The organism is Hyphomicrobium sp. MC1 (assembly GCF_000253295.1).
GTDB lineage: Bacteria > Pseudomonadota > Alphaproteobacteria > Rhizobiales > Hyphomicrobiaceae > Hyphomicrobium_B.
The window spans coordinates 2,149,646-2,602,853 of record NC_015717.1; the positions used below are offsets into that span (position 1 = coordinate 2,149,646).

Consider the following 453,208-nt stretch of genomic DNA (forward strand, 5'->3'; position numbering starts at 1 on the left):
CATCTCGCAACTGCCTTCTGGTGTCGGATCTCCGACGTCATTCGCGAGAATCATCACGCACGCTGGGCGATGGCGGCCGAGTGCTTCGATAATACTGTCGTCAGTATCTTCATTTAGAGAAGCAAAGATCGCTCGGTTAAGGACACCAAGACGATCTGCGCATTCGAGGCCCGCGATATGCACGTCAGCCTCTGATGCGTTGATCATAAAGGGCAGCTTGGTTCGGCCACCAACAAACTCGATGAATTTCTCCATCGCTTCGGGCGAAGCAGCGATGACGTCGAACGCCATTTGCACGCCGTAGCGTTCGGAAAGCCCGTTGACCTTTTCGATAATTGCCGCGGCTTTAGCCTCGTCGAATGCGCCAGCAAAGGCGTCGGACACGAGAGAATGCTTATCGTAGAAGATGCTACCGACCAGTAAGCCGGTGTGGGAGCCGAGCGGCCCGCCGATCGTTACGTCGCCAATCTTGATCGTGTGATACTTTGACAGAATGGGCTTCGACACTAAGATCTCCATGTCATTTCCTCCTGCACGATGCACAGCGCGAGCCGGACATCGCTGTCGATGCGCGAGGCAGCGCTGGCTGTTGTGTGAGTTAGGCGGAAGACAAATGCGTACGGTCCCTCTTCACGAAGGGCCGATAGCCACAAACAATCGATCGAAATGGAAGACGGTGACTTATGATCGCCGTGGGAACGGCGCGATTGGTTTGCGAAAAGCGCTCCATGGTTCGTCGTTCGCTCCCTTTTTATTTTTGTGACGATACTGTCTTGTATCGACGTCTTTTTGTCACGTCAATAAGAAAGGTACAGGTCTGTATCGTTTTTAATGTTCTGCGTCGACATTTCCCTTGAAAGCCGGCGACAAATGACCGACTTACAGAGGGATGGCACCGTCCACAGCCGCGAGAACCCGAAGCGAAGAGATGAACTCGTCCGAGAAAGAACGTTCCGTCGCGCGTGAGCGCATCCTCGATTCAGCCTATGAGCTGTTTTCCACTGAGGGGGTGAACGCCGTCGGCGTCGACACGATCGTCGCCCGTTCCGGCTCGGGGAAGATGACGCTCTATCGGCACTTCAAATCGAAGGACGCTCTCGTTCTAGCGTTTCTCGAAAAGCGCGAGCAGCATTGGACGCGTGATTGGTTGGAAATACGAATTCGGGAAGGCGACAAGTCTCCCGAGGAGCGTTTGCTCTTCATCTTCGATTTGTTCGATGAATGGTTTCGACGCGACGATTTCGAGGGCTGCTCATTCATCAATTCGCTTTTGGAATGCCGACAGACCGAAAACATTCGAAGTGCGTCGGCACAGCATCTGGCGCACATTCGCGCCATTATCGAGAAGCTCGCTCGGGAAGCCGGTCTGATCGATGTCGAGCGATTTGCCCGTTCGTGGCACGTTCTCATGAAGGGATCGATTGTGGCACGGCACGAAGGACATCTCGATGCCGCACTCGAGGCCAAGGCGACGGCGAAACTCGTCTTTGCTAACTGGCCCCGATCCCGCGCAACGCGCGCAGGCCTCTCCTCTTGAAATTCAAATGGGCCTCGACGGCCACATCGCAGTTTCCGATCTTCATCTCAGTCTTCAAAACAAAATGGGCCGCCGGACGGGAAAGTCGGCGGCCCATTTTTACCCCGCAGCCGAACATCGGAATTTAGAAAGAAATCAGCGCTCCGGCGGTGATGACGCTGATATTGTCATAACCGCCCGTAAGGGTATCTCCGCTAGGCGTGAAGAGGCCCGGAGGAGTAGCGCCGCCGGGACCCGACAGGCTTGGGTCATAATTCTTGTAGTTGACCCACAGCGACATGGCCGCGGCATCCACTTCTTGAACAACGCCAAGTCCCCACTGCCTTAGGTCGCTGCCTGTGACTCCGAACGCCGTAAGCGCAGGATGGTACATGTCGTTGCGGTCGCTATATTCGCCGTAAAGAACGGTATGGCCAATGGGAAACCATTGCTCTCGCATACCCGCCTTCAAATACCAGACATCGCCGCTTGGCTGCCCTGCAGTGACTGCAGGCTCTGTGTACACGTTGTCGTTCCATTCCTTACCGTAAGCACCATACAGGAAGAGACCCGAAGCAATGTGTTCGACATACCCGCCGACTTGTAGATAACCTGCATCAACGCGGGTTGCATTGAATGCCGTCAACCCCGTCACGGTATTGAAGCCCTGGAAAATCTTCTCATCGCTGTTGTGGTCATAGGCAATGGCGCCAGCAAGTTTGAACCCATTGAATTCGCCGGCGTATCGGCCTGCCACATCCCAAAAATCATCTTCTCCCCAACTCGCCGATACTGAGAAGCCTTTGTAGGTAGGCGTATCGTAACGAATACCGTTGAGCGGAATAGCATTGCAGTCGCCGGCGAGCGGGAGCCCCATAGAGCCGCACCACATCAAAGCACCTTGTGGGAAGCCGGCTCCCGGCAGCTGCAGCTGCGTTCCATGGCGCGCGAGATTAATGCCCATCCCGTCGAGTGGAACCCAGTTCGCCGGAATCAACGAACCGGAGCCGTCAACCAGCGCCGCCGCATGCTCGGAAGCTTGCGGGATGGAACCGACGGACACCTTGCCGAAGGTCGCGCTATTAAGAAACCAGTATGAGTAAAGGACGTCGACCGAGTTCGTCGACAACCCGCCATTATTCTTGACGATATGGAGGCCCGACGGGCCGTCGGCACCGTATTCGGTATTTCCCGCTGTTAATGGGTCAGAAGTGCCAACCTCAAGATGGAGGACATATCCCGCATTAATGTCCTTGGTTATTTGCGCATCGCCCGTGAACTTGACATGAGATGACAGCGTGGAACCGATGCCGGTAACATATGCGTTGCTTGCCGGGCCATTGTCGTACCACATGACTTGCTGGGCCACCCAACCGCTTACCGTAAGCGAGACCTTTCGGTTTCCCTTTCGCGCGGTCGTCGCCTCAAGCTCAGCGATACGTTCTTCGAGATCGGCGCAGCAATCCCCTCCCAAATCGGCCGCGAATAGCGGCGTTGTACAAAAGCTGCCGACGAGAACCCCTGCAATCAATGACGACGCACGGGCCACGGACATAAGTTTTTTCATTGTTTTCCCTTTTCCGCTGCCATGGAACGCGGCACTTGACGAATCCAAACACCCCTGAACAGAACAGTTCTGTATCGCCTTATGTCATGGATTCTCTGATCTGCGCTGTGTCGCGGCTGCCACGGCAACGAAAAAATGCTGGTCAATACCCTGTCTGGAAAGTTCGCAAAATCGGAAAACATATTGAAATATAGATAGGAAGCTTACTTTTTGCCTTACGCTAGGTCTTCATAAACCGGCGACTTTCCAATCTCTGTTTGGCCGCCTGGAGCAACTTTCTCGCAAATTTCTGAAGAGATGGGCTATTCATTTTGACGATACTATGCTGTATCGTCACATGGAAGCCTTCGCGCTTCTTCACGTCTGCAAGTCTTCCTCCAAGATGATTTGTATGCGGTTTTCTTCCGTCCCGACTGAGCGACCGCCGCAGTTTGATGAGATTGTCGGCACTCTTCAAATTGCGGCGGCTTTTTATTGGTAGCCCTAGCTCGCAGACTCGCCGTCGCTAAGTAGCCGATTTTAACATCTGAGACACGAGTGCGAATTTGCACATGGATCTCACCTATTCTCGAACTCATTCCAAAGCCGGCTACGGTCGATGCAAATCCCATCATGGTGAAATTCTTCAGGGAGCTTTTGCAGATGCCGATGGTCAGTTGCGGCGCGGACTTGTAACGCTTCCCACGTCAGAATACGGCTCGCAGGCTTTTTTTCTAGCTGATGCTCGAGCCGGAATTGTTATCCACCATCCGCACGATAAAGCTAAAGCCAAAGAGGCCGCACGTCGCGCCCTCGTCGCGCTCGGCAAGGCCGCCTATGGCGGCGATCTTTTTATTGCCAGCAATTGCCCCATCGGATGGGGTCTTGGCTCTTCGACGGCAGATGTTGTGGCAACATTGCGGGCCGTAGCCGACGCCTATGGTACAGCGTTTGATCCAACGGAATTGGCGCGTTTAGCCGTTTTGTCCGAGACCGCTTCAGATTCCATTATGTTCGACGATAGCGCTGTGCTTTTCGCGCAGCGCGACGGATTCGTCCTCGAAGCATTCGACGGCCTTTTGCCATCCTTTTTGCTTGTATCAATCAACACCAGCCCATCGGGGCTCGCCGTTGACACTCTCAGACAGCCGTTGCCTTGCTATTCGGACGAAGAGCTTTACGCGTTCGTTTCTCTGAGAAAGCAGCTATGCACCGCTATTGAAGAAGGATGCAGGGCACGCGTTGCGGCCGTGGCGACAGCGAGTGCTCGTATTAATAATCGCTATTGCCCAAAACCCCACCTCGAAGAGATCATTGATATCGCACTGACACACGGCGGTCTGGGCGTTCAAGTGGCGCACAGCGGTTCCCTTGCTGGACTGCTTTTTGACCCTGACAAGCGAGGCGTTGCTCTCGACGCGTCAAAAGCGGTGAATGCTCTTCGCCGTTTTAATTTCTCTCACCTTCGTTTGCTAATGATGTGTCCTGAAGCCCTTTAGTCTCGAAATCACGATTCTAACGATCGGTTATTCCGTGGCGCGGCGGGGAGTATTGAGCGTTGAGCTGGCCTGATGAAGCGAACTCCCGATCCAGAAACGTTGAAGCACGAACGATGCTTCCCATCGACCTGAATGGCACGCTCGTATCCTTCGAGGCACGGGCGTTTCTCGGGCCTACGGAAGATGAAGAAGCGCTCGTCCTCATCCATCAGCAGGTTCCGATAGCGCCCGACAGCGAACCACTCGTCTACATCCACTCCGGGTGTTTGGTTGGTGACGCGTTTCACTCAATGCGATGCGACTGTCGCCGCAGACTTGGATCCGCACTAACCGAGATTGCCAACGTCGATTTTGGTATACTTGTTTATTTGGTCACTCGAACGCGACTGCTAGCACGGCCTCGGCTCCTTCAATGCACGACAGTGGCGGGAACTCTTGACGATCAACGGGAGGCTAATGATTGCCGTCTTGCGGCATTCATTCTCAAAGGACTGGGCATAAAAAGTATTCGCTTAACCGGAATGAAGCCGCTGAATTGCGATGCTTTTCGCCTCCTCGGCTTCTCTTTCTCATGCGACCTCACATCGACCAACGCTGGGCCAGACCGCAATTGATTTGAAAGCGTCGATACAATTCTGTATCGCCATGGGTTTTTTCTTGCTATGAGACGGTTTCCGGCCTCTGGCGACGCCGGACAACGACAAAACTATTTATAATTTGCAGGAACCGCCATGACGCTCAGCTTACCCGATCTTCCTTACGCCTATGACGCTCTCGCGCCGTTTATGTCGGCCGAGACGCTCGAGTTCCACCACGACAAGCATCACTTGGCGTATGTCGAAAACGGCAACAAGCTGCTCGCTGGCTCCAAGTACGAGGGCCAGTCGCTCGAAGACATCGTCAAGAACGCCTACGCCGATAAGGCGCAGCCCATCATCAACAACGTCGGCCAGCACTATAACCATCTGCATTTCTGGCAGTGGATGAAGAAGGGCGGCGGCCGCAAGAAGCTGCCCGGCAGCGTCGAGAAGCTCGTCGACGGCTACGGCGGCTTCGACAAGGTCCGTACCGACTTCATCGAAGCCGGCAAAGGTCAGTTTGGCTCGGGCTGGGCTTGGCTCGCAGTCAAGGACGGCAAGCTTGAGGTCGTCAAAACGCCGAACGGCGAAACCCCCCTGATGTACGGCTCTAAGCCGATCCTCGGCGTCGATGTCTGGGAGCACAGCTACTACATCGACTATCGCAACGCCCGTCCGAAGTACCTCGAAGCCTGGTTCGACAACCTCGTCAACTGGGAGCACGTCGAGGCTCTCGTGTCCGCTTAGAGGTTCTTAGCCCCTTCCCCACCTCCTTCCTTTGACTATCATACCGGAACGCCTCATGCATGACCGTCTTCTGGAAGCTTCTACGCTCGTTCGTGAAGTCGAGCCTCTCGCCTTGACCGATAAAGAAAAACGTCCGTCGCCAAATTTCTGTGAAATCGCGAGACGGCGTCAAGCAAACCTGACAAAGCCGGCGGGCTCACTCGGACGACTCGAGCAGCTGGCGATTGATCTCTGCGGCATGCAGGGCACGGAACGTCCCCATGCGGACACTCCTGCCATAATCATATTTGCCGGCGACCACGGCATAACAGCTCAAGGCGTTTCCGCGTTTCCATCGGCCGTTACCGTCGAAATGTTGCGGAATTTCGCAAGTGGCGGAGCAGCTATTTGCGTTCTAGCACGTGCGATTGGCGCACACCTGCTGGTCGTCGATGTTGGGACCCTCGCGAAGACTGCTGTTCCGGGAGTTCGATCGGATAAAACGCAGTTCGGCACTCGCGACTTCTCCGCCGAACCTGCAATGTCATCGGCCGACCTAAATTTTGCCCTCGCGGCTGGACGGCGCGCTGTTGCCAGCATGCACGAAGGCGGCGCCGACATTCTCATCTTAGGAGAGATGGGAATTGGTAACACAACATCAGCCGCCGCGGTTGCCGGCGCGCTTCTCGGTCTCAATGGGACTGAGATTGTCGGTGCGGGAACAGGGCTTGGGAAGGATGGCATTCAACATAAGGCAAAGATCGTAGGCGATGCCTTGGCGTTTCACGATCTCTCGAAGGTCGGCATTTCGCCTTGGGAAGTTTTGAGGTGTGTAGGCGGATTCGAAATCGCAGCGCTAACGGGAGCGATCCTGGAAGCGTCCCAACTGGGTATCCCCGTCTTGATCGACGGATTTATTGTAACGGTTGCGGCGCTCGCTGCGGTAAAAATGTGTCCCGAGTGCCGCCCCTGGCTGCTTTTTTCTCACGTCTCCGCGGAACGTGGCCATCGCATTGTTCTGGACTATCTTAATGCCGAACCGCTTCTAGACCTAGGACTTCGCCTTGGTGAGGGATCTGGCGCAGCGGCGGCTCTGCCGATCGTTCGCCTCGCATGTAAGCTTCACACGGATATGGCGACGTTTGAGGATGCAAACGTCTCTCGTGAGACGCAGTAGACCGTAAACGTGCGTTGCGCGCCTACTACGGGGACAAAGATAGAAGAGCGGCCTCAATGCGACGCCAGGCGCTGCCTTGAGGAATGCCGAAACGCAGCCAAGTAGGCTGATCAGAAAATTGCCGGACATGAATAGCATTCGTTGCGAGAGTGTGCGCGACATTGGCTGCCCGCGGATGGGAAGCGAGAAGAAATAGCGGCGTACCACCCAGTACATCGCAGCCGGCGGCGACGAGAAGTCTTTCTAGGCGTTCGCGAGCATCCTTCACACGTCCACGCATATCGGCAAGCCACCTGGAATCCTTGAGTGCCTGACGTCCGATAGCGAGCGCAGGTCCGGAAACAGCCCACGGACCAAGCCACTCCCGAAGCTGCGCTGCCGTTTTTCGTTGCGTGATAGCGAAGCCGAGGCGCAGCCCCGCAAGACCATAGGTCTTTCCAAAAGATCTCAAAATTATCGTCGAAGGTGGTTCCAAAGGAACGACGCTGTGCTCGATACCTAACAAGTCGGCAAAGGCTTCATCCACTATCAGAAGGCCTCTCCTATGGGTCATTTCCTCAGCGAGCGATAACAATTGTTGCGGAGCATAGTGACGACCCGTCGGATTGTTTGGATTGACGACGACGACGACGCGAGCGCTTTCGATTTCGTCGAGGGTTTCGATCTCCATAGTGGAATGGCCCAATCGCTGCCAGCAGCGAGCGTGTTCACTGTAGGTTGGGCCGATGATTGCAACCTGAGTTGGCTCAATGAGCCGAGGAATGATCTGTATGAGCGCTTGGGTTCCTGGCGCAGACACAATGGCGTCTACATCGGGCGCGCCATAGCAAAAGGCGGATGCGCTCCGCAGTTCGAATTCTTCTTCCTTTAGCGGAAGTCTTGTCCAGGCGTCGGACTCTAAGGTTGGAATAGGATACGCGAAGGGATTGATGCCCGTGGAAAGGTCAATCCATGGCTCGATCGCATTGGGATAATTTCTGCGAGCCTGATCGATATCTCCGCCATGACGATAGTGATCGGCGGCGTTTTCAGGGGTAGGGATTGTCGTGCGAGACATTGATCGATTTCACCATTGCCGGCCAAAAATTTCCGCTGGCGCTAGCATTATTTGACAAGATGGTACAGGTCTGTCTTATTGCTACTTAGATATGCAGACAGCAATCGAACGAGCCGGAATTTTGCTGGAGGCCATCGTTACCGTTCATCCGATGCCTCTGGGTGTGGGAGCGAAGGAAAAAATGACGACGACATTCCGAGCACACGGCTCAGAGATGCTTGAGGTCGCCGTGCCTGCAAAACCTCCTCAGAGCGGTTCCTAAACGCGCACGACATTCACATTGCACCAACTGATGGTGTGCAACGGCACACTTGGGATCGTGGCCATTCCATGAAAGTAGCTGGCAAAATATCTTGCACGATCGTTACAGGATTCCTGGGTGCGGGTAAGACAAGCCTAATCGATCTGCTTCTTCTTGAGCACCCAATAGGCGAGATCGCCGTCCTTCTCCAAGAGGAAGAAAGGTCATTTCAGAACTTTTCAACTACTGATGCCAATTTGAAAGCCGAGAATTTCTTCGGCATTGAAAGAACCCAGCGGGGATCCGTCGACAGTATTAGACACGCGCTATGCGAGTTGCTTACGCAGCAGGAGCAACCAAGCAGAATTGTCGTCGAGTTGGGCGGAACCGATACACCCGGATCCATGCTTGAGGTCCTCGCTGAACCGACCTTTGCCTCCCGCATCGCCTGCGATGGCATCATCAATGTAATCGACGGTTACGCTCTATCGTGCGTCGAATTCGCCGGCAGACGCGATGCATTCCGCCGCCGACATTCGGCTTCCGCGACGACGGGACAAAACGCCGTCGCGGCAATATTTGAAGAACAATTGCGTCTCGCCAATGTGGTTCTTATTAACAAAATTGATCTCATCACTTCGCGCGATCGCGCTGAGATTACCAATTTTGTTCGCGACCTCATGGGGGTTTCCAGTCCCATTTTTGAGACATGTGGCGGTCGTCTGCCGAACGGGATACCCACGGCACGTCTTTTGGCTCCCACAGCTTTGCGATTGCATGAATACCGTGCGGATATGTTTCCCATCGTGCATTCTAAGTTGCGCACTCCATGTCGCGTTGTCGTGAAATTGCCTCTGATTGCGTGCGAGCGAGAGCTTCATCAAAGACTCGTCTCTATATCGGAAATTCACAACACGCTTCGCATGAAGGGCGTTGCCCATATCGCATCGCGCTCGCGTCCTGTTGCAATTGAAGGCGTGGGGAGGCGCATCCGATTAGAGCCATTGGGGGGCACTGAACGTCCTGGCGCGCACTCTGGTTATATCGCTATCACCTCCGAACAACATCTTTCGAAGACCGACATTCAGAGAGAGCTTTCTGAGCCACCTCCGCACTCATGCGGGACGCTTCCGGGCGCATCGAGGATCACCGTCGGCACGCTATCGCGCGCCCCATACGTGGCGGGGAAATTTCCGTGAGCTACCTTTCGAACAACGCCGTTTGGGCACTCTGTGAAAATGGTGACGGCCCGGTGATCGCCGGTAGGGGTGCTTAATGGACAGGCCGGGGTGGCGTTTGTCCGATACGTCGGCCGTTGCGGTCGATGACAATCACGTCGAGCGTAATGCCGGTGCCAAACAATCCCTTGGCGGCGGTATTCCAAGCCATATCCGCAATGCGGTCTCCAAGCGAGATCCCCGAGTTAATCGCGTGATCGACGACGAGTTGTGCAGTGTTCGCGGTTTGCGAAAGTTCGATAATCTCGGGCGGAGCTCCCGCCTGTTCCAATTGCTCGGCGAGCCAACGCCGGTCAACTTCTCCTCTTTTGGAATGAAGGTCGAGCAGGCCTTGACCAAGTTTGCACATCTTGGCGACGCCCCCGGCAATGGTGACGCGTGCCACCGGCTGCCGGCGGAGATATTTGAGCATTCCCCCCACAAAATCGCCCATCTCGATAAGGGCTTCGTCCGGCAAACCGAAGAGTTTTTGCGCCGCCACCTCGGATGTGTTTCCAGTGCTTCCTACGATGTGGCTTATGCCCATGGCTCTCGCGACATCGATACCTCGGTAAATCGAGTGGATCCAGGCGGAACACGAAAATGGTACCACGATCCCCGTCGTGCCAAGAATCGAAAGGCCGCCGACAATGCCAAGTCGCGGGTTGAGCGTTCTTTGCGCAAGTTTTTGACCATCAGAGACCGAGATCTCCACTTCGATATCCCGCGATCCTCCATGAAGCTCTGCGACTGCGTTCACTCCCTGCGCAATCATTTTTCGAGGAACGGGATTGATCGCGGGTTGACCAGGCGGAATTGGCAGACCCGGTTTAGTAACGATGCCCACGCCAGGTCCCGCACGAAAGACGATGCCGTTTCCTGTCGCCGTCAAGCGAACAGTGGCCTTGACCATGGCGCCGTGCGTGACATCAGGATCATCTCCCGCATCTTTGATGATGCCAGCAGTAGCGCTATCGGCATCTCGCCCCTGCATGGCGACCGCAAAGGACGGGCGGGCTCCGCTCGGCAGCTCGATTTCGACCGCGGCAGGAAACGATCCTGTCAGCAGAGCTTCGTAAGCGGCTTGCGTCGCTGCCGTCGCGCAAGCTCCTGTCGTCCAGCCTCGGCGCAGCGCCGAAGGCGGTGTCAGATCATCGCCGCCCAAAGCATCAGCCACTTTGCCCTCCCTAAAAAAAGATCCAAAAAAAATGAGCTATATCGATATGAGTACACTCCCGTCTTCCTTTCCTCCATTTCCTGAAATTTCTCCAGGAGAAGTTTGGCTGGTGGGCGCTGGCCCCGGTGACCCTTCCCATCTTACCCTCCTCGCTCTGCATGCATTACAGAGAGCAAATTACGTTCTTTATGATGCGTTGGTCGACGCGCGCATACTTGATATCGTCAACCGCGGGGCCATCGTACGCTTTGTAGGTAAGCGCGGTGGAAAGCCGTCGCAGCGGCAGCAAGATATCAATAGCTCTCTCATTGCTCTCGCCCGTGCCGGACATCGTGTCGTGCGTCTTAAGGGTGGCGATCCATTTGTTTTCGGCCGCGGGGCTGAAGAAGTTGCAGCACTCTCAGAAGCCGGCATACCTTATCGGGTTGTACCGGGCATCACCTCTGGACTTGCGGCGGCGTCGCTTGCGGGTATCCCAGCGACGACACGTGACACCAATCACGCCATCATTCTTGCTACAGGCCACTTAGCCGTAGATGATTGGAGTCTGGATCATTGGGCGGCGCTCGCGCGGACCGGACAACCCGTTATCTTTTATATGGCGATTGCCAATCTGCCCGAAATCACCGCTGCCTTCGAGCGCGGCGGCCTAAGCAGCGATACACCCGTAGCGATTGTGCAATCGGCAAGCACACCGGCGGAGCGCGTCGTCGAGACGACCCTCAACGGTGCGGTTGAAGCAGTCAAGGGCGCAGGCATAGAGCCGCCGGCAATCGTCATCATCGGGAAGATCGTTGCGTTGCGCAGCAGCCTTCGGTCCCTGGCGCTGGCGGACGTACGGTGATGCCGCAAATGGGGTTTTGTCTTCCGCCTGCGAGCCGTACATCCCGATTGGAAGGCATTCATGAGAAGATGCCCACGTCATTTGCCTCGGTAACGGAGAGACGGCATGACGGCAGTCAAAACCGCTCATAGCGGTCGTTTCGATACAAGCTTCCGCGAAGAATTCGAGGAACTCGTCTTGTGGCGGCGCGATGTACGCCGATTTCGACGTAACCCCGTTCCGCAGGATTTGGTTCGGTCGCTACTGAACCTCGCTAGCCATGCTCCGTCTGTCGGTCATAGCCAACCCTGGCGCTTTGTCTTCCTCGAAAGCGAAGCCGCGCGCGAAACTATTCGTTCTTCTTTTGCTCGAGCAAACAAATCCGCGCTCGAGGGTTACGTTGGCCAAACTCGTGAGCGATACGCCAGATTGAAGCTCGCCGGCATCGATGCTGCCCCTATTCAGCTCGCTGTATTCGCCGACGAGTCGACGGACGCGGGATCTGGCCTAGGACGCCAAACAATGCCTGAAGCGTTGCGCTACTCCGTTGTGGGGGCTCTACAGATCTTCTGGCTTGCGGCACGCGCACACGGTCTTGGCGTCGGCTGGGTGTCCATCCTTGAACCTGAAATTATTAAATGCGCCCTCGGAGTTCCCAACGGCTGGACGTTTATTGCGCATCTTTGTGTCGGTTGGCCTGAGGAAGAGCATACAGATCCCGAACTTGTACGACACGGCTGGCAACCTCGCCTCGGTGAAGATGAAATTTTTTTTCGTCGGTGAGCGTTCCGACACCTTTTCACTCACGCGGCATTCATTGGCGCTTCCACGCTAAGAGAATCTTTTCGCTGCTTTAAAAGTTCTGCCCTGTTTTTCGCAGCAATGATGGCCTGTGTGGCTTCCACACCAGCCTCGACTATCGCTGCATCATAGTAGGACCTGTAACGGTCCATCGCGTTCACACCCAACGCCTCGGCTATAACGAAGCGTTGAATGAGAAGATTGCTATGGCCCAGCGCAATACTATGGCGGAGCAGCGCTTCCGCCGCCGCAATGTCCGCTGTCGCGCGAAACTTAGCTTTCGCGTCCTTGGTCGCCTTGCGTGTCAGGCGCCAAGCATGAAGGGAGGATGAGGTAATCGTCTCTGTCATTCCACTTTCTCATCAAATCGGCACGATACAGACTTGTATCGACTGACGATGACCATGTGAAGAGCGGAGACATGCAGTGCAATAAAAGAATTCAGGCTATACGCTGGTCGGCGATCGCTAGCAGGCGCTCGATGTCGATCGATTTCGCTAACATATCCGCTAGCTCGTCGAGCGAAGCTTCAATTTTGGAAAGATGTTCGACACCATCGGAAGCGGCGCCCCATTCGGCTAACCACGCCTGCCGTTGTCGAGCCCCGTTAAAGATGCCGTGCACGTAGCATCCTGCTACCAATCCGTCGGGCGTTACCGCGCCATCGAAGTCGCCATCGAGGAAGCGCAGCAACGGCGCCGTCCCTGGATCTCGCTCGGTCTGTCCGCAATGAATCTCGTACCCAGAAAAGGGCATGCCATCCCGGACACGTACCCCCTCGACTGGCACAACTTTCTTGTCATCTCGCAAAACGGTATCGACTGGAAGATAGCCTAGACCCGCGACGGAATCGGGGCGACCCTCAATACCTTCCAAATCCGCGATGCTGCGCCCAAGCATTTGATAGCCAGCGCACAGGCCGAAAACCCGCTTACCGCGACGCACGTGTCCAGCAAGATCGATATCCCATCCTTGCTCGCGCAGGAAATGCAGGTCCGCAATGGTCGACTTGCTACCAGGCAGGATGACAACATCCGCCTTCGACGGCAGAGGTTTGCCGGGCGGAACTAAGACGAGGCACACCGAAGCCTCGGCGGCAAGGGCATCAAGATCATCAAAGTTAGCAATACGAGGGAGTATAGGAACTGCGATAGTGAGTTGCGTTGGTCGCGCACTTTGAACATCAAACGCGATAGCGTCTTCTGCGGGTAGACGCCGCGCGGCGCTGATCCACGGCACAATTCCCAAGCCCTCCCAGCCGGTTTGGCGCTCGATCAGACGATAGCCCTCATCAAAGATAGCGATATCCCCGCGAAAACGGTTGATGATGAACCCTCGGATCATGCGGGCATCTGCTTCCTCAAGCACGGCCTTGGTCCCTGCAAGCGACGCAATAACTCCTCCTCTGTCGATGTCACCGATCAATACGACAGGAACGTTTGCGACACGGGCAAATCCCATGTTGGCCACGTCGCCCGCTCGCAGGTTGACTTCGGCAGGGCTCCCGGCTCCTTCGACAATCACGATATCGGCCTCAGCCCGCAGTCGTTCAAAAGATTCGATGATGCTGGGCAAGAACGATACTCGTCCGTTTCGAAAACTTCGCGAATCGAGCACCCCTTCGACCTTGCCACGAACAATGATTTGGCTGGTTTTATCGGATTGCGGTTTGAGCAATACGGGATTCATGTCAACTGTCGGAAGTATCCGACAGGCCTGCGCCTGCACAGCCTGAGCTCGGCCTATCTCACCGCCACTCAAAGTCGCGGCAGCGTTATTCGACATATTCTGCGGCTTGAACGGGCGTACTCGCAATCCTCGATTGGTTAGTAGCCGACAAAGGCCGGCGGTCAAAACTGACTTCCCGACGTCGGAGCCAGTTCCCTGAAGCATGATCGCCGCAGTCATTCTGCGCCACTCTCTGGCCAGACTACAAATTCGTGAAGATCATATGCAGTCACTGCGAGACGCCCATTCCGGAAGCATAACGCAGAACCGAGCGCAGGACCGATTGATTGGTGTCCCGCGATACCAATTCTTCCGTCGTCAGAAAGCCGGCCTGTCCAGAGAACACCTTCGCCGGTGGAGGAGAAAAACCACAAATCGCTGCCCTCGCGAGATGCAAACACGACATCGAAATTGAAAACCTGAGGCGCAAACGAGTGGAGACAAAGGTTTGCCCGGTCTCGCATCTCGATATTCCATGTCTCAGGATCGACTTGATAGCTCCAGAGATTGAAATCGTCGGGTCCGACGGAGCAGTTTGCGACCAGCAAAAAGCTGTTTTGGATCGCAAGACTATTTATTCCACGCGACGCTTTGGGGTTGTAGAGCTTAGTGGAAAGAATCGCGCCGTCGGGAACGCGTAGAACCGTAAGATTGCCATCTTCGGAACCAGCAATCACAACGCCTTCGTTCTGAAAAACGGAATGAGCAGATATTCCCCGGACGTTAAAAAGTTGCCATGGATTGACCGGCGCTTTTGAACGAATGTCCGTCGTTCTTATGTGCCTCCAATCGGCTATGTGCTGTCCCCGCTCCCAAATCGATATAAAACCGTTGGCGTGTCCGACGACGAGGAAAGCAGAGCTGCCGAGCAAAAGTAGCGTTCCGCTGTTAGCGGCTCCCAGCTCAGAATCATAAGCAAGAGTGTTCGCTGCCTGAAGGTCGGTCCATTTACCCGACTCCGACGTCCACACGATCATAGTCGCGAAACCACCCGACGAGACGAAAGCTGCGGGCTCGTTCTCAAGCGGAACAATCATTTGAATGCCGTCAAGCGCGGGATCGGCGATCATTCGTGCGACAACCGGTTTTTGAGACGACGAATCGGCGAAAGCAAAAAGTCCGAGCGATCCATCCCAGCGGCCAATGGCGTAATGGCAATCGTCGAGGAAAGACGCTTTCTGCGCCATGGTGTAGGTCGTGCGCGCTGCCCGGAGGAGCGGGGTGGCCGCTCGTTTGGATACGTCTCGCCCCATCGGCACTACAGTCTGTGTTGAGTAGCCCGACACGTCTGTGCTCCGTTTTGCAACGGACATAATGGCTGATTCCGCCCCTATAGAATTTGGCGATCATCGCGAAAGAGACAGAGTGTTACCTCTGTGCCGCGTATAACCGTGGGGCGAAGAGAATAAACCCATGTCGAACGCTACGCAGGCGTTCAATAGCCATTGGGACGTCACGCAGCGGCTAGCCAGGAACCGAGAATGTTCGGGCTGCTAGCTAGGCAGCTGCTTTCGGTCTTGATGAAGACACCCGAGCCTACGGCTCCCGCAGGACGGTAACTATGGTCCTGCATTCCGACTACGTCAGTGGCAAGGAAATCCCAGCAGATGGCGGGCGTCATGAACAAATTCATGAACGGACATGCCATTGAAAATGGCCGTTGCCCCTTCTTCTACGCCAACAAAATACATACCCAGCAAGAAAAGTAGCCCTGCGAATACTGCCCAGGGGAGAATTTCACGAAGCGGAATAGGAATTAAGGTGGAGCTTCCGGCGAATGCGGAATGTGCCATCACAGCCTCCTGAGGAAAATTAGCAAGCCCGTCTCTTTTGCACTTCGATACAGGTCTGTACCTTGATGACGCGGGGCGGCTTTTTTGTCAATGCTCTGCGACCAACTCTATCAGATACGCGAACAAATCGGCCGGATATTGTTGCGCAAGCTACGCGGTCCTTCGGCCACCAAGCCATCTCGGTGCAAAATCCCTTGCGACATCAGATGCTTCGCCATGCCGCGTTGCACAAAATGACGGTGGCGGCAATATCAATACGGATGGGTATCGCCAGCGGAAAATTTGAACTTTCAAGCCATGCGGCCAAGGAAGTGCCGCGGGCAACTCGCACAGTGCGCGCCTCCTCTCGCCCACAGCATGCCAGCTCACCTGCAAGAACCTTACTGCTGAACTCACACGAACATCCCAAGTCCATGACCGATGAGTTTCCCACAGAGCATTCAACTGCGCGCGAACGAATACTCGACGCAGCTTACGAGCTTTTTGCTGCGCACGGAGTTGAAGCCGTCGGTGTGGACGCGATCGTAGCGCGATCCGGTACAGGCAAGATGACGCTGTACCGGCATTTTAAGTCTAAAGAGGCACTCATACTCGCCTTTCTAAAGAGACGGCGCGAGATGTGGACGCGAGACTGGCTACTGGCGCGCATCAGTAAGGACACAGACACGCCAAGTGATGGCCTGCTTGCATTTTTTGAGGTGTACCAGGAATGGTTCCTCGAACCAGACTTCGATGGATGTCCGTTCGTTAATACGCTCGTTGAAGCTCGCAATTCAGATAGCGTCAGGCATGCGGCCGCCGAGTACCTTTCTGAAATTCGATCTGCCATTGAGACGCGTGCCCGCTGCGCCGGTCTGGTTGACGTTGAGCGTCTTGCGCGCGCTTGGAACACGCTTTTGATGGGAGCTATCTTATCGCGCCTGAGTGGACAGCTTGATGCCGCGCGTGAAGCGCAGGCGACGGCACGAACACTTCTTGCAAGCTGGCCAAGAATGCCAACACGAATTTAGCATCTCGCTTCTGAACATAGAGTCCATTGTGCCGAGTTGGGGCCTGCAAAATCCGGCGGCACCCCCCTGCAATACACCGACGTCACGAGTTCGCGGCGGCATTCCGCCTCTCGCCCAAGCACGGAACAAGTAGATTGGCCAGCTTATCGGCGAACAGTGTGCAAACTCCACGGTTCGGGATTGGTGCGCCGTATTCGAGAGCAGATGACCGCTTTCTCGGGAGGCTGTGTGAGAACGAAGATGCGGCCCCCCGCTGGCCCGGCCGCGGCCTGCGGGCAGAGCCTCAGATGGCTCTGAGCAGCTTCGGTACTCCAAGGATCGCCATCACGCGCTTCAGATTGTAGGCCAGGACGTGCAGCGCCATCTCGGTGGCGACATGCTTGAGTGTCTTCATCTTGAAGTGAGTGGCGCCCATCCACGCCTTGATCGTCCCGAACGGGTGCTCGACGGTCTGGCATCGTAACGACATCTTATTGGGATCATCGTCGAGGCGCTCCTGGACGCGTTCAAGGATGCCCTCGTGCTCCCAGCGACGGACGCGGCGTTGCTTACTGGTGGTGCACCGGCCTTTGATGGCGCAGCTTCCGCAAGCATCCGTCCAGTAAGAATGCAGCGTCTTGCCGGCCTCTGCATTCGTGAAGCGGTATGTCAGTCGCCCGCCGGCCGGACAGACGTAGGCATTATCGTCCGCGATGTAAGTGAAGTCGGCGCGATCGAAGCGGCCATGGGCTGCAGCGTTTGACGTATGTGGCTTGGGCAACGTGACCGGGATACCGGCTTCCTCGCACGCGACGATTTCCTCGCCCTTATAATAGCCCTTGTCGGCAATCGCCTCGATGTCGGGGCGGGACATCTTTTCACGCGCTGCACGCGCCATCATCGCCAGAGCGTCGCGATCGTAGCCGAGGTTCGTCACTTCATGCGCGACGATAAGGTGATGCTTCGTCTCGACGGCAGTTTGTACATTGTAGCCAATCACGCGGGGCTTTCTGCTCGTCGTCGCCATCGCACGCGCATCGGGATCGGTCAGCGAGACCTGCGTCTCGCCGCTGATGTCCATGCGCTGTTCGATCGCCTTCAAGGCATTGGCCTCTCGCCGGCAGTAGGCCAACTTCTTGACTGCGCGAGCGAGGCGCGCCTCGGGAACCGACATTCCGGTCTTGCTCGCCACTTCGTCAGCACGGTCAAGCTCGACGAGATACTTTTCAATGGCCGCATCGATCTCGCCAAGGCGCCGCTTGAGTTTCTCACGCGTGAAGCTTTTAGTCTTCGCATTGACGGCTTTGAACTTACTGCCATCGATCGCGACGATGCTGGCGTCCAGAAGATCGAGGCCGCGACAAAGAGCGACGAACTGTTGGCATACCTTGCGGATGGCCGGACCGTTCTCACGGCGGAAGTCGGCGATGGTCTTGAAGTCGGGAGCCAGGCGACCCGTGAGCCAGATCAGTTCTAGGTTCCTCCGACACTCGCGCTCAAGACCACGCGAGGACTGCACTTGGTTGAGATAGCCGTAGATGTAGATCTTGAGGATCGTTGCCGGATGGTAGCTCGGACGGCCCGTCTCTTGAGGAACCACCCCGTCGAAGCCAAGCGTACCGAGCTTAAGCGCATCGACGAAGGCGTCGACTACGCGCACAGGGTTATCTTCGTCGATGTAGTCATCAATCGTGTCGGGAAGAAGCGTCGCCTGCGTCCGATCCGCGCCCTCGATGAACCGCCTCATTTGATCCCTCCTCAAGCTCGCGGGAATCGTACATCTGTTCGTCTGAATGGGCGCGTTTTCACACAGCCTCTCTGCTTTGCGGACATCACAGATTATCTGTTTCAGGTGCCACAAGAAATCTAGAAAGCCCGAGCGGCCGATCGAGGCCTACAGACAATTCTCGATCCAGTCAGCCGCCGCGATACCGCTCTGCCAAGCGCCGTGGGCGGTCGAAAAATCCTCGTGGGAGCACGCCTCGCCGGCAAAACAGAGCCGATCGCTTACCGGACGGGCGAGCACTGCGCGCTGATTGGCAAAGCCCGGCAACGCATGGCTATATGAACCGAGGATTGTCGGCTGCTGTCCCCAGCGGGTGACGGCGAGAGGTGAGAGCGCCCGGGCAACATCACTGCCGAACAAGTCTCGCAGCTCGCCGATTACGAAGGAAACAGCTGCCGACTCACCAGCCTCCTCCAACTCTCGAGCTATGGCGCCGCCGAGGTAACATTCGATCAGGGGGCGACCAAAGGGGCGCAGAGAGTAACTTCCGGTACCGGAACGTTCTAAGCTTCCGATCGCGTGATGTTCCGCCGGCACCAATTGCGGGTCGGCAATTGATAGGAAGACCTTGTCCGCCGACCCGAGAGGGAGGCAGCTCGCGGCGTGGAGATGTTCGTCAATCGACGGGGTGAAGCGGATCATTCCGCGTGCGAGCACCGCGCTCGACACCGTCACAATCGCCGCCCTCGCGTGCATCGTCCCTCGGTTCGTGTCGAGCACGATCCCGTTTCCGTGAGAGATAGATGTCACCGCTGTCTCGAGTGCGGCCGGGACGCCTGCACCCAAACCGGCTATCAACGCGCCATAGCCGTTCTTCAGGCGCCAGTTGTTGTGGCTTGCCGCCGTGTCGTAAGTGAGAAAGTCCGCGACCGATAGATCGTCGAGCTCGGTTCCATTAATGAAGCTACTGAGTGCATTGATAAACGGTGCCCATCGATCATCGCGGGCAAGTGCATCGGCGGCGCAGTCGCTGGACGGCCGATGAACTTGCAGAAATTCGCAAAATTGGTCGTAAGCTTCACCGGCTTTTTGCCGATCCTCAGCCGAGAACACCTTGTTTTCCGCGTGTTGATGCCAGCCGCCGTCGCGGTGATCGACGATCCGTCCTTCGCCTTCCGCCAGCGCGACAAAAGGATTTCGTTCGGCGGAATGCAGCCATTCACAGCCGAAATCAAGTGGTATGTCATCTAAGAAGACCGTCCGTGCGCGACCGCCGAGAGTCGGCATCGCCTCGATCAACAGTACAGATCGACCGCGCTCTTTCAGGCGCCTAGCTGCGGCGATCCCTGCCGCACCACCGCCGATTATCGCCACGTCCATGTTGTCCGTCACGGTTGACCTTGCGTTAGATTTTATAAGGGCCGTAGTTCAGAAACCTACGAGCTCCGATGCTTTGAGTTCGACGTATCTTATTCCGGGTGATAGCAAACGATCGACGATGACGCGAATTATACAAAAGCGGACATCAGCGTGTGTGCTGCGAGTGCCGGTGATCGCTCAGACCTTTTGTCCGGCAGCCGTTTGAGAGCGGGCTTAATGCCAAGACTGGTGCGGCCGCTTCTGACCCGAAGCGGACTTCGGCAAATTCGCGAGCACGGATACCGTCAGACACGCGATGCCGAGTTTGCGGACGTGGCGCCGTAGGTCGCAAGCAGGCCAAGTGAGTGGTAGAGACTTGTCTGCAGTACTCCTGCAAACTGACAAACCATCGACTTCGCATGATGGGCTGGAAGCGGACTAGCGTTTTCAATTAGCATTCAGAGGGTGAGACCGGCCCTCGTATACAAGAGCGCTCCCCGACACCGCCTACATCCAGCGGGCGAAGGCAATCGCCGATCACGTCCGCTTCGCCAACATTTGCGTCAGATTTCGGTCTCGTTTAACGGTTGCAAATAGGTTCGCCTGTTCGAGGCCTTCGCGTACGTCGTCAGAGAGCTTGGGGCCTTTCGCTCCAAAGGGATTTGCCGGCCTATCCTCAAGCTGAGTGCGCGCGCCAGTCCCCTACCATTCTAGTTCGAGTGCGGTCTCGTCATGAATGTTAACTTCACCTTGCTTTGCGAGACTTGCAGCAAGCCCACAAATATTCGCCTGGGCATGTCCAATCGCGCGGAACAGCCTCTTCGCCTTGCCTGCCCGAATTGCGGCGCCGCAATCGACATCGTAGTCGCTGCCGGCAAAATGACTTTAACGGGTGCGAAGCAGGTTCAACCCACGGCGCCCTTCGATGCCAAGACGCCGTTTGCGGACCTGCACCTTGATTTTCCCGTCTCGTTTGAACCCTACAAGATGGGGATGACACCCTTCATGCGCGCGGCCGCCCGGGTCGGAATTAAGGAGATGGACCTGCATCAGTCGCGGCTCCATGTGCTCGATCAGAATCATGAGCAGGTCCGACGGTTCAAAACAATGCTGGCGGTCTACGCAAACAACAAGCTGGTGCCGTTCAAGCTCAACCTGCGAAAGTACTTTAACATCGAGGTCGCCTCAGATAGCCCCCAAGACGTTGAAGCTGCTCTCTACATGCTCATCGCCAAAATGATGCTGCCGTTCGAGTATCCGCTTCAGAGCAAGGTCGCGGTCGACCAATATCTCCAAGTCCTGCATGACCTCCATGGCAAAGAGCGGGCTGGCCTCGAGGGATTCGTCGTTGAGATTGTCGGCAACTCATTCCTCGGCAATCTCCACCGAGACATCTTGGACATCTATCCGCGCATCCTCGATGCCGAACTTGCCCTTCGCCCGGTACTGCTTCTCGATTTCGACGAGGGTTATGCAAAGAACCCGACCCCGATGCGGGTCTCCACGAGGAGGTTCGACGACTTCAAGGACCTCTACAAGGACATTTCAGAGGTTCTTTCCCGGCAGCTTGTGTTGGTGGCGGGCATCAACAATCTGATCAAGCGCGGAAACCACGACGCATTCAAGGAGAAGCTCAACCGGTTTGGTAAGAACACGGCGCCCGACGATCTCGATGCCTACGCTGACGTCGTGTTCGGCTTGAAGTCGGACCATTTAGATGATTGCTGGTACTTGATGCTCGACGGCTCGATCAGCAATCACTTACGCAATGCCATCGCGCACACCAAGACTGAATATGACGACATTACACAGCTTGTAACTTACTTCCCCAAAAGGGAGGGCATGGAGCAAGCGCAGGGGCAAACCATCTACTTCCTCGAATTCATGCGGCTGCTGCTTGTGTCATACCGCGAGGCGCGCCGCCTCCACCACCTCGCGAAGGCGCTCAACTACTATTATCTCCTGCACATGACGTCATCGAACGCGAGCGGCACGTTGTGATTCCCGGCTTGGGTTCGTCTGCCCGCACAGCAGCGACCTGCTGCTCTTTGTGGCTTTTCTTCGGGCCCGAAACTAAGTCACGAGACCTTTCGCGACTCCTTCGAACTGCGAGCTTGCCGAGATGCTACTGGGGCGGGGCTCTCGCATTGGCTGAATAGCTTCTCAGCGTACGCAAGCGACGCGTCCGTCACCACGCTCCCCGACACGAAAAACAACCAGAGCGCTAGCAGCGCGACGAGCAAACCTGCAACGAGAGCGCCGGTTCTTAAGCTTGTCGCGTCGAGGGGGGCGATCACCATGAGCGCCACGTGGGTGGTCGCCGCGGCGATGACGATACCAATCGCCAGGGGCTTTATACCGTAGAGGTTGCGATAGAACCCGTAGGCGATGTTCTCATCGAAAAGCAACGATTGCTTAGCGGTCGGACGGGTGTGATTCAGAAGCCAATCAACCGCTGAGCGGGCACGCTCGAACGCTTGATTTGGGTCGAGCCGCTCCTCTTCTAGCGAAGATATATTGAGCCCGTTGTTTTCCAGGTAGGCGTGATAACGCGCCTTCGTCTCGGCGGCGAATGTAGTATCGCTATGGGTCAGGAGTCTCGCGGAATGCAGACGCCCGGCCTGTTCGCCGATGCTCCGCTCGACGGCGCGGCCCAGACGCCGCACGGTCTGCGCCATCAGATAAGTCACGCCGCACGTGGTGACGATGCCGAGCCCGACGCCGGTTAGTGTACGTGCCTGCGGAAACCAGAACCCGACAACGATAAAAGCTGGGAGCAGCGCCAGCAATGCGGGCTTCAGCCGGGCGTTGATGTCATAGCGATCAAGGCCGATGTTGCGTAGATGATCACCTATCGGCACGATCCCTTCTCCCCTCTGACGCAGTCGCGGTTTCTCCTAGTAGTGCCGTGTGCGCCACCTCTGCGCTCAGGAAAGTATAGCCTTCCGGCAGCGCAATGAGCAGCAGAACCGGAAAGAGCTGTCGCAGCGCGAGCTTGGCCCCGGTCTCTGCGTCGAGGAGCGACGGACCGCTTTTTATGAGGTGGTTGTGCCACGTCCCAAGCGCGTACAGCGATCCCCCCGTATTCTTGATGATACCTCCGATCGCGGTATTGAGCCCCTGTGTTCCGAGGGTGAACTTTTCGGCCGAGAAGCTGCTGTCCGGGGGCGCCGAGATGACGTCGACGATCTGGAAGGCGTTGGCGATCTGCGAGAAGCGGCCAACGATGACGCCGCCGGTCTCGCGGCCCGGACGCGCCGCGATCTCAGCCCTTATTTTTTCGTTGACGCGCGAGCTGATCCGCACCGCGATGCCACTCGGGGTTTTGGCCGGCAACACGACCCAAGGCTGCACCTCATGGCGCTCCCAGGCTTGCGACAGCCCGTCCTCACCGATTCGCCCGTACGCGATATGTCCTTCGACGGTTTTTCTTACCTCCTGACGCTGGGCGACGACTTCGGAGAGTCCGGCCGCGAGCGTACTGACACGGGAGTCGGCCATCGGGAACGTGACGGCGCTGCAGCCCTGACCAACCGTCACGGCTTCGGCATGGGCGCTAAACACGATCTGCCGCAACACCGCCTCGTTACCGATCAACCGGTAGGACTCGGCGGCGAGATCGCTGAGGTTCGGATTGCCCCCCGCACCCTCGAATGCCGCGTAGGCAACGCGCCCGGCGCCAAGCAAATGTGCTTCGCCGATCAGCGGCCTGTCTTCCCAGGCGCCGAAGGCAAGACATTCGCGCACGACCGTTGACGCTGTCGTATTGAGGACGAAGCCCTCCTTGGCGAGCTTGCTTCGACCTATCGCGATGTCGAGGAGGTCGATTGCGTCGCTCTTGTCCTCGGCGGGTTGCTGTTTGAGGGCGGCGAGGCCTTCCGCCAGTACGCTCGCTTTCGGGGGCATTGGCGCCACGTCTGCCTGGCTTGGTAGCAGCCCATGTCGGGCGTAGTTGTGCGGCGCCATAAGGCTTCGGTCGACCAACAGCGAAGGACCCTGGCCACGACGTGCCATGTGTATTGCGATCTTTGAGCCGACGCTGCCACAACCGACGAGGGCCCAGGGTCTGCGCGGTTGATCTCCGGTCTCCGCGTCGCCTGACGCAGAACGAAGGATGGATAGCGATAGCCGCTCGCGTAGGCCCGGAAGACGCACTTGGCCGACTTGCGCCTTGATCACGTCGTCGGCCGACGTCAACTCGGTGAGGTAGGAGCAAAGCTCGATCGGCGAATGCGTGCCGATGACGTCATAGGGACGCCGCACCAGAAACGTGACCGTAACCGGCACGGGCTTGAAAGGCAGGCTCGGCACGCCGAACGCGATATGGTTGAGTTTTGGATCAAGCTCGGCAAGACAGCCATAGCGCTCAGCCCGTTTGCGCAAGTCGGCAATCGTAACGACGGTCTCCGGCAGGTATTCGTCCACGATAAAGGGCTTTTCAGGCCCGACCTCGCGCGCCCAAACCACAAGTCCGACAGAGACGCCCTTCCATGCGCCGTCAGCTAGAGCGCCGCGCCCAAATTGTGCGTTCTCGACCTTGATGGGCGTGCCGATGCATTGGTTGACGACGTAGACTTTCCGGCTCCCGTCCTCGAAGAGGAAGAATGTGATCGGCACGACAGCGCAACCGCCACCTGGGTCGGCCAATGCTCTGATGGCGCTGCCATCGATGACGATATTGTCATCGATGTTATCGCGGCGGACTGGCTCCCAGCCTTGCGCAGGGTCATTGAGCGCCGCTATCGCGGCGTCGTCGAGCCAATCGACCAGCTGATCAAGAAAACCGTCGAACCCGCGGGCTTGGATGAGCTCGCTTGAGCTGCCAGCGACGATGCATGGTTGCGGCGGCTGATCGGCCGGTCCCGGATTGATATGCGGGTGCGCGCGGTTGAAGTCGGCGCGCAAGTAGATTGAGGGTGCCCAGGCGGGAAAGTTGCGCGGGAAGACGAGAGACACCTTCTCTAAGGCCCGCACGCCATTTGGGCTCTCGCCCTCTGGGCGCCAGCGGTTCGGGAGCGTCACGGCGATATCGACCTCCGCCACGACGCTGCCGTCGGCCGCCTGATGCGCGAGCCGAACTGCCCGAACCGCTGGATGCGCCGCAGCAAGCCGTAAAGCCCGCGTGGTCGCCGTCGGTATTAGAATTGGATCAACCGTGTCCAAGCGCTTCAGAACCCACACCCGTACCAAGAGCAGCGAAGCCAGCCATGCGCCTGCGCGCCGGCTTTGGTCCGTACTGACTGACTGTCAGTTCCAGCGGTTCGCCGTCAGACTCGTCAGCGAGGCAAACGAATGCGCCCGCCACCGGCTTAAGGATCGCCTGGTACTCGTGCTTGGCCCGGATACACGGCGGATCATCGTCATCGTCCTCGATCGCATAGCTGCTGGCGAGGATTGTGGCACCGGCATTCACCTGCCCGAGTGCCTTGCGGGCCGCGGGCGATACCTTCGCGTCCTCGCGCTTCTCGGACCAGCTGTCCCACGAGAGGCTATGCCACGAGCAGTGATGGGGAGATAGCAGCACGTCATACTTGAGGTCGTTGGCCTCGTACCTCGCCCAGATCTTCTCCCAGATGGCGACCTCCGCGTCGCCGCCGAACAAATAGCGAGCGGCGGACGACGTACCATCGGCCGCCAGCGTCAGGTTAAGAATGACGCTGGAGTTGTTCTTCGAGAGCACCTCATCTTCTTCCTCATCGTCAGCCATGAGCGGCGCCAGCAGCAGCGCCTCGAAAGAGGCATCGACGGCACCGCAGATGATGGAGAACCTGGACCCTGCAGGAACGAGGATGGCACCAAGATCGTCAGTCTTCCCGCCGATATCCTCACCAAGGATCAGGATGTGGTCGCCGTCGGCTGAGTAGCTCTGAGAGCGAAACAGCTTTACCCGCCGCCGCGCTTCCTGCGCCCATGCCTTGGCATCATCACACAGGGGGCACTCTTTGTCGGCGCGCCGGAAGACGATCGGCGAGGACCACATTTCCCGGATGATGATCTTGTCGTCGTCAGCATTCCATTTCGAGGGGTCACCAAGGTGGAAATGCGTTCTGAGGCCGCCGCAGTGATCTTGATCGGGGTGCGTCAGCAGGAATGCGTCCACGTATGGCCGGCCGGCGTCATCACGTGGAAGCCGGTCCTTGAGCTGCGCGCCGACGTCGGGCGTGGAATCGTCCGGATCGTCGGCCGCGCACCTGATCTTGCAGTCGATGAGTATGTAGCGCCCGCTTTCCAGGGCGATGAGCGTCATGTCACCGTTGTCGACCTTAAAATGCGTCGTGGTTGCGGTCATGGGACCTCCAAATTGCTGGCTGGGGCTCCTCGCACTGTCCAAACAGAGCCGACCCGCGATTCGAGAGCCTCTCAATCGCATCTAGAACAAATATTAGAACAAGTCCATACGTTCTTGTCTGATGCCCGTAAGAAGGGTAGGAAAAGCTATGGCGCGCAAATCACTTCACCCGGTGCAAGACAAATTGCTTAATTTGCTCCGGAATCAAACTGAAGAACAACTAACTATCCGAGAGCTGCAAGAAGCGATCGGTGCGTCGTCGACAAGCGTCGTGGCTCACCATCTGCAGCAGCTGGAGCGGAAAGGTTTCATCCGACGCAATCCCTACAATCCCCGCGACTACCAGATTATAGATGATGGGCCTGAGCCTGCGGTCGTAACGCTTAATGTGTACGGCTTGGCGAGCTGCGGTCCGGCGGGGTCCATTTTGGATGGCAATCCGATTGATCGCATCCCTATAGCCGCAAGATTGCTGGCGTTCTCCCCGATTGAAGCATTCATGGTGCGGGCCAAGGGACGGTCGATGGAGCCTACGATTCACGACGGCGATCTAGTGATCGCGAAGAGAACCTTCGAATTCAAAGACGGCAAGGTCTATGTTTGCGTGAATGACGAGGAAAGCCTCATAAAGCGCGTTCGGATCGACGGCGATCGAGTGATTCTAGAGTCGGTCAACCGCGAATTTGCTCCATTCGTGGCCGCTCCCGACTTCCGCGTCGAAGGAGAGGTTAGAAGCATCATCTCTAGGAAGGTTTAGTAGTGCGCCGGTCCGGCTTTTCCCACTAGCGGACATCATTTCCTAAAGCGTCGATCTCTCATTCAGCGACTGGCCAATTGTAGCTTGTGTAATTCGCGCTCGCTTCTGCAGGGGCGGCCATTTGACATCATAGACGTCTGCATCGCGCGTGTGAGCGGACCTACACTCGACGCACAGCAGGGCCGATCCGCTACCGGAACCAGACGCAACTAGGGTCACATCGCCGAAGTGAACGTGGTCGTGCGTCGACTTCCGCTACTGGGACTGAGCAGTCATCGTTGATCGGGAAGTCCACACCGATGGCAGTTCCGCTTCTGGCCCTTAGCGGACGAAGGCAGGAGTTCTCCTTCGCGTCGGTGCAGACCTCCGCCAAAAGCTGGGAAAATATTTTCCGAGGCGTTCGGCCGACGACGGGTCTCACTGCCAAAGCAGACGTGTGTGATAGCAATCGTCTTGGTGCAGCCAACGCTGTTTAATATAGAAACGGGACAGGATCATAAAAAGCAGATCATCAAATTTTTAATCGCTAGCAATCCGGAAACAATTTCCGGCGACGGCCATGTCTACGGACGAGAAGTTCCACTGGCTTTCGCCGCTCCCGTCGCCGCACGTTTTACTATTTGCGCGTCCACACCTGCCGTCTCGCCAAGCCAAGCAAGATCTGCGGCCAACCGGAGAGATTGTGCGCGTTCGACATGACGCTGGTCGTCACCAGCTCGGAAAAGATCAAGGCGCCGATCATCGGGATGCGCCCCATCACCTCCGAGCCTGGTGCCGGGCTCGGAGGTGATCGGCGAGGGCCTGGCACGCCGCCACAACTGCAATGGTTTTAATACGCCCGCTTTTGCCGGCCGACCGTAATACGGGGTAGAAATCTCCCGGCCTGACGGCCCGTTTTTCCTGAACCTCGGGCTTGGCATGATCAACTAGGTTTCCCTTGTCCTCACCGGCCCGGACATTTGCAGCGCAAGAATGCATTTAATCTTTGTACGTATCAATGTGTTGACAAATGTGTTGACAGGCCGACGAGCCGCAATATAGAAGTGTATTTTTAATCGTTTAATTTCAATTGTTTATGTCGATTCCCTCAGATGCCAATCTGGCGGTATGGGGTCATAGGTTCAATCCCTATACCGCCCACCATATCCTTCTAATTGTCGATCGATATTTTACGCTCTCTCTCGATAGGTGCCGCCGCGAACCGCGGGATGCGATAGACGTGGATCAGGCGCACCCAATTCCACTCGCCAAACTTGTGGTCTCAAAGCGGTAGCACCTGCTGGGCGCGCCTACGCGCGGCCGACATGCCTTCAATCGATCTCTTTTCCAAATTGGTTCAATTGGACCAATACGTTGGATTTATGGGTCGGGACTGTCGATCTTTCGTTCATGGCCGGAGCGACGCCGAGGGGCGTGACCGTTCCGGGAGACGAACGAAAGAAGGAACAGTCTCATGGCCTTTACTTCGCTGTTGAACGATCGCTTCCCTCGCCAAGCCGAGGTTTGGCTCCCTCAAAGGCCCCGCCCGGTCACCGCCTCGCATGTGCCAACGACCGAAGCCGTGCCGAGCTATGACCTCTCCGTGCATCCGGCGCCCTTCGTCATCGGCCTCGCCTCCTGCGCTTGGTTTCTGGTTTTGAGCTGGACGTGTTTTGGCGCGTTCGACCTCCACACTGGTCTGGCCGTCGCCATCGTGACGATCATCTCGGCGATGTATCTCGGCGGTATTACTCTCGGCGCCTATAATTCCAGCAGCGCCGCGAATGACCGCGCAGCCGGGCAGCGTCGCAGCTTCCACCAGTTTCTCCACGGCCGAGTCGACATCGCGACGGGCCTCGTCAGCGGACGCGAGGCCCTGCTTCAGATCGCGCTCCTGCCGGTCAGTCTGGCTGCCGGCGCAACAGCTATGGCGCTGATCTGGCTGACGATCCAATAGCCTTCCACCCCAAGGACGCGGGCCTCATCGTATGATGGCCCGCCCTTCCCAATAGTCTCACCTTGCCGGAAAATCAGCGTCCGGCATTTGTGTTTGCGGCCGAACACCGTTAATCGCCGACTTAATCCGTGGGCCGAAATTTTTGGCCCGCAAGCGAAATTCGGCCATGAAGCGCAGGCAAGCGTCGGTCGGGGCACGAGGGAGACAAAACATGTTCATCAGACACCTTAGCGTGGCGCTCGTCGCGTGGTTCGCGCTCGTCGCAGCGTCGCCAGCAAGCCGCGCAGAATCGGGACCAGAGATCGATGCCGGCGTGCATGAGACCATGCAGCGATTTTTCCGCCAGGTCGGCGGCGCGCGCGAACTGGCGCACAAGGCTGTCGGTATTTTGGTGTTTCCGTCCGTCGTGAAGGCGGGCTTCGGCATCGGCGGAGAATATGGCGAAGGCGCGCTGCTGATCGGCGGCCGCACTGCCGGTTATTACAATACCGTTTCGGGCTCGTTCGGCTTTCAGATCGGCGTGCAGGCGCGATCGGTCATCATCGCGTTCATGACGCCCGAGGCGCTTCACCAGTTTCGCAAAACCGCGGGATGGAAGGTCGGCGCAGACGCTTCGGTGGCAATCATCACGGTCGGCGTCGGCGGATCAATCGACACCAACAAGATCACGAGCCCGGTCGTCGGCTTCATCCTCGACCCCAAGGGGCTCATGTATAATTTGACGCTCGAAGGGTCGAAGATCTCGCGCATATCGCGATAACGCAATTTATCTCGTGTCGCCTCGGCCGCTTTTTAAAGCCGCCGGGGCACATTCCGCGTGCGAGCGGTAAGGTTCAACAAGACGTTACCGCGGACGCTCGCGTAACGGATTGCGCACGGCAGACGTAGGCATTGGAGTGTGCGGAAGCACACGACCAATCCCCCCGGAGACGTCCATGGCAATCCAGTTCAAATCTCTTTTGCGGTCCGACCGCATTTTCTTTTCAATCGTCACCGTTGCGGCTGCCGTCTTTGTTCTGAGTACGGTCGGCGGCGTAGGCGTCGATGCGGAGGAAGGCACGCGCGTGCCGCCGCCCGCCATCGATGAGCCCGCACCTCAAAGCGCGCATCTTGAAACGGCCGTGCTGGCAGGCGGCTGCTTCTGGGGCGTTCAGGGCGTGTTCCAGCACGTTTCCGGCGTGAAGAATGCGGTCTCCGGATATACCGGCGGCGACGCGCAGGATGCGCACTATCGGATCGTCGGCACAGGCGCGACGGGCCACGCGGAATCCGTGCAGGTGACGTTCGATCCGCAGAAGATCAGCTACGGTAAGCTGCTGCAGATCTATTTCTCAGTGGCGCACGATCCGACCGAACTCAACCGTCAAGGGCCGGATTCAGGCACGCAGTATCGCTCGACGATTTTTCCGATGACGGCGGAACAGGCGAATGTCGCGAAGGCTTACATCGCACAGCTCGATGCCGCGCATATCTTCCCAGACAAAATCGCCACGACGGTGGAGCCCGGCCGCACGTTCTTTCCGGCCGAGAACTATCATCAGAATTTTCTGACGCTGAACCCAAACTATCCGTACATCGTGATCAACGACCTGCCGAAGGTCGCCAATCTGAAGCGGCTGTTCCCGGAGAACTATCGGGCCGAGCCGAAGTTGGTCGCGCTCGCGAAGGCGTCGAACTAAGGTCACGCGATTGCTTAAGAGGCTCAGACTTTGATCTGAGCCTCAATCGCAGCTTTATCTACGACCGACCAGACGTGCTGGATCTTCGCGTTCTGAAATTCGTAGATGACGTTCTCGGTGAACGACACCCTGCAGCCGTTTACGGTGAGCCCGAGAAAACTGCCTTTTGGCGTGCAATCAAAGCCCAGACGGCTTGCAACAAAGGGCGGTTCGCAAACCATCAGCAGAATGTGGAATCGGAGGTCGGGAATTTCCGAGACGTCGCGCTCCAGCATGTCTCGATAGCCGGAAAGCCTCAGCAGCTTGCCGTTGCGCGTCACGTCGTCGGCAACGAATGCAGTTAGCCGGTCCCAGTCCCGATTATTCAGGCACGCAATGTACTCGCGGTAGACATCCGCGATGTTGTCGCTTTCCATGCCTAACCGACTATCAGGCGTTGCGCGCGATCGGTTCGAGATCTTCCGTGTAGATCGAATACATCGGCTCGTCCTGCAGGATGACGTCGATGTATTCGCCGTATCCATTAAAGCGCGTGCCCATTGCGCGGGCATAGGCGCCAAGATTACCGATCTCGATGTAATCGCCTTCGCGCACCGAAGCGGGCAGCATGAACGGCCCCTTCATGTGGTCGATGGAATCGCACGTCGGTCCCCAGAACTCGAACGGCTCCAGCGGCTCGTTCGGATCGAGGCCCGGACGAATGAGGCGCACCGGGAAAACGAAGCCCAAATGCGCGCTGTCGAAGAGCGCACCATACGAACCGTCGTTGATGAAAAGCTGGTTGCCCGGTTTGCGCAGATCGACTTTCACGATCAGGCTTTCGGCTTCGGCGACGAGCGCTCGGCCGGGCTCGCAGATCAAGCGGCAATCCTCGGTCACGGGCATCTTCGCCATCGACGCTTTGATGACTTCGATGAAGTCGGACAGCCGCGCGGGCACGCTGTCGGTGTAGCGCGACGGGAAGCCGCCGCCGATATCGATCGCGTCGACCACCACGCCAGCCTTGACGATGTGCTTTTTTACTTCCTCGAACGCCATCGCGTAGGCGTCGGGCGTCGTCGTCTGCGAGCCGACATGGAAGGTGATGCCGAGTTCGTCAGCGACTTGGCGCGCCTTGACGAGCAGGCGCTGCGCCTTCTGGCCGGAGATGCCGAACTTGTGCTCAAGCGGCACGCGGCTGTTCTTGGCCGGAACCGAGACGCGCACGAACAGCTCAAGGTCTTTCGCGCCGTCCGTCTCTTCGATGATCTTCTGCAGCTCGTCTTCAGTGTCGAGCGCGAAGCATTTGATATCGTAATCGAAGTAGGCGCGGCGAATGGCGTAGCGCGACTTCACCGGATGCATGAAGTGCAGGCGCACGCCGGGGATCGTTGCGGCGTCCTCAAGCTCGGCGACGGAGGCGACGTCGAACTGCTTGATGCCCGCACCGTAAAGCGCGCCGAGAAGAAAGACGGAGCTATTCGCCTTGTAAGCGTAAGCGACCTCGCCCGGAAAGTTGTTGATGAACCACCGAGCGGCACGGCCCGCAGCGTGGGGACGCGCGGCGAAGACCGGAAGATCCGGCTTCATCTCGGTCACCATTTCGAGGGCGGTGGCAAACTTCTCCATCGCGAAAGAACCTCCTGAGGAAGCGCTATCCGGTTTCGCGCGCGGCAGCCGAGCGATGTCGGCTCTGGACACAATGTTGAAGGGGTGCATTTAGGTACCTCGGCTCCCTCTGTAAAGCCTTTCCGAACCCAAACGCTTTTTAGGGTTGTCGGATTCTCTCCCGAACGCGAGTGGCGGGATGCAATTGGCATACAGAGCGATGCGTTTCGGCACCTACCGTTTGCGACAGTTTTACGAAACGCCCTGTTTTCAGGCATTTGGCGCCGCGTTCGAGACGTCAGCGAAGGCCGAGGATGAGGACTGCGCGGCCGTCGCGGAGTGGCCGGTCCGTCACGATGTCGGGCCGCGGTGGCTCGATGCGCTCGCCCTGAGCTTCGCGGCGGCTGATGGCGCCAGCCCGGGCGATGCGGGCGCGCTCGGCCTTTTCCGGGTTGGCGCGCATCTCCCAATCGGTGACGAGCGTGTCGCGAATGAAGTTTTCCCAGTTACCGAGTACCGTGAAGCGCTGATGCACGAAGTCGTGCTCAATGCCGACCGGCGGGGTGGCGCTGGTCGAGCAGCGACCTAGAATCGTCTCGCTGCCCGTTGCCTTGTAGCGAAGCTGGAACGGCGCATCGGCCGACGGGATACTGACCGGCTTTCCGGCCTTGATCAGATTGTCGTGCTGGAAATCGGTCGGAAACAGCACGGTCCCAACGCCCTCGGCATCGACGCTAATGATCGTCAGGTAGCAGTCGTTGTCGGCTTCGGCCTTGATCGTCACGAGATCGCCGGGAACCGGGCGTGGCTTATCGAGCCACATGCTGAGCCCAATGTCTGTCTTTACTTCGCGCAGAAACCCGGCGGATGCCGTCTGCTTCGGCTTGTCCATGCCTTTGAGCAGCGAAAACAGCTGTTCGAGCTGCGCGCGCGACAGCACGCCGTGCAGAAGGCGGCGGGCGAGCGGCGCGGCTTGGCCTTTGGCGTTTGAAAGCTCTTTCAGGAAGTCTTTGCGTTCGAGGCCCGTCTCGGACAGCGCGACCTCAAAATCAGCGCCTTCGCGATAGCGGCGAGCAAGACCCGAAACCATCTCTTCGCCATGAATTCGAAGGTTGAGATCGACGCCGACCGATTTGGCGGCGGCGCGGAAGCGATCCGTGCCGCCAAGCATCAGGAGCGCATTTTCGCTGTCCGTGCCAAACAGCGGCAGCGCGGTGCGGCGGTCGGCTGGCATCGGTGCAGATGAGATATCGACTGGACCGGCAGGTCTGAAATCATCCTTGGCTTTGACCAATCCTTCGGTATGGCAAGCGAAGCAATCGGTGCCGGCCTTCGTTGTCGGCTCGACGGCGTTGGCTTCATCGCCCGCGTATGGCTTCTCAATGCCCGGCAGGACCCGATCGATGCGGTTGCCCGATGCATCGTAGAGCGCGAACGCATAAAAGCCGTTGGGTAGCGCGAACAGCGCGCGGACTTCATCCGTCTTGAAGGGCGACGCAGCGCTGGTTGCGGATTTGGGGCCCAACGGGTGATCGAAAACGTTCTGGTCGCCGGTGCTGGTCGCAAAGTCGTAGACCAGCCACAGTCCCGCATGATCGCCGGGGTGACGTTCGATCAAACGATTGCCGCGCGTCACTGCGCTCTCGCGAACGGCAATGCGGCGGACGGAGCCGGCACGAATATCGTCGTCGATCTTCGCACCGTTCATGGCGGCAAGAGAGGATAGTTTCTGCGGGATGCCAAGAAGACCGTAATAGAGCGGCGTTTCGCCTGCGGCAGCGGCAAGCCAATCGCCGTTGACGATGACCGCTTTCGTCTGCGCAGTTTTTAAAATGTCCGGCGCGACGGCGTGAACGAGCGCGGGCGGATAGGCGTCTTCGATCATCGCCCAGCGCGCCGCGTCCCAGCCGAAATCCGAAAGCCGGAACGACAACACCGTTCCAGCCGCATCGAGCGGCGTCAGCTTCACGGGTTCGGGCGCCCAAGAGAGCGCGTTCATCAGCTTGTTCAGCGCGGCCGCATATGCCGCCATTTCGTCCGGTGTCGCGCACGCGTTGTAGAGGTGGGCGAGAGAAATGAAGCGGACATCCTTGCCCTGCTCGCGTTCCAGATGCTGAGCGTCCCGCATCAGCTTGTCGAGGTCGGGAAGGCTGATCGGCCGGCGCGACGGACACGTTTGCGCGGAATCGGGAAGATCCTTCAGCCAGCGGCGAAGGGCGAGAATGTCGTCGGGCTGCGGTTCCGCCGCCGCGTTGGCGCTGATAAAAACATCGAGCGGTGCATGACGCGTTTCCAGAACGTCGTACAGACGCGAGGCGTCGGGGAAACCAGGCTTCACCAAAATGGAATCGCGCGCCACATCGTCGATATCGAGAATGTTCGCGAGGCCGCCTGACGCCAGCGGGCGTTCAAGCTTGCCCGTCTGATGGCAGCGCGCGCAGTAGGTATCGAGGATGCTATAGGCCTTCGCGGCGAGCGGCTCTTCGGGGCGCGGCGGCACCGCAGACGATGCGGGCGACGTGACAGGCGCAGACGCGGCTTGCCGATCCGCCGCGACGGCAGCGAGCGCGCCGAAACAGGCGAAAGTCAGCAGGCCCGCCAGCAGCCGCGCATAAAACAACACGTCTTCGAATTGCACGTCGTCTCTCGTGTTCCGTCTTCCAGGCTCAAGACCGCCTCTGGCCGCCGTATCTTCGCGCATCCCTAGAGCCGAGGCGCGGCTGTAACGTGGCAACCGGCGGTCCGTCCCCACTTATTGGCATGCCAAATCGGAGCGCGGGTTTACACCTTGTTTACAGGTGTAAACAGTTCGTTAATCCGACCGTATAGCGATTAGTCATCGCAAGACTCCAAAATCGACCGCCTCGTAAAAGTCGGTTACAAGAAGCTTACTTCAATAGATTGAAGGCGGGCTTGTGCGATGGATCTCAAGGCAGCCAGTGATCAAAACTCCACGGTCGATCGTTTAACGCGTGCCGGTATGGCGATTTGTTTTCTGGCAAGCTGCGGACTTCTGATCGGCGCGCTCATTTTCAATAAGCTTCAAGACGACACCAAGTTGAAATTTCCGCTGCCCGTCCAGTTCACTTCGAGGTAGCCGCAATATTTTCGATGCCTCGTCAATTTCGATCCGACTCTTCCCCGATCCAACGATCCACTTAGGGCCCTCCGCAAAAGCCGAGGGCCCTTCTTTTTGCGCGTTGTTTTCTGGCGGTCAGGGCGCTCCGGCGCCGGTGGAACTCTTCACCATCACCGAATAGCCCGCCGCCTTCAGCCCGGCCACGACAAGATCGAGATGCGCGCGATCGCGCGTCTCGATGACGAGGTGAAGCTCGGTGCCTTTCGCAGGAACGTCGGTAAAAACGCGCTGATGATAAACTTCGACGACATTGGCGCCGACGCCGCCGATCACGCCCGCGACTTTGGCGAGCTGGCCGGGCCGGTCGGGAAGGTCGATGGCAAGGCGTGACAGGCGGCCGTCACGGGCAAGCTCGCGCGTCAGAACGCTGGCCAGCAGCCGCGTGTCGATATTGCCGCCGCAGAGAACCAGACCGATCTTGCGGCCCTTATAAAGCCTGTTCGCGCCGATCAACGCGGCGAGCCCGGCGGCGCCTGCGCCCTCGACGACCGTCTTCTCGATCGTGATCAGTAGTGACACGGCGCGTTCGAGATCGGCTTCTGAGACGAGCAGAATATCGTCGACCAGGGCTTCGACAATCTCTTGCGTCAGGCTGCCTGGCGTCTTGACGGCGATGCCTTCCGCGAGGGTATCGCCGCCGATGGGCAACGAGGCGTGTTTCACGGCGTTGAGCATTGACGGGTAGAGCTGCGCCTCGACGCCAATGATCTTGATCTTGGGGTTGATCGCTTTCGCGGCGACAGCCATGCCCGAGATCAATCCGCCGCCGCCGATCGGCACGATCAGCACATCGAGGTCGGGCGCGACCGCAAGCATCTCAACCGCAACCGTTCCCTGCCCCGCAATCACGGCCGGATCATTGAACGGATGAACGAAGGTCATGCCGCGCTCGGCCCCATAGGCGACGGCGAAGGCGTAGGATTCTTCCAGCGTCTGACCTTCGAGAATGACTTCGGCCCCATGGCTGCGGGTGTTCTCGACCTTGATGGTGGGCGTCGAAGCCGGCATCACGATTGTTGCCGGGATGCCGAGACGGTGGGCGTGATAGGCCACACCCTGGGCATGATTTCCGGCCGACATGGCGATCACACCATTTTGCCGCTCGACGTCCGACAGCGACAGGAGCTTGTTTAAGGCCCCCCTCTCCTTGTAGGACGCGGTGAACTGCAAGTTCTCGAACTTCAGCCAGATTTCGGCGTTGAGAAGGGTGCTGAGGGTTCGGCTTGGCTCGAAGCGCGTCGGAACGACGGCCCCGCGGATCGCCTCTGCCGCGCGGACCACATCGCCATAGGTTACGGATAGGGGCCGGGAATCAAGTTTCGCCAAATTTGTCATTATCGTCCGGGAGGTTTAATGGAAGGTCTTTCCTTAGCATATTGCTCGGCAGCGTGGCGCTACCAGCTTTTGGCCCGTCGCCATTCAGCATTTGCTCAGGCCCGTGCATCTACCGGCGATAACTTCCACCGATTCGCCGTCCGGAGAACGTAAATGGCCCGTCTGCCCCTGAAGTCGATTGCCGCGGTGGCGGCCCTGCTTGTGGGCTTTGCCCTGCCTGCAAGCGCGCAGACGTTCGAATACACGCCCTACAGGGGGGTCAACAATACCGGCGGCCAGCCGACCGACCCGCCGCCGGACAGCTACACGCCGAACCATCAGAGTTCGCCTCCCGGCGTCGGAGGCGCGGCGGCGCCTCCCTACCAAGCTGGTGAATCCGATGCCTATCAGAGCAGCGGCAATGCGCCCGCGCCTGCCGGTGACGCCTATTCGTCGCCGTGGGGCCACTACTCTCCCTCCCAAGATGTCTTTTCGCCTGCCCGGAACGGTGGTGGATCGCCTCCACCGTCAGTTCAACCGCCGCGCGGCGTGGGCGGACCGCCGATTCAAGATGTCGGCACCATGCCGCGGATCGAAGTCCAAGCCTCGGCCCCCGATGACGGTGTTCCCCTAAGCGTTCGGCAGGATGATGCCCGCCGGGCCGCAATCCAGGGCTGGCGCAGCAAGGTTGCCGACCGTTATGGCCCGGAATTTTCCGAGTGGCGTTCTGCCGTGGGAAAGAACGTCAATTGCCACAAGGACCGGCGCAACGGCGTCATCTGCATCGCGAGCGCTCAGCCGGTGCGCGGATTTGACCGCGGCAACCCGTGGGCCGCTCAGAACCGCCGCTACTAGCGGTCTCTTCGCAACATCAGTCGAGCAGACGCCGGGACAATGGCAGTTGATCCCGGCGTTGCTTTTTGTCATCAGCCGCCGTGGTCGGATGAGACGCACGGCGAAGCGGAACAGGAACAGACAATATGGCGAAGGTGGCTTGGCTCGGTCTCGGCGTCATGGGCTATCCCATGGCTGGGCATCTGAAGACGCGCGGCGGCCATGATGTCGTCGTCTACAATCGGACTGCCGCCAAAGCCCAGAAATGGCAGCAGCAGTTCGGCGGCACAGTCGCTGCTACGCCAGCGGAAGCCGCGCGTGGCTGCGAGGTGGTGTTTGCGTGCGTCGGGAATGACGACGACCTGCGCAGCGTCACGACCGGCCCAGACGGCGCTTTTCAGTCCATGGGTGCGGGCACGATCTTCGTCGACCACACGACAGCGTCGGCCAAGGTCGCACGGGAACTGGCGGCGGCGGCACAGTCCGGCGGCTTCGCATTTCTCGACTGCCCCGTTTCGGGTGGCCAGGCGGGCGCCGAAAACGGCGTGCTGACCGTCATGGCTGGCGGCGACAAAAGCGCATTCGAGAAGGCTGAGCCGCTGATCACTTGCTTCGCGCGCGCTGTCCGTCTCATGGGACCTTCCGGATCAGGGCAGCTTGCCAAGATGTGCAACCAGATCGCGATCGCAGGGCTCGTCCAGGGGCTGGCGGAATCGATCCATTTCGCCGAGTGCGCCGGGCTGGATGTGACGGCGCTGATCGAGACGATCTCGAAGGGCGCGGCGCAATCGTGGCAGATGGACAACCGCTGGAAGACCATGCACGAGCGCAAATTCGACTTCGGTTTCGCCGTGGACTGGATGCGCAAGGATCTCGCGATCTGTTTCGATGAAGCACAATCGAACGGCGCCGATCTGGCGGTGGCAAAAGTCGTCGACGGTTTCTATGCGGACGTTCAGGCCCACGGCGGGAGCCGCTGGGATACATCGAGCCTGATCGCGCGCCTCAAACCCAAAACGTCGGACTGACGGCTAGGCTCTTACACTTCGGCGCGCTCGCTCTTTCCCGAACGCTCGGTGATCGCGAACTGCAGCGGAAGGGCGGTCGTGTATTTGATCTGCTCCATCGCGAAGGCCGACGACACCTTGGCGATATCGACGCGCGAGATCAGCTTTTTGTAGAAGGCGTCGTAGGCCGCGATGTCGGGCACCGCGACGCGAAGCAGATAGTCGATCTCCCCGGACATCCGATAGAATTCGACAACTTCGGGAAATTCCGCGACAGCGGCGTGAAATTTTTCCAGCCAGTTGAGCGAGTGCTTGTCCGTCTTGATCGAGACGAACACCATCACGCCGGCATTCACCTGTTGCGCATCGAGAATGGCGACCCGGCGCTGGATGACGCCCGACTCTTCGAGCTTCTGCACGCGCCGCCAGCAGGGTGTCGTCGAAAGGCCGACTTCCTTGCCGATGTCAGCAACGGGGCGCGTGCAATCCTGCTGCAGAATGCGCAGGATTTTAACGTCCATTTCGTCGAGCATCGGCACCGCCCTGGCCAAGAGAACAACATTTTACGCTTTCGCGTCGCGTTTTGAGATTATTATTCTATATATTCTGTCTGTCAACGTGATGATTGGTAATATTTTCCACGTATCGTCCGATGGACGTCAAGCTTTTGCGCTCGGCCGGGCTGAAACCTCTCCGTGCCAACGCGTAACGTTGGCAAACACATCCGGTCTGCCGAGGCGGGCGGGCCGCATGAAATCGACGGCGACGAGAGCCGTGATGTCGGCGATCGTATAATCGTCTCCAGCGATAAAGCGGCTGTCGGCAAGGCGGGCATCGAGGCGGCCAAGTTCGAATGCAACTTTCTCTTTATTAGCCTCCCCCCACTCCGCGACCTGGGGCACTTCGAGATGGGCCATTTTCGGATGAAGGTGGCGGAAAACACTGAACACAGCGCTCGACAAACCCAGCTCGACGCGCCGGTTCCACATCTCGACTTCGGCCTTGCCGATGGCACCGACGCCCAACAGCGGCGGCTCAGGCTTTATCTCCTCGAAATAACGGCAGATTGCGACGGTCTCAGAAATCGTCCGCCCGTCATCGAGAACCAGAACCGGAACGCGATGCCAGGGATTGAGCTTAGCAAAGTCGCCGCTTTTAAGGTCTTCGGTCATCATATCGCGTTCCTCGCGCGGAACGACGATGCCCTTCTCGGCCAGGAATATGTTCACGCGTCTGGGGCTCGGAGCGGCGTGTGTCTCGATGATGTGCATGGTTCACCTGTCATCCCCGGAGGCGTGCTCGCGACGCCAATCGCGCGGCTCTTCAAAAGCTCCGGCCCAAATTCCTCTGCGCTCGGCACGCGCGACGGCCTGCTCGTCCCAGTATGCGCCATAGGCGACTGCCATGCCGGAGACGATCATTTGCGCATTAAGATCGCGGCCGCCAGCTGAGCAGCGACCCAGCATTCGGCCGTAGACGTCGCGTTCTTCGATGGCGCAGGTGACGTCATCATCGCCAATAGCACGGACCAGTTCGTCCCGCGCCGCCGCCCCGCAATCCCAGCGCGTGCCGTTTTTCTCGCAGCCTTGTCGCCATTCCGGCGCGTCTATGCCTTTGAGGCGCACCCCTTCTTTGCCGACCCATAGGCTGTCGCCGTCAATAGGATCTCCATAGCCGGTGACCGTTGGCGGATAGGGATCGGCCGGGTCGGCACGGTGCCACCGCGTGTTCCAGTGGCGGTGGCCGTTGACGATGACTGCGGCAAACAAAGTTAAAACCAGCGCAAGCTTAACAAAGGATGCCCAGTTTCGCCGTCTCCAGCGTCGCCAACGCCCCATTTGCGGCTTCCTTCGCTCTGGTTGTGTAGCCTCCTTTTCGACCGGCGAAGGAGACCTTTAAGGCTTGCTTTAACGAATTGCCGCCAATTTACGAACTGCGCCCGGCATGAGCACGCGCAAATTCATGGAATGGGAATAACGGCTCGCGGGATGGACGACAACGTTCAGAGTGTCGAGGCAACGGCTGTCGACGGAGCGCTCTCTATGCGGCAGACCCAATCTCGGAATGACCTTAGGTCTTTCCGGGAAAAGCTCACGCATGGCACCGCCAATAAGCCGGAATTCGAATACGAACTTCTGACGATGTTTGCGCGCAACGAAACGAGCGCGCCCTTCGCCATGCCGGCGTTGTGCTTCATCTTCTACATCACGTCGATGTTCTGGGCGTCCTTCACGGAGGCGACGACCTGGATTGCGATCGTGTCGATCTCGCGCGTCTATATGCTCGATCAGTGCCGGCGGCTGCTCTCCATTCCGCGCACCGAGGTGAATGTCGGACAGTGGCGCCGCCATTTCGTCCGCATCGAACTCGTCAACGGCTTTGCGCTCGCGGCGTTCGCGCTGATCGGCATGTCGATCCATGGCGGCGGCGGGCACCATCTTATGTCGCCCGCGACGTTCTCATCGCATGTGTTTATTTTCGCGACGCTGATGGTCGTGCTGGCGATCCGCATGACATTTGCATCAACGCTACCACAACTCTTTCTCGCAGGCACCGTGCCGATGACGGTTGCGGTTGCGGCGCGTCTCTTCTCCCTTGGCGATCCGTTCTATTTCGCCCTCGGCTCGATGGCGATCGGCATCCACGTCTTTTTCGTCTATCTGGCGCGCGGGCTGCACTCGACGGCGCTGGCGATGGTCGAATACCGAGCGGAAAAGGACGGCTTGATCTCTGAACTCGAAGAAGCCACAGCCATCTCGGACGAAGCCCGGCGCCGCGCCGAAGCCGCGAACAAGGCGAAGTCCCGCTTCCTTGCCACGATGAGCCACGAGCTGCGCACACCGCTGAACGCCATCATGGGCTTTTCGGAAGTCATGGAGCGCGAGTTGCTCGGCCCCATCGGCAATGACGTCTATCGCGATTACGCTCACAACATCTACAAGAGCGGCGACCACCTGCTCTGCATCATCAACGAAATTCTCGACCTCTCGCGGATCGAGGCCGGGCGCTACGATCTGAGCGAAGAACCGATCCGCCTGACCGATATTGCCGAGGATTGCCAGCGGCTGGTGAAGATCAAGGCCGATTCAAAAGCGCTGATGATCGTCGAAGATTTCACCCCGGACGTATCGCAGGTGTGGGCCGACCCGCGCGCGATGCGCCAGATTTGCCTCAATCTGCTGTCGAACGCACTGAAGTTCACGCCGAAGGGCGGCCGCATCACGCTGATCGTCGGAAATACCCAGGATGGCGGCCAGTTCCTGACGGTCGCCGACACCGGACCCGGCATTCCGAAGAATGAGATCCCGCGCGTCCTGCAGGCATTCGGCCAGGGCTCGCTCGCGCACGAAACCGCCGAAGGCGGCACCGGGCTCGGACTCTCCATCGTGCAGAACCTGATCCATCTGCATGGCGGCACGTTCGACCTGCAGTCTGAGTTGCGCAAGGGCACCGAAGTGACCGTAACGATACCGCCTCAGCGCGTTCTCAATCCGCTATCGCCGCTGCAGCCCGTGGGACAGGAACGTCACCGCGATCCCTGTGCGCCGCGGCAGCCGCGGCAACCGCGGATGCGCCCCTCGTCTTCATCGTTCGGTTCCGAAGCACCGATGCGGGTGGCCGGAGAGGCGCGCTAATCACCATCTTCTCACTCAACAAGGCCGGGGCATGCTGATCTTTCTGCTTTTCGTCGTGGTCGTCGGGCTCGCCGGAGTGCTGGGCGCGTCGATGCTTGGTGGCTTCAATTTCGATGCGATTCCGAACCTCCCAGTCGCAGCGTCCGTCATCGGCATTCTGCTCGCGCTCTACATCGCCACGCTTCTGAGCCATCGCGGCGAACGGCGGCTCGCCGTCTGGCCGACGCTGGCGGCTTGCATCGCGGGTGGGGTGCTCGTCATGGGTGCTTTCAACAAGGACGTGGCGTTCTCGCTTGCCGATGTCATGACCTTTGCGCGGCACGCGAACGATACCGCGGTACCGACGCCGCGGGATGCTTCGGCGTCCGTCCTCCTTCGCCGCGCAGACGACGGCGGCTTTCTGGCCAATTCGGAGATCAACGGCGCGGCGCTGACGGCACGCATCGATACCGGCGCGGCGACAGTCATCCTCAAACAATCGGACGCCGAAAAGGCCGGCATCGATGTGGGCACCCTCGCCTACGATACCCCGCTCAGGACCGCCAATGGCACGAGCTATCTGGCGCCGGTGCGTCTCAAATCCGTCCGCATCGGGCCGCTCGTCATGAATGATGTCGAGGGCTTGGTGGCGAAGGCTGGAACTCTTAACGAAACCCTTCTCGGTTCCAGTTTTTTAAGACGTCTCGGGTCATATGAAGTGGCAGGCAATTTCGCGACGCTTCGGCAATAGCTGCGCCCCGAGTCAAGGGTTCGCGGCGCTGTTGAAAGGGCAATGGAAATGTCGTCGGCCACGGCCAGTCTTTTCGCGTCCTTCGCCATCGCGGCTGTTGGCGCGGTTGGACTTGCCTATACCCTGACACATCCTGGCATCGTCGCCGGTATCATGGACCGGCTACATCCGGCACCTATGGTTGCCGATCAGACCGATACGGCACCCTCCCCCGCTTTGGATGCACCAGTCGTTGCCTCGCATGCTTCCAACTCGGTGACGCTGCCTGCTGGTCAATATGGCCACTTTCTGACGGAGGCCGAAATCAACGGCCGGGAAATCGGCGTGATGGTGGATACGGGCGCGTCTCTCGTTGCATTGACCTATAACGATGCCGTCAGAGCCGGAATTTTCGTGAAACCGTCGGATTTCACACATACGGCTCAAACAGCGAACGGCATTGCACGTGTCGCGCCAGTCACGATTTCGCGCATCGAAATCGGCGATATCACCGTGCGAAACGTCAAAGGCGTGGTGTCGGAACGAGGTGCTTCCGAACGCACGCTTCTGGGCATGTCGTTTTTGGGGCGGCTGTCGCGCGTCGAGATGCGCGGTGACAAACTCGAGCTTGAAGAGTGACTATTCCACTATTCCGCCCAGAACATTGCTGATAGAGCGGCCGTCGGAACCACGCGCATGCCAAAGCGCGTTAAGGTCCCCGAATGAACCACGTTCGAGGAGAACCTCATGCTACCGAAGCCACGCGCTGACCTGAAGGCCAACACCGCCGACTTCGAGCGCCTTCCGCTCGTCAAGCCGACCGGCTTCCGCGAATACGACGCGCGCTGGCTCTACCCGCAGGAAATCAACCTGATGGGCCTCAATGCCGTCGGGCTCGGCATGGCGACGCTGTTTGCGCGCCGAGGCGTGCCGAAACGCATCGTCGTCGGCCACGACTACCGCTCGTACTCCGCCGCGGTGAAGCAGGCGCTGATGACCGGCCTGCTCGCCGGCGGATGCGAGGTGCATGACATCGGCCTCGCGCTGTCGCCGATGGCCTACTTCGCGCAGTTCGAACTCGACGTCGAAGGCGTCGCAATGGTGACGGCAAGCCATAACGATAATGGCTGGACCGGCATCAAGATGGGATTGTCGCGGCCGCTGACGTTCGGACCCGACGATATGTCCGAATTGAAGTCGATCGTTCTCAACGGTGAGTTCGAAGCCAAGACCGGCGGGCGCTATATCTTCGTTTCCGATCTTGCCGAGCGCTATACCAAGGCGCTGACCAATCGCCCGAAGCTGAAGCGCCGCTTGAAGGTCGTCGCGGCTTGCGGCAACGGCACTGCGGGCGCCTTTGCACCGCAAGTGCTGGAAGCGATCGGCTGCGAAGTCGTGCCCCTCAACACCGATCTCGACTACACCTTCCCGAACCACAATCCGAACCCCGAAGACATGAAGATGCTTCATGCGGTCTCTGCAAAGGTTCTCGAAACCGGCGCGGATGTCGGCTTGGCCTTCGACGGCGACGGCGACCGTTGCGGTGTTGTTGCCAACGACGGCCATGAAATCTTCGCGGACAAGGTCGGCGTGATGCTGGCGCGCGATATTTCGGCGATCCACAAGAAGGCAAAGTTTGTTGTCGACGTAAAGTCGACGGGCCTGTTCACGACCGATCCCGTGCTGATCGCTAACGGGGCGACGACGAGCTATTGGAAGACCGGCCACAGCTACATCAAGCGCTATAATTTCGAACACAAGACGCTGGTCGGGTTCGAAAAGTCGGGCCACTTCTTCTTCAATGAGCCGCTTGGCCGCGGCTACGACGATGGCCTCGTTTCAGCGATTGCCGTTTGCGACATGCTCGATCGCAGTCCTGGAAAAACGGTTGCCGATCTGCGCGACGCGCTTCCCAAAACCTACGGCTCGCCGACGATGTCGCCGCATTGCGACGACGAGAAAAAGTACGGCGTCGTTGATCGGATCACCGAGCACTATACGAAACAGAAAGAGAGCGGAGGCACGATTGCAGGCCAGGCGATCCGCGATCTCATCACCGTCAACGGCGTGCGCGTGATGCTGGAAGACGGGACGTGGGGCCTTGTCCGCGCATCATCGAATAAGCCGGAGTTGGTCGTTGTGGTCGAAAGCCCGACCTCGGAAGCCAATATGAAGGCGATCTTCAAGGACATCGACCAGCAGCTTTCGCGCTTCCCCGAAGTCGGCGAATACAATCAGAAGATAGCTGTTTAAGCGTAGCGCGCGCCGGCCGCCGGTGCGCACATAATGTCTGCCTTCCTGCCACACATTTTGTGCTGGCGGCCGGCTCCCCGCAGGGGAGCGCCAGCGCCAGTCAAAAAAGCGTCCAGAGGAAACGCGAGACGACGGTCGTCAGGAAGATTGCGAACGCGAGTTCCAGTGCGCGCTTCGAGATGCCGTGCGCGAGCCTCACGCCATAGGGCGCGGCAAAGACTGCGAGCGGCGCGATCAGCAACGCGCCGAGGCTCACGTAGCCGAGCGAAAGCGGTGGCAATCCCTGCTCGCCCCAGCCTGAGATGATGTAGCCGGCGATTCCCGGAACCGCGATCACCGTACCGATGCCTGTCGCGGTTCCAACGGCTCTCAGTAACGGCATGCCATGTAGCGTGAATAGCGGCACCGTGAACGTCGCGCCGCCGATGCCCATCAGCGTCGATACCAAGCCAATCAGGAAGGCAGCGATTTCCAGCCACGGGCGACGTGGGAGCGTGTCGGCGATCTTCCAGTCGTCGCGGCCGAGATACATTTTGATGGCCAACGCTGAGCCGAAAACCACCCATATCCAGCGCAAAACTTCGCTGCTGGCGTAGTACGCGACGACGATACCGACGCTAACGCCGAGAAAAATCCACGGCCCCATGCGCCTGACGATGCCGGTATCGACTGTACCTCGGGCCCGATATTCGGCAAACGAGCGAAATACGGTCGGCGCGATGACGCCGAGCGTCGTGCCGAGCGTGATGTGCATGCGGATGTCTTCGGAAACGCCTGCCGCGCCGAAGACTTCATAGAGGACCGGGACGAGAACACCGCCGCCGCCGATGCCGAGAAGGCCCGACAAAAATCCGGCGAGCAGCCCCGCGCCAGCAAGCAGGGCCAGCAATTCAATCAGATGATGTGTCGGGAGTGCTGAGAATGCCATGCTGTCGGTTCAGGCTGCATCGGGACGGTCTTGCCGTCCGAAGCCATGCTCTGCGAGCGCAATCGCCTCGCTCAGCACCTCAGCGGTGGCGGAAGCGCTGGTTGCGCTCTCGCTCAACAGGCGGCGGAACGCGCGGCCACGCGGCTGACCGTGATAGATGCCCAAAATGTGACGCGTGACGTTCGACAGCCGGCCGCCGTTGGCGACGTGACGTTCGACATAGGGAAGCAGATCGGTCAATGCCTCGCCTCGGGTCGGCGGTGCGGATGCGTCGGCGAAGATGGCCCGATCGACATCCGCGAGAATATACGGGTTTTGATAAGCGGCGCGGCCGAGCATGACGCCATCGACGTGTTCGAGATGCGTCTCAGCATCGGCGATGGTTTCGATGCCGCCATTGATGACTATGGTGAGATCAGGCCGTCGCGCCTTCAGCCGATACACGCGCTGATAATCGAGCGGGGGCACCTCGCGGTTTTCCTTCGGCGAGAGGCCTTTCAACCAAGCCTTGCGAGCATGGACAACAAACGAGGTGCAACCAGTATCAGCGACGACGTCGATAAAGCGTGTCAGATCGGCCTCGGCATCTTGATCGTCGATGCCGATGCGGCACTTGACCGAGACGGGGACAGGCTGGCTTTCGCGCATGGCGGAGACGCACGCGGCGACAAGCTCTGGCTCTGCCATGAGGCACGCACCGAAGCGACCTTCCTGAACGCGATCCGAAGGGCAGCCGACGTTGAGGTTGATCTCGTCGTAACCGAGGTCCGCACCGATCCGCGCGGCGGTCGCAAGCTTCGCCGGGTCCGAGCCGCCAAGTTGCAAAGCGATCGGGTGCTCCTCGGCGGAAAATCCGAGCAATCGTTCGCGGTCGCCATGAATGACGGCATCAGCGGTGACCATCTCGGTGTAAAGCAGCGCACGCTTCGTCAGACGGCGGTGGAAGACGCGGCAATGCCGGTCAGTCCAATCCATCATCGGTGCAACAGAAAACCTATGTGCTTGATATTGCATAAAAACCTGGCAGTGCAGCAGCGTCGAATGCGCGCCATCAAAACAATGGTCACGGCCTCTTTGTACCTGCTTTGCGTGCCGATTGGAGGGGGCATTTGTGTCGCCGTCGACGCTGGCGCCGATGCATAGCGCGATCAACCACCCGCGCAAACTTCCTTTGCAACGCCAATCCAAACACTCTTAATAACGTCGGGTTTGTGCGATCGACCGGGCTGTAGCAGCGCATGGTGAGACGAGCAATTCGGCTTTTGCAACGCGTGGCCATTCTTGGCCTCGGCGCTTTGAGCATCTGGCTGATCGTCGACGTCTTCAAGTTCGTCGATCACCGGTTGCCACCGATCCTGGCGCTGAGCGTGGCCTACGCAATTGGCGCCTATCTCATCCTTCCGAATGCAGTCAGGATGGGTCTCAAAATCCAGCGGGCGCGACATGTACCAAGCTTCACGATCACGGGCGATGGACTTCCGGGCGATCCGATCAACGTGGCGCTGGCCGGGACATTCCAACAGCTGCGCGATGCCTTCGCCGCCGCGGGTTGGGTTGAAGCAGATCGTCTGACGCTGGAAAGCTCGTGGCGCATGGCGAAGGCCTTCGTCCTCAACGAACCCTATCCGACGGCGCCGTTCAGCACGCTGTACTTATTCGGACGCGGACAGGATATCGGCTTTCAAAAGGCAATCGATAACAGCCCGCGCAAACGTCATCACATCCGCTTTTGGGCGCAAGGGCTCGACTATGCGCAGGCGAACGCCAATACGCTCGACTTCTGGCTCAATACCGATCGTCCCGGCGAAGAGGAGCGCGTTCTTTGGATCGGCGCCGGCACACGCGACACAGGATTTTCCCTTACGCGGCTGACCTTCCAAATCACGCACGCGACCGACCCCGATACCGACATCGAACGCGAATTCATCGTCAGCGAATTGACCGGCTGCGGCGCCATCGCGGGTGCAAGACTCTATCGCGCTGGCGATCAGGTGAAGACCGGACGCGTCAACCACTATGTGACGGACGGTGACGTCGCCATTGCGGAAATCGCGATTACAGCAACGGCGGCCTAAAACACGATTTAAACGGGCGACGAACGAACTTCGCTAGTCCTCTTACGTCCCAACCGATGGCCGGGAACATTATGACAACTATTGTGGTGGTGCGTCCCCGCCTTTCGCTGAGCGTCCGGTCGTCGAATAGAGAGGCAGCGTGCCGACGTTGAAAGCGCGAGCGTCGTAATCGCGCAATTCCATGGCGAACGTTACTTCGGCTGGACCGCGATGGAAAAACTTGTCGAGCGGCCCGAAATCGTTCACTTCGGCTTTGTCGAGGACCAAGCGGAATTTGTAGACGCCGGGATCGCGAATGAGCTGGTCCGGCTTCTCTTTCGCGCCATCGGTGAAGAAAAGGACGGTCTCAGTCTTGCTCGCCTTGCCCGGCAAGGGAATGGGCGCGAACGCATCGAAAGCCAGCGAACGGGCTTTTTCCATGGACCAGCGGCCAAAATTGGCAGCGTAGAAATGCTTGGTCTCATTGGTTTTGGTGTTGGTTGCTTCCAACTCCATCGACATGACGGTTCCGGTCCGGCCGCCGTCGTTCAGGAGCGTGACGGGAACTTCTATGACTTCGAAGTTGCTGTTGTTATAAGGCGCGCTGAATTGAATGACAGGCGGCACGAAAATCTTGATATCCGGCGCTTTCAGCGAGCTGTCCCAAAGGCTGTAACCCGAGAATGCGAGTGCCAGCGCCGATATCGCTGCAGAAAATGACCGGCTGCTGATGCCGGAAGAATTTCCACTTTCCCGCTGCGAACCTTCACCCTCGATTTCATGCTGCTCTTTCGTCATTCCCCACGCTCCAACGCCTATGCGGGCGGCATAGCAATCAGCCTTGCCCGAGCGCGTCAAGAACTGAGCGCCGATGGCACGCAGCTTCCGGAAGCAGTGTGCTCGCGGCGAAACGCGGAGGGGCTTTTTTCCTTCATTCATAAAGCTCGCATTGATATTTTGAGCGCGTTGCCTGCGTCGCCGTTCTTTCTTGTCATCAAACCCTTGACACAACCGCACTCGCAACCGCGCTCTGGATGCACGATGTTTCGCGGTGTGAGACTGCGTCCGGGCGGGACCGATCTCAACAATTGGAATTATCGAAAGGAAACAATCCATGTCCGACAAAAGACTTTCAGCGTTGATTGTCGGCGCGTCGCGCGGCCTGGGCCTCGCCCTCGCCGAGGAATATCTGCGACGCGGCTGGCACGTGGTTGCGACCGTGCGCGGCCAGACGAAAACAGCGCTTCACGATCTGCAAGCGAGACACACCGGATCGCTCGAAATCGAAACGGTCGATATCGTGGCGCAAGATCAAGTTGCGGCATTGCATGATCGGCTGGCGGGGAGAACGTTCGACCTGCTGTTCGTCAACGCGGGTGTCGCTAACGATCCGGATGAAACGATCGGCAATGTTTCGACGGACGAGTTTATTCGCGTGATGGTCACCAACGCCCTCAGCCCGATGCGTGTGATCGATGCACTAGATGGGCTCGTCTCGCCGTCCGGCACCATCGGCGTCATGTCGTCGGGCCTCGGCAGCGTGGCCGATAACGAGCATGGCGGCTGGGAGGTCTATCGCGGGAGCAAGGCGGCGCTCAATACGTTCATGCGCAGCTACGCGGCCAGGCAACGTGGCAGCCGCCGCTCTCTCGTTATCATTGCGCCGGGCTGGGTCCGCACCGACATGGGCGGCCCACACGCGACGCTCGGGATCGAGGAAAGCATTCCGCGCGTCGTCGACACGATATCGGCGCAGACGGGGAATCCGGGCCTGAAATATGTGGACTATCTGGGCCGCACCGTGCGGTGGTGATGCCCGAGGCCTCGTTCATCTCGGCTAGGGCGAGGCTTTCACAGTCGATCCGACGACGGCCGCAACGGCCTTGGAGTCGCCTGGCGTCGGCTCGCGGTCGGCGGGCTCTTCGGTGGTGCCAGGTGCGTTCTCGATGGCATCGAGCCACTCGGCCGTCCGCGCGAAATCCGGATCGGCGCGAAAGCGTGCGCTCGCCACGAAGCCGTCCGACCGGCTGATGGCCTGAGCGATCAGCTTGCGAAATTCGGGCACGTCGAAATAGGACGCGTGCACCAGTTCTTTCCAGGTGAAATACGTGCTGATGGCAGTATCGGCTGTATGCGGCGGTACGGCAAACCGGATTTGCCCGATCGCGTGGCGGAACTTGGCGATCGTCAAACTTGCGGCGGCATTGGAGTAATTGGTGACGAGATCGGCGACCGCCGCCGGAAGGCGCGGCTGAGATTTTTCGACCCACGTCGGCCGGTCCAGGGCACCGATAGCAACCTCGCCGTCTGTGTCGTTGCCGTAAGCGGCGCGCTTTACTTCCGAGTTCGTGATGCCATTCAGGATTTTCGCCAATCCCGCGCTGACCACTGTCGCGATGCCTTGAATCACGACCATAAGAACGAGAGCCAAAATGCCAAGAATGGCTGGAACGATAATCGCGGGCACGAAGATCGTACCAAACCAGCGCAGCCGTGGGTCTCGCAGGTCTGTCGTTCCCAGCGCCCAAGATAATTCGTCGGTGACGACGTGCAGCAGAAGCCCGCTGTTTGTCGCGATATCTTCACCGTTTCCGCAGAGCGTCTCGCAGGGCTGCCCGTTCTTCTCGAAGAAGCGTTTCTTGAAGCGCATTCCCCGTTCGATGGCGTCAAGATTGGGGTATTTTTGCTCCAGTTCGTTGCGTTTCTGGCGATATTGCTGCCACGCAGCCTTCGGATCCGACGGCTTTGGAACGGCCGCGCCGCTGTCAGTCTTCACGGCCTCGCCTTCGCCGCGCCAAGCGGCCATCAGCTGGCTGCGAAGATCCTTCAACGCCGCCTCCGCTTCGGGTGAAGCGTTGGCGTCGTAAATCTCGGTTTTCATCCAGTTCGCGATTCCAACCATCTTGGCCGGCGAGAGCAGAATGGCAAAATAGATGATCGGCAGTGCAATGACCGACAGGAGCGTGATCGACGAAACGGCAAACGATTTATCAAAAAAATCGAGCTTGGCGTCAGGCAGCAGCGAGAGCCCTTGGATCGCTTCGTCATCGGGATGAGACAGCGGCAACCATCGCGGGGCGAAATTTGAGCGGGCACGGCTCGTCGTTCGTTTTCGGTAGCTGAGCAGACTGCGGCTGTCCAGCCAGTGCAGGACGACATAGAAGACCAAGGCCGGTAAGCTTGCAAGAACGCCGGTAAAGATCGATACGCGAGGAAAGACTCCGCCGAACAAGGTTCGTCCGCCGTCGAACTGTGTCGCGATCAGATACACGAGATACATGATCAGCAGCATCATCGAGGCGACGAAGATCACCTTCCGCATCAAGCTCAAACGGGTAAGTAACCAAAGCTCTTTCCGGAGCTTCAGGAATGGCGTGCCGACTGTGATCCAGCGCTTAAGGTTGGCGAGCGGATGGCGGCGGGCGGCGTTGCTCAGCAATGCGTCGGAGACGATGGAGCCGCCGTGGCTATGGCCAACGATGCAGTAGGGCTCGCTCTTGGTTTCGAGGTCGCGCATGACTTTCGTCAGCCGGTCGCCAGCCTCTCGCCGCTCGACTTCGCTGTTGTCACCGGCCCAAGGGAATGGAACGAAATTCAGTTCTCCGTCCCGCGCCTCGACGAAGGCGCGCATGTCCTTTTCGAACGTGCTACCCGCTTCCCACCACTGCAATTCCGGCATCGGACCGCCGTTCGGATCAGCCGATGTCGGCGCCGCAAACGTTCCGTGTACGGCAATGATCGTCGCCAAAGCCCCCTCCCCTGGTCGCCGCACGTCTTGCGCAGGCCTATGGGCGGATGATGGCGCATCCGACAGAAAGTATCATTCCACGGATACGATTTGGCGCGCGAAGTCCAGGCCGTGTTGCCACGAATCCCCTGCCCTTTTTACGTGCAGACGCGAATGGAATGGCTGATGTCTGCGAACAATTCGACCTTCGGCGAAATCCGACGCGCAATGTGAACCTTGTGCGTCAGGCACATGCGGCATGCCCGCACGCGCGGTTTTAGGTGCGGGTTTGTTCTCTCGCTCAGAACAATCTGTGCACGTTCACGCTCACCTAAATTTTCCGCAATCTCCCTCACATCCGACTTTCAAGCCCTGATGAGTAGAGAAAACAGAGGCCGACTACTGTTTTCTCCACTGAGCATTTGCGTGCTGATCAATCGCACGCTTTCTTATGGAGGGACACTTCGACAATGAGCCAGCAGCCTGCAGCCCATCTTCAGCGCTCGGTTATTCATCTTCTTCGGCGCGTCGATCAGTGCGCAACGCAGCTTTATTCTACGGAAACTGCCGACAACGACCTGACCCTTCGCCAGCTTGCCATCCTTACGGCGATCTCCCGCCAGGAAAACCTGAGCCAGACCGATCTCGTCACGATTACGGGCATCGACCGTTCTACGGTCGCAGGAATCGTCAGCCGTCTTATCCGCAAAGGCCTACTTGAGCGCAAACGCTCGCCGCTCGACGGTCGCGCCTATTGCGTCCGCCTCTCCAAGCGCGGCGCAAAAGCGATTGCGGGCGCTGACCGTCTCTACTCGCGCGTCGAAAAGAAACTGCTGGCGGGCGTCCCTGCTGCCGAGGCGAGCCAATTTGTCTCGACTCTAAAGTCGATCCTGTCCGCACACGACGAAACGGCAGCGTCCGCATAAAGAATAACCCATCATAACTGCCGACACCGCCGATAGTTCCATCCGTAGAATTATCGGCGGCTCCTCTCTCTTTGCGTTTGACGTTCATCCCTCGGGCCGTATCATCTCTCGGCGGGCAGGGATAAAAAAATGTTGCGCATTCTTGAGGATTCCACTCAGTCAGCCGGGGACGAGCTGACAGAATGGTCCATTTCCACATCAGATGTTCATCCGCGCGATCGGTTCGAATACTGGTTCGAGACGAGCCGTAAGGTATTCGGCCCTTTCGAGACGCGGCCAGACCAACCGACGCGTTTCGAGGGCTACCTGCGGCATCTGCGGCTGCCCGGCATGGCGATTTCGATTTTTCGCTGTAATGGAATGACGGCGTGGCGCACCAAGCGCCAGGCAGCCCAGCTTGCAGATGTCGTGCACATTGCAGTGCAGCTCGGCGGCAGTGTCCGAATTACACAAGACGGCCGCGAGGCCGAGCTCAAGAATGGCGATCTCTGCGTTGTCGATGCGGGGCGTCTCGGCACGTTTGTTCAATCCCCTGATGCTTACTGCCTGGTGATTGAAGTTTCGCGTCGCGATTGCGAAGTGCGGCTCGGTCCGCTGGCGCGATGGACCGCCCGGCGGGTCGATGGGCGGCACGGCGGTGGCGCACTGGCTTCGACGTTTGCCCAATTGCTGCCCGACCAGCTTTCCTATCTGAGCGCGTCCTCGCAATCGCAGGTCAAGCTGCAGCTGCTTGATCTCGTCGCACTCGCGCTGAAGGATTCCGAAGGTGACGATTTCGTTCATTCATCGGCACGTCTCGCCTCTCTCCTTCGGCTGAAATCCGTCGTCGATGACAACCTGTCGAATTGCAGTGCAACATGCGAAGACCTGGCCAGCGCTGCCGGCATTTCGGTCCGCTACGCCAATCAATTGCTTGATGCCGAGCAGACGTCCCTTCAGCGCCTATTATTCAGCAAAAGGATCGAAAAGTGCCAGGCGGCGCTTGCTGACCCGGCGCAAGCGCATCGGCAGATCAGCGACATTGCCTATTCGTGGGGGTTCGGCGACGTCTCGCATTTCGGACGGCTCTTTAAAGCCTTGGTTGGAATGACGCCACGAGATTTCAAAAAGCGTCAGCTCGCCCACGTTGACCGAATTTGAAGAAATCCCGGTCATAATCGCCGTCGGCGGAACTTCACGCCCTTATTAGCGTTTCGAAAGGCCCCTCTCGTTCGAAGGGGTCTGAGATTTTGCCTTTGCGCGCGGCTAAGGCCATCTGTCGTCAAATTTTAGGGCTATCGAACTTAAGCATTCAAAGCGCATCAGACCCGTCGGGAGCTTCAGCGAATAGGATCCGTCTTGAGCAGGCAACAGGAACTGTTAGCTCTGGCCTTGGCGTTTCGTTCCAAGGCTGCCGTCAAGGCAGATGAACTTGCGGTTCGCTCATCTGTTCTGCTCACGCGCATCGTCTTCTTCGGCCTGCTGCTGCTGCCCTTCTTCGAACCCAACAGCTTCTACATTGTTCGCGCCGGACGGCTGAGTTCGCCGCCTGCACTTGAGTTGCATGCGCGAGTCGATATTCCGCCGATTATTCCCTCATCACCGAAGGCGCCGACGCTTCAAGCCGACAGCCCGCCTGCCGACAAAAAGGCCGACGCGGCGCCGACGGACAAAGCGGCGGATGCGGCCGGACCGAATTTGCCGGCGTTATCGAATGCAGGCCAGACAGTTCCGACGCTGCCCGCCCAGAGCGAGGCCTCGGCGAAACCGGTGCCGCCAGGCAAACAGAGCGCGCCCGATTGGACCGAGACCGAGATCGCGTCGGCGAAGCAGGATTGTACGCGGCTGCTCGGCAAAATCACCGTCGTCAGCGAAGAATTGCCGCCGGTCCGCGAAGGTATTTGCGGCGCGCCGGCTCCATATCTTCTGAAGGCGGTCGGTGAGAGCAAGGTCAGAATTGAGCCCGCAGCAACGCTCAACTGCCAGATGATCGCCGGGCTCAACTCGTGGGTCACCGACAAGCTCGAGCCCGCCGCGAAAAAAAACTTCGGTTCATCGATTGTGCGCGTCATTGCGGGGGCCTACTCGTGCCGCAACCGCTACGGGCTTGCGCGTGCGCCCATCAGCGAGCATGCCCTGATGAATGCCATTGACGTCTCGGCCTTCGTTCTAGCGGACGGCAAGGTCATCCGCATTTCGAAGGACTGGGGCCCGACGGAAGAGGAACTGAAACGGGCGCAAAAGGCGAGCGATGCCGCAGCGCCCGCCGAGAAGGCAAAGTTCCAGGTCGCCGCGTCCAAGCTCGGCGCGCACGACATCGCCAAGAAGAACGATGAAAAAGACAAGAGCGACGAGAAACCCAAAGCCGATCCGAAAGCGAAGGCGAAATCTCCGGAAGAGCTAAAGGCGGAGCAGGAAAAGCAGGCCATGTCGGCCTTCCTGCACCAAGCGCACGATGGCGCCTGCAATATTTTCGATACCGTGCTCGGGCCTGACACGAACGAAGCTCACCGCGATCACCTTCACCTCGACATGAAGGAACGCAAGCGGCATCTGACACTGTGCGAATAGACGCGCTGCTTCAGCTTAGCTCTATTCCGCTGGAATCTTGATCGGAGATGGCGCGATATCCGTCGCCTCGGTCTCGATCACGGTGAAAGGACGTGGCGCGTCACCCGCGCGCTTGATGTCGAGCATCATCTCGAACGATCTTTCGAGATTGCGCGTATATCGCGCGGGATCGAAAAGCGGTGCGCTTTCTCTATTCGCCGCGAGCTTCTGTCGGATCGCGCCAAGCTTCGTTTTGTTCTGAGCCAATTCCAGCGCCAGGTCGCTGTAATCGGCGAGATTGGTCGTAATCAGTTCGGGCAACTCTATTGCCGACAGCAGACTGGCGGCGACGCGGCCCGCAAATGTGTCGCCGAGACACGTCAGGACCGGCAAACCGGCCCACAGTGCGTCTGTCGTCGTCGTATGGGCGTTACAGGGCAGCGCATCGAGGAAAAGATCGGCAAAGCGATGACGCGCGAGATGCTCGGCGATCGGCATGCGCTTGGCAAAAACGAGCCGGGATGGATCGACGCCCCTCGCCTCAGCCTCGCGGCGCAAATTCTCGGCGCACGTCGTATTCGGCACGAGCAACCATAGGACCGATCCCGGCACCTTTTGCAGCAACGGCATCCAGACGTCGAACATCGTCGCGTTGAGTTTGTAGCTATTGTTAAAGGAGCAGAACACGAACGCGTCTTCCGGCAATCCGAAATCGGCGCGAGACATCGGCGCGTCGGAGATTAGGCGCTGGCGATCATTCGGCTGATAACTGTGCGGCAGATGGACGATCTGTTCCGTGTAGAATTCCTGAGCACCCATCGGCGCGACCATCGCGTCGGCGATGAGGTAGTCGATGAACCCGGCGCCCATTGTGCCTGGATAGCCCAGGTAGTTCACCTGGATCGGTGCCGCGCGATAGGCGAAAATCTCGCTGCGCGCGTCTCGCGTATATCCTTTGAGATCGACAAGTATGTCGATGGCGTCATCATGGATGGACTGCGCCACGTCACGATTGCGCATCGTCCCGATTTTCTTCAGATGCTCGAACGACCGCAACAAGCGCTGGCGTGTGGCACTGTTGTCTTCGGGACTGTGGCAATAGCCAAAGATCTCGAAGCGGCTGCGATCGAGCCGCTCCAGCACCTCGGCGAAAAGCATCGCGGTTGCGTGCTCGAAGAAATCGCAGGAGACAAATCCGACGCGGATGCGCTGCCCGGCCCCGAGGCGGCTGCGATAAGAAGTAAACCGCGAAGACGGCGGAACGTCGAATGTCCTGGTATAACTCTGTGCCGCCTTGAGTTGATCGGCGGGGCTCGCGCGCAATGCGATCAGCTGGAAGGGCGCAATGCTGACGTTTCTCGTCCGGAAGATTTCGAGGCAGACGCGCTCTTCTTCATCGACGCCATCCCAATCGCAAATCAATCGCCGCAGATTTATGAATTCGAAGCGGTTGACGATGGCGTCCGGCGCGCATTCAAGGCATTTCTGGAATGCCGCACGCGCCTCATCGTAATTTTCGCGCTGCTTCTGGACGATCGCAAGGCTGTAGTACGCATTCGCCAGCTTCGGATCGAGCTTTATCGCGTGTTCCAGGGCCTGAACGGCACCGGCGTGCATGTTCATGCTGCTGAGAAGCATGCCAACACAAGCATATCCCTCTGCACGATTGGGGTCGATCGCGAGACCTGATTGATAACTCGCCAAGGCATCGTGGCGGTATCCCAGTCCTTCGTACGAGAGCGCCAGATTGAAATGATAATCGGCAACACCGGGGTTGGCGACGATGGCACGACGGCCGAGATCGGCTGCCTCCTCAAAGCGCCGATTTTCGCGCAGGTACGTGGCCAAGTGATCGAACTTCCTGGCGCGCTCCTGGGTAGAATCTGATTGGGCCTCGATTTCGGCGATGCGAGTCCCAGTCAAGCCGAGCATCGTCGAGAGACGCAGATCGAGAGTTTTTGCCTCATTGAGTTCCGGGTCCAACGCCAACGCTCGGTTGCAATAGGCCGTCGCGGATTCGATGTCGTTCGATTTGAAGTGAAGTTCACCGAGGCGCGCGAGAACGAGCGGCTGGTTCGGCTTTAAGTTGAGAGCATTGAGGTAAGCCGTCATGGCCTCAGCGTCGTTGTTGGCAACGCGCAAGAGATTGCCGAGAATAGCGTGACCATTTGCGTTCCCCGGCTGCAGAGCCAGACACTCACGGCAAGCCTCTATGGCCTCTTTCGAACGGCTCAGCTCGCCAAGGATGATTGCCAGGTTGAGCCACGCCTCGTGATAGTCGGGCTTGGCGGTGACGCTTTGGCGAATGAAATCGACCGCGCCTTCCAGATCGCGGCGCTGGAAGGCGATCAGGCCGAGATGGTGGAGGCTCGGCGGATGCTCAGGAACGAGCGAGAGCACACGACGATGAGCGATCTCCGATTCGTCGAGACGGCCCGCTTTCAAGGATTGTACTGCGTCGTGATAATGCCGGGCGACGTCGGCATTTCGACCGGACTGCGGTGCCGCTCGCGAAACTGCCTCTGCGCGCCGCCGCTCTCTTCTATTCATCGTCGCTGCCCGGTCCTCTCAGCCGCATAAAAAACGCCGGAGTCGAGTTTGACTCCGGCGTCATGTGCGAGGCTTGCACCGGTGAGGAACCGGCCGAGATTTTTATTCCGCCGGATGCGCGGGCGATTCGCTCTGCTCCGGCCGGCTGCGGCGCAAACTAGAGAGCCAACGACAGACGACGTAGAACACCGGCGTGAAGATCAAGCCGAAGAACGTCACGCCGATCATGCCCGAAAATACCGCCGTGCCGAGAGCCTGGCGCAACTCGGCGCCGGCGCCGACGGCCCAGACGAGCGGAACGACGCCGAGAATGAAGGCGAGCGACGTCATGATGATCGGCCGCATTCGGAGCCGTGCAGCTTCCGTCGCCGCCTCGAAGCGGTTTCTGCCCTGACCCTCAAGTTGCTCGGCAAACTCCACGATTAGAATCGCGTTCTTTGCCGCCAAACCTATGAGCACGATGAAGCCGACCTGGGTGAGGATGTTGTTGTCCATACCGCGGATGACGACGCCGGAGATCGACGCGATCAAGCTCATTGGCACGATCAAGATGACCGCCAGCGGCAGCGTCAGGCTTTCGAACTGCGCGGCCAGCACCAGGAACACGAACGCGACGCCGAGCGCGAAAGCGAACACCGCCGTATTGCCTGCACGGATCTGCTGGAAGGCGAGATCGGTCCATTCGTAACTGAAGCCGGGCGGCAGTGTTTCGTCAGCCATCTTCTCCATGATGCTGATCGCCTGGCCTTGCGAATAGCCGGGCGCGGCCGAACCATCGAGCTCGGCAGCCGGATAGAGGTTGTAGCGCGGAACACGCGACGGACCGGAAATGTCACTCACAGTCACGAACGATCCGAGCGGAACCGTATCGCCGTTGTTGTTGCGGACACGGATGTTCAGCGCATCCTGCGGGGTCAGGCGGAAAGCTCCGTCGGCCTGCGCAGTGACACGGAACGTGCGTCCCAGGATGTTGAAGTCGTTGACGTAGAGCGACCCCAGATAGGTCTGCAACGCCGAGAAGACGTCCGGAATATTGATGCCGAGCATCTCAGCCTTGACGCGGTCGATGTTGAGATAGAGCTGCGGCGTTGCCGTCTCGAACAGCGAGAAGACCTGCCGGACGCCCTGTGTCTGGGCAGCTTTGGCCATCATCGCATTGACGGCCTGCTGCAATGCCTGCGAGCCCGCGCCGCTGCGATCTTCGACCATCATACGGAAGCCGCCAGCGTTGCCGAGACCGCGAACAGGCGGCGGCGCAACGACCAGAACGAGACCTTCCTGAATCGCCGAAAACTTCTTCAGCAGTTCGGTGCGGATATTCGCCGCCGACATTTTGGGATCTTTGGCGCGCTCGGCGAAGTCTTTCAGCACCACGAAGACGGCGCCGGTGTTCGACGCGTTGACGCGTGTCGCACCGGAAAAGCCGACGAGGCTGACGCAATGGGCGACGCCGGGAATCTTCAGCGCCATGTCGACGATCCGCCGGTTCACCGCGTCAGTACGCTCGAGCGATGCGGCCGGAGGAAGCTGGACAACGGTGATCAGGTAGCCACCGTCCTGATCGGGAATGAAGCCGACCGGCGTCTTGCGGAACTCGTTCAGGCCAAACGCGATAAGACCCGCATAGATGACGAGCATGATCACCGCGAAGCGAACGGCGCGGCTAGCGAGCCAGCCGTACCCGTGCGAGAGCCTCTCGAAGCTCCAGTTGAACGCATTGAAGAACGCTCGGATCGGCCACGTGATGATGCTGTGGCGTTCGTGCTCGGCGTGCGGCTTCAACAGGAGGGCACAAAGCGCGGGCGAGAGTGTCAACGACACGATCAGCGAGATGACGGTCGCGCCCGCGATCGTCAGCGCGAACTGCCGATAGAACTGGCCAGAGATGCCAGTGATGAACGCCGACGGCACGAAGACAGCGCTCAGCACCAGGGCGATGGCGATCAACGCGGTGCCGACTTCTTCCATCGTCCGATACGCGGCTTCGCGTGGACTGAGCCCGTTCGACATGTTGCGTTCGACGTTCTCGACGACGACGATTGCGTCGTCGACGACGATACCAATGGCTAGCACGAGACCGAACAGCGACAGGTTGTTCAGCGAGAAGCCAAACAGCGCCATGAGGAAGAATGTACCGACAAGGGATATGGGGATCGCCACAATCGGGATGATCGCCGCACGCCACGTCTGCAGGAACAGCACGACCACGATCACAACGAGCACGATGGCTTCGAGGATCGTATGAACGACGGCATCGACCGACTGCTGAATAAAGTCGGTCGGATTATAGACGATCGTATACTTGAGGCCCGGCGGGAAATTCTTTGAAATTTCCTCCATCTCGTCTTTGATCTTCTTCGCCGTCTCGATGGCGTTCGAGCCGGGCAGCTGGAAGATGCCGAGACCGACAGCGGCCTGCTTATCGAGATAGGAGTTGATACCGTAGTCGAGACCCGCAAGCTCTACCCGCGCGACATCCTTCACGCGGACAACCGAATTCGATGTCTGCTTGACTATGATGTTTCCGAATTCTTTCGGATCGATCAGACGCCCGAGCGTCTGCACCGTAATCTGGAAAGCTCCCGGGTTCGGGAGCGGCGGCTGGTTCAACACGCCCGCCGCAACCTGAACATTTTGGCCGCGGAGCGCCGTCACGACGTCGTCGGCAGTCAAGCCGAGCGACTGCAGCCTGTCGGGATCGAGCCAGACGCGCATCGAATAATCGCGGCCGCCGAAAACCGTCACGGAACCGACGCCTTGAATTCGGGTCAACTGGTCGATGACGTTGACGTTGGCGTAGTTCGAAATGAAGAGCGTATCGCGCGAGTTGTCCGGAGACAGCAAATGCACGACCATCATCAGGTCGGGAGACGCCTTGGCGACCGTCACGCCGATGTTGCGCACGTCTGCCGGCAGACGCGGAAGCGCAATCTGCACGCGGTTCTGGACCTGAACCTGCGCGATATCGAGGTTCGTGCCGATATCGAACGTGATCGAAATCGAGAAACGGCCGTCATTCGTCGAGTTCGACGAAATAAACAGCATGTGCTCGACGCCGTTGATCTGCTGTTCGAGCGGTGTCGCGACCGTGGCCGCAACGATTTCGGCGCTGGCGCCCGGGTATTGCCCCGTCACGTTGACGACGGGCGGTGCAATTTCCGGATACTGCGCGATCGGCAGGCGGCTGACGGACACCGCGCCGATGATCACGAAAACGATCGAAACGACGGCCGCAAAGATGGGCCGGTCGATAAAGAAGTGCGAAAGACGCATGGAACGGTCCGTTCTCTAGTTGGTCCGGACCATTTGGTCCTTCGGGTTCGAAGCGTCAGCCGTCGCCTGTTGGGGCGTCACCTTCGAACCAGGCCGCACGCGCATCAGTCCGTTGACGATGATCGTGTCGTCGGCGGTCAGTCCGGCCGTAATGACACGCAAGCCATCAATCACCGGACCGAGGGTCACGTATTTGGGCTTCGCGACGTTGTTCTTGTCGACGGCCAACACAAACTTGCGAACCTGCTCGGTGCCGATGGCATCGTCGGGGACGAGGAGCGCCTCTTCGGGCGGATGGGAAGCGATGCGGATGCGACCAAACATGCCCGGCGTCAGGCGGCCATCGGCATTCTTGAAGACGGCGCGGCCGCGGATCGTGCCGGACGACGGGTTGATGGCGTTGTCGACGAAGTCGATGTGGCCGTGATGCACGAAATCCTTGTCGTTGATCAGCTTCAAGTCCGCATCGAGGCTCAAGCCGCGATCGACGCTGTCGGCGCGCTTGACCGAGGCGGCGTCGAGATAGCGGAGGTAAGACGCCTCATCCATCGTGAATTCGAAACGGATCGGATCGACGGAGACGATGGTCGCGAGCAAGGTCGTGTTGCCGCTCGTTCCACCAGTGACGAGGTTGCCGATGGACACGCGACGATCGCCAATGCGACCGGAGATCGGCGCAGTCAGCTCGGTGAACTCAAGATCCAGCGACGCTTGACGCGTCGAGGCTTCGGCGGCCGTCACGTTGGCTTGCGCGACGCGTTCGGCCTGCACCCGCTGATCGAGCGTCTGCTGCGTGATGACGGTTCCGACGGGCAGATTTTTGCCGCGCTCGAGATCGGCCTCGGCGAATGCCAAGTTGGCTTTTCCTTGCGCGATGGACGCTTGGGCCTGATCGAGCGCCGCCTGGAAGGGCCGACGGTCAATCGTAAAGAGCGGATCGCCGACTTTGACCATCTGGCCGTCGGTGAAATGGATCTTGTCGAGATAACCGGAGACGCGAGCGCGCACCTCGACATAATCGAGCGCGACGAAGCGGCCGACGTATTCGTCGTAGTCGGTCACGACCTTTTTGACCGGCTTAGCGACGGTGACCTGCGGCGGCGGAGGCGGCGCCGTCTGAGCTACGGACTTCTCCTCGCTGCACCCCGATATGGCTGCGGAAAGAAAGAGCAGAGCCGCGACGATGGGAGCGGATCGTTGGAACACGCTGTCTTTCTCCATCACGAAATTTTGCGTCAATGCATCAGCCGAGCGCTTCGGTAAACTCGTGGCATTGAACGTCAGATTCTACGGTGTCACGCACACGGGCGGGCTCACCAATATAATTTACTCGGACCCCACCCCATGGAGCGCAAGCGCTGAACAACCGAATGACAGGTCCAGGGAGTCGTGTTAGCGAGTCCCCGACGCAGTTACCGATCGGTAACACAGCTAACGACGGCTAACTTTTTCGTCAAGAGGGCGATGGGAACCACGCTGGACAAGGACGTGCGCAATTTCAGCGAGTTGCGCTCTGAAATTAGCGCGATCCTTGCCGGGAAGCCGCCGCGCGAGCGAATTTTGCTTGCGGCACGTGAGCTTTTCTATCGGTTCGGCGTGCACATCGTAGGCGTCGAAGCCATCGCCGAGACCGCCCTTACGAACAAAATGACGCTTTACCGGCACTTTCGTTCGAAGGACGAGCTTATCGTCGCCTACGTCGAGCAGCTGGCGGGAGAAAATGTCGAAATCTTGGACCGCCTGCTAGGCGAAGGCCTTGGTACGCCCGAACAAAAGCTCACCGCGTGGATCGATCACGTCGAAGACGTTCTATCCAACAAGAGTGAGCGTGGGTGTGCGCTCGCGAACGCCGCAGTGGAGCTCGATCCCGGACATCCGGCACGCGGGGTGATCGAAGCCTACAAGCGGCGGAAGCATGACCGGCTCGTCGAAGTTTTCCGCGCTGCACGCTATCGGGAGCCGGAACGGCTCGCAGACGAAGTCTTCCTGCTGTTCGAAGGCGCTCGCATCAGCCTGCAGTGCGGCGGCGCCGGACCGGCGTCGCGTCTCGTTGCCATGCTGCGCAGCCTTCTCGCCGCCAGCCAGCATGACGTTACAAGATAATCACCGATCGCCGACGGGATGCCCACGCAGTAGGCGCCGTGCTCAAGTCACTAGCAGAGTTCCGCGCAACACCTCGATAAAATCACGTATTTTCGACGAATATGAACTGGCACAGCTTGTGCACCTCAGCAGTGCATAACGCCTCTAGGGTTCCGGCTTTCCCAAGCGTCAGGTCCGAGAGAGGCTCTCCCGCCTCGCGAGCAGCGCGGCGGAGCCACGGCGGGATAAAAGCCCGGGAGACCTACACCGCGAGTTGCTTCGGCTCTCGAACGGACAGGCCTCCCTCTGTGCGCATTTTCCACGCGTATTCGAGGATCCCCGCCCGCTTCCTGAACCGGTGCCCTTGCGGTCTGATTTGAGTGATCAGCACAAGGACAGGGGTCAGCAATGCGCTATTCCGTCACGAAAATTCTGAAAGCTGTGTTTGGCGCCGCGGCCGTGATGGGGTTTGCCCTATCGCCGGCCAACGCCGCCGAGAAAAAAGACTTCAAGGTCGCCTGGTCGATTTATGTCGGCTGGATGCCGTGGGGATACGCGGCCGATTCTGGCATCGTGAAGAAGTGGGCCGACAAGTACGGCATCAACATCGAAGTGAAGCAGTTCAACGACTACGTTGAATCGATCAACCAATACACGGCCGGCTCTTTCGATGCCGTGACCGTTACGAACATGGACGCTCTTTCCATTCCGGCCGCAGGCGGCGTCGATACGACGGCCGTGATCGTGGGTGACTTCTCGAACGGCAACGACGCGATCATCCTGAAGAACAAGGACAAGCTCGCCGACATCAAGGGACAGAACGTCAATCTCGTCGAGTTCTCGGTTTCGCATTATCTGCTGGCCCGTGCACTGCCGACCGTCGGGCTCGCCGAGAAGGATCTGAAGGTCGTCAACACGTCCGACGCCGATATGGCAGCAGCTTACAAGACGCCCGACGTGACGGCGGTCGTGACGTGGAAGCCGATCGTCTCGACGATCCTGGAATCGCCTGACGCGCACAAGGTGTTCGACAGCTCGCAGATCCCCGGCGAGATCATCGACCTGATGGTCGTGAACACGAATGTCCTGAAGGACAATCCGAAATTCGCGAAGGCGCTCGTCGGCATCTGGTACGAGACGCTGGCCGCGATGAAGGACGGAACCACGGCGAAAGAAGCGATGGCAAAAGCTTCAGGCACCGATCTCAAGGGCTTCGATGAGCAGCTTGCCACGACGATGCTGTTCTCAGAACCGAAGGACGCCGTGGCCTTCACGACGGGAGAGCAACTCAAGAAGACGACGGAACTGGTTTCGAACTTCCTGTTCGAGAAGGCTCTGCTCGGCAAGGACGCGAAGTCGGCCGGCGCGATCGGCGTCGAATTTCCTGACAAGACCGTCTTCGGCGACAAGGGGAACGTGAAGTTCCGCTACGACGCATCGTTCATGAAAGAAGCGGAAGACGGCAAGCTCTAGGCTCGCACACTTTTCATCCCACAATAATCGCAGGAAGGCGGATGCATGCGCGCCATAAACTATCGTCCTGACAGAACGTGGCGGCTTGCGCTTGCCCTCCTGCCATTTGCACTTCTAATTCTGGCCTACATGATCGGATCAGGCATCCGACTGGCGGAAAACCCGAACGACAAGCTGCTGCCGAGCTTCTCGAAAATGGGCCAGGCCATCGATGACTATGCGCTGAAGCCCGATGCGCGCACCGGCGACTATCTTCTATGGGAAGACACGACCGCAAGTTTGACGCGGCTCGTTACGGGTCTTGCGATCTCAACGATCATAGCGCTGGTTCTCGGCATCGTGCTCGGCTTGCTGCCGGTCGCCGGCGCAACGTTCGGGCCGGTCATTGCCGTCTTATCGATGGTGCCGCCGCTCGCCTTGTTGCCTATTCTCTTTATCATCATGGGCCTTGGCGAAGCTTCGAAGATTACGCTCATCGTCGTCGGTACGTCGCTGAAGCTGATCCGCGACATCGCCTTGCGCGTCGAAGACATTCCGCGCGAACAGCTCATCAAGGCGCAGACGCTTGGCGCGTCGAGCATGCAGATCGCGCTGCGTGTGATCCTGCCGCAGACGCTGCCACGTCTGCTTGATTCCGTCCGTTTCGAGATTGGACCAGCGTGGCTGTTCCTGATCGCGGCGGAAGCGATCGCAGCGGATGCCGGCCTTGGCTATCGCATCTTCCTCGTGCGCCGCTATCTCTCGATGGATGTGATCCTGCCGTATGTCGCGTGGATCACCCTCCTCGCCTTCCTGATGGATCTTGGTTTGCGCATCCTGCAACGGAAGGCTTTCCCGTGGTTTGCGCAAGCGAGGGCTCAATGAGCGCAATTGTCTTCGATAAGGTCTGGAAGGAATACGGCGATCACGTCGTTCTGGAACAGATCGATCTCAGAATCGCGCCGCGTGCCTTCGTGGCGCTCGTCGGTCCGTCGGGCTGCGGCAAGACCACGTTTCTGCGCATGCTGCTCGGAGAAGAGAAGCCGACGCGCGGAAAAATTACGGTCGCTGGCCAACCTCTGAAGCCCGAGCCTGACGCAGATCGTGGTGTCGTGTTTCAGCGCTATTCGGTGTTCCCGCACCTGACAGTACTCGGCAATGTCGTCATCGGGCGGGAATTTGAGAAAAGCGGCGGCCTCGGCCGACTGTTCGGTTCGAAGCGCAGGCAGGCTGAAGAAGAGGCTCGCGAGTTGCTCAAGGCGGTCGGGCTTTCGGGAAACGAGAAGAAATATCCGGCGGCATTATCGGGCGGTATGCAGCAACGCTTGGCGCTCGCGCAGGCGCTGATGCGTCGGCCGAAGATCCTGCTGCTCGACGAGCCGTTCGGGGCGCTCGACCCCGGCATTCGCGCCGACATCCACGTCCTGATGCGCCGCATCTGGAATGAATCGGAGCTGACCGTCGTGATGGTCACGCACGATTTGCGCGAGGCCTTCGCGCTCGGCACGCGCATCATTGCCTTCGAACGTACGCGTGACCGTCCGGAAGAAGCCGAGCGCTATGGCGCGCGGCTGTCGGCCGACATCGCGCCGGGCATGAACGGCGTCGCGTTGCCCCAGGGCGCGACCATCACCAAGGACATCGATATTTGGCCGCCGAAAATCGCGGGGTCGCCCGCCATTCCGGCGGATGGCGGGCATTCGGAGTCGCGTTCGTAAGACGACATGCCTCCGCCAGGGACGACCCTGGCGGCTATGACCAACCCGGGACGGCCCGGACCGGCACGCAAAGAGTGGAGTGCTCTTGCGTTGGGAGTCGACGATGGGAAACCTGATCTACACCGATACGCTACCGGGCGGTAAGCACTGGTCGCTGCTTATGCGGCGCAATATGCGGCTGCGGCTGACAGACGTCGAAGGCGGCGCCAATATCGGCATGCTGTTCTACAATCCGCAAAACCTTCTGGAGCGCTACAACGCGCCCGATACGCTCAAATGTCAGCACACGTTCAAGTTGACGACGGGTCATTGCCTCTACTCCGACATGGGGCGCATCTTTTGCTCGATCGTCAGCGACACGTTTGGCTGGCACGACACGGTCTCGGGCAACACGACGAAGGCCACCGTCACGCGCAAGTGGGGCGAGAAGAGCTATCAGGCCGCGCGCAACGACTGGCAGCAGAATGGCCACGACAGTTTCCTCGTCGAAGGTGCGAAATACGGCCTGACGCGGCGCGATCTCGCGGCGAACGTCAACTGGTTCAGCAAAGTCGTCGTCGCGGATAGTGGTGCGATGTCGCTCGATTCCGCTGCGGCGAAGGCCGGTTCGCAGGTCGAGCTGCGTTTCGAGATGGAAACGCTGGTGCTGTTCCACACCTGCCCACATCCGTTCAATCCTGCCAACAGCTATCCGCGCAAAGCCGTGGGATTTGAAATTTTCGAAGGGCCGCCCGCCGCTGAGGATGATCCAGCGTGCCTCTCGCGCCCCGAGAACGGCCGCGGTTTTGAGAACAACCGGATCTTTCTCGCCGGCTGCTGCGAGGAGGCACACTGATGATTAAAGAAAGCACATTCCGCGATACCGACGCGATCTATCGGCGGATCGTCCCGGCGGGCGATTACTGGATGCACGTCGTCCGTGAGGGTGAGACGTTTCGCATTCTCGATCTCGAAGGCAACCAGGCCGCCGATACACTGTTTTTCAATGCCGACAATCCCGGCGAGCGTTACTCGGCGTCGGACACGATCCGTGAGCAGGGCAACATCTATCTGACGGCGGGAACGGTTCTGCTGTCGGACCTCTGCCGGCCGATGCTGACGATCACGGCCGATACCGTTGGCCGCCATGATACACTCGGCGGGGCGTGCGCAACCGAGAGCAACACAGTCCGCTATGCGCTCGAAAAGAAGTCGATGCATGCTTGCCGCGACAGCTACATGCTGGCGATCGCGGAGAACGAGCAGTACGGACTTTCGAAGCGCGACATCGGCCACAACATCAACTTCTTTATGAACGTTCCCGTGACGCCCGATGGCGGTCTGACGTTCGAAGACGGGCTGTCGGCGCCCGGCAAGTATGTCGAGATGACGGCGCACATGAACGTCATCGTGCTGATCTCGAACTGCCCGCAGCTCAACAATCCGTGCAACGCCTACAATCCGACGCCGATTGAAGTGCTCGTCTGGGCGAAGGGGGCGTAACGCAGATGTTTCGGAAAGTTCTGATCGCCAATCGCGGCGCGATTGCCTGCCGCATCATCCGTACGCTCGACCGGATGGGCATCGCGAGTGTCGCCGTCTATTCGGAAGCGGATCGTCATTCGATGCACGTCATGCAAGCGGGAGAGGCCGTCGCCATCGGCCCCTCGCCTGCGGCCGAAAGCTATCTGAAGTATGACGTCATTCTCGATGCCGCGAAGAAGACGGGCGCCGAGGCCATCCATCCGGGCTACGGCTTCTTGTCGGAAAATCCCGACTTTGCGGAAGCCTGCGAAAAAGCCGGCATCGCATTCATCGGTCCGAAGGCGCAGCACATGCGCGCCTTCGGCCTGAAGCACAAAGCGCGCGAGCTGGCGCTCGAAGCGAACGTGCCGCTGGCACCGGGCTCAGGGCTTATTCGCGATGTCGAGCATGCGAAAAGCGAAGCCCAGCGCATCGGCTATCCGGTGATGATCAAGAGCACGGCGGGCGGCGGTGGCATCGGCTTGCAGCTCGTCTCGTCCGCCGACGAGATTGCGCCGATGTTTGAGCGCGTCGAGCGTCTCGCTCGTAACAACTTCAAGGACGCTGGCATCTTCCTGGAGAAGTATGTGGCGCGCGGGCGGCACATCGAAGTGCAGATCTTCGGCGATGGCAAGGGTAACGTCGTCTCGCTCGGCGAGCGCGATTGCTCGGCACAACGGCGCAATCAGAAAGTCATCGAAGAGACGCCTGCTCCCAACCTGCCGGAGGCAACGCGCACGGCGCTTTGGGACACGGCGCGGCGTCTGTGCCAGTCGGTGAATTACGAAAGCGCCGGAACGGTCGAATATCTCTACGACGCTGAGACAAACGAATTCTATTTTCTAGAAGTCAACACGCGGCTTCAGGTCGAGCATGGCGTGACCGAAGAAGTCTTCGGCGTCGATCTCGTGGAGTGGATGGTGCGGCAAGCGGCGAACGAGTTGCAGCTTCCGGCGCAAACGACGCTTTCTCCAAATGGTGCGTCGATTCAGGTTCGCCTTTATGCCGAAGATCCTGGCCGCGATTTCCGTCCGAGTTCGGGCCGTCTGACGGAGGTCACCTGGCCGCCTGAGACACGCATCGAAACGTGGGTGCAGAGCGGATCAGAAGTCTCTCCGTTTTACGATCCGATGATCGCCAAGATCATCGTCAAGGGCGCATCGCGCGAAGACGCGCTATCTCGATTACAGACTTCGCTCGATGCGACGCGCATCGGCGGGCTTGAAACCAACCTCGATTATCTGCGTCAGCTGTCGCGCTCGGAGGTGTTCGGCACCGGTCAGATGCTGACGCGCACGCTGCAGACATTCGTCTACAATGGGGAGACGATCGAGGTTCTCTCCCCCGGCACTCAGACGACGATCCAGGATTGGCCGGGACGCGTCGGCTATTGGGCCGTTGGCGTACCGCCTTCGGGGCCGATGGACCCGCTGTCGCATCGTCTCATCAATCGCCTGCTCGGCAACGATGAGAGCGCGGCGACGATCGAGACCACGCTTTCCGGCCCGACGCTGCGCTTCAATACCGATACGACCGTTTGCCTGGGCGGCGCCGAGCTGGCCGCAACGCTCGATGGCGAGCCGGTAGCTTATTGGCAGCCGTTCGCCGTCAAGGCTGGGCAAGTTCTGAAAGTCGGCGGCGTTAAAGGTCCTGGCGTGCGCGCTTATATCGGCGTTCGCAGCGGCATCGATGTTCCGAGCTATCTTGGCAGCAAATCGACATTCACGCTAGGCAAATTCGGTGGCCACGGCGGCCGCGTGCTGATGACCGGGGACGTGCTGCATGTCGGCACGGAGGCGAACCAAGCGCCGGTGCCCGGCCTTTCTGCTGACCTCCAGCCGCCGCTGACCCATACCTGGGAGATCGGCGTTCTCTATGGACCGCACGGCGCGCCGGACTTCTTCGCGCCGGAGTACATCGACACGTTTTTCACGGCAGATTGGGAAGTCCATTACAATTCCAATCCGACCGGCATTCGCCTGATCGGACCAAAGCCCGTGTGGGCGCGGACCGACGGCGGCGAAGCGGGACTGCATCCGAGCAACATTCACGACAATGCCTACGCCATCGGTGCGGTCGACTTTACGGGCGACATGCCAGTGATCCTCGGCCCCGACGGTCCGTCACTCGGCGGTTTCGTCTGTCCAGTGACGATCGTGCAGGCGGAACTTTGGAAGATGGGGCAATTGCGCCCTGGCGATAAAGTCCGCTTCGTGCGATTGACGCCCGCAGCCGCGGCAGCTCGGCTGGCAAAGCAAGCGGCGGAAGTCGCGTCGCTGAAGTCGATCGCCGCGCCCTCGTTTCCGAACGGGAAGTGGGGCGCCGACGATTGCGTGATCGGTAGCCGTGAAGCGTCGGGCGACAACCCGCGCGTCGTCTATCGCCGTGCCGGCGACGCCTACATGCTCGTCGAATACGGGCCGATCATTCTCGACTTCACGCTGCGGTTCCGCGCACACGCTCTGATGACGGCGCTCGAACGGCGCAAGCTTGCCGGCATTCTCGATCTGACTCCCGGCATCCGTTCGCTGCAGATCCATTACGACGGTACGACGTTGCCGCTGGAAGATTTGCTGGCGGAGCTCTCGGCCATCGAAGACACGCTTGGCGATCTGAGCGATGTCGAGGTGCCGTCGCGCATCGTTCATCTGCCGCTGTCTTGGAATGACCCGGCGGTGCAGAAGACAATTGATAAGTACATGCAGGGCGTTCGGCCGGATGCGCCGTGGTGCCCGTCGAACATCGAGTTCATCCGGCGGATCAACGGCCTCGATTCCATCGAAGATGTTCTTCGCATCATCTTCGACGCGACGTATGTCGTGCTCGGCCTTGGCGACGTCTATCTCGGCGCGCCGGTGGCGACGCCGTTCGATCCGCGCCATCGCCTCGTGACCACGAAGTACAATCCGGCCCGGACGTGGACGCCGGACAACGTCGTCGGCATCGGCGGCGCGTACATGTGTATCTACGGCATGGAGGGACCGGGCGGCTATCAGCTCTTCGGGCGGACGTGCCAAGTCTGGAATACCTACCGGACGACGAATGCTTTCGAGGCCGGTTCGCCGTGGCTGTTGCGCTTCTTCGACCAGATTCGGTTCTATCCAGTTTCCGGCGAAGAGCTTCTGGCCTTCCGCGACAGGTTTCTCGAAGGTCAAGTGGACGTCAAAATCGAACCTTCGACGTTCAGCCTGAAGGACTATCAGGCGTTCGCCGCCGAAAACGCCGAGACGATTGCGGCTTTCAAAGCGCGGCAGCAGGCGGCTTTCGAAGCGGAGCGGGCGCGCTGGCAACAGAGCGACCAGGAAGGGGCGGCTAGCTCGGCCGACACCTTCGAGGACCATGACGCCGATGCCGCGTTGCCGCCGGGGGCGACTGCGGTAGAAAGTCCTGTGCCGGGGAGTGTCTGGAAAGTCCTTGTCGAACCGGGAACCACGGTTTCCGAAGGCGAGACATTGATTATCGTCGAGTCGATGAAGATGGAAATGGCCGTTCCTGCGCCGACCAGCGGCGTCGTTCATGAGGTTCGATGCGCCGAAGGTCGGCCGGTTTCGCTCGGACAGACACTCGTCATCTTGAAAGAATTGCAGGCGGAGGCGACGGCGTGACTTTATCGCTCGATATCGGCAATCTGACCGCGCTCTATGAAGCGAAGAAGATTACGCCAGAAGCCGTCATTGACGAGATTTACGCGCGCATTCAGGCCAAAGGTGTGCAGCCCGACTGGATCACGCTGGTCGATAAGGAAGCGGCAAAGGATCGAGCACGGCGTATCACCCAAGGACCGCTCTACGGCATCCCGTTCGCCGTCAAGGACAACATCGACGTCGCCGGACTTCCGACAACGTGCGCCTGCCCGGCCTTTGCGTACACACCGGAGCGATCGGCGACCGTCGTCCAGAGGCTCGAAGCCGCCGGTGCGATTTTGATCGGCAAGACCAATCTCGATCAGTTCGCGACGGGCCTCAACGGGACGCGCTCGCCCTATGGCATCCCGGCGAGCGTGTTCGACCCTGCGTATATTTCCGGAGGATCGAGTTCCGGCTCGGCGGTCGTCGTTGCAGGTGGCCTCGTGTCGTTCTCGCTCGGCACGGACACGGCCGGATCGGGACGTGTGCCGGCTGCCTTCAACAACATCGTCGGACTGAAGCCGACGAAAGGCCTGATCTCGACGCGTGGCGTCGTGCCTGCATGCAAAAGCCAGGACGTGGTTTCGATCTTCGCCCTGACTGTTGCGGACGCCGCGAGGGTTGCTGAGACCGCCATTGGGTTCGACAAGGACGATTGCTTCTCGCGCGCCGATGCGCCGCCGTTCACGGTCGAGAGTGTCGGGCGACCTTTGAAGGTCGGCGTACCGAATTCGCCGCTTTCGTTCTTCGAGGACAGCGAATACCGCCGGCTCTATCTCCATACGATCGACCGTCTCGCGGGCCTGGGCGTCGAAATCACGCCCTTCAACTACACGCCATTTCGCGACACGGCGGCGATGCTCTATGACGGACCGTGGGTCGCGGAACGTTTGTTCGCCACCGAAGATCTGGCCGAACACGACCTTAATCCGGTGGTCGCCGATATTGTTCGCGGCGGCAAAGCCAAGACCGCGCTGCAAACCTTCGAGAGCATGTATCGCCTCGCCGAGCTTCGTCGCGCTGCGGACGCCGAATGGAAGCGCATGGACGTCATGGTCCTGCCCACGGCCGGCACGACGTACAAGATCGCCGACATGCTTGCCGATCCGATCCGGCTCAATTCGAACCTCGGGGCCTATACGAACTTCGTCAATCTTCTTGATCTTTCGGCGCTCGCGGTTCCGGCCGGATTCCGCGAGGACGGCATTCCGTTCGGCGTGACCCTCATCGGCCGGGCGTTTGCCGACGGCAAGCTTGCGACGATCGGCGATGCCGTGCACCGAGCACTGCTCGATGCCAAGCTCGGCGCCACTGACGCAGCATTGGGCGATACGATGCGGGTCGCGGTTCGGCCGGCCAAGAAAAAGACGGTGCAGGTCGCCGTCGTCGGCGCTCATCTCAGCGGGCAGCCGCTCAACAGCCAGCTGACCGAGCGGGACGCCATCTTCCGCGAGACGTCGCGAACTGCTGCCGGTTATCGGCTCTATGCCTTGCCCGGAACGACGCCGCCCAAGCCGGGACTCGTTTACGAAGGCACCGGGCCGGGCGCGATCGAGGTCGAGATCTGGGAAATGGATGATGCCGCCTTCGGATCGTTTGTAGCGTTGATCCCGGCGCCGCTGGGCATCGGAACGCTGGTGCTCGAAGACGGGCGGCGCGTCAAAGGCTTCCTGTGCGAGAGCCACGCCACTGTCGGCGCCGAGGACATCACGAATTTCGGCGGCTGGCGCGCTTGGCTTAACCGGACGGCCGTCGCTTGACGCGGCCTCCTCTCGACCTAATTAGTAACGAATGGAGGCAGTTAGGCGTATCCCCAAGTGTGCGATGCAACAGGTTTTCGCGAAAAAGATGGCCCGGCCTTCTGGGTTGATGTAGTATTTCATTCCGAATTCGCCATTCAGTGCGCATGAAAGACCGCCAAAAGGCGGCGAGCGAGGAAACGATGCGGAAAATTGCGAGCGGACTTTTGGGATCCGCGATTTTGATCGCCGCGATGGGCGTCAGCGCTCTCGCCGCCGATGATGGAAGCCCCACTGTTAACAACCCAGGCGCATGGACAGACATTCGCAAGGATGCGTTCGGCCCGCGCGAAATTCTGGATGGTGCAGGAAAAATTACGCTTGAGGCTCCCAAGCGCGCCGAGGATGCGGCAACCGTCCCCATCACGATACGCATGCCGGCGCCGTTCGCCGCCAACGTGAAGTCGCTGACCCTGGTCATCGATCAGAATCCGTCTCCGGTCGTCGCAACGTTCAACTATGGCGACGCGGCAGGAACAGGCGAGCGTATGCTCGCGACGCGTGTGCGCATCGACCAGTACTCGGACGTTCGCGCTATCGCGGAAACGACCGACAACAAACTCTATATGACGACCGTCTTCGTGAAGGCATCAGGCGGCTGCTCGGCACCCGCGAGCAAGGACCCCGAAGAGGCCGCCAAGGAGATGGGTAAGATGCGCGTCAAGACGGCGGCCGGCAAAGAGGACGGCAGCGAGGTCGCGCAGGTGATGCTCAAGCATCCCAATACGTCCGGCATGGCAATGGATCAGATCACGCATGCGTATCCGCCGGCGCGCTTTATCGACAAGCTGTCGGTGACGACAGGTGGCAAGCTGATCTTTTCGATGGAAGGCGGCATCTCTATCAGCGAAGACCCAAACTTCCGCTTCACTTATAAAGGCAACCCGTCCGACCAAATGGACGTCAAAGCCGAGGATTCGGAAGGCACGCAGTTCAGCGGTCATTCGACGCCCAGCCAGTCCTGACGCTCACAACCCGCGGGACGGCCGCGTGGCCGGCAAGCTCACAGAAACTGATTTGAAGCCTGTTGCGGGCGGTGGTCTTCTAGATCGCCGCCTTTTGCTCAAAGGCGGCATCGTTCTGGCTTCGGCGCAAGCAGCAAGTTCACTGTCGGCCGCCGAGACGAAGAATGCAGTGCCGCCCGATCCCGCCGATCCGCCTTGGCTGCACCATACCGGCGGACCGTTCACAACGTATGGCCTGCCTTCGAGATACGAAAAGTATGTCATTCGCAATATCGGCGGCAATCGCACGCCCGCGGGCGATGGCGTTTCGTGGACGCCGCTGGAGGATCTCGCAGGCATCGTGACACCGAGCGGACTGCATTTCGAACGCCACCATGACGGCGTTCCAGATATCGACCCGGCGCTGCATCGGCTCGTCATTCATGGCCTTGTCGGTAAGCCGCTGGAATTCACGGTCGAGGATCTCCTGCGCTATCCGATGCAGTCGCGCTTTCTCTTCATCGAATGCGGCGGCAACAGCAACGCCGGTTGGCACTCGGAACCGATCCAACGCCCGGTAGGTGCATTCCACGGCCTCGTTTCATGCTCGGAATGGACCGGCGTGCCATTGTCGATCTTACTTGATGAAGCGGGCGTCGACGCGACCGAGTCGTGGGTGATAGCGGAAGGCGCGGACGCCGGATTGTTGAATGTCAGCCTGCCGCTGTCAAAACTTGCCGACGATGCCATGCTCGGCCTTTACCAAAACGGCGAGCGGCTGCGCCCAGAGAACGGTTATCCGCTGCGCCTGATCGTGCCGGGTTGGGAAGGCATTACGAACGTCAAATGGCTGCGGCGGTTGCACGTCACAGATCAACCGGCAATGACGCGCAATGAAACGGCGAAATACACGGAACTGCTGCCATCCGGCAAAGCGCGGATGTTCACGTTCGTCATGGACGCAAAGTCGCTCATCACGTCACCATCGCCGGGGCAGAAGATGTATGGCCCGAACATTTATGAAATTCGAGGGTTAGCCTGGAGCGGTCGCGGCAGAATAGCGAAAGTCGAGGTTTCCGCCGACGGCGGCAAGACGTGGGCTGAGGCGCATCTGCAAGAGCCGGTCATGGCGCATTGCTTCACGCGGTTTCGCGCTCCCTGGGCGTGGGACGGCAAGCCCGCGATCCTCAAGAGCCGCGCAACGGATGAGACAGGCTACGTTCAGCCTGAGCGCGATGTCCTGGTAAAGGAGCGCGGGCGAGACGGATATTTTCACTACAATGCGATCGTCAGCTGGGCTGTCGACGAGGATGGCGAGATTACGCATGTCTATGCTTAGACATATCGTCGTCGTGCTCGCCGTCGCAGCACCGTTCGGTGCGGCGTGGGCCGCAGACGGCGCCAAAGCTCTGGCGCCGCATCTCGGCAAGCCAATGACAAGTGCCGACGTCGCGACCTGGAATCAAACAATTTTCCCAGACGGACGTGGACTTCCTTCGGGGCACGGGACGGCCAAGGAAGGTCGTGCGCTTTACGTCGAAAAGTGCGCGCGTTGTCATGGCGCGCACGGCGAAGGCGCGACCGCCGAGGATCTTATCGGCGATCCGACGCCACCGACGCGCGATGATCCAAACAAAACCATCGGCGCTTATTGGCCGTTCGCGACGACGATCTTCGATTTCATTTCGCGCAGCATGCCGCCAGCGGCGCCGGGCTCCCTCTCCGCTGACAACACGTATGCGATCACCGCTTATCTGCTGGCAGCAAACAAGGTCATCGGCGAAAGCCAAGAGATCAATGCGGAGACGCTTCCGAAAGTCGAAATGCCGAACCGAACGGGCTTCATCTGGATCGACGTCAAGAAAAAGAAATGAGCATGGCGCTCACGGCAACGCCGTGTCGTAGCTGAAACGGGTAGCGACCCAGTCGAGCGTTTCGCCGAGTTGCGGCCTGATCGATTTCAGATAGGCGATACGGTTGGGATCGTTTCTGTATTTGTTCAGTGATCTGGTATCGATGCCGCGCAATCCGTGCATTGCAGATTCAGCCTTGCCGGATGGCTTGAAGACTGAGGCAAGCTCGCTGGCTGGCGTTCCGACTTCAAGTCCGAGTTCATCGGCAAGCTTTTTCTGAACACCCGCGGCGTCGGTCGCCAAGTCTTCGTAACGGACGATGCAAAAGTTTTGTCTGCCATCGTCGAGTGCTGCCCGCAGCGCCGACATTTCGCCGAGCCATCGTGCGACGTCGATATGATAAACGTGCGTGCTCGTTGGATTGTGGCTCGTCAGAACATCGAAGGGATGCCGGACTGCGTAGGCAATTTTGATGCGCGCAGGGATCTGCGACAGGCGTTCAAACGAGACGTTGTTGCGCTTCAGAACGAGCGTCCGCCCGGTCGTTGTCAGCTGCGCGAACAGCTCGACCGGAACTTCCTTGGCGACGACGCATGTGTCCTTGAACGTCGACATGAGCCCCGTCAACAACCACGTACCGGAGCGGCCGCATCCCATGACGAAGATGCGGTCAATCGGGCGGTGCACGTCGATCCGATCAAGGCGGGCTTCAAGAGCGCCGTCTCCGACGAATACCGCCACATCCTTCTTCTTCACACGAAAACTCAGCGGCTGAAGGCGTGCGTCACCCGATGTATGGAACCGCATTGCGCCAAAGTACATCAACCCCCGTGCGATGAGCGGATTGCTCCACGCGACCATCAGTCCTCCGATGATTTGCTGCCCGTCAGAGACTTGATCGAAATGTCAGAAACGAGGCGATCATCAGGCGACACGCGGTCCCGCCCACCGCGACAGAATACCAATTTCGCTCCCGAGATCAGCAAGATAGCCTATGCCTCACGGATAGCTGTTCGCTGCACTCGCATGCCGTAAGCCAATCCAACACGGTATGTCAGTGGAGCAGGATGACCCGATGGGGGTAATTACGCTTCGCGGCGCCTTGAAAAGCCTGTCGAAGGTCAAGGGTGCTGCAGCCGGCAAGTATACGGACCTCGTGCTTGACGGGAACGCCATCGCACGGGGCGAATACAAACAGCATCTCGGCGGGGGAAGCGAAGGATGGGATGCGCGCGGGCGCTTCCAGCTTGAGCTACTTCGGGCGGGTGGCTTGCAGACGTCTTCCAATCTGCTCGACATCGGCTGTGGTCCGCTGCGCGCGGGCGTCCATTTCATTCGCTACCTCAATGCCGGACATTACTACGGCTTCGATTACAATCTGTCGTTCGTCGAGGCCGCCCGCCGCCTGATTGCCGAGAACGGGCTTGAAGAAAAGCGGCCGACGGTCGTCGCGCTGGCGAATTTCGAGCTGAAGAGCATCGACCGGATGTTCGACCACGCTATCGCGTTCTCGGTGCTCAATCATTGCAACGAAGCGCAGCGGAGCTTGTTCTTCGCCAATATCGGGCGTTGCCTGGCACCGGCCGCCAAACTTTTCATTTCGCATGGCAATTGGCTCAAGGAAGAGGATCTTGCTCCGGCTCGGCTTGTGATCCTGCGCCGCTTTGAGGCGGCCGACCTCAATCTTGGACAATACGGGTGGCCGCCGGAGGAGCAGCGTTCGGTCTGCCCCATCTACGAGCTTGGGCGGCTTCCGGATTAAGGAACGGGCTTCCACAGCCGGTGGTGGCCAGCGATCCGGACCGCGGTAAACGGCTTGGCAAGAAACTGTCATAATTCTCTTTTTGCAGGAATTGTATCGACTTCGACGTCGTTGTCGGCGGCAAACGACGGAACGTATTGAATTAATTGTGCGCCTGCCCTATTTCCGGCCCCCAGCGCGACTTTGCGCGCTACGCAAGCCGGTATGACCGGCCTTTCAACTTTGGGAGCGGTCGTTGGACAACGTACTCATCATCGGGGCAGGCGCTGCGGGCTCGGTCGTCGCGAAGAAATGCGCGATGAACCGCGACGTCTTCAAGAAGATCCATCTCGCGTCTCGCCGTCTCGAAAGCTGCAAGAAGGTCCAGGCCGAGTGCAAGACGCCGATCGAGATCTATCAGCTCGACGCAGATATCGTCGCGGATACGGTCAAGCTCCTGAACGAGATCAAGCCCGACCTCGTCATCAACATGGCGCTGCCCTATCAGGATCTGGCGATCATGGATGCCTGCCTCGAAGCGGGCGTCAATTACATGGACACGGCCAACTACGAGCCGCGTGAGGAAGCCAAGTTCACGTACAAATACCAGTGGCCGTATCATGAAAAGTTCAAAGAGAAGGGCCTAATGGCCGTGCTCGGGTGTGGCTTCGATCCCGGCGTCACGAACGTTTTCTGCGCCTATGCGCAGGAGAACCTGTTCGACGAGATTCACACGATCGACATCATCGACTGCAACGCTGGCAGCCACGGCAAAGCCTTCGCGACGAACTTCAACCCTGAGATCAATCTCCGGGAAGTGACGCAGCGCGGCAAGTATTGGAAAGATGGCGAGTGGATTGAGATCGATCCGCTGTCGATCTCGACCATGATCGATTATCCGGAAGTCGGGCCTGTCAAATCCTACCTCATCTATCACGAGGAAGAAGAAAGCCTGGTCGAGAACATCAAGGGCCTCAAGCAAATCCGGTTCTGGATGACGTTCTCTGATAATTACATCAAGCACCTTGAAGTGCTCCAGAACGTCGGCATGACGCGCATCGATCCTGTCGACTACAAAGGCACGCCCGTCGTCCCGATGGAGTTTTTGAAGTCGGTGCTGCCGGCCCCTTCCTCGCTGGCCGAAAATTATACCGGCAAGACGTCGATCGGCGTCGTCCTCAAAGGCGAGAAGAAGGGCAAGAAGAAGCGCTACATGATCTGGAACGTCTGCGATCATGCCGAGACGAACAAAGAAGTCGGCTCGCAGGCCGTGTCCTACACGACGGGCGTTCCGGCCGTCACCGGCGCGATCATGATGTTCAAGGGCATCTGGAAGGGCCAGGGCGTGTTCAACGTCGAGCAGCTTCCGCCGGAGCCGTTTCTTGATGAGCTCGCCGAACAGGGCCTGCCCTGGCACGCCAAGGAAATCGACAAATCCGACCAGAAGAAGCTGTTCGCGGTCGAGACCTGATGAGCGAAGCCGAGATCCTTTCGATCAGAAACGAATTGACCGGCATTGTCGTGTCGGTCTTTTCGGTGAGTTTCGGAATGATCTCGGCTTACATTGCCGGGTTGTGGCTCTTTCTTCGCGAGGCGCCCATTTCGCTGCGACTTCTGGCGTTCACGATGCTCACGTTCGGCTTGGCCTTCATGGGCGCGCTGACGTGGGGCTTGAACGACCTTCTTGTCGGCACCGAGCGCGCATGGTCGAAGCTCGCGACACATGCCAGCGAGATCACCGGGTTCGGTAATGCTCAGCCGCCTTGGCTGCATGGCCTGACGCTCTACGAGGCGGCGGTCCTTCTTGGCGGCGTGGCATTCGGGGCCATATACGTGTCGCTTGCGTATCTTACCTTCGTCTACAAATGGCCCGGCACGACTGCCGGACTTGTTCGCGTGGCGCCGTAAAGCGCTCTTTTCCTGTTTGATCGGTGGCTCGACGTGTCCGACCTTTCCAAATTGAACCTGCAGTCTTTCGACTGGGCGCAGTCCATCGCGACGCCGTCGTATGTGCTCGACGTGGCGGCGTTGAAGCGCAATCTGGCGCGGGCCGCAGAGGTCAAGCGCGAGGCGGGCTGCAAGATCCTGCTGGCGACAAAAGCGTTTGCGCTGCCGGCCGCCTTTCCGATCATGCGCGAGGTGCTGGATGGCACGACGGCAAGCGGCGAGTACGAGGCGCGCCTTGGTCACGACGAGTTCGGCAAGGAAGTGCACGTCTACTCTCCGGCCTACGCGCCGGGCGAGGTTGCGCGCCTGACGAAGCTCGCCCAGCACATCTATTTCAACTCGCCGCAGCAGATCATCGACAATCTCGCCGTGATCCGCGAGGTGCCTGGTCTCAAAATCGGCATCCGCATCAATCCGGGCTATTCGAACGCCACGCTTGGCGGTGCGCTTTACGACCCGTGTGCGCCCTTCTCGCGGTTCGGTGCGACGCGCGAGATGCTCGACAGCGTGCCGTGGGACGACGTTGACATCCTGCATACGCATTCGCTGTGCGAGTCGGACCACGAGGGATCGGTCGGGCTCATCGAGCACGTCGCGCGGGCGTTTGGCGACTATGTCCGGCGCGTCAAGGTCGTGAACTTTGGCGGCGGCCACTTCATCAACAAACCCGGCTACGACATTTCGAAGCTGATCGCCGCAATCAAGGCATTCAAAACAGAGTTCAATGTGGACGTTGTTCTGGAGCCTGGCGCCGGTCTCGTCGTCGATACGGGATACCTTGTCGGCTCCGTTCTGGGGCTACACCACAACGGCAAGGACATCGCTATTCTCGATGCCTCGGCCTCGACGCATATGCCGGATGTTCTAGAGGTGCCTTATACGCCACATGTTATCGGCGCGGCGGAACCCGGCCGAAAACCGCACGGTTATATCCTGGGCGGCAAGACATGCATGACCGGAGACATCATCGGCGAATACTCATTCGACGCGCCGTTGAAAGTGGGCGATCGCATCATCTTTACCGATATGATGCAATATTCCTTTGTGAAGAATAACACGTTCAACGGCGTGCCTCTGCCCGATCTCGCGGTTCTCAACGAGGACGGAACAATTCATGTCCTGCGGTCGTTTGGTTACGATGATTTCCGGCACCGATTAGGATAGAAGCTTTGCGGTTGCCGGTCGGCGGAACGCTTGGAACTTTCCCCGAAAGCGCCTATGACGTTCGCAGCGGGGTGCCATGAAAGCAGAAAATCCCAAACCAGTCCTTCTTGCGGATTACCGCCCTCCGGAATTTCTGATCGACACCGTCCATCTCGACATCGCGCTCGCGCCGACGAAAACGCGCGTCGCGTCGAAACTCGAAATCCGGCGCAATCCCGCTTCGGCGACGACCGGCAAGGTGCCCCTGAAGCTCGACGGCGAACTGTTGACGCTCGAGAGCATCACGTTGGACGGCAAGAAGCTGAAGCCGTCCTCCTATCGCGTCGGTGACGCCAGCCTGACGATCCTGTCGCCGCCGAAAGAGCCCTTCACGCTCGAAATCGTGACGACGATCAATCCCAAGGCCAACACGGCGCTGCAGGGCATCTATCTCTCGCGCGGGGTCTACTGCTCGCAGTGCGAGGCTCAGGGCTTCCGACGCATCACATATTTTCTCGACCGGCCGGATGTGCTCGCCAAATACACCGTGCGGCTCGAAGCCGATGTGGCGACGGCGCCGGTTCTGCTCGCCAACGGCAATCCGGTTGAGCGCGGCACGCTGCTCGGCGGCGAGCGCCATTATGCCGTATGGGACGATCCGCATCCCAAGCCGTCCTATCTTTTTGCCGTCGTCGGCGGCGATCTGTCGTCCATAGCGTCAACGTTCAAGACCCAGTCCGGCCGCGAGGTCGACCTTCGCATCTATGTCGAGCATGGGAAGGAAGAGCGGGCGCACTGGGCGATGGAATCGTTGAAGCGCGCCATGCGGTGGGACGAAAAACGCTTTGGCCGCGAATACGATCTCGACGTGTTCAACATCGTCGCCGTTTCCGACTTCAATATGGGGGCGATGGAGAACAAAGGCCTCAATATCTTCAACGACCGGCTCATTCTGGCGTCGCCCGAGACTGCGACCGACGCAAACTATGAATCGATCGAGAGCGTCGTTGCGCACGAATATTTCCATAACTGGACCGGAAACCGCATCACCTGCCGCGACTGGTTTCAGCTTTGCCTGAAAGAAGGCCTGACGGTCTTCCGAGACCAGGAATTCTCAGCCGACCAGCGCAGTGCCACCGTGCAGCGCATCGCCGACGTGCGGCAACTGAAGGCGCTGCAGTTTCCGGAAGACCAAGGCCCCCTCGCCCATCCGGTGCGCCCTGAAAGCTACGTCGAGATCAACAACTTCTATACGCCGACCGTTTACGAAAAAGGCGCGGAAGTCGTCCGCATGATCGAGACGACGCTCGGGCCTGAGAAATTTCGCGCCGGGATGGATCTCTATTTCGAGCGTCACGACGGCCAGGCCGTCACCATCGAGGATTTCGTTGCCTGCTTCGCTGACGTGAGCGGGCAGGATTTCTCGCAATTCCATCGCTGGTATTCGCAGGCAGGCACGCCCGAACTGGTCTGCAACCTGACCTACGACAAGCGGAAGAAGTCGGCGGAGCTGACAGTTCATCAGGTTCTGAAGCCGTCGCCGGGCAAAGCCAAGAAGCAGCCCTACTTCATTCCGATCAGCATGGCGCTGCTTGGCGAGAACGGCAAAGAGATGGATCTCGACGTCGAGGGCGGCGTCAAGATCCGCGACGGCGTCATGGCCGTCACCGAACGCGCGACGACGTTCACGTTCAAGGGCGTCGGTTCGCGGCCGGTGCCGTCGCTGCTCAGGGGCTTCTCTGCGCCCGTCGTGATCAACATGCCGCTCACCGATCAGGACCTAGCGTTTCTGATGCACCATGACAGCGACCTCTTCAATCGCTGGCAGGCGAGCAACGCCTACGCGACGCGAAGCATCCTGGCTCTGCTCGACGCGAAACGGCCGAAGTCGCTCGCCGCATCGAAAGCCGCGAAACTTACCGACGCATTGGGCTATGCGCTGCGCGACTCCGGTCTCGACGATGCGTACAAGGCCGAGCTTCTGAAGTTGCCGTCGGTTGCCGACGTTGCGCGTGAGAAGGCGACGAAGGTCGACCACGCGGCGATCTTCGGCGAGCACCGTGCATTCGCCCGCACGATCGGCGAGAGGCTGGCGAGCGATCTCGGAACGATCTACGCAGGCGCATCGCGCGAGAAGAAATTCTCACCCGATGCCAAGAACGCCGGCCGGCGCGCCCTGCGTAATGCCGCCCTGACGCTGCTGACAACGCGCGAGACCGAGGAAGACTTCGCGCGGCTCGAAGCGCACTATCGCAAAGCCACGAACATGACTGATGCGTGCCATGCGATGTTTCTCATCGCGGGTGTGAATGCTCCTGGACGCGAAAGCGTCCTCAATAATTTCTTCGAGCGCTGGAAAGACGATCATCTCGTCATCGACATGTGGTTTGCCGCGCAGGCGCAGTCCCCGCGAGAGCAAACGCTCGATGAAGTGAAGGCGCTCTGTCAGCATCCGCTCTTCAAGATCACGACGCCGAATAAGGTGCGCGCGCTCATCGGTACGTTCGCTTCAAGCAATCCGCTGCAGTTCAACCGTCCCGATGGAGCGGGCTATGAATTCCTGGCTGACAAGGTGCTCGAAATCGACCCGCTCAATCCGCAGGTCGCCGCACGCATGCTGGCTGCGTTCCGCAGCTATCGGGCGCTTGAGACCAAGCGAAAGAACCTCGCCAAGGCGTCGCTGAAAAGGGTGGCCTCGGCGCCGCGGCTGTCGCGCGATTGCTTGGAAATGGTCACGCGGATGCTCGACGACTAAACGGTTTCTGGAGCATTTCGGCCACAGCCGACGATCCTTTTGCTCGGGCCGTCGAAAAGAGCGACAAAATTGATTCTCTAGCGATTTTTTCTCCCTCGACGGTGAGTCGCAAATCGGCGAAGCTCAAATCATGCTCGGAGACATGATCGTCTTCGGCCTTGTGGGGCGGGGCACTTAGATCAAAATTCAGCAGGGGAATTTGAGGATGGCTCGGACTTGGTCCGTTCCTCAACGGGGAAGTATTGCCGCGTTCGGCGGCTTTGGATCGCAACACACCGGCGCACTCTACGCAGCCGCCGCAAACCGGACTTTTGCAAACCGCGGTCTCTTTCTGGTTCTCGCCGCCGTGCTGACGGCAGCCGGCGCCGTCATTCCCCAGCTCAGCCCCGATATGCTTTCGACCGTATTCTTTGTGGCTGGCGCAGGGCTTGCCGCCCTGGTCGTGATGCTGCCGTGGCAGCCGCTTGCGCGGGATGGCGCGGACACCACGCAGAAGCGCAGCGAGCCGGACCACCGCTCAGCCTTTAACGCCGATACCGGACGCCAGATGCGCTTCCCGGAGCTTCTGGGCACGCCCGCCGTACAACCAGGCCTGGATCGCGCGGCCTGGGCCAAGCTGACGGCCCATATGAGCCATGAGCTCAGGACGCCGCTTAACGCCGTGCTCGGTTTTTCGGAGCTGATGACGAACGAAGTTTTCGGGCCTCTCGGATCGAGCTACAGTGGCTACGCCCGCGATATTCATACGAGTGGCCGTATCCTGCTGAAGTCGGCGGAAGACGCGCTGGCGATCACGGCGCTGCTGACGGCTCCTGAGCGCAAGCGGGCTCGCGAGACGAGCAAGATCCGGGCGATCGTCGACGACGCCTGCGCCTTTGCTTCCCCCGATCTTGCGGCACAGTCGATTGCCATCGCGATTGACGTCAAAGGCGATGCCGAGATCGTTGGCGACCATCAGGCGACTCGCCAGATGCTCATCAACCTCATTGCAGAAGCCAGCCGCCGTGCGGCTCCGGGCTCTGTGTTGCGGATTGAAACGAAGGCCGCCAGCGAAGCCGTATATCTCTCACTGACGCTGATCGGCGGCATCCACGTGCAGCCGGAAGACGGCTTCGGAATTATCCTGGCGCGCACATTCTGCGAGCTGTCAGGTGCCGAGCTGACGAGTTCAGTTGCGGAAAATGGCGAGTGGACAGCAAGCGTGCGCCTTCTGCGCGCGGTTCAGGCTGACCTTTTCGCCATGGCGGCCTGAAGAAAACATAACGGCGGCATCCACTTGGTCGCCGCCGTTATTGTTATTTTGCCCTGTCGTCGTCTGGCCGTGGCGGTCCAGGCGGTTTCAGCATCGATGCGTGACGCTTCGCTCGCCATTCCTGCAGAAGCTTGCGCTCGTCTGGCGTCAACTCGCCTGCGGTATTTGCGACGCTCGTATAGATCGCGCCTTTGAAAGCATCTTCGGCCATCCGAAGCTGCATGAGTGCAGCCAAAAATTTATCTTTGTCGAAAGGCTTGGCCGTCAGCAGGGCGTTGGCATCGGTCCACGTCTTGCGCACGTTGTCGCGCAAACCTTTCATGGACGCGCGCGCCTCGATCACCTTTTGCCGGATCATCGTCTGCTTGTCGGCAGGCAACTGTTTGACGAAACCAAGGAACCCTTCGTCCCTCTTTCGCTCCTCTTCGTGATGATGCCAAACGGCGGTCGCAAACAAGCCGATGAACAGCAGGTTCAAGGCCAACGACGCAATAAAGCCCGGATAGAGCCAGCGCGGCCGATCCGCTGCCAGCCGCGATTGATCGACGTTGACCGTCACAGCAGATCCCCGTCTACAAAACTGTCACCGTCGTCCGTAAAGGCAATCTGTCGGCTGAGGGTTGACGAAGAGCCATCTTCACCGAGAAGCGCATCGGCGGTCGACGTGAAGACCTTCATTTGACCGGCGAATACGCCAAGCACGAGGGATGCAGCGAGAGCAGTCGCGGCCAAGCCATGGTGACGGCGAAGCGTGGGCCACGCCGGCCGAACAGCTGCCGCTGGCGAACGCTCCCGGCTCGTGACGAGCCGCGGCTGACGTTCTGCTGCAGCCGCGATGCGGTCGCTCAACTTCGAGAGGCGCGTCGCATCATATTGCGGAGCCTTGTCCAGCAGCCGATCGAAAGCTTCGGCATCCTTCAGCATTTTGTGGGCGTCGGGATTGCCGGCAATCAAGCCCGATAACGTAAGACGCAAGGGTGCAGGCCATCGCGTACGGTCTGCTCCGTACGTATCGAGCGCCGCCTCCAGTTTATCGAGCCCCACAGGGCCTAAACTATTGCGTGACATTGTCTGCAGTCTCCCGCACTTCAGAGTTCGCTATCATTTCGCAGCGACTCCCATTCCGATTTCAGTTCCGTCTTCAGTTGCCGTCTCGCCCGACTGAGCAGAGATTCGATAGCTTCGTCCGACACTCCCATGACCTGACCGATCTCGATCTGGCTCAGCCCCTCGAAATGAAAGAGCGTGAGCGCAAGGCGCTGCCGGTCCGGCAGTTTCTGCATCGCCGCTTCAACCCGGCGCTGCGTATCTTGACTTTCGAGGCCGGCGAGCTGTTTTGCGGGCTCGGGAACCTCGGGTAATTCTTCAACCACCGACACACGCCCCTGACCGCGCACGCGGTCGAGGCACAAATTCGAGACCACGCGACGCAGCCACGGCCTAATGCCGGCCGGGCCAATTTCCAGCGTTCCGCTCGAACGCCACAGTCGCAAGAAAGCTTCCTGCGCCAAGTCTTCCGCCTCCGCATCGTCCCGCAGCATTCGGCGCGCCACGGAAACGATGCTTCCGAGATGGCGGGCCATCAGCAGGCGAAATGCGTCGCCGTCGCCGCGACCGACCGCGGCAACGAGCATCGCCTCATCGGCTCGGCTTTCGGCCGCCGGTCGCGGTGCGGCCGGAGTGCCATCCGTCCTCGTTGCCGCCACTAATCCCCTCGACATCCTATTCGCCTGCCTTGCGCTCCAACGCCTCGGATGCTGCCGCCCGAAAGACGGCTTTCCGTGTCGGTTATCGCAAGAACGTCTCAGCCTGCCACAATCCGTCGCCGGGCCATAAAAACCCTAGACGATCAGCCGATTGAAGGCCTCCGCTACGTCTGCAAGCGTTTGTTTCAACTTTATTTCCAAGTCTTCAAAAGAGGTTGTATCTCCTGATCGGGCCAGGAGCAATTTCAGGCCTTTCGGCGCCGATGCCGGGTCGAAAGGCCCCTCGATGGTCAATCGGAGCACCTGCGTCAGATCGTGCAGCAATTGACCGGCATGTGCCAGCAGCAGGTAGTCGTCGTTATGGATAACACCCTCGGACGCGGCCGCAGCCAGGGCCACGAGCGTCGTCTGGTTGAGGATTGCCGGATGCTCGGCGGCATGCACCAGTTGTAAATACTGAACGATGAACTCCAGATCGACGAGCCCGCCGCGAACCTGCTTCAAATCCCAAATATCGGAGGTCGCTTTCTCGGCTTCGACTCGGCGGCGCATGTCGAGGACGTCGGCGGCGATCTTGGCGCGGTCGCGTTTGGCCGTCAGGACCTTGCGAATCTCGGCTTCGACACGTCCGGACAACTCGCGTGAGCCGGCGATGATGCGGGCCCGCGTCATGGCCATATGCTCCCACGTCCAGGCTTCGCTGGCCTGGTAGTTCGTGAAGCTCGACAGCCTCGTTGCGACAGGCCCTTTCTGACCGGAGGGGCGAAGGCGCATATCGACCTCGTAGAGCGCTCCTTCCGCCGTTCGCGCCGAGATGGCGGTGATGAGCCGCTGCGTCAGGCGCGTGTAATAATGCGGCGGCGCGAGCGGCTTTGCCCCGTCCGATTGTTCGGCGGCTGGATCGAAATCGTAGATGAGGATAAGATCGACGTCGGACGCCGCCGTCATTTCGCGGCCACCGAGCTTGCCCATGGCGATGACGGCAGCAGCCCCGCCCGGCACACGGCCGTGGTCCTGCTCCATCTCGCGCGTGACCTCACCCAGGAGGGCCGCGATCAGGCGCTGCGCGATCGTTGCGTAAGCGATGCCTGCTTCGGTCGCCGATATGCTGCCGGTAAGAATTCTGACGCCGACCAGAAAGGCCTGCTCGCTGCCGATCCGCCGGGCGGTATCGAGGATCTCCTGCATCGGATCGCCGTCGCTTGTCGCGCGGGCAGCGGCGAAGGCTTTTACAATGACGTCGTCGATGGCAGCGCCATTGAAATCGCCGCCCAGAACCTGCGGATCGAGCACGGCATCCAATAGCCGCCGGCGATGCGACAGGATGTGAGCCAAGCGCGGCGCGGAGCCCATGATGTCGGCGAATAGCCGGATCAACCCTGGCTGAGCCTTCAGCAACGAGAAAAGCTGCACGCCAGAGGGAAGCTCGGCGAGAAAACGGTCGAAGCTCGCAATCGCGCCATCGGGATCGACCGTATCGGCAAGCGCTTCGATCAGCAGCGGCTGGACTTCCGTCAGGCGTTCACGTGCACGTGGCGACCTGACGACCGGCGCGCGGCCGTGGTGCCAGCCTCGCACGATGGCCAGAACCTGTGTCGGCTGCGAATATCCAAGGCGCTTCAACTCTTCCAGCGTGCGCGGATCGTCCTTGGCTCCGGCGAAGACGAGATTGGCACCGGCAGGCGATGACGGCTGCGGCGGTTCTTCGAACAGACCGTCGTAGTGCTTCTCGACGGTTTCCAGCACTGGTAGCAAAGCAGCGGAAAGCTCCGCCACATCGGCATATCCCGCGAAATGCGCAAAAGACTCAAGCGCTGCGGGCTCTCCCGGCACTTCGTGGCTTTGCTCATCGGCGACCATCTGCACGCGGTGCTCCAGACGGCGGAGATAGCGATAGGCATCATCAAGATCGGCGCGAACGTCAGCCTTCACCCAGCCGCGCCGTTCAAGCGCTGCCAGTGCGTCCAGCGTGCTGCTGACGCGCAAATCGGGCTGGCGGCCCCCTGCGATCAACTGCTGTGTTTGCGCAAAAAATTCGATTTCACGAATGCCGCCGCGGCCAAGCTTCAAGTTCTGTCCGGCGACCGAGATCGGTCCGATCGCCTTATGCGCGTGGATCTGGCGCTTCATGGCGTGGATATCGGCGATCGCCGCGAAATCGAGATACTTGCGCCAGACGAAGGGCGACAGCTCGGAGAGGAATTCGGCACCGGCTTCGAGGTCTCCGGCAATCGGCCGGGCCTTGATCATCGCAGCGCGCTCCCAATTCTGGCCGACGGTTTCGTAGTAGCCATGGGCCGCAACGGTCGAGAGTGCGATTTGCGTCGCCCCGGCGTCGGGCCTCAGGCGCAGATCCGTGCGGAAGACATATCCATCCGGTGTGCGCTCATCGAGCAGCAGCACGAGATCGCGCGTCAACCGGACGAAGAACGATTGCACGTCGCCGTCGCCCACGAGCCGCGCCTTGTCACGATCGAAGAAGACCGTCAGATCGACGTCGCTCGAGTAGTTGAGTTCGAAGGCACCGAGCTTGCCCATGGCCAGCACGAAGTAACCAGAGTCGCGTTCGGGACTTTCCGCTTCGAGCGGCTGCCACTGTCCGCGTGTGGATGCCTGTCGAAACAGAAAGCGGACAGCCGTCCCGACAGCGGTGTCGGCGCAGTCCGACAAGGTCCGGGTGACCGTCATCACCGGCCAGACGCCTGCAAGATCGGCCAGTGCCGTCAAGAGCGCGACCTCTGACTTGTAGATGCGAAGCGCGCGTTTGGCAGAGCCTAGGTCCGAGGCCGCCTGCATTGCCGCGACGAGTTCGTCGGTAAGGATTTGAAAGCGTGAGGCCGGAGGCTCGGACAAAATACGTGCGAGGCGCGCCAGATCGCGGTTCGCGAGCGTCGTCAGATACGGCGAACCTTCGAAGACGCCCGTCAGCAGATTTTCGACATCGGAATTGAGAAGCAGTTCTGCGAGTTGCGGGCAGGCTGCCGCGGCTTCGGCCTTCAGGGATTGGAAGCGTTCGGCGCCGCGACCGTCAGCGGGGCTCTTCGGCCATTCGGATATGCGTTCGGCAACGCTTGGGGGAAGAGACTGATCCATCCCCTCATTGTGCCGCAAGCCCGGGTGCCGCGTCACCCTCCTGATCGGGCACTGCAACGAGACACCTTTGCGACAGGAGAAGCACGACCTTCAGGCCTGGTTGGTTATCCTCAAGCCGGATTTCGCCATGATGGAGGCGGGCGACCGCCGCAACGAGGCTAAGCCCTAAGCCGGTGCCCGGTTTGGTGCGGCTCGCTTCCAGCCGCACGAAGCGTCTCAGCACGCGCTCGCGGTCGATTTCGTCGATGCCGGGGCCATGATCACCGACCGAGATCACGGGCCGGCCATCAAGGCGATAGGCGCGCACGGTGATGGCGCTTCCAGGCTCACCGCCACGGGAATACTTGATGGCGTTGTCGATGAGATTAGCGATGGCCTGGCCGATCAGTTGCCGGTTACCGCGGACGAACACATTCTGCTCGACGTCGATCGTCAGGTTGAAGCCTGCCTCTTCGGCGGCGGGAGCGTAGAGTTCACTGACGTCGGCAACGAAATGCCCGAGATCGAACGTCTCGGTGCTGTCTTCGAGCGGACCGGCTTCCAGCCGAGCGATCAACAACAGCGCGTTGAAGGTCTTGATGAGGTCGTCAGCCTTTTCGATCGTGCGTTCAAGGCCCTCACGATAGGCCTCTTCGCCGCGCGGATCGCGAAGAGCGGCTTCGGCGGCGTTGCGCATGCGATTAAGCGGCGTTTTGAGATCGTGCGCGATGTTGTCTGAGACTTCGCGCAGACCATTCATCAGGCCCTCGATGCGTTCCAGCATCTCGTTAAGGTTGTTTGCGAGCGCGTCGAGTTCGCCTCCCCTGCCCGTCGTCGGAATGCGCCGCGAGAGATCTCCTTCCATGATCTGGCGGCTGGCGGCCGTGATCTGATCCATGCGGTTGACGATGAGGCGGCTAACGGCCAGTCCGCCCAGAAGGCCGATGATCGAAAGGGCGCCGAAACCAAGCAGAAAGACAAAGCGGATCGAATTGGCGAACGCGCGCTGATCTTCGACGTCGCGTCCGATGATGAGGTGGAGATTAGGGCCGAGATCGACAGGAATGGCGACGGCGAGATGCGACGGCCCTTCGTCGTCCGTCGGCTGGTAATTGAAGACTCCGCCAGGACTGTCGGCTTCCAGCTCCGGCGGAATGCGATTGAGGTTGCCGGCGATCTTCGCTCCCGTGCTGTCAGCGAGATAATAGAGCCCCGTTCCTTGCGGCCGCGACAACGCCGTGACGGTCTCGACCAGTTTCATCTGGCCGCCAACCTTCAACTCGGATGACAGAATGCGGGATTCAGCCGACAGGGTCGCGAGGACCTGATCGGTAAAGAGCTTGTTCGTCTGCCAGAACAGGAAGCCGACAACGATTGCCGCAGCGAACAAAAAGAACGCTACGGCCAACGCGCTCAATCCGAAGGTTGTCGTCGATGCCGCTTTTGCGACGCGATCAAACCGGGCCGTCACGAATGGTGTATCCTGCGCCCCTGACCGTGTGCAGCAGCGGCTTGTCGAAGTTCTTGTCGATCTTCGCCCGAAGCCGCGAAACATGAACATCGATCACGTTGGTTTGCGGATCGAAGTGATAGTCCCAGACGTGCTCCAGGAGCATGGTGCGGGTCACGACCTGCCCGGCGTGCTGCATCAGATACTCAAGCAGACGGTACTCGCGCGGCTGCAGCAGGATGTGTTCGCCGCCGCGCGTTACGCGATGAGAAAGCCGGTCGAGCACGAGGTCGCCGACGGAATAGCGGGTTTGCTGCTCTTCCGGCGCCGTCCGACGGCCGAGAATCTCGACGCGGGCCAAAAGCTCGGAATAAGCGTAGGGTTTCGTCAGATAGTCGTCACCGCCGGCACGCAGGCCCTTGACCCGGTCATCGACCTCGCCAAGCGCCGACAGAATAAGCACAGGGGTTCGATTGCCCTCCGTTCGAAGGGACTTGATCAGCGAAAGGCCATCGAGCAGCGGCAACATCCGGTCAACGATCAATACGTCATAGGCGCCGTCGGTCGCCATCGATAGGCCCGCTTCGCCATCATGAGCCAGATCAGCCGTATGACCGTTCTCTTTCAGGGATTTCTGCAGGAAAAGCGCGGTTTCTTTATCGTCTTCTATTACCAGCACGCGCATGGTTTGTGTCCGACCTTCGTCTTCTCTCCGCTCACTGTTTAACCGGATGTCCCCCAAACGTCGAGGCAGCCCCGCCGTTTGGTTGACGGAGCTGCTCGAGTTCGTCATTGCGCGCTACCTCAACCTTTTTTGGTCAACTGAACAGCGACAAAGCGCTTTTGGTCGGCCGATTTGACGTGCAGGAGAACCGCGGTGCGCTTCAGGTCCTGCGCCTTCTTGATGCCGGAGATGACGTCGTCGGGAGAGGACACAGCCTGGCCAGAGACCTCAAGAATGACATCGCCCGGCTTCAGGCCCTTCTCCGCCGCATCCGACGTCGGATCGACTTCAGCGATGGCAACGCCCTGCGTATCCTTGCCTTGAGCGTCCTTGCCGGTACGTGCCGGCATCAACGTGATGCCGAGCTGGCTCAGGTCGACGGACTTGGCGTCATCTTCGTTGCTGTTGCTGTTGTCGTCATTATTGTCGCCATTCATCGCAGCTTCGGCGTTCTTCGGGAACAGGCCGAGCTTCACCTTGATCGTCTCTTCGGCATTGTTGCGCCACACCTTGACGTCGACGTTCGAGTTCGGCGCCAGTTCGGCGATCTTGCGAGCAAGATCACGGCTGTCGGCGATCTTCTCGCCGTTGACCTGCAAGATCGCATCCTGAGTCTTGATGCCGGACTTCGAAGCCGGACCGTTCGGAGTTACTTCGCTGACGAACGCGCCGTGCGCTTCGGAAAGCCCGATGCTGGCGGCGGTATCTTCGTCGACGTTCTGGATCTTGACGCCGAGCCAGCCGCGGCTGACCGAGCCATCGGCCTTCAACTGCTTGACGACTTCGGCGACCGTATTTGCAGGAACAGCGAAGGCGATGCCGACGTTGCCGCCCGATGGAGAGAAGATCGCCGTGTTAACACCGATAACGTCGCCATCGAGGTTGACGGTCGGGCCGCCCGAGTTACCGCGGTTCACAGCGGCGTCGATCTGCAGGTAATCATAGGGGCCGGAGCCGATATCGCGTGCGAGCGCCGACACGATACCTGCGGTGACCGTGCCGCCCAGACCGAACGGATTGCCGACAGCCAACGCCCAATCGCCGACGCGCGGCGGCTTGCCGGAAAGCTTTATCGTCGGGAAGGTCTTCTTGCTTTCGATCTTGATGAGCGCGATGTCGGTGCGCGGGTCGGTGCCGACCAGCTTCGCATCATACTTCATCTCGTCGTTGTCGAAGCTCACCTGGATCTTGGTGGCGCCGTCGATGACGTGGTTATTCGTGACGACGTAACCATCCGGCGTAATGACGAAGCCGGAGCCCTGGCCCTGGACGATCTTCGGGCGAGCTTCCTGGCCGAATTCCTTCGGCAGGTTCTTGAAGAAGTCATGCAGCGGATGATCGGGCGGCAGATCGGGAAGCGAAAAATTCTTCTTGTCCTTATCGCCCTTCTCGTTCGAAGCAAGCTTCGAGGCGCCGCCGTCGTTGATGACGGAAACTGAAACGACCGCCGGCTTCACCTTGTCGACGATGTCGGCAAAGGAGAGCGGCGCGCGGCCGAATGGCGTTTGAATCGTCTGGGCACCGGACTCGGCCAGCACAGGGTGTGACGGCACCGCCAGTCCAAATCCCACCGCTGTAACAGCCAGCATCGCGACCGATGCCGGGGCAAACTTTGAAGTCAATTTTGAAGAAAACGTCGTCGACAAGCGGTGCGGAAATCGCATCCCAGGGTCTCCAGCTGAAAGGCAGGCTTCGCGAGCCTTACTATGACGCCTAGCGGAACCGGGGTTACGGCAGCATGTCAGGGACGTTAACTGTTGGTAATCTAACGCCTCGCCGGGGCGCAAAACGGCTTACGGATCCTTGGCCGCAAGGATCTCATTAAGCTTGGCTTTTTCCTGTTCCGTCAACGGCGTGCCGGTGGTCGGAGCGGCCGGCCGGGTAGCGCGGATCATCAATACGATGCCGGCAAGCAAAACCAAGATCGGCGTTAGCCATAGGAGCAGCGTCGATAGCTCGAACCGGGGTTTCAGCAGGACGAATTCGCCGTAACGCGCGACGATATAGTCGAGCACTTGCTGATCACTGTCATGCGCCATGATCCGCTCGCGCACGAGGCGGCGTAGGTCTCCTGCCAACGGCGCGTCGCTGTCGTCGATGGACTGGTTCTGACAGACGAGACAGCGCAGTTCGGCCGAGATGTTGCGCGCGCGCTTTTCCAGCGCCGGATCAGAGAGCATTTCGCCCGGCTGAACGGCGAACGCCGCGGGAGTGGCAGCGAGTGCCGCCCAAATTGCCAGCGCCAGAATTGCCAAGGGCCGCCGCACGATCATCACTCCGCCGGAACCGCAACGATGGGGCGCGAACGCGATGGAGCGCCGACACGCAGCCGCCGGTCGGACAGAGAGATGCCGCCGCCCAGGAACATGAACAGCGCACCGAGCCAGATGAACCGGACGAGCGGGTTGAAGTAGGCGCGCACGGCGTAACCGCCACCCGGCTGGCCGTCACCGATGACGACGTAAAGGTCACCACGCCACGCCGCGTGAATGCCGGCTTCTGTCGTCGGCTGCGGCGGCGCATCATAGAGGCGCTTCGCTGGCTGGAGCGTCGCGATGGTCTCGCCGTTACGCTTGACGTTAAAGTCGGCGATGTCCTCGGTGTAGTTCGGACCGCGGCCACGTTCGACCTTGGCGAAGGTCACCTCATAGCCGTCGACCATGACCTTATCGCCCGGCTTCATCGCCAGAATGTGCTCTTCGCGGTAGGCGCTGGTCGCGACGATGCCGACCATCAGCATGCCGACGCCGAAGTGCGCGAACAGCGTGCCGTAGGCCGAGCGCGGCAGGTTCGATGCGCGACGCATGACTTCGTCGCGTCCGGCGGAACCGAGCTTCACGCGGTTTGCCCATTCGACGATGGCGCCGACCATCACGTAGACACCCAGCGCAATGCCGAACGGCGCCAGCCAAGGCCCGCGATGTTCGACGGCGAAGACGGCGACAATCGTGACGAGCGCCGCGAGGAAGGCAAAGGCCAAGCGCTGCATGGCGCCGAGCAGATCGCCGCGCTTCCAGGCAAGCATCGGTCCGAACGGCAGCGCGATCAGCAGCGGGATCATCAGCGGGCCGAACGTCATGTTGAAGAACGGCGGACCGACCGAGATCTTCTCGCCCGTCAGGCCTTCGAGCGCCATCGGGTACAGCGTACCGACGAGCACCGTCGCCGTCGCAGTGACGAGCAGCAGATTGTTCAGAACGAGCGAGCCTTCGCGGCTGATCGGCTGGAAAAGACCGCCAGCCTGCATATCCTTCGCGCGCAAGGCGAAGAGCGCAAGGCCGCCGCCGGTGAAGAACACCAGAATGGCGAGAATGAAGACGCCGCGCGCCGGATCGACCGCAAACGAATGCACCGACGTCAACACGCCTGAGCGAACGATGAAGGTGCCCATCAGCGACAGCGAGAACGTCAGGATCGCAAGCAGCACCGTCCAGATCTTGAGCGCTTCGCGCTTTTCCATCACGAGCGCGGAATGGAGCAGCGCCGTTCCGGCGAGCCACGGCATGAAGGAAGCGTTTTCGACCGGGTCCCAGAACCACCAGCCGCCCCAGCCCAGTTCATAATAGGCCCACCAGGACCCCATTGAGATGCCGATCGTCAGGAACATCCAGGCGGCGAGCGTCCACGGACGCACCCAGCGCGCCCAGGCGGCGTCGATGCGGCCCTCAATCAGAGCGGCGATTGCAAACGAGAATGCGATCGAGAAGCCGACGTAACCCGTGTAGAGAAACGGCGGGTGGAACGCGAGCGCCGGGTCCTGCAGGATCGGGTTCAGGCCGTTGCCGTCCGAAGGCGCCGGATCGAGACGAACGAACGGGTTCGACGTCAGCAGCGAGAAGAGCAGGAACGCTACGGCGATCGACGCCTGCACGGACAGAACGCGGGCCTTCAATGTCGGCGGCAGATTGTTGCCGAACAGCGCGACGGCCGCGCCGAACAGCGCCAGGATCAGCACCCAGAGCAGCATCGAACCTTCGTGATTGCCCCAGACGCCCGCCATTTTATAGATCAGCGGCTTCGTCGAATGCGAATTTTCGGCAACGTTCAGCACGGAAAAGTCGGACGTCACGTAAGCGTGCATCAGAGCGAAGAACGCGACCGCGATCAGCAAGAGCTGCGATATGGCGGCGGGTTCGGCAACGCGCATCATGCGCTCGTCTTTGATTGCCGCGCCGAAGGCCGGAATGACAACCTGCACGACGGCAACCAGCAGTGCGAGAATGAGAGCGAAATGTCCGAGTTCGACGATCACGGCATTATCCTTCTAAGGCATCTCTGCCTTCATCTGATCGGGGTGAGCGCTGGCGCCGAGCTTCACGCCTTTTGCTTCTAGCGCCTTCGCGACATCGCGTGGCATGTAATTTTCATCATGCTTGGCCAGCACCGTGTCGGCCTTGAAGCCGCCGTGGCCGTCGAGGACGCCTTCAGTCACGACACCCTGTCCTTCCCGGAACAGGTCCGGCAGGACGCCCGTGAACGTCACCGGGATATCCTTCAGCGTATCAGTGACCTTGAATTTGATCGTCGTGCCCTGGCCGCGAATGACGGACCCCTTTTCGACGAGGCCGCCCAGGCGAATGCGCTGCCCCGGCGGAACGTGCTTTTCGACGATATCGCTTGGCGTATGAAAAAAGACGATACTGTCTTTCAGCGCGAACAGCACGAGGATCAGCGCAATCGCGAGTGTCGCGACGCCGCCTCCGATCAATACTCCGCGCTTTTGCTTGCGTGTCATGAGAACCCTGAGCGGATCTTATGTTGCCATCAACTTCCGAGGCCTAGCTGACGGGCCAGATCTTCGACCTGGGCCAGCCCTCCTTGATTGCCCTTTAAAGAAACGCGGGCATCGTTTAGCGCTTTCACGGCGTCGTCATGGCGGCCGAGAACCTGATACGCACGGATGAGCTTGACCCATCCGTTCGCGTCGCTGCCATCCGTCTTAAGTCGTGCCGCAAGATTATCGACCATTTGCGTGATAAACGCCTGGCGGTCCTCGGGCTTCATGTTCATGACGGCCCCGGCTTCGGGACCAGACGGCATGCCGGACGCCGCAGCGGGCGCGTTTGCGGTGCTCTTATCGTTTGCGAAAGCAGCGGCGCTCTGCGGATCGAGCTTAGCTAGGCGCTCCACCAGGACCGGACGCCACGGAGCATCGGGAGGCGCTTTCGAGATCAGATCTTTATAGTCAGCCGCTGCTTCGGTCAGATGACCGTCCTGCTCCTTCGCAAGCGCTAGCCAGATTTTCGGTTCTGTGGCGTTCGGATTGAGCACGAGAATGCGCTGCAGCGCTTTGCGCGCATCGTCGGGCACGATGCCGTTTTCCATCCGGATCCGAGCGTTCGCAAACCCTTGCAAGCGCTTCGGGTCTTCGCCGATCAATCGGATGGCTTTCTGATAGGCATCAGCAGCGTCAGCGTAACGGCCCATCGCATAGTAAACGGGGGCAATGACATCCCAGCCCCTGCCGTCTTCGGGATGCTCGCGAAGACGCTGCTCGACCTTGGCGATCAGATCGTTCGGAGTACTGGTCGCATTGGCTTCGGCCAACCGTTCGCTGAGCGGCTGAGCCGGCATGCCCGGTTTGCCATAGTCGAGATAAAGCGCGAGGCTGACGATCGGCAAGGCGATGCACGTCAGAATCGAGATGGGAACGATAAATCGGTTGCGCATGGCCGCCTCAGCGGCCGTCGTGGATTTGGAGTTGTCCTGCGTCACGCGCAGCAAGCGGCGTGCGATCTCGGCGCGGGCGCTTTCAGCTTCGTCGGCGCCGAGGGTGCCGCGCGCCTCGTCGGCCGTAATTTCTTTCAGCTGATCCTTGTAGACCGCAACATCGGCGCCAGCGGTAGCGCCGGCCGGCTCGGCAGGGCGCATCAGCGGCCTTACGATGGCCAGCGTGACGCCCGCCACGAGTACAGCCACTAAAATCCAAAAAACCATCGCCGCGCGATCCTCGAGCTTTTGTGGAGGGAATAGGATCGCGCGCCGGTCCAGGCAAGCAGTCAAAGCTCGCGGCAGCCCATCTGTCGCGGACCGGTTAAATTATGGAAATGTTTCCCGTGTTTTGCTGCAGTGCGTCAGCCTACAGACTGCCACTGACCGTCGGCACTCCGGCAGGCGGTTCCCCGCATCTGCTTCGGCTTGCCGTCGATGTAGACCGTATGGGTGTAATCGCGGCAGTCGGCAACACCACGTTTGTAGGGGCGGCTTGGCACGATTTCGCCATAGTTACCGGTGTCGGGATCACGCCATTCGCGCGATACGCCCGATTGGCCACGCTCAAGCGCGTCGTATTCGGCTTCCTGGGCATAGCGCCTATCGCGTTCATCCAGGCTCTTGCCGATCTGGCTGCCGACAATGCCGCCGACGACGGCGCCGGCGATTGTGGTTGCGACTTTACCGTCGCCCTTGCCTACGGAATTGCCGAGAAGGCCGCCAGTGATGCTGCCTATGACGAGACCGGTATTTGTATTATCGACCCCGCCGTTGCCGTTGCTGCAGCCCCCCAGCATGGCGATCGTCGCCAGCAGCGGCAGCGAAAAGCGCGCGATGCGCATGGTAAACCCCATTATCGGTTCATCCCCTCGCGCCGCTTTTCCCCACCGGCGCATAGTCCCTAGACTTGGCTAGACCGATATTGTGCCTTCGACAAGGCGGAAATCCACCACAATTCGGGCAAATCCCCACCGCAGTTCGATGCTGCGCCGCGACATGCGCACCAATTGAACTTTAGGCGGCAGGGAGATCTAGAACGGCTTTTAAACCGCCGTGCTCGGATGCGTCGAGGCGCAGTTTTCCGCGATATGATGAGGCCAGATCGCTGACGATGGACAATCCAAGGCCCGAGCCGGGCTTCGTCTCATCGAGACGTAAACCGCGTTTGCCGATTTTCGCGCGCTGTTCTGCAGATAATCCCGGTCCATCGTCTTCGACGGTGATTAGAAGTTTCCGGCGCATCGTGGTGTCTTGGCTATTGACGGTCGCGGCAAGGTAGACGCGCGTCTTTCCCCACTTGCACGCATTATCCAGCAGATTGCCCAGCATCTCTTCCAGGTCCTGCTTCTCGCCCTGGAATTTGGCGCCTGGCTGAACGGTAAAGTCGATCGATATGCCTTTGTCCTGGTGAATCCGTTCGAGGGCGCGGATCAACGGACCGGCGGTTGTGTCGACCGGCGTGACGCGGCCGATAGTGTTCGTTCGCGCAGCGATGCGCGCGCGGTCGAGATAATGGCTGATCTGATCGCGCATCAAGCGCGCCTGCTCGGCGACCTTGCTGCCAAACTGGCTGTCGTCTTCATGCGCTTCGTTGGTGATGACCGCGAGCGGAGTCTTGAGCGCGTGTGCCAGATTGCCGACCTGGGTGCGCGCGCGATCGATGATGTCCTGGTTGGATTCGATCAGCGCGTTGAGCTCGGCTTGCAGCGGTTCGATCTCGGCAGGAAGGTTGCCTTCGAGACGCTCGGCTTGACCCGAGCGAATACTTGCCAGACTTTTCTCGACACGGCGCAGCGGCAATAAGCCGAAGCGGACCTGAAAAACCGTCGCGGCCAACAGGCCCAATCCGACAAGCGCCAACGCACTCGTCAGGCGCGTTCGAAACTTGGCGACGGTCGCCTCGAACCAGTCCATCGGACCCGCAACGATGATCGAATACTTCGTCTTATCGGGATCGTGACCGGGAGAGTCGATGAATTCGAGAATGCGGATGGTCGTGCCGGTCGGGCCGGGCACGTTCATCCAGCGCGTACCGGTATCGTCGGTGGGGAATTTGCGATCGTAGGGAGACGGCAGCACGGCAGTCGCAAGCGAGGGCGATACGAGCGTTCGCCCCGGCGCGCCGTCGATTGGCCTGATCTGCCAATACCAGCCCGATTGCGTGACTTCGAACAGCGGCTCGTAGAGGTTCGGCGGAATGACGGGCTGGTCACCCATCGTGCTCATGCTGTCGATGGTGATCTGCGTCAGAAGCTTTTTCAGCTGAGCGTCAAAGCTCAGCTGCACATCTTCGCGGTACAGCGCATAAATGATGTAGCCGGCCAGCGGCAGCGCCAGAAGTGTCCACGCTGCCGAGGTCGCAAAGAGGCGCAGCGCAAGTGAATTAAGCCTCATCCGGTCCTTGGCTCATGCGGTATCCAAGACCGCGGACCGTCTGGATAACATCGCCTGGAATCTTCTTCCGCAAACGGCCGATAAATACTTCGATCGTGTTCGAATCGCGATCAAAATCCTGATCGTAGAGATGTTCGACCAGCTCGGTGCGCGAGACGACGCGGCCGTTATGGTGCATCAGATAAGCCAATAAGCGGAATTCGTGCGACGTCAACTTGACCGGGTTGCCTTCGCAGGTCACGCGCGCCGACTTGGTATCCAACCGGATCGGACCGCACTCGATCTCGGATTTGGCATGACCGGAAGCACGGCGCACTTGAGCGCGGACGCGGGCCAGAAGCTCTTCCATATGGAAGGGTTTTGCGAGGTAATCGTCGGCGCCGGCGTCCATGCCGGCCACCTTGTCGCTCCAGCGGTCGCGTGCGGTCAGGATGATGACCGGCATCTTGCGGTCGCTGCGGCGCCACTGCTCTAGCACTGAAATGCCGTCGATCTTCGGCAGGCCGATGTCGAGAATAACAATATCGTAAGGTTCGGTGTCGCCGAGGAAATAGCCCTCTTCGCCGTCAGCGGCGGTGTCTACGGCGAAGCCGGCGTCCGATAGCGCTGAGGAAAGCTGACGGTTCAGATCTTTGTCGTCCTCGACTACAAGTGCACGCACGGGCGTATCCCTCCCCTCCTACGGAATGCCGCGGATTATAGAGAGCGCTGACCGCGCCTTCCATCCGCAACAGCGAACCGGCTAGCGGCTCTTGGCATTCATAACGGTTGTCTTCAACTGTCCCGTCGGACTTCTGATGACAAGGCGATAAAAATATCCGTCGTCCGACCGGCAAAGCGTCGTCTTGACGAGTACCCCCACTCCGTCGGCCGCCAGCGATCGGGAAACCTCCTCTACTGTTATCAGATTTTGCCGGCGTACGATTTGTCCGGCCATACCCCAGTCGGTCATGCAGTCGAGAGCGCAGGCGGTGCTCCACGGCAGCAAGGCTGCCGCAGCCCCGAATGCCGCCGCTTTTCCCAAACCGACCATACGTCTCTTCCGGAAAAATCAGACCAGTTAAGATTAGCCTGTTGAATGGCCGATGAATACTGGAGTCCGTCCTCCCCTCCCAATTTGCAATTAACTTTTGCGGATGCTGAGGACGGAAGAGGCCGTAAACCGGCCATAAATGGCGAGCGCAGTGCCGATGAGACCGGTAACGGCCTGGGCCGCCGTTATGGCCTGGTCGCCGAAAGTCTGAATAACGTCGGCCGGCAGCGAGACCCCGATTGTGGGGGCCAGAAGCGGCAGCACGGTCGCCGCCGCCGTGATCACAGTTCCCCAGAGCGTCTTTGATTGCGCCCACCATTTGGCGCTGTCGTCGGTCGTGACCGTGGTCGATGTGTCGCTCATTGTCGTCTCTCCTTTTGCGTTTTGTGCGGGCTCCATCAGTCCGCGGATGATGCCGTCAGTGGCTGCCCACGATTTGCCGAGGGCCAACGTTGCATCGACGCGTTTCAGCCAGCCGCGGCCGAACCGCCAGAAGTGCGGGAGCGCGCGATAGCGCGCGCGGCGGATGTCGGCGTAGACTTCGATGAGATCGACGACGTTGCGCGCGCCGATGGCGCCGAGCGTCTCGGGACCGATCTCACCGTCGACCGTTACGCCGACGGACTGCTGCAGCATGCGGATCGCTGTGCCGACGCCGTGATTGACCGCAGCATCGAAATGCATGAGCGCCAGCGGCGCGGTGAATGCGCTGCAATCCGCGGGGTCGAAATAGCGGCGGCGATAAATGGTGGCGACGGTTGCGTCGGGAATGGATTTCAGTTCCGCGATCAAACGGTCGCGCGATGAGCCGTCGAGCGTTTGACCTTTGAAGTTCGCATAGACTTCGAGCGTGATGCCCTTGTTGGTCGGGCCGCCGGGATCGTAGGCGTCGTCTGAAAATCCACCTTCCATTTCGAGGACGTGAGCGAGCGCCTTGGCGAAGATGCTGCCGTCTGCCGTTAGAATTTCGCTTTCGTCTTGCGGCCAACGCAATCCGAGCAAACGCGATTTATCGAAACTCGCAACCGTCACGGCATCGCTTTGATTACCGCCGAGGAGATAGAGCTTGCCAGCCGCCTCGCCGATGACGAAGCCGATGTGCCCGGCAGTCGGGTCATCGCCGCGCGAGAAAACAGCGATGGCACCGAGCCGCGCATCGTCGAGCGCCGTGCCCCACTCAAGATATGAGCGCGCGAGCAGTGAGCCCGTGTTGGAAACGCCAGCGCGTTTCAGCATGGCACCAGCGAACGCCGCGCACCAGGGCGTCGTTTCCGTTTTTACGTCATCATCACCAGCGTCGCGGAAATAACGCAGGATCTCCGGTGCGTTCGCATCGCCGGGAATTTCACGCACGCCAAGTTCGGCCCACGCTGCCGCCAGCCACGCCGGTTGGTCCATTATCATTCCTCGAAATTTCCTCGACGACGCTTACAGAATCTTCGTCATGCCGACGGAGGTCGGCACCCAGACAAGCCTCTGCAGAGCAATCGTGGATGGTTGTCTGGATCCCGGCCTGCGCCGGGATGACGATCTGATGATTTACGGCTCCGCCTAAACGACCGCAGAGCGCGCCGCACCGCGACCGAAGAGGACGTTGGTCTGATAGATTTTGACGACAACGCTTGATTGAACGCTGCCGAAGTCGGTGATCTGATTGGATGCGGTGTAGATGACGTTTGGCGTCGAAGCCATCAGTGTGCGTTTCACTGTGGTGCCGTCGAGAATATCGATCTCGTAGGTTTCGCTCTCCTCGCCGAGCGGCACTTCGGGCAGTTCCCAGTTGTCACCACCCGTCCGTGAGCGCCGTATCCACGACAAACGAATATCGCCTGAAACGCGCGCGCCTTTGACATGCACGGGCGACAAGGGCCGCAATCCCAACCCTTGATACATAAATGGTACGGTGACATAGGACGCGTCACCGATGTCGCGATTGCCGGGACCGTAGCGCCAATTGAGCGTCAGCTTGCGCTCGCTTTCCTGCAGCGGAACGCGCGCCACCGCACCGTCGAGCAGTACAAACTGCGCGCCGCTCGCGAGCGTTTCCCTCATCGCGCTTTCGGTGCCGAACTGCCCTCGCAGCAAACCGCTCAAGCGATAGGTTTGCGCATCGACCAACTCCGCGATCTGGAATTGAATGATCTCCCAATCGCCGTCGGCATTGCGAAGTGCCCCAAGGTTCGCGCCTGCGAGCATCGCGATGAGATCGACGGACGATAGCGCGCCGTTCGTCAGACGGACACGAAACGATGCGCGACGATCAAGGCGCCCCTCAGGCCCCGGTGGAACGTCATCGAGCGTCAAGCCGAGCGTTGCTGCCGCCGTCACCACCGCTTTCAACTGGTAGCCCGTTTCCTGTGGCGACGCGAACAAAGCCACGCTGCCGGGCCACGGTTTCTGCATCGTCGCTGCGTATCCCGACGAGGCATCGAAGCTCGCATTCCACTGCGGCAAGTCCATCAGCGCGACCGCGGGCGAGCCGATCTGCACAAGCGGCGGCGGTGTTGCCGTGCGCCCCGGGACGTCGATCTGATCGTAAATGCTCGGATCGATGCTCAACGCCTGAATATCGCGGATGCCGTGCTCGGAGACATCGGTCAATCGCAACAGGCGGATTCGACCGCCGAGGTCGGCTGAAACAATATCGCCTGGTTCCAGTGCGAGCGTAGAAGGTGGCAGTTTGAACGTTGCGGATTCGCGCGTCGCCCAGGTTTCGTAGAGCCAGCTTTCGGCAATTGAGGTCGCGAGCCCATCGTCAAGAACGATCGGCAAATCGGCTTCCGCCACGCGACCGCTCGCGCCTGTCAATCGCCGCGCTTCCGCAACGGCTTGCGGATAATCGTCGACATCGGTGATGTAGCGGACCTTGGCTGAGGCCGGGAGATCGGTCTCCTGCGCACGCGTCAATTCGTAGAGCGCGTCTCCAACGTTTTCTTCGACGAGGTCGTCAGGTTCCACCGACATGGCGGGTTCTGCGCGGCCGCGGTGACGGAATACGATGCTGCCGCTGCTCTCCACGCTATCGAAGAAATACGCGAGTTCCAGCGGTTGGATCGCATCGCGCGCCGCCATTGTCCGATCGATAACGTAGCCGGGCACCGTGCCTGTCAAACCGGAAGCGTCGAACTCGGCGAAGCCCTGCTCCTTCAGGATCGCGGATACGACTTCATTCAGCGCGGCGCCACCGAGGCGGCCGTTGACCCAGTGGCCGTGCTCCCAATTCGCGCCATCGCCCCAATAGGTGGTGGCATCGGGAAAAGCGGGAAACGGCCGCGCGTCCCAGCAGTAGACGTGGATATGGTCGAGATCGACCATCCGCGCGCCCGTCACCGAAGAGACCGGATTGAGACCAGCAACGTACCCGGGTTTCGTCCAGTCGAAGGCATCGCGCAAAACCTGGCGATGGCGTGCCTGCATCAGGTCATCGCGAAAGCCACGCGAATAATAGGGATACGCCGACTCCGAGCTTTTCGGATCGACGAAGACGTTCGGCTGGTTCGCACCTTTATCGACGGCTGGGCAGCCGATTTCCATGAACCAGAATGGTTTCGATTGCGGCGCCCATGCCGTCGCCGTCGCTCTTTCGACGCCACCGGGTCGATTGAAGTGCTGGTTATTCCACCACGAGAGAATGTCCTTGTAGCGGAATACCCACGGCTTGCCGTCGCCGTCGGTGATCGGCTTACGCACCTGGGCATCGCGATCGGCATCGGAGGCGTAATACCAATCGAACCCCTCGCCGCCGTGCACATTGCCACGCAGATAAGCCGGATCGTATATCGATGTCGCGCCGGCAATCGCATCGAGATGATCGCGGCCGTCGCGCCAATCCGCGAGCGGCCAATAGACGTCGATGCCGATGGCGTCGATATTAGGCGACGACCACAGCGGATCGAGATGAAAATAAACGTCGCCCGAGCCGTCGCCTGGCTGATGACCGAAGTATTCCGTCCAATCGGCAGCGTAGAGAACTTTTGTCGCCGAGCCGAGAATGGACTTCACGTCCGCGGCAAGCGCGACGAGTGCCGACACGAAAGGATACGTTCCGGCGGCCGAACGCACCCACGTCAAGCCGCGCAATTCCGTACCGATAACGAACGCTTCGACGCCGCCTGCGGCTTTGGCAAGATATGCCTGATGCAAAACCATGCGCCGATACGACCATTCGGCAGGGCCGGAATAATGCACCGTTGTGCCCGACAGAGAGAAATCGGATACGGCCGCCGTGCCGACGAATGATGCGATCTGAGTTGCGGCGACGGCTGTCTTGTCTGGCGAACCTGTTTGTCCTGGCGCGGGATGACACGTGATGCGTCCGCGCCAAGGATAGACGGGTTGGCTCGCTCCGCCGTAGGGATTGGGCAACGCGTTTTCCGCGGGCACATCCATCAGAATAAAAGGCGTCAGCGTGACATTGAGACCGCGCGCTCTCATATCCGCGATTGCGGCGATGACGGTCTCATCGGATGGCGTACCGCCATAAGCGGCATTGCCATCACGCGTTGAAATCAAATACGCCGTGTCGCGCATCACTCCCGCGACAGACCAGTTCAGAGGCGCGGTCGATTTATGGCGCGTCTCAACGCCGGGCTTGATCCGGCATTCGCCTGCGCGCAGATCGGTGCCGAACCAGCTGACGACAAACGAAACGGATTTCGCATTCGGAAGCTGAGTTTCGAGCTGATCGAGCGCCACCTGCCAATCGGTTGCACCCAAAAGCTGATGCACGTTTTCCGGCTGCGAAACGCCATCGTCTAATATCTGGCGCACCGGCTCGGTCGCATAGACGAATTCACCGGAGCCTGGAATGAGAACAACGCCGCGCACGTCATTATCGGCATCGGACACGCTGCGATAGACTTCGAACGACAGTTGCGGCACGCGATTGCCGTAGTCGACAAGCGGGAAATGCTCGAACACGACGTAGGCGACGCCGCGATATGCGGGTGCGTTGTCTGCGCCTTCTCGCGCCGCGATGAGGCTATCAACTGCTTGCGTTTCGGTGCCGGTGTGCAATCGGTATGTGGTGCGCGCGAGATCGAGTTCCTGCTCATCGGCCCAGATGCGGCCGATACGCGTGACCACACCCTCCCCCAACGCTACCGCAAAGTTGGCGTAATAGTTGTATTGTGTGACGCGGGTTTTGTTGCCGCTTGAGCCGCCCTTGCCGCTGCCGACCGCTTCCGTCGTCGTTACGATTTCTTCTTCGAGATCGGTCGCCCAGATGATCTGGCCGCCGACGCGCGCGCGCCCATAGAGCCGCGGCAACGGCGCGCCTTCGGTCGATGCGGTGACGCGCAGATCGCTCAGGCGCGGACCATCGACGGCACGCGTTTGGCCCGACGGCGCAAAGAGAACGCTATCGACATATGAGCCTGCAAACGCGCCGACCTGCGATCCGATTGCTGCGCCGGACAGCGTTACGCCGAGCGCGCTGACGCCAGCCGGAAGCACGTTGCTGCCGACTGCGGCGCCGACAGCAGCAAGAGCGAGCGTTGCCATGAGTAGCCTTTCCGTGGATCAAGTCGTCATCCTCGAACAGGCGAGGCTGTTCGAGGATCGTGTGAGCATCACTCACACCAGACCGGGAAATCGAAATGTTCCAGCGATGCGCCGTCGCCACCAGGGCGTCAGCGTGATCTCGGCGGCGGCGGCACCTTCCATCGCGTGAACCATCGTCCAGGCGCTTGTCAGGATGCCGGCATGCTTCGCGACGCAACCTTCACGCAAACGAAAAACGACGACGTCGCCGCCACGAGCTTCGACAATCGGCACGCGCTTAAGATGGCGCTCCGCCGCTTCGAGCATCGCTTCGCAGCCGCTCGTCTCCGCCCAGTCGCGGCTATAGACAGGTGGAGCTTCTGCATCGCTGCCGTAAAGGTCGCGCCAAACACCACGCACCAATCCAAGGCAATCGGCACCGATACCGCAGACGCTGGCTTGATGATGATACGGCGTGCCGATCCAGCGGCGCGCCGTCACGACGATGCCGTCTCTGGTCAGTGCATTCATGGATTCATTTCCGGCACGTAAGGGGTGACGCATGAAATTCGCCATCCTTCGGCTGCGACTAGCTGTGGACGCAAAGGTGTCTTTCAGCTCGCGCCGCCGATCTGCGTGAGAAACTTGTTGCCTGGGATCGAGGGAAAACCGCGGAAGTTGATCGTGTTCGCAAAGCGCGCTTTGCAGGTGTCGAAGCGCTTGTCGCAGCCGGCAGTGATGAAGAACGCATCCCCACTCGCAGGCGGCCCTTCCGCTTCAGCCCAAAGCTCGATCTCGACAGATGCCGCGAACTTCGTGTGCGCCTTGACTTCGATCTTCAGACCTGACGATACACCGGACGTGAACGTCAAAAGCCCGCGCGAGAAAAAGCGCGTCGCAAAGCCGTCCAATCCCGACACCGTGAAGCGGCGCGCCGATTTCAACGCGAGGATCGTGCCAGCACCTCGAAAGGCCGGGGACGTCAGATCGACCGTACAGCGCGCATCGCCGAGATCGGCATCGCAGGTTTTCTGAAGGAGCCTTCCCGTCGGCTGCTGCAGATAATGCGCAAGGCCGCGCAGCTCGGCGGTGAATGCCGAACCCGTTCGCCGCACCTCCCCGATGCTGCCGGAACGCATCAGCACGCGCTGTTCGGGATCAGCCCAATTGACCCGATAAATCGCGATGCGGGCATCGTCGTATCGTCCGGCTGCGAGGTCGGCGTCAGTCAGCGTCGCAGACGACAGTGCGCCGGCGACCTCCAAGTTATCGACCGACAGGCCGAGGCCGTCGGTGATGTCACTTGCCGTGAAGCCACTCGCGGCTTCGTAGGTTATGCCGCCGAATGCAATTGAGTTATCGTGATCGGTGAAGCCAAGCACGGTGCCGTCGCGGCGCGCGATACGCCAGCACCAGCATAGCGTCGTCGTGCCGGACGCGAGATGCGCGGCGAATTCCGGCGACAGCGATTTCACAGCCGCACCTCCACGATCGGAATGTTCGGAATAGCGCCAGACGTAAAGCCGGAGAGATTGATTTCCAGTTTGTCGGTATCGAAACGCACCGGCACGTCGAATTCAAAACCTGCCGTCACGCTTTCTCCCGCCGCAGGAACGTGGCCTGCGAGAAACGTCACGACACCTGTCGCGGGATCGACGGCGTAATCGGTGCCGTCCGCCTTCTGCACACCGGATACGGCGACCGTCACGCTTCCCGCGACGGGCTTTTTGATGTCGCGCGTCCACGGCGCGAAGGCATTGCCGTAGACTTTCGTCAACTGGAACGCGGCCCGAGTGCCGTCTCCCGTGCCGACGATCTGATCGAGCGGGGATGGCGCAGCGTTCGGCGCGCAGGATTTCCAATCCATCGGATCGCGCCAGCGAAAGCCGTGCAGACGGCCACGGCGTTCCTCGAAAAACGCGATGATCTGGTGCAAGTCGTCGAGCGACTTCACGCCGTATCCCGCATTATAACTGCGGCGGCTATCGGCCCAGCGACTGTTGCGTTCTTCATAGCCGGAGCCAAGCACGACAACGTCGGTGCGCCGTTCCGGCCCACCTTGCGCGTTGCGCGAGATTGCTGTTGGAAATCGGACGTCGTGAAAGGACATGGCGAACCATCGATTACGAAGTGAACGTTAGAGATTCCGCTGCCCGGCAGCCGCGGCGCGCGCGATCATCGCGGCGATCTGCGATTGCGAGCGATTGAAGCTTTGGGCGTCTGGCGTGGTGATATTGATTGTCACGTTCTGGCCGCCGCCGCCTGCCATCGCGACGCCGAGGCGGCCATCGGACCCACGCGTCAGGGGCATGATGGCTTCAGGCCCTCTTTCGCCCGCGAGCCCCGTCGCGCCACCCGCAAGCGGAAACGAGATCGGACTTGCGATCACGCCACCGCTTGCGAACGGCACCGGTGTGCCCTGCTGGATCACGCCGCCTTTGGCGAACGGCAATACGCCGGAGATCGCGCTTTGAAACACGGACGCCAATCCCGTCGTCAACGGTTGCAACGCGGATTTCAACGCCAGGTTCGAGACGTTGAGCGCAAGCGACTTAAAGACATCGCCGACATTCTTGCCTTTGACCGCGATGTCGTCGAAAGCCGAAACCAGCGTCGTCGAAAACTGTCGTCCGAGTCGCGTCGTCGACGTCAGCGCTGTTTGCAGATCGCTGGTATCGGCCGTGATTTTTACGCTCCACGTTTCGAGCGGTTCGTCAGTCGTTGCCATGTTGCGCCCCTTCATCCGGAAAGCGTTGCATGAGATCGTGAAGGTGGCGGCGCGACGGCCCATCGGAGTCCGCCGGACTTCCGAACCGTCCGCGAAGCGCCGCTTGCAACTCGCGCGGCGTCAGGTTCCAGAACACGCGCGGCTGTAGCCCGAGTGCGCCAAGGCCAAGCTCCATCACTTTGTCCCAACGAAAGGGATGCGTGCTGCGCCGCCGTCCTCGTCGCTTGCGTCTTTGGTGTTCTCATCGCCGCCGAACGTCGCGCGCAGCAATCGCGCGACGATATCGACGTAGCCCGCAGCACCACCTGCGACTTGCATGGCGTTGACGTCGTCTTCGCTGATCGCACATCCGGCCCAGCGGAGACCCGCGGTGATGATCTTGGTGCAGTCGCGCGCAGAAAGGCGTCCCTTCTCGAAGCGCGCCGCGAGCGCCAGCATGTCTTCGTCGCCGAAAGCGCTTTCCAGCTCAGCAAGCGCGCCGAGCGTCAGCACCAGCCGATACGGCTGGCCGTCGAACATCGCTTCGATTTCGCCACGGTGTTTGTTGATCATGATGGACCCTTTTGTTGGCGTGTTGCGACACTGCTTCGCGGAGCCGGCCGCAACGCGCGGGCTTGGAGCTTCGTTCATCGTGGATTGTCGATTATGCTGACGCCGTGAAGCTCAATTCGCCCGCGCTTTCGAGCGTGAGATCGAACGTCAACTCGGCATCGTGGCGGCCGGAAAATTCGAGCGAGGTGATCTGGAACGCGCCCGCAATCGTGCCGAAGTCGGGAACGATCACCTGCCAATCGCGCACCGTGCCGTTGAAGGCGTAGTCGCGGATCGTGGCGTCCGACGCCGCATCCTTGAACACGCCGGAACCGGTGATGCGCGCCGACTTCACGCCCGCGCCGCTCAGAAGCTCGCGCCATTGACCGGCGCTTTCGGTGTTGGTGATCTCGACCGTCTCGGCGCTGATCGAAAGCGCTCGTGCGCGAAGACCCGCGACCGTCGTGAAAACGTCCGCGCCGGCCGTGTCGACCTTCAAGAGGAGGTCCTTGCCTTTTTGTGCTGTCATGGGAGGGGGTCTCTTTGGTTGGTGCCCGGCGAATCCGCTTCGCGGAGCTGGCCGCCGGGCACGGGGCTTGACGGATTCCCAAACGGCAGCGCTGCGCTTATCCGTTCGAGAATGACGAGGAAGATCATTCCACTTCCGTTACGGCGCGAAAGCGGGCGATGCCGTGGAAGGTTTCGCCGTCGCTGTCGCGGCGGACTTCGGAATAATCATGACGCAGATTGATCAAGCGATGCCCCGAAAGCGAAAGCGCTTGATCGTGAAGTGCGTCACGCGCCGCAGCGATCACAGCTTGCGCTTCCTTTCGCCCGCGGCCGCGCGACCAGATATGCAGCGTCACCGTGTGCTCGTAGCCTTCGTCCGTTCCGGTCGACCAATCGCGCTCTGTCGATTGGCCGAACGTCATAAAAGGAAACTCCGCACGCGTTGGAACATCGTCATAGACGCGCGGCCCACCAAGAGCTGCGGCAGTCGCAGCGTCCGTGGTCAACTTCGCGAAGATGGCCTGCTGGAGCGCAAGGGCGGCGCTTGACATCACTTGCCTCCTTGAGCTGACGAGGTTGGCGACGGCTCTCTCGCCTGGGGTGCGCGTCGCGGCTGTTGCGTGCGCTCAGTCTCGCGTTCGGCCAACGCTTGACGAATGCGTGCGTCGGCGCGCACTTCGGCCGTTTGGCCGATGCCGACGACGCTTGATTGAATTTTCATAGGTCGCGTTCCGCGCAAGGGCACTTCAGCCAGGCGTTTCGGTCTTCGACGTCGATCGCTCCGAGAATATCAAAGATCCGCGCACCGCAGCGGAAGCGCATGGCGGGCGTCACGTCGCTGCGATGCCGGATCCAAATGTCATGCGACGCCGTTCCTGCCACGCGATCGAGCGTGAAACTTTCATCCGCAGTGCGCGACCAGATCGCGGCCCAGACTTCAGCGACGGTGTTCCACTCGGTCGTTGAACCGCCTGCGCCGTCGCTGGTTCGCACCGCGCTTTCGATGATGACGCGATGGCGTAGATCGCCAACTCTCACAGGTGCTTTCATAGCCTGATTGTCCGGAACGGATTGATGAGACTTGAGACGGAATCGGGAATACGAGCACCGTTCGTGCCAATCTCGCTTGGATCGCGATGCTCGTACCAATGGGCCGCAAGCATGAGGATGGCGTGCTTCAGCGGAGCCGGGACGCTTTCGCCGTCGGCTCCAAAACCCGCGCTGAGATCGATCTCGATCCCGCCCGCAGGAACTTGCGGCGCAGGCGGCACGACATTGTTCCACACGAGGCGCGCCGGACGCGCAGCGAGATCGACAAGATAACTTTCCGCAGAGACGACGTTCGCGGCGCCGCTTGCGTCTTTCACGCGAACTTCATCTACGGCACGCAGCGGCGCCAGCGGCAACTCTAAACTTCGGCCGCGTGGCCAACGATCGAGACGCAACGTCCACGACTGCGTGATAAGTGCCAAAGACAGCGCGGTTTCGATGTGCATCCGCGATGTCAGCAGCAGGCTCGCGAGCAGGATGTCTTCGTCGCTGTCGTCGATGCGCAGATGCGCTTTGATGTCGGCCACGGTCACCGGCTCCGCGGCTGGCGGGCTCGTCATCACGAGTGACATGAAGAATGTTCCTTATTTGATTGCGCTCGGCGACTCGCGATCCGCGAGCTGGCCGCCGGGCGCATGGATGCTTTGCCGTTCTTTTCCAACAAGGCCGTCCCTTACGGCCGGCTCCGCGTAGCGGAGTCGTAAGGCACAATTGAAAATGCGGAGCCGCGACCGGGGGGAAGTCGCGGCTCCGCACGCATCCCGCACGGGCGGGAGGGGAACCCGTGCGGGAAGAAGATTTCACTTCGCCACGTCGAATGTCGAAGCTATCGTTCCGCTTCAAGCGCTCCGTCATGCCGACGAAGGTCGGCACCCAGACAAGTTTCGACAATCGTTATGATCGCTGACTTGCATGGATCCCGGCCTTCGCCGGGATGACGGTGTTGTTGGTTGCATCGTAAGAATTTCGACCGATCACCATCGTCCTGTGCGTTACGAGGACTACGCGCCATCGGATGCGCTTGGCGGCCAGCGCGCGGAACGCTGTCGCCAAGCTCTCATTCAAGCGCTGAACTTCAGCAGCTTGATCGCGTCGAAGTCTTGCACGCCGCCGCCGACGCGCTTCGTCGTGTAGAACAGCACGTAGGGTTTGGCGCTGTAGGGGTCGCGCAGCACACGGATGCCGGCGCGATCGACGATGAGATAGCCGCGTGAGAAATCACCGAACGCAATCGCGGTCGCGTCAGCGGCAATGTCCGGCATGTCCTCGCTCTCGGCCACTGGATAGCCGAGCAACGACGGCCATTCGCCCGGTGCATTCGCAGGCTGCCAGAGATAGTTGCCCTGGCCGTCCTTCAACTTGCGGACAGCTGAGACGGTCGCGCGGCTCATCATGAAGGTGCCGTTGGCGCGATAAGGTGCTTTTGCCGCGTAAACAAGATCGAGGATCTTGTCGCCCGGATTGCTCGCCGGGAATGCACCCGCAGCGCCACTGGCGACGAAGCCGATCTCGCCCCAAGCCCACGATGCATTCGCGACCGTGTCGTAAGCGAGGAAGCCTTTCGGCTTATTCGTGCCATCGCCCGAAACGAACGCGGTGCCTTCCTGTTCGGCAAACGCGATGCGCACCTCCTCCGCCAGCCACTCGTCGATGTTGACGATGCTATCGTCGAGCAGCGTCTGCGATGCGGCCGGCATCGCGTAAAGTTCCATCGTCGGAAACTGCAGGTTGGCGAGCGTTGGCGTTGCCGTTTGGGTGCGCGATGCCGTTTCAGCCGACCAGCCTGTGCCGACGCCGGTGGTCGCGAACGGTCGGTTATAGACGGAGCCCGACACCTGGCGGATGCCCGAAATAGCACGCATCGGCGAGATGGCTTTCAGCGCACTGTTGACGGCGGCTTCCGTTTCAGCAGGCACGAGGTATCCGCCGTCGGCGCCCGAACCGGCAGACAGCGCTTTCTCTTCGATGCGCGCGAGACGCGAAGCATCGCCGCAACGGACGTAACCGTCGAAGGCTGCCTTGTGCGCAAGCTGCAACGTGGACGACATATTTCCGCCCGCGAGATGCGGACGCGCAGCTTTCAGCGCGAGGTTGTCAGAGACGCGCTTCGCAGAGTCGAGCGTCTCTTCAATGCGCGCGAGTTTCTCTGCGATGAGCGTATCGGACGTGCCGCGCTGCTCAATGTCAGCAAGGCGCTGGTCGTTCGTTTCCTTGAAGGCTTCGAAGGCTTCGAGAAATTCTTCGAAGGCGCGCGCGGTTTCCCCGCCCGCCCCCTTCGTTTCGAGGGTGGTCGTGTCGGTCATGTCGTTTTCCTATCAAGCAGAAGGTCGAAGTTTATGCCGTCGTTCGCATCCAACTCCGTCACACCGGCGAAGGCCGGGGCCCAGACAAACGTCAACACATGCGTTGCGCGATCATTCGCGACGAAGGTTCGCCGGGATCGATTTCGCAGGGGCCGCGCTCTGACTGGATCCCGGCCTGCGCCGGGATGACGGGAATTAGGAGTTACGCATGGAGCATCAGCCGCGCGGCGTCGCGGAAGCGAGAGGCGAGCACGGCATCGTCGTCGAAGGTCCGGCTCGCATCCCGCAGAGCCTTGAGACCAGGAAACCCTGAGTGAAGAACCGCGCGGGCTTCCGTTCGCGTCAGCCCAGCATCGCGCGTGAGCCAGCGCTCGAATTCTCGCATCGTCGGCGCGGTGACCGCGAACGGCCGCGTCTTAACGCTTTCGACGCGCGCGCCGGGCAGCATCGGAAAGGTGACGACGGAAATTTCCCAGAGATCGACTTTCTCCAAACGGCGCACGCCGGTTGACGCATCGCGCCGCGCCTTCACCGCCTTGAAGCCGATCGACAAGCCATCGAGCGCTCCGGCACGCATCAGGGCGAACACCTCGCGCGCTTTCGCGACCGCCGTCATCAATCTTCCGCGGACGTAGAGCCCGCGCGCGTCCTCGCGGATTTCGTCCCAGACGCCGATCGGCTCACCAGGATCGTGCTGAAACAGCATTTTTATGCGCGCGGCGCCTCGGTTCAGCAGGCTGTCGCGGAACGCGCCCGGCGCGATGACGTCGTGACCCAAGTCTTCGCGATTGAAGAGGCTCGCGTAGCCTTCGAACACACCATCATCGAGCGACTTCGCTTCAAGCGGCAGCGCGCGGCTGCGTTTGGCCAGAGATGCAGGCAGCAGAAAGGGTTCGGTCGAATGCATGAGCGAGTCCTTATGATTGTGCCTTGCGACTCCGCTGCGCGGAACCGGCCGCAAGGCACGTGTTTGCTGGACAATCAGAGCAAGTCAAAGCGCCGCGCGCGGTTGCCGTTGGTGGCAAGAAAGCTCGCGGCGTCATCGCGTCGAGCGTCCGGCTCGATGAAGGAAGAGTCGCTCGGCGCAATCAAAAGAGTGGCGTTTCCAGAGCGCGTCGCGTTCGGGGGCACCCTCGGGCTCAATCCATCTTCACATAATTCGCCTCCATCGGCTGTCCACCAATTCGGATAGTCGACGAAGGTCGGCGCGCCTATGCTACACGCGTTTGGCGATCGGTCTGGTTGCTTCCTGACGCAACGGCGCGGTCGGGCGTCGTGAAGAGGCCAAGCTCATCGTGGTAAGGATTGTACTTCGTGCCACCTGCGCTTCTATTTGCATCATAGCCCGCCGCTGCGCGCTTCTCCTCGGTGGTGAGGAAGCTCGCGGCTTCGAGGCGTTTCCAGAGCGCGTCGCGTTCGGGGGCGAGTGAGCCTAAAGACTCTCTACTTAGCTGGCGGCCGAATGTGTGGCCAAGCGTTCAATCTCTCCCAACGTCCAAGGAACGAATGGTCGAAGTCTTTGGCTATCGAGGTCCGCGATCATTCCGTCAAAAAGAAGGTCGTTTGGGAGATGGGCTTTATGCTGAAGTACGGCAGCGCAGTATGACGTCAAAGCATGAATCAATTCATTCAACCCCGAAGCCATTGATACGAGCGACTGCTCGGGTATCTCTGTTGAAGCATGCCGAAAATCGATCGTAATCGCATGCATTATTCGCTGCAGATACGCCACTCGTGCTTCATCAGTCTGCTGCAAAAACCAATCCTTTAACTCTGAGGAATCCATGTCAGTTAGAATCTCCAAACTAGTTGAGAAAGTCACTTCTTCTCGGCCGCACGAGAGGTGATGGTTTTAGCCCTCCAATATCACCGGGACCTCTCATTCCGCCGCTACCACCACTCATTCCCCCGCTGCCGGACGTCGGATACGGTGTTCGGGGCAGCGAATTTACGTCATAACCACGCTCTTGAAGGACTTTAACTCTCGTATTTCCCTACATAATCGTCGCGTCAGGTTTCACCAGCAATGGTGAATCCGCACCGGGTTTGAGGCTTTCAACGAGTGCTTCCGTCGGTTGTTTCCGCTGATGCTCAATCGACAGCTTCGCACTTCCCTGCTCATAAGTTGAATCCGGATGCAATCGACGCAGCGGAGCTTGCCCCTCAGCTTGCGCGAGGCGAACGCGGCCGTCGGAGGTGCCGCTGATGCCGCCGCCATCCGTCCATTGGCCGCCGCCCGTTTGGCCCGCGGGGACACGTGGTTGGTCTTCTCTATATTTTGCGCTCGACGACTCTCCTTCGTCGAGCCGGCCGCCGAGCGCATATCCCGCCGCAGCGCATTTCTCGTCTGTGGCGAGGAAGGATGCTCCTTCGAGGCGTCTCCTATTTGGAATTATCCTTTCGCTATATCGTGAATCTTCTGGAAAAAGTCACGAACGTGTTCGTCATGAACCCCATAGCCCGGGCTACCACTTTGCCAGATTTTTTTAAGTTCAGTGACGCTCGGATTTCGCGCAAGAACGTCTGCCAGAAACGCCTTCACAACGGCTTGTTCACGCTCTCCGCACAGGTGGAGAGATCGAGCAATCCAGTCTTCCTCATCTTTGGCTTCTAGATCGCTGCCTTGCCAGAAGCATTGTGTTAGGCGTTTGAATTCTTCAGGGACTTCCATCTTTCCACGTCCATTTATTTTGACCGCTCGTTTACCGGGTACGCCGTATAAACCGTATAACCGCGTGGTGATCTAGGGTCGTGCCTTATCAAGATTCCGGCCGCATAGGTCGGCCTGACAATAACGGGCTCATCAGGCCCGGTACGATACGCCTCCTTACCTGTGACGTATCCAAATCGCTCTGCCAACCAAGACTCGTCTTGTGAGCCGCTCGCTACAGCGTCGACACTTGGGGCATTTTTCTGCAATATTTGATTGGTGAAATCATTTGCAGCTTCCAAAGACGAAAAGGAATCTTGGGCATCCTTGTATAAGGTGACGAAGGTGCCTCGGATGACCGAGCGCTCGACAACTTCTCTAAGCTCAGCGTCGCTTTTCGCAACGTGATCTCGTTTGGCGTGACCGCCCCTTGCGTCTTCTTCCTCTAGGTTGATCGAATATTTTCGGGGATCATTTGCCTGTGCGACGCGGACACGGGCATCATTTGATCCTGACCCGCCGTCGCCCCCGTCTGTCCATGGGCCGCCGCCCGTTTGGCCTGCAGGGACGCGCGGTTGATCCTCGCGATATTTAAGTTGTGGTGAAACGCTGCCGGGTTGCGCATCATACCCCGCTGCCGCGCGTTTCTCGTCGGTGGTGAGGAAGGATGCCTCAAGATAGCTTTGACCTAGGCAGTCGCAATGCTTCTGCAGCCATGTAGGGAACGATACTTTGCGTTCCGGGATCTTCGATCAGAGCCGACAATCCCTCTATGAAAGTTTCGTCGGGCAAGTGCGGGCCGCTTTCAAGAACCGCCGCGGCATAGGACGTGAGATGTCGAGTGAGCTCATTTGCTTTCTTCGCCACACCAATGATCGCCTCGCTTTGTTGAGTGGATTCGGCACCGCGAAAATCCACAGTCATCGCATGAATTAAGCGTAGTACGTAGGCAACGCGCGATTGGTCTGTTTGCTGCAAAAACCAATCCTTTAGCTCTAATGAATTCATGTCGGTTTGAATCTCCAACAACTAATTAAGAAAGTCACTTCTTCTCGGTCGGAGGAGAGGTGATGGTTTTAGCCCTCCTCCAATATCACCAGGACCTCTTATCCCACCACTACCACCACTCATTCCCCCTCCTCCGCTGCGGAACGTCGTATACGGCGTGCGCGGCAGGGCATTGACGTCATAGCCTCGCTCCTCGAGAATTTTCACCCGCGTATTGCCTTGCATAATCGTCCCATCCGGTTTGGTGACGAGAGGCTCCCGGGAGCTTGGCTTCAGGCTTTCGACCAACGCATCGGTCGGTTGCTTTCGAAGATATTCTAGCGAATCTTTGGCGACCCTATCTGTTGCATATGTTTCATCTGAATGCAGACGCCGTAACGGCGGCGGAGTGTCATCCGCCTGTGCGATCTGCGCTCTCCCATTGCCCGCCGCACCTCCGCCGTCCGTCCATCGACCTCCATCTGGATTACCTGCGGGGACGCGCGGCTGGTCTTCGCGGTATTTGAGTTGCGGAGAGGCACTGTCGGGCTGGGCACCATATCCCGCAGCCGCACGTTTCTCATCGGTGGTGAGGAAGGATGCGGCCCTTACGCGCCGAGCGGCCGGCTCGACGAAGGAGAGTCGCTCGGCGCAACTAAAGAGAGGCGTTTCCACAGCGCGTCACGTTCGGGGGCGAGGGCTTCGATTTGGTCGAGGTCAATCCAACTTCACGTACTTCGGAAACTTGGGATCGGGACGCGCGAACCATGCGCCCTCACCGGCTAGCACAAGCGGATCGTCGGGAAGCGTAAGCCACTCCTTGACGACGCCTTCCGTGATCTCGTCAATTGTCGATCCGTATTTTGTCTCGTATGTGAACTCATATCCGTTGCCGGGTATATGGGTCACCGGAACCGCCCCTGCTTCGAGCAGGGCGCGAACAGAACGGCGCACATAATCAGTCAGTGCGTCGCCGGTAAGACCGAAATTAACGCGCCCGGTCGGCACAATGTGCATCAACGCCACTGCATCGTAGGGGAGCTCATTAGGATGCTGAGCTATAACCTCGCTCAGAGTTTCACCGGTCCGGCGATGGCGAGGCTCATTGGTCATTGAAGTGCACCTTATATCCATTTCCTAACGTCGAACCATCGAGTGATTTTATAACTTCAAGGGTTTCGCCGTGCTGTTCGCTCGTTCGCACACCTACAATTGAACCATCTGAACGACGAAACCATTTTCCAGTGTAGGCTGGTCGTGCCGGAACCTCGGTAGTTCCATCCAAGAGATCGGCTTTGAGCTTCTCGAAATCACTGCGATTGATGGTTCTGATTCCACTCGTAGCACCGCCCCTTCGTATGCCAAGTTCTTTCCCGCCTGGCTTCAAAAGATCTTCCAGCGTTTTTTCTGCGGGCTTCAGGACCTTTGGGTTTCGCAGCAAATAGCGCGCAGCACCCTGGATTATCTTTGCCATCGCAACGCGATCGCCGTCTGTCCATCGACCTCCATCGGGATTGCCTGCGGGGACGCGCGGCTGGTCTTCGCGGTATTTGAGTTGCGGAGAGGCACTGTCGGGCTGAGCATCATATCCAGCCGCTGCCCGCTTCTCGTCGGTGGTGAGGAAGGATGCGGCTTCGAGGCGTTTCCATAGTGCATCGCGTTCGGGCGCGAGGGCCTCGATCTGGTCGAGGTCCGGGCGAAGCTCCAGCAACATGTCCGTGCCTCGCGGCCGGCCGTGGTTTTTGTTTGCGCCGAGCGACTCCGCTGCGCGGAGCCGGCCGCTCGGCGCGCTAGATGTTGAGAAAGCAGGACTCAACCAGCTCGCCAGCGCCCGCGCCGTGCGGTTAACCAGCGGCAGCACGGTTTGCCGCCAGAAGGCACGCTGGGCTTCCTGATAATTGGAATACGTATTGTCTCCCGGAATTCCCAAGAGCATCGGGGGCACGCCGATGGCGAGCGCGATCTCGCGCGCGGCGGCGTTCTTCGCCTCGATGAAATCCATGTCCTTCGGCGACAGCGACAGCGGCTTCCAGTCGAGGCCGCCTTCCAAGAGCAGCGGACGTCCGGCGGCGCGCGCGCCTTGAAAGTTCGTCTCGAGCTCGCCTTTGAGGCGCGTGAACTGCTCGTCCGTCATCTGCCCGTTCGAGGCTGCGTAGACGAGCGCGCCGGAGGGCCGCGCGGAATTGTCGAGTAGCGCCTTGTTCCACCCCGACGCCGTGTTGTGAATGTCGATCGCGGTGGCAGCGGCCTCGATCGGGCTCATGCCGTAGTGATCGTTGACGGGATGAAAGAGGCGCACGTGCAGGATCGGGCGCACGCCATCGACGACGTCATCGATGAAGCGCACGCTTCGTCCGTTAGCGGTGTATTCGTAGCCTTCGGGCCAGCCGTCGAGGCCGGGGATCACCTTCATGCGGTCGGGGCGGAGAATGTGCAGCTCTCGCAACTCGCCATCGAGCGCCACCGCTTCGGCGTACGCGTTGCCCGAGACGAGGAGAAACCCGTACCAGGCTTCGAGGAAATCGGTGCCGGTGTGATCGAGGCTCGGCCGCCGGAGCAGCCCGATCAGCGGATGATCCTCGATCTCGCGCGTGCCCTCGTAGAGCAGCAAGGGGATCGAGGCGGCGGCCTCCGCTATCATGCGTACCGAGCGATAGACGATGGCATTCTGCATGAAGCCTTCGCGGGCGAAGGCAGCATAGTCGCGCGGCGCCCACACGGGCTCGCCGAGAGTGTGATAGGCGATGAGGGGACCCACGGAGGAACCCTTGTTGATCGTGTCTGGAGCTGAGCTTTTGATGGTGCCCGGCGACTCGCGTTCCGCGAGCCGGCCGCCGGGCACGGACATGTTGAAAGAGTCTTCGAACTGACCGGGCGCCTTCACTTCGCGGAGCCGGCCGGAAGGCGCGGATTGGTTGAGCGACGCACGTCCAACATCAATCTCGCTCGGCGGCCGGCTCGACGAAGGAGAGTCGCCGAGCGCAATCGAAGAGCTTGCGCGCGACGAGAATATTCTCGCGAACGTGTCGATCAACGACATGAACTGTCCTTTGAAATTTAAGGAAAGCGTTTGACCCACTCCGACCGTCATCCCGGCGGAGGCCGGGATCCAGCCAACCCGCGATACAGCAGATGTGGATCGTTGACTGGGTGCCGACCTTCGTCGGCATGACGGTGGTGCTGCTAAAGCATTCGAACAGAGGGTTTCATCGTATCGGCCAAGAGCAAATCGGTGATCGCCCAGACGAGCGCGTCGGCGCGATCGGGGCTGCGCCCACGCATCGTGCCGTCGGCGCCGAAGGAACACATCTGATCTTCGAGCGCATCGAAGCGTCCGACATGCGCCACGCGACCTTCCGCGTAGAGCGCCGCGACCGGCTCGGCGCGAACCCATTTTCCCCGCGTGGCGCGAACCTTGACAACGGGGAAATTCTCTCGAAACCTTTGCAAGACGGAAATGACGAGATCTCCGCCCTGATTGACTTCCGCTACCATGCGGTCGGCTTCATAATCATCGAACGCTCCCAGCGCCGCGTTCGCCCAGATCTCCGGTGTTCGGCCTTGGATCGTCCGATCGGCGAGAACGTAAGCGCGTTTATCGACGCCCAATCCCGCAACGATAATTCCGCAGGCGTCCGATGACGCAGTTGCGGTGACCGGCGGATCGAGCGCGACGACGATGCGCTGCATGTCAGGCGCGGCGTCGACGCGCGCCTCCTCGATCCAATGCCTGCGCCATAAACCGTCGCTTGCATCCTCGACGATCTCGCCGAGCAACTCCTGCCGCCCGATCGCGGAGCCCGCATAGCGCCGCGTCATCTCAGCGAGGAACGACGGCGCGAGGTTCGTCGCGTTGTCGGCGGTTGCGAGATTCACGGTCACGGTCGTCTCGTCAGCGATGATCTGTTTCAGCAGCTTGGTATTGCGCGGCGTCGTCGTCACGCAGACGCGCGGCGCATCGCCGAGACGGAGTGCAAACTGCAGCATGTCCCAGGCCCTCTCAGCGCCGCGCCACTTCGCAAGCTCATCGCACCACGCGGCCGTGAACTGCGGACCGCGCAGCGCTTCGGCTTCGTCAGCCGAGAACAATTCGGCGATTGCGCCACTCGGCCATGTCAGACGCCGCTTCGACGGCTCGAACTCCGGCCGCTCATGCGGGGGGTGAATTGCGAGCAGACCGGACTGGCCTTCGATCATCACATTGCGGACGTCGGCCAAAGTCTTGCCAACCAGCGCGATTCTTGGTGGCGCCTTGCGACTTCCCTCCGGGAAGCCGGCCGCAAGGCGCGGGCTTGTTTCGTCGTCACGGGCCAACCCCCGCACCCACTCGGCGCCTGCTCGCGTTTTTCCCGAGCCGCGACCGCTGAGAAGCAGCCACACGCGCCATTGTTTGATTGCCGCTTCCGACTCGCCTCCGACGAGCCGGCCGGAAGCGGCGGCCTTGTTGGACGAGTCTCGCGCATCATCGAGCGCACCCGGCGGCCGGCTCCCCGCAGGGGAGTCGCCGGGTGCAATCAATAAGGGTGCAATCTGATCGTCTCGCGCCCAGATTTCCCAGTCGTGGGCGATGAATTCCAATTCGGCGCGGGTCAGCTCATTCAGATCGTCGGCTAGGCGCCCGCTTGCGATTGAGGCGCTCAAGACGTTCCGCAATTTCGCGGCGTAGGTCTTCCGCATGCGCGAGCGCCTCCTTGGTCCTTGCTCCGCCTGCTCCCGTCGTTTTCCGTTTCGTCATCTCGCGTTGCATCTCAACGGCTTTCTCCAATGCGTTGACCATCTGCGACAGAGCCCGCGATGCGCGCTCGCGATCCTGGGACGTCAGCCCCTTCTGCTTCTCGAGCTTCGTCAGCTCGCCGTCGATCGTGTTGTAGACGCGCTGGACGAGGGATCTTTTCGTTGGCCCGGCTTTTGTTGGCCCGCTGCGACTCGCGTTCCGCGAGCCGGCCGCAGCGGGCGGGCTTGGGGCGTCGTTCTTTGATGGCGCACTCTTGGAGAGCATCTCGATCTTTTTCGCACCAGCGGTGAGCGTTGTGGCCGGTGCGTCGTCCGTCGTTGCCGTGCTGCGGGCCCGCTTCGCTGAGCCCGTAGCAGCGCGCGGGCTTGCTGCCATGCGCCGGAGACCTTTTTCAAATTTTGAATGGGAGCCGCGACGTGCGGATCACGGCCGAAGCCCGCTCTCACACTTTCCGCGTTATACAGAAATGATGCCTGAGAAGCGTCACGCTGTCAATCGACAAAATTCACATAAGCTATTGAAAATAAACATTAATATCAAGAAACTGAAATCAACCGGACAGTATAAACCGCACCGTTGGAGCGGGGATAAGTTTGGCGACATTTTTATAGAGCGTTGGACGCAACGAATTTTAAGCTGCGAGCATTTCGGCGGCGTCGGCGCGGATGCGCTTCACCATCGAAGCGAGGCCGTTGGAGCGTTGCGGCGTCAAATGTTCTTTGAGGCCCAAGCTCGCGAAAATGCCTTCGGCGTCGGTCTTCAGAATTTCATCGAGCGTCTTGCCACCGTAGATGATGAACAACAGCGCGACGAGCCCCTGCACGATATGGGCGTCGCTCATGCCCTGCATTTCGAGCTTATCGCCGGCGCTTGGCTTTCCCGCGTCACCGATCCGCCGCGTCGCCAGCCAGACCTGACTGGCACAGCCACGAACTTTATTCGCATCGGTCCGCAGCTCTTCCGGGAACGGCGGCAGCGCCCTGCCAAGCTCGATGACATAGCGATAACGGTCCTCCCAATCGTCGAGGAGCGCGAAATCGGCGCGGATGTCGTCAAGCGTCATGGAGAAATCCCGGCTTCGATCCCGACCACGTCGGACCGTTTCCCTACACATAGGGGGCCGGACAGGGAAAGAGCAAGGGCGACAGCCGGATCGTAAGCGGCGCGGCGCGCCGCTTAGCCGTCAAATACCGTTGCGGTTCGCGGATTTGCCGCGCCAGTCGGGCTGCTTGTCGAGCGGCGTCAGAGTGCCGCTGTCGCGTTCCAGAACGGCCGGAGCGAGGCGGCCGCCGGTCTTGCTGTCGTCGAGCTTCAGGCTCGCCGTGTTCATGCCGTCGCCGGCGTAATGCTCTTTCGCCATCTCATAGGCGAGCTGAGCGCCGAACTGCGCCTTGGCAACGAACTGGGTCCACAGCTCGGCACTCTTGGTGCATACGGTGGCGTTGCGGTCGCAGAAGGTGACGACCCATTCAGCTGTCGCTCCGGCGCGCTCATACAAATGCTGCTGCTGTTCCTTGTCGGAAGGAAGCAGTGCAATTCCGATTGCGGCGACAGTGGCTAGACGTAACAAACCCATAACACAAACCTTCGCGTCTGACGGCCAGGACACGCCCGGCACGGGAAGCGGATTGGACGAGGGCTTTTCCCCTCACCCTCATCGATACCAGCTCCGCATCAAGGTTAAGCTAGCCTGCGCCGCACAATTTGAACCGCATTTGCTTCGAATACGGGCGGCGGTTTTAACGAGTCTGAAACCGCTTTAAGCGACAGTTAAGGAGGTCTTAACGGCTGGCCCCGATAATCGTTCTCGGGGGAACGAGGGAACGTAGGCACATGACCGAGAGGGACCGAAAGCTTGCAGCCATCGTATCGCTGCTGGCGACCACGAGCGTAGCGCTGAATATGCTCGTTTTCCAGAATACGGGTGCCAAGACGAACAACGGCATCGAAACCGGCGGCATCACCACCGACCGTACGGCCTGGGTCGACGGTCCCGGCATCATTCTAGGGCCAACCGACCCTGGCCCCGGCGCGTCGGCGCAGTCCGCAGACGGCGTTCTGCCGCCCGCCCCGCTCAGCAGCAGCGACGACGCAGCTCGCGCCGAGATCACGAAGGGCGTGCAGCGCGAGCTGAACAACATCAACTACGAGCCAGGCCCGGCCGACGGCATTCTGGGCCTCGTGACCCGCGCCGCCATCTTCGCCTACGAATATGACAACGGCCTCGTGCTGACGAGCGAGCCGAGCGATCAGTTGCTGAGCCAGTTGATCCTCGGGTCGTCATCGCTGTCGCAAAGCTCGGCGCGTCCCGGCAAGACGATGACGCCCGATGCCGAGAGCCTCGTGCGGACCGTCAAGCAGCAGCTCGCGGGCCTCGGCTATCAGACCGGCGTGCCCGGTCCGGCTCTGACGCCGGAGCTCGCGCGTGCCATCCGCGAATTCGAGACGGATCAGAAGCTGAAAATTACGGGCCGCATTTCGGGGCCGATGGAAAGCCGCCTGCTTCGCCTGAAAAGCGAGCCCAAGGCGCGGCGCGATGCCATCGCCAAAGCTTCAAGCCGCTAGAGCCGGCGCGCGATCTTTTGCTAACGTGGCCGCATGCGTCTTAAATCTGAAATCTGGGTCAAAGCCTATTTGCGTCGCTGTCAGTACAACGGCGCAATGGGTGTGATTGCGCGCCATGGTGACGACGACGCCGGGGCGATTTTCATCAAGGTGGTACGGGCCGACGGCTCCGCGGCCGTCTTCTCGCCAGCGCCAGCGGGCCTCGACGATGCCGACTTCGACCGCCGGTGGGTGCCACGCTTCAAAAGCGAGTTCGTGCCCGAAGCCGAAGCAGAAGCCATGCTCAATCGCGAGGCCGGGTTCGATAGCGACATCTGGGTTGTCGAGATCGAAGACCGCGAGGGCCGCAACTTCCTCGGCGATGAATTGATGAAATAGCCACAGCGCGCCGCGCGCAGAATGGCACGGACATTTCCGCCGTTTACAAGCTCTTAACTTCTCGACGACTGTAATTCATCTGATGCGATGATTCTGGCGGCCGCAGCGCATACTCGCCACATTGGTATCGCGTCCTAAGTCCCGTGGCGGGAGCCTTCATGGCGGGGAAGTGCCGCACGATGCGAGCGATGCTCGCGTCTTCGGGGGATTGTCCATGGCGACAATACTGGAATTCAAGTCCGCGCCGAGGCCCACGGCAGCATCGATGCTGTCAGCGTGCGGGGCGGCAGCATCTGCAGAAATCGTTCTGTTTCCCGGTGTCCGGTACGAGCGGGACATCTACGAGCGGAACGGCCAAGACGATGCGGACGACCAACGCAAAGCGCAGCGTCACCGCAACGAGCCGGAACTCGAAAGCTGATGCACGCGCGTTCTCGTGCGCGTTGACGCATCGCGCGCCCGGCTTTTGCGCGGGGATTGCTGTCGTGGATGGCTTCCTGCGCGATCGTGATCTGGGTAAAGCCGTCAGCGGTTTCCCCTCGCAGAGGCTAGAAGCGAAATCGATCCTTCGGCATGACGCCGAGAATGACAGGCGGAGTGTACGCCCTAACTCCACCGTCACGGCCGCAGAGATGGCCGTCTACGACAAACTCATGCGCCGTCGAGTTTGCAGGCGGCTTTGGCGAGCACCGCGAGTTCGTCGGTGCGGTAGGGTTCACCTTTGTCGGGAGCACGAACGACGACGAGGCCCCTCGCGGCAGCAATCGTCTGCTGCGGGTCGACGTTCGCAGGGTTCGTCACCGGCAATCCCTGAAAGCGATCTTCTGATGAAATGATAGACAGGTCGATCGTCGTCTCGCGATCAGCGGAGGCAGCGGCGAAGTAGAGGTTCGTGCCGTCGGGCGCATAGACGCCGATGGTCCAGCCGAGATCGGGCAGCAGGGCTTTCACGCGCATCGTGCCGTTCTTCGTTTCGAACGGACAGAATGCATAGCGGGCGTCCGGCGCCAGGAACGGCAGCGGCTGCCGCCGCGGCGCGATGGCATCCGCGATCGTCATCTTGTTCTTGGGATAGGTGTGGGCGAGCCGCGTATAGGCCGAGGCGCGCGTGTCGTTGACAGCGAGAAACGTCATGACGAGATGCACGATCCCGGCCACGAGGAAGAAGATGATGAGCAATCGCCAATCGAAGCTGCGCAACAACCTCATGAGCAGCCCTCGCGCTTGATGATCGGCAGATCCTTGTTGCGCTCGGCGCGTTCTTCCGATGACAGGCCGGTCGCGGGATCGAGCACCGTGAACACCAGCACGAGACGGCCCGCGCCGCTTGTCGGCAGCCAGTTGCCGGGGCGCGCGTCGCGTCCGAGCGTGACGACGAAGGAGCCGTTCGGATTGGGGGCGATGGTGTCGGCGGTGAACTCGTAGCGGTCGGCATCGTTGGCGATGAGATTGCCGCGCGTATCGAACACGCCGATGCTCCACCACAGTCCGTGCATGTTCGCGCCGGTGACGACGTAATTGCACGACGAGTGCAGCCGCGCGCCTTCCGAATCCGTTCGCGCTTCGAACACACCTGCGCTGTCGGACGAGATCCGAAGCTTGCCGGTCGAGATCATGTGCGCCTTGGTGTAGGGGTCGGCGCTTTCGCGGCCGATGCGCGGCCACTGCTGCCATGGTCCATACGTCGCGACCGACAGCGGTGAGCCACGCGCAATCATATAGCGGCTTGACCATAGACCGGCGCCGATCGCGAGCATGACAACGAGCACGACCGTCACGGCACGTACGATAATGCCGACGATCGCGCGCAAGACGCTCAGTCTCGATGGGGCAGCAGGTTCAAGTCCGATCGATGCCACGTTCGTTTTGCTTTCCTATCGGATCCGCATTCAAGGCACCGCTGTCGCCGGGTTTTTCGCGCCGGAACCGCTAGCTGCTATTGGTGGCGACAGACCATCGGGCGGGATGCCGAACAAAGTCGCGCGCCGATCCGGCTTGGTCGCGGGCTGCGGCATGTCTTTCGGATCGACCGGAAGCGGCAAATGCGAAGCGCCGCCGCTGCCCGGGGCGGGCGCCGGTCCCTCGTCGTTAGCCTTGCGCAGCGCCGATGCCAGGACCTTCAAAACCTCGCGTGTCTTTGGCGGCATGATGCTCTGCGGCTTGGAAGCGTCGGTCTGCGCGGGCTCCAATCCCGCAGCCACCTGTTGCGCTCGGAGTTCGGCGAGCCGTTGCTGTTCTTCGACCTGCCGCGGATGCGGCGCAAGGCCTGGGATCGTCGGAATGTTCATGTCGGTGTGCGCGACAGTCATGACATCATGCCAGAGCGGGGCCGCCTGATGGCCGCCCGTCACGCCTGCGCGCATCGGCCGATTGTCGTCGTTGCCGATCCAGACGCCCGCTACGTATTTGCCGGTGAAGCCCATGAACCAAGCGTCTTTGGGTCCCGTCGACGTACCCGTCTTGCCCGCGACGTTGGTGAAGTCGAGGTTGGCCATGCCGCCCGTACCCTGCGTCACCACGCGATTGAGCATGACGTTCATCTCTTCTGCCACGTGCCGCGAGACGACTTGCGGCGTCGGTGGTTCGTCACGTTCGTGCGAGTAGAGCAGATCGCCCTTTGAGGTCGTGATATCGAGAATGCCATAGGGCTTGGCGAGCTTGCCGTCATTGGCGAACGTTGCGAAACCGCCAGTGTGCTCGAGGACCGTGAGACCGCCGTCACCGAGCGCCATCGAGCATGTCTTTTTCACGCCTTCGATGCCGAGGCGCTTCGTCATGTCGATGACCTTTTCGCGCCCGACGGCGAATGACAATTCTGCTGCGACAGTGTTGAGAGAGCGAGCCAGTGCGTTCCAGAGCGGGATGCGCGCGCCCGAGCCGCCGCCACCACCGTAATTCGACGGCGACCAGTTTCCGCACGACCGCGAGGCGTCGCGCACGATGGTGTCCGGCGTATAGCCGTTCTCCAACGCCGTCGCGTAGACGTAGACCTTGAAGGATGAGCCCGGCTGGCGTTTCGCGTGCGTCGCGCGGTTGAACTGGCTCTCGCCGTAATCGGGGCCACCGATGAGAGCGCGGACCTTTCCGTCGGTTTCCATCACGACGATGGCGCCGGAGTCGAAGCGGTCCGCCTTGCCGTCCTTGCGAAGCGCAGCGTTGAGCGCTTCCTGCGCCTGCCGCTGTAGCGTGAGATCAACCGTCGTCCGCGCCGTCAGCACGTATTGGTTCTTGCCTTCGGCGAGGCGCTGCACTTCCTCATACGCCCAATCGAGGAACCAGTCCGGACTGCTCGTCGCCCGTGCCTCGACGATTTTGGCCGGGTTCATTCGCGCGGCGTGCACCTGCCCTGCCGTGTAGTATCCGGCCTCGACGAGATTATCGAGAACCTGATTGGTTCGTGCCCGCGACGCCGCCAGATCGACCAACGGCGAATATTTCGTCGGCGCCTTGAAGAGGCCGGCCAGCACCGCAGCTTCGGCCATGTTGATGTCGCGGACGGACTTGCCGAAATAGTACTGCGAGGCGGCTTCGACACCAAAGGTGCCGCCGCCCAGATAGGCGCGGTCGAAATAGAGTTTCAGGATCTGCTTCTTCGAGTACCGGCTTTCGAGCAGGAACGACAAAAACAGCTCTTTGATCTTGCGCTGGATGGATCGTTCTGACGACAGGAACAGGTTTTTCGCGAGCTGCTGCGTCAATGTCGAGCCGCCTTGCACCACCTCGTTGGCCTGCACGTTGGTGACGAACGCGCGCAGCGTGCCCAAGACGTCGATGCCGTAATGCTCGAAGAAGCGCCGGTCTTCGGTTGCGAGCGTCGCCTTGATGAGCACATCTGGTATTTCGCTGAGCGGCACGGAATCGTTGTGCAGGATGCCGCGGCGGCCGATCTCATTGCCGTTGACGTCGAGGAACGTCACGGCATAGCGCCCGGTCGAAAACTTGCTTTCGTCGAACTCCTGGAAGGCGGGCAGCGCCAAGCCGTAAAGCACGACGAAGCCGCCGAACAGCATCGTCAGGCTTTCCGACGCAAATTCGTTCAGAAGCCGCCGCCAGCCGACAAGCTGAAAGCGCGCGAAAAAGCTCGAGCCGGCATTCCAATAGTCCTTGATGCGCGACCAGGCATCCCCGAGCGACGAATTGATTTTCGAATCAAGGGCGAGCCAGTCGATGAAGCGATCCCGTCCGCCCTGCTTGTGAAACCAGTCGTTCAAGAAGCGCCATCCCTTGCCGGCGTCTGTTGTATCAAGTCGCTCTTGTCACGCGCGAGACGCGGGCTTAAGCCCTTTACTGCAAGAATTTTATTTGCAACAGCAATTGCGACGCATCCGCCGGACGCGCCGCAAAGCGAGTTTGCCGACGTTAGACGTCGCAAGTCGACAAAATTGTGGTTATCCCGGCTCAAGCCAGAAGGGAAGAGCAAGACCTGATGTTGGACGGCAACGATCCACCGTTCTGGCGCACAAAAACGCTCGAAGAGATGAGTCCCGACGAGTGGGAGGCGCTGTGCGACGGCTGCGGCCGCTGCTGTCTCGTCAAGCTCGAAGACGAAGACACGGCGCAGATTTATCTCACGCGGCTCTCCTGCAGCATGCTCGACGTCCGCACTTGCCGCTGCAAGGACTACCCCAACCGCTTCGAGAAAATGCCAGACTGCCTGGCGATCGACATTCCGCGTGCGCGCGAGTTGTCGTGGCTGCCGAAGTCGTGCGCCTACCGCATCGTCGGTGAGGGTGGCGATCTGCCGTGGTGGCATCCGCTCGTCTCCGGCACGGCCGAGACGGTGCATCAGGCGGGCATCTCGGTCCGCAGCTTCGCCATGAGCGAGCGGCGCGTGAAGCAGGAAAACTACTGGAAGTACATCATTCCCGATCTGCCGGACGAAGCGGCGGAGCCGCCTCGCCCATCGCGTTCCGGCAAAGGCCGGAAGGCGGCCAAATCCGGGAAGTAAGTGAGCACGACGTCATCCTCGGGCCGGTCACCGAGACATCTAACCACCGTCATCCCGGCGCAGGCCGGGATCCAGCCAAGCGCCAAACATTCGTTGCGATGATGATTGCCTGGGTGCCGACCTCCGTCGGCATGACGATGGCGAGGGAGCGCGCGTAAGATATCAACATGCCGTCCTTGGACTCGTTCCGATGAGGCAGGTTCACCGAGGATCGATCTCGGGGCGGTAGTCGCTCGCGCCCCAGTGGCGGACGCGGACGGGACGGTCGGCGTGGGCAGTCGTCGGTGGCGGCAGCATTCCGTAATGGCGCGCTAACTGACGAAGCGCGATCTGCAGGATGATCTTGCCCGAGCGCTGCGGCCAGCCGCTTGCCTTCTCGCTGGCTTCAAGACCTTTCAAGTGACAGCAGACGTCGATCAGCACACCGGCAAGATCAGGACCGACGGCCGCCAACGCGCGCTTCACACGCTCCTTCGCCGCAACAACGGCATCGCGGATGTCGGGACCGATGTCCGGCGCGCCCTTGCCGCCACCGCCGCCAGAAAGCAGCAACGACCAGTTGGCGGTCGTGCGCGGCGTCATTTGAGCAAACCAGAAGTCCGCGCGGAGCTTTTCGCCAGCATCGAATTCGGTGTCGGTCAGCATCGGCTGGCCGTCCTTGTCCTTGCGCCGAGCGAGCCAGGCCAGCGGACTTTCGGCAAGGTTGCGTGTCGGCGTAGTACTTCCCTCTTGCGCGTTGACTGCGTTGCGGCGCGTGTTTCCTACAGCCATTGATGTTCCTCGATCTCCTCGCGCGGACTGATCCGATTGGGGGTTACGTCGCGCTGGACGAGCGTCGGCAACGCCCACCCCAAAACATCCAGCGCGCGATCGAAATTCGGGTCGTCGCGGCGGCACTCGACCTTGAGACAGGCATGCGCGACGGTGGTGCGATCGCGGCCGAACATCGTGCCGACTTCCGTCAGCGACATGCGGCAGCAAACATGTGCGAGGTACATCGCGACCTGACGCGCCTCGGCGATGTCTCGAACGCCGCGTGTTCCACTCCAGAGGAGGTCTGCATCAACGCCGAAGACGTTGGAAATCGCCAGATCGATTGCGACGCGCGTCTGGCGGTGGCGCAGGTCGTCCGCCGTTTCGCGATCGGCCACAAGACGCTGTCGCGTCTTCAGGGCCGACAAAAGCGAAGCCCGTGTCATCCCTTCTTCCCATGGTCTGACAATCGTACGGACGTTAACGCCCGTCGCGGATGAGTGAACATGTCTGGCCATTCGTCTCGGTTGTGTCATCGCCGAGCAGAATACGGGCGCCCGATACAGCGGGGATAAGTTTTTTTCGAGCGCTTACGTTCACCTTATCGGCGGCGACACTTGCGAAAGTTATCCCCGCGTTCGTCGGCGGCCTCACAGTCGCCAATCATGCACAACTGCGTATCAAATCGACACAAGACGACATCCGGCGATGCGGGGCTGTCTGTCTTTCGCAAGCGAGAGTCCAACTACGCGCCGGATGCTTTGCAACTTTTGCCCGTTTGGCCAAAGGAAATTGGCGATCGCACGGAGCAAGGACGGAGAAAAATTATCGCCATCATCGAACGGGAATTGCGGAAAGAGCGCCGTCGCGGCATTGTCGGAGACCGCGCCTACGATCTGACGCGGCACTCCCGTCTCGCCAGATTGTTAAAGCAAGAACGCGACGCGCTCGCCAAGCTTATTCACCGGTGAGTTCAGCGGTGCGGCCTGAGGAATTTGATCCGTTGCCAGATTATCTTTCGCGACGGGTGCCGAGGCCCATTTTCTTCGCAAGCTGCGAGCGGGCGTTGGCGTAATTCGGCGCGACCATCGGATAGTCGGGCGGCAGCCCCCACTTCTCGCGGTATTCTTCCGGCGACAAGTTGTAGTGCGTCCGCAAATGCCGCTTCAGCGATTTGAACTTCTTGCCGTCTTCGAGACAGATGATGAAGTCCGGCATGACGGACTTCTTGACGGCGATCTTCGGTTTCGACTCTTCGCGGTCCTGCGGCACCGTCCGCCCAGCGGCGCGGCTCAACGCGGCGTGCGTTTCGGCGATCAGGTTCGGAAGCTCGGTCGAGGCGATCGAATTGTTGCTGACGTACGCTGCGACGATCGTCGCCGTGATCGTCACAAGCTCAGGCTGGGCAGAACTGTCCATGTGCTCATCTTCCGCTTCCTCTGCCGGTCGAAAAACCTGCCCGGACCGCCCGTCCATGTCGACACCCCGCCGTTTTCCGTTTTAATCGACGAAGTCCGCCGGAAACCCCAGTAACGCGAATGCAGCCGACGAGATCAACTGGAATTCACTTGCGAAAGCTTTGACTACAGGTCGCATTCATTGTCAATCGCGGCGCAGAATTAGATTACGACATTACTAATTCTTGATCTGGGGGCATCTGCATTTGATCATTACTCGGTGACTGGAGCCGCGTTGACGTGCGCCCGCGGGCGGCCGAGAACCATCCCCCCGATCTTCACTCAAGCATCGAAAGGTTTGTAGCCCGATGACTGGTCCGACGACTGGCAGCTCCGACACGACCGTCCTTGCCGACGAGACGGCGCCGCCCTCCCCGCCGGTGGCGCGCCGCCTCCCCGTCGTCTCGACCTATCACGGCGTTACCCTTACCGACGATTACGCGTGGATCCGGGCCGACAACTGGCAGGAGGTGATGCGGCAGCCGCAAGAGTTGGCTGGGCACATCCGCGATCATCTCGACGCCGAGAACGCCTACACCAAGGCGATGATGGCGCAGACCGGGCCTCTGCAGGAGACGCTGTTCAAGGAGATGAAGGCGCGTCTCAAGGAGGATGACAGCCACGTCCCGCAACCGGACGGGCCGTTCGAATACTTCCCGCGTTTCGTCAAAGGCGGCCAGTATGCGCAGCTTTGCCGGATTCCGCGGGGGGGCTCGCAAGGCGATGCGCAGGTTCTGCTCGACGGCAACGCCGAAGCCGAAGGCAAGAGCTATTGGGACCTCGGGGCGACGGCGCACACGAACGATCACAAGCTGCTCGCCTACGCAACCGACGACAAGGGCTCGGAGCTTTACACAATCCGTATTCGCGACCTGGCGACGGGCCAAAACCTCGCCGACGAAATTCCGGATTCCCACGGCAGCCTCGAATGGTCGAGCGATGGACGCACGCTTTTCTACATCAAGGTCGACGAGCATCAGCGACCGCTGTTCGTCTACAGCCACGTACTCGGCACGCCGGTTTCCGACGACAAGCTCGTCTATGAGGAAAAGGATTCAGGCTTCTTCGTCGGGCTGTCGTCGACGCAGTCGCAGAAATTCATCCTCATCGACATTCACGATCACGATACGAGCGAAGTGCATCTGATTGACGCCGACAATCCCGCGGCCGGTCCGAGGATGGTGACGCCGCGCCGTGTCGGGCACCAGTACAGCGTCGAGCATCACGGCAAAAACCTCATCATCGCGACGAATTCAAACGATGCGGAAGATTTCCGCGTGGTGATGGCGCCGGTTGCCACGCCCGAAGAAGCCAACTGGCGCGAGATCGTCGCGCACAAACCGGGGCGACTGATCCTCGACGTCAGCGTGTTCCAGAACTTCGTGACGCGGCTTGAACGCGGGGAAAGCCTTCCGCGTATCGTCGTTACTCCGATCAAGGCGGGCGGCCGCGCCGACGATTTCTTCGACCTCAGCGGCGAGCACAGCATTGCGTTCGCTGAAGAGGCTTATGCGCTCGGCATGAGTTCAGGGTACGAGTTCGACACGACGCGTATCCGCTTCACCTATTCGTCGCTGACGACGCCCGCAGAAACCTATGACTACGATATGGCCACGCGCGAACGCACGCTGCGCAAGCGCCAGGAAATTCCGAGCGGACATAATCCAGCCGACTACGTGACGCGCCGCCTGCTCGCGCCTGCGAAGGACGGTGCGCTCGTTCCGGTGACGCTGCTCTACAAGAAGACGACGCCGCTCGATGGTTCGGCGCCGCTGTTCCTTTACGGCTACGGCGCCTATGGCATCGCGATGCCGGCTGCGTTCTCGACGGCGCGACTGTCGCTCGTCGATCGCGGTTTCATTTTCGCCATCGCGCATATTCGCGGCGGCAAGGATAAGGGCTATCGCTGGTACACCGACGGCAAGCTCAAGAAGAAGAAGAACACGTTCACCGACTTCATCGCGGCGGGCGAGCATCTCGTGTCGGAAGGCTTCACTACGCGCGGGCGGATCGTCGCCAACGGCGGCTCTGCGGGCGGCATGCTGATGGGCGCGATCGCCAACATGGCGCCTGACCTGTTCCTTGCCATCATCGCCGACGTGCCGTTCGTCGACGTCTTGAATACGATGCTCGATAAGGATCTGCCGCTGACGCCGCCGGAATGGCCGGAATGGGGAAATCCGCTGACGAGCAAGGACGACTTCGACTACATCCGCAGCTATTCGCCTTACGATAACGTCGAAGCGAAGGATTATCCGCACATCCTCGCGCTCGCGGGTCTTACCGATCCGCGCGTGACGTATTGGGAGCCGGCGAAGTGGATCGCTAAGATGCGGGCCCTCAACACGAGCGCCAATCTGGTGCTGTTGAAGACGAACATGGGCGCCGGGCATGGCGGTGCGTCGGGCCGCTTCGACGGCTTGAAGGATACGGCCTTCAACTTCTCGTTCGCGCTGGAGGTGGCGGGGCTCGGAGTGTAAGGCACGAGCCGGCGGGCGGGCGTCGCCCCGACGAGATGAGACGAGGCGATCATGCACTACGTTCTTTTTTACGATTACGTTCAGGATTACTTGGAGCGACGCGGGGCCCTTCGCGACGAGCATCTGGTCCTGGCAAGAGCGGCTGTCGAGCGGGGTGAACTCCTTCTTGGCGGCGCATTTGCAGATCCTGCGGATGGGGGCATGCTTCTCTTCTCGGGAAGCTCGCTTGCCGTAGCGGAGAATTTTGCCAAGGCCGACCCGTACGTCACCCAATGCCTCGTAACACGGTGGCGGGTGCGGGAATGGACGACAGTCGTCGGGAAAGATGCAGCCCATCCCGTGAAGGCGGTCACATCGGACTGAGCTTCGTCTCTTGCACTTTTATGACAGCGCGTGTGCAGGTCTCTCGACAAAATCGCGAGAGCCGCTAAGCTCCGTATCCTGCATATATTCCTGCAATCGAGACTGACGTTCCTTCCGTGCGTACAGGTCCGGAATATTTCCAGGCCCGATCTGGAGGCTGGTGCATGTTGCGTATTTCAACGGCTACTTCCTCAAAGACAAAGCTACTTAGCGCGTTCGCGATGATCGCGGTGCTGCTTGCCGCCGCCGCCGGATATGTCCGCGCCGCGCCTGACAAGTATAGCCTGAAAGTTCCCGACGGCCTCGCCTTCGCCGACTTCAAAGGCTACGAAGACTGGCAGACGGTAGCCGTGAGCCAAACCGACAGCGCGATGGCCGTCATCCTCGCCAATCCGATAATGATCGAGGCATATCGCTCGGGTATTCCCGAAAACGGCAAGCCGTTCCCGGAAGGCTCGAAGATCGCGAAGATCCATTGGAAGCCGGTGCCGAGCGGCGAGTCTCCGACGCCCGCGACGGTGCCCGGCACGCTTCAGAATGTCGACTTCATCGAGAAGGACAGTAAGCGCTTCGCCGACAGCGGCGGTTGGGGCTACGCGGCGTTCAACTACGATGCGTCCACCGATACGTTCTCGCCCGCGACGGCTTCCGACACGCCGCCCCAAGAGAACGACGCCAAGTGCGGATTCACCTGCCATACGATCGTGCAGGCGAAGGATTATATTTTTACGGCGTATCCGAAGAGATAGTGCTGTGTCGCCTCTTATTTGAGGCTGGGGTCATTGACTGGCCGGACCGCGGAGCTTTTCTCCGCTGACGTCTCTCGCCAAAGTAGCGTGTCGAAAGCGGGGGGATATCCGGCCGCGCGATATTCGTCCTCCGGGATCTCTGTTTCCTGCCCATCGGGAAACTTAATCCTGACGCTGTCCTGGGTCGTGAGACATTTCCAACCGTTGTGAATTCTGAAAAGACCATGCGTTTCCATTTGATGCTCCTCCAAAGAGTTCATTCGCTTGCGATGCAGCATTTGACGGGTGTCAGCCGTTCGCAGCCTCGCTCAGCGCGGAGATATGAGGCTGCGATCATAGGGAAACGAGATCCCTGCCGGTCCCACCAAATAAGAAAAGCATAAATGCCGAACCCGTCCGTAAGAGGAATTCGCTCGAATGCTATGGGCTTGTTTGTCGGCGTTTGCACATAAAAAAGCCCGCGAAGCGCGGGTCTTTCTCATTTATGCGTCGCTCCAGAAGACAGCCGGTTTCACTCAACGACGGCAAGTCCTTTTGCCTTGTCCGCGTTGCGGGCCTGCTTAAGGTTCTTGATGCCGTTGACGTTGGCGGACGTGAAATCGGCGTCCAAGAGATTAGCGCCTTTTACGTCCGCTCCATCGAAATTCGACCCGCCGAGTTCGGCGTCGTCCAAATTGGCGTCCGTCATGTCCGCACCCTTCAACGAAGAAAATTCGATCAACACCCGACGCATGTTCGCACCGCGGAACGACGCGCCGTCGAGCGTTGAATTGCGGAATGTGCCGCGCATCAGTCCCATCGACTGATTGGCCTCGTTTGGCGCCAAGTTGGCTTTATCGAAGTTCGCGTTCTGCAAATTCGCTTTACTGAAATCAGCCGCGACGTGAGCGCCGGAAAAATTCGCGCCTTGCAGGTTTGCGCCTTGGAGCTGGGTTTGAAATAGGCTTGCGCCTCGCAGCTGCGCGCCGCTCCAATTGGAGTTCAACGACCAAGCAGAATCGAGGTTCACGCCGTCGAGGTTCGAGTTCGAGAGGTTGGCGCGCATCAGGCGAGCGGCCTGTAGATTCACGCGGCGCAAATCCATCTTCGACAAATCCAGTCCGTTCAGCGCCTTTCCTGAGAGGTCGAGCTTTTCCCCTGCTTTCAGCTTAGCGAGAGCAGCACTGATGTCCGCTCGGCTCATCTCGGCCTTCGTATAGGCGTCGGAACTAAAATCGACCATGTCGGTCATGCTTTGCGCGGCAAGTGCGGGGGCGCCTAAAATCAAGAAACTTAGGACTGCCAATGCTCGCTTCATGTCAGTTCTCCAGGATCTGCATTTCGCTCAAAAAAGCCGAATACGGCGCTGGCGTATGTGACCAAAGTCACGCTGATTAGATTGGGACGAGCGAACCGAATGTTAATGATGGGCTGTCGGATCCTGAGCAGGTAATCGGTGCGTTTGCTCCCCCAAAAACAAAAAAGGCCCGCCGAAGCGGGCCTTTCGTTTCTAGGAGGCAGCGCTTAGGCTGCGACAGTGCCGAAGGTCAGCGATTTCGTAACCTCCTCGAGCGCCGTGTCGGATTTTAGTGCGATACCGATGTACCGGACTCGTCCGGCTACCTTCTCCTTTTTCACGCCAAGCTCGGCGAATTCACGGGCAAAGCTTGGAAGTGCTGCAGGCTCCTTGTTCTTAGAGTCACACCAAGAGCAATAGTCTTCATAGAGTTCAGTAGCCGTTACACTTGATCCATCACGGACCTCGACATTCTCCTTGTAGAAACGTTCGGTGTTGTTCTCGGGGACGAGGCGCGCAACCGGCGCCACGACCTTGCTTTCGACAACCGTGGGCTCTGCCTGATGCACTTCTGCGGGCGGAGCTTCGATTGCGCGCGCCGGGGCAACGGGTGTTTCGAGAGCGATCTCGAGCGACCGGTTGTCGTTGGCGCCAGAACGCGGCTTTTTCGTTTGCACGGTCACCGGTGTGAGCACCGGAACCGCCACCGCTGCCGCAGCGGTGCTTGCTTCCGTCAACGCCTTCGGCGAGACGGGCTTGGGCTGGCGATCATAAAGTCGCCACTGGCTGAATGCGACGTACATGCCGAATCCAGACCCGATCTCGAGCAGCAGGGCGACGAACAACGTCAACGCCATCTGCACGTTCTCGATCTTCACGTTCGGGAAGAACGCGTTCGCAAGCTCGGTCAAAACCTTCGCCTGCGGGTCGGCTTCCGACAGCGCAGGCGTACCTGCGGTCGCATCGATCTTCGACTTGAGCTCGGCAATATGAGCGTCGGCCTTCTTGGCCGAGGCCGCGGATGCAAGCTCGGCTTCAAGAGACGTCACCTGCTGACAGAGCTGGCGCCGCATGTTGGTCGTGACTTCTGTACAGCCTTTCGACCACTTCCATGCCTTGTCGAGCTTCAGCCCATCGATCTCGCTCTGCACCGTTTCATACGGACGATGCTGTGGGATCCAGGCCGCTTGCTCTTCCGCACGCTTCAGCTCGGTCCTCAGGTCCTGATAGACTTGAGCTTCCTGAGCGCGTTCCCCGGTCGAATCGAAGCGGTTCAACGCCGCGTGACCGAGTGCGGAGGTCATGGAATAGGTCGTTACGACCGTCCAGACCAAGGCGGACGCTGCCGCTTGCGACCAAATTCGATTGCGTACTGCGGCAAAGAAGAAAAACGGTACAAGAGCCTTCATGCAGTCGGCAGCAGCGGATGCTGCTCCGTAGATTTGGCCGTCGAGTTCGGTTCGTCCGAGACTGAAGCCAAAACGCCAGTTCATCGCAGCGGAAACGGCGAGCAATACGCCTGCTGCGAGAACCCCCAACACGCCTAAAACGTGTCTCATCGTGGTTGCCCTCTCCTGTGAAGGCCGGTCGGTAATTAAAAAAGACCGGCCACGTCGTTGTGGTCCCAGCGACCGAGGGTGCCGCCGACCAAGCTCCGGTACGCGAACGGGCAAGATTGCGAATGATCTCCGTTCGTTCGGCTGTGAGCTCCGATGTCATCCCCATGACAAATCGGCAGACGAGCGACGCGAAAACCGCACAATCAAGCAAACCAGAGCCGCCACATTCGAAGCCCGACTGGAGAATTCCGCCACGATTTCGCCGCAAGAAATCAGAGTGGAAAACTTTATCGTCCGGTTCGGACCGAAGGTGGAAAACTTACGCGAATTAAACTCCCCTCTCTTTCAGCCGTAGCTGAGTCGGGGGGCGATGTGAATCCGAAACGATAGAAGAATCAGAATTGTAGGGGCACGTGCCGACTATGACGCGAGTGTCATATGACGATGTCCACAAGCTTCCGGCAGCGGTTGAAAAGTCCCGGTTATCAAGAGGTTTTGCACCGGCCGCGTAAGTTTCGCACAAGCCTCAGATTATGGCGGGCGTGTGCCGGATGTCGTTCTTGGCATGGCGAGCACATGGCGGCCCCATGTCGCGCCCGTCACAAGGTATGACGCATTGTGCGTTTACCAAGCGCCCGGACTTGAGGCATTCTCATCTCGTGTTGGGCTTGCACATTGGAATGTGCAGCGTCGCCGGTTTTAATGGGCGGGGCTGACTGCTCATCGTTCCGGCCCGATCGTTTTCCGGACGACCGCGTGACTGATGTTCAGTGAGGTTGGTGGAGTCGCGTCATGTCACGCCCCGGTGCACTGCTGCTGATCACCGCCGGTATCGTTCTGGGAAGCCTGTACCTCTTTCCGTTCTCAGATCCTTCTGACGACCTCGCCGCCGTCACGCGCATTTCCGTCGCGCCCGACCGCACCGATCGGGAGCGAAACATCATCCCGACATTTGCGCCGACGTCTCCGTCTTGGCAAAAACCGGTTGCCGCCAATGCGAACGAGGTCGCGACAGTCGCGCTTCCGAAGCCCAGCACCTGGACGACGGTCGTGGCGGCCGGACGTTCGGTCGTGTCGCCGGTGCGATCCTCGGGCTCGTCAGATCCTGCGACCCGCACTCAGCTGGCACGCGACCTGCAGACCGAATTGCAGCGCGTCGGCTGCTATCGCGGCACAATCAACGGCAGCTGGACGCAATCGACACGGCGGGCCATGGCTGCGTTCCTGGATCGCGCCAACGCCGTGCTGCCGTACAATCAGCCTGACTACGTGTTGCTTGCGCTGGTGCAGAGCCATCAGGATGTGATGTGCTCCGCCGACTGCCCCTCCGGACAGATCATGCAGGGTGACGGCCGTTGCGTTCCCGCGGCGGTCATCGCGCAGGCCGAGAGACGGCAGAAGCGACAGGATGGACGTTGGCTGACGATCACGCGTCTTGCCGATGGACGCGCTGGCGAGCGTACTGTGGCGTCAAAGCCGGCCGAGCGCGAGGTACTGCCTTGGCAGAGAAATCAGGTCGTCGCCGATCCGCTGCCGCAGGTCGCCATTGCTCCTCGGCCTGATCCGTTGCCTGGGCGCATGTCGATCGGCGGGCCTCTCCCGCCAGAGGTGATGGCGCCTCCTTCGACTTCCGTCGTCACCGGTGCGTTGCCCGCTGTTACCGTTACGCCCAATGGGTCAGCGAAGCTCGCCGCTCTGCAATATGAGCCGGACGACGACAGTGTTTCCGACGACGCCGATGCGGCTGACGCTCTCTCGGTACCGCGCGACGGCGACATCGCGCCAGCGCACAAGGTGAAGAAATCCCGCCGCGCCGAGAGCGAGAAACGGCGGCGATATAATTCCTATGCTTACTCAGGCAAGCGCCGCCATGGCGATCCGCGTCCAGGCACGACACGCTTCAATCTCATGCAGTCGCTTGGCGGCGTATATTGACGGTCTTAAATCTCGGTGCCGTCTCTGACCCACCTCAGGTATGCGTCGCTCCCGCCCGTGACAGGGACAACAAGCACCGCGGGCGTCTCGTAGGGATGGTTGGCGACGATGTGCGCAACAGCGCGTTCGGCACCCTCGGCTGCGAGCTTGACGATCATGACGGCTTCATCCGCCGTCTCGGTGTTGCCCTTCCAGACGTAAACCGACGTCATTGACGGCAGGACGTTAACGCAGCCGGCCAGCCGCCGCTCAACCAGATCCTTGCCCAAAGCCAGGGCTGCGGCGCGATCCGGGAACGTCGCGTAAATCATCACGACGCCATCGGCTGGCATCGGGCGGCACTCTCCGCTATCCCCCGTAGGGGGCTTGTCGTTTGACGGCACTTGAGCGAGCTTCCCTGCCTTGTTTCGCAGCCTTACAACCGCGACAGCATTTACCTGAAGGGCCTTGATGGCGAAAGAAAAGCACAAATTCGAGCGCATCGCCTTCGTCGCGAGCGAAGTGCCCGAAGCGATCGAAGCCCAGGCGGCCCTGATCAAACGCTACGGCGAAACCGACCCTGCGGAGGCTGACGTCATCGTGGCGCTCGGCGGCGACGGCTTCATGTTGCAGACGCTCCATCGGTTCATCAACGACAAGATCCCGATCTACGGCATGAACCGGGGCTCGGTGGGCTTCCTGATGAACGACTACCGGGAAGAGGATCTGCTTGAGCGGCTGTCAGCGGCCGAGACGAGCCGCATCCATCCGCTGGCGATGATCGCGACGGACGCCAACGGCAAGGCGCACAAGAGCCTCGCCATCAACGAAATCTCGCTATTCCGGCAGCGCTATCAGGCCGCCAAGTTGCAGGTAGCCATCGACGACAAGATGCGGCTCGAAGAGTTGATCTGCGACGGCATCCTGGTTTCGACGCCGGCCGGCTCGACGGCTTATAACCTCTCGGCGCACGGTCCCATTCTGCCGATCAAATCTCAATTGCTGGCCGTGACGCCGATCAGTCCTTTTCGCCCGCGGCGTTGGCGTGGCGCCATCGTGCCGAGCAAGGTGCGCATCACGATCTCGGTGCTGGAGCACGAGAAACGGCCTGTCAGCGCCGTGGCCGACCACTTCGAGACGCGCAACGTCATCAAAGTCGACATCGAGCAGGCCCGCGCCATCGAACTTTACATGATGTTCGACCGCGAGCACGGCCTCGAAGAGCGCGTGCTGGCCGAGCAGTTCAGGTATTAGGTTTGATGGCGCTCGGCGACGCGCGTTCCGCGAGCCGGCGGGCTTTCTGATAGCGCGTTGCGACTCCGCTTCGCGGAGCCGGCCGCAACGCGTGGAGAACCCCAAACTAACAGGCCCTCCAGCGGGTGCTTGAGGCACGCGCGGAGGGCCATGATGTGGTCTGAAGTGCCGTTTCCCGATTTCCCGGCCGGCGGTGCTGATCCCGCGGCTCCCCGAATCGAATTTGCCAACACGTATGCCGAGAGCTTGGCATCGCATGGTTAATGCTGGCTTAATGCCGCGGTACTGATACCGCTCAGATTCAAGGTCAGTCCGGCCAATGCTTGACGATGGCTTCGAGCTTGGGGCGGTCGCGTTCCTCGGGCTTCTCCATCGGCGTGCCGACATAGATGAAACCAGCGATTTTCTCATGCTCCGTCAGGCCGAAGGCTTCGCGGACCGTGGGGCTGTAGGCGATCCACTCGCTGAGCCAGGAGGTGCCGAAGCCAAGCGCATTGGCCGCCAAGCAAAGATTGAAGCAGAGCGCGCCGACCGACAGCACCTGCTCCCACTCCGGCGCACCGGGACGCGGCTTCACCGATGAAATGACCGCTATGACCATGGGCGAGCGCATGAATCTGGCCCGCTCCATGTCGAGACGGACATGCGATGGCGGCTCGCGCTCTTCCTTTTCGCAGGCCTTAGCGAAGATTTCCCCAGCCGACGCGCGCGCATCGCCCTCAAAAACGATGAAACGCCAGGGCGAAAGCTTTTTATGATCAGGAACGCGTGTCCCGACCGTCAGAATCTTGTTGAGTTCTTCGGCCGTTGGGGCGGGTGCGGCGAGCCGGTCGGGCTTGACCGAACGTCTTGCCGCAAGAAATTCAAAAAATGCGGTATTCATGGGTTGTTCCGTACCTTTGCGTGCCCGTCTCGCTATACGAGGCGTCGGGCTGTTACAAGCCACCCGTTACAGTCAGAGTCGGGATAAGGATCGAAGCGCTAAGGTGGTGGGGGAATGATGCGGCTGAAAATATCGAGGATCGTCGCACCGCTCGTGGCGGTTGCCGTGCTGGCCGCCGTCGGCCTCGCGGCGACGCGACCCGCTCTGAGCGCCGATGCGCCGACCGCCATGCTGATCGTCGACGGATCGGGCTCGATGTGGGGCCGGCTGGCGCCTGCCAACCGGCCGAAGATCGACGTCGTGCGTGACAAGCTCGGCGCGCTTCTGACCGAGCCCTCGTCCACCCGCGTCGGCCTCATCTCGTTCGGACATCGCCGCCGCGGTGATTGCAACGACGTGGAGATGATTGCGGGTCCCGACAGCCCGCGTCAGAGCGTTCTCGATCCGCTCTCAAAGCTCAGCCCGAGAGGGCCAGGCCCGGTGACGGCGGCATTGCGCATGGCGGCGGACGCTATTGGTTCCTCACGGCCGGCGCAGATCGTTATCGTCGGCGACAATGCCGACAACTGCCGCCAGGATTCCTGCGCCGCTGCGCGCGCCATCGCGAAGTCGTCGCCCGGTGTCGTCATTCAGGTGATCGGCATCGGACTTTCCGCGAACGAACGCCCGCGCATGGCGTGCATGGCAGAGGCGACGGGCGGCCGCTTCTACGACATCGCAGATTCCAACGGACTCGATGCCGCCATCGAAGAAGCCGTGAAGCTCGCGGTTCTGTCGCCGTCCGACGTTGCAGGCGGGGAAGCCAAATCGGTGGCACCGAAAGCACCGCCGCCGCCCGCCGGAGCATCGCTACGTGCCTCGGCGGCATTGGCTGAAGGCCGCCCTCTCATTACAGCGCCGCTGACGTGGCGGATCTACAAAGCCGGGGGCGCGAAAGCGCTCGGCCAAGGCGTCGGCAAAGACATTTCAGCCAAGCTGCCGGCTGGTGATTACGACATCGAAGCCGAGCTTGGCGGCGTCAAGGCCCGGCACACGATCACGATTGCCGACGGCGAAGCACAGAGCATCATCGTCTCGCTCAACGCTGCGCATCTCCTCGCGCGCGCTGTGGCCAGCAAGAACGGACCACCCTCGCCCACCGCGACCTTGAGCGTGTCATCGAACGGCCAGCCTGTTGCCTTGAAGCGTGGCGATACGGTCGATCTCTATCTGCAGCCTGCCGAATATGGCGTGACGGCCGTCGATGGCGCGGCGCGTTCATCGCAGACGATCAATCTCGCTGCGGGAGACGACAAACGGCTCGATGTCGCGCTCTCGACTGGACGCCTCGACCTGTCGGCAACCGGCGCGAACGGCGGGGCGATCCAAGACGTGCTCTACACGGTCGAGACCGACGATCCGGAAAGTCCTGACGGCCGTCGCGAAGTGGCGCGGTCGCGCAGCCCGCAGGCGAGTTTCGTTCTGCCCGAGGGCACCTACTACATCGGGGCCAATTCCGGCAACGGCCTCACCAGCAAACGCGTCGCCATCGGCGCCGGGCAGACGGTCACGGAGACGCTTGCGATTGCTCTCGTGCCGGTCAAGATCACGGCGCTCGTTGCAGGTGTACCGGCCAAGCCCGACGACAACATTTTCTATCGTGTCGACCGCATCGACGGCGACCGCGTCAGCATTGCACGCGCCATCGGCCCGGCGCTTGACCTCAGTTTATCTCCGGGGCGCTACCGGATCAGCGCTTCGCTTGCGACCGCACACCTGTCGGCCTCGAAGGAAGTGACGCTCGACGCAGGCAAGCCTGCAAAAGCCGTCATCGATATCGCGTCGGGACAGGTCAACTTCGTGCCGACAGCCGCCGCGGTACCCGCGTTCGGCGATTTGACCTGGGAAGTCGCCAATGAAAACGGCATGCCGATCTGGCGCGCGACCGGTACGCAGGCGACCGCAATCCTGGCACCGGGAAAATATACCGTGCGCTTCGATGCGCGTAACAGTCATGGACAGGCTGCGTTCGAGGTTCGAGCGGGCCAAAGCCAGAAGCTTGAGATTGGACCCGGATGACCGAAGCGTTGCGTAGTCTAAACCTATTATCGCTGCGCCAGCGGTTGCGCTCCGTCGCTGTGCTCGTGCTGGCGGCAATGGCGTTGTCGTTCGTCGCGGCGACGGCATCGTTCGCGCAGGAGCCCGTTCCGGACGGCCCAGCGCCTGCGCCCTGGGGACCGGTCGGCGGCAAACGGCAAAACACAACGACGGTTGAGCGCGGCAAGACGAAAGGCGGCGTCCGGCTCGTTGCGTTGCTGACGGGAGACGGCCAGCAGATCGAGCAAGGTCTCATCTGGCGGGTTTTTCGAACCGTGCCGCGGTCGAACAAGTCGAAACTGGTGTTGGAATCCCGCGAAGCCAGCCCGCTGGTGAAGCTTCCACCCGGTGAATACACCGTCAACGCCGCCTTCGGGCGAGCGAACCTGACGCGAAAAATCGTCATCAAGCCGGATGGGCCGCCATTCGAGCCGTTCGTGCTGAATGCGGGTGGACTTCGCGTCGCGGCGATGATCGGCGGCAAGCCAGCGCCGCCCGGCGCGGTCTCGTATTCAATCTACACCGATGATCGCGACGAGTTCGAAGGCAATTCTGCGGTTATCACCGGCGCCAAACCGAACCTGATCATTCGCCTCAATTCCGGCATCTACCGGATCGTCTCGATTTACGGCGACGCCAACGCCAAGATCGAGGCGGACGTGACCGTCGAAGCGGGCAAGCTGACGGAGACGACAGTAACGCACACAGGCGGCAAGGCGACGTTCAAGCTCGTCACGCGGGCGGGCGGCGAAGCGGTGCCCGACACGCGTTGGACGATCCAGACGACGGAAGGCGATACCGTGAAAGAGAGCGTCGGCGCACTGCCGACGCATGTGCTGGCGCCTGGGAAATACCTAGTGACAGCATCTTCGGGCGGCCGTCTCTACCAGAACTCGTTCGAGATCAAGGACGGCGACAACATCAGCGTCGAAGTGCTGATGGCCAGCGCGACCGACGACAACAGCAATCGGGTGTCGAGCGGCGCGACGACGATCGCTCCAACAATCGCCCCAACGTCCGGCGGCATGCCGATGGATTTCAGAAATCCGTAAGGACCCAATCGGTCGGACAGCCGTTATCGCGCATGCGCTTTTCGATCTGCGCATGTTGCGCGGTATCACCGCCTTCGAGGCAGGCTGTGCGCGCCAACTGCCATTGCTCGCAAGCGCTCGTGAGATCGCCCGCTTCGTGCGCTGCTTCACCCAGCGCCAGGCGCGCTGCGGCGTGAGCCGAATGTGGGCCGTGAAGCGCGCCATTCCCGGCGGCTGAGCGAAGCGCTTCCATCCGTGCACTCTGATCGCCTGCGCGGGCGTAAGCGGCGGCGAGATCGAGATAAAGTCCGGCAAGCGCCGTCTTTTCACCGTGGGCAGCCGCACTGTCGATTTTCGCTGCAATCGTCTCGGCGGTTTCGAGTGGCTTCTGCAAAGGCGGTGCTGCGGCTTCCGGCGACGGCTGCGCAACGGCGTGGAAAGGCTCGACGAGGCTATCCGAAGACGCTGGCAGAGCCCCGCGGCGATAACGCCGGGATGACCGCCACAGATAGAGGAGCATCAGGATGACGGCGACCGGGATCGCAAAGACGATCAGTTCAAGCAACATGTGATACGTCGCTGGGATTCCCATCACCCTTCCCCATCGTCACGCCCGCTGCCGCAATTCCCCCTGCGGCGAAACTATCAGCGGAACGGCGCCGAGTACATGAGACCGCCCTTGCTCCACAAGTTGTTGAGGCCGCGATCGAGTTTCAGCGATGAGCTTTGGCCGAGCGTGCGTTCAAAGATCTCGCCATAGTTGCCGACGTCGTGAACGACCTGATAGGCCCAGTCGCGCGGCAATCCGAGCGGCGCGCCTAGATCGGCATCGAGGCCCAGGAAGCGACGGACCTCGTGCGAGGGTGACGCCTTCATGGTGTCGACGTTGCTGCTGGAAATATTCATTTCTTCCGCGGCAACGAGTGCCATCATCACCCAGCGGACGACGGCGAACCAGCCATCATCACCAAGCCGCACAGCCGGGCCGTACGGTTCCTTCGTAATCAATTCCGGCAGCAGCATCTGATCGGCGCCGCTGGCCAAGCGGCTCTTTTCGAAGGCGAGCAACGTCATGTCGCCGGTCAGCACCGTACAGCCGCCGTCGGAATAGGTTTTGACCAGATCCTCCCAGCGATCGGACTGGATGAGTTGGTAACGCATCTTCCGGCTGCCGAAGTAATCGGAGATTGCGGTCTCATCGCTCGTTCCCGCCAGAACGCAGATCGAAGCGCCAGACAGCTCAAGAACGCTGGCGATCGAGTGATTGCGCGGAATGATGAAGCCCTGGCCATCGTAATAAAGCGTACCCACGAAGCGGGCACTGAGTTCTGTATCGCGCGTCAGCGTCCATGCCGTCGCGCCGAGAAGAACGTCAACCTCATCATCCTGCAGCGATTTGAAGCGATCGCTGGCGTTGAGGCTCAGGAGTTTCACTGCGTCACGGTCGCCAAAGATGGCGGCGGCCAGCGCTGAGCAGAATTCGACGTCCATGCCGCTCCAGGCACCGCGCGGGCTCACCTCGCTGAAGCCCGGTGCATGGTCCTGGACACCGCAGACGACCTTGCCACGGGCTTTGATTGTGTCGAGGATACTGATCGGTGCGCTTTCGGCCTCGGACGCCACCCCCAGCGCGACCACGAACAGCGCGATTGCTGCCGCCAAGACCCGCACAACGATGTTCATCTGCACTCTTCCGGCCAATGCTTCACTCGGGTCTCATCATTCCATACACGGAGCAGACAAAAGCGACGGGAGCGCCCATCGGTCCTAGCGCGCAGCCAGACATCTCGCGTCAGCGCGCAATGGTCAAGGCCTTGACCGGCAACCAAACTTGCGTCACGACGGCCGAACCCGCCCGGAGAGCTTTAGAATGACTGTAAAGAAGGAAGGTTCCGAGCGCGGAGAGCGTCCCGAGACCGACGTCGTGCACCTGGGGCGAAAGCCGTTCGAACAGCACGGCTTCGTCAATACGCCCGTCTATCGGGGATCGACGGTTCTCTATCCGACGCTCGACGCCCTTCGCGCCTATTCGCAGCCCTACACCTACGGCCGCCGCGCCACGCCGACGACGCGCGCGCTCGAAGAGGCAATCACGCAGCTGGAAGGCGGCGCCGCGACGATCTTGACGTCGTCCGGCCTCGGCGCGATCTCGACGGCGATTTTGGCATTCGCCGAGGCGGGCGATCACGTCCTGATCCTCGACAGCGTCTATCAGCCGGCCCGCACGTTCGCAGACAAAATGCTGACGCGGCTCGGCGTGGAGGTCACCTATTACGATCCGCTGATCGGCGCCGACATCGCGAAACTGTTCCGCCCGAATACACGCCTCGTCATGGTTGAGGCGCCGGGCTCGCAGACGTTCGAGATGCAGGACATTCCAGCGATTGCGGCGGCGGCTCACGCCAAGAACATCTGGGTGTTGGCCGATAACACGTGGGCGACGCCGCTCTTCTGCAAGCCGCTGGCGCTCGGCGCGGATGTGTCCATCCAGGCGGCGACCAAGTACATCGTGGGTCATGCCGATGCGATGCTTGGTACCGTCACGGCCAATGCGCGAGCCGCAAAGTTCATCGACGATGCGAAAGAACGGCTCGGCACCTGTCCCGGCTCGGAAGAAACGTATCTCGGCTTGCGCGGGCTGAGAACGCTCGCGGTGCGGCTCCAGCAGCATCAGCGCTCAGGCATTGCGGTCGCGGAATGGCTGGCGGCGCGGCCCGAGGTTGACCGCGTTCTCCATCCGGCATTGCCGAACGATCCGGGCCACGCGATCTGGAAACGCGACTTTACCGGCGCCTGCGGTTTGTTCTCGATCGTTCTCAAGCCCGTGCCACAGAAAGCGCTGGCGGCGTTCCTTGACGGATTGAAGCTGTTCGGGATGGGATATTCCTGGGGCGGATACGAAAGCCTCGTCGTGCCCTTCGACCCGACATCCTACCGCACGGCGACGCGCTGGCAGGGTCCGGGACCGGCACTGCGATTCCACATCGGCCTCGAAGCGGTCGAGGATCTCATTGCTGATCTTGCCGCTGGATTCGAACGGATGAAGAGCGCCTGAGAATGGCGCTCTTTTCCATTTAGAAGCCAAGCACCTGGCGAATGATATCGCCGACGCCGCCATCGTACTTGCGATAGCTGCCGCCGCTATTGGTCAGGCCCATCGGCGGGGTGAGACGGTCGCTGCTGCGAGTGAAGCGCACCGCTTTCAATGCCGCGGTATCGAGCGGCGGCGCCGTCGCAACGTCGATTGCGTCCCACTTGCCCGCAAGCGCCTGCTCGATGCGCTTTTGATGGCCGTACCAATCGTCGTAGTAGTGGGCCTTGCCGCCATCATCGACCCAGACCGTGAAATAGCCGACGTGGACGGGAATAGGCCTTTCGAGCTTGACCTCGTTGTCCATCGGACCGCGCTGAATGAGCTGTTTCACGTTGGGCGCGGCGTCGCCCCTATCGATGTCCAGGATGGTCTGGGCGAAGACCTGCGGATTGCGTACACGCATGCAGCCGTGGCTGTAGAGCCTGACGGGCTTGTCGAAGAGATATTTCGACGGCGTGTCGTGCAGGTAGACCGAGTGCTTGTTCGGAAAGAGCAGCTTCACGACGCCGAGCGCGTTGTCGTCGCCTGCGGGCTGATAGAAGTTGTAGGCACTCAAGTTGGCTTTCGCCCAGTTGACCTTGGTGCTGTCGATGCGGCGGCCGTTTCGCATGACGACATACCCCTGGCTCTCGATGGAGCGGCCTGACAGCAGCATAGAGAGCTTGATCGAATCCGGGATGTTCCAGCGCGGATTGAGGACGATTGTCGTCATATCCTTGGAGAAGATCGGGGTCTCCTTGTCGGCGGTGCCGACGACGACGCGATCGCTGAACAGCGTCTTACCGTCTTCTGTCAGTGCAATTGAGAATGAGGGCACGTTGACCAGGATGTGCGTATCGCCGAGAGAGCGCGGCATCCAGCGCCACTCTTCCATATTGGCAATGACGGCTTCGATCTTGTCGGCTGCCGATTTCGTATCGTCACCAGCCAGCGCCGTGCGTGTCGCAGGACCTACGAAACCGTCGGCGGCGAGGCCGTTCTGTTCCTGAAATTGCTTGATCGCCGTTTCGAGCGCATCGTTGAACAGCGAAGCATCGTCGCCTGACGTTGCAATCGCAAAGCGCTGCTTCAATATTGCGACGTCGGGCGAGCGAACGCCATTCGCGAGCATTGCGCCGCGCTTCGGAATTTGCGGCACGACCGGCTTGCTTTCATGCTCGCCGCGCAGGCTGGCGAGCAGAGCTTTCAGCTTCAGGAACTGATCCTGCTGGGGCTGGAAACCCCGCAGCACTGCATCAGGGTCGGGCCTGTCAGCAATCTGTGCCAGAACGCCGGAGGCTGGCGTAATGACCGGCTTGCGATCGAGATAATAGGAAAGCTGCTTTTCGGGGTCCGGAATGCGTGCGCCTTCGGCCTGATGGGCGTAGCGCAGAATTGCACCGGTGATTGCAATGTCGGCTGCAGCGAGTTCTTCGGGCGAGGATTGTCCGTCACCGAGCATTTTCGTAGCGGCAGTGACGTTGAAATCGGAGGCGTCGAGACCCCATTCGCCAGCGCGGCCCAATTCGGCGATCGCGAGGTCAGCGGCGTGCGTCAGTCCCTTATCGTCGACCCACAGCGGTCGGCATTGCCGACCTTGATAGAATGAGACGACGGCGGCGCGGTCGCTTGTATCGAAGGCCAGCGTGGTCGAAAGCTTGGTGCAAAGCGCCGCTGGGACACCGGTCAGGGGAGCTGGCGTTTCCGCGGGCGGTGTCGAAATGGCTTGCGCGGCTTCGATGTTCGGAACGTTGGGGGGCGGCGCGGCATCCTCGGCAATGGCGAGCCCAGGGATCTGCACGACGGCAAGGGCGCCGCATATCATGAACGGCCTGACGTGCGACCCGATGAGCGACCGGCCGCTCCAGGACTTGGATAGAACGTGAGGGCCGCGGGGGGACAAGGTCATGGTACGCACTCGCTACATTTCGGTGGTGACCGTGGGCAAAGCTAACCTAAGCAAGCTTCGCTCGGCTTCCAGCATAAGATTTTAAATCGTGCTCCAAGGTTAAATGTTAATAACGGGCGCCGTTGCAATTTCCTTCGCAATAGATGCCAACGCGTGGCGATCCCGGCAGGGCTCGAACCTGCAACCTTCGGAGTCGAATTCCGACGCTCTATCCATTGAGCCACGGGACCAGATGTGACGCCTGTGTGCGACGACTGCGTGAAACCAACAATCGCCGCTTTCTGAAGTCAGTATCTTCGCAACGCGAACGATGTGATTCCATCGCAATGATTGCATATTCCAGACAGTTGATAAACGCGATCATGAGTGGAACCGGCGATCAACGTTCGAGTTAGCGAAGAAAGCGGGGATGTTGGCTTTTTTCGTCAGGGGGACACTGTCGAGATATGACTTTCATCGAGCAAGCCTGCCATCGGCAGGCCGTTGAGCTTTGGAGAAACCGGCCGAATCTGCACGACTGGCGTCTGCGCATCTTTTCGCAAATTTTGCGGTATTGCGAGATTTCCGGCGAGCGCCCGACCACATCCGCATCCATCGTATTGCTCAGAGGCGTGGCGGCGGTGGGGGCAGATGCCTACCGCAAGAATGCTCCAGCATTATCGGAGCTGCGGCATTCCCTGGCGTCCGAACCGCAGATGGTCGTGCGCAAGCTGATTGAGTTTTATGCCAAAGCCGAAGACGAGCTTCGTCTCCATCGCGAGATTGTGGCGCGGATGCTGCCGGAACGCGGGCGTTAGCGGCTATCTCGTTACCTTCTTTTCGAGCCAACGGGACGCGGAACCATCCGCGTCCGGGGTCCGTTTCCGGACTGCAAACGGCAACAAGAAAAGGAGAGAAACGCGATGAAAGGCTTCAAAGTCGGCGCCGCTGCATTGGCCCTCGTGGCAGCCGGCTCGCTCAGCGCGATGGCTGCGGACTATAGTTCCGGCGTCAGACCTGAGGTGCCGGGCAGCAAGCCAACAACGGTGACGCCTGCTCCCGCGAACGAAGGCGCGAGCACGGGCGAATCCGGCGCGACGAGCCCGGCAGGCATCCCGGCGGATCCGACAACGAACGAAAATGTTCAGCCCGGCCCTTCGACGGGAACACCGAATGACCCCGCGGCAGGGTCGAACCCAGGCGCTCGCGTCCCAAGCTCGCCTCCGGGAACGGGAAGCTCCAGCCCGTAACTCGATCTTCCAATCGGCATAAAGACAGAAGGCTCCGGATGCATTCCGGAGCCTTCTGCTTGGACGCTGTCTCTCTATCGAGGCGCGTTCAATCTACGCATGCCTGATAGCGCCGCCACCAGTACGGGCTACCCGTACGCACGGCCCGGCGATACAGCCAGCCGCAATCGTCGCCGGCGTCATAATAGTAATCGTCATAATAGCCGTAACCGTAATATGGCCAGCCGCCATAGGCATAAATCGGATAGCCGCGCCAACGGCGTCCATGCCGCCAATACTTGCTGCCACCACGCCAGCGATTGGCGTTGGCGTATCCGTATCTCCTGCCGGGGCGAAAGACACGGCCGCCGTTCGGAACGCGCGCGAAATTGCGCGGCCCGCGATACACTTGCCCGCGAAAAGCTCGCGGCCCGCTGAAGCCCGGTCCACCACGGAAGCCGCCACCTCCACCGTGGAAGCCACCGCCGCCGTGGAAGCCGCCACCTCCACTTCGCGCATCGGCAGTCGCGCTGCCGAGCGCCAGGAGCAACGCAGCTCCCAGCGCCGCGATCATCTTGAGGTTCATACTAAAAACTCCTTAGGTCTCTCAGGTGGATGCCCTCACGACATCCTTAGCGACTAAACTTCCGGGTAAATGTCGCAGTTCCGGAAGGGAACTCTTTGAGGTGGCGCAAACGCAAGTCCGTTCGTTGCAGGGAAATGGAATTGCCCAGCGGTCGAAATGTTGTGGAACAAGACGTGCCCGGTTGCCGTTGGATAGCCAGACGGATGCACCAGCGTACGTCAGGCGCCTGTCAAACGGCGCCCGGGCCGCTCGGGAGCCTTGCGCTCCCAGCGGCTTTGCTTTGATCTACGTCTAGCGCGCAGGCATTGCCGAGCCTTACACTTGTCGCGGCGAGCCCTGGTCCGGATGCAGTCGAATGGCGAAGAGAAAGCTTTCCGAATACCGCGCCAAGCGTGATTTCACCAAAACGGCGGAACCCAGCGGCACGTCGGTGGTCCGTCCGGCGCAGCATTTGCGTTTCGTCATTCAGAAACACGACGCGACACGGCTGCATTATGACTTCCGGCTAGAACTCGACGGCGTGTTCAAATCGTGGGCCGTGACGCGCGGTCCCTCCGTCGATCCGAAAGATAAGCGCCTTGCCGTCGAGGTCGAAGATCATCCGCTCGACTACGGCGATTTCGAAGGCACCATTCCCAAAGGTCAATATGGCGGCGGCACCGTGATGCTGTGGGACCGCGGTTTCTGGGCGCCGGTCGGAGACAAGAGCCCAGAACAACAACTGCGCGACGGCGAATTGAAATTCGTGCTCGCAGGCGAGAAGCTCAAAGGCAGCTGGGTACTCGTCAAAATGAAAAACGATCGCTACGGCGGCGGCAAGCGCAATAACTGGCTGCTCATCAAGCATAAGGACGAAGGCGCGCGCGCGGGTGACGCCGACAAGATCCTGTCGCAGGATCGCTCCGTCGCCTCGAAGCGGACGATGACGCAGATCGCAGCGGGCGAAGGCCATGGACCCGAACCTTTCATTCTTCGCGGGCGGCGCGCCAAGCGGCCCGATGCGGTCTGGCATTCGAACGCATCACCGGATGACGATGAGCCTAAGCCTGCAGCCCGAAAGAAACCGCTGAAACGGACACCCGTTCGCAAGATGCGCAAGACAGGAACCAAGTCGCAATCGGATGCGCCGTCAACCGCCGACAAAGTGCTCGGCATCGCGATCTCTCACCCAGAGAAAGAGCTTTGGCCCGGCGGCACGGGCGAGGCCGTCAGCAAGCTCGATCTTGCGCATTATCTAGAAACGGTCGGTGAGTGGATGCTGCCTCATATCAAGGGGCGGCCCTGCTCCGTCATTCGCGCGCCCGACGGCATCGACGGGCAGAGCTTCTTTCAGCGTCACGCCATGCGCGGGATGTCGCCGGAAATCGACCTCGTGAAAATATCGGGCGATCGCGAGCCTTATATTGAAGTCAATTCGGTGGAAGGCCTGATCGCGCTCGGCCAGATCGCAGCGCTCGAATTTCATCCGTGGAACTGCGCTCCGTTCGAACCCGATGTTCCGGGGCGGCTCGTGTTCGATCTCGATCCGGCGCCGGATGTCGATTTCGGCCGCGTTGTCGTGGCGGCCAACGAACTGCGCGAGCGGCTCGAAGATGTCGGTCTTGTCGCATTCTGCAAGACCACTGGCGGCAAGGGAATTCACGTCGTGACGCCCCTGAAGACACGCGGCGGCGCGGGCGTGGGGTGGGACGAAGCTAAAGCGTTCGCGGGCGCCTTGTGCCAACAGATGGCCAAGGACAGCCCCGACGCCTATCTCATCAAGATGACCAAGAAGCTGCGCAAGGGCCGCATTTTTCTGGATTACCTGCGCAATGATCGCATGGCGACTGCCGTTGCACCATTGTCTCCGCGTGCGCGGCCAGGGGCGACCGTGTCGATGCCGCTGACGTGGGCGCAAGTGAAACAAGGGCTCGATCCCAAACGCTTCACCGTGCACAGCGTACCTGCGCTCCTCAAAAAATCATCCGCATGGAAGGACTATTGCGACAGCGAGCGGCCGCTGAAGACCGCGATCAAGAAACTTCTAGGATCGTGAGCCTGTGCGAAAAGCAGCGCCGGTAAAACGCCCGCGATCGGTCCCGTTGAAGGCTTCGGCGCTAAAATCCGGGCGCGGTCTAGTCTCTCCATCCAAAATCGAAGGCGCGGTCAAGTCGGCCATGCCGTCATTCGTTGAGCCTTGCCTGGCGACGCTCGTCGCGAAGCCGCCAATCGGCGAGGAATGGGTGCACGAGATCAAGTTCGACGGCTATCGCATTCAGGCCCGCATCGACCGTAACGACGTTCGCTTGCTGACGCGCAACGGGCTCGACTGGACCGATCGTTTCGGCGGGCTTGCAAAGGCGCTCGCCGAATTTCATCGCGGAAAAGCCATCATCGATGGCGAGCTTGTCGTCGAAGACGCGAATGGTCATTCGAGCTTTTCGGCGCTCGCCGCCGCGCTGAAAAGCGGGCGCAGTGAAAAGTTCGTTCTGCACTGTTTCGATCTTCTCTATCTCGATGGCCTCAATCTCATCGGCGCGACGCTGCGAGATCGCAAACGTCTGCTTGAGAAGCTCTTCGTGCGCCGGGCGAAGGCCGGCCCGATCCGATACAGCGGGCATCTCGCCGTTGACGGCGCACGCATGCTTTCAGATGCTTGCAGTCTCGGCCTCGAAGGCATCATTTCGAAGCGGATCGACCGGCCCTATCGCTCGGGCCGGCACGACGACTGGCTGAAATCGAAATGTATTCAGGTCGATGAGTTCGTGATCGTCGGCTACCTCGTCTCGAGCGCCGGGCCGAACGCGGTCGGCGCGCTGGTCGTCGGCTATTACGACAAGAAGCGATTGATCTATGCCGGACGGGTTGGCACCGGGTACACGCATCGAACCGCGGCCGACCTGATGCGCAGGCTGAGGCCGCTTCATGTCGATGCGCCCCCGGTCCAGGGACCGCTGACGAATCTGCAGCGCAGAGACGTCGTCTGGGTCCGTCCCGATCTTGTGGCACAGATCGAGTATCGTGCCTGGACGGGCGATGGGTTGCTGAGACACGCGGCGTTCAAAGGCTTGCGGGAAGATAAGCCCGCAAAAGACGTTCGCCGCCCTATCACTAAAGTGATCGAGACTTAAATATCTCAGGTGAAGGGGAAGAACATCGTCTGAGCCAAGTGCGGCGTCAGGAACATCCACATCCAAAGCGCAAAGAACGGGTGCATTTCGAGCCTCCTGAATTTGCTGTTGCAATCAGGCGAGATCGCGACCCGTCTCACATTTTACGAGAAACCGCTGTGGACCTTCAAAGTCCGCTCAGCGAGCCGGAGCAATTCGCAGTGTTCGTGAAAGGTATCACGAGTCTGCGACATTTTGGACCAAAAATCACCGGCCGCGCGACTTCCGCTTTTGTGCTTTCGGCGGAGCCCGCTTGACGGGCTCGCGCTTCTGGCGTGCAGCTGCCGTTTTGGTGCGTGTGTTCGTGGGCTTGGCTTTCGACTTTCCTGTCGAGCGACGTAGCGCTTCCATGAAGTCGATGACCGTGCCGCCCGAAGGTTCGTCGCCGCCGCCTGCAACTTCCGTCGACAGGCCGCCTTCGACCTTTTCCTTCACAAGGGCGCGCAATGCTTCGGAGTAATGATTTTTGAAGTCCGACGGTTCGAACTTTCGCGTCCGCTCGTCGATGAGCTGCTTCGCCATGTTGACCAACTCGGGTCGCAGCTTGCTTGAGCCGATGCCGGAGAAGATCTCGTCAGCGTCGCGGATCTCGTTGGCATAGCGGAGCGTCTCAAGCATCAGGCCATTGCCGCAGGGCTTCATCGCCACGAGATTTTCGCGGCCGCGGATCGTCAGCTGTCCGACGCCATATTTTTCGGTAGCACGCAGCGCGTCGCGAATGATGCGATAGCCCTCTTCCGCCACGTCACCGTCGGGCAGAACATAATAAGGATTGTCAAAATAGAGCGGGTCGATGGAGCAAGCATCGACGAATTCTGTCAACTCGACCGTATGGCGGGTGTTGAGCTTCAGCTTGTCGAGCTCGTCAGGCTCGAATAGGACATAGTTGCCATCATCGAGTTCATAGCCTTGGACGATGTCGGCCTGCGGCACGACGCGGCCACCCTCACCCGCCACCTTCTGATAGCGGATGCGCTGCTTCGTCTTGCGGTCGACCTGATGGAGCGCGATCTTGTCTTCCGAAGCGGTGGCGCTAACGAGACGAATGGGAATGGTAACGAGCGCGAGGCGCAAATGTCCCTTCCAAAAGGACCGTGCCGCTGCCATGGCTCAACTCCTCAAGAACGCGATACTGACAGCCATATAGCACGCCACCGGCGTCGCGGCTAAGGGCCCAAACTGCGAACGCACGTTAACAAGACCCGGTTCCGGGCATTTTGAGTTCTCTCAAACTTGCTTAAATTCGAATTGCCGTTGCAGCGCTCCCATTCAGCGAACCTGATGCGCTCGCCGCCTGCCGCCTCCGCCGGTATTTTCCGAGCGACACTTAAGCGGCGTGAACGTGCTGCAAAAATCTCTAAACTTGATCTAGCCCAACGTTCGCACGCGGTTACGGTTTAGCGTCAGATGAGACTAGGAAGCTCTGGACGAGGCGCCTTATGCCCAAGATTGACAGTCGGCCCAAACAGGCTTCGACGCCGCTGTTTAGCGTACCGGTCTTTTGGCCGATGGCCTTGGCTGAGCAGCTAAGCGTCGATGGCCTGGACATCTATGCAAAGAACCTGAGGTTTCTCGACGAAGCCGTCAAGCTCGACACCGGCCTCAAGCCGAAGCTTGCGACGCCTAATAAAGTCCGCCTCGACCTGCGTGAAATGACGTTGCGCGACTACGGCGCCGAAGGCGGCATGCCCGCGCTGGTGATTGCGCCGTTTGCCGGTCACACCGCGATGATCGCCGACTTCAATAAGGGGCAAAGCCTCATCGAAACGCTCATGGGGGGCGGCATTCAGCACGTCGTGCTGACCGATTGGAAATCGGCGACGCCTGATATGAAAGACCTCGAAGTCGACGATTACCTAGCGGCTTTGATTGTCGCGATCGACGATCTCGGCGGCAAAGTCGATCTCATCGGGCTATGTCAGGGCGGTTGGTTCGCGGCAATGATCGCCGCCCGCTTCCCCGAAAAGGTCAACAAGCTTGTCCTTGCCGGCGCTCCCATCGATACCGACGCGGGAGACGGTCCGATCAAGCGGATGGCGCACACCTATCCGATATCATTCTACCAAGAACTGGTGCGTCTCGGTGGCGGCCTCATGAAGGGCCGCTTCATGCTGCAGGGGTGGAAGAACATGCACCCGGAGGAGCACTACTTTAAAAACTATGTCGATCTTTACGAGCACATCGACGATCCGGCCTATATCGCCAAGGAAGAAAAATTCGAGAGCTGGTACGAGAACCCACTCGATCTGCCGGGGCGTTGGTATCTCGAAGTCATCACTCAGATCTTTAAGGAAAATCGTCTGGCCAAAGGCGAATTCGTTGCCCTCGGCAGAAAATTGGATCTACGTTCGATTACGTGCCCAACCTATCTTCTGGCCGGTGCGGCGGATGATATCACGACGCCCGAGCAGGTTCTCGATGCCAGCAAATACATCGGAACACCGGCCTCCCTCATCGCCAAGCAAACCGTTCCCGGCGGACATATCGGACTGTTTATGGGCTCGCATACCCTCAAAGATAAATGGCCCAGTATCGTGAAATGGATTCGAACGTAGCCAACGGTTGTTGACATGTCGCCTCAACTGAATGGAACGGTGATCGCGGTCCGTGGAGCCGTCGTCGATATCCGCTTCGACGCCGGTCTTCCCGGCATTGAGACCGCGCTCGACGTGGCATGGAACAGACCGGGCCGGCTCGTGCTGGAAGTCCACAGCCATCTTGACGCCGCAACCGTGCGCGCTGTCGCGATGCAGTCGACGTCTGGGTTGAGACGCGGCACGCCGGTGCGGTCGACGGGCAGCGCGATTTCAGTTCCGGTCGGGCAAGCCGTTCTCGGCCGTCTTCTGGATGTGGTCGGCAACGTCGGAGACGAAGGCGCGCCGCTACCGGCCGATGTCCCGACACGCGGCATTCACGCCGCGCCGCCGCGTCTTAAAGATGAGACCGGCTCGTCGGCACTGTTCGAGACAGGCATCAAGGTCATCGATCTGCTGGCGCCGCTGCCGCAAGGCGGCAAAGCTGCGATGTTCGGCGGCGCAGGCGTCGGCAAGACGGTTCTGGTCATGGAACTGATCCATGCGATGGCGGAGAAATATCGCGGCATTTCGGTCTTTGCCGGTGTCGGCGAGCGGTCGCGCGAGGGCCACGAGCTGCTGACCGATATGCGCGGCTCCGGCGTTCTGGCACATACCGTGCTCGTCTACGGACAGATGAACGAACCGCCCGGCGCACGCTGGCGCGTGCCGATGACGGCACTGACGATCGCGGAGCATTTCCGCGATGCGCGCCACCAGAACGTTCTGCTGCTGATGGACAACGTGTTCCGCTTCGTACAGGCGGGCAGCGAAATTTCAAGTCTGCTCGGGCGGCTGCCGTCGCGCGTCGGCTATCAACCAACGCTTGCGAGCGAAGTCGCTGCTTTGGAAGAGCGTATCGCGTCGGTCGCCGGAGCCGCGGTCACTGCGATCCAAGCGGTCTACGTGCCCGCCGACGATTTCACTGATCCGGCCGTCACAGCAATTTCGACACACATGGACAGCATGATCATGTTGTCTCGAAATCTTGCGGCCCAAGGCTTTTATCCCGCCGTCGATCCGTTGGCTTCGTCGTCGGTGCTTCTCGATCCGCTGATCGTCGGCGCCGATCATTATGCGCTCGCCGAACGCGCGCGGGAAACACTCGCCCGCTTCAAGGATCTCGAAGACATCATCGCGCTGCTCGGCGTCGACGAATTGGGCAGCGAGGATCGCTTGGTTGTCAAACGCGCGCGCAGGCTGCAGCGCTTTCTCAGTCAGCCCTTCAGCGTGACGGAAGCCTTTACCGGAATGCCCGGCAAAAGCGTTTCGCGAAAAGAGACGCTGGCAGGCTGCCGCGCCATCCTCGACGGCGAGACGGATGATTGGGCCGAAAGTTCGCTTTATATGTGCGGCTCGCTGGAGGATGCTCGGGCCAAAGAGCACGAGGCGAGGACGGCGGCATGAGGCTTCGCATTACGACACCGCTGACCGTCGCCATTGACGAAGACGCCATCGTATCCGTCCGCGCCGAGGATGAAAGCGGCGGCTTCGGCATCATGAACGGTCATGCCGATTTTCTGACGAGCCTCACGATATCGGTCGTCGATTGGAAGCGTGCCGACGGCAGCCGGCATTATTGCGCCGTGCGTGGCGGCCTGCTGAGCGTTACGGCAGGAAAAGACGTTTCGATCACGACACGCGAAGCCGTGCCGGGCGATGATCTTGCGACGCTTCACGATGTGGTGCTCGCCCGCTTTCGCGACGATCTCGATGCCGAGCGTAACGAACGTGTCGGCGGGGCGCAGCTTGAGCTTGCGGCCATTCGCAGGATCATGCAGCGGCTCCGTCCCGACGGCGGGGGTCGATCGCTATGAGCGACGATCGCAAACAAAACGAAGATCCGCTGGCCGAAAGCGTGCAGTTGCGCAGCGAGCGCCACCGCCGATGGCTACGCGAGGGCGAGCCGACTGTCGCCAAACGTCTCGCGCAAATCGGCGTCCTCGGCTGGATTGTCGTGACTCCGATGCTGCTGGGACTATTCACCGGCCGTTGGCTGGACCGGGAATTCTCAAGCGGTCTGTTTTGGACGGCGCCGCTTTTGTTTCTTGGCCTCGCGCTCGGATGTTGGTCTGCTTGGAGATGGATGAATAACGCATGAGCTTCGCTGCCCTCCCCGAGACGATACAGTTGCCGCTTCTATTGCTTCATCCGGTCCTGGGTTTCGGAATCGGGCGGCTCTATTTTCATGGCGTTTGGAAAAGCGCGCATCTCATCCAGGAGAGCATGCTGACAGCGCTGACGTGGACAGGCCTGCGCCTTGCACTTCTTGCGGTGGCTCTGACAGGGATCGCAGCATTTGAAGGCGCGCTGCCGCTTCTGCTGACGACGCTCGGCTTCCTTGCGGCCCGGCATTTTGCGTTGAGGGCCGCATCGTGAAGTCGCCGCTTTCAATTGACGTTCTCTTCCACATTGGTCCGGTGCCCATCACCGCGCCCGTCCTGGTGACGTGGGCGATCATGGCATTCCTGGCGGGTGGCGCGTGGGTCGCGACGCGGCGATTGTCGCTGCAGCCTTCGCGATTCCAGGCGTTTCTCGAATTGATCGTGCAAACGGTCGACGGCCAGATCCGAGACACAATGCAGGCCGAGCCCGGTCCCTACCGCGCCTTCATCGGCACGCTCTTCGTTTTCATCTTCGTTGCTAACTGGTCCGAACTTGTACCCGGCATCGAGCCGCCGACCGCGCATATCGAGACGGACGCAGCGCTCGCGTTTCTCGTTTTCCTCGCCGTCATTTACTTCGGCATCCGCGCCAGCGGCGTGAAAGGCTATCTCTCGACGTTCGCTTCTCCGACGCCGCTGATGATCCCGCTGAATTTCGTCGAGAGCCTGACGCGGACGTTCTCACTTCTCGTGCGCCTCTTCGGCAATGTGATGAGCGGGGTCTTCGTCATCGGCATCGTGCTGTCGCTGGCGGGCTTGCTGGTTCCGATCCCGTTGATGGCGCTCGATCTGCTGACCGGAGCGGTGCAAGCCTACATCTTCGCCGTGCTCGCGATGGTGTTCATCGCAGGCGCGATCAGCGAAGGAAAACCCGAGAAAACTTCAGATGAAAGGACGACGAAATGAATTGGCTTTCCTTCGCGAGCATCATTGCTGCCGCGATGGCCGTCTCGTTTGGCGCCATCGGTCCGGCCCTTGCCGAAGGCCGCGCCGTCGCAGCCGCGATGGATGCGATCGCCCGGCAGCCTGAAGCAGCCAACACGATTTCACGCACGCTGTTCGTCGGCTTGGCGATGATCGAGACGATGGCGATCTATTGCCTCGTGATTGCGCTGCTGCTGCTCTTTGCCAATCCGCTCCTCAAATGACGATCGATTGGTGGACGCTCGGGCTGGAAGCGATCAACGTCGCCGTTCTGGTCTGGCTGCTTCAACGTTTTTTCTGGAAACCGGTTTCCGCAATGCTCGATGAGCGGCGCGCCGAGGCGATGCGAGATCTCACAGACGCGGCGGCGAAACGGGCGGAAGCTGACAAAGCCTTGTCGGCAATAAATGCCGAACGCGCGGGCCTGCAGAAGGAGCGAGAAGCCATCCTCGCAAAAGCCGCTGCGGATGCCGCTCAGGAGCGTGCTCGCCGCGTCGAGACCGCGACGAAAGAGATCGAAGCGCTGCGAACCGCATCGGAAGCATCCATTGCGAAAGAGAAAGCGGACGCTCACAAGGCGCTGCAAGGACAAGCGGCCGCCCTTGCAGTCGACATTGCTGCTCGTCTCTTAGCACGGGTCAATACCGCGTCGATCGAAGCCGGATTTCTCGACGGCCTTCGCGAGCAAATCGCGGCGCTGTCGGCCGGGCAACGTCAAGCGCTCGCCGGCCAACCGCTGAAACTCATCAGCGCATCGTCATTGACCGAGGACGAGCAGTCGGACTGCCGGCGCATGCTCAATGGTGCGTTAGGCACAGCGCCCGACATCGCCTTCACAACGGATCCCAAGCTCATCGCCGGATTCGTGCTCGACACGCCGAATATGGTGATCGGCAACAGTTGGCGCGACGATCTCGACCGCATCCGCTCGGAGTTGACGCATGAGTGACGCCGACGCCTGGCTCGTAAGATCGCGGCAGAAGGCAGCGACTGCCGCCATCGGCCCCTATGCCGAGGAAGTTGGCAGGGTGGAGAGCGCCGCCGACGGCATCGCCATGGTGTCGGGCTTGTCCAGCGTCCGGCTCGATGAACTCGTGCACTTCGAGCACGGCCAGCTTGGATTTGCGCAGACCCTTGATGACGATCGCATCGGCTGCGTTCTGCTCGATGCCGCCGTCGGTGTAGAGGCCGGACATCGCGTCTTCGGCACGGGCGACGTCGTTCGCGTTCCGGTCGGCGAAATGCTGCTCGGACGCGTTGTCGATCCGCTCGGCCGGCCGCTCGACGGATTGGAACCTTTTACGGCTAAGGACTGGCTGCCGATCGAAAGACCCGCTCCGAGCATCATCGAGCGCGATCTCGTTACCGAACCGGTCCAGACGGGAACGCTGGTGATCGATGCGCTGTTCGCGTTGGGGCGCGGGCAGCGTGAACTCATCATCGGCGACCGAGCCATCGGCAAAACTGCCATCGCAGTCGATACGATCATCAGCCAGAAAGCGAGCGACGTGGTTTGCGTCTACGTGGCGATCGGACAGAAAAGCGCGAGCGTTGCCCGTGTCGTCGAGGCACTACGATTGCATGGCGCGCTGGAGCGCACGATCGTTGTCGTCGCTGAATCAGCGAGCGCACCGGGATTACAGTGGATTGCGCCCTTCGCCGGTTTCAGCATGGCAGAATTTTTTCGCGACCGAGGCCAGCATGCGCTGATCGTCGTCGACGATTTGACGAAACACGCAGCCTGTCACCGCGAAATCGCACTGCTGACGCATCAATCGCCCGGCCGCGAAGCCTATCCCGGCGATATATTCTATGTGCATGCACGGATGCTGGAGCGCGCTGCAAAGCTCTCGAAAGAGAAAGGCAGCGGCTCGCTTACGGCATTGCCCATCGCAGAAACAGATGCGGGCAATCTGAGTGCGTACATTCCGACCAACCTGATCTCGATTACCGACGGCCAGATCGTGCTGGACTCAAAACTGTTCTATCAAGGACAGAAGCCTGCGGTCGATGTCGGCCTCAGTGTCAGCCGTGTCGGCGGCAAGACGCAAGCGCGGGCTCTGCGCGATGCCGCGTCGACCCTCAGACTCGATTACGCGCAATTTCTCGAACTTGAAATGTTCACTCGCTTTGGCGGCATGCCCGATGCTCGCGTGAAGCAGCAATTGACGCGCGGTGCACGCATTCGCGCGATCCTGGCGCAATCGCAGCTTGAACCGTATTCGCTCGCCGAAGAGATCGCTCTCGTTACTGCTGTACAAGACGGCCTTTTCGACACACTGCCGATTGAGAAAATCGGCGCGATACGCACCAGACTGAAGGACACCCTCGCCAACGTCACCGGCGGCGCGGTCAACCAAATCGCTGCAGACGGAACGCTCGATGACGCCGGCAAAGCTCAGCTTCGTTCGGCACTGAAAGGGCTCATGGCATGAGCGAACGTCTTTCGGACATCAACGCACATATCTCAAGCATTCGCGAACTCGGTACCGTCGTGAATGCGATGCGGGGGATCGCGGGGGCCCGCGCTCAACAGGCGCGCAGCGGGCTGATCGCGGTCAAGCTCTATGCCGAAAGCCTGGCGGCTGCGATCGGGCGCACGCTGGCGCTGCTACCGGACCGCGATCAATCGGGAGCAGCCGGCAAACGCGTCGTCGTGCTGTTTCTTGCTGAGCAGGGTTTCGCAGGCGCCTTCAGCCGGCGATTGCTCGACGCCGCGATTGCCGATTTGCGCGATGCCGAGGTTTTCATTGTCGGAACGCGCGGCGCGACGCTGGCGCTCGAGCGAGGCCTGAAACCCGTTTGGCAGGGCGCATTGCCAGCACATCCAGCGTCGATCCCTCGCTTCGCCGACCGGCTGATTGCAGAGCTTTACACCCGGATCGCCAAGGGAAGCGTCACACGCCTCGAGGCTTGGTTTGCGCACAACGGTCTTGAGAGACGTCATCTTTTTCCGCTGGACCCCAATGCGTTTCCGCAGAGCGCTGTCAATGATCCGCCATTGCTGAACCTGAAGCCGGCGCGCGTCCTCGCCAGCCTGACTGCAGACTACATTCACGCGGAGCTTTGCGACGCTGCGTTGAACGCGTTCGCCGCCGAGAACGAAGCCCGCATGGAAGCGATGGCGTCGGCCTATCGCGAAATCCAGAAGCAGCTCGGCGGCCTGCAGGCACGAAGGCAAATCGTGCGTCAGGAAGAGATCACCGCTGAGATCATAGAATTGGGCGAAAGCATTGCGGTCGGAAATCGAAAGTCTCATTCCGCCGGCTGAGCAGATGAGGCTTCGAATGACGACGCGGCGTCCTTCCAATGCGCACGTGGCCTTTGCTTCAAAGACCGGACGGAAGCTTGGAGGCCATCATCGTCTTGCGATCGAACTTGCGGCCATCAACGATAAATGTTCCGTCGCCGACGGCATGGATCATCCGCTTTTCTTTTCGCTGCGGATTGAGGTAAGCGGCGAGCGCCTCCAGCACGACGATATTGTGCGGCGAGACGAAGTCGACGACTTTGCATTCGATGTTGGCGAGGCATTCCTCGATCAGCGGCGCCTGGACGGACTTTCCAGCGCGCGCCGTCAGCTTGAACTTCGCGAATTTGTCGACATCGCTACCGGAACATGTCCCGATGCCCACGACCCGGTCCAGCATATCAATCGTGGGAATGGCAATAACGCATTCCCGCGTGTTTTGCAGGGCCGAGAAGGAATAGTTCCAGGCGCCTGTCGTGATCGCAAATACGGGAGTGAAGTCCATGACCATCGTCCATGAGATGGTCATGATGTTGTTCTTCTCCGCGTCGCGCGTGGTGACGAGCACAACGGGCCCCGGCTCGATCAGCGTGAACGCCCTGCTCAACTTCATCTCGTGCATCGCCAGCTCCCTTACACCGTCGAAAGAAGTCGCACGTGCGACTTTTCTCGAACAAAGGATTCCACTTATGTTCTCTCTGGGGCGGCTGCAAATGACTGAAATCAATGGCGATCCCGGCAGGACTTGAACCTGCGACCCTCTGCTTAGAAGGCAGATGCTCTATCCAACTGAGCTACGGGACCGTGCGCGGCTGTTCTATAACCGCAATTGGCGGCGAGGTGGAAGACGTCTTGTTGGTCGATGGCCCCTTCCGTGCGCCCCCGTCGCAGTGAAGGCTGGTCACAGCGGAAATTCAGGCCGCGGGCGCTTCCGGCGCGGGCATCCGTCTGGTCTTGTGACCCGCCTCACCCCAGATCCGATAGATCTTCAGGAAGCGGTACCAAGCTTGGATTGAAGCGTACCGGAGGCCAGTAAAGCCGCCCATGCAGTGACGGCGAACAATGTAGTACTTGAAGAAATTCATCGGCAGCTCCGTAAACAACCGAAGCGAGACCGATCCAGTTGTAGTCACATCTGAGTTCTCGACGAGAAGCCAGGTGCGGTCATTCAACTTGCGCTTCATGTCTGGGAACGAGCGCATCGAATAATGATGCATCGGCGCCCGCAATTGGCCGACCGGGTGGTCGTCAGTCACGACGGCATCGTGAATGTTGGATTGGCGAAAGCGCACGAAGCGGCGATCGTAAAGACGCACGTACCAATGATCGCGCGCAAACAGACGAGGCTTGGAGGCCGACGGATAGACCATTTGCAGCGGCATACCATACGCCACGAATTTCGGATCGCCGCCGGCGAAGACGTCAAGGATCTCACGCTCCAATGCAGGCGTGACGACCTCGTCGGCATCGACATTGAAAACCCAATCGTTGCGGCACTGCTCCTCGGCAAAGCGCTTTTGACCGCCGAAGCCGAGCCAACGCTGCGTGATCACGCGAGCGCCCTCTGCAAGCGCAACGCTGACGGTGTCATCGGTGCTCTCGCTGTCGACGACAACAACCTCGTCCACCCACGGCCGGACCGAGCGAATGGTGCGTCCAATCCGGTCGGCTTCGTTTTTCGAAATGATAAAACAGGAAACCGGAGCCCTGCGCATGCTGTTGTATTTCGTCACTGGGGAAGCAATCCGACTGGCGTTTTAAAGACTGCCATTTTTCAATTCAGGACCGCGACGCTGGCATTCGTAATGCGTCTGGCGCCGCGAGCGCAAGCTAATCGCACGCGGCGACCCTGACCCTAAATCATGATTATTTTCGGACGAAGGATTTTCTTATTTTTCAAGAATGTGCATGCTCGGCCCACAGATGCTGCGCCTTCAGCCGGTCCCGGCCGTGGTACCGCAATCGCGGCTTTTCGACGTTTAATGGGCCGGGGCCGCCCGCTGTCTCCCCCGAGTGACGAGCGGCCCGCGGTGTCGTGGTAAAGTTCCCTTCGCTACGCTCGTTTCACGAGCCGCAAGACAAAGAGCAGAATGATAGCGCCGATGGCGGCTGCGATGATCTCGCCCAGAATGCCGCCACCCAGCCGGAGACCGAGAAACGGAAACAACCAACCGGCAATAACCGCGCCGATGATTCCGACGACGATATCACCGAGCAATCCGAATCCGCCGCCACTCATGATCTGCCCTGCAAGCCAACCGGCCGCGGCGCCGATCAAGAGCCAGATAATCAATGCCATTAAGGTGGGATCCATTTTTTTCTCTCCCGTTCAGCACGCGCACGAATCGAAATGAGAATTATGATCTGCGTCAAAACGACTGCTGGCAAGTTCGACCTGCGATTGCAATCGCACGCGGAGCTGATTCGGCGCCGATCTGGCGCGATGTGTCCGCGTGCGAAAACATGCTGTGGCGGGCTGTGTCCATAGCGGTATCAAGCTCATAAGGCTCGCACGGAATATCCGCAGGCCCGGACGTCAGAACTTGAGCTTCATGCCGCCGTAGAACGTGCGCGGTGCGCCAGCATAGATCGAGCCGGATGTAGCGGCTAGATCGTCGGCTCCGGCGCCGACGCGATCGGTGATGTTGTTCGCTGAGGCGATGTAGGTTTCGTCGAGCACGTTCTGGACTTCGAAATAGGCCATCAGCGACTTGATCGGACCGCCGCCACTGAGATCCTTGTTGTAGTGAATGTTGAGGTTCACCAAGTCGTAGCCCGGCGCCTTCAGCAGGTTGGCATTCTCCATGAAGAAGCTGTCGTGCCACTCATATTCCGCGTATGCGCCAACGCCCTTGAATGCGCCGCTCGGCACATCATAGCTCAAACGCGTCGACACTTCGTTTGGCGCAACGCCAGGGATTTTGTTGCCGTTGCGGCTGACAGCTTCGGTCGCGCCCGACAGGCGCTCGGCATAGTCGGTATAAATTTGGTCATCGAAAGTATATGATGCCGTCAGCCGGAAGCCGTGCCCCAGCGCGACGTTAGCAGAGGCTTCGATGCCGCGATGTTCCGACGCTGGTGCGTTGAAGGTGAAGTTCGGCAGTCCCGCCCCCGGCGACTGCGAGACAAGCTCGTTCTTGAAGAACTCATAGAAGCCCGTCACGCTTAATACGACGCCCGGCGTCGGCGTCCAATCCGCGCCGACATCGAAGCCGACATTGGTTTGCGATTTAAGCTCGGTATTATTGCCGGGCAATCCTTCCGGCGTGACGAAGAGGTTTGAGAACTGCGGCGTGCCATAGCCCGTTCCGACGCGCGCGCGCCATTGCCATTCGCGGCTCGGCGCATAGAGAACGCCGACTTCCGGTGCGATGTTCGTCAAGTCGCGATCGGCAGAGACGAAGTTGATTTTGTTGATCGTCCCGTCGGCGTTGTAAACGTAGCCGCGCTGCGAGCCATCGAGCGATGTACGTTCGACAGTTGCGCCTGCGATGACGGAAACATCGTCCGTCAGCTTCACTTCCTGACGTGCGCGTGCACCGACATTCGTCGTCGAGCCGGTCTGCTCCGACTGCAACAGCCCGCGCTGCGCGTCGCCACCCGGCGCGACGTTGAAGGTCTTGCCGTCAACGGGCAGGTAATTCCAGAACGCGCCGAGATAGCCTAGCGTCGGCAAACCCGCGATCGTCGAGCGATGCGTCACGCCAGAGATGACGTTGTAGGAAAGATAGTCGCCGACCGAACTCGTCGTGCCTGTCGGCTGATTGATGTTGCGATCGTCGACCACGACCTGCGTCTGCCCGGTCGTTGCAGCATCGAAGGCGTGCTCCCAGCGAAAACCTCCGATCGTGCGGCGATCGTCGCGGCCGGCGCCTGCCTGCTCGGCGGTTTGCGCGATGCCGGTGCTCGTATTGCCTGTGCCCGAGAATTTGTTCGTGGCGCAGCCTTCCGCGGCAGTCGCTGCGGTCTGGCAGCCCTTCTGAAACGGGTTCTCTCTGAACTGCTGCAGCGACGTGCGAAACGGCAATTCGGCGTCAACGTTGTTGTTGATGAACTTGAAGGTGAACGTGTCGGTCGATGATGGTTGATATGTTAGCAGCGCATTGACGGTCTGAGTATTGAAACCGCTGTAGCCGAAGTAGCCGTCGCCGCGCACGTCGCTGGTGAAGACAGAGGCTTCCCAGTTGTCGCCCTTCTTGCCGCCGAGGACGTAATTGTTGAGGTAGTTGAAGCTGCCGACATCCAGACCGTACTCGATGCCGTTGATCGCGCCGCCAGGATAGGTCCGGAAATTGATGGCGCCGCCGGTCGCGTAATTGCCAAACAGCGCAGAGGACGGACCGCGCCATACATCGACGTCCGCATAGGCGTGCGGATCGATGAGGTCGCTGCGCGAGAGACCGTCCGGCTGTGTTACAGGGAATCCGTCATCGAGGATGACGATATTGCGGATCGCAAAACCGTTACGCGCGTTCGAACCTCGAATGGAAATGCCCATGTCGCGCGGACCATTGCCCTGCTTAAGCGACACGCCAGGAACGGTATCGAGAATGTCAGTAACGGAAAAAACCGGCGTGTCTTCGAAGACCTTCATATCGACGGCCGTCGCCGTTTGAGCCCCAGCGCCGGATGCTCCGGGGACGCCGGCAACACCTGCCGACGGTGTGCCCGGATTGCCGGAGAACGGATTTGCATTGGAATTGGTTCGCAGAGACGAACCTGCGACCTCGTCCGGCAACGACTGGGCTGCGCGGGGACGCTTTGCTGCATTCGCGGTCTTTGACGTGGTCGCCGGTTTGGTCTTGGGCTTCCCTGCTGTTGTCTTTGCCTGTTCCGGCTTCGTCTGTTCGATGTTGACATCGGGCAGTTGCACGGCCTCCGGATCTGCGTCCTGGGCGTGGGCGATGGTTGTCGCGATGAAACACAGTAAAGCAATGGATGCGCCCGCCGCGCAGACAGGCACAGGCGCCGCGCGATCGCGGCCCTTCAAGAGTTGCATTTGTAGATTCCTAACTGATCCGAAGCATGCGGGAGCGCGTACGCCGACGGCCCGAGGCGCGCGGCAAAGCCACCCGACAAAAACGCTGAAGAAAGGTCAGATCAGGAGGGACGGCGGCCCGCGCGCAGACTGCGCTCCAGGTTTCGGAGTCGCGCGGAAGATCTCGGTCGCAATGGCATACCGAACCGCGGCATAGCGGACCGTTTGCGCAAGAAGTTGCGGCGCGGTTTGATTGATGCCGACTGCACCTGCAGGAGCATAGGGGCAGGTCGTTTTCTTATCCGCCGTCGAGTTGGATGGGTGGGGCACGCCCTTCTCATCCAGGACCCAGTTTTGCGGTCCGTGCCCGGTACAAATGACGATCTGGGGCATGCCGTCAGCATCCGGCGAAGCCGCAAGCATAAAGCCCACAGGCAAAAGACTGCGCACCGCGAACGCAAGGCCGATCAGCAAATTCAAGTAGCGGCGCATCAGCGTTCGCGTTTCCTGCAGATGAAACGAGCCCTTTATATCGAGGTTACTGGCGCATCAAGGGCATCGCAACACTTTCGCGCGCTCGCGGGCATAACGCCATCGCCGCGTAACCGATGGGTCACGCCGCCGGATGGCGCGCTGGCCGCGTGAAACCGGCGAACGGCGATGAAGCCGAGAGCGATAAAGATTGCGAGCGTCAGCCCCTGCGCCGCAACGAACGGCGTTTCAGACTGCGTCGGCGCTACGGCGTGGAGGGCTGGGACTTTCTGAAAAAGCTGTACGACGAGAACGAAGACGTTGAGATAGGGCGCGCACGACGCTGTCACGAGGTAAATCCATCGCCAGGAGCCGGACAGCCGCGCGACATACAGGGCGTAGAGAGCGGCGGCCAGCACGACCAGCGAGATGATGCCGACGATATGCGACGGCAGCAGCTTGGAGAATGGAAAGGCAAATCCCGTCACGCTCGTCAAAACGGTCGTAACGAGAAAAATGGCGGTCAAGGTGGGCATTTCAGCGTCGGCAACGAAGCCCAGGAATACGATCAGGCCAGTGGCAATGCCAATCAAGCTCAATACGACGTGCACGAACGTAAGCGAGTCCATTCCTAGGATCATATCGACGCCCCCTTGCTGCTGACGTGACCTCTTTCTCCGTCTCACCTCAGACTAAGGGTACCACGATGCACGCGAGCATGACAGTGATTGGATGGTCATCATCATGCGAGCGCTGACGTGGCCATAGAGATGCGCACAGATTGCCTGAATTATCAGCACGGCGCCCTCGGCGGATCGCTCACACATATTTTTCGGCGGCCTGGCGCTGCAAAAATTGCGCGAAGCTCGTCAGGGACTTAACGGCGGCCGATGTTCGTGGCACAGTCCGTGATTGGGCGGCCGCATCGGAAATAGACATGCAAGACCGTGTTCCCGTGAGCCAAGAAGATATGCACGGCTACACGGTGGCCTACGAACGGGAAGAAATTCAATTTCCGGTTTATGTCGTCGGCCTGATCGGAGCTGTCCTGGCGACGCTCGGTATCGTCCATCACAACAGCATCCTGTTCGCGCTGGCGCTCATCACGCTGGGATATGCCTATTATAATTTTCCGCTCCTCGAAACGGGCAGGCCGCGGATCGGCGCCAGCCAGTACGGCATCTTCGCCGAGGGCCTCGGCATCATCGCCTGGCGCTCGATCAAACAACTCGATCTGGTCTCGCTCAATCTCAGGGGAGCGGAGGTCAACGAACTGCACATCATTCTCGAGGAACCGCTGAACCGGGCGCTACTCGCCGACTGGCGCAAGCGGCCTTATTACCGTTTCCTGATGCGGTTGCCCTGGGCCATGCCTGCGCCCAACCACATCCGCATTCCACTGGAAGTCTTTGATCGACCCGCCGATGAAATCATGCGCAACTTCACCCGCATGATGGGATTTTTCCGTCGCTGAGGAAGGGCCTGTCTGCGCCCGACGCCATTTCGCCTCAATGAGCGGGCGCTATCCTCCCGGCTGGGTGATGTGCTAATGGGCCGGCTGGGGGGAACCGCGACCATGCTTCGAGAAGAAGTCGTCCTTGTCGACAGCGAGGACAATCCAACAGGTATCGCTGAAAAGCTCGATGCGCACCGGCAGGGCAGCCTGCACCGGGCGTTTTCGGTGATGATTTGGGACCGGAAAGGCCGCCTGCTATTACAGCGGCGCCAGATCGACAAATATCATTCGGGTGGTCTGTGGACGAACACGTGCTGCGGGCACCCTCGCCCCGGCGAAACGTCGTCGGAAGCCGCTGCCCGGCGCCTCAACGAAGAAATGCGGATCATCTGCCCGCTGACGGCAATCGGAACCTTCACGTACCGGGCGGAGCTCGACGCAGGCCTCGTCGAACATGAGTTCGTCCATGTCTTTCGTGGGATCTACGAGGGCGTCATCGCTCCGGACCCGATCGAATGCGATGGCTATAGCTGGTCGACCCCCGATGCGATCCGGAAGCAAATCGCGGCAGCCCCGCAGTGCTTCAGCGCCTGGTTCCGCAAATACGTCGAAGCCGACTGGCCGATTTCGCCGCCAGATTGAAAGGCGATTGCGCCGCTGAGTGATGGCGATCAGCGTTTCTGGATCGCGTTCACTCGGGGTCTGCCTAAGAACGTTTCTCTTAGCCTAATTAACAGGCAATCACCGTAAAACTGAGCAAGTGTTATCCCCTGTTTTTGCTGCACTGCGCCATTTGGCACATTACTTGCGGGAAACTTTCATGCCCTCCGAGAATGCAGTCGATTGCGCCTGCCTATCGAGCGGCAGTCGATGATCGTGTCCTAGTTTTGGGGGAATACATAATGACTTCAAGAATTCGGGCGTCGCTGGGGGCCTCGGCTCTCAGCGTCGCGATGCTCCTTGCGTCTTCGGCGGCCGTCCTCGCACAGGCTGCCGCCCCGCCGCCGGCCATCAACTCGGGCGACACCGCATGGATGCTGACGTCGTCCGTATTGGTGCTGGCGATGCTCGTTCCCGGCCTCGCGCTCTTCTACGGCGGCATGGTTCGCAAGAAAAACGCCCTCGCCATTCTGATGCAGTGCACGTTCGCAGCCGGTATCCTTTCGGTGATCTGGTGCGTCGTCGGCTATTCGCTGGCCTTCACGGAAGGCAACGCGTTCTTCGGCGGTTTTTCGAAGGTCATGCTCGCTGGCATTGCGCCGGATACTCCGGCTCCGGCAGCGCCGACCATCCCGGAATTTCTCTTCATCATGTTCCAGGGCACGTTTGCGATCATCACGCCAGTCATCGCCTTGGGCGGTCCGGCTGACCGCATGAAGTTCTCGGCCGCGATGATTTTCGTGTCGCTCTGGCTGCTCTTCGCTTACGTGCCGATTGCCCACATGGTCTGGGGACCGGGCGGCTATCTCGGCGGCGCCGGCGTTCTCGACTTCGCGGGCGGCACCGTCGTTCACATCAACTCGGCCATCGCGGGCCTCGTCGCGGCAATCGTGATCGGAAAGCGCAAGGGCTACGGCACCGTTCAGATGGCGCCGCATAACCTGGCGCTGACGATGGTCGGCGGCTCGCTGCTGTGGGTCGGCTGGTTCGGCTTCAACGTCGGCTCGGTGCTGAGCGCCGGCGCTTCGACCGGTATCACGATGATCAACACGCATCTCGCAACGGCCGCCGCGCTCGTGTCGTGGACGCTGCTCGAATGGGTCGTCAAAGGCAAACCGAGTCTGCTTGGCGCCATTTCCGGCGCTATCGCCGGCCTCGTAGCGATCACGCCGGCTTGCGGCTTCGTCTCAGTCAACGGCGCTTTCATCATCGGTCTTGCGGCGGGCGTCGTCTGCTACTGGGGCGTGACCGGCTTCAAGCATATGTTTGGATATGACGATGCCCTCGACGTTTGGGGCGTTCACGGCCTTGGCGGCATCCTCGGCGCGATCCTGACCGGCGTCTATGCCGTGCAGTCGGTCGGCGGCGCGGGCAAATCGGGGCTGCTCGACGGCAATCCCGGTCAGATGATGCTGCAGGTCGAGGGCGTTGCCATAACGCTGGTCTGGTCCGGCGTCGTAAGCCTCATCATTCTTCTCCTCATCAAGTACACGATTGGCTTGAGGGTGAGCGAAGCCGAAGAGGCCGAAGGCCTCGACCTCGCTCTCCATGGGGAGACCTTCCACGACTGAGGTTGGCAGTGCTCCCTGACTTGCCTCAGACGAGGGCGCCGGAACCCCACGTTCCGGCGCCCATTTCATTTGATGGGAACCAATCGCCCGTTGGCGCGTGATGGACTAAACTCGCCTTTCATCTGCGCGTTGAGCCCGCCATGCCGAAGGAAGCTTCCAAACCGTCTGTGCGCAAGCGCGCTTCGCCGAGTCCCTCGACCGGCGATCTCTTTGAGCCTACGGTCGGGAACGAGCCTCGCACTCTCGCCGAACTCAACGAAGATATGGCGGCCGCTGGCCCAATGGTCGAGGGTGGAACGCGCGCCGTCTTCGGCGAGGGGCCGATTGGAGCAGCGCTTGCGTTCGTCGGTGAACAGCCGGGCGACCAGGAAGATCTCGAAGGCCATCCGTTCGTCGGACCGGCAGGCAAGCTGCTCGATAAAGCGCTCGGTGAAGCCGGAATAGATCGCGCGCAATCTTACGTCACGAATGCGGTAAAGCACTTCAAGTTTCAGCAGCGCGGCAAGCGACGCCTTCACGAGAAGCCGACGATGGGAGAAGTGAAGCACTATCGCTGGTGGCTGATGAAGGAGCTGGACTTCGTCCACCCGCATCTCGTCGTAGCGCTTGGCGGGACTGCCGCATATGCGCTGGCCGGTGCGCCCGTGGTTATCGGGCGCTCACGTGGACCGGCAGACTTCGGGACGATGGCTGGCTTCATCACCGTGCATCCGTCTTCGATCCTGCGTATTCGCGATCACGATGAGAAAGAGTCAGCCTACGCCGATTTCGTGCATGATTTGAAAAGCGCGCGAAAGCTTGTCGCCCGGCATACCTGATGAATATACGCCGTCTACTGGCGCACCGTGTATTTCATCTTAGTAGCGACGGTCTCGGCCTCTTCCAGCAGCGCTTCGCCAAGGCCAAACGCTTGTTCCGCCGTCAGGCCGTAGGCCGGGTCATCCTCGAAGCGCAACATGACGACCGGTTCGTGACGACCGTGACCGACTGCAAAATTATCCGGGATTTTGGTCAGTGCCGCGCTCTGTTGCTGTGCGTCAGCAATCAGCGATGCAAGAGCGGCGACCGCATCGGTACTGAGTGAAATCGTCTGACAGTCCCCGGCCGCATTGCACAGCGAGATTTCCAACCGTCCGTTGGCGCGATCTTGCTCGGAACGCGTGAGAATTTCGGCGTAAAACGTTTCGGTCATGCCTGATGTCCCCCGACGCAGAATCGTCTGTGGTCCCATTCTAGACGCCGAAGCCAAAAAGAAAGGCCCAAAATTTGGGCCCTTCCATTGCAAGACTGCTAATATCGGCGTCACAGTGAATCCGACCAGCGATCGAGTTCCTGCTTGGCCTGGTCTTTTGCATACCCGTAGCGCTTCTGGAGAATTCCTTCGAGCTGCTCGCGATTGCCGTTCACCTGGGCAAGATCATCGTCGGTCAATTGTCCCCACTTCTCTTTGACCTTGCCACTGAACTGCTTCCAGTTACCTTCGATACGATCCCAATTCATAACTATCCTCCTGTCGTTGTGCGGCTTCAACGCCTCTCGGAATTGAGAGGTTCCGCAGTTGCCTGCGTTCAAAAATAAAAAGCCTCGGCTTCGCTTGAGGCAAAAACCGAGGCTTTTTACGGCTCCGCTCGACGAAGCCACGCGCCGGGAGGGTGGACCGGCACAGGATCGAACTCCAACGACTATCGAGGATCCGCGGAGCGGTGTTTGTGAAGACAGATAGTCTCTGGGGCTCGCGATACCGAGCGTAAAACGCCAGATATCGTTCTTATTACCTGCGGGTCAGAGGAAAGTTGCAGCACCAGCCGATCTTCGCATCGATCCTTTCGCCAGCTCGTTGGAAATAAGCCAAATTCTTCCGCGAAGAATGGAACAAAAGCCGGCGATGGCGCGTCGTTCGAACGGCGGAGGATCGCCCAAGAGAAACGCTCACATGGCGTAGAATATGTTCAGGGAGGGCTCAGCGATGGCGGCGGACGGCAATCATCCCCTGCCCGCATTTGGCAGCACCCATCCTTCGTGGCTGATCCGCAAGCTGGTCGACCACATGAAAGGCGGCGCGCTTTTGCATGCGCTTCGCTTGCGGCGCGGTTTTTTTCGCGACACGTCTTCAAACCTGCGTTCCGACGAGCCGGATGCGAACATGATGAAAGCTAGCGAATATCTGGAAATCTGCGTGGAAAATGCGCTGGACGCTTATACCGTCGAGGACGCACTTTATTGGCACAATGAGATCATCACCGAGCTCTCAATCGAGCTCAACCTCATTCATGCGCGTCGATGGCCGCAAACCGTGAAGTCCAACATGATGGCGGCGCTGGAAGACAGATTAAATCAACATGCGGAGGCGGTGGCGCGGCTTGCTGCCGTTCTTGAAAGCAACGAAACTTTCAAGTGGCAACCGTAACGCGCGACGACCGCCCCGCGTTGTGCGCACTTTAGGCGTTACGCTCTTTCTTCGCGATCTTCCCCGTCCGCTTCTTCAAGTTTTCCAGCTTGCGCTGACGGGCAATAATGCGTCGGCGACGATTGTCTGACATCGTTGGCATCGTTTTATCCTTCCATTCAAATGCGATGATTTCCGGCGCGACATCCGCCGCGGCCGGGATCAGTGCGGGTGTCCTATCAGAGCGACCGGCGCTCGTCACCGAATTCCTAACAGTGGTGCCGTTTTCGATATTCCGGGCCGAGATCAATCGAATTTCAGGCAAATGATTGGAAACACTTTTCGCGTATTCTTCTCGTGTTGGATTTGAATGCAGGAGAAGGAACGATCGCGATGGGCAAGTTCGCACAAGTTACCTGTTCCTTACACGACGACTGGGTGCTCGAGTTCAAGGATCGCGCCGCGCCGCGTCTGAGAAAACTCTTCACCTCAGAACGGAATTTCACGGTTCTGCCCGACATCATCGCTGAGCCGCTGAAACGCTTGGCTCTGGTCGAGCAGGAACGCCGCTGATCCTTTGAAAAAAGAACACCCTGGCTGGGGGGAAGCCAGGGTGTGCGGGTTTGGCCACGGCTTGAGGGACGGCACCTGGGGGGAAGGTGCGGGCCGTGGTACCAGGATTACGTTCCCACGCCGCCGATTGTTCCTGCGACATTCCGGCACGATACGGGTGCCTGCAGGTCTCGGCCCCCTCCTGCCGCTTGGCATCGTCTGGACGACGAAACTCTCCTCTTCCCTTGGCGTTACGCTGCAAAGCAGCAATTGGCCCGCGGGGAGATTTATGCTCCAAGCCGTTACTTCTTTCCAATTCGGTGCGATGCCGGATTGGCTCTTGCCGGTGGGATTGGCGCTCGGCGCGATCGCCGTCGCTATCGTCTTGCATAGCGCACTGGTTGCCACGATGCGCCGCTGGATCGGCGTCAATCACCCTTACCTGCGGTCGGTTTTCACCAACACGAAGGGCGCGACAAGGCTTGCGCTCATCATCATTATCGTTTCGCTGGCCGTTCCCGTTGCGCAGCTCAGCGACAGCGTCCAGTCCTTTTTCAGCAGGGCGCTCGGTCTTGCTTTCATCATCCTCGCAGGCTGGGTCGCCTTGATTGCAACGAAGATCGCTGCGGACTTCTATCTGCGCAGGTTCGACGTGCTGGCTGACGACAACCTGCTTGCCCGCAAGCATTACACGCAGGTTCGCATACTCCAGCGCGCGGCCGAGACGCTTATCGTCATCGTAACGGTCGGCGCGGCATTGATGACGTTCGAAGCGGTTCGGCAATACGGCATCAGCCTCTTTGCCTCCGCCGGCGTTGCAGGTCTCGTCGTTGCGCTTGCGGCGCGTCCGGTTTTCGCCAACCTCATCGCCGGCGTCCAGATCGCCATGACGCAACCAATCCGCGTCTATGATGCGGTTGTCGTCGAAGGTGAATGGGGATGGATCGAAGAGATCACGTCGGCCTTCGTCGTCATCAAGCTTTGGGATTGGCGGCGCCTGGTGGTGCCGCTCTCGTATTTCATCGAGAAACCCTTTCAAAACTGGACGCGCGAGAATGCATCAATCATCGGCACGGTTTTCGTGCACGCCGATTACACTGTGCCGGTCGATCGCGTGCGCGAGAAACTGAAGGAGATCGCCAAGGCGTCGCCGCTCTGGGACGGGCAGGTCGTCAATCTGCAGGTGACGGACGCGACGGAAGGAACGGTCGAACTCCGAGCGCTCGTCAGCGCACGCACTTCGCCTGCGGCGTGGGACCTTAGATGCGAAGTTCGAGAGAAGCTGATTGCGTTTCTGCAGGAGGAACTGCCGGGCTCCCTGCCGCGCGTACGCGCCAGCATGTCCGATGGCACCGTTCGCCGGCAGCGTGTTTCTGAGGCCAACGGCGTGCACGCGAATTGAATGTCTCGACGGGGCGCGATGCATTCGCGCCGTGTGCGGATTTTACAGGGAAGCAGATTCCGTGACGATGGCAGCCTTCTGGAACAGCGGAAGGCGCAGCAGCCTGCTACTTTCAACCTCTGCCATCTTTTTCAATTGCAACCTCTTCTCATCGAGGAACGTCGGTCCGAAATCGGGATTGCACATGATGATGGCTGTACCGTTATCGATGATGTCAGCCAGCTTGATGAGCTTCGCATCCCAGGGCGCGCGGGAAAGGCGCCACGCCGCCTCCAACGCACGGGCCTCGCGGCTGCCCTGCTCCGTATCGGTCAGCCAGAATACGAGTTCGGCGACGACCATCCCAAACTTCTCGATCAACTCTTCGAGCGTCGTATCGGTTTTCTCCAGCGTATCGTGCAGGAACGCGGCTGCGATCACTTCCGGCGCCGTATATCCGTGCTCTCTCAAGATCGACGCAACGCCGTCCAAATGTGCGATATAGGGCTTGCCGTCGTGCGTGCGCGTTTGCCCTTCGTGCTTGGCGAGAGCGAAATCCCTGACGTCTTGAATGGTTGCGACTACGGTCATCAAACGCCCGCTCTCTCCTGAGAAAGCCCACGCAGCCAAGGCCGAAGAAAACCACGAGACATAGACGCGCGCGAGCCTAAAACGGTTTCCCATGCGTGACGATGTGCCGTACACGGACGCACGGGGCGCTATTCACCGTTGAATGCGTGCTGAAAAACTGCTGGCCTGGCCTCAACCGGCAAAAAGTCGGGTGTTGATCAATGCCGGAGGCGGAGCGTTCAAATAACTCTCAATCATTGGAATATGTGGTTCTATCGCTGCCCGCCCGCTCGCGATCATTTCATCAGCGCGGTGGAAGTCGAGAACGCCGATATCGGCAAGGTTCGGCGCAACAAGCAGATCGGGCGGATCGCCCATCAGCCGCGCGCGAGAGATCCGATCATGGAAAATGCTGAAGGAGTTCAGAATAACCGAGGTGATTCCCGGCGCGCCGTCGCTGCGGCCGAACAATTGACGGTGCAGAAGCTGGAACGCGCCGCGGCCATTCCAGCGCGTGATGGGCGCCTCATCGACGATGACCTCCTCTGAAATCTCGTCATCGTCGTCGCCAATCGAAATGCCACCGCGTCCAAACTCCGTCGTCAGGTTGACCCCGATGACGACGCGCGCGCCCAGTGCGCGGCACACCGAGACCGGAATCGGGTTGACGAGACAGCCGTCGACCAGCCAACGGCCATTGATGTTGACCGGCTTCACGATGCCCGGAATTGCCGACGAAGCACGAACCGCGTCGATCACGTTGCCGCGACGCAACCACACTTCCTGCCCGGACGACAGATCCGTCGCAATTGCAGCAAAGCGCGTTGGGAGATCTTCGATCTTGTATCCGCGCAAATGATCGTCGAAGCGGTCGAACAGGCGTTGCCCCGCGATAAGGCCCGATCCGGAAACGCTCAGATCAAGAAAGCTGAACACCCGCCGACGGGTAAGGCTTCGGGCAAATTCCTCCAGCGTGTCGAGACGTCCTGACGCATAGTGACCGCCGACAATGGCGCCAATCGATGTACCGACGACGATTTCGGGCTCTAACCCAGCCTCCGCCAAGCCTCGCAAAATACCGATATGCGCCCAGCCCCGTGCGGCTCCACCGCCCAAGGCCAGCGCGAATTTCTGCTTCGACATGGGAAACCACCTCTCGCCGTGACCCGTAACGGCCATTGTCACAACGCACGTAGCCCCTACTTTGTTCGATATGGGCAAGGCGCGCAATCATACTCGCGGATTATCGCAAATGGACGATATCGGGCCCTGAGGCAGGTTTATTGGGGCGCCCTTTGCTGTCCCTCCGTAGCTCTGCGGCCATTAAATTATAGTCATGCTGCGTCTTGCCGATGGCAGGGTACTCGGGGTTTCGACCGATCTCATTGGGATGCTCTGACGTAGCCGAGAGCCATTGCCTGCGCACGGCCGCATATTATCGCGGTGCAGCTCGTCTGCTCGATCAATCGAGCCGGCCGTCCTCGCGAAGCTCGTACAAAAATTGCCGTAGATGGAAGCACTCGTCTTTGATCGTCTTAAGAGCGAGCTTCGCCTCGAACGATCTGCCCTCCGCCCGGGCGGTATCGAGACGCGCCGCTTCACCGCGAATGAGATTTAAGCCGTGAACGATCCGCTCTGCCGCTTTGTCCTTGTCCATCACGCACCCCGCTTTGCACGTTTGCGAGTGTTGTCGAAGGGGAATGCGGCGGTCGGGTGACGACAGCGTAACGTTCTATTTCATGATGTTAACCAAACAATCCGCAGCAGCGCTTCGTTCAAACAGCGCAAAACGCCGGTCGAAGGCAAACGCCGAGCGTCGAGGTGCGCAAGAGGTTTGCGCCCTTCTGCGCGCTCGCTTCGTCGTGCGTCCAAAGCGCCAGGAACAGCATTCCAACGTATACGTTACGAATGCAAACACGGATTAAAAAAGATTGGATGGGCGCGTGCGAGATATCGATGACTGGATGTTTCATTTCGAGCGACAGGTAGCGGTGCGATTGAGAAAATTGTTCTCAAATGATGTCCAAGAGCTACCCGACGCTCTAATGCAGCGGCTTAAGCGGTTGGCTGAGGTCGACCATAAGGATGAGCGAACCGGTAACAGGCCAAAGCCTTCCCAGTGACAGGGCTCACCCTCAGATCGCGAGTTCCGCGTCGCGTTCCGCCCAATAGAGATCGGCCAGCCGATCCAGCAGGACATCGGGAAGCGGCTTTTCGGCGACCTCAAAATGCAGATAATCATTCGCCGGGACGAGGCGAATGTCATAATTCGCGATACGCGTACGAGGCTGTATCGTTGCTGGCGCGGTATCCAGCGACAGACCTAAATTGCCGCCTTCCCACATCGATGATTGCCATGCGCGCAGCATGGCTACCGACCAAATCCAAACTGCCATTGCGGGATGCATCATCGTTCTCCTGCGAAGATCGATGATAAGAACGCGCAGCCATGCGGTTGAGTTTCGCTCTGCGACAGAGCGCCCGAACTCCCTTCACGGCTGCGCGATTAGACTTCCGTAGAGCGTGGTTTTATCCCCTCGGCTCCAGCTCCCAATAGCCAGGCGCACCATAGGCTTCATGCAGGCGCGTCTCCGCCTCGCGATTGCGCAGCGAAAGCGGATCGAGATTGGGCGAAGATTGAAGCTGCTCTTCGGTAATGCCCGTCACATAGCCATCGAGATCCGAATCCCATTTCAGCGCGGTCCACGGAATGACGTATTGGCTTTTTCCGAGCCCGAGAAATCCGCCGAAGCTCAATACGGCATAGCGTACCTTTCCCGTCATCGTGTCGACGATGAGATCATCGACAGCGCCGATCTCGGCATGACTGCCGTCGTAGACAGACGTGCCGGGCACCTCGGTGGTGTTAAGAAATCTGTTTTCGGCTTGCATGGTCGACATCCTTTCCGTTTCGACCCCGTACTGCCGTGGAACGCCACGTGCAGCCCACGGTTCCGCCGCCCGAGGATGTGCGCGATCTTGCGAAGCTTACGAATTTCTGCGCCGGGCAAATTCTTGCTGAAGATGCTCGATCTCTTCATCAGTGCAATGCTCAAGGTCGATCAGCCGATTGCGCGCCTTCTGCGTGCTACGAATGAGTTCGTCGAGCTTGAGTTGGATGGCCTTGCCGTCTCTGTTCTGGCTGTGTTGAATGAGAAAGACGGCCAGGAACGTCACCAACGTCGTTCCGGTATTTATGATGAGCTGCCAGGTATCGGAATAATGAAAAAGCGGGCCGGTGGCAGCCCAAACAATCACGGATAATGTCGCAACGACGAAGGCCGACGCCGATCCGATAAGAAGTGCCGACCAGCCGGCAAACTCCGTGAACCAGCAGAGCAGTTTTTTCTTCCACGACTGCTGCTGCTCGCATCCGCTGGACTTCGACATATCGCCGATGACTTGAGGGCTAACATCGCTCATTTTTGCGCAGACCACCGGAAAGCAGCGCGCCTCTTACTTGAGTCCAAAGCACGCCGCTGCTGTTCTTTGAAGCCGAGAACGCGCTACTTGCTTGTCCGGTTCCGTGTCACGCGCCTGTAGCGTCGCGTACGCATTTCTTGGTGAAGCTTGTCTCGGCTGCACCGTGAAGTTTCTTGCCTTTCGCGTCAGCGGTGCACTTCGTATTCGCGTCTTTCGTGCATTTCGTCATAAAACTTTTCAGCGCGGCACCGGCGAGCTTCTTTTCTTTCGCGGTTGCACTACATGTTGCATCGGCCATTGCCGCGCTGCAGAGGCCAAGGCTGATCAAAGCTGCAAGAACAATTTTCATCGCATCTACTCTCCATTTTTTCGACCTTCGCGAAGGGCGGTTACAGCCTTCGTTTGTAGACGAATGATATGCCAACATTCTCTTCGAAGATTGCCAATTCGCGATCGACGAGCTTACCGAAAAGTAAAGGGACGCGGCATGATCCGTGCGCGGCATTATTTGGGTTGGACGCTTTGATCGCCTCCCGGCTCGCCCGGCGGGATGATGACCGGCATTTTATCGCCGGTGCTCGCCGGGGGTGCCTGATGAATTTCAGGATCAATGCCGTGGGGCGGCTTGATTACGCCGTCATTCCTATCGAGCTTCTTACTCAGCGGGACATCGCCGGATTGCTTTGCCAGGCCCGGTTTTTGAGAGTCTGGTTTTTGAGACGGCGTGGGCTCCGTTGTTTGTGCCTCCGCAGCGGTCACAGCTGCTGCGAGACAGCAAATCGAAATGGCACCAAACAACCATCGCCCTGCCTGCACCATTGAGAAACTTTCCATATACCCACCTCTTCCTGAAGATGAGGCAACGGCCCGCGCTCGCTGGGAGTTCCCCGTTGTGTCCTCAAGACACCCGTCCAGAAGCGCTTGCTTTCACGCTGATGGAACCGAAACCACCGCAGTTGGTAAAGCCGGGGCTACGGCACGCACGATCCCTCAGTGCGACTGCCCCAAAAGGCCGTAGCGGAATGGAGCACCCCGATTGGCAGGGATCGGGGTGCGTCCAGACTTATGGGGAATTGCTCAAGCTGCGCTCGAACCCGAACTCGACGGACGGGCCGCGTTGCGCGACGCGTGGCCATTCGATTTTTTCATGAGAGTGTTCAGTTGGCTAAACAGAGACGGCCCTTCCACTTGGTCGTCCATATAACCTTCTTCACGCAACTTGCGCTTGATGTCCGCGACCGAGGCACAACGGCCCGAGCTTGCAAGCTCGAATGCGCGCTCCAATTGTGAAATGCGACTATCCACTGCGATGCTCCTTGGCTTGGGTATCCTACTTTCGTCAGACCTTCTTGTCGTTTTGAGCATGAGCCACAGCGTATGCAGGCCGCGCGACACCGTGGCGTCCCGCTGACAGCATTTTTTCACTCGCCTAATCACTGGCTTGGCCGCTATGTGCGTTCGCCGCACCTCGTGATCAGTACGCTCATGCCTGTCATAGGCCATGCGCAAAATGGTTCGAGGCGCGTTCGAGTTCCGACAACATCGCGGAATTGTTTAACATGAGCCGTCACAAGTCCCCCCCGAGCGCACTGCGCATCCTTGTTGCCTGTAGCCCGACCTATCGCAATCGGCGCGCCATTATGGAGGCACTCGGGTCGATCTTCATCGACACGATCGAGCAGCAGCGGGAGTATTATTATTACGCCTGTCCGGCGATCGCGGAGATCTTGGACGACGGTATGTTCAACCGCTCTGTCTTTCACGAATTGACGCCTGGCGCCGGCGCCGAAGCGGCAAAAGCCAAGGCGCTGAAATTCGCCTATATCGTTGTCGGCGGAGACGATGCGTTTGCCACTAAGATCGTTTCCGACATCGGAGGTCCTGACACGATGCTGGTGCGTCTGACGTAACTCAAAGGACGCGTATGCCGGCCCACTGGATCTAATCCCAGAACGCACAATATTTCAGGTAAGGCGTTTTCGAGAGCGAGGAGAGACAATGGACAAGCGGAAGCAGCAAGTCGTCGAGCCGGAAGAATTCGATCCGGACGAGCCCTCGCCGGTGCCCGTGCAGATGCCCGGCGAGCCTTTGGAAGCACCATCCTATCCGGGCGACGATGACGATTCTGACGATGAACGGGAAGACGAGAACGAGGCCGTCCCCGACGAGGACGCGGAAGACTAGTCAACCTTCGCGCGCCCACGTGTCGGTTTGTGCGATAGCTGAAAGACGACGCCGAGCGCACTCCGCGCTCGGCGTTTTTTTTGCGATGTCAATTGATGGAGTGGTAAGTCTGCAGACCACTCTCGTCGATCAGGCCTTTGACGGCGATGATCGCGCCTGACATCTGCTGACGCGTCGGATAGCGCGCAGGTGGCTCTGACGTAAAGACGGACGGAATATTGCGCACAGAGAGCATGCGGCAGAAGCCGATCGTCTGCGGATCCTGCGAATACGGCAGCACCACAGCGTCTATATTTTTTGCATCGAGAAGACGCTCTGCGAATGCAAGGCTCTCGACGACGTGTGCTTTCGCACCCGCAGCAATAAACGACTGCCGTAGTCCAAACGCTGCTTCGCCATTCGGGTCGACGATCAAAATAGAAAGGTCTTGAAGTGACGTCATAGTGGGTACCTTGCGGCGCGATACGGTCGCGCTTTCCGCGTGGAGCCAAGCCTTTACGGCCAAGCAGTCCCAGGATGACAGCAACGCAGCGGGGCAACGTAGCTGACAATATTTTGAATAAGCCCCGGTGCCGAGCATGTAGGCAGTTGCACAGAGTTCATGCAAGCGGAAGTTCGCTCGACACGCGAACATTCGTCATTGCATCGCACCACTCCGCAAAGTGAAAAAATTCCCGAAAATTGCGGCTAAATCGATGTCGAAGCCAACACCGATGCGATCAATCCGTGCTTCATGCAAAGGTAGACGAGCTCGATATCGGACTGTACGCCGAGCTTCGATTTGATCGTGTAGTGATGATTTGCAATCGTCTTCGGACTGAGATTGAAAGCGTTCGCGATCTCATCCGTCGCCTTGGCGTCGAGGATCATGCGGAGGATCTCGAACTCGCGGGGAGTCAAGGCATCGATCGGCGAGACGTCATCCATCACGCGGCTCTCGGCGATGATGCGATTGATCTCATCGCACAGCGCCGGCTTACCCGCGTAGACGCTGCGGATCGCATTGATCAGCACATCCGGCGCGCTGCTCTTGGTGATGTAGCCCCGCGCACCGGCCCGGAATGTCTGCTGCGCATAAGTTGCGTCGGCATGCATCGTGAACATCAAAACGCGGGCATGCGGATCGAGCTGACGGATCTGGCGTACGAGATCGATACCCCCACGACCCGGCATAGAGATATCGGCGATGACCACGTCCGGTTTCGCGGCCTTGAAGGCTGCATATCCGGACGAGGCATCGCCGGCCTCGGCGACAACTTCCATGCCGTCATGCTTTTCGATCAGACGCCGATAGCCTTCGCGGACCACGGCGTGGTCATCGACCAGCAGCACACGGATATTTCTCATGCGGCGCTCCCATGCGCGTGCGACGGGAACTGCACATGTAGCCCGAAGCCTCCCTGCTCAAGCGGCCCGGCATCCAACGATCCGCTCAACGCGAGCACGCGTTCGCGCATGCCGATCAATCCCGATCCGGCAAACGTTTTCTGTTTGACGTCGGGCGTCGACCCGATGCCGTCGTCTGTCACCGCCAGTTCGATTTTCTCGCCAGCCGCATTGCGAAACTGGTTGAGCGTTACCTTGACGTTTTGCGCATTGGCGTGTTTGGCAGCGTTGTTCAAGGCTTCTTGGATGATCCGATATACGTGTGCTCTGGTCTCGGAATTGAGGTCTTCAACGTCGCCACTCGTCTCAATGGTATAGCGCGTCCGGCCTTTTGCCTCCGTGTTATAAGCGGCCACAAGGCCTTCCAGGCTCGGAAGCAATCCGAGATCGTCGATTTCCTGCGGACGAAGATACGTCAAGGTTTTGCGCAGAGAGATCATCAGGCTCGAAGCCATGTCTTCCAACGCCCTCGCCTCGCCTTCGAGCTTCGTCGCGTCGTGTTGCACCGCTATTCTGAGACAGGCGGCAAGGGCATTTAGCGCGCTGAGCTTCTGCGCGATTTCGTCATGAAGCTCGCGCGCTATGTGGCGACGCTGCTGTTCCTGAGCGTCGACCAGACGGCGCGCAAGCTCGGCACGCTCCGACGACGCGCGCTTGAGGTCGGCGACGAGCGCATTGAAGACTTCGCTGATGCGATTGATTTCGACGACACGGAAGGACGGCAACTGGCTGGAAAGATCGCCCTTCGCCAGGCGATTGATGCGGTCTAGAATTACCGTCGTGGGGCGCAGTGCGCGCTCGATCACGTAGTACGTGACGAAGCAAAGCAGGGCGACGAGTAGAGCCGAGAAGCTGAATACCGGCGCAATGGTATGCCATGTCTCGCCGGCAATCGCGGCAGGATTGAAGGTTGCGACCACGCTGCCCGCAACTTTGTTGCGATATGAAACCGGACGAGATACCCGCGTCTCACCACCGACGAGAGATCTGTACGCATCGATGAACCATTGCGGCGACGGGTTCGAAACCGTGTCAACGCCGGAACAGCTCGTTCTCCATTCCGACCCGTCCTGCTTCAACAGCTGCACACACTGTCCCGGCTGAAGAGCGTAGCTGGTGACCAAGTCCCAATCGGGAAATCTCTTCGGAATGTCGAGCATCGTGTCGATCCGAAGGAGTTGCAGATTGAGTTGCCGGCTGACGGATTGCGCCAGCTCTTCATTCTGGTGCTTTGCGATGCTCGCCACGCGATAGATGGCGATGAGCGATCCGGCGAAAAGACAGGCTATCGCGACCAGCGTGATCCGGCGAACGAGCAGCCACTTCAGCGTCATTGCAAACTCCGGCGATAGCGGTCTCAAGCTGCGCACAATCTATCGGGACGCCGACAGCGCGTGAAGCGCCGGCTTGCTTCGTCGGGAAATTTGCCCGGCGGCCGCTGGGCTTTTCGCCGTAGTCGGCGCTGGCTTGCTAGCCGATGTTCCGTTCAGGACGCTGTATTGCGCCCAGACATCATCCTGAAACAACGGAGGAACGTCGTGTCCGGCAACACATTCGATGACAGCAATATTGCTTGGCGGCAACTTGAGGGTTTCGATGACCTCTGGTTCTACGTCTACAATGTCGACCGCAAAAACGGCATCGTCGACGCCATTTTCAAGTTCGGTGCGCAGTCGAGAATAATGCTTCACCAGCACAAGGTGCCCTACATCACGCTGGTGCTGCAGGGAGAGCTGAGGTTCTACAAACCGAACGGCGACATGAAAGAAATCCGCCCCGTCGGCAGTTATGTCGTCGGCGTCGCCAATGGCGATCCGCATCTCGAAGGCGGCGGCGAGGACGACGTGATCGTGTTTTTCAGCTTCCGAAACGCCGAGGACGTTCTGTTCGTCTTTCTCGACGACCAACTGCAGCCGGTTCTGCCATTCGGCGTGGGCGATTTCGAAGAACAGCTCAAGGCCCAGGGACCCGCGAAATGGCAGAAAGCAGCATAACGCTGCTGGTGTCCGCTTAAGCGGACAAATGCGTACCCGCTCCGGATGTCCGGCCTACATGCCGGCGCCGGGGCGGGCGGCGTTGCAAAACGACGCGCTTGTCGTCTCGGCGTGCGGCTGGTGCCAATGGATGATAAGGGTCATGTTGGGTGCGCTCCGGCGCATGAAGCGGCTTCCAGTCCACTTGTTACGACCGAAGCGGCGCCATGTCCTTCAATCCAAGAATCCCAGCCATGACAAACTCATCCGATTATACCCCGCCGAAAATCTGGACTTGGGAAGCACCAAGCGGTGGGCAATTCGCCAACATCAATCGTCCGATCGCCGGAGCGACGCACGACAAGGAGCTTCCGATCGGACGGCATCCGCTGCAGCTTTATTCGCTCGCGACGCCGAATGGCCAGAAGGTCACGATCATGCTCGAAGAGCTGCTTGCGCTCGGCCATAAAGGCGCTGAGTACGATGCTTGGCTGATCCGCATCGACAAGGGCGATCAGTTCGGCAGCGGCTTCGTCGAGGTCAATCCGAACTCGAAAATTCCAGCTCTCATGGATCGCAGTGGGCCTAAGCCGCGACGTGTCTTCGAGTCGGGCGCCATTCTTCTTTATCTTGCGGAAAAATTCGGCGCGCTGCTGCCTCCCGATCCAGATGCGCGCACAGAAGCGCTGAACTGGCTGTTCTGGCAGATGGGTAGCGCACCCTATCTCGGCGGCGGCCTCGGTCACTTCTACAGCTATGCGCCGATCAAGATCGAATATGCGATCAATCGTTTCGCGATGGAGACCAAGCGACAGCTCGACGTCCTGGAGCGCCATCTCGCGGCACATGCCTTCATGGCAGGGCACGACTACTCGATTGCAGATATCGCGATCTGGCCATGGTACGGCAATCTTGTCCGCGGTGATCTCTATGGTGTGGCCGAGTTCCTGCAGGTTCAGGACTACACCAACGTCAACCGCTGGGCGAATACCATCGCGGAACGTCCTGCCGTCAAACGCGGACGCATGGTCAATCGCATTTCCGGGCCGCTCAATCAGCAATTGCGCGAGCGCCACGACGCCAGCGATTTCGAGACGAAAACGCAAGATAAAGTGGTGGCGTAAACGGACGTGCTGCGCGCCCGGAAGGGTTTACAGCATCAGCAGCCGCGGCTTGCCATGCACTGGCCATAGCCCGGCTCGCTCACGCCAAACTGATCGAAGCAGCTGTGACGGACGTCGCGACAGTGGATCTCATAGTCGCTGCGCGGCGGAATGCCGGAATTGTTGCCATTGTTGATCGCCGACCAGGGCACATCGACAAAGACGCCAGAGTTTTGGCTCCAGGGGTTCTGCCCGCCGCCACCCGGGCCGCCAGGGCGACGACCATCCATCTCGCCGGCCGCTGCCGCTCCGGCAAACATCGTGCAGGCAACCGCTACGGTCACGAGCCATTTCATGGCAATCTCCGCCTTTCCGCATTCATCGCCGCGAATGTGCCTGACGAAGCTTGCCGGAGGGTGTCTTGGCGCGGCTATTTCGTGGGGCGGTTACCGGCCTGCGAAGGTGCGCTTCAGAAAGAGACAGCCTGGCCGGGAGGTCGAAAGGCGCGCCGTATCAGAACTACGCAGCTTCGGTTACGAGAATTTATAAGATCGGAATGTTCGTTTCCGGCCATTGACTTATCGCAGCGTGGCGGACGCCGCCGGTGCCGTCCGGGAACCTCCGTCCGTAGACGGCATTACCCGTCAATGAGCGATAAAAATTCGAGTTTGCGTAGGTCCCTCGACCCGTTGCCGCACAGTTCTGCGGAGCCGGCGCATTGGGTCGAAATTTTCGCCGAACGGGCGGCCGAAGATCTCAAACGCATCTTGCAGGACGACATGGATTGGACGACCTCCATTCCGATCCTCGAGCGATTGAACCGCCTTTATGAGATCGAGGAAGCGCGCCGCCGTCACGACGATCCCCACGATGATCGGCATGCGCCCTATCGCCTAGCGTCCTGAAGGTATTGCCCCGGAACAAACGATCGCCGGGAGGCGTTGGCGTTCCAAATCGTTTTGGTTTCGGGAGGAACGGCATGGCCAGTTCAGAGACTTCGGAAAACGTAAGATCAGCTTCCCACGATTTAACCGATAAAGCGGTGGACGCCGGTATGCGCGCCATGGATTCGCTCGAACGGACCGCGGCCAATCTACAGGATACGGGCGAACGGCTCGCGTCGAAGGGCGTCGAGCTTGGCGATGGTATGCAGAAAGTCGCGAAAAATTTTTCGAACGCAGTCGATAAATCCGTCGCGGAGCAACCATTGACGACGCTCGGCATGGCTGTCGCCGCAGGTTTCATTCTTGGCGCCATTTGGAAAGCCTAAGCTCGGAGCGCGTCTATGTTTGCAAGCCTGTTCGAGAGAGCTGAGGCCAGCGTTGACAATGCGATTGCCGATCTTGGCAATCGGATTTTGATTACCATTCCGTTCATCGTCGCGCTTGGCTTTGGCGCGGCGAGCTTGTCGATCTACGTCAACCGGACGTACGGCGCGGAGATTGGCAATCTCATCGTTGCCGCAGCTTTCGTTGTTCTCGGCGGCATCATTGCGATTGTCGTCAAACTCCGCAGCTCGTCGCCGCTTATGGACGAGGAGCCGGAGGCGGCAGCAAGCGAAGAACCGGTCGACGCCACCAAATCGTTTTTCGATAACGAACAGCTGATGGGCATTGTCTCTACGGCCGCACCTATCCTGCTGCCCGCGTTGCTCAGGACCGCAACAAAGAATTGGCCGCTGGTTCTGGCGGTCGCCGCTGGACTTTATGTTTTCAGCTTTTCCGACGGCGGTGACCGATCTCAGCAGCAGCCGCAATCCTCGTGATCTTTTAACCAGAGAGAGTGATTTCAAGATGACGTATGCACACGATACGCCGGATGAAAATGCAAACGACGAAACTGCAAACACGGAAGACGGCGGTCTGAACAAACCGGCTGTTGCGCTTATCGCGGCCGGCGCGATCGGCTTCGCTGTCGGCGCAGTAATCTGGCAATACCGGCGCACGCATCCCCAGAAGTTTGCGTCTTTCGATCGGGCCGTGGATATGGCTCGCTCGGGCGCTGTCGATACCGTCCAGAAATTACGCGCTCGTCTGCGTGAGGAAGGCTATTCGCCGGCGCAGATCGAGGGGCGCGCGAAGAGATATATTTCGGATCTCATCGATGCCGCGCAGCGGCGCTTCTAAACAATCATAAGGAGTTACTCAGGCCGGGAGCTTTTTGCCCGGCCTTTTTCCGATAGCGTCCGAAAGGTAATCGACCATCGCGCCTCAGGCAGCGCGTCGATGCTGTGCTCCCACTCGTACCGTGCTTCGCCGGACAGCAGATAGATCGAACGAGGCGCGAGCGGTACGGTATTTCGCCGAAAGCCTTTTTCGAGCCGCTGCCGAAAACGCATCGGCGCAGGCGATCCAAGCGAAATCCCGATGACCTCCTCGAAGACCGGGCGATCGCGGTGCCAACCGATCTCCGCGCCGGCGTCGTAACGGATCAGAAGCGCCTGTTCCAGACGGCTGGCGGCCAGCCCGGCGAACTGCGCGGCGCGTTCGCGTACCGGCGTGAGAAATTCTGGCAGTGGCCGCGTGGGGCCGAACCTGCCCGTTTCAAAATCGTAGCTCCAGCCGAAGGTCGCCGTGAGGCGCTTGCCGGTCCACTGCTGAAAGCGAAATGGCGCGAGGTCCTCGGCATCGATGTGGCGAATGAGATTGCTCTCTTCTTCCTCGGACAGAAAGTCGTCGCGATAGCGAAGTCCCGGCAAGGTGTGCGGGCCAAACAAATCAGGCTGAGAAATGCAATCGGAAGGCATGATGGGCAAATTGGGTGCTCGCGCGTAGAGATGCAATGCACCGCTGCTCATCCCGCTCGTTTGGGAGAAAATCGCGCCAGACGTAGAGAGGGAACACCCCGGCGCGGGGGAAGCCGGGGTGTTCGGGTCGGCCACGATTTGGGGGACGGCGCGGGGGAACGCCAACCGTGGCATGAGCAACGACGCTCTCAGGGCTCCCGGGTTCCGAGAGCCAAGCAAATTTTTTGGACTATTTCCCGGTGGTGACGCGCCAGCGGAGCGCGGCAATTCCAAAAAGGACACCCCGGACGAGCGAGGGCTGCTGCCGGGGTGTAGATCTCACCAAAATTTGCCAATGATGGGAGACGGTACGGAACGTCCGCTTGTGAGCGATTCGAGGCAAGCCGGAGGCGGAATTTATCAACAGCATACAGAATGTGCGCATCAAGACGATGGCTGGAAAACATCGTCCCCAGCTCCGACTTTGCTTGGCGTCAGGGGCGCCAACTCAGCTGCCGCTTCGATTCGATGATGTCCGTCAGCCGATCAACGACGTCCCGATGATAACTGGCGCAGGCGGTAATGTCGTCGATCGCCGCCTTTTTCGCGGTCTCGTTCTGGTCGCTCATTCTGACGATCATCGCCTCGATCGCGAGAAGATCGACGAGTTCGCTGTGATAACGAACCGCGCTTTCAACAGTGTATGCATCAATCGCACGCTGATAGGTTATGCGAATGGCCCGCTGCGTCAGCTCGTACCCCATTGGATGTAATGCCATGAATGACCCCCATCATCGAAACAGATACGCGCGAGCGGCGAATTTGTTTCGCAACGCGGAACAATTTTTTGATTATGCAGCGGACGCACAACTAACCGTTACCGCATCCCCAAATATGGCTGCAATGAGCCTATCGGCTTCGCGTTCGCCGTGGTCTGCGGCAAAGAACAGGCGCTGCACCATGGTGGGAATGGAGAGTTCGATTTCGCGCTCTGCGGCTTCGCGCACGGCGCGATCCAAGACGGCATAAAAACGCGACAACTCTTCGGCCGAATATCCGTGTGTCCTCATCGGGAACATCCCTCGAAGCAGGCAGCCCCCTGCCCACGCCGACAGAGAACGTAGTGACCGAAACGGCGGTTCCCAGTACCCGTGCTGCTATATTTTTCGAATACGCCGCATGAAATGCATGTTTTCTTAAGAAAATACGAGGCCAGCGGCGCGTCAGTTGATCATTCCGACGACGGCTGCGCTCATCATGGTCGCGAGCGTGCCGGAAAGGATGGAGCGCGCACCGAGCGAAATGATGTCGTTTTTCCGCTCGGGCGCCATCGTCGTCATGCCGCCAACAAGAATTCCAAGACTGCCAAAATTGGCGAAGCCGCAAAGCGCATAGGTCATCATCAGGCGCGTGCGCGGGCTCAGAGCGTCTGGCGGCAACTTCGAGAGGTTGAGATAGGCGACGAATTCGTTCAGCACGGTCTTCGTGCCCATCAGTAGAGATGCCGTCGAAAGGTCCGCGACGGGGATGCCGATCAGCCAGAGCAGCGGCCAGAACGCATAGGCAAACAACTGCTGCAACGTAAGTGGCGTGCCGGAATACGGCAGTAGGCCAAGCGCAAGGTTCACAAGGCTGACGAGAGCGACGAGCACGATCAGCATGGCGATGATCGTCGCGACGATGCCGATACCGTCGATCGTTCCGCGGACGATCGCTTCCATCGTGCTGTGCGGCGGATCCGACAGCGAAAGCTCGCTCGCTTCCTTTGGATCCGGAACGAAGGGAACCATCAATGCCGCGATGGCGAGAGCAGCCGGCGTGCTGATAATCGAGGCAATCAGAATCTGACCGAGCGAGTCCGGGATGACGGAGCCCAGCAACGCCGCGTAGATGACCATCATGGTCCCGGCAATGCCAGCCATGCCGCAACTCATCAGCGCGAAAAGCTCACCGCGCGACATCGTCTTGAGGTAGGGCCGCACGAGCAGCGGGGCTTCCACCATTCCGACGAAAATATGCACCGCGCCGCCAAGCGCGAGTGCGCCACCGATCCCAAGGGTTCGGCGCAACGCGAATGCGAGCGCGCCGACGATACGCTGCAGAATGCCCCAATACAGCAGCACCGAAGCGATGGCGCTGATCACCAGAACAAGCGGAAAGGCGCGAAACGCCAGTACAAAGCTCGCTTCCGGATGCGTTTCAACGAAAGGCGTGGCGCCGCCGCCGAGATAGCCGAAAACCAATGCCGTTCCCGTGTCGGTCGCTTGCTGAAGCGCCGTGACGCCGTCATTCAGCAGCAGGAATGCTTTCGTTGCCGGCGGGAATTTGGTGAAAAGAAACGCCAAAGCGATCTGCAAGGCGACCCCGGCGATGACGACACGCAGCGGCACCCGCCAACGGTTCTCGCTGAAAATCCATGCGATCAGCAACAGGCCCGCAAGCCCGCAAACGCCGTGCAGCACGTTCATTTCGGCACTTCCCCCTCATGCCCATCCTGCCAAGCAATTTAGCGGGGCGCGGGAGCGGCGTCCCGCGTTGCTTTGGCGCTGCGATGGTGCGGACTACGGAGGATGCCTTAGATCGAGCGGACGACGCGCCGACGGAACTGCCTACGGCTCATCCGCCCACGCTCCGCGGCTCCCATGCAATGATCGAGATGGGGAAGTGGAACCGGATGCCGGTCGGGCTGTGCCAGGCTGCAACGCCAATACGATCCTCGCCGGACGCGATGTCTGCATCGAATATCGTGGTAAGTGCAGGCATATCGGATGCTTCAGCCAATGTTTCAAGCTGGGCTTCGAGACGGTAAGCATCAATGATGACTTCGCCGAGCCCAGCTTCTCTGCCGATTTCACGGAGTTGATCCAAGGTCAATGCACTTGCGTGAGAGGGATCACGCAGCCGCTCCATTTCGTCGTAGGCAAACTGCGTTTCTGGTGAAGGTGTCGCGTCGATGACAATGATGCGTCCGTTGGGACGGCATACGCGCTTCATTTCCGCGAGCGCGGCAGCAGGTTCGGGCATGTGATGAAAGCTGTAACGCGTCGTCACTCGATCAAAGCTGCCTGTCTCGAAGGGCAGTGCAACCGCATCACCGATATGCCATTCCAGATTTTGCAGCCCGGCCTTCCCCTGCCGCGCCCGCGCCTGCTCGATCATGGCGGCCGTTATGTCGATGCCGGTCACGGTGCGCACATGGGGTGCCAAGGCGCAGGCAAGAATGCCCGGGCCGCAAGCGACGTCGAGAACGTCCAATTCCGACTTCAAGGCACAAGCCTCAAGCGTACGCGTCATCGCTCCGCTCTCGGCGTGAATGGGAAGTTCAGAAAACGGCTTCGCCCAGCGGGTGAACTGGTCGACGATACGTTGGTTATGGCTGGCGATGCTCATATCATCCTCTCTGTTCGAACAGGATGATAGCCAGAAGCGATCTGACCGGCTAACGATCACCGGCCAGATAAGAGCGAAAATCGGCCATGCAGACTCTCAATGCCCTTGAAACCCGAAACGCCCTTCACGCTTACGGTCTCGACAGTCCGTCCGGCGTCGGCTTTGCTTTCGTCGATGCGGCGCGCGACGTTCTCTACGATTGGCACGCACACGACTATCATCAATTAATCTACGCGACGGGCGGTCCTGCGCAGATTGAGACGGGGCGCGGGCGTCATATCCTTCCGCAAGGCCGCGCGGCATGGATTCCCGCAGAAACCCTGCATCGCTCCATGGTTACGGGTGGCGTTGCCTCCCTGTATTTTTCGCCGGATGCCATCGAAGACGAGACGCGGCATGTGCGAATTTTGATCGGGAGCCGCTTGATGCAGGGAATGATCTTGCATGCGGTTCGTTGGCCGCTCGGCGCCAGCGAGAGCGATCCGCTGGCTGACAGCTTCTTACGCACATTAGCGCTGCTGTGCGGTGAATGGCTGGAAAGCGAACTTCCGTTGTTCTTGCCCAGCGCTCAACATCCATCTATCCGCCGCGCTATGGACTATGCCTTGGCTGATCTCAGCACTGTTTCGCTATCGAAGGCCGTAGCAATCGCCGCGCAGTCGGAACGCACTTTTCGTCGATCGTTCGCGCGAGAAACCGGCATGACTTGGCAAGCTTGGCTTGCGCAGGCGCGAATTCAGATGGCCATGGGGCTTTTGATTCGCGGACGACGGGTGAGCGATGTCGCGATCGAAGTCGGTTATTCGTCGCTGAGCGCATTTGCAAAGGCGTTTGGGCAAATTGCTGGCGAAGGGCCTGCTCAGTTTCGCCAACGTTACCTTGAGAAGGCCCATTAAGTTCCCGGATGCAGAAGAAGGAACCCCTGCAACGGCTCATATGAGACTTTATTCCGGATGATTACGGATTGTTCGCGCTGAGCACTCCAAGCCGCAGGATGGGTGGCAAATGCGGCACGCTTTCCAATTTTCTTTCCGTATAACCCGGCATGCGTCAGCCCGGTTCTGTCGCCGAGAGCAAAGCTCATCTAGTTTCGTGAACGGGATAAACTAATTTTGGAGGGGCAAATGCGTTCTTTGAAACTCGGCTTGGCCGCCGCGGTGGCCTTCAGCGCACTTTCGGCAACAGCCCAGGCTGGTAATTGCGTCAAGGTCGGAGCGGTCGGCGAAGCTATGACTCACGATATCGCCTACCTCTTCTCGACGCACGGGCTTGCAAATGTCATCTATGGGCAAGGCCGCGTGGGCAAGGGCCCGGTCCACACGAAATGCGATGATGGCTCTGGCATGACGACATGTCATTCCTCGCAGATCGCATGCAAAGTGACGACGCCCAAAGCCTGCTTAGGCGCTTGGCTGTGCTCACCGCTGTGACGCCGCTGCTCAGCGCAAACGAAGAATAGCGTGGCATTGGAAGACGGAGTCGATCCGTTTTAGGGATGCTTCGTCGACTGGGTCGAAAGATGGTTGCAGGCCAGCGATGACGTTCATCGCGTTGGGCCTCACTGTTTTCGACCCAGAGCGACGCTTGGTTATTTCGCCGGGCGGGATTGCTCATTCGTTATCGGACGTGCTGCTGGGCGATTTCGAGGAATTGACGATCAGCGAGATAGCCGGACAGCTGAGCGAGCCACCGGCAATCACCAAAAAGCTGACTGTAACCGGTTGAATTGCTGTTTGGCAGGAGCTGAGACGCGGACGATGTGCGTTTAGCTTTTTGTCGCCCGAGCCGCAACCAAAAGCCCTGCGAGCGCCACGATCGCAAAGAATGCTCCCGCCAGGAACGTCGCTTGTGGCCCAACGCCCTCCCATAGCCCTCCGGCAAGCACGCTGGCAGCGAGAAGGGCGATGCCGGTCGTGAGGTTGAACATCCCGTAAGCCGTACCACGCAGTTCTGGTGGCGCGGTGTCGGCGACCAACGTCGCCAGCAATCCCTGAGTCACACCCATATGCAGGCCCCACAGTGCAATCCCAAGCGCTGCCGTAGCGATCGTAGAGGAAAACGCCAGCACTCCATCGGCCAGAATGAGCAGACCCAGCCCCGCGATGAGGATGGTCTCGCGATCAAACCGGTCTGACAGCACGCCAGCCGGATAGGCGGCAAGCGCGTAGACGACATTCATCAGCACAAGCACACCAGGAACCAGCGCAATGGGCAGCCCCACGGCCTGGGCTTTGAGAATGAGAAACGCCTCGCTGAATCGTGCGAGAGTGAACGCCGTCGCAATCGCTACAACTCGCCAAAAAGCAGGTCCGAGGCGTGCGATTTCCGCACGGCTTAAAGGGGATTTGACGACACGCACATCGGCCGGGCGCTTAGGCTCATGTACGGCGAAGAGAATGAGTCCCAGAGCGAGAAATGCCGGAAGGACAGCCACCCAGAACACGGTCGTGAATCTGTCGGCGGTGAGCCACATAAAGGCAATAGCAATAGCCGGACCGATAAATGCCCCGACCGTATCGAGGGATTGGCGCAAACCGAAGCTCGCGCCACGCAACTCCGGCGGTGCAAGATCGGCGACGAGCGCATCACGCGGCGCACCCCGGATGCCTTTGCCGACGCGGTCGATGAAGCGCGCGACAACGAGCCATCCGACGTCTGGCGCCAGAGGAAAGATCGGCTTGGTCAAGGCGGCCAGGCCGTAACCCAGTGCGGCCAATTCCTTGCGTCGGCCGAGCCAGTCGGACAGAGCGCCCGAGAAGATCTTGGTGATCGCAGCTGTCGCTTCAGCGATACCCTCGATTACGCCGACCGTCAGCGTGGAAGCGCCGAGCACGGTAACCAGATAGATCGGCAGCAATGCGTGGATCATCTCCGACGAGATGTCCATCAGCATGGAGACAAAGCCTAGAGCCCAAATGCTGGCTGGAATCTCTTTGAGGCGCGAGGCTATGGCTGCCATTTCAGATGTGTCGGCTTTCATTGTGCGCGAAGTCGCGCTGGCAATTTACCCTGAGGGTTGGCTACGAAACGAGCGCTGCATTCTCGAAGCTGTTCCATCGGCTCTAAGGCTTGTCGCCCCGCCGCTATCGCGCAATGCGGCGTAAGACCGACAGCTAAAGCTAAATGGGTGCAACGGCGGTATGAGGTCCGCAACTGTACGAAAGCGGTCGTCGGCGCGGGCTGAAATGCATCCGCTTCGTCGGATAAAGAAGGTTGAATGACATTCCCGCTTTTCTCGGCGGGACAAAAGCCGAATAAAATTCAGTGAATTCAATGCGCTTTTTTCCGCACTGGCGCTCCCTACGGGAGTCGAACCCGTCTTTTCAGATTGAAAATCTGACGTCCTAACCGATAGACGAAGGGAGCGTCCGTCGGCAACAAGGGGCACCGTATAAGCGGCTTTGGGCGCCTTTGGCAAGCCGCCGTCGCCCCTATTTCCTGCGACAGGATGGGCCATCTCAAAAAGGGGCGCAAATTCCTACTGGCGGCGGGGATCGGCAGCGTCTTCGATCTGCATTTCAATGCGTTCGCGGCCGCCCCAGGTGTCCTTGCGCAGGTGGCCTGCGACATGGAGGGGCATCCCGCTTGCCGACAGCAGAAGGTCGCCCAGCGGCTGGCCTACGGCGCGGAATGCGACGCCGTCGACGCGCGAACCGTCGCCGCCTTCGAGAATGACGCGGACGTGTGCGTCGGCGATGATCTTGCCGAATTTCACGCGGTGCGCGGGAAGCGCGAAGCGGGCTTCGGAATTGCCCTGACCGAAGGGGCTCACGCGTTCGATCAGGTCCATCAAATCGGACGTAGCGCCCGACGCGACGAGCGAAGCGTCGATATCGAGATGCGCGATGTCGCCCACACCTTGTGCTGCCGCGCCGAGGTGGCTTTGCAGAAAGGCTTCGAGCGGCGCAAGGCTGTCGCGGCTGACCGTCAGACCGGCCGCCATGGCGTGTCCACCGCCCTTCGCCAGATGGCCTGCGGTCACAGCGGCACGCACGGCAGCGCCGAGATCTATGCCGGGAACCGAGCGTAGCGAGCCGGTGCCCATCGCTGTTGCATCCCAGGCTATGACGCAGGCCGGACGACGAAAGCGTTCGACCAGACGGCTCGCGACAAGTCCGACCACGCCCTTGTGCCAAGCATCAGAACCGACAACAAGGATCGCGCGATCGGGGTTATCCGTCACCTGCCGGTCGGCGATCGCCATCGCCTCTTCGAGCACGGCCGTCTCGATATCCTTGCGTTCCTTGTTGAGCCGATGAAGCGTTTCGGCGATGCGTTGCGCTTCCGTTGGATCGGACGATGAGAGCAGCGTCGCGCCAAGTGCGGCATTACCGATGCGTCCGCCTGCGTTGATGCGCGGTCCGAGGATGAATCCCAAGTGGTAGGGCGTCGGCGCGACGGAGAGACCGGCGGCGTCGGAAAGCGCGGTCAAGCCGACGTTCTCGCGCGCCCGCATGACCGCGAGGCCCTTTTTCACATACGCGCGATTGAGGCCGACGAGCGGCACCACGTCGGCGACGGTCGCCAGCGCGACCATATCGAGAAGCGCCAGCAGATCGGGCTCGCGTGCCCCGCTGTAATGGCCGCGGCGGCGGAGTTCGCGCGTTGTCGCGACGAGAACGAGAAAGACGACACCCGCGGCGCAGAGCATCCCCTGCCCTGAAATGTCGTCCTGACGGTTCGGATTGACCAGCGCCGTCACGTCCGGCAGGCGCTCGTCAGCCTGGTGGTGGTCGATGACGACGACATCGGCGCCGAGTTTGCGCGCGGCGGCGAGCGGCTCATAGCTGGTCGTACCGCAGTCGACCGTGACGATGAGCTTTGCACCTTCGTTGACGAGGCCTTCAATAGCGGCGACGTTCGGACCATAGCCTTCGAACAATCGGTCCGGAATGTAGATGCGCGCGGGCGTATCGTGGAATTCGAGAAAGCGTTTCATCAGCGCCGACGAGCAAGCGCCGTCTACGTCGTAGTCACCGAAGATCGCGACGTTCTGTTTGCCCTGCACGGCGTCGGCAAGGCGCGCGGCAGCTTTGTCCATGTCGCGCAGCGTGCTCGGATCAGGCATCAGCGCTTTCAGCGTCGGATCGAGGAACGTCGGCACCGCGTCCAAGCCGACGCCGCGCGCGGCGAGTACGCGTCCGATCAGATCGGGCAAGCCGTGGCGCTGGCTGATCGCGGTTGCGATTTGCTTCTGATGCTCAGGAAGACGCTCACGCCACGCAAAACCGCGGGCGCTTTTGGTCACTCCGAGAAACGAACGCTCGGCAGTGCCGGCGTCCTGTTCAACTGTCGCGAGATTTGGGCGCAATCGTTTCCCCGCCGTTTCGTATGATCGGCCTCAATCGCCTCAGGTTGTAGGTCGATTCGGGCCGTGAGGCGGCATCCGCTCGCGTTGTCTCCACAAGGAGATATGAGTCCGGCGAGCGGATGGCCTGCGAGATCAGACGAAACGCGAGCCGACGTTGCGCACCCGCGACTTGATGCGGCGGACGGTGCCCGTCTTCGAGCGCATGACGACGGTTTCCGTTTCCGCGAAGTCGCCGCGAATGTGCACGCCCTTCAGCAACGAACCGTCAGTGACGCCGGTTGCGGAAAAGACGACGTCGGCGGAAGCCATATCTTCGAGACAGAACTTCCGCTTGATGTCGGAAATGCCCATCTTCTCGGCGCGAATGCGCTCTTCGTCTTTCATCGGCATCAGACGGCCCTGGATCTGGCCACCGATGCAGCGGAGAGCTGCCGCCGCGAGGACACCTTCCGGCGCGCCACCCGACCCCATGTAAATGTCGATGCCGGTTTCCTTCGGGTCCGTCGTCCAGATGACGCCCGCGATGTCGCCGTCGGGAATGAGCTGCACGCCGGCACCGGCTTCGCGGACGGCGCGGATCAGGTCGGCGTGGCGCGGACGGTCGAGAATGCAAGCCATGATCTCATGGATCGGCACGCCTTTCGCCTTGGCAAGGGCGTTGAGATTGTCAGCAGGCGTTGCATCAAGATCGACGACGCCGTTCGGGTAACCCGGACCAACTGCAATCTTGTTCATGTACATATCAGGGGCGTGCAGCAGGCCACCCTTCTCCGAGATTGCGAGCACGGCAAGGGCGTTCGGCATCGCCTTGGCGCAGATCGTCGTGCCTTCGAGAGGATCGACTGCGATATCGACTTCCGGGCCTTCGCCGGTGCCGACCTTCTCACCGATGTACAGCATCGGCGCTTCGTCCATCTCGCCTTCGCCGATGACGACCGTGCCGCGGATTTCGACGCGGCCGAGTTCACGGCGCATGGCGTCAACCGCAGCCTTGTCGGCAGCTTTCTCGTTGCCGCGTCCGACCAGATGAGCGGCGGCAATGGCGGCAGCTTCCGTCACGCGCGCCAGTTCGAGCACCAAAATTCGATCGAGACCCGGCCCGTGCGTGCCGTTTGCTTGTTCAGCCCTGCTCATGATCCATGTCCTTCCGCGGTGCCCAAGGTTTCGTTCAAAGCTCTTCGATGCGTATCATTTGCGGGCGCTCGGTGACGATGCCATCTTTCTCGATGGTTTCGAGAGCCTTACGCACGGCCTGTTCGGTGGTTTCGTGCGTGATGATGATAACCGGCTGGTCCTTGTTCGTCGGCGCGCGACCGCCGATGCGCGGCGCGTGCAGCGTCTGCGGCCGGTGCTGGACGATACTTTCCAGCGAAATTTGCTGATCGCCCATGCTTTTCGCGACAGCGGCCATGGCGCCGGGCTTATCGTAAAGCGCCAGACGCACGTAATAAGAGCCGTAATGCTGATCGAGCTTGGCGCGCTTGTGCGCCTTGAGCTTGGCGGTCGGTGTTACGAACGGCGGAACGATCAGGCCGCGCGCAATATCGAGAATATCGCCGGCGACGGCCGACGCGGTCGGCTTCGCGCCCGCGCCCGGTCCGACGAGCAGAATGTTGCCGGAGAAATCGCCGTCGATCGCGACGGCGTTCGTCACACCGGAAACTTCGGCGATGGCGGAATCCTTGTAGACCAGCGCGGGCGAAACGCGTGCCTCGATGCCGGTCTCCGTTTCCGTCGCAACGCCCAGCAGCTTGATGCGATAGCCGAGGCTGTCGCTGGCCTCGATGTCGGCCTGGGTGATCGATTGAATGCCTTCGACGTGGATCTGTTCGAAGGCGACGCGGGTGCCGAAGGCGAGGCTCGTCAGCAGCGCAAGCTTATGCGCGGCATCGAAGCCACCAATGTCGAATGTCGGATCGGCTTCGGCGTAGCCCAGTTCCTGCGCTTCCTTCAGCACGTCGTCGAAGGCGCGGTTCTCCGACTGCATCTTGGAGAGGATGTAATTGCAGGTGCCGTTCAGAATGCCGTAAACGCGCCTGACGCGGTTGGCGCCCAGCGCTTCGCGTAGCGTTTTGATGACGGGAATGCCGCCCGCGACGGCGGCCTCGAAGTTCAGCGCGACGCCGTTCTTCTCGGCCAAGCGTGCCAGCTCGACGCCGTGCTTTGCGAGCAGCGCCTTATTCGCGGTGACGACGTGCTTCTTGGCGTTGAGTGCTGCCTCGACAGCCGCCTTGGCGATGCCGTCCTCGCCGCCGATCAACTCGACGAACACAGTGTTCGACGGGTGCACCGCGAGCGCGACCGGATCATCGAACCATTCGACATTGTCGACGGCGATGCCGCGCTCTTTCTTGCGGTTGCGGGCCGAAATGCCGGTGACGCGGATCTCGCGACCGACGATGTTTGCGAAATGCGGACCGTTCGCCTGCAGCAGTCCAAGCAAACCGCCGCCAACCGTGCCTAGTCCGGCAATACCAAGGGTGAGAGGTTCCATGTCGTCGATTATCGGATTGCGGACTGCTGTGGGCGGGACATATCGGCCGACGCTTCTGCCGGCTCGGAGAAAAGCTTCTTGATCGAACGGGCAGCCTGGCGAATGCGCTGCTCGTTTTCGACCAGCGCGATGCGAATGAAGCCCTCGCCGTATTCGCCGAAGCCGACCCCCGGCGAGACGGCGACGTCGGCCTTCTCGATCAACATCTTGGCGAACTCGACGGAGCCCATGTGGCGGTACCGCTCCGGTACAGGCGCCCAGGCGAACATCGTTGCGGGCGGCGGCGGCACGGGAAACCCTGCTTTTGCGAAGCTATCAACGAGTACGTCGCGGCGACTCTTATACATGGCGCGGATTTCGTCGACGCAATCCTGCGGGCCGTTGAGTGCTGCGGCGGCGGCGACCTGGATCGGCGTGAAGGCACCATAGTCGAGATAGGATTTCACGCGCGCAAGCGCACCGATCAGCCTTTCGTTGCCGACAGCAAAGCCCATGCGCCAGCCGGGCATGTTGTAGGTCTTCGACAGCGACGTGAACTCAACAGTGATGTCCTTCGCGCCGGGAACCTGCAGCACGGACGGCGGCGGGTTGTCATCGTAATAAAGCTCGGCATAGGCGATGTCGGACAGAATGATGATGTCGAGCTTCTTCGCCAGCGCCACGGCTTCCTTGTAGAAGTCGAGGCTGACCGTCATGGCCGTCGGGTTCGACGGATACGACATGACGACGGCGAGGGGCTTCGGAATCGAGTGCTTTACCGCGTGTTCCATCGCGCGCAGAAAATCCTCGCCGTTCGATGCCGGCAGATGGCGGATAGCGGCGCCCGCGATGATGAAACCGAACGAGTGGATCGGATAGGTCGGGTTCGGCACGAGCACGATGTCGCCCGGTGCAGCAATCGCCTGTGCGATGTTGGCGAAGCCTTCCTTCGAGCCGAGCGTCGCGACGATCTCGGTCTCAGGATCGAGCTTCACGCCGAAGCGGCGCTCGTAATAAGCAGCTTGAGCCTTGCGCAGCCCCGGAATGCCCTTCGAGGCCGAATAGCGATGCGTCCGCGGCTTGTTGATCGTCTCGATGAGCTTATCGACGATATGCTTCGGCGTCGGCATATCGGGATTGCCCATGCCGAGGTCGATAATATCCGCGCCGCGTGCTCGGGCAGCCGCCTTCAAACGGTTGACTTCCGCGAAAACGTACGGTGGCAGGCGCTTGATGCGGTGAAACTCTTCGCTCAAAGATCTTTATCCCTCGGCACCGCAGCAAATCGCGGCGAAATTCATATGGCGGCTGCGAAGCTGATCAACGGTCGTTTAACCAAAGCCCAGGCTCGCGATAATGCTTGGCCGCACGCCTCTTTACGCTTGCGGCCCATGGTCCGTCCAGTACCGCGGCGCGAGGTAGCACCGAACGGGGCGAAAGGGCACGGTTTCGCATTATTTTCGCACTGCGGGAGCAAACGTGACGCGGTCATGATGGCGCCATCACCACCTACCTACTGCGAAGGGCCAACATGACCGATTCGCACTTGCTTCGACTCCCCTCTTAACGGCACTGTCGTCGAGGGTTTTGGCGAACTCGCGTACCGTGCCAACGGATAAAAAACCTTAGAAAGCTTCTTAAGCCGCCATGCCGCAAGATAGCCACGAATTGCCGCCGCTTTTCTCGGCCTACCGCATCCCGGATCCCGAGGCGTTTGCTACAAACCTGTTGAAAGCGTTCGAGCAGGGCAGCACGGCGCTTGCTCAGCTTGCGGAGCGTCCCGACGCCAAGATGGGTCCCTATTCGCCCGCGAGCGAGTTTTCGGCCGCGACCGAGACATTGACCGCGTTGGTCCGGAAATGGCTGTCCGACCCAGTTAAGCTGTCCGAGGCACAGGCCGAGTTCTTCCGGCAGTTCGCGGCTCTCTGGAACAACGTCCTGACCCGTATGCTGAACAAGGACGTGCCGCCGCTCATTGCACCGGCTGCCGGGGATCACAGGTTCAAGGACCCGGAGTGGGATCACAACCCGTTCTTCGATTTCTGCAAACAGGCTTATCTTCTGGCGTGCAAATGGGCCGAGGATCAGTTGGCCTCGACGCCAGACCTCGACGCGGTCGAACGGCATCGCGCCGAGTTCTATCTGAAACAGCTCACCAGCGCCTATTCGCCGACGAACTTCCCAGTGACGAACCCGGAGGTCTTGCGCGAGACGCTGGCGTCAAACGCCGAGAACCTGCTGAAGGGCGCCAATCTGCTGGCGGAGGATATGAAGCGTTCCGGCGATCTGATGAAGATCAGTCAGACCGACGCGAACGCCTTCGAGCTTGGCCGCAATCTAGCGACGACGGGCGGCAAGGTCGTTTTCCAGAACGAATTGCTGCAGCTCATTCAATACAGTCCGACGACGGAGAAAGTCCGCGAGCGGCCGCTGATCATGATCCCGCCGTGGATCAACAAATACTACATCCTCGACCTGACGGCTTCGAAGAGCCTGATCAAGTATGTCGTCGACCAGGGTTTCACCGTTTTCATCGTCTCGTGGGTCAATCCGGACGAAAAGCTCGCCGACAAGACCTTCGAGGACTACGTGCTGGAAGGCATCCTCGAAGCGGTGCGGGCCGTACAGAAGGAAACGGGGCTCGATAAGATCAACGTGCTCGGCTACTGCGTCGGCGGAACGGCGCTCGCGACCGGCCTCGCCTATCTCGCCCAGCGCGGCGAAGAGCCGTTCCAATGCTGCACGTTGCTGACGACACAAGTCGACTTTTCGCTCGCCGGCGATCTGTTGCTGTTCACCGACAACATGCAGCTCGAAAGTCTCGACGCGCTGATGTCGGAGCGCGGCTTCCTCGACGGGTCGCGCATGGCGAACGTCTTCAATATGATGCGGCCGCGCGACCTCATCTGGCCGTATGTCGTCAACAATTACCTGCTCGGAAAGAAGCCGTTCCCGTTCGACCTGCTCTACTGGAACCAGGATTCGACGCGCATGGCGGCGGCCAATCACAAGTTCTATCTGCGCGAGTTCTATAACGAGAACCGGCTGGCACGAGGCGACATGACGCTCGGTGGCGTTCATCTCGACCTGAAGAAAATTACGCTGCCGATCTTCTCGGTGGCGACGCGTGAGGATCACATCGCGCCAGCGCCGTCGGTATTCCGCGGTATTCAGATGTTCGGCGGCCCGGTCGAGTTCGTGCTTGCCGGATCAGGACACATCGCGGGCGTGGTCAATCCGCCGAACAAGGTCAAGTATCAGTATTGGACCGACGGCACGGCAATGACGAACATCGCCGATTGGCAGGCGTCCGCCGTCGAGCATCCAGGCTCGTGGTGGCCGTACTGGATCGAATGGCTGTCGCAGCAGTCGGGCGGTTGGGTGCCGGCGCGCGTTCCCGGCAGCACGCTCGGCGTGATCGAGGACGCCCCCGGCGCTTACGTCAAAGCGCATTGAAGAACGTCTGCGCCGCGCTGAGACGCGGCGCATGACTTCATGCCAATTCGAATTCGCCCTCGTAATCGACCGGCCAGAGAACCGTGAAATCCTCGCCATCGAGCGAGCGGAACGCGACGGCGTTGATATCGAGCTCGTCAGAAGCGTCTTCCACGATCGGCTCGATCTTCTCCCAGACCTTCGTTGCGTTCTTTGCCAGCAACACGAGATTGATCACGCCGTCACCGGGCTCGTGCCCGTCTACTTCGGCCGACGTCGAGTTACCGAGGGCTTCGATCAGGCGATCTTCCAGCGCGATGACCTTGTCGAGCGTATCGTCGTCGTCGCCCTGAAATTGAAGAACAAGCTGGTGGTTCATGGTCCCTTTCCCGTTGACGTCTAGACAGCAGCGAGCGCCTGTTCGAGATCGCCGATGATGTCCTCTATGTCTTCGATGCCGATCGATAATCTGACGACATCCGGCCCCGCCCCCGCAGCCCGTCTCTCATCGTCCCGGAGCTGCCGGTGCGTCGTCGATGCGGGATGGATGACAAGGCTTCGCGTGTCGCCAATGTTGGCGAGAAGGCTGAAGAGCTTCAAGCCCGAAACGAGCTTCACGCCCGCTTCATATCCGCCTTTGAGCCCGAACGTGAAGACGGCACCTGCACCTTTTGGACAAATCTTTTTCTGCAGCGCGTGGCAGGGGCTCGACGGCAGCCCGGCATAGCTAACCCAGGCGATTTTCGGCTGCCTTTCGAGCCATTCGGCGACAGCAAGCGCGTTGTCGGTCTGCCGTTGCATGCGGAGCGGCAGGGTCTCGGCACCCGTCAACAGCAGGAAGGCGTTAAACGGCGAGATTGCGGGCCCGAGGTCGCGCAACCCCAGAACGCGCGCCGCGATGGCAAACGCCATCGGCCCAAAGGCCTCGGCAATCTTCAGGCCGTTGTAGGAGGGGTTCGGATTGACCAGAGATTTGTAATGGTGGCGGCTTCCGAGCCAGTCGAAGGTGCCGCAATCGACGATGGCGCCGCCGATCGAGTTGCCGTGGCCGCCAATAAATTTAGTCAGGCTGTGTACGACGATGTCGGCGCCGAAATCCTTCGGGCGGCAGAGGTAGGGCGTCGCCAGCGTATTATCGACGATAAACGGTACGCCTGCGTCTTTCGCGACGGCTGCAATGGCCGGGAGGTCCACGACAACGCCGCCGGGGTTGGCGATGCTTTCGCAGAATATCGCACGCGTCTTCGGCGTGACGGCGCGGGCAAACGATTGCGGGTCTGTTGCATCCGCCCAGACGACGTTCCAATCGAACTTCTTGAACGAATGGTTGAACTGGTTGACCGAACCGCCGTAGAGCTGCCGCCCGGCAATGAACTCATCGCCCGGCTCAAGCAGCGTATGGAACGCCAGAAACTGCGCGGCATGACCGGAGGCAAGCGCCAGCGCGGCTGAGCCATCCTCCAGCGCCGCGAGGCGCCCTTCTAGCACCGCCTGAGTCGGGTTCGTTATGCGCGTATAGATGTTGCCGAACGCCTCCAGCCCGAAAAGGGCGGCGGCATGGTCGACGTCATTAAAGACGTAAGACGTCGTCTGATAAATCGGCGTGGCACGCGCGCCGGTCGTGGGATCGGGCGCTGCTCCGGCGTGCACGGCTGCCGTCGCGAACTTGACGTTCGATGATGTCGACATTGTTGGCGTTCCCCTGAAGCTTTTTGAGCCACAGGGAGCCGACGCGGAACCGGCCTGTCAACTGGCCGGCTCGTTATAAGTTTTCCTAGAGGTCGGCGGAGCGTCCGGCCATACCGCAGTGCCACTTCTGGATAACCCAGTTGGGGTGGTCACCAATCCACTTCGCCATCTCGATCTGACCGTTGGTCATGCACTGGCTGGCGCTGACGCTCTGACCTTCGAAATTCAGCGTGACGTCTTTGCAACGGCTCGGCTGGTCGATCAGGCAGACGGCGACGACGAGTTCGATCATGGGGCCTCCAGGTTTGAAGCGTTAATCGCTCGCGGGAGCGATTGCGGTGTGCCCTGGACGGTTCCTCTGATCGTTTTTTATTCGTTTTTGGACTGATCGAGCCAAGTATGCGGGAAATTTTCCCGTGCACAAGAACAAGGCTGTCGCACTTTCTGCCTAATCTGTGGTCAGGAATATTTGCCGCGGCTCCTGTTGCGGATTGGCCCTCATGTCGCCTTCAAAGCGTATCGAATTTGCCACGGTTTGGCCTTGCCACTCTCTTCCTCGCGGCAGATAAGCAGCGCGGATGCCACATCCGATTCGATTTTCACCAAAAGCGCGCATGGTCGTCTTGTGCGGATGGGGGTGTCGGGGCGATGTGATCGGGCGAGTCGCAGAGGCAAGTTTCTAAGGCGGCAGATCAGCATATGACTACTCAAAGTGTCGAGCGGGCCGAAGGCGCGGCGTGGGATGATGCGCGCGCATCCGGAACTCTTACCGTCGGTTGGTTTGTGCGCCGTTCGGCGCTCTGGATGGGCATCATGTTCGTTGCCCTTGTCCTGGCGTGCACCCTTTACGGCGTGGCGAGCCAAGTCGGCGCGGACGGCGCCCGCATCCCGAGAGCGCCCTCGCCGGAATTCAAGGTTTAGATTTCCGGTCATTACGGATAATCCGGATTTGGACTATCGGTGCAGCGCATTCGCCCCGGCGCCGAGGGAGGCCTGTCTGGAGCCGGCTGGTTCCTCCGCAATGGACCTTTGCTGCGCGATTGCGATGCGCCGCGGTATGCGAATTCCCGGCATGCAGGCACAGGGGCGTCCCATCTCGGGGCACCCACTTCAGGTTAAGTTGCCTACAAAACGCAGCGCCTTGCGCGCATGACTGGCACCCGCATTGTCGAAAAAGGCGTATTTTGCTCAGCTATGCTTCTACAATTTTGCCTGACATTCACTATTGATGCTGCGTAGTGATCTCCAGCACCTTGAATTTGGAGTCTTCATCCTCCTATCATCAGTAATCGCTGGAGCCCTGAGGGACGCGTCTGAATGACGGAGCAGCAAAAGAAGTTTCCAGAATTCTACGTGACGGCGCCGCAGCCGTGCCCCTACTTACCAGGCAAGCTCGAACGCAAGCTTTTCACGCACCTGACGCACGACAAGCCGCCTGAGCTTGTCGATCGCCTTTTGACCACCGGCTTCCGACGCAGCCAGAACATCGCCTACGTGCCTTATTGCGAAGGCTGCCAAGCCTGCGTCTCCGTTCGCGTGCTCGCCGACCAGTTCGAGCCCGACCGCTCGATGCGACGGGCATGGAAAAGGAATTCGCGTCTCGTCGCCCAGCGTACGGCACCGACGCCGACCATGGAGCAGTTCCGGCTGTTTCGCGCCTACATCGACGCGCGCCATAGCGACGGCGGCATGGCCGACATGACGATGCTCGACTATCGCATGATGGTCGAAGATACGGTCATCGAGACGTTCCTTACCGAATATCGCGAAAAGCCCGAGGGGGCCGAAGATCTCGACTTCGATACCTGGCCGCTCAAAGCAGTTGCGCTGTGCGACCGGCTGAGCGACGGCATTTCGATGGTCTACAGCTTCTATGATCCTGACGATGTCGATGCGGGCCTTGGAACGTACATGATCCTCGAACACCTTGCCTTTGCGCGCCGGATCGGACTGCCCTACGTCTATCTCGGCTATTGGATCGAGGGTTCGCGGAAGATGGCGTACAAGACACGCTTCAAGCCGCAGGAACGTCTTGGCCCCGACCGCTGGGAACGCGCGCCTGACGACGAAGACATTCCGCGGTAATTGCGCCTGCCACACCTCGGATGCCGATGGAGCGTGTCCTGAGCTTTATGCCGAGGGATGACAGATAAGTACCGAACTCGATCAATTCGCGAGTTCGGCATCGAGCTTCTGGAACATGTAGGCCCACTTCGCCGATAGCGTATCGATGAGCTTTTTCATGTGCTCGCGCAAATCCTGCATGCGTGCGCAATCGGGCGTGTCGGCCTCGGCCCCCTGCTGGCCCATCATGGCGATCTCGGACAGCAATTCGTTGGTCGTCTGGTCATAGATGACGGTTTTATCGTCTCTTACGAACGGCTTTGCCTTTTCCATGAACTCGTCATGGCTCCAGTGCCGCTTGTCTTTCAGCGCGCGCAGTTTTTCCTGGAAGGGCGGGCGGTTCTTCAAATTAAGGTCGCGCAGGCTTCCGGCCGCCTCTTCGACGACCGCTTCAAAGTCTTCCTTCGAGCAACCCGTCGTCGCCTCCACGGCGCATGCGGCCGACCCGGCACACGCTATCGCCAGCAACGAGACCCCGGCCCTGGAAGCCGTCCGTTTCAGATACCCACCCATAGCCGGCAGTCGTAGCTTCGCGCAGCGAATGCCACAAGGTCCGGCAGTCAACAGGTGTGACTAAAATCGGGGACCGAACGAATTTGACCGCGGGAAGCCCTTGGGCGCCACCTTGCCTGCTTGGGCGCGCTCCCCGACCCATTCCTTCAGTTCGCTCCACGACAGCGAAAATTCGCGGCCGGCGCTGTCGAGCCAGGTCAGGCCGTTGGACTTTTTGAACACGCGCGCATCCGACAGCGCGCCGTCCTTGATCCGCTGCAGGATGACGCCCTTGCCGCGGGTCATTTCGTTGACCTCGTCGAGCTTGAAAACGAGCATCTTGCGGTTCTCGCCGATGGTCGCGACGTAGTCGCCATCAACCGGCACGCAAACTCGGGCTTCCTCGGGTTCGCTGACGTTCAGGACCTGCTTGCCCTTGCGCGTCGCGGCGATGACTTCGGCTTCCGGCACGATGAAGCCGTAAGCGCCGGTCGAGGCGACGAGCAGCTTGCGCGACGGATCGTGGACGAACAGCTCGGCGATATCGTGGTTTTCTTCAAGATCGATCATAAGGCGGAGTGGCTCGCCGTGACCGCGCCCGCCCGGCAGCGAACCCGCTTCGAGCGTGAAGAATTTACCGTTCGTTGCGAAGAGCACGAGCTTGTCGGTCGTGAACGCCTTCAAGGCGCGTTTCAGGCCGTCGCCCTGCTTGAATTCGAGCTTCGACAGGTCGTCCTGGTGGCCCTTCAGCGCGCGCACCCAGCCCTTCTCAGACATGATGACGGTGATCGGCTCTTTCTCGACGAGCGCCGCATCGAGATCGATGTCGATGTCGGGCATGTCGGCGAATGACGAGCGGCGGCGGCCGAGCGGCGTCTTCTTGGAATACTTTTCGCGCGTTTCCTTGACCTCTTCGGAGACGCGCTCCCATTGCAGTTCTTCCGACTTCAGAAGCTGCTTCAATTCGCGGCGTTCTTTCGAAAGCTTGTCGTGCTCAGCCTTGATCTCGACTTCTTCGAGCCTCGACAGCGAGCGCAAGCGCAGGTTCAGGATCGCTTCGGCTTGGACGTCGCTCAAGTTGAATTTCGACATCAACTTGGCTTTGGGATCGTCCTCGCGGCGGATGATCCGGATCACCTCGTCGATGTTGAGGTAGGCGATCAGGTAGCCGTCGAGCACTTCAAGACGATGCTCGATCTTTTTCAGGCGGTACGTCGAACGGCGAACCAGAACCTCGATGCGATGCTCCAGCCACTGCCAGAGCACGTCGCGCAGATCGAGCACATTCGGGATCTGGCCACCCGACAGCACGTTCATGTTGAGGCTGACGCGCACTTCAAGCTCGGTCGCGCGGAACAGGCTTTCCATCAGCAGGATGGGATCGACCGTGCGGCTCTTGGGTTCGAGCACTAGGCGGATCTCTTCGGCGCTTTCGTCACGGACATCGCCTAAGAGCTGAAGCTTTTTCTCGCTCATCAGGTCGGCGATCTTTTCGATCAGCTTCGCCTTCTGCACGCCGTAGGGAATTTCGGTGACGACGATCTGATAGCCGCCGCGCCCAGTCTCTTCCTTGTCCCAGCGCGCGCGCAAGCGAAAGCCGCCGCGGCCAGTCTTATAGGCTTCGAGGATCTGGGCGCGCGGCTCGACGATCACGCCGCCGGTCGGAAAGTCAGGACCGGGAACCAACTCGACAAGTTTCTCGATCGTGGCGTTCGGATGCTTGATGAGATGCAGAAGCGCGGCACACAATTCGTCGACATTGTGCGGCGGGATGTTCGTCGCCATGCCGACCGCGATGCCGGACGATCCGTTCGCCAACAAATTGGGAAAAGCAGCCGGCAGCACGACCGGCTCTTCGACGCGGCCGTCGTAGTTGGGACGGAAGTCGACCGTCTCCTCGTCGATGCCTTCGAGGATCAACGCCGCAGTGTCGGTCATGCGCGCTTCGGTGTAACGCTCAGCAGCCGGATTATCGCCGTCGATATTGCCGAAGTTGCCCTGGCCATCGACCAGCGGATAGCGCACCGCGAAATCCTGCGCCAAACGCGCAAGAGCGTCGTAGATCGCCTGGTTGCCGTGCGGGTGATAGTCGCCCATCACCTCGCCCACGATCTTGGCGCATTTGATGAAGCCGCCCTCGGGATTGAGCCTAAGCTCGCGCATAGCATAAAGTATGCGCCGATGAACGGGCTTCAGGCCGTCGCGCACGTCGGGCAGCGCACGGTGCATGATGGTCGAAAGGGCGTAGGCCAGATAGCGCTCTTCGAGAGCAGTTCTGAGCTCGACGGGCTCAATGGGGCCATCGCCCGGAAGAATCGGTTTGTCACTCATGGCGCATCCCTCTACAGCGCTGCCGAGGCGCGCTCAAGCCTAGGGCAGCGCTGCGGACGGCAAGAGTTGCAGGGACGCGCCATTTGGGCGCAATGCGGCACAAGTCCCCGAGCCGAGCGGCGCGACACAAAATCCACAGTCCGTTGGGCTCCTTGATCGGACGGGATAGCATCCGCATGTGAGGGCCGCTATTCCTCTTAGAACCAGGGGATCAGATGGCCAGAATGGATGAACGATGGCGGCGCTCGTGCCAGACCTGCCTCAGGTTGAAAAACACATCGTCGAAATGACGAACGAAGTGCGTCGGGAAAAAAATCTGCCGGCGCTGAAGGTCAATGCCATGCTGGCCAAGGCCGCGCGCGCATTTGCGCAGAAGGTGGCAACGAGCGGCAAGTTTTCACACACCGCAGACGGCCGGACACCGGCCCAGCGCGCCGAGAGCGTCGGTTACAAACATTGCGATATCGCCGAAAACCTCGCGATGGACCAGAACATCGGCGGCTTCGATACTGGCGAGCTTGCGTTGCAAGCCATTGCTGGCTGGATGAACTCACCGCCGCATCGCGCCAACATTCTTCGCGCCAGCGTGTCCGAAATCGGCGTCGGCGTTGCGCGCGCTCCAGGCGCCAAGCCGAAGTTCATATCGGTCGAATTGTTCGGCCAGCCTGCTTCGAAAATCTTGACATTCCAGATCAAGAATTTCGCAATGGTGGAACTCAGCTATTCCTATGGAAGCAAGACCTATGACCTGAAGCCTGGAGTTTCTGTCGTTCACTCATCGTGCTCGCAACAGCAGCTCCTTATTACCAAGCCTGGCGGCGTCTTCTCGTCGGCAACGGAAATCGCGAAGGTAACGGCGGAAAACAAAAAACTTTACACACTCAAGCCGGATGCCTCGGGCGAGCCGAAGCTGGAAATTGTCGCCCGTTCAGCGGAACCATGAGCGGTCTGAAAATTAATCCGTGAAGAAACTTTTCCGGCCGCATCGCGTTACAACAAGATTCTGCTAAAAAACGAAAAAGGGAGGGATGCCTGTGCAAACCCGCCAACTTCTCATCTTCATTGCGCTTAGCCTGATCGCTGCGGGCGTCGTCATCGGCGCCGTGACGGCCTATCGGCATTCACACACGGAAGTGCTTGTCGATACGCCGGCTGCGAAAGTCGAAACCAATAAGCCGGGCGGCGAGACAACGATCGATGCGCCTTATACGCATATCGAAAAGGGCAATGAAGGCACGAAGATCGAAGCTCCCGGCGTAAAGATCGAAGTGCCACCTAAGCAGCCGCAGAATTGATCTCCAGATCGAGCTGTGGTGCTCCGGGCAGTCACGCGTAACTGTCCCGAGCATCCGCTTTTCATCTGCGCAATGGCTCCTCGGCATGACGCCGAGGAGGCCGGCTGCGATCAGCCAATGGTTCTAAGAATGCCACCTTCAACGCGGAGCGCTGCACCATTGGTGGCGGAGGCTTCTTTGGACGCCGCGTACACAACCATGTTGGCGACTTCTTCGACGCTCGCGAACCGCTGAACAAGCGATGTTGGGCGGTGTTCTTTCACGAACGTTGCAGCCATCTCGTCCGTGCTCTTGCCTGCAGCTTCGGCCATCGACTTCAAGAAGTCATCGACACCTTCGGAGAGCGTCGGCCCCGGAAGGACGGAATTGACGGTGACGTTGGTTCCGGCCGTCAGTTGAGCGACGCCTTGGGCAATCGAGAGCTGCGCGGTCTTGGTAAACCCATAATGGATCATCTCGACGGGAATGTTCACCGCCGACTCCGACGAGATGAAGATCACGCGGCCCCAGTTACGCTCAAGCATACCCTTCAGGTAGCCGCGCGTCAGGCGCACGCCGGACATCACGTTCGTCTCGAAGAAGCGCATCCAATCTGCGTCAGGAATTTCGAAGAAGGGCTTCGGCTCGAAGATGCCGGCATTGTTGATCAGGATATCGACTGACGGCACCGCCTTGATCAAGGCATCGCAGCCCGCTGCGGTTGCGACGTCGGCAGCGACACCCGTAACAGCCGCGGCGTTGCATGCCTTGTGCACGGCGGCGATGCCCTTATCGACCGTCTCCTGCTTGCGGCCATTGATCACCACTTTGGCGCCGGCCTGAGCTAAGCTTTTCGCGATGGCCAGTCCGATACCGGCCGTCGAGCCAGTTACGAGGGCGGTCTTATCGGTCAAATCGATTTTCATGGGCCGGTTCCGGTTTGGAGGGTTTATGTACCTTAGATCGGATTTTCCGAACAATATGCAAGAGCAATGTTTTCGTCGCGTTCTCTTGGCCTGGATCAATGGCAAACGGAGCGCGCGGACCTAACTGCTACGTTGCGACGGCGGGAGAGTTCCGCTTGGTCGCAAACTCCCGCCGGCTCGGCTCCAACAGGTCGTCGCATGCGGTTCCAACAATTCGTACTGCTCCGGAAACCAAGCAGCAACATTCCGGCCGTCAGAACGAGCTACAGTCTGTGCGACGCGTCGCAGTTCTTCGTTTGCGGCACGGACGACGGGAGACCGCATGGCACTCGAAATCGAACGAAAATTTCTGATCCATGACGCCTCCTGGAGAGAGGCGGTGACGGGTTCTGAACGCATTCTGCAGGGCTATTTCGCGCGCACGCCGCTGCTCCGAGCCCGCATTCGCATCTACGGTGACAAGGGCTACATCACGCTCAAAAGCGAACCGGGCATGCTGGTCCGGCATGAATACGAATATGAGATTCCGAAAGCCGACGCTGTCGAGATGATCAAGCAGTTCAGCGTCGAGCCGATCATCAGCAAGATGCGCTACGATGTGCCCTATGGCGGCGTCGTATGGAGTGTCGACGTCTTCGAAGGCGCGAATAAAGGTCTGGTGCTCGCCGAAGCCGAACTCAAAAGTCCGGATCAGGCGCTGGCGTTGCCGCAGTGGGCCGGGCGCGAAGTGACCAACGACCGCCGCTACGGCAATTCCAACCTCGCGCGCTATCCGTTCATCACTTGGGACAAGAACGGCAATCCGCCGCCGGAGAAAGACGACGATGCATAGGCGCTACGATGCCTTTGGCCCCGCACACGTGGCATTGCGTCAATGCCAGCCATTATAAGGGTCCCAGCCATCGTCCTCGGCTTGCCGTTCTGACTGACGATTGATGATGTGCGGCGATTGCGGGTCCGCTTTCTGCGCAGCCGCGGAGGTCTTCACCGACGGCCGCTCAGCCGGCTTCGACCGCGACTTCTCTGAGGAAGCCACGCGACCGCTCAGCGAGCGCACGATCGTCACCTCGGTTCCCACATGCACAAGAGACGCCAGATGCAGAACGTTCGCGTTCATCATACGGAAGCAACCTGACGACATCGCCTTGCCGATCGACTTCGGCTCGTTGGTGCCGTGGATGCGATACAGCGTGTTACCGAGATAGATTGCCTTGGCGCCGAGCGGATTGCCGATGCCGCCGAGCATGCGTACAGGAAGTCCCGGCTGGCGCCGGCGCATTTCTGCGGGCGGATACCAATCCGGCCAATCGGCAATGCGGGACACTTTTTCCTTACCGGTCCAGGCAAAACCCTGACGGCCGACGCCGATCGAATAGGCGTAAGCCGTGCGCGTGTTGAGCACGTAGTAGAGTTTGCGCGCGCTGGTATCGATGACGATGGAGCCCGGCGCATAAGGCGCGTTGAAGGCCACCTTCGGCGGCGCCACAGGACGGATGTAAGGCCGCGATCCGCCGCTGACGCCCTGCGACCTGCTTAACCGCTCTTCTTCTTCGCGAGAGGGCGCTGCGTCCCACGCGCCATCATCGTCGCGATCGTATCCATATTTATCGTAGCCGTCGCTGCCGTAGACCCGCCGCCCCGGATAGGGCGCGTAATAGCCGCCGTCGCGGTTGCCGTTGTAGCGGGGATCGTAGCGGCGCGGGTCGCTGTCGGGATCGCCGTAGCGATTATCGGCGCGCGGGCCGTCTTGCTGATCGAAGTAGCGATCGTCATCCTGCGGTTCGTCGTAGCCATACTGGGAATAGCCCTGCACGGGTGCGCCGCGTGGGTCATTCCATTGTTGCCACTGCTGGGCTGAGGCCAGGGTCGACGAACCGGCTAACGCCGACACGCCGACGATCGACAGAATGATTGCTTTCATTGAATCCCGCGCATTCTTTGATTTACCCGTAGGGCAGTCATGGCTGAACAGATCGGAACGCCATTTCCGCCGTTCAACATGTGATGTCTGAAGTCGTCATCGGCGTGGCAAATCAATGGCATCGACGCATGGGCGGTATTTCAAATTGTAACGAAGAAACGCTCAATGTTGATAAAAGCCGATTTTCCTTGTCTGACGAAAGTTGATCCAGGTCAGCGCGAAGAGCGGGCCAACACATCCATTAATTCCGCCACCTTACGGCGCTGCTCAGCCGAGTTGCCGCTGGCGATCGCGTGCTCGACACAATGTGCAACGTGATCTTTCAGAACTTCCTCTTCGAGACGGCGAAGGGCGGCGCGAACGGCCGAGATCTGCGTGACGACGTCGATGCAATACCGGTCATCCTCGACCATCTTGGCGATGCCACGCACCTGACCTTCGATCCGGCTCAGGCGTTTCAAGCAAGCGGCTTTTGTCTGTTTCTGCATGCCTTGACGTATACCCTATGGGGGTATATCTGTCAAATGATACCCTAGGCGGGTATGAGGAATGGATCAAGGATGCGGAACGATGGCGGCAGGTAAACCGACCGACGGACACGATCACAGTGGCCAAAACGGGCATAGCTGCTGCTCGCATCAGGGCGCGAAAGACGACGCGGCTGCTCAGACGCACGATCACGCCCATCACGATCATTCGGGTCATAGTCACGGCGTGGCCGCGCACATGGCGAAGGATCCCGTGTGCGGCATGAGCGTCGATCCCGCTACGGCGAAGCACCGCGCTGAGCATGGGGGACAGACTTATTATTTCTGTTCCGCCGGATGCCGGACGAAGTTTCTCGCCGAGCCTGCGAAATATCTGAAACCCGCCGAAGCGCGCACTGAGAACGTCCCCGCCGGCACGATCTACACCTGCCCGATGCATCCGCAGATCCGCCAGGTCGGGCCGGGCTCATGTCCGATTTGCGGCATGGCGCTCGAACCCGAGATCGTATCGGCCGAGGCCAAGCCGAACCCCGAGCTTGAGGATATGACGCGACGACTGAAGATTGGCTTCGCGCTAGCGCTTCCGGTGTTCGTGCTCGAAATGGGCGGACACATCGTCGATCTGCACCACCTCATCAGCCCAACGGTTTCGAATTGGATACAGCTCGTGCTCGCCACGCCTGTCGTGCTGTGGGCGGGTTTTCCGTTCTTTGAGCGCGGCTGGAAATCGCTTCAGACGCGCAATCTCAATATGTTCACGCTGATCGCACTCGGTACCGGCGTGGCATGGCTCTATAGCATCGTTGCGACGCTGGCGCCGAGCTTGTTTCCGGAAAGCCTGCGCACCATGGATGGCGCGGCGCCGGTTTATTTCGAAGCGGCTGCGGTCATTACGGTGCTGGTTCTCGTCGGCCAAGTTCTTGAGCTTCGAGCGCGCGACCAGACGAGCAGCGCCATCCGATCGCTGCTCAATCTTGCTCCCAAGACGGCGCGGCGCATCAAGGCCGATAATTCCGAAGAAGAAGTGCAAGTCGAGACCATCGTCGTCGGCGATAAACTGCGCGTGCGTCCCGGTGAAAGCATACCGGTCGACAGCGAAGTCATCGATGGCAAAAGCAACGTCGATGAATCGATGGTGACCGGCGAATCCATGCCCGTCAGCAAAACGGCCGGTGCGAAGGTGATCGGCGGCACGATCAACGGCTCGGGCGCGCTCGTCATTCGCGCCGAAAAGGTCGGCCGCGATACGATGCTGGCGCGCATCGTCCAAATGGTGGCGGATGCACAGCGCAGCCGCGCGCCGATCCAGCGATTGGCCGATCAGGTTGCAAGCTGGTTCGTGCCGCTGGTCTTAGGCGTCGCAGTATTGGCGTTCATCGCGTGGATGGCGTTTGGTCCGGAGCCGCGGTTTTCATATGCTCTCATCGCAGCGGTCTCAGTGCTGATCATCGCGTGCCCCTGCGCGCTTGGTCTTGCAACGCCAATGTCGATCATGGTCGGCGTCGGACGCGGTGCACGCGCGGGCGTTCTGATCAAGAACGCCGAAGCTCTGGAGCGGATGGAAAAGATCGACACGCTCGTCGTCGACAAGACCGGCACGCTGACTGAAGGCAAGCCGAAGGTCACTGCGATCCGCACCACGTCCCGTGTTGACGAAGCCGAGCTTTTGAAGCTCGCGGCAAGTCTTGAACAGGCGAGTGAGCATCCGCTCGGCGCGGCCGTCGTCGCTGCCGCGCGCGAACGCAATATCGCGCTTTCGCCGGTCAGCGACTTTGCAGCACCGTCGGGCAAAGGCGTCAGCGGCACCATCGACGGCCGCGCAGTCGTTATCGGCAACAGGAAGATCATCGACGAAGCCGGCATCTCTACGTCGTCACTCGATGCAGATGCGGAAAAGCTGCGCGCCGACGGCGCGACGGCGGTCTACGTCGCGATCGATGGGCAGGCAGCGGGTATCATTGCGGTCGCCGATCCCATCAAGGCGACGACGGCATCGGCGCTCAAAAAACTCAAAGCCAGCGGTATTCATGTCGTCATGCTGACGGGCGACAATACCACGACGGCGAAGGCTGTCGCCGGCAAGCTCGGCATCGACGACGTCAAGGCGGATGTGCTGCCGGAAGACAAGGCGCGCATCGTCAACGAATACAAAGGTCGCGGCCACGCCGTTGCGATGGCGGGCGACGGCGTCAATGACGCCCCTGCTCTCGCCGCCGCCGACGTCGGCATCGCGATGGGAACGGGCACCGACGTCGCGATCGAAAGCGCGGGCGTTACGCTGCTCAAAGGCGATCTCGAAGGCATCGCGAAAGCGCGTCGGCTGTCCGAAGCCACGATGTCGAACATCCGGCAAAACCTGTTCTTCGCTTTCATCTATAACGCCGCGGGCGTACCGATTGCGGCAGGCGTGCTCTATCCGGTCTTTGGTTTGCTGCTATCGCCCGTCATCGCGGCTGCAGCGATGGCGATGTCGTCCGTCAGCGTGATCGGAAATGCGCTGCGTTTGCGGGCCGTGGATATAGATCAGGGATAGCAACTGACGGGTCGGGGGGATCGCGATGACGCTCAGTCTCGATGCGTTTCTGTTAGTGCTCGGGCGCGTCGGCTTATTGATCGCCGCGGCTTACGCTGTCTGATTATTCACACCTTACGTTGTTGCTTTGGCATCGAGCATCGCGGGCGCACTCTCGGGTTTCTTCAGTGACAAAATGAGCAGCGACGCGGCGAGGCACGCAATTCCCGCGGCAAAGAACGCCGGCAGATAGGTTGCGAACTCAGTGCGCGTCAACCCTGCGCCATATGCCGCCGTCGCTGCGCCGATCTGATGACCAGCGAAGATCCAGCCGAAGATGACATTGGTTTTTTCAGGCCCGAAATAGCGCGTCGTCAGCTTGACCGTGGGCGGCACGGTCGCGATCCAATCGAGGCCGTAGAACATCGCGAAAAGCGACAGACCGTAAAATGTGAAGTCGGTGTACGGCAGATAAAGCAGCGATAGCCCGCGCAGGCCGTAATACCAGAAGAGCAGCCAGCGGTTGTCGAAACGATCCGATAGCCAGCCCGAGCCGATGGTGCCGAAGAAATCGAAGACGCCCATCATCGCGAGCACGCTCGCCGCCGCGACGGATGCGAGGCCGTAATCGCCGCACAGCGCGATGAAATGCGTCTGGATCAGGCCGGTCGTGCTTACGCCACAGATGAAGAACGTGCCGAACAGCACCCAGAATGCTCCGCTTGTGGAGACCTCCTTCAGGACCAACAACGGCGTCAGCAACAGCGCAGCAAAATTCTCAGTGTGCGGCGGCGTGGGAACGATGTCCTTCGCGCCGTAAGGTGGCAGGCCGATATCGGCGGGGCGGTCGCGCATCAAGAGCCAGACGACGATGGCAGCAACGGCGATCACCGCACAGATGAACCCGACGGAGAGACGCCATCCGTAAAGCGCCGTAAGCTTGGCGAGCAGCGGTAGAAAGACCAGCTGGCCGGTTGCCGTGCTGGCAGACAGCATGCCCATCACCAGGCCGCGCCGCTCGGAGAACCAGCGTGTCGCGACCGTGGCGCCGAGCACCATCGCCGTCAGTCCCGTTCCAAATCCGACGCCGACGCCCCACAGCAGAACGAGTTGCCAGAGGCTGGTCATCTCCAACGACGCGGCGAGCACGGCGGCGACGATGACGAGCGCCGTCAGCACCATGCGGCGAATGCCGAAGCGGTTCATGAACGCGGCCGCGAATGGCCCCATCAACCCAAAAAGGATGAAACGGATGGCCAACGCCGATGAGATCTCCGACGTCTTCCAGCCGAATTCTTTTTCGAGCGGGACGATAAAAACGCCCGGCGCACCCACAGCGCCTGCCGTCACGAGCATGGTGAGGAATGCCGCGGCGGCAACGGCCCAGCCGTAGTGGATGTTTTTTCGCGCCATCGTTGCGGCGAGCGCCGAAGAGATCATGAAGGCCCCAAACCCGTATTCGCGTTTAACACATGCCGAGGTTTTTATATTATGTTCATAATAAAAATCCAGCGCGACGCCGCCGCGTGCCATAGCGGGCAACCCGGGAACAGGATTTCATTAAGGAAATCATTAACTTCAAACTGCGCAAATGCGCCTCCTTGCGGCCTCATGTATTGGCATTCTACCACTGCCAGGGACTGCGGGGATAAGTTGGCCGTCACCAGATTTGCATGACGGTCCTGAGGCGAAAGCAATCGACGATGACACGCCAGCGGCTTCTGTTTCTCGGACTGCTGATCTGGGCGCTCGCGATGATCCTGCCGGATTTCGCGCGCGTGGTTCGCCCGCTCGGATCGTTCGGTTTTTATGCCGACAGCGATGGACTGATCTATGACGTTGCCGGTCCGTTCAATGCCTTAGAGAACTCGCCCGCCTGGAAAGCCGGTGTGCGCGAGGGCGACCGGCTCGATTTTTCGAAAATGCGATGTATTCCATACGACCGCGACGTGTGTGCCGCGACGATCTCGGCAGTCGGCGGCAACGAATATGTCCTTCCTGGCGTACAGGCGACGTTCGAACTGCTGCCCAATGGCGCGGAACCGGCGCGTCAGGTGCACTTGACGGCGCTGCCCCGGCCCTCAAACTGGCTCGTGCGCTTCGTGCTGATGCTCGAGCAAATCGCCGGCATCGCGGTCATCCTCGGCGCCGGGTGGCTGGTGTGGACGAAGCCCGGCCCTATGAGCTGGGGCTTTTTCCTGTACGCCATCTGGTTCAATCCCGGCCAAGCCTACGAATTCTATGCCCACTTGCAGCGCTGGCCGATCGTGCTGATGGCGCAGAACGCTCTGGGTTGTATTGCTCAAGCTGCGGGATACGTCGGCCTGCTGATCTTCGTGATGCGAGCGCCAAACGATACGCTACAGCCGCCATGGGCGCGCGTTGATCGCGTGATGCCGTGGCTTGGCGCCGTCATCGCCGTGGCGCTCATGGCATCGTTCGGCAGCTCGTTCGGATTCCATACTGAATTGCTCAGCCGGATCACAATCTTGTTCGGCATCCTCGTCAGTGCGGCGGCCGTTGCGATCCTGCTGATGCGGCGGCAGACGCTGTCGCCCAAGGACAACCAGCGCCTGCGGTGGGTGATGTGGGGATGCCTGATCGGGCTTCCGGCGTTTGTCATCGCCGATCTCAACGAATACACGACGCTACTGACCGATTGGGACGGACTGTTTCTGCCGGAAGACGTTGCCGGGCTGCTTTATCTGACTAACGGCGTGCTTTGCCTGTTCGTAGTCGAAGCCGTGCGGCGGCAGCGCGTCGTCAACGTTGCGATACCGCTCAGGCGCGTGACCGTGCTTGCGCTCATTACGAGTTTGCCGGCTCTCCTCTTGCACGAGCAGGCCGAGCATCTGCATGAGCTTGTCGAGCTTCCGAGCTGGACGTGGCTTCTCGTCGGCGCGATCATTCTGTTTGTCATCGGACGGCTGCACGAATGGGCCGTCGAGCTCGCCGACGATTTTTTCAATCGCTCGCTCGATCGGGCTGGGGAGATTCTCGACGAAGCCATATTGGGGGCCAAGACCGGAGACGAGATCGACCGAATTTTATCCAACCGCGCCAGCAATATTCTCAGGCTGTCATCAGCGGTGACGTTCCGCCGGACCGAAAGCGGTTTTCGCCGCTACGAAAACGGCACAGGCTGGACCGGCGATATCTCGGATCTTCGTCTCAACGATGACAATCTCGGCGCGCTGCTGAAGGGCGAGCCGTGCGTCATCAACGAGGCGGTGGCAAAGGACGCGTCATTTCCTGGCGATCTCGATATGCCGATCCTGGCGATTCCGGCGACGAGCCGCGTGCATTGTTATGCCATCACGTTCTATGGCCCGCACGAGTCCGGCACGGCGATCGACGGCAACGAGCGACGGATGCTGCAGAACCTCGGGCGACACGCGGCCGACGCCTACGCCCGCATCGAGAACGACGAACTACGCAAAACCATCACGGATCTTAGATATCAAGTCGAGATGCGCGGCGCCCTGGCCTAGGGAGGGGCGCGCCTTCGCGCGCTCTTGTAACGTTGCGACAGGCTGCCTGCCATCTCAACGAGCGCTTAATGCCATCGGAAGTTTGTATTGGAAGCTTCTTCGTCGCGTCGCCATGTTTAAGCGCAGTGTAGCCGGCCAAATGAGGAGCATGTCATGGAACAGATCGCTATCGGCAAGTCCGGCATCACAACGTCTCGGGTGGGTCTTGGAACCTGGGCCATCGGCGGATGGATGTGGGGCGGCAGCGAAGAACGCGAGTCCATCGCAACTATCCAATCGGCCGTCGAGCGCGGCATTACGCTGATCGACACAGCGCCGGTCTATGGTTTCGGCCGGTCCGAAGAGATCGTCGGTAAAGCGCTCGCAGAAGGCGGACTGCGCGACAAAGTACAGATCGCAACGAAAGTCGGGCTCGCGTGGAAGGACGGCAAGGTCTATCGGGACTCCTCGCCGTCACGCATTCGTCAGGAAATCGAGGACTCGCTGCGCCGTCTACGAACGGACGTCATCGACCTTTATCAAGTCCACTGGCCCGATCTCGACACGCCATTTGAAGAGACGGCGCGCACGCTGGAGGATTTGCGGCGTGCTGGCAAAATACGCGCGATCGGGGTCAGCAATTATTCTCCAGGACAGATGGAGCAGTTTCGCCGTGCTGCGGCGCTCGATGCGGTGCAGCCGCCCTACAATCTGTTCGAGCGCGAGATCGAGGCCGACGTTCTTCCCTATGCCAAGAAAGTCGGTCTTACGGTGCTCAGCTATGGCGCCTTATGCCGAGGGCTGCTCAGCGGGCGCATGACCACCGCGACGACGTTTAGCGGCGATGATCTGCGTAAAGCCGATCCGAAGTTCCAGGCCCCGCGCTTCGCACAATACCTTGCTGCAATCGAAAAGCTGCAAGCTCTGGCGCAGAACCGCTTCGGCAAATCCGTGCTCGCGCTTGCTGTCCGCTGGGTCCTCGACCAGGGGCCAACGATTGCGCTGTGGGGCGCGCGCCATCCCGGTCAGCTCGATCCGGTAGCCGAAGTCGATGGCTGGCATATCGACGACGGCAGTAAGCGTGAAATAAATGCGATTTTGGAAGCCTGCATCAGCGATCCAGTTTCTCCTGAGTTCATGGCGCCGCCGGAAAAGCGGCCACAATTCGCGCAGGCCCGGTCAAGCTGAGATGGCGGCGTGCCGCAACTTTCACTCTGTCGACGAGATATGTGAGGAAGTATGAAAGTCGGATTCATCGGGCTCGGTCATATGGGCTCGGCCCTCGCCGCAAACCTGCTCAAGGCAGGATACGACGTCACCGTCTACAATCGCACGCGGGCGAAAGCCGAAGCACTTGCGTCTCAGGGCGCCAAGGTCGCAAGCGCGCCGGGCGAAGCAGCGACGGGTGATGCCGTCTTCACGATGCTGGCGGACGACACCGCCGTTGCGAGCGTTGTTTTCGACGACGGCGGCATTCTCGCCAGCATGAACCCCAAGGCCGTTCATATCTCGCTCAGCACCATCAGCACGGCCCTTTCGAAGCGGCTGGCGAAGGCGCATGCGAAGGCCGGGCAGCGCTACGTCGCAGCGCCCGTGCTCGGCCGTCCTGATGCGGCAGCGGCGGCGAAGCTCTTTATCGTTGCGGCGGGTGCGGATGACGCGGTGAAAGCCGTAACGCCTTTGTTTGATGTTATCGGACAACGAACATTCGCCGTCTCGGAGCAGGCCGACGCCGCCAACGTCGTCAAGCTCAGCTGTAATTTTCTTATCGCGACCGTGATTGAATCGCTCGGCGAAACGATGGCGCTCACAAGCAAGGCCGGCATCGACAAACACAACTTTCTCGACATCCTCACCTCGACGCTGTTCGGCGCGCCGATCTACAAGACTTACGGCAATCTAATTGCGGACGAAAAATTCAAGCCTGCTGGGTTTGCAGCGCCCCTCGGGCTGAAAGATGTTCGGCTGGCGCTGGCCGCCGGCGAGGAACTGCGCGTACCGTTGCCCATCGCCAGCCTGCTGCGCGACCGCTTTCTAACGCTGCTTGCCAATGGCGGCGATGATCTCGACTGGTCGGCCGTCGGCAGCCTCGCGGCGAAAGATGCAGGCGTCGCCTGAGTTCCCTACCTTCGCGCATGTCTCCCACGCCGTTTCGAGCTTACACTGACGGTCGTAAAACGATAGCATCGTCAGCATGGACTGGAACCAAACAGTATCCATGCCTATTTCGAAATTTCGAATGCGTTATCGAATTTCGGAGCCGGACATGAGCACGTCGATCGCAACGTCGCACACGGCCAAGTTACACAAGGGTCTGCCGCCTGGTCCGAAAGGTACCCTGATCGGCGGCAATCTCTCGCAGATCGGACCGCGACGCGTCGATTTCTTTCTAAAGTTGGCGCAGACGTATGGTCCTATTGCGAGCTTCCGCGCCGGACGATGGCGACTTTTTCTCGTTAGCGATCCGGAGCTCATCCAGCAGGTACTGGTCACGGACGCGCGTTCCTACATCAAGCATTTCGGCGCGCGGACGTTCAAGCCAGTCCTGGGCAACGGCCTCGTTACAAGCGAGGGTGATTTCTGGCTGACGCAACGCCGCCTATTGCAACCTGCTTTCCTCAAAACACAGGTGCTGTCCTATGCTCCGGTCATGGCGGAATTGACAGAAGCGATGCTCGCGAAGTGGGTGCCAGGAACATCTGTTGACATCGCATTCGAGTTCAGCGCACTGACGAGCGCCATCGCACTGAAGACGCTGTTCGGCCTCGACGATCACGGCGATCGCGTGCGCGTTGATGAAAGTCTGCGGCTGACGTTCGAGCTTCTGACGCATCGTCTCGACTCGTTGTTTCAAGTGCCGCTCGTTTTTCCGACGCCAGCCAATTTGCGCCTCAAGCGAGCGATCGCAGACGTCAACGCCGTGATTGACGGTTTCATTGCGCAGAAGCAAGCGGCGTCTCCCGGCAACGATCTGCTGTCCACGATGATTGCAGCACAGCGCGAAGACGGCACGCAAATGACGGCGCAACAGCTGCGCGACGAAGCGATGACGCTCTATCTCGCGGGCCATGAAACGACGGCACTCACCTTGACGTGGAGCTGGTATCTGCTGTCGCAACATCCCGACGTCGAACAGAAGCTCGTTGCCGAATGGCAGCGTGTTCTTGGCGGACGCGCGGCGCGTGCGAGCGACCTCTCGGCGCTGACGTATACGGCGGCCGTCATCAACGAGGCGATGCGGCTTTATCCCCCCGTCTATGTCATCGGGCGCGAGGCGACGACCGACCTCGAACTCGGCGGTTATCGCGTCAAGAAAGGCTATACGATTTTGATGAGCCAGTGGGTCAACCATCGCGACCCGAAGTATTTTCCTGAGCCCGAGCGCTTTCTTCCCGAGCGATGGCTCGATGGCCTGGCATCGCGTCTGCCGAAGTTCGCTTACTATCCGTTCGGCGGCGGCCAGCGGCTTTGCATCGGCGTGCACTTCGCATTGATGGAAGCGGCCATTGTGCTCGCGACCGTGGGGCAACAATTCAAGTTCACGCTCGCCCCCGACGCGGTGATCGACATCATGCCCCAAATCACGATGCCACCGAAGTACGGCATGCCCGCCACGCTGATGCGTCGTTGATTTTTGGCTCCTACGAGGCTGTCGCGAGGTCCTCTTCCGGTCGTCGCCAGAATGCAAATCTGCGCTTGCGTACGGGCTCGCCAGCGGTTGCGAGCGAGCTAATCAGATCGGCAGCGCCGCGAACCACACGGCGGTTGTTCCAGTATCCGGTGTGAGCATGATAGGCGACCATCGGTTGCGACAGATAACCGAGCCCGCGAAGAAGCATGCCTTCCGATGCAACCTCAATATCGTCAAGCAGCGGCTCGTTCGCGTAAGCTTCGTTGAGCGGCTTCAGCGGATAGCCGAGCAGATCGTTGCGGCTATAGAAGTTGAGCCATCGCGTGCGCGCTCGTATATCGGCATCGAGATCCCTACCAGGAAAAGCTGGCGGCGTGTTCGGATCGCGGGACGTCGTGATTGGTAGAATGCGGCTCGGTCCAAACGTGAAAGTAAAGAGCGGCATGTTCGAACCCATCATCACTAGGCCTGCCAGCGTATCGAGGCGGCGGAAGGGCGAGCCGTTCTTCAAGTAATCGGCGAATTCTCGGATATCATCGCCCTCTTGTGCGAGGCGCGCATCGTCCCAGTTCTTGATGGTATTTACGTCCCAGATGAACGAAGAGACGATATGGCAGCCGAGCGAATGGCCGATGAAAATCAGCGGCCGGTTCGGCTGGCCGTCACCGTCGAGTGTTTCGAGAACGGCGCGAATGTCGGACTGAATTTCGTAGTAGCAGGAATTGCGGAAGCTCTTTGTCTTCTGATAAGCCGCCGCGTCACCCAGCCCCTGCACGACGAGACTGCGATAGGGTGTTACGGGGAAAAGGCGGCTCTTTGCAACCTCATCGAGATATTCTTTCTGGCGTTGGCGCACGCGCTCCGCCCAGAAGACCGACCGAAACGTCGCGACGTCGCGGACGCGCTTGGGCAGGCAGGCCTCGATTGCGGACTGCATGCCTGCGTGATAACCCGGCGCAAACGTATGGATACCGTGCACGAACACGATCGCGACTGGCTGCGCCATGCTCCTCCCCCGCATTCTTCAATGTATAAATAGACTTCGTTCCAACTGCTATCGTTCGGGCTTGCGGCGTTTGCATGGCGTGCGTGCAACGCTGCGCCGTTTCGCACGTTGGCCGTTCTATAATGCTTTCATCCGAAGCCACATCAGGATCGCATGACATGGATGCAAAAATCGTCGCGATTACGGGAGGCGGACAAGGCATCGGACGCGGCATCGCGTATGCTTTCGCGGCGGCGGGCTATGCGGTTTCCATCGCCGATCCGGCCGCGGACGCAGGCGAAGAAGCCGTCGAATACATCAGCAAGCTCGGCGGGCGCGCGCTGTACGAGCGCGCAGACACGTCGCGCGAGGAAGACGTGAGCCGCTGGATCGCGCGGACCATCGAAACGTTCGGCTGTCCGGAGGTGCTCGTTAACAACGCCGGGATCAATGCCAATCAGCCGTTCCTCGAATTGCGGATCGAGGATTTCGATCGCGTGCAGGCGGTCAACGTTCGCGGTGCGGTGCTCTGCACGCAAGCCGTCGCGCGTGAACTCGTCAAGGCAAAGCGGGGCGGTGCAATCATCAATATCGCCTCGACGCGCGCCTTCATGTCGGAGGCCAACACCGAAGCCTACACGGCATCAAAAGGCGCGATCATCGCGTTGACGCACGGCCTGGCGATCAGCCTTGGCGGCTATGGCATCCGCGTCAACGCTATCAGCCCCGGCTGGATCGAGACCGGCGACTGGCAATACTCGGCACGCGCAAAAATCCCGCATCATTCGGACGCCGACAACGCGCAGCATCCTGTCGGCCGCGTCGGCGTACCGGACGACATTGCCAAGGCATGTCTGTTTCTCGCGAACGATGCAGGCTTCATGACTGGGCAAAACATCATCATCGACGGCGGCATGAGCGTGAAGATGATTTATGTCTAGTTCGCGGTCGTCGCGCTGACGCAATCGCGGCTTATGCCGCTCGGCGCTCAATAGGCTCAAGGATATATCCCCGTGACAACCGCAATCATCGAGAACGTCTCGGATACCGCATTCTGGGTCGCTCATTATCGCGGCATCGAAGGTAAGCGCGCGGATGCTCTCTTTCATGATCCCCTCGCGGCAGTGCTGGCGGGAGATCGCGGACGGACCATCGCCGAAGCCATGCCGCGGCCGTTCCTGACGGAGTGGGTCATTGCCCTCCGCACTCGCATCATCGATGATTTCATTCAAGGTGCGGTCGCCAACGGTGTCGATACTGTTTTGAACCTCGGAGCGGGCCTCGATACCCGGCCCTATCGAATGGATTTGCCTCCGGCGCTGCATTGGATCGAAGCCGATTACCCGGCAATGATCGACTACAAGAAAAGCTTGCTCGCGCAAGAAAAGCCGCGCTTCGGTCTGTCACGCGTGAAATGCGATCTCGCGAACGATGCGGAACGCAAATCCGTGCTCTCAGAGGTTAATGCGAAATCGCGGAAATTTCTGGTCCTGACCGAGGGCGTCGTTCCGTATCTGACAACAGATGCTGCCGGGGCTCTGGCCGATGATCTCCATGCGCTCGATCATGCGGCCTACTGGATCGTCGATTATCTTTCGCCTCAGCTTCTCAAGTTCCGGGAGGGCATGATGTCGGGCAAAATGCAGAACGCGCCATTTTTATTCCGCCCCACTGACTGGTTTGGCTTCTTCGATCAACATGGTTGGCACCGCGAGGAAATTCGCTATTTCGGCGAGGAAGGCGATCGGCTGGGTCGCAAAATACGGATGCCCTTCCTAGCAATCGTCGCCACCGTCGCGCGTGCGCTGTTGTCATCTACCGAACGACAGAACTTCAAGAACGCGGCTGGCTACGCTCTGATGGTGCCGAAGTGAATTGGAACCAGCCCCCAGCGCTTCGAGCGCCGGGGGCCTGCTCAACGGCGAAACCTACACACCGCGTCGCAACACACCGGCCACGAGGCCGATGATCACGAACACGACGGCCACCATCAGTAAGAGATGCGCGCCAGACATCGCCGTTCCAGCTACGCCACCAAAGCCGAGAAACGCCGCAATAAGCGCGACGACCAAGAAGACGATCGCATAATAAATCAGGCTGCCACCCATTGTGGTCCTCCATGCTCAGATATCTGGAAAGCGAACGCACGCCGGAGTTTTTAAGTTCCTTTTTCCTTTTGCCCGGCACTTGATAGTGCCCTGCGAGCCCCTGCCGGGGAGCCAGCCACCCTCGTTTGTCATCCCGGCCGACGGAGAGCCCGGCCCCAGTGCAGCCATGCTCCCAGGTCTCGTCGCCAATGCGGGGCCGGAATAACAGCGCGGTCCACGGCTCGCCCCCTAGCGATGTCGTTCGACATTTTTGCCCCGTTCGTTAAAGATTAACGCCGGGGACGCGGCCGGGCGGCAAAGATGGCTTGGCCAGCCTAACACTCGGAGCTAGCCTAAGAGTTGTCGTGAACGTCTTAATTGGCCCGTCGATTGCCATGCCTGTCGTTCTATCCATCATCGGCCAAAAAGGCGGCGTGGGAAAAAGCACGCTGGCGCGAGCGATTGCGGTCGTCGCGGCGCAAGGAAACCTACGGGTCAAGCTGCTCGATCTCGATATCGGGCAACAGACATCCGTGCGCTGGTCGACGACGCGCGCAACGAGCCGTGCGCTTCGAACCATCGACGCGGAGGCTTTTTCATCGGTCGCCGATGCGCTGAAGGATACGTCGGGCGCCGATCTTGTCGTCATCGATACACCCGGCCATCTCTCGCCCGAAACATTCGAAATTGCGCGTGCATCGGATCTCATCGTCCTGCCGACTGGCACGAGTTCGGACGATCTCCATCCGACGACGCTGCTGCTCTATGAACTGGAGCAGAGGGGGCTATCGAAAGATCGGCTGTGTGTTGCCCTTTGCCGGATCCTGGACGCAAAAGAAGAACGTTGGGCGCGGCATTACCTTGAAACGACCGGCTATAAGCCGCTCACTGGCTCGCTGCCGGAGCGGCTCGGTTATCGGCGTGCGCACAATCGCGGCCGGGCGATCACTGAAACCTCGGAAGCCTCGCTCAACGAACGCGCCAATGAATTGATGGCCAGTGTGCTGAGGAAAATTCTTCAGCACGTTCGTGCCTCCAACGGCGTTTATTCGGCGCATTGAATCTTCCGCACGCTGCAGGGGTTATCATGATCACTGTTTATGGGTACGTGCCGGCGTGGGGGCTTCCCGATATCAGTCCTTATGTCACCAAAGTCATTGCCTACATGACTTTCGTTGGAATTCCGTTTCAACATCGATCGCAGGACCTCGCGCGGATCGACATCGATGCACCGCACGGCAAACTTCCTTATATCGTCGACAGTGACGGCACAAAGGTCGCCGACTCCAACGCCATCATCGCGTACCTCAAGGAAAAGTTCGGCGATCCGCTCGATGCGGATCTTTCGCCATCGGAGAGAGCAAACTCGCTCGCATGGAACCGGCTTATCGAAGAACACCTCTATTGGAGCGGTGTCATTGAACCGCGCTGGCGATCGGATGCCGGCTGGGAAACATATATCCCCTTCATCGTTCAAGGCGCCGAGGTGACTCCAGAACTCAGAGCGGCGTTGGATGCCTTCCGTCTTCGGATCTTGTCCGGCTTTTGTGGGCAAGGAATGGGGCGGCGATCGTCGTCAACAGTGCTTGACTGTTTCAAGACGGATATCGACGCGCTGTCCGCATATCTCGGCGATAAGCCCTATTTCCTTGGCGACAGACTGCATTCCCTAGATGCCTCGGCCTACGCGATGCTTCGTCATCTTCACGATCAGCCGCATGAATGGCCCGGCGCGCATTATGTGGCGAATAAGCAAAATCTCGTCAGTTACATAGATCGGGTTCGCAGTGAGCAATACATTTGAGGGAACTCTGTTCCTATAATGCAGCGCTTCCGGTCGGATAGCTGCGGTTCATGTTCTTTACAAATCTACAAGCTGCGTCTGCGCGGGAAACCATTACCTCTCGATCCCGTTTGAAGACCGTCCTATCGACAAACGAGAGGTAAGTTTCATGAAATTCGTCACAACCGCTGCACTGCTTGGCGCGGGCATGCTTGCTCTGACCGCGACCACGGCTTCGGCGGCAATTGTCTGCAACAGAGAAGGCGATTGCTGGCACGTGCGCGGGCACTACAAATACGAACCGGGCCTGCATCTGCGCGTGTTTCCCGACTCTTGGAAGTGGGGCGATCACGATCACTATCGCTGGCGCGAGCATGAAGGCCGCGGTTACTGGCGCGGCGGCGTGTGGATTAATCTCTAATTAGTTTGTGCCCGGCGACACGCGTTCCGCGGGCTGGCCGCCGGGCACATTACTTGACGCATCGTTCTTGGCAGAATTTCTGAAAACGCCCGGCGACGCGCGTTCGGCGCGCCGGGCATTTTCGTTTTGCCGCTTCCGACTGCGCTGGTCGCAGACAGCCGGAAGCGGCGGAACCATCACAACGGAATGTTGTCGTGCTTCTTCCAGGGATTTTCGAGCGTCTTGTTGCGCAGCATGTTGAGCGCGCGGCAAAGGCGCTTGCGCGTCGCTGAGGGCGTGATGACCTCATCGATGTAGCCACGCTCGGCGGCAACAAACGGATTGGCGAAGCGCTTCTTGTATTCGTCGATGCGGGCCTGGATCTTCGCCGGGTCAGACAATTCAGAGCGGTAAAGAATTTCGGCTGCACCCTTCGCGCCCATGACGGCGATTTCGGCGGTCGGCCACGCATAGTTGACGTCACCGCGGATGTGCTTCGAACTCATGACGTCGTAAGCGCCGCCGTAGGCCTTGCGCGTGATGACCGTGACTTTCGGCACCGTGGCTTCCGCATAGGCAAACAGCAGTTTCGCGCCGTGCTTGATGAGCCCGCCGTATTCCTGCGCGGTGCCCGGCAGGAAGCCCGGAACGTCAACGAACGTCACCAACGGAATGTCGAAACAATCGCAGAAGCGAACGAAGCGCGCGGCTTTGCGCGACGCATCGCTATCGAGCACGCCCGCGAGCACCATCGGCTGGTTGGCGATGATGCCGACGGTCGAGCCTTCCATGCGTGCGAAGCCCGTCACGATGTTCTTTGCGAAAGCTTCCTGGATTTCGAAGAAGTCCGCCTCGTCCACGACCTTCAGAATGAGTTCCTTGATGTCGTAGGGCTTGTTCGGATTGTCGGGGATCAGCGTATCGAGCGAATGGTCGATGCGATCGGGGCTGTCGTGCGTCGGGATGAGCGGCACGCCCGCCTGGTTGCTCGACGGCAGGAAGTCCATCAGGCGACGCATCTGCAGCAGTGCCTCGAGATCGTTCTCGTAGGCCTTGTCGGCGATCGAGGACTTCGTGGTGTGGACCTTGGCACCACCCAACTCTTCTGCGGTCACGGTTTCGTTCGTCACGGTCTTCACGACGTCGGGGCCGGTCACGAACATGTAGCTCGTGTCCTTCACCATGAAGATGAAGTCGGTCATGGCAGGCGAGTAGACATCGCCGCCCGCGCAGGGTCCCATGATCACGGAAATCTGCGGGATAACGCCGGACGCCAGCACGTTGCGCTGGAATACTTCGCCATAGCCGCCGAGCGCGTCGACGCCTTCCTGAATGCGCGCGCCACCTGCGTCGAACACGCCGATGATCGGGGCGCGGTTTTTCAGCGCCATATCCTGGATCTTGGTGATCTTCTTGGCGTGTGTCTCGGACAGCGAACCGCCCATCACCGTGAAGTCTTTCGCGAAGACGTAGACGACGCGGCCGTTGATCGTGCCCCAGCCGGTGACGACACCGTCGCCCGGCACCTTCGTCTTTTCCATACCGAAGTCGGTGCAGCGGTGCTCGACGTACATGTCGAATTCTTCAAACGAGCCGTCATCCATCAGAAGTTCGATGCGCTCGCGGGCGGTCAGCTTGCCCTTGGCATGCTGCGCGTCAATGCGGGCGCGGCCGCCGCCGAGACGGGCATTGTCGCGGCGCTTCTCAAGCTCATCGATAATGTCTTTCATGGAACCCCTTGCCTGGCTCGGGCCGAATGTGCCGAAAGGGCTCTCTAGCATGGCTCCGATGCAGCGCAAACGGTGAGTTGTCGCGATGCCGGAGCCAAGCCCGGTACGTCGGCAAAGGCCCGGAAACTCAGGCGCTTTTTGCGGCGGGCTCGGCTGCCGGAGCGGCCAGCCGGGCGGACAAATCAGCCGCCTTGACCTCGACAAAGCCGGCGCCGCGAACTGGCTCAATCAGAACGGGATGATTTTGGGCTTCGGCCCAGGCCAGCGTCGTTGCGATGAAATTCGCGATCGGCTCGACGATGACGCGCTTGCCCGCGATCTTTTTCATGTGGGCTTCGGCGTCAGGCCGGTGCGAAAAAACGTGCAGCTTGTCGGCCGAGCGCGGCTTCTGCGTGCCGGGCGTCAGCATCGGGCCCTCGGCATTGCCGACAAGGTAAATTTCGCGCTTCTCACGGGCGGCGGCCACATAAAGCGGGATCGCCTCGGTCTTGAGCCGGATCAGAAGATCGCGCGGGTCGATCTCGGCTTCGATCGGATCGGAAACCCAGTCGGTGCCGACGAAACCCTTGGCGGTCGCGATGCCAGGCAGAATATCAGTTGCAAATACTTCCAGAGAGATATCCTGCAACTCGCGGTTTCCGGCCAACGCTTCAGCCCAGCGCCCGGCCTCGATCGGGCTTGACCAGAAAAGCTGAACCGTTCGCCCAGCGACCTTCTGCGAGGGCACGGAAGCGTTTTCCTCGTCGGCAAGCGTGAGCACACGCCCTTCGGCCACCGCCCGGCGCACGAAGCGGTCGCGTTGCGCTAGCTCTGGAATGCGCGGCGCGTTGAGCATTGGTCACCGACCCCGAATCATTCCTGCAAGTGTTCTTGAAACGCGACGCGAGGACAAGGAGGTCCCGGGTAAAGATAATCCTTCGTGTTAAATTCGGTTCTTTCCTCTGTGTTTCCGATGCGACGTCTGCGCCTCAATTGTCCATGGCTTCGACATTTGCCAGCACCCGACGCAACAGGCCCATCAGCGTCTCGACCTCTTGCGCGGTTAGCCCCTCCATCGCTTCCTTGTTGCCTTGAAGGAGGATCTCACGCCCCTGAGGCAGCTTCGCCAAAGCTTTTTCGGTAAGCGAAATCATGCTGCTGCGGCGATCGGTTAGATCCGGTTCCCGGCGCACCAGGCCGTCGCGCTCCATGCGATTGATAAGCTGCGCCATGCTCGGCTGCTCAACTTTTACCAAACGCGCCAGCTCGATTTGCGACATTCGATTACCGTCTTTGAGAGCGCTAAGCACGGGCAGATGCGCGGAGGCAAAGCCCAGCGCACGAAGGCGCGTGTCGCCGACCCGCGCCAAACCGCGCGCAATTCGACTGAAATAATGACCGGGCGTCTCCATCGGCTTCCACTTCCCGCTTGCCATTACATAGGGTCCTATGTTTATAACATAGGACCCTATGTAAACGGAGGCGGCGGAAATGGCAATCGGTTCACAGATCGCAATTATTGGCGGCGGCCCCGGCGGATTGATGCTCGCCCGGCTACTGGAACTCCGCGGGGTGATCGCGACAGTGTTCGAGCGTGATGCTCACGCCGGCGAGCGTCCGCAAGGCGGTTCTCTCGACCTTCACGCCGAGTCCGGCCAGCGCGCCATGCGTTGCGCCGGGTTAGAGGCGGAATTTCGTGCTGCTGCTCGACCGGAAGACCAGGGCGATCGTTTGTACGACGAACACGGAACGCTCCTGTTCGACTACGACGGCCTTGGCGACGACCGGCCCGAAATCGACCGCACAGAACTTCGCCGCATCCTGCTCGGCTCCCTTTCCACAACGGAGATGCGTTGGGGCTACAGGATCACGGGTGTCCGCCACGCGGAGAATGGCGGTTACGATGTGATGAGCGACGGCATCAGCGAACATTTCGACATTGTCGTCGGCGCCGATGGCGCTTGGTCTCGCGTCCGTCCCTTGCTCTCCGACGCCACGCCTTTTTACGAGGGCGTCACCTTTGTCGAACTCGGCTTCGATGCGAGCCGCCACCCCTCTGTCGATACCCTTGTTGGGAGGGGCAAAATGTTTGCGGTCGGCAACAACCGCGCGCTGATCGCCCAGCGCAACGGTCACGGGCACATCCGCGGCTACGCCGGTATTCGCATCGCGGAGGCTGAGGCCCAGGACTTGTCAAAAAGATCTACCGGCCGGGTACGTGCAACCGTACGGGAGGCGTTCGACGGTTGGGCTCCGACGTTGACCCAGTTGATCGAGGAAGGCGACATTATTGGCGTTCGCCAGTTGTATGCACTGCCGGTTGGCCACCATTGGATCAGCAGACCTGGGCTCACAATGCTAGGCGATGCTGCGCACTTGATGTCGCCTTTCGCGGGCGAAGGCGTCAATCTCGCGCTCGCCGATGCCGTCGATCTTGCGGATGCGCTGACAGCTGAAAACGGCTGGTCGGCCGTTGAGCATTATGAAGCGGAGATGGTCGCGCGGGCGACGCCGGCTGCGGAAGAAGCGTCAACCGGCTTGAACGGTGTTTTTTCCTCGACCGGCATTTCGGATGTCCTGGCGCATTTTAAGGAACGCGTTGAGGCGCGTATCCCAGCGCAATAGGCCCAGTGCATTGGCCGGGACGATGCAGAAATCTGGGGGCGGCCACCTAAAAGGCGACCTTGATTTGCCCCGTCCGTGCCCATAGCATAACGCTTCCCAACAACTTGGAGTGGCTTGGACGCACATCCGTCGGCCGCGAACATCGTGACCGAAGCCCTCATCGTTCTGGCCCTTGTTCTTCTCAACGGCCTTTTTGCGCTTTCCGAACTTGCGATTGTTTCGGCACGCCGGCCGCGATTGAAAGCCATGGCGGCATCGGGCCGTTCCGGCGCGAACAGCGCGCTGGCACTCTCGGCGCAGCCCGGCCGCTTCCTGTCGGCCGTCCAGATCGGCATCACACTGATCGGCACGATCAACGGCGCCTATTCGGGCGAGACGTTCGGCGAGGACGCTTCCCTCTATCTGCAAAACCTCGGCTTCAGCCGACAGATTGCCGACCCGGCCGGCTTCGGTATCGTCGTCGCGGTCATCACGTATCTTTCGGTCATTATCGGCGAATTGGTGCCGAAGACGCTGGCGCTGCGCAACGCCGAGGCGATCGCCTGTTTCGTTGCGCCGATCATGACGGGTTTCGCGAAGATCGCGGCGCCCATCGTCTGGCTTCTCGATACCTCGACGAACCTCGTGTTCCGTCTTCTCGGACTGTCGCAGGAAAGCGAGAGCAAGGTCACGGATGAAGAGATCAAGACGCTCATCGCGGAAGCCGAAACGGCGGGTGTGCTGGAGACGGGCGAAGGCGAATTGATTTCGGGCGTCATGCGTCTGGCAGATCGCGCCGTCGTCGGCATCATGACGCCGCGCACCGATGTCGTCTGGATCGACATCACCGCGTCGGACGAAGCGATCAAGGAACGGCTGATCTCGACGCCGCATTCGCGTCTACCTGTCGGTGAAGGCTCGACCGACAAGCTGATCGGCGTGGTGCAGACGCGCGAGCTGCTGTCGAACCTCCTCTCCGGCAACAACTTCGATCTGAAGTCCTTCGTTCGCAAGGCGCCGATGATCCCCGAGACAGCGGCGGCACTCGACGTGCTCTCGGTGCTGCGAGACGCGGAAGTGCCGATGGCGCTGATCCACGACGAATACGGCGACTTCGAAGGCCTCGTCACGCCCGCCGATATTCTCGAAGCGATTGCGGGCGTTTTCAAATCCGATGCCGAGGGCCTTGAGCCCTATGCGGTCGAGCGCGACGACGGGTCGTGGCTGTTTTCCGGCGGTATGCCGGTCGATGAAATGGCCGACAAGATCGGCATCGTGCTGCCGGAGAACCGCTCCTACGAGACTGTCGCCGGGTTTGTTCTTGCCGGATTGCAGCATTTGCCGAAGACGGGCGAGCACGTCGATATCAGCGGCTGGCGGTTTGAGGTCGTCGATCTCGATGCGCGCCGTATCGACAAGGTGCTCGCAAGCCGTCTGGTGCCGTTGCGGCGCAGACTTCCTACGTAGCTTTTCTGCACAAAGTCAGAAACCGCACGGCGGCGTCGAACTCGGCCCGGCGGCCACGGCGGCGTGCAAGGGCTTCAGAATCCTCGCCCCAAAGCGAGATCTGATAATCTTCATCGACGTGCGCGGCTTTCCAGGCGGCGTCCGGGCTCAGCCATTCGCGGTCGATGGCGAGCGCGATCAGCGCCGAACCGGTCAGCGTCGTGATGACGTGCAGTCCCGATAGCCGCATGGCGTCGTGCGGCTCCAACGCTTGCTCATAAGCGACGATCGCAGCAGTTGGCTGAGCGACATGCACGATGCCGAACACGACCCGAAACTCGGCGTTGAGCGTCTCGTTCACCCACGCGACGATCGGATCCCAATGCTCGGCCTGTAGCTCGACGAGCTTTTCTGGTGTCTCTGCGCGATAGCAGATGAGATCGGTTCCGGCATAAGCGGCGATATCATCGGCAACGGCGTCAAGCGTATCGGCGACAGCATCGATGGCTGTGTTGGCGAAACGGGTCAACGGCATATGTGCGGGGTTGATATGCTCACCCTGGGCGCGCCATTCCTCGGCGATGGCTTCCGCGAGTTCGTGCGTCGGCAAGGCAAGCGCACGCTTCTTTGGCGTTTTGATCGGGCGGCCATCGAGCAGCACGCTGAAAGGTGCCGTGTCGCCGACGCTCACCTCTTTGTAGAAGCGGCGCGGAAGCGGTTTGGCCAGGCTGTCGTTCAGGACTTTGCCTGGACCGCCGGATGGCCGCGGCTCAGCAGGCCCAGAGCCGGATTTGCCTTTTCCGTTCTCGTCGTTCATGCGGCGCTGCTTTCAAGTGCGAGGACATCGTCGATGGCTTTGGGCAGATCTTCGAAACGTTCGACGATAATATGAGCGCCGGCGTTGTTTAGTTCCGCCACGGTGTGATAGCCCCAGGCGACGCCAATTGCCGCCACGCCAGCAGTCCGCGCCATCGCCATATCATACGTCGTGTCGCCGATCATGACCGTAACTTCGGGCGTTGCGTCGGTTTCGAGGATAGCGCGCTGAAGCATCGAGGGATGCGGCTTCGAGGGATGATCGTCGGCAGTCTGGATGGTTGCGAAACTTCCGTGCCAGCCTTCGCGGTCGAACAGCCGATCGATGCCGCGACGCGACTTGCCCGTCGCGATGCCGAGAAGGTGGTCGTCACGCGCGGCGAGATTGGCGATCGTTTCCTTGGCTTGCGGAAATAGGATCTCGGTTTCGGCCGGATCGTGCTTCAGCTCGCGGAACGCCATCTTGTAGCGTTCAGCGAGCGCAGCGCGCGTCGCCTTGTCAACATCGGGGGCCAGCACTGCAAACGCCTCAGGGAGCGAAAGCCCGACGACCGAGAGCGTTGCCTCCCGCGTCGGCGGGGTCATCTCGAGCGTGGTGAAGGCGTGCACCATCGACAGCACGATGCCCGCCTGGCTGTCGACGATCGTGCCGTCGCAATCAAAAACAACGAGTTTCATGGGGGGCGTTTTAGCATGGGGATTTTTAGTTTGCACCCGGCGCCCCCCCTTACGGGGAGCCGGCCGCCGGATGATTTTTGTAACTTTCTTCGCCCGTTAGGTGGCGCATGGCGGCCGGCGCGCGGAACGCGTGTCGCTGAGCACCATAAAAAGCTAGGGGCGGCCGAGGCGATGCTGGAGCCAGAGCAACAGGAAGCCGAAAAGCGGGATGAGGAAGTCCAGATAGAAAATCACGCCGGCGTTGCCGGGCGCAAAATTGTGCTGCGTCACGATCTGGTAAATGTGGCCGAAGCCCGCGCCCAGCGCGAATAATGCCGGTCCGACGATGGCCGCGAGACGAAGGTCGAAGCTTCGGAACGCCGCCAGAAACCCCACAACGGAAAAGCCGAGGCTCGCAGTTCCGACCTCGAACTGAAAAGGACTATCGGCCCAGCCGATGAACTGAGCCGCCATTTGTCCGAAGAAGGAATGCATCACGAAGTTGTAGAAGAAGCAGACGCCGATGGCCCAGAACACGTGCCACGAAATCAACTTCTCGACGACCACGGCGGCTGTCACGGGTTTGGAAGCACGCATGATCGCCGCGAGCGAAAACAGAAGTCCAATAACGAGAAACGTGAGCGTGAAATTCGAAAGAACGAACCTGATGATTTCCGAGATCATGGCGCTCGCCTTGTTCTATTCGAACTTTTCTTCGTCGAAACCCAGGAGTTCCCAAGTGCGCCGCATGTGATCGGGCAACGGCGCGGTAACGTCGATGGTCTTTCCGCCTTTCGGATGCGGAATAACGAGGCGGCGCGCGTGCAAGTGAAGCTTCTTATCGATATTCTCGGCGGGCATGTGAACGTCGCCCTCGTACTTGTTGTCGCCGACGATCGGATGGCCGATGAGATGCATGTGCGCGCGGAGCTGATGCTGGCGGCCGGTCACCGGCTTCAGTGATACCCACGCCGTTTTGTGCGCAGCGCGATCTATGACGGAATAGTGTGTGGTCGCGTGCATCGCGACGTCCTGCTCGCCGGGTTTTGCCTTGCGGACGCGATCGCCGTCAGGTCCTGAGGCTTTGACGAGTGCTGCCTCGACCTTGCCCTGCGGCGGCTTCGGAACGCCCTTCACGAGCGCCCAATAGGTTTTCGCAGCGGAGCGTGTCTGGAACGTCCGCCCGAGCTTCGCTGCCGCCTCGCGCGTTTTGGCAACGAGCAGCACGCCGGTCGTGTCGCGGTCAAGGCGATGTACCAGCCGCGGACGCTCGCCGCCGAAGCGGTCGGCCATGCCTTCGAGCATGCCGTCGATGTGCTTCTTCGTACCGGTGCCGCCCTGGACCGCGAGGCCGAACGGCTTATTCAGAACGAGAACGTAGTCATCCTCGAACAGGATCATCTTTTCGATGGTATCGCGGTCGCCCTTTGAGACGCCGGGAGGGGCCTGCAGTCCCGGCCCCGACTTTTTGGGCTGACGAACGATCGCAGGAACGCGGATTTCTGCGCCGACATTGAGACGGTCGTTCGCCTGCGCGCGCTTGGAATCGACGCGGACCTGCCCCGAACGCAGAAGCTTCTGGAGATAGGTGTAGCCGACCTCCGGGAAATGCACGCGAAACCAGCGGTCGAGGCGCATATCGGCCTCGCCGTGCGCGACGCGCAGCGTTTCGACTTTTGAAGGCGTGTCGGTCATCGGAGTGTCCAACGTCGTGCGGCCCCAGAAAATTCCGGTGGCAAGCGAAGTGCGAAGATCATAAGAGGAATCCTTAGCGGAATTCCGTATAGCGCCGATCCGGGCGGCTAGGAAGGGCGGTAAGATAAACGGCCGCTAAACGGCGGCCCCAGAAAGATGGCCGATGGCCGCGGTTATCGCCATCGCCAGCGCGCCCCAGAAGGTTACCCGCACGACGGCACGCCCAATATTCGCTCCGCCGGCCTGGGCTCCGATGGCGCCGAGAGCCGCGAGGCAGACAAGAGAGGCGACGGTGACTAACCAGGTCACGCGGCCTTCCGGCGAGAAAAGCGCCACCAGGACAGGAACTGCCGCCCCGACGGCGAAAGACACAGCCGATGCCAGCGCAGCCGTGATGGGGCGTGCCGTCGTCAACTCGGAAATGCCAAGTTCCTCTCGGGCATGGACCCCAAGCGCATCACGCGCCATCAGTTGCTGCGCGACTTGACGTGCGAGCGATGGCTCAACGCCGCGGGCGACGTAGATGTCGGTCAGTTCCTGAAGCTCAAAGTCCGGTTGATCGACGAGTTCTTTGCGCTCTCGGGCAAGGTCGGCATTTTCTGCGTCCCGTTGGGAGCTGACCGACACGTATTCACCGGCGGCCATGGAAAGCGCACCGGCGACGAGACCGGCGACGCCCGCGATGAGAATAGATTGCTGCGAGGAATCGGCCGAAGCGACACCCGCAATCAAGCTTGCGGTCGAGACAATGCCGTCGTTGGCGCCCAAGACCGCTGCGCGCAGCCAGCCGACGCGTTCTACAACGTGCTGCTCGGTCGTCGCCATGTTTCTCTTACCTGCTAACGTTATGAGCGAGCATGAGGCCCGCACCAACCGGGAAGATACGATGCTTCGGGGCTTTTAGCGAACTGAAGTGCCTGCGTCAGCGCAGATTCGGGGTCGCTTTTGGCGATCTTGGCATCGACACGGCGGCGGAGTGCGTCGGCCCAAAGAAATTCGCTGAATGGCGTTGCGTCCTTCGCGTAGCCACCCGCGAAGCGAAGTTCTCCCGCGAGGCTGCGATACGGATCGTCCACGAGTTCGGCTATCGACTTGGGAAGCTCCGTGCGCGTCTGGCGCTCGCCGCCGCTGTCGAACGGATGCATCCAGCCGCGATTGTCCATGAAGCGCCAGAACTCTTCTTTGTCGAGCGCACGAAGGTCGGCGACCGGCGAAATCAAAACCTGCTCGACGCCTTCGTCATGCAGTGCACGGCCTAGATGATGATGATCGATGACGTAGTAGCGGTTCTTCGGGCCGCGGACGACGGGGATCATATGGCGACCGAGGAATGTGCCCGTCTTTGTCGGCGCGAGTTTCTTCCATTCGGCGCGTTTGCGCTCGACCTCGCGCATGCCGACCGTCATCTGCGTCGGCCGTAGATCGGCAATGGCGATGGAATGCAGCAGCGGCTGCGGCGATCGCGGGTTTGGTTCTATCGATTGCTGGGCCATCTGACGATCCTCGGAGGTCGGCATTCTAACGTCGCAACAGTCGTAGCGGAATTCGAACCGTTCGCGGACTTACCAAACTGTAAATGGTGGGAAGACCCCTCGGCCGGCGGCCTATCTGCCACTCCGCTCGGCGCGGAGTTTGGCCCAGTAATCGAGGCGTTTCTTGATTTCGCGTTCGAAGCCGCGCTCGGGCGGGTCGTAGTATTGCGGGCGCTTCTTGAAAGCGTCGGGGAAATAATTCTGCCCTGAGAATGCGTCCGGCTGATCGTGATCGTAGAGGTAGTCGGAGCCGTAGCCCTCCTCCTCCATCAGTTTGGTGGGCGCGTTCAGGATCGTCTTCGGCGGCGACAGCGAGCCGTGCTCTTTCGCAGCGCGCATCGCGGCCTTGTAGGCGACGTAGTTGGCGTTCGATTTCGGCGCCGTCGCGACGTAAATAACGGCTTCGGCCAACGCAAGTTCGCCTTCCGGAGAGCCTAAGAAATCATAGGCGTCCTTGGCGGCATTCGCGACGACAAGCGCCTGCGGATCGGCGAGGCCGATGTCTTCCACCGCCATCCGTACGATGCGACGCGCAAGGAACAAACGGTCCTCGCCACCGTCGAGCATCCGGCAGAAATAATAGAGCGCGGCGTCGGGATCGGAACCGCGCACGGCCTTATGCAGCGCAGAGATCAGGTTGTAATGACCTTCGCGCGACTTGTCGTAAAGCGGCGCGCGACGCTGCACGAGCTTGACGAGGGCTTCGCGCGTCAACGGTTTGCCCTTCGCTGGAACAGCAGCAAACACATCTTCGACGAGGTTCAAGATCGATCGGCCGTCGCCGTCCGCCATGCCCTTCAGCGCGTCTCGGGCGTCATCATCGAGCGGTAGCGGCCGGCCGACCTCCTTCTCAGCGCGTTCCAAGATCGTTTCAAGGTTTTCGTCCGTCAGGCGATTGAGAACCAGCACGCTCGCGCGCGAAAGCACAGCGGCGTTGAGTTCGAACGACGGGTTCTCGGTCGTGGCGCCGACGAGCGTGATCGTGCCGTCTTCCATGTAGGGCAGGAAACTGTCCTGCTGCGAACGGTTGAAGCGATGTATCTCATCGATGAAGAGCAGCGTGCCCTTGCCCTGCTCGCGCATGATCTTGGCGCGGTCGAAGGCTTTGCGCAGCTCGGCGACGCCCGAGAAGATGGCCGAGAGTTGCTCGAACACAAGGTTCGTTTCGCCCGCGAGCAGGCGCGCAATCGTCGTTTTGCCGGAGCCGGGCGGTCCCCAGAAAATAAGGCTCGGCACGCGGCCACTCTTCAGCATCCGCGTCAGCGTGCCTTCGGGTCCGACGATATGTTCCTGGCCGACGACTTCCGACAGCGTCTTGGGGCGCAGCCTATCGGCGAGCGGCCGAGGTGCGCTCTTTTCCAGTCCGGCAGCTTCGAAGAGATTGGTCATACGCGCCTTATATAAGGCCGCGCGGCCGGCGTCCAAAGGCTCTTTTGCTGGCGCTTGGCAACACGCGTCCGCGCGCCGGCCGAGTGCTTTATTTGCGCCGAGCGACTCCGCTCCGCGGAGCCGGCCGCTAGGCGCGAACATTCGCTTCACCCACCGTCATGCCGACGAAGGTCGGCACCCAGACAAACCTCAACATAACGGCTGTCGCGGCTTGTCTGGATCCCGGCCTGCGCCGGGATGACGGCAGTTGGAGATGGGTCTCCGATTTTAGCTAATCGTTCCGTACAGCGACGTTGACCGTTTGTGGAGTGCCGGAGGTGGCGCCGGAGACGTCGCTGACTTCGACGTCGAAACGGGCCTGTGCCGCGTCCGAGCCATCGTGCGTGAAATAGACCATGCCGCGTTCGAGATCGGCCTGCGAGAACGTCGCCACGGCCTGCGCAGGATCGTTGGACAGGACGACGGAACCGCCCGACGCGTTCGAGATATGGAACGTCAGATTTTCGGGCCGGTCATCGGGATCGAGGGCGTTGAGGTCGGCCGTAGTGATGCGCACCGAACGGCCTTTCGTGACGGTCAGGTCGAGATCGCCGCCAAGGGTGGGCGGGATGTTACGGACATGTGCCGTGAGTTCGCCGCCCTCTTCCATCGACAAGCGGCCGTATTTGATCTTGCCAGCGGCGTGGCCGGTGCTCTTGATCTGAATGAGCTGCTGGACGCGGACGTCGCCCTGGATGGTGCCGCGGATTTCTGCGGTATCGGAATTGATGGTGCCGAAGAGCTTGCCACCTTCTTGCACGATGACCTCTGAGGCTGTGACGCCGCCTTCGACGTAGCCCCAGATTTCGACGCGCTGGCCGCTTTTGACCTCGCCTTTCAGGACGGCGTCCTCGCCGATGATCAACACGCCACGGTTCTCGGACATCGGCTCACTCCGTTACGCCTACTGGGCGCGACCGCGGAGGTCGCGAGGCGTAACCTCGGCCATGATTTTGTCAGCTTCTCGACAGTTGCGCGGCAATCGAGGTTAACACCCAGGGCTGCGATCCCTAACCCGGCACCTGAAGCTGGAGGACGCGGCTGCCGCGCTTGACTGAGATCTGCCAGAGCTGCTGGCGCGTTTCGAGTGCTTGGTCGGCCTCGTCTACGTTGGCGATCTTCTTCTTCCCGATGGCGACGATGACATCACCCGGCTGGAAGCCGAACTGCTGAGCCAGCGAACCGTCACGCACGGACGTCACGACGACCCCGTCAGTTTGATCGAGATTATACTCATCGGCGACGGACGGCAGGATGTTGGAAATGCGCGCACCATCGAGCGGGTGATTGCCCGAGAGATTCTTGGCGTCGCCCTTGCCAGGCTTCGGCGCCGCGACGAGCGGCATCTCGATATCGACCGGCTTTTTGTTGCGAATGACGGTCAGCTTCGCCGTGCGGCCGATGCCTTTCGTCATCAAACGATAATAGACGGCACGCGCATCGACGACCTCAACGCCATCGACATGCGTAATCACGTCTCCGGCCTGAAGGCCGGCGTCTGCGCCCGGACCTTTATCGTAAAGCCGGGTGACGACAGCACCCGAAACGCGATCGAGGCCGAGGCCTTCGGCGAAGTCCCGCGTCATGGCTTCGATCTTGGCGCCGAGCCACGGCTTTTCGACCTTCCGGCCCTTCTCCGCACTTTCGGCATAGACGCGAACCAGGTTCGATGGAATGGCGAAGCCGATACCGACGGAACCGCCGGACTGCGAATAGATCATCGTGTTGATGCCGACGAGGCGACCGGACATATCGACCAGCGCGCCGCCGGAGTTACCGGGATTGATGGCCGCGTCGGTCTGGATGAAGACTTGACTGTCCGATTGACCGATCTCCGAACGCGACAACGCCGAGACGATGCCGCTCGTTACGGTCTGGCCGACGCCGAAGGGGTTGCCGATGGCGAGCACGAGATCGCCGACTTCGAGCGAATCTGAATCATCGAACTGCAGATAGGGGAAATTACCGTCGCCGCCTTCGATCTTCAGCACGGCGATGTCGGCCTTGTCGTCCTGCGCGATAACCTTGGCGTCGAACTCGCGCTTATCGGCAAGCGCCACGCGGATGGCGGCGTCGCTGCCGCCCTTGATGACGTGCGTGTTCGTGACAACGAGGCCCTCGCGATTGACGATGACCCCGGAGCCGAGCGAACTCAACACACGCTCTGACGGACGGCCGAAAGCGTCGCCGAAGAAATGACGGAAGAAGGGATCGTTGGCGAAGGGTGAGTCGAACGTGCGAACGCGGCTGCGGACATAGACGTTGACGACGGCAGGCGCGGCCTTCTTCACGATCGGCGCGTAGGAATACTGGATAGCCTCGCGCGAGGGCGGCGGCATCTTCTCTTGGGCGGACGCCGTTTCCGCCGGACTGAAGATCTTCGGTGTGACGGCCGCACCAGCGACGATGGCAGCACAGACGAGGATCCACTTCTTCATTGTCATCGATCAGCTCTTCGCGATGGGTCTTGCAAGACCGTCCCATAGTTGATGCTCGACCGTCTCCGGCGAGACGAATCCGATCGCAGAGATAAGGTCTGGGGTGCGGTCAGATCAACCTAAGGTCTCGTAATGATCGCACCGCGGCGACGACGGCGTCGTCGGCGTTACGGAGCGTAAGGCCCAGTTCTGCCTTCACTTTGGCGTTGGTGTAGTCTTTCTTTTCGCCAAGCTCGGGCAGAACGGTCCGCAACTTCCTGTCGAATATGGCAGCTGTTCGCACGGCAAAGTCGGGAAGCTCGAATTTCGGCACCTTGGACGCGAGATCCGGCAGTTCGCGCGCCATGATGCGGCCCAGCTCATAAAGGCTCAAGCGCCCCTCGCCGACCAGATAGCGGTTGCCGCCGACGCCGGGGCGTACTGCCGCTTCCGCGTGCGCTGCGGCGATGTCGCGCACATCCGTCACGGGAAAGCTTATGCTCGGAGCTGCCGGATAGGTCCCCTTCGCCATGATGCGATAAAGCTCGTGCGAGGTCGAAAGATCGGCATCGACGGCCGGGCCTTGCACGAAACTCGGATTGATGGCGATCAGCTCGGGGGCACCGTGTGTCGACTCGATGAAGTCCCACGCGGCCTTTTCGGCGATGGTTTTCGATTTGACGTAGGGCGTCAGATCGGGGCGCGTTTCGTCGCTGTAATCCTGCTCGGAATAGATGTGCCCCGCCGACACGCCGCTGGGATAGAAGATCGCCACTGTGGATGACGTCAGCACCACGCGCGTGACGGCGGCTTTCGTCGCGGAGCGGAGAACGCGCAGCGTGCCATCGAGCGCGGGCAAGATCACGTCGTCGGGATCGTCCGGCTGCGAAATCGGAAACGGCGAAGCCGTATGAACGACGGCATCGGCGCCAGCGATGGCGTCGTCCCAGCCGGCATCGCTAGTCAGGTCGGCGACAGCAAACGACAGCTTCGAAGCGTCAGCGCCGAGGCGTGTCACCGCCGCGCGAACGCCGTCCGCCTTGCCCATGTTTCTCAGCGTGCCGCGAACACTGTGTCCACGACGGAGAAACTCGGCAATCGTGTACTTGGCGACAAGGCCGGTTGCGCCGGTCACGACAACCTGAGAATCCGAAGGCATGGACGCACCAACCGTTTCAAAGGCGGCACGCGCCTCGCGCACCGGATAGAGGCGATAGTCGGGCAGAATGCGCCCGGATGGCAACGTCAGATCGACGATAAAATGGTGTCTGCGGGGCTCGCGTCACACACGTGTAATGCAGATGAGCGACAACCTTGGCGAAAGAGCTGGAGGGGGCATCGCAATTTCTCGATGTGCCGAGCCTGCAGGATTTAATCCCGCTCCTACGCACGCTTACACATCATATCGCCCCCAAAGCAAAACCCCGGCGCAGCTCTCAGCGCCGGGGTTTTTGATTTTGGCTGCCAATCTGACGAGCCATCAACGTCATCGCTTAAGAGCCACAAACGCAAATGGCCGGGGCAAGCCCGGCCATAGCAAATTCATGCTGGTCGCTTCGAGCGCGAGTTAGCTCTGGGCCTGCTCGGCGAGCATGGCTTCGTGGCGGGCCTTGTCCTCGGCGCCCTTCACGCTCTCGTCGCGATCGACGAGTTCGATGACGGCGCGCGGCGAGTTATCGCCATACCGGAAGCCGGCTTTCAGAACGCGCGTGTAGCCGCCGTTGCGGTCCTTGTAGCGTGCGGCGAGAACGTCGAAGAGCTTCTTGACCATGTCTTCGTCACGCAGGCGCGCGATAGCCAGACGGCGCGAGTTCAAGTCACCGCGCTTTGCGAGCGTGATGTACTTATCGACGACGCGCTTCAGGTCTTTCGCCTTCGGCAGCGTGGTGACGATCTGTTCGTGTTTGATGAGGGCAGCCGCCATGTTCGAGAACATTGCCTGGCGGTGACCAACGTGGCGGCCAAAGCGGCGGCCGAGCTTCTTGTGTCGCATCGTATCTTCATCCTTACATTGTGAAAGCAACCGTCAGCGGATTGCTGTCCGGTCTGAGCGCGGGAGTTTCTGTGGCCTCACCTTCGCCCATAGGACCCGGTGCTCTCTGAGCTATCCGGGTACTCGGCCGGCCCACGAACCGCGGGCCAGCCGGAATTCTTAGTACTGGTCTTCGAAACGCTTCGCCAGCTCGTCGATGTTGTCCGGCGGCCAGTTCGGAACTTCCATGCCGAGATGGAGACCCATCGTGGCGAGGACTTCCTTGATCTCGTTGAGCGACTTGCGGCCGAAGTTCGGCGTGCGCAGCATCTCGGCTTCCGTCTTCTGGATCAGGTCGCCGATGTAGACGATGTTGTCGTTCTTCAGGCAGTTCGCAGAGCGGACCGAAAGCTCGAGCTCGTCGACCTTCTTGAGAAGCGCGGCGTTGAAGGCGAGCTCCGGATGGCGCTGCTCTTCCTGGGCCTTCTTCGGCTCTTCGAAGTTGATGAAGACCGCGAGCTGGTCCTGCAGGATGCGGGCAGCAAGCGCGACGGCATCTTCCGGGCGGACCGAGCCGTCGGTTTCAACGACCATCGTCAGCTTGTCGTAGTCGAGGATCTGGCCTTCGCGGGTGTTCTCAACCTTGTAGGAGACCTTCTTGACCGGCGAATAGAGGCTGTCGACCGGGATCAGGCCGATCGGCGCATCTTCCGGACGGTTGCGGTCAGACGCGACGTAGCCCTTGCCGATGTCGGCGGTGAACTCCATGCGGATCGCGGCGCCCTGGTCGAGGTGGCAGATCACGTGGTCGGGGTTCAGGACTTCGACTTCGGACGACATTTCGATGTCGCCTGCGGTGACGGGGCCGGCACCTTCCTTCTTGAGCACCATGCGCTTCACGCCTTCCGAATGGATGCGGAGCGCAATTTCCTTGATGTTCAGGATGATGTTCGTCACGTCTTCGCGGACGCCGGGGACCGACGAGAACTCATGCAGCACGCCATCAATCTGCACGGTCTTGATCGCAGCGCCCTGAAGCGACGAAAGCAGCACGCGGCGCAGCGCGTTGCCGAGCGTCATGCCGAAGCCGCGCTCAAGCGGCTCAGCGACGACGGTCGCGATGCGCGAACGATCGCGGCCGGTCTGAATTTCAAGCTTCGACGGCTTGATCAGGTCTTGCCAGTTCTTCTGGAGAACGTTCACGAGATACCTCGTTTAGTTTGGCGCGGACGGGGGAGCGGGCCGCGGAATCTCTTGAGCAGTGCATGCATCGCCGCGCGCCGGACGAGCGGCGCGCTGGCAGAATTTCGTATTAGACGCGACGGCGCTTGCGCGGACGGCAGCCGTTGTGCGGGATCGGCGTCACGTCGCGGATCGAGGTGATCTGGAAGCCAACAGCCTGGAGCGCGCGGAGTGCCGATTCACGACCCGAGCCCGGACCACAGACTTCGACTTCGAGCACCTTCATGCCGTGCTCCTGGGCCTTCTTGCCGGCATCTTCGGCGGCGATCTGAGCAGCGTAGGGCGTCGACTTGCGCGAACCCTTGAAGCCCTTCGTGCCCGAAGACGACCAGGCGATCGTGTTGCCCTGCGCGTCGGTGATCGTGATCATGGTGTTGTTGAACGACGCGTTGACGTGCGCGACGCCCGACGTGATGTTCTTCTTCTCGCGCTTTTTGACTTTGCCGCGCGCTGCTGCTTCCTTGGCCATTACCGTCGTTGCTCCATGCCTCAACCGATGAGGCTAAAAACGTTGCGCGCGCCGGAGATCTTAAAAAACCAGACCGGCGCGCAGAAATTTGCGGTGACGAACTACCTCGTCGCCTTCTTCTTACCGGCGATCGGAACAGCCTTGCCCTTGCGGGTGCGGGCGTTCGTGTGCGTGCGCTGACCGCGAACGGGGAGGCCCTTGCGGTGACGAAGACCGCGGTAGCAACCGAGGTCCATCAGGCGCTTGATGTTGGTCTGAACTTCGCGGCGGAGATCGCCTTCGACCGTGTAATCGCGGTCGATGGTTTCACGGATCTGCAGGACCTCAGCGTCGGTCAGCTGATTGACGCGGCGCTCCGGCGGGATGCTGCACTTCTCACAAATCTCTTTCGAGAATTTGGGGCCAATGCCATGAATATAACGCAGCGCGATTTCAACGCGCTTGCCTGTCGGAATGTTGACGCCTGCGATGCGGGCCACTTCAGTCTCCTGCCTTTAAATCTCGTGTCGAATTAACGATGCCGTATTCGATATTTCTCAAGTGCCAAAAGGCGCAACGACCGCAGAACCGGGGGTTCAAGCCCTGGTCGGATCAAGTTGAGCCCTAGAAGAAAGTTGCGTGTTCTACCTCGGGTCTTCCCTTCCGTCAATGCGTGCTTTTTTCTTTGTCAAGCATCCTGGAATTGATTCAACAATGCGCCAATCTGGCGGCTTACGTCGGCGATCGGCGCCATGCCGTCGATCGACTTCAGCAGCTTGTGAGCATAATAGTAACCAATGAGCGGCGCCGTCTCGCGGTAGTAAGCGATCAGGCGCGTTTTCAGGGCCTCGGCGTTGTCATCGGCGCGGACTGTGCCGCCTGCCGCAAGCGTTTCGCGAGCGCGGGTCTCGATCCGCTCGACGAGCTTGGTGTCGTCGACCTTCAGCTCGATCACGCAATCGATATGGCGGTTTTTCGACTTCAGCAGATCGTCCAGCGCATCGGCCTGGGGCAGCGTGCGCGGAAAACCATCCAGAATGAAGCCCTTGGCGCAGTCCGGCTCGGAAATGCGGTCGGCGATGATGCCGATCACGATCTCGTCGCTGACGAGGCCGCCTTCCGCCATGATCTTCTTCGCCTTGAGGCCGACCGGCGTTCCGGCTTTCACGGCCGCGCGGAGCATATCGCCGGTGGAAAGCTGAGGCAGTCCGAGCTTCTCGGAAATGATCTGCGACTGCGTCCCTTTGCCCGCGCCTGGCGGGCCCAACAGCATCAGGATCATCGGCGCGCCCCGCGAAGCTTGGCCTTCTTGATGAGGCCTTCGTATTGCTGGGCGATCAGGTGGCTTTGGACCTGAGCGACAGTATCCATCGTGACGCTGACGGCGATCAGCAGCGAGGTGCCACCGAAGTAGAGCGGGATGCCGGCGTAGGACGTCAGGATCTCAGGGAGAACGCAGACTGCTGCCAGATAGAGTGCGCCGACGACGGTGATGCGGGTCAGAACATAGTCGATATACTCGGCGGTCTTGTCCCCAGGGCGGATACCGGGCAGGAAGCCGCCGTACTTGCGCAGATTGTCGGCCGTCTCCTTCGGGTTGATCACAACCGCGGTGTAGAAGAACGCGAAGAACAGGATCAGCAGCGCGTACACAAGCATGTGGAGCGGCTGGCCTGAACCGAGCGCGGCGACCGCCTCGTTGAGCCATTCCGGGCCCTGCCCTGCCGTAAACTGGGCAACCGTGATCGGCAGCAACAGCAGCGACGAGGCGAAGATCGGCGGAATAACGCCCGACGAGTTGAGCTTCAGCGGCAAGTGCGAAGCCTCGCCCTGGAACATCTTGTTGCCGACCTGTCGCTTCGGATACTGGACGAGCAGACGCCGCTGGGCGCGCTCGAAGAAGACGATGGCCGCGACGACCGCCAGAGCGAGCGCCAGGAAGAACACGAGAATGCCAGGCGAGATCGAGCCGGTACGCGACAGCTCGAAAAGTTGTACCAGCGCGCCCGGAAGGCCCGCTACGATACCGGCGAAGATGATCAGCGACGTGCCGTTACCGACGCCGCGCTGCGTGATCTGCTCGCCGAGCCACATCAGGAACACGGTACCGCCGACCAGCGTGATAACGGTCGTGGCGCGGAAGAACAGGCCGGGATCCATGACGACAGCGCCGGCGGCGTTGCGCGAGCCTTCAAGACCGACGGCGATGCCGTAAGCCTGGAGCGCTGCGAGCACAACCGTCAGGTAGCGCGTATATTGGTTGATCTGCTTGCGGCCCGCCTCACCCTCTTTCTTGAGGGCTTCGAGCTTCGGCGAAATCGAGCTCATCAACTGCATGATGATCGACGCCGAGATGTACGGCATGATGTTCAGCGAGAAAATGGCGAGACGCTGAAGCGCACCGCCCGAGAACATGTTGAACATGCCGAGAATGCCGCCCGCCTGAGACTTGAAGGTCTCGGCGAATGCGGCCGGATTGATGCCCGGCAGCGGAATGAACGTGCCCAGGCGGAAGACGATCAGCGCACCAAGCGTGAACCACAGGCGCCGCTTCAAATCCTCCGCCTTTGCGAAGGCGCTGAAATTCAGGTTCGAAGCAAGCTGCTCGGCAGCGGAAACCATTGGTCTCTTCTCCTAACCGTTGTGGCGATGGCCGACAGGCCCAACCACAACTTGGGTCCGGAACGCGCCGTTTCCAGTGCCTTCCAGCCTCGAACGCTCGGCCGGGACCAGTCCCCCGCTCCCGCCGGGCGCGCGATTAATCTTCCGATTTCGCGGCGCCGGGCTTCTTGCCCTGAGCAGCCTTCTTGGCCTCTGACTTTTTCCGCTTTTCTTCGTCAGCGGCGATGACCTTCGGCTCGATCAGCGTGATCGTGCCACCGGCCTTCTCGATCGCTTCCTTCGCCTTGGCGGAAGCGTGGTTGACCGTGATCGAGATCTTGGCCTTGATCTCGCCGTCGCCCAGAAGGCGCAGGCCTTGCTTCGGGCGGCGAACGATGCCGGCCTCGATCAGCGTCGCAAGGTCAACGGGCTTGGAGCCGTCGAGACGCTTGTCTTCGATGGCCTGCTGCAGCGAGCCGACGTTGATCTCGTTGAAATCCTGCGGGCGCCACTTGTTGAAGCCGCGCTTCGGCAGACGACGATGCAACGGCATCTGGCCGCCTTCGAAGCCGCCGATCGCGACGCCGGTACGGGCCGTCTGGCCCTTGCCGCCGCGGCCACCCATCTTGCCGAGGCCCGAACCAATACCACGGCCGATGCGGACGCGCGTTTTCTTGGCGCCGGGGTTGTCTTTAATGCCATTGAGCCGCATGGGACCCAGATCCTTCTTTGCTTGCGCTCGGCGACTCCCGTTCCGGGAGCCGGCCGCCGAGCGAGGTTATTTCCCTTCTTCGACCTGGACGAGATGCTGAACTTTCTTCAGCATGCCGCGGACGGCCGGGGTATCTTCGAGCGTCGAGGTGCGACCGAGCTTGTTCAGCCCGAGGCCGATCAGCGTCTCAGCCTGCCGCTCGGGGCGCCGGTTGGGGCTGCGCACCTGCTTCAGCGTGATCGTTTTCTTCGACATGTCGTAACCTCAAAATCCCATAGCAAAGCGGCACGGCGCAACCGGCCGCTTTCGTTGTTCTCTATCAGACGTCGGCGCCGGCTTCGGCAATCGACGAGCCGTCGCGACGGCGCGATACGATATCGGAAACCTTCTTGTTGCGACGAGCTGCGACGCCGCGCGGGTTTTCCTGGGCCTTCAGCGCGTCGAACGTGGCGCGAACGACGTTGTAAGGGTTCGTCGAGCCCATCGACTTCGCGACGATGTCGTGAACGCCGACCATCTCGAAGACGGCGCGCATTGCACCACCGGCGATGATACCCGTACCGGCCGGAGCCGAGCGCAGGATCACCTTACCCGAGCCGTGACGGCCGACGCTGTCGTGATGAAGCGTGCGAGCGTCGCGCAGCGGCACGCGGAGAAGGTTGCGCTTGGCGCCTTCCGTTGCCTTGCGGATCGCTTCCGGCACTTCACGCGCCTTGCCGTGGCCGAAACCGACGCGGCCCTTCAGGTCGCCGACGACGACCAGCGCAGCGAAGCCGAAGCGCTTACCGCCCTTGACGACCTTCGCAACGCGATTGATGTGCACGAGCTTATCGGAAAACTCGCTATCGCGTTCCTCGCGGTCTCTGCCACGCTCTCTCTGGGGTCCACGTGCCACGATCTAGTTCCTCTCGAGTATCTCTTAAAACTTCAGACCGCCTTCACGGGCGGCATCGGCGAGCGCCTTGACGCGCCCATGAAAAAGGAAGCTGCCGCGATCGAAAACGACCTCGGTGACGCCAGCCTTGACAGCGCGTTCTGCAACGAGCTTGCCGATGGCTGCAGCGGCCGCCTTGTCGGCGCCGGTCTTCAGCGTACCCTTGACGTCCTTCTCGAGCGTCGAGGCAGCGGCGAGCGTTACGCCCTTCACGTCGTCGATCACCTGAGCGTAGATGTTCTCCGACGAGCGGTGAACAGAAAGCCGGGGGCGGCCGTTGGAGGCTGCCTTGACGGCACGGCGAACGCGCGCACGGCGGTTCGCAAGTTTTTGGTTCATATTGGCCATCGGTGCCGATCCTACTTCTTCTTACCTTCCTTGCGGAGGATGTATTCGCCTTTATAACGCACACCCTTGCCCTGGTAAGGCTCAGGCTTGCGGGAGGCGCGGATGACGGATGCCACCTGGCCGACCGCCTGCTTGTCGATGCCGGAAACGTTGACCAGTTCCTGCTTGGCGCCGCCAACCTTGACCTCGACACCGGCCGGAATCTTCAGCACGACGTCGTGGCTGTAGCCGACCGAAAGGGTCAGCGTATCCTTGCCCTTCATGGACGCCTTGAAGCCAACGCCATGGATTTCGAGATCCTGGCTGTAGCCGTCCGTCACGCCCTTGATGAGGTTCGCGATCTGAGTGCGCGACATGCCCCACTTCGAGCGTGCAAGTTTGGTGTCTTCGAGAAGGCTGACGTCGATGCCTTCGTCCGTTCTCTGAACCTTCAAAGCGTCGGGAACAACAAAGGCGAGTTCGCCCTTGGGTCCCTTCATCTTGACGGTCTGACCGGTGATCGTCGCCGTTACGTTCGACGGGACCGGAACGGGTTTCTTACCGATGCGCGACATGGCTTCTTCAAACCTTGTTTCGCCGAGGCCAAAGCCCCAGCCTTAGAAAATACTGCAGATGACTTCGCCGCCGACGTTGGCTTCGCGCGCCTTCGTGTCCGACATGACGCCCTTCGGCGTGGACAGAATGGCGACGCCGAGGCCGTTGGCGACCGTCGGGATACCCTTCACGGGCGAATAAACGCGGCGGCCCGGCTTCGAGATACGCTCGATCTCACGGATGGCCGGCTGGCCATTGTAATACTTGAGCTCGATCTCGAACTGAGGGAGTTCGCCCTTCATTTCGACGCGGCTATAGCCACGGATGTAGCCTTCCTCGGCGAGAACGTCGAGGACGCGCGCGCGGAGGTTCGAGGCCGGGGTCGCAACCTTCGGACGGCGACGCATCTGGGCGTTCCGGATGCGAGTGAGCATATCGCCGATGGGATCATTCACGGACATTGATGCTTCCTCTTACCAGCTCGACTTGACCATGCCCGGGATGCGGCCCTGGCTCGCCAGCTCGCGGAGCTGGTTGCGGCACATCTTGAGCTTGCGGTAGTTGCCGCGCGGGCGGCCGGTGATCTCGCAGCGATTGCGGATGCGAACCTTCGAGCCGTTACGGGGCATCTCGGCCAGCTTCAGGCGGGCAGCGAAACGCTCTTCCGGCGTCTTGGTCTTGTCCTTAGCGAGCAGCTTGAGGCGCTTACGCTTCGGGGCTTGCTCCGCCACCATCTTGCGGCGGCGGTTGTTCTTTTCGATCGAACTGACTTTTGCCATTTCTTCTCCTCCAAAGGCCTTTCGGCTTTGAGTGCCGAGGTCCTCTAGCTACGGAACGGGAAGTTGAAGCCCTTGAGCAATTCACGGGCTTCGTCATCGGTCTTGGCCGACGTGCAAACGATCACGTCGAGGCCCAAAACGTTGTCGACTTTGTCGTAGTCGATTTCAGGGAACACGAGATGCTCCTTCAGGCCGGTCGCGTAGTTGCCGCGGCCATCGAAGCTCTTCGGGTTCAGACCACGGAAGTCCTTCACGCGCGGCAGCGCGATCGTGACGAACCGGTCGAGGAATTCGTACATGCGGTCGCCGCGGAGCGTCACCTTGGCGCCGATCGCCATGCCTTCGCGCAGCTTGTACGTTGCGATGGCCTTGCGGGCGCGGGTAACGACCGGCTTCTGACCGGCGATGAGCGCGAGATCGGCAGCGGCGACGTCAACTTTCTTGCGATCGTTGACGGCTTCGCCAACGCCCATGTTGATGACGACTTTTTCGATCTTCGGAATCTGCATCACGTTGGCGTAGCCGAACTTCTCTTTGAGAGCGTTGCGGACGACCTTCTCGTAATGCGATTTCATGCGCGGCTTGTAATCGGCCGGACGCGGCGCAGCAGGAGCACGCGGTTCGGACGAAGCGGCCTTCTTGTCGGCCTTCGCCTTCTTGTCACCGCCCTGGGCGGCGCCGCCCTGCGGCTTCACGGATTTTTTTTCTTCCTTAGCCATGGCTTAGTTCTTCTCCGGGATCTGCTCGCCCGAGCGCTTCGCGACGCGGACCTTCTTGCCATCGGCGAGGACCTTGAAGCCAACGCGGGTCGGCTTGCCGTCCTTGGGATCCTCGAGCGCGATGTTCGAGAGGTCGATCGGACCTTCCTTGGAAATGATGCCGCCTTCCTGGGTCGCCGACTGGCGCTGGTGACGGCGCACCATGTTGACGCCACGCACGAGGGCGCGGTGCTCTTTCGGGCGAACCTCGATCACCTCACCGCGCTTGCCTTTGTCGCGGCCGGCGAGGACGACGACGTTGTCGCCCTTCTTGATTTTAAAAGCCGACATCAGAGGACCTCCGGCGCAAGCGATACGATCTTCATGTGGTTCTTGGCGCGAAGCTCACGCGTCACGGGTCCGAAGATGCGGGTGCCGACGGGTTCGCCGTTGGCATTGACCAGCACAGCGGCGTTGCGATCGAAGCGGATCAGCGAACCGTCGGCGCGGCGGATACCCTTCGCGACGCGGACGATGACAGCCTTCATCACCTGGCCCTTCTTGACGCGACCCTTCGGGATCGCCTCCTTGACGGAGACGACGATGGTATCACCCACCGTCGCGTACTTGCGCTTCGAGCCACCCAGCACCTTGATGCACTGGACGCGGCGCGCGCCAGAATTGTCGGCGACGTCGAGATTGCTCTCCATCTGGATCATCGCGTCATTCCTTCTCTCATGGCTTCGAGAGGCATACTCTCCAAGCCCATCTCATCATTTTCCCAACCGGCTCGCGGGGTCTTGGGGCAATTCCCAACTCTCCGACGGCCTGAAAGGCGCTCTACGTAAGCGTTCGATCGCTTAGCGAAGCGAGGCTTATGCCTCAATTCGCGACGGCAATCCAACGTTTGTTCTTGGAGATCGGCCGGGTCTCTTGAATTTCGACCTGGTCGCCTACCTTGAACGAATTCGATTCATCGTGAGCGTGGTACTTCTTCGTACGACGCACGGTCTTCTTCAGCAGCGGATGGGTGTAGCGACGCTCAACCTGAACGACGATGGTCTTGTCGTTCTTGTCAGATACCACGACACCCTGCAGCACGCGCTTCGGCATAATCTCGTTCTCCCTTACGCGCCTTTTTTGACGCTGCCACCGCGCCGGGCAACGGCTGCGGTCTTGACGCGCGCGATGTCACGGCGGACCGTCCGGATGCGCGCGGTGTTCTCGAGCTGGCCCGAGGCCTTCTGAAAGCGCAGGTTGAACTGCTCCTTCTTCAGCTTCGCCAGCTGGTCGTCGAGCTGATCGATCGACATGCCCTTGAAATCATCGGCCATGACTGTTCCTCAACTCCTATTCAATTCGCGTAATGACGCGGCATTTGATCGGCAGCTTCGCAGCACCGAGCGCAAGCGCTTCTTTGGCGACCTGGGGGTTCAAACCGCCAAGCTCGAAAATAATACGGCCCGGCTTCACGCGCGCCACCCAGAGCTCGGGCGAACCCTTGCCGGAGCCCATACGGACTTCGGCAGGCTTCTTCGACACCGGCACGTCCGGGAAGATGCGCAGCCACATGCGGCCAGCGCGCTTCGTATGACGAGCGATGGCCCGGCGTGCGGCTTCGATCTGACGAGCGGTGAGACGCTCGGGCTCCATGGCCTTGAGGCCCACTTCGCCGTAAGCGAGCGTGGTGCCCGACTTCGCGACGCCGTGGATGCGGCCCTTGAACTGTTTGCGGAACTTCGTCCGTTTCGGTTGCAGCATTGTGTGCCTCTGAATTCCTTACGCTTCGGGCGCCGACGGAGTAGCGTCGGAAGCGGCCGGTGCGTTGCCGCCACCCGCGCCACCACGTCCACCACCGCCGCCACGTCCACCGCGGCCCGGACGACGATCACGACGATCCTGACGGTCGCCATCGTCACGACGCGGACGCGGAGCGCCGCTCTCTTGCATTTCCGTGAGCTTCTTGTCGGAGGCCATCGGATCGTGCTCGATGATCTCGCCTTTGAAGACCCACACCTTGATGCCGATGATGCCGTAAGCGGTGCGTGCAACGCCGTAGCCGAAATCGATGTCGGCGCGAAGCGTGTGCAGCGGCACGCGGCCTTCGCGGTACCACTCAGTACGGGCGATTTCAGCGCCACCCAAACGGCCGGCGACGTTGATACGGATACCGACGGCGCCGAGACGGAGAGCCGACTGAACGGCACGCTTCATCGCACGGCGGAACGCGACGCGGCGTTCGAGCTGCTGGGCGATGCCCTCGGCGATCAGCGTAGCGTCGATTTCCGGCTTGCGGATCTCGAGGATGTTCAGGTGAACTTCCGAGCTCGTCAGTTTCGCGAGGTCAGCGCGCAGGCGTTCGATCTTCTCGCCCTTCTTGCCGATCAGGATGCCGGGACGCGCCGTCATGACGGTGACGCGGCACTTCTTGTGCGGACGCTCGATGACGACCTTCGAGATGCCGGCTTCGCGCTGCTCTTTCATGATGTGCGCGCGGATGGCCCGATCTTCATGAAGCAGCTTGCCGTATTCGCCACGAGCGGCGAACCAGCGGCTGTCCCAGGTCCGGTTTATGCCAACGCGAAGGCCGACGGGATTGACTTTTTGACCCATATTACTTGGCCTCCTTGGCCGCAGCCTTCGGCGCGGACTTCTTTGCAGCTTTCTTCTTCTCGGTCTTTTCCTCTTCGACCTGACGGACGACGACGGTGAGCTGCGAGAACGGCTTCAGGATCGCGGCGCCGCGGCCACGGCCACGAGCGTGGAAACGCTTCATGACAAGGTTCTTGCCGACGTAGGCTTCAGCAACGATCAGATCGTTGACGTCAAGCGCGTGGTTATTCTCGGCGTTCGCAACGGCGCTCATCACGCACTTGCGGACATCTCCCGCGATGCGCTTCTCGCTGAACTCAAGCTCAGCGAGCGCCTGATCGACCTTCTTGCCACGGATCAGACCCGCGACGAGGTTCAGCTTCTGCGGAGAAATGCGCAGCGATTTGACAACCGCTTGAGCCTCGGTGTCAGCGAGGCGGCGCTGATGACTTGGCTTGCCCATTATTTCTTCACCGCTTTCTTGTCGCCGCCGTGGCCGTGGAAAATACGGGTCGGAGCGAATTCACCGAACTTGTGGCCGATCATGTCTTCCGTCACAGCGACGGGGATGTGCTTCTGGCCGTTGTGCACGCCGAAGGTCAGGCCGACGAACTGGGGAAGGATCGTGGAGCGACGGCTCCAGATCTTGATCACCTCATTGCGGCCGGACGAACGCGACTTCTCCGCCTTCTTGAGGAGGTAGCCGTCGACGAACGGACCTTTCCATACTGAACGTGTCAAAGTCGAATCTCCTTCAGAGCGCCGCTACTACTTCTTCTTCGCCTTCTGGCGCGAGCGGACGATATATTTCGTGGTCGTCTTGTTCTTGCGTGTCTTGAAGCCCTTGGTCGGCTTGCCCCACGGCGTCGCCCAGTGCTTACCGCCCTTCGTACGACCACCGTTCGGGTGATCGACTGGGTTCATAGCAATCGAGCGAACGGTAGGACGACGGCCGAGCCAGCGAGTGCGACCCGCCTTGCCGACAACAGTGTTCATGTGGTCGGGGTTCGAAACCGCACCGACAGTCGCCATGCATTCGGCGCTGACCTTGCGGGTTTCACCCGAGTTGAGCTTCAGAACGGCGTAACCCGAGTCGCGGCCGACGAGCTGAACGAATGAGCCTGCCGAACGTGCGACCTGACCGCCCTTGCCAGGCTTCATCTCGACGTTGTGAACGATCGTGCCGATCGGCATGGCCGACAGCGGCATGGCGTTGCCGGGCTTCACGTCAACCTTCGGACCCGAGACGACCGTGTCGCCGACGCCCAGACGCTGCGGCGCCAAGATGTAAGCCTGCGTGCCGTCCTCGTACTTGATGAGGGCGATGAACGCGGTGCGGTTCGGATCGTATTCCAGGCGCTCGACACTGGCCGGCGCGTCGAACTTCCGGCGACGGAAGTCGATCTTGCGGTAGGCCTGCTTCGCGCCGCCGCCGATGTGGCGCGACGTGATGCGGCCGTCGCTGTTGCGACCACCGGTCTTCGTCTTGCCCTCGACGAGCGTCTTGAGCGGCTTGCCCTTCCAGAGCGTCGAACGGTCGACCTGAATAAGGTGACGACGACCAGGCGACGTTGGGTTGTATGTTCTAAGCGCCATGACTTATCCTCAGAGCCCCGTCGTCACGTCGATGGAATGACCATCTTCGAGCGTCACGACCGCCCTTTTCGTATCGCTCAAGATGGCCTTGATGCCCTTGAACGTTCTTTGCTTGCCCTTGCGGACGATCGTGTTGACGGCCTTCACCTTGACCTTGAACAGGCCTTCGACCGCCGACTTGATCTCGGTCTTCGTCGCGTCAGGCTTGACCTTGAAGATCACCTGGTTGGCCTCGGAGGCGAGCGTCGCCTTTTCCGTGATGACCGGCGCAACGATGACGTCGTATGCGGAGCGTTTGATCGTCATTTGAAGCGCTCCTCCAGCGCGGCGACGGCGGCCCGGGTCAGCACCAGCTTCTTACGACGGAGAATGTCGTAGACGTTGATGCCCTGGATCGGGAGCACGTCGATGTTCGGGATGTTGCGAGCAGCGCGCGTGAAATTCACTTCGAGCTCGGCACCATCGATGATCAGCGCATTCTCAAGCGACAGCTTGGCGAACTGCGCCTTCAGCGCGGTCGTCTTGCCCTCGGCCGAGGTCGCCTTGTCGATCACGACAATCTCGCCGGCTTTCGCCTTCGAGGAGAGCGCGTGACGGAGCGCCAGAGCGCGCACCTTCTTCGGCAACTCGATGGCATGCGAGCGGGGCTTCGGACCGAACGCCTTGCCGCCACCGCGGAACTGCGGAGCCGACTTGTCGCCGTGACGAGCACCGCCGGTGCCCTTCTGCTTGTACATCTTCTTGCCCGTGACCGCGACTTCCGAGCGGTCCTGAGCATGATGCGTGCCGGCCATGCGCTTCAGCGTCTGGTAGCGCACCATGCGGTGGATGAGGTCGTTGCGGACCTCAAGACCGAAAATGTCGTCGGCAAGCTCGATGTCGCCGGACTTACCGGCATCGAGGCTGGTAACTTCGGCTTTCATCACGCGCCTTCCTTCTTCGCTTCGCCACGCGCTTTGAATGCACCGGGCTTCGGAACATCAGCGTGCGCAGCTTTCTTCACGGCGTCGCGAACGACAACCCAGCCACCTTTGGAACCGGGGACAGCACCGCGAACCATCACGAGGCCGCGTTCCTTGTCGATCTTGGCAACAACGAGGTTCTGCGTCGTGACGCGCTCGTCGCCCAAGTGGCCGGCCATCTTCTTACCTTTGAAGACCTTACCAGGATCCTGGCGCTGACCGGTCGAACCGTGAGCACGGTGCGTGACCGAGACGCCGTGGGTGGCGCGCAGACCGCCGAAGTTCCAGCGCTTCATGGCGCCCTGGAAACCTTTACCCTGGGTGGTGCCCGTCACGTCGACGAACTGACCCGGAACGAAGTGGTCTGCGGTGATTTCCGCGCCAACATCGATGAGGTTCTCAGGACTGACACGAAACTCTGCGATCTTCCGCTTCGGTTCGACTTCGGCCTTCGCAAAGGTGCCGCGCTCGGACTTCGTCAGACGCGAGGGCTTCCTCGTGCCGCCGCCGACCTGGATGGCGGTATAGCCGTTCTTCTCCTCGGTGCGGTGCGAGAGAACCTGGAGGTTCTCAAGACGCAGCACCGTGACGGGGATGTGTTCGCCCGCGTCGGTGAAGATCCGGGTCATACCGATCTTCTGTGCTATCACTCCGGAACGCATTTGCATTCCTTCCTATCGTTAGGGCCATTCGCGTTACCGCCAGAGGGCCCGGAAGTTCTTGTTTAGAGCTTGATCTCGACGTCGACGCCTGCGGCGAGGTCGAGTTTCATCAATGCGTCGACCGTCTGCGGCGTCGGATCGACGATGTCGAGCAAACGCTTGTGGGTCCGCATCTCGAATTGCTCGCGGCTCTTCTTGTCGATGTGTGGCGAACGGTTGACCGTAAAGCGTTCGATGCGCGTCGGCAGCGGGATGGGACCGCGAACTTCAGCACCGGTACGCTTCGCCGTGTTCACGATCTCGCGGGTCGATGCATCGAGAATACGATGATCGAACGCCTTGAGCCGGATGCGGATGTTTTGGCCGTGCATGGCTTTGTGCTTTCACTTCTCGCAAAAAGATTTGGGGAAGCGCGCTATTCAGAACGCTTCCCCGGAAATGCCTTCTACTCGATAATTTTCGTTACAACGCCCGCGCCGACCGTACGGCCGCCTTCGCGGATAGCGAAACGAACTTTCTCTTCCATGGCGATCGGCTGAACGAGCTCGACTTCGACCGAGACGTTGTCGCCCGGCATAACCATTTCCGTACCTTCGGCGAGCTTAACGGTGCCCGTCACGTCGGTCGTGCGGAAGTAGAACTGCGGACGATAGTTCGTGAAGAACGGCGTGTGACGGCCACCCTCTTCCTTGTTGAGGATGTAGGCCTCAGCGGCGAACTTCTTGTGCGGCTTCACAGAGCCCGGCTTGCAGAGAACCTGGCCGCGCTCGACAGCTTCCTTGTCGATACCGCGCAGGAGGCAGCCGACGTTGTCGCCAGCTTCACCCGAGTCGAGCAGCTTGCGGAACATTTCGACGCCGGTGACAACCGACTTCTGCGTGTCGCGAAGACCGACGATCTCGACTTCTTCGCCAACCTTGATGGTGCCACGCTCGATACGGCCCGTGACGACGGTACCGCGACCGGAGATCGAGAACACGTCTTCGATCGGCATCAGGAACGGCTGATCCTTCGGACGCTCCGGGATCGGGATGTACTCGTCCATGGCTTCGTACAGCTTGATGATCGCTTCGTCAGCGAGCGGGCCCTTCTCACCGTTGAGGGCCTTGACGGCTGCGCCACGGATGACCGGGGTGTCGTCGCCCGGGAAGTTGTACTTCGAGAGAAGTTCACGGACTTCCATTTCGACGAGGTCGAGGAGCTCTTCGTCTTCGACGATGTCGCACTTGTTCAAGAAAACGACGATCTTCGGCACGCCGACCTGGCGAGCGAGAAGGATGTGCTCACGCGTCTGCGGCATCGGGCCGTCAACGGCCGACACAACGAGAATCGCGCCGTCCATCTGGGCTGCGCCGGTGATCATGTTCTTGACGTAGTCGGCGTGGCCGGGGCAGTCGACGTGCGCATAGTGACGGTTCGGGGTCGCGTATTCGACGTGCGACGTGGCGATCGTCAGAATCTTCGTCGGGTCGCGACGGCCCTGGCTTTCAGAAGCCTTGGCAACTTCGTCATAGGCGATCGAGGTCGCCGTCCAGCCGCGGTCGGCCGAAACTTTCGTCAAGGCTGCGGTCAGCGTTGTCTTGCCGTGGTCGACGTGTCCGATCGTACCGACGTTGCAATGCGGCTTGTTCCGCTCAAATTTTGCCTTCGCCATCGTTGGCTCTCCTTAGTCCTACTATCAGGTCCCGGCTCTTGCGACCCGGGAATTTCAGGCTTCATTTTTTAGAACCCAGCGGACGGATACTCTCGCCGGCCAGGTTCAACTTCTTAGGCGTACTTGGCCTTGACCTCGTCCGCCACGTTGCGCGGCACGTCCGCATAGTGTGCGAACTGCATCGAGTACTGCGCGCGACCCGTCGACATCGAACGCAGCGTATTGATGTAACCGAACATGTTCGCGAGCGGGACGAACGCACGAATGACCGTCGCGTTGCCACGCATCTCCTGCGTACGGATCTGGCCGCGCCGCGAGTTGATGTCGCCGATGATGCCGCCGACGAATTCGCCCGGCGACACGACCTCGACGTCCATGATCGGCTCGAGGATCTTAACACCGGCCTTCTCGCAGCCTTCCTTCATGGCAGCACGCGTCGCGATTTCGAAGGCGATCGCGGACGAGTCCACTTCGTGGAACGCGCCGTCATAAAGATTGACCTTCATGTCGACCATCGGGAAGCCGATCAACATGCCGTTGTCCCAGACCGACTTCACGCCCTTTTCGACGCCCGGAATGTATTCCTTCGGAACCGTACCGCCGACGATCGAGGTCGTGAACTCGTTGCCCTTGCCGACTTCGTTCGGCTCGAGCTTGAGCTTGACGCGAGCGAACTGGCCCGTACCGCCGGTCTGCTTCTTGTGCGTGTAGTCGATGTCTGCCGGGCGCGCGAGCGTTTCGCGATAGGCGACCTGCGGAGCGCCCGTCGTGGCTTCGACGCCGTAGGTCCGCTTCAGGATGTCGACTTTAATGTCGAGATGAAGCTCGCCCATGCCTTTGAGGATCGTCTCGCCCGACTCGGGGTGAACCGAGACGCGGAACGAGGGATCTTCCAGCGACAGCGTGTTGAGCGCGATCGCCATCTTTTCCTGGTCGGCCTTCGTCTTCGGCTCAACCTTCATCTCGATGACGGGCTCCGGGAAGTCCATCTTTTCGAGAATGACCGGCTTCTGCGGATCGCAAAGCGTTTCGCCCGTGCGCGTATCTTTCAGGCCCTGCAGAGCGACGATGTCGCCGGCATAAGCTTCCTTGATTTCTTCACGATCCGCGGCGTGCATCAGGTACATGCGGCCGGCGCGCTCTTTCTTGTCGCGCGTCGTGTTCGCAAGCGCCATGCCCTGCTCGAGCTTGCCCGAGTAGATGCGGCAGAACGTGATCGAGCCGACGTGCTCGAAGCTCATGATCTTGAAGGCGATCATGGCCAGCGGTTCGGTGTCCGACGGCTTGCGGAGCAGCTCATCGCCGGTCTTGGGATCAATGCCCTTGTAGGCTTCGCGATCGAGCGGCGACGGCAGATAGTCGACGACCGCGTCGAGCAGCGGCTGAACGCCTTTGTTCTTGAAGGCCGAGCCACAGAACATCGGGTAGAAGGCGCCCTTGACGGTCGCCTTGCGGATCAGCTTGCGCAGCGTATCCTCATCCGGCTCTTTGCCTTCGAGGAATGCCTCGAGTGCTGCGTCGTCCATTTCGACGGCAGCTTCGATCATAGCGGCGCGATATTCGTTCGCCTTGTCGACGAGGTCGGCCGGGATCTCGCCCTCGACCATCTTCGCGTCCTTGCCGTCACCGTCCCAGGTGATGGCCTTCATCTTAACGAGATCGATGACGCCCTGGAAATTCGACTCAGCACCAATCGGAATCTGCATCGGAACCGGACGCGCACCGAGCTTCGCCTTGATGTCGTCGACGCACATGTAGAAGTCGGCGCCGATCTTATCCATCTTGTTGGCGAAGATGATGCGCGGAACATTGTACTTGTCGCCCTGACGCCAGACGGTTTCCGTCTGCGGCTCGACGCCCTGGTTCGAGTCAAGAACGCAAACAGCGCCGTCGAGCACGCGCAGCGAACGCTCGACTTCGATCGTGAAGTCGACGTGGCCTGGGGTGTCGATGATGTTCAGGCGGCGCTTCTTGCCGTCACGGCCGGTCCAGAAACAGGTCGTCGCGGCCGACGTGATCGTGATGCCGCGCTCAGCTTCCTGATCCATAAAGTCCATCGTCGCGGCGCCGTCATGGACTTCGCCGATCTTATAGGACCTGCCGGTGTAGTAGAGGATTCGCTCGGTCGTGGTCGTCTTGCCAGCATCAATGTGAGCCATGATGCCGAAGTTGCGATAATCCTCGATCGGGTATTGCCGGGCCATGTCTGCCTCGAAATCCTTGTAACTTGTCCTACCAGCGGTAGTGCGAGAAGGCGCGGTTGGCTTCAGCCATCTTGTGCGTGTCTTCGCGCTTTTTAACTGCAGTGCCACGATTGTTCGCGGCGTCGAGCAATTCGCCCGAGAGCTTGTCGATCAACGTCGACTCGTTGCGAGCGCGAGCGGCGGAGATCAACCAGCGGATCGCCAGCGCCTGACGGCGCTCGTTACGAACCTCGACCGGAACCTGGTACGTGGCACCGCCGACGCGACGCGAACGAACCTCAACCGACGGCATGACGTTGTCGAGCGCCTGACGGAAAAGATCGATCGGGTTCGCCTTGCCCCGCTGCTCCATCTTTTCGAACGCGCCATAGACCATGCGTTCTGCAACCGACTTCTTGCCGTGCTCCATCACCGCGTTCATGAACTTGGTGACGACGACGTCGTTGAACTTCGGATCCGGGATCACTTCCCGCTTTTGCGCCGCGTGACGACGAGACATCCTGACAGGCCCTTCGCTTCGAATTCGCTTTAAATCTTACAGGCCGACACCGCCGGCCCGAACGAGACCGATTACTTCGGCCGCTTTGCACCGTACTTCGAACGCCGCTGACGACGTGCCGAGACGCCCTGCGTATCAAGCACACCACGGATGATGTGATAACGGACGCCGGGAAGGTCCTTCACGCGGCCGCCGCGGATCAGCACCACGGAGTGCTCCTGAAGGTTATGGCCTTCGCCCGGGATGTAGCCGATCACTTCGTAGCCGTTGGTCAGCCGGATCTTGGCGACCTTACGCAGAGCGGAGTTCGGCTTCTTCGGCGTCGTCGTGTAGACGCGCGTGCAGACGCCGCGCTTCTGCGGGCACGCTTCCATGTGGCGCGACTTCTCGCGGTAGACTGGCTTTACCCGGGGCTTCCGGATCAACTGTTGTATCGTCGGCATTCGCCCAATCCTGACTTCGGGACACATTCCCGACAGCGGAAATGCGCCAAGCAAACCTGCCAGGTGCGCGAAGTTCGCCCCTAGCAAGAAAAAACCAGAGGATCGTGCCGCCCTTTGGGGGGGAGACAGATCATGGCCCGTCGATATGCTCTGCTTTATGAACGGGAGCGTTTAGGAGCAAAATAGGCGCTTAAAGCGCCGAGCGACCTACCACCAACCCGTGAGAGTGGGCGGAGCTATATACACACCCGCCATATTGGTCAACAGGGCCGCCGCAGGGTTGCGAAATTATTTTCGCCGAATTCGCCGTCATAAGGCAAACCGAACCTGCGACCTGTTGTCGGCTCGGGCGCGCAGAACGCTTTAAAACCGACAGAAAACCAAATTTTTGGGTGTGCACCGCACTTAAATGGGAATCGCTGAAAATTTTTAAAGAGGACTCGCGTCTTCCAGGCTGCTTTGCACCGGTTGGCAGCCCTCTCTCGAGGAAATTTCGAGGTGTCATCCACGGCTTCAGGCCCAGGATCCATTGTACCGCCCTAAAGATAAGAAATGGCCTGTCGAGACAAGAGCGAGGAGACCGTTCTCAACAAATGAAAACGGCCGCCCCAGAGAGGCGGCCGTTGGCATTAGAATGCTCTTGAGAAGCGAGCGGAGATTACTCCGCTGCTTCCTCCGCCGGGCGACGGCGACGGCGTGCAGCCGGGCCTGAGGCGCCGTCAGGCGACGGCAGGTTCGAAGTCTTCGCCTTTTCCTTGGCGATGAGATCGTCACGCTGCATCGCGACCTTGCGGAGCTGACGCAGCATGCCGCCCGTACCGGCCGGAATAAGGCGGCCGACGATGACGTTCTCCTTGAGACCTTCGAGCGTGTCGGACTTGCCGTTGACGGCAGCATCCGTGAGCACGCGCGTTGTCTCCTGGAAGGACGCCGCCGAGATAAACGAGCGCGTCTGCAGCGAGGCCTTGGTGATACCAAGCAGAACCGGGTTCGCGGACGCCGCACGCTTGCCGGCCTTCTGAGCGGCTGCGTTGATTTCCTCGAACTCGATCCGATCGAGTTGCTCACCCTTGATGAGTTCCGTCTCGCCGGCGTCGGTGACTTCAACCTTCTGCAACATCTGACGAACGATGACTTCGATGTGCTTGTCGTTGATCGTCACGCCCTGCAGTCGGTAGACGTCCTGGATCTCGTTGATCAGGTAGTTCGCGAGTTCCTCGACGCCCTTGATCGCCAGGATGTCGTGCGGCGCCGGGTTGCCGTCGTACACGAAATCGCCACGCTCAACGCGATCGCCAGGCTGAACAGCAAGGCTCTTGCCACGCGGGATCAGGTATTCGACCGGCTCCAACGATTCATCGTCAGGCTTGATCGTGATGCGCTGCTTGTTCTTGTAGTCCTTGCCGAACTCAACTGTACCCGAGATGTCCGCGAGGATCGCGTGATCCTTCGGACGGCGGGCTTCGAAGAGTTCCGCGACGCGCGGTAGACCGCCGGTGATGTCACCGGACTTCGCCGACGCCGTCGGAATACGAGCAAGAACGTCGCCCGCCTTCACTTCCGTGCCGCGATCGACCGACAGAACGGCTTCGACCGACAAGAGGTAGCGAGCGTCACCGCCGCGCGCGACCTTGATCGGCTTGCCCTTCGAGTCCTTGATCACGATGGCAGGCTTCAGCTCGGAGCCCTTCGGAGACGTGCGCCAGTCGATAATGACCCGGTTCGACGTACCCTTCATTTCGTCGGTCTGTTCGCGGACCGACGAGCCTTCGATCAAGTCTTCGAAGTCGACGAAGCCGTCGGCTTCCGACAGGATCGGACGGGTGTAGGGATCCCACTGCGCGATCTTGGTGCCGCGCTTCACGGTATCGCCTTCATCGACAAAGATGCGCGAGCCGTAGCTGATCTTGTGAGTCGCGAGTTCCTTGCCCGTCTGGTCGACGATGATGACCGACATGATGCGGCTCGTCGCGACGTTCTGGCCCTTCGAGTCCTTGGCGATCGCACGGTTCTTCAGCTTCACGGTGCCGTTAAAGTTCGACTCGATGAAGGACGAGTCGACCAAGTTGGCCGTGCCGCCGATGTGGAACGTACGCATCGTCAGCTGCGTGCCCGGCTCACCGATCGACTGTGCGGCGATGACGCCGACAGCTTCACCGATGTTGACCGGCGTACCGCGAGCGAGGTCGCGGCCGTAGCACTTCGCGCACACGCCGTTGACCGTCTCGCAGGTCAGCACCGAACGGATACGAACTTCCTGAAGCTCGGCCTTGCCGATGAGATCGGCGTGCTTTTCTTCGATTAGTTCGCCGTTGGCGACGATGATCTCGCCCGTCGTCGGGTGCTTGATGTCTTCGGCTGCCGTACGGCCCAGCGAGCGCGCCGCAAGCGACACGATCACCTGACCGGCGTCGACGACTGCCTGCACGTTAATGCCGGCATCGGTTCCGCAATCGACTTCAGAGATGATGGCGTCCTGCGCGACGTCGACGAGACGACGCGTGAGGTAGCCCGAGTTCGCCGTCTTCAAGGCGGTGTCTGCAAGACCCTTACGGGCACCGTGGGTCGAGTTGAAGTACTCGAGAACCGACAGGCCTTCCTTGAAGTTCGAGATGATCGGCGTCTCAATGATTTCGCCCGAAGGCTTCGTCATGAGGCCGCGCATACCGGCGAGCTGCTTCATCTGCGCCGGCGAACCGCGCGCGCCCGAGTGGCTCATCATGTAGACCGAGTTGATCGGACGCTCGCGTCCGGTCGTAGCGTCCTTCTGAACCGCCGAGATGCGGTCCATCATTTCCTTGGCGATCTGATCGGTGCAGCGCGACCAGGCGTCGACGACCTTGTTGTACTTCTCGAGCTGCGTGATCAGGCCGTCCTGATACTGCTGTTCGAAGTCGCGGACCTCGACGTTGGTCTTCTCGACGATCTTCTCCTTCGTCTCCGGGATGAGCATGTCGTCCTTGCCGAACGAGATGCCAGCCTTGAAGGCGTGATGGAAGCCGAGCGCCATGATCCGGTCGCAGAATATGACCGTCTCTTTCTGACCGCAGTTACGGTAGACCAAGTCGATCAGACCGGAGATGTTCTTCTTCGTCAGAAGCTGGTTCGCCATAGAGAACTTCATGCCCGGCATCTTCGGCAGATGCTGTGCGAGAAGCAGACGGCCCGGCGTCGTCTCGTGGATCTCCGAGACTTCCTCGCCCTCATCATTGATCGCGTTATAGCGGCCTTTGATCTTGGCGTGCAGCGTGACGGACTTCGATTCAAGGGCGTGAAGCACCTCGTTGATCGAGCCCAACATCATGCCTTCGCCGGGCTCGCCGTCGCGCATCATCGACAGATAGTAGAGACCCAACACGATGTCCTGCGACGGCACGATGATCGGCTGGCCGCTCGCGGGATGCAGGATGTTGTTCGTCGACATCATCAGGACGCGCGCTTCGAGCTGCGCTTCGAGCGACAGCGGAACGTGCACTGCCATCTGGTCGCCGTCGAAGTCTGCGTTGAAGGCAGCGCAAACCAGCGGGTGAAGCTGGATCGCCTTACCCTCGATGAGTTGTGGCTCGAACGCCTGAATGCCGAGGCGGTGAAGCGTCGGGGCGCGGTTCAGCATCACCGGATGCTCGCGAATGACCTCGTCGAGGACGTCCCAAACCTCGGGCTTTTCCTTTTCGACGAGCTTCTTCGCCTGCTTCACGGTCGCGGCTTGGCCGAGCGTCTGGAGGCGCGCGTAGATGAAGGGCTTGAACAGCTCAAGCGCCATCTTCTTCGGCAGGCCGCACTGGTGCAGTTTGAGTTCCGGACCGACGACGATGACCGAACGACCGGAGTAGTCGACGCGCTTGCCGAGCAGGTTCTGACGGAAGCGGCCCTGCTTGCCCTTCAGCATGTCGGCGAGCGACTTCAGCGGACGCTTATTGGCGCCGGTGATGACGCGGCCGCGACGGCCGTTGTCGAACAGGGCGTCGACGGCCTCCTGCAGCATGCGCTTTTCGTTGCGGATGATGATATCCGGCGCGCGCAGCTCCATCAGCCGCTTCAGGCGGTTGTTACGGTTGATGACGCGGCGATAGAGATCGTTCAGGTCCGACGTCGCAAAGCGGCCGCCATCGAGCGGAACAAGCGGACGCAGTTCCGGCGGGATGACCGGAACTTGGGTCAGGATCATCCACTCCGGACGGTTGCCCGATTCCATAAAGGCTTCGATGACCTTCAGGCGCTTGCCGAGCTTCTTCGGCTTCAGCTCCGTCGTCGCCTCGGCGATCTCCTGGCGGAGATCCTGCGCGATCTTCGGCAGGTCCATGGCGGACAGAAGTTCGCGGATCGCCTCGGCGCCGATGCCGGCGGTGAAGGTATCTGCGCCGTACTCGTCGATCGCCTGGTTGTACTGCTCTTCCGTCAGCAGCTGACGCTCAGCGAACGGCGTCGTGCCCGGCTCGATGACGATGTAGTTCTCGAAATAAAGAACGCGCTCAAGGTCCTTCAGCGCCATATCCATCAGCAAGCCGATGCGCGAGGGCAGCGACTTCAGGAACCAGATGTGCGCGACGGGAGCCGCAAGCTCGATGTGGCCCATGCGCTCGCGGCGAACCTTTGCGAGCGTCACTTCCACGCCGCACTTTTCGCAGATCAGGCCCTTGTACTTCATGCGCTTGTACTTGCCGCACAAGCATTCGTAGTCCTTGATCGGTCCGAAGATGCGCGCACAGAACAGGCCGTCGCGCTCCGGCTTGAAGGTACGATAGTTGATCGTCTCGGGCTTTTTGATCTCGCCGTAGGACCAGGACAGGATGTCCTCGGGCGAGGCGATCGAGATCCGGATCTGATCGAAGACCGGAGCGGGAGCCTGCGATTTAAAGATGTTGGTAATTTCGTTCATCGGCTGTCTCCTCATGGGCGCGGCTGGGGTGACCGTGCCCGTGGAATTTAGTGGTCGTGTTTTGCCGATCTCCGCCCTTCCCGGGGGGCGGAGATCGTCTTCGATGTTCGTTATTCAGCCGCTGGCGGAAGCTGCGCCTGGGGTTCCTCGGGCGTCTCCGGCTGATCGTTTTCTGCTTCGATCTGCGGCAGCTCGCTGTTGACGAGCTCGACGTTGAGACCCAACGCGCGCATTTCCTTGACGAGCACGTTGAAGCTTTCTGGCACGCCGGCTTCGAACGCATCGTCACCACGGACGATCGCCTCGTAGACCTTGGTGCGGCCGGCGACGTCGTCCGACTTCACGGTCAGCATTTCCTGCAGCGTGTAGGCGGCGCCGTAAGCTTCCAGAGCCCAGACCTCCATTTCGCCGAAGCGCTGGCCGCCGAACTGCGCCTTACCGCCCAGCGGCTGCTGGGTAACGAGCGAGTACGGACCGATCGAACGAGCATGGATCTTGTCGTCGACAAGGTGGTGCAGCTTCAGAACGTACTTGTAGCCGACGGTGACCTTGCGATCGAACGGCTCGCCCGTGCGGCCGTCGAACAGCGTCACCTGGCCCGACGTATCGAAACCTGCGAGCTGCAGCATTTCGACGATGTCTTTCTCACGCGCGCCGTCGAACACCGGCGTCGCAATCGGAACGCCCGTGCGCAGGTTCTGAGCGACGCCCACAAGCTCATCGTCTTTCAACGACGACTTGATGACGTCCTGACCGTAAACGCGCTCCATCTGTTCGCGGAGAGCCTGCGCCTGGCCGCTCTCGTGGAACTGATGCAATGCGTCGTCGATCATGCGGCCAAGGCCGCGGCACGCCCAGCCAAGATGCGTTTCGAGGATCTGTCCGACGTTCATGCGGCTCGGCACGCCGAGCGGGTTCAGAACGACGTCGACCGGCGTGCCGTCTTCGAGGAACGGCATGTCTTCCGACGGGACGATCATCGACACGACACCCTTGTTGCCGTGACGGCCGGCCATCTTGTCGCCCGGCTGGATCTTGCGCTTCACCGCGACGAAGACCTTGACCATCTTCATCACGCCCGGCGGCAGCTCGTCACCGCGCTGCAGCTTGTCGACCTTGTCGGCAAAACGCAGACCGAGGCCCTTCTTGGCGTCTTCGTACTGCTTCTGGATGGCTTCGACTTCGGCCTGCGCCTTCTCATTGGCAAGACCGATTTCCCACCACTGGCTACGCGGGATGTCGTCGAGGATCACGTTGTCGATGATCGTACCCTTACGGGCGTTCTTCGGACCCTTCGCGACTTCCTTGCCCATCAGTGCGTCTTTCAGACGGGCGTAGACGTTGCGGTCGAGGATCTGAAGCTCGTCGTCGCGGTCTTTTGCGAGACGCTCGATCTCTTCGCGCTCGATCGCCATCGCACGCTCGTCTTTCTCGACGCCGTGACGATTGAAGACGCGGACTTCGACGATCGTGCCGGCGACGCCCGGCGGCAGACGCAGCGAGGTATCGCGAACGTCAGACGCCTTTTCACCGAAGATGGCGCGCAGAAGCTTTTCTTCCGGCGTCATCGGGCTTTCGCCCTTCGGCGTGATCTTGCCGACCAGAATGTCACCCGGATGGACTTCGGCGCCGATGTAGACGATGCCGGCTTCGTCGAGGTTCTTCAGCGCTTCTTCCGAGACGTTCGGAATATCGCGCGTGATTTCCTCAGGTCCGAGCTTCGTATCGCGAGCCATGACCTCGAATTCCTCGATGTGGATCGAGGTGAACACGTCTTCGGAGACGACGCGCTCGTTCATCAGGATCGAGTCTTCGAAGTTGTAGCCCATCCACGGCATGAACGCGACGAGCACGTTCTTGCCGAGCGCCAGCTCGCCGAGTTCGGTCGAAGGACCGTCAGCGATGATGTCGCCTGCCTTGACGTGATCGCCGACGTTAATCAGCGGACGCTGGTTGATACAGGTGTTCTGGTTCGAACGCTGGAACTTGCGCAGACGATAGATGTCGACGCCCGGCTTCGAAGGGTCCTGCTCTTCCGTTGCGCGGATAACGATACGGGTTGCGTCGACCTGATCGACGATGCCCGTACGGCGTGCCGCGATGGCAGCGCCCGAGTCCTGCGCCACGCGCTCTTCCATGCCGGTGCCGACCAGCGGCGCTTCCGCCTTGATCAGCGGCACGGCCTGACGCTGCATGTTCGAGCCCATGAGCGCGCGGTTGGCGTCGTCGTTCTCAAGGAACGGGATGAGCGCGGCCGCGACCGACACGAGCTGCTTCGGCGACACGTCGATGTAATCGACCTTGTCGGTCGGAACGAGCATCACATCGCCCTGGTAGCGAACGGTGACGAGGTCTTCCGTCATCTTGCCCTTGGCATCGATGGCAGCGTTTGCCTGCGCAACGTGATGGCGCATCTCTTCCATGGCGGAGAGGTAGGCAACCTCGTCGGTGACGCGGCCGTTGATGACCTTGCGGTACGGGCTTTCGATGAAGCCGTATTTGTTCACGCGCGCGAACGTCGCGAGCGAGTTGATCAGACCGATGTTCGGACCTTCCGGCGTCTCAATCGGGCAGATACGGCCATAGTGCGTCGGATGCACGTCGCGGACTTCGAAGCCCGCGCGTTCACGCGTCAGACCGCCCGGTCCAAGAGCCGAGAGACGGCGCTTGTGGGTGATTTCCGACAGCGGGTTCGTCTGGTCCATGAACTGCGAGAGCTGGGACGAACCGAAGAACTCGCGCACCGCAGCCGCTGCCGGCTTGGCGTTGATCAGGTCCTGCGGCATCACCGTGTCGATATCGACCGACGACATGCGCTCCTTGATGGCGCGCTCCATGCGGAGCAGGCCGACGCGATACTGGTTCTCCATCAGCTCGCCGACTGAGCGAACGCGACGGTTGCCCAAGTGGTCGATGTCGTCGATTTCGCCCTTGCCGTCGCGCAGATCGACAAGCGTCTTCACGACCGCGAGGATGTCCTCACGGCGCAGCACGCGCATCGTATCAGGCGCATCGAGTTCGAGGCGCATGTTCATCTTCACGCGGCCGACGGCCGAGAGATCGAAACGCTCCGGATCGAAGAACAGGCCATGGAACAGCGCGGTCGCCGCTTCGATGGTCGGCGGCTCGCCCGGGCGCATGACCCGGTAGATGTCCATCAGCGCTTCCTGCTGATTGGCGTTCTTGTCGATGTTGAGCGTGTTGCGGATGAACGCGCCGGTGTTGACGTAGTCGATGTCGAGGATGTGGAATTCCTTGACCTTCTGCTCCTTGAGCTCGGCCAACAGATTCTCATCCAGCTCGTCACCGGCTTCGGCGAAGATCTTGCCCGTCTCCATATCGACGATGTCTTCGGCGATGAAGCGGCCTGCGAGGTCCTCAGCGGAGATCAGGATTTCCTTGATGCCGCTTTCGGCGATCTCGCGCGAACGGCGTGCGGTGATCTTCTCGCCAGCGCGCGCAATCACTTCACCGGTCTTAGCGTCGGCGATGTCGGACTGCGGAGTAACGCCGCGGAACTTCTCGGGCAGGAACGGCATTTTCCAGCCGCGCTTCGATTCCTTGATCGAGATGTGCTTGTAGAAGTGCGCGAGGATCTCTTCGTCGTCGAGGCCCAAGGCATAGAGCATCGTCGTCACCGGCAGCTTGCGGCGGCGGTCGATACGGACATAGACGATGTCTTTCGCGTCGAACTCGAAGTCGAGCCAGGAACCGCGATACGGAATGATGCGAGCTGCGAACAATAGCTTGCCCGAAGAGTGCGTCTTGCCGCGATCGTGGTCGAAGAAGACGCCCGGCGAACGGTGCATCTGCGAGACGATCACGCGCTCGGTGCCGTTGATGATGAAGGTGCCGTTCGACGTCATGAGCGGCATGTCGCCCATGTAGACGTCCTGCTCCTTGACGTCCTTGATCGACTTCGAGCCCGTCTCTTCGTTCACATCGAACACGATCAGGCGCAGCTTGACCTTGAGCGGCGCTGCGAACGTCATGTCGCGCTGCATACACTCGTCGACGTCGAACTTCGGCGGCTCGAATTCGTAGCTGACGAATTCCAGCGTCGACTTGCCGGCGAAATCGGAGATCGGGAAAACGCCCTTGAACACCGACTGCAAGCCGAAATCGTCCGGCCTGCCGCCCGGGGGCTCTTTGACCATCAAGAAGTCATCGTAAGACGCTTTCTGAACCTCGATGAGGTTCGGCATCTCCGCGACTTCTCCGATAGAACCAAACTGCTTCCGGAGGCGTTTGCGGCTGGTGAGGGTTTGAGCCATATCGGTCCCTTCGTGCTCTCGTATGCGGGTAGTCCCGCGATCCAAATGCGACGCGCTCAGGGTCCCTGGAGAACTGGGACCTCTTGAAACGGTTCACCGGAGGGTCCTTTTTCGAGGTTCGAAAACCCCAGGACCCTCCGGAAAACCGTTTTTTATTTTGCGCATTGCGCGCCCCCTTCTGGGAAGCCGGCCGCAATGCGCGGTATGCGCAGGCATCAACACCGGCCGGGAGCGACCCAGCCGGTGTTGATCGTCAATTACTTCACTTCGACGACAGCGCCCTGATCCTCAAGCTGCTTCTTGAGCTTCTGGGCTTCGTCCTTCGAAACGCCTTCCTTCACGGTCTTGCCGCCGGCCTCGACGAGGTCCTTGGCTTCCTTCAGGCCGAGGCCCGTGATGGCGCGAACTTCCTTGATGACGTTGATCTTCTTGTCGCCACCCGACTTCAGGATAACGGTGAACTCCGTCTGCTCTTCGGCCGGAGCAGCAGCAGCGCCGCCAGCAGCGGGAGCAGCAACGGCGACGGCAGCAGCAGCCGAAACGCCCCACTTCTCTTCCAGCATCTTGGCAAGCTCAGCGGCTTCGAGCACGGTGAGTGCCGACAAGTCTTCAACGATTTTCTCGATCTTAGACATATATAGTGTCCTTCCGGTTTGAACCTAGTGGTTGAATTGCAGCACCCCCTGCGGGCCGTGCTGCGTAGCTCTTCGAGGGCTCAAAGCCCCACAACTTCCGATGGTTAGGCTGCTGCCTCTTCCTTCGACGCCTTGGCCTGAATGACGCGGGCCAGCTTGGCACCGGGCTCCTTGACGGTCCGGGCGATCTTGGTCGCCGGAGCGTTGAGGAGGCCAATGAGCTTGGCGCGGAGTTCATCAAGCGACGGCAGTTCGGCAAGGGCCTGCACGCCTTTCGCGTCAAGGATGGTCTTGCCCATCGCGCCACCCAGGATCACGAGCTTGTCGTTGCCCTTGGCGTACGTGACGGTCGCCTTCGCCGCGGCGATCGGATCTTGCGAGAAGGCCAGGATGGTCGGCCCCGTCAAAATCTCCGAAAGCTTCTCGGCGTCGGTATCCTTGAGCGCGAGCTGCGCCAGCTTGTTCTTGGCCACCTTCACAGAGCCGCCGGCTTCTTTAACGCGCCTGCGGAACTCTGCGGATTGAGCGGCCACCATGCCGGTGTTGTGGGCGACAACGACCACACCCGTGCTTTTCAGCGTGGTGTGGAGGCTATCGATGAGCTCACGTTTCGCGGCTCTATCCACGTCTCGTCTCCTTGCTGCGAAGCTTCATTTGCGAAGCCTCGCGGGTTGCACCTTTGCCGCCGTCTCCGGTGAGGGATCAGGCGACGTTAGTCTGTCCTCGTTCCCGTGGACCGCGAGTAGCGGCACGGTGCTGACCCAGAAGGTTCAAACCGAACTTTTTGGCTTATCGCCTCAAATCCGATCCACTTCTGTCTCATGCAGGCTCTCCCGCGGAGGAGAGACTTAGGCGTCACCGGCAAGCCGGATCGGCACCCACAATCTCGGACAGCTCCGGACCGAAGCGAAACCGCCCCGGTCCAGGGTTTTCCGGGTTGCCCCGGAATTCTTCAAACTTAGGCGGCCGGTCCCGGCGCGACGGAAGCGGTGTCGAGCTTCAGGCCCGGACCCATCGTCGAGGACAGCGATACCTTCTTGAGGTACGTGCCCTTGGAACCCGTCGGCTTCGCCTTCACGACCGCGTCGACGAACGCCTTGATGTTCTGGACCAAGGCTTCTTCGGTGAAGCTCGCCTTGCCGACGCCAGCGTGCACGATGCCCGCCTTCTCGACGCGGAACTCAACCGAGCCGCCCTTGGCGCCTTTCACGGCGCTGGTGACGTCCATGGTCACGGTGCCGACGCGCGGGTTCGGCATCAGGCCGCGCGGACCCAAGACCTTACCGAGGCGGCCGACGAGACCCATCATGTCCGGCGTCGCGATGCAGCGATCAAAGTTGATCGTGCCCTTCGAGACGATTTCAACGAGGTCTTCCGCGCCAACGATGTCGGCTCCGGCAGCCTTCGCTTCGTCGGCCTTGGCGCCGCGAGCGAAAACGGCAACGCGCGCCGTGCGGCCCGAGCCGTTCGGCAGGTTGCAGACGCCGCGGACCATCTGGTCGGCATGCTTGGGATCGACGCCGAGGTTGACGGCAACTTCGATCGTCTCGTCGAACTTCGCCTTGGCGCGTTCCTTGATGATCTTCACGGCTTCGTCGACGCCATAGGCTTTACCCGCGGGGAGGCCCTGCTTGACGGTGAGCATGCGCTTGCCACCGGCATCGCGCGTTTCTTTGATCTTTTCAGCGCTGATTTGAGCTTTTGCCATCGGACTACTCCACCACCTTGAGGCCCATCGAACGTGCGCTACCCGCGAGCGTGCGAGCGGCGGCGTCGATATCGTCGGTGTTCATGTCCTTGAGCTTGCCCTTAGCAATCTCTTTCAGCTGCGCGATCGTGACCTGACCGGCAACAATGCGACCCGGCTCTTTCGAACCCTGACCGCCCTTACCCGTCGGGCGAAGACCTGCTGCCTTCTTGATGAGGTACGTCGCCGGCGGCTGACGCATCTCGAACGTGAACGAACGGTCGGAGTAGACCGTGATCTTCACGGGAATCGGTGTACCCTGCTCCAGGTCCTTCGTTTTTGCATTGAAGGACTTGCAGAATTCCATGATATTCACGCCGCGCTGACCAAGCGCGGGACCGATCGGCGGCGACGGATTGGCCGCCCCAGCCGGTACCTGCAAGTTGATAAAGCCGTCAATTTTCTTCGCCATAGTTCCCCTTCACTGTTAGAGCCCGCACCCAAACGGCACGATGCTCAGGGTTAGCGGTTCAACGGGCGAGCCTCCCAAAGTGGAAAGCCTGCCCTCCCGCACATCGACCGCATCCGAACCAAAATCCCGATGCGGGCTCCGGCGGCGAACCGCCGGAATTCTCGTCTCGCCCAAGGCGCTGCTGAGCACCGTCAGGCTGCGATCTTTTCGACCTGTGTAAATTCGAGCTCGACCGGCGTCGGCCGCCCGAAGATCGACACGGCGACCTTCACACGTGAGCGCTCCTCGTCGACTTCCTCGACGATGCCAGTGAACGAAGCGAACGGGCCGTCTGCGACCTTGACGTTCTCTCCGACCTCGAATGTGATCGTCGGCTTCGGCCGCTCTACGCCTTCCTTCACTTGGTTCAGGATGCGCATCGCCTCAGCTTCCGGGATCGGCATCGGCTTATTGTCCGCACCGAGGAAGCCAGTGACCTTCGGCGTGTTCTTGATCATCACGAACGCTGCGTCGGTCATCTTCATTTTGACGAGCACGTAGCCCGGCAAAAACTTCCGCTCGGTCGGGATCTTGCGGCCGCGCTTGATCTCGACGACTTCTTCCGTGGGAACGACGATCTCTTCGAAGAGATCTTCAAGGCCGCCCGCTTTCGCGCGCTCGCGGATCGCGTCCGCCACCTTGCGTTCGAAATTCGTGTATGCGTGCACGATGTACCAGCGCGTACCGGCAACCGTTGCTTTTTCTTCGCGTTCTTGCGCGACAACCATTCTCAAAGGCCCTCTGGCGCGTCACTTAAACCAATCATGCGAGCCGAAATCAGGTGCCCACCCCTAAGACCAAACGCACGATGTGGCTCAGCGCCTGATCAACAAGCAAAAAGAAAACAGAGGCGAGCGCGACCATGATGAGTACCATCAAAGTCGTGATCCACACCTCTTTCCATGTCGGCCAAGTTACCTTCGCGACTTCCTGCCGAACCTCTTGCATAAAGGTTATGGGATTGAACTTCGCCATCAAAACTGCTTTCTGCGCGCATGAGCGACAACATGCCGCACCCGACCTCGGTGTTTTCCGGGGCCGGTCGGCAGATCAAACTCCACGAGGCTGGCAGGGGCGGAGGGTCTCGAACCCCCGACCTTCGGTTTTGGAGACCGACGCTCTACCAATTGAGCTACACCCCTAGTACTGACGCAGGCAAGAGCCAGCCGTCGAGCAGCCTCTTTCGGGGCGTGCACCCTTAACCGAAGTTTGACGGCTTGTCAGCCCCGCCCGCGCCTTTTTTCTATCGGCGACCGTCGGGGCCGCTCCAGGGGCCGCCGATTTCGGCTGGTGCCTTCCCCTGCCCATCCACCGGCTCGATGACGACGGCCGATCCGTAGGCCAGGACCTCGGTCACGGCAGCGGCAATTTCGTTGGCGTCGTAGCGCATCGCGACGACGGCGTTTGCGCCCATGCTCTGGGCGTGCTCGACGAGAAGGTCGAAGGCTTCCTGGCGCGCATGCTCGGCGAGCTTGGTGTAAACCGAGATGTTGCCGCCAAAAAAGATCTGTATCGCGGCGCCGAGATTGCCGACGACGCTGCGCGAGCGCACCGTCAGGCCACGAACCAGCCCGAGGTGACGGACAATGCGGTAGCCTTGAATCTCGTTTGTCGTCACGACCAGCATGGTGCTTCCTCTCCTTCGGCCCGTCTTCCCATGCGGACTCCCGCAGGCGGCGCCACCCTAACGCGACTCTCGGCGAGTGACGACAGAGGGAAACAGCATTTGGGCGGATCTTTCCGTAAAGATCAGATGCGGCGCACTCTGCGGAGCCCGGCGGGAATGAACTTGCCTGCCCAATGTGCCGCTTTTAACTGACGCTCAACCTTGGCTATCAGAGAGCCTAGCAACCCGCGGACACAGGCTCCGTATCATTCGTTGAGATCTGATTTGCCGACATCATCGCTTCGCAACACGTCCAAGGTCCCTCCCGTCTTGGCTCACGCCGGTCTGCTTTTGAGCCGTTATGACGTCATCTTTTGCGATGTCTGGGGCGTGGTTCACAACGGCGTCACGGCGTTCGAGGGCGCATGCCGGGCGCTTGAGAAATTTCGCGCCGACGGCGGCACCGTCATTCTGGTGTCGAATGCGCCGGTTCCGAAGAAGCGCGTGGCGGACATGCTCGATTCCCGGCATGTGCCCAGAAGCGCCTGGGACGACATCGTGTCGTCGGGCGATATTGCGCTTCATCACCTGGATGAGAAGAAGTTCCAGCAGCTTTACTGCATCGGTCCGCAGGACCGCGATCAGGCGCTTTTTTCCGCGCTTCGGGCCCGCTCGGCCGAGTTGGAGGATGCCGAAGCGATCATTTGCACGGGACTCAACGACGACCGGCGAGAGACGCCGGAAGATTACCAGGGCATCCTCGAACGTGCGCTTGCAAAAGACATACCGTTCGTATGCGCCAATCCGGACTTGATCGTCGATGTCGGTGGCACCCTGCTCTATTGCGCAGGCGCCATCGCCGACCTGTACGAGAAGATGGGCGGCGTCGTCTATTGGGCGGGCAAGCCTTATCTCAGCGCGTACGAGACCGCGCATCGCAAGGCTGAGGGGCTTCGCGACAAGAACGTCGCGAAAGACAAGATCCTCGTCATCGGCGACGCCATCCGCACCGATATCAAAGGCGCGCAGAACTATGGCTGCGACGCCCTTTTCATTGCGTCGGGCATTCACCGCCACGAGACGGTCGACGGCATCGACCTGTCGGCGACAAAGCTTGCCGATCTGTTCACGGCCGACGCGCCGCCCGCCATTGGCGCAATGCTCGAACTCGCCTTGTAAGAGCGCCCGGCGCTACTTGATCGGCTTCGTCGAAACTTCGGCCGGGACTTCAGATTTTGGCCGCTTCGGCGTCGGTCCAGCCGAGAAGCTGTTGAAGACCACGTCAGGCGAGGTCGTGTTGTGCTGCGACGGTGTCAGGCGCCCGATCCAGATGTCGGTGGCGCGGGCGTGGTCGAACTTCATGATGTTGTCTTCCCGCCAGCCTTTGGCACCTTGTTCGCGCACTGCGATGCGCGCGGTATCGTTGTTGAATTCCGTGACGTACATCGAGCGCAGCATCGCAAACGGACTGCCGCTGATGCCGTGATCAAATGCAACGTCGAGCGCTAAACGATCGGTGTCGACGTTCACGACCTTCACGGTGGCCGTTCCTCCCCGTTCAAACGTCAGAGTGAACTGCAGCTTATCGGGATCGAATGCGGCTTCCTTGATCTTCACGAGCGGCCGTCCTTCTTTCTCAATCGGGCCGATGAGAAACGACGAGCCGTAAGCAGTGACGTCCATGTTCGCCGGCGTCATCGGACGAGGACGCCAATAGCCGTCTTGCGGATAGAGAACGAGAACCTCATCGGCGCGGCCGTTCTTCAACACCCAGACCTGCAGCATGTGGATGTTGTTGTAGACCTTGTCGCCGATGCGCACCGCGGCCGTCGCCGGGCGCCAGAACGAAGGATACGTATATCCGACCAGCCACAAATCCGGCTCGCCGACGAGCGTGATTTTTTTCGGAGGCACGGGAGCTTTATAAACTGGATCCTTCGACATGTCGCATGCCGTCCAATCCGGCTCGATATTGCTGCGCATGGCGGATGAAAGATAAACGGGATGCGCAGCCTCGATGCGGAACGAACGAACGTTCTTATTCGTGAACGCCACCGCGACGTTGTCTTTCTCGGCGCAAAGCACCGGCTCGCTTTCGTTCTCCACGTCGACGGCCAAGCCATCGAGAGACGCCGCCTGCACGGATATGAACGGCACAACAAGCGAGATTAGCATCAAGGCAAGCAAGCGGACGGACGACGGCATTCAATTCTCCGGTTTCAGGTGCTCATTATGGCGCGAGCATCGCATAGACGTCGCCCGAATTCGCATCGTGTGGCAGGTTGCTCAGGTATTCGGCGATTTCGGCATCCGTGAGCCAACGATCGAACGTGAGCATCTGGGTTTCGCCGAGAGACCAGTTGTAGCGATAGTCGCCAAGCTCCGAAAGTCGATCGAAGCATGCCATCGCGACACCGCGGGCAATCGTCGTGAATTCGAACGACAGCGCCTTTACCGGCTGTGAAAGGCCGCGCAAAGCTGCGTCTTCGAAACCTTCGACATCAATCTTGATGAACGCAGGAAGGCCGTAACGCGCGATGAGACCGTCGAGCGTCACCATTTCGATCAGCAGATGAGCGTCCCAGACCTGGCCTTCCCAGCCGGGCGCGCCTTCGGCTTGATGCACGAAGTCTTCCGACAAAGTCGAAACGGTCGGGTTCGCGGTGTTGACGAAGAGCTCGTGCATTCCAGCATCTGCTCCGACGGCGCGATCAACGATCTCGACGAGCGGATCGCGGCCGTGCAGGTGGGTGAGCGCAGAAAACAGCAGCGGCTGCGGCTCGACCGCGATGACTCTGGCACCGAGACGTCGAAACGACGAGACGCGGTCGCCGACGTGAGCACCGATATCAAACACGAGTGCGCCCGGCTCGATAAAGCGGCGATAGAGATCGTCCATGGCCTCGCGCGGCGCATCGGGGCCGAGATAGACCCGCAGCGATCGCATGACGCCCTGCAACGCTTGCGAGACCATTCCGCTACCGTCCAGCCTCAAGGGCGCGTATCTCGACGGGCGGCGCGAAATCTTCGGGAATGCCTGCGATACCGTGGCGCCGGAAAAAGCGGCCGACCGCCGGGCTCGCCGTGAAAAACGCAAACGGAATGGCGAGCAGATATCCTGCTGTCAGCGGCAGGCTCCAGAGCAGCAGTCGCGGAGAAATAACGGCCAGCGCCAGACAGAGCGAAATGCCGAACACGAGCTGCGGCCATAGCGCCTCTAAGGCTGTGCGCCATGAAAGCCCCGTGCCGTCGCGCTGTTGTCCGTTCCAAGCGATCGATTTCCCCAACACGAGCGCGATCATAAACATTGAGGTGCGAATTGTCGTGACGGAACCGAGAATGAGCGAAAACAAAATTTCGCCGACTGCGCTCAGCGAAAAACGGGCGTTCCCGCCGAAGCGGCGAACCTCTCCCGGCGTCATGACCGCATCGGCAATTCCTGCAAGTTTCGGCGCGAGGTGCATGACAATCAGGATGACATAAAGCATTTCGACGACATGCCACGGGAAGTCGGCGACATTTTGTGCGTTTAAGACCATAAGGGGCAAAAGGGCGGCGAACAGTGTCCAGGCCGGAACGCCGAGAAACATCAAAATCGCCCAAAAAAGCTGAAACCGGCTCACCGGCTTCAGGCCGGGTAGGCCGATCAGCCGAACGTATTGCAGATTGCCCTGGCACCAGCGGTTATCGCGCTGCATGAATTCGATGAGATCGGGCGGATTATCTTCATAGGAACCGGCCTCGACCGGCAGCACACGCACTTCGTAGCCCGCGCGACGCATCAGAACAGCTTCGACCTGATCGTGCGAGAGGATCTGTTTGCCGCCGAGCAGACCGTCCAGCGCGCAGTGCTCGACATAAGGCTTGATGCGCACAAGCGCGTTGTGTCCCCAGAACGGTCCGCAGTCGCCGACCCACCAGGCTTGGCCCATCGTGTAGGTGCGCATGCCGAGCCGCATGCCGAACTGGAAGATGCGCGCAAACGCCGATGATGACGGCGTGCCGACGACGAGGCTTTGCAGGATGCCCAGAAGGGGGTGCGCCTGCATGATACGGACGAGATCGACGATGGTTTCGCCGGTCATCAGGCTGTCGGCGTCGAGCGCCAGCATTAGCTCATAGTCGGCCCCCCAGCGCGCAGCGAAGTCGCGGACGTTCCCGGCTTTGAAGCCTGTGTTTTCGGTGCGGCGGCGGTAAACGATCCTCTCGCGATCCGCGTCGGCAGCGCGCCATTCGGCGATCAGACGTTCCTCTTCAGCCGCGATGTCGGCGCGGTTGGTGTCGCTCAGAATGAAATACGAAAAGCGCGCGGCATCGGATGTGCGATCGAGGCTGGCCTTGACGATCTTCAGTCGGAGAAGCGCCCGAGCCGGGTCCTCGTTGCGGATCGTCATCAAAACGGCGGTGTTAACCGTGATCGGCTGCGGTTCGCCGGTGGATGTCCAAAATGCCGCTTCACCGTTAGATTTCGTCCGCTTTCGCGCTCTGCTCCCATGAAGCTGCCACAGCCCGATGACAGCGTTCCAGAAGCCGAGAATCGGCCATGGAACACCGAGTGCCACGCATATGACCATGATCGCCGACATCAGCGTCCAGCCACCGTGGGCAAGAGCGTGTGCCGTGACGAGCACGATGAGGAGCCAGGTTGCAGTGTTCAATATGAAAGCCGTGCAACGCCGCCGGGCCAGCGTCGCTCTTGCATCGAGACCCGCCGGGGTCGTAAGGCTCTCGCACTCGACTATTGTCACAGCATCAGCCTTCGACATCCCGTCGCGCTCGGCACCGATCGTCATTACGGACCCAATCCTTCGCAATGAATGACCCGCAGAGCACCTTCGAACCCAACGCCCAGCCGACCCGCCGCAGCCAAGGCCAGATCGTGGTTGCGCGCGCGCTCTGGTACGTCAAGCCGGGCGTAGCCGAAATCCGGACCGAACGCCTTGCTCCGCCGCCTCCTGGCCATGTGCGGATTGCCGCCGAGTATTCCGCGATCAGCCGCGGCACCGAACGCCTCGTCGCCCTCGGTCAGGTGCCGGAAAGCGAATGGTCTCGCATGCGCGCGCCGTTGCAGGCTGGAGCATTCTCATTTCCGATCAAATACGGCTATTCGGCGACGGGCGTCGTTACAGCGGGCGCCGAGGCGCTCATCGGCCGGCGCGCCTTTGCGTTGCATCCGCATCAGGATTATTTTCAAGCACCGGAGACGATGCTGTCGCTGCTCCCCGAGGCCGTGCCGTCGCGCCGGGGCGTGCTCGCCGCCAACATGGAAACGGCACTCAACGCCCACTGGGACGCGGGCACGACGCTTGGCGACCGCGTGCTCGTCGTCGGGGCCGGCATCGTCGGTCTGCTGACGGCCTATCTCGCCCGGCGGATTGCGGGCACGGAGGTCGCGATCCTAGACGTCAATCCGGCACGGGCACGACTTGCCGAAGCGCTCGGCATTCGGTTCGTTTCACCATCGGACGTGCCAACGGATAATCGCATCGTCTTTCATGCGAGTGCGACCAGCGCCGGACTAGAAGCGGCGCTAAACGCCTGCGCATTCGAAGGTACGGTCGTCGAGATGAGCTGGTATGGATCGGAACCCGTGACGGTCAGGCTTGGCGGCACGTTTCACAGCCGGCGATTGAAAATCGTATCGTCTCAGGTCGGTCACGTCGCACCGAGCCACCGCGGAACACTGAAGCACGCCGATCGCCTTGCGCGCGCCATTGACCTCTTGGATGACGCCCGTCTCGACGCGCTCGTTTCGGAAGAGGTGCATTTCGACGATTTGCCATCGGTGTTGCCGCGGATCTGGTCGTCATCCGACTTGCCGCCGGTCATTCGCTATTAATCTCATCAGGTGAAGAAGCTCAGATGTTCTCCGTCGAAGTCCGCAACCGCATCATGATCGCCCACTCGCTACCGGATCCGTTTTTCGGACCGGCGCAAAACATGCACGGCGCAACCTTCGTGGTCGATGTCGCGTTCTTCCGCGAAGCGCTGACGGCGCAGAACGTCGTCGTCGATATCGGCGCGGCGCTTGACGTCCTGGGGCAAACGTTGAGGCCCCTCGCCTACCAGAACCTCGACACCCTGCCGCAGTTCAAAGGTGTGCTGACGACGACCGAATTCATTTGCAAATATATCTTCGACCAGATGGCGGCGGCGGCGCTGTCCGGCGCGCTTGGTGACGACGGAAAGACGCTCGCGCGGATCCGTGTCACGCTGTCTGAAACGGATCTGGCACGTGCGAGCTACGAGGGACCGATCGGTGGCTGAAGCGGTATTCGCCATTCCAGGAGACTTGAAAACGGCGACGGGAGGCTACGCCTACGATCGCCGTGTGATGGAATTGCTTCCAGCGTTCGGCGTTCCGGTTTCGGTGTTGGCGCTGCCCGCGTCGTTTCCCAATCCTACCGAAAGCGATCTGGAGGACGCGCGGCAGGCGCTTGCAGGATTGCCCGCAAATTCCGTGCTCGTCGTCGATGGCTTGGCGTTCGGCGCCTTCACCAACGACGTGCTCGATGCCATCAAGGGCCGCGTCGTCGGCCTCGTGCATCATCCGCTGTTTCTTGAAACGGGCCTGCCGCATGCGCGCAAAGTCGAATTGAAAGACAGCGAAGAACAAGCGCTAAGGCGTGCCAGCCACATCATCGTGACGAGCCGCGCGACGAAGCGGATCGTAACCGATCACATGGGGATCTCGTCGGAGAAAATCACCGTCGCGCAGCCTGGGACCGATCCGGCGCAGCGGGCAACCGGAACCGGCGCACCGCTGCAGATCCTCGCAGTTGGCGCTGTGATGCCGCGCAAAGGCTATGATCTTCTCGTCGAAGCCTTGGCGCCGCTGATCGACATCGATTGGCGGCTGACGATTGCGGGCGCGCTCGACCGTCATCGGCAAGCTGTCGAATCGGTGCAAGAGGCCATTCGCAGGCACGGGCTCGAAGATCGCGTTACGCTTGCGGGCAAAGTGGTGCCGGCTACGCTCGACCGCTTTTACGAGAGCGCAGATCTGTTCGTCTCGGCGTCTCTTTTCGAAGGATATGGCATGGTGCTGGCGGAAGCCATGGCGCGTGGACTGCCCATCGTGCTCGCAGCAGGCGGGGCTGCAGCCGACACAGCAGGCGAAGCCGCCGCACTGCATGTCGAAGCTGGCAACGTGCCGGAACTGACAGCGGCGCTGCAACGTGCGTTGACCGACAAAAAACTCCGCGATCGGCTCGCTGATGCGGCCTGGGAAGCGGGCCGAACGCTTCCGACCTGGCACGAAACGGCTCGCCGGATCGCTGCCGTTATTCTGGGACTTCGACCGTGAGTGACTTTTCCGCCGAATGGCTCGACCTGCGCGAGGCGGCCGATATGCGAGCGCGTAATCCGCAAGTCGCAAACGCCGTGTCCGCTCGCTTGGCGTTGCGCGACGAACTGAACGTCCTCGATCTTGGTTCCGGCACAGGCGCCAATCTTCGCGCGACGGCGCACCTTTTGCCATCGCGGCAAACGTGGACGCTTGTCGATCGCGACGCGGCATTGCTCGATGCTGCGCGCACGAAACTCACGCGTTGGGCCGACACGCACACGACCGAGGGCGACGCGCTGGAGCTAGAGAAAAGCGGACGCAAAATTCGCGTCATGTTCAAATCGGCGGATCTGGCACACGACACGCAAGCGTTGATCGCCGAGGGTGTTCAGCTCGTCACGGCGTCGGCGTTTTTTGACCTGACATCCGAGAGCTATATCCGCGAACTTGCGAAAGCCGTCGTCAGCGCTAAGGCGGCGTTCTACGCGACGCTCGTCTATAACGGCTTGCAGAAGTGGACGCCACATCGTCCGGCCGACAATCAAATGACAGCGGCGTTTCAGCGTCACCAGATGCACGACAAGGGTTTTGGCCCCGCGGCCGGGCCTCTGGCCGGTTCGCATCTCGTCGATCAGTTTCGCATCAACGGCTATCTGGCGCTGTCCGGTGAAAGCCCGTGGCGGCTCGATCGCGCCGATCGCATGCTGATCGAAGAGTTGGTGCGGGGCCACGCAGTCGCCGTCACAGAAGACGGCGGCGTCGATGAGAAGACCATCGTGACGTGGGTGAACGTGCCGCGCAGCGCAGCGTTCGTGGGGCACACCGACGTGTTCGCGGCGCCTCAGTAAGCGCGTCCTTTATCAGGCGACCCGCTTGGGGATCATCCGCTCGACCACCCGATCCCTGCGGACGAAATAGTGATAGACGGCGGCGATGATGTGCAGCGTAACGAAGCCGATGATCAGAAATGCCCCCAGTTCGTGCCACTCGAAGATTTCCTTCGAGAGGTCGTCATTCTTCACTGTCAGCATCGGCAAACGGAAATTGAAGATATCGAGAAAGTCGCCGTATGAGATGGCCAGATAGCCGAGAACGGGAACCGCGATCAGCAGCGCGTACAGCGCCCAGTGCACGAGATGGCTGATGCCGGTCAATGCGGGTGGCACGGTCGGGTCGGAGCGCGGTGCGCCCTGTGTCAGCCGGTAGAGCAGCCGCAGCACGACGAGCGTCAGCACAATCAATCCGAGCAACTTATGTGAGCTATAGAGATAGCCCGTCAGCGCATCCCAGACGCCTTTGACCGGTTCGCCCTTTTCATTGACCGACGGCATCTCATTGCCGCGGTACGACATGTAAAAGCCGAGGGGCAACTGAATGAAAATCAAAAGCGCGATCAGCCAATGAAAGGCGCGCGCCGTCGGCGTGTAGGTCGGGAGAGCATATTTCGGATCTTGGGCCATGGCCGCTAGCCTCGCCGTTGATGCCTCAAATCACAATCAAACAGCACGTCGCCGCCGTCAAGAACATGCACTGTCGTTTCGGGCCGCAACGCATCGCCGAGCCGGTCGACAGGCAACAGCGAAAGTCCTTGAATACCTGAACCCAATATCATTGGCGCGACAAGGATATGAAGACGATCAACCATATTTGCGTCGATGAAATTTGAAACCGTCGCGGCGCCGCCTTCCACCAAAATTTTCCTGAAGCCGCGCGCAAAAAGTGCCGTGACGATTGCGGACGGCGCCAGGAGTCCCTCCGTTGAGGCGACGACCAGCAGTTCGGCGCCTTCCGGAACGACGCGTTCATGATCGCCGATAACGAGGCATGGCTCGACGCCGACGGCAAGACAACGTGCTGATGCCGGGAGGCGTCCGCGCGGATCAATGATGACGCGGACGGGTTGCGGGCCATCGACGCGACGGACGGTGAGTTGCGGATCGTCGGCGATCACCGTTCCTACGCCGACGACGACGGCATCGACGTGGGCGCGAAGGCGATGCAGGTGATCGAGCGCCGCAGGGCCGTTGATCCAGCGTGACTCGCCATGTGTCGTCGCAATGCGCCCGTCGAGGGATTGGCCGAGCTGGGCAACGATGAACGGACGTTCAGGCGATGCGCTTAAAATGGCGTCAAACATCCCCGTTGCGTGGTTTTTAGCGGATGTCATACGGTCTTAGCGTGCTATAAGGCGCAAAACCGAGCGCAAAGAGCATTGGAGCCGAAGAGCTGACCGCCAATTTGAGCTGTCTACGGTTGATTTGCATGCCGCGCAATTCACCTGTCTTACCGGCGTTCTCCATGCCCTCTCCATTATCCTCTCATAGCATCCCGACATGACGACGAAACCGCTTGGCCTGATCGCAATCTACACGCGCTCGCTCGCCCTGCTCGCATCCGAGAAATATCTGGCGATGGGTCTTGCGGCTGCCGGCGTCGTCATCGCCGTCACGCAACTTGCCGAGCCCATTCTGTTCGGGCGCGTCGTGGACGCCTTGAGTAAAGGCGAAAGCGCTTTCGTCTATATCGGACTTTGGGCGCTCCTGGGACTGTTCGGCATTATCGCGGGCGTCATCGTCGGCATCAATGCCGACCGTCTGGCGCACCGGCAGAAGCTCGCGCATCTGGCGAGCGTTTTCGAAAAGACGATCTCGTTGCCGCAAAGCGCACACGCGGCCCGCGGTTCGGGCGCGACGATACGAACGATTTTGTCGGGAATGAGCGCGTTGTTCTGGTTGTGGCTCGGCGTCATGCGCGAGCAATTGGCGACCGTGTTCGGCATTATCCTGCTGGTGCCGACGGCGTTCGCCATGGACGTCCGGATGGCGACGATCCTGGTGGCACTGGCCGGCGCCTATACGCTGATGCACGTCTTCGTCGTCAAGCGGACCGCAGTCGGGCAGGCCGCGGTCGAAGATCATGAGACGGCGCTGTCGAGCCGCGTGGTCGATGTCGTCGGCAACGTCACTGTGGTGCAGAGCTACGGACGGCTCAAAGCCGAAGCCGATGCGCTGCGCGGACTCGCGAACGATCTTTTGTCGGCTCAGTACCCAGTGCTGACGTGGTGGGGCGTGTTGACCGTGATGCAGCGTTCGGCGGCAACGCTGACGATGGTCGTTATTTTTACGGCGGGCGCCGTTCTCGTCGGGCGCGGTGAGCTGACCGTCGGGCAGATCGTCAGCTTCGTGGCTTTTGCGACGTTGCTGATCTCGAAGCTCGATCAGCTTTCGGGCTTTGCCGTGCGCATAGATCAGCAAGCGCCGACGATCACGGCTCTGTTCGATTTGATGGATGAAGTCGGCGCGGTCGGCGACGCGCCCGGCGCAAAGCCGCTTGCGGCCGTCGAAGGCGCCGTCGCGTTCGATCACGTCAACTTCCGCTACGACGGCAGCCCGCAGGGCATCACTGACTTGTCGTTCGCGGCGAAGGCCGGCGAAACGGTTGCGTTTGTCGGACCGACGGGATCGGGCAAGTCGACGACGATTGGCTTGCTCCAACGTTTCCTGAAACCCAGCTCGGGACGGGTATTGATTGATGGGCAGGACATTGCGGGCGTGACGCTCGCATCGCTGCGCAGCAACATCGCGGTCGTGTTTCAGGACGCGGGGCTTTTCAACCGTTCGATCGGCGAGAACATCCGCATCGGCAGGCCGGGTGCGACAGACGCCGAGGTCGAGCACGCGAGCCGTCTGGCCGAAGCGCACGACTTCATCATGCGCAAACCGGGCGGATACGATTTCGTCATCGGGGAGCGCGGGCTGGCGCTGTCGGGGGGCGAGCGGCAACGCATCGCCATTGCGCGGGCCATTCTGAAGGACGCGCCGATCCTTATTCTCGATGAAGCGACGAGCGCACTCGATTCCGAGACAGAGGCGAAGATCAAGCGGGCGCTCGATACGTTGCGCGCCGGGCGTACAACATTCGTCATTGCGCATCGCTTGTCGACCGTTGCTGACGCCGATCAGATCTTTGTCTTGGACCAGGGGAAAGTCGTCGAGCACGGCCAGTTCACCGAGCTTGCGGAACGCGGCGGGCTTTTCTCGCGGCTCGTTGCCGAAGGCGGCTTCACGGTGCCGAAGACGACGGAGAAGCCGCGAGAACCGGTGGCGTGATGTGCGCTGTAGAGGATGGGGCCCTCTCGCCCAAGACCGGGAGAGGGCAAGACATCAGAGCTTGTGGGCCATACGGGCGCGCTTGGTGTCGAGGTAGCGCTGATTGAACTTGTTCGGCGCGGCGACGAGCGGCAGACGCTCGGCGATGCGGATGCCGTGCTGCTTGAGCGCCTGCTCCTTGGCGGGATTGTTCGACAGCAGCTTGATCTCCGACATGCCGAGGTCGCGCAGGACACGCGCCGTCAAACCATAATCGCGGCTATCGATCGGAGCACCGACTTCGATGTTGGCCTCAACGGTATCGAAGCCCTGATCCTGTAGCGCGTAGGCCTGGATCTTCTTGAAGAGGCCAATCCCGCGGCCCTCGTGATAGGGCACATAGATGATGGCGCCGTAGGGCACCTCGCTGACGATCTTCAGCGCGGCCTGGAGTTGCTGATAGCAGTCGCAGCGGAGCGAATGGAAGATGTCGCCGGTAACGCAGCCGGAGTGGACGCGGACCACGGGAACCGGCGCCGAGCCGTTAACGGCCGTCGGGTCGCGATGGATGAGGGCTAGGACCTGCTCTTCTTCGCTATCGCCCTGATAGGCGTGCGCTTCGAGCATTAACTCCTTGCCCTGAAAGTCGATGGGAAGAATGGTCTCGACCGACCAATCGGCTGGCATTTTCACGGACGTCAAGGCACCCGACTTCATCTTTGTATCGCTCCGGGATCTCAGAAGGCATATGCCCCATTTGCGAGGCGAACGCAAAGTCTCCTACCTAGGCGGCCTTTTGAATGTTCCGCAGGGAACAGCGAGGTAGCCACGAAATCCGCTAACGCGATTAAATGGGCATAGCCTTGCGGAAGATTAGGACGTCAGGATGACGCGGGGAGGGCTTCGGACCGAATTGGAATAAGCTTTATATCCGGGGCATGGCCCCTCACCCAACCAAAGAATGTCGAATTATGGGCGCGTCAGGCGGCTGAATTCGATTTTCGGACAGCGGTCCATGACGACGGTCAGACCGGCGGCGCGGGCTTCGGCTGCGGCATCTTCATTAATGACGCCGAGTTGCATCCAAATCACGCTCACGCCCAGACGGCCCTTCTCGGCGATCACCTCACGGACGATCGCCGGAACGGCGTCGGAGTTGCGGAAAATATCGACGACGTCGGCGGGCGGAGGAAGGTCGGCCAGCGTTGCATGGACCGATTGGTCGTGAATGGTCTTGCCGGCGATGGCGGGATTGACGGGTTTCACTGTGTAGCCTTTGGCGATCAGAAACCGCATCACGTCGTAGCTCGCCCGCTCGGGTTTCTGAGATGCTCCGACTACTGCAAATGTTTTGACGCGCGCAAGGATGGCGCGGATTTCGGCGTCGTCCAAACCGTCGATCGTCATCCTACTCATTCCGGCAGCGTAACCCGTCCGTCGGCGTCCAACGGCATGAACGGGTTGAAGGCGACTTCCCAAAGGTGGCCATCGGGGCCGGAGAAGTATCCGGAGTATCCTCCCCAGAATGCCTTCTGGCCCGGCTTTAGCAGCGTCGCGCCAGCCGCCACGGCTTCGGAGATAGCCCTATCGACCTCGGCTTCCGAACTGACGTTGTGCGCGAGGGAAATGCCGCTGAAACCGGATTTCGTAGCAGCCACGCCAGCGTCATCGGCCAGCGCCTCGCGACCGAAAAGCGACAGTACAACGCCCCCTGCATCGAAAAAAGCAACGCCATCATGGCTCGCGGATGACGGGCGGAAGCCCAGCGCTTCGTAGAATGCCCGAGCTTTTCCGACATCGCTCACCCCGAGTGTGACAAATGAAAGCCGCGCCGCCATCAACGGTCCTTCCATTCGGGATGACGCTTTTCGATGAAGGCGCAGATCCCCTCGCCTGCGTCGGCCGTCAGCATATTGTTGACCATCACCTCGCTGGCATAGGCATAAGCGTCCTCAAGCGGCATCTCCGCTTGGCGATAGAACGCCGCTTTGCCGATGGCGACGGTCGCCTTCGATTTGGCTGCGATGATGCGCGCCATGCTCAGCGCTTCGTCCATGACTTTGTCCGGCGCCACGACGCGATTGACGAGGCCGAAGCTCAGCGCATCCGCTGCGGACAAGGCTTCGCCGAGCAGCAGCATTTCCATCGCACGCTTACGCGAGATGTTGCGGGAGAGCGCAACCATTGGCGTCGAGCAGAAAAGGCCGATATTCACGCCGGGCGTGGCGAAGTCGGCCGTCTCGGCAGCGATGGCGAGATCGCAGGTTGCGACGAGCTGGCAGCCGGCGGCGGTGGCGCGCCCCTCGACCGCGGCGATAACCGGTTTCGGACAGGCGACGATGGCGCGCATCATTGCCGAGCAGGCCGTCATCGTTTCGCGGAAAAACGCCTCGCCGCCATCGGAATCGACGCGGTGGGCGGTCATTTCTTTCAGATCGTGGCCGGATGAATAGACCTTGCCACTTGCCGCAAGAATAATGACGGCGACGCTCGGATCGGCGCCCAAACGCTCGACGGTATCGTGCAGTTCACGAATGACAGCGCGGGAAAGCGCGTTACGCGCCGCAGGCCGGTTGAGCGTTAGCCGTACAATGCCGGGCTCAACGGTCTCGACGAGGACCAGCGGGGCAGCTAAGGGCGAAAGATCCTGCATTCGGGCACTCCGTGCGTGACGCCCGTCCACGAGCGTTTCGCTACTGTAACGCCTTCTCGATCTCGGCGCGATGCGCTTTCACGATCTCGACGTTCTCCTTGTATTGGAGGCGCGGCGTCGTGCCGATCGCTTCATTCAACTCGTCAAGAAGCTGCTTCTTGTCGGCGTCTGGGATCGTCGTATCCTTCTCGACTTCCTCGCGCTCTTTTTTCAGCGCATCAACCGGATCGACGAAGTTGCCGGTGCCGGAGTCCAGTCCGGCCATGACGATCGAGATGTTCGCGGCGACGTCATCCAGTTCGGCGAAGGTTTTGAAGCCGTGCTTCTTTGCGATGCCTTCGAGTTCCGACTGGAGTGCTGGATCGGGCTTGTCACCCGCCGCCTGGATTTTGCTGGCGATCGCCGCGAGGTCGGCCTGCGCGGCGATGAAGCGCGTCACTTGATCGTCGGTCAGCTTGATCTGCTTCACATCGTCGGGAGCAGGCGCGTCCGAGCCGCTGGCATCGCCCTGCGCGGCCGGAGGATTGGTCGGTGCGGCGACATCTTCGGCGTTCGCCAGTGTCACGCTGGCAGCGAGAGCGAGCCCCCCGATGATCGTGCGCAGCGCCGCCTTGGCCAGAAAGACCGACATCGTGTTCCTCCAGTACACTTTCCGCATCACGCGGACCTGTTGCCCCGCGACCTCTTACGCCCACTCGGACGATAACGAGAAAGCTTCCGCCGTTCCGCTTTCAGATTTCGGTCCCGGTGTGGCGCGCGAAGATCAGTGTGGGATTTAATCCATGCTCCCTGCACCGCCCATGAACAAGGCTTGCACGGCGGGGAAGCTGGGACCGGCGTGAGGTGGTATTGTAATACCGCAATGTGGTGTTATTTTACCGTATTTATTATCTATTTGATTTTGCTATATAATATTAGAAACAAGAAATTGTTCTTGCCAAGGATCGGTATTTCTGCGTATTCACGCCGCTTCTCGGAACGCCACGCGACCAGCCGTCTGGGCGCGGAGCCATCCGCCAAGGAGCTTCAATATAATGTCTACCTATGTCGCCAAGCCGGCCACGGTGGAGAAGAAGTGGGTCCTCATCGACGCCGAAGGGCTCGTTGTCGGCCGCCTCGCCGCTCTCATCGCGACGCGCCTCAAGGGCAAGCACAAACCGATCTACACGCCACACGTCGATTGCGGTGACAACATCGTCGTCATCAACGCCGAGAAGGTCGTCTTCACCGGCGCCAAGCGCGAAGACAAAGTCTACTACAAGCACACCGGCTATCCGGGCGGCATCAAGGAACGGACGCCGAAGCAGATTCTCGACAGCAAGCATCCGGAACGGATCATCGAGAAGGCCGTCGAGCGCATGCTCGCCCGCGGACCTCTTCATCGCCAGATCATGCGCAACCTTCGCGTCTACAAGGGCGCCGCGCATCCGCATGAAGCGCAGAACCCGGAAAAGCTCGATATCGCGAAGCTCAACCGCAAGAACGTGAGGGTCTAATATCCATGGTTACCGAAACAAAGACCCTCGCCGATCTCGCGGCCGTCAAGGGCTCGGAGCCCGAAGCGGCGCCGGTGCGCACGCAGAAGCTCGACAAGCTCGGCCGCGCTTACGCAACAGGTAAGCGCAAGAACGCCGTCGCTCGCGTCTGGCTGAAGCCGGGCAAGGGCACGATCACGGTCAACGAGAAAGACTATAAGGCCTACTTCGCACGTCCGGTTCTGCAGATGCTTCTGCAGCAGCCACTCGATCTCGCGAACCGCGCCACGCAGTATGATATCCGTATTTCCGTCGCTGGCGGCGGTCTCTCGGGTCAGGCCGGTGCCGTGCGTCACGGCATCTCCAAGGCTCTCACCTATTATGAGCCGGAGTTGCGCGGTGTGCTGAAGAAGCAGGGCTTCCTGACGCGCGACAGCCGCGTTGTCGAACGTAAGAAGTACGGCAAGGTGAAAGCTCGTAAGTCGTTCCAGTTCTCGAAGCGCTAATCAAACAGCGATCGCCTGGGACGAAAGCACAGCCCGCCACCTTGGCGGGCTGTTTGCTTTTCTGGCTCGGAAGGGTTGTCGCAGAGGCGCCGTGATGCCACATAGCCACTGGCTTTCGGCCGTTGTGGCACAGGCTTAAGGACCGGGGGGTTCGGAGAGAGAATGGACGCAGTATTAAACGGCATTCATGACCTATGGACGGTTCTTGTAACGGACATCGGCTTACTGCTCTCACCGCACTGGTGGCGGACCCACGCCGTGCCGCTGTTCAACATCCTGATGATCGATCTGACGCTCGCGGGCGACAACGCCATCGTGGTGGGCATGGCAGCATCCCGCGTCGAGAAGTCGATGCGGACGAAGGTTATCTTCTGGGGCATCCTCGGCGCCGTGATCCTGAGGATCATTTTCTCCGGCATCGCGCAGCAGATGCTGCAAGTCATCGGACTGACGCTTGCAGGCGGCATCCTGCTGCTGTTCGTGTGCTGGAAAATGTACAAGCAGATCGTCGAAGCCGACACGCATTCCATTCACGAGGTCGAAAAGAACCTCGCCTCAGGCGCCCCGCATCCGAACCCGGTGTCGTTCTGGGGCGCTCTTTGGACGATCATCCTCGCCGACCTTTCAATGTCGCTCGACAACGTGCTTGCGGTCGCGGGCGCGGCGGGTGAATCGACGCTCGTCCTCATCATCGGTTTGGCGATCGCCATCGTTCTTATGGCAGTTGCCTCGACGTACATCGCCAAGCTGCTCGCGCGCTATCCCTGGATCGCCTGGGTCGGCCTTGCCATCATCTTGTATGTTGCGCTCGACATGATCTATCGCGATAGCCACCGGATCGCCTGTGCCAACTATGGCATCGGCTGCTCGGAAACGATCTGGGAAGGCATCAAGCATCGCATCGGGATGTGGTTAGGATGACGACCGCAACACAAACGAAGCTCGCGCGGGTTTTCATTGATGGCGAGGCCGGAACGACCGGCCTCGAAATCCGCGAGCGGCTGGCTGGCGTCGCCGGTATCGACGTTAAAAGCATCGATCCGGCCAAGCGGAAGGATCGTGCCGCGCGGGCAGATATGCTGCGCGACGTCGATCTCGTCGTGCTGTGCCTGCCGGACGATGCTGCCCGCGAGACCGTGGCGCTTGCCGATGAACTCGGGGCGCAAGCGCCGAAGATCGTCGATGCTTCGACGGCGCATCGCGTCGCGGAAGGCTGGGCTTACGGTTTCGCCGAACTGACGCCCGGCCACGCCGACGTCATCCGGAGAGCGATGCGTGTCGCCAATCCCGGCTGCTATCCGACGGGCGGGATCGCGCTGCTGCGGCCGCTGGTCGACGCGGGCATCATCGAGCCGGACTATCCGATCACAGTCAATGCCGTGTCGGGGTATTCGGGCGGCGGACGGACGATGATTGAAGCCTATGAGGCTGGTACGGCGCCGTCGTTCGAGCTTTACGGACTCGGCCTGGAGCACAAGCATGTGCCCGAGCTACAGAGGTATTCGGGTCTATCGCGGCGGCCGATTTTCGTGCCGAGCGTCGGCAACTTCCGGCAAGGGATGCTCGTCTCCGTGCCCTTGCATCTCGATACACTGCCGGGCAAGCCGTGCCTGCGCGATATCGAGCGTGTGCTGGAAGAGCACTATCGCGGCAGTACGTACGTGAGCGTTATCGCCGAGCCATCGGCGAAGATGAACCGCCTCGAAGCCGAAGCACTGAACGGAACGGACAAGCTTGAACTGTACGTCTTCGGAAAGGCTGCGCTGAATCAGGCGGTGCTCGTCGCGCGGCTCGACAATCTCGGCAAGGGCGCGGCCGGCGCGGCCGTTCAGAACATCAAACTGATGCTCGGCCTGTAAGCGGCATTCGCATTTCGCTCGAAACAAGCTCGTCGCCCCTCCCCGTCAAGGGGAGGGAGATTGAGCGAGTGGAACGTCAGGCGGATGCGCGACCGCGGGCGGCGAAGTAATCGCGCGGAACGATCCCAGCGCGGCGCGTTGCGTGCAAATGCACGACAGCCAGAATGAAAACGATCGCGCCGCCTGCCTGATGCGACAGGGCTAGGTCGAGACGCATGTGCAGCAGCAGCGTCGTAATGCCGAGCGCAATCTGGAAGACGACCGCTGCGCCGAGCCATTGCGACGTCAGGCGGATGCGATCATCGACTGGCGTGCGCGTCGTCAGCCAAATCTGAAAAAAGGCCAAAGCGGCGACGAGATAGGCCACCATGCGGTGATTGAACTGCGAGGCGGCATGACCTTCGAAGAAGGTCAGATAAGCAGGCTTGATCCAATAGTCGCTGGGAATGAACTGACCATCCATCGACGGCCACGTGTTGTAGATGTACCCAGCCCTGAGCCCCGCCACGAAAGCTCCGAGCATGACCTGAATAAGAACCGTGGCAACGATGATGGCGGCCATACGCTTGATCAACGGCGTCGCCACCTCGCCCGTGATGCGCTCCTCGCGCGGCCATTCTTCGAGCGCCGCCCAAACGAGCAGACCGAGGATCATGAACGCCGTCACCAGATGCAGCGCGAGCCGGTACTGGCTTACTTCGATGCGCTCGCTCAAACCGGAGCTGACCATGTACCAGCCAATGAAGCCCTGAAGTCCGCCCAGCGCGAGGATGCCGAGAAACTTCTTTCCCGTGCCGCGCTTCAGTTTGCCGGTCCACCAGAAGTACAGAAACGGAATGGCGAACACGAAGCCGATGGCACGGCCGAGCAGCCGGTGGCTCCATTCCCAATAGTAAATGAATTGGAACTGATCGAGGGACATGCCATCATGAATGGCCGTGTACTGTGGGATCTGTTTGTACTTGTCGAACGCCGCCATCCAGTCGGCTTCGTTCAGCGGCGGGATCGCGCCGAGGATCGGTTGCCATTCGGTGATCGAAAGCCCGCTTTCCGTCAGTCGCGTGGCGCCCCCGACGACGACCATCGCCAGCACCAGCGCGGCCACGAACCAAAGCCAGAGCGAAACGGAGCGGCGACCGGCGTCTTTACTGTTTTGGGCTGTCGTGCCGCGATTATCGGAAAGTTGCATCGTGCTCATCGGCGGGGCATATCCTCAAGCCGTTTAATCGGGGTGTGATACTCTTTCATTGAGGCGGAGCAATGCGCCCATGCGGCGCGGGCTTCAACGCGGGCGATTGTCGGGCTATGATGCAGCGCAAAAGAAAGCTTCTCGGCACGGTAGCTCTGCTTTTGCTCGTGGGCATCTATGCAGTCCTGGCGGTCGCAGTCGCGGTTGTCCTGCAGGTTCGCAACGTCAGTAAATTTGCGGAGCTTGCCTATTACGCGGTCGCCGGACTGCTGTGGACGCTCCCGGCCGCGTGGCTCATCAGCTGGATGCAACGTCCCGACCGCTGAAACAGAGAACGCGGCTAGGCGTGCTGAATGGCTAACTCACGCGCGCGCGTCGCACGGGCAATGCGCTGCGCCATGGCCGAAACGGCCGGCTCGGGACGCCGATAATGCAAGATATCGATGTCGGTGACGTCAAAACTCAGGAAGGTCGTTGCGTCGCTCGGCGATGACGTGCCGTCGCCATTCGGCTCGACTGTAATCCCGGCATCGAAACGGCCTTCGATACATTCGAACAATGCACGCGCTTCGTTGTGACGTCCTGTCACGACGATATGGTCATAAACCTCGTCCAAGGCATCGAGCGCTAGGTTCAGCAGGTCGGCGTCCAACTTGCGACCGCCGTACGGAAGCGCAACGCCACTAGCAATCACTTGAGCGCGACTGCCGGGCAGCCGATGGATGATATCGTCGAAGGTTGCGCGGCCCTGCAACAGATCGTTCCAGCCCACGCTCGCCTCGACCCCGGCTGCCTTCGCAAATCCTTTCCCGCTCGGGCTCCAATCGATCAGGATTGTTTGCGCGCCGCAGCCAGCGAGAACTTTCGCCAACTCCAGCGATTGCTCGTAGGGAATGACGTCCTCGCTCTCCGACGTGATGAGTGTGCGGTGTCCGCCTCCCGACGGCCGCTGCGCCTTGAGGCGGAGGGCGAGCTTTTCGATTTCGGTAAAGGCGGTGGATTGATCGTGCGTCATGGCGGATGGCACAGCGGCGATGTCATCCGGCTCGGCGGGCAGTTCAGTGGCCTCTGATATATTCTCAGCCAGCACGGCCTCGTCCGCGATCTCGGGCTTGGTCTCCAGAAGCGGTTCTGGCTTTGGCGTGGGCGCATCCGCGTGCGAGGCTGATGGTTTTACAGGTTGCCGCTTCGGCAGTCCGCGCAGCGCGGTTATCGCGACGATCCACGCGACAGCGAACAATGCAAAGGCCGCGCCTGCCAGGACCGAAAGCTCGATCTTCTTCGGGTAGGCGGGTACGGCGTTCGCCACGGCCTTCGATAGGATATGCGCGACGGGCGGTGCCGCCGCTTTATTCTTGGGAGCCTCCGGTGCGCGATAGAGACCCATCTGCACGCTTTTGGCCTCTTGCGCGAGCATCGCGGCATATTTGTCGGCGATGGCATTCGCGATTTTGGCAGCGCGCACAGGATCAAGAGACGTCGCGCGGATGACGATGGCGTGACGGTCATTCGTGCCGTGGATGTCGAGGCTGTTGCGCAAAGCCGCGACGACGCGCGTCAATTCGTTGGCACCGCCGCCGTCGTTGTCCAATCCGACCGCGCGCCGCGCGGCATGAAGCAGATCGACCGGCCCCAGCGCGCTGTTGAACTCGGGCTGCTTGGCGAGCGCGAGCTCATCAGCGATGGGACGCAACAAGAAAGACGATTCCAGAGCGCCGATGTAGGTGCTGATTGCGGCCTGATCCATTGCAGCCGGTGACGTGGCGCCTTCCGGCTGGATAGCGATTGCGGTTTCGCTTTCATACTGCGGCGCGATCAGCGAGAGCACCGCATATGTCACCGTACTGACAAATGCGCTCAACAGGAGGAGCAGCATAGCCCTCTGCTTCAGCGCTTCCGTTATGGTCGGCGCTTGACGGGGTTCAGGCAACGCAGACACACGCGACGGCATCACTTTCAGGGCTCAGTCCGGGGTTTCGGCAACGCCCCGAGTAAGCGTCTGGCGAAGTTAGCAAGTGCTTAATGGAAATGAAAAGATTGGAGACAATTGCGCGCGCCCGACGAATTCACAGGGCGCATCATCGAAGAGTCGCAATAGCAAAACCGGGTAAAGGCGCGGGGCTTGCGACTGGAAACTTTTCCCGCAAATCAGGGAATAATTCCCGAAAGAACGCCATTGCGCTTCGAGTCAGCAACGAATTGCAGATCCGAAAAAGCGCGGTTTTCTCGTTCCTGCGCGCATATCCTCGGTAATTGTTGCATTTCGCGACGGCTCGTTTGCGGTTCGCGATAGTCGATCATCTCCAATAGGCGTATGCGATTGAAGTTGGCGGCGTAGGAACGAAAATACGGCGTCATGAAATGGTACGCTCCGGCATTCGAATTCGTTTACAAACGATGAAATGCAGGTTCTTTGCCATTCGCCGACCGACGTTTTGGCAACTTTGCTTGACGCACACATCGGCGTGGGCCAAGAAGTTACAATGTTACAATTGTTTGCATTGCTTTACGAATGCCCTTGAGACGCCGACTTCTCGCGCTCGTCGCGCTCGTCCTCGCGCTTTGCCTTATCGGTGGCGGCGTGCTGACGTACCTCTATGGGCTGCGCAAGATCGATCTTGAAATGTCGTCGGCGATGGAGGTCGCGAGCAGCGCCGTCGGCGATGCGCTGACGTCCGTCGTGCCAGGACCCGACGCGAACACGCAGGTTCGCAGGATCATCTCCTCGTTCGATGGCGACCGGCACATCGTTGCTCGCCTCGTCAACCCGGCCGGGAAGATTGCGAGCGTGTCGCGTCTCGAAAAGCCGTTTGATCCTCCCCCGAGTTGGCTGTTCGGGCTTCTTGCCGGCGAGCAGAGGGCACGGACGTTCGAACTCCCAAAGGGCGTCGAAGATCTCGGCACAATTCAAATACAGGCCGATCCGCACAATGAAGTCAGCGAGGTCTGGGAAGATCTGAAACTCAAATTCCTGATCATCGCAAGCTTCTGCGCCATTGTGCTGACGCTGATCTACGCCACGCTCGGGCGGGCGCTCCGACCACTGGAACAGCTTTCGTCTGCGCTCGACCGCGTTGGCAAAGGCGACTACACGGCCCACGTCGCCGAATCCGGTCCCGAAGACCTGAAACTGATCTATCAGGCTTTCAACCGCATGGCCGACCAGCTGCAAGCGTCCGAGCAAGATAACCATCGCCTCAATGAGCAGCTTTCTACCGTACAGGAAGAAGAGCGTTCCGAGATTGCCCGCGATCTCCATGATGAGATTGGCCCGTTTCTTTTCGCCGCCGACGTCGATGCGCAGGCGATCCCTCTCCTCGCCTCGCGCAACGCCTCCGATGAGGTCGTCGAACGCAGCAAGGCCATTCGCCAGTCGGTCCAGCACATGCAGGTGCATTTGCGCGCCATTCTGAGCCGCCTCAGGCCGGCGTTGCTGATCGATCAGGGGCTGGTCATCGCGGTCGAGCAGCTGGTCGCGTTCTGGAAGGCGCGACGACCCAACATCAACTTCACGATGGACATCGAGGACGCGCGTTTTCCAATCGGCATCGAGGAGGTCGCTTTTCGGATTTTGCAGGAGGGCACGAGCAATGCCGTGCGGCATGGGCAGCCTTCTGCCATCGGACTTACGGCGCGGCGCGTCGATGGCGCATTGCGGATCGTCGTATCGGACGACGGCTCGGGAATTACGGTGAATGGAACGAGAGGATTTGGTCTTGCAGGAATGCGAGAGCGCGTGGCGTCGCTTGACGGCCGTCTCCGCATTGCCGATCGCGAAGGGGGGAAAGGCGTGTTGTTGATTGTCGAGATTCCACTGCCGCTGGCGCGAAATAAGAATGATGGCCAGCAAAACATGACCACGAGTGCAGCATGAAAATACTTATTGTCGATGACCATGGTGTTGTGCGCGAGGGGCTGAGAAAGCTGTTCGTGGCACATTTCGAAGCGGACGTTTTGGAAACGTCCGGCATTGAGGAGGCCCTCACCGTCTACCGGCAAGAACGGCCGGACGTCGTCGTGCTCGATCTCAATCTCGAAGGCGCGGGCGGCCTTGAAGTTCTCAGGCAAATTCTCGCCACTGACGGCAACGCGCGGGTCGTCGTCTTCAGTATGCACCACGAGCCGATCTATGCCGTTCGCGCACTGCGCGGCGGAGCGCGGGGTTATGTCAGCAAAAGCGCGCCGGTCGAAGAACTGATCGCTGCAATCCGCAAGGTGCGCGCCGGCGAGCAGTACATCGACAGAGATCTCGCGTCACGCATCGCGGTCAGCCAGATTTCGTCGGACGATCCGCTGCAATCGCTGTCGATCCGCGAGGTCGAGATTCTTCGGATGCTCGGACAGGGCAAGAGCATGACGGCGATCTCCGAAAATCTCGGAATCGCGTACAAAACCGTCGCCAATATCTGCACGCAGATGAAGGTGAAGCTCGGCGTCGACCGGACCGCTGACCTCATCCGCCTCGCGATCGAAACGCTAAAGGCATGATCGCTCGAGGAGCGAAAAAAAAGGCGCCGATTGCGCGGCGCCTTTTCAAACGTTTCGCGTGACGCTTACTTCTTGTCGTCGTCATCGTCAGGCTTGGTGCCCGCCGTTTTCTTGATGTTGTCGAGACCGGCTTTGAAGATGCCATCGATCACGTCGCGGGATTCCTTGTCGGACTTACCGTCCGCGGGATCGAATACGGCAGACCAAGCGAAATTGATTTCATCCTCGTCGTCGTCATCCGGTGTCAGGGCAAACTGCGCCTGATAATTTTTGACCGGCAGCGGGCTTTCGAGAATTTCATAGCGGTAGAAGTTCGGCTTCACGTCGAGCAGCTTTTCCTTGATCGTGCCGCCGCCCTTTAGTGTCAGGATGCGGACCTTGGCGTCGCCCTCGGTGGTTTCCTCGCATTTCGCGATGGCCGGATGCCAATCCTGGATCGCGCACCAGCCGCCGAACTTGGCCCAGAGACGATCGCGCTCTTCTTTCATCTTTGCCGGGTCGACCTTGAGCTCCAGCTTTTTGCCGACGGCAATGCTGGCCGCATTGGCGGCGGTGACGGCGCCAAGCGTTCCCACGAGCAGTCCGGCAATCAGTCCGGCGAATACAGGACCCTGTGCCAATTTCATTGCGCTTCACTCCCAAGTTTTTTGTCAGTCCCAACGCTCATACGAAAAAGCCGGGACACCCGGCTTCACAAGCGCGTTACTTTATTACGATGGGAAAAAATCTTGCCGGAAGGGCTCGGACTGCCTGGATTGTATATCCAGGCTCGGAGCGCCGGCTTTAGATATCAGGCGGCCGCGGTTCGAGGATGGGCCTTGGTATCGAAAAACAGCGCTTGGCTGATGATCGCCATGACGGTGTCACGCTGAAACGGCTTTGAAATGAGGAAGGTCGGCTCCGGGCGTTCGCCGGTCAGGACCTTTTCGGGATAGGCCGTGATGAAGATGATCGGAACTTCGCCTTCGGCGACGATCTCCTTGGCTGCTTCAAGGCCGCTACTGCCGTCGGCAAGCTTGACGTCGGCGAGGATGAGGCCCGGCTTGTTGCGTTTCACAGCGGCAAGCGCCTCGTTTTTCGTGGTTGCCACTTCCTGCACGGAATGGCCGAGGCTGGTGACGATGGTTTCAAGGTCCATCGCGATCAGCAGCTCGTCCTCGATGATGAGAACATTGGTCGCGACCTGATGAGCAATTTCCTGCCCTGCGACCTCGAGCAGCTTCTCGACGTCGGGCTCGGTGACTTCGAGAATGGCGGCCGTCTCGGCCGAGGTGAAGCCTTCAACCGCAACCAGCAGGAACGCTTGCCGGGGCAGCGAGCTGATCGAGTTTATTTTCCGCTGGGCCGCGACAAGCGCGCTGGTCACTTCGTCGCCGCCGTTCGAATCGAGCCGGACCGAATTCCAGACCTTCAGGAACAGGTGATAGAGCGCCATGCGCGGCGGCATGTTCGTGGGGAAGTCCGACGGCGTTGAAACCAGACTTTCGAGAAGCGTTGCAACGTAGGCGTCGCCCGTCTGCTGCGCGCCGGTCAAGGTCCGCGCGAACCGCCGTAAATAAGGCAAGTGCACACGTATTGTCTGCGCAATCGACATAGCTTTGGACCTCCCAAGCCAAGCGGATGAGTAAACTCATCCTTGGCGAGCGGCAATGCCGCCCGCGCAACCTCCGCGATGGCCAATCTCTACCGGAACAACAACGAACCTGTGGAAGAGATGGTTCCCACCCGGAACAAAATCTCTTGTGCCACGTTCGGCAGACGAGCCCCCTGCTGACAATGTTACAGAAGTTTGTCTCAATCGGGGCCGGTCGCAATCTTCAACAGGGCTCAAGATCACGTCATGCAGCATCGCCTCGACGCACCCGAGGATTGCAAGAGAACGGATGGCGACTTTCCGGAACCGGAAGGTCAGCCAGAACCCGAGGCCGCAAAAGGCCCTCTTCCGCAGCTTCCCGGATTTGCCGCGCAGCTCATCGGTCAGCGCATGCGGGCGATGTATGACACCATCGCCCAGGAGCCCGTCCCTGACGACCTTCTCGAACTTGTCCGCAAGCTCGAGGCGAAGGAGCAGCAGAAGTGACGGAAACTAAGAGTTTCGGGGACGCGCTGATCGAGGCGATCCCAAATCTTAGGGCCTTTGCACATTCGCTGAGCGGCGACGCGCAGCTGTCGAACGATCTTGTCCAGGAAACCTTGCTTAAAGCTTGGACTCACAAGGACTCGTTCGTGCCGGATTCTAACCTCAAGGCGTGGCTGTTCACCATCCTCCGCAACACCTATTTCACGTACTATCGGAAATCCCAGCGTGAAGAGCTCGATGAGGATCATGCGGCGATGAATGCCAGCGTGCCGCCGCCGCAGCTTACCCATCTTGAATTCGACGACATGCAGAAAGCGCTGATGCGGCTCTCGCCCGACCATCGCGAGGCTCTGCTGCTCATTACCGCGGAAGGCTTCTCGTACGAGGATGCGGCCCGCGTATGCGGCTGCGCGGTCGGGACGATGAAAAGCCGTGTCAACCGCGCCCGTAATCGGCTTCTGGAGGAAATGACCGGCCAGCTCCCAGGCGAAGCTGTGCCGGACGATGAAGACGCCGTCAAAAGCTCGTCAGGCCGATAGCGCGTTTGCGTCAGCCAATCTTTGGCCACCTTGTTCGTTCTGCTTGCTGCGGCAGTTTCGCAAGTTCACGGTCTCGGCAGACCGGCGGTTCGATGACCGCGTCGCAGCCGACCATGCTTATTACCGAACCGGTCATCATAAACGGCGGGAACGGCCGAGAGCGCCTGCAGGGCAATGGAACAAACTGCCGGGGTTGAGCGTTCTTCGGGGTTAAAACGCGACGCGAGGGGAGTTTTGAATGTCGGAGCAGATCAGCGCCGTTGAATCCGAGCGCTACCCTTCGGGTTCGGGCGGTGTGCTCGTCGAAATGCTCCAAACACTTCAGGCGGTTAAGGAGGGCGATTTCAGTGTCCGCATGCGCGGCGACTGGGACGGCTTGGCTGGCAAGATCGCCGACACCGTCAACGACATCATTATTACAAACCAGCGCATGGCCAATCAGCTGCAGCATTTGGGCCATGCGGTCGGCCGCGAAGGTTTGACCAACCAGCGCGTGCGGCTCGGCCTGGCGCTCGGCGCGTGGGGCGAGATGGAACAGTCCATCAACGGCCTTGTCGACGACCTGTTGCAGCCGATGACCGAGGTGACGCGCACGATCGAAGCCGTCGCGCAGGGCAACCTGTTGCAACCGATGCGGCTGGACGTCGATGGTCGTCCGCTCAAGGGCGAGTTCCTGCGGTCAGCGACGATCGTCAATACGATGATCAAGCAGCTGTCGATTTTCACCTCGGAAGTGACGCGCGTGGCCCGGGAGGTCGGCATCGAGGGCAAGCTCGGCGGCCAAGCCCAGATCGGCGAAGTGACCGGCGTCTGGAAGGACCTGACCGAGAGCGTCAACTTGATGGCCTCGAACCTGACGGCTCAGGTTCGCAACATCGCCGAAGTGACGATTGCCGTCGCCAACGGCGACCTGTCGAAAAAGATCACGGTCGACGTGCGTGGCGAGATCCTGCAGCTCAAGGAAGCCATCAACACGATGGTGGAACAGCTGCGATCGTTCGCTGCCGAAGTGACGCGCGTCGCCCGCGAAGTCGGCACCGAGGGTCGCCTCGGCGGTCAGGCCGTCGTGCCGGGCGTCGGCGGCACATGGAAGGACCTCACCGATAACGTCAACCTGCTCGCTGCGAACCTCACGACACAGGTGCGGAACATCGCCGAAGTGACGACGGCCGTGGCGCGCGGCGACCTTTCGCGCAAGATCACGGTCGACGTCAAAGGCGAAATTCTGGAATTGAAAAACACCATCAACACGATGGTGGACCAGCTCAATGCTTTCGCCTCCGAAGTGACGCGCGTCGCGCGCGAGGTCGGAACCGAGGGTCGCCTCGGCGGCCAAGCTGCGGTGCCGGGCGTTGCCGGTACGTGGAAGGATCTTACCGACAACGTCAACTCGATGGCGGGCAACCTCACCGGCCAGGTGCGTAACATCGCCGAAGTCGCCACCGCTATTGCGCGCGGCGACTTGTCGAAGAAAGTGACGGTCAACGTCTCGGGCGAAATTCTGCAGTTGAAAGAGACCATCAATACGATGGTCGATCAGCTCAATGGTTTCGCCGGCGAAGTGACGCGCGTGGCGCGCGAGGTCGGCACCGAAGGCAAGCTTGGCGGCCAGGCGCAGGTGTCGGGTGTCGCCGGTACGTGGAAAGACTTGACCGACAGCGTCAACTCAATGGCGTCGAACCTCACGACACAGGTGCGCAACATCGCCGAGGTTTCGGGCGCCATCGCGCGTGGTGACTTGTCGAAGAAAATCGACGTCGACGTCAAAGGCGAAATTCTCGATCTCAAGACGACCATCAATACGATGGTCGACCAGCTCAATGCTTTCGCTTCCGAAGTCACGCGTGTCGCCCGAGAAGTCGGCACCGAGGGCAAGCTCGGCGGTCAGGCCGCGGTGCCGGGCGTCGCCGGTACGTGGAAGGACCTCACCGACAACGTCAACTCGATGGCGGGCAACCTGACGGGTCAGGTGCGCAACATCGCCGAAGTGACGACGGCCGTGGCGCGCGGCGACCTTTCGCGCAAGATCACGGTCGACGTCAAAGGCGAAATTCTGGAGTTGAAAAACACCATCAACACGATGGTGGACCAGCTGAATGCTTTCGCCTCAGAAGTGACGCGCGTTGCCCGCGAAGTCGGCACCGAAGGCAAGCTTGGCGGTCAGGCGCAGGTGTCGGGCGTCGCCGGTACGTGGAAGGATCTCACCGACAACGTGAACTTCATGGCCGGCAACTTGACGGCCCAGGTTCGTAACATCGCCGAAGTTGCGACCGCCATCGCGAGCGGTGACCTGTCGAAGAAGATCACCGTCGACGTGCGCGGCGAAATTTTGCTGCTGAAAGAAACGCTCAACACGATGGTCGAGCAGCTGCGGTCGTTCGCTGCCGAAGTGACGCGCGTGGCCCGCGAAGTCGGTACCGAGGGACGCCTCGGCGGTCAGGCCGTTGTGCCGGGCGTCGGCGGAACCTGGAAAGACTTGACCGATAACGTCAACCTGCTCGCCGCCAACCTCACGACGCAGGTTCGAAACATCGCCGAAGTGACGACCGCTGTGGCGCGCGGCGACCTCTCGCGAAAAATTACGGTCGACGTCAAAGGCGAAATTCTCGATCTCAAGACGACGATCAACACGATGGTCGACCAGCTCAATGCCTTCGCTTCCGAAGTGACGCGCGTCGCTCGCGAAGTCGGCACTGAGGGTCGCCTCGGCGGTCAGGCGACGGTGCCGGGCGTCGCCGGTACGTGGAAGGACTTGACCGACACCGTGAACGTCATGGCTGCGAACCTTACCGAACAGGTGCGCGGCATCGTGAAGGTCGTGACGGCAGTTGCGAACGGCGACTTGAAACCGAAACTCACGGTGAAGTCGAAAGGCGAAGTCGCCGCGCTCGCGGAGACGATCAACGACATGACCGAAACGCTGGCGCTGTTCGCCGATCAGGTGACGACGGTGGCGCGCGAAGTCGGCGTCGAAGGACGTCTTGGCGGTCAGGCCAACGTGCCGGGCACAGCCGGCACGTGGAAAGATTTGACCGGCAACGTCAACCTTCTGGCCGCCAACCTCACGACGCAGGTGCGCGCCATTGCCGAAGTGACGACGGCCGTCGCACGTGGCGACCTTTCGCGCACGATTCAAGTCGAAGCGCGCGGCGAAGTCGCGGAGCTGAAAGACTACATCAACACGATGATCGGCAACCTGCGTCTCACGACGCAGCTCAACACTGAACAGGACTGGCTCAAGACGAACCTCGCGCGCTTCACCAGCATGCTTCAGGGGCAGCGCGATGTGATGACAGTGTCGCAAAAACTGCTGTCGGAACTCGTGCCGCTCATCAACGCGCATCAGGGCGTCATCTATCAGTACGATGCGACTAACCGCGAGCTGAAGCTGCTCGCAAGCTACGCCGACGACACGCAGGCGCCCTACCCGGAACGGCTGGGACTTGGCTCGAGTCTCGTTGGGCAATGCGCCGTCGAAAAGCAGCGTCGCGTGCTAACGGACATTCCGCAGCCGACGACGAACATCGATTCCGTCGTGTTCAAAGCGCCGCCGCGCAGCGTCATCGTGCATCCGATCACGTTCGAGGATCGGCTGAAGGCCGTCATCTCGCTCAGCTCGCTGCAAAACTTCGAGCCTGCGCAGCTGACGTTCCTCGAACAGCTCTCAGTGTCGATCGGCGTCGTCTTGAACAGTATTGAAGCGACGATGCAGACGGAAAGCCTGCTGATGCAGTCGCAGCAGCTTGCGGCCGAGTTGCAGGATCAGCAGCGCGCGATGCAGAAGACCAACGAAGAATTGGCTCAGAAGGCACAGCAGCTCGCCGAACGTAACGTCGAAGTCGAACGCAAGAACGAGGAAATCGATCAGGCGCGGCGTGCGGTGGAAGAAAAGGCAGCCGAGCTTGCTCTGACGTCGCGTTACAAGTCCGAATTCCTCGCCAACATGTCTCATGAGCTGAGAACGCCCCTCAACAGCATCCTCATCCTCGGGCAGCAGCTCAGCGATAACCCGGATAAGAACTTGACGGAGAAACAGGTCGAGTTCGCGCGTACGATTCACGGCGCAGGCACCGACCTTCTGAACCTCATCAGCGATATTCTCGATCTGTCGAAGATCGAATCCGGCACCGTTTCGGTTGATGCAGAAGAGGTCGCGTTCGGCGGTCTTATCGAAGCCGTGGCGCGGCCGTTCCGCCACGAAGCCGAGCGGCGCGGTCTCGATTTCCAAGTTACGTTTGATGCTGATCTCGGTAAGACGATTTTCACGGACTCCAAGCGTCTGCAGCAGGTTCTGAAGAACCTGCTTTCGAATGCCTTCAAGTTCACGCGCGACGGGTTCGTGCGGCTGGCCGTCAAACCAGCCAACGGCAACAAGTGGAATTCCGAGCATCCCATTCTATCGACGGCGCCGACCATCGTTGCATTCGAGGTGCAGGACTCTGGTATCGGCATTCCATCCGACAAACAGAAGCTTATTTTCGAAGCCTTCCAGCAGGCCGACGCGAGCACCAGCCGCAAGTACGGCGGTACGGGTCTCGGCCTCGCGATTAGCCGCGAGCTGGCTCACCTTCTCGGCGGTGAAATTCAATTGTCGAGCGAACCCGGTGTCGGGAGCATCTTCACGCTCTACGTGCCGCTGCGCTACGCCTCGCTTGCGAGTGATGTCCGGACGAAGTCTGAAGCGAATATGACATCGCCCGTCGCGCTGCCGCATCCGGGGTTGTTGCCATCCACGATCGAGGATGACCGCGACAGTATCGTTGCCGGCGATCAGGTTCTGTTGATCGTCGAGGATGATCCGAATTTTGCCCGCATACTTCTCGACTCGGCGCACGACACCGGTTTCAAGGGCATCGTCTGCCAACGCGGCGTCGATGCTATGACGCTGGCGACGGATTACAATCCGACTGCGATTTCTCTCGATATTCACCTGCCGGATATTCTGGGTTGGTCGGTGCTCAGCCAGTTGAAGCACAATCCACTCACCCGGCATATTCCTGTGCAAGTTCTGACACTCGACGACGATCGCCATCATGGCCTGGCGCGCGGCGCGTATTCGTTCCTGACGAAACCTTTGCAGGCGGATCAATTGAAGTCAGCGCTGCGCAAGATCGGGGCGTTTTCGGCGACCGCCACCAAGAGACTGCTGATCGTCGAGGATGATCCGGCGGAACGTCTCAGCATTTCGACGCTTCTCAAAGAAAGCGACGTCGAGATTTTGACGGCGGAAGACGGCAAATCGGCGATCGACACGCTCCGGCTCGAGAATGTCGATTGCGTGGTTTTGGATCTCAAGTTGCCCGACATGTCGGGCTTCGAGATTCTGGAGCACATGAGCCGGCAAGAAACGATGCGCGATATTCCGGTCATCGTATTTACAGGGCGCGAATTGTCGAGCGACGAAAACCTGCAGATCCGGCAATATGCGCGCACCGTCGTGGTGAAGGGGGTCGAGTCGCCTGAGCGTCTATTGGACGAGACGGCGCTCTTCCTGCATCGCGTCGTCACGGAGTTGCCCGCGGAGAAGCGGGAACTGCTGTCGCGCCTGCACGACACCGACGACTATCTGGTCGGGCGCAAAGTGCTGCTCGTCGATGACGATGCGCGTAACATCTTCGCTCTGAGCAGCCTGCTCGAACGGCGCGGCATGGAGGTACTGACGGCGACGACCGGCCTCGAAGCCATCGAGACGCTCAGCACGACGGATGTTTCAATCGTTCTGATGGACATCATGATGCCCGAAATGGACGGATATCAGACCATGCAGAAGATCCGCAGCAGCGAGAAGAACCAGCGTCTACCCATTATCGCGCTGACGGCCAAGGCGATGAAGGGCGACCGCGAGAAGTGCCTTGAGGCGGGTGCTTCGGATTATCTTGCAAAGCCCGTGGATACTGAGCAACTTTTGTCGGCGTTGAGAATGTGGCTACATCGTTGACGAGGACACTAATGCCAGCGGAAACCGCTCCTATTGAACCCGTCAACATCCTGCTGGTCGACGATCAGCCGGGAAAGCTTTTGACGTATGAAGCCATTCTCGACGGGCTCGACGCGACGCTCATCAAAGCAACGACCGCCGAGGAAGCACTGACGGCACTCCTCAAGACGGACATCGCCGTCATCCTGATGGACGTGTGCATGCCCGATCTCGACGGCTTCGAGCTTGCCGCGATGATCCGCGACCATCCTCGCCACGAAAAGACGGCGGTGATCTTCATCTCGGCAGTGCGGCTTGAGACGGACGATCTTCTTAAAGGCTATCGAACCGGTGCCGTCGATTACGTGTCCGTGCCGGTCGTGCCGGAAATCCTGAAGGCAAAGGTACAGATTTTCGTCGAGCTTTATCGCAAGACACGTCAGCTTGACGCCCTTAATGCCGAACTCGAAGAACGCGTCAAGCAACGCGCCGAACAGCTTGAGGCGTCACACGCGGCGCTGCAAGAAAGCTCCGAGCGGCTGCGTCTCGCGAGCGAGGCCGCCAAACTCGCCACGTTCGAATACGATGCGACAACGCAGATGCTGCGCTGGTCGGCGAACACTTCAGACGTGCTGCATCGCGATGTTCCCGAACAGCAAAGCTTTGAAGACTTCATGTCGGTCGTGCACGATGACGACCGCGAGATGGTCAGAAACTATGTCCGCACGGCCAACTATGCCGACTCCATTGCGGAACTCGAATATCGTGTGACGAGCGCACGCGGCATTTCGTGGATTCTCGCACGCGGACGCGCAATCAACATCGGCGACACGCAGCGCGTGCTCGGAACGGTACTCGACATTACAGAACGCAAATCGGCGGAGAGCCATCAGCAGCTTCTGATGGCCGAGCTTGACCATCGCGTTAAAAACATCCTCGCGAATGTTGCGGCAATTGCACGGCTTTCAAGCGCCAATGCGGTTTCGGTTGCGTCATTTGCGTCGGCGCTCGACGGGCGCATTCATGCGATGTCGTCGGCGCACGATCTGTTACGCCAGAGCAGCTGGACGGGCGTGGACCTGCACGAACTCGTGCAGGGCGCACTCGCTCCCTTCCGCTCTCGCAGCACGAACGACATCATCGTCGACGGCGACCGCATTCGTCTGACGTCCAAGTTCGGGCAGTCGATGGCTCTCGTCCTGCACGAACTCGTCACCAACGCGGTCAAGCATGGCGCGCTCTCGACGGCGGGTGGCAAGGTCAATGTTGGATGGTCGCGCATCACGACGCCGGAAGGCGACAAGATCGCGTTCTCGTGGCAGGAGCGCGGAGGTCCTCATTGCAGCAAGCCGGCGCGCAATGGTTTCGGCCTTGCGGTGATCCGCAGCGCTGCATCGGAATGCGGCGGCACGGCTGAGATGACTTTCTCGCCCGAAGGATTCCAATTCGATTTCCAAGGTGAGCTTTCGTCACGCACACAGCTTGTCGGCACGCGCCATATCGCGATCGTGCCAAAGGCGCGCACGCCTCTTCCCGCTGCAAGCATCCCGGCCCCGAGGAGCTGCCGCATTCTTCTGGTCGAGGACGAAGCCTTGATTGCCATGCAGTTGAAGCTTGATCTCGAAACGGAAGGGCACACGGTCGTCGGGCCATATGCGCAGCTTTCGGAAGGCTTGCGTGCAGCGACGGAAACCAATTTCGATATTGCGCTGCTCGACATCAACCTCGGCGCCGATAACAGCGCGCCGATTGCCGAGATTCTCGATCGGCGGATGATCCCGTTCGCCTTTACGACCGGCTACAACGACCTCGTGTTCCTGCCGCCGCGCTTGCGGGAATATCCGCATCTGAAGAAGCCGTACAATCCGGGCGACGTAACGGATCTCATCAAGATGCTCGCCTTTCGCGCCGATGAGCAACACGCCGCCAGCACCTCCAATCAGGTCGCGTGAAGGATAATTTCAACCGATACGACGGGCGTTCACGCGCATTCTTGCGACGTGCGGCCATGCGACATTGTGCGGTGCGGAAAACCCGCGCTAGATTCCGGACGTTGTTTTCGTTTTCAAAGCCTGTCTCGCGGGGAATTCGATGACTGCCAGTTCCTATCGTTCTTCACTCGATGTCGCGGCTATCGGCAACGGCCGTGTCGCGGCGCTGATCGACAAAGGCGCGCGCATCGTCTGGTGGTGTTTTCCGCGGCTCGACGGCGATCCGATTTTCTGCCGCCTGCTCGCAGGCGATGAGGAGAAAGGTTTTTGCGACGTCGTGCTCGAAGGCCAAGTGTCGGCAACGTCGAGCTACATCCGCAATACCTGCATCCTCGAAACGATCCTCATTTCGGACAGCGGCGCAGCTGTCAAAGTGACGGACTTCGCGCCGCGCTTCTGGCGGTTCGACCGCTCGTTTCATCCGACGCAACTCATGCGCCGCATTGAACCGCTGCGCGGCTTGCCACGCATTTCCGTTCGCGTTCGGCCGACGCACAGCTATGGGCAGGTCGCGGCCAGCGCTTCGCACGGCTCGAACCATGTCCGATATATGTGCGGATCGAATGCCATTAGAGTCACGACGGACATTCCCATTTCCTATGTCGTGCATGAGACGCCATTCGCGCTGACGCATCCGATGACGCTCGTTATCGGTTCCGATGAGCCGATCGAAAGCTCGATGGATGCTTTGTCTCGCGAATTCCTGGAGCGCACGCGCGACTTCTGGGTAGCGTGGGTGCGCGGCCTCGCTGTCAGCTACGAATGGCAGCCGGAAATCATTCGCGCCGCGATCCTGCTCAAGCTCTGCACGTTCGAAGAGACCGGCGCAATAACCGCTGCGCTTACGACATCCATTCCAGAGGCGCCCAACACGCCACGCACCTGGGACTACCGGTTCTGCTGGCTTCGCGACGCCTATTTCGTCATTCGTGCGCTGAACCGCCTCGGCGCCACGCAGTCGATGGAGAATTACCTCGACTACATCACAACCATTGTCGCCGACGGCAAAGGCCCGTTGAAACCGCTCTACGGCATCGTACATAACGATATCGCGGCGGAACGGATTGCGCCCGATCTCAAAGGATATCAGGGCATGGGGCCTGTTCGCCTCGGCAACCTTGCGTCCGACCAGCTGCAGCACGACGCCTACGGCAGCGTGATCTTGGGCGCGACGCAGATGTTCATCGATCAGCGGCTGCCGCGAATGGGCGACGTCAGCATGTTTCGTGAACTCGAGGCACTCGGTGAGCAGGCGCGTTTGCTCTATCTCGAGCCGGATGCCGGCATTTGGGAATACCGCGGGCGTCAACGCATCCATACGCATTCCGCGACCATGTGCTGGGTCGCATGCGATCGGCTGGCGCGGATCGCGAAGATCCTCGGCCTCGGCGACCGGATGGCGTATTGGGCGGAAGCCGCCGAAAAAATCCGCGCGGAAATCCTCGCGCGTGCCTGGAGCGACAAGCGCCAGTCGTTCACGGGGGCGTTCGATCATCAAGAGCTTGACGCGAGCGTTCTGTTGCTGCCCGACCTCGGCTTCCTGCCGCCCGACGATCCGCGCTTCGTCAAGACGTGCAACACCATCGGCCGCGAGCTGATGCGCAACGGCCTGATGCTGCGTTATGCGGCCGAAGACGATTTCGGATTGCCGGAATCGGCGTTTCTCGCCTGTCAGTTCTGGTACATCGACGCGCTCGCCTCGATCGGCCGCGCAGATGAAGCGCGCGAGCTGTTCGGTGAAATTCTAAGTCACCGGAATTCTTTCGGAATGCTCAGCGAAGATCTACATCCCTCGACGGGCGAGCTTTGGGGCAATCTTCCGCAGACGTACTCTATGGCCGGGCTGATCAATTCCGGCATGACGCTCTCCCGGAAGTGGGAAGACGCATGGACCGGATCAGCGGCGGCGCATCACGACGACGCCGAAGGCAGCCACAAACAGAGCCGAAGCGAGCGGGATATTGTTTCCGCCGTTACACGCAGCAACGGCGGCGGAGCGTTCGACGTCAACGGATAAGACGTTTCGCAGATGCTTCAATGCAGAGATGAAGCACGGCCGCGCGTGCGCCGCGTCGTGGCCTGTTTCAATACGGCGACGAGCCGGCACTGGACGCCATCTTCGTTGAACTGTCTTTCGACTTGTGCGGTCGGAAAGCCACTGTCGATCAACGTCGTTCCGAGCCCTCGCCGTTCGGGAGCGCTGACGGTGGGACCGCCGCGCTCACTCCAGAGAAGTTCGAACTGGCCGTCGTCATTGTCGAGGCGGGTGAGCGTCCAAGTCACGGTGACCCTCCCGCGATCGTTCGACCACGCGCCATATTTGATGGCGTTGGTGCCCAATTCGTGCAGCGTCAAAGCAAGCGCGCTGGCAACGTCACCCGGCACAATCGTTTCTGGCCCGCGCATGACGAAACGCGCTGAGCCCGGCGGCACCAGAGGTTTCATGGTTTCGGAGATCAGCTCGCTCAATGGCGCGCCGAGGAAGTTGCGCGTCGCGACGAGATCCATGGCGTTACCCATGGCCGAAAGTCGGCCTGCAAGCGCGGCCGCAAACTGATCGATATCGCGCGTGTAGCGGGCTGATTGGCCGACAAGTCCAGCAATGACGGCGAATGTATTTTTCAGGCGGTGGCGTAGTTCGACATTGAGCTGTTCAAGTTGCATTTCACCCAAAGCACTGTCCTGCAGCAATGCTTCATTGCGTGAGCGCTCATTCAGCAGGCCTTCGACCTTGCTGTTCAAGATGTGAACCACGGCGACGATCAAAAGCGAAAGAAGCGAAAAGCTCACAAGCGCGACGACGGTCGCATTGGTTATCGGCAGCCAGCCGGGACCGGGCAGATAGAAATACCATCCCGCGAAGAAGGACGCGACAACCACCAGCAAGCCGGGTCCCGTTCCGGCGATGAGTGACGCCAGCAGAACCGCAATGAAGAACGTGAGAAACGGCGTATTGTCCTGCAGCCATTGGGACAGCCCCAGTCGCGCCAGCGCTGCGACTGCAAAAATTGCCAACCCCAACGGATATGCATATTGCGGCTTACGTCGCAGCCGCGGAAAAACTCGTTCGATCAGGTTGTCGACGAGTTGAACCATTCGTTGCACGAACGGCCCGCGCCTCCATTTTGCATTCCACGCCAGTGACGCAGCAAAGGCGCCCCAGCCCCCCAAAGATTTACACAGACTTTTCCGTAGCATGAATTGCCGATGAACGCGAGAGTTCGGGACGTTGCCGAGGCCGACACGGACGTCGCAGCACAGGCTCGCTGTGGGCATTTTGCGGCGCCAAAGAACATATCAAGAACAAATAAACGCGAGATAAACAAATCAGGGAACCTGTCGCAATTTCGCGGGTTTATACTCCGTGGTGGTGCGTGGGGGGGCCGGTATCCGATCAGTTCCTCGCGCCCGTGGAAGGAGGTCTCTTGGCCAGACTCGTCATGGTCTCTAACCGCGTCATCGACTTCAACGCTGCCCAACAGGCAGGCGGTGTCGGTGTCGCGATCTACAATACCCTCGAACGCCAAAGCGGCTTTTGGTTCGGATGGGACGGTCAAATCGAAGAGACCGATCAACCCGAGCCCAAGTCTATTACTGTCGGTGGACATACGACGGTGACAGAGCCGCTCACGGCAGCCGACTACAACGACTACTATCTCGGTTATTCAAATTCAGTTCTTTGGCCGGTCTTTCATAACCGCCTCGACCTCGCGCAATTCGAAGCCGGATATTACGCGCGCTATGTCGAAGTGAATGCGCGGTTTGCGCGCCATCTGGCTCCCCTGCTTAAGCCCGACGACGTTATCTGGATACACGACTATCACTTGGTGCCGATGGCGCGAGAGCTGCGCAAGCTCAGCGTCGAAAATCCAATAGGTTTCTTTCTGCATATCCCGATCGGTCCGGCGCAGTCACTCCTTGCGATCCCGGAGAACAAAGAGATTGCGCGGGCGCTCGGGGCCTATGATCTTATTGGGTTGCAGACGCAGTCGGATGTCCGCAACCTGATCGATTTCCTGCAGCGGAGCGTCTATGGCAGGCTGTTGCCTTCCGGGCGTATCCGCGTCGATGATACCGAACTCGACATCGGCTGTTTCCCTGTCGGTATCGACCCGAAAGATTTTGCGTTCGGGCCGGGCGAAGAGGAAGCCTTGGCGGCGAGCGAGGCTGGCGATATCCATCGCATCATCGGCATCGACCGGCTCGACTACACGAAGGGACTGCCGCAAAAATTCAAAGCCTACGGCAAATTTCTCGAAGACTTTCCCGAGTATCGCCGGAGCGTCGTGCTTTCGCAGTTTGCGCCGCCCACACGCGAGAGTGTCGAAGCGTATGCGGACATCAAGGCCGAGCTTGAATCGCTCGCCGGTTCGATCAACGGCCGCTACGGCGAACTCGATTGGGTGCCGATCAACTACATTCATCGCACGATCCCGCGCAGCGAATTGCGCGATATCTACCGAACGTCGCGCATCGGCCTCGTTACGCCGCTAATGGATGGCATGAACCTCGTCGCGAAGGAATATATCGCGTCGCAGAACCCCGTCGATCCGGGCGTGCTGATCCTGTCCAAGTTTGCGGGCGCCGCCGAGCAACTCTCGGACGCTGTGCTCGTTAATCCCTATGACCTGAACGATATCTCTCAGGGCATCAAGACTGCCCTGGAGATGACGCCCGCCGAACGGCGGCAGCGTTACCAGAAGCTGATGAAAACCGTCTGCAAGAGCGATGCGGATGCGTGGGGCAGCAGCTATTTTTCGGCGCTGCTTAAAGCGGGCCAGCGTCGTATCGCACGATCGCCGAAATCGCCGCCTGAAATGGGAAAGGCGCTCGAGCGCTTGCAACGCGCAACTAAAAAAAACACCACTGACAGCCGGCTATCGGCAAATGTGGGGACATGATGAATGTTACGGTAGATAAAATCAGCATTCCGAAATCGGATGAGATCATCAAAAGCCCAAATATTCTGTGCGTCGATATTGGCGGCACGCTGATCAAAGCCGCGACCGTCAACGAGAATGGCACGCTGATCTCGGACTTCATCACGACACAGACGCCAAAGCCGTCGACACCGGAAACGATTGTCGATCTCATCGTCGACGTCGTAAAATCGCTTCCGGCTTTTGGGCGTGTTTCCGTGGGGTTTCCGGGTGTCGTCGGGCGACATCACGTCAAGACCGCGCCCAATCTCGGGACGCCGCATTGGAGCGAGTTCGATCTCGAACAGACGCTCACTCAGAGGCTCAATGCACCGGTGCGCGTGCTCAACGATGCCATCGTCTACGGCCTTGGCGTCGCCAAAGGGCCAGGCCGCGAATGCGTCCTGACGTTCGGCACGGGTATGGGATGTGCGCTGTTCGTCAACGGCTCGGCCTTCTTCGGGCTGGAGCTTGGACAGCATCACGCGCGCGACGATATCAACTACGATCGCTACATCGGACACGCGGCCTATCTTGAACTCGGCCTCGAAGCTTGGAATGAGCGTGCCAAGTATGTCTTGAGTTCCGTGCAGGGCCTGACGAACGTTGACCGCCTTTACATCGGTGGCGGAAACTCGCGGCGCCTGACGTTCGATCTTCCGCCCTGGGCTAGCGTGGTGCCGCCCTCCACCGGCATTTCGGGCGGCGCGCGGTTGTGGCGTCCGGAGATGGATCAATGGTTCCGACAGCCAAGCGATCTGATGGGAGCCGCTTCGGAACAGCGATGAACGTCCTCACCATTGGCGGCGCAATGGTTGATACGATCGTCACGATTGCAAGTGACAAGATCGAACAGATCAAGATGCGCAATGCCGAGAGCTCGTTTCTGCTTCTCGAAGAGGGCCAGAAAACCGAAGTCGAGGAGATCGCGTCGAGCGGTGGCGGCGGCGCGCTGAACTCTGCGGTCGCAGCGGCGCGGCTCGGCCATAACACATCCATCATCGCAAAAGTCGGTCATGACGACAAAGCCGAAATCGTGCGCGGCCTGCTGCGCGCGGAAGGCGTGGACATCACGTGGCTGGCCGCCGACGAGAGCGAGCCAACGGGCTCATCCGTCATCATCTCTTCGCATGATCGCAACGCTGCCGTCTTTACCTACCGCGGCGCCAACACGCGTTTGCGACCGGAGGATTTTCCTGCCGAAGCCTTCGCCGGACATCAGCTCGTCTACGTGGCCAATCTCAGCAATGAGTCGGCAGATTGCTATCCGCTGGTCGTGGAACGCGCGAAAAGCGCCGGGGCGCGGCTTGCGGTCAATCCCGGCATCCGTCAGCTTACGGCGCGCTTCGACGATTTCTGGCAGAGCCTCAAACATATCGACATTCTGTGCGTGAACCGGGCCGAAGCGCAGACGCTGATGCCACGACTGCTGCAATCGTTCGGAGACGGCGGAGCTCCGCTGATCGTCGGTAAAGACGATCCGCTCCCGCCGCTGGCCAAGCGTGGCCTGCGTAACGGCGGATACGAGATGACGCTTGCCAAGTTTCTGAGCGCGCTGATCGAGCTCGGCGTCGGCGCCGTCGTGCTGACGGACGGTGCGAACGGTGCGTTCATCGCCAGAGGGCAAGATCTTCATTACCGCGCGGCGCAGCATGTCGTCGCAGCGGCAACAACAGGGGCCGGCGACGCGTTCTCGGCCACGTTCGCATGTTATCTTGCAGATACGAACGATGCCGTACGGGCGCTCAGCGCAGCTTCGATCAATGCCGCGAGCGTCGTGCAGCATATTGATACACAGACGGGGCTTTTATCTCGGCCGGTGTTAGAGCGAGAACTGGGGCACGAAAGCGAAGCTGCGCTTCTCAGTTTCCCGATCTAGGAAGGACATTCGGAATGCAGCATTTGAGGGTCGAGCAAACCGATACGGGTATTTCGCCGCGCGAGCGCGCTGCGGCACTGCGCGCGAACGTCGAGAAGCTTGTTTCGTCCGAGGAGCCGGTTGCGATCTTTCTTGATATCGACGGCACACTGCTCGATGTCGCCCTGACGCCATCAACAGTGCATGTGCCGCCCATTTTGCCGGATCTCATCAGCTCACTGTCCCAGCGCCTTGCAGGCGCCGTTGCGATCATCACAGGACGGCCGCTGATGGAAGCCGATCGCCTGCTCAGTCCCTCGAAGTTCATTGGCGCGGGCGTTCACGGTGGACAGATGCGACTTGCGGCTGACGGCGAGATCGAAACGTTGACGCCGAGCTTCGATCCCGAACTGCAGGCTGCGATCAAGAAGATCGTGCATGAGTTGCCTGGCGTCGTCTTCGAAGACAAAGGCAGCGGCATCGCCCTGCACTACCGGCTGGTTCCCGACATGCAACAGCCGTTGACCGATCTCCTCGAAGCGCTGCTTCCGCTCTATCCCAACCAATTCAAGATCTGCGGTGGGCGGAAGGTTGTTGAAATCCTGCCGGTCGGCTTCTCGAAGGGACGGGCGCTGCGCCGAATTGCGTCTCTCCCGCAGTTTGCGAACAAGACGCCAGTGATGCTCGGCGACGATATTTCGGATATCGATGCGTTCCAGGCGGCAGAGGATTTGAGCGGCTTCGGCCTGAAAGTCGCGGGCGAGAATTTCTCGAAGGACGAAGCCTCGTTTCAGGGGCCTGCCGACGTCCTGAACTGGCTACAGATGCTCGCGGGAACGGGACGCTGACCGCTGCTGTGCGCTTTGGCAGACGGGACTAGGCCCGTTCGGCATAGATTTCGCCCGCTGGCGGTGTTTTTGGGTACAATCCAAAATCCGTTCGAGGAGATACCATTGCTCCCTGAATATCCGCGCGTGCTTCGAGGCCGGTGTTCCCATTGCACGGCACGGTCGCTGCCGAGGCGCTCTTTTCGCATCGTGCGCGCCACATATGGACAATCTTGACTTGTCGGTATGTGCCTTGGATCCAAGCGTATCTCAGACCCTTGAAGCCGCCGGTGAAATGTCGGCGGACGATGTAATACTTGAAAAAATTGATGGGCATTTCCAACAGAAGCCGCGCGAACAACATCACCTGAGAGGAATTCTGCGCGTGCTTTGCCGAGAGTAGCATACGCTCCCCCAGCTTCTGCTTCAGGTCATCATAGCTCCGATAGGAATAATGATAGACCGAATGCCGAAGGCTGCCGACGGCATGGCCGCCCATCACGACAGTGTCATGGACATGCGAATTGCGAAAGCGGACGACTTGGCGATCGTATAGCCGGACGTACCAATGGTCGCGCGCCCAACGCCTCGGCCGCTGATCGCCGGGATAAACGAGGTCAAGAGCCATGGCGTACGCAATTTGAGCCGGACGCCCTGCCGAGAACATGCCGATGATCTCGTCGCGAAGCTCGGGCGTCACCACCTCGTCAGCGTCGAGGTTCAGAACCCAATCGTTTCTGCATTGATCTTCGGCGAAGCGCTTTTGCGGCCCGAACCCGAGCCACGGTTGCGTAATGACGCGGCAGCCTTCAGCCAAAGCCAGGGCCACCGTATTGTCGCGGCTTTCGCTATCTACGACGACGACTTCGTCGACCCAAGATTTGACGGAACGAATTGTGCGAACGATGCGATCAGACTCGTCCTTAGAAATAATGAAGCATGAAATTGGCAGTCGGCTCATGCAGGATGCCTTTCAATGCGCCTAATATCAAAAAAAATATAAAGTATATCCGTATCTCCTAGCCGCGTTCCGTGTCAGGGGCCACTAATCGATTTTAGGACAACAAGACATTTTGGTTACAGCGTCGCCACAGAACCACAGATGCGATGATGCAGGAACCGCGCGCCGCGGATAACTCCTTGATTCAGGTTGTCCACGCTTTTTCCACCCGCAAATCCAAAAATTTCTGCGTCTGCCTGCTTTCTGCCACGAACGGCGGCCGGACCGCGGCCTCAGGGTGCCAACCGCGGCGCCTTTTTCGCCTCAGACCGTATTTTCGCTTGCGCGTGCAATGGCGACGGACACGGGATTCGCGTCCTGCGGATCGCGCACTTCTCTGGCCGATGCCCTTCGCCTGTGGGGACGCCTTGTCGCGTGTCGCCTCTTGTCGCCCGCAGAAACTTGACGACAGTAGTATAGTTTTGTTTAAGCTTTTTCGCACTCGCAGCAGAGTGAGGGACCAGAGAAGGTCATCCCGACAAAATGACGTTACGCAGTATTTTCGGAACACCTCGTATTTGGCGACTGCTTGCGGTCATTCTTAGCGTCTCCGGCACGGTGTCGTTTAGCATCATGCCCGCGACGGCGCAGGACGTGGGGGCGCCAGCCGCACAAGATGGCGGAGCTACGGCGCCCGCTCTTCCCGCTCCGGTCATGACGGTGCCCGCCCCGGCCGATACGCCTGCTCCCGCGACTGCGGTCACCAAAAGCACGCCTGCTGCGGCTGATAACGCTGCAGCGTCGCCGGCTTCGCCATCGACCGAGGCGACCAGCGCTGCGTCTGCGCTATCGGAGAGAGAACCGAATGCGGAAGACGCGTCGCCGAAAAAAGCGGACCTTCCGCACGACCTGTCACCGTGGAAAATGTTCCTTGCCGCAGACAGCGTCGTAAAGGGCGTCATGATCTTTCTGATCCTCGCGTCCGTCACGACGTGGACCGTCTGGCTGGCGAAATCGCTCGAACTGGCGGCTGCGAAGCGGCGGCTGGTCTCGGCGTTTTCACGCATCAACGCAACGGCGAGCTTGGCCGAAGCCGCGCAACGCCTCGGCGACAGCAAACGTTCGCGCTCCAAACGCTGCATCGTGTCGTCGTTCATCAACCTTGCGATCACAGAGCTGCGTCTTTCGGCCGATATCGCGGACAAGAACGGCATCAAGGAACGGGTGCAGTCGCGGCTCGACGGATTGACGGCAGCGGCAGGGCGGCACATCAACCGCGGCACCGGCGTGCTCGCGACCATTGGATCGACAGCGCCGTTCATCGGTCTTTTTGGCACCGTCTGGGGTATCATGAACAGCTTCATCGGCATCTCGGAGACACAGACGACGAACCTTGCGATCGTCGCTCCGGGTATTGCCGAAGCGTTGCTCGCAACGGCGACAGGCCTGATCGCGGCCATCCCGGCGGTGATCACCTACAATCATTTCTCGCGTCAGATCTCGCGGTACAAAGCGCTGATCGGCGAAGCCTCGGCCGAAGTGATGCGGCTTGTCTCGCGCGATCTCGATCGCGGCATGAAGCCCATACTCGCGCAGCAGGCGGCGGAATAATCAGGGCGGCGGCGCGATGGCTGGAAGACTGGACGACGGCGGCGACGATCTCGTCGAGAACCACGAGATCAACGTGACGCCGTTCATCGACGTGATGCTCGTGCTGCTCATCATCTTCATGGTGGCGGCGCCGCTGTCGACGGTTGACGTTCCGGTCGATCTGCCGGTCGCGAAGGCCAAGCCGCAGCCGCGCCAAAAGAAGCCCATCTTCCTCACGATCAAGGCCGACCTCTCGCTGGCGCTCGGCAACGACGCGATCAGCCGCCGCGATATCGGGCCATCGCTCGATGCGGCAACCGGCTCGGACCGTCAGCAGCGAATCTTTCTGCGCGCCGACAAAACGGTCCCCTACGGCGAGATGATGAAAGTCATGAACCAGTTGCGCACCGCAGGTTATGTCAAGATCGCGATGGTGGGGCTGGAAGATATGTCGGGTGGCGCGACGTCCGCTCCTGCATCGGGCAACTCAGTTTCGACCAACCAACAATGACATGCTGACGACGCTCGACATCCTTGAACCAGCATGGCACGGCCGGTTCCGGTGGACGATCGCTGCGATCGTCGTCGTGGCGCTGCATGTCGGCGGAGCGCTCGCCATGTTGCATTCGCCGCCGGTCGAAGACGATGCCGACCCCGAGGGCGCGATGATGATGGAACTCGCGGCTGTGGCGGTTGCGTTGCCCGAGCGATCAGAAAATCTGGCGATCGGAGCGCCCTCGGAAGATTCCGTCGCGACGCCCGCTACCGAGGAAGTCAAGGAGGAGCAGCCCAAGGAAGATCTGCCTCAACTGGAAGAAGCGCCGCTCGTCGAAAATCCTGAAGTCGTGCTGGAGAAGGTCAAGCCGGAGGAAGTCAAAGAGAAGCCCGAGGACAAACCGGTGCAGGAAGCGCAGCCGGAGATGCTTGCTTCGCTCGCTGCCGCGCCGCCACCGATCGACGTCAAGGAAATCGGCCCGAAGGCAACCGCACCCAATCAAGGGATGTCGCGCAAGCCGAACGCCGCGGAGTTGACGTGGCAGAAGGCGCTCTACATGCACATCAGCAAATTCAAGCGCTATCCCGATCAGGCCCGCAGCCAACGTGTCGAAGGCGTCGCGACCGTCATTTTCTCGATCGATGGCGGTGGCAACGTTTCAAACGTGCGCATTTATAAAGGTTCGGGCTCGTCAATCCTCGATGACGCAGCAGTCAGCATGCTTCGGGCTGCCGCGCCGTTGCCGGCGCCCCCAAAAATGGCGGAAGCTTCGCAGCTATCGGGGAATACCGCTCGCACGATTGCGCTCCCCATAAAATTCAACGTCCGCTGATCGGCGTTACAGGTCTTCCGGCCGCTGAATTGCACCGTTCCGCATTCTGAACCGCATACAAAATGTGGCGTTATCGGAACGATCTAAGACCTTCATCAATCATGCGCATTTTAATTCTTGACCGAAGGAGTAAAGTACCCTTGTTTGCAAATTCGTAAGGAACCAGATGGGGACCGGGGAAACTCTTCTGACTTCCAGTTTTTGCGTTTGGGGAATGGGGGGAATGCAATGGAAGTTTTTTGGGAGGCAAGATCGCCTGAGGACGAGCTGTCATATGGTTCAGGCGACGCCACCAAATTGGGAGCACTAACGCTCGGCTTCGCAACGATGGTCCTCGCGAGCGGCGGGGCGGCAGCGCAACAAGCTCCGGCGGAGGAACAGGCGGTCCTGCCGCCGCTTGAAGTTACGGCGAAGAAGAAAGCGGTTGCAAAGAAAAAGGCCGTTCAAAAAAAAGCCGCGCCTGTCGCGGCAGCGCCCGCTGCTCCGCAGCCGACAGAAGCGCAGCAGGTTCAGCAGGCTACTGACGCACTCACGCCGAGCACTGGCAATACGCTACAGGCAGGCACAGGCATCGGCCGCCTCCCCGGCAGCGTTCAGGACACGCCGCAGGTCGTGAACGTCATTCCTGAAAAACAATTGCGCGAGCAGAATCCGACTACCGTCGAGCAAGCGTTGCGGGCCGTTCCCGGCATCACCGTTGCCATCGGCGAAGGTGGCGGCGGCATGAACGGCGACCAGTTCCGCATCCGCGGTTTCGAGGCCAAAGGCGATCTGTACGTCGACGGATTGCGCGACTTCGGCGTCTATGTGCGCGATAGCTTCGCGACCGAAGAAATCGATGTCATCAAGGGTTCGTCTTCGGAAACGTTCGGTGCGGGAACAACGGGCGGTGTCGTCAACCTTCGTCAAAAGACGGCTCACCTCGGCGATGCCACAAGCATCGAATTCAGCATCGGCACCGATAACTTTTATCGTGGTGTCATCGACGTCAATAAACAGATCAACAACACCACAGCGGCACGCGCCGTCGGCATGTACCACAGCCAGGATTTTGCGGATCGCGACCACATCGAAAGCGAACGCTGGGGCTTCCTGGGGTCGCTCGCCTTCGGTCTCAACACCGATACGACGTGGACGCTCAACTACCTGCATCAGGAAGGTGATCGCACACCGGACTTCGGCGTGCCGATGGTCTTGCGGCCGGGAGCGACCACGGGCGGCCTTCCCGTAACTGAGCTTGGGGTCGATCGCTCGAATTTCTACGGCATTGCTTCGGACCACGACAACACGAAAGTCGATATGGTCACGTCGCATTTCCGCAAGGACGTTTCGAGCGCCATCACGTTCTATAACGACACGCGATTGGCGTTCTACGACCGAGATTTCGCGACAACCGTTCCGGGCTGCTCCTCGGGCGCGGTGGGTACGACGACGTGCGCATCGCAGTTCTTCGCCGGTCTTGATCCGAACGTCAGCAACGGCGGCGGCAACCCGACGATCATTCAGAATTCGTGGGGCATCCAGAACGTCGCGAGCGGCGTGGCGAAATTCAGAGCCTTCGGCCTGAAGCACGAAAGCGTCGCGGGTATCGACGTGTTCTATCAAGAGGACGATCGCCCCGGATATTCGCAGTTCGGGAGACCGTCGGGAACGGCCGGCGCGAGTGCCGGTGCGCCGATCCGCGATCCGGGCTCATTCTTCTATCAGTACTACCCGGTCAAACGTAATCCGGTGAACGATCGGTCGAGCGACGGCACGGAACTTGGCTTGTTTGCCAGCGATCGCGTCTGGCTGACGAACCAACTTTCTATTCTCGGCGGCGCTCGCTGGACGACTTTCGATTATAACTTCCAGCAGCCCAACGCTGCGCCGCCTCTCGATGCGTCCTCGACCGGCAATTATTGGAGCCCGAAAGCGAGCGTTATCTGGGAGCCGACGAAGTCTCAGACGTACTATTTCTCGTGGTCGAAATCAGCGTCACCGGTCGGGCAGTTCGTCACTAACGCGACGAACCCGATCACGCTCACCGTCCCTCAGAACGCGGTGGAAGAAAACGAGACTTATGAAGTCGGCGCGAAATGGAGCCTTCTCAATAATCGCCTTGGCCTAACGGCAGCGCTCTTCCAAGTCGAGAAGAACGGCGTCGTCACGCCCGATCCGGATACTGGTGACCTGATCCAGACTGGCGAGTCCCAGCGCGTTCGCGGCTTCGAAGTCGGCCTCGCAGGCCAGCTGACGAAAGCGTGGACGGCGAACGTCGGCTACACGTACCTGGACAGCGAGGTCACAGGCTCCACCACACCAGAGAACATCGGCAACAAAATCGGCGGCGTTCCCGCAAGCTCTGTCAGTCTCTGGTCAACCTACAATCTGTCGGAAGAGCTTATCCAAGGTCCGGGAAAGTGGACCATCGGAAGCGGTTTCATCTACCAGAGCCAAATGTTCAGCATCTCGGGTTCCAACACCAACGCGTACGTCGTCCCGTACACGTTCAGTCTCGATGCGATGCTGTCGTACGAGCTCGATGGGTGGCGGTTCGCCGTCAACGGCTACAACCTGACAGACCGCGTGAACTACGACCAATCGTTCGGCAGCCGCGCCACGCCATCGGCCGGCACGAGCGCCGTGTTCACGATCGGCAAGAAGTTCTGAGGTCCACGGCGATCTCAGTGAACGTAACCAGCAGGAGGGCGCCCAACGCCCTCCTGCGCACCATTTTATGAGTTACCGATGCTTGTTCAAATTCCTGACGTGCTCAAGCCGGAAGAGGTAGCGACCGTCCGCAACATTCTCGAACAGTCGGCCTGGGTGGACGGCAAAGAGACGGCAGGCGAGCAGGCCGCCAGTGCCAAGCATAATCTGCAAATCCGCGAAGGCTCTAAAGCGGCCATGGAGGCAGGCGACATCATCCTGCGTGCACTCGGTCGTAATCCGACGTTCAATTCCGCAGCTCTGCCATTGCGCGTGCTGCCGCCGCTGTTCAACCGCTACGACGCGGGCATGAAATTCCACGCGCACGTCGACGGTGCGATCCGAGCCGTTCCAGGTGCCGGAATGCGCATGCGCGCCGACGTCTCGACGACGCTGTTCCTGAGCCCGCCTGAAGACTACGACGGCGGCGAGCTGGTCATCGTCGACACGTACGGCTCGCACACCGTCAAGCTTCCGGCCGGACATGCCATCGTTTATCCGTCGACGAGCCTGCACAGCGTGACAGAGATCACGCGCGGCAGCCGCTGGGCATCGTTCTTCTGGACCCAATCGATGATCAAGGACGACGGGCGGCGCGCGTTGCTGTTCGATCTCGACGCGGCGATCCGCGACGTTCGCGCCGTCCTTCCTGACGATCAGCCGGGCGTGTTGGGGCTGACCAGCCACTACCACAATCTGTTGCGGCACTGGGCTGAACTGTGATGCAACACGATTTAATAGACGAGGATTTCGAGCTATCGATCCCCCAGCCAGGCGCTCGGTATCAGCCGCTCTACATCCGCGAAACAGAAGAGGGCTTTGCGCTTCGCATCACGCGCGATCCGGAGACGGCGGCTCGATATGTGCGCTCCGAAGCCGTGAACGGGGCGGTGAAGGCGCAGGTTGCGTGGGGCTATATGCTGCACGAGGGGCATGGCGTCGAACGCGATCCCGAAGCGGCGCTACGCTGGTTCAGGATTGCAGCTCACAGCGGTAATGCCGACGCGCTCAACATGGTCGGCCGCTGCTATGAGTGCGGTTGGGCTGTTGCCGCCGATCCGGACGAAGCCATTCGCTGGTTTCGTCTCGCGGCCGATAAAGGACACGCCTGGGCGCAGTACAATCTCGGCAAGCTCCTGGCGCGTGGTCACGGCGGCAATCGCGACCCGCGCGTCGCCCTATCGTTGCTCGTCAGCGCAGCGCGGCGCGGCGTTCCCAAGGCCATGAACATGCTCGGCCGATTTCGCGAAGACGGCGTGATCGGCGCGCCGAAGCCGCAAGCGGCAGCGCGATGGTTTGCGCGTGCCGCCCAGCGCGGATGTTTCCGCGGCCAGTTCCATCATGCACGATACCTCGTCGCATTGGGGCGCATCGACGAAGCCGAAAAATCGTTTCGCGCGTCGTTGGCGCAGGCGCCTGATAAATACCGCCGCGATGCTCTCGCCATGCTGCGCAACCACCCCATCGAGAAGATCCGCGGGATTGGTTTCGATATGCCCCCAACGGCGCGGGAGCCGCGAGCGTGAATATCAACGTGCCAGATGCTCAGATGCGACGCGCGGAACGCTCCAACCGGCGTGCTGAATGGATGCGGCAGCTGCGGCAATGGCACTGGATCAGCGGTGCGGTTAGCCTCGTCACGATGCTGCTTTTCGCGGTGACGGGCATTACGCTCAATCATGCGGCGAGCATCGAAGCCAAGCCTTCAGTCACGACGGTGAAGGCTACGCTTGATCAATCGAGTCTGAAGCCGCTGGAAAGCGCTCCGACAAAGGGACGGTCGCCATTTCCTGCTGCGACCGTAGCAGGGATCGCAGCCGCAACCGGCGTGGATGTCGACGGCCGCGACGTCGAATGGTCGGACGACGAGGCCTATGTGACGCTGCCCCGTCCGGGTGGCGATGCGTGGATCTCGATCGACCGCGAAACTGGCGAACTCACTTACGAGAAGACCAATCGCGGCTGGATCGCCTATCTCAACGATCTACACAAAGGGCGCAACGTCGGCACCGCATGGGGCATCTTCATCGACGTCTTTGCGCTGTGCTGCGTTGCATTCTGTGTGACGGGTCTCCTGCTCCTGCAAATGTACGCACGCGGACGACCGAGCACATGGCCGGTCGTCGGGTTGGGCGTGGTCATCCCGATCCTGATTGCGATTTTGCTCATCCACTGACACACGAGGCAACAAAACGAATGCGAACTCTCTTTTTGACCGTCGGGCTTACCGGTCTTGCTGCAACGCCGGCGCTCGCCGCAGATCTCGAAATTTCGGTCGAGGTCCCTCGCCTCGATGTTGCCGAGTACCACAAGCCGTATGTGGCGGTGTGGCTTGAAGGTCCGGACCGGCACGTCGCTGCCAACCTCGCCGTTTGGTACGACATCGCCAACAAGCGCAACGAAGGCGAAAAGTGGCTTAAAGACCTCCGCCAGTGGTGGCGTCGCGCCGGCCGCGAGTTGAAGCTCCCGGCCGATGGACTGACCAGCGCAACGCGCGCGCCAGGCACACACTCAATCAGCATCGACGACGACAAGAACAAAATCTTGAGCGGGCTTGCTCCGGGCCAATACCAGCTCGTCGTCGAAGCAGCGCGCGAAGTCGGCGGCCGCGAGGTCGTGAAGATCCCGGTGCAATGGCCGCTGCAAAAAGGGGCAACGCTCAGCGGCAAAGGCGAGCACGAACTCGGAACCATCACTATCAGCACGAAACCATGATGCAATCTGGGATACCGCGAACCATGAAACGTCTCGTATACGCCGCAGCGGCGTTCGCATTTCTTATTCCGGCAGCGGCTGACGCCCATCGGGCATGGTTGCGGCCGTCAGCGACCGTTTTGTCTGCCAAAGACACGTTCGTCACCGTGGACGCTGCGGTCTCGAACGATCTGTTTTATTTTGAATTCCGTCCTCTTCCCCTCGACGGCCTGCAGATCACGGCGCCGGATGGATCGACAATCGCGCCTGAAAATGCGAACTCCGGCAAGCTTCGCAGCACCTTCGACATTCCACTGAAAGCGCCCGGCACCTATCGCATCGCGCTCGTCGACGACCGCCTGATGGCACAGTATACCGATAATGGCGAGAAGAAGCGCTGGCGCGGCAAGGTCGAAAACCTGAAGGAAATCCCGGCCTCGGCGAGCGACGTTGTCGTGATCCAATCGCAGCGTCGCATGGAAACGTTCGTGACGGCGGGCAAGACCGACGAGACCGCTCTGAAGCCCGTGGGCAAGGGCCTCGAAATGCAGCCGATCACGCACCCGAATGATCTCGTGGCCAACGACGAAGCGAGCTTCAGGCTTCTGCTCGACGGCAAGCCTGCGGCAGATACGAAGATCGAGATCGTGCCTGGCGGCGTGCGCTATCGCAATCAGCCGGGCGATTTCTCGGTGACGACAGACAAGGATGGGGTGTTCAAGGTCAAGTGGCCTGAAGCCGGCCTATACTGGATGGAAGCAAGCGTCACCGACGACAAGCCCAGCGTCAAGGAAGCGAGCAAGCGCCGTTCGACGTATGCGGCAACGCTTGAGGTGCTTCCGGAATGACGGCTTCGGCGCGGCGGGTCTTGATCCCGCGCCGAACGCCGATACCCGCGACGCTCGCAGCGCTGCGCACACTGTCGGTGTGTCAGATCGGCGGCGAAACGATGGGAACGACATGGAGCGCCAAGATGGCGCTCCCGCGCAACGCCAACGTCGGTGCCCTTCGATGCGGGATCGAACGCGTGCTGGCGCAGGTGATCGCCGAGATGAGCCCGTGGGATCCGGCATCGGCTCTCTCGCGTTTCAATGCTGCGCCCGCCGGAACGTGGCATCCTTTGGCTGACGGGTTCTTCAAGGTGCTTTCCAGCGCGCTCTCCTGGGCGGAGCGAACGGGCGGCGCCTATGATCCGACGGTCGGCGCGATTGTCGATCTGTGGGGCTTTGGTCCGTTTCACATTGCGCCCGGCTTGCCGGATGGGGCGGCGCTCGATGCAGCGCGTGTAGCGTCCGGTTGGCGTAGCGTGACGCTCGATAAGGAAAACCGGCGCGTGTTTCAGCCCGGCGGCGTGCGGCTCGATCTCTGCGCCATCGCCAAGGGCTACGCCGTTGATGAGGTCGTCTCGGTGCTGCGCGTCGCTGGCGTCAGCAATCTTCTCGTCGAGATCGGAGGAGAACTGAGAGGCGAAGGACTAAAACCGGACGGGTCGCCCTGGTGGGTGGAATTCGAACGGCCGCGCCATACACAGGTTGCTGATGGGACCCACCCCGAGACCGTGCTTGCGCTCGCAGGGCTTTCCGTTGCGACCAGCGGCGACGAGCAACGATATTTCGAGCACGGCGGCCGCCGCTACGCCCACACCGTCGATCCACGGACCGGGTTCCCGACCGCGCACGACCTGATCTCGGTCACCGTCGTCACGGACGACTGCATGACCGCTGACGTGCTGGCAACGGCGCTTACTGTGCTGGGACCTGAGGAAGGGCCGGCATTCGCAGCGGCAAATGGGTTCGCGGCCCGGTTCGTGTCCTTCGACGGCCGTGCCCTTACGGAACGCATCACGCCTGCCCTGGCGCAGATGCTGTACTGACGCGATGTTTTGAAAAGAATGGTCGGAGCGAGAGGATTTGAACCTCCGACCCCCAGTCCCCCAGACTGGTGCGCTAACCAGGCTGCGCTACGTTCTCACTGGTGCGTCCACCTTATCTATCTGATTTGTCTACTATTTTTCTATCGCGCGTGGAGGACTCGCTGGGTACAGCGAAAGGTTGGCGCTACCTATACGCTACCTAGCAGAACGCGAGTTGACACCCCTTCGAAGGCGGGGCAGGCCCCATGACATCTCGCGCACTGACTGACCTTGACATTAAGCACCTCAAGCCTCGTCCGTCGCAGTACGAGGTGTTCGACCCAGCTACACGGGGTTTGGCAATACGCGTGTCGCCTGGCGGCACCAAGGCGTTCGTTTTCTTGTATCGCATTGGTCGCCACCCTAGGCGCTACACGATTGGTCGTTATCCGATCGTTTCTCTAAAGAGTGCGCGCCATTGGGCGAGTGAAGCCCTCAAGCTCGTCGGCGCAGGCAAAGACCCCCAGGCAAGGAAGCTGCTCGAACGCGAGCGCTACCGGTCTAGCCTTTTCCCGGCGATCGCCACCGCCTTTATCGAGAAGTATGCCAAGCCCAACACAAAGGCCTGGAACGAGACCAAGCGGATACTGGAACGTGAGTTCTGCACTCGATGGAAGAGCATGCATCTGCATGACATATCGAGGCATCACGTGGCTGAGGCTCTGGACGAGTTGGTTGTCCAAAACGGCCCAAGCGCTGCCAACCACGGCTTCGCTGCTTTGCGCAGGTTGTTCAACTGGTGCGTAGAGCGCGGGGAACTTGGCGTCAGTCCTTGCTCAGGCTTGAAGCAGCCAGCCCAGACCTACTCACGTGAGAGGGTCTTAACCAACGACGAGGTTGTGCGTATCTGGAATGCCGCCCACACGATTGGCTACCCTTTTGGGTCGTTGATCAAACTGCTGTTGCTGACAGGCCAAAGAAGAAGTGAGGTGTCTCGGCTATGCTGGGCAGATATTGATCTGGAAACGGGCCTTTGGACCCAGCCCTCCCTCTCAAACAAATCAAAGCGGATTCACCTTGTACCGTTGACCGGCCACGCTGTTGAGGTGCTTCGAGAGATCCCCCGCCTCAACGCCCAACTCGTGTTTCCAGCGCGAGGTCGGTCAAATAGGGCCGTTTCTGGCTTCAGCAAGTGGAAGAGGCGTCTAGATAAGCAAAGCGGCACTGAGGGATGGACGATCCACGACGTTCGCCGAACAGTGAATACGGGTCTCGCAGCGCTGAAGGTTCCGCCTCACATCGCCGACCTCGTCCTCAACCATCAGGGGTCCGTTCGCAGCTCAGTCAGCGTAATCTATGACAGATACGATTATCTCGATGAAAAGCGAGATGCCTTGGAACGCTGGGCCACTCATATCGACCGTCTCGTTGCTCCCTGAAAATTATGCAAGGCTACCAGCGCCGCCCTAGCGCGACGATTTAGGCTGTGGGGGCTCAAACGCCCCCACCAACTCGGACGAGCGCACAATGCCCCCAATCTTGTCAGCGAGCAGCTTGATATCTCGTGCAACCCCTTCTTGGACGTATCGCCGCATCAACGTCGATTTGGGCGCAATAGTGCTGCGAGAGATCTGATGCAGCGCCCGCCCTGTCGGCTCATCAAGCCTAAGATGGAACCTATATTTGAAATTTTCCATTCTTGCCTACTTCTAATAAAACGAAAATCCGCGACTTCAACGCCGTGATTTTTCTTATGTACTAAATATTTAGTCGTGAAACTGGCGACGACAGACATCTAGGAATGACACGAGATCTTTTAATTCCACTTGGCATCCCAAATATCTGCGTCACCAAAATTGGAGCGCGGCCAAGTAATTATAGTTCTTGGCTACTCCTCTGATCGGCACAATTAAGCACTTCGGAACCGCGTGTGGCGCGAGCGTCAACTCCGCGTCGCATCTCATATTTCATCGGAGAACAATATTTAGTGTTGGATTTTTTGCTCGAACAAGTATCACCCGACTTTTCAAATTTACACGGCACCGACTCGCTCGGCTTTGATGCCACCTATAACCCCCACCTGATCACGTATGTCTCTGCGCCCTGTAGCGGGGGCAAGACCCATGCCTTGGCCAATCTCATTAAAGATGCCTTCTCACGAGCACCCTTCGTTGAACCGCAGCGGTTTATGTACGTAGCGCCAACGGTTGACCTACTCGGAGAATTCTCAACTCTTTTGACCGGGCTAGGCATCACGGATCAAACCACGATCGCCTCATCGACTTGCACAAAGGACGTTTTCGAACGTGTCACAAAGCATCTGAGAAGTTCGGACCTTTATCAGGCCACTCACATCACGCTCATCACGCATGCAACCTTTTTGAGACTGCCAGCAGGGCTACGCCATCCTGAACGGTGGCGCATCTTCATCGACGAGGTTCCGCAAATCGATCACTTTCAGAACGCGCGTTTACCCGAGACCAGAAACACCTTAGCAGGCTGCCTTGAGGCTAGCCCCTTCACAGAAGCACTCGTCCGTGTCGACAAGAAGCAAGGCAAGAGCATCAAAAAGCTACTCGAAGATACCGGCGTCAAGGGTATCGCCGATATGCTGCGCAAGATCGAAAGCCCTAACTACACTGTCTACACCGATGCCGTTTCCTTCGACCGGGTGTTGAAGCCAACACGGGCCAATTTTGATCCGGAGTTCTCGCTACCGCTGCTGGCGGTCATAAATCCTGACATCTTCGACGGCTGCTGTTTCCTCTCAGCGAACTTCGAGGAGTCAATGCTGTACGACCTTCTCATGCGCAATAAGAAAATCGTCGTGCCAAATGAGGAACTAACGGCCATGCTGCGCTATCAGCAATACCCTAAGGTCGTTGGCCAACGCGCGCACATCAGATACCTGCTTGATGGCAAGCGGTACAGTAAATCGCTTCGAGACAAGTTCACCTCAGATGCAAAGCGGGTCAAGCCAGCAATCGACGATACAATACTGAACCATCTTGGGAGGGAGAAATTCCTGCTGGTCGCCAACAAAGACGACAAAGGAAGCCTGACCAAGGCCACTAATGCCGAACGATTGAGCGGAAGCCCGCAAGGTCTCAACTGCTACCAGAACTACACGCGCATCGTGTTCTTGTCCGCTTTGAACCGCGATGCAAAGCACTTATCATTGCTGCGTGAGGTAGGATTTTCCGGGGATACCATTCAAAAGGCAACCCTTGTCGAAGCTGTTCATCAGGCAGTTATGAGAACAGCACTGCGTGATCCATCCTCAAAAGCAGCCGTCGAAATTATTGTTCCCGACAAATGGACGGCCCAAGAGCTTGGAAATATTTTGGGCTGCGCGAATATTTCCAGGCTTGGAAACATCGTCCTCAATGGGGTCCTGCCCTATACCCAAAAAGACAAAGATCGGCGCCATGATTTCCAGAAGCTATTTAAGTCGTTGCTGGTGATAGGACGCAATACGAACATTTCGAGCGGCGACGACGATGAGAAGCTTGATTCGGCGATTTCGCTACCTTTTCTCTTAAAGGATATGAAGAAAGGTAGTTATTTTGCTGCGAATGGATCATTAGCGGCAACGAACAGATTGAATTCTGGAATTTCGTTCACTCTACACGATACCGTTACGGCTACTGGCGCCAGCGAGCACGCAGCAAACCTTTTACCTGCCCAGGATTTCGTCAGATTCCTTAGAGTGGCTTCAAGAACGCCTATTTCCCGCAAAGACGAGCTTCCCTTACTCATTCCATCTATCTTCAAAGAGAACCCCAAAGGCGGCTTTAGGGCAAACGACAACTTCGCCTTTTCCTCGTGCCTCGTTCTCGACTTCGATGGCGGGGCACTGTCACCAGAAATCTTTGAAAACATCTTCTGGCACAGCGCGGGATCGAGTGGGAAACGCTCGTTTATAATCTGCAATACGTTCTCACGCACGGCATCGGAGCCCAATCGCTTCCGCGTCATCATGCCATTCAAGAAGCCTGTAACCGATGCCAAGGTCTTTGAGGCCATTTTCGACGCCGTCGCCCTACGCCTTGAGCAAGCGGGCTACCCAAAGGCAGAATCAAAACTCGACGAAAATAGCCGCAAGGTCACGCAGTCCTACTACCTACCCTGCACGAATAGACAGCACAAAGACCAAGCGTTCATTCGCGCGTATGGAACGCAGACGCGAGAGTTTGATAGGTATGCGATCGATCCAGAAGCGTACGAGGTTACGCTTCCGCGAACTGAGCCTCTCCCTTGCACCCAGACCCCACATCCGAAAAGGGGCAAGGATGACAGCCCTGAGGCCCGAAAGCATATCGAGTCAGCCAAGAACAAGCTGAGATCCATGACCAGCGGCAGACACCAACTGTTCTTTGATCTGGGCGTGCTTTTGGCGAGGAAATGTTACTACTCGCTCCACGAGGTTGAGAGAGAGCTGTTAGAAGTCGCAGGCAGCGATCCAAAGATGAAGAAGAAGGCGCGGGACATTATGAAATCGCTCAAAAGTCGCCAGTGAGCAATGGCTGGGGACACAAAAGTAGTGCCCTTGTCTAGCGCTCATCGAGGGGTGCGCCCTTCGAAGAATAACGATCGTCTTCGCCTAAGTCCTCTATGCCTCCGCCACGTTACCCCGCTGCGATCACACAACGCCGTTTACCAAATTAGATTGAATCGCCCCTTAGCCAGTGGGCACACTCTGCTTCCTGAGATAATCAGCATAGAGATAAGGACGTTGAGCCAAACGCAGAAACACTTCGCCCTCGACAAGAGATTTTTGTCCTGAATAGGGACTTAAGGAATGATCGCGAAATTCTTGACGTTCGGTGTTTCAGTCGTAGCCCTGCACCTTGTCGGGGGCGCCGCTATGGGAGCGAGCTTTGATTGTCGCCCTTACATGAAAGTCAGGGCTTGCCCCGAAGCGGTTATCTGCGAAACATCAGTCCTCTCCCAGCAGGATGATCTGCTTGCGCGCAACTATGACTTCCGAATGCGGAATTCATCAACCAGAGCAGCAGTCGGCCTACGCGATGAACAAAGGCTCTGGATTCAACAACGAAAAAACTGTGGATGCGATGCCTCGTGCATCTCCGACCTGTATACGAAGCGGTTGAAAGAATTGGTCGACCCCGTCGACACCTCCGCGTCGAACGACGCATCGAACACTGCCCCGTACGTATCTCACTGGACCTGCACTAGCGAGGGGGCCGACCCCAGACGCTATGCCCTCAAAATTGTAGAAGAGTCATATACTGATCAAGCGGGCAATACGGCTCTGCGCCAGGGAAGTATTGAGTTGATGGCAAAGAATCAACCGAGCGACACTGATCAATTCCCTATCGAACGCGGTGCAATTGAAACTTTTCGTATCACAAGCATCGCAGACATAGACGTTTGCGCCAAATATGGCTGGACTGCTGAGGATGGGAATTACAGCGCCGTATTCTGCGGCGCCACACAAGGGATTGGTAGTATCGAGGTGATACCTAAAGGCGCAACGCAGCCAATCCTAAATGCTCAATGCGACTCAGCAGACGTGAATTAAATGTGCCCTTCATATTCTGAATCGCAAACTGCGACAGGACCATCCTTATGCGTGGGATCAATCATTTATCTGCCTCAGCACTCGTCCTCCTTGCCATAATGACGACGACTGCGCACGGCGAAACGTCTGCATCGGGGTTTGAGCAATTTCCCGCAAGCTCGACCTACAAGGGCAAACCAAAGATGCCCGATTTTGACGGCAGAGATCGAGATTATCGCGAATACCGCACACGCTTACGAGAAGGGCTCGCAGAACAACCGAGATCGAACTTCGCTGGAAGCTACAATCTAGTCGACATTACCGTGACCGGCGGAATTCAAATCGCGATAGTTGAGAGCGCCACTGGACGGGTCAAATGGTTCGACGTGCTGCCGGGAGCGTGGCCCGATCATGATTATGCGTTTAGGAAAGATAGTCGGTTGCTGCTTAGCCAATGGGCCAACGGCGAAAAATGCTACATCGACTTTTACGAGTGGAATGGCACACAGTTGCATCAACTCGGTAACAGCGTGGAGGCGCCAATAGATTCCGAAGGGTCCTGCAAGGATAAACTAGCCAACTCAGCCCATGGGCAGCCTCGCTAAGTCAGGGACGCACTAGCGCAGAAGCAACTTCGTTAGGTGCGGGCATTTCGAGGCAACCACTTTGCTAGTCGGTCACTGGGTGAACAATTGGTGGAACATGTTTTTGAGTAGGTTTTTGGATTGTTCGCGGCCAATTAAATGCCTCGCCACGATCCCTTGGCTTGCTGTTTTGACTTCCGCAACCTTCGCAGAACCATACGACGCATCGTGGCACCAGGAGTCCTCCTGGAGCGGTGAACACCCCTTCGGCTTCACCGTAAAGTCAAACGTGACGTTGAGTATTCGATCGGAACTCGATCGAGAATCCCCCAAAAATATCGCCTGTTTACTTGAGAAAGGCGCAACTTATCACGAGTGGAACAAATCCCGTGTTCAGTCTGACAAGCTGAAGTTCGTGTCCTTCACGAAAATCGCGACATACGAGATAGAGAAGGCCTTCACAGCTCAAGCGCAATTGGAGGCGGACAAGAGTACCGTCAGCATCCACTTCACAGAAGGTGATAGATGGTCCTACTTGTTCTATGGAGCAGAAGGTGAATTCCTATTCCGATTTGGCAACATCAATTACTTGGGCGATCAAGACCTTATCTCAAATTCCAAAAATATCGGTGCCCAAGAGGGCTACGACGAGTGGCTGGGACTGCGATGCGCCAACGGCGTCTCAGGTTGGATACTCACAAGCGATATTAAAGAACTGCCAGAGTTCGGATCTCCCAATATCAAGGAGTATGGCACGGCCACAGATTTACCCAAGGCGTTGCCCACCACCTATTGGAACCACAACGGCTCAGTCGTCTATCTCGAAGCAGAAGGGAAAAGACGCGAATTTTATTACCTAAAGCCGCGGGAAGGTATGCTGGAGGCAGGCGCATCTCCAAACAGTTTGCTGTTCGAGGGCGAGGCAATCGGGGATCGTTACGTTGGCCAGGCCTTTATATTCAGAAAGGGCTGCGGCCAATTTGGCTATCACGTCGAAGGTCCAATCATCAATGACGGCCGAGGGGTGCTCTTAGCCGGGAAAGCACCGCGGGTTAATGCGAACTGTCAGGTGATTGGCACTATCGGCGATCGACTTCTTTTTGAGCTTCAATCCAAGTACTAGGGAGGCCCATGCGTAGAGTTCACACGAGCGGCGCCCATGTCTTAAGCGATTTGGATTATTGCTCATTTCTGCACCTTGACCGTTACGGCCTTCCCAAATTCACCCCCGACATCCAAATCAATGAGCCATTGACCTTTATCATTGGTATTACCGGCTGTCATTCGCATGACTGGTGATTCAACCGTGATCACGTCATCGACATATAGCGGCTCTTCAATGCCGCTTCCCACGTGGATTCGATTGCCTTCATTCGTTACGCAAGTAACGCCGCGAGGAGGATCAACTTGAATGATCTTACAGCTAATCGGACCCGAGATCGGGAAATTGTAATGATCGAAGTCGAAAGCGATATTTTGCCGATCATCGGCGCACTGGCGCGTCATACGATTCTGGCATTGTTTCTGCCATTTCCCGAGATTAGCGAGATTGGTTTGACCATCTGCGATTAGCTCTTGGGGAGTTCGCACATGCGTCATCATTGGCGGCAATGGTGCTCCGGCGAAACAATTGCAATATTCAGCCGGAACTTTATCTTCTGCCTTGCCACGTGTGGCCCAAATGGGCGCCACAATGAAAAGGGCGAGTAGTGCAAATCCGAGTTGACGATCTAACATATCGCATTTCCCAAGAGTCGACGATGTTGCCTTCAAGATTGATTAGCAAGGCATAGTCGATTTGATTCCTATGGCGAGCCTGACACACCTTAAGCGGTGACGGGGGCTTTACCCCAAGTTTCCAAAAAGTACGGGAGCAACACCAACAGGCTTCGGCGATACCATCGTTTGAATCAAGTGCCGATAAAAAGGGGGCCGGTTTTGCTAATCAAACGTGTTGAAATCAAAGATGGATACAAGCGTTTCCATCATCTAACTATCGACCTAGGGCAGTCGCCAAAGCGCATAATCGCGCTCGTTGGCCCAAATGGCTGTGGCAAGAGCAGCGTGCTCGATGCATTGCTTTACAGGTACACCAACCAACAGCGGATGATTGGGAGGCAAGGAAGGCCCACAGAGTATCACTCGATGACTGGTGGAGCTTACGCAGCCGCCTCTTCAATCGTGGTGGATTTTGACAAAGGCACGTTCAATGATGTCGTTGGACAAAAACACGCTTTAAGCCCAGAAAAGCACAACACGCTGTTTTCATTCAGAAGCTGCTATCGCTATAATTCTCAGGTCAAGATTAGCGAAACCAGGGCTGTGCCGGCGATCGGGGCGAACGAGTATGGCGCATCGGTAACAGCTGACCTTGATCAGAAGATGGAGGATAATTACCGACGCCTTCTCGGAGCATTTAACAAGTACCTTAGAGAGAGCAATTCGACGTTCCAGGACGCAGCCGCTCACATCATTGGCGAAATCAATAACTCGCTCAACCGGTGTCTCGACCTTGAAATTGATCACCTAGGCATCGTCGAAAACAATCAGGGGACGTTATATTTTAAAAAAGCGGACCACCCTTCACCTATTGAATTCAACTATCTCTCTGCTGGAGAGAAGGAAGCAGTCGATATCATTGTTGATCTTTACCTTCGCAAGCCAGACTACGACGACACGATATTTCTTATCGACGAGCCTGAGTTGCACATCAACACCGCGATCCAGCGCAAGCTCTTAAAAGAAATTGACTCCCTCATCGGACCCAATTGTCAGATCTGGCTCGCCACTCACAGCATTGGCTTCCTTCGCGCATTGCAGGAAGATCTGCGCGATAAGAGCCAGATAATCTATTTCCCTCCCAACAAGCGATACGCCGCAGAGCGCATAGACCTTGTTCCCCTGAAACCCTCTCCCGCAGTGTGGCAGACCATTTTTTCCACCGCTCTTGACGATCTCACAGAGCTACTAAGCCCTCAGCGCCTCATCTATTGCGAAGGCCGCGATGTACCTGGCTCAGGCGGAAGAGAGCTTGGACTGGATGCGAGAGTATACAATTTAGTTTTTGGCGAGTTGCAGGATCAGACTCTGTTCGTATCCAGCGGCGGCAACACTGAATTAGATCAGCGTCGGTCCATTGCGCTGCGTGTCCTTTCAAAGGCATTGCCCAAGCTTGAAATCTGGGTCCTAAAGGACCGCGACATCGGTTCCGGAAAATCTATTTCCGAGGCAGAACGCCAAGACGCTCTTTCAAAGGGCGACGCGTCGCTTCGCATTCTTCTCAGATGGGAAATCGAGAACTACCTATTCGATAAGGAGTTGTTGATCGCCTATTGCACCAAACATGGCAGGTCGTTCGATGAGACTGCATACGACGCGCTGATTCCGAACATCGCAGACGACGACGTTAAGATGCATGCGAACGCCATAAAGGTGCTGTGTGGCGTGGACATCAATTACGGAACTGATGCATTCAAACTCGATCTTGCTGCCCTAATCACGCCAGCCACGAGCGTTTACAAGGCACTCGAAAGCTGCATTTTTGAGAGAGCTTAGACCGAAATGAGAACCCTGGGTCTAGATGGGTGATATGGATGGGGGACTACTACGTCTACGCGCTCAAGGATCCTGCTCTTCGCCCAGCGCGCGCTTTTTACATTGGCAAGGGGACCGGCACCCGAGCATACGACCACCTCGTACGGCCTGACGCAACGCCGAAGGGTCTGAGAATACGTTCGATCCTCGACAAGGGATTGAATGTTCTGGTGACCATACTGGCTGAAGACCTGAGCGAGTTGCAGGCTGTGCGACTCGAGGCCGAGCTAATCGCAGCATTCGGTACCGAAGCAACTGGTGGGCTCCTAACCAACGCTGTAGTGCCTTCAGGAATACATACTCGGGTAAGAGAGACTCTAAACGTGCCAACGGGCGTCAGAGAAAAGGCGCAGATCGGCGTAGCTCTTCTAAAAGAAGCTATCCTTGAACTCGCGAAGGCTAATCAGGCTGGCGTCACGAATTCAGACGCCTCGAAAGCTCTGGGGCTTCAGAGTGACTATGGCGGCGGCTCCAAGGACTACCTTGCCTGGAGCGTCCTGGGCCTTCTGATGAGGGAAGGAAAGCTGAAACGTGACGACAGCGTCTCAAAGGGCAAACATGTCGCAACAGTCGTGTGAAATGAGATCGTCCGAGGTCGAGGTGCGCCCTTCGCTTTTCGGACCAAGCGCACGTCTTGCGCTACCTATGCGCTACCTAAAAACGCGAAACGTCGACAGACGATCTCGCAACTCTTTGAAAAGAATGGTCGGAGCGAGAGGATTTGAACCTCCGACCCCCAGTCCCCCAGACTGGTGCGCTAACCAGGCTGCGCTACGCTCCGATTTGGAAAATCTTGACGGCCGCCGCAACTCAAAATTGCATGGGAAGACCGTCCCGGTCTGCCGGTTGGGTACCCGGAACACATCCGCACGTCAAGGACGGATGCGGTGTCCTCCCCCGCCGCGTCGGTCGGCCGCTCATTGTTTTGCGACGCTCCTGCGGAAAGGCGGCATGCTTTAACGTCGATACTCGGGGAGGCGCTGCAGCAGGTCGATGATGGGGTAATCGACCCAGGCGTGGGTCACGAGATCGCGGTGACGGCCCCCGCCGCCGGGAACTACGGCGACGCCGCCGGACGCGAGCCGCGTGTTGATCTGACCGCTGACATCAACGTCGTGCGCAGCCAGGATGTCTTCAAGCTGGGCATTCTGATTGCGCGTCGAACTGAGATAAACGCTGACGAAAAACGCCGACGGGTCGGCTTCGATCCAATGTGCGAACTTGTCGAGGTCGCCGTACAGCGAGTCCAGCAGCACCACGCCGCGCACGCGTTTTTTCAAACCGCCCTTCTCGATGGCCGACGCGGCCGCGACGTAGCCGCCGCTATAGGCAACGACGATGATCGGCATGCTGGCAAATGTGCGCAGTGATCGGCGGTCGCCGAACATGCGCGCCAGATGCTGACCCGCTTCGCCGATAAAGCGGCCGAAAGCGCCGGGTTGCCAGAATTTCCCCGCGCTCGAATCGCGCGCATCGACGGCAAGTTGCGGCGCGACCAGAACGACGTTGGCGTTCGATGCTGTAATCTGCGCCGGGACCTTCTGGCGTGCGAGGACGTCGCGCTGCAGCGTCGCGCCGTGGCCGTGAAAGAAAACCAGCATCAGCGCCGGGCGGCGGATATCGAAGCCTTTCGGAATGTGCAGCAGCACCCGGTTGTCGTCGTACGTTTGATCTTCCCAGTACAGTCGCCCTGAATTGGTGCGATGGCCCAAGCGGCCGTTCTCGTTGACGTTGAGAAACGGCACGTTCGTGCCGGGCAGCATGCCGTGGTAGGGGAACGGGGCGGTATCGAAATGGACGAGAGCGGTCTTGTCGACTTTCGTTGGCCGGCTGCGCGACTGAACCAGCGTCTTCGACGGAACGATGGGGCGCGGCTTTCCTTGGCTGGCGTCGGCCGAAGCGAGGCCAAGCGTCCAGGCGGCGCCTGCACCGAGCGTGCGTGCGAGGAATTGCCTGCGTCCGTTATTCATTGCCGCCGGCGCGATGCCATAGCGCCCCCGCATTCGATACGGCCATCATTCGAATCGCATTTACCCTCTGACAGAATAGTGGGCGGAGCGCGCCGCAAAAACGAATGTGTCGCTCTAAAGTCCAAAATTGTTCAATTCGTGAGGCAAAAGCCGACCAATGCGGCAACCATGATTTGGCAATTGCCATAATCGTGCTCGAAAAACGTTCTGCACTCGCCTCTTAGATGTATTTTGGCAACTCGGATTTAACATGTTTTTGCGGCAGTTGTTGGAACGTTAGCGAGTCAATACTGTCCGCAAGCTGGCCTTGGTTAAGCCTCAATCATGACAACTGCCGCATCCATCAGTGCACCGTCTTCCGTAACATCCGGACTTGATGTCCGCACGGTTTCGACGGTCACCGCCACCGCGCTCGCCGTCGCCGATATGATCGGCATCGGTGTCTTTACCAGTCTCGGATTTCAGGTCGCGACCATTCCGTCAGCCTTTTCGGTGCTGATGCTCTGGGTCGTCGGCGGAATTGCTGCGCTCTGCGGTGCGCTGGCTTATGCCGAATTGGCGGCCGCATTTCCGCGTTCGGGTGGGGAATACAATTTCCTATCGCGCATTTATCATCCCGCCGTCGGGTTTCTGGCGGGCTGGATTTCGGCGACGCTCGGTTTTTCGGCGCCTATCGCGCTCGCCGCGATGGCTTTCGGCGTGTATTTCGAGGGGATCATTCCCAGTGCACCCCCGCTCCTTCTGGGGCTTGCTGTCGTTTGGGCGGTGACGCTCATCCATTTGAGCGGCATCAAGCATTCGAGCAAATTCCAAAATATCTCGACGATCATCAAAGGGACGCTGATCATCGCGTTGATCGTCGCAGGACTTGCCTATGGCGTGCCGCAGCCGATCTCGTTTGCGCCCTCAGCGGCGGACTTCAATTACATCGCCAGCGCGCCATTCGCCGTTAGCCTTGTATTCGTGATGTACGCCTACTCGGGCTGGAATGCCGCGACCTATATCGCAGGCGAAATTCGCGAGCCTGCCGTCAGCCTGCCACGCTCGATCATTGCCGCGACCGTCATCGTCATCAGCTGCTACGTCGCGCTTAATGCCGTCTTTCTGTACACCACGCCGATCTCAGCGATGGCGGGCCAGATCGACGTTGCGATGATCGCGGGCAAGCACATCTTCGGTCAGCTCGGCGGAATGATCGTCGGCGCGCTCATTTGTATCGGGCTCATTTCCTCGATCAGCGCCATGGTCTGGATCGGGCCACGCGTCACGATGGCGATGGGCAAGGATCACGCGCTATTCCGCGCCTTGGCTCTCACCAGCAAGAACGGCGTTCCGACGTATGCAATCCTGCTACAGCTCGCGATCGTCAGCGTGCTTTTGATGACGCAGAGTTTCGAAGCTGTGCTTGATACGATTCAATTCAGCCTGACGCTCTGCTCGTTCCTCGCCGTGATTGGCGTCATCATCCTGCGCTGGAAAGAACCCAATCTACCGCGGCCATATAAGACGTGGGGTTACCCTCTCACGCCGTTTATCTTTCTCGGCGTAACTGCCTTCATGATGTATCACCTCATCGTAGAGCGTCCTCTGCAGTCTCTGGCTGGTCTCGTCATTATGATGACGGGTTTAGCCGTGTATGCTTATGCGCAGCGGCGCCCGATGCTCGGTCAGGATCTCGATAGGACCCAACATGGCTAGAATGCGCGTGACCGCAGCGATCGCCTTCGCGGCGCTCGCGGTTTCGATTTTGTCGATTCCCGCACGTGCCGAACCTCGCGCAAGCCTGGACGACACCGCCAAGTTCATCGCGGGCATGCAGCCGTCCGACGGTTCGCCGCTCAAGACCTACACGAACGATGGCTTTTGGAAGCAGTACGCGGCGGGCTTCAACCAAGCTTGGGACGGTCTGGAAAAACGTCAACTGAGCAAAATCCGGATGCTCGTGTCGCGCGATTTCAAAAATCCGCAGCCGACGCTGTTCTATTTCTTCAGCGGCGCCGACTATCTCTACGCAGACGCTTTCTTTCCGTCGGCCAAGACTTACGTGATGGCAGGGTTGGAGCCGCCGGGACAAATTCCGGACCTGCGGAAATATTCGCGTGGCGAGATGGCTGGCGCGCTTCGTGAGCTTCGTGCGTCGCTTTCTTCATTGCTGAGCTACAGCTTCTTCCGCACGCGCTCCATGCGGATCGACTTTGGCAGCGCCAAGCTCAACGGCACGACGCCCGTGCTGATGACGTTCCTCGCCCGCTCCGGCAAAACGATCTACGACGCCGAGCTGTTTGATTTGGCGAGCGATGGGACGTTGCACTCCGTTGATGAGAAGATTGCGAAACCTACGGGCCGCGGCGTCAAGATCACCTTCGGAGATGCCAGCGTCGGCGCCAAGCGCACGCTCTACTATTTCAGCACCGATCTTTCGGATGGCGGCTTGAAGTCGAGCGGCTTCCTGACGTTCTGCGACACGCTCGGCAAGGGTGACAGCTTCGTCAAGAGCGCGTCCTATCTCATGCACGAGGACAACTTCTCCACCGTACGCACATACTTGCTGGAGCATAGCGTGTCGCTGCTGGAAGACGATTCCGGCATTCCAATCCGTTATTTCGCCAAGGGCTGGCAGCTTCACCCCTATGGGCGGTACGCGGGGCCGATCAGCCTCTTCGCCGGAAAGTATCAGGCGCGTCTGAATGAGGTTTTCGCGAAGGACAAGACAACTCCGATCGACTTCAGCCTTGGGTATCGTTGGCGGCCGGCGGAGTCGAATGTCCTGCTCGCCGTCAAGGACGAGACTGCGGTTGCGTTCAATGAGACGACACCGCCGGTCGTCAAGACTAGCGCGTCGGGGAATTCGAAGTGGAAGGCGGAAACGGCGGCCGACAGGCCTGCGAAGCGCCGCTATCGGTACCGGAAGCAGAAGTCGGTCGACAACTCCTTCTTTCCGATGCTCTTCGGGCCGTAAACGCGGCTGCATCCATAAGCCCAGCGAGCTGAAACCGCGGCTGATCTCGTTTAGCCGCGCAGGAACGCGTCGAGCGTCGTATGCGGGAACATTTCGACGGCGAGCGTTTCGGGAAGGCATTCGGCAGCAACGACGCCGACATGCTCCGCATCAATCGTGAGATCTCGAACCGCCACGCGCCGCGCGGTGTCCGTTTCCTTCACCTCTTCGCCGCCGACGACTCCTTCCTGCGTCAGCAAACGGCCGATGCCGATGCCCAACGCCTTAGCTGCAGCTTCGAGCCGGACCCATGCAGCAATAACATCCGCATCGTTGTTATCCGCTGAAAGCGACGGCTGAGCTGCGAGACGTCCGGCGGCCGCGACGATGCGGTGACGGCGATCGGGCGACATCTTTAGCGGCCGGGCGCGTCTTTCCAGATCGACTCCGAGGGGCAGGCTTGTCGACACCGCGATAAGCGCGGCGCTGCCGGTGTGAGAGATGCTGAAGTGCGCCACTCTTCCAGGTAGAACCGGTCGGCCGCCCGGCTCGATTTCAAACGGAATTTGCCGCAGCCCAGGGCCGACGATGCGCTCGAGCGCGATACGCGTTGCGATGCGCGATGCACGCCAAAGACGACGTGCCTCGATATTCTTCATCGCTTCCGCGCGCTCGACATCGGCGGCCGACAACCGGGGCGTCCGTTCCTCCTCGACTTCGAGGCCAGCAGCCGCGCTGTCGAGATCGACGAAGAATATCCGGATATCGGGGGGTGCTTCGCGCATCCCGGAGATCGGAGCGAGGTTGGCAGGAGATTTAGGTTCGCCCTGCACGCGATTTCTTCACATCGTCGGGTGCGGCGACCGGATTGATAGGCTGGCCGCGAAGAATAGCGCAGGCGATTTCAAGCTCGCGGATTGCGCTTTGGATCTGGCTTTTCGTAATGGCAGCAAAATCAACCGGCGCTTTCGCCGGCGGCTCGATCGCCACGACGGACGGCGCAGGCTTCGCGATCGGCTTGCGGCCGCGCTTGCGACCTGTCGCAGCGGTCGTAGGTGCTGGCTGAGGTGCCGCGACTCGATGGGCTGCGGCCTTTACCTGATCGACGCCATGCTCGCGCAGAATTTTCTGCACGCCACGAATTGTATAGCCTTCCGCATGGAGTAGCGCACGGATGCCGCGCAGCAGCTCCATATCCTCCGGCCGGTAATAACGACGACCGCCGCCACGCTTCATCGGGCGAATCTGGGGAAAGCGTCCTTCCCAGAAGCGCAGCACGTGCTTTGGTATCTGGAGCTCGTCGGCCACTTCTCCGATCGTGCGAAATGCTTCCGCCGACTTGTTCATGGCTCGCCCCCTCGCGTTCCCAACAACCCCTTGCAATTGAACGCTTAGTTTCGCGCACTTGCAACAGCGGTGTTAGCGACTCGCGTGGCCTTTGTTGATCCTATCCTTCATAATGTTGGACGGACGGAACACGAGCACACGGCGCGGCGTAATCGGTACTTCCTCGCCCGTCTTGGGATTGCGGCCGACACGCTCGCCTTTCTGACGAATGCCGAACGAGCCGAACGACGACAGTTTTACTGCGTCGCCACCCGCCAAGCTGCCGGAAATTTCCTCGAGCACCCGCTCGACGAGATCCTGGCTCTCGTTGCGCGGCAAACCGACTTTTTCCACGACGGCTTCCGCGAGATCAGCCCGCGTCAATGTCTTGCCCACCATCCCAATTCCTCCCAGCCGAACATCACTTTGAAAATGATCTCGAAACATCATTTCGGCCGGGGATGGTAGCGGCGGTTCGCCGCGGGGTCAACTGGGTACGCTGCAACAAGCGTCTGATAAAGAACGATATTCTACGCTGCAGCGCACCAAAACGGGCCCTACCAGCGGGCCAGGACGGCGCCCCAGGTAAATCCTCCGCCCATCGCTTCCATTAGGATCAGGCTGCCTTCCTTGATGCGATGAGCCTCGAAAGCGTCGTTCAGAGCGAGCGGAATGGAGGCTGCCGATGTATTGCCGTGCTTATCGAGCGTCATGACGATTTTTTCGGGCGCGACGTTCAGCTTTTTGGCGATGCCATCCAGGATGCGCTTGTTCGCCTGATGCGGGATGAAGAGATCAATTTCATCGGGCGTATAGCCGGTTTGAACGAGCGTCTCCTCGATGACGCCCGAGATCTTCTGAACGGCGTGGCGGAAAACCTCGCGGCCGTTCATGCGTAGATGACCGACGGTCTTGGTCGAGCCGGGGCCGCCATCGACATACAGCAGTTCTTCGAAACGGCCATCGGAGCGAATGAGCGTCGAGATGATGCCGCGGTCGTCGCGCATGCCACGCTGCGGCTGCGCTTCGAGCACGACCGCACCGGCGCCATCGCCGAATAGAACGCAGGTGGAGCGATCGGACCAATCGAGGATACGCGAGAACGTCTCGGCGCCGATGACGAGAGCGCGCTTGGATTGTCCGGCTTTCAGGAAATTGTCGGCGATGGTAAGCGCGTAGACAAAGCCGGAGCAGACGGCCTGCACATCGAATGCGGCGCCCTTGGTGACGCCGAGCATCGTCTGGATTTTCACCGCCGTGGCGGGGAACGTGCGGTCGGGAGTCGACGTCGCGCAGACGATGAGATCAATTTCGACAGGGTCGATCCCTGCACGGATCAACGCCTGCTTCGCAGCAGCCGCCCCGAGTTCGGATGTCAGCTCTTTTTCGTCGGCGATGTGACGTTCGACAATTCCAGAGCGCTCGCGGATCCACGCGTCGCTTGTATCGACGATTTTCGCGAGATCATCATTCGTCACTACGCGCTTAGGAAGGTGTGCGCCGACGCCGCGAATGACAGAGCGGAGAATTGCCAAATCTATGCCTTTCCGAGCAAACTTCCGGTCGTGTCGCGGGGCGCAGGAGCCGCGCTGCTGACAACCGCAGCCGAAAGCCTATGGTGAAAACCGTCAATGTCGGCCGTGAGGCGCGCGATCAGGCCGGAATCGGCCATCTCGTACGCAAGATCGACGGCGCTCGCAAATCCAAAGGCATCGGTGCCGCCGTGGCTCTTCACCGCAATACCGTTCAAGCCCAGGAACGTGCCGCCATTGACGCGGCGAGGGTCCATTTTTTCTTTCAGGACGCGGAAGCCGCCTTGCGCCAAGAAGGCGCCGATCTTGCTGACGATAGAACTCATCATCGCAGATCGGATATAGGTGCTGATCTGCTTGGCAGTTCCCTCAGCCGTCTTCAGCGCAATATTGCCGGCGAAGCCCTCGACAACGACAACGTCAACGGCGCCCTGCCCGATCTGATCGCCTTCGACGAAGCCCTTGTATTCGAGCGGCAGAACATCGACCGACTTCAAAAGCGCGTTCGCGGACTTGACGTCCTCGTTGCCCTTCATCTCTTCGGTGCCGACGTTCAGCAGGCCGACAGACGGCCGCTCGATGTGAAAGACGGCGCGCGCCATCGCGGCGCCCATCAAGGAAAAGTCCGCGAGCTGACTGGCCGTCGCGCCGATGTTGGCGCCGACGTCGAGCACGATGCATTCGGATTTCACTGTGGGCCACAGGGCCGCGATCGCCGGACGCTCGATGCCTGCGATTGGGCGCAGCACCAGCTTCGCAATCGCCATCAGCGCGCCGGTGTTGCCCGCCGACACGGCAGCGTCTGCCTCACCGGCTTTCACGGCTTCGAGCGGCAGCCACATGCTGGAGCCCTTGCCGCGCCTCAGCGCCTGACTCGGCTTTTCATCCATCGAGATGACGAGATCGGTGTGGACGACACGGCTCTTTGCGCGCAACGCCGGATGCTGCGCAAGCGCTGCGTCGATGCGCGGCTGCTGGCCATAAAGGATAAAGCTCAATGCGGGCTGGCGCTCAAGTGAGAGCGCGGCGCCAGGGACCACGACCTCAGGACCGTGATCACCGCCCATGGCATCGAGTGCGATCGTCTTTGGGCTTGCCATTCTTTGTCGATTGCCGCGAACGCCGCGTTCGGCGCACCTGCACCAGACTCAGCTTTACGGCCCTATCAGTCCCCGAAATTCGGCGAGACCATATCCTTTTGGAGCCCGCCCACAAGGCGAAATCGCACCTCGTGACAGAACCACTCACATCTGAGTACTTTACCTTGACTTTTCATTCGCATATAGCGCCATGAGGCCGTTTTACGGCTTCGTAAGCTTGGCCTGACCGGGTGCGGACCGGGGCTACCAAACGCGCGGTTCAGCGCTTATCCTTAAGCTTCGATAAGGCGGCGAACGGGTTGCTGGGGCTTTCCTGACCCGATTTCGGATCTTCCCATGAGAATTCCGCGCCTTCGCGCCGCGGATAGGGATCGAGGGATGCCGACAGCGTTTCGAAGACGATGCGCCCGACGGGAATCAACCCATGCTCCAGCAATTCGACATCGCTGCCGCTTAGAACGCTGGAATCCTCGTCACTTTCCTCGGACTTGAGGTCGGGCCAGAACTCGACGTCAAACGCCGCTTCGACCTTGCCGGCGACGGGTTCGAGCGAGACGACACACGCCTGTTCTACGCGCGCAGAGAGTGTCCCCGAAAGGCGGTACGCGCCGCCTGCAATCGAGACGATGCGATAACGCGACGACAGGCTCGCAACACCGAGGATGTCGAGGCCCTTCGCAACGTCCTGCAATTCATCAGCCGTCGCCTCTCGCGTGCGGTTCAAACCACCCGCTGGAATTTCGGTGGTTTTTTCGGTCCAATCCAAAGTGTCCGTCACGTCTCAGTCTTTCCGATCATTGAGTGCTGGCCGATCATTGAAGCGCTCGCGTCCAAGAGTTGCGCAGCTGCACCGCTTTGCACCCAGACGTCAAACGGCACCACGGCTAGCGCCGATGACGCAGCGCGAACATAGTTTGCCAGCGCGCGCTCTGCATCCTGCCGTTTTGCGGCGCCGGGCAATGCATAATGCTCAAGGTTGGCGGCCAAGCGGCCATCTTCCACGTCGGCGACGCCGCTCTGGTAAATCGTGGCGCGTTCATAAAATGCCGCGGCGGCGCGCTTAACCTTCTTTGGCACCGCAAGATCGCCGATACCCATTTCGCGCATGCAATCGTCCATGTCTTCGACGAAAATTTCGATCATGCGCTGGCTGAGGCCCGCGGCATCGGGCACGGTGCCGCGCAATCCCTCCAGGGCGAGATAAAGGTGCAGTGCGACCAGTTCGAACCGACCTTCAGGTGTGTCCGGAACGCCAATCGCACCATAAAAGTCCGGCTGTCTCGCAGCGGTCACGACGCTGCCATAAAGCTCTTTTGCTCTGCGCCCGGTTTCCGTCCGCTTGTTCAGCCATCGCAACATGTTGGGGGCAACTGTTAATAAGCTAGAGGGTTGCGGCGTGACCCAGTGAATTCTGGGGAACATGCCGTGCGGCCACGGGGGCGCGCAGTTGCTGCCTTTCGGCACTCAATCTAAACACGCGTGGCCGAAAGGGCGAGGTGATTCCCGCTAATGAAAGTACAAATGCAACAGAACGGGACCAGGCGCCAGTATCGAGCAGGAGCGCTTCTGCTGAGCCTGCTGGCTTCAGCAGCTGTTCTTTCAGGCTGCGGCGCGCCGACGATCACCAAGCACGGCATTGAATTTCGGCCGACAGATCTGCAGGCCATCCAGTCCGGCATGAGCAAGGACCAAGTGCGGAGCGCGCTCGGAACGCCAAGCACAACGGCGGTCCTGGGTGATGGCAGCGCGTTCTATTATATTTCCAGTACCGACTCTGAAAAGTCGTTCTTCTTGCCGACGGAAGAGAACCGGCAGGTAGTTGCAGTCTATTTCAACCAGGGCGCGACCGTCGACCACATCGCGAACTATGGTTTGAAAGATGGCAAGGTCTTCGACTTCATCAGCCGGACGACACCGGCGCCGGGCGGCAAGGACGAAGGCATTCTGAAAGGACTCTTCCGCAATCTCGGCAAGCAACAGCTCTTCGGCGGCGGCTGACGTTTACTTCGCTCCGTGCCGGGGGCTCGTTTCGCGCGGCAGCACCTGCTATATCGCGATGGGTGCCGCCGGGTCGCGCTTGAAAAAACGTGAGCCGGCAGCAAATGAAACGGATGGCCGGCGCGCAGGCCAAACGTCGGCCAACGCAACAAATCCAGGTATTCCATGACCGAAAAAATCCAAGCGGGCTTCATGGCCTTTCTCGTGGACGGCAAAGACGGTATCGGCGCGATCCGCGAAGTGACACCGACCTCACTCGTGCTTTATGTCGAGAACGCCGGTGAATTCGTCGTGCCGCTATCGGCGGTGAAAGACGTGCACTCGCAAAAGGTGCTCTTGAAGCCTGAGCTTCTCGACAAGCGCATTTTGGCCGCGATCGGTCATGTCCACGACAGCGAAGATCCCAAGCTCGTCGGATAAACATCTGTACAGTGTGCTGAACGCAAAAAGGCCCCGCGAACGACCGCGGGGCCTTTTCTGTCTGTAGGTCCGTCTGTGATCGTCACGCCATGTGTGCGAGCACGGCAAGCAGCAGCAGCGCAACGATGTTCGTGATCTTGATCGCCGGGTTCACAGCGGGACCGGCCGTGTCCTTGTAAGGATCGCCGACGGTGTCGCCGGTAACGGACGCCTTATGGGCCTCCGAACCCTTCATATGCTTGACGCCGTCCTTATCGACAAAGCCGTCTTCGAAGCTCTTCTTGGCGTTGTCCCATGCGCCGCCGCCCGATGTCATCGAGATTGCGACGAAGATGCCCGTGACGATCACACCGAGCAGCATCGCGCCGACCGCGGAGAAGGCAGCACCCTTGCCTGCGATGGCATTGACGACGAAGAACAGCACGATCGGCGACAGCACCGGCAGCAACGACGGCACGATCATTTCCTTGATCGCGGCACGCGTCAGCAGATCGACCGCTCGCGCATAGTCGGGCTTCGACGTACCTTTCATGATGCCTGGATCGGCCTTGAACTGGCGGCGCACCTCTTCGACGATCGATCCCGCTGCGCGGCCGACGGCCGTCATGGCGAGACCGCCGAACAGATACGGAATGAGGCCGCCGAGAAGCAGACCGGCAACGACGTAGGGATTTTCAAGGCCGAAGTTGACTTCGACGCCCTTGAAGAACTGATAGCCCGTGGCGCCTGCCTTGTTCGCTTCATCAATGAAGTGATGCAGATCGTAGTTATAGGCCGCGAAGAGCACGAGGGCGCCGAGACCAGCCGAACCGATGGCATAACCCTTGGTGACGGCTTTTGTGGTGTTGCCGACCGCGTCGAGCGCATCGGTCGAGCGACGGACTTCCTTCGGCAATCCGGCCATTTCAGCGATGCCGCCCGCGTTGTCCGTCACCGGGCCGAAGGCGTCGAGCGCGACGATCATGCCCGCGAGACCGAGCATCGTCGTCGTGGCGATGGCGGTGCCGAACAGGCCGCCGAGCTGGTAGGTAGCAATGATCGCGGCGACGATCGCAAGCGTAGGCAGGGCGCAGGCTTCAAGCGAAACCGCCAGCCCCTGGATGACGTTCGTGCCGTGGCCCGTCACCGACGCCTGGCTGATCGAGCGCACCGGGCGATAGCCGATGCCGGTATAATATTCGGTAATCCAGACGATCAGGCCTGTCAGCACCAGTCCGACGATACCGCACAGGAACAAGTTGCCGCCGGTGATGGTCTGGCCAGCTGCGGTGCCGACTTCTCCGAAACCGCCGAGAACGTATTGTGTGGCAACGTAAAGACCGAGGATCGACAGCACCGCGGAAGCGATGACGCCGCGATAGAGTGCGCCCATGATCGAGCCGTTGCTGCCGAGCTTTACGAAATACGTACCGACGATCGACGTGACGATGCAGGCGGCGCAGATCGCGAGCGGATACGTGATGAGCGCCGCAAGGTTCGGCTGGCCTGCGAAGAAGATCGCGGCGAGCACCATCGTTGCGACGACCGTCACGGCGTAGGTTTCGAACAGGTCGGCCGCCATACCGGCGCAGTCGCCGACGTTGTCGCCGACGTTATCGGCGATCGTTGCAGGGTTGCGCGGATCGTCTTCGGGAATGCCGGCTTCGACCTTGCCGACAAGATCGCCGCCGACGTCAGCGCCCTTCGTGAAGATACCGCCGCCGAGACGCGCGAAGATCGAGATGAGAGACGCACCGAAGCCGAGCGACACCAGCGCATCGACAACCTCACGGCTGCCCGCTTCCTTGCCGAGGCCGACTGTCAGCACCGTGTAGTAGACGGCGACGCCGAGCAGCGCCAAGCCCGCAACCAAAAGGCCGGTGATGGCACCGGCCTTGAAAGCGATGTCGAGGCCCTTGCCCAGCGAGATCGTCGCCGCCTGGGCTGTGCGGACATTGGCGCGAACGGAAACGTTCATGCCGATGAATCCGGCGGCGCCGGAAAGAACTGCACCAATCAGAAAGCCTACGGCCTGGAGAGGTCCGAGCAGCAGCCACGCGAGAATGAAGATGACGACGCCGACGATCGCGATCGTGCGATATTGCCGGCTGAGATAGGCCTGCGCGCCTTCACGAACGGCGGCTGCGATCTCCTGCATACGGGCGGTGCCCTGGTCGGCACTTAACACCGCATTCGCAGTGATGACAGCGTAGAGGATCGACAACGCCCCGCAGGCGATGATCGCCCAAAGTATGTTGGTCATGAGTGGTCCCTTTTGGCACGCTTCCTATGAGGCCCGTTTTGATCGGGCCCCTATCGCCGGTGCTTCCAGGTGCTGCCGAAACAGCTTTTCCGCCCCGACTCTTTATTCTGTGATTGTTGCAGTATCGGTTTTGGTCGGCGGACCATGCCAAAAGTGTCGCAGGGTTGCAACTCGTGCGAGGCGTACTCCCGTCCCAAAAAGAAGCGGCCCGGACGGGAGACCCGCGCGAGCCGCATTCGAACGTTCGCCTGTTCAGGCGCTAGCAGCAGACGCTAACGAATCAGCGGCGCCAATGACCACGGTGGCCCCAGCCGCCGCGCCATCCGCGATGGCCCCAGCGCCCGCCGCGCCAGTAGCCTCGATGACCCCAGTAGTAGCCGCCACGCCAATGGCGATAGCGCCAGCCGGGCCCATACCAGCGGCGATAGCCATAATACGGGCCGCCGTAATAGCCGCCGTAATAATAGCTCGGGTAGTAGCCACCGTAATAATAGGGCCAGCCGTATCCGTAGTAGCCGGGTCCCCACCAGCGACGACGCCAGCCCCAGCCGCCGCGCCAACCCCAGCCTCGGCGCCAGCCGCGATGCCACCCCCAGCCACGATGGCCCCAACCGCCACGACGCCAGCCCGTCTTGGTGACAACGCTTGAGGCCTTGTCGACATGCATGGCCGTCAAGCCGGCTGCAGCGTTGGCAGAAGCCGGAAGTGTTCCCGCAAAAAAGAGTCCGGCGAGAACGGATAAACTCATGACAAGTTTTCGCATTGGTCTCTCCATAAGGGACAGTCGCCCTCGGACGGCTATGGGATCGACCCAGGGCCGGCGAACTTCAAACGCTCGTGAGTTCGCGCACGTTTCACGAACCTCACAGACACATCGCAATTGTCTAGACCTGAGGAGGATTAAGTTCCGTTTGTTGTGAACAGCCGATGAATGTCTGATCGCATTTTCGTTGTGCGTCGCACGGTCTTTCTGCGCCTGCTGTCAGCCAGCGCGAGCCGTGATAGTTAAGCTCGATATTCGCTTTAGCGACCGGAGGCGGGGCGTGACGATCGAAAACAGTCTGCGAAGTGCCGAGGGACAGCAGCTCATCTCAAATGTTGCCTCAGCTTTCGGTATCGACAAACAAAAGGCGGCCGAGGCTGTACAGCTGCTTACCGATGAGCTCAGCGCTCGGATCCAGCGCGCCATGCTGTCCCGCGGGGGGGTAGCCGATGTCGTCTCGCTGGTGACGGCTCCAGCAGCGCAGCGGGCGCTTACGCGTCCTGATGCGCTTGCCACCTCGGGCGTCGCAGCGGACGGCGATGACATCCTCGACGTGCTTATCGGCAGCAAACATGTGAGCCGGGGCATCGCCCAGCGCACGGCGCGGATGACTGGGCTCGATCCGATAACGGTCCAGAAGTTGCTGCCAGTGGTCGCCAATTTGATGGTCGGCGAATTGCAGCGGCAATCGGGTCCGGCGATCGCCAAGGTCGCGGGAAGTCTTCCGGGACTTGGCGGTGCCGGCGGCAGCCCCTTGCCGCTACCCGGAGATATTTTCCCGCCTAGGGGGGCGAGTTCCAATTCCTCGTCTGACGATCTGCCAAGCGGACCGACATCCGGCGCGTCACGCGGGCCGATCGATGCCGGCAATCCGCTGCCGGTACCTGGCGACACGATACCCGGCGTCGGACGTCGCAATCGCTACCCCCAACCGGGTAAGGACGATAATCCGTATAGCCGATTGCCCGATATCGTCCGGCGCGGGGGCGAGCGCGTGCCGGGCCCGGACGGCGGCTCGCTGGAGACCGTCATCCGGTCGATCCTGGGCAATCTGCTCGGCTCAAACAGCGGCGTCGTCGGGACGATGATCAAGCTGTTTCTTGTTCGCTGGATCGTCTCGCTGGTCCGCCGGTTTTTGGCGGGCGCACCCAGTCGGCGCTAACGCAGGGAGCGACCCCATACATGCAAAGGGCCGCCCTGAAGGCCGGCCCTTTGATAGATTCGCGAAATGCAGAAGTGTTAGCGGCCCTTGCGGCACGGGCGAGCGTTGACATCGCAGCCCCAGCTCGACCCTTCACCTGAGCATTGTACGGTCTTGCTCGATGCCAACCCCCAATGCGCCCAGTCGGAACCGTATTCGAAATCGGTGAAATCGGCCCACGACTTGATCGCGGAAGCGATTGCCGCCTTTTTCGTGGCCCTGCCCGAGCTTGAACCGTAGTGGTAGTGATCAACGAAGCATGTCTTGTTGCCACGTTCGCGCTGCTGCGCGTGAATTGCGGCTAATCCCGTCTCATCCGCGAGCGCAGGAACTGCGCAGGCCACAACTGCAGCGGCGGCGAGCGCCGACTTCACCCATCCGAACCGATTCATCTGTTCCCGTCTCCGAAGACTAATGGAGGGCTAGTTCCCCCATTCCGGCTATTTCGCAGATTCAACAGCCGTTCAGAAAGCTTTGTCGAAGGGAGAGAAAAGAAATTGGAGGAGAGAGGCAATCCGGGCACAGCTTTCTTGTCCTAACTCGCCAACGCGTTTCGCAATTTGGACAAGCTCTAATTCTGCGCCCGAGTTTGGGTGTCTTTTACTTCACGGCGACGACCGAGATTTCAACGAGCATGCGCGGGTCGATGACCTTGGCCTCGACGCAAGCGCGCGCCGGAGCGCCTTCGCCGCCGAGCCATGCGCTCCAGGCCTTGTTCATGCCGTCGCGGCTACGGATGTCGCTGAGCCAGACAGTCGCCTGCACGATCTTTGCCTTGCCGGTACTGGCAAGCGCCAGCAGGCGGTCAATTTCGGCCAGAACTTCGGCGGTTTGGCCTTCGACGTCCTTGGACAGGTCGGTCGGGATGACGCCAGCGGTAAAGACAAAGCCGTTGGCCTCCGTGACCTTCGAATAGACGGGGGAGGTTTCGTAGCGGGTAACGGTCACTTGAGGTCTCCTGTATGCGGATGGATTGCCGGCGCCTCATAGCAGGCGCCCGCTCCGGCCAGAAGCCTCAAAGCAGCGGTGGGTCTTCGTGCCGCTCGCCGTCGATGACGAGACCTTTGAGCGCCGCTGTGCCGTCGGTGCCGACTGAGACGATTGCCTCGATTTTGTGGTCTCGGACCTTCTTTTCCAGATCGATGCCCGTACCTTCGGGCACGAAGTACTGCTCGATCCCGTAACGGACGCTGGCGTTGGTCTCGGCGGGGTTTTGCGTCGTCCAGGCCGATTGCACCGTGCCCTTGAGCACCACGTCTCCCGCCGTCACTTTCGAGGGATAGACGCTGCCGACGTGGGTTACGAGCCATCCGCCCTCCGGCTTTGGCGACAGCGTCACGAAGGCGTCGCCACCCGTAACGAAGCCCGCAAACTCGGGATCGCTTTCGGTGCTTGACGTCTTGATCCGGCTGATTTCGTAGCCGAGCGTCACGTAATCGCCGCGGAAGATATCGCGGGGGTCGAGCGGCTGAACCGCCAAGGTCACCTCGCGGCCCGACTTCAAAAGCCGGTCGCGCTCGTAGATCATGTTAAAGAGCGCCGCCGATTGAAGAAGCGCGACGCCGCCGAGCAGCGGCCACATCCATTTGCCGGTGGCGATCATGCGGGCAGGCCTCCAGTCGTGCTTCTGCGGGCCAAGCGGAGTGCTGCATACGCAAGCGCCGCGACGATCAGGGCCGCAATCAAGAAGAAGAGCGAGGTGCCGAGGATTGAGCCCACTGTCTGGCCGTAGAGCGCCAGAATTTCAATTGAGAACGCGATGTATCCGAGCCAAAGCGCACCGCGATTGCCCGTCGATAGCGCATGCGAAATGGCGGCGATCAGCAGCACGAGCGTGATGATCGCGAGCACGATAAGCCGCCCGACCGATGGACTTTCAAAAAATTGCAGTGCGAACAGCCCGGCGAAGGTGATGGCAATCGCATAGACAAATAAGGGCGCTACGATGTGTCCGAGATCGGGCCTGCTTTTTTCGAGGCCGACGAAACCTAGCGCTGCCAGCACGCCGACGATGGCGACGAGATCGTGCGAATGCCCGTGTCCCATCAGGTAGCCGAGCGACACGATGAAGACCGTCAGCGTCAGAGCAGACAGATGCAGCCCCGGCCACCAGCGCTGCCAAACGAACGCCATCGTCACCAAGCCCCAGCCGATCAAAAATGGCCAGTGCACGTCGCCGCTTGCCGCGACATGCATCGACGACCAGACACAGACGAGGATCATCGTCAGGGCCAGCGCCGGATTGGAGCGCAGCGCGACGCCCGATACGAGCGTTCCGATCCACCACAGCAGAAGGCCGTCCAACGGGTCGCCGGCGATGTGGTACATCTGGCTGACAAGCATGATGCTGGCGCCAAACATACCCGCGGAAAACAGAACGGCCGCGTCTGCCAGGTAGGGTTGTCCGCGCCTGCTGAACCAACCGGCGAGGCCATAGCCCGCCCAGATCGACGACAGCAGCAGCGCGAGGCGCGCCAGGCGCGGAACGTCCTCCCAGTGAGCCGCCACGAACGACAGCGCCGCAAAGCCGAACAGGACGCTCGCCAGAATTCCAAGCGCCGACGCCAGATTGAAGGCGTGCGCACCGTTCTCGACATCCGCAGCGATCGCCGCGCGCCCTTCGGTGCTCAGCCAGCCGTTCGACTGCCAACGATCAAGATCGCGGAGAAGGCGTCTTTTGTAAGGGGACCACATTTCGTCTCTTCACCGGAGCGACATACGTTTTAGCTATGAGATTGAAGAGCACGCCGACAATCCGTTGACCAGAGTGCGGCAGTCTCGTGGTTGCCGGTCGTTGCGTGACGCTCGCTGCAATTATCCGCAATTTCGCTCTTATTTTCAAATTTGTCACAGGATGGGGAGTTGTGCAGGCCTTGACGGGGCCACGCTTCTCGACCACTCTAGTTGCAAATGATTGTCATTTGCGACAACAGCAGGATGGATCGTGGACGCCCGCACACAACCGTCATCGACAGTATCTGAACGTCCCAATCAGGGAACATGGCGCAGTCCGGCTAAAGATCCATCCTTATCGGATGTTTTTCGCACTGTCCGTGTCTCAGACCACAACACCAGCTGGCGGCGCCTCGCGGCGTTTTTTGGCCCCGGCTACATGGTCGCCGTCGGATACATGGATCCGGGCAATTGGGCGACTTCGATCGCGGGCGGCTCGAAATTCGGCTATGCCCTGCTTTTCGTTGCGCTGCTTTCGAACATCATGGCGATTGTTTTGCAGTCGCTGTGCGCACGCCTTGCAATAGGCTCGGGGCGTGATCTCGCGCAGGCCTGCCGCGATGGCTATCCGCAGTGGGCGGCCTATCCGCTATGGCTGTTTGCCGAGATCGCCATTATCGCAACCGACGTAGCGGAAGTCATTGGTACGGCCATCGGCCTCAACCTGCTGTTCGGCATACCGCTCGAAATCGGCGTGCTGCTGACGGCGCTCGACGTTTTCGTCGTACTGTTGTTGCAGCGGCTCGGCTTTCGCTATCTCGAAGCCTTCATCATCACGATGCTGGGCGTTATCGCCATCTGCTTTGCGGTGCAGATCGCCATGGCCGATCCCGAATGGGGCGCCGTGATCCGCGGCTTTGCGCCGACGACGGAAATTTTGAAAAACCCCGAGATGCTCTATCTCGCGCTCGGCATCATCGGTGCAACGGTGATGCCGCATAATCTCTATCTGCATTCCGCGATCGTTCAGACGCGCGACTACGGCACGACGTCGGAGCAGAAGCATGAAGCCCTCAAGTTTGCGACGATCGACTCGACGCTGGCACTGTGTCTCGCGCTGCTCATCAATGCCTCGATCCTGATCCTTGCGGCCGCGGCGTTCTATACGGCCGGCAAGACGAACGTGGTCGAACTCAGCGAAGCGCAATCACTGCTGCATCCCCTGCTCGGCTCGGCCATCGCGCCGACGCTGTTTGGCATTGCGCTGCTCTGCTGCGGTTTGAATTCCACCGTCACGGCAACGCTTGCCGGACAGTCGGTAATGGAAGGTTTTCTGCACATCAGGCTGGCGCCCTGGGTGCGCCGGTTGATTACACGATCCGTTGCACTGCTTCCGGCCGCGGGCGTGACACTGCTCTATGGAGAAGCGGAGACGGGTAAACTGCTGATCCTGACACAGGTCGTCCTAAGCCTGCAGCTGCCGTTTGCCGTGATCCCGCTCGTGCAATTCACGGCGAGCCGCGGCAAGCTCGGCAACCTCGTTGCGCCGCGCTGGCTGACGGCCGTTGCCGTCGTGATTGCGGCCACCATCGTCATTCTTAACGCGAAGCTGGTTTACGACTATTTCGTGGGCTAATTGCGCGTGATTTGCCTTGCGCCGCGGCCACGCGTAAGAAGGCGCGTCGGGCTGACGATGCCGGGCTACCCTGCCCCCTCGGCCGACGAACCCATCCTCATTCCACGTCCGAAGGACCGCCGTGCAGACCGTTCGCTCATCTGTTGTTCACGTCATTGGCGCCGGGCTTGCCGGATCGGAGGCCGCCCATCAGATCGCAGCGACGGGCACGCCTGTCGTGCTGCACGAGATGCGGCCCGTGCGCTCGACCGAAGCCCATAAAACGGACGGCTTCGCCGAACTCGTCTGCTCGAACTCGTTCCGGTCGGACGACTGGGAAAACAATGCCGTCGGACTTTTACATGAAGAGCTCCGCCGCGCGGGCTCGCTCATCATGGCGGCAGCGGACATACACAAGCTGCCTGCCGGTGGCGCGCTGGCTGTCGATCGTGATGCATTTTCCGCGGAAGTCACGGCAAGGCTTTCGGCCAATCCGCTCGTCACCATCGAACGCGGTGAGATCGAAGGGTTGCCGCCTGATGATTGGGAAAACGTCGTCATCGCCACGGGTCCGCTGACGTCGCCGTCACTCAGCGCAGCACTCGGCAAGCTGACCGGAGAAGACTCGCTCGCCTTCTTCGATGCCATCGCGCCGGTCATTCATCGCGATTCCATCGACACGTCGATTGCGTGGTTCCAGTCACGCTACGACAAGGCGGGACCGGCGGGCACGGGCGCCGACTATCTCAACTGTCCGATGTCGAAGGACGAGTACAATGCCTTCGTCGATGCCCTGCTGGCGGGCGAAAAAACGGTCTTTAAAGAGTGGGAGGCTTCGACCCCCTACTTCGACGGCTGCCTGCCCGTCGAAGTGATGGCCGAGCGCGGACGCGATACGCTGCGCTATGGGCCGATGAAGCCGGTCGGGCTCGATGATCCGCGTACGGGGCGTTGGCCGTATGCCGTCGTACAGCTTCGGCAAGACAATGCGCTCGGCACGCTGTGGAATATGGTCGGCTTCCAGACCAAGCTGAAGCACGCCGAACAGGTGCGCATCTTCCGGATGATCCCCGGACTGGAGAATGCCGAGTTTGCACGGCTCGGCGGGCTGCATCGCAATACGTATCTCAATTCGCCGAAGCTGCTCGACCGCTCACTGCGTCTCAAGGCGATGCAGCGGCTGCGTTTTGCGGGACAGGTTACGGGCGTCGAAGGTTATATCGAGAGCGCTGCCATCGGCTTGCTCGCTGGGCGGTTCGCGGCAGCCGATGCAGTCGGCGTCGCCGCTGCTGCGCCGCCTCCGACGACGGCGCTTGGGGCGCTGCTCGATCACATCACGGGCGGCCATCTTAGCGTTGATGACGGCGAGCGTGGCGCGGCGCGATCATTCCAGCCGATGAACATCAACTACGGCCTGCTGCCGGATCTCGACGCCAATCCGACACACGATAAGAGCGGACAGAAGCTCAAAGGTCCTGAGCGCGGACGCGAGAAGAAGCGGCTCATGTCGCGACGGGCGCTAGCCGATCTCGCTCTGTGGCTCGGCGACGATGCGGCCGTGAAAAAGTCGGCGTAAATCCGTCTTCCTTATCGAGGCGACCCCCACCCTGCCCCCTCCCCGCAAGGGGGGAATTGGCGGCTACTATTGGCCTGCCGGCGCGAACGGCTTGGGCGCGAACTCATCATCGGCGGCGGGCGCTGACGGAGCGGGCGGCGCAAGCGGCTTGCTTTCGACAGCAGCCGGCGGCGATTGCGAGACAGCGGGAGCTTGGGCCGCGGCAGGCGCAGCAACAGGTGGCAGCGCACCGGCCGCGGGCGTCGCCGTCGTTGCGACAGGAGCGGGTGCATTCGGCGGCGCAGCCGTTGGTGCCGCCGGAGCCGGAATGGCGGAGCGTCGCAATTCGATGGCCTGGCCAGGCACTTCGGCGGGCGTCGCGGCGGCGGTGCTCGGTACGGTGATGCTTGGCGTGCCGATGCTCGGAGTGGTCGCGGGAGGCGGCTCGCTGCCCGGCGGCCCGGATGTCACGCCAATCGTTTCCATCGGTTTCGGCGTATCCTCGGGATCGGGTGCGCCGATGTCGTTGTCGTCGAACGGCGCGGGTGCAGCCGTGCCCGGCGGAATTGCACCAGTGACCGCGCCTCCGCTGCCAGCAGGACTTTTCGACAGGACCGATTTGACGTCCGGGATCTCGACGTTCGGCTCGGCGACAGGCGGTGCGGCGACTACTGGCGGCGGCACGGTATAGCCCGTTGCCGTCGCAGCGTCAGGACCGTCGCCGTATTTCGCGAGAATGGCCCTCGCCTTGTCCGCCACAGCGTCGGCGATGGCAGCCTGTCCTTCCGCAGTCGGATGGAAGGCGCCTGAATACGTCGATGCAAGGATCGCCTGGAACGGCGCGAACGGTTCGATCTTCAGATAGTTCGTCAGGAAGCCGGCGGCGGCGTGGAAGTTACCAGTCATGAAGGCATCGTTCGGTGTGCGGAACCAGCGCTGCCGGGCGGCATAGGGCCGATAGTCAGCCGGGTTGTAGGGCGTCCACATGCCATCTAGCTTGCGCGGAAGGCGCAGATCGTCGACTTCGCTCACGCCTTCGACGCTGAGGCCCGCGCAGATGCTGCGGCCAATGAATTCGCGGCGATGCGCTTCGACGTAGGTCCAGCCGAACTCTTGTGCGCTATCCCGCATCTGACGATTGAGCTTGTCGGCGAACCACATCGCGAGCTTCAACCTCGTCCGATCGAGCTGAAAATCAGGCACGACGTCCATGCCGGCATTGCCGCTGGCGCAGATCTGACTACCGTCGCCTTGCAGCGCGAGGCCCGGATATGCGACGAGCAAAATGCGATCGCTTTCCTCCCACGGCACGTAGAGCAGCGCGTGGATGGCGCGATTGAGCGCCTTATAGCGCGGTCCGAGGTTCTGAAGCGCGGTCGAGATTTCGGCGTCGCTATGAATTTCACCGAGCCAGCCGCCAAGCTCGCGCAGCAGGGACTCGTTCGAGAGCACCGTGTTCGCGAGAATGCGAGAGAAGCCGATGTCGTTGCCGCCTATGGAGAGCAATACGAGGTCGATCTTGCGGGCGGAATCCTGTGGACACTGATGCATGATCAGATCCTGCAGATCCGGCACCGCGCCGTTCTGGTCGTAGGCTTCGGTGAGCTTGACCAACTGGGTTTTGCTCTTTCCGCATTGCGCTTCGGCGACGGCTGAAAGCTGCGAATAGCGTGGCGGGTTGGGCACCCATTCGTTGCCCTTGTAACGCAAGAAAAGGCCGTCCGTGATCTCGGCGCCGGCACAAGAGACGCCGACGAAGGTGACGGCGCGATGCGGGTCTTCGATGGCGAGCTGAAGCGACGTGCGAAGCTGCTCGGAATAAAGCGAGCGGTGGCAGGCCTGATCGAGCCAGCGGGCATTTTCCTTGATGAAGGCGGCGTCGCCCAACTCTTTCCACGGCCCGATACGAGCAGGATAGCCCGTCAAGCTGGCGTACATGCCGAGCGTGCTGTAATCGGCCGTGCGTTCGCGTGAGAAACGCACCGGCATATCGGGATTGCCCTCGCCCGATGCAAAGCTGTCGCCCATGCCGGCGATCAGGATGTCCCGCACCTTGATGTCGATCTGCGCGATCTGACGGCCGCCGATTTGGACAGTCACCATTGCGCCGCCCGGATACGGCACTACGAAGCGCGCGGGCTCGCTGCACGGCTGCGTGATGGCATCCCCGCGCGGATTCTTGGTATCGCCGCGAGGCGCCGACAGCCATGTGCACGACAGCATCGACGGGCTATCGATGCCGGAAATTTTGGCGATGACGGCATGATGAGTCGGATTGATGTAATCGTCGTAGGCTTTGCACTTGAAGCGATTGTTGCTCCAGCAGGTCTTGTCGAACATCGACGCGGCCCAGCCGTCGCGATCGTCTCGCTGAAGGGAATGCTCTTCCGAGAGGATCGGCGTCGTTTTTTCGCGCGGGCCTAATGAGCGGTAGGTCTCGCGATGGGCGTTGGTGTCGTTCGGGTCGATGAAAAAGCGGAACGGGTTTTCGATACGCCACGTAATCGTAGGTGCAGCCTCGGCGCGGCTCGGCATTGCAAGTCCTGCAATGACGCAAGCCAGCGGAAGGAACAGCCCCGCTGCGATCGCTCGCAGCCCCCGTTTCAACATCGATGCCATCAGCCCTCTTCGTCGGCCGTCAAATGCGGCCGGACCACTGCGCGCGTGCGATACGCCACAATCGAGCCATCGGCGCGACGTCCACGATTTCGCGCGCCGGCTCATGCCGAGGCTTTTGCAAAGCGCGAAAATAGGGCTCGACGAGGGCAAGCGGCAAAAGGGCGGTCGTAAATAGCCTTGGTTTGCCCGTGAGATGACGCCGCACGTTGGCGAGTCCACGCCTGCCTTCTGCCGCCATCCAGGCGATTTGCGGCCGCCAGTCGGTCACCTCTTTTTGATCATAAGGGTTCGGCGATCTGGGCATCGGCAGGGGCGCGCGGCCGTGCATCAGTGCATAGGGCAGTTCAATCCCGAGCCGTGCAAAGCCCGACGCGCGGGCGGCGGCATCAACGAGCGCCTCGTCAAGGTCAACGCCAAGGATCGCGCCCGCGAGTAAAAACGGCGTGCCGTCGATGATGCGTAGGCGGGCGATGAGATCCTCGTCGGACGCCGGTTGCTCCGCGTAGAGCGCATCTGCATGGGCCTCCAGATAGCTCTCGATCCGCCCCAGCGACAGGGAGCGGCGGCGGATGACCTCGGCGAAGGCGTCGAGAACGGGATTGCCGGAACGGCCGCTTTCGCCGCGGCTAAGAAAGGCGTCGCGCCACCACGCAACACGGATTTCGCCGAGCATGGCTTCGCTCACCTGACGCGAGATGCGCTCGATTTCGCCGGTGAAGGCTGCGAGCGCGATCAAGTCATCGCGGGCGGCAGCAGGCGCAAAAAGCGCCGCATAGAAGCGGTCGGGCGCGTGGGTGCGGGCGCTCGTGCGCACCGTGTCGAAGGATGCTGTCGTTGCTACGGCGTCGGTCACGCTGTGGCTTTCGCTCGATGGAAACTACGGGACGTAAATAGCATCCTGACTCAATCTCTGCGCGGCCGGATGATGGAGACGTCTCAGGGAACGGCGATCAGGGCTGCTGCGATCGGGCGTTTTTCGGCGATCAGAATGTTGTAGGTGCGGGCCGCTGCCCCTGTCGACATCGGCTCGAGGCCGATGCCCGCCTTGGCGAACGCTTCGTAGATTTCCGGTTTGGGCCAGAGTTGCTTTTCGCCCGTGCCGAACAGCACGGTGATCGGCGGTTCGACGAGGTTCAGAAGGAATGCAATATCGCCGTCGGTCAGCGCATCGACGCTTGTCGCAGGCCATGCCCAGACACCCGACGGCAGACACAGGACTGAGCCACGATGGCTCATATCGGCGAACCGAAAGCCGCCGTTGCCGTACGCCGTTATCGGCGTCTCGTAGGGATAGCGGGCGACGTCGCGAGTCATGACGGCGCCGCCCTGCTTTCGACCTTAAGCCTTGGCCTTCGACTTCGTCGTAGCCATCGCCTTTGCGGCAGCATCGCTCCAGTCGCGCTTGACGCCGAGGTAGCCCAACAGCGGCGCGGCGATGAAGATCGACGAATAGGTGCCAATCACGACGCCCAAGAGCATCGCAAGGTTGAAGCTGCGGATTACCTCGCCGCCGAAGATATAGAGGGAAAGCAACACTGCGACCGCAGTGGCACCCGTCAGGATCGTGCGCGACAGCGTCTCGTTGATCGAGAGATTCAGAAGCTCGTTGAGCTCCATCTTCTTAAACTTGCGCAGGTTTTCGCGGATGCGGTCTGAGACGACGACGGTGTCGTTCACCGAATAGCCGAGAATGGTCAGAAGCGCGGCCACCGTCGACAGATCGAATTCGAACCGGAACAGCGAAAATATGCCCGCCGTGACCAGCACGTCGTGCGTCAACGCGACCACGGCGCCGAGCGCGAACTGCCATTCGAACCGGAACCAGACATAAGCGACGATAGCGAGAATGCCTGCTGCAACGGCGATGAAGCCGGTCATGCGCAGTTCGCTCGAAACGGCGGGACCGACGACTTCGACACGCCTCTGCACGTAGTCGGCATCCGTCGCCGCAGTCACCTTTTTCAGGGCTTCCTGCTGCGCGGCTTCGCCGCCGGGCTGCTCTTCCAGGCGGACAAGAACGTCGTCAGGTGTACCGAACTCCTGAATCTGCACGTTACCGAGGCCGAGGCCGTTAAGCTTCTCGCGCAGTGCGCTGATATCGGCTTTTCCGGATTTCGTCTTCAGCTCGACAAGAGAGCCGCCCTTGAAGTCCACGCCATAGTTCAAGCCAAGCGTCATGCAGAGCGCAAGGGAGATCAGCATGGCGATGATCGACGCCGCGAGCGCCGGGCCCTTGAACTTCATGAAGGGCAAGCGAAGGTCGTGCGGGAAGAAGTCGACGCCCTTGAAGACGGGAATGAGTTTCATCAACACGGAAGGCGTCTCCTAGACCGGAACGGTCTGAATGCGGCCCTTGGGCTGGGCCCTGAGCCAGAACCAGATGAGCATTCGCACGACCGTCACAGACGCGAAGATCGAAGTCAGAATGCCGATTGTAAGCGTGACGGCGAAGCCGCGGATCGGACCGGAGCCGAGCCAGAACATGATGATGGCGCAAGCCAGCGTCGTCAGCTGGCTATCGGCGATCGTCACGAAGGCGCGCTGGAAGCCGGCGTCGATGCCTGCAACCGGCGTCTTGCCGGTGCGCAGTTCTTCGCGGATACGCTCATAGATCAGAACGTTAGCGTCGACGGCCATCGCGACGCCAAGAACGAGACCAGCGATGCCGGGCAACGTCAGCGTCGAGCCAATGAGCGTCATCAACGCCACCGTCATGATCAAATGCACGATGAGGCCGACACAGGCGAAAATACCGAACGTCCCGTACGCAAGAACGGTCAGAATAACGACCGCGATACCGCCGATCGTACCTGCCAGCTTACCATCGGCAATGGAGTCAGCGCCGAGCGACGGGCCGACCGTGCGTTCTTCAACGATGGTCAACTTCGTGGGCAGCGAACCCGAGCGGAGCTGAACGGCGAGACGGGTCGAACTTTCGACGGTGAAATTACCGGAAATCTGGCCGGAACCACCGAGAATCGGCTCGCGAATGACTGGCGCAGAGAGAACCTTGTCGTCGAGCACGATGGCGAACGGACGGCCGACATTGTCTTTCGTGAAGTTCGCAAACTTACGCGCGCCAACCTGATTGAAGCGGAAGTTGATGACGGGTTCGCCGGTGCGGCTGTCGAAGCCCGGCTGGGCGTCGGCGAGGTCTTCACCCTGCACCACCGGCGTTTCGCGCAACAAATAGGAACGCGGACCGCCGTCGTCCTTGTCGGCGGGATAAATCTTATAGCCCGTCGGAATGCTGGTCTGCTGGGCTTCGTCAGCGGACATCGACGGATTGACTTCGTGGAACGTCAGCTTCGCAGTTTCACCGATAAGCGCTTTCAGTTCTTTGGTGTCTTTCAGACCGGGGAACTGGATCAAAATACGATCGGTACCCTGCCGGACAATGGTCGATTCCGAGGTGCCGAGATTGTTCACGCGACGGTTGATCGTTTCGATCGACGCAGCGGCAGCATTCGAAAGGCGGGCGCGCAAACCGGCTTCGGTCGGCTTGATAATGATCGTGCCGGGATCGTTGCCTTCGCTGACATCAACATCGTAGCCGCCGGTTCCGAGCACGGCGCTGCCGATCGTCTGGCGGACCTTGTAGAGTTCCTTGATCGCCTTGTCGCGCTCGTCAGGCTTTGCAAGCTTCACGACGAGCTGTGAACCCTGAGCGCCAATGCCGGTGAACCCGATCCGCGCGTCACGCAGCACTTTGCGCGATTCATCCCGGAGATTGTTCAGCCAATCTTTCTTGATTTCGTTCTGATCCATCTCAAGCAGCAAGTGCGCGCCGCCTTGTAGGTCAAGGCCGAGAGGCATCTGCTTATGCGGGATATACCAGGGCCACGACGCAACCGTCTCTTTCGAGAAGAGGTTCGGCATCGCGACCAAGATCCCGGCGAGACAGGTCAGCAGGATGAGAAAAACTTTGGTGCGGGTAAAGTGCAGCATCGGAAACGGATCTCGTGCATTAGGCGATGTGCGGATCAACAGCCGCACACCGGGCGCATCCTACTTTTCGCACACGGACCGATCGCGATCACGTTGCGACTTTGACAGATTTAGCCTTCTTTGACGGGTTCGCCTTTGGAGCGCACTTCCATCAAGGTGCTCTTCACGATGCGGACTTTCAGGTTGTCTGCGAGTTCGACTTCGATCTCGTCGCTGGTGTCGGAGACCTTGATCACCTTGCCGACCATACCGCCGGACGTAACGACGGTGTCGCCGCGACGGACGGCGTTCAGGCGTTCGCGGAGCTGCTTGGCACGCTGCGACTGAGGGCGGATCAACAGGAAGTAGAAGATCGCCAGCATCAGGAGCATGGGGATCAGAAGTCCGCCAAGCGGATCCATGGCACTTGAAGCGCCTGCGGCTTGTGCGAACGCGGGAGTCGTAAACATTGCGAAGGAACGTCCTCTTGATGCGATTGAAATAAGCACTGCCGCCCCGAAACCCAATGGGCCGGGGGAAAGAGCCCCTCAAATTCGGGCGGACTATAGTGGTCCGAGGCCCATTTGCAACCACACAAACCCCGGCAAAATGGCGTTGGCACGGCCTTTCATAGTGATTAAACACGGTTTTTCCGGCCACTAGCGAGCCGGGTTTTCGCCTTTCTGGATTTCCTGATGTCTGATGCCGACGCCTACCGCCCGCTTCTGGAGCGAATTGCAGATGCCCTGGAACGATTGAGCCCGCCGCCGCTGCGCGCCGTCAGCTTCGATGCCGCCGACGCGTTCATCTGGCAGGCCGAGAGCAACAGTTTCGAGCCGGTGCCGGAAGTTAGCGGCGTGCCGCTTAAGCTGTTGAAAGGCATCGACCGGACGGCCGGCATCCTGCTCGACAACACCCGCCGGTTCGCAGCCGGGTTTCCTGCCAACAACGCGTTGCTCTGGGGAGCGCGTGGCATGGGCAAATCGAGCCTCGTCAAGGCCGCCCATGCAGATGCTCTCGCCATCAGCGGCGGTTTGAAGCTCGTTGAGATTCACCGCGAAGATATCGCCTCGCTGCCGAGGTGCCTGTCGCTGCTTAAGGCGGCGGCCCCTCTCCGGTTTATCGTGTTCTGCGATGACCTGTCGTTCGATCACGACGACACCAGCTACAAATCGCTCAAGGCCGTGCTCGATGGCGGTATCGAAGGCCGTCCGAAAAACGTGCTGTTCTATGCGACGTCGAACCGACGGCACCTGATGCCGCGCGATATGATCGATAACGAGCGGGCGACGGCGATCAATCCGGGCGAGGCGACGGAAGAGAAAGTCTCACTGTCGGATCGCTTCGGACTTTGGCTCGGCTTCCACAACGCAAGCCAAGACGATTACCTCGCGATGGTGCGCGCCTATGTCGAGTATTTCGGCATCAACGTGAGCGACGCAGAACTCGAACGCGACGCGCTTGAATGGGCGACGACGCGTGGCGCACGCTCGGGCCGTGTCGCCTGGCAGTACGTGCAGGATCTCGCCGGTCGAAACAAGACGTCGATTTAGTTGGCGCTCGTTAGTTGGCGCTCGGCGACACGCTCCGCGCGCCGGCCGCCGAGCGCGGACTATGCAGCAGCGAGCGGCGCTTGCGGCCGGCTCCGCGCAGCGGAGTCGCAAGCGCCAATCAATTAAAGAGAGCCGGATCTTGCGACCCGGCCCCCATGCTTCCCTCTGTGCCAGCGCGTTGCCCCCGCGCTAGATCGTGGCGTCAAAGCTTTTCGAGATACGGTATCGGATCAACCGGCCTCGAACCTTGACGCAATTCAAAATGCAGCTGCGGCCGATCAACCGAGCCGGTCTTGCCGGCTTTCGCGATGACCTGTCCGCGCCTGACCTTGTCGCCGCGCTTCACGAGAAGCTCGTCGTTGTGGGCATAGGCGGTCACCCAGCCGTTGTCGTGACGAAGCAGAACGAGATTGCCGTAGCCTTTGAGCTCGCTGCCGGCGTAGGCGACGACACCGGACTCGGCGGCATGAACATCCGTTCCAAGCGGCACTTGCAGATTGATGCCGTCGTTATGCGTGCCGTCCGGGCGACTGCCGAAACCAGCAATGATCTTGCCACTCGCGGGCCACCGCAGTTTGACGCTATCGACGGTCGCCGGGCCGGATGACGGCGGCGGAGCTGCGATGGCGACCTTCTGCTCAGGCGCAACGGGTTGCGCGGCCGCTTCGGGCTTCCGCTCAGGCGGCGACGGCTGCACGGGCGGTACGACGGGAGATGCGTCGTTCGTCTGGTTCGAGAGCGACGCGACACGCTTCTCGCCATTGATGATCGTCGGCTGCGTCGTCGTCGCGTCGCCATAGCGCTGCGGTTCGGATGGTTGCGCATCGGCGATCGGCGGCGGTGGCGCAGTCGGCTCAGGTTGCCTCGACGCGGCAGGCGGCAGAGGCGGCGCCGGCGGCGTGTTGGCGGCTATGCGTGCCGGTGCTTCATTGCCGCCGCGCCCCGGAATGCGCAAGACGGTGCCAGGCTTTACGCGACGCGGGTCGCTGATGCCGTTGACCTGCTGCAGCTCGGAAAATTTCACGCCGTGCGCACGGGAGATCCCATAGAGAGAGTCACCCGGCTGCACCGTGTAGCTCGCATTGTAGCGAACGGCGACGTCGGGCGTCGCCTGGACAAGCGGAACAGGTGCCGGACGCGCAGCTTCGACCGCCGCACTCGCGGCAGCAGCGCTCGAACGCGGTGTGTAACCGCCGCCATCGGCGGCTGGAAGATAAAGCTTCTGGCCCGGATGAATGTTCGGATTGTTCAGATTGTTGAGGGTCGTCATCTCCGCCAGAGAGACGTGATGGCGACGCGACAAACCGTAAAGCGTGTCGCCCGGTTGCACTTCAATAGCTTCGCCTTTGGCAATCGGAGCGCCATGCGACGGCACGCTGGCGCTGCGCGTCTGGCTAGACGGCTTCGCGTTGTAGGTCGGCTGACGATAGGCAGGCTGTTGATATGCCGGCTGCTGATACGTCGGTTGACGATACGCTGGCGGCGGCGCGTAAGAGCGGTCGTTGTTCGCATCAGGAAGAGCAGCAACCTGGACGGACGAAGCGCCTGCGCCATAGGGGCCGCGCGGTGTCGAACCTTCGACGGGTTGGTTATCGCTAAGTGAATTACTGTATACGGATTCTCGCGGCGCCGGATTGCTGCCGGTTTCCGGAGGATCGTTAAGGGCAAATGACGTACTGTCGAAACGCGTGATATCCGCGCTGCAACCGGCCATGGAAATGCTTGCGAATATTAGAGAAAAAGCCGTCGCGGACTTGAGGCACAAGCGACCGCACTGGCCAACGCCAAAACAACTCATCATGGTACGCACCTCTACTCGCACTATCTATTAACCTTTAACCGGTTAACAGGCGGTAAACACCGCCGCGCGATTTTAAATCGATGCCCCGAGTTGTCGTATCGTGCTGAGAACCATCCGCCCCTGCCCCACAGAGTGAACGGCCCGTTTGGAAAAGTCGAAGACGCCGGAACCGATGCATTGCACACCGCTTCCGAGTTTTCTCTGCTTAGATGACAATTGCGCTCACTTCGCGGAAGGATTTCGTCAAACCCGCGGCTTTTGCGCTTGAAGTGGCATCGCCGCAGGCGAGCGCTTTAGGCCAGCTTGCCCTTCAGCGCGTCCAACGCACGATATTCGGTGAGATCAATGCTCAGCGGTGTGACGGAAATTTTGCCTTCGGCAATCGCGGCAATATCAGTTCCGGGAACGAGCGTCGACATGCGGCGCTCGAAACCGAACCAGAAGTACGGCGTGCCCCAGGGGTCTATCCGGCTGTCGATATCGAGCAGCCCCTGATCGCGTACGCCCTGCGAAGTAACGGCCACGCCCTTGATTTCATCGGGAGCAGCGTCCGGAAAGTTGATATTGATGAGCGTCTTTAGATCCCACTTTTCATCAAGAAGCTTCCGGATCAGCGACGGCGCGTGAGCAAGCGGCGTATCCCATAGCGCGCGGCGGGCGCCTTCTTCGAAGCCCATCATCAGCGACAGTGCGATCGAGGGAATGCCAAGAATGGCACCTTCCATCGCAGCAGCAACAGTGCCCGAATAGGTCACATCCTCGGCGAGATTCGAGCCGTGATTGACGCCGGACAGAATGAGATCCGGCGGCTGATCGAGCAAGATATGGCGAACGGCCATGATCACGCAGTCGGTCGGCGTACCGGTGATTGCGTGCGTGCGCTCGTCAAGTTTGCGCAGACGCAGCGGTGTATGCAGCGTCATCGAGTGCGCCGTGCCGGATTGATTTGTCTCCGGCGCAACCGTCCAGACATCGGGCGAAATTCCCAGCGCGATCGCTTTTAGAATTTCAAGCCCGTGAGCGTTGATGCCGTCGTCGTTGGTGATGAGGATGCGCATTGTTCAGCCGATGATTTCGCCCTTTGAATTCACGCGAAGCGGAGTTCCACGTTCATGCCGTGCACCTTCGTCGCTTGCGCCTGTAGCACGGACGCTGGATGGATGGAGGCACCAGACCCGCTCTCGTTCATACACGAAGACGCCAATTTGCTCAGGCGACACTTCGCCGATGACATAGCCCTCAAGGCAGCGAATGTCTTCGTCATCAACATCCTGATTGACGACAACAATGTCGTAAGGGCGAAGCACTCGTCGGTCCTCAGAGAACTACGCTTTCTGGATCTGCGCCAATCCGCCCATATAGGGGAGAAGTGCATCGGGAATGACAACGGTGCCATCGGCCTGCTGGTAGTTTTCGAGCACGGCGATCAGCGTGCGGCCGACCGCGAGACCCGAACCGTTCAGCGTGTTTGGGTAGACGGGCTTGCCGCCGTCTTTCGGTCGATAGCGCGCGTCCATACGCCGGGCCTGGAAATCACCGCAGACAGAGCACGAAGAAATTTCACGATAGGCGTTCTGTCCCGGCAACCAGACTTCGATGTCATACGTCTTCTGCGAGGCAAAGCCCATGTCGCCCGTGCACAGAAGCATCGTGCGGAACGGCAGGCCGAGGCGCTTCAGAACTTCTTCGGCGCATGATGTCATGCGCTCATGTTCTTCGAGCGCCGTCTCGGGCGTGACGACGGAGACAAGCTCGACTTTCGAGAACTGATGCTGGCGGATCATGCCGCGCGTATCGCGACCAGCGGCGCCGGCTTCAGAACGGAAGCATGGCGTCCATGCCGTCATGCGCATCGGCAGTTGTGCCTCATCGAGGATCTGCTCGCGCACGAGGTTCGTCAGCGAGACTTCGGCGGTTGGAATAAGCCAGAAGTCGTTAGTGGTCTTGAACAGATCCTCGGCGAACTTCGGCAGGTTGCCGGTGCCGTAGGCGGCCTGGTCTTTCACGAGCAGCGGCGGATTGACTTCAGTGTAGCCGAATTCGCCCGTGTGCAGATCGAGCATGAAGCTCGCGATGGCGCGCTCCAATCGCGCGAGCGCGCCCTTCAGTACGACGAAACGCGCGCCGGAAATTTTCTGCGCGGCTTCGAAGTCCATGAGGCCCAGCGCCTCGCCGATTTCGAAGTGCTGCTTCGGCGCGAAATCGAACGTGCTGGGCGTGCCGACCTTGCGAACTTCGACATTGCCCGTTTCGTCCGTGCCGTAGGGAACGTCAGCGCGCGGTGTATTGGGAATAACGGAGAGGACATCGCGGATCTCAGCATCGAGAACGCGTTCTTCTTCTTCACCGCTGGCGATCGTATCCTTAAGCGCGGCGACCTCTGCCATCAACCGCGAGGCTGTGGCATCGTCCTTGGCGGCTTTCGCCTTACCGATTTCCTTGGAGGCGGCGTTGCGCTGCGACTGTGCTTCCTGGAGCGATGTCAGCAGTGCGCGGCGCTTATCGTCGAGCGCAATGATGCGCCCGGCTTGCGGTTCGAGTCCACGGCGACGCAGACCCTCATCGAAAGTCTCGGCGTTATCTCTGATCCACTTGATGTCGAACACGGGTGGCCCCTTCACGGTCGTAACTGTGGGGCCGTCCTATACGATGCGCTGCACCCGGTCCAGTCCGGGACAATCGGATGGCACCCGAAAAACGGGCGCCACCCAATTTCAACAATTTATCGGCAGTCCCAGACGCCGTGCGGCGTGGGCTGGCTCGACGAGCACGAGGCCTGATCGCCAGCCGAAGCCGCGAATGCGACGGTGGCCGGAGCGGCGCTGATGGACAGTGCAAAGACTGCAACGGCGATTTTCAGAGCTTTAGACATGTGCGTGGTCCTTTGAGTTGACATTAGTGTCAAACGTCCGAATGCCTCGCAGTCCTTTCACACTCGCAAGTCACGCTCCCCGCTGACGGCCAATCTCAAATGATCGGCGTGCAGCATCATTTTACTTTTTGGGAGCGTCCCTCACGTCTTTGTCGCGCGATTGGATCACTGCAACGTCTTCGAACTTATGGTGTCCACGCACCATCATTCCGCGGGACGATTAACGGCAGTCCCAGATGCCGTGAGGCGTATATTCGTGGTTCTCGCACGCCTGATACGTACCGTTTCCGCCCGTAGCGGCGAACGCCATCGTCGCCGGGGTGGCGCTGACGAGAAACGCGAGCGCAACAAATGTTGCTTTGAATGTTTTGGTCATTGGTATTGTTCCTTAGTAGTGGCCTTTGGCTCTAGCCATTCGAATTAGCTTCAATCGCCGAACATCTCGCGGCCGATCCTCGTAACTTGCCACGCTCAGCGACAAGTCAATCTTCGTCCTGCAGCAGGATTTCGTTTCCTGCTGCTGCAATGTTTCTGAGGCTCGTATCGCGGTGACGGCGGCGGTCGCCATCAAACGCAAAGCTTAACGGCAGTGCGTATAGGCATGATCCTGACAGACCTGGTTTGATTCATAGCTCGCAAAAGCGAGGTTGCTCGAAGCTGCAGTCAGTGCAGCGACTGCAACAAAAACCTTTAGAAATGCGGACATCGAATTGCTCCTCGATATTCTGTTCGTTGTCTTGGCGACGTCATCTTGGCGACCGCTCTTGCAGACATGTACGCATTGTCATCTCGATCCGTTAGGCTCGGATTTCGAGATCGCACGACAGGTTTTGGTACTGACTTGAATAGGAGATATGCTTCGTTCTCTTGATCCAGAACAAGGCGCTCAGCATGCCCCGTTTCATCGCGGGATGCGCACGCTTCGAGATTGCGCAGCGAGCGCGCGTCGCAGCCATGACGGCGCATAAACCGTCATGAGCGAATAGGAGCTATGCGTCGGATTTGGCCTTGGCCTGCTGCCTCTCGACGAAGCGCACGGCGAGGATTGAAGCTTCGTAAAGCCCGATCGTCGGAAAAGCCATGATGCACATGCTGAGCGCGTCGGGCGGTGTCAGCAGCGCGGCCGCTGCGAAGATCCCGACGATTGCGTAGCGCCGTCCGGCTGCAAGAGCCTGAGACGTGACGATGCCGGTGCGCGCCAACAGGGTTAAGACAACCGGCAGCTGGAACACCAACCCGAAGCCGAAAATCAGCGTCATGATGAGCGACAGATATTCGGAGACTTTCGGAAGCAATTCGATCTCGGGCGTGCCCGGCCCGGATGTGTGCGTCAGGCCGATCGAGAACTTGATGATGACCGGCATCGCGACGAAGTAGACCATCATCGCGCCAAGCAGAAACAGCACCGGGGTTGCGATGAGATACGGCAGGAAGGCGCGGCGCTCGTTCTTGTAGAGTCCGGGAGCGACGAACTTGTAGACCTGTGTGGCGATGACGGGAAACGACAGGAACGCCGCGCCGAACATGGCGAGCTTCACCTGCGTCATGATCTGTTCGAGGAAGTGCGTCGCGATGAGCTTTACGTGATCGTTGCCGGACGCCCACATGTAGGGCCAGACGAGCACGTTGTAGATGTGGCCTGCGACTGAGAAGCAGATGAAGAACATTACGACGAAGGCGCCGAGCGCGTAGATCAGACGCTGGCGCAGTTCGATCAGATGATCGAGCAGCGGCGCTTTGCTGGCGTCGATCTCATCCTGACCGTCGCGCAGCGCTTCGGTCTCGGAGCCGGATGTCGGCAGCCGTTCCTGCATGACGTCAGGACTCCGCTTTTACGGCGGCTTGCCGTGCTTCTGCCGCAGCCATCTCAGAGGGCGACGCGGGCATCGGCGGCAATGGGAGGGGAGTCATCTGCGGAGCAGTGGTGTCGGGCTGAATGGCAGGAGCTGCGGCGCTGGCCGACATAGGCGCGGCTGGCGCTTCGATCTTGGCGGCGGACGCCGCATCGTTGATCGTGCTCTTGGCCTTCATGACTTCGGAATTGATCGAGCTTTGCATTTGCTCGACTTCCTTGCGCATCGAATCAAGCTCAGCTTCACGCATCGCGGCGTCGAACTGAGCTTTGAAGTCGTTCGCGTGCCGGCGCACCATCCCGGCGTAGCGGCCGAGGGTGCGCAGGAAGACCGGCAATTCCTTGGGACCAACGAAAACAAGCGTCACGATCCCGAGGATCAGAAGCTCGCTCCAGCTGATGTCAAACATCGAGCAACCCTGTCGAGATCAGCCGCAACGCTGCGAGCCCGAAGCGGTCACCCGACCTTCGAACGGTCCGGATTGGTTGCTTCGTTTTCGATCGTCCGCGGCATGGGCTTAGGCTCATCGTCCTCGGCCATGCCCTTCTTGAAGCTCTTGATGCCCTTGGCAACGTCGCCCATCAACTCGGAAATCTTGCCGCGGCCGAACAGCAGCAGGGCAATGATCAAGAGCAGAAGAATGTGTTGCGCGCTGAAACCCATCGTAAGACCTTTCGGCGGCAGCCTGGAGTTGATGGAAGGCTGCTGCTCAACGTATTTAAGGCTTTATCGCAGAACCTCCAAGGCGCGGCAAGGTTCGCATCGCCTCACCGCGGCTCAGGGAGCTCCGGCGAATTGCCTAGGTTCGCTCGAATTGCTGCGGATTTGGCCATTTGCGGCCTCGCAGCGGACAAATTAATGAAAAGTAATTTTCGCTGGGATTTACTTTTCGCCGTCGTCCGGCGCTTCGGCCGCGGTCTCGTCGTCGGCTTCCGGCTCGTCTGCCTCGTCGAGCGCGAGTTCTTCCTGCTCCTCCTCCTCGTCGCCATCGTCGGTCAACGGAAGCTCATCCGGCATCAGGGCAGCAACGTCGGTTGGTGACGGGACCGTGAAGCCCGGCGGCAGGTTGGCATCGAGAAGGCCCGATGCCTTGAGATCGGCAAGACCGGGTAGGTCCTTGATGCTGTCCATGCCGAAGTGGACCAGGAACTCCTCAGTCGTTCCATAAGTCAGCGGACGGCCAGGAGCGCGGCGGCGACCACGCGGCCGAATCCAGCCCGTCTCCATCAGCACGTCGAGCGTTCCAGGCGACGTCGAGACGCCGCGGATTTCCTCAATCTCGGCGCGCGTCACAGGCTGGTGGTAGGCGACGATCGCCAGCGTTTCGAGCGCGGCCTTGGAAAGCTTGCGCTCGTCCTTCTGCTGGCGTTCGAGCAGAAAGGAAAGATCGTCGGCCGTGCGGAACTGCCAGCGCCCGGCGACGCGCACGAGATTGACGCCGCGATCGCGGTATTCGGCCTGCAATTCGGTCAGCAGCGCGTTGACGTCGTCATCACCGTCGAGGCCACGCATGAGTGCTTTGACATCGAGAGGTTCGGAAGCTGCAAACAGCATGGCTTCGAGACGGCGAAGCTTTTCGCGATTGCGGCTTTGGACCTCCGGCGCGTCCACCTTCTCCGGATCGCTCAATGCGGCAGGCGGAGCGTCGGCGCGCGTCTCTGGCGAGGCGCCGCTCGCGGGCGTTTCTTTCTTCTCGCGGGTATTGTCCGACACCAATGTCAGTCTCGGCGGAACCATGGCTTTATCAGTCCCCTTATAGCGATCTTTGCGGCGCAATTAGCCGATCTTTTCCCACTGAGCGCCTTCCTCGCGCTTGCGCATGTAAATCGGCGCGAACGGCTCGTCCTGGCGAAGCTCGATTAACCCTTCCCGGGCCATTTCCAGCGTCGCGCCGAAGGAACTCGCGAGTGCAGAGCGTTCCTCCTCGTTCTTCGGCAGGTATTGCTCAAAAAAGAGATCGAGCTGAGCCCAGTGGCCCTCGGTGGCGCCAACCAGCTTTTCGAGCCTCAGGCGCGCTTCCTTGATCGACCACACGCGGCGCGCTTTCACGACGTGAACGACGCGAATGGTGCGCTTTCGCTGGTCGGAATACGCCTTCAACAGATCGTAGACAGCGGCCGTGTAGGTCGTATCGCGCGTGACCTTGATGTGCTCGGGCAGGCCGCGTGCAAAGACATCACGATCGAGCCGGCGGCGCGTCATCAGCACGGCGGCCTTGTCGCGCATAGCGTTGAGGCGCATGAGACGGAAGGACAGCTTCTGCGCCAGTTCTTCGGCCGTCGCCGTATCGGCGCTGTCTTTTTCCTTGGGCAGCAGAAGTCGGGATTTGAGGTAGGCCAGCCACGCCGCCATGACGAGATAATCGGCGGCGATTTCTAGTCTCAGGCGTTGCGCCTCAGCGATGAAGCCAAGATATTGCTCGACCAGCGCCAGGATCGAAACCTTCGCGAGGTCGACCTTTTGCGTCCGCGCCAGTGCGAGCAGCAAATCGAGCGGGCCTTCGAAACCGTCGATATCGACGACGAAGGCTTCGCCTGCAGCCGGCATGTCATCCAGGCCGGAAGCCTCCCATTCGGGAGCCTCTCCTTCGCCCTCGGCTGCCATCTCGTCCATCGGATCTCGGTTTCGTTGTCGCGGCAAAGTGCCTGCGGCCAATCGCTGGCGCACCGCCGGACACTACACTGATTCAAACGGTCGGAGTCTGCTCGTCCAGGAGTGCGGCCAAGAGTTGCAGAGCCCGCTCTTTATCGTAAGGCTCCGGGGGCGTGACGCAAGCGCAGGCTGCGGCAAATCTTTCGGCGGCGCGGCCCGAAAGCTTCGGCACTCCCTCGGCGGCGGCGCGCATTTCGTCGATATCGCCGTTGCAGTGAAGGGCTAGATCGGAGCCCGCGGCGATTACGGCTTCGGCCCGGGCGCGCATGGGTCCGCTCAGCGCCTGCATGCTCAGATCGTCACTCATCAGCAGGTTGTCGAACCCGATCTCGCCGCGGATGACATCGCGCGTCACGACGGCCGATGTGCTGGCGGGGTTTTCGGCGTCAATATCGGCATAGACGACGTGGGCGGTCATGGCGGCCGGCAGCGCGGCCAGCGCTTTAAACGGAGCGAAGTCGGTCGCCGACAACGTCTTGTGCGAGGTCATGACGACGGGCAGCGCCAGATGACTATCCGCCGTAGCGCGGCCGTGGCCTGGGATGTGTTTCACGACCGGTACGACGCCGCCCGCTAGATAACCGTCGGCAACCGCCTGCGCCAGCGCCACGACCTGGGAGACGCCTCGGCCATAGGCGCGGTCGCTGATGATTTCGTGGGCGCCTTCGACGGGCAGGTCGGCGACGGGCGCGCAGTTCATCGTGATGCCGAAGGCGCGAAGCTCTTCCGCCGTTAAACGGGCAACCGCGAAGGCGGCTTCTTTCCCCTCCTCCGGGTCTTCTGCAAACAAATCTGCGAAGGCCGCAGCGGGGGGCAGTGCGCGAGCGATCGGGGGCCTGAGGCGTTGAACTCGGCCGCCCTCCTGATCGATCAGAACGAGGAAATCATCACTGCCGACCGCGTTTTTCGTCTCGTCGATCAGGCGCGCGATCTGCCCCCGGTCGAAGACGTTGCGGCGAAACAGGATCACACCGGCAGGCTGGACGTCGCGATAGAAGCGCCGCTCGTCATCGGTGAGCGTGACACCGGAAAGACCGGCGATCAGACTTGCCGTCATTACAAGTTGGCCCTCCAAGGCCGTTCGTAACAAAGCCCGCAGCCGACACGCAACCGGCCGGCGCGGTGGCGCCAGCCGGGCAGATAACGGGGCGGCAGAAGATCAGTACGACGTCACCCAGCAGCCTTGATAGCCTTCAGCTTTCAGCTGCACGCAAACGTTGCTGGCCTGCTCGCGCGAGCCCGGCGGCCCGACCACGAGACGATCATAGACGCCCTTCGACAGATTTGCAGAGGCAATGTCGGGTGTTTTACCGGCGAGCGCCGTGGAATATTTCTGCTGCATGTCCGCAAATCGCTTCAAAGCATCAATGCGGCTCGAAGACGAATGCGGGATCGAGGCGAGAACTGCGACGAAGTCGGTACCGCTATGCGTCGTCACGGGCGGCGCATCGCTGTTCGCATCCGTTTCGACCGTCGGCTCCGCACGCGCGACCTTCTTGTATTTCTTCTTCGGTGGCGTCGGCGCATTGTCGCTGGTCGGCGAATTGATCGTCGTAATCTTGACCGGCTTTGATTTCTGCGGCGGAGCGGCGTCGTCAGGTTCGGACGGCGCGTCATTTGTGGCGGGCGGCGGAGGCGAAGCGGCCGCTGCCTGCTGCTGCTGGCCGAAGACATCCACGAGGGCGGTACCGGGCACGCCAGCTCCGCCTTGCTGTGGCGGCGTCGCCAGATCTTGAGTGGGCGTCGCGGGCGCCATGATGCTGCCGTCGCGGCCCACGACCAGCGTAGAAACCTTCCGCGGACCGTCTTGGTCTTGCGACGCCTCGCCGTCGGACGAGCCGTTTGCGGCTTCGGCCGATGCCGACGAGGTGCCGTCGCCGAGGCGGCCCATGATCTTGGTATCGGAATACGGGAACTGTTTGCCGCCGGCGTCCGCCGGTTTGGTCTTGGCGGCATAATCATCGCTCTTGATCACGGGCGGCTCGCCTTCGGGATGGCTGCCGCCGGTCAATTTTTTGTAGCCGTAGGCGACGCCGCCACCGATCACGATGGCGCCGACCAAAGCCGCGAGAATCAACATGGGGCGGCGGCTGCGCGGCGCGACTTCCTCGTCCTCGTATTCGTACTCTTCGTCGCTATAGACGGGCTCCAGCTCACCGCCCTCGGCCTGGGCGAAACCGAGCTGCGGGTCACCGTGCTGTTGCTGCTGATAGATATCGTGACCGAACGAATCGTGCGGCCCGGCCCAGTCGGCGGCGCTTAGCTCGTTCTCGTGATACTGCTGCTGGCCGAACGTCGGCGCAGAATGAGCGGGCTGTTGCACCGGATAGGATGGCTGCTGCGGCGTGCCGAAACCGCCCGGATCGAAGCCGCGCGGCTCCGGCTCGCGGGCGGGCCACTGCGGCGCGCGGGTCTGCGGCTGCTGCGTGCCGTAATCCGACGTGTGCTGCGGCTGGGTGAAGCTTGGCGCCGACTGCGGCTGACGCTGTTGCGGCGGCTGGGTGTAATTGGGCCGTGACGGCGGAACGTAAGGCTCGAACTGCGGCGCATAAGGGTCGTGCTGCTGGCCGCCGTTGTCCTGTGGATAGCCACCGTATCCGGTCTGTGACCCGGACTGTACGCCACCACGCTGCGGTTCGCTCCACTGGCCGTAATCCGGTTGCTGAGGCGCGGCGGGCTGGCGGCCGCCGAACCCCTGCTGACCGTAATCAGGGTAATTCTGCGCCGGCTGCTGCTGCGGCGGCCACGCATTCGCCTGCTGTGGCTGCTGCTGAGGACGGCCTACCGGCTGCGCCTGCGGATTGACCCAGGATGGCTGGGAATTGCTCGTCTGCGTTGTGGGGCGGGCAAGCGGCCTGCCGGAATTCTGCCCGGGAAATGCGTTCTGCGAGGACATCGCGGAAACCCCCTTAGAGTGGGGCGCAAGTAGTGGTTGCGCCTAATCGTCGAGTCGAGACTTTAACGCATTGCGTCGGGCGCCTCGACGCCTAGGATCCCAAGCCCCGATTTTATCACCGTCTTTGTCGCGGAAATCAGCGCGAGTCTGGCTGAAGTCGCAACCCCGTCATTTGCCTGAATAAATCGTAAATGTGGCGAATCGTTGCCTCGGGTCCATTGGGTGTGGAGAGCGCTCGCGAGATCATAGAGGTAGAACGCGATCCGATGCGGCTCGTGCGCGGCCGCGGCACCTTCGATCAGGCGTGGGAAACTGGCGAGGCGTTTGACGAGATCAATTTCGCCCGCATCCGTCAGGATCGAGAGATCAGCGTTCTGAAGCGCTTGGGTCGACACGTCTATGCCGGCGACCTGCTCGGCTGCGTTCCGCAAGACGCTGGCGGCCCGAGCGTGAGCATACTGCACGTAGAAGACGGGGTTGTCCTTTGACTGCTCGGTGACCTTGGCGAAGTCGAAGTCGAGCGTTTCCTGGTTCTTCCGGTAAAGCATCATGTAGCGGACCGGATCGCGGCCCACCTCGTCCACCACATCGCGAAGGGTCACGAAGGTGCCCGCCCGCTTCGACATCTTGTAGGGCTCGCCGCCTTTGAACAGGCGAACGAGATTGACGACCTTGATATCGAGGTCGGCTTCCCCGTCAGATAGCGCGGCAACCGCGGCTTTCATCCTCGGGATGTAGCCGACGTGATCGGCGCCGAAGACGTTGATCAGATGGCGGAAGCCCCGCTGCAACTTGTCGTAATGGTAGGCGACGTCGCCCGCGAAGTAGGTGTAGCTGCCGTCGGACTTTTGCAGCGCGCGGTCTTCATCGTCGCCATAGGCGGTTGATTTGAACAGCGTCTGGACGCGGTCTTCCCACTCATCGTCGTCGTGGCCCTTCGGCTTTTCGAGCGTGCCTTCGTAGATAAGGCCCTTGGCCCGCAGCACCTCGATCGCGGCCTTGACCTGGTCGCGGCCGTTCGAGGTCAGCGAGGCTTCGGAGAAGAAGACGTCGTGGCGGATGTTGAGCGCGGCGAGATCGTCCTTGATCATCTCCATCATTTTGGAGATCGCGAAGGAGCGTACGAGCGGCAGCCAGCGCTCTTCCGGCATGTTGAGGAGCGATGGACCATGCTCAGCGGCGAGCGCGGCTCCGACCGGCTTCAGGTATTCACCGGGATAGAGACCTTCCGGAATGGCGCCGATATCCTCGCCCAGCGCTTCGCGGTAGCGCAGAAAGGCAGAGCGTGCGAGCACATTCACCTGCCCGCCCGCGTCGTTGATGTAGTATTCACGCGTAACGTCGAAACCGGCAAAGACGAGAAGGTTTGCGAGCGCGTCACCAAACACGGCGCCGCGGCAATGACCGACGTGCATCGGTCCAGTGGGATTGGCCGACACGTACTCGACGTTGAGCTTGCCGCTTTGGCTGACGGTGCCTGCGCCGTAGCGCTGGCCGGACTTCAAAATCGTGCGGACGAGCTGCTGCCAGACTTCCGGCTTGAACGTGATGTTGAGGAAGCCCGGACCGGCGACTTCGACCTTCTCGACGTCCGGCGCGGTTTCGAGCTTTGCCTTTAATGCCTCGGCGATATCGCGCGGTTTCATCTTCGCGGGCTTCGCCAGCATCATCGCGGCGTTGACGGCGACGTCGCCATGGCTCGCATCGCGGGGCGGTTCGGCGTCGAAGGATGGAAGCGGAAGATCCGCAGGCAGAACGCCCTCTGATTTCAGAGCTTCGAGCGCGGTCGTTACGCGGGCGGCGACTTCGGCGAAAACGTTCATGAAAGGCCTTTTTGATGCGCGCTGGCGACGCCCCTGCGGGGAGCCGGCCGCCAGCGGGGAAATGGGGCTTCGCGCCTAGCCCAGTTCCGGGGTGACGTCAAATAGGCGGCGGTGTTCGGCAAGCGCGTATCGGTCGGTCTGTCCGGCCAGGAAGTCGCATGCCAGGTGCGCGCGCTGCCGCTCATCGAGGCCGGGAAGCGCTTCGCGCCAGCCCGTGGGAAGCGTTTCGGCGTCGGCGTGATATTTCTCGAAGAGGTCACGGACGACCTTCTCCGCCTGCTTCATGACGCCCAAAACGCGCCCGTGGTGATAGACGGCTTGGAACAGGAAGCTCTTGAGACGGCCGAGATCGGCGGCCATGCCGGCGGAGAACGCGACCGCAGCTCGGCCTGCGGCGCTAATGTCATCCGGGCTGTTGGGAGCGATAGCTGCGAGACGGCGGCGGCTTTCAGTGACGATGTCGGCGACCATGACGGTGATCATGCGGCGCGTCACCTCGTAGATGGCCCGGCTTGGTTCGGCACCGTGCGCGATGGCCTGAACATCTCGCGCGATCGGCCCGGCCACCGGCACGTCGAACAACATGTCGAACGTAATCAATCCGGCGCGCAGACCGTCATCGACGTCATGCGAGAGATAAGCGACGTCGTCGGCGAGACTTGCAACCTGCGCTTCGGCGGACGGCCATGCATCGAGGTGCAACGATTTCCAAGCCTCGATGTGGCCCAAGACCTTGGCAACCGCGCTATCGGCCTTCGACAGCGGTCCGTTATGCTTGGCGAGACCTTCGAGCGTTTCCCAGGAGAGGTTCAGGCCGTCGAAGGCCAGATACTTGCGTTCGAGCGTCGTCACGATACGCAGCGATTGGGCGTTGTGGTCGAAACCACCGTAGGCTTTCATAGCATCGTCGAGAGCGCGTTCACCCGCATGCCCGAATGGAGAATGCCCGAGGTCATGCGCCAGCGCGATCGTCTCGGCCAGGTCTTCATCGAGACGAAGCTGGCGGGCAACGGTGCGGGCGATCTGCGCGACCTCCAGCGAGTGGGTCAGCCGGGTTCGGAAATGGTCGCCTTCATGCGGCAGGAAGACTTGCGTCTTGTAGGTCAAACGCCGGAAGGCGGTCGCGTGCAAAATGCGGTCGCGGTCGCGCTGGAACGGGCTGCGGGTCGGGCAATCCGATTCGGGAAAGTAGCGCCCCCGCGACGGCACAGCATTCGCGGCATAAGGCGCGGGCCTACGCTCTCCCGGCCGGAGGTTCTGGCCATAATCCAAGGGGTCCGGCAGCGATTTAGCCTGGGTTGCCATTATCCGCGAGCTTTAAGCATTTGACTTCGACTGCCGCCTTCCTATCTTTTGAGGGTTCCGGATGCCAGCTTTCTCGGCCGGCGATTGGGGCTTTTTAACCGCTCAAGATTTGATCGTACGATGACAATCACCGTCACAGACCGTGCCGCAAACCGCATCGCGGAAATCGTTGCCAACGAGGCCGCCGCGCCGGTGTTGCGCGTTTCGGTTGAAGGTGGCGGCTGCTCGGGCTTCCAATATAAGTTCGATCTTGTCGGTCACAAAGCCGACGACGATCTTGTGATCCAGCACAACGGCGCAACCGTGGTAATTGATCCGGTTTCCCAGCAATATATGGAAGGCGCCGAGATCGACTTCGTCGACGACCTGATTGGCGCGTCGTTCAAGATCAACAATCCGGTGGCGACGGCCTCTTGCGGCTGCGGCACCAGCTTTTCGATCTGACCCGTCTCATTTAGCGCTATTTTCCTCGATGGCCGGGACAAGCCTCGCCATGGTGTATTGAAATTCTATGGACGTAGCGCGAGCATGATCATCGCAACGTGGAACATCAACGGCGTCAAAGCGCGGCTCGAAGCGGCGCTGACCTATTTGCGCAACCACGCGCCCGACGTCGTCTGTCTGCAAGAGATCAAGTCCGTCGATGACGGCTTCCCAGCGCAAGCCTTTCAGGACATGGGCTACAACGTCGCGACGAACGGACAAAAGGGTTTTAACGGCGTCGCGATCCTGTCGAAGACCCCGCTTGAAGATGTGGTGCGCGGATTGCCGGGCGATGATAGCGACCAGCATTCGCGCTGGATCGAGGCATCGGTGGCGCTCGGGCCGAAAATGATCCGCGTGGTGTCGCTCTACCTGCCGAACGGCAATCCCATCGGGACAGAGAAGTTTGCCTACAAGCTCGCCTGGATGAAACGCATGCAGACACGCGCCAAAGCGCTGCTTGCCGAGGAAATGCCACTGATCCTTGCGGGCGATTTCAATGTCATTCCGGAGCCCGAAGACGCCAAGCGGCCGCAAGCGTGGGCGAACGACGCACTATTCCAGCCTGAGAGCCGGTCGGCATGGCGGGCGCTCGTCAATCTCGGTTTTACGGACGCGACGCGCGCGTGCCATCCGGGACCGGGCGTCTACACATTCTGGGATTATCAAGCGGGCGCATTCCGGAAGGACGACGGCATTCGCATCGATCACATGCTGCTTTCAAGCCAGGCCGCCGACCTGCTGCGCTCCTCCGGCATTGACCGGGAAACGCGTGCGCAAGAAAAGCCGTCCGATCATGTGCCGGTGTGGGTAAAGCTCGCCGCTTGAGCATGGCCGATGGTCCTCGGGACAACCCCGAGGATGACATTCGGAAAATCGCAGGGCGAGTGCGTCTCCGGCTACTAGCGCGCAGTCTCTCCGTTCGGTGTCAGGCCGACGACGGGTGCCGGTACCGGAGCAGCCACGGCGGCAGCCTCCGAAGCAGGCTGGATGCTGGCCGCGCCTGCTGGAATGAGCGAGCTGCGCCGGGGCTGCGGCGCCGTCGGCGTGCTGATCATCTGCGGTTGCGGAATAGGCTTTTTCGGATCGGTCGCCAAAACGCTCATTGGGCGGACGAGTTCGCCATTCGCGCAAGTCCGAACCGGCTCGACCGTCAGATCGTCCAAACCATCGCGGCTTTCCTGCAGATCCGGGCTGCGGCCATAGCGATTGTGCCACTCGGCGACGCGACCTGTGGCCTGCTGGCGAACACCTTCACCGGCATTACAGAAAATGTTCTGGTAGATGTCTTCGATCCACACGCGCTCGCTCGGCGGTGCATTGGCCACCGCAACGTCGATCAGGTTCAACGCCGCCGCCTGGTTTTTCTGGACGAACTTTCCGCGCCACATCAAGTCGGCGAGGAATGCCTGAGCGCCAGGATGGCCGGCCTGCGAAAGCCGCGACAACCAATGGCGGCCGTTCTCGATCTTGCTGGCCGGATCGTCGTAACCAGTGACGGTCATGTCCGGCCCCTCGCCGCGCAGATAAACCTTGGCGAGTTCGAATTGCGCGTCCTCGTCGTTGAAGGTCAGCGCGGCGCGCTGAAGATCGCGATTGGCTTCCTCGACATCCGGCTGAATGCCTGCCGAGGGGATGCCATCGCGCAAATACATCGAAACCGCGGTCAGCGACTTGGCAGCAATCGGCGCCAGATCATCGTCGTCTGGATCGACGTCTTGCAGCTCGTCTGCCAGCTCCTTGTAGAGATGGAAGGCCTTGCCATGATCCGTGTACGCACCTTCGTTGTCGGCGTAGATGCGCGCTTCATAAAAGTGAGCGATCTGGGGCTTGGTCGCTTCCAAGGCTTCCAGCGCCGGGAGCGCCAATTCGTAATAGCCGCCGTTGAACGCCGAAATGCCTTGCTTCATCGCGTCGTCGGACGAGCGGAATACCACGGTTCCCGCCATCGCCGTGCCCAACATCAGAATGGACGCAACGCTTCCTGCAACTGCAAGCTTAAATATCCGCATAGCAGTGAACTTCCGCCTTTCCTCCCGCATGGGTTACAGCGCCGAATCTGGCCGGTCCCACTTGGTCCGCAAATTTTCTCAGTGCCCCTGACTGATACATGTTCGACGGCGCCTTCCATGCCTCGCGCCGTTTCTTCAGCTCTTCCTCTCCCACCTCAAGATCGAGCGTTCCTGCTTCGGCATCGATCACGATGACGTCGCCGTTGCGAATGAGTGCAATCGGTCCGCCGACAGCAGCCTCGGGACCGACGTGGCCGATGCAAAGCCCGCGTGTTGCGCCGGAGAAGCGTCCGTCAGTGATGAGCGCAACCTTGTCGCCAGCGCCCTGGCCATAGAGCGCCGCGGTTGTCGAGAGCATCTCACGCATGCCGGGTCCGCCCTTGGGACCTTCATAGCGGATGATGATCACGTCGCCGTCCTTGTACTTGCGATCCTCGACCGCTTCGAACGCATCTTCTTCGCAGTCAAAGCACAGGGCCGTGCCGCGAAATTTCAACGTCTTCAGGCCGGCGACCTTCACAATTGCACCATCAGGCGCGAGCGAACCTTTGAGGCCTACCACGCCGCCCGTTTTCGAGATCGGATTGGAAACCGGAAAAACGACTTTTTGGTCGCGATTGAATTCCACGCTTTCGAGATTTTGCGCGAGTGTCTTCCCGGTCACGGTGAGGCAATCACCGTGCAATACACCGCCTTCGAGCAGAGCCTTCAAGATCTGCGGCACGCCGCCGATGTCGTAGACGTCTTTCGCGACGTATTTGCCACCGGGCTTCAGGTCGGCAATGTACGGCGTTTTCCGGAAAATCTCGGCGACATCGAACAGATCGAAGTCGATGCCGACTTCGTTTGCCATGGCGGGCAGATGCAGCGCGCCGTTGGTCGAGCCGCCGGTCGCGGCCACGACGATTGCCGCATTCTCAAAAGCTTTGCGCGTGCAGATATCGCGCGGCCGGAGGCCATCGGCGACGAGGCGCATGACAGCCTTGCCGCTTTCGATGGCAAGCGCGTCGCGGCTTTCGTACGGCGCGGGCGCTCCGGCCGAACCGGGAAGCGCCAAGCCAATGGCCTCGGAGACACAGGCCATCGTGTTCGCGGTGAACTGGCCGCCGCACGATCCGGCCGATGGGCAGGCGACGCACTCAAGCTCATGAAGCTCGGCATCCGACATCTTGCCCGCGGAGTGCATGCCGACGCCTTCGAAAACATCGACAACGGTTACGTCGCGGCCCTTGAAGCGGCCCGGCAGAATCGAGCCACCATAAATGAAAACGCTCGGCACATTGAGGCGCAGCATCGCCATCATCATGCCCGGCAGGCTCTTGTCGCAGCCCGCGACGCCGACGAGTGCGTCGTAGCAGTGGCCGCGCATCGTGAGTTCGATCGAATCGGCGATGACCTCGCGCGAGACGAGGCTCGACTTCATGCCCTGGTGGCCCATCGCGATGCCGTCGGTAACGGTGATGGTGCAGAATTCGCGCGGCGTGCCGCCACCTTCAGTCACCCCGGTTTTCACCGACTGGGCCTGGCGCATCAACGAGATGTTGCACGGCGCGGCTTCGTTCCAGCACGAGGCAACGCCGACGAACGGGCGGTGGATGTCCTCTTCCTTGAGGCCCATCGCATAGTAATAGGAACGGTGCGGCGCGCGCGACGGCCCTTCCGTCACGTGGCGGCTCGGCAATTTCGATTTGTCGAACGTCTTTGCGTCCATTCATTCCTCTTCGGACATCTGCCGATGTCCGTTTCTCATCCGGCGATCGAAACGATGCCAGGATGCCAGTCGCAGAGCCGCTGTACAGGCACAGCGAACAAAAAATCGCTGCCGCGTCGCCGGGACTATCGTCCAGCACGTGCGCGGTCATTGTGGCTCGAAAGTGGCGTAGCCCTTTCGGGAAGTTGCTTAACGGCAACATCGGTCATCGGACCGGCACTTCATGCTTAATGTTGCGTTGCCCGGCAGCCTGACGGCCTGCGAATTTTTGGTCGGGCTCATGCGCATTTCGCCTAGGACTGAGTCCGCACAAAGGCTCGACTTTGTCACCGGCAAGACATTTCCTTCACCGGTGACCGTGCTTACATGGCGGATCGCCGCATCGAGAAACAGCGCCAAGCCCCATGTCGTCATCTGGCCGTTCCGCAGTGCCCCTCACCGCCTCAAGCTATTGCCGGTTCACGCCGGGACGTGGACAGGCACCGATGGACGGCACCGCCCATCTTGGGCTGACGGGCGTGGAGATCGATCTCGCCGATCGAAATCCACGGCGCATCTGGCACTATGCGGGGCTGAAGGTCGACGAGCCGATCAGGCCCAACGCCATCGACGTCTTGTTGACGTCGCGTGATGAGCCGAATGCATCGCTGTTTGTGCAGGGCTCGGCGTTCGCGGCGGGTTTGCGCGAGCGCGCGCCGCATCTCTCCCAACGTGCGCGGCAACTACGGCGGAGGCGGATCTGGATAACGCTGCTTGCGCTTTTCGCCGGGCTCGTCGCGGCTGGCTTCGTGCTGAGCTGGAGCCCAGCCAAATGGATCGCCAAGACCTTGCCGCTCAGCTGGCGCGAACGGCTCGGCAATGCGGCACGCGACTCGATGACCGAAGGCTACAAGGAATGCGTCGATCCGGCGGGCGTCGCAGCGCTCAAGACGCTCAGTGAGCGCCTTTCCAAAGGCGTGCCTGCGGGAACGACGTTCGACATTCACGTTTACGACTGGCCGCTGATGAATGCGTTTGCGGTGCCGGGCGAGCAAATCGTTCTGACGAAAGGCCTGATCGACAAAGCGGGAAGCGCGGACGAAGTCGCGGGCGTTCTGGCGCACGAGATGGGACACGGCATCGAGACGGACCCAGAGGCTGCCCTCATTCGCGGTGTCGGCCTCGGCGCGGCGCTGCAGATCATGCTCGGCGGAACGGCGGGCGGCGGCCTCGCCAATGTCGGGCTGATGCTGGCTCAGCTTGGCTATTCACGCGGCGCCGAGCATAAAGCCGACATTCACGCGCTGGAGCTTCTGAAGGCAGCGGGCATCTCTCAGAAAGGGCTCGGCGATTTTTTCACGCGCGTCACGAAGATGGAAACGGAGGGCGGCAGCCCGACCGGCGCGGTATCGTGGCTGCGCACGCATCCGCTCCCGGCAGAACGCGTGCGGCTCGTTCGGGCGCAGGCGGCTTATCCGGCGACGCCTGCCCTCGACGCGCAGTCGTGGGAGGATCTTAAATCCGTTTGCCGGACGACGCGCGAACCTGAGAAAGAAAAATCCTAGTAAGCGCCACCGCTCTCACGGGATGAGCTTCTCGTGTCGGAGTTGTTCAAACAGTGCGAAGAATGCATCGTCCGTCGGCATGTAATCGAGGAAACCAAGGCGGCGGCTTTTCGACATGTCCGTCACAACCTCAATCGGACGGCCGAGATCGGCGTCCGTGTGCCAGGGCGAAATGAGACGGTTGATATCGGCCTCGGCAAGGCCGTGACGAGCGGCGATATCGCGCCAGATCGGCGCGTCATCGGCCATCTGCCATTCCAACGGACGAACCACGCCGTCGAACGGCTCGGCAGCAATTCCGAACCAGCTTGCAATGCGCGACCACATCCAGTTCCAGCGAAATACGTCGCCATCAACGACGTTAAAGGCCTGGTCGAATGCTGCTGGAGTGGTCGACGCCCAAAGGAGATGGCGCGCCAGCAGCTTGGCGTCCGTCATATCGGTTAGGCGGCTCCACTGTACGTCAGAGCCCGGAAAGCGAAATAGACGGCCCGTCTCACGGCAGATTGAGGCGTAGACGGCGAGCGTCGTGCCCATGTTCATGGCGTTTCCAACGGCCTTGCCGATAATCGTATGCGGCCGGTGAACGCTCCAGGTAAAGCCGTCACGCGCCGCGGCGGCAAAGACTTCATCTTCTTGCGCATAATAAAAATTTGGAAGATCGAGCCGCGCTTGCTCTTCGCGGAATGGCGTTTGCGGCAGCTTGCCTTTGCCGTAAGCCTCGAACGGACCGAGGTAATGCTTGAGACCCGTGACCAGCGCGACGTGCCGCAATGATTTTTGCGGCCTGAGCGTATCGAGCAGGTTGCGAACCATGCGCGCATTGATGTCGATGTTTTCAGCTTCCGTTTTTTGTCGGAGCCAACTCGCAAAAATAACGTGCGTCGGGCGCAGGCCTGCGAGAGCTGCCTTGAGCGAAGCGGGATCGAGCAAGTCAGCCGCAACCGGCGTTATGCCTTCCTGCGGAACCGGACGGCGCGCCAACCCTGCGACGCTCCATCCTTCTTTACTTAAAAGTTCAGCGGCGGCGCTGCCGACAATGCCGCTGCTTCCGACGATTAGAGCGCTGTTGGTCATGACCGTTCCCCTATCCGGGTATCATGTAGACGCCCGGATCGTTTGGTTCTAGAAGGCACCCAAACGGGACATAGGCACCATGAGGTAACCAGAGTGCGCCGAACTTCGCCCAAGCAGGAGTTTCACGAAGATTGTGCGCCCCGCCGGGTACTGGAGATTTTCGCGAGCAAGTGGACGAGCATGATCCTGCATGTTCTGCACTCCGAACTTGGCGGCTCGGCCCGCACCGGCGTTCTATTGCGCAGTCTGCCGGGTATCTCGAAGAAAATGCTGACGCAAACGCTCCGCAGCATGGAAGCGAGCGGCCTCGTGGAGCGTCATGTGCACGGCACGGTGCCGCCAGCTGTCGATTACACAGTGACGCCGCTCGGCTGCCGCTTTGTCGAGCCGATTGAGCTGCTTTATGCCTGGGGGCGCACGAATGCGGACGCGCTCGACGCCTTCGTTACGAAGCCCAATTCGAAACTGCGACGCACGCGCATGAATAGCTCTCGCACCACACGAAAGATACCGCTGTCGGCTGTCTGAGGCGGTCCGATGCCGGGCGGAATTGCTTGCGGCGTTCGCAGTGACCGTACGTTGGTTTGGTATTGAAATACGATGAAGCCATTTGCCGTCATTGCCGCTCTACTCGCCTTCATTGCGGTCGCATACGTCGGCTCGCCGTTCGTGACGGCGTGGGGCATTCGCGAGGCGGTGCGCGACGGCGATTCCGATTATCTGGCGCGCGCTATCGAGTGGCCAAGCGTGCGCGAAACGCTGAAGCCGGCCATTGCGCAGATCGCCTTGAGCCTTCCCGATAGCGAGAAAGACGCGTCAGAGAAGCCAGGGTACTGGACACGCTTCAAGGCTTATTGGGGCCAGGGCGTCGTCGATGGTCTTGTCAATAAGTACGTGACGCCCGAAGGGTTGCCGAAACTTTTCAAACTTCGCCAGACCTATCGCACCTATGTCGAGAGCGATGATGACGCGAGCAAGCTGCCGATCTTTGAGCGCGTCTCGCGAGCGTGGGCGCGTGTAAAGCGCGCCGAGTTCACGAGCCTGACAAGCTTCGAGATCGACATGGAAGACAAGCATGATGCGTCGCGTCTCTATCTCGGGAAGCTGGAATTACGCCCCACCGGCTGGAAGCTGACATCGTTGCGCGTGAAGTTTCTGACGCCGGAGAAAGCGACTGTGCAGAAATTCACCGATCTCAATTGAGATTTGCGCGGATGGCTGCCTCTGCAGCCATCCGCGACAATAGCCAGCATTCCAACTGACGCATTCTAGATTCCGGCCTTCGCCGGGATGTCGGATTGAGCAAACCTAAGCCGCGTCGCTCAAGCGTTTGAGGGCGGCGGAGAAGCGCTTGATCTCGGCTTCGAGTTCAGCTTTGCGCTCTTTCGCTTCTTCGATCGCCTCTTCCTTCGCGCGTTCAATGAACTGCGGATTGGAGAGTTTCGCGTCCATCTTCTTCAGATCGCCTTCTGCGCCTTCGATCGCTTTCGCGAGGCGGCGTTTTTCGGCATCCATGTCGATGATACCGGCGAGCGGCAAGGCCGCCGTCGTCTCGCCTGCGACAACGAGGGCTGCACCTTTCGGCGCGGCCTCTTCGAAGTCGATTTCATCGACGCGTGCGATGCGCCGCAGCGTCTCGTCGTTGCGGCGTACGCGCAGACGCGTGACCTCATCGGCGCCGACGATAACGAGCGGAATTTTTGCGCCGGCGGGCACACTCATCTCGGTGCGGACCGAGCGGATTTCCGAGATGAGGTTGACGAGCCAGTTCACCTCGTTGACGGCATCGACTTCGACGAGACCATCGAGGTTCGGCCATTGACTGAGGCAGAGAAGCACATCACGCTTCACGCCGTGCTCGACCATGTGCGCCCACAGCTCTTCGGTGATGAAGGGCATGAACGGGTGCAGCATCTTTAAGATCTGGTCGAGCGTCCAGGCCGTGACGGCGCGCGTCTCGGACTTCGCGTCTTCTTCATCGCCCGCGAGCACCGGCTTGATGAGTTCCAGATACCAGTCGCAGAACTGGCCCCAGACGAAATCGTAGATCGCGCCGGCTGCTTCATTGAACTTGTAGGCTTCGAGCGCGGCAGTGACGGCCTTCGACGTCAGCTCGGTTTCGCCGATGATCCATTTGTTGAACGTCTGCACCGCCGTCTTCGGATCGAAGTCGCGCTGGCGCACGCACTCGTTCATTTCGGCGAAGCGCGAGGCGTTCCAGAGCTTGGTCGCGAAGTTGCGATAGCCTTCGACGCGCGATTTCGCGAGCTTGATGTCGCGGCCTTGCGCTGCCATCGCGGCGAGCGTGAAGCGCAGCGCGTCGGCGCCGAACTCGTCGATCAGGACGAGCGGGTCCATGACGTTGCCCTTCGACTTCGACATCTTCTGCCCCTTCTCGTCGCGAACGAGGGCATGGATGTAGACGTCTTTGAAGGGCACCTCCTTCATGAAGTGGAGACCCATCATCATCATGCGGGCGACCCAGAAGAAGATGATGTCGAAGCCCGTGACGAGGACGGACGTCGGGTAATAACGGTCAAGCTCGGGCGTGTCGTCGGGCCAGCCGAGCGTCGAGAACGGCCAGAGCGCGGACGAGAACCAAGTGTCGAGCACGTCTTCGTCGCGGGTCAGCGCAACGTCGCTGCCGTAATGCTTGTTCGCAAGAGCTTGCGCTTCTTCTTCGGTCGCGGCGACGAAAAACTTGCCGTCAGGCCCATACCACGCCGGGATCTGATGACCCCACCACAGCTGGCGCGAGATGCACCAGGGCTGGATGTTCCGCATCCACTCGAAGTAGGTCTTTTCCCAGTTCTTCGGCACGAAGACGGTCTTGCCGTTTTCGACGGCGGAGACGGCATTTTTCGCAAGCTCGCCCGCGTTGACGTACCACTGGTCCGTCAGCCATGGCTCGATGACGACGCCGGAGCGGTCGCCGTGCGGCACTGTATGTCCGGTCGGCTCGATCTTTTCGAGCAGGCCCAGCGCGTCGATGTCGGAGACGACTCTCTTGCGCGCGTCGAAGCGGTCGAGACCGCGATAGGCTTCGGGCGCTTCGTCGTTGATCTTGCCGAAGGCGTCGAGAATGTTGATCTGCGCAAGGTTGTGACGCTTGCCGACCTCAAAGTCGTTGAAGTCGTGCGCGGGCGTGATCTTCACCGCGCCGGTGCCCTTCTCAGGGTCCGAGTACTCGTCGGCGACGATCGGAATTTCACGGCCGACGAGCGGCAGCTTCACCTTTGCGCCTGCCTTGATCAGAGCAGCGTAGCGCTCATCATCCGGATGCACCGCGACGCCGGTATCGCCCAGCATCGTCTCGGGACGCGTCGTCGCGACGACGATGTAATCCTTGTCGTAGCCCGGCACTTTCTTCGTGAGCGGATAGCGGAAATGGTACATGTGGCCGCTCGGATCTTTCGCGAGCACCTTTGCAAGCGCCGCCGCATCGAACGGCTCGCCGCTGTCTTTCGACCACATGAATTTTCCGCGCGCTTCGACCTGCACGACTTCGAGATCGGAAATCGCGGTCTGGAACTTCGGGTCCCAGTTGACGAGGCGCTTATCCTTGTAGATCAGCCCTTCGTTGTAGAGCTGCACGAAGACCTTCACGACGGCCTTCGACAGGCCCTCGTCCATCGTGAAGCGCTCGCGGCTCCAATCGCAGGAGGCGCCGAGACGCTTCAACTGCGTGACGATGGTGCCACCGGATTCTTCTTTCCAGGTCCAGACGCGCTTCAAGAACTCCTCGCGGCCCAGCTCGCGGCGCGACGGCTTTTTGTTGGCGGTGAGCTGGCGCTCAACGACCATTTGCGTTGCGATGCCCGCGTGATCGGTGCCCGGCTGCCAGAGCGTGTCGCGTCCGCGCATGCGCTCGAAACGGACGAGGATGTCTTGCAAGGTGTTGTTGAGGGCGTGCCCCATATGGAGCGAGCCCGTCACGTTCGGCGGCGGGATGACGATCGAGTACGCCGCGTTCTTTCCGCCGGACGGGGCGCGCCCGGCCTTGAAGGCGTTGGCCTTCTCCCATTCGGAATTGATACGCGGCTCGATGTCGGCCGGTCGGAATGTCTTTTCAAGCATTGGAGGGAGCGTCGCTTTTCAGCTGTCAGGCCGTGATTTTCGGACCACGGTCGTAAGGCCGACCTTCGGCAGCTGTCAACCTTCGCTCCCTTCTACCCTGTCATCGCGCGTTTGCGACATGCCTCAGCGGCGCACGGGACCGACGTGGGTCGGCCGGCCGGTTTCCGTCATAAGCGCCTTCTCAACAATTTTAGGCATGTTTTCCGACAACCACTGGCGCAGAATCGGCCGCAGAAGCTGGGCCGCGGCGTCTTCGACATCGCCACCGGATTCAGCACCGAACGGGAAATCCGGCAGGCGCGGCGGCTGGGCCATATCGCCCATCGGGCCGCGCGGCGCGGGCGCTGGTTCCGGCGGCGGTTCGGCAGCCGGCTGCGACATCGCGCTCATGCGGTTCATACGGGTATCGAAGAACGACGGCATATTGCGTCTCTGGCTGTCGTTTTCAGCCGCAATCTTCTCGGCTGCGACCGACGAAATCTCTTTCTCTGCCTGCTCGCGCCGGACCGGCGGCGGTTCGATCATGCGGCCGTGGATCGGCTCGAATGGAATAACCGTGCGCGATCTCTCGCGCTCTGGTGGTGCTGATGCCAAAGCTTCACTTAGCCTCCCGAGTAAGTTGGGCCGCACGGAGGTCGGTTGCGCCGAAGACTTGAAGATCGCCGGCAGCTCGAAATCCGCAGCTTCTTCCGCGAGAGCGTTTCGACCGCGCAATACCGTCATGCGCGCCTCCCGCTTCTCGCTTTCGAACATGGGCGCGCGATCGGCAATACTCGTGCGGATCGAGGCCAGAATGTCCTCAACGTCGTGTTTCGCTCCGTTCATCTGTGTCATGACGCATCCTCTTCTGCGTACAAACTTCAAATCGCAGAACCGCGTCGGCAGCCCCGTTGTTGCCCCTCCGGTTCGTCGTAGCTGGATTGGAGATGTTCGCCGCAGCGCGCGTGCCCAACCCAGTGACGTCACGGGCTGCCGAACTTCGCGCTTGTCGGTCGATGCGGCCCCCCGCTGAAGGCAACGCTAGGACGGGGTCGAGGCAACCGTGTGGCGAAAGCCACGGGCAAGAATAAAATTGTTGTAGGGCCAGTGAGCCGAGAAAATCGCGCGTTATCGCGTCCCGGAGAGCACAGTCTCCGAGACGACGTTATCCACTTCGATCAATGGGCTAGTCGCGGGGGTTCTTTTGACCAGGCAAGAGACGCTCGGACATTTCACGACGAAGCGCGCGCTCGACGATCTTCGGCATATTTTCGGCGAGCCACGTTTTGAGCAGCGGCCTGAGAAGATCGGCGACAGCATCTTCCATCTGGCGGTCGAGCGCAGTTTCCGATGTCGTTGCAGGAAGCGTCGAATGCAGAACCGTTTCGTCGCGCTTATCGTCAGCAGCCGGCGTTGCAGATGACGACGGCGGCTCGGACGAGACTGTGCGAGCAGCAATCGCGGCCCAGGGCGGCTCCGGCGCAGACTGCTGTGCCGCGGACGAACGCCGCTCGGGTGCGCTTTCGGCAGCCGGGGCGAATGTCTCCATCACGCTCGGCGGCGGTGGCGGCGCAGGCTGGAAGGCATTAGCAAGCGGCTCCAGCTTGCGAGACGGACCCAGCGTGGCCGATACGCTTGGAACCGCGAAGGTAGGCCGTCCGCGCGGCGCAGGCGCTTCCGGTTCGGACTTCGGTGGAGGCGCTGCGATTGGCGATGCCGTCATCGCCGCTGGCGAGACGGCTTTTTCAGCCGGGCTGGCGCTTTGCGGCCCGAAGGGACCGAAATACGGAGCGCTGCTAAACGGATTGTTTGCCTCAACCGGCTTCGGTTCAGGAGATGTAGCGCGCGGCGCAGGGCGCGGCTCCTCTTCGGCGGCAGGTTCCGAAGTGCGGACTTGCTGGGGAGCCGGAGCGATGGGTTCGAATTTCGGCAGTGGCGCTGGCTCTGCGGGAGCGGACGCTTGCGGTGACGGCGTGGGCTTTGCGGCGGGAGCTGGCTCCGCCTCCGCAGCAGGAGCCGATGTGGTCTTCGGCGTAGGCGCTGACGCTTCCTGCGTTTCGATTTTCTGGTGTGGAGAAGCGGGCTTCGGCGCAAACGGCGACGGGCCAAGATCGAACGCGAACGGATCGCTGGCCTCTGGCTTCGACACCGTGTCTTTCGCCGCTTCCGTCGGGGCTGTTTCTTCCGCCTCGATTTTCGGCTCGTCGGGCTTTGCGGCCGTTTCGTCCGCTTGCGCCTTCGCACGGCTCTGGCGGAGCGCGTTAAGGTCCTCGCTCAGCAGTTCCGTCAACTGCGCTTCAATGCTTGCGGTATCGGTCTTGCTGACGGACTTGGCGGCTGCGGGCTCAGGCTCGACCTTGAGAATTGCAGGCGAGTCTTCCTTGACGATCGGAAGCGCCTCCTCGACGGGCACGACCTCGACCGTTTCGATGGTCACGGACCGGGCGGCCGCAATCTGAGCGTCGATCGAGAGCGTGTCGCTGCGCGAGATGGACGGCTGCGATGACGCGGGCGACTGCTGCTCGGCCTTGAATTCGTTCGTCGGCGCAGATTCAGTCGACCGTTCGTCACCGCGCGCCCGGAAGGGCTCTCGCGTCGGCGCCGCGTCACGATCGCGGAGCGAGGGCGAAACTCTGTCGAAAGGCGACGGCTCATCACGCGGACGAAGCCGCGACGACGGCGAAAGGTCAGCGCGTTCCGCCGCGGCAGAACGCGGACCTCCGAACGGCGCATCCGTGTCTTTCCGCGTCTCAGGCTCCGAGGACGGCGGCGATTTCAAAAAAGCCTCTCGCGACATGAACCCGCGCTGCGGTGTCGGCGCGGGAGCCTGGGTCGGCTGAGGCGAGGCTGATTTCGGCGTCGGCGAATAGGGCGTGCCTGGTTTGGGTGCCGCCGATGGCGCTCTCAGGCCGGATGAATCCTCCGCAATGATCTTGCGGATAGAGGCGAGGATCTCCTCCATGCTCGGCTCAGCGTTGGATTCAAGTCTCGACATACCCTACCTTTTTCGCAACTGAGCCGCCCGCGTTCACGGGCGCACGCGATGACTGCACCATAAAGGCCCGGTGTTTCGCCTGGAATCATCGCGCCATCAACGATTTCCATAATGGTGGCAGGTTGCGGAAAAACCGCAACAATCTCCGCCGAAGTTATCCCCGGAGAGCGGCACTCTCAAGGCGGCGAGGAGACGCTGAAATGCAAAAAAGCATCAAGGCCGGAAAAATCCGGCCTCGATAAACCCTTGGGAACTCTATCCGGTTACTTGGCCGGTGCGACATCCACGTGTTCCCGGCGGCCGTCGCCGTGGGTGATATCGATACCCCACCACTTGCTGCGAACCTGCTGGTAGTGGACTTCGGGATTGTAGACGGCCGTTGCGGCGCCGACTTCCGAGACGCTGAGGCGTCCGATTGCCGAAACCAGCGTATACGACGCGACGAGAATGTTGCGCTTCGTGGTCTCGAGGTTGACCTGGGACTGCAGCAATTCCTGCTGCGCGTTCAAGACGTCGAGAACCGTACGCTGACCGACCCGCTCTTCTTCGCGGACGCCGTTCAAAGCAGTGGTGTTGGCAACAATCGACGCCTTGTCCGATTCAGCCTGGGCCTTGAAGCCGACGAGCTGTGACCAAGCCTGAACCACCTGCGATTGGGCCGAAGCACGCTGCACCTCGATCTGCTGAAGCGCGGCAATATGGTTGTGCTTGGCTTGGCGAACCTGAGCGAAGACTTCGCCGCCCTGCGCATAAAGCGGAACAGTAACGCTGGCGACAACGGATGCAGACGTTCCCTGATCGATGCCTTCCGACGGGTCGTACTGATCGGTGTAGTTGGCTTCGAGTTGCGCCTGGGGCAGCAACTGGCCGCGAACCTGATCGACTGTGTAGCGGGCGGCCTGTTCTGAATAGAGCGCCTGCACGACGATCGGATTTTCTTTCGTACCGATCGCGATGGCGTCCTGCAGCGATCGCGGCACAAGCTTGGTGTTCGGATTGGCCTCAATCAAGTTGTAGGGCGGATGCCCCACGACCTGCTCGAAGATCGCACGGCTCGACTTCAAATTGGCGCGCGCCTGATCGAGGTCCGACTGACCGAGAGCGCGGCGAGCTTCCGACTGCGCAACGTCCGTCTTCGTCACTTCACCGACGGCGAAACGGTCTCTTTGAGCTTTCAGTTCGGCGTCGAGAAACTTGAGGTTGTTTTCATTCAGCTTGACGATCGCCTGATCGCGAGTGACGTCGCCGTAGGCTGTCACCGCATCGAGCAGAACTTGCTGTTCGGTGCTCCGCAACGTTTCACGGCCGGCACGGTCATTCGCTTCGGCCGCATTGACGGCGTTGGTGACCTGGAACCCGGTGAACAGCGGCTGCACGAGATCAATTGCATATCCACGCGGAGAACCGACGTTCGTCCCCGTCGTTCCTGGCACCGGAGAAACCGTTCTCGTGCGCTCACGGCCGACATTTGCCGAGGCGTTGATGTCAGGCCGATAGCCGGAGTTCGCACGAGCAATGTCTTCGTCTCGCGCACGCTGCTGCGCGCGGGCCGCATCGAGCGTCGGGCTGTACTGGTATGTCGCTGAGAGCGTATCGATCAGCGTTTCAGCGCTGACGTCAGTCGAAAAAGCGGCATAGGCCGCCAAAGCGATGAATGTAGTCAACGTGCGACGTTGGACCGAAGTCGCATCGCGACGGGACAATTGATTTGATTTTGTCTTAGCCAATTGTGTGCACCTGCATTCCACTCGCTGCCCCGAACAAGCGAGAGGACCCCCGTTTGTAACCCGTCTAGCCGATTCGATCCCGACCGACTAAAGGGTTTCCCCTTCTTAAACGCACTGCGTAATCTATGGCGGTATTTACGTCACGCCAGTGTTCGCCTGCGCTTTTGTTTGTAAGCGTTGCAGGAAATGCACTTCCCTGTCTTTCTTCAAAAGCTTCGGCGATCCATTTTCCAGCGCAACCCTGCATCAGCTCGGTCAAAAGACCGCCGACTGTGCCCCCTTTGCACCAGAAATCTCAATCTAGAATACAAAAGCAGGCCGCTCGACCGAGAAGCCAGCCAGCGGCAAAGCCGACGCCTGGAACCCCTCACGCAGAGCGAAGATTCCTCCCCGCTTATGAAACTCGACAGCCCTGCCGATCCGGTCATTCGTTGCGATGGCGACTAAACGGCCGTCCTCACGAACCTGCGGTTTCAGCGCCTCAGGCACTCGCTCGATGCCACCTTCGACGAGGACGACATCATATGGTGCCTTGGCCGACCAGCCAGCGGCTGCCGGGCCAGATACTGCGATAGCGTTCGTGATGCCGTTCGCCGCGAACGCGGCCTGAGCGGTCTTGGCGCTTTCCTCATCAGGCAGCAGTGCAACGACCTTGGCCGCAAACTGCGAGACGAGCGCTGCGCCATAACCAGCTTCACCGATGACGAGGACGTTATCGGCCTCTTCTATCTCGGCCAATTGAATGAGCTTGGCGAGAACGCGCGGCGCCAGCACCTCGCGTCCGGGCGCGATCATCAAACTTTCGTCGCTATAGGCCAAGTCTGCGAGCTTCGCGGGCAGAAAGGCTTCGCGCGGAATGACCGTCATGGCCGACGTGATGCGCCTGTCCGTCACGTCACTCGGACGGATTTGGCTTTCGACCATATTTTTGCGTTGCAGAGCAGTGTTCGTCACGCTTGTCTCCGCGCCGGAGTTCTTGCCTGTGTTAAGTCTTTCTATACGCAGTCCATGAGCCTCGCGCGACTGGAAAGCGGTCGCATGTGGGCGGTTTGCAACGCTTATCTACGGTACTCACTGACTAATTTGGCCCCTTGGGGAGGAAACATCCGCGTGCCAGCCGCCTGGCCCTTGCTCCGGTTGCGTCTCGAACCCTGGTGAGGCGGCCTCATCCGAACAATTTCAATCCATCTTCGTAACGGCTTGTAAGAAGCGCGGCGTCTGTGTTAGACGGCCCGTTCGATCGATTGGCGCCCGGATTTGCATGACCACATTGCGGTCCGGAGAGGCGGTTGGACGAATACGAGTGGGGCCACGTGGCGGAGTGGTGACGCAGCGGATTGCAAATCCGTGAACGCCGGTTCAATTCCGGCCGTGGCCTCCAAGCGTGCTTCGACTTGTCGCCGTCCGGCGTCGTTGGATACGCTAAAGAAAATCGAGCTAGCCTCTCGCCAGCGCAGACTCGTTCTGCTATGCGGGGCGCTTTCCGGGCACAGCCCCGGTATTCCGCGGTAGCTCAGTGGTAGAGCGTCCGACTGTTAATCGGATGGTCGTAGGTTCGAGCCCTACCCGCGGAGCCATTTCCAGCTGAAAATATTCGCTTACCTCGAAATGGCGGTCTACTCTCAAACCGATCTGCGGGCATACTAGGCAAGACCGACGATGGCCGTTATCGGTGCCTTGAACGGCCTTCGCCGGGCAAGAAATGCCGGTCCTGACCGCCGGGTTAATCGGGTCACCCCCACAACGTGTCGTCGACAATTACAAATCGGCCGCCAGGGCTTTCGTCACGGGCGAACTTGATCGCCGCTTGGCGCGTGCGGAATAGGCCGGCTTTACTCCCGTTGCCTTCGCGAATTTCCCACCATCCCGAAGAGTGGACCGCCATATGGAATATCGATGCGGAACAAACGCTTTGTTGGGAAGGAATGAGAGATCGTCCCGCTATTGGCTCCTTCTCAGCTGCCGCTGGCACTTTCTCGACACTATCGCTCGCACGCTGAGCGATCGATGACAATTCGATCAAACGGGCCTGACAAAACAGATCGGCGGAATTGTTCCGAGACGAATTTTGCGAATGAGGTTTGAACGGCATTTGCCGGCTCCACATTGGAACGAAAACGCAGAAGGTCAGACGGAGCTGAGAGCAAAGCCGTCCGACCTTCTGACTAATGACCTCAGAGAACGTGGCCGAACTCAGTTGCCGCGAGTTGGGGGCGCGCCTCGAAACGTTGTTGGGATATGGCTCACGCCCATCGATTCGAAGCGAGGATTTGTGGCCCCCTCGTTGATCGGATGGGCCGCACTAACGATGATGCCGGCAGCCACCATCAACGCTACGACGGCGAACAGGTTGTAGGCGACCTTGCGGGGCGCGTCCTTATCGTTGTCCCGTCGATCCCAAGTGTTACGACCAATAAGTATTATGCCTGGATATGTCATGGCACATCTCCTTTCGTGGCGGAGAAGTAGCGATGGCCATATTTGAAATCGAGACGGCGGAGCAGGCGACGTTATAGGAACGGCATAATGGCGTATCGCCGCAGTCGGTGCGGAAACGGCGACTGCGCCTTTCCCATTTCAGCGCGCGCCGATGCAGGCGTACACGGCAGCTCGCCGTCCGGCGAACGAACATCATTCCGGAAGCACGCGAAGTGGCCGTCCACCGCATCAGAAGGACGGCCGATTTCGATGCTTAGATCTCGCGAATGGCACCCCGAGAAGCGCTGGTCGCCATGCTGGCGTAGGCTTTCAGCGCCTTCGAAACCTTACGCGTTCGGGCTTCTGCAGGCTTCCAGCCGATCTGCTCCTGCGCGGCCCGACGCTTTGCCATTTCCTCATCGCTGATTGCGAGGTGGATGCGGCGCTCAGGGATGTCGATCTGAATCTCATCGCCTTCCTGCACCAACGCGATGGCGCCGCCGGCTGCCGCCTCCGGCGATACGTGGCCGATCGACAGGCCCGACGATCCGCCTGAAAAGCGCCCGTCCGTAACGAGGGCGCAAGCCTTGCCGAGGCCTTTCGATTTCAGATAGCTCGTCGGATAGAGCATCTCCTGCATGCCGGGCCCGCCACGCGGTCCCTCATAACGGATCAGCACGATATCGCCCGGCTTAACCCGGCCGCCGAGAATGTCGGACACGGCCGAATCCTGGCTTTCGAAAACGCGGGCACGGCCGGTGAACTTCAGGATGCTGTCATCGACGCCAGCGGTTTTCACGATGCAGCCCTCTTCGGCCAGATTACCGAACAGCACGGCCAGACCGCCGTCTTGCGAGAAAGCATGAGCCTTGTCGCGAATGACGCCCTTCGTGCGATCGATGTCGAGTTCGGCGTAGCGGCGATCCTGGCTGAATGCGACCTGCGTCGGCACGCCTCCGGGAGACGCGCGATAGAAATCGGCGACCGTCTCGCTGTTGGACTGCGCGACGTCCCAGTGCGACAGGGCCTCACCCAGGGTGGCGGCGTGAACGGTCGGAACGTCGGTGTGGAGCAGGCCCGCACGATCGAGTTCGCCGAGGATCGCCATGATGCCACCCGCGCGATGAACGTCTTCCATGTGCACGTCCGACTTCGCTGGCGCGACCTTGCACAGGCACGGAACGCGGCGCGAGAGGCGGTCGATGTCGCTCATCGTGAACGGCACTTCGGCTTCTTGCGCAGCGGCAAGCAAATGCAGCACCGTGTTCGTCGATCCGCCCATCGAAATGTCGAGGGTCATGGCGTTCTCGAAGGCGGCAAAGCCTGCAATGGTCCGCGGTAGCGCCGTCTCATCATTCTGCTCGTAATAGCGGCGGGTCAAATCGACGATGAGATGGCCAGCTTCAACGAACAAACGCTTGCGCCCCGCATGCGTCGCGACGATTGAGCCGTTGCCTGGCAGCGAAAGGCCGAGCGCTTCGGTCAAGCAGTTCATCGAGTTCGCGGTGAACATGCCCGAGCACGAACCGCACGTCGGACAGGCGGAACGCTCCATCGCCATCACGGCTTCGTTGGACACGCGATCGTCGGCGGCAGCAACCATGGCGTCGACGAGGTCGACTGCCATCTGTTTGCCGTCGTGGATGACCTTGCCGGCTTCCATCGGTCCACCCGAAACGAACACGGTCGGAATGTTGAGCCGCAGGCTCGCCATCAGCATGCCGGGCGTAATCTTATCGCAATTGGAAATGCAGACCATGGCGTCAGCGCAATGGGCATTGACCATGTATTCGACGCTGTCGGCAATCAGCTCACGCGAGGGGAGCGAATAGAGCATCCCGTCGTGACCCATGGCGATACCGTCATCGATGGCGATGGTGTTGAACTCTTTGGCGACGCCTCCGGCGCGCTCAATCTCGCGGGCGACGAGCTGCCCGAGATCCTTAAGATGCACATGCCCCGGAACGAACTGCGTGAACGAGTTCACGACGGCAATGATCGGCTTGCCGAAATCCTCGTCCTTCATGCCGGTTGCACGCCATAGGCCGCGCGCGCCAGCCATGTTTCTGCCGTGGGTGGTCGTCCTGGAACGATAAGGAGGCATATCGAGGGTCTTTCTCGTAATGGGCTCGTAAGGGTCGTTTGGAGATCAAGCGGACGATGGCTCGCCATCCGGGCCGCTTTTCGTGGGCTGGCCAATAGCATAACTGGCGCCGAATGCCGAAGATAACAGGGTCTCACGCCGAGCGCCAATGACGCAGAGGCGGTCACCCGCCCCCGCGAGAACTGCTTGGCGGCAGGCCCGAAAGCATTGCAGCGACGCCGCATTAAGCAGAAGCGTCCGGAAGGTCAAATTATATGCCGAATTTGCCGTCTGAGGCTCTGGGATTTGCGTGCCCTGCTCGGAAAATCCGTCCAGCCTTTTCGGACAGCGCCGACACGCTGGCGCAGCGTTGTGGGAGTGTGCACGGCGTCGGGCTAAAATCCGACTGCGAACGATGCTCGAGCAGACCAGCTTCTTGAAAATACGAGTTTCATGCGTTTTTATTTCCGGAATTCTCAGACTTAATTTTTTTATTTCATCGTTAATGACAAATCGGAATTTCAAATAGATTTCATGCATCTATTTTATCGACAAAGTATTCCAATACCCCACAATCGAAATTCAAAATAAAATACTTTTTTCTCTCTTGTGGCATCCGAGACGACGCACTGCAAGCGGACGATCTGAACTTGCCGCCGAATCAGCCAATCCAATAGTGATAAGCGATGATTAGTTGAATTACGATACGCTTGACGCATCATGCCGCCCCGCGCCCAAGTCTGACCTGGATCAGCCTCACTAAGGGGCTTTTCAATTTGGCGGCACAAATGTCATATCTGATTAAACGGCACCTTGTTATATATTGCCAAGTCAGTCTCAATTGAATCTTGTCCGCCCGTACATAGCCAGACAAGTTTCAATTCAGGTCGTGCATTGCTACATTTAAAATTGGACATAGATTTATGGCCAGTGATCCGCCACGTCCCGCCAAGCCGCAAAACGAGACTGACACCGTAGACGAAAAGCAATTGCAGGCTGTCCTTCGGGACGTGCCAGAGGGCGCTTTCGCGCTTGCCGGCACCGCGGTCGGCATTCTCGTGCTCGCCTACCTGTTCCTTTATTTCCTGGTCTTCCTGCCGCGCGGGCCGATTGGGTGAGCTGAGGCATGAGCGAACAGGACATCATCAAATCGGAAGAACGCTGGGGCATCGTTGCGGCATCGGCCGTCGGCATCATGCTGGCCGTCTTTGTCGTGACAAGCATCATGATGGCGATACGTCCGCCGAGCCACGTTGAGACAATCGATCCGACCACCCTCAGCACGAATAGCGAATTCGTCGCGAGCAACCTCGGGACCCAGGTCAATCCAGATGGTTCCGTCACCGTTCGCGTCATTGCGACGCAATTCGAATTCGTGCCGCGCTGCATTCCGGTTCCCGTCGGGCGGCCCGTCACGTTTCGCGTCACCAGCCCGGACGTGATCCATGGCTTCATCGTGGCGGGCACCAATGCCAACACGATGGTCGTGCCCGGCTACGTGTCGCAAGTCCGGACGGTTTTCAATTCGCCCGGCGATCATCTCATGCCCTGCCACGAATACTGCGGCTTGGGTCACAGCGAAATGTGGGCGCTCGTAAAGGTTCTCGACGACGCGCATTGGAAGCCCGATTCCCTTGGAAAGATGAGCTGTGAAGTATCGCGCTGAAAAACTGGTCGTCGCGCATCTCGTCGTCGCGTTCGTTGCGCTCGGCATCGCTGCCGTCCTCGGAGCATGGCAGATGACGGTCAGGAGCGGGATCAATCCGCCTTTGACATCGCCCACAACATACTTTGCGTCCGTCACTGCGCACGGCACGATCATGGCCTACGTCATGCCCACGCTATTCGCGATGGGATTTGGCTATTTCGTAGCGGTGACATCCCTTGACCGCCCATTGCCGAGCATGCGCTTGGCGTGGGCTGGATTCTGGGTCGCCGTCATTGGTATGGTTCTGGCGATCATTCCGATCGTCGCAGGAAAAGCGAGCGTGCTTTACACATTCTATCCGCCGCTCATCGGCGACTTTTCCTATTACTTCGGTGTGCTGCTGATCGTGGTCGGGTCATGGGCGTGGGTCGCGATCATGATCTGGGCCATGGCGCAATGGAAGCGCGAAAACCCGGGCAAGCCCGTTCCTCTCGTGATGTTCGCGACGGTCGCAAACGCGTACCTGTGGCTTTGGACGACTCTCGGCGTCGGCGTCGAAGTGATCTTCCAGCTCATCCCCTCGTCGCTCGGCTGGAGCCAAACGGTCGATGTCGGTCTGGCGCGAACCTTCTTTGCATGGACCCTGCATCCGATCGTCTATTTCTGGCTGCTGCCGGCCTACATCGCGTTCTACACGATTGCGCCGCAAGTGGCCGGCGGACGCCTTTACAGCGATATGATGGCGCGCATCAGCTTCGTGCTGCTCATTCTGTTCTCGCTGCCGGTCGGAATGCATCACCTATTCATGGATCCCGAGCACGGTGCCACATTCAAATTCCTGCAAGCGACACTGACGGCTCTCGTCGTGCTCCCGACGCTGCTGACCATCTTCACGATCAGCGCGTCGATGGAGATTGCCGGCCGACTGCGCGGCGGCAAAGGATTGCTAGGCTGGATTGCGGCATTGCCATGGGACCGGCCAATGGTTCTTGCCACGGGGCTGTCCTTCGTCCTGCTCGGCTTCGGCGGGTTCGGCGGCGTCGTGAACATGGCCTACGGCATGAACGCGATGGTGCATAATACATCGTGGGTGACGGCGCATTTCCATCTGATCTTCGGCGGCTCGGTCGTGATCATGTACTTTGCGACCACCTACCAGATCTGGCCGCTTCTTCTCCAGCGCCAGGGCTTCGATAATCGGCTGCTGCGGCTTCAGCTCTGGCTGTGGGCCATCGGCGTCATCGTCACGACGTTTCCGTGGCACATCCTCGGCCTGATGGGGCAGCCGCGCCGCGTGGCGACATTCGACTACTCCAATCCGGCGATGGCCAATTGGCAGCCTTGGACGCTGGTCTCGATGGTTGGCGGCTTCGTAATGCTGGCCGCAGCGCTGCTTTTCCTTTGGAACCTCGCGTCGATCTTCTTTGCTTCTCGGGTTCCGAGCCGGCAGATGCACTATGCGGTTGCAGTTTATCCGCCGAAACGGCTGCCGAACGCGCTGAACGGATTCGGACTTTGGAACACCGTGACAGCCTTCCTGATGCTCGTCGCTTTCGGTTATCCGATCGCGCAGTTCTACCTGCTGGACGTGCATCCGGCGCTTATCCATCGCGTCGACATTGGAAACTAAGTCCATGGCAAGCGAACACGACCACGACTTACCGGATACGCGCGCTGAAGACCGCCTTTGGCGGCGTTGGGTTTTCATCGCCACGGGATCGTTCGTTGTCGCGAGCCTGCTGCTCGGTACAATTCTGCTTCCCATTCGCGACAATCCCCAACTCGATCCGTGGGGTGCCATCTGCCGGGCGTTCGGCTTCGGCACCAACGTTGCCGGAATGGCCGCGAAGCCCGGCTCGGCCGCTTCGGACGTAACGTGGAGTGCCGCGACGAGAATAGCCTTGGAGAAAGGCGATCCGAAGCGCGGCTTCGACATCGTCAAGGACAATTGCTCGGCATGCCACGGCGAGAAGGGCCTTTCGATTGATCCGACGCAATTTCCAAATCTCGCCGGACAGTCTGAAGCCTCACTGTTCAAGCAGCTCAGCGATTTCAAATCAGGGTCGCGGGTGTCGGATATCATGGGGCCGGTGGCACAGGCTCTGACGGATCAGCAGATCGAAGACGTCTCCGCCTATTTCGCCGGACAGAAGCCTGCGCCCGCCAGCGACAAGGCTCCGGAGGCGACTCTGGATCTCGTTAACATTGGCAATCCGGCGTTAGCGCTGCCCCCTTGCATCGCCTGCCATAACGACGTGGGTGGCGGCCCCGAGGGCGCGCCCCTGCTCTCTGGACAATCGCCGTCCTACCTCGAAGCCCAGCTGAAGAAATTTGCGAGCGGCGAGAGACACAACGATACATTTGCGCGGATGCGCTCGATCGCGAAAGATCTGACGGCCGAGCAAATGCATGCTCTGGCGCAATATTACGGAATGCCTTCAGAAGCGAAATAACCTCGCTTCGACAATAAGTTAAGATCGCATATCAGGTTGGAAAATCTGCCATTGCTCCCTGCGTTCCCGAACGCGCAGTAGAGATCCGCCGAGGTCCCTTCCCTAGACGGATGAGCATCGTTATATTCGTACGGCTATATCGAATAGCGGCAAGCCGTCCGAGATCCCCATGTTCGTTCGTCAGATGAGCTACCTGGTTGCGCTTGCTCGCGAGAAACATTTCACGCGCGCTGCCGAGAAATGCCACGTCACGCAATCGACGTTGTCGGCAGGACTGAAAGCGCTCGAACGCGAACTCGATATGCGCCTCGTGTTGCGGGGACCGCGTTTCATTGGCCTGACGCCCGAGGGCGAGCGCGTCGTCGCTTGGGCGTCGCAGATCATCTCCGATTATGAAAACCTCAAGCAGGACGTGGCGGGACTTCGCGAGGGCTTGAAGGGTACGTTACGCCTCGGCGTCATCCCGGCCGCGATGCCGGCCGTTGCAAAGCTCACGTCGCCGTTCTGTGCCCAGCACCCCGGCATCACGGTTGACGTCTTCTCGATGACATCGGCGGAGATTCAAGCAGGCATCGACAAGTTCGAACTCGACGCCGGACTTACTTACTTGGAGAACGAGCCATTAGCGAACGTCCGCAAGACGCCACTTTACCGCGAGCGGTATTTTCTCGTCACACACGTCGATAGTCCGTTGGCGCAGACCGATGCTATTTCCTGGAAAGAGGCCGTTACCGAGAACCTCTGCCTGTTGAACGAGAGCATGCAGAACAGACGCGTTCTCAATAAGCTCGCAGAGTCTCTCGGGCTGAAGCTCGCGCCTTCCGTTACCTCGAATTCATACCTCGCGATCTGTTCGCACGTCTGCAGCGGCGAGTGGTCGAGCATCATTCCACACACGTTTTCGTATATCTTCTGTGGCTGCAAAGAACTGGCGCTGGTCGAGCTTGTCGACCCGAAACATAGTCAATCGATCGGCCTTGTCGCCTCGAACCGCGACCCCCTCTCTCCCCTTGCGCATGCGCTTATCCGCTGCGCGTCGCGCCTGAACCAGGAAGACCTCTTCGCCCCTGCGCTCGTCGCGGCGGAATGATCGACCATATCGATCACCTCAGAAATCTCATTCGTTTGACCGTCCGGCCTGCAAGGCACGACAACTCGCGCGCTTGGTCGAGGAAGAGCTTTCAATAGCCGTCAGCCAAGCGAGGAAGCGCCAAGAGGAATGATGCTCGGGCTATTGAGAGAGCCCGCCATCCCGCCTCGCCGACAGATCGTCAGTCGTCCGGACACCTCCGGACGAAACGCTTGCTCATTGCCCTTTTTCAGAACGGAGTTTGAGATGGCTAAGATCGTATGTGTGCTCTACGACGATCCCGTAACCGGGTATCCGAAATCATACGCGCGCGACGACATCCCCACGATCACGAAGTATCCCGACGGACAGACGACGCCGACACCGCACGCCATCGATTTCGTTCCGGGCCACCTGCTCGGCAGCGTGTCGGGCGAACTCGGTCTTCGCAAATACCTTGAAAGCAACGGCCACACGCTGGTCGTGACGTCCGACAAGGACGGCGCGAATTCTCAGCTCGACAAGGAGCTTCACGACGCCGAAATCGTCATTTCGCAGCCGTTCTGGCCCGCGTACATGACGGCCGAACGCATTGCCAAGGCACCGAAGCTGAAGATGATCGTGACCGCCGGTATCGGTTCGGATCACACCGATCTTCAAGCAGCGATGGATCATGGCATCACCGTCGCCGAGGTCACGTACTGCAACTCGAACAGTGTTGCCGAGCATGTCGTCATGCAGATGCTCTCGCTCGTTCGCAATTACATCCCTTCGTACAACTGGGTGATCAAGGGCGGCTGGAACATCGCCGACTGCGTCGAACGCTCGTACGATATCGAAGGCATGCACGTCGGCACGGTCGCTGCAGGCCGCATCGGCCTGCGCGTGCTGCGTCTTCTGAAACCGTTCGACGTCAAGCTTCACTATATGGATCGCTACAAGCTTCCCGACGCGGTTGAGAAGGAACTAAACCTCACGCACCACACGAGCCTCGAAAGCCTGACGAAGGTTTGCGACGTCGTGACGTTGAACTGCCCGCTGCATCCGGAAACGGAGCACATGATCAACGACAAATCGCTCAAGAACTTCAAACGCGGCGCGTATCTCGTTAATACGGCTCGCGGCAAGCTCTGCGACCGCGATGCGATCGTGCGTGCTCTCGAAAGCGGCCAGCTTGCAGGATATGCGGGCGATGTGTGGTTCCCGCAGCCCGCACCGCAAGACCATCCGTGGCGGACGATGCCGCATCACGGCATGACCCCGCATATCTCGGGAACGTCGTTGTCAGCACAGGCGCGCTATGCGGCGGGCACGCGTGAAATTCTCGAGTGCTATTTCGAGAACCGTCCCATCCGCAACGAGTACCTGATCGTTCAGGGCGGCAAGCTCGCTGGCGTCGGCGCACATTCCTATAGCGCCGGCAACGCGACGGGCGGCTCGGAAGAGGCTGCTAAGTTCAAGAAAGCCTGAAGCGTCTCAAAGGAAGCGCCGTGAAAGCGGCGCTTCCGACGCGTTCTCATTCTGACGGAGACGGCGATGCGCAGGGAAGACCTGACGGAAAAGATACTCGATATCAAACGCGCGAAGGGTTGGACGTGGAAACACATCACGACCGAGATCGGCGGCGTGTCGCCCGTTCTCGTCGTTGGCGCGTTGCTCGGACAAATGAAACTCGTGAAGCCGCTCGCGAAGAAAGCTGCCGAACTGTTCGAACTGTCCGAAACCGAAGAGCGGATGCTGAACGAGGTCCCGTATCGCGGCATGCCGATGCCGCCAACCGATCCACTGCTCTATCGCTTCTACGAGCTTGTGATGGTCAACGGTCCGGCATGGAAGGCGTTGATCGAAGAGGAATTCGGCGACGGCATCATGTCTGCGATCGACTTCGATATGGATCTCGAACGCAAGCCGCACGCCAAGGGCGATCGCATCCGCCTGACGATGTCGGGGAAATTCCTGCCGTATAAATATTACGGCAACGAGCAGGGCATCGCGGAAACTGGCGTCAGGGAAGATTAAGACCTCCCCGCTCCTACCCGCAGAAAAAGCCCCGGCCTGCCTTCAGAGATTTCGGCCGGGGCTTCTGATGGTCTGCATAGAGAGCGTCAGGGTGCGACGACTCGTCATGGTTGTCCAGGTACTCTTTCCTCTCGCGCCGTCTCTCCACCGCTCATTGGCTTCTGCTGAAGACCGGCACAAGCGAGCCAGCGTACAAGTTCGGCTGCCTCGCGCCCGCCCGAATACGGCATCTTCTGCAATGACAGAGACAATCGGCGTATGCTAGGTCCGGCTCAGCTGGGAGCCTCATTTCGATTTAAAATTCCATATGCGCCTTTTCCCCTTCGGCCAGAAACGCAGACCGCTCAGATGGGCTGTTGCCGTCATCCGCGTTTATCGGGGGTCCCTGCGCAAGCTCCTCCGTGACAACTCCTTTATCCTTGTCGTCGCGGCTGCGTGTGTCGGCGCGGCCAGTGGCGCTATCGCTTCGCTGATGATCCTCATCTCGGAAACCGCGCACCAATATCTCTTTGGGCTGAATGCGGGAGAGCGGCTCAGCTCGGCATTGGACCTCTCTCCCACCCAGGTGATCTTCATCGTAACCCTGGGCGGCGTTCTCGTGGGCGCAACGTACCTGCATCAATCGCGGCTCAGGCATGTGATCGTCGACCCGATCGAAGCCAACGCGCTTTACGGCGGCCGCATGTCGTTCAGGGACAGCGCGTTCGTGGCTTTGCAGTCGCTGCTATCGAGTGGCTTCGGCCTGTCGCTCGGTATCGAAGGCGGCTTTACGCAGGCTGCCGGAGCCGTCGGCTCGAAAGTCGGACAATTCTTGAACCGTCGTCGTCACGACGTGCGCATGCTCGTCGGCGCAGGATGCGCAGGCGGCATCGCGGGTGCATTTGCGGCGCCGTTCGCAGGGGCCGCTTACGGCTTCGAACTCATCGTCGGCAGCTATACCGTCGCGACGCTGTCACCCGTCGTTGCGGCGGCCGTGGCGGGACATCTGGCGTCGCGACTTTTGGTCGGCCACTCCTATCACATTCCGCTCAATCCAAATGGCTTTGGCAGCGATGGTTACGCCATTCTGGCACTGTTTCTCGGCGTCGCTTGCGGACTGCTGTCGGTCGGTTTGATGCGCTGCGTGACGGGTGTCGAGCGCATATTCCGACAGAGCAAAATGCGTGACGTCTTCCGGCCATGGGCAGGCGGCCTGCTGGTCGGTTTAATGGCGATTTTCGTGCCGCATCTGCTCGGCTCCGGCCACGATGCGATGGCGCTGATCCTGAATAACGAATGGCCGGTAAAGCTGTTGGCCGTCGTACTGGCTGGCAAGATCGTGGCTTCGGCGCTGTCGCTCGGCTCGGGGTTTCGTGGCGGCCTGTTCTCGACATCGCTCTTCCTCGGTGCCGTCACTGGCGCCATCGCCGGAAACCTCGGCGTGATGGGCGGCGTGGTCGCGCCAAACGATGTGGCAATCATCAGTCTTGTCGGCATGGCAAGCTTCGGTGCTGCCGTCGTCGGAGCACCGATGGCGATGGCGCTGCTCGCGATCGAAGTTACCGGCGACTTGACGGTCGTCGAACCTGTTCTGCTCGGTGTTCTGGCGGCGACACTGACCGTCAGGCAAGTGTTCGGATACTCGTTCGCCACGTGGCGTTTTCACTTGCGCGGCGAAGCGATCCTCGGCGGCGAGGACGTCGGCTGGGCACGGCAGACGACGGCCCGCGATCTGATGCGGCGCGATTTGAATACCGTGCCGATCACCATGTCGCTCGCCGACTTTTGCGCACGCTTTCCCGTCGGCTCGACGAAGTACGTAGCGGTCGCGGACCAAAAGGCGGCGTACGTTGGCCTTCTTGATGTCGCCGCCTTGCATGTCGACCAATTGAACGACGATGCGGGTAGCACGCTGGAAGACCTGAAGTCGTCGCTTGAGCATAGCAATGACTGGGTGATGGCCTCGACGCGCTTCGACATGCTCGTGCATTTATTTGAACAGCGCGAAACAGAGCGACTGATCATCGTCGACAACGAAACGTCGAGGCACGCCTTGGGCTACATCACGGAAGCGTTCGCGCTCCGGCGCTATCGCCAGGAGCTCGAAGCCCGTCAGCGCGAGATCTTCGGCAACTAGCCGAGACCATATCGTCTATTCAACGGCCGCGAGCGGACCGCTATAGGGTGCGCGCTTGGCGCGTTCGGGATACGTCCCCTTCAGGCGAGCAGCAACGTAGCGCTGGATGAGCCAAACGGGTTCCTCGAGATGACTGAGGCGCCCCTGCACGACTTTCCGTGACGCTAACCCGCGCTGCACGCCGACGTTCACGAGCATGTCTTCCTTGTGAAAGTCGCTCAGCATCTTGGTTTCTGCGGCGAGTGTCTCAGCGTAGTCGGGCGCGGCCATCGCCGTCTTCGTGACGAGCGTCATCGTCTGCAGCTTGCACTTTCTGGCCGATAGCGGCAGCAGCCGATACCACAGCACGCGATCGTGCGTTGTCAGAAGCATGAAGCACGGAAAGCCGACATAAAGCCCCCATTCGACCTGATCCTCAATCGAAAGACCGGAGATCGGCGAAAAACCGGGTAGCGCTTCGCCTCTGGCCAGTGCCTCCTCCATCTCCTCGCGAATGCGTTCCTTGAAGGGAAGATGAGCGCGAATGAAATGTGGGTGCTCGGGCTCGCTCCAGGTGTTTTGGCCAGGCATCGTTCGATTGAGTGTTTCGGCGTGCGCACCGATGTGATGATAGGATTCCATCCAATTCTCGATCATCACCTTCCAGTTGAAGTCGCATTCCCAATTGAGGGCAATGACGACCTCCATGTCTTCCGTGTTCCATGGCGCGAGCATCGTCGCGAGGTCTTTATATTGCTCGGCGACCGGCGCAGCGTTGCCGTCGAAGTTGACGAAGACGAAGCCCTTCCAGACTTCGGTACGGAAACCCGCGAGCTGCCAGTCGTCCTTTTTGAAATCCTCGACGCGCTGCATGTGCGGACAGCCCTTGAGATGCCCATCGAGATCGAACGCCCAAAGATGGTAAGGGCACGTCAGACGCTTCGCGGTGCCACGGCGCGGAAAATCAAAGCCCTCCGGGATGATGTCCATAGAGCGGTGCGGGCAAACGCGCGACAGCACGTAGATCTGATCGCGTTCGTCGCGCGTCACGACCAGCGGTTCACCAAGCAGATCGACGGCGAGAAAGCTGCCTGACTCCTTGAGCTCGGAGACATGCGCGACGCAAAGCCAGCCGGTCTCAAGAACGCGCTTGGCTTCGAAAGCGAAATAGTCCTCGTCGGTGTACGCCGCTGGAGGAAACGTCACGGCACGGGCCAGCGGCTGCGCGGCCGCCTGCTCGATTTTAGCGGTGATCGTCGCGAGCTTGTCGGCAATTGTTTCCGTCGAGGAAAAATCGACGATATTTGAAGGGGACATGGAATTTCGATCCTTTCCCGGGAGGTCGAATTCGACTGTTGAAGGCGCGCGCATCATCAGCGCTCGGGCTGAGGCCGGGAACCCATCGCTTTACAATCTGTGACATAAATAGAATTTATGAGTGGGTTGGTTCGATCAAGAGTGGTGTCGCATTGGCTGTGCGGAAAAAGACGATCTCGCCGGGCGCCTCGCTTTTCAGGCGCTTGGACCTAAATTTACTGAAGGTTTTCCGCGAAATATGCCGCTCGGAAGGCATCGGCTCGGCGGCCCGAAGGCTCAACCTGCAGCAACCGACGGTGAGCCTGGCTCTTCGCCGTCTCGAAGAGCACGTTGGTGAAAAACTATGCCTTCGAACACCGCGGGGTATCGAGCTGACGGCGGCGGGGCACGTCCTGGCCAAGTTTTGCGACACCCTTTTCGACTCCGTCCAATCCCTGCCCAACGATATCGCCAGGACGTCCGGCGACGTGCAGGGCCTGCTCACGATCCGCACCGTCTCAGGCGTTGTCTCGCCGGAACTCGATGCAACGCTCGATACGATGCGGCGGCGTCACCCTGGCATCCGCCTGAAGATCGAAGTTGCACCTTGTCCGATCGTCGTCGAGGCCTTGGCCAAGGGCCGCGCGGAAGTCTGCATTTCTTTCGATGCCGCGCCGCGCGCCGAACTGCTTTACGAGCCACTGGTGCGCGAATTTCAGCAGCTCTACTGCGCTCGCTCCAGCCCGCTCTATGGTGCGACGGTCAACCGTCCGGAAGTGCTTGCCACCGAACGCTTCGTTGTGACCGGCACGGATGAGCCGATGGAAGTGAAGAATTTCCGCCTGCGTTATGGACTGGGACTGAGACCGTCAGGCGAAGCGGAAAACCTGGATGAAGCCAAGCGCATGATCCGCATGGGCGTCGGACTTGGCTTTCTGCCGACCATTCTCGTCTCACGCGAGGAACGCGATCACCTCTGGCCTTTGCTGCCGTCGGCGACGCTGCCGAATTACTGCCTCTACCTGATCACGCATCCCGAGACACAACAGACCGTGCCGACGCAGATTTTTCTACGCGAAATTCGGCGACGGCTGTCGGCTCGCGGCGGAGCAATTTAGCGCCGAGACCGGGGCAGCACATCGCCAAGCACCATCTGGCGGCCCCCCTTCGATACTTCGCGGCCTGTGGATAGCCCCCTCGTCTGAGCCATGCGGTGGCGCGCACATGCCACACTCTCGCCACAAGTGCGCGTCGACGCGGGCTGAACGGACGGATTAGGGTTGTACTGACATGGCGCGAATGCAGTATCGCCGGACCCGGAGCACAACGGATCACAATTTCTTCGGGGCGAACGTATTGCGGAAAAGGGGGACAATGTGAGGAAACTGCTTTCGATCATCGCGCTCAGCTGCGCGATGGCCTTGGCATTCGGCGCTTACGCACCCGGTGCGCGCGCCGGTGCGCTAACGAGCGGCGTGCTGGCGCTGAAAGGCGATCAGGCCAATCTTATCGAGAAGGCCCGCTACCGCTGCTGGTGGCGGAACGGATATCGCCATTGCGGCTACCGTCGCGGATGGCGGCATCACTACGGATGGCGTCACCGCTATTGGCGTCATCGTTACTACCGTCGCCATCACAGCGTATACCGGCGCCACTATTACTATAATTCCTATCGCCGCCCGTCCGCCTACCGCTATCGTCCGGGCTATTGCATCGGCCTGTGCTGGTGGTGACCACATCTGACGAACGAACAGCGCCGGAGGATCTCCGGCGCTTTCATTTTTTGACGTCGGCGGAGCAAATTGGAAACGAACGGCAACGTCCGCTGCGCCGCGCACAGCGAAGCTTGGCCATTGCAATTGGGGAAATTCAGTGGCTGCCTGTCGCGGGCCATCGGCGCGGACGGCAAAATTCATCAATAAAAACAGGCGTAAATTGCAATTCCGCGATCGTTATTACAGCTCTTGACGATGGCGGCGCGTCGCCGTCCAATGTTGCAGCGCGGAAGTTGCGCGAGACGGGGAACCTCTGATGGCTTTCTTGAAGGGAATTTGCGCGTCGCGCGACGCGGGGGACGGATTGCGAATATTGATGGAGCGTACCGGACTTTTTCTCATCGCCCTAATTGGCCTTACCGCCCTCGTTTGCGGCACGGCATCAGCGGCGGACAACACCTACGGCGGCTTTGGTCCCGAAGGGCCGCGCATGCGCGAGCAGCTTTGGATCCTGCCAAGCGGTGAAACCGGACGTTCGCTGCGCGCGACCCTTTTTCGACCAGAGGACGATCCTAAAGCGCCGGGCAAACAGTTTCCGCTCGTCGTCATCAATCACGGCACTGATGAATCCACGCGCCTCGCCGTTTCGATGCCGGTTTATTATTGGCTGTCGCGGTGGTTCGTCGAGCGTGGGTATGCCGTCATCCTTCCGCAGCGCCGCGGCCACGGCGCGACGGGCGGCCAACTGTCGGAGGCCGTCGGTACGTGCGCCAATCCCAATCACTATGAGTCCGGCAACATCGCCGCCGACGACATCGTGGCGACGATCAACTACATGACGGCACAGCCCTTTATCGCCAAGCGCGGCGCCATCGTCGCCGGCATCTCGACCGGCGGATGGGCATCGCTGGCCGTTGCGGCTCGCAACCTTCCGCAAGTCCAAGCCATCGTGAATTTCGCCGGCGGACGCGGTGGGCACGCATATGGCCAGCCGAATGCGATCTGCGGTGAAAGCGATCTTCTGTCGGCAGCGCATTTCTACGGCGAGACGGCACGCGAGCCGACGATCTGGTTCTATTCCGAAAACGACAGCTATTTCGGACCTAACCTCGCCGTGAAACTCGCGCACGCCTGGAGCAGCGGGGGAGGCGACGTCGAGGAACACATCCTGCCGCCCTACGGCTCTGACGGGCACACGATTGCTGACGATCGCCAGGGCTGGGACATCTGGGGTGCGAGCCTGGACCATTTTCTGACGACGGTTCGCGGCAGCGAGATGCAGGTTGCAGGGGAGCCCGCCGAGCAACCTGCGACGGCATTGGCAACTTCGGCCATTGCAACAACCGGCGCAACGCGATAGCGACCGCGCAACAGGCCGTTCCCCTAATTGGGACGGTCTGTCATTGATCCAGCGCTATCGACAAGATGCGTGCTGCGATTTAGCGTAGCTAAACATTCTTGCGTGTGAAGAGTTGTCGCCCGCCGTGCAAGCGTGGCCTTTTGGAATGCAATGACGTTGATCCTCGTGCGGCAACAAACTCAAAGTCCGGTAATTTCAAGCTATGGCCGCTAGACCCCGAAGTGCCGTTGTATCGGCTCTGGCGGTTGCGATGAGAGACCTCGGATTAGGGTCTTCAACCGTCCTCAAGATCGGCGTTCTCGCGCCTCTTACAGGCCCGCTGAAGGCGTGGGCGGTTCCTGGATTTAACGGCAGCCTCATCTGGACCGAGCGCGTGAATGCAGCCGGCGGACTGAAAGTCGGCGGCCGCCGCTACATGCTCGAACTGGTGCCTTACGACACGATGTATCAGCCGGACCGCGCGCTTCAGGGCGCCAAGAAGCTGATCGTCGAAGAAGGCGTCAAACTCATCCTGATGATCGGCGGCAACGATCTCACGACGGACGTTCGCAGGCTGATCAAGCAGCATCGCATGCTCGTCGCGACGCTGTTGCCGAGCGATCTGTCTCCCGACGCGCCAACCCTAGTTGCGCCGAGCGAAGTGCATCCGATCTATAACGTGACGGGCGTCGAGTGGCTCAAGAGGACGTATCCCGGCATCAAGACAGCGGCCCTGTGCGCGCAGCGCGATCTGCTTGGCCTGCCGTCGATCGCGACCTATCGGGCGGCCTTCGAGGCGGCCGGCATTGAACTCGTTGCGGAGCACCTGTTCGAGCCGGATACGAGCGATTTCGGTCCGATCGTCGATAAGTTGATGGCGAAGAACCCAGACATTCTATGCTGGGACACGGCCTACGAGCCGTTCGTCCATGCGCTGACGATCGAAGCCTTCAAACGCGGCTTCCGCGGCCGGCTGCTATCGTGCACGTGCGACAACTATGAGGAGCTGATCCGGCGGACGAGCAGCGATTTCATGGAAGGTTTCGTCTTTCAGTTCCCTGATTTCGACGATCCGCGCCTCAACGAAGGGCATATCAATTTCGAAGATCCCGGCACCTTCTACGATGAATTCTGCCGGCGCTTTCCGGGCACATGGAGCGCGGTGTCGTGGGAATACGCCTCGACGCTCGAGCTTTGGAAATCTGCCGTGCAGCGCGCCCGCGCGTTCGAGCCCTTCTCAGTGCTCGCCGCCATGAAGATCGGCGGCATCGGCCAGCACGCGTTTGGCGAAGCGCGATGGTGGGGCAAGGATCTGTTCGGCATCGACAATGCGCTCGTCGGCGATTGGCCGGTCGTCGCCATCGTTGACGGCAAGGCACGCATCCAGGAGTTCGGTTCGATTGCCGACTGGTGGGCGAAGAACCGCTCATTGCTCGTCAAGCATATGCGCGCGCTTGATCTGATGTGGGACCAGCGTGAGCATTTGGCGGCGTCGGCGGAAACGCTCGAACGCCTGACCGCTCAGGATTCGTAGATCATATCTTCGTGGGCGTTCGCCACGTAAAGCTTGATGATCTCGACGGCCGTCTCGACGTTGCGCCGAGCAATAGCATCGTAAAGCGAGCGAAACATCAGCTGGATGCTCTTGATCTTGGCGGGCGTCAGCGCCTGCCGCCTAGCGGCCGCCCATTGCGGATGGCGACGAACTTCATGGAGGATCGCGTACATCGCGACGATGAGCGAATTATGCGTGCCGCGCGCGATCGTCATCATGAATTCTTCTTCAAGCGCAGCAAACATTTCGGCTTCGGTGACGATGGCTTCGAGGCGCTGAAGGTGACTCTGGAGATCGGCGATATCGCGCGTCGACATATAGATCGTCGCCAGGCGCGTCATCTCGGGCGCGAGAATGGAGCCAGCGACGTTCATGGCGAAGGGCGAGGCCGTCTCGGCAAGCTGATCGACGTTGATATGCGACGAGGAGTGTCCCGCCGCGTTGCCGTTCGCATGTGGCTTTCGCTGATATGAAACGAACGTACCGCTGCCGGGGCGACGCGAAACAATGCCGTAAACAGATAGAAATTCGAGCGCCTGACGGATCGTGGCGCGGCTATCGCCGAACGCTTCTGCGAGGTCTCGTTCGGCGGGGATTCGCGTTCCGAACGGAAATTCTCCCGATGCGAGCCGCCCGAACAGACGTGTCGCAATCTCCTTGACCCGCGGCGTGACGAGCGGGTGACGCGAGACGTCATCGATCCAAGGCGGTGTTTCGAAGTCGTAGGTATCAGACATCATTCAAACTCAAGCTGCTGGTTCGGATCGGCGGCGTCGCAAGCGTCGTCAGCGGAACGATCGATCGCCTCTAAAATCGTGGGTGCGAGAAGTGCGGTCAGCGCCACGGCGCTTTCCAAATTTGCGCACGCCTCGGAAAGCGCGGCCGACAACGTCAGCTGACGCGTGGAAATATCGTAGAGTTTGTCGGCATAAATCGCGTAGATATCAGCGTCGCCGTTCGGCTCGATGCAAGCCGAGAGCAGTCGCGCTTCCGGCGCCGTATAGCCGAGCACGTCCCGCAAGGTCGCCCTCAACGCGGCCGCACGCTCCGCGGTGCATGCGGCGTCTGGCGTTCGGCGACCGATCAGCGTGCGGTTGAATTGGGTGATCGCGAGAGCCGCTTCTGCGAGACGGCGATATCGCTCCCGTTGCGCGCCCATCAAAACGTCCGGCGCCTTTGCGGCGAGACGGAAATGAAAAGACGAACTTGCGCCGCCCATCGGCACTTCGAGCGTGGCGACGCCGGCGATGACATTGCGCCAAGTTAGCTCGGCCTCCTCGAAGCAGTTCCCAGCTTCGTGCTCGTGCCCGAGAAGCAGGCGCGCAGCGCCAGCGTTGGATCGACAGACGGCGCGCAGGGAATCGAATTCGCTTTGCTCCACAGCCAACACGGCGTCGGCTTCGAGCCAGCAACGCGCAGCCTCTTCGGTCCGGGCGCGCGATATCCGATCGAACCCGCTCACCGTCGATTCCACCCACAAATTCCGAGGCTTGCTGGCTGCTGCGCTTCGCATCTCGATTGCGAAAATCCTTCGCTATCCCACTCCCATGACACAGCAATCGCTCTTTGTTGACCAAAATGCAACCGCATTTGACCAAAAATACCCAATTTGGTTTCGCAACTGCGATAACCGCGGTAACATCTAAGTATTGCGGTAAAATATGCTTTTTGTGCCTGCGAAATAGTCAATTAGCGTTTCTTGATGGTGATTTTTTTGACTTGCGGGTAATCCGCCTTCGCCTAACATGGCCACCGTTGGGCAATTGCGGTGTTTTCTGGTTTAAATTGGTTTCCGGACGTTTCGTCCGGTTGCATCAAACCAAGCCCGCGCCCGACGGCAGTCCGCCGCTCTTTCGGCTTCGATCGGCAAAGGCCCCCAAGGGCTTGAGCCGCGAAACCGGGAGGTGCTCGTTTTTCATCAACCGATAAGGCTCAATCGGGAGAGAACATGGCAACAGAAACGGGAACGCTTACTGCGGACGGGCCAAGCGCCACGTCCGGTCAACTTGTTAGGGCGATCGATTGGAGAGGTGCGTTTTGGGTCGCCAGCGGCGTCCCGGCTCTCGTCCTTTTCTCGATCGGCGGTATCGCGGGCGTTGCGGGAAAGGTCGCCTTTCTCGTGTGGTTCGTGTCGATGATCATGGGATTCATTCAATCCTTTACCTACGCAGAAATCGCCGGTCTCTTTCCGAACAAATCAGGCGGCGCTTCGGTCTACGGCGCGGCCGCCTGGGTGCGTTATTCCAAGCTCATCGCACCGCTCTCCGTCTGGTGTAACTGGTTTGCCTGGTCGCCCGTGCTGTCGCTCGGATGCTCCATTGCCGCCGCTTACATTCTCAACGCACTGGCTCCCATCCCGCCGGCAGATGCGCCGCAAGTGGCAGCCTGGATCAGTGCGCACGCAGGTTCGATCCCGGCCGATTCTCCGCGTATCGCCGAATGGCTTGCTGCCAACCACGGTAAGACCGCGGCCGATGCAATTAGCGCTTTGCTCTCGACGGATGCCATCGCGGCGCTGACGCCTGCAATTCGCAACTGGTCGGCGTTCCACGGCACGCTCGGACCGGTGTCGTTCTCGTTCAATGCCGCGTTCTTCATCGGCGCGGTCCTGATGCTGATTACCTTCGCCATTCAGCACCGGGGCATTCTCGGCACTGCAAACGTACAGAAATACATCGGCCTCGCGGTCATCATCCCGATGCTGATCGTCGGCGTCGTGCCGATCATCACCGGCCAGATCGACTGGTCGAACTTCACGCCTCTTGAACCCTTGAAAGCCGCGTATGCGCCGGACATGGGCTCTTGGGATATCGGCGGATGGACGCTGATCCTCGGCGCGATGTTCATCGCGGCGTGGTCAACCTACGGCTTCGAGACGGCGGTTTGCTACACGAGCGAGTTCCGCAATCCCGGCACCGACACGTTCAAGGCAATCTTCTATTCGGGTCTCCTCTGCCTCGTGCTCTTCACGCTGGTGCCCTTCACGTTCCAGGGCGTCCTCGGCTTGTCGGGCATGCTTGAGCCGTCGATCGTCGATGGTTCGGGCGTCGCGGCGGCAATGGCCAACATGGTGGGTCACGGCAGCGCGTTCGTCACGAACCTGCTCGTCATGCTCATGATCCTTGCCCTCATGCTCTGCCTGATGACGGCGATGGCGGGTTCCTCGCGCACGCTCTATCAGGGCTCGCGTGACGGCTGGCTGCCGCGTTACCTCAGCCACGTCAACGAGCACGGTGCACCGACGCGCGCGATGTGGACCGATCTCGTGATTAACCTCGCAGTCCTGGCGATTGCCTGCGCGGATGCCACGAGCTTCTTCTTCATCCTCGCCGTCTCGAACTGCGGTTACATCATCTTCAACTTCCTGAACCTCAACTCGGGCTGGCTGCATCGCATCGATAACGCCGACGTTCCGCGTCCGTGGCGGGCGCCGACGTGGGTGCTTGCCATCGGCGCGGTGTTCGCTTTCGTGAACGCCGTGTTCATGGGAGCAGGCGCGAAGGTGTGGAATCCGTCGGCTCTGTGGGCCGGCCTGTTCACGGCAGCGTTGATCATCCCGGTCTTCTGCTTCCGCCACTACGTGCAGGACAAAGGCGTTTTCCCGGCGCACATGCTGGAAGACCTCGGACTGCACGAAGCTGACTTCAAGAAAAAGAAAGCCGGCGCGCTGCCCTACATCGTGCTCGTAGCCGGTTTCCTTGTGGTCCTGGCTTCCAACTGGTTCTTCCAGTTGCCCGCCTAAAGAAAGAGCGGACCGGAGCGGTTCACATCGCCGCTCCGGTCTGGTCAAATCGCTTCCGGAAGTTTCCGGCAGGAAGCTTACCGGAATTAAGGAGCACTTGATGACGATCAGCACGAACAAAAGCCGTCCGATCTATCCGGGCCTCAGTCCGGACCTCAACGCCCGCAGCAACATCATCGTATGTGACAAGGGCGGCGCCGCCGCCGTCACAGAATTGTTTTCACGCGCCGACACCGCCTTTGCAAAGCGCACCACGGTGCTTCTTGCCGACACGCTGAGCGACGCTGACATGCAAACAGCGAAGTCCGAGCTCTCGCCGGCGACAATCGAATTTCTTCCCGCGCTTGCAGCAGCGATCACGCGGCTTCGCGTGCTGCTCGATGGGGCGCCGATGGGACTCCGGCTTTACGCCGCCGGAACGGAGCCGCTGATCGGCTCGGTCGTACAGGCCGCAGCCGACTATTCAATCGACCATCTCTCGATCCGGACAGAACACCGCGGCTCGCTGATGCGCCGCGTGCAATGCGTGCATTGCAAAGGCTTCATCGAGAACGTCACGACCAATCCCGTGACCTGCACACACTGTGGCCTGACGCTTCTCGTTCGTGACCACTATTCCCGCCGCCTCGCGGCATTCCAAGGCGTCTGCATCGACGCTGAAATTCCAGGCGATGTTCCACCGACGGAGGCACTTTATCAATGAGCGGTTCCCCTCTTCGCCGCGTCCGCGTTGCCGAGGTTGAGCAAGTCGCCGCCCGCATCAAGCGCTTTCGCTTAGTCGATATCGACAACGCGCCGCTTTCGGAATTCTCCGGCGGCTCGCACATTTCCGTCGTCATGCATTCGGGCGACCGCATGATGCGCAACCCCTACTCGTTGATGGGATCGCCGTTCGACACATCGAGCTACCAGATCAGCGTCCTGAATTGCGGCGCAGACTCGCGCGGCGGCTCGAAGTTCATGCACGAGAACGTCTCGGTCGGCACTGAGCTTGAGATCAGCGAGCCGCTCAATCTGTTTGCGCCCGTGAAGCTCGCGAAGAAGCACGTTCTTATTGCGGGCGGCATCGGCATTACGCCGTTCATGTCGATGATGAACGACCTCGACAGCCTGAAATCGAATTTCGAACTGCACTACGGCGTGCGTTCGCTCGAAGAAGGGGCCTACTGCAAATATCTGCAGTCGCGGTACGGCTCACGGGTGAACGTCTATCGCCAGGACCAAGGCCAGATGATCCCGCTCGAAAGCATCCTCGGCAATCAGCGGCTCGGCACGCACATGTACGCATGCGGTCCCAAGCCGATGATCGACTGGGCGCTGCAGACGGCGGAGCTGCTCGGTTGGCCTGCAGAAAACGTTCATTCCGAACAGTTCTCCGCCCCGCCGCCGGGCAAGCCGTTCATCGTCAAGCTCGCCAAATCCGGCCGCGAGATCATGGTCAAAGGCCATCAGAGCATTCTCGAAGCGCTCGAAGAACACGGCGTCGACGCACCATTCCTTTGCCGCGGCGGCGCCTGCGGCCAGTGCGAAACGGGCGTCGTCGCGTGCGACGGCTACATCGAGCACAACGACCACTTCCTGACCGAGCCCGAACGGGTCAGCGGCAAGAAGATCATGATCTGCATGTCTCGCATTCAAACCGGGTCGATCACACTCGACCTCTGACGGCATCTTTCAATTCGCATTCGGGGAGGCACCGGCATGGCGCTGACTTTCAAAGACGAGACGTTCCGGGACGATTTCACCTATAAGAACAGCCCGTCGACGATCCGTCGATTTCCGTTTCCGTTCATCGAAGACAAGTACCGCTATTCGGTGAACATCGAGCCGCACACGCCGGGCCCTAAGGGTTCGGTCTACGAGAACGCCTTCGACATTGACGAGCACTACGTCTCGGAAATGCGCGATCGGGCGATGGTGCTGCAGGAAGATCCAGGCCGCTGCCAGGCCTTGCCGCACATGATGACGGCGCAGTGGGACATGCTCGAACTGGTGATGGTTTCGCTTGCACGCGACTATCCCGATCTTTTCACGTTGCACCGGGACGGCGCGCACTGGCACTGGATCAACAAGCCGCTCAACATCGACCAGAAGTTCACGTTCGGTGAAGTCAACTCGCTGCCTTACGAACCGATGGAATATATCGGTCGTCAGGTGCAGGGCGATTTCTCGATCCAGGACCAGCGCGACAATCAGCTCTGGATGGATGCGGGCATCATTACCTCGCAGGCAGACTGGTCGCTCGATTTTGACGTCGGCATGAACTTCTTCGAATGGCACGGTCCCGTGCCACTGGCGCATGAAGCTGGCGTGTTCGAACGCGCGCTGAAATTCCTTTTGAACCTGCAAATCGGCAATCCGGTGCGCCGTCTCAACTGGACGATGACCGTCAATCCGCGTCTCGATACGAGTCCTGAGAACTATCCCAAGTGGGGAAAAGACCGGACAACGATCACGCCTGAGAACGTCGGAGAAAAATTGCATCTTCGCGTCGAGCTGCAGGGCCTGTTCCGGCTCCCGCGCTCGAACGCGATCCTGTTCTCCATCCGCGGCTATCTCATGAGCCTCGAACAGATCGCCACGGTTCCGAAGTGGGGCCGCCGTCTGCCGCGCGTGCTCAAGACGCTGCCGCCGGAGCTCATCGATTACAAAGGTCTCGTCCGTTATCGCCAGACCGCAATCGACTGGCTGGAGAAATACGATGACGGCGCGCCGACCTCGCCCGGCGGTGGCCCGGATTGAACCCTTCGTCCTCAAAGAAACGTCAGCCACAACCAGTTTAAAGACAGCCAAGAGGTAATGCTCATGTCACTCGCTCATCTGCCCCGGCAATCCATCCTCAACGATCGCCACCGGGCGAACGGAGCCGATCTGGATTCGGTTTCGTGGAACAACATGCCGCTGCCGCAGACCTATCAGACCGACCCCTATTTCGAGACCGAAGCCGTCCGCAACCGCGCAGGTCTGTTCGACGTCTCGTCGTTGCAGATCATCAACGTCTCGGGTCCGGATGCGCAGAAGCTTCTGAACTACATGCTGACGTCGGACCTCTCGAAGGCGAAGCCCGGCGACTCGCACATCTCCAATATCGTCAACGAAAACGGCGGACTAATCGACGACGTCCTCGTCTACGTCGACAGCCCGACGGAGTTCCGGCTCTCGCACGGCGCGGGCAAGCTCGAAGAAGTTCTGTTCTCGCTTGCGCCGAAGTACGACGTGAAGGTCGAGAAGGACGACGACGTTCACATTCTTGCGCTGCAGGGTCCGCTGTCGCTCGAAATCCTCGCGCCGCATACGCCGATGGATCTTGCTGCCCTCGGCTACTTCAAGCATGAGCCGACGACGCTGTTCGGCACGCCGGTGCGCCTGGCGCGCGGCGGCTATTCGGCTGAGCGCGGCTACGAAGTGTTCTGCAAAGCAGCCGACGCGCACAAGATGTGGGATTCCATTCTTGAGGCAGGCAAGGACAAAGGCCTCATTCCGGTTTCGTGGGCATGCCTCGATATCGTCCGCGTGGAAGGCGGCCTGTTGTTCTTCCCCTACGAAATGTCGAACGAAGACACGACGCCGTGGGAAGTTCGTGCCGACTGGACTGTCGATCTGTCCAAGCCGGATTTCATCGGCAAGAAGGCGCTGGAAGAAAAGAAGGGCAAGGAACGTTCGTTCGTGACTGGCCTTGAAGTCGATACCGATCGCGCTATCGAGCCCGGTGCGAAGATCACCGTCGACGGTAAGGAAGTCGGCGTCGTCACCAGCACGACCTACAGCAAGTATCTGATGAAATCGTTGGCAATGGCGCAGATCGAGCCGGCCTATACGAAGCTCGGAACGCAACTCGTCGTGCACGATAAGGGCGACTTCCCAGCGACCGTCGTTCGCATGCCGTTCTACGATCCGCTCCGTTTGCGCACGCATCCGCGCGAAGCGGCGTAACTCAATTTTCAACCAGGACTTGAACCCAAGTATTTGTCGGAAGGAAACCAACACATGGCAGAGCGTATCGCGATTATCGGCGCCGGCCCGAGCGGCATGGCAGTTTTGCGCGCATTCGAAAGCGCCCGGAAGAACGGCGCAGACATTCCGGAGATGGTCTGTTACGAGCGGCAGAAGGACTGCGGCGGCATCTGGAACTACACGTGGCGCACCGGCACCGACGAGTTCGGCGAGCCAGTTCATGCTTCGATGTATCGCTATCTGTGGTCGAACGGGCCGAAGGAAGCACTCGAATTCGCCGACTATTCTTTCGAAGAGCACTTCGGTCGGCCGATCCCGTCATTCCCGCCGCGCGCCGTGCTGCACGACTACATTAAGGGCCGCATCGAACGCAGCGGCATCATGCACTACATCAAGATGAGCCACACGGTTCGCTGGGTGAGCTACGACGAGACGACGCAGAAGTTCACGGTTTCCGTGAAGGATCTCGTCACCGACCAAATTTCGTCGTCGGAATTCGATTACGTCTTCTGCGGCAGCGGCCACTTCTCGACGCCGAACATTCCGGAATTTCCCGGCCTCACAAAGTTCCTCGGCCGTACGCTGCACTCGCACGACTTCCGCTCGGCGGATGAGTTTGCCGGCAAGGACGTGCTGTGCGTCGGCGCTAGCTACTCGTCGGAAGACATCGGCATTCAGTGCTACAAGTACGGCGCGAAGTCGGTGACGTTCTCCTACCGCACGCGGCCCATGGGCTTCAAATGGCCGGCGCGCATGGACGAGCGTCCGCTCCTTGAACGCGTGGAAGGCAAGACCGCCTTCTTCCAGGACGGCACGTCGAAGGATGTCGATGCGATCGTGCTGTGCACGGGCTATCTGCATCATCATCCGTTCATGGAAGATTCGCTGCGTCTCAAATCGCGCAACCGTCTCTATCCGCCGAACCTCTACAAGGGCATTTTCTGGATCGACAATCCGAAGCTGATGTACATCGGCATGCAGGATCAGTTCTACACATTCAACATGTTCGATGCTCAGGCTTGGTATGCCCGCGACGTCGTTCTCGGCCGCATCAAGCTGCCGCCGAAAGCCGATATGATCGACGACATCCACAAGTGGACGGAGATGGAAGAAGCCATTCCGGATGCAGAGGGCGCGATTGATTTCCAGACCGAATACATGCGCGATCTGCTCGCTCCGACCGACTATCCGCGCCTCGACGTCGACGCCGTGGCGAAGATGTTCAAGGAGTGGGAACACCACAAGATGGAAGACATCCTGACCTATCGTGACCGCTCGCACAAATCGGTGCTGACGGGCACGCAGGCGCCTGTCCATCATACGCCGTGGATGCGCGCACTTGATGACTCGATGGAAGCGTTCCTCAACCAGCCCGGAACGAAGATGGCTGCTGAGTAAGCCCTACTACGACACGCCAACGACCGATCGTGGACTGGCCGCAACGGAGCGGTCAGTCCACCGATCGTTTTCAGCGAGATGAGGACACCATGAGCGACAATGTTCTGACGTCCCCCGCACGACCCAAGCTTTTTGTTCCGGGCCAATCCTCACTGCTGCCCGGTGTCGAGCGTTATGTCTTGAAAGGTGGCGGCACGGCCGTCTACGAACTCGACAAGGGCGACCGCGTGGAAATCAGTCCGCTCGAAGGCGGACAGACCGTTGAGATCGCGGCTTTCGCACCGGGGGGAAAAAGTGATCTCGGCGCGATCGGCCTCAAAGGCGATGGAGCGCCCACCGGCATTCAAAAGGCGCTTGAATCCGACAGCGAGGATGCGCAGCGCGTTCGCTTCGGACTATTCCGGCGCGGCCTTGATCTCGGACGCGTCAAAGCTAAGCGCGTGCTTGGTCCAGATTCCGTTCCGGGCGACGTCGTTTCGCTGCAGGCTGAAAAACCGGTTCTCGTTGTTATCGGCGCACCGGCGGAGCCGATGATCGTCTGGGATCAGACGCCTGCGACCGACGTTCTTGTTTTCATTCAGCGCGCCAATCCGAAACTTCTGAACGAAGCAAGACTGCCCGATCCGATTGCCGAGCCGCGCCTCGACATTCGCATTAACATCGCAAGTGCGGAAAGCTTCGAGGTTCACGAAGGCGAGTACATTCAGATCATTGACGTCCAAGGCCGTCAGTGCTCCGACTTCCTAGCCTTCAACCGCAAAGAGCTCGACAGGGGCAATGTGCTTGGTCTCGACTCAACGACCACGCGCTCCATGACGGGCATGTCCTATCCGAAGCCTGGCCTGTTCTCGAAGTTCTTCGACCGCGATCGCAATCCTCTCGTCGAGGTCGTGCAGGACACAGTCGGACGGCACGACACGTTCAACCTCGCGTGCACGACGCGTTACTATGAAGATATGGGCTACTTCGGTCATCCGAACTGCTCGGACAACTTCAACGAGGCGCTGAAGGATTATCAGATCGGCAGCTATAAAGGCTGGCCCGCAATCAACTTCTTTTTCAACACCAACGTCGACTGCCATAACAACATATGGTCCGATGAACCGTGGTCGCGTCCAGGCGACTACGTGATGATGCGTGCGCTGACGGATCTCGTCTGCGGCACATCCTCCTGCCCGGCCGACATCGACCCGTCGAACGGCTGGAACCTCACTGAAATCCACGTTCGGGTCTACCCGAAGGACACCCCGTTCAAGCGCTCGATCGGATACAGAATGGCACCGGATGCTCCCATGCAGCTGACAAGAGAATCGGGATTTCACCCGCGCACGTCAGCCCTCACCCGCAACTTCGGCGACTATCGCGGCTTCTGGGTACCGCACTGCTACGCCAACGCCGGGGCCATTGAAGAATATTGGGCATGCCGCGAGCGGGCAGTCATCATGGACCTGTCGCCGCTGCGCAAGATGGAAGTACTCGGGCCGGATGCTGAGCAGTTCCTCAACGGCATCATCACGCGCGACGTGCGCAAGCTTGCAGTCGGTCAGATTTACTATACGCCGATGTGCTATGAGCACGGCGGCATGGTGGACGACGGCACGCTGTTCCGCTTGGGCGAAAACAACTTCCGCTGGATCGGTGGCGACGACGCGAGCCTCATCTGGCTGAAAGAACAGCTGGCGAAGACGAGCTACAAAGTAAACCTCAAGACAGCGACCAACGAACTCAATAACGTCGCCGTCCAAGGGCCGAAGTCGCGCGAGATCCTGGCGTCGATCGTCGAGACGGCGCCGAGCCGGCCGACGATGCAGGAGCTTGGGGTCTTCCGCTTCACAATCGGACGCATCGGCGGCGTTGCGGGCATTCCGGTGCTCGTGTCACGCACGGGCTATACCGGCGAACTCGGCTACGAGGTGTTCTGCCATCCGAAAGATGCGCCTGCGGTTTGGGATGCGATCATGACTGCGGGCGCGCCATTCAAGATCCAGCCGTTCGGTTTCGACGCGCTCGATATGGTGCGCATCGAAGCGGGCCTCGTGTTTGGTGGACATGACTTCGACTCGACGACCGATCCACTCGAAGCCGGCATCAGCTTTACGGTGCCGACAAAGAAGGAAGACGACTATATTGGCAAGGCCGCTATTGAGAACCGCCGCGCACATCCGCTGCGCAAACTGGTCGGTCTCGAAATCGAGGGCAACGAGAAGCCGTCGCACGGCGACCCAGTGTACATCGGCCGGGCACAGATTGGTATCGTGACGAGCGCGATGCGCTCGCCTCTATTGAAGAAGACGTTGGCGTTCGCACGTATCGAAGCCGTTCACGCCGCCAACGACACGGCCGTTGAAATCGGCCGCCTCGATGGCTTGCAGAAGCGCTTCAAGGCGAAAGTCGTGCCGTTCCCGTTCTACGATCCAAAGAAAGAACGCGTCCGGATGTGAAGCGCCACGCATAGCACGCATGCAAAACGCGGTTGGGATCACTCCCGGCCGCGTTTTTTAGGCCGTCCGTGTTGCGTCTCCCGTCTTCGAGGGCTAAACGCCCCGTAGCTCTGAGGAGAAGACATCGATGTTCAAAGCCATTCTCATTGAAAAAAGCAGCGAGCACTCAGGGCCCCGCCTCGCAGATGTCGACAAAGCGGCGCTGCCAGACGGCGAGGTAACTGTCCGCATCAGCCATTCGACGCTGAACTACAAGGACGGCCTTGCGATCACCGGCAAAATGCCGATCGTTCGCAGCTTCCCGATGGTACCCGGCATTGATTTCGCGGGCATCGTCGAAGACAGCGCAAACCCGCGCTTCAAAAAGGGCGAAGCGGTGCTTCTCAACGGCTTCGGCGTCGGCGAGAACCACTGGGGCGGCCTCACCGAATATGCGCGCGTCAAAAGCGATTGGCTAATCCCGCTTCCGCCGGGCATGACCGCCGCGCGCGCGATGGCGCTCGGCACTGCCGGATATACGGCGATGTTGTGCGTCATGGCGCTCGAGCGCCAAGGCGTGACGCCGGCGAAGGGCGAAGTGATCGTGACGGGGGCCGCTGGCGGCGTCGGCGGCGTTGCGGTGCTTCTTCTTTCGCGCCTTGGATACGAGGTCGCAGCCTCCACGGGCCGCATCGGAGAATCCGACTACCTCAGAGGCCTCGGCGCAAAAACGATCATCGACCGCAACGAACTGTCCTCACCCGGCCGCCCGCTGCAGAAGGCGCGATGGGCAGGCGCCGTCGACAGCGTCGGAAGTCACACCCTCGCAAACGTCTGTGCGCAAACAAAAGACGAAGGTGTCGTGACCGCCTGCGGCCTCGCGCAGGGGATGGATTTTCCTGCAACCGTCGCGCCGTTCATCCTGCGCGGGGTGACGCTTGTCGGCATCAACTCGGTCTACCGTTCGATTGCTGACCGCATCGAAGCCTGGAACCGTCTCACCGACGAGATCGACTTTGCCAAGCTCGATGCCATGACCAAGACAATTCCGCTTTCTGCTGCGATCGATGCCGCTCGCGATCTCATCGACGGCAAGATCCGCGGGCGCGTCGTCATCGACGTTTCCCGCTAGTTCCCTCCCTCCGCTTCGCAAGGATACCGCAATGCCCCTTCTTCGCTTCGACCTCATCAAAGGACGCACCGACGCCGAGCTTGCCTCACTGCTCGATGCTGCACATGACGCGATGCTCGAAGCCTTCAAGGTTCCGGTGCGCGACCGCTATCAGATCGTGCACGAGCACGAGCCAAGCCGCGTCCGCATTGAGGATACGGGCCTCGACATTCCGCGCACAGACAAGGTTGTTCTGGTCTCCGTGACGACGCGGCCTCGCACAACAGAGGAAAAGACGACGTTCTATCGCCTGCTGACCGAAGCGCTGTCGAAGCGTTGCGGCATCGCGCCGAGCGACGTGATGGTGAACTTCGTCACCAATACCGACGCCGACTGGTCGTTCGGCAATGGCGAGGCGCAATTTTTGACGGGCAAGCTCGGCGGCAAGCCGAAATAACAACTTCACGTCGCCCCCCTCATCTTAGCCCCCTCCCCGCGCGGGAGAAGGAATGAGAAGAACGAAAGGTACCGGAATGCATCTCGTGCACGATCCGAATGCGCCGGCGTCTCCTGCGATCACGTTCGATCAGTTTCTGACGGTCGATATTCGCGTCGGCACCGTGGTCGCAGCCGAGCCTTATCCGGAAGCGAAAAAACCGGCATTGAAACTGAAGATCGACTTCGGCGACGGCATCGGCATCAAGCAATCGAGTGCGCAGATCACGCGACACTACGATTGCGAGACGCTGATCGGGCGACAGGTGGCGGCGGTCGTGAATTTTCCGCCGCGCCAGATCGGCAAGTTCATGTCGGAAGTGCTGACGCTCGGCTTTCCCGACACAAACGGCGAAGTCGTGCTGTTCGCGCCCGACATCAAAGTGCCGAACGGGGCGCGGCTTTTCTAGACACGTCGTCCTCGAATGCGTGAGCATCGACAGCGCATTTGAGCATCCAACATAAAGTTCATCGGAGACGCCTATGTTTCGCGCCTCCGGCGAGGCTCACGCTGGATCCCCGGCCTTCGACGCGCCATTCGTCGCGCCCGGCCGGGGATGACGCAATCTATTTCTTCACATGCCCAATTGCCCACACATAGGCGGTGACGGCGTCCACCTGTGCATCAGTTAAGTCCACACCGCCTTTCGGTGGCATGGCGCCGGCGTGCTCTTTCGGCGTTTCGACGCCGTCCAGGATCGTCTTCTTGAGACCTGCAAGGCTACCGTCGCTCCAGAGCCATTTGCCGGCCGTCAAATCGGCGCCGACGGGACTGCCGACACCGCCCGCACCGTGGCAGCCTGCACACGTTGCGCCGGCTTCCTCGCCGTCGAAGATCTTCTTGCCGAGCGCGACTTGGTCGGCAGTCGCACCAGGCGGAACGGGAAGCGATGCCGCAACGCCTGCATCCGGATGAATGCCTTCCGGCGGCAGGACGTTCTTGTCGCCCGATGCCTGAGCCTGCACTTCGGGTGCGGCCTCAAGCTCTTTCGCGTTCGGATCGCCGACGTACGTGATGCGCCAGATGCGACCGGCGACGTCGTCCGAAACGTACAGCGCACCATCGGGTGCAACCGCGAGACCCGATGGACGGTGCGGCGCGCTGCCCGGATTTTTCTGGGTTCCCGCGAAGCCATCGGCGAAGACGATGAAGTTGCCCGTCGTCTTGCCGTCAGCGAACGGTTGGAAGACGACGTTGTAGCCACCCTGCGGACCTGGTGCGCGATTCCATGAGCCATGAAACGCAATGAACATGCCGCCGCGATAAGGCTCGGAGAATGCTGTCGCCTTGTAGATCTTCATGTCGTTCGGCGCCCAGTGAGCTGGGAAGACTGCAACGGGGCCGAGCTTGTCGGCACAAACGCCGACGGTCTTGCCGCCATCACCGCCGTATTCCGGCGCAAGGACAAGCTTCTTCTGGAAGCCGTCGTAATAGCAGTGCGGCCAGCCGTAATCACCGCCCGCTTTCAGTTCGACTACTTCTTCGGCCGGCAGATCGAAGCCCTGCTGCGCGGTATAGAGCTCGGGCCAATCTTCATGTAGCTGATCGCGGCCGTGCTGGGTGACGTAGAGCCTGCCCGCGGCATCGAAGTCGAAGCCTTCGCCATTGCGGATACCCGTCGCATAGCGCTCGGCGGGCGAAAATTTCTGATCGAGCTTGTTGGCGTCATACTTCCAGATGCCGGCGCGCGTCTCCTGCTCGATGCATGGCTCGTGGCCTTTCGAGTGCGGCATGCGATTTTTGATTTCGCATGTGTTCGTCGCCGAACCCATCTCTACGAAGAGGTTGCCATTTGCGTCGATGATGAATCCATGCATCGGATGATCGCCGGTGATCGGCATGCCCGACAGCACCGTTTCACCCTTGCCTTCCGGCGCGATCTCGCCGTCCTTCAGCGGATAGCGAACGATGCGATCGTTGATCTCGGCGTAAACGTAATTCTTATAGAGATAGATGCCGGTGCCGCCGTGGCCGCCTTCGGCCTGCGTTTCGCCGAAGCGCTTGATGACATCGGCCTTGCCAGTGCCTTTGCTATCCTTCAGCGCGACGAGAAAACCGCCCGGAGGCAAATCGTTGTTCTGATAGTAGCGTCCGCTCCACGTGTTGACATAGAGCGTACCGTCTTGTGACACGGCCATCTGGCGGGCATGGCCGACTTTGTCGGCGAAGATCGAAGCGCAGAAACCTTTCGGCAGACTGAGGCCGCCATTGTCTCCCGGACATTCGGCGGCACGCGACGATGTCGCCCCGACAAATGGTATGGCGAGCGCGAGCACAAACGCCATCGGTGCTGCAGACACCCATGTGCGTACGGTTGCAACAGGTTGCATGTTCATTCTCCTGGAAGTCCGACTGGAAGCCGAGGCCCATGAAGCCTCGGCGGTATTTACTTGCCGAGAGGAACCGGCACGGCCTGGAACGGCAGTTTCGGCGGTCCGTTCTCTTTGGCGCCGAAGAGATGTGCGAGTTGGCCCTCGCCGACCCAGACCGTATCGCCCACCCTCGCAACCGATGTCGGTCCGCTGAGGCCATCCTTCAAGGTTTCGATATCGACTTTATCACCGTTGACCGTCACGCGATCGACAGTGCCGCCACCTTCGGCCATCAGGAACGTGTTACCGTCGAGCGGACGGAGCGCATCAGGGTTCTGAATGGGCCTGGATGTTTCAAGCTTTGTGACGCTTCCCGGTGCGCCATTCTTCAACGTGACACGAAAGAATTCGTTGCCGCCATAGGTGTTGACGTAAAGATTGCCATCGCTGCCGAACGCAATGCCGTCAAGCCCCGCTCCGTTTTTCGGCGCGAGCAGATCGTTTTCGAGCCAGACATCAAGTTCCTTGGCGCCGGGCTTCAGGCGCAGGATTTGCGGTGCAGCCGTGTTCGTTACGTACATCGTGCCGTCAGATGCAATCACCATGTCGTTGCAGACATGGGCCTTGCCGGGAAATGCGGCGCTGAATTTCCCCTCCCCCGTCTTCAGATCGAAACCCTTCAGGTAAGCGCCGGGAACCGTGCTGGGTCCCGGGACGCCCATCGCCGATATGTCGTTTGAACAGACCCAGAGCGTGTTGGTTTTTTCGTCAACCAGAACGCCGAATGTGTTGCGCGTGCCGAATGCGCCAGGCTTGATCCACATCTCTGCTTTGGATTCGCCGGGCTTAACGCGCGCGACACCGCCTGACGCGATGCTGCTGATATAGATCGTGCCGTCAGACGACGCCGACATACTTTCCGGATAAGCTTGATCGCCGGGTATCTCGATCGGCTTCATGTCCCCTGCCATCGCCGAAGCAGCGACAGCAGATGAACAAACGATGGCGAGGGCTGCGAGACAGCCCTTTGGCTTCCGTGACCTCATGCTTCCTCCAAGGCGCCTTGGCGTTTCCATTCGGAACGCGCATTTTTATTTAAATTATACTCGACATTTATATCAGCTAGAACGAGCCGCTTAACAAAAAACGCAAATCGTCGAAGAACGATCCCTCAGTGGGTGAGCAATTCGACTTCCTTTTGTGCAGCCATCGCCAGCGATTCCGACATTTCGTCTGCTTTCTTTCGCGGCAAGGAGAAGCTGACACCGAAGCCGTCCGAGGTCTTCAAGGTCACGATCAAGAGAGACGGATCGAGCGCCTGCTCAACCAACCATGACGCCAGCGGATACGTGAAACGGCAGCTCGCATCGCCATATTGGACTTGGATCGCAGCATCGATGAGGTTCGGCAACGACATGGCCAGCATTCCGAGCTGCGCCACCTGAAGATTGACGGCCGCGGGCATTCCCTTCGTATCAACGACATGAAGCGTCACGCTGCGGCCGTCTGTTTCAACGTTGAATTGCGTCAGATCCTGCACGTCGATGCGCATGCGCCGCTTCCCATACGTCGTTCAGCTACGATTGATGGCTGCTTCCGTTATAGTCTTTCAACTATTTCGAATCCATCGCAATCTCGCGGCTCCCGGTGGACGAAAACCGCGTGTCACCTCCGGCACAGCAGTTTCGCAAACTTCGGCATAAACGAGCGGACGCTGCGCAACTGTGGTATTCAGCAAGCGCATAGCGTTTCGGATTCATTGATCCTGGAGCCGTGACATGCCGCGATCTTCGTTGATGTCGTTTGCATTCGCCTTCACCGCAGTGAGTGCCGGTTCGCTGGCGGCTTTTTCTTTGCCGGCATTCGCGGCATCCGGAGATCGGATCGGCGATGCGGTCGTGATCACCAACATCGTCATGGCGGATTTCGCCAAAGAAGAGCGTCGCCTCGCGCGCGGCGACGATGTCCGGCAGGACGAGATCATTGAGGTCAACACCGACGCTCAAGGCGAGTTCAAGCTCGACGACGACACGAAGCTCGCGCTCGGCCCCGGCTCTCGCCTCGTGCTCGACAGGTTCGTCTACGACAGCGACAAGAAATCCGGCTCGATCATCCTGAACATGGCGAAGGGCGCCTTCCGCTTCATTACCGGCGTCGCGACGAAGCCAACCTATATCATCAACACGCCGAATGCATCGATCACCGTCCGCGGGACCATCTTCGACGTTTACGTATTGCCGGACAAATCGGTGTGGGTGCTGCTGCATGAAGGCGCCATCGAAGCGACCGGAAAGAGAAACGTGTGCCGCGTGCTCGACCGTCCGGGCCAGATGATGCACATCGGCGCGAACGGCGCCGTGACCGGGCCGTTCAACTGGTCGAAAATGCCGGATAGTAAAGCGGTTGCGTTCGACACCGCGTTCCCGTTCGTGATCAACACGCCGTCGATCGATCCTAATCCGCTGCTGTCACGCGCGCAGATCATCGAAGCGAACTTTGCGGACGAGCCGGATCAGAAGTGCCTCAATCCGCACCTGCAGATCATCCCGACCAAGCCGATCAAGACGAAGAAGGCTGAGAAGCCCAGAAAGACGCCGCCGAAGAAGAAGGTCGCAACGCGCAAGCCGAGGAATGGTGACGGCGCGTACGGTGGCGGCTGCGATGGATGCATGACCGGAATGGGCATCGCCATCGGCGGCGGCATGGGCGGATTCGGTGGCGGCCGTCGCGGCGGATCCGATGGCGGTGGGTATGGCGGCAATCGCGGCCGTTGAGCAGGAGCGTCTCGACGCGCGGCTCGGCCTTTAGCTGCGCGCCGTCCCGTCCGCGAGGGACTTGCGGTAGTAGTCCGCCATGCCGCCCGATGCGTACTGCAAACAATTGGCGATAGCGACGTGTATCCGATCTCCATCACCGTCGCTTTTTGCGGACAGAAAAGCTGCGTGCGCCGTTTCCCAGCGACGAAAATCTTCTGAACGTGCAAACGCTTCGTCGCCGAGCAACGCAAAGATGATTTCGGGCCGGTCCTTGCCGCGCGGCGTTACGGCGCCGAGTTCAAGCAACGCAAATTGTGGCGCTTCGGCTGCCGTCCGCTCGCCGACGATGATACCGGCTGCATATGTCTTCGTAGCTTTTTCGAACCGGGCAGCAACGTTCACGACATCGCCCAAAACGGAATAGTCGAAGCGCTGCGGCGAGCCGACGTTCCCGACGACGCATTCGCCCGTGTTCAGGCCGATACCGATGCGAACCGGGACGAAGGGTTGGCCGCCGACCAGGCATTCGGCTTCCAACGCTGCATTTAAGCGCGCCAGAGCATCCAGCATCGCTAACGCCGTGCGGCAGGCATTGGCAGCGTGCGCGGGATCGGGCAACGGTGCATTCCAAAAGGCCATGACGGCATCGCCCATGAATTTGTCGATGGTGCCGTTGTGCTTCAGGATTTCGTCCGTCAGCGGCGTAAAGAGTCGATTGACGAACCGGATCAATTCCTCCGCGCGCATGCCTTCCGATATTTTCGAGAAGCCGCGCACGTCGGCAAAAAGCAGCGTCACCTTACGCGTCTCGCCGCCGAGCTTCAGCTTGTCGCGGTTGCGCGCCAGTTCCTCGACCAGCGGTGCTGCAACGTAGTGTCCGAATGCGGATCGAATCTCGGCGCGCTGCATCTCCGATTTGAGATAACTCGTCAACGAGACACCGAGATAGAGCAACGCAACTGAGAGAGACGGATAGACGGGGTCGAACAGCATGCCCATGTACGCATAATCGAACCACGATATAGCGACGATCAGCGCGATCGCACTTGCGCCGACGATGGCGGCGACAAGCGCGCCGGAGCGTTCGATCAGCCATGCGACGAAGCCGCCGACAAGCAGGATGAATGCGATCTCAGCGCCGGTCGCGTAAGCCGGCCGCACGAGGTGATCACCTGACAGAATTTGTTCCAAAGCTTGGGCATGGATTTCGACGCCCGGAACGGCAACGTCGAGCGGTGTGGCGCGCAAATCGAGCAGGCCTGTCGCCGTTGCGCCGATGATGACGTAGCGGCCTTTCACGTCCGCCGGATCGAATGTGCCGTCCAAGATCTTGAGAGCCGAAATCTCGCGGCGCGGATCGCTGCGCGAGAATTTCAGCCAAAGCTCGCCGCGTCCGTCGGTCGGCAGAACGGCCTGGCCGACGCGAATGCTGTCGATCCCGGTCTGCTGTCCGAAGGCCAGCACGCCACTGCCTCCCGACGACTTGATGAAAATCGTCGATTGGCCGGTGCCGACGCGAAAGGCTTCCAGCGCCAGCGATGGGTAAAGCGCGCCGGAGATCGAAACGAGCAACGGAATGCGGCGCACGACCTGATCGCTGGACGGCAGCCAGTTGACGGCGCCAATCCCGCGTGCAGCTTTCGTCAGCTCTGGTCGGTTCTCAACCCCGCCGGAGAAGGCGTGAACGAAAGCCGCCGGATCATCGCCCGCGAACGATATTGCACCGGGGTAGCGGCCGATCCCCTGCTTCCGCGCGCGGCCGTTGTCACCAGCGATGCCGAGCACGACGGGCGCCGGTGCGATGGCCTTGGCGAGAATTTCATCGTTCGAAGGCAGGTCTGCCAGTTCGGACGCGAGTCCCGTCGCCCGCGGATTGCTTGCCAGGGCTTCAGCAATCACGTCGGGCGACAGCCGGTCGGGCTCGGCGAGGACCATGTCGAACGTGATCGAGGCAGCTCCAGCGGCGGCAAGCTTCGTGACAATGGCGGCGAGCCGATCGCGCGGCCAGGGCCATTGTCCGATGCGCGCGAGAGACGCTTCGTCGATCGCGACGATCCGAACCGGAAAAGATGTATCCAGGGTACGCGGGGCGCTACGAAGGTAGGTATCGAAGACCGACAACCGGAGCCGCGCGACCGGCTCGGGGTCGGCGATGCGAATCGCGACGCAAGCGGTTAACAGGATCGCGGCGATGACCAGAGCGAGCGGAAGGCGATTCGATCCGGCAGTCATGCTCCGATCCAGGTTTTGCCCCACGGCAAAAGCCGCGGCATGGTCCTCAGCTTAACGCATTCATCCGGCGTGGAACTTTGGTCGGCGCGTGCGGTATTAGGACGGAAAGACATGTGCACAAGATACGCGAACTCTCCTAAGCCAAGCGGGTGACTGAACGTTCATTTTTTGGGCTTGCTCACGCCCATATTCCGAATAGTCTTAAAACTATCACAAATCCGCATACGGCGGATTTTTCATTGTGGGATGGGGCAAATTGGAAAATAGAACATTAGCCCTTGGAAGGCGCCTCGGAATTCACTCCGGTTTCGTAACAGCGTTGTTTGCAGCCCTCCTCCTGGGAACGCCGGACGTCAGCCGGGCGGAGATTGGTTCGGACGAGCCGCGGGTCGACGCCCTGCAGCCGCCGGAAGATCCGCGCGACGTCGCGGATAAGGATTTTCCCTATGAGTTACGCAAGGTTGCCGACAAGCTCGAAAGCCCTTGGTCGATGGCCTTCCTGCCCGACGGCCGCATGCTCGTCACCGAGCGGCCAGGCCGGTTACGCGTCGTCATCGGCGATCAATTACAGTCGCAGCCGATTTCCGGCGTACCGACAGTTCTGTGCTGCAGCCATTCGGGATTGCTCGACGTTTTGGTCGATCCCGATTTCTCCGACAATCACCGTCTATTCCTGACCTATATGCACGGGACTGCGGAAGCCGGCACAATCCGTATTATGAGTGCCACACTCAACGGCAATTCCCTTATCGACAATCGGGTTATTTTCGAAAGCCGGCCGGCTGCGAAGGGCCTCGATCAGATCGGCGGCCGCCTTGCGTTCGGTCCGGACCATAAGCTCTATCTGACGATCGGCGATCGTTTCCAGATGGAGCGGGCGCAGAACCTGCTGGACGACGGCGGCAAGATCATCCGCATCAATGTCGACGGCTCGATCCCGGAGGACAATCCGTTCGTTGGACGCGCCGATGCACTACCGGAGATCTACAGCTACGGCCACCGCAACCCCCAGGGCATCATCGGCAATGTCGGCGACGGTCAGATCTGGGCGATCGAGCAAGGCCCGAAGGGCGGCGATGAACTCAACCTTATCAAATCCGGCGGCAATTACGGCTGGCCGCTCGTGACCTACGGCACCAACTACGACGACACCATCATCTCGGATAAGACATCAGCTCCTGGGCTGATCGACCCTGTCCACTACTGGGTGCCTTCGGTCGCCGCCGCGAGCCTCGTTTCCTATTACGGGAATATCATGCCGGACGACTGGCGTGGCGACTTCCTGATTGGCTCGCTTGCGGGCGAATGCCTAATCCGGCTGCACATCGACTCCGGCCGCGTCGTGAAAGAAGAGCGCTACCTGCATCACACGATGGGGCGCATCCGCGACGTCGCAATCGGGCCCGATGGCTATATCTACCTGCTGCAGGATAGCAGCGAGGCGGCCCTTTTCCGGCTCGAGCCAACCACCGATCTGCTCGCCAGGATGAAGCCGCAGTAAGACTGCGCCGCGGCACGCTGTCAGATGTCAAGAAATCGTACGGGCCGGATCAAACGATCCGGCCCGTTTCTGTTACACCCGCTCAGCCAAAACGACTACGACAAGGAGTGTTGACGATGGCAGACCGGCTCAAAGGCAAGATCGCGATCATCTCAGGCGGCTCGACGGGAATGGGCGGGGCGTCGTCGCTGCTGTTCGCGGCCGAAGGCGCCACGGTCGGCGTTATCGACCGGAGGGAGGAAGAAGGACGAGCCATCGTCGATCAGATCAACAACGCCGGGGGCAAGGCGGTATTCGCGGCTGCGGACGTCGCGGATGAAGGCCAGGTCAACGACGCCGTCGCCAAGGTGACGTCGGCCATTGGGCAGGCGAACGTGCTGTTCAATCACGCGGGCACGATCATCATCAAGCCGTTCCTCGAAATGACGCTGAAGGAATGGGAATGGCTGATGGGCATCAACGTCACGAGCATGTTCCTCATGACGAAGGCTGTCCTGCCGGGCATGATCGAAATGGGCGGCGGCTCCATCGTGTGCACATCGTCGATTTCGGCGATCGCGGCGACGCCGCTGGAGACGGCTTACAATACGTCGAAAGCTGCCTGCCACATGTTCGCGCGGTCGATTGCGGTCGAATATCGCGACAAGGGCATTCGCTGCAACGCTGTTGCACCGGGCTTCGTCGCGACGCCACACGGACTGCGCGAAGTGGCGGAGCTGCAAAAGCTCGGCGTTGACGCATCAGAGGAAGCGCTCGCCGTGCAGCAGGGCCGTCTTTGCAAGCCGGAAGAAGTCGCCAACGCAGCTCTCTTCCTTGCCAGCGACGAAGCGAGCTTCGTCAACGGCGCGTCTATCTTCGTCGATAACTGCTTTACGGCGGTGTGAAGTTTTTCCTAGGCGTTGGCGGTCCTGCAATGCGGGGGCGCCAACGCTGAGGACTTAACGGGAAGACCGCACGGAGGAACGATCCCCTTTTGCATCGTCTTGCCGATGTGACCGCCTCGGATAAAGGTCGTCACACGCGATCTTGAGGCTTCAATAGATTTTCAATCTTCGTTGGAACCGCACCAAAATTGTCGCGGCCATATATAATACTTTTTTCGTAGACAATATGGCTCGATCTCTTAACATTCGGTCTAGGCTGGCTCGCCTTGAGAGGTGATGTGTGCCTGGGGAAGCATCGACGCCGGGGGGCTCGAGGGGAAATGCGCGTGTCTGTTGCCGCCGTTTTGGCGGGCGAAGTTTTGTTGTCTGCATCCACGGCAGGTGCTCAACAAGCGAACCAAATTGTTTCACCCGAACCGGCGCCTCCGTCAGCCAGTTCGACGACCGCTCCAGCAGCCACTACGCTGCCAGAGGTCACGGTCGAAGCCAAGCCTGTAGAGAAACAACCGCAGCCGAAAAAGCATACGGCAAAGCCGACGAAAAAAACTGCGGCTGCCGCACCGAAAAACCCGGCCACAGAGCCGCTTCCCTCGGTTCCGGGAACGGCGATCATCGATAATTTGCCTCCCGCGTATGCCGGCGGTCAGGTGGCGAGCGGCGCGCAACTGGGCATTCTCGGCAACCGGGATGTCATGGACGCGCCTTTCAGCGTAACCAGCTATACTGAAGATTATCTGCGCGATCAGCAGGCCTCGACCCTTGCAGATGTGGTCGACACCGATCCCTCAGTGCGAATCAACAACCACGGACGGGGAAGCAACAATGGTGGCGGCGACGTCTTTACCATTCGCGGCTTTACCGTTCCGAACAGCGACACATCTTTCAATGGTTTGTACGGCGTCCTGCCGGTTGGAACCATCTCTCTATCGGGCGTGGAGCGGGTCGAAATATTCAAGGGCCCAAATGCCATGCTCAACGGCATGTCACCGAGCGGCGGCGTTGGCGGTACCATTAATATTGTCCCGAAGCGTGCGGGCGATGAACCGCTCACGCGCCTGACAACCGGCTTTGAGAGTTCGGGATCGGGGAGCGCAGAATTGGACGTCGGACGGCGGTACGGCACTGGCAAAGAATTCGGGGTGCGCTTCAACGGTCTCTATCAGAATGGCGATACCGCAGTTGACGATCAGACGAACGAAGTCCAATCGGCGACGCTCGGCTTGGATTTCCGCGGCAGCGCCGTGCGCCTTTCAGCAGATCTTGGATACCAGAAAGATCGCACCGACGTTCCAAGCAGTTGGGGTGGCGGCCTAAGAATTGGTGGCGGCGTCACGCATATTCCGGACGCCCCCAATGCCAGCAACCGAACGGCGCAGCTCTGGGAATATATCGACAATGAGGATCTCTACGGCGTCGTCCGTGGTGAGGTCGACGTCACGCGGGACATTACCGTCTATGCCGCCGCAGGCGGGCGAACCAACGACCAAGCCGATCTGCGCACCAGTTCCAGGCTCAACGACAATTCCGGCTCGCTTCTGACGCAGATTCTAAACTATCCGCAGTATTCAGACAGCGAGTCCTACCAGGGCGGCATCAAAGGCGTTCTGCGTTTCGGAAGCGTGCGGCACGAATGGAATATCGGCGCGACACGACTGAGCAGCGAGGTCGGATACGGCCTGGACGTCCTGGGCGGCGGTCTCTCCGATCTCTATCACGTTGCGGAGATTCCAAAGCCGGATACATCGAGCCTTTCCGACGCTCGAAAGAACGCCAGCACCGATCTCACCTCCGTCGCCTTTGCCGACACGATGGTGTTCGCCGATGACCGGGTGTGGTTGACCTTGGGCGTTCGCCGCCAATACGTCGATCAAGACAATTACGATGTCACAAGCGGTGCGCGGACATCAACCTACGACGAATCCGCAACGACGCCATCCGTGGGTCTCGTGGTGAAGCCCTGGCACAACGTCTCGCTTTATGGAAACTATATCGAGGGTCTTACCCAAGGCATGACCGCGCCTGCGGGAACCGAAAATGCCGGAGAAGTCTTTCCCCCGACCAAGACGAGGCAAGCCGAGGCGGGCGTAAAGGTCGATTTCGGCAAGGTCACCGGGACCCTCGGCGTGTTTCGGATCGAACAGCCGAACGCGATTACCATCCCCGGCTCGACGTCCGCATCGACCATTTACACGATCGATGGACAGCAACTTAACAAAGGCGTGGAATTCAACGTCTTTGGAGAACTGACGCCGAGCATCCGCTTGCTTGGCGGCGTGACATATCTCGATCCGGAGCAGACAAAGACACAAGGCGGTCTAAACGACGGGAAAGACGCGATCGGCGTCGCGAACTGGAACGGTAACGTCGGGGTGGAATGGGATCCCTACTTCGCCAAGGGCGTAACGTTAAGTGCCAGGTCGGTCATTACCGGCACGCAATATGCCGACGCGGCAAACAAGCTTGAGCTTCCCGCTTGGGCGAGGCTCGATCTCGGCGTCCGCTACAAGCTCGAAGACCGTCCAATCGAATTTCGCGCCAACGTCTACAATGTGCTCGATACCAACTATTGGGAAACGGCAGATCCGTCGACGGGATTGCGCCTTGGCGCGCCGCGGACATTCATCCTCTCGATGTCGACGGAGTTCTAGCTTCGACAAAGCCGAAGATGTCAGCAATTACTTGATCAGCTCGGGGCCTTTCTGGCCTTCGATCAGGAACTGAGATTCGTCCTTGAGGTTCACGCCCGTCAGGCCGCGACGGAAGGCTTCGCGCAGGAGCCATGCGGTCTTGAAGGCGCCTTCCTCATAGGATAGTCCGCGCTGGCGCACGTTCGAGATGCAGTTGCGGTCGGCGTCTTTGATGCCGACGCGCGGCGAGAAGGTGATGTAGACACCGAGGCTGTCGGGCGACGATAAGCCGGGACGCTCGCCGATCAGCACGAGCACGGCTTTGCCGCCGAGGATCTCTCCGGCTTCGTCGCCGAGCGCCACGCGCGCGTCATCGGCAAGCAAGATCGGCGACAGTTTCCAGCCGGCTTTGACGACATGCGGCAGGAGGGCCGCCATATAGGGAATGGTATTGGCGGAAACTGCCATCGACGACAGCCCGTCGCCGACGAGGACGACGAGATCGGGCCGGCCATCCTCCATTTCGGCAGCGCGCATCAGCGCCTCGCGCGAGTGATCGGACAATTTGCGACCGAGGTCCGGGCGGCGGAGATATTCCGAACGGTCGTGCGTGGCGCTGCCGACGCGAAGCGTGGAAAGACCGAGATCGGCTAAGCCTTTTTCGATCGGCGTCCAGTCGATCGGTGTCGTCACGGCGTCGCGCGCCATGGCGTGAGACAATGCGAAGTCCAAGACTTCGTGCGTCGGCATCGCCGAACCCGAGCGGCCGAGGCCGATGCGTGCGTCCGTGAACTGTTTGAGATTGGCCCAGGGATCCGCTGTCATGTTACGCCGCCAATGCTTGAGCGTGGGTGAGAAGCGGATTGCCCGGACGATGCGGTGCGAGGTGACCTTTCGCATCGGTGACGCCGATCTTCGTCAGCCAGGCGTCGAACTCGGGCGCGCGTTTCAGGCCCAGCGCCTCGCGCACATAGAGCGCATCGTGGAATGAGGTCGACTGGTAGTTCAGCATGATGTCGTCGGCGCCCGGAATACCCATGATGAAGTTGACGCCGGCAGCGCCGAGCATCATCAGCAGGATGTCCATGTCGTCCTGATCGGCTTCGGCGTGGTTGGTGTAGCAGATATCGCAGCCCATCGGCAGGCCAAGCAGCTTGCCGCAGAAATGGTCCTCGAGGCCGGCGCGGATGATCTCCTTGCCATTGTAGAGATATTCCGGGCCGATGAAGCCGACGACGGTATTGACGAGCAGCGGCTTGAACTGACGCGCGACGGCGTAGGCGCGGGCCTCGAGCGTCTGCTGATCGCAGCCGTGATGCGCGTCGGCCGAGAGCGCCGATCCCTGCCCCGTCTCGAAATACATGCAGTTGTCGCCGACGGTGCCGCGCTTCAGGCTCAAAGCGGCTTCGCGGCCTTCCTGCAAATGCGAGAGCTTTACGCCGAAGCTATCGTTGACGCCCTGCGTGCCGCCGATCGACTGGAAGACGAGATCGACAGGCGCGCCCTTGGCGATGGCGTCGATCGTCGTCGTCACGTGTGTCAGCACGCAGCTCTGGGTCGGGATTTCGAAGCGGCGGATGACGTCGTCCATCATCACCAGAAGATCGGTGATGGCGCCGATGTTGTCGCTCGCCGGATTGATGCCGATGACGGCATCACCGCAGCCGTACATCAAGCCGTCGACCATCGACGCGGCGATGCCTTTCTTGTCGTCGGTGGGATGGTTGGGTTGCAGACGCACGGACATGTGTCCGGGCAAACCAATCGTATCGCGGAACTTCGTGATGACGTGCGCCTTCTTGGCGCCGAGCACGAGGTCCTGGTTGCGCATGATCTTCGAGACGGCAGCGACCATTTCCGGCGTCAGGCCCGGCGCCAGCGCGGAGACCTTCTCCGGCGTCGCCTTCTCTGACAGCAGCCAATCGCGGAATTCGCCGACCGTCATATGAGAAACCGGCGCGAACGCCGCGCCATCATGTGTGTCGACGATGAGGCGCGTGACGTCATCGTCTTCGTAGGGAATGATGGTTTCGTTGAGGAACTGCTTCAGCGGCACGTCGGCGAGCGCCATCTTGGCGGCGACGTTCTCGGCGGCGGACTTTGCCGCGACACCCGCCAGCACGTCGCCAGAGCGCGGCGGCGTGGCTTTCGCCAACAGCTCTTTCAGGGATGAAAACGTGTAGGTCGTTCCGCCCGCGTGCACCCGATACATGGCCGCTCTCCCAATCTCGCCGGTTGCTCGTTCAATAATGTCCTTCAATCAGCGGCTTGCAAGCATCAAATGGTGCCACCCGCCGCCCAATCAGGGAGCAGCTTCGCTCATGCACACTTGGAGTCGCACTCGACGATCGGTTTCGGACGGGGTTTGAGCTTCGCGAGATCTGCGACGCCTGCGATGAAGACGTCCATAGAGTCTTCGAACGCAAGGCTCGGATCGAGCGTCTTCAGAACAGGAATGAGGTCTTGCGTGGCGTGATACATAGTCGGATCGAGCGCACTCAACTCGGTCTCTTCCGCCGGGCCGATCGCGCGCAGAAGGCCCTCTGCCTCGGCCAACGCAAATCCCAGAACGAATGCATAGAAAGCAAGGCCAAGGCCTGCCGCCGCAGTATCGGTCAACCCCGCACGACGCAGGGCACAGTAGACGATCTCACTCGAAATGTGGTCCGCAGGACCGGTTGCGTTGTAGCGAAAATGCAGCGGAAAAACCCGAGGATGATGATGCGCCAGCATCCGGTAGGCCTTTCCGACGGCCCTTAGGTCGTCGCGCCAGTTCGCGGTCGCCGTCGGCATCTCAACGCTTCGAAGTCCATGATCGGCGATGGCTCGCAACAGCTCATCCTTCGAGCCGAAGTGATGCAGAACGGTCATCGGGTCGACACCGACGATCGCCGCTACCTTACGAATGGAAAACGCAGCTTCCCCGACCTCGGCAAACAAATCGAACGCCGCCTGAAGGATCTCGGATTTCTCAACGCCCCGCCGTGCCCGCGATTTTGGCTCAGTCATCCGTCCAGCCCCTTGACTTCTACACTGTAGACTTTACACTCGAAGCGTTCTAAGAAGCAAGACGCCTTCGTGTCAATGGTTGAGTGTCGAAGCTAGGCGCGGGTCGTGCTTGCCCCAGGGAACGTCGCGTATGACACTGTTGCATATCGGGTTTCCGGCTTATTACGATGGCGGTGATATCGCTCACTGCCGCGAGGTGCCGCGTCCCATGTGCAGCATTCCCCATCCCAAGCGCGAGCTTTTGAAGCTCTGCGCGCGCATCGGCTACACGCCGCACTGAACTCTCCGAGCGCTCAGTTCTCAGCAGGCCCTCAAGGCCTGCTCATTCCCATTTTTCTTTTGCTGGAGGCTTCCTCGTGTCCAACCGTATTCAGACGCAACAGATCCAACAACTCGATGCGCAGCACCATCTGCATCCCTTCTCCGATCATCAGTCGCTGAGAGGCAGCGGCAGCGTCCGTGTCATCGTCAAAGGTGAAGGTCCGTATGTGATCGACAGCGAGGGCCATCGCATTCTCGACGGCATGGCCGGCCTTTGGACGACGAACATCGGCTATGGCAACAAAGAGCTGGCGCAGGCCGCTTACGATCAGATGGTCGAACTGCCGTTCTACAATACCTTCTTCAAGACGACGCACCCGCCGGTCGTCGAGCTGGCGCGCAAGCTGGCCGAGATCGCACCGGCGCATCTCAATCAGGTGTTCTTCGGTTCGTCGGGCTCGGAATCGAACGACACGGCGATCCGCCTGATCCGTCATTACTGGGTGCTCAAGGGCGAGCCGAAGCGGCGCATCATCATCAGCCGGGAGAACGCCTATCACGGCTCGACCATTGCGGCGGGCTCGATGGGCGGCATGAGCCACGTGCATGCGCACAGCTATCCAGTCTATGAGGGCTTCCGCCACGTCATGGACCCGTACTGGTACGGCGACTCGTTCCCCGGCGAGACGCCGGAAGCGTTCGGCCTGCGTGCTGCACGGGCTATTGAAGAAGAAATTCTGCGTTGCGGGCCGGAGAACGTCGCGGCGTTCGCGGGCGAACCGGTTCAGGGCGCAGGCGGCGTGAAAATCGCGCCGTCGACCTACTGGCCGGAGGTTCAGCGCATCGTCGACAAGTACGGCATCCTCTTGCTGGCCGACGAAGTCATCACCGGCTTCGGACGCCTCGGCACGTGGTTCGCCTCGGATTTCTACGGCATCCGGCCCAATATCATCACCTTCGCGAAGGCGGCGACGTCGGGCTACATCCCGCTGTCGGGCGTGCTCGTCGACGACAAAATCGTCGAAGCGCTGATGGCCAAGGACGACGATTTCAACCACGGCTACACGTTCTCGGGCCATCCGGTGGCGTGCGCTGTCGCGCTGAAGAACCTGGAGATCATGGAGCGCGACCGACTCGTTCCTAAGGTGAAGGAATTCACCGGCCCGGCTCTGGCGAAGCTGTTCGATCGCTTCAAGGATCATCCGCTCGTCGGCGAGGTTCGCACGGTCGGCATGATGGGCGCGATCGAACTCGTGGCGGATAAGAAAACGCGCCGCCGCTTCGATAACCTCGGCCGCGTCG

Annotated in this window: 435 protein-coding genes, 8 tRNA genes and 1 riboswitch (2 of these 444 cut by a window edge); of the genes, 187 read left to right on the top strand and 256 right to left on the bottom strand. The window is 60.1% G+C overall.

The features are described 5' to 3' along the window. Positions 1-519 carry the 5' portion of a tetrahydromethanopterin S-methyltransferase subunit H gene (locus HYPMC_RS10495; RefSeq protein ID WP_013947895.1) on the bottom strand. The gene continues 417 nt to the left of window position 1, outside the view, so only the first 519 of its 936 coding nucleotides appear in the window; the start codon lies at positions 517-519; the stop codon falls past the left edge of the window. A gap of 409 nt (positions 520-928) precedes the next feature. Here HYPMC_RS10495 and HYPMC_RS10500 point away from each other — a divergent pair, with 409 nt between their 5' ends. After that, positions 929-1,537: a TetR/AcrR family transcriptional regulator gene (locus HYPMC_RS10500; RefSeq protein ID WP_013947896.1), complete on the top strand. Its 609-nt coding sequence runs from the start codon at positions 929-931 to the stop codon at positions 1,535-1,537. Positions 1,538-1,661: 124 nt separating this feature from the next. Here HYPMC_RS10500 and HYPMC_RS10505 read toward each other — a convergent pair whose 3' ends face one another. Then, the gene (locus HYPMC_RS10505) at positions 1,662-3,083 is read right to left on the bottom strand and encodes a hypothetical protein (RefSeq protein WP_013947897.1); all 1,422 of its coding nucleotides are present in this window, start codon (positions 3,081-3,083) and stop codon (positions 1,662-1,664) included. 551 nt (positions 3,084-3,634) lie between these two features. On the opposite strand from HYPMC_RS10505, the gene HYPMC_RS10510 reads away from it, so the two are divergent. From HYPMC_RS10510 to cobT, 4 genes are all read left to right on the top strand, one after another. Then, a complete protein-coding gene (locus tag HYPMC_RS10510; RefSeq protein WP_013947898.1) occupies positions 3,635-4,561 on the top strand; it encodes a Monophosphate kinase in 927 nt (308 codons plus the stop codon). A gap of 113 nt (positions 4,562-4,674) precedes the next feature. Next, positions 4,675-5,175: a hypothetical protein gene (locus tag HYPMC_RS25040; RefSeq protein WP_050976781.1), complete on the top strand. Its 501-nt coding sequence runs from the start codon at positions 4,675-4,677 to the stop codon at positions 5,173-5,175. Between the two features lie 117 nt (positions 5,176-5,292). Then, a complete protein-coding gene (locus HYPMC_RS10520) occupies positions 5,293-5,886 on the top strand; it encodes a superoxide dismutase (protein WP_013947900.1) in 594 nt (197 codons plus the stop codon). A gap of 55 nt (positions 5,887-5,941) precedes the next feature. Further along, entirely contained in the window at positions 5,942-7,042 is a 1,101-nt protein-coding gene (gene cobT, locus HYPMC_RS10525; protein ID WP_013947901.1) for a nicotinate-nucleotide--dimethylbenzimidazole phosphoribosyltransferase, read from the top strand. 25 nt (positions 7,043-7,067) lie between these two features. Here cobT and cobD read toward each other — a convergent pair whose 3' ends face one another. Then, positions 7,068-8,099: a threonine-phosphate decarboxylase CobD gene (gene cobD, locus HYPMC_RS10530; RefSeq protein WP_013947902.1), complete on the bottom strand. Its 1,032-nt coding sequence runs from the start codon at positions 8,097-8,099 to the stop codon at positions 7,068-7,070. 330 nt (positions 8,100-8,429) lie between these two features. On the opposite strand from cobD, the gene HYPMC_RS10535 reads away from it, so the two are divergent. Next, positions 8,430-9,539 carry a GTP-binding protein gene (locus HYPMC_RS10535; RefSeq protein ID WP_013947905.1) on the top strand — a complete coding sequence of 370 codons (1,110 nt, stop codon included), beginning with the start codon at positions 8,430-8,432 and terminating at the stop codon, positions 9,537-9,539. Positions 9,540-9,612: 73 nt separating this feature from the next. Here HYPMC_RS10535 and HYPMC_RS10540 read toward each other — a convergent pair whose 3' ends face one another. Further along, positions 9,613-10,734 (bottom strand): cobalt-precorrin-5B (C(1))-methyltransferase, encoded by a 1,122-nt coding sequence (locus HYPMC_RS10540; protein ID WP_013947906.1) that lies wholly within the window; start codon positions 10,732-10,734, stop codon positions 9,613-9,615. A 46-nt stretch (positions 10,735-10,780) separates the two neighbouring features. Between HYPMC_RS10540 and cobA the strand changes: the two genes are divergently transcribed. Then, positions 10,781-11,578, top strand: a complete 798-nt coding sequence (cobA, locus tag HYPMC_RS10545; protein ID WP_041300890.1) for a uroporphyrinogen-III C-methyltransferase — start codon at positions 10,781-10,783, stop codon at positions 11,576-11,578. A gap of 105 nt (positions 11,579-11,683) precedes the next feature. After that, entirely contained in the window at positions 11,684-12,340 is a 657-nt protein-coding gene (bluB, locus tag HYPMC_RS10550; RefSeq protein ID WP_013947908.1) for a 5,6-dimethylbenzimidazole synthase, read from the top strand. A 20-nt stretch (positions 12,341-12,360) separates the two neighbouring features. Here the strand turns inward: bluB and HYPMC_RS10555 are convergent, their stop codons facing one another. The 4 genes from HYPMC_RS10555 to HYPMC_RS23710 all read right to left on the bottom strand — a co-directional run bounded on the left by HYPMC_RS10555 (position 12,361) and on the right by HYPMC_RS23710 (position 15,879). Continuing rightward, positions 12,361-12,708 (bottom strand): hypothetical protein, encoded by a 348-nt coding sequence (locus HYPMC_RS10555; RefSeq protein WP_013947909.1) that lies wholly within the window; start codon positions 12,706-12,708, stop codon positions 12,361-12,363. 91 nt (positions 12,709-12,799) lie between these two features. Continuing rightward, positions 12,800-14,266 (bottom strand): cobyric acid synthase, encoded by a 1,467-nt coding sequence (locus tag HYPMC_RS10560; protein WP_013947910.1) that lies wholly within the window; start codon positions 14,264-14,266, stop codon positions 12,800-12,802. Next, complete coding sequence (locus HYPMC_RS10565; RefSeq protein ID WP_041300048.1) at positions 14,263-15,273, bottom strand: hypothetical protein; 1,011 nt, start codon at positions 15,271-15,273, stop codon at positions 14,263-14,265. The genes HYPMC_RS10560 and HYPMC_RS10565 overlap by 4 nt, the downstream gene beginning before the upstream one ends. 396 nt (positions 15,274-15,669) lie before the next feature. Continuing rightward, on the bottom strand, positions 15,670-15,879 hold the full coding sequence (locus HYPMC_RS23710) for a CbtB-domain containing protein (protein WP_013947912.1): 210 nt from the start codon (positions 15,877-15,879) through the stop codon (positions 15,670-15,672). A 65-nt stretch (positions 15,880-15,944) separates the two neighbouring features. Here HYPMC_RS23710 and HYPMC_RS24705 point away from each other — a divergent pair, with 65 nt between their 5' ends. Continuing rightward, complete coding sequence (locus HYPMC_RS24705; protein ID WP_013947913.1) at positions 15,945-16,889, top strand: TetR/AcrR family transcriptional regulator; 945 nt, start codon at positions 15,945-15,947, stop codon at positions 16,887-16,889. Between the two features lie 283 nt (positions 16,890-17,172). Here HYPMC_RS24705 and HYPMC_RS10575 read toward each other — a convergent pair whose 3' ends face one another. Together HYPMC_RS10575 and HYPMC_RS10580 are read right to left on the bottom strand one after the other, a co-directional pair. Next, positions 17,173-18,615: an IS1182 family transposase gene (locus HYPMC_RS10575; RefSeq protein WP_013947914.1), complete on the bottom strand. Its 1,443-nt coding sequence runs from the start codon at positions 18,613-18,615 to the stop codon at positions 17,173-17,175. Between the two features lie 147 nt (positions 18,616-18,762). After that, positions 18,763-19,986, bottom strand: coding sequence for an NAD(P)/FAD-dependent oxidoreductase (locus HYPMC_RS10580; RefSeq protein ID WP_197535969.1), 1,224 nt, complete (start codon positions 19,984-19,986; stop codon positions 18,763-18,765). A 762-nt stretch (positions 19,987-20,748) separates the two neighbouring features. Here HYPMC_RS10580 and HYPMC_RS10585 point away from each other — a divergent pair. Then, positions 20,749-21,954, top strand: a complete 1,206-nt coding sequence (locus tag HYPMC_RS10585) for a hypothetical protein (RefSeq protein WP_050976782.1) — start codon at positions 20,749-20,751, stop codon at positions 21,952-21,954. A gap of 77 nt (positions 21,955-22,031) precedes the next feature. On the opposite strand, the gene HYPMC_RS10590 is transcribed toward HYPMC_RS10585, so the two are convergent. The 3 genes from HYPMC_RS10590 to HYPMC_RS10600 are packed head-to-tail and all read right to left on the bottom strand — an operon-like array spanning position 22,032 to position 26,242. Then, the gene (locus HYPMC_RS10590) at positions 22,032-22,814 is read right to left on the bottom strand and encodes a hypothetical protein (RefSeq protein WP_013947917.1); all 783 of its coding nucleotides are present in this window, start codon (positions 22,812-22,814) and stop codon (positions 22,032-22,034) included. Then, positions 22,801-25,116 (bottom strand): Mov34/MPN/PAD-1 family protein, encoded by a 2,316-nt coding sequence (locus tag HYPMC_RS10595; RefSeq protein WP_013947918.1) that lies wholly within the window; start codon positions 25,114-25,116, stop codon positions 22,801-22,803. Before HYPMC_RS10595 ends, HYPMC_RS10590 begins: the two co-directional genes overlap by 14 nt. Next, a complete protein-coding gene (locus HYPMC_RS10600) occupies positions 25,103-26,242 on the bottom strand; it encodes a hypothetical protein (protein ID WP_013947919.1) in 1,140 nt (379 codons plus the stop codon). Before HYPMC_RS10600 ends, HYPMC_RS10595 begins: the two co-directional genes overlap by 14 nt. A gap of 148 nt (positions 26,243-26,390) precedes the next feature. On the opposite strand from HYPMC_RS10600, the gene HYPMC_RS10605 reads away from it, so the two are divergent. Further along, entirely contained in the window at positions 26,391-26,999 is a 609-nt protein-coding gene (locus HYPMC_RS10605; RefSeq protein WP_013947920.1) for a LexA family transcriptional regulator, read from the top strand. Positions 27,000-27,615: 616 nt separating this feature from the next. On the opposite strand, the gene HYPMC_RS24890 is transcribed toward HYPMC_RS10605, so the two are convergent. Next, the gene (locus tag HYPMC_RS24890) at positions 27,616-27,741 is read right to left on the bottom strand and encodes a hypothetical protein (RefSeq protein WP_256380121.1); all 126 of its coding nucleotides are present in this window, start codon (positions 27,739-27,741) and stop codon (positions 27,616-27,618) included. A 711-nt stretch (positions 27,742-28,452) separates the two neighbouring features. On the opposite strand from HYPMC_RS24890, the gene HYPMC_RS10615 reads away from it, so the two are divergent. From HYPMC_RS10615 to msrA, 3 genes are all read left to right on the top strand, one after another. Then, positions 28,453-28,935 carry a hypothetical protein gene (locus HYPMC_RS10615; protein WP_013947926.1) on the top strand — a complete coding sequence of 161 codons (483 nt, stop codon included), beginning with the start codon at positions 28,453-28,455 and terminating at the stop codon, positions 28,933-28,935. Between the two features lie 211 nt (positions 28,936-29,146). Continuing rightward, positions 29,147-29,695 (top strand): YSC84-related protein, encoded by a 549-nt coding sequence (locus HYPMC_RS10620; protein WP_013947927.1) that lies wholly within the window; start codon positions 29,147-29,149, stop codon positions 29,693-29,695. Positions 29,696-29,870: 175 nt separating this feature from the next. Next, positions 29,871-30,614, top strand: a complete 744-nt coding sequence (gene msrA, locus HYPMC_RS10625; RefSeq protein ID WP_013947928.1) for a peptide-methionine (S)-S-oxide reductase MsrA — start codon at positions 29,871-29,873, stop codon at positions 30,612-30,614. 23 nt (positions 30,615-30,637) lie between these two features. Here msrA and HYPMC_RS10630 read toward each other — a convergent pair whose 3' ends face one another. From HYPMC_RS10630 to HYPMC_RS10645, 4 genes are all read right to left on the bottom strand, one after another. Further along, positions 30,638-31,030: an ester cyclase gene (locus HYPMC_RS10630; RefSeq protein ID WP_013947929.1), complete on the bottom strand. Its 393-nt coding sequence runs from the start codon at positions 31,028-31,030 to the stop codon at positions 30,638-30,640. 13 nt (positions 31,031-31,043) lie between these two features. Beyond that, the gene (locus HYPMC_RS10635; protein ID WP_013947930.1) at positions 31,044-32,222 is read right to left on the bottom strand and encodes a decarboxylase; all 1,179 of its coding nucleotides are present in this window, start codon (positions 32,220-32,222) and stop codon (positions 31,044-31,046) included. A gap of 277 nt (positions 32,223-32,499) precedes the next feature. Then, positions 32,500-34,839, bottom strand: coding sequence for a DUF4384 domain-containing protein (locus HYPMC_RS10640; RefSeq protein ID WP_013947932.1), 2,340 nt, complete (start codon positions 34,837-34,839; stop codon positions 32,500-32,502). Positions 34,840-35,415: 576 nt separating this feature from the next. Beyond that, on the bottom strand, positions 35,416-36,675 hold the full coding sequence (locus tag HYPMC_RS10645) for a threonine ammonia-lyase (RefSeq protein WP_013947934.1): 1,260 nt from the start codon (positions 36,673-36,675) through the stop codon (positions 35,416-35,418). Between the two features lie 153 nt (positions 36,676-36,828). On the opposite strand from HYPMC_RS10645, the gene HYPMC_RS23240 reads away from it, so the two are divergent. Beyond that, a complete protein-coding gene (locus HYPMC_RS23240; RefSeq protein WP_013947935.1) occupies positions 36,829-37,509 on the top strand; it encodes a hypothetical protein in 681 nt (226 codons plus the stop codon). A gap of 125 nt (positions 37,510-37,634) precedes the next feature. Further along, a complete protein-coding gene (locus tag HYPMC_RS10655) occupies positions 37,635-38,516 on the top strand; it encodes an NAD(P)-dependent oxidoreductase (protein WP_013947936.1) in 882 nt (293 codons plus the stop codon). 11 nt (positions 38,517-38,527) lie between these two features. Here HYPMC_RS10655 and HYPMC_RS10660 read toward each other — a convergent pair whose 3' ends face one another. From HYPMC_RS10660 to HYPMC_RS10670, 3 genes are all read right to left on the bottom strand, one after another. Beyond that, positions 38,528-39,028 (bottom strand): Lrp/AsnC family transcriptional regulator, encoded by a 501-nt coding sequence (locus HYPMC_RS10660; RefSeq protein WP_013947937.1) that lies wholly within the window; start codon positions 39,026-39,028, stop codon positions 38,528-38,530. Positions 39,029-39,154: 126 nt separating this feature from the next. Then, positions 39,155-39,766, bottom strand: a complete 612-nt coding sequence (locus HYPMC_RS10665; protein ID WP_013947938.1) for a glutathione S-transferase family protein — start codon at positions 39,764-39,766, stop codon at positions 39,155-39,157. 3 nt (positions 39,767-39,769) lie between these two features. Continuing rightward, positions 39,770-40,333 (bottom strand): thermonuclease family protein, encoded by a 564-nt coding sequence (locus HYPMC_RS10670; RefSeq protein WP_013947939.1) that lies wholly within the window; start codon positions 40,331-40,333, stop codon positions 39,770-39,772. 150 nt (positions 40,334-40,483) lie between these two features. Between HYPMC_RS10670 and HYPMC_RS10675 the strand changes: the two genes are divergently transcribed. The 4 genes from HYPMC_RS10675 (at position 40,484) to HYPMC_RS10690 (ending at position 45,092) form a co-directional block, all read left to right on the top strand. Further along, the gene (locus HYPMC_RS10675; protein WP_013947940.1) at positions 40,484-42,130 is read left to right on the top strand and encodes a HAMP domain-containing sensor histidine kinase; all 1,647 of its coding nucleotides are present in this window, start codon (positions 40,484-40,486) and stop codon (positions 42,128-42,130) included. 31 nt (positions 42,131-42,161) lie between these two features. Further along, positions 42,162-42,860 (top strand): TIGR02281 family clan AA aspartic protease, encoded by a 699-nt coding sequence (locus HYPMC_RS10680; protein WP_013947941.1) that lies wholly within the window; start codon positions 42,162-42,164, stop codon positions 42,858-42,860. A gap of 48 nt (positions 42,861-42,908) precedes the next feature. Next, positions 42,909-43,478, top strand: coding sequence for a TIGR02281 family clan AA aspartic protease (locus HYPMC_RS10685; protein ID WP_013947942.1), 570 nt, complete (start codon positions 42,909-42,911; stop codon positions 43,476-43,478). Positions 43,479-43,586: 108 nt separating this feature from the next. Beyond that, positions 43,587-45,092 carry a phosphomannomutase/phosphoglucomutase gene (locus HYPMC_RS10690; protein WP_013947943.1) on the top strand — a complete coding sequence of 502 codons (1,506 nt, stop codon included), beginning with the start codon at positions 43,587-43,589 and terminating at the stop codon, positions 45,090-45,092. Positions 45,093-45,192: 100 nt separating this feature from the next. On the opposite strand, the gene HYPMC_RS10695 is transcribed toward HYPMC_RS10690, so the two are convergent. Further along, a complete protein-coding gene (locus HYPMC_RS10695) occupies positions 45,193-46,020 on the bottom strand; it encodes a sulfite exporter TauE/SafE family protein (RefSeq protein ID WP_013947944.1) in 828 nt (275 codons plus the stop codon). Positions 46,021-46,029: 9 nt separating this feature from the next. After that, positions 46,030-47,034, bottom strand: coding sequence for a tRNA dihydrouridine(20/20a) synthase DusA (gene dusA / locus HYPMC_RS10700; RefSeq protein ID WP_013947945.1), 1,005 nt, complete (start codon positions 47,032-47,034; stop codon positions 46,030-46,032). A 224-nt stretch (positions 47,035-47,258) separates the two neighbouring features. On the opposite strand from dusA, the gene HYPMC_RS10705 reads away from it, so the two are divergent. Continuing rightward, entirely contained in the window at positions 47,259-48,095 is an 837-nt protein-coding gene (locus HYPMC_RS10705) for an LssY C-terminal domain-containing protein (protein ID WP_013947946.1), read from the top strand. 78 nt (positions 48,096-48,173) lie between these two features. Here HYPMC_RS10705 and HYPMC_RS10710 read toward each other — a convergent pair whose 3' ends face one another. Continuing rightward, complete coding sequence (locus HYPMC_RS10710; protein ID WP_155831226.1) at positions 48,174-48,872, bottom strand: hypothetical protein; 699 nt, start codon at positions 48,870-48,872, stop codon at positions 48,174-48,176. A gap of 316 nt (positions 48,873-49,188) precedes the next feature. On the opposite strand from HYPMC_RS10710, the gene HYPMC_RS10715 reads away from it, so the two are divergent. After that, entirely contained in the window at positions 49,189-49,887 is a 699-nt protein-coding gene (locus tag HYPMC_RS10715) for an SDR family NAD(P)-dependent oxidoreductase (RefSeq protein ID WP_013947949.1), read from the top strand. 24 nt (positions 49,888-49,911) lie between these two features. On the opposite strand, the gene HYPMC_RS10720 is transcribed toward HYPMC_RS10715, so the two are convergent. Next, a complete protein-coding gene (locus tag HYPMC_RS10720; RefSeq protein WP_013947950.1) occupies positions 49,912-51,822 on the bottom strand; it encodes a hypothetical protein in 1,911 nt (636 codons plus the stop codon). A gap of 449 nt (positions 51,823-52,271) precedes the next feature. Here HYPMC_RS10720 and HYPMC_RS10725 point away from each other — a divergent pair, with 449 nt between their 5' ends. The 3 genes from HYPMC_RS10725 (at position 52,272) to HYPMC_RS10735 (ending at position 55,277) form a co-directional block, all read left to right on the top strand. Next, complete coding sequence (locus HYPMC_RS10725) at positions 52,272-52,727, top strand: MarR family winged helix-turn-helix transcriptional regulator (RefSeq protein WP_013947952.1); 456 nt, start codon at positions 52,272-52,274, stop codon at positions 52,725-52,727. 129 nt (positions 52,728-52,856) lie between these two features. Next, positions 52,857-53,867 carry a helix-turn-helix domain-containing protein gene (locus HYPMC_RS10730; protein WP_013947953.1) on the top strand — a complete coding sequence of 337 codons (1,011 nt, stop codon included), beginning with the start codon at positions 52,857-52,859 and terminating at the stop codon, positions 53,865-53,867. A 198-nt stretch (positions 53,868-54,065) separates the two neighbouring features. Further along, on the top strand, positions 54,066-55,277 hold the full coding sequence (locus HYPMC_RS10735) for an extensin family protein (protein ID WP_013947954.1): 1,212 nt from the start codon (positions 54,066-54,068) through the stop codon (positions 55,275-55,277). A gap of 21 nt (positions 55,278-55,298) precedes the next feature. On the opposite strand, the gene HYPMC_RS10740 is transcribed toward HYPMC_RS10735, so the two are convergent. The 3 genes from HYPMC_RS10740 to HYPMC_RS10750 all read right to left on the bottom strand — a co-directional run bounded on the left by HYPMC_RS10740 (position 55,299) and on the right by HYPMC_RS10750 (position 62,285). Continuing rightward, positions 55,299-57,806 (bottom strand): tetratricopeptide repeat protein, encoded by a 2,508-nt coding sequence (locus tag HYPMC_RS10740; protein WP_013947955.1) that lies wholly within the window; start codon positions 57,804-57,806, stop codon positions 55,299-55,301. Between the two features lie 102 nt (positions 57,807-57,908). Beyond that, a complete protein-coding gene (locus tag HYPMC_RS10745) occupies positions 57,909-61,079 on the bottom strand; it encodes an efflux RND transporter permease subunit (RefSeq protein WP_013947956.1) in 3,171 nt (1,056 codons plus the stop codon). Positions 61,080-61,094: 15 nt separating this feature from the next. Then, the gene (locus tag HYPMC_RS10750; RefSeq protein ID WP_013947957.1) at positions 61,095-62,285 is read right to left on the bottom strand and encodes an efflux RND transporter periplasmic adaptor subunit; all 1,191 of its coding nucleotides are present in this window, start codon (positions 62,283-62,285) and stop codon (positions 61,095-61,097) included. 258 nt (positions 62,286-62,543) lie between these two features. Between HYPMC_RS10750 and HYPMC_RS10755 the strand changes: the two genes are divergently transcribed. The 11 genes from HYPMC_RS10755 (at position 62,544) to HYPMC_RS10805 (ending at position 76,077) form a co-directional block, all read left to right on the top strand. Next, entirely contained in the window at positions 62,544-63,182 is a 639-nt protein-coding gene (locus HYPMC_RS10755; RefSeq protein ID WP_013947958.1) for a TetR/AcrR family transcriptional regulator, read from the top strand. 133 nt (positions 63,183-63,315) lie between these two features. Next, a riboswitch (guanidine-I (ykkC/yxkD leader) is annotated at positions 63,316-63,423 on the top strand. Between the two features lie 200 nt (positions 63,424-63,623). Next, on the top strand, positions 63,624-64,634 hold the full coding sequence (locus tag HYPMC_RS10760; protein WP_244421041.1) for a putative urea ABC transporter substrate-binding protein: 1,011 nt from the start codon (positions 63,624-63,626) through the stop codon (positions 64,632-64,634). Positions 64,635-64,679: 45 nt separating this feature from the next. Then, positions 64,680-65,498 (top strand): ABC transporter permease, encoded by an 819-nt coding sequence (locus HYPMC_RS10765; protein ID WP_013947960.1) that lies wholly within the window; start codon positions 64,680-64,682, stop codon positions 65,496-65,498. After that, on the top strand, positions 65,495-66,331 hold the full coding sequence (locus HYPMC_RS10770) for an ABC transporter ATP-binding protein (RefSeq protein ID WP_013947961.1): 837 nt from the start codon (positions 65,495-65,497) through the stop codon (positions 66,329-66,331). Before HYPMC_RS10765 ends, HYPMC_RS10770 begins: the two co-directional genes overlap by 4 nt. Positions 66,332-66,434: 103 nt before the next feature. Beyond that, the gene (locus tag HYPMC_RS10775) at positions 66,435-67,166 is read left to right on the top strand and encodes an urea amidolyase associated protein UAAP1 (protein WP_013947962.1); all 732 of its coding nucleotides are present in this window, start codon (positions 66,435-66,437) and stop codon (positions 67,164-67,166) included. Then, complete coding sequence (locus HYPMC_RS10780) at positions 67,166-67,813, top strand: urea amidolyase associated protein UAAP2 (protein ID WP_013947963.1); 648 nt, start codon at positions 67,166-67,168, stop codon at positions 67,811-67,813. The genes HYPMC_RS10775 and HYPMC_RS10780 overlap by 1 nt, the downstream gene beginning before the upstream one ends. 5 nt (positions 67,814-67,818) lie before the next feature. Further along, entirely contained in the window at positions 67,819-71,439 is a 3,621-nt protein-coding gene (uca, locus tag HYPMC_RS10785) for an urea carboxylase (RefSeq protein ID WP_013947964.1), read from the top strand. Further along, the gene (gene atzF / locus HYPMC_RS10790) at positions 71,436-73,220 is read left to right on the top strand and encodes an allophanate hydrolase (protein WP_013947965.1); all 1,785 of its coding nucleotides are present in this window, start codon (positions 71,436-71,438) and stop codon (positions 73,218-73,220) included. Before uca ends, atzF begins: the two co-directional genes overlap by 4 nt. Before the next feature lie 182 nt (positions 73,221-73,402). Beyond that, the gene (locus tag HYPMC_RS10795; protein ID WP_024275909.1) at positions 73,403-74,224 is read left to right on the top strand and encodes a quinoprotein dehydrogenase-associated SoxYZ-like carrier; all 822 of its coding nucleotides are present in this window, start codon (positions 73,403-73,405) and stop codon (positions 74,222-74,224) included. A gap of 25 nt (positions 74,225-74,249) precedes the next feature. Then, the gene (gene soxC, locus HYPMC_RS10800) at positions 74,250-75,542 is read left to right on the top strand and encodes a sulfite dehydrogenase (RefSeq protein ID WP_013947968.1); all 1,293 of its coding nucleotides are present in this window, start codon (positions 74,250-74,252) and stop codon (positions 75,540-75,542) included. Beyond that, positions 75,529-76,077 carry a c-type cytochrome gene (locus HYPMC_RS10805; protein WP_013947969.1) on the top strand — a complete coding sequence of 183 codons (549 nt, stop codon included), beginning with the start codon at positions 75,529-75,531 and terminating at the stop codon, positions 76,075-76,077. Before soxC ends, HYPMC_RS10805 begins: the two co-directional genes overlap by 14 nt. Positions 76,078-76,086: 9 nt before the next feature. Here HYPMC_RS10805 and HYPMC_RS10810 read toward each other — a convergent pair whose 3' ends face one another. Beyond that, a complete protein-coding gene (locus tag HYPMC_RS10810; RefSeq protein ID WP_013947970.1) occupies positions 76,087-76,917 on the bottom strand; it encodes a sulfotransferase in 831 nt (276 codons plus the stop codon). Between the two features lie 214 nt (positions 76,918-77,131). Between HYPMC_RS10810 and HYPMC_RS23245 the strand changes: the two genes are divergently transcribed. The 6 genes from HYPMC_RS23245 (at position 77,132) to HYPMC_RS10840 (ending at position 84,894) form a co-directional block, all read left to right on the top strand. Beyond that, complete coding sequence (locus tag HYPMC_RS23245) at positions 77,132-77,818, top strand: class I SAM-dependent methyltransferase (protein ID WP_013947971.1); 687 nt, start codon at positions 77,132-77,134, stop codon at positions 77,816-77,818. 235 nt (positions 77,819-78,053) lie between these two features. Then, entirely contained in the window at positions 78,054-79,268 is a 1,215-nt protein-coding gene (locus tag HYPMC_RS10820; RefSeq protein ID WP_013947972.1) for a saccharopine dehydrogenase family protein, read from the top strand. Then, positions 79,268-79,705, top strand: a complete 438-nt coding sequence (locus tag HYPMC_RS10825; RefSeq protein ID WP_013947973.1) for a hypothetical protein — start codon at positions 79,268-79,270, stop codon at positions 79,703-79,705. Before HYPMC_RS10820 ends, HYPMC_RS10825 begins: the two co-directional genes overlap by 1 nt. 33 nt (positions 79,706-79,738) lie before the next feature. Continuing rightward, complete coding sequence (gene nspC / locus HYPMC_RS10830) at positions 79,739-80,908, top strand: carboxynorspermidine decarboxylase (protein ID WP_013947974.1); 1,170 nt, start codon at positions 79,739-79,741, stop codon at positions 80,906-80,908. 76 nt (positions 80,909-80,984) lie between these two features. Beyond that, positions 80,985-83,642, top strand: a complete 2,658-nt coding sequence (gene pepN / locus HYPMC_RS10835) for an aminopeptidase N (RefSeq protein WP_013947975.1) — start codon at positions 80,985-80,987, stop codon at positions 83,640-83,642. Between the two features lie 205 nt (positions 83,643-83,847). Continuing rightward, positions 83,848-84,894, top strand: a complete 1,047-nt coding sequence (locus HYPMC_RS10840) for a HAMP domain-containing sensor histidine kinase (protein ID WP_013947977.1) — start codon at positions 83,848-83,850, stop codon at positions 84,892-84,894. Positions 84,895-84,937: 43 nt separating this feature from the next. Here the strand turns inward: HYPMC_RS10840 and HYPMC_RS10845 are convergent, their stop codons facing one another. From HYPMC_RS10845 to HYPMC_RS10975, 28 genes are all read right to left on the bottom strand, one after another. Continuing rightward, positions 84,938-85,453 carry a periplasmic heavy metal sensor gene (locus HYPMC_RS10845; RefSeq protein ID WP_013947978.1) on the bottom strand — a complete coding sequence of 172 codons (516 nt, stop codon included), beginning with the start codon at positions 85,451-85,453 and terminating at the stop codon, positions 84,938-84,940. Continuing rightward, positions 85,450-85,962 carry a hypothetical protein gene (locus HYPMC_RS10850; RefSeq protein ID WP_013947979.1) on the bottom strand — a complete coding sequence of 171 codons (513 nt, stop codon included), beginning with the start codon at positions 85,960-85,962 and terminating at the stop codon, positions 85,450-85,452. Before HYPMC_RS10850 ends, HYPMC_RS10845 begins: the two co-directional genes overlap by 4 nt. A gap of 20 nt (positions 85,963-85,982) precedes the next feature. After that, positions 85,983-86,615, bottom strand: a complete 633-nt coding sequence (locus HYPMC_RS10855; RefSeq protein WP_013947980.1) for a sigma-70 family RNA polymerase sigma factor — start codon at positions 86,613-86,615, stop codon at positions 85,983-85,985. Positions 86,616-86,735: 120 nt separating this feature from the next. After that, the gene (locus HYPMC_RS10860; protein WP_244421019.1) at positions 86,736-89,693 is read right to left on the bottom strand and encodes a bifunctional [glutamine synthetase] adenylyltransferase/[glutamine synthetase]-adenylyl-L-tyrosine phosphorylase; all 2,958 of its coding nucleotides are present in this window, start codon (positions 89,691-89,693) and stop codon (positions 86,736-86,738) included. Between the two features lie 4 nt (positions 89,694-89,697). Further along, positions 89,698-91,143 (bottom strand): sensor histidine kinase KdpD, encoded by a 1,446-nt coding sequence (locus tag HYPMC_RS10865; RefSeq protein ID WP_013947982.1) that lies wholly within the window; start codon positions 91,141-91,143, stop codon positions 89,698-89,700. Continuing rightward, positions 91,127-91,807: a response regulator transcription factor gene (locus tag HYPMC_RS10870; protein ID WP_029670984.1), complete on the bottom strand. Its 681-nt coding sequence runs from the start codon at positions 91,805-91,807 to the stop codon at positions 91,127-91,129. The genes HYPMC_RS10865 and HYPMC_RS10870 overlap by 17 nt, the downstream gene beginning before the upstream one ends. A 119-nt stretch (positions 91,808-91,926) precedes the next feature. Beyond that, complete coding sequence (locus HYPMC_RS10875) at positions 91,927-93,510, bottom strand: Do family serine endopeptidase (protein ID WP_013947984.1); 1,584 nt, start codon at positions 93,508-93,510, stop codon at positions 91,927-91,929. 129 nt (positions 93,511-93,639) lie between these two features. Beyond that, entirely contained in the window at positions 93,640-94,119 is a 480-nt protein-coding gene (locus HYPMC_RS10880) for a cytochrome c-type biogenesis protein (RefSeq protein WP_013947985.1), read from the bottom strand. Then, on the bottom strand, positions 94,119-96,098 hold the full coding sequence (locus tag HYPMC_RS10885; RefSeq protein WP_013947986.1) for a heme lyase CcmF/NrfE family subunit: 1,980 nt from the start codon (positions 96,096-96,098) through the stop codon (positions 94,119-94,121). The genes HYPMC_RS10880 and HYPMC_RS10885 overlap by 1 nt, the downstream gene beginning before the upstream one ends. Positions 96,099-96,110: 12 nt before the next feature. Then, on the bottom strand, positions 96,111-96,581 hold the full coding sequence (gene ccmE, locus HYPMC_RS10890) for a cytochrome c maturation protein CcmE (RefSeq protein WP_013947987.1): 471 nt from the start codon (positions 96,579-96,581) through the stop codon (positions 96,111-96,113). Between the two features lie 29 nt (positions 96,582-96,610). Beyond that, positions 96,611-97,783, bottom strand: a complete 1,173-nt coding sequence (gene ccmI / locus HYPMC_RS10895; protein ID WP_013947988.1) for a c-type cytochrome biogenesis protein CcmI — start codon at positions 97,781-97,783, stop codon at positions 96,611-96,613. A 137-nt stretch (positions 97,784-97,920) separates the two neighbouring features. Continuing rightward, positions 97,921-98,400 carry an RT0821/Lpp0805 family surface protein gene (locus HYPMC_RS10900; protein ID WP_024275914.1) on the bottom strand — a complete coding sequence of 160 codons (480 nt, stop codon included), beginning with the start codon at positions 98,398-98,400 and terminating at the stop codon, positions 97,921-97,923. Positions 98,401-98,572: 172 nt separating this feature from the next. Then, positions 98,573-99,952 (bottom strand): sensor histidine kinase, encoded by a 1,380-nt coding sequence (locus HYPMC_RS10905; RefSeq protein ID WP_013947990.1) that lies wholly within the window; start codon positions 99,950-99,952, stop codon positions 98,573-98,575. Continuing rightward, positions 99,942-100,613: a response regulator transcription factor gene (locus HYPMC_RS10910; RefSeq protein ID WP_013947991.1), complete on the bottom strand. Its 672-nt coding sequence runs from the start codon at positions 100,611-100,613 to the stop codon at positions 99,942-99,944. The genes HYPMC_RS10905 and HYPMC_RS10910 overlap by 11 nt, the downstream gene beginning before the upstream one ends. 81 nt (positions 100,614-100,694) lie before the next feature. After that, positions 100,695-100,985, bottom strand: a complete 291-nt coding sequence (locus tag HYPMC_RS10915) for a hypothetical protein (RefSeq protein ID WP_013947992.1) — start codon at positions 100,983-100,985, stop codon at positions 100,695-100,697. 90 nt (positions 100,986-101,075) lie between these two features. Next, positions 101,076-102,383 carry a TIGR02594 family protein gene (locus HYPMC_RS10920; RefSeq protein ID WP_013947993.1) on the bottom strand — a complete coding sequence of 436 codons (1,308 nt, stop codon included), beginning with the start codon at positions 102,381-102,383 and terminating at the stop codon, positions 101,076-101,078. A 153-nt stretch (positions 102,384-102,536) separates the two neighbouring features. Beyond that, the gene (locus HYPMC_RS10925) at positions 102,537-106,487 is read right to left on the bottom strand and encodes a glycoside hydrolase/phage tail family protein (RefSeq protein WP_013947994.1); all 3,951 of its coding nucleotides are present in this window, start codon (positions 106,485-106,487) and stop codon (positions 102,537-102,539) included. A 72-nt stretch (positions 106,488-106,559) separates the two neighbouring features. Next, entirely contained in the window at positions 106,560-106,997 is a 438-nt protein-coding gene (locus HYPMC_RS10930) for an NlpC/P60 family protein (protein ID WP_013947995.1), read from the bottom strand. An 83-nt stretch (positions 106,998-107,080) separates the two neighbouring features. Beyond that, on the bottom strand, positions 107,081-107,941 hold the full coding sequence (locus HYPMC_RS10935; RefSeq protein ID WP_013947996.1) for a DUF2163 domain-containing protein: 861 nt from the start codon (positions 107,939-107,941) through the stop codon (positions 107,081-107,083). Next, positions 107,938-108,576 (bottom strand): DUF2460 domain-containing protein, encoded by a 639-nt coding sequence (locus HYPMC_RS10940; RefSeq protein WP_013947997.1) that lies wholly within the window; start codon positions 108,574-108,576, stop codon positions 107,938-107,940. Before HYPMC_RS10940 ends, HYPMC_RS10935 begins: the two co-directional genes overlap by 4 nt. Before the next feature lie 27 nt (positions 108,577-108,603). Continuing rightward, positions 108,604-109,194, bottom strand: a complete 591-nt coding sequence (locus tag HYPMC_RS10945; protein ID WP_013947998.1) for a phage tail tape measure protein — start codon at positions 109,192-109,194, stop codon at positions 108,604-108,606. Beyond that, the gene (locus tag HYPMC_RS10950) at positions 109,181-109,369 is read right to left on the bottom strand and encodes a phage tail assembly chaperone (protein WP_013947999.1); all 189 of its coding nucleotides are present in this window, start codon (positions 109,367-109,369) and stop codon (positions 109,181-109,183) included. Before HYPMC_RS10950 ends, HYPMC_RS10945 begins: the two co-directional genes overlap by 14 nt. Further along, positions 109,369-109,746, bottom strand: a complete 378-nt coding sequence (locus HYPMC_RS10955; protein ID WP_013948000.1) for a gene transfer agent family protein — start codon at positions 109,744-109,746, stop codon at positions 109,369-109,371. The genes HYPMC_RS10950 and HYPMC_RS10955 overlap by 1 nt, the downstream gene beginning before the upstream one ends. A 91-nt stretch (positions 109,747-109,837) precedes the next feature. Beyond that, positions 109,838-110,254, bottom strand: coding sequence for a phage major tail protein, TP901-1 family (locus tag HYPMC_RS10960; protein ID WP_013948001.1), 417 nt, complete (start codon positions 110,252-110,254; stop codon positions 109,838-109,840). A gap of 124 nt (positions 110,255-110,378) precedes the next feature. Continuing rightward, positions 110,379-110,786, bottom strand: coding sequence for a DUF3168 domain-containing protein (locus HYPMC_RS10965; protein ID WP_013948002.1), 408 nt, complete (start codon positions 110,784-110,786; stop codon positions 110,379-110,381). Continuing rightward, complete coding sequence (locus tag HYPMC_RS24220; protein ID WP_157135432.1) at positions 110,786-110,956, bottom strand: hypothetical protein; 171 nt, start codon at positions 110,954-110,956, stop codon at positions 110,786-110,788. The genes HYPMC_RS10965 and HYPMC_RS24220 overlap by 1 nt, the downstream gene beginning before the upstream one ends. Further along, positions 110,953-111,285, bottom strand: a complete 333-nt coding sequence (locus HYPMC_RS10970) for a phage head closure protein (RefSeq protein ID WP_013948004.1) — start codon at positions 111,283-111,285, stop codon at positions 110,953-110,955. Before HYPMC_RS10970 ends, HYPMC_RS24220 begins: the two co-directional genes overlap by 4 nt. Further along, positions 111,282-111,857 (bottom strand): head-tail connector protein, encoded by a 576-nt coding sequence (locus HYPMC_RS10975; protein ID WP_013948005.1) that lies wholly within the window; start codon positions 111,855-111,857, stop codon positions 111,282-111,284. The genes HYPMC_RS10970 and HYPMC_RS10975 overlap by 4 nt, the downstream gene beginning before the upstream one ends. Before the next feature lie 212 nt (positions 111,858-112,069). Here HYPMC_RS10975 and HYPMC_RS24895 point away from each other — a divergent pair, with 212 nt between their 5' ends. Then, a complete protein-coding gene (locus tag HYPMC_RS24895) occupies positions 112,070-112,192 on the top strand; it encodes a hypothetical protein (RefSeq protein WP_256380124.1) in 123 nt (40 codons plus the stop codon). Between the two features lie 154 nt (positions 112,193-112,346). Here the strand turns inward: HYPMC_RS24895 and HYPMC_RS10980 are convergent, their stop codons facing one another. The 12 genes from HYPMC_RS10980 to HYPMC_RS11035 all read right to left on the bottom strand — a co-directional run bounded on the left by HYPMC_RS10980 (position 112,347) and on the right by HYPMC_RS11035 (position 123,536). Then, positions 112,347-113,588: a phage major capsid protein gene (locus HYPMC_RS10980; RefSeq protein ID WP_013948006.1), complete on the bottom strand. Its 1,242-nt coding sequence runs from the start codon at positions 113,586-113,588 to the stop codon at positions 112,347-112,349. 202 nt (positions 113,589-113,790) lie between these two features. After that, positions 113,791-114,495, bottom strand: coding sequence for an HK97 family phage prohead protease (locus HYPMC_RS10985; RefSeq protein WP_013948007.1), 705 nt, complete (start codon positions 114,493-114,495; stop codon positions 113,791-113,793). 540 nt (positions 114,496-115,035) lie between these two features. Further along, on the bottom strand, positions 115,036-115,374 hold the full coding sequence (locus HYPMC_RS10990; RefSeq protein ID WP_013948008.1) for a hypothetical protein: 339 nt from the start codon (positions 115,372-115,374) through the stop codon (positions 115,036-115,038). A 606-nt stretch (positions 115,375-115,980) separates the two neighbouring features. After that, positions 115,981-116,259 carry a hypothetical protein gene (locus HYPMC_RS24225; RefSeq protein ID WP_013948010.1) on the bottom strand — a complete coding sequence of 93 codons (279 nt, stop codon included), beginning with the start codon at positions 116,257-116,259 and terminating at the stop codon, positions 115,981-115,983. A 14-nt stretch (positions 116,260-116,273) separates the two neighbouring features. Next, positions 116,274-116,984, bottom strand: a complete 711-nt coding sequence (locus tag HYPMC_RS25045; RefSeq protein ID WP_371199595.1) for an RNase A-like domain-containing protein — start codon at positions 116,982-116,984, stop codon at positions 116,274-116,276. Beyond that, positions 116,911-117,246 (bottom strand): hypothetical protein, encoded by a 336-nt coding sequence (locus tag HYPMC_RS11005; protein WP_013948012.1) that lies wholly within the window; start codon positions 117,244-117,246, stop codon positions 116,911-116,913. Before HYPMC_RS11005 ends, HYPMC_RS25045 begins: the two co-directional genes overlap by 74 nt. 696 nt (positions 117,247-117,942) lie before the next feature. Further along, positions 117,943-118,338: a hypothetical protein gene (locus HYPMC_RS11010; RefSeq protein ID WP_013948014.1), complete on the bottom strand. Its 396-nt coding sequence runs from the start codon at positions 118,336-118,338 to the stop codon at positions 117,943-117,945. Then, a complete protein-coding gene (locus HYPMC_RS11015; RefSeq protein WP_013948015.1) occupies positions 118,328-120,265 on the bottom strand; it encodes a phage portal protein in 1,938 nt (645 codons plus the stop codon). Before HYPMC_RS11015 ends, HYPMC_RS11010 begins: the two co-directional genes overlap by 11 nt. A gap of 143 nt (positions 120,266-120,408) precedes the next feature. Beyond that, entirely contained in the window at positions 120,409-121,902 is a 1,494-nt protein-coding gene (locus HYPMC_RS11020) for a DNA-packaging protein (RefSeq protein WP_013948016.1), read from the bottom strand. Next, entirely contained in the window at positions 121,820-122,335 is a 516-nt protein-coding gene (locus HYPMC_RS11025) for a hypothetical protein (protein ID WP_013948017.1), read from the bottom strand. The genes HYPMC_RS11020 and HYPMC_RS11025 overlap by 83 nt, the downstream gene beginning before the upstream one ends. 256 nt (positions 122,336-122,591) lie before the next feature. Beyond that, positions 122,592-123,023, bottom strand: coding sequence for a SufE family protein (locus tag HYPMC_RS11030; RefSeq protein WP_013948018.1), 432 nt, complete (start codon positions 123,021-123,023; stop codon positions 122,592-122,594). 120 nt (positions 123,024-123,143) lie between these two features. After that, positions 123,144-123,536 (bottom strand): DUF5330 domain-containing protein, encoded by a 393-nt coding sequence (locus tag HYPMC_RS11035; RefSeq protein ID WP_013948019.1) that lies wholly within the window; start codon positions 123,534-123,536, stop codon positions 123,144-123,146. Between the two features lie 257 nt (positions 123,537-123,793). Here HYPMC_RS11035 and HYPMC_RS11040 point away from each other — a divergent pair, with 257 nt between their 5' ends. The 3 genes from HYPMC_RS11040 (at position 123,794) to HYPMC_RS11050 (ending at position 125,324) form a co-directional block, all read left to right on the top strand. Continuing rightward, on the top strand, positions 123,794-124,525 hold the full coding sequence (locus tag HYPMC_RS11040) for a peptidoglycan-binding domain-containing protein (protein ID WP_013948020.1): 732 nt from the start codon (positions 123,794-123,796) through the stop codon (positions 124,523-124,525). A 33-nt stretch (positions 124,526-124,558) separates the two neighbouring features. Further along, on the top strand, positions 124,559-124,903 hold the full coding sequence (locus HYPMC_RS11045; protein ID WP_013948021.1) for a DUF1491 family protein: 345 nt from the start codon (positions 124,559-124,561) through the stop codon (positions 124,901-124,903). A 214-nt stretch (positions 124,904-125,117) separates the two neighbouring features. Continuing rightward, positions 125,118-125,324, top strand: a complete 207-nt coding sequence (locus HYPMC_RS11050) for a hypothetical protein (protein ID WP_024275922.1) — start codon at positions 125,118-125,120, stop codon at positions 125,322-125,324. A 230-nt stretch (positions 125,325-125,554) separates the two neighbouring features. On the opposite strand, the gene HYPMC_RS11055 is transcribed toward HYPMC_RS11050, so the two are convergent. The 3 genes from HYPMC_RS11055 to HYPMC_RS11065 are packed head-to-tail and all read right to left on the bottom strand — an operon-like array spanning position 125,555 to position 129,114. Further along, a complete protein-coding gene (locus HYPMC_RS11055) occupies positions 125,555-126,112 on the bottom strand; it encodes a hypothetical protein (RefSeq protein WP_013948022.1) in 558 nt (185 codons plus the stop codon). Next, entirely contained in the window at positions 126,109-126,762 is a 654-nt protein-coding gene (locus HYPMC_RS11060; protein ID WP_013948023.1) for a DUF1214 domain-containing protein, read from the bottom strand. The genes HYPMC_RS11055 and HYPMC_RS11060 overlap by 4 nt, the downstream gene beginning before the upstream one ends. A 30-nt stretch (positions 126,763-126,792) precedes the next feature. After that, positions 126,793-129,114, bottom strand: a complete 2,322-nt coding sequence (locus HYPMC_RS11065; RefSeq protein ID WP_013948024.1) for a transglycosylase domain-containing protein — start codon at positions 129,112-129,114, stop codon at positions 126,793-126,795. 215 nt (positions 129,115-129,329) lie between these two features. Between HYPMC_RS11065 and HYPMC_RS11070 the strand changes: the two genes are divergently transcribed. After that, positions 129,330-129,851 carry a YcgN family cysteine cluster protein gene (locus HYPMC_RS11070; protein WP_013948025.1) on the top strand — a complete coding sequence of 174 codons (522 nt, stop codon included), beginning with the start codon at positions 129,330-129,332 and terminating at the stop codon, positions 129,849-129,851. A gap of 201 nt (positions 129,852-130,052) precedes the next feature. On the opposite strand, the gene HYPMC_RS11075 is transcribed toward HYPMC_RS11070, so the two are convergent. The 3 genes from HYPMC_RS11075 to HYPMC_RS11090 all read right to left on the bottom strand — a co-directional run bounded on the left by HYPMC_RS11075 (position 130,053) and on the right by HYPMC_RS11090 (position 132,023). Next, a complete protein-coding gene (locus HYPMC_RS11075) occupies positions 130,053-130,622 on the bottom strand; it encodes a DUF6456 domain-containing protein (protein ID WP_013948026.1) in 570 nt (189 codons plus the stop codon). Beyond that, entirely contained in the window at positions 130,613-131,050 is a 438-nt protein-coding gene (locus HYPMC_RS11080) for a helix-turn-helix domain-containing protein (RefSeq protein ID WP_013948027.1), read from the bottom strand. Before HYPMC_RS11080 ends, HYPMC_RS11075 begins: the two co-directional genes overlap by 10 nt. 565 nt (positions 131,051-131,615) lie before the next feature. Then, the gene (locus HYPMC_RS11090; protein WP_024275924.1) at positions 131,616-132,023 is read right to left on the bottom strand and encodes a MucR family transcriptional regulator; all 408 of its coding nucleotides are present in this window, start codon (positions 132,021-132,023) and stop codon (positions 131,616-131,618) included. A 346-nt stretch (positions 132,024-132,369) separates the two neighbouring features. On the opposite strand from HYPMC_RS11090, the gene HYPMC_RS11095 reads away from it, so the two are divergent. The 3 genes from HYPMC_RS11095 (at position 132,370) to HYPMC_RS11105 (ending at position 135,653) form a co-directional block, all read left to right on the top strand. Then, entirely contained in the window at positions 132,370-134,541 is a 2,172-nt protein-coding gene (locus HYPMC_RS11095) for a S9 family peptidase (RefSeq protein ID WP_013948029.1), read from the top strand. 51 nt (positions 134,542-134,592) lie between these two features. Continuing rightward, on the top strand, positions 134,593-134,904 hold the full coding sequence (locus tag HYPMC_RS11100) for a YciI-like protein (protein WP_013948030.1): 312 nt from the start codon (positions 134,593-134,595) through the stop codon (positions 134,902-134,904). Between the two features lie 164 nt (positions 134,905-135,068). Further along, complete coding sequence (locus HYPMC_RS11105) at positions 135,069-135,653, top strand: cytochrome P460 family protein (RefSeq protein WP_013948031.1); 585 nt, start codon at positions 135,069-135,071, stop codon at positions 135,651-135,653. Positions 135,654-136,164: 511 nt separating this feature from the next. Here HYPMC_RS11105 and HYPMC_RS11115 read toward each other — a convergent pair. Beyond that, positions 136,165-136,950 carry a pentapeptide repeat-containing protein gene (locus tag HYPMC_RS11115; protein WP_013948034.1) on the bottom strand — a complete coding sequence of 262 codons (786 nt, stop codon included), beginning with the start codon at positions 136,948-136,950 and terminating at the stop codon, positions 136,165-136,167. A 206-nt stretch (positions 136,951-137,156) separates the two neighbouring features. Then, positions 137,157-138,488, bottom strand: a complete 1,332-nt coding sequence (locus HYPMC_RS11120) for a hypothetical protein (RefSeq protein ID WP_013948035.1) — start codon at positions 138,486-138,488, stop codon at positions 137,157-137,159. A gap of 792 nt (positions 138,489-139,280) precedes the next feature. Here HYPMC_RS11120 and HYPMC_RS11125 point away from each other — a divergent pair. Beyond that, positions 139,281-140,423, top strand: coding sequence for a hypothetical protein (locus HYPMC_RS11125; protein WP_013948036.1), 1,143 nt, complete (start codon positions 139,281-139,283; stop codon positions 140,421-140,423). Between the two features lie 5 nt (positions 140,424-140,428). Here HYPMC_RS11125 and cutA read toward each other — a convergent pair whose 3' ends face one another. Beyond that, positions 140,429-140,755 carry a divalent-cation tolerance protein CutA gene (gene cutA / locus HYPMC_RS11130; protein WP_013948037.1) on the bottom strand — a complete coding sequence of 109 codons (327 nt, stop codon included), beginning with the start codon at positions 140,753-140,755 and terminating at the stop codon, positions 140,429-140,431. Between the two features lie 118 nt (positions 140,756-140,873). Between cutA and HYPMC_RS11135 the strand changes: the two genes are divergently transcribed. After that, positions 140,874-141,656: an NAD kinase gene (locus HYPMC_RS11135; RefSeq protein WP_013948038.1), complete on the top strand. Its 783-nt coding sequence runs from the start codon at positions 140,874-140,876 to the stop codon at positions 141,654-141,656. A 307-nt stretch (positions 141,657-141,963) separates the two neighbouring features. Here the strand turns inward: HYPMC_RS11135 and HYPMC_RS11140 are convergent, their stop codons facing one another. Next, positions 141,964-142,539, bottom strand: coding sequence for a nitroreductase (locus HYPMC_RS11140; RefSeq protein WP_013948039.1), 576 nt, complete (start codon positions 142,537-142,539; stop codon positions 141,964-141,966). Positions 142,540-142,653: 114 nt separating this feature from the next. Here HYPMC_RS11140 and HYPMC_RS11145 point away from each other — a divergent pair, with 114 nt between their 5' ends. Together HYPMC_RS11145 and HYPMC_RS11150 are read left to right on the top strand one after the other, a co-directional pair. Further along, positions 142,654-144,597, top strand: coding sequence for a VWA domain-containing protein (locus HYPMC_RS11145; RefSeq protein ID WP_013948040.1), 1,944 nt, complete (start codon positions 142,654-142,656; stop codon positions 144,595-144,597). Next, positions 144,594-145,667, top strand: coding sequence for a hypothetical protein (locus HYPMC_RS11150; protein ID WP_013948041.1), 1,074 nt, complete (start codon positions 144,594-144,596; stop codon positions 145,665-145,667). The genes HYPMC_RS11145 and HYPMC_RS11150 overlap by 4 nt, the downstream gene beginning before the upstream one ends. On the opposite strand, the gene HYPMC_RS11155 is transcribed toward HYPMC_RS11150, so the two are convergent. Then, positions 145,654-146,238 (bottom strand): hypothetical protein, encoded by a 585-nt coding sequence (locus tag HYPMC_RS11155; protein WP_013948042.1) that lies wholly within the window; start codon positions 146,236-146,238, stop codon positions 145,654-145,656. The genes HYPMC_RS11150 and HYPMC_RS11155 overlap by 14 nt on opposite strands. 53 nt (positions 146,239-146,291) lie before the next feature. Beyond that, a complete protein-coding gene (locus HYPMC_RS11160; protein ID WP_013948043.1) occupies positions 146,292-147,329 on the bottom strand; it encodes an amino acid ABC transporter substrate-binding protein in 1,038 nt (345 codons plus the stop codon). 187 nt (positions 147,330-147,516) lie between these two features. On the opposite strand from HYPMC_RS11160, the gene metC reads away from it, so the two are divergent. Next, positions 147,517-148,701: a cystathionine beta-lyase gene (gene metC / locus HYPMC_RS11165; protein WP_013948045.1), complete on the top strand. Its 1,185-nt coding sequence runs from the start codon at positions 147,517-147,519 to the stop codon at positions 148,699-148,701. Between the two features lie 19 nt (positions 148,702-148,720). Here metC and HYPMC_RS11170 read toward each other — a convergent pair whose 3' ends face one another. Continuing rightward, a complete protein-coding gene (locus tag HYPMC_RS11170) occupies positions 148,721-150,628 on the bottom strand; it encodes a murein L,D-transpeptidase (RefSeq protein ID WP_013948046.1) in 1,908 nt (635 codons plus the stop codon). 154 nt (positions 150,629-150,782) lie between these two features. Further along, a tRNA-Arg gene (locus HYPMC_RS11175) sits at positions 150,783-150,858 on the bottom strand. Positions 150,859-151,074: 216 nt separating this feature from the next. Here HYPMC_RS11175 and HYPMC_RS11180 point away from each other — a divergent pair. After that, positions 151,075-151,425 carry a hypothetical protein gene (locus HYPMC_RS11180; RefSeq protein ID WP_013948047.1) on the top strand — a complete coding sequence of 117 codons (351 nt, stop codon included), beginning with the start codon at positions 151,075-151,077 and terminating at the stop codon, positions 151,423-151,425. A gap of 105 nt (positions 151,426-151,530) precedes the next feature. Beyond that, a complete protein-coding gene (locus HYPMC_RS11185) occupies positions 151,531-151,857 on the top strand; it encodes a hypothetical protein (RefSeq protein ID WP_013948048.1) in 327 nt (108 codons plus the stop codon). A gap of 88 nt (positions 151,858-151,945) precedes the next feature. Here the strand turns inward: HYPMC_RS11185 and HYPMC_RS23975 are convergent, their stop codons facing one another. After that, a complete protein-coding gene (locus HYPMC_RS23975; RefSeq protein WP_013948049.1) occupies positions 151,946-152,422 on the bottom strand; it encodes a hypothetical protein in 477 nt (158 codons plus the stop codon). A 355-nt stretch (positions 152,423-152,777) separates the two neighbouring features. On the opposite strand from HYPMC_RS23975, the gene ligD (HYPMC_RS11195) reads away from it, so the two are divergent. Both ligD (HYPMC_RS11195) and ligD (HYPMC_RS11200) read left to right on the top strand, forming a co-directional pair. Next, positions 152,778-154,457 carry a non-homologous end-joining DNA ligase gene (gene ligD, locus HYPMC_RS11195; RefSeq protein ID WP_013948050.1) on the top strand — a complete coding sequence of 560 codons (1,680 nt, stop codon included), beginning with the start codon at positions 152,778-152,780 and terminating at the stop codon, positions 154,455-154,457. A 121-nt stretch (positions 154,458-154,578) separates the two neighbouring features. After that, positions 154,579-155,532, top strand: coding sequence for a non-homologous end-joining DNA ligase (gene ligD, locus HYPMC_RS11200; protein ID WP_155831227.1), 954 nt, complete (start codon positions 154,579-154,581; stop codon positions 155,530-155,532). Between the two features lie 246 nt (positions 155,533-155,778). Here ligD (HYPMC_RS11200) and HYPMC_RS11205 read toward each other — a convergent pair whose 3' ends face one another. Further along, a complete protein-coding gene (locus HYPMC_RS11205; RefSeq protein WP_013948052.1) occupies positions 155,779-156,678 on the bottom strand; it encodes a Ku protein in 900 nt (299 codons plus the stop codon). A 332-nt stretch (positions 156,679-157,010) separates the two neighbouring features. On the opposite strand from HYPMC_RS11205, the gene HYPMC_RS11210 reads away from it, so the two are divergent. From HYPMC_RS11210 to HYPMC_RS11255, 10 genes are read left to right on the top strand one after another with little or no spacing between them, the layout of a single operon-like run. Beyond that, positions 157,011-158,126, top strand: coding sequence for an alpha/beta fold hydrolase (locus HYPMC_RS11210; RefSeq protein ID WP_013948053.1), 1,116 nt, complete (start codon positions 157,011-157,013; stop codon positions 158,124-158,126). Between the two features lie 15 nt (positions 158,127-158,141). After that, the gene (atpD, locus tag HYPMC_RS11215) at positions 158,142-159,551 is read left to right on the top strand and encodes a F0F1 ATP synthase subunit beta (RefSeq protein ID WP_013948054.1); all 1,410 of its coding nucleotides are present in this window, start codon (positions 158,142-158,144) and stop codon (positions 159,549-159,551) included. After that, positions 159,548-159,961 (top strand): F0F1 ATP synthase subunit epsilon, encoded by a 414-nt coding sequence (locus HYPMC_RS11220; protein ID WP_013948055.1) that lies wholly within the window; start codon positions 159,548-159,550, stop codon positions 159,959-159,961. The genes atpD and HYPMC_RS11220 overlap by 4 nt, the downstream gene beginning before the upstream one ends. Continuing rightward, complete coding sequence (locus HYPMC_RS11225; protein ID WP_013948056.1) at positions 159,958-160,245, top strand: AtpZ/AtpI family protein; 288 nt, start codon at positions 159,958-159,960, stop codon at positions 160,243-160,245. Before HYPMC_RS11220 ends, HYPMC_RS11225 begins: the two co-directional genes overlap by 4 nt. Next, entirely contained in the window at positions 160,242-160,523 is a 282-nt protein-coding gene (locus HYPMC_RS11230) for an ATP synthase subunit I (RefSeq protein WP_013948057.1), read from the top strand. The genes HYPMC_RS11225 and HYPMC_RS11230 overlap by 4 nt, the downstream gene beginning before the upstream one ends. After that, positions 160,520-161,215, top strand: a complete 696-nt coding sequence (locus tag HYPMC_RS11235; protein ID WP_013948058.1) for a F0F1 ATP synthase subunit A — start codon at positions 160,520-160,522, stop codon at positions 161,213-161,215. The genes HYPMC_RS11230 and HYPMC_RS11235 overlap by 4 nt, the downstream gene beginning before the upstream one ends. Next, positions 161,212-161,457 carry a F0F1 ATP synthase subunit C gene (locus HYPMC_RS11240; protein ID WP_013948059.1) on the top strand — a complete coding sequence of 82 codons (246 nt, stop codon included), beginning with the start codon at positions 161,212-161,214 and terminating at the stop codon, positions 161,455-161,457. Before HYPMC_RS11235 ends, HYPMC_RS11240 begins: the two co-directional genes overlap by 4 nt. Further along, complete coding sequence (locus tag HYPMC_RS11245; protein ID WP_013948060.1) at positions 161,454-162,182, top strand: F0F1 ATP synthase subunit delta; 729 nt, start codon at positions 161,454-161,456, stop codon at positions 162,180-162,182. Before HYPMC_RS11240 ends, HYPMC_RS11245 begins: the two co-directional genes overlap by 4 nt. Continuing rightward, positions 162,175-163,668 (top strand): F0F1 ATP synthase subunit alpha, encoded by a 1,494-nt coding sequence (locus HYPMC_RS11250; RefSeq protein ID WP_013948061.1) that lies wholly within the window; start codon positions 162,175-162,177, stop codon positions 163,666-163,668. Before HYPMC_RS11245 ends, HYPMC_RS11250 begins: the two co-directional genes overlap by 8 nt. Continuing rightward, positions 163,665-164,504, top strand: a complete 840-nt coding sequence (locus HYPMC_RS11255; protein ID WP_013948062.1) for a F0F1 ATP synthase subunit gamma — start codon at positions 163,665-163,667, stop codon at positions 164,502-164,504. Before HYPMC_RS11250 ends, HYPMC_RS11255 begins: the two co-directional genes overlap by 4 nt. A 58-nt stretch (positions 164,505-164,562) precedes the next feature. Here the strand turns inward: HYPMC_RS11255 and HYPMC_RS11260 are convergent, their stop codons facing one another. The 7 genes from HYPMC_RS11260 to HYPMC_RS11290 all read right to left on the bottom strand — a co-directional run bounded on the left by HYPMC_RS11260 (position 164,563) and on the right by HYPMC_RS11290 (position 170,561). Further along, positions 164,563-165,105: a flavin reductase family protein gene (locus tag HYPMC_RS11260; protein WP_013948063.1), complete on the bottom strand. Its 543-nt coding sequence runs from the start codon at positions 165,103-165,105 to the stop codon at positions 164,563-164,565. Positions 165,106-165,210: 105 nt separating this feature from the next. Then, positions 165,211-165,287 (bottom strand) — tRNA-Arg (locus HYPMC_RS11265). 110 nt (positions 165,288-165,397) lie between these two features. After that, positions 165,398-166,198, bottom strand: coding sequence for a glycosyltransferase family 2 protein (locus HYPMC_RS11270; RefSeq protein WP_024276026.1), 801 nt, complete (start codon positions 166,196-166,198; stop codon positions 165,398-165,400). Between the two features lie 338 nt (positions 166,199-166,536). After that, on the bottom strand, positions 166,537-166,797 hold the full coding sequence (locus tag HYPMC_RS11275; protein ID WP_013948065.1) for a GlsB/YeaQ/YmgE family stress response membrane protein: 261 nt from the start codon (positions 166,795-166,797) through the stop codon (positions 166,537-166,539). A gap of 222 nt (positions 166,798-167,019) precedes the next feature. Next, entirely contained in the window at positions 167,020-169,482 is a 2,463-nt protein-coding gene (locus HYPMC_RS11280; RefSeq protein WP_013948066.1) for a TonB-dependent receptor, read from the bottom strand. 96 nt (positions 169,483-169,578) lie between these two features. Next, positions 169,579-169,953 carry a DUF2946 family protein gene (locus HYPMC_RS11285; protein ID WP_013948067.1) on the bottom strand — a complete coding sequence of 125 codons (375 nt, stop codon included), beginning with the start codon at positions 169,951-169,953 and terminating at the stop codon, positions 169,579-169,581. A 35-nt stretch (positions 169,954-169,988) separates the two neighbouring features. Beyond that, complete coding sequence (locus HYPMC_RS11290) at positions 169,989-170,561, bottom strand: hypothetical protein (protein WP_348623486.1); 573 nt, start codon at positions 170,559-170,561, stop codon at positions 169,989-169,991. Positions 170,562-170,869: 308 nt separating this feature from the next. Between HYPMC_RS11290 and HYPMC_RS11295 the strand changes: the two genes are divergently transcribed. The 4 genes from HYPMC_RS11295 to HYPMC_RS11310 all read left to right on the top strand — a co-directional run bounded on the left by HYPMC_RS11295 (position 170,870) and on the right by HYPMC_RS11310 (position 174,437). Beyond that, positions 170,870-171,406, top strand: a complete 537-nt coding sequence (locus HYPMC_RS11295; protein WP_013948069.1) for a hypothetical protein — start codon at positions 170,870-170,872, stop codon at positions 171,404-171,406. 102 nt (positions 171,407-171,508) lie between these two features. Next, on the top strand, positions 171,509-172,030 hold the full coding sequence (gene idi / locus HYPMC_RS11300) for an isopentenyl-diphosphate Delta-isomerase (RefSeq protein WP_013948070.1): 522 nt from the start codon (positions 171,509-171,511) through the stop codon (positions 172,028-172,030). Between the two features lie 260 nt (positions 172,031-172,290). Further along, entirely contained in the window at positions 172,291-173,619 is a 1,329-nt protein-coding gene (locus tag HYPMC_RS11305; RefSeq protein ID WP_013948071.1) for an ammonium transporter, read from the top strand. 140 nt (positions 173,620-173,759) lie between these two features. Further along, positions 173,760-174,437 carry a UdgX family uracil-DNA binding protein gene (locus tag HYPMC_RS11310; RefSeq protein ID WP_013948072.1) on the top strand — a complete coding sequence of 226 codons (678 nt, stop codon included), beginning with the start codon at positions 173,760-173,762 and terminating at the stop codon, positions 174,435-174,437. Between the two features lie 14 nt (positions 174,438-174,451). Here HYPMC_RS11310 and HYPMC_RS11315 read toward each other — a convergent pair whose 3' ends face one another. Next, a complete protein-coding gene (locus tag HYPMC_RS11315) occupies positions 174,452-174,811 on the bottom strand; it encodes a hypothetical protein (protein ID WP_013948073.1) in 360 nt (119 codons plus the stop codon). Between the two features lie 110 nt (positions 174,812-174,921). Beyond that, entirely contained in the window at positions 174,922-175,119 is a 198-nt protein-coding gene (locus HYPMC_RS11320; RefSeq protein WP_013948074.1) for a CsbD family protein, read from the bottom strand. Positions 175,120-175,585: 466 nt separating this feature from the next. On the opposite strand from HYPMC_RS11320, the gene HYPMC_RS11325 reads away from it, so the two are divergent. The 3 genes from HYPMC_RS11325 (at position 175,586) to HYPMC_RS11340 (ending at position 177,959) form a co-directional block, all read left to right on the top strand. Continuing rightward, complete coding sequence (locus HYPMC_RS11325) at positions 175,586-176,026, top strand: hypothetical protein (protein ID WP_013948075.1); 441 nt, start codon at positions 175,586-175,588, stop codon at positions 176,024-176,026. Positions 176,027-176,398: 372 nt separating this feature from the next. Beyond that, positions 176,399-176,578, top strand: a complete 180-nt coding sequence (locus HYPMC_RS11335; protein ID WP_013948077.1) for a hypothetical protein — start codon at positions 176,399-176,401, stop codon at positions 176,576-176,578. 268 nt (positions 176,579-176,846) lie between these two features. Then, on the top strand, positions 176,847-177,959 hold the full coding sequence (locus tag HYPMC_RS11340; protein WP_024276030.1) for a mechanosensitive ion channel family protein: 1,113 nt from the start codon (positions 176,847-176,849) through the stop codon (positions 177,957-177,959). 42 nt (positions 177,960-178,001) lie between these two features. Here the strand turns inward: HYPMC_RS11340 and HYPMC_RS11345 are convergent, their stop codons facing one another. The 8 genes from HYPMC_RS11345 to HYPMC_RS11385 all read right to left on the bottom strand — a co-directional run bounded on the left by HYPMC_RS11345 (position 178,002) and on the right by HYPMC_RS11385 (position 182,750). Beyond that, positions 178,002-178,529, bottom strand: coding sequence for an HD domain-containing protein (locus tag HYPMC_RS11345; protein ID WP_013948079.1), 528 nt, complete (start codon positions 178,527-178,529; stop codon positions 178,002-178,004). A gap of 171 nt (positions 178,530-178,700) precedes the next feature. Beyond that, entirely contained in the window at positions 178,701-179,651 is a 951-nt protein-coding gene (locus HYPMC_RS11350) for a patatin-like phospholipase family protein (protein WP_013948080.1), read from the bottom strand. A gap of 319 nt (positions 179,652-179,970) precedes the next feature. Then, positions 179,971-180,165, bottom strand: a complete 195-nt coding sequence (locus tag HYPMC_RS11355) for a hypothetical protein (protein ID WP_013948082.1) — start codon at positions 180,163-180,165, stop codon at positions 179,971-179,973. Positions 180,166-180,643: 478 nt separating this feature from the next. Beyond that, positions 180,644-180,904, bottom strand: a complete 261-nt coding sequence (locus HYPMC_RS11365) for a hypothetical protein (protein ID WP_244421020.1) — start codon at positions 180,902-180,904, stop codon at positions 180,644-180,646. Positions 180,905-181,037: 133 nt separating this feature from the next. Next, positions 181,038-181,409, bottom strand: a complete 372-nt coding sequence (locus HYPMC_RS11370) for a PRC-barrel domain-containing protein (protein WP_024276032.1) — start codon at positions 181,407-181,409, stop codon at positions 181,038-181,040. Between the two features lie 87 nt (positions 181,410-181,496). Continuing rightward, entirely contained in the window at positions 181,497-181,931 is a 435-nt protein-coding gene (locus tag HYPMC_RS11375; RefSeq protein ID WP_013948087.1) for a low affinity iron permease family protein, read from the bottom strand. A gap of 106 nt (positions 181,932-182,037) precedes the next feature. Then, on the bottom strand, positions 182,038-182,280 hold the full coding sequence (locus HYPMC_RS11380) for a PsiF family protein (RefSeq protein WP_013948088.1): 243 nt from the start codon (positions 182,278-182,280) through the stop codon (positions 182,038-182,040). A gap of 155 nt (positions 182,281-182,435) precedes the next feature. Then, entirely contained in the window at positions 182,436-182,750 is a 315-nt protein-coding gene (locus HYPMC_RS11385) for a hypothetical protein (RefSeq protein WP_035575815.1), read from the bottom strand. Between the two features lie 740 nt (positions 182,751-183,490). Here HYPMC_RS11385 and HYPMC_RS11395 point away from each other — a divergent pair. Further along, entirely contained in the window at positions 183,491-183,841 is a 351-nt protein-coding gene (locus tag HYPMC_RS11395) for a hypothetical protein (RefSeq protein ID WP_013948091.1), read from the top strand. An 88-nt stretch (positions 183,842-183,929) separates the two neighbouring features. Continuing rightward, positions 183,930-184,115: a hypothetical protein gene (locus tag HYPMC_RS11400; RefSeq protein WP_013948092.1), complete on the top strand. Its 186-nt coding sequence runs from the start codon at positions 183,930-183,932 to the stop codon at positions 184,113-184,115. Positions 184,116-184,203: 88 nt separating this feature from the next. On the opposite strand, the gene HYPMC_RS11405 is transcribed toward HYPMC_RS11400, so the two are convergent. The 3 genes from HYPMC_RS11405 to HYPMC_RS11415 all read right to left on the bottom strand — a co-directional run bounded on the left by HYPMC_RS11405 (position 184,204) and on the right by HYPMC_RS11415 (position 186,835). Next, a complete protein-coding gene (locus HYPMC_RS11405) occupies positions 184,204-184,557 on the bottom strand; it encodes a hypothetical protein (protein WP_013948093.1) in 354 nt (117 codons plus the stop codon). 245 nt (positions 184,558-184,802) lie between these two features. After that, positions 184,803-185,462 carry a response regulator transcription factor gene (locus tag HYPMC_RS11410; RefSeq protein WP_013948094.1) on the bottom strand — a complete coding sequence of 220 codons (660 nt, stop codon included), beginning with the start codon at positions 185,460-185,462 and terminating at the stop codon, positions 184,803-184,805. Next, entirely contained in the window at positions 185,459-186,835 is a 1,377-nt protein-coding gene (locus HYPMC_RS11415; RefSeq protein ID WP_013948095.1) for a sensor histidine kinase, read from the bottom strand. The genes HYPMC_RS11410 and HYPMC_RS11415 overlap by 4 nt, the downstream gene beginning before the upstream one ends. Before the next feature lie 204 nt (positions 186,836-187,039). Here HYPMC_RS11415 and HYPMC_RS11420 point away from each other — a divergent pair, with 204 nt between their 5' ends. Continuing rightward, positions 187,040-187,495 (top strand): hypothetical protein, encoded by a 456-nt coding sequence (locus HYPMC_RS11420; protein WP_013948096.1) that lies wholly within the window; start codon positions 187,040-187,042, stop codon positions 187,493-187,495. Positions 187,496-187,728: 233 nt separating this feature from the next. Continuing rightward, positions 187,729-188,598: a glutathione-dependent disulfide-bond oxidoreductase gene (gene yghU, locus HYPMC_RS11425; protein WP_024276035.1), complete on the top strand. Its 870-nt coding sequence runs from the start codon at positions 187,729-187,731 to the stop codon at positions 188,596-188,598. A gap of 35 nt (positions 188,599-188,633) precedes the next feature. On the opposite strand, the gene HYPMC_RS11430 is transcribed toward yghU, so the two are convergent. Next, entirely contained in the window at positions 188,634-188,933 is a 300-nt protein-coding gene (locus HYPMC_RS11430; RefSeq protein WP_013948098.1) for a hypothetical protein, read from the bottom strand. A 312-nt stretch (positions 188,934-189,245) separates the two neighbouring features. Here HYPMC_RS11430 and HYPMC_RS11435 point away from each other — a divergent pair, with 312 nt between their 5' ends. The 4 genes from HYPMC_RS11435 (at position 189,246) to HYPMC_RS11450 (ending at position 190,703) form a co-directional block, all read left to right on the top strand. Beyond that, positions 189,246-189,482, top strand: coding sequence for a hypothetical protein (locus HYPMC_RS11435; RefSeq protein ID WP_210160624.1), 237 nt, complete (start codon positions 189,246-189,248; stop codon positions 189,480-189,482). A gap of 74 nt (positions 189,483-189,556) precedes the next feature. Then, complete coding sequence (locus HYPMC_RS11440; RefSeq protein ID WP_013948100.1) at positions 189,557-189,847, top strand: hypothetical protein; 291 nt, start codon at positions 189,557-189,559, stop codon at positions 189,845-189,847. Positions 189,848-189,862: 15 nt separating this feature from the next. Further along, the gene (locus HYPMC_RS11445) at positions 189,863-190,342 is read left to right on the top strand and encodes a hypothetical protein (RefSeq protein ID WP_013948101.1); all 480 of its coding nucleotides are present in this window, start codon (positions 189,863-189,865) and stop codon (positions 190,340-190,342) included. A 28-nt stretch (positions 190,343-190,370) separates the two neighbouring features. Then, positions 190,371-190,703: a hypothetical protein gene (locus HYPMC_RS11450; protein ID WP_013948102.1), complete on the top strand. Its 333-nt coding sequence runs from the start codon at positions 190,371-190,373 to the stop codon at positions 190,701-190,703. A 14-nt stretch (positions 190,704-190,717) separates the two neighbouring features. On the opposite strand, the gene HYPMC_RS11455 is transcribed toward HYPMC_RS11450, so the two are convergent. From HYPMC_RS11455 to HYPMC_RS11475, 5 genes are all read right to left on the bottom strand, one after another. Next, entirely contained in the window at positions 190,718-191,374 is a 657-nt protein-coding gene (locus HYPMC_RS11455; RefSeq protein WP_024276037.1) for an alpha-ketoglutarate-dependent dioxygenase AlkB, read from the bottom strand. A gap of 422 nt (positions 191,375-191,796) precedes the next feature. Further along, a complete protein-coding gene (locus tag HYPMC_RS11460) occupies positions 191,797-192,081 on the bottom strand; it encodes a hypothetical protein (protein WP_013948105.1) in 285 nt (94 codons plus the stop codon). A 72-nt stretch (positions 192,082-192,153) separates the two neighbouring features. After that, complete coding sequence (locus HYPMC_RS11465; RefSeq protein WP_013948106.1) at positions 192,154-192,372, bottom strand: hypothetical protein; 219 nt, start codon at positions 192,370-192,372, stop codon at positions 192,154-192,156. 153 nt (positions 192,373-192,525) lie between these two features. Beyond that, entirely contained in the window at positions 192,526-193,770 is a 1,245-nt protein-coding gene (locus HYPMC_RS11470; RefSeq protein ID WP_013948107.1) for a NupC/NupG family nucleoside CNT transporter, read from the bottom strand. A gap of 148 nt (positions 193,771-193,918) precedes the next feature. Continuing rightward, positions 193,919-194,692 carry a class I SAM-dependent methyltransferase gene (locus HYPMC_RS11475; protein WP_013948108.1) on the bottom strand — a complete coding sequence of 258 codons (774 nt, stop codon included), beginning with the start codon at positions 194,690-194,692 and terminating at the stop codon, positions 193,919-193,921. 86 nt (positions 194,693-194,778) lie between these two features. Here HYPMC_RS11475 and HYPMC_RS11480 point away from each other — a divergent pair, with 86 nt between their 5' ends. The 3 genes from HYPMC_RS11480 (at position 194,779) to HYPMC_RS11490 (ending at position 196,417) form a co-directional block, all read left to right on the top strand. Further along, positions 194,779-195,588 (top strand): helix-turn-helix domain-containing protein, encoded by an 810-nt coding sequence (locus HYPMC_RS11480; RefSeq protein WP_013948109.1) that lies wholly within the window; start codon positions 194,779-194,781, stop codon positions 195,586-195,588. 228 nt (positions 195,589-195,816) lie between these two features. Then, entirely contained in the window at positions 195,817-196,122 is a 306-nt protein-coding gene (locus HYPMC_RS11485) for a hypothetical protein (protein WP_013948111.1), read from the top strand. 106 nt (positions 196,123-196,228) lie between these two features. Next, positions 196,229-196,417, top strand: a complete 189-nt coding sequence (locus HYPMC_RS11490; RefSeq protein ID WP_013948112.1) for a hypothetical protein — start codon at positions 196,229-196,231, stop codon at positions 196,415-196,417. Positions 196,418-196,457: 40 nt separating this feature from the next. Here HYPMC_RS11490 and HYPMC_RS11495 read toward each other — a convergent pair whose 3' ends face one another. The 6 genes from HYPMC_RS11495 to HYPMC_RS11520 form a co-directional block, all read right to left on the bottom strand. Continuing rightward, entirely contained in the window at positions 196,458-197,651 is a 1,194-nt protein-coding gene (locus HYPMC_RS11495; RefSeq protein WP_244421021.1) for an MFS transporter, read from the bottom strand. 332 nt (positions 197,652-197,983) lie between these two features. Continuing rightward, a tRNA-Glu gene (locus HYPMC_RS11500) sits at positions 197,984-198,058 on the bottom strand. Between the two features lie 112 nt (positions 198,059-198,170). Continuing rightward, positions 198,171-200,003 (bottom strand): single-stranded-DNA-specific exonuclease RecJ, encoded by a 1,833-nt coding sequence (gene recJ, locus HYPMC_RS11505; protein WP_013948114.1) that lies wholly within the window; start codon positions 200,001-200,003, stop codon positions 198,171-198,173. A 132-nt stretch (positions 200,004-200,135) separates the two neighbouring features. Further along, positions 200,136-201,137 carry a class II fructose-bisphosphatase gene (gene glpX / locus HYPMC_RS11510; protein ID WP_013948115.1) on the bottom strand — a complete coding sequence of 334 codons (1,002 nt, stop codon included), beginning with the start codon at positions 201,135-201,137 and terminating at the stop codon, positions 200,136-200,138. A 34-nt stretch (positions 201,138-201,171) separates the two neighbouring features. After that, on the bottom strand, positions 201,172-202,497 hold the full coding sequence (locus HYPMC_RS11515) for a homoserine dehydrogenase (protein ID WP_013948116.1): 1,326 nt from the start codon (positions 202,495-202,497) through the stop codon (positions 201,172-201,174). 8 nt (positions 202,498-202,505) lie between these two features. Then, positions 202,506-203,732 (bottom strand): LL-diaminopimelate aminotransferase, encoded by a 1,227-nt coding sequence (locus tag HYPMC_RS11520; RefSeq protein ID WP_013948117.1) that lies wholly within the window; start codon positions 203,730-203,732, stop codon positions 202,506-202,508. 391 nt (positions 203,733-204,123) lie between these two features. Here HYPMC_RS11520 and HYPMC_RS11525 point away from each other — a divergent pair, with 391 nt between their 5' ends. Next, the gene (locus HYPMC_RS11525; protein ID WP_013948118.1) at positions 204,124-205,932 is read left to right on the top strand and encodes an alpha/beta hydrolase; all 1,809 of its coding nucleotides are present in this window, start codon (positions 204,124-204,126) and stop codon (positions 205,930-205,932) included. Positions 205,933-205,969: 37 nt separating this feature from the next. Here HYPMC_RS11525 and HYPMC_RS11530 read toward each other — a convergent pair whose 3' ends face one another. From HYPMC_RS11530 to HYPMC_RS11540, 3 genes are all read right to left on the bottom strand, one after another. Further along, positions 205,970-206,290 carry a hypothetical protein gene (locus tag HYPMC_RS11530; RefSeq protein WP_013948119.1) on the bottom strand — a complete coding sequence of 107 codons (321 nt, stop codon included), beginning with the start codon at positions 206,288-206,290 and terminating at the stop codon, positions 205,970-205,972. A 20-nt stretch (positions 206,291-206,310) separates the two neighbouring features. Continuing rightward, a complete protein-coding gene (locus tag HYPMC_RS11535) occupies positions 206,311-207,600 on the bottom strand; it encodes an O-acetylhomoserine aminocarboxypropyltransferase (RefSeq protein WP_013948120.1) in 1,290 nt (429 codons plus the stop codon). Positions 207,601-207,685: 85 nt separating this feature from the next. Then, entirely contained in the window at positions 207,686-207,892 is a 207-nt protein-coding gene (locus HYPMC_RS11540) for a hypothetical protein (protein WP_013948122.1), read from the bottom strand. 407 nt (positions 207,893-208,299) lie between these two features. On the opposite strand from HYPMC_RS11540, the gene HYPMC_RS11545 reads away from it, so the two are divergent. After that, positions 208,300-208,521: a hypothetical protein gene (locus tag HYPMC_RS11545; protein ID WP_013948123.1), complete on the top strand. Its 222-nt coding sequence runs from the start codon at positions 208,300-208,302 to the stop codon at positions 208,519-208,521. A gap of 396 nt (positions 208,522-208,917) precedes the next feature. Continuing rightward, a complete protein-coding gene (locus HYPMC_RS11550; RefSeq protein WP_013948124.1) occupies positions 208,918-209,685 on the top strand; it encodes an arginyltransferase in 768 nt (255 codons plus the stop codon). 81 nt (positions 209,686-209,766) lie between these two features. Here the strand turns inward: HYPMC_RS11550 and HYPMC_RS11555 are convergent, their stop codons facing one another. Both HYPMC_RS11555 and parC read right to left on the bottom strand, forming a co-directional pair. After that, positions 209,767-210,153 carry a hypothetical protein gene (locus HYPMC_RS11555; RefSeq protein WP_244421022.1) on the bottom strand — a complete coding sequence of 129 codons (387 nt, stop codon included), beginning with the start codon at positions 210,151-210,153 and terminating at the stop codon, positions 209,767-209,769. 144 nt (positions 210,154-210,297) lie between these two features. Beyond that, entirely contained in the window at positions 210,298-212,547 is a 2,250-nt protein-coding gene (gene parC / locus HYPMC_RS11560; protein ID WP_013948127.1) for a DNA topoisomerase IV subunit A, read from the bottom strand. Positions 212,548-212,782: 235 nt separating this feature from the next. Here parC and HYPMC_RS11565 point away from each other — a divergent pair, with 235 nt between their 5' ends. Together HYPMC_RS11565 and HYPMC_RS11570 are read left to right on the top strand one after the other, a co-directional pair. Continuing rightward, positions 212,783-213,490, top strand: a complete 708-nt coding sequence (locus HYPMC_RS11565; RefSeq protein ID WP_013948128.1) for a CAP domain-containing protein — start codon at positions 212,783-212,785, stop codon at positions 213,488-213,490. Between the two features lie 85 nt (positions 213,491-213,575). Next, positions 213,576-213,842, top strand: a complete 267-nt coding sequence (locus HYPMC_RS11570) for a hypothetical protein (protein WP_155831241.1) — start codon at positions 213,576-213,578, stop codon at positions 213,840-213,842. 110 nt (positions 213,843-213,952) lie between these two features. Here the strand turns inward: HYPMC_RS11570 and HYPMC_RS11575 are convergent, their stop codons facing one another. Beyond that, positions 213,953-214,747: an SDR family NAD(P)-dependent oxidoreductase gene (locus tag HYPMC_RS11575; protein ID WP_013948130.1), complete on the bottom strand. Its 795-nt coding sequence runs from the start codon at positions 214,745-214,747 to the stop codon at positions 213,953-213,955. 322 nt (positions 214,748-215,069) lie between these two features. Between HYPMC_RS11575 and HYPMC_RS11580 the strand changes: the two genes are divergently transcribed. After that, the gene (locus tag HYPMC_RS11580) at positions 215,070-215,579 is read left to right on the top strand and encodes a CYTH domain-containing protein (RefSeq protein WP_013948131.1); all 510 of its coding nucleotides are present in this window, start codon (positions 215,070-215,072) and stop codon (positions 215,577-215,579) included. Between the two features lie 39 nt (positions 215,580-215,618). Here HYPMC_RS11580 and HYPMC_RS11585 read toward each other — a convergent pair whose 3' ends face one another. Continuing rightward, on the bottom strand, positions 215,619-216,668 hold the full coding sequence (locus HYPMC_RS11585; protein ID WP_013948132.1) for a L,D-transpeptidase: 1,050 nt from the start codon (positions 216,666-216,668) through the stop codon (positions 215,619-215,621). A 212-nt stretch (positions 216,669-216,880) separates the two neighbouring features. Beyond that, positions 216,881-217,156: a metal-sensitive transcriptional regulator gene (locus tag HYPMC_RS11590; protein WP_013948133.1), complete on the bottom strand. Its 276-nt coding sequence runs from the start codon at positions 217,154-217,156 to the stop codon at positions 216,881-216,883. A gap of 82 nt (positions 217,157-217,238) precedes the next feature. Between HYPMC_RS11590 and HYPMC_RS11595 the strand changes: the two genes are divergently transcribed. Next, entirely contained in the window at positions 217,239-219,689 is a 2,451-nt protein-coding gene (locus HYPMC_RS11595) for a heavy metal translocating P-type ATPase (protein WP_029671016.1), read from the top strand. 114 nt (positions 219,690-219,803) lie between these two features. Here HYPMC_RS11595 and HYPMC_RS11600 read toward each other — a convergent pair whose 3' ends face one another. Continuing rightward, positions 219,804-221,108 (bottom strand): MFS transporter, encoded by a 1,305-nt coding sequence (locus tag HYPMC_RS11600; RefSeq protein ID WP_024276047.1) that lies wholly within the window; start codon positions 221,106-221,108, stop codon positions 219,804-219,806. A gap of 263 nt (positions 221,109-221,371) precedes the next feature. Between HYPMC_RS11600 and HYPMC_RS11605 the strand changes: the two genes are divergently transcribed. The 4 genes from HYPMC_RS11605 to HYPMC_RS11620 all read left to right on the top strand — a co-directional run bounded on the left by HYPMC_RS11605 (position 221,372) and on the right by HYPMC_RS11620 (position 226,769). After that, on the top strand, positions 221,372-223,159 hold the full coding sequence (locus HYPMC_RS11605; protein ID WP_013948139.1) for a hypothetical protein: 1,788 nt from the start codon (positions 221,372-221,374) through the stop codon (positions 223,157-223,159). A 153-nt stretch (positions 223,160-223,312) separates the two neighbouring features. Continuing rightward, positions 223,313-224,326 (top strand): aldo/keto reductase, encoded by a 1,014-nt coding sequence (locus tag HYPMC_RS11610; protein ID WP_013948140.1) that lies wholly within the window; start codon positions 223,313-223,315, stop codon positions 224,324-224,326. Positions 224,327-224,377: 51 nt separating this feature from the next. Continuing rightward, positions 224,378-225,256, top strand: a complete 879-nt coding sequence (locus HYPMC_RS11615; protein ID WP_013948141.1) for an NAD(P)-dependent oxidoreductase — start codon at positions 224,378-224,380, stop codon at positions 225,254-225,256. Between the two features lie 148 nt (positions 225,257-225,404). Beyond that, on the top strand, positions 225,405-226,769 hold the full coding sequence (locus HYPMC_RS11620; RefSeq protein ID WP_013948142.1) for a cytochrome P450: 1,365 nt from the start codon (positions 225,405-225,407) through the stop codon (positions 226,767-226,769). 10 nt (positions 226,770-226,779) lie between these two features. On the opposite strand, the gene HYPMC_RS11625 is transcribed toward HYPMC_RS11620, so the two are convergent. After that, on the bottom strand, positions 226,780-227,775 hold the full coding sequence (locus HYPMC_RS11625; RefSeq protein ID WP_013948143.1) for a hypothetical protein: 996 nt from the start codon (positions 227,773-227,775) through the stop codon (positions 226,780-226,782). Between the two features lie 158 nt (positions 227,776-227,933). Between HYPMC_RS11625 and HYPMC_RS11630 the strand changes: the two genes are divergently transcribed. Both HYPMC_RS11630 and HYPMC_RS11635 read left to right on the top strand, forming a co-directional pair. Beyond that, entirely contained in the window at positions 227,934-228,695 is a 762-nt protein-coding gene (locus HYPMC_RS11630; protein WP_013948144.1) for a glucose 1-dehydrogenase, read from the top strand. Between the two features lie 72 nt (positions 228,696-228,767). Then, positions 228,768-229,628: an SAM-dependent methyltransferase gene (locus HYPMC_RS11635; RefSeq protein WP_013948145.1), complete on the top strand. Its 861-nt coding sequence runs from the start codon at positions 228,768-228,770 to the stop codon at positions 229,626-229,628. A 54-nt stretch (positions 229,629-229,682) separates the two neighbouring features. On the opposite strand, the gene HYPMC_RS11640 is transcribed toward HYPMC_RS11635, so the two are convergent. Beyond that, positions 229,683-229,862 carry a DUF1328 domain-containing protein gene (locus HYPMC_RS11640; RefSeq protein WP_013948146.1) on the bottom strand — a complete coding sequence of 60 codons (180 nt, stop codon included), beginning with the start codon at positions 229,860-229,862 and terminating at the stop codon, positions 229,683-229,685. A gap of 344 nt (positions 229,863-230,206) precedes the next feature. Here HYPMC_RS11640 and HYPMC_RS11645 point away from each other — a divergent pair, with 344 nt between their 5' ends. From HYPMC_RS11645 to HYPMC_RS11655, 3 genes are all read left to right on the top strand, one after another. Further along, the gene (locus HYPMC_RS11645; RefSeq protein WP_013948147.1) at positions 230,207-230,902 is read left to right on the top strand and encodes a ParA family protein; all 696 of its coding nucleotides are present in this window, start codon (positions 230,207-230,209) and stop codon (positions 230,900-230,902) included. 26 nt (positions 230,903-230,928) lie between these two features. Further along, positions 230,929-231,645 (top strand): glutathione S-transferase family protein, encoded by a 717-nt coding sequence (locus HYPMC_RS11650; protein WP_041300091.1) that lies wholly within the window; start codon positions 230,929-230,931, stop codon positions 231,643-231,645. Between the two features lie 148 nt (positions 231,646-231,793). Continuing rightward, positions 231,794-232,045, top strand: a complete 252-nt coding sequence (locus HYPMC_RS11655; protein WP_013948149.1) for a hypothetical protein — start codon at positions 231,794-231,796, stop codon at positions 232,043-232,045. 176 nt (positions 232,046-232,221) lie between these two features. Here the strand turns inward: HYPMC_RS11655 and HYPMC_RS11660 are convergent, their stop codons facing one another. The 3 genes from HYPMC_RS11660 to HYPMC_RS11670 all read right to left on the bottom strand — a co-directional run bounded on the left by HYPMC_RS11660 (position 232,222) and on the right by HYPMC_RS11670 (position 235,103). Next, positions 232,222-233,754: an acyl-CoA carboxylase subunit beta gene (locus HYPMC_RS11660; RefSeq protein ID WP_013948150.1), complete on the bottom strand. Its 1,533-nt coding sequence runs from the start codon at positions 233,752-233,754 to the stop codon at positions 232,222-232,224. 127 nt (positions 233,755-233,881) lie between these two features. After that, complete coding sequence (locus tag HYPMC_RS11665; protein ID WP_013948151.1) at positions 233,882-234,589, bottom strand: DUF2750 domain-containing protein; 708 nt, start codon at positions 234,587-234,589, stop codon at positions 233,882-233,884. Positions 234,590-234,722: 133 nt separating this feature from the next. Then, entirely contained in the window at positions 234,723-235,103 is a 381-nt protein-coding gene (locus HYPMC_RS11670) for a MarR family winged helix-turn-helix transcriptional regulator (protein WP_244420883.1), read from the bottom strand. Positions 235,104-235,224: 121 nt separating this feature from the next. Here HYPMC_RS11670 and HYPMC_RS11675 point away from each other — a divergent pair, with 121 nt between their 5' ends. Then, on the top strand, positions 235,225-236,358 hold the full coding sequence (locus tag HYPMC_RS11675; RefSeq protein WP_013948153.1) for an NAD(P)/FAD-dependent oxidoreductase: 1,134 nt from the start codon (positions 235,225-235,227) through the stop codon (positions 236,356-236,358). A 114-nt stretch (positions 236,359-236,472) separates the two neighbouring features. Then, complete coding sequence (locus tag HYPMC_RS11680) at positions 236,473-237,804, top strand: hemolysin family protein (RefSeq protein ID WP_013948154.1); 1,332 nt, start codon at positions 236,473-236,475, stop codon at positions 237,802-237,804. On the opposite strand, the gene HYPMC_RS11685 is transcribed toward HYPMC_RS11680, so the two are convergent. From HYPMC_RS11685 to HYPMC_RS11935, 51 genes are all read right to left on the bottom strand, one after another. After that, a complete protein-coding gene (locus tag HYPMC_RS11685; protein WP_013948155.1) occupies positions 237,797-238,600 on the bottom strand; it encodes an ATP12 family chaperone protein in 804 nt (267 codons plus the stop codon). The two genes, HYPMC_RS11680 and HYPMC_RS11685, sit on opposite strands and share 8 nt — an antisense overlap. Then, the gene (locus HYPMC_RS11690) at positions 238,597-239,277 is read right to left on the bottom strand and encodes an HAD-IA family hydrolase (protein ID WP_024276054.1); all 681 of its coding nucleotides are present in this window, start codon (positions 239,275-239,277) and stop codon (positions 238,597-238,599) included. Before HYPMC_RS11690 ends, HYPMC_RS11685 begins: the two co-directional genes overlap by 4 nt. A gap of 153 nt (positions 239,278-239,430) precedes the next feature. Beyond that, positions 239,431-239,940 carry a DUF6790 family protein gene (locus HYPMC_RS11695; protein ID WP_013948157.1) on the bottom strand — a complete coding sequence of 170 codons (510 nt, stop codon included), beginning with the start codon at positions 239,938-239,940 and terminating at the stop codon, positions 239,431-239,433. Between the two features lie 15 nt (positions 239,941-239,955). Beyond that, positions 239,956-240,951 (bottom strand): RluA family pseudouridine synthase, encoded by a 996-nt coding sequence (locus HYPMC_RS11700; RefSeq protein ID WP_013948158.1) that lies wholly within the window; start codon positions 240,949-240,951, stop codon positions 239,956-239,958. A gap of 135 nt (positions 240,952-241,086) precedes the next feature. Continuing rightward, positions 241,087-241,776, bottom strand: a complete 690-nt coding sequence (locus tag HYPMC_RS11705) for a VIT family protein (protein WP_013948159.1) — start codon at positions 241,774-241,776, stop codon at positions 241,087-241,089. 20 nt (positions 241,777-241,796) lie between these two features. After that, positions 241,797-242,444 carry a ParB-like protein gene (locus HYPMC_RS11710; protein ID WP_013948160.1) on the bottom strand — a complete coding sequence of 216 codons (648 nt, stop codon included), beginning with the start codon at positions 242,442-242,444 and terminating at the stop codon, positions 241,797-241,799. 111 nt (positions 242,445-242,555) lie between these two features. Beyond that, entirely contained in the window at positions 242,556-243,872 is a 1,317-nt protein-coding gene (locus tag HYPMC_RS11715) for a replication-associated recombination protein A (protein WP_024276057.1), read from the bottom strand. Positions 243,873-244,143: 271 nt separating this feature from the next. Beyond that, positions 244,144-244,797: a polymer-forming cytoskeletal protein gene (locus HYPMC_RS11720; RefSeq protein WP_013948162.1), complete on the bottom strand. Its 654-nt coding sequence runs from the start codon at positions 244,795-244,797 to the stop codon at positions 244,144-244,146. A gap of 124 nt (positions 244,798-244,921) precedes the next feature. Then, complete coding sequence (locus HYPMC_RS11725; protein WP_013948163.1) at positions 244,922-246,355, bottom strand: Do family serine endopeptidase; 1,434 nt, start codon at positions 246,353-246,355, stop codon at positions 244,922-244,924. A 103-nt stretch (positions 246,356-246,458) separates the two neighbouring features. Beyond that, positions 246,459-247,571, bottom strand: a complete 1,113-nt coding sequence (locus tag HYPMC_RS11730) for an NAD-dependent epimerase/dehydratase family protein (RefSeq protein WP_013948164.1) — start codon at positions 247,569-247,571, stop codon at positions 246,459-246,461. 324 nt (positions 247,572-247,895) lie between these two features. After that, positions 247,896-248,321 (bottom strand): 50S ribosomal protein L17, encoded by a 426-nt coding sequence (gene rplQ, locus HYPMC_RS11735; protein ID WP_013948165.1) that lies wholly within the window; start codon positions 248,319-248,321, stop codon positions 247,896-247,898. 159 nt (positions 248,322-248,480) lie between these two features. After that, positions 248,481-249,503, bottom strand: coding sequence for a DNA-directed RNA polymerase subunit alpha (locus HYPMC_RS11740; protein ID WP_013948166.1), 1,023 nt, complete (start codon positions 249,501-249,503; stop codon positions 248,481-248,483). 109 nt (positions 249,504-249,612) lie between these two features. Continuing rightward, a complete protein-coding gene (gene rpsK / locus HYPMC_RS11745; protein ID WP_013948167.1) occupies positions 249,613-250,011 on the bottom strand; it encodes a 30S ribosomal protein S11 in 399 nt (132 codons plus the stop codon). Between the two features lie 101 nt (positions 250,012-250,112). Then, positions 250,113-250,490, bottom strand: coding sequence for a 30S ribosomal protein S13 (gene rpsM / locus HYPMC_RS11750; protein ID WP_013948169.1), 378 nt, complete (start codon positions 250,488-250,490; stop codon positions 250,113-250,115). Between the two features lie 188 nt (positions 250,491-250,678). Next, entirely contained in the window at positions 250,679-251,272 is a 594-nt protein-coding gene (locus HYPMC_RS11755; protein WP_013948170.1) for an adenylate kinase, read from the bottom strand. Beyond that, complete coding sequence (gene secY / locus HYPMC_RS11760) at positions 251,269-252,612, bottom strand: preprotein translocase subunit SecY (protein ID WP_013948171.1); 1,344 nt, start codon at positions 252,610-252,612, stop codon at positions 251,269-251,271. Before secY ends, HYPMC_RS11755 begins: the two co-directional genes overlap by 4 nt. Before the next feature lie 136 nt (positions 252,613-252,748). After that, complete coding sequence (gene rplO, locus HYPMC_RS11765) at positions 252,749-253,303, bottom strand: 50S ribosomal protein L15 (protein ID WP_013948172.1); 555 nt, start codon at positions 253,301-253,303, stop codon at positions 252,749-252,751. Between the two features lie 66 nt (positions 253,304-253,369). After that, the gene (rpmD, locus tag HYPMC_RS11770; RefSeq protein ID WP_013948173.1) at positions 253,370-253,558 is read right to left on the bottom strand and encodes a 50S ribosomal protein L30; all 189 of its coding nucleotides are present in this window, start codon (positions 253,556-253,558) and stop codon (positions 253,370-253,372) included. Positions 253,559-253,622: 64 nt separating this feature from the next. After that, positions 253,623-254,198 carry a 30S ribosomal protein S5 gene (rpsE, locus tag HYPMC_RS11775; protein WP_013948174.1) on the bottom strand — a complete coding sequence of 192 codons (576 nt, stop codon included), beginning with the start codon at positions 254,196-254,198 and terminating at the stop codon, positions 253,623-253,625. A 24-nt stretch (positions 254,199-254,222) separates the two neighbouring features. Continuing rightward, positions 254,223-254,585 (bottom strand): 50S ribosomal protein L18, encoded by a 363-nt coding sequence (gene rplR / locus HYPMC_RS11780; protein ID WP_013948176.1) that lies wholly within the window; start codon positions 254,583-254,585, stop codon positions 254,223-254,225. A gap of 11 nt (positions 254,586-254,596) precedes the next feature. Beyond that, positions 254,597-255,139, bottom strand: coding sequence for a 50S ribosomal protein L6 (rplF, locus tag HYPMC_RS11785; protein WP_013948177.1), 543 nt, complete (start codon positions 255,137-255,139; stop codon positions 254,597-254,599). A 42-nt stretch (positions 255,140-255,181) separates the two neighbouring features. Next, a complete protein-coding gene (gene rpsH / locus HYPMC_RS11790) occupies positions 255,182-255,580 on the bottom strand; it encodes a 30S ribosomal protein S8 (RefSeq protein ID WP_013948178.1) in 399 nt (132 codons plus the stop codon). 12 nt (positions 255,581-255,592) lie between these two features. After that, positions 255,593-255,898, bottom strand: a complete 306-nt coding sequence (rpsN, locus tag HYPMC_RS11795; protein WP_013948179.1) for a 30S ribosomal protein S14 — start codon at positions 255,896-255,898, stop codon at positions 255,593-255,595. Positions 255,899-255,942: 44 nt separating this feature from the next. Then, positions 255,943-256,617, bottom strand: a complete 675-nt coding sequence (gene rplE / locus HYPMC_RS11800) for a 50S ribosomal protein L5 (RefSeq protein ID WP_013948180.1) — start codon at positions 256,615-256,617, stop codon at positions 255,943-255,945. A 3-nt stretch (positions 256,618-256,620) separates the two neighbouring features. Continuing rightward, positions 256,621-256,947 (bottom strand): 50S ribosomal protein L24, encoded by a 327-nt coding sequence (rplX, locus tag HYPMC_RS11805; RefSeq protein ID WP_013948181.1) that lies wholly within the window; start codon positions 256,945-256,947, stop codon positions 256,621-256,623. Beyond that, on the bottom strand, positions 256,947-257,315 hold the full coding sequence (gene rplN, locus HYPMC_RS11810) for a 50S ribosomal protein L14 (RefSeq protein WP_013948182.1): 369 nt from the start codon (positions 257,313-257,315) through the stop codon (positions 256,947-256,949). Before rplN ends, rplX begins: the two co-directional genes overlap by 1 nt. Positions 257,316-257,478: 163 nt before the next feature. After that, the gene (gene rpsQ, locus HYPMC_RS11815) at positions 257,479-257,709 is read right to left on the bottom strand and encodes a 30S ribosomal protein S17 (protein ID WP_013948183.1); all 231 of its coding nucleotides are present in this window, start codon (positions 257,707-257,709) and stop codon (positions 257,479-257,481) included. Between the two features lie 14 nt (positions 257,710-257,723). Continuing rightward, positions 257,724-257,930, bottom strand: a complete 207-nt coding sequence (rpmC, locus tag HYPMC_RS11820; protein WP_013948184.1) for a 50S ribosomal protein L29 — start codon at positions 257,928-257,930, stop codon at positions 257,724-257,726. Positions 257,931-257,946: 16 nt separating this feature from the next. Continuing rightward, positions 257,947-258,357, bottom strand: a complete 411-nt coding sequence (rplP, locus tag HYPMC_RS11825) for a 50S ribosomal protein L16 (protein ID WP_013948185.1) — start codon at positions 258,355-258,357, stop codon at positions 257,947-257,949. An 18-nt stretch (positions 258,358-258,375) separates the two neighbouring features. Further along, a complete protein-coding gene (gene rpsC, locus HYPMC_RS11830) occupies positions 258,376-259,209 on the bottom strand; it encodes a 30S ribosomal protein S3 (protein WP_013948186.1) in 834 nt (277 codons plus the stop codon). Position 259,210: 1 nt separating this feature from the next. Continuing rightward, positions 259,211-259,651, bottom strand: coding sequence for a 50S ribosomal protein L22 (rplV, locus tag HYPMC_RS11835; RefSeq protein WP_013948187.1), 441 nt, complete (start codon positions 259,649-259,651; stop codon positions 259,211-259,213). Then, positions 259,651-259,929: a 30S ribosomal protein S19 gene (gene rpsS / locus HYPMC_RS11840; RefSeq protein WP_013948188.1), complete on the bottom strand. Its 279-nt coding sequence runs from the start codon at positions 259,927-259,929 to the stop codon at positions 259,651-259,653. The genes rplV and rpsS overlap by 1 nt, the downstream gene beginning before the upstream one ends. A 27-nt stretch (positions 259,930-259,956) precedes the next feature. Continuing rightward, positions 259,957-260,784 (bottom strand): 50S ribosomal protein L2, encoded by an 828-nt coding sequence (rplB, locus tag HYPMC_RS11845; protein WP_013948189.1) that lies wholly within the window; start codon positions 260,782-260,784, stop codon positions 259,957-259,959. A gap of 9 nt (positions 260,785-260,793) precedes the next feature. Beyond that, positions 260,794-261,090 (bottom strand): 50S ribosomal protein L23, encoded by a 297-nt coding sequence (locus HYPMC_RS11850; protein ID WP_013948190.1) that lies wholly within the window; start codon positions 261,088-261,090, stop codon positions 260,794-260,796. Continuing rightward, complete coding sequence (gene rplD, locus HYPMC_RS11855; RefSeq protein WP_013948191.1) at positions 261,087-261,707, bottom strand: 50S ribosomal protein L4; 621 nt, start codon at positions 261,705-261,707, stop codon at positions 261,087-261,089. The genes HYPMC_RS11850 and rplD overlap by 4 nt, the downstream gene beginning before the upstream one ends. After that, complete coding sequence (rplC, locus tag HYPMC_RS11860; RefSeq protein ID WP_013948192.1) at positions 261,707-262,408, bottom strand: 50S ribosomal protein L3; 702 nt, start codon at positions 262,406-262,408, stop codon at positions 261,707-261,709. The genes rplD and rplC overlap by 1 nt, the downstream gene beginning before the upstream one ends. Before the next feature lie 62 nt (positions 262,409-262,470). Beyond that, positions 262,471-262,779, bottom strand: coding sequence for a 30S ribosomal protein S10 (gene rpsJ / locus HYPMC_RS11865; protein WP_013215045.1), 309 nt, complete (start codon positions 262,777-262,779; stop codon positions 262,471-262,473). A 74-nt stretch (positions 262,780-262,853) separates the two neighbouring features. Next, positions 262,854-264,062 carry an elongation factor Tu gene (tuf, locus tag HYPMC_RS11870; RefSeq protein WP_013948193.1) on the bottom strand — a complete coding sequence of 403 codons (1,209 nt, stop codon included), beginning with the start codon at positions 264,060-264,062 and terminating at the stop codon, positions 262,854-262,856. A gap of 113 nt (positions 264,063-264,175) precedes the next feature. Continuing rightward, on the bottom strand, positions 264,176-266,266 hold the full coding sequence (gene fusA / locus HYPMC_RS11875; protein WP_013948194.1) for an elongation factor G: 2,091 nt from the start codon (positions 266,264-266,266) through the stop codon (positions 264,176-264,178). Positions 266,267-266,294: 28 nt separating this feature from the next. Next, positions 266,295-266,765 carry a 30S ribosomal protein S7 gene (rpsG, locus tag HYPMC_RS11880; protein WP_013948195.1) on the bottom strand — a complete coding sequence of 157 codons (471 nt, stop codon included), beginning with the start codon at positions 266,763-266,765 and terminating at the stop codon, positions 266,295-266,297. 71 nt (positions 266,766-266,836) lie between these two features. Then, the gene (gene rpsL, locus HYPMC_RS11885; protein ID WP_013948196.1) at positions 266,837-267,208 is read right to left on the bottom strand and encodes a 30S ribosomal protein S12; all 372 of its coding nucleotides are present in this window, start codon (positions 267,206-267,208) and stop codon (positions 266,837-266,839) included. Positions 267,209-267,866: 658 nt separating this feature from the next. Further along, the gene (rpoC, locus tag HYPMC_RS11890) at positions 267,867-272,087 is read right to left on the bottom strand and encodes a DNA-directed RNA polymerase subunit beta' (RefSeq protein WP_013948198.1); all 4,221 of its coding nucleotides are present in this window, start codon (positions 272,085-272,087) and stop codon (positions 267,867-267,869) included. A gap of 110 nt (positions 272,088-272,197) precedes the next feature. Next, positions 272,198-276,361, bottom strand: coding sequence for a DNA-directed RNA polymerase subunit beta (gene rpoB, locus HYPMC_RS11895; RefSeq protein ID WP_013948199.1), 4,164 nt, complete (start codon positions 276,359-276,361; stop codon positions 272,198-272,200). A gap of 257 nt (positions 276,362-276,618) precedes the next feature. Beyond that, positions 276,619-276,996, bottom strand: a complete 378-nt coding sequence (gene rplL / locus HYPMC_RS11900) for a 50S ribosomal protein L7/L12 (protein ID WP_013948200.1) — start codon at positions 276,994-276,996, stop codon at positions 276,619-276,621. A gap of 104 nt (positions 276,997-277,100) precedes the next feature. Next, a complete protein-coding gene (gene rplJ / locus HYPMC_RS11905) occupies positions 277,101-277,622 on the bottom strand; it encodes a 50S ribosomal protein L10 (RefSeq protein ID WP_013948201.1) in 522 nt (173 codons plus the stop codon). A 332-nt stretch (positions 277,623-277,954) separates the two neighbouring features. Then, complete coding sequence (gene rplA, locus HYPMC_RS11910) at positions 277,955-278,641, bottom strand: 50S ribosomal protein L1 (protein ID WP_029671017.1); 687 nt, start codon at positions 278,639-278,641, stop codon at positions 277,955-277,957. Positions 278,642-278,708: 67 nt separating this feature from the next. Then, the gene (gene rplK, locus HYPMC_RS11915) at positions 278,709-279,155 is read right to left on the bottom strand and encodes a 50S ribosomal protein L11 (RefSeq protein WP_013948203.1); all 447 of its coding nucleotides are present in this window, start codon (positions 279,153-279,155) and stop codon (positions 278,709-278,711) included. A 191-nt stretch (positions 279,156-279,346) separates the two neighbouring features. Then, complete coding sequence (gene nusG, locus HYPMC_RS11920) at positions 279,347-279,922, bottom strand: transcription termination/antitermination protein NusG (protein WP_013948204.1); 576 nt, start codon at positions 279,920-279,922, stop codon at positions 279,347-279,349. A 49-nt stretch (positions 279,923-279,971) separates the two neighbouring features. Next, positions 279,972-280,169 carry a preprotein translocase subunit SecE gene (secE, locus tag HYPMC_RS11925; RefSeq protein ID WP_013948205.1) on the bottom strand — a complete coding sequence of 66 codons (198 nt, stop codon included), beginning with the start codon at positions 280,167-280,169 and terminating at the stop codon, positions 279,972-279,974. Positions 280,170-280,260: 91 nt separating this feature from the next. Further along, positions 280,261-280,336: transfer RNA gene (locus HYPMC_RS11930), tRNA-Trp, on the bottom strand. Positions 280,337-280,437: 101 nt separating this feature from the next. Next, positions 280,438-280,821 (bottom strand): YbjQ family protein, encoded by a 384-nt coding sequence (locus tag HYPMC_RS11935; RefSeq protein ID WP_013948207.1) that lies wholly within the window; start codon positions 280,819-280,821, stop codon positions 280,438-280,440. Between the two features lie 264 nt (positions 280,822-281,085). Here HYPMC_RS11935 and HYPMC_RS11940 point away from each other — a divergent pair, with 264 nt between their 5' ends. Then, a complete protein-coding gene (locus HYPMC_RS11940) occupies positions 281,086-281,979 on the top strand; it encodes a TIGR01459 family HAD-type hydrolase (protein WP_013948208.1) in 894 nt (297 codons plus the stop codon). A gap of 12 nt (positions 281,980-281,991) precedes the next feature. On the opposite strand, the gene HYPMC_RS11945 is transcribed toward HYPMC_RS11940, so the two are convergent. From HYPMC_RS11945 to mdoH, 3 genes are read right to left on the bottom strand one after another with little or no spacing between them, the layout of a single operon-like run. Continuing rightward, a complete protein-coding gene (locus tag HYPMC_RS11945; RefSeq protein WP_013948209.1) occupies positions 281,992-283,005 on the bottom strand; it encodes a hypothetical protein in 1,014 nt (337 codons plus the stop codon). A 25-nt stretch (positions 283,006-283,030) separates the two neighbouring features. Continuing rightward, a complete protein-coding gene (locus HYPMC_RS11950; RefSeq protein WP_013948210.1) occupies positions 283,031-283,774 on the bottom strand; it encodes an FkbM family methyltransferase in 744 nt (247 codons plus the stop codon). Between the two features lie 4 nt (positions 283,775-283,778). Continuing rightward, positions 283,779-285,593: a glucans biosynthesis glucosyltransferase MdoH gene (mdoH, locus tag HYPMC_RS11955; protein WP_013948211.1), complete on the bottom strand. Its 1,815-nt coding sequence runs from the start codon at positions 285,591-285,593 to the stop codon at positions 283,779-283,781. A gap of 20 nt (positions 285,594-285,613) precedes the next feature. Between mdoH and HYPMC_RS11960 the strand changes: the two genes are divergently transcribed. From HYPMC_RS11960 to HYPMC_RS11975, 4 genes are read left to right on the top strand one after another with little or no spacing between them, the layout of a single operon-like run. Continuing rightward, positions 285,614-286,639, top strand: a complete 1,026-nt coding sequence (locus tag HYPMC_RS11960) for a zinc-binding alcohol dehydrogenase (protein WP_013948212.1) — start codon at positions 285,614-285,616, stop codon at positions 286,637-286,639. Positions 286,640-286,662: 23 nt separating this feature from the next. After that, on the top strand, positions 286,663-287,067 hold the full coding sequence (locus HYPMC_RS11965; protein ID WP_013948213.1) for a 6-carboxytetrahydropterin synthase: 405 nt from the start codon (positions 286,663-286,665) through the stop codon (positions 287,065-287,067). Continuing rightward, a complete protein-coding gene (locus tag HYPMC_RS11970) occupies positions 287,060-288,106 on the top strand; it encodes a glycosyltransferase family 4 protein (RefSeq protein ID WP_024276064.1) in 1,047 nt (348 codons plus the stop codon). Before HYPMC_RS11965 ends, HYPMC_RS11970 begins: the two co-directional genes overlap by 8 nt. Then, entirely contained in the window at positions 288,103-288,936 is an 834-nt protein-coding gene (locus tag HYPMC_RS11975; RefSeq protein WP_013948215.1) for a class I SAM-dependent methyltransferase, read from the top strand. Before HYPMC_RS11970 ends, HYPMC_RS11975 begins: the two co-directional genes overlap by 4 nt. A 12-nt stretch (positions 288,937-288,948) precedes the next feature. Here the strand turns inward: HYPMC_RS11975 and HYPMC_RS11980 are convergent, their stop codons facing one another. Beyond that, on the bottom strand, positions 288,949-289,548 hold the full coding sequence (locus HYPMC_RS11980) for a cytochrome b (RefSeq protein ID WP_013948216.1): 600 nt from the start codon (positions 289,546-289,548) through the stop codon (positions 288,949-288,951). A 5-nt stretch (positions 289,549-289,553) separates the two neighbouring features. Further along, positions 289,554-290,225 carry a RibD family protein gene (locus HYPMC_RS11985; protein WP_013948217.1) on the bottom strand — a complete coding sequence of 224 codons (672 nt, stop codon included), beginning with the start codon at positions 290,223-290,225 and terminating at the stop codon, positions 289,554-289,556. A gap of 196 nt (positions 290,226-290,421) precedes the next feature. On the opposite strand from HYPMC_RS11985, the gene HYPMC_RS11990 reads away from it, so the two are divergent. After that, the gene (locus HYPMC_RS11990) at positions 290,422-292,197 is read left to right on the top strand and encodes a glucan ABC transporter ATP-binding protein/ permease (protein WP_013948218.1); all 1,776 of its coding nucleotides are present in this window, start codon (positions 290,422-290,424) and stop codon (positions 292,195-292,197) included. A gap of 54 nt (positions 292,198-292,251) precedes the next feature. Here the strand turns inward: HYPMC_RS11990 and HYPMC_RS11995 are convergent, their stop codons facing one another. The 5 genes from HYPMC_RS11995 to HYPMC_RS12015 all read right to left on the bottom strand — a co-directional run bounded on the left by HYPMC_RS11995 (position 292,252) and on the right by HYPMC_RS12015 (position 295,460). Beyond that, entirely contained in the window at positions 292,252-292,893 is a 642-nt protein-coding gene (locus HYPMC_RS11995) for a GTP cyclohydrolase II (RefSeq protein ID WP_013948219.1), read from the bottom strand. A gap of 252 nt (positions 292,894-293,145) precedes the next feature. Next, the gene (locus HYPMC_RS12000) at positions 293,146-293,583 is read right to left on the bottom strand and encodes a CoA-binding protein (protein WP_013948220.1); all 438 of its coding nucleotides are present in this window, start codon (positions 293,581-293,583) and stop codon (positions 293,146-293,148) included. A gap of 5 nt (positions 293,584-293,588) precedes the next feature. Further along, entirely contained in the window at positions 293,589-294,014 is a 426-nt protein-coding gene (locus HYPMC_RS12005) for a VOC family protein (protein ID WP_013948221.1), read from the bottom strand. Further along, the gene (locus HYPMC_RS12010) at positions 294,014-294,829 is read right to left on the bottom strand and encodes an enoyl-CoA hydratase (protein WP_013948222.1); all 816 of its coding nucleotides are present in this window, start codon (positions 294,827-294,829) and stop codon (positions 294,014-294,016) included. Before HYPMC_RS12010 ends, HYPMC_RS12005 begins: the two co-directional genes overlap by 1 nt. Positions 294,830-294,869: 40 nt before the next feature. Next, a complete protein-coding gene (locus tag HYPMC_RS12015) occupies positions 294,870-295,460 on the bottom strand; it encodes a hypothetical protein (RefSeq protein WP_013948223.1) in 591 nt (196 codons plus the stop codon). A 403-nt stretch (positions 295,461-295,863) separates the two neighbouring features. On the opposite strand from HYPMC_RS12015, the gene rplM reads away from it, so the two are divergent. From rplM to argC, 4 genes are all read left to right on the top strand, one after another. Next, the gene (gene rplM, locus HYPMC_RS12020) at positions 295,864-296,325 is read left to right on the top strand and encodes a 50S ribosomal protein L13 (RefSeq protein WP_013948224.1); all 462 of its coding nucleotides are present in this window, start codon (positions 295,864-295,866) and stop codon (positions 296,323-296,325) included. A gap of 5 nt (positions 296,326-296,330) precedes the next feature. After that, positions 296,331-296,810, top strand: a complete 480-nt coding sequence (gene rpsI / locus HYPMC_RS12025; RefSeq protein ID WP_013948225.1) for a 30S ribosomal protein S9 — start codon at positions 296,331-296,333, stop codon at positions 296,808-296,810. A gap of 162 nt (positions 296,811-296,972) precedes the next feature. Then, entirely contained in the window at positions 296,973-297,731 is a 759-nt protein-coding gene (locus HYPMC_RS12030) for a TerC family protein (protein ID WP_013948226.1), read from the top strand. After that, positions 297,728-298,669 carry an N-acetyl-gamma-glutamyl-phosphate reductase gene (gene argC / locus HYPMC_RS12035; protein ID WP_013948227.1) on the top strand — a complete coding sequence of 314 codons (942 nt, stop codon included), beginning with the start codon at positions 297,728-297,730 and terminating at the stop codon, positions 298,667-298,669. The genes HYPMC_RS12030 and argC overlap by 4 nt, the downstream gene beginning before the upstream one ends. Positions 298,670-298,745: 76 nt before the next feature. Here argC and HYPMC_RS12040 read toward each other — a convergent pair whose 3' ends face one another. Further along, entirely contained in the window at positions 298,746-299,867 is a 1,122-nt protein-coding gene (locus HYPMC_RS12040) for a COX15/CtaA family protein (RefSeq protein ID WP_013948228.1), read from the bottom strand. 107 nt (positions 299,868-299,974) lie between these two features. Between HYPMC_RS12040 and HYPMC_RS12045 the strand changes: the two genes are divergently transcribed. Then, positions 299,975-300,184, top strand: coding sequence for a DUF2842 domain-containing protein (locus tag HYPMC_RS12045; RefSeq protein ID WP_041300906.1), 210 nt, complete (start codon positions 299,975-299,977; stop codon positions 300,182-300,184). Positions 300,185-300,198: 14 nt separating this feature from the next. Here HYPMC_RS12045 and HYPMC_RS12050 read toward each other — a convergent pair whose 3' ends face one another. Continuing rightward, entirely contained in the window at positions 300,199-301,734 is a 1,536-nt protein-coding gene (locus HYPMC_RS12050; protein ID WP_157135433.1) for a hypothetical protein, read from the bottom strand. A gap of 636 nt (positions 301,735-302,370) precedes the next feature. On the opposite strand from HYPMC_RS12050, the gene HYPMC_RS12060 reads away from it, so the two are divergent. Beyond that, complete coding sequence (locus tag HYPMC_RS12060) at positions 302,371-303,732, top strand: histidine kinase (RefSeq protein WP_013948232.1); 1,362 nt, start codon at positions 302,371-302,373, stop codon at positions 303,730-303,732. Next, positions 303,729-304,346, top strand: a complete 618-nt coding sequence (locus tag HYPMC_RS12065) for a response regulator transcription factor (RefSeq protein ID WP_013948233.1) — start codon at positions 303,729-303,731, stop codon at positions 304,344-304,346. The genes HYPMC_RS12060 and HYPMC_RS12065 overlap by 4 nt, the downstream gene beginning before the upstream one ends. A 65-nt stretch (positions 304,347-304,411) precedes the next feature. Here the strand turns inward: HYPMC_RS12065 and HYPMC_RS12070 are convergent, their stop codons facing one another. Next, positions 304,412-304,972: an SRPBCC family protein gene (locus HYPMC_RS12070; protein ID WP_013948234.1), complete on the bottom strand. Its 561-nt coding sequence runs from the start codon at positions 304,970-304,972 to the stop codon at positions 304,412-304,414. 164 nt (positions 304,973-305,136) lie between these two features. Beyond that, the gene (locus HYPMC_RS12075; RefSeq protein WP_013948236.1) at positions 305,137-305,940 is read right to left on the bottom strand and encodes a response regulator; all 804 of its coding nucleotides are present in this window, start codon (positions 305,938-305,940) and stop codon (positions 305,137-305,139) included. Between the two features lie 246 nt (positions 305,941-306,186). On the opposite strand from HYPMC_RS12075, the gene HYPMC_RS12080 reads away from it, so the two are divergent. The 5 genes from HYPMC_RS12080 (at position 306,187) to HYPMC_RS12100 (ending at position 316,890) form a co-directional block, all read left to right on the top strand. Then, on the top strand, positions 306,187-306,426 hold the full coding sequence (locus HYPMC_RS12080) for a NepR family anti-sigma factor (RefSeq protein ID WP_013948237.1): 240 nt from the start codon (positions 306,187-306,189) through the stop codon (positions 306,424-306,426). Next, entirely contained in the window at positions 306,423-306,965 is a 543-nt protein-coding gene (locus HYPMC_RS12085; RefSeq protein WP_013948238.1) for a sigma-70 family RNA polymerase sigma factor, read from the top strand. The genes HYPMC_RS12080 and HYPMC_RS12085 overlap by 4 nt, the downstream gene beginning before the upstream one ends. Positions 306,966-307,203: 238 nt before the next feature. Continuing rightward, the gene (locus HYPMC_RS12090) at positions 307,204-312,903 is read left to right on the top strand and encodes a HAMP domain-containing protein (protein WP_013948239.1); all 5,700 of its coding nucleotides are present in this window, start codon (positions 307,204-307,206) and stop codon (positions 312,901-312,903) included. An 11-nt stretch (positions 312,904-312,914) separates the two neighbouring features. After that, positions 312,915-314,834, top strand: a complete 1,920-nt coding sequence (locus HYPMC_RS12095) for a response regulator (RefSeq protein WP_013948240.1) — start codon at positions 312,915-312,917, stop codon at positions 314,832-314,834. A gap of 139 nt (positions 314,835-314,973) precedes the next feature. Beyond that, entirely contained in the window at positions 314,974-316,890 is a 1,917-nt protein-coding gene (locus HYPMC_RS12100) for a glycoside hydrolase family 15 protein (RefSeq protein ID WP_013948241.1), read from the top strand. Positions 316,891-316,907: 17 nt separating this feature from the next. Here HYPMC_RS12100 and HYPMC_RS12105 read toward each other — a convergent pair whose 3' ends face one another. Then, positions 316,908-317,969, bottom strand: a complete 1,062-nt coding sequence (locus HYPMC_RS12105; protein ID WP_157135434.1) for an HWE histidine kinase domain-containing protein — start codon at positions 317,967-317,969, stop codon at positions 316,908-316,910. Positions 317,970-318,298: 329 nt separating this feature from the next. Here HYPMC_RS12105 and HYPMC_RS12110 point away from each other — a divergent pair, with 329 nt between their 5' ends. The 4 genes from HYPMC_RS12110 to otsB are packed head-to-tail and all read left to right on the top strand — an operon-like array spanning position 318,299 to position 322,498. Further along, complete coding sequence (locus HYPMC_RS12110) at positions 318,299-319,774, top strand: trehalose-6-phosphate synthase (RefSeq protein ID WP_013948243.1); 1,476 nt, start codon at positions 318,299-318,301, stop codon at positions 319,772-319,774. Then, entirely contained in the window at positions 319,774-320,580 is an 807-nt protein-coding gene (locus HYPMC_RS12115; protein ID WP_024276073.1) for an ROK family protein, read from the top strand. The genes HYPMC_RS12110 and HYPMC_RS12115 overlap by 1 nt, the downstream gene beginning before the upstream one ends. Beyond that, positions 320,529-321,671 carry a carbohydrate kinase family protein gene (locus HYPMC_RS12120; protein ID WP_013948245.1) on the top strand — a complete coding sequence of 381 codons (1,143 nt, stop codon included), beginning with the start codon at positions 320,529-320,531 and terminating at the stop codon, positions 321,669-321,671. The genes HYPMC_RS12115 and HYPMC_RS12120 overlap by 52 nt, the downstream gene beginning before the upstream one ends. 14 nt (positions 321,672-321,685) lie before the next feature. Beyond that, complete coding sequence (gene otsB, locus HYPMC_RS12125; RefSeq protein ID WP_013948246.1) at positions 321,686-322,498, top strand: trehalose-phosphatase; 813 nt, start codon at positions 321,686-321,688, stop codon at positions 322,496-322,498. Positions 322,499-322,526: 28 nt separating this feature from the next. Here otsB and HYPMC_RS12130 read toward each other — a convergent pair whose 3' ends face one another. Next, positions 322,527-323,438, bottom strand: a complete 912-nt coding sequence (locus HYPMC_RS12130) for a glycosyltransferase family 2 protein (RefSeq protein ID WP_013948247.1) — start codon at positions 323,436-323,438, stop codon at positions 322,527-322,529. Between the two features lie 522 nt (positions 323,439-323,960). On the opposite strand from HYPMC_RS12130, the gene exbB reads away from it, so the two are divergent. The 10 genes from exbB (at position 323,961) to HYPMC_RS12180 (ending at position 333,593) form a co-directional block, all read left to right on the top strand. Continuing rightward, positions 323,961-325,028, top strand: coding sequence for a tonB-system energizer ExbB (exbB, locus tag HYPMC_RS12135; protein ID WP_013948248.1), 1,068 nt, complete (start codon positions 323,961-323,963; stop codon positions 325,026-325,028). Between the two features lie 16 nt (positions 325,029-325,044). Further along, positions 325,045-325,518: a TonB system transport protein ExbD gene (gene exbD, locus HYPMC_RS12140; RefSeq protein ID WP_013948249.1), complete on the top strand. Its 474-nt coding sequence runs from the start codon at positions 325,045-325,047 to the stop codon at positions 325,516-325,518. 1 nt (position 325,519) lies between these two features. Then, a complete protein-coding gene (locus HYPMC_RS12145) occupies positions 325,520-326,335 on the top strand; it encodes an energy transducer TonB (RefSeq protein WP_013948250.1) in 816 nt (271 codons plus the stop codon). Between the two features lie 228 nt (positions 326,336-326,563). Further along, positions 326,564-328,987 (top strand): TonB-dependent siderophore receptor, encoded by a 2,424-nt coding sequence (locus tag HYPMC_RS12150; protein WP_013948251.1) that lies wholly within the window; start codon positions 326,564-326,566, stop codon positions 328,985-328,987. A gap of 78 nt (positions 328,988-329,065) precedes the next feature. Further along, entirely contained in the window at positions 329,066-329,749 is a 684-nt protein-coding gene (locus tag HYPMC_RS12155) for a Fe2+-dependent dioxygenase (RefSeq protein ID WP_013948252.1), read from the top strand. Further along, entirely contained in the window at positions 329,749-330,552 is an 804-nt protein-coding gene (locus HYPMC_RS12160; RefSeq protein ID WP_013948253.1) for a tetratricopeptide repeat protein, read from the top strand. Before HYPMC_RS12155 ends, HYPMC_RS12160 begins: the two co-directional genes overlap by 1 nt. After that, the gene (locus HYPMC_RS12165) at positions 330,549-331,202 is read left to right on the top strand and encodes a PepSY-associated TM helix domain-containing protein (RefSeq protein ID WP_013948254.1); all 654 of its coding nucleotides are present in this window, start codon (positions 330,549-330,551) and stop codon (positions 331,200-331,202) included. Before HYPMC_RS12160 ends, HYPMC_RS12165 begins: the two co-directional genes overlap by 4 nt. 20 nt (positions 331,203-331,222) lie before the next feature. After that, positions 331,223-331,741 (top strand): DUF2271 domain-containing protein, encoded by a 519-nt coding sequence (locus HYPMC_RS12170; protein WP_013948255.1) that lies wholly within the window; start codon positions 331,223-331,225, stop codon positions 331,739-331,741. Positions 331,742-331,764: 23 nt separating this feature from the next. Then, entirely contained in the window at positions 331,765-332,568 is an 804-nt protein-coding gene (locus HYPMC_RS12175; protein ID WP_013948256.1) for a DUF4198 domain-containing protein, read from the top strand. Then, entirely contained in the window at positions 332,565-333,593 is a 1,029-nt protein-coding gene (locus tag HYPMC_RS12180; protein WP_013948257.1) for an FAD:protein FMN transferase, read from the top strand. The genes HYPMC_RS12175 and HYPMC_RS12180 overlap by 4 nt, the downstream gene beginning before the upstream one ends. A 19-nt stretch (positions 333,594-333,612) precedes the next feature. Here the strand turns inward: HYPMC_RS12180 and HYPMC_RS12185 are convergent. Further along, positions 333,613-333,690, bottom strand: a tRNA-Pro gene (locus HYPMC_RS12185). A 148-nt stretch (positions 333,691-333,838) separates the two neighbouring features. Between HYPMC_RS12185 and HYPMC_RS12190 the strand changes: the two genes are divergently transcribed. The 5 genes from HYPMC_RS12190 to HYPMC_RS23250 all read left to right on the top strand — a co-directional run bounded on the left by HYPMC_RS12190 (position 333,839) and on the right by HYPMC_RS23250 (position 340,803). Then, the gene (locus HYPMC_RS12190; RefSeq protein ID WP_013948258.1) at positions 333,839-335,011 is read left to right on the top strand and encodes a site-specific integrase; all 1,173 of its coding nucleotides are present in this window, start codon (positions 333,839-333,841) and stop codon (positions 335,009-335,011) included. A gap of 551 nt (positions 335,012-335,562) precedes the next feature. Continuing rightward, entirely contained in the window at positions 335,563-338,091 is a 2,529-nt protein-coding gene (locus tag HYPMC_RS12200; protein ID WP_157135435.1) for a hypothetical protein, read from the top strand. A gap of 282 nt (positions 338,092-338,373) precedes the next feature. Continuing rightward, entirely contained in the window at positions 338,374-339,117 is a 744-nt protein-coding gene (locus HYPMC_RS12205; protein ID WP_013948261.1) for a lysozyme inhibitor LprI family protein, read from the top strand. Positions 339,118-339,164: 47 nt separating this feature from the next. Continuing rightward, positions 339,165-339,701, top strand: coding sequence for a hypothetical protein (locus HYPMC_RS12210; protein WP_013948262.1), 537 nt, complete (start codon positions 339,165-339,167; stop codon positions 339,699-339,701). Between the two features lie 268 nt (positions 339,702-339,969). Continuing rightward, the gene (locus tag HYPMC_RS23250; RefSeq protein WP_157135436.1) at positions 339,970-340,803 is read left to right on the top strand and encodes a hypothetical protein; all 834 of its coding nucleotides are present in this window, start codon (positions 339,970-339,972) and stop codon (positions 340,801-340,803) included. A gap of 62 nt (positions 340,804-340,865) precedes the next feature. On the opposite strand, the gene HYPMC_RS24230 is transcribed toward HYPMC_RS23250, so the two are convergent. Next, a complete protein-coding gene (locus tag HYPMC_RS24230; protein WP_013948264.1) occupies positions 340,866-341,417 on the bottom strand; it encodes a hypothetical protein in 552 nt (183 codons plus the stop codon). Between the two features lie 177 nt (positions 341,418-341,594). Here HYPMC_RS24230 and HYPMC_RS12225 point away from each other — a divergent pair, with 177 nt between their 5' ends. Next, a complete protein-coding gene (locus tag HYPMC_RS12225; RefSeq protein WP_244421043.1) occupies positions 341,595-343,235 on the top strand; it encodes an AAA family ATPase in 1,641 nt (546 codons plus the stop codon). Between the two features lie 38 nt (positions 343,236-343,273). After that, positions 343,274-343,852: a GIY-YIG nuclease family protein gene (locus HYPMC_RS12230; RefSeq protein ID WP_013948266.1), complete on the top strand. Its 579-nt coding sequence runs from the start codon at positions 343,274-343,276 to the stop codon at positions 343,850-343,852. Between the two features lie 125 nt (positions 343,853-343,977). On the opposite strand, the gene HYPMC_RS12235 is transcribed toward HYPMC_RS12230, so the two are convergent. Together HYPMC_RS12235 and HYPMC_RS12240 are read right to left on the bottom strand one after the other, a co-directional pair. Then, positions 343,978-344,055, bottom strand: a tRNA-Pro gene (locus HYPMC_RS12235). A gap of 175 nt (positions 344,056-344,230) precedes the next feature. Continuing rightward, on the bottom strand, positions 344,231-345,277 hold the full coding sequence (locus HYPMC_RS12240) for a hypothetical protein (protein ID WP_013948267.1): 1,047 nt from the start codon (positions 345,275-345,277) through the stop codon (positions 344,231-344,233). Positions 345,278-345,568: 291 nt separating this feature from the next. On the opposite strand from HYPMC_RS12240, the gene HYPMC_RS12245 reads away from it, so the two are divergent. Both HYPMC_RS12245 and HYPMC_RS12250 read left to right on the top strand, forming a co-directional pair. After that, the gene (locus HYPMC_RS12245) at positions 345,569-346,942 is read left to right on the top strand and encodes an APC family permease (protein ID WP_013948268.1); all 1,374 of its coding nucleotides are present in this window, start codon (positions 345,569-345,571) and stop codon (positions 346,940-346,942) included. Then, positions 346,935-348,203, top strand: coding sequence for a hypothetical protein (locus HYPMC_RS12250; RefSeq protein WP_013948269.1), 1,269 nt, complete (start codon positions 346,935-346,937; stop codon positions 348,201-348,203). Before HYPMC_RS12245 ends, HYPMC_RS12250 begins: the two co-directional genes overlap by 8 nt. Positions 348,204-348,253: 50 nt before the next feature. Here the strand turns inward: HYPMC_RS12250 and HYPMC_RS12255 are convergent, their stop codons facing one another. The 7 genes from HYPMC_RS12255 to HYPMC_RS12285 all read right to left on the bottom strand — a co-directional run bounded on the left by HYPMC_RS12255 (position 348,254) and on the right by HYPMC_RS12285 (position 353,499). Then, positions 348,254-349,015, bottom strand: coding sequence for a 4'-phosphopantetheinyl transferase superfamily protein (locus HYPMC_RS12255; protein WP_244420884.1), 762 nt, complete (start codon positions 349,013-349,015; stop codon positions 348,254-348,256). Beyond that, complete coding sequence (locus HYPMC_RS12260; protein ID WP_013948271.1) at positions 348,999-349,529, bottom strand: MerR family transcriptional regulator; 531 nt, start codon at positions 349,527-349,529, stop codon at positions 348,999-349,001. The genes HYPMC_RS12255 and HYPMC_RS12260 overlap by 17 nt, the downstream gene beginning before the upstream one ends. A gap of 72 nt (positions 349,530-349,601) precedes the next feature. After that, positions 349,602-349,907, bottom strand: a complete 306-nt coding sequence (locus HYPMC_RS12265; RefSeq protein ID WP_013948272.1) for an integration host factor subunit alpha — start codon at positions 349,905-349,907, stop codon at positions 349,602-349,604. Positions 349,908-350,065: 158 nt separating this feature from the next. Further along, positions 350,066-351,043 (bottom strand): beta-ketoacyl-ACP synthase III, encoded by a 978-nt coding sequence (locus HYPMC_RS12270; protein WP_013948273.1) that lies wholly within the window; start codon positions 351,041-351,043, stop codon positions 350,066-350,068. Between the two features lie 2 nt (positions 351,044-351,045). Next, the gene (gene plsX / locus HYPMC_RS12275; RefSeq protein WP_013948274.1) at positions 351,046-352,140 is read right to left on the bottom strand and encodes a phosphate acyltransferase PlsX; all 1,095 of its coding nucleotides are present in this window, start codon (positions 352,138-352,140) and stop codon (positions 351,046-351,048) included. A gap of 259 nt (positions 352,141-352,399) precedes the next feature. Next, the gene (locus tag HYPMC_RS12280; protein ID WP_013948275.1) at positions 352,400-352,918 is read right to left on the bottom strand and encodes a DUF177 domain-containing protein; all 519 of its coding nucleotides are present in this window, start codon (positions 352,916-352,918) and stop codon (positions 352,400-352,402) included. After that, complete coding sequence (locus HYPMC_RS12285) at positions 352,915-353,499, bottom strand: ubiquinol-cytochrome C chaperone family protein (protein ID WP_024276086.1); 585 nt, start codon at positions 353,497-353,499, stop codon at positions 352,915-352,917. Before HYPMC_RS12285 ends, HYPMC_RS12280 begins: the two co-directional genes overlap by 4 nt. A gap of 162 nt (positions 353,500-353,661) precedes the next feature. Here HYPMC_RS12285 and HYPMC_RS12290 point away from each other — a divergent pair, with 162 nt between their 5' ends. Together HYPMC_RS12290 and HYPMC_RS12295 are read left to right on the top strand one after the other, a co-directional pair. After that, positions 353,662-354,138, top strand: coding sequence for an outer membrane protein assembly factor BamE (locus HYPMC_RS12290; protein WP_050976786.1), 477 nt, complete (start codon positions 353,662-353,664; stop codon positions 354,136-354,138). A gap of 165 nt (positions 354,139-354,303) precedes the next feature. Further along, the gene (locus HYPMC_RS12295) at positions 354,304-354,558 is read left to right on the top strand and encodes a hypothetical protein (RefSeq protein ID WP_013948278.1); all 255 of its coding nucleotides are present in this window, start codon (positions 354,304-354,306) and stop codon (positions 354,556-354,558) included. A gap of 82 nt (positions 354,559-354,640) precedes the next feature. On the opposite strand, the gene HYPMC_RS12300 is transcribed toward HYPMC_RS12295, so the two are convergent. Continuing rightward, positions 354,641-356,800 carry a sodium-translocating pyrophosphatase gene (locus HYPMC_RS12300; RefSeq protein ID WP_013948279.1) on the bottom strand — a complete coding sequence of 720 codons (2,160 nt, stop codon included), beginning with the start codon at positions 356,798-356,800 and terminating at the stop codon, positions 354,641-354,643. A gap of 280 nt (positions 356,801-357,080) precedes the next feature. Continuing rightward, entirely contained in the window at positions 357,081-357,563 is a 483-nt protein-coding gene (locus tag HYPMC_RS12305; RefSeq protein WP_013948280.1) for a hypothetical protein, read from the bottom strand. A gap of 280 nt (positions 357,564-357,843) precedes the next feature. Between HYPMC_RS12305 and HYPMC_RS12310 the strand changes: the two genes are divergently transcribed. After that, positions 357,844-358,725 carry a DUF937 domain-containing protein gene (locus tag HYPMC_RS12310; RefSeq protein WP_013948281.1) on the top strand — a complete coding sequence of 294 codons (882 nt, stop codon included), beginning with the start codon at positions 357,844-357,846 and terminating at the stop codon, positions 358,723-358,725. 77 nt (positions 358,726-358,802) lie between these two features. On the opposite strand, the gene HYPMC_RS12315 is transcribed toward HYPMC_RS12310, so the two are convergent. The 4 genes from HYPMC_RS12315 to HYPMC_RS12330 form a co-directional block, all read right to left on the bottom strand. After that, the gene (locus HYPMC_RS12315; protein WP_013948282.1) at positions 358,803-359,156 is read right to left on the bottom strand and encodes a hypothetical protein; all 354 of its coding nucleotides are present in this window, start codon (positions 359,154-359,156) and stop codon (positions 358,803-358,805) included. 208 nt (positions 359,157-359,364) lie between these two features. Further along, positions 359,365-359,712 (bottom strand): RidA family protein, encoded by a 348-nt coding sequence (locus tag HYPMC_RS12320; RefSeq protein ID WP_013948283.1) that lies wholly within the window; start codon positions 359,710-359,712, stop codon positions 359,365-359,367. A 67-nt stretch (positions 359,713-359,779) separates the two neighbouring features. Further along, positions 359,780-360,367 carry a GDYXXLXY domain-containing protein gene (locus HYPMC_RS12325; protein WP_013948284.1) on the bottom strand — a complete coding sequence of 196 codons (588 nt, stop codon included), beginning with the start codon at positions 360,365-360,367 and terminating at the stop codon, positions 359,780-359,782. Further along, positions 360,364-361,458 (bottom strand): DUF2157 domain-containing protein, encoded by a 1,095-nt coding sequence (locus HYPMC_RS12330; RefSeq protein WP_013948285.1) that lies wholly within the window; start codon positions 361,456-361,458, stop codon positions 360,364-360,366. Before HYPMC_RS12330 ends, HYPMC_RS12325 begins: the two co-directional genes overlap by 4 nt. A gap of 250 nt (positions 361,459-361,708) precedes the next feature. Between HYPMC_RS12330 and HYPMC_RS12335 the strand changes: the two genes are divergently transcribed. After that, the gene (locus tag HYPMC_RS12335) at positions 361,709-363,073 is read left to right on the top strand and encodes an Nramp family divalent metal transporter (protein WP_013948286.1); all 1,365 of its coding nucleotides are present in this window, start codon (positions 361,709-361,711) and stop codon (positions 363,071-363,073) included. A 121-nt stretch (positions 363,074-363,194) separates the two neighbouring features. Next, entirely contained in the window at positions 363,195-364,628 is a 1,434-nt protein-coding gene (gene trmFO / locus HYPMC_RS12340) for a methylenetetrahydrofolate--tRNA-(uracil(54)-C(5))-methyltransferase (FADH(2)-oxidizing) TrmFO (protein ID WP_013948287.1), read from the top strand. A 66-nt stretch (positions 364,629-364,694) separates the two neighbouring features. Here the strand turns inward: trmFO and HYPMC_RS12345 are convergent, their stop codons facing one another. The 6 genes from HYPMC_RS12345 to yajC all read right to left on the bottom strand — a co-directional run bounded on the left by HYPMC_RS12345 (position 364,695) and on the right by yajC (position 371,623). Continuing rightward, a complete protein-coding gene (locus HYPMC_RS12345) occupies positions 364,695-367,226 on the bottom strand; it encodes a hypothetical protein (RefSeq protein WP_013948288.1) in 2,532 nt (843 codons plus the stop codon). Positions 367,227-367,245: 19 nt separating this feature from the next. After that, positions 367,246-368,079, bottom strand: a complete 834-nt coding sequence (locus HYPMC_RS12350; RefSeq protein WP_013948289.1) for a squalene/phytoene synthase family protein — start codon at positions 368,077-368,079, stop codon at positions 367,246-367,248. 83 nt (positions 368,080-368,162) lie between these two features. Beyond that, entirely contained in the window at positions 368,163-368,540 is a 378-nt protein-coding gene (locus HYPMC_RS12355; protein ID WP_013948290.1) for an Mth938-like domain-containing protein, read from the bottom strand. A gap of 24 nt (positions 368,541-368,564) precedes the next feature. Beyond that, positions 368,565-369,539 (bottom strand): protein translocase subunit SecF, encoded by a 975-nt coding sequence (gene secF, locus HYPMC_RS12360; protein WP_013948291.1) that lies wholly within the window; start codon positions 369,537-369,539, stop codon positions 368,565-368,567. A 12-nt stretch (positions 369,540-369,551) separates the two neighbouring features. Beyond that, on the bottom strand, positions 369,552-371,174 hold the full coding sequence (gene secD / locus HYPMC_RS12365; RefSeq protein WP_013948292.1) for a protein translocase subunit SecD: 1,623 nt from the start codon (positions 371,172-371,174) through the stop codon (positions 369,552-369,554). Between the two features lie 110 nt (positions 371,175-371,284). After that, entirely contained in the window at positions 371,285-371,623 is a 339-nt protein-coding gene (gene yajC, locus HYPMC_RS12370) for a preprotein translocase subunit YajC (protein ID WP_013948293.1), read from the bottom strand. 225 nt (positions 371,624-371,848) lie between these two features. On the opposite strand from yajC, the gene HYPMC_RS12375 reads away from it, so the two are divergent. Continuing rightward, on the top strand, positions 371,849-372,706 hold the full coding sequence (locus tag HYPMC_RS12375; protein WP_013948294.1) for an ATP-binding protein: 858 nt from the start codon (positions 371,849-371,851) through the stop codon (positions 372,704-372,706). Positions 372,707-372,908: 202 nt separating this feature from the next. Here the strand turns inward: HYPMC_RS12375 and HYPMC_RS12380 are convergent, their stop codons facing one another. The 15 genes from HYPMC_RS12380 to HYPMC_RS12440 all read right to left on the bottom strand — a co-directional run bounded on the left by HYPMC_RS12380 (position 372,909) and on the right by HYPMC_RS12440 (position 387,908). Next, entirely contained in the window at positions 372,909-374,420 is a 1,512-nt protein-coding gene (locus HYPMC_RS12380; RefSeq protein WP_244420885.1) for a LysM peptidoglycan-binding domain-containing M23 family metallopeptidase, read from the bottom strand. A gap of 380 nt (positions 374,421-374,800) precedes the next feature. Then, the gene (surE, locus tag HYPMC_RS12385; protein ID WP_013948296.1) at positions 374,801-375,565 is read right to left on the bottom strand and encodes a 5'/3'-nucleotidase SurE; all 765 of its coding nucleotides are present in this window, start codon (positions 375,563-375,565) and stop codon (positions 374,801-374,803) included. Positions 375,566-375,568: 3 nt separating this feature from the next. Next, a complete protein-coding gene (locus HYPMC_RS12390; RefSeq protein ID WP_013948297.1) occupies positions 375,569-375,814 on the bottom strand; it encodes a hypothetical protein in 246 nt (81 codons plus the stop codon). A gap of 18 nt (positions 375,815-375,832) precedes the next feature. Then, positions 375,833-377,113 (bottom strand): serine--tRNA ligase, encoded by a 1,281-nt coding sequence (serS, locus tag HYPMC_RS12395; RefSeq protein WP_013948298.1) that lies wholly within the window; start codon positions 377,111-377,113, stop codon positions 375,833-375,835. Positions 377,114-377,229: 116 nt separating this feature from the next. Then, positions 377,230-377,379: a hypothetical protein gene (locus HYPMC_RS24235; RefSeq protein WP_013948299.1), complete on the bottom strand. Its 150-nt coding sequence runs from the start codon at positions 377,377-377,379 to the stop codon at positions 377,230-377,232. A gap of 220 nt (positions 377,380-377,599) precedes the next feature. Then, positions 377,600-377,755, bottom strand: a complete 156-nt coding sequence (locus HYPMC_RS24240; RefSeq protein WP_013948300.1) for a hypothetical protein — start codon at positions 377,753-377,755, stop codon at positions 377,600-377,602. Between the two features lie 613 nt (positions 377,756-378,368). Further along, positions 378,369-379,193 (bottom strand): twin-arginine translocase subunit TatC, encoded by an 825-nt coding sequence (tatC, locus tag HYPMC_RS12400; protein ID WP_013948302.1) that lies wholly within the window; start codon positions 379,191-379,193, stop codon positions 378,369-378,371. Between the two features lie 4 nt (positions 379,194-379,197). Then, complete coding sequence (tatB, locus tag HYPMC_RS12405) at positions 379,198-379,641, bottom strand: Sec-independent protein translocase protein TatB (protein WP_013948303.1); 444 nt, start codon at positions 379,639-379,641, stop codon at positions 379,198-379,200. A 47-nt stretch (positions 379,642-379,688) separates the two neighbouring features. Continuing rightward, positions 379,689-379,895, bottom strand: coding sequence for a twin-arginine translocase TatA/TatE family subunit (locus HYPMC_RS12410; RefSeq protein WP_013948304.1), 207 nt, complete (start codon positions 379,893-379,895; stop codon positions 379,689-379,691). Positions 379,896-380,114: 219 nt separating this feature from the next. Beyond that, on the bottom strand, positions 380,115-380,969 hold the full coding sequence (gene scpB, locus HYPMC_RS12415; protein WP_013948305.1) for an SMC-Scp complex subunit ScpB: 855 nt from the start codon (positions 380,967-380,969) through the stop codon (positions 380,115-380,117). Between the two features lie 39 nt (positions 380,970-381,008). Beyond that, on the bottom strand, positions 381,009-381,845 hold the full coding sequence (locus tag HYPMC_RS12420) for a ScpA family protein (protein ID WP_013948306.1): 837 nt from the start codon (positions 381,843-381,845) through the stop codon (positions 381,009-381,011). A 73-nt stretch (positions 381,846-381,918) separates the two neighbouring features. After that, the gene (nagZ, locus tag HYPMC_RS12425; protein WP_013948307.1) at positions 381,919-382,941 is read right to left on the bottom strand and encodes a beta-N-acetylhexosaminidase; all 1,023 of its coding nucleotides are present in this window, start codon (positions 382,939-382,941) and stop codon (positions 381,919-381,921) included. A 102-nt stretch (positions 382,942-383,043) separates the two neighbouring features. Continuing rightward, positions 383,044-384,780 (bottom strand): SPOR domain-containing protein, encoded by a 1,737-nt coding sequence (locus HYPMC_RS12430; protein WP_013948308.1) that lies wholly within the window; start codon positions 384,778-384,780, stop codon positions 383,044-383,046. A gap of 62 nt (positions 384,781-384,842) precedes the next feature. Next, positions 384,843-386,603, bottom strand: a complete 1,761-nt coding sequence (gene argS, locus HYPMC_RS12435) for an arginine--tRNA ligase (protein WP_013948309.1) — start codon at positions 386,601-386,603, stop codon at positions 384,843-384,845. A 75-nt stretch (positions 386,604-386,678) separates the two neighbouring features. Next, positions 386,679-387,908: a deoxyguanosinetriphosphate triphosphohydrolase gene (locus HYPMC_RS12440; protein ID WP_013948310.1), complete on the bottom strand. Its 1,230-nt coding sequence runs from the start codon at positions 387,906-387,908 to the stop codon at positions 386,679-386,681. A 120-nt stretch (positions 387,909-388,028) separates the two neighbouring features. Here HYPMC_RS12440 and erpA point away from each other — a divergent pair, with 120 nt between their 5' ends. Both erpA and xth read left to right on the top strand, forming a co-directional pair. Next, complete coding sequence (erpA, locus tag HYPMC_RS12445; RefSeq protein ID WP_013948311.1) at positions 388,029-388,352, top strand: iron-sulfur cluster insertion protein ErpA; 324 nt, start codon at positions 388,029-388,031, stop codon at positions 388,350-388,352. An 84-nt stretch (positions 388,353-388,436) separates the two neighbouring features. After that, positions 388,437-389,219: an exodeoxyribonuclease III gene (xth, locus tag HYPMC_RS12450; RefSeq protein WP_013948312.1), complete on the top strand. Its 783-nt coding sequence runs from the start codon at positions 388,437-388,439 to the stop codon at positions 389,217-389,219. Between the two features lie 74 nt (positions 389,220-389,293). Here the strand turns inward: xth and HYPMC_RS12455 are convergent, their stop codons facing one another. Together HYPMC_RS12455 and ilvD (HYPMC_RS12460) are read right to left on the bottom strand one after the other, a co-directional pair. After that, entirely contained in the window at positions 389,294-390,403 is a 1,110-nt protein-coding gene (locus HYPMC_RS12455) for a tetratricopeptide repeat protein (protein WP_013948313.1), read from the bottom strand. Beyond that, a complete protein-coding gene (gene ilvD / locus HYPMC_RS12460) occupies positions 390,390-392,114 on the bottom strand; it encodes a dihydroxy-acid dehydratase (protein ID WP_013948314.1) in 1,725 nt (574 codons plus the stop codon). Before ilvD (HYPMC_RS12460) ends, HYPMC_RS12455 begins: the two co-directional genes overlap by 14 nt. Before the next feature lie 485 nt (positions 392,115-392,599). Here ilvD (HYPMC_RS12460) and HYPMC_RS12465 point away from each other — a divergent pair, with 485 nt between their 5' ends. Further along, a complete protein-coding gene (locus HYPMC_RS12465) occupies positions 392,600-393,658 on the top strand; it encodes a M48 family metallopeptidase (protein WP_013948316.1) in 1,059 nt (352 codons plus the stop codon). Between the two features lie 15 nt (positions 393,659-393,673). On the opposite strand, the gene HYPMC_RS12470 is transcribed toward HYPMC_RS12465, so the two are convergent. Beyond that, positions 393,674-394,735 (bottom strand): SDR family oxidoreductase, encoded by a 1,062-nt coding sequence (locus HYPMC_RS12470; RefSeq protein ID WP_013948317.1) that lies wholly within the window; start codon positions 394,733-394,735, stop codon positions 393,674-393,676. A gap of 93 nt (positions 394,736-394,828) precedes the next feature. On the opposite strand from HYPMC_RS12470, the gene HYPMC_RS12475 reads away from it, so the two are divergent. Continuing rightward, a complete protein-coding gene (locus HYPMC_RS12475) occupies positions 394,829-395,263 on the top strand; it encodes a helix-turn-helix domain-containing protein (RefSeq protein WP_013948318.1) in 435 nt (144 codons plus the stop codon). Between the two features lie 72 nt (positions 395,264-395,335). Next, positions 395,336-395,938, top strand: a complete 603-nt coding sequence (locus HYPMC_RS12480) for a DUF2939 domain-containing protein (RefSeq protein ID WP_013948320.1) — start codon at positions 395,336-395,338, stop codon at positions 395,936-395,938. A gap of 105 nt (positions 395,939-396,043) precedes the next feature. On the opposite strand, the gene HYPMC_RS12485 is transcribed toward HYPMC_RS12480, so the two are convergent. From HYPMC_RS12485 to HYPMC_RS12505, 5 genes are all read right to left on the bottom strand, one after another. Beyond that, the gene (locus HYPMC_RS12485; protein WP_013948321.1) at positions 396,044-398,812 is read right to left on the bottom strand and encodes a valine--tRNA ligase; all 2,769 of its coding nucleotides are present in this window, start codon (positions 398,810-398,812) and stop codon (positions 396,044-396,046) included. A 123-nt stretch (positions 398,813-398,935) separates the two neighbouring features. Further along, positions 398,936-399,646 carry a DUF2497 domain-containing protein gene (locus tag HYPMC_RS12490; protein WP_013948322.1) on the bottom strand — a complete coding sequence of 237 codons (711 nt, stop codon included), beginning with the start codon at positions 399,644-399,646 and terminating at the stop codon, positions 398,936-398,938. 331 nt (positions 399,647-399,977) lie between these two features. Continuing rightward, positions 399,978-401,786 carry a DUF2497 domain-containing protein gene (locus HYPMC_RS24940; protein ID WP_041300115.1) on the bottom strand — a complete coding sequence of 603 codons (1,809 nt, stop codon included), beginning with the start codon at positions 401,784-401,786 and terminating at the stop codon, positions 399,978-399,980. A gap of 263 nt (positions 401,787-402,049) precedes the next feature. Continuing rightward, complete coding sequence (locus HYPMC_RS12500; RefSeq protein ID WP_155831245.1) at positions 402,050-403,450, bottom strand: TolC family outer membrane protein; 1,401 nt, start codon at positions 403,448-403,450, stop codon at positions 402,050-402,052. A gap of 363 nt (positions 403,451-403,813) precedes the next feature. Then, positions 403,814-404,467, bottom strand: a complete 654-nt coding sequence (locus HYPMC_RS12505) for a protein-L-isoaspartate O-methyltransferase (protein ID WP_013948326.1) — start codon at positions 404,465-404,467, stop codon at positions 403,814-403,816. Positions 404,468-404,820: 353 nt separating this feature from the next. Between HYPMC_RS12505 and HYPMC_RS12510 the strand changes: the two genes are divergently transcribed. Then, positions 404,821-404,894, top strand: a tRNA-Cys gene (locus tag HYPMC_RS12510). A gap of 121 nt (positions 404,895-405,015) precedes the next feature. Then, positions 405,016-405,090: transfer RNA gene (locus HYPMC_RS12515), tRNA-Asn, on the top strand. Positions 405,091-405,706: 616 nt separating this feature from the next. Here the strand turns inward: HYPMC_RS12515 and HYPMC_RS12525 are convergent. Together HYPMC_RS12525 and ilvD (HYPMC_RS12530) are read right to left on the bottom strand one after the other, a co-directional pair. Next, complete coding sequence (locus tag HYPMC_RS12525; RefSeq protein ID WP_024276106.1) at positions 405,707-405,952, bottom strand: hypothetical protein; 246 nt, start codon at positions 405,950-405,952, stop codon at positions 405,707-405,709. 253 nt (positions 405,953-406,205) lie between these two features. Beyond that, entirely contained in the window at positions 406,206-408,035 is a 1,830-nt protein-coding gene (ilvD, locus tag HYPMC_RS12530; RefSeq protein WP_013948328.1) for a dihydroxy-acid dehydratase, read from the bottom strand. A 902-nt stretch (positions 408,036-408,937) separates the two neighbouring features. On the opposite strand from ilvD (HYPMC_RS12530), the gene HYPMC_RS12535 reads away from it, so the two are divergent. From HYPMC_RS12535 to HYPMC_RS12570, 8 genes are all read left to right on the top strand, one after another. Beyond that, a complete protein-coding gene (locus HYPMC_RS12535) occupies positions 408,938-409,132 on the top strand; it encodes a hypothetical protein (protein WP_013948330.1) in 195 nt (64 codons plus the stop codon). A gap of 8 nt (positions 409,133-409,140) precedes the next feature. Next, entirely contained in the window at positions 409,141-409,680 is a 540-nt protein-coding gene (locus HYPMC_RS12540; protein ID WP_013948331.1) for a cytochrome c oxidase subunit II, read from the top strand. Beyond that, the gene (locus HYPMC_RS12545; protein WP_013948332.1) at positions 409,664-411,292 is read left to right on the top strand and encodes a cbb3-type cytochrome c oxidase subunit I; all 1,629 of its coding nucleotides are present in this window, start codon (positions 409,664-409,666) and stop codon (positions 411,290-411,292) included. The genes HYPMC_RS12540 and HYPMC_RS12545 overlap by 17 nt, the downstream gene beginning before the upstream one ends. A gap of 4 nt (positions 411,293-411,296) precedes the next feature. After that, complete coding sequence (locus HYPMC_RS23255; RefSeq protein ID WP_013948333.1) at positions 411,297-412,115, top strand: cytochrome c; 819 nt, start codon at positions 411,297-411,299, stop codon at positions 412,113-412,115. A 169-nt stretch (positions 412,116-412,284) separates the two neighbouring features. Further along, entirely contained in the window at positions 412,285-413,205 is a 921-nt protein-coding gene (locus tag HYPMC_RS12555) for a LysR family transcriptional regulator (protein WP_013948334.1), read from the top strand. 246 nt (positions 413,206-413,451) lie between these two features. Beyond that, complete coding sequence (locus HYPMC_RS12560; RefSeq protein WP_013948335.1) at positions 413,452-414,654, top strand: NAD-dependent formate dehydrogenase; 1,203 nt, start codon at positions 413,452-413,454, stop codon at positions 414,652-414,654. Positions 414,655-414,720: 66 nt separating this feature from the next. Further along, positions 414,721-415,203 (top strand): cyanase, encoded by a 483-nt coding sequence (gene cynS / locus HYPMC_RS12565; protein ID WP_013948336.1) that lies wholly within the window; start codon positions 414,721-414,723, stop codon positions 415,201-415,203. Positions 415,204-415,510: 307 nt separating this feature from the next. After that, positions 415,511-417,319, top strand: a complete 1,809-nt coding sequence (locus HYPMC_RS12570; RefSeq protein WP_013948337.1) for a chloride channel protein — start codon at positions 415,511-415,513, stop codon at positions 417,317-417,319. A gap of 15 nt (positions 417,320-417,334) precedes the next feature. Here the strand turns inward: HYPMC_RS12570 and HYPMC_RS12575 are convergent, their stop codons facing one another. Next, positions 417,335-418,615 (bottom strand): aromatic ring-hydroxylating dioxygenase subunit alpha, encoded by a 1,281-nt coding sequence (locus tag HYPMC_RS12575; protein WP_013948338.1) that lies wholly within the window; start codon positions 418,613-418,615, stop codon positions 417,335-417,337. A 158-nt stretch (positions 418,616-418,773) separates the two neighbouring features. Between HYPMC_RS12575 and HYPMC_RS12580 the strand changes: the two genes are divergently transcribed. The 4 genes from HYPMC_RS12580 (at position 418,774) to HYPMC_RS12600 (ending at position 423,182) form a co-directional block, all read left to right on the top strand. Continuing rightward, a complete protein-coding gene (locus tag HYPMC_RS12580) occupies positions 418,774-419,712 on the top strand; it encodes a LysR family transcriptional regulator (RefSeq protein WP_244421045.1) in 939 nt (312 codons plus the stop codon). Between the two features lie 258 nt (positions 419,713-419,970). After that, positions 419,971-420,327 carry a hypothetical protein gene (locus HYPMC_RS12585; protein WP_013948341.1) on the top strand — a complete coding sequence of 119 codons (357 nt, stop codon included), beginning with the start codon at positions 419,971-419,973 and terminating at the stop codon, positions 420,325-420,327. A 298-nt stretch (positions 420,328-420,625) separates the two neighbouring features. Further along, positions 420,626-421,669 (top strand): S9 family peptidase, encoded by a 1,044-nt coding sequence (locus HYPMC_RS12595; protein WP_013948342.1) that lies wholly within the window; start codon positions 420,626-420,628, stop codon positions 421,667-421,669. 202 nt (positions 421,670-421,871) lie between these two features. Further along, positions 421,872-423,182, top strand: a complete 1,311-nt coding sequence (locus tag HYPMC_RS12600) for an ABC transporter substrate-binding protein (RefSeq protein ID WP_013948343.1) — start codon at positions 421,872-421,874, stop codon at positions 423,180-423,182. Here the strand turns inward: HYPMC_RS12600 and HYPMC_RS12605 are convergent. Together HYPMC_RS12605 and HYPMC_RS12610 are read right to left on the bottom strand one after the other, a co-directional pair. After that, positions 423,170-423,943, bottom strand: coding sequence for a FadR/GntR family transcriptional regulator (locus tag HYPMC_RS12605; RefSeq protein ID WP_013948344.1), 774 nt, complete (start codon positions 423,941-423,943; stop codon positions 423,170-423,172). The two genes, HYPMC_RS12600 and HYPMC_RS12605, sit on opposite strands and share 13 nt — an antisense overlap. Further along, entirely contained in the window at positions 423,940-424,665 is a 726-nt protein-coding gene (locus HYPMC_RS12610; protein ID WP_155831247.1) for a hypothetical protein, read from the bottom strand. The genes HYPMC_RS12605 and HYPMC_RS12610 overlap by 4 nt, the downstream gene beginning before the upstream one ends. A 486-nt stretch (positions 424,666-425,151) precedes the next feature. Between HYPMC_RS12610 and HYPMC_RS12615 the strand changes: the two genes are divergently transcribed. The 10 genes from HYPMC_RS12615 (at position 425,152) to HYPMC_RS12660 (ending at position 436,733) form a co-directional block, all read left to right on the top strand. After that, positions 425,152-426,945 (top strand): APC family permease, encoded by a 1,794-nt coding sequence (locus HYPMC_RS12615; protein ID WP_013948346.1) that lies wholly within the window; start codon positions 425,152-425,154, stop codon positions 426,943-426,945. A gap of 100 nt (positions 426,946-427,045) precedes the next feature. Further along, a complete protein-coding gene (locus HYPMC_RS12620; RefSeq protein WP_013948347.1) occupies positions 427,046-427,648 on the top strand; it encodes a dimethylamine monooxygenase subunit DmmA family protein in 603 nt (200 codons plus the stop codon). Next, complete coding sequence (locus HYPMC_RS12625) at positions 427,645-428,610, top strand: PDR/VanB family oxidoreductase (RefSeq protein ID WP_013948348.1); 966 nt, start codon at positions 427,645-427,647, stop codon at positions 428,608-428,610. Before HYPMC_RS12620 ends, HYPMC_RS12625 begins: the two co-directional genes overlap by 4 nt. Before the next feature lie 36 nt (positions 428,611-428,646). After that, positions 428,647-429,687, top strand: a complete 1,041-nt coding sequence (locus tag HYPMC_RS12630) for a DUF3445 domain-containing protein (protein WP_013948349.1) — start codon at positions 428,647-428,649, stop codon at positions 429,685-429,687. A 63-nt stretch (positions 429,688-429,750) separates the two neighbouring features. Next, positions 429,751-430,878, top strand: coding sequence for an aminomethyltransferase family protein (locus tag HYPMC_RS12635; RefSeq protein WP_013948350.1), 1,128 nt, complete (start codon positions 429,751-429,753; stop codon positions 430,876-430,878). Between the two features lie 54 nt (positions 430,879-430,932). Next, a complete protein-coding gene (locus HYPMC_RS12640) occupies positions 430,933-432,297 on the top strand; it encodes an NAD(P)-binding domain-containing protein (RefSeq protein ID WP_013948351.1) in 1,365 nt (454 codons plus the stop codon). A gap of 89 nt (positions 432,298-432,386) precedes the next feature. Continuing rightward, positions 432,387-434,738 (top strand): DUF1989 domain-containing protein, encoded by a 2,352-nt coding sequence (locus HYPMC_RS12645; RefSeq protein WP_013948352.1) that lies wholly within the window; start codon positions 432,387-432,389, stop codon positions 434,736-434,738. A 127-nt stretch (positions 434,739-434,865) separates the two neighbouring features. Next, the gene (locus tag HYPMC_RS12650) at positions 434,866-435,849 is read left to right on the top strand and encodes an MDR family oxidoreductase (RefSeq protein WP_013948353.1); all 984 of its coding nucleotides are present in this window, start codon (positions 434,866-434,868) and stop codon (positions 435,847-435,849) included. Between the two features lie 31 nt (positions 435,850-435,880). Continuing rightward, positions 435,881-436,285, top strand: coding sequence for a tautomerase family protein (locus tag HYPMC_RS12655; protein ID WP_013948354.1), 405 nt, complete (start codon positions 435,881-435,883; stop codon positions 436,283-436,285). A 76-nt stretch (positions 436,286-436,361) separates the two neighbouring features. Continuing rightward, a complete protein-coding gene (locus tag HYPMC_RS12660) occupies positions 436,362-436,733 on the top strand; it encodes a tRNA-binding protein (protein WP_024276117.1) in 372 nt (123 codons plus the stop codon). A gap of 157 nt (positions 436,734-436,890) precedes the next feature. On the opposite strand, the gene HYPMC_RS12665 is transcribed toward HYPMC_RS12660, so the two are convergent. From HYPMC_RS12665 to HYPMC_RS12675, 3 genes are all read right to left on the bottom strand, one after another. Then, on the bottom strand, positions 436,891-438,654 hold the full coding sequence (locus HYPMC_RS12665) for a c-type cytochrome (protein ID WP_013948356.1): 1,764 nt from the start codon (positions 438,652-438,654) through the stop codon (positions 436,891-436,893). A gap of 56 nt (positions 438,655-438,710) precedes the next feature. Then, a complete protein-coding gene (locus HYPMC_RS12670; RefSeq protein ID WP_013948357.1) occupies positions 438,711-439,682 on the bottom strand; it encodes an SMP-30/gluconolactonase/LRE family protein in 972 nt (323 codons plus the stop codon). Between the two features lie 125 nt (positions 439,683-439,807). Continuing rightward, complete coding sequence (locus HYPMC_RS12675) at positions 439,808-440,188, bottom strand: hypothetical protein (RefSeq protein WP_013948358.1); 381 nt, start codon at positions 440,186-440,188, stop codon at positions 439,808-439,810. Positions 440,189-440,414: 226 nt separating this feature from the next. Between HYPMC_RS12675 and HYPMC_RS12680 the strand changes: the two genes are divergently transcribed. Beyond that, entirely contained in the window at positions 440,415-441,410 is a 996-nt protein-coding gene (locus HYPMC_RS12680) for a FecR domain-containing protein (RefSeq protein ID WP_013948359.1), read from the top strand. A gap of 30 nt (positions 441,411-441,440) precedes the next feature. Here HYPMC_RS12680 and HYPMC_RS12685 read toward each other — a convergent pair whose 3' ends face one another. Beyond that, positions 441,441-443,624, bottom strand: coding sequence for a CHASE2 domain-containing protein (locus tag HYPMC_RS12685; protein ID WP_013948360.1), 2,184 nt, complete (start codon positions 443,622-443,624; stop codon positions 441,441-441,443). Positions 443,625-443,880: 256 nt separating this feature from the next. Here HYPMC_RS12685 and HYPMC_RS12690 point away from each other — a divergent pair, with 256 nt between their 5' ends. The 3 genes from HYPMC_RS12690 to HYPMC_RS12700 all read left to right on the top strand — a co-directional run bounded on the left by HYPMC_RS12690 (position 443,881) and on the right by HYPMC_RS12700 (position 448,657). After that, positions 443,881-445,125 carry a PQQ-dependent sugar dehydrogenase gene (locus HYPMC_RS12690; protein ID WP_155831248.1) on the top strand — a complete coding sequence of 415 codons (1,245 nt, stop codon included), beginning with the start codon at positions 443,881-443,883 and terminating at the stop codon, positions 445,123-445,125. 116 nt (positions 445,126-445,241) lie between these two features. After that, entirely contained in the window at positions 445,242-446,009 is a 768-nt protein-coding gene (locus tag HYPMC_RS12695; protein ID WP_013948362.1) for an SDR family NAD(P)-dependent oxidoreductase, read from the top strand. Positions 446,010-446,335: 326 nt separating this feature from the next. Next, entirely contained in the window at positions 446,336-448,657 is a 2,322-nt protein-coding gene (locus tag HYPMC_RS12700) for a TonB-dependent siderophore receptor (protein ID WP_050976789.1), read from the top strand. Positions 448,658-448,684: 27 nt separating this feature from the next. On the opposite strand, the gene eutC is transcribed toward HYPMC_RS12700, so the two are convergent. The 3 genes from eutC to HYPMC_RS12715 form a co-directional block, all read right to left on the bottom strand. Continuing rightward, the gene (eutC, locus tag HYPMC_RS12705) at positions 448,685-449,461 is read right to left on the bottom strand and encodes an ethanolamine ammonia-lyase subunit EutC (protein ID WP_013948364.1); all 777 of its coding nucleotides are present in this window, start codon (positions 449,459-449,461) and stop codon (positions 448,685-448,687) included. A 1-nt stretch (position 449,462) separates the two neighbouring features. Then, positions 449,463-450,848: an ethanolamine ammonia-lyase subunit EutB gene (locus tag HYPMC_RS12710; protein ID WP_013948365.1), complete on the bottom strand. Its 1,386-nt coding sequence runs from the start codon at positions 450,846-450,848 to the stop codon at positions 449,463-449,465. Between the two features lie 107 nt (positions 450,849-450,955). Next, positions 450,956-451,645, bottom strand: a complete 690-nt coding sequence (locus HYPMC_RS12715; RefSeq protein ID WP_013948366.1) for a TetR/AcrR family transcriptional regulator — start codon at positions 451,643-451,645, stop codon at positions 450,956-450,958. Between the two features lie 130 nt (positions 451,646-451,775). Between HYPMC_RS12715 and HYPMC_RS24245 the strand changes: the two genes are divergently transcribed. After that, positions 451,776-451,925 (top strand): hypothetical protein, encoded by a 150-nt coding sequence (locus tag HYPMC_RS24245; RefSeq protein WP_013948367.1) that lies wholly within the window; start codon positions 451,776-451,778, stop codon positions 451,923-451,925. 76 nt (positions 451,926-452,001) lie between these two features. Then, positions 452,002-453,208: the 5' portion of an aspartate aminotransferase family protein gene (locus tag HYPMC_RS12720; RefSeq protein ID WP_013948368.1), read on the top strand. The gene runs 179 nt beyond the window's last position; the window shows 1,207 of its 1,386 coding nt (coding positions 1-1,207); the start codon lies at positions 452,002-452,004; its stop codon lies off the right edge, out of view.

Excerpts from the sequence above, each read along its gene's own strand:
- secY (WP_013948171.1), bottom strand. The coding sequence starts at position 252,612 with ATGGTTTCCGCTGCCGAGCAGCTTGCTTCGAACCTGAATTTCAGCGCC.
- HYPMC_RS12160 (WP_013948253.1), top strand. The coding sequence starts at position 329,749 with ATGCAACACGATTTAATAGACGAGGATTTCGAGCTATCGATCCCCCAG.
- HYPMC_RS12260 (WP_013948271.1), bottom strand. The coding sequence starts at position 349,529 with ATGAACAAGTCGGCGGAAGCATTTCGCACGATCGGAGAAGTGGCCGAC.
- HYPMC_RS10635 (WP_013947930.1), bottom strand. The coding sequence starts at position 32,222 with ATGGAGAAGTTTGCCACCGCCCTCGAAATGGTGACCGAGATGAAGCCG.
- HYPMC_RS10980 (WP_013948006.1), bottom strand. The coding sequence starts at position 113,588 with ATGACCGACACGACCACCCTCGAAACGAAGGGGGCGGGCGGGGAAACC.
- HYPMC_RS11080 (WP_013948027.1), bottom strand. The coding sequence starts at position 131,050 with ATGACACGGGCTTCGCTTTTGTCGGCCCTGAAGACGCGACAGCGTCTT.
- HYPMC_RS23245 (WP_013947971.1), top strand. The coding sequence starts at position 77,132 with ATGGGGGTAATTACGCTTCGCGGCGCCTTGAAAAGCCTGTCGAAGGTC.
- rpsK (WP_013948167.1), bottom strand. The coding sequence starts at position 250,011 with ATGGCCAAGGAAGCAGCAGCGCGCGGCAAAGTCAAAAAGCGCGAGAAG.
- HYPMC_RS12470 (WP_013948317.1), bottom strand. The coding sequence starts at position 394,735 with ATGACCAACAGCGCTCTAATCGTCGGAAGCAGCGGCATTGTCGGCAGC.
- HYPMC_RS11020 (WP_013948016.1), bottom strand. The coding sequence starts at position 121,902 with ATGCGGAAGACCTACGCCGCGAAATTGCGGAACGTCTTGAGCGCCTCA.
- HYPMC_RS12375 (WP_013948294.1), top strand. The coding sequence starts at position 371,849 with ATGTCTGATGCCGACGCCTACCGCCCGCTTCTGGAGCGAATTGCAGAT.
- HYPMC_RS10775 (WP_013947962.1), top strand. The coding sequence starts at position 66,435 with ATGGGAAACCTGATCTACACCGATACGCTACCGGGCGGTAAGCACTGG.
- HYPMC_RS11325 (WP_013948075.1), top strand. The coding sequence starts at position 175,586 with ATGGCGGCGGACGGCAATCATCCCCTGCCCGCATTTGGCAGCACCCAT.
- HYPMC_RS10990 (WP_013948008.1), bottom strand. The coding sequence starts at position 115,374 with ATGGATTCCTCAGAGTTAAAGGATTGGTTTTTGCAGCAGACTGATGAA.
- HYPMC_RS11985 (WP_013948217.1), bottom strand. The coding sequence starts at position 290,225 with ATGTTTGACGCCATTTTAAGCGCATCGCCTGAACGTCCGTTCATCGTT.
- HYPMC_RS11170 (WP_013948046.1), bottom strand. The coding sequence starts at position 150,628 with ATGACCTTGTCCCCCCGCGGCCCTCACGTTCTATCCAAGTCCTGGAGC.
- HYPMC_RS12000 (WP_013948220.1), bottom strand. The coding sequence starts at position 293,583 with ATGACGATCGACGGTTTGGACGACGCCGAAATCCGCGCCATCCTTGCG.
- HYPMC_RS11055 (WP_013948022.1), bottom strand. The coding sequence starts at position 126,112 with ATGAGGTTGTTGCGCAGCTTCGATTGGCGATTGCTCATCATCTTCTTC.
- HYPMC_RS12480 (WP_013948320.1), top strand. The coding sequence starts at position 395,336 with ATGAAGCCATTTGCCGTCATTGCCGCTCTACTCGCCTTCATTGCGGTC.
- HYPMC_RS11010 (WP_013948014.1), bottom strand. The coding sequence starts at position 118,338 with ATGACCAATGAGCCTCGCCATCGCCGGACCGGTGAAACTCTGAGCGAG.
- HYPMC_RS12670 (WP_013948357.1), bottom strand. The coding sequence starts at position 439,682 with ATGAGGTCACGGAAGCCAAAGGGCTGTCTCGCAGCCCTCGCCATCGTT.
- HYPMC_RS10695 (WP_013947944.1), bottom strand. The coding sequence starts at position 46,020 with ATGGCATTCTCAGCACTCCCGACACATCATCTGATTGAATTGCTGGCC.
- HYPMC_RS12150 (WP_013948251.1), top strand. The coding sequence starts at position 326,564 with ATGGAAGTTTTTTGGGAGGCAAGATCGCCTGAGGACGAGCTGTCATAT.
- HYPMC_RS11100 (WP_013948030.1), top strand. The coding sequence starts at position 134,593 with ATGCACTACGTTCTTTTTTACGATTACGTTCAGGATTACTTGGAGCGA.
- HYPMC_RS11600 (WP_024276047.1), bottom strand. The coding sequence starts at position 221,108 with ATGATCTCTTCGGCGCTCGCCGCAACGATGGCGCGAAAAAACATCCAC.
- HYPMC_RS12560 (WP_013948335.1), top strand. The coding sequence starts at position 413,452 with ATGGCTAAGATCGTATGTGTGCTCTACGACGATCCCGTAACCGGGTAT.
- HYPMC_RS12250 (WP_013948269.1), top strand. The coding sequence starts at position 346,935 with ATGGCTAGAATGCGCGTGACCGCAGCGATCGCCTTCGCGGCGCTCGCG.
- HYPMC_RS11210 (WP_013948053.1), top strand. The coding sequence starts at position 157,011 with ATGCCCAAGATTGACAGTCGGCCCAAACAGGCTTCGACGCCGCTGTTT.
- HYPMC_RS12180 (WP_013948257.1), top strand. The coding sequence starts at position 332,565 with ATGACGGCTTCGGCGCGGCGGGTCTTGATCCCGCGCCGAACGCCGATA.
- HYPMC_RS11335 (WP_013948077.1), top strand. The coding sequence starts at position 176,399 with ATGGGCAAGTTCGCACAAGTTACCTGTTCCTTACACGACGACTGGGTG.
- HYPMC_RS10855 (WP_013947980.1), bottom strand. The coding sequence starts at position 86,615 with ATGTCGAGGGGATTAGTGGCGGCAACGAGGACGGATGGCACTCCGGCC.
- argC (WP_013948227.1), top strand. The coding sequence starts at position 297,728 with ATGACGACCGCAACACAAACGAAGCTCGCGCGGGTTTTCATTGATGGC.
- ligD (WP_155831227.1), top strand. The coding sequence starts at position 154,579 with ATGCCGTCATTCGTTGAGCCTTGCCTGGCGACGCTCGTCGCGAAGCCG.
- rplR (WP_013948176.1), bottom strand. The coding sequence starts at position 254,585 with ATGGCCAATATGAACCAAAAACTTGCGAACCGCCGTGCGCGCGTTCGC.
- rpsG (WP_013948195.1), bottom strand. The coding sequence starts at position 266,765 with ATGTCTCGTCGTCACGCGGCGCAAAAGCGGGAAGTGATCCCGGATCCG.
- HYPMC_RS12680 (WP_013948359.1), top strand. The coding sequence starts at position 440,415 with ATGCCGCGATCTTCGTTGATGTCGTTTGCATTCGCCTTCACCGCAGTG.
- cynS (WP_013948336.1), top strand. The coding sequence starts at position 414,721 with ATGCGCAGGGAAGACCTGACGGAAAAGATACTCGATATCAAACGCGCG.
- HYPMC_RS11455 (WP_024276037.1), bottom strand. The coding sequence starts at position 191,374 with ATGAGCAGCGGTGCATTGCATCTCTACGCGCGAGCACCCAATTTGCCC.
- HYPMC_RS12485 (WP_013948321.1), bottom strand. The coding sequence starts at position 398,812 with ATGCTTGAAAAGACATTCCGACCGGCCGACATCGAGCCGCGTATCAAT.
- HYPMC_RS11350 (WP_013948080.1), bottom strand. The coding sequence starts at position 179,651 with ATGTCGAAGCAGAAATTCGCGCTGGCCTTGGGCGGTGGAGCCGCACGG.
- HYPMC_RS10730 (WP_013947953.1), top strand. The coding sequence starts at position 52,857 with ATGTTGCGCATTCTTGAGGATTCCACTCAGTCAGCCGGGGACGAGCTG.
- mdoH (WP_013948211.1), bottom strand. The coding sequence starts at position 285,593 with ATGACGATCGGTGCCGAGCGCGACGGGATGTCGAAGGCTGATGCTGTG.
- HYPMC_RS10780 (WP_013947963.1), top strand. The coding sequence starts at position 67,166 with ATGATTAAAGAAAGCACATTCCGCGATACCGACGCGATCTATCGGCGG.
- HYPMC_RS10955 (WP_013948000.1), bottom strand. The coding sequence starts at position 109,746 with ATGATCAACAAACACCGTGGCGAAATCGAAGCGATGTTCGACGGCCAG.
- HYPMC_RS24225 (WP_013948010.1), bottom strand. The coding sequence starts at position 116,259 with ATGGAAGTCCCTGAAGAATTCAAACGCCTAACACAATGCTTCTGGCAA.
- eutC (WP_013948364.1), bottom strand. The coding sequence starts at position 449,461 with ATGACAGCGGATCCCTGGGCCAATCTCAAACAGTTCACGGACGCACGC.
- HYPMC_RS10585 (WP_050976782.1), top strand. The coding sequence starts at position 20,749 with ATGTCCAATCGCGCGGAACAGCCTCTTCGCCTTGCCTGCCCGAATTGC.
- HYPMC_RS11230 (WP_013948057.1), top strand. The coding sequence starts at position 160,242 with ATGAGCTTCGCTGCCCTCCCCGAGACGATACAGTTGCCGCTTCTATTG.
- HYPMC_RS11935 (WP_013948207.1), bottom strand. The coding sequence starts at position 280,821 with ATGCTGGTCGTGACGACAAACGAGATTCAAGGCTACCGCATTGTCCGT.
- HYPMC_RS10575 (WP_013947914.1), bottom strand. The coding sequence starts at position 18,615 with ATGAGGCGGTTCATCGAGGGCGCGGATCGGACGCAGGCGACGCTTCTT.
- HYPMC_RS11495 (WP_244421021.1), bottom strand. The coding sequence starts at position 197,651 with ATGGCAGCCATAGCCTCGCGCCTCAAAGAGATTCCAGCCAGCATTTGG.
- HYPMC_RS10975 (WP_013948005.1), bottom strand. The coding sequence starts at position 111,857 with ATGTCACTCGTGATGACGAGCCCGCCAGCCGCGGAGCCGGTGACCGTG.
- HYPMC_RS10555 (WP_013947909.1), bottom strand. The coding sequence starts at position 12,708 with ATGACAGAGACGATTACCTCATCCTCCCTTCATGCTTGGCGCCTGACA.
- HYPMC_RS11530 (WP_013948119.1), bottom strand. The coding sequence starts at position 206,290 with ATGAACCACCAGCTTGTTCTTCAATTTCAGGGCGACGACGACGATACG.
- HYPMC_RS11125 (WP_013948036.1), top strand. The coding sequence starts at position 139,281 with ATGTCACGCCCCGGTGCACTGCTGCTGATCACCGCCGGTATCGTTCTG.
- HYPMC_RS11355 (WP_013948082.1), bottom strand. The coding sequence starts at position 180,165 with ATGGACAAGGACAAAGCGGCAGAGCGGATCGTTCACGGCTTAAATCTC.
- HYPMC_RS10520 (WP_013947900.1), top strand. The coding sequence starts at position 5,293 with ATGACGCTCAGCTTACCCGATCTTCCTTACGCCTATGACGCTCTCGCG.
- HYPMC_RS12620 (WP_013948347.1), top strand. The coding sequence starts at position 427,046 with ATGACGATCAGCACGAACAAAAGCCGTCCGATCTATCCGGGCCTCAGT.
- HYPMC_RS12595 (WP_013948342.1), top strand. The coding sequence starts at position 420,626 with ATGGCTTTCTTGAAGGGAATTTGCGCGTCGCGCGACGCGGGGGACGGA.
- HYPMC_RS11545 (WP_013948123.1), top strand. The coding sequence starts at position 208,300 with ATGACTACTCAAAGTGTCGAGCGGGCCGAAGGCGCGGCGTGGGATGAT.
- HYPMC_RS10510 (WP_013947898.1), top strand. The coding sequence starts at position 3,635 with ATGGATCTCACCTATTCTCGAACTCATTCCAAAGCCGGCTACGGTCGA.
- HYPMC_RS10770 (WP_013947961.1), top strand. The coding sequence starts at position 65,495 with ATGAGCGCAATTGTCTTCGATAAGGTCTGGAAGGAATACGGCGATCAC.
- HYPMC_RS11375 (WP_013948087.1), bottom strand. The coding sequence starts at position 181,931 with ATGAGCGATGTTAGCCCTCAAGTCATCGGCGATATGTCGAAGTCCAGC.
- HYPMC_RS12325 (WP_013948284.1), bottom strand. The coding sequence starts at position 360,367 with ATGATCGCCACCGGCAAATGGATGTGGCCGCTGCTCGGCGGCGTCGCG.
- HYPMC_RS11660 (WP_013948150.1), bottom strand. The coding sequence starts at position 233,754 with ATGAAAGACATTATCGATGAGCTTGAGAAGCGCCGCGACAATGCCCGT.
- plsX (WP_013948274.1), bottom strand. The coding sequence starts at position 352,140 with ATGGCAAGCCCAAAGACGATCGCACTCGATGCCATGGGCGGTGATCAC.
- HYPMC_RS12695 (WP_013948362.1), top strand. The coding sequence starts at position 445,242 with ATGGCAGACCGGCTCAAAGGCAAGATCGCGATCATCTCAGGCGGCTCG.
- HYPMC_RS11155 (WP_013948042.1), bottom strand. The coding sequence starts at position 146,238 with ATGGGAATCCCAGCGACGTATCACATGTTGCTTGAACTGATCGTCTTT.
- HYPMC_RS10840 (WP_013947977.1), top strand. The coding sequence starts at position 83,848 with ATGGCTCGGACTTGGTCCGTTCCTCAACGGGGAAGTATTGCCGCGTTC.
- HYPMC_RS10915 (WP_013947992.1), bottom strand. The coding sequence starts at position 100,985 with ATGGTCGGTTTGGGAAAAGCGGCGGCATTCGGGGCTGCGGCAGCCTTG.
- HYPMC_RS10690 (WP_013947943.1), top strand. The coding sequence starts at position 43,587 with ATGCTACCGAAGCCACGCGCTGACCTGAAGGCCAACACCGCCGACTTC.
- HYPMC_RS10795 (WP_024275909.1), top strand. The coding sequence starts at position 73,403 with ATGCGGAAAATTGCGAGCGGACTTTTGGGATCCGCGATTTTGATCGCC.
- HYPMC_RS11160 (WP_013948043.1), bottom strand. The coding sequence starts at position 147,329 with ATGAACATCGTTGTGCGGGTCTTGGCGGCAGCAATCGCGCTGTTCGTG.
- rplN (WP_013948182.1), bottom strand. The coding sequence starts at position 257,315 with ATGATCCAGATGGAGAGCAATCTCGACGTCGCCGACAATTCTGGCGCG.
- HYPMC_RS12305 (WP_013948280.1), bottom strand. The coding sequence starts at position 357,563 with ATGCGAAAACTTGTCATGAGTTTATCCGTTCTCGCCGGACTCTTTTTT.
- HYPMC_RS10740 (WP_013947955.1), bottom strand. The coding sequence starts at position 57,806 with ATGAATAGAAGAGAGCGGCGGCGCGCAGAGGCAGTTTCGCGAGCGGCA.
- HYPMC_RS12315 (WP_013948282.1), bottom strand. The coding sequence starts at position 359,156 with ATGAATCGGTTCGGATGGGTGAAGTCGGCGCTCGCCGCCGCTGCAGTT.
- HYPMC_RS11585 (WP_013948132.1), bottom strand. The coding sequence starts at position 216,668 with ATGAAAGCAATCATTCTGTCGATCGTCGGCGTGTCGGCGTTAGCCGGT.
- nusG (WP_013948204.1), bottom strand. The coding sequence starts at position 279,922 with ATGGTTGTCGCGCAAGAACGCGAAGAAAAAGCAACGGTTGCCGGTACG.
- HYPMC_RS10755 (WP_013947958.1), top strand. The coding sequence starts at position 62,544 with ATGGGAACCACGCTGGACAAGGACGTGCGCAATTTCAGCGAGTTGCGC.
- parC (WP_013948127.1), bottom strand. The coding sequence starts at position 212,547 with ATGAGTGACAAACCGATTCTTCCGGGCGATGGCCCCATTGAGCCCGTC.
- rplD (WP_013948191.1), bottom strand. The coding sequence starts at position 261,707 with ATGAAAGCCGAAGTTACCAGCCTCGATGCCGGTAAGTCCGGCGACATC.
- HYPMC_RS10920 (WP_013947993.1), bottom strand. The coding sequence starts at position 102,383 with ATGGACCAACCGGCGTGGCTGGCGGCAGCGTGGGCCGAACTTGGCGTG.
- HYPMC_RS11625 (WP_013948143.1), bottom strand. The coding sequence starts at position 227,775 with ATGGCGCAGCCAGTCGCGATCGTGTTCGTGCACGGTATCCATACGTTT.
- HYPMC_RS11305 (WP_013948071.1), top strand. The coding sequence starts at position 172,291 with ATGACTTCAAGAATTCGGGCGTCGCTGGGGGCCTCGGCTCTCAGCGTC.
- HYPMC_RS11640 (WP_013948146.1), bottom strand. The coding sequence starts at position 229,862 with ATGGGTGGCAGCCTGATTTATTATGCGATCGTCTTCTTGGTCGTCGCG.
- HYPMC_RS11565 (WP_013948128.1), top strand. The coding sequence starts at position 212,783 with ATGGCGGCGCTCGTGCCAGACCTGCCTCAGGTTGAAAAACACATCGTC.
- HYPMC_RS12430 (WP_013948308.1), bottom strand. The coding sequence starts at position 384,780 with ATGTCCTCGCAGAACGCATTTCCCGGGCAGAATTCCGGCAGGCCGCTT.
- HYPMC_RS11310 (WP_013948072.1), top strand. The coding sequence starts at position 173,760 with ATGCCGAAGGAAGCTTCCAAACCGTCTGTGCGCAAGCGCGCTTCGCCG.
- rpoB (WP_013948199.1), bottom strand. The coding sequence starts at position 276,361 with ATGGCTCAAACCCTCACCAGCCGCAAACGCCTCCGGAAGCAGTTTGGT.
- surE (WP_013948296.1), bottom strand. The coding sequence starts at position 375,565 with ATGCGCATCCTCATCACCAACGACGACGGCATCAACGCTCACGGGCTT.
- HYPMC_RS11120 (WP_013948035.1), bottom strand. The coding sequence starts at position 138,488 with ATGAGACACGTTTTAGGCGTGTTGGGGGTTCTCGCAGCAGGCGTATTG.
- HYPMC_RS11655 (WP_013948149.1), top strand. The coding sequence starts at position 231,794 with ATGAAATTCGTCACAACCGCTGCACTGCTTGGCGCGGGCATGCTTGCT.
- HYPMC_RS11040 (WP_013948020.1), top strand. The coding sequence starts at position 123,794 with ATGACCGAGAGGGACCGAAAGCTTGCAGCCATCGTATCGCTGCTGGCG.
- HYPMC_RS12265 (WP_013948272.1), bottom strand. The coding sequence starts at position 349,907 with ATGGTGGGCAAGACATTGACGCGGGCTGATCTCGCGGAAGCCGTCGTG.
- HYPMC_RS11695 (WP_013948157.1), bottom strand. The coding sequence starts at position 239,940 with ATGATCTCGGAAATCATCAGGTTCGTTCTTTCGAATTTCACGCTCACG.
- HYPMC_RS10875 (WP_013947984.1), bottom strand. The coding sequence starts at position 93,510 with ATGCGATTTCCGCACCGCTTGTCGACGACGTTTTCTTCAAAATTGACT.
- rpsH (WP_013948178.1), bottom strand. The coding sequence starts at position 255,580 with ATGTCCGTGAATGATCCCATCGGCGATATGCTCACTCGCATCCGGAAC.
- HYPMC_RS11030 (WP_013948018.1), bottom strand. The coding sequence starts at position 123,023 with ATGACGCTTGACGACATCCGCGCCGATTTCGCGCTCCTCGACGATTGG.
- HYPMC_RS11980 (WP_013948216.1), bottom strand. The coding sequence starts at position 289,548 with ATGGCCCAAGATCCGAAATATGCTCTCCCGACCTACACGCCGACGGCG.
- yghU (WP_024276035.1), top strand. The coding sequence starts at position 187,729 with ATGACAAACTCATCCGATTATACCCCGCCGAAAATCTGGACTTGGGAA.
- HYPMC_RS11410 (WP_013948094.1), bottom strand. The coding sequence starts at position 185,462 with ATGAGAAATATCCGTGTGCTGCTGGTCGATGACCACGCCGTGGTCCGC.
- HYPMC_RS12290 (WP_050976786.1), top strand. The coding sequence starts at position 353,662 with ATGCAACAGAACGGGACCAGGCGCCAGTATCGAGCAGGAGCGCTTCTG.
- HYPMC_RS11140 (WP_013948039.1), bottom strand. The coding sequence starts at position 142,539 with ATGAATACCGCATTTTTTGAATTTCTTGCGGCAAGACGTTCGGTCAAG.
- HYPMC_RS11365 (WP_244421020.1), bottom strand. The coding sequence starts at position 180,904 with ATGGCAGTTTGGATTTGGTCGGTAGCCATGCTGCGCGCATGGCAATCA.
- HYPMC_RS10930 (WP_013947995.1), bottom strand. The coding sequence starts at position 106,997 with ATGAATGCACTGACCAGAGACGGCATCGTCGTGACGGCGCGCCGCTGG.
- HYPMC_RS12030 (WP_013948226.1), top strand. The coding sequence starts at position 296,973 with ATGGACGCAGTATTAAACGGCATTCATGACCTATGGACGGTTCTTGTA.
- HYPMC_RS11945 (WP_013948209.1), bottom strand. The coding sequence starts at position 283,005 with ATGCCGTCGTCCGTCCGCTTGCTTGCCTTGATGCTAATCTCGCTTGTT.
- HYPMC_RS24240 (WP_013948300.1), bottom strand. The coding sequence starts at position 377,755 with ATGACCAAAACATTCAAAGCAACATTTGTTGCGCTCGCGTTTCTCGTC.
- rplX (WP_013948181.1), bottom strand. The coding sequence starts at position 256,947 with ATGTCGGCTTTTAAAATCAAGAAGGGCGACAACGTCGTCGTCCTCGCC.
- HYPMC_RS10825 (WP_013947973.1), top strand. The coding sequence starts at position 79,268 with ATGAGCGAAGCCGAGATCCTTTCGATCAGAAACGAATTGACCGGCATT.
- HYPMC_RS11070 (WP_013948025.1), top strand. The coding sequence starts at position 129,330 with ATGTTGGACGGCAACGATCCACCGTTCTGGCGCACAAAAACGCTCGAA.
- HYPMC_RS11440 (WP_013948100.1), top strand. The coding sequence starts at position 189,557 with ATGGCCAGTTCAGAGACTTCGGAAAACGTAAGATCAGCTTCCCACGAT.
- HYPMC_RS10950 (WP_013947999.1), bottom strand. The coding sequence starts at position 109,369 with ATGGAGCTTGGCCTTGGCGCACTCGGGCTACAGCCGCGCGTGTTCTGG.
- HYPMC_RS12420 (WP_013948306.1), bottom strand. The coding sequence starts at position 381,845 with ATGGACGAGATGGCAGCCGAGGGCGAAGGAGAGGCTCCCGAATGGGAG.
- HYPMC_RS10940 (WP_013947997.1), bottom strand. The coding sequence starts at position 108,576 with ATGTCCTTTCACGACGTCCGATTTCCAACAGCAATCTCGCGCAACGCG.
- HYPMC_RS12100 (WP_013948241.1), top strand. The coding sequence starts at position 314,974 with ATGACTGCCAGTTCCTATCGTTCTTCACTCGATGTCGCGGCTATCGGC.
- HYPMC_RS10810 (WP_013947970.1), bottom strand. The coding sequence starts at position 76,917 with ATGGTCGCGTGGAGCAATCCGCTCATCGCACGGGGGTTGATGTACTTT.
- HYPMC_RS24235 (WP_013948299.1), bottom strand. The coding sequence starts at position 377,379 with ATGTCTAAAGCTCTGAAAATCGCCGTTGCAGTCTTTGCACTGTCCATC.
- HYPMC_RS11075 (WP_013948026.1), bottom strand. The coding sequence starts at position 130,622 with ATGGCTGTAGGAAACACGCGCCGCAACGCAGTCAACGCGCAAGAGGGA.
- HYPMC_RS11755 (WP_013948170.1), bottom strand. The coding sequence starts at position 251,272 with ATGATCCTGATGCTGTTGGGCCCGCCAGGCGCGGGCAAAGGGACGCAG.
- HYPMC_RS10900 (WP_024275914.1), bottom strand. The coding sequence starts at position 98,400 with ATGCGCATCGCGCGCTTTTCGCTGCCGCTGCTGGCGACGATCGCCATG.
- HYPMC_RS12640 (WP_013948351.1), top strand. The coding sequence starts at position 430,933 with ATGGCAGAGCGTATCGCGATTATCGGCGCCGGCCCGAGCGGCATGGCA.
- HYPMC_RS10630 (WP_013947929.1), bottom strand. The coding sequence starts at position 31,030 with ATGGAAAGCGACAACATCGCGGATGTCTACCGCGAGTACATTGCGTGC.
- atpD (WP_013948054.1), top strand. The coding sequence starts at position 158,142 with ATGTCGCCTCAACTGAATGGAACGGTGATCGCGGTCCGTGGAGCCGTC.
- HYPMC_RS10880 (WP_013947985.1), bottom strand. The coding sequence starts at position 94,119 with ATGATCGTGCGGCGGCCCTTGGCAATTCTGGCGCTGGCAATTTGGGCG.
- HYPMC_RS12490 (WP_013948322.1), bottom strand. The coding sequence starts at position 399,646 with ATGACACAGATGAACGGAGCGAAACACGACGTTGAGGACATTCTGGCC.
- HYPMC_RS12645 (WP_013948352.1), top strand. The coding sequence starts at position 432,387 with ATGAGCGACAATGTTCTGACGTCCCCCGCACGACCCAAGCTTTTTGTT.
- HYPMC_RS11050 (WP_024275922.1), top strand. The coding sequence starts at position 125,118 with ATGGCGACAATACTGGAATTCAAGTCCGCGCCGAGGCCCACGGCAGCA.
- HYPMC_RS11995 (WP_013948219.1), bottom strand. The coding sequence starts at position 292,893 with ATGAAGTCGGGTGCCTTGACGTCCGTGAAAATGCCAGCCGATTGGTCG.
- rplC (WP_013948192.1), bottom strand. The coding sequence starts at position 262,408 with ATGCGTTCCGGAGTGATAGCACAGAAGATCGGTATGACCCGGATCTTC.
- HYPMC_RS12540 (WP_013948331.1), top strand. The coding sequence starts at position 409,141 with ATGAGCGAACAGGACATCATCAAATCGGAAGAACGCTGGGGCATCGTT.
- HYPMC_RS12410 (WP_013948304.1), bottom strand. The coding sequence starts at position 379,895 with ATGGGTTTCAGCGCGCAACACATTCTTCTGCTCTTGATCATTGCCCTG.
- rplV (WP_013948187.1), bottom strand. The coding sequence starts at position 259,651 with ATGGGCAAGCCAAGTCATCAGCGCCGCCTCGCTGACACCGAGGCTCAA.
- otsB (WP_013948246.1), top strand. The coding sequence starts at position 321,686 with ATGCAGCATTTGAGGGTCGAGCAAACCGATACGGGTATTTCGCCGCGC.
- HYPMC_RS11315 (WP_013948073.1), bottom strand. The coding sequence starts at position 174,811 with ATGACCGAAACGTTTTACGCCGAAATTCTCACGCGTTCCGAGCAAGAT.
- HYPMC_RS11720 (WP_013948162.1), bottom strand. The coding sequence starts at position 244,797 with ATGTCCGAGAACCGTGGCGTGTTGATCATCGGCGAGGACGCCGTCCTG.
- HYPMC_RS10870 (WP_029670984.1), bottom strand. The coding sequence starts at position 91,807 with ATGCGCGTGCTGGTAATAGAAGACGATAAAGAAACCGCGCTTTTCCTG.
- HYPMC_RS11990 (WP_013948218.1), top strand. The coding sequence starts at position 290,422 with ATGACGACGAAACCGCTTGGCCTGATCGCAATCTACACGCGCTCGCTC.
- HYPMC_RS12465 (WP_013948316.1), top strand. The coding sequence starts at position 392,600 with ATGGACGGCACCGCCCATCTTGGGCTGACGGGCGTGGAGATCGATCTC.
- HYPMC_RS11575 (WP_013948130.1), bottom strand. The coding sequence starts at position 214,747 with ATGAAAATCGATTTGACCGATAAGACCGCCCTCGTAACTGGCTCGACG.
- HYPMC_RS10675 (WP_013947940.1), top strand. The coding sequence starts at position 40,484 with ATGGACGACAACGTTCAGAGTGTCGAGGCAACGGCTGTCGACGGAGCG.
- HYPMC_RS11725 (WP_013948163.1), bottom strand. The coding sequence starts at position 246,355 with ATGACAATGAAGAAGTGGATCCTCGTCTGTGCTGCCATCGTCGCTGGT.
- HYPMC_RS10680 (WP_013947941.1), top strand. The coding sequence starts at position 42,162 with ATGCTGATCTTTCTGCTTTTCGTCGTGGTCGTCGGGCTCGCCGGAGTG.
- HYPMC_RS10500 (WP_013947896.1), top strand. The coding sequence starts at position 929 with ATGAACTCGTCCGAGAAAGAACGTTCCGTCGCGCGTGAGCGCATCCTC.
- uca (WP_013947964.1), top strand. The coding sequence starts at position 67,819 with ATGTTTCGGAAAGTTCTGATCGCCAATCGCGGCGCGATTGCCTGCCGC.
- HYPMC_RS11710 (WP_013948160.1), bottom strand. The coding sequence starts at position 242,444 with ATGGCCCAGCAATCGATAGAACCAAACCCGCGATCGCCGCAGCCGCTG.
- HYPMC_RS11345 (WP_013948079.1), bottom strand. The coding sequence starts at position 178,529 with ATGACCGTAGTCGCAACCATTCAAGACGTCAGGGATTTCGCTCTCGCC.
- HYPMC_RS12600 (WP_013948343.1), top strand. The coding sequence starts at position 421,872 with ATGGCCGCTAGACCCCGAAGTGCCGTTGTATCGGCTCTGGCGGTTGCG.
- HYPMC_RS10715 (WP_013947949.1), top strand. The coding sequence starts at position 49,189 with ATGTCCGACAAAAGACTTTCAGCGTTGATTGTCGGCGCGTCGCGCGGC.
- HYPMC_RS10805 (WP_013947969.1), top strand. The coding sequence starts at position 75,529 with ATGTCTATGCTTAGACATATCGTCGTCGTGCTCGCCGTCGCAGCACCG.
- yajC (WP_013948293.1), bottom strand. The coding sequence starts at position 371,623 with ATGTTTACGACTCCCGCGTTCGCACAAGCCGCAGGCGCTTCAAGTGCC.
- HYPMC_RS11470 (WP_013948107.1), bottom strand. The coding sequence starts at position 193,770 with ATGAACGTGCTGCACGGCGTTTGCGGGCTTGCGGGCCTGTTGCTGATC.
- HYPMC_RS12155 (WP_013948252.1), top strand. The coding sequence starts at position 329,066 with ATGCTTGTTCAAATTCCTGACGTGCTCAAGCCGGAAGAGGTAGCGACC.
- HYPMC_RS11630 (WP_013948144.1), top strand. The coding sequence starts at position 227,934 with ATGGATGCAAAAATCGTCGCGATTACGGGAGGCGGACAAGGCATCGGA.
- HYPMC_RS12635 (WP_013948350.1), top strand. The coding sequence starts at position 429,751 with ATGTCACTCGCTCATCTGCCCCGGCAATCCATCCTCAACGATCGCCAC.
- HYPMC_RS12625 (WP_013948348.1), top strand. The coding sequence starts at position 427,645 with ATGAGCGGTTCCCCTCTTCGCCGCGTCCGCGTTGCCGAGGTTGAGCAA.
- rpsQ (WP_013948183.1), bottom strand. The coding sequence starts at position 257,709 with ATGCCGAAGCGCGTGCTGCAGGGTGTCGTGGTATCTGACAAGAACGAC.
- HYPMC_RS12075 (WP_013948236.1), bottom strand. The coding sequence starts at position 305,940 with ATGTCGATTGCGCAGACAATACGTGTGCACTTGCCTTATTTACGGCGG.
- HYPMC_RS12095 (WP_013948240.1), top strand. The coding sequence starts at position 312,915 with ATGCCAGCGGAAACCGCTCCTATTGAACCCGTCAACATCCTGCTGGTC.
- HYPMC_RS12090 (WP_013948239.1), top strand. The coding sequence starts at position 307,204 with ATGTCGGAGCAGATCAGCGCCGTTGAATCCGAGCGCTACCCTTCGGGT.
- HYPMC_RS11445 (WP_013948101.1), top strand. The coding sequence starts at position 189,863 with ATGTTTGCAAGCCTGTTCGAGAGAGCTGAGGCCAGCGTTGACAATGCG.
- HYPMC_RS11220 (WP_013948055.1), top strand. The coding sequence starts at position 159,548 with ATGAGGCTTCGCATTACGACACCGCTGACCGTCGCCATTGACGAAGAC.
- HYPMC_RS12380 (WP_244420885.1), bottom strand. The coding sequence starts at position 374,420 with ATGGCCGGTTGCAGCGCGGATATCACGCGTTTCGACAGTACGTCATTT.
- HYPMC_RS12080 (WP_013948237.1), top strand. The coding sequence starts at position 306,187 with ATGCAGCATCGCCTCGACGCACCCGAGGATTGCAAGAGAACGGATGGC.
- HYPMC_RS12005 (WP_013948221.1), bottom strand. The coding sequence starts at position 294,014 with ATGGCGGCGCGGCTTTCATTTGTCACACTCGGGGTGAGCGATGTCGGA.
- HYPMC_RS11685 (WP_013948155.1), bottom strand. The coding sequence starts at position 238,600 with ATGAACGACGAGAACGGAAAAGGCAAATCCGGCTCTGGGCCTGCTGAG.
- HYPMC_RS11675 (WP_013948153.1), top strand. The coding sequence starts at position 235,225 with ATGGCAATCGGTTCACAGATCGCAATTATTGGCGGCGGCCCCGGCGGA.
- HYPMC_RS11320 (WP_013948074.1), bottom strand. The coding sequence starts at position 175,119 with ATGAATTGGGATCGTATCGAAGGTAACTGGAAGCAGTTCAGTGGCAAG.
- msrA (WP_013947928.1), top strand. The coding sequence starts at position 29,871 with ATGGCAATCCAGTTCAAATCTCTTTTGCGGTCCGACCGCATTTTCTTT.
- idi (WP_013948070.1), top strand. The coding sequence starts at position 171,509 with ATGCTTCGAGAAGAAGTCGTCCTTGTCGACAGCGAGGACAATCCAACA.
- HYPMC_RS11395 (WP_013948091.1), top strand. The coding sequence starts at position 183,491 with ATGAGCCGTCACAAGTCCCCCCCGAGCGCACTGCGCATCCTTGTTGCC.
- HYPMC_RS11015 (WP_013948015.1), bottom strand. The coding sequence starts at position 120,265 with ATGTCGTTGATCGACACGTTCGCGAGAATATTCTCGTCGCGCGCAAGC.
- rplQ (WP_013948165.1), bottom strand. The coding sequence starts at position 248,321 with ATGCGACACAAGAAGCTCGGCCGCCGCTTTGGCCGCCACGTTGGTCAC.
- rpoC (WP_013948198.1), bottom strand. The coding sequence starts at position 272,087 with ATGAACGAAATTACCAACATCTTTAAATCGCAGGCTCCCGCTCCGGTC.
- HYPMC_RS11460 (WP_013948105.1), bottom strand. The coding sequence starts at position 192,081 with ATGGCATTACATCCAATGGGGTACGAGCTGACGCAGCGGGCCATTCGC.
- HYPMC_RS10945 (WP_013947998.1), bottom strand. The coding sequence starts at position 109,194 with ATGGCAACGACTGACGAACCGCTCGAAACGTGGAGCGTAAAAATCACG.
- HYPMC_RS12300 (WP_013948279.1), bottom strand. The coding sequence starts at position 356,800 with ATGACCAACATACTTTGGGCGATCATCGCCTGCGGGGCGTTGTCGATC.
- cobT (WP_013947901.1), top strand. The coding sequence starts at position 5,942 with ATGCATGACCGTCTTCTGGAAGCTTCTACGCTCGTTCGTGAAGTCGAG.
- HYPMC_RS23240 (WP_013947935.1), top strand. The coding sequence starts at position 36,829 with ATGGCCCGTCTGCCCCTGAAGTCGATTGCCGCGGTGGCGGCCCTGCTT.
- HYPMC_RS10850 (WP_013947979.1), bottom strand. The coding sequence starts at position 85,962 with ATGTCACGCAATAGTTTAGGCCCTGTGGGGCTCGATAAACTGGAGGCG.
- HYPMC_RS11960 (WP_013948212.1), top strand. The coding sequence starts at position 285,614 with ATGAATGACCCGCAGAGCACCTTCGAACCCAACGCCCAGCCGACCCGC.
- HYPMC_RS11005 (WP_013948012.1), bottom strand. The coding sequence starts at position 117,246 with ATGAATTCATTAGAGCTAAAGGATTGGTTTTTGCAGCAAACAGACCAA.
- HYPMC_RS11035 (WP_013948019.1), bottom strand. The coding sequence starts at position 123,536 with ATGGGTTTGTTACGTCTAGCCACTGTCGCCGCAATCGGAATTGCACTG.
- HYPMC_RS12675 (WP_013948358.1), bottom strand. The coding sequence starts at position 440,188 with ATGCGCATCGACGTGCAGGATCTGACGCAATTCAACGTTGAAACAGAC.
- HYPMC_RS25040 (WP_050976781.1), top strand. The coding sequence starts at position 4,675 with ATGCTTCCCATCGACCTGAATGGCACGCTCGTATCCTTCGAGGCACGG.
- HYPMC_RS10600 (WP_013947919.1), bottom strand. The coding sequence starts at position 26,242 with ATGACCGCAACCACGACGCATTTTAAGGTCGACAACGGTGACATGACG.
- HYPMC_RS11515 (WP_013948116.1), bottom strand. The coding sequence starts at position 202,497 with ATGGAACCTCTCACCCTTGGTATTGCCGGACTAGGCACGGTTGGCGGC.
- fusA (WP_013948194.1), bottom strand. The coding sequence starts at position 266,266 with ATGGCCCGGCAATACCCGATCGAGGATTATCGCAACTTCGGCATCATG.
- HYPMC_RS23710 (WP_013947912.1), bottom strand. The coding sequence starts at position 15,879 with ATGGCACATTCCGCATTCGCCGGAAGCTCCACCTTAATTCCTATTCCG.
- HYPMC_RS10620 (WP_013947927.1), top strand. The coding sequence starts at position 29,147 with ATGTTCATCAGACACCTTAGCGTGGCGCTCGTCGCGTGGTTCGCGCTC.
- HYPMC_RS11580 (WP_013948131.1), top strand. The coding sequence starts at position 215,070 with ATGGCACTCGAAATCGAACGAAAATTTCTGATCCATGACGCCTCCTGG.
- rplO (WP_013948172.1), bottom strand. The coding sequence starts at position 253,303 with ATGCGGCTCAATGGCATTAAAGACAACCCCGGCGCCAAGAAAACGCGC.
- exbB (WP_013948248.1), top strand. The coding sequence starts at position 323,961 with ATGACGTTACGCAGTATTTTCGGAACACCTCGTATTTGGCGACTGCTT.
- HYPMC_RS11370 (WP_024276032.1), bottom strand. The coding sequence starts at position 181,409 with ATGTCGACCATGCAAGCCGAAAACAGATTTCTTAACACCACCGAGGTG.
- glpX (WP_013948115.1), bottom strand. The coding sequence starts at position 201,137 with ATGAGCAGGGCTGAACAAGCAAACGGCACGCACGGGCCGGGTCTCGAT.
- HYPMC_RS12295 (WP_013948278.1), top strand. The coding sequence starts at position 354,304 with ATGACCGAAAAAATCCAAGCGGGCTTCATGGCCTTTCTCGTGGACGGC.
- HYPMC_RS11245 (WP_013948060.1), top strand. The coding sequence starts at position 161,454 with ATGACGATCGATTGGTGGACGCTCGGGCTGGAAGCGATCAACGTCGCC.
- HYPMC_RS23255 (WP_013948333.1), top strand. The coding sequence starts at position 411,297 with ATGGCAAGCGAACACGACCACGACTTACCGGATACGCGCGCTGAAGAC.
- HYPMC_RS11290 (WP_348623486.1), bottom strand. The coding sequence starts at position 170,561 with ATGGACTCGCTTACGTTCGTGCACGTCGTATTGAGCTTGATTGGCATT.
- rpmC (WP_013948184.1), bottom strand. The coding sequence starts at position 257,930 with ATGGCCGATGATTTCAAGGGCATGTCGATCGATCAGCTCGACGACCAG.
- HYPMC_RS10565 (WP_041300048.1), bottom strand. The coding sequence starts at position 15,273 with ATGGCGCAGAAAGCGTCTTTCCTCGACGATTGCCATTACGCCATTGGC.
- HYPMC_RS11400 (WP_013948092.1), top strand. The coding sequence starts at position 183,930 with ATGGACAAGCGGAAGCAGCAAGTCGTCGAGCCGGAAGAATTCGATCCG.
- HYPMC_RS10765 (WP_013947960.1), top strand. The coding sequence starts at position 64,680 with ATGCGCGCCATAAACTATCGTCCTGACAGAACGTGGCGGCTTGCGCTT.
- HYPMC_RS12605 (WP_013948344.1), bottom strand. The coding sequence starts at position 423,943 with ATGATGTCTGATACCTACGACTTCGAAACACCGCCTTGGATCGATGAC.
- HYPMC_RS11380 (WP_013948088.1), bottom strand. The coding sequence starts at position 182,280 with ATGAAAATTGTTCTTGCAGCTTTGATCAGCCTTGGCCTCTGCAGCGCG.
- HYPMC_RS12555 (WP_013948334.1), top strand. The coding sequence starts at position 412,285 with ATGTTCGTTCGTCAGATGAGCTACCTGGTTGCGCTTGCTCGCGAGAAA.
- HYPMC_RS12205 (WP_013948261.1), top strand. The coding sequence starts at position 338,374 with ATGATCGCGAAATTCTTGACGTTCGGTGTTTCAGTCGTAGCCCTGCAC.
- HYPMC_RS12240 (WP_013948267.1), bottom strand. The coding sequence starts at position 345,277 with ATGCGGGGGCGCTATGGCATCGCGCCGGCGGCAATGAATAACGGACGC.
- HYPMC_RS12105 (WP_157135434.1), bottom strand. The coding sequence starts at position 317,969 with ATGGTTCAACTCGTCGACAACCTGATCGAACGAGTTTTTCCGCGGCTG.
- tatB (WP_013948303.1), bottom strand. The coding sequence starts at position 379,641 with ATGTTTGACATCAGCTGGAGCGAGCTTCTGATCCTCGGGATCGTGACG.
- HYPMC_RS12040 (WP_013948228.1), bottom strand. The coding sequence starts at position 299,867 with ATGAGCACGATGCAACTTTCCGATAATCGCGGCACGACAGCCCAAAAC.
- HYPMC_RS11490 (WP_013948112.1), top strand. The coding sequence starts at position 196,229 with ATGACGTTCATCGCGTTGGGCCTCACTGTTTTCGACCCAGAGCGACGC.
- HYPMC_RS24940 (WP_041300115.1), bottom strand. The coding sequence starts at position 401,786 with ATGTCGAGACTTGAATCCAACGCTGAGCCGAGCATGGAGGAGATCCTC.
- HYPMC_RS11095 (WP_013948029.1), top strand. The coding sequence starts at position 132,370 with ATGACTGGTCCGACGACTGGCAGCTCCGACACGACCGTCCTTGCCGAC.
- HYPMC_RS11475 (WP_013948108.1), bottom strand. The coding sequence starts at position 194,692 with ATGAGCATCGCCAGCCATAACCAACGTATCGTCGACCAGTTCACCCGC.
- HYPMC_RS10505 (WP_013947897.1), bottom strand. The coding sequence starts at position 3,083 with ATGAAAAAACTTATGTCCGTGGCCCGTGCGTCGTCATTGATTGCAGGG.
- ligD (WP_013948050.1), top strand. The coding sequence starts at position 152,778 with ATGGCGAAGAGAAAGCTTTCCGAATACCGCGCCAAGCGTGATTTCACC.
- HYPMC_RS12245 (WP_013948268.1), top strand. The coding sequence starts at position 345,569 with ATGACAACTGCCGCATCCATCAGTGCACCGTCTTCCGTAACATCCGGA.
- HYPMC_RS11715 (WP_024276057.1), bottom strand. The coding sequence starts at position 243,872 with ATGACCAATCTCTTCGAAGCTGCCGGACTGGAAAAGAGCGCACCTCGG.
- HYPMC_RS24220 (WP_157135432.1), bottom strand. The coding sequence starts at position 110,956 with ATGAAAATTCAATCAAGCGTCGTCGGCATCGGCCAAACGGCCGAAGTG.
- HYPMC_RS11485 (WP_013948111.1), top strand. The coding sequence starts at position 195,817 with ATGCGTTCTTTGAAACTCGGCTTGGCCGCCGCGGTGGCCTTCAGCGCA.
- HYPMC_RS24230 (WP_013948264.1), bottom strand. The coding sequence starts at position 341,417 with ATGTTAGATCGTCAACTCGGATTTGCACTACTCGCCCTTTTCATTGTG.
- HYPMC_RS11225 (WP_013948056.1), top strand. The coding sequence starts at position 159,958 with ATGAGCGACGATCGCAAACAAAACGAAGATCCGCTGGCCGAAAGCGTG.
- HYPMC_RS12660 (WP_024276117.1), top strand. The coding sequence starts at position 436,362 with ATGCATCTCGTGCACGATCCGAATGCGCCGGCGTCTCCTGCGATCACG.
- HYPMC_RS12010 (WP_013948222.1), bottom strand. The coding sequence starts at position 294,829 with ATGCAGGATCTTTCGCCCTTAGCTGCCCCGCTGGTCCTCGTCGAGACC.
- secE (WP_013948205.1), bottom strand. The coding sequence starts at position 280,169 with ATGGCGAAGTTCAATCCCATAACCTTTATGCAAGAGGTTCGGCAGGAA.
- HYPMC_RS11115 (WP_013948034.1), bottom strand. The coding sequence starts at position 136,950 with ATGAAGCGAGCATTGGCAGTCCTAAGTTTCTTGATTTTAGGCGCCCCC.
- HYPMC_RS11615 (WP_013948141.1), top strand. The coding sequence starts at position 224,378 with ATGAAAGTCGGATTCATCGGGCTCGGTCATATGGGCTCGGCCCTCGCC.
- HYPMC_RS11535 (WP_013948120.1), bottom strand. The coding sequence starts at position 207,600 with ATGTCGACATCATCGAACGTCAAGTTCGCGACGGCAGCCGTGCACGCC.
- HYPMC_RS11690 (WP_024276054.1), bottom strand. The coding sequence starts at position 239,277 with ATGAAACTCGTTGTTTTTGATTGCGACGGCACGATCGTCGACAGCCAG.
- HYPMC_RS11550 (WP_013948124.1), top strand. The coding sequence starts at position 208,918 with ATGACGGAGCAGCAAAAGAAGTTTCCAGAATTCTACGTGACGGCGCCG.
- HYPMC_RS12170 (WP_013948255.1), top strand. The coding sequence starts at position 331,223 with ATGCGAACTCTCTTTTTGACCGTCGGGCTTACCGGTCTTGCTGCAACG.
- bluB (WP_013947908.1), top strand. The coding sequence starts at position 11,684 with ATGACGGCAGTCAAAACCGCTCATAGCGGTCGTTTCGATACAAGCTTC.
- HYPMC_RS11150 (WP_013948041.1), top strand. The coding sequence starts at position 144,594 with ATGACCGAAGCGTTGCGTAGTCTAAACCTATTATCGCTGCGCCAGCGG.
- HYPMC_RS12455 (WP_013948313.1), bottom strand. The coding sequence starts at position 390,403 with ATGCGGATATTTAAGCTTGCAGTTGCAGGAAGCGTTGCGTCCATTCTG.
- HYPMC_RS11700 (WP_013948158.1), bottom strand. The coding sequence starts at position 240,951 with ATGACCGACACGCCTTCAAAAGTCGAAACGCTGCGCGTCGCGCACGGC.
- HYPMC_RS11260 (WP_013948063.1), bottom strand. The coding sequence starts at position 165,105 with ATGCACGAGATGAAGTTGAGCAGGGCGTTCACGCTGATCGAGCCGGGG.
- HYPMC_RS11090 (WP_024275924.1), bottom strand. The coding sequence starts at position 132,023 with ATGGACAGTTCTGCCCAGCCTGAGCTTGTGACGATCACGGCGACGATC.
- HYPMC_RS12710 (WP_013948365.1), bottom strand. The coding sequence starts at position 450,848 with ATGTATCGGGTGCACGCGGGCGGAACGACCTACACGTTTTCATCCCTG.
- HYPMC_RS10535 (WP_013947905.1), top strand. The coding sequence starts at position 8,430 with ATGAAAGTAGCTGGCAAAATATCTTGCACGATCGTTACAGGATTCCTG.
- rplF (WP_013948177.1), bottom strand. The coding sequence starts at position 255,139 with ATGTCGCGCATCGGTAAGAAACCCGTTCCGGTCCCGTCGAACGTAACG.
- HYPMC_RS11950 (WP_013948210.1), bottom strand. The coding sequence starts at position 283,774 with ATGGTCTCGCAAGCGTTGCAGGGCGTCATGCGATCGCTGCGGGTCTAT.
- HYPMC_RS11025 (WP_013948017.1), bottom strand. The coding sequence starts at position 122,335 with ATGGCAGCAAGCCCGCGCGCTGCTACGGGCTCAGCGAAGCGGGCCCGC.
- HYPMC_RS12015 (WP_013948223.1), bottom strand. The coding sequence starts at position 295,460 with ATGTCGGTCTTTCTGGCCAAGGCGGCGCTGCGCACGATCATCGGGGGG.
- HYPMC_RS11270 (WP_024276026.1), bottom strand. The coding sequence starts at position 166,198 with ATGCGCAGGGCTCCGGTTTCCTGTTTTATCATTTCGAAAAACGAAGCC.
- exbD (WP_013948249.1), top strand. The coding sequence starts at position 325,045 with ATGGCTGGAAGACTGGACGACGGCGGCGACGATCTCGTCGAGAACCAC.
- HYPMC_RS12050 (WP_157135433.1), bottom strand. The coding sequence starts at position 301,734 with ATGCTGCTCCTCCTGTTGAGCGCATTTGTCAGTACGGTGACATATGCG.
- HYPMC_RS11610 (WP_013948140.1), top strand. The coding sequence starts at position 223,313 with ATGGAACAGATCGCTATCGGCAAGTCCGGCATCACAACGTCTCGGGTG.
- cutA (WP_013948037.1), bottom strand. The coding sequence starts at position 140,755 with ATGCCAGCCGATGGCGTCGTGATGATTTACGCGACGTTCCCGGATCGC.
- HYPMC_RS24890 (WP_256380121.1), bottom strand. The coding sequence starts at position 27,741 with ATGATCGGCGCCTTGATCTTTTCCGAGCTGGTGACGACCAGCGTCATG.
- HYPMC_RS11705 (WP_013948159.1), bottom strand. The coding sequence starts at position 241,776 with ATGGCGACGACCGAGCAGCACGTTGTAGAACGCGTCGGCTGGCTGCGC.
- rplA (WP_029671017.1), bottom strand. The coding sequence starts at position 278,641 with ATGCTCACCGTCAAGCAGGGCCTCCCCGCGGGTAAAGCCTATGGCGTC.
- HYPMC_RS11650 (WP_041300091.1), top strand. The coding sequence starts at position 230,929 with ATGATCACTGTTTATGGGTACGTGCCGGCGTGGGGGCTTCCCGATATC.
- cobD (WP_013947902.1), bottom strand. The coding sequence starts at position 8,099 with ATGTCTCGCACGACAATCCCTACCCCTGAAAACGCCGCCGATCACTAT.
- HYPMC_RS12070 (WP_013948234.1), bottom strand. The coding sequence starts at position 304,972 with ATGAAATTGGCACAGGGTCCTGTATTCGCCGGACTGATTGCCGGACTG.
- HYPMC_RS12665 (WP_013948356.1), bottom strand. The coding sequence starts at position 438,654 with ATGCAACCTGTTGCAACCGTACGCACATGGGTGTCTGCAGCACCGATG.
- HYPMC_RS12175 (WP_013948256.1), top strand. The coding sequence starts at position 331,765 with ATGAAACGTCTCGTATACGCCGCAGCGGCGTTCGCATTTCTTATTCCG.
- rpsJ (WP_013215045.1), bottom strand. The coding sequence starts at position 262,779 with ATGCACGGCCAAAACATCCGCATCCGGCTCAAGGCGTTCGATCATCGT.
- HYPMC_RS12120 (WP_013948245.1), top strand. The coding sequence starts at position 320,529 with ATGGTTCCGACAGCCAAGCGATCTGATGGGAGCCGCTTCGGAACAGCG.
- ccmE (WP_013947987.1), bottom strand. The coding sequence starts at position 96,581 with ATGACACGCAAGCAAAAGCGCGGAGTATTGATCGGAGGCGGCGTCGCG.
- metC (WP_013948045.1), top strand. The coding sequence starts at position 147,517 with ATGACTGTAAAGAAGGAAGGTTCCGAGCGCGGAGAGCGTCCCGAGACC.
- HYPMC_RS11145 (WP_013948040.1), top strand. The coding sequence starts at position 142,654 with ATGATGCGGCTGAAAATATCGAGGATCGTCGCACCGCTCGTGGCGGTT.
- HYPMC_RS10660 (WP_013947937.1), bottom strand. The coding sequence starts at position 39,028 with ATGCTCGACGAAATGGACGTTAAAATCCTGCGCATTCTGCAGCAGGAT.
- HYPMC_RS12525 (WP_024276106.1), bottom strand. The coding sequence starts at position 405,952 with ATGACATATCCAGGCATAATACTTATTGGTCGTAACACTTGGGATCGA.
- HYPMC_RS10655 (WP_013947936.1), top strand. The coding sequence starts at position 37,635 with ATGGCGAAGGTGGCTTGGCTCGGTCTCGGCGTCATGGGCTATCCCATG.
- rplB (WP_013948189.1), bottom strand. The coding sequence starts at position 260,784 with ATGGCGCTTAGAACATACAACCCAACGTCGCCTGGTCGTCGTCACCTT.
- ilvD (WP_013948328.1), bottom strand. The coding sequence starts at position 408,035 with ATGCCTCCTTATCGTTCCAGGACGACCACCCACGGCAGAAACATGGCT.
- HYPMC_RS11385 (WP_035575815.1), bottom strand. The coding sequence starts at position 182,750 with ATGGTGCAGGCAGGGCGATGGTTGTTTGGTGCCATTTCGATTTGCTGT.
- HYPMC_RS11275 (WP_013948065.1), bottom strand. The coding sequence starts at position 166,797 with ATGGATCCCACCTTAATGGCATTGATTATCTGGCTCTTGATCGGCGCC.
- dusA (WP_013947945.1), bottom strand. The coding sequence starts at position 47,034 with ATGCAATATCAAGCACATAGGTTTTCTGTTGCACCGATGATGGATTGG.
- HYPMC_RS11280 (WP_013948066.1), bottom strand. The coding sequence starts at position 169,482 with ATGCAACTCTTGAAGGGCCGCGATCGCGCGGCGCCTGTGCCTGTCTGC.
- HYPMC_RS12145 (WP_013948250.1), top strand. The coding sequence starts at position 325,520 with ATGCTGACGACGCTCGACATCCTTGAACCAGCATGGCACGGCCGGTTC.
- rplM (WP_013948224.1), top strand. The coding sequence starts at position 295,864 with ATGTCTACCTATGTCGCCAAGCCGGCCACGGTGGAGAAGAAGTGGGTC.
- HYPMC_RS10905 (WP_013947990.1), bottom strand. The coding sequence starts at position 99,952 with ATGAGGCTTAATTCACTTGCGCTGCGCCTCTTTGCGACCTCGGCAGCG.
- HYPMC_RS11405 (WP_013948093.1), bottom strand. The coding sequence starts at position 184,557 with ATGACGTCACTTCAAGACCTTTCTATTTTGATCGTCGACCCGAATGGC.
- HYPMC_RS10685 (WP_013947942.1), top strand. The coding sequence starts at position 42,909 with ATGTCGTCGGCCACGGCCAGTCTTTTCGCGTCCTTCGCCATCGCGGCT.
- argS (WP_013948309.1), bottom strand. The coding sequence starts at position 386,603 with ATGAACGTTTTCGCCGAAGTCGCCGCCCGCGTAACGACCGCGCTCGAA.
- rpsI (WP_013948225.1), top strand. The coding sequence starts at position 296,331 with ATGGTTACCGAAACAAAGACCCTCGCCGATCTCGCGGCCGTCAAGGGC.
- HYPMC_RS24245 (WP_013948367.1), top strand. The coding sequence starts at position 451,776 with ATGACACTGTTGCATATCGGGTTTCCGGCTTATTACGATGGCGGTGAT.
- HYPMC_RS10710 (WP_155831226.1), bottom strand. The coding sequence starts at position 48,872 with ATGACGAAAGAGCAGCATGAAATCGAGGGTGAAGGTTCGCAGCGGGAA.
- HYPMC_RS10645 (WP_013947934.1), bottom strand. The coding sequence starts at position 36,675 with ATGACAAATTTGGCGAAACTTGATTCCCGGCCCCTATCCGTAACCTAT.
- HYPMC_RS12190 (WP_013948258.1), top strand. The coding sequence starts at position 333,839 with ATGACATCTCGCGCACTGACTGACCTTGACATTAAGCACCTCAAGCCT.
- HYPMC_RS12210 (WP_013948262.1), top strand. The coding sequence starts at position 339,165 with ATGCGTGGGATCAATCATTTATCTGCCTCAGCACTCGTCCTCCTTGCC.
- HYPMC_RS12570 (WP_013948337.1), top strand. The coding sequence starts at position 415,511 with ATGCGCCTTTTCCCCTTCGGCCAGAAACGCAGACCGCTCAGATGGGCT.
- HYPMC_RS10860 (WP_244421019.1), bottom strand. The coding sequence starts at position 89,693 with ATGGATCAGTCTCTTCCCCCAAGCGTTGCCGAACGCATATCCGAATGG.
- HYPMC_RS12065 (WP_013948233.1), top strand. The coding sequence starts at position 303,729 with ATGAAAATACTTATTGTCGATGACCATGGTGTTGTGCGCGAGGGGCTG.
- HYPMC_RS12615 (WP_013948346.1), top strand. The coding sequence starts at position 425,152 with ATGGCAACAGAAACGGGAACGCTTACTGCGGACGGGCCAAGCGCCACG.
- HYPMC_RS11480 (WP_013948109.1), top strand. The coding sequence starts at position 194,779 with ATGCAGACTCTCAATGCCCTTGAAACCCGAAACGCCCTTCACGCTTAC.
- ilvD (WP_013948314.1), bottom strand. The coding sequence starts at position 392,114 with ATGGACGCAAAGACGTTCGACAAATCGAAATTGCCGAGCCGCCACGTG.
- HYPMC_RS11250 (WP_013948061.1), top strand. The coding sequence starts at position 162,175 with ATGAGTGACGCCGACGCCTGGCTCGTAAGATCGCGGCAGAAGGCAGCG.
- HYPMC_RS12355 (WP_013948290.1), bottom strand. The coding sequence starts at position 368,540 with ATGACTCGCGACGTCGCCCGCTATCCCTACGAGACGCCGATAACGGCG.
- HYPMC_RS10985 (WP_013948007.1), bottom strand. The coding sequence starts at position 114,495 with ATGCATTCGACCGAACCCTTTCTGCTGCCTGCATCTCTGGCCAAACGC.
- HYPMC_RS11620 (WP_013948142.1), top strand. The coding sequence starts at position 225,405 with ATGAGCACGTCGATCGCAACGTCGCACACGGCCAAGTTACACAAGGGT.
- HYPMC_RS12060 (WP_013948232.1), top strand. The coding sequence starts at position 302,371 with ATGCCCTTGAGACGCCGACTTCTCGCGCTCGTCGCGCTCGTCCTCGCG.
- HYPMC_RS11105 (WP_013948031.1), top strand. The coding sequence starts at position 135,069 with ATGTTGCGTATTTCAACGGCTACTTCCTCAAAGACAAAGCTACTTAGC.
- HYPMC_RS10560 (WP_013947910.1), bottom strand. The coding sequence starts at position 14,266 with ATGACTGCGGCGATCATGCTTCAGGGAACTGGCTCCGACGTCGGGAAG.
- HYPMC_RS11240 (WP_013948059.1), top strand. The coding sequence starts at position 161,212 with ATGAATTGGCTTTCCTTCGCGAGCATCATTGCTGCCGCGATGGCCGTC.
- HYPMC_RS10760 (WP_244421041.1), top strand. The coding sequence starts at position 63,624 with ATGGGGTTTGCCCTATCGCCGGCCAACGCCGCCGAGAAAAAAGACTTC.
- HYPMC_RS10725 (WP_013947952.1), top strand. The coding sequence starts at position 52,272 with ATGAGCCAGCAGCCTGCAGCCCATCTTCAGCGCTCGGTTATTCATCTT.
- pepN (WP_013947975.1), top strand. The coding sequence starts at position 80,985 with ATGAAAGCAGAAAATCCCAAACCAGTCCTTCTTGCGGATTACCGCCCT.
- HYPMC_RS11340 (WP_024276030.1), top strand. The coding sequence starts at position 176,847 with ATGCTCCAAGCCGTTACTTCTTTCCAATTCGGTGCGATGCCGGATTGG.
- HYPMC_RS23975 (WP_013948049.1), bottom strand. The coding sequence starts at position 152,422 with ATGAACCTCAAGATGATCGCGGCGCTGGGAGCTGCGTTGCTCCTGGCG.
- HYPMC_RS12130 (WP_013948247.1), bottom strand. The coding sequence starts at position 323,438 with ATGAGCCGACTGCCAATTTCATGCTTCATTATTTCTAAGGACGAGTCT.
- HYPMC_RS11045 (WP_013948021.1), top strand. The coding sequence starts at position 124,559 with ATGCGTCTTAAATCTGAAATCTGGGTCAAAGCCTATTTGCGTCGCTGT.
- HYPMC_RS12630 (WP_013948349.1), top strand. The coding sequence starts at position 428,647 with ATGGCGCTGACTTTCAAAGACGAGACGTTCCGGGACGATTTCACCTAT.
- tatC (WP_013948302.1), bottom strand. The coding sequence starts at position 379,193 with ATGCAGGAACGGCTGCCGACATCCGGCTCCGAGACCGAAGCGCTGCGC.
- HYPMC_RS12650 (WP_013948353.1), top strand. The coding sequence starts at position 434,866 with ATGTTCAAAGCCATTCTCATTGAAAAAAGCAGCGAGCACTCAGGGCCC.
- scpB (WP_013948305.1), bottom strand. The coding sequence starts at position 380,969 with ATGGTTCCGCCGAGACTGACATTGGTGTCGGACAATACCCGCGAGAAG.
- HYPMC_RS11255 (WP_013948062.1), top strand. The coding sequence starts at position 163,665 with ATGAGCGAACGTCTTTCGGACATCAACGCACATATCTCAAGCATTCGC.
- HYPMC_RS11525 (WP_013948118.1), top strand. The coding sequence starts at position 204,124 with ATGCCGCAAGATAGCCACGAATTGCCGCCGCTTTTCTCGGCCTACCGC.
- HYPMC_RS10670 (WP_013947939.1), bottom strand. The coding sequence starts at position 40,333 with ATGGGGCGTTGGCGACGCTGGAGACGGCGAAACTGGGCATCCTTTGTT.
- rplL (WP_013948200.1), bottom strand. The coding sequence starts at position 276,996 with ATGTCTAAGATCGAGAAAATCGTTGAAGACTTGTCGGCACTCACCGTG.
- HYPMC_RS11450 (WP_013948102.1), top strand. The coding sequence starts at position 190,371 with ATGACGTATGCACACGATACGCCGGATGAAAATGCAAACGACGAAACT.
- rplE (WP_013948180.1), bottom strand. The coding sequence starts at position 256,617 with ATGGCTAAGGAAGAAAAAAAATCCGTGAAGCCGCAGGGCGGCGCCGCC.
- HYPMC_RS11135 (WP_013948038.1), top strand. The coding sequence starts at position 140,874 with ATGGCGAAAGAAAAGCACAAATTCGAGCGCATCGCCTTCGTCGCGAGC.
- HYPMC_RS12345 (WP_013948288.1), bottom strand. The coding sequence starts at position 367,226 with ATGGCATCGATGTTGAAACGGGGGCTGCGAGCGATCGCAGCGGGGCTG.
- HYPMC_RS12655 (WP_013948354.1), top strand. The coding sequence starts at position 435,881 with ATGCCCCTTCTTCGCTTCGACCTCATCAAAGGACGCACCGACGCCGAG.
- HYPMC_RS12230 (WP_013948266.1), top strand. The coding sequence starts at position 343,274 with ATGGGGGACTACTACGTCTACGCGCTCAAGGATCCTGCTCTTCGCCCA.
- ccmI (WP_013947988.1), bottom strand. The coding sequence starts at position 97,783 with ATGGTTTTTTGGATTTTAGTGGCTGTACTCGTGGCGGGCGTCACGCTG.
- HYPMC_RS12115 (WP_024276073.1), top strand. The coding sequence starts at position 319,774 with ATGAATGTTACGGTAGATAAAATCAGCATTCCGAAATCGGATGAGATC.
- HYPMC_RS11180 (WP_013948047.1), top strand. The coding sequence starts at position 151,075 with ATGACTTTCATCGAGCAAGCCTGCCATCGGCAGGCCGTTGAGCTTTGG.
- HYPMC_RS11415 (WP_013948095.1), bottom strand. The coding sequence starts at position 186,835 with ATGACGCTGAAGTGGCTGCTCGTTCGCCGGATCACGCTGGTCGCGATA.
- HYPMC_RS11595 (WP_029671016.1), top strand. The coding sequence starts at position 217,239 with ATGGCGGCAGGTAAACCGACCGACGGACACGATCACAGTGGCCAAAAC.
- rplP (WP_013948185.1), bottom strand. The coding sequence starts at position 258,357 with ATGCTGCAACCGAAACGGACGAAGTTCCGCAAACAGTTCAAGGGCCGC.
- HYPMC_RS11430 (WP_013948098.1), bottom strand. The coding sequence starts at position 188,933 with ATGAAATGGCTCGTGACCGTAGCGGTTGCCTGCACGATGTTTGCCGGA.
- HYPMC_RS11285 (WP_013948067.1), bottom strand. The coding sequence starts at position 169,953 with ATGCGCCGCTACTTGAATTTGCTGATCGGCCTTGCGTTCGCGGTGCGC.
- HYPMC_RS12575 (WP_013948338.1), bottom strand. The coding sequence starts at position 418,615 with ATGTCCCCTTCAAATATCGTCGATTTTTCCTCGACGGAAACAATTGCC.
- HYPMC_RS11465 (WP_013948106.1), bottom strand. The coding sequence starts at position 192,372 with ATGAGGACACACGGATATTCGGCCGAAGAGTTGTCGCGTTTTTATGCC.
- HYPMC_RS11605 (WP_013948139.1), top strand. The coding sequence starts at position 221,372 with ATGACACGCCAGCGGCTTCTGTTTCTCGGACTGCTGATCTGGGCGCTC.
- HYPMC_RS11205 (WP_013948052.1), bottom strand. The coding sequence starts at position 156,678 with ATGGCAGCGGCACGGTCCTTTTGGAAGGGACATTTGCGCCTCGCGCTC.
- HYPMC_RS11540 (WP_013948122.1), bottom strand. The coding sequence starts at position 207,892 with ATGATCGAACTCGTCGTCGCCGTCTGCCTGATCGACCAGCCGAGCCGT.
- HYPMC_RS10965 (WP_013948002.1), bottom strand. The coding sequence starts at position 110,786 with ATGTCAAGCGCCGCCCTTGCGCTCCAGCAGGCCATCTTCGCGAAGTTG.
- HYPMC_RS10960 (WP_013948001.1), bottom strand. The coding sequence starts at position 110,254 with ATGACAGCACAAAAAGGCAAGGACCTCCTCTTGAAGGTCGACACGGCC.
- xth (WP_013948312.1), top strand. The coding sequence starts at position 388,437 with ATGATCATCGCAACGTGGAACATCAACGGCGTCAAAGCGCGGCTCGAA.
- HYPMC_RS10705 (WP_013947946.1), top strand. The coding sequence starts at position 47,259 with ATGGTGAGACGAGCAATTCGGCTTTTGCAACGCGTGGCCATTCTTGGC.
- HYPMC_RS11185 (WP_013948048.1), top strand. The coding sequence starts at position 151,531 with ATGAAAGGCTTCAAAGTCGGCGCCGCTGCATTGGCCCTCGTGGCAGCC.
- HYPMC_RS10745 (WP_013947956.1), bottom strand. The coding sequence starts at position 61,079 with ATGCGTCTTTCGCACTTCTTTATCGACCGGCCCATCTTTGCGGCCGTC.
- HYPMC_RS10665 (WP_013947938.1), bottom strand. The coding sequence starts at position 39,766 with ATGCACATCATCGAGACACACGCCGCTCCGAGCCCCAGACGCGTGAAC.
- HYPMC_RS11590 (WP_013948133.1), bottom strand. The coding sequence starts at position 217,156 with ATGCAGAAACAGACAAAAGCCGCTTGCTTGAAACGCCTGAGCCGGATC.
- HYPMC_RS24705 (WP_013947913.1), top strand. The coding sequence starts at position 15,945 with ATGACGCGGGGCGGCTTTTTTGTCAATGCTCTGCGACCAACTCTATCA.
- HYPMC_RS12285 (WP_024276086.1), bottom strand. The coding sequence starts at position 353,499 with ATGTTGCGATGGCTGAACAAGCGGACGGAAACCGGGCGCAGAGCAAAA.
- HYPMC_RS12685 (WP_013948360.1), bottom strand. The coding sequence starts at position 443,624 with ATGACTGCCGGATCGAATCGCCTTCCGCTCGCTCTGGTCATCGCCGCG.
- secD (WP_013948292.1), bottom strand. The coding sequence starts at position 371,174 with ATGCTGCACTTTACCCGCACCAAAGTTTTTCTCATCCTGCTGACCTGT.
- cobA (WP_041300890.1), top strand. The coding sequence starts at position 10,781 with ATGAGTACACTCCCGTCTTCCTTTCCTCCATTTCCTGAAATTTCTCCA.
- HYPMC_RS12440 (WP_013948310.1), bottom strand. The coding sequence starts at position 387,908 with ATGGCAACCCAGGCTAAATCGCTGCCGGACCCCTTGGATTATGGCCAG.
- HYPMC_RS11570 (WP_155831241.1), top strand. The coding sequence starts at position 213,576 with ATGCCTGTGCAAACCCGCCAACTTCTCATCTTCATTGCGCTTAGCCTG.
- HYPMC_RS10970 (WP_013948004.1), bottom strand. The coding sequence starts at position 111,285 with ATGAAAGCACCTGTGAGAGTTGGCGATCTACGCCATCGCGTCATCATC.
- rplK (WP_013948203.1), bottom strand. The coding sequence starts at position 279,155 with ATGGCGAAGAAAATTGACGGCTTTATCAACTTGCAGGTACCGGCTGGG.
- rpmD (WP_013948173.1), bottom strand. The coding sequence starts at position 253,558 with ATGTCGAAGAAAACGATCACGCTGAAGCAGGTGCGCAGCCCCAACCGG.
- rpsN (WP_013948179.1), bottom strand. The coding sequence starts at position 255,898 with ATGGCAAAAGTCAGTTCGATCGAAAAGAACAACCGCCGCCGCAAGATG.
- HYPMC_RS11665 (WP_013948151.1), bottom strand. The coding sequence starts at position 234,589 with ATGCTCAACGCGCCGCGCATTCCAGAGCTAGCGCAACGCGACCGCTTC.
- rpsL (WP_013948196.1), bottom strand. The coding sequence starts at position 267,208 with ATGCCGACGATACAACAGTTGATCCGGAAGCCCCGGGTAAAGCCAGTC.
- nagZ (WP_013948307.1), bottom strand. The coding sequence starts at position 382,941 with ATGACGGCAAGTCTGATCGCCGGTCTTTCCGGTGTCACGCTCACCGAT.
- HYPMC_RS12715 (WP_013948366.1), bottom strand. The coding sequence starts at position 451,645 with ATGACTGAGCCAAAATCGCGGGCACGGCGGGGCGTTGAGAAATCCGAG.
- HYPMC_RS12045 (WP_041300906.1), top strand. The coding sequence starts at position 299,975 with ATGATGCAGCGCAAAAGAAAGCTTCTCGGCACGGTAGCTCTGCTTTTG.
- tuf (WP_013948193.1), bottom strand. The coding sequence starts at position 264,062 with ATGGCGAAGGCAAAATTTGAGCGGAACAAGCCGCATTGCAACGTCGGT.
- erpA (WP_013948311.1), top strand. The coding sequence starts at position 388,029 with ATGACAATCACCGTCACAGACCGTGCCGCAAACCGCATCGCGGAAATC.
- HYPMC_RS12535 (WP_013948330.1), top strand. The coding sequence starts at position 408,938 with ATGGCCAGTGATCCGCCACGTCCCGCCAAGCCGCAAAACGAGACTGAC.
- HYPMC_RS10605 (WP_013947920.1), top strand. The coding sequence starts at position 26,391 with ATGGCGCGCAAATCACTTCACCCGGTGCAAGACAAATTGCTTAATTTG.
- HYPMC_RS11295 (WP_013948069.1), top strand. The coding sequence starts at position 170,870 with ATGCAAGACCGTGTTCCCGTGAGCCAAGAAGATATGCACGGCTACACG.
- HYPMC_RS10615 (WP_013947926.1), top strand. The coding sequence starts at position 28,453 with ATGGCCTTTACTTCGCTGTTGAACGATCGCTTCCCTCGCCAAGCCGAG.
- rpsC (WP_013948186.1), bottom strand. The coding sequence starts at position 259,209 with ATGGGTCAAAAAGTCAATCCCGTCGGCCTTCGCGTTGGCATAAACCGG.
- HYPMC_RS11965 (WP_013948213.1), top strand. The coding sequence starts at position 286,663 with ATGTTCTCCGTCGAAGTCCGCAACCGCATCATGATCGCCCACTCGCTA.
- HYPMC_RS10925 (WP_013947994.1), bottom strand. The coding sequence starts at position 106,487 with ATGGCAACGCTCGCTCTTGCTGCTGTCGGCGCCGCAGTCGGCAGCAAC.
- HYPMC_RS11850 (WP_013948190.1), bottom strand. The coding sequence starts at position 261,090 with ATGACGATCAAACGCTCCGCATACGACGTCATCGTTGCGCCGGTCATC.
- HYPMC_RS12330 (WP_013948285.1), bottom strand. The coding sequence starts at position 361,458 with ATGTGGTCCCCTTACAAAAGACGCCTTCTCCGCGATCTTGATCGTTGG.